This window comes from Bacteroidota bacterium, assembly GCA_016722375.1.
Taxonomy (GTDB): domain Bacteria; phylum Bacteroidota; class Bacteroidia; order Chitinophagales; family LD1; genus Bog-950.
The window spans coordinates 1-398,000 of sequence record JADKJG010000006.1 but is presented as its reverse complement, the minus strand read 5'-3'; the positions used below and the strand labels follow the sequence as shown (position 1 = coordinate 398,000).

Genomic DNA, 398,000 nt, shown 5'->3' with positions numbered 1-398,000 from the left:
GGGGGCACGCACAACTGTATAGATGGAAAGTGAGGGCAGACTATGAAGGTAAGTCATCTTTTAGAAAAGAAACGGTGTCTAAAGGTTGGCTTATAAAGGCCGTGCTGCGAACCAGAGACAGACACAAGAAGGAATGTCAAGAGATGGTCTTTAACGTTGCCACAGAGCAACTGGTCTACGCCAGATTACTTGAGTTCTATAATGACATCGAATTTAATGTAGGTATTCCAAAGCAAGCAGGGTCTTATGAAACAACCGATGACATGAAGTTTCTGGAAGCAGAGGCTTTGATGAACTGGGAATTTGCCTGGTTCAAAACAGATGACTTTGGGAAACGCCTACACACCCCTATTACCACCATGCCGAAGGAATACAGAAAATATCTGCGATTCAAAGGGCATCCCGATACGCCGCTCATGGCATTGGACATCAAAAACTCACAACCTTACTTTTCAGCGGTGTTTATGACCAGTCACTTAATAACTGATCATCTGCCTGAGTTCATTCCCTTGTTAGACACCGCTGAACCATATACCCGGAAAGCAGACTTTCTCCTATATAGAAGATTGTGCGTGGAAGGCAGGTTGTATGAGTTCATAATGGAAGGTATGGGCTTAGATAACAAAGACAAGGAAGCGAGAGATAAGATAAAGAAGTTGTTTTTCTCTTCTGTATTATTCTCTAAAACCCGCGTTTACGGAGAAAATAGCAGGTTCCGCGAGATGTTTCGGCACGCATTTCCCAGCGTTCACAAGATGTTTCAGGCTATAAAGCAGTCAGATGAATCCCTACTTCCTACGTTAAAAAATATCATTCGACCTTCTGGAAAGAAGTACCGGTATGCGAAAAGCAATGATGCCTATACTCTTGTGGCCTGCTTAATGCAACGGAGCGAATCGGCAGTGATGTATCAGGTCGTTGCACCCAAGCTCATAGAGAAAGGAATCAGATTTGTTACGATTCATGATTCGATAATGTGCTTACCGGAAGACGCGGCGCTGGCTAAGCACCTATTAATGGAATGCTTTGAGGCATTGTCCCTGCCCGTGCCGATGGTTTCTATTGAGTGGGCTTAGAATCAAAGGAGGACAAGCAAAGGAAATTATGAGTAGGATTGACTTACAATTATTGTAAATTGAGAGTTTGGCCGGTTCAAAATAAACGTTAGTCAATTTTTAACCTTCCTTATGCTCACCGGAATCTGCTATACTCGGTTCACAACAACCATTAGATTATTATGAACCGACCGACTACCCGTGCCTGTCTCTTCATCCGCGTCAGCACAGACAAGCAGGACTACCAGCGACAAATTCTTGAACTGAACCAGTGCTGTGAGCAGAAGCATTTTGAGGTAGTTGAGACCATCGCCACTAAGATTACTGGCACAAAGACCTTCCACGAACGCGAAGACTTGCAGCGGTTGTTCGAATGTGCCGCGCGTAAGGAGTTCGATAAGGTAATAGTCTCAGAGGTCAGCCGCATCGGTCGAAACGCGAAAGACATCCGGCATACAATTGACTACCTGCATTCTAAGAAGATTGCCATCGTGTTCAGGAACTTGGGCGGGTTGGAAAGCTTAGATGACCGTGGCCAAGAGAGCTTCGTGACCAATATTATCATCGCCATCTACTCCGAACTGGCAGCCGAAGAACGAAGAATTCTTTCAGAGCGAATTAAATCAGGTTTGGTCAATGCAAGACACAAAGGTAAAAGAGTAGGAAGACCAGAAGGCAAGCAAGACGATGAAACTCTATTAAAGAAATATCCTCGACTTGCTGCCGACTTGCGGAAGGGGTTTTCCCTCAGCCAGTGTCAGAAACTACACGATGTGTCCAGAAACACGGCAATAAAAGTCAAGAAATTACTTCTCCTAAAAAGGTAGGCAGTCCGGTATTTCTCAAAATAACGGTCGCCGCTTGGGTTCCTTTTTTATGGGTGGGGGAGGGATAATCTCTCCTGTTTTAAAATAGTATATGGCTTCACACCAATTCTTAAAAGCACGTGCGACAGGTCGCTCATCCCCATCGTGCTTGTGCTTTAATGCCTCATCGTAGCTGAAATAGATGCCTGGTGTTTTACCGTCTCTAAGAACGTAATACTCGTTCTTGCTCGGGTTATACTTTTTAATTGGTGGTAGCATTGCCTGTAGTTTTGTTTCTGTTAGTATGCGAGAAACCTGTGACACGAGTAAGTGTGAGATGAAAATAATTTCATGAAGTGTATTTAGTAGAATGTTTTTCTTAGCTGGAGGAGAATCCTTACCTATATTTGTAAAGACTATGATGACGGAAAACAAATTAATTTACCTCGATAATAATGCCACAACTCCCGTTGATAAAAGGGTATTGGAAGTAATGATGCCGTTTTTGACTGACAACTTTGCCAATGCAAATAGTTCTCACAAGTTTGGGGTAGGGGCTTATAGCGGTAAAAGCTGCAAGGGTTCAGGTTGCGGATTTGATTGGAGCAGAAGCCCACGAAATCGTTTTTACAAGTGGTTCTACCGAAGCAATCAACTTGGCAATTAAGGGTGTTGCTGAAAGCTATTCTACAAAAGGCAAACACATTATAACAGTTTGCACTGAGCATTCTGCGATTTTGGATACTTGCAAGCATCTTGAAACGAAAGGTTATAAAATAAAATTTCTCCTTGTGAAATCTGACGGACTAATTGATTTAGCAGAACTGAAAAATGCTTTGCGGAATGATACAATTCTTGTCTCAGTTATGTTGGCGAATAATGAAACCGGTGTCATGCAGCCAATGAAAGAAATTGCTGAACTCACACATTCGGTTGGTGCTTTGTTTATGACCGATGCAACACAAGCGGTTGGAAAAATTCCTGTGAATGTTGATTCGCTTGAAGTTGATTTGCTTTGTATGAGTGGACACAAGTTATATGCTCCAAAAGGGGTAGGTGCTTTGTATGTAAGGCAACGCTTGAATCGAGTGAAGATACCTGCGCTGTTGCATGGTGGCGGTCACGAAAAGGGTATGAGAAGCGGAACACTGAATGTTCCTTCTATTGTTGCCCTCGGTGCTGCTTGTACTTTGGCACATAAGGAAATGGAAAAAAATACTGAAAGCATTTTGAGTTTGAGAAATTATTTAGAATCTGAATTACTCAAAATTAAAAACACTTCTGTAAACGGAAATACAGAAACTCGTTTGTATAACACTTCCAATATTTTGTTTCGTGGTGCTGATAGTGATGCTGTGATTATGGGCTTAAGTAATCCCGAAAGTGATTTGCCCTTAATTGCTGTTAGCAACGGAAGCGCTTGCACTTCCACAAGCATAGAACCTTCTCATGTGCTTACTGCTATGGGCTTGGATGAAACTTCTGCGTTTAGCAGCATTCGTTTCTCAATTGGAAAATTCAATACAAAAAAAGAAATTGATGTTGCAATTGATGCCGTAAAAAATGTTGTGAGTGGATTAAGGGCAATGGTTTCTTAAACCTTAATTTATGCCTACCAAAAAGAAATCAAAGTCAAACTGGCTAAAGAGTAAAGAGGTAATGAAAACGCTTAAAGTTCGCGCATGTGATATAACCCACATGAGAGAGGCAGGGAAATTTGAATTTACAAAGGATGGGAATGCTTTTCTGTATAGCGAAGAAAGTGTGAATCAAATATTGGCATCCAAAGGTTTAACTTCTTTATTTTTTTTAGAATTCATGACACTTCTAACATGAACTTCAGGATACCCAAACTCAATTAGCTTTTTTATTTTCATCTCTTCACTTAATTGATTATTCCTGTAAACACCCATAAACTTTGCTGGAATAAAGCGCGGGATGTTATTCCAATAGCTATCATACTTTTTAGATGCCAAGCCAATAAATGCACAATTGAAAAATTTAAACACTCTATTCTCAGTTAACTTCAAATTGGTTACAATTGAGTGTTTCGAAACATCTCTAAAATTACCTAACAGCGTTAGTATTTCAGAAATGTGTAATGGAGTATCTATATTTGATAATTGATGTTCGACAATTTCTCGAATACTTCCTTGAAGGTTTTGTGATTTAGACCACTTTCTTAAGCCACATAATCCATTACCCATCCTTATAAAAGTTTCGGGCATACCTTTAAGCGTCAGTAGTAGCTGTGCCCTATCTATATTAATATTGCTTTCTGACAATACCGCAATTAACTCCTTTGTGCGTTTAGCTTGATTCGAATTGGTTAAGTAATCTTCAATAATTTCAGAGATTTTGGCATTCAATAATTTTTTCTCGTTTCGCTTGAGGTTACCTACGGCAATGCTTATTTCACTCAGTTTAATTTTTAAAATGAATCTGTAAATTTTTTCAACCTCAGTCTTTTCAATCAATATATTATTCTCTTTATAAAAACGCTCTATCAACACCTGTAAGTTGTAGTCAAATCTTACGCTTTCAAATTCATAAATTTCACACTCGAGAAAAACTATCAATCCGCTTAGGTTAACCTTCTCGATATATTTTTCCGAAACAAACAAGTAGCCATCTTCGTAACCAAACGTTCTATTCTGTTCCAAAACATCGTAAAGCAATTCATCAAGGAGAGAAAATTTATCCCTATAGAAAATCTTCAGTGCATGATAGCCAAGTCTGTAGTTTGGAGTCAATAACTCTCCATTGAAATTGAATTTTTTAAAAGGTTCAGCGATAAACCAATTTTTATCATCGGAATGAAATAGGTCAAATTCTTCAAATTCAACTTCAGACAAAATTGCCTCAATGGTTTTAGGCATTATTTCATTAGTTAGTTTAGTAATTGACGTTCTGACCAATTGTTCAGAACAATCACTTAAATCTGCAACTTGCTTTATACTTAACATCTCTTCATTAAAAAAGAAATGACGAACTATTAGTTTCAATTTTTTTGACCACTTTCTTGTCCTGAGGAAGGCAGATATTAAGCGTTCAAAAACATATTTGTCATCGGTAAGAAATATTTCTGCATCGCTTGATGAAAGCGCAGTAGAAAATAAAAAATTGAATTTAAAATTATCGCTTAACTGAAGTTCATGGCCAGGTTCTGTGTTCACGGTATGAACAACCTCAATTGCACCTTCAAATTTTGTAAAGGACAGCATTCTACGCTGTAACCTATTAAGTTCCCTCATTAAGGAATCACTAAAAGAAGATTTTCTAACAAACTTGAAATACGGATTAAAATGAGTTACTATAAAAAGTTGTTTCTGGGAGTCGTTCAATGAAATCATAAAACTCTCCTCAAGTTTAGTTAAGAACTTCTGAGTAACGTTACTCAGAAGTTTTTTATTAGAAAAATAATGCGTCATTGCATCATTAATGTTTTCAACTACCTGTTTTTCTGTATTGTTGGAATACGTCTGTTGTGAATCTGCATTCTGTGACTTAATTAAATTCTCGCAAAATACTTTTAATTCCAATTCTGTTTTTCTGCCGGAATGGGACAAATCCATAAATGAACGCCCACTTGAATAGAACTCAAGCATTTTCTGAACACCGCCAAGCCGCTCAAGAATGTTTTGGGCTCTCTTAGACAAAATATTCAGCCTGGTGGTGTTTGTATAGTTCATTACGTATTAAAGCTTTGCTATAGTTTTAAACCTATTGTAACATAGCTAAATGTAGCAGCAATCCTCTTGCAGGAGAATGAGTGATGGGAACATAATGCTTGAAGTTAATGGTTGCAAAATCTTCTAACTCTTTATAAGCTTGGTAAACATTTTTCAAATTCATTTTCCACTCTTTATTCCCCTTTGCATCTAATCTTAGAAAAAACATTTCACTGGATTCAATTCGTAAAACTTTATAGCGTTGTCCTTTTGAACTTGTAAATTCTTTAATCTCTTTTGCTCTTTGAAAAAAATTATCAAATGAAACGGTCAGTTTTGTTTTATGAAATGTAGTTGCCATTTTAATTTTCGTTGTCCTCTGTTATGTCTGTATCAGCACTTCCCAACAGCAATTCAGTTTCTTTAGCAGGGAGTTGTTCAAACGATTTTAGCGTGGCATTTATCTTTTTTGTTCGCACGCCAACTAATTCATCAATATCCTCACTTGCTTTGTTTATTTTTTTCTTGTGCCTTTTCAACACATCACCAAACTTGCCAAACTCTGTTTTTACTGCACTTAAAGTTTTTTGATTTCTCCGCTACGTTGCTCTAATGCCATTGTTCTATAACCAAATGAAATAGTGTGCAGGATGGCTGACAAAGTTGTTGGTCCAGTTATTATAATTTGATATTCTCGTTGCAAAAATTCCATTAGTGCTGGTCTTCGAACTGCTTCCGCATACAAGCCTTCTATTGGTAGAAATAACAAACCAATTTCTGATGTGTCGGGTGGGCTGATATATTTTTCATGAATGTCTTTTGCAGATTTTTTAATAGCGTTTTCTAACGCTTTTCCTGCTGCTTCTGCTGCTGTTGCATCGCTTGCCTCATACGCTGCAAGTAATGTGTAATAATCTTCTATCGGGAACTTACTATCAATTGGCATCAACAAAACTTTGTTGTCTTGGTTCTGCTGTGGAATTTTTATTGCAAACTCAACTCGGTTGCTTGTTCCTTTTTTAGTTACCACATTCACATCGTATTGTTCGGGTGCAAGTAGTTGTTCCAAAATGTTTGCAAGTTGAATTTCGCCTAATATGCCTCTTGTTTTTACATTGCTCAATACCTTTTTCAAATCGCCCACACCAGTAGCTAATGATTGCATTTCGCCTAAACCTTTCTGCACCGATTCTAAATTCTTACTCACTAATTCAAATGATGCTGACAATCTTGCTTCTAAAGTTTTCTGCAACTTTTCATCAACTGTAACTCTCATTTCTTCCAACTTTTTTTCGTTGCCTTCTTGCAATGTCTTCAACGATTTTTCTAAAGTGGTTTTTACTTCTGAAAGCTTCTCGCTGTTTGCTACATTTTGTGTTCGTTGGTTTTTTTCAAACTCTTCAAACTGTTCTCTCAATCGTTCTCTGTAATCTTTTAAGGCATCATTCAATTCGGTTTTGAATGCTTCCAAATATTCTTTCAATTCTTTTCTACTTTCCTTGTCATTTGTTTCAATCGTGGATTGAAATGCAGTGAATTTATCTTCTACTGTTTTTGTCAATGCAGAAAGCAAATCAGAAAATGTCTTTGTGAAAGTATTTAACTGGTTGCCCACCTCCTCTCTTAATTCTTTCGAACCTTGTGCCGTTTCTTTTCTGTTGGTTACAAACTCATTTTTCAAATTGGTCTCCGTATCTTTCAAATCTTGAATGAGCGATGACACTGAAATCTTTATTTCAGTGAGGTCTTTGCCTTCTTCTTTTTTGCCAGCCTTGAGAGTAAGAATGATATTTGCGATTAGGAGAATCGCAATTAGGATAACAGATATTTGAATTAGAAACATTTTATTGCTGTGGACTACCCTTTAAAATTCTTTTTATTTCAGTTAGGTCAGAATCTTTCAAATCTGAATCCTCAATTAAATTATTTGCATAAAGAATTGTGTTTTTTATCCTACCCCTACCAACTCCTGATGCCTGATAAAAATTATCCTTAAAATCTACTTGTTGAACTTTGACAAGATAAGATGAGTAAAATGCTTCACTTAGGTCTTTGCTTTTTTCCAAAGTTTTTGCAGAAATTATTCTCAAAGTATCAAAAAGCGCCTGAACTCCGACTGTCTTTTTTATGTAAGAGCCTTCTTTGGATTTTGAAATAAGTGTATCGTATGCGGCTTTGAAAAAATTAGAGATAGCCGTATAAATTACAATGTCGTTGTTGGCAATATAGATTTGCCTGAACGGTGAACTATCCTTAACAAGAACGGTTCTTTTTCTTTCATCAACTTGAAATTTGTGTAAGAGATATTTATCTCGCTTATTGTTCGTAGAAAATAAACTGATAATGCAGTCAACGATAGTTGAAGTTGAAATAGCCCATGAAAGTTGTTTTGGTTTTTTTTGAAAAATTAAATTATCATCTTGCGGTGCAAGAATAATGTGGTTGTAAAAAATTGACTTCTCCTTATCGTCTTGATTTAACTTTCTTGTAAAAAATACTGCAAGTTTTTCAGGCGACCACGAATGTGATGGCTCACTATCTAAATTAAAACCGAATTGTTCGTAAGCCAAACTTTTGTCAACTTTTTTCTGATTAAAATTGATAGTTGCAAAAATTTGTGCCTGGTATGGATTTGGCAAATCAAGATATACCGAACAAAGAAGTTCAATATCTTTTAAATGGTTGGGCACATTTAAAAAACCATTTAATCTATGCTGACCGTCAATAACAGAAGCAAGTTTTTCATTCGTTGGAATGATAAGATTGTATAAGTCGTTGTTGCCTACTGGAACTAATCTCCATCTTCTAAGTTCATCTTCGCAAAGAGCACCATTGATACCATAGTTTGCTGCAATAATTATTGAGTTGGGAAATGCAACATCTACTGTTTGAATATACTTTCCGATTTCTTCAATTCTTCTATCGTCTAATATTCTTTGATTCCCTGCCATCTTTCCACTGTCGTCAATAAATCTTAACGGGTCTGAAAAAGTTAATTCAAGTAAGTCCTTAGCTTTGAACTTGCACGAGAAAAAGTCACCAAAAGGTTGTGAGATTTTTATTGCCGGTATTTCTATGTGATTCATAGTTATTTTGTTTTGAAGTCGCCTAAATCACCAAGAATTTTTTGTGCTAAGTTTCCACCCGTTATATCGCTTATTGAGACTTCATCCATCATTAGTTTATCGTTTTCTGCATTTGCTATCCACCAAATAAAAAGTGATACAATGCAAAAAGTAAATGTTATTGGCAATGCAAATCGCAACCTAACAACGGCTGAAATAATTAATGCTAAAATTCCAAATACAAGAATGGCAATAGAAAACATTGAGAGTGTCGTTTTCATAATCTTTGCTCTTGAAAGAATTAAGTCAAAACACCCTGACGCTAAAATTGCAATGTAGAATGTTCCAAGATTTGTATTGAGTGCACGAAAATCAAAGTATCTGTTCTTGTCAACAAGGTCAGTAAATATGCTTACATAAATTCCCAAGGCACAAAAGACAAGATTTATCAAAACAAAATACAACCAAAACTCTGGATTACCTGATGGCGCAGTTGTTCTGATGGAAATTATCTCTCCAAAGATTTTCCATTTTGAAATTTTTTCTGTTGACTCCATAATGAAAGAAATTTATTATGCTTTAAATAGTTCTGCAACTTTAAATTCTTTCAAATTGCTTACGAGTTGATACTTCTGAATTTTTTCCATACTTGATTTTAGTTTCAGTCCGTCTTTATCTCCAAGTCCTAAAAACTTTTGCATCATTTTTAAATTCGTCTTGTCTTTGATGTCAAACAGAAAAGCGGTTTCACACATGCTGCTAAAATCAAACGAAGGTTGATTAAATTCTTCAATGCCTTGTGAAAGTAAAATTACCGAAACACCTTTGGAACGAATCTCACGAAGTATTTTTTCTAATAGGTCTTGGCTCTTTTTTTCTTTAAAAATTACATGGGCTTCATCAATCAATAAAACATATCTCATGCCCTGACACTTACCTTCAATGGGTGCATTGTCCATATTCATGAAAGTGTTGTAGATGTAATTGATAATAAGAAACACCGAAGTAAAACGAACATTTCTTGGCAAGTCGCCACTCAAACTCAAATAGTAATTTTTGTTGAGAAAACTGTTTTTCAAATCAACCTTAGTTTCAAATAAATCTAACTCACTTAAACTTTGAAGTATTTCTTTTAAGGTGCTTGCTTTGTCCCCCTCTATTTCCAATACTTTGTCGTAAATTTCTTTGAATGATGGATATTGCCCACCTTTCTTTGAAGCAAATACTTCCCGTGTGGCATCTTTCAAAGTTTGCTGTTGGTTCTTACCAATGTTACTGTAACTGGTAATGATGTCAACAAATTTACTGATGCCCATTATTTTATTTTTCTCATTCACATTGTCAATGAATGAAAGCGGATTGATAGGGAAGGGCTTGTAAGGTGCTTTGATTAATTCCGTTTTTGTTTTGCTGAAAAAAGTGTGATTCCTTTTTTCATCTTCTTCTGTGATACCTTTGAAATCAAGAAAAAGAAAATTCACTTCGCCTTTCGTTTCCTCTGCAACTTGTTTCAAAATGCTGTTTGCAAAATAAGTTTTGCCCGTGCCCGAATTACCTGCAACAGCTATGTGTGCATTGTTGTGTATGCTTGTGTCGTTGAGGTTGAACAAAATATTGTCATCGTCAAGCGATTTTCCAACTTGAATTTTTATTGCACTTGAATAATAATCCTTGTTTGAAATCCTGCTTCTTCTTGTTTGTTCATCAAAAATTATCGCATCGTTTGTAACATCATTTCCCTCTAATTTTTCAATTCCTCTTTCAATGTTTTCTAAAAGGAAATCAAGTCCGGAATAATTTTTGTTTTCCTCAAATAACTTATTCATCAAAGTCAAACCGTGGTCAATGTGCATCTTGATATACTTGCCAATGTCTTTATCTGATTTATAAAGATTGTAATGCTGGCAAACCATAGCCATGTAGTAATCGCGATATTTCCCAAACAAAATATCGTCTTTGTATTCCTTGCCTTTGCTGTCTCGCAAATCTGTTTCCAAATTTAGTTTTACTCCTTTTGAGAGAGAGTATGCAAATGCAATTCTCGAAACTACATTTTCAGTTCCAAGGTTAAGCCGCTTTGTTAGTTCTTGAACTACTGGCTTGTTGGCTTCTGAGGTTCTTAGGTTAATCAGCATCGTTATACATTCGGTTGTAGGTTTTAAAAAATTTGTCTGGTTCTATTGCTATGAATTCGCTCTTATCTTCATGCACATTGTTAATTAAGAAAGTTTGAGCTATATGTTTGGAAAGAATTTCAAATTCTCTTGCGGTTAATTCTTTATTGATAAGAGGAAATATTACTACTTGGTCTGAAATGTTCGGGTAAAAGTATTTTACAATATTTTCAGCATGTTGTTCATCAAATTTCTGCATTGGCGAATCAATAAACACAGGAAACTGTATATCGCTTTCCTCTACTAACCCCCGAAGCAAAGCTGTCGCATACATTTGTTGCTCGCCTTTACTTAAAGACTCTTTTTTGATTTCTTCGCCTCTTGCATTCTTCAATACTATATCAATATCGTCACCGATAATTTCAACATCAACTTTTTTGATGAACCCTTTTTTGTGAAGCAAGGTATTTAAGCCGTTCAAGATTTGTTCTTCTAAAGATTCCTTTTTCTTGGCTTTGAATTTTGAAATGAAATCTTTCAAGTTGGAAATGTTACGGGCAATGATTGTATCTTTTTCAACATTATTTTCCGATACCTTCAATTTCCTTGAAAGTGTTTCAATCAATTTTCCTTTTTGAGTTTTCTCATTGGTAAATTCTCCAATCTCTCTGTCAAGTGAACTTATAGTGTCATCAATGCGAATTACTTCTTTGTCTAAAAGGTCCTTGTTTTTTCGAAACTCAGCTATGATTGGGTCTTCTTGATTTGCTTCTGCGTCTTTGATTTTCCTACGGATTCCATTCAGTTCATTTCTTGTTTGATTATAGTCCCCATTAATACGTTTAAAAGATTCTCGAAAAGACAATTTAATGTTGCTTAGAACTGCTTGCAGTTCGTTTTTTTCTGAATCAGAAAATTCATGAATGATTTTAAAGTCTCCGGGTAATGCTTTGGTATCGGAAAAGAAATGCTTGCGAATTAACCCTTTAAAAGCTGTCGCATAAAAATCATGCACTTGATGGTCAATGGCTAATTTTTCAGGCTTAGGAATGTTCAATAAGTCCGTTAAGATTTTATTGGTAACATCATTTACATTCTCGTCTTTGTATTGCGCTGCTTTATGATTAGATTCATTTTCCAATTGACGATTCACTTCTAAAAATTTATCTCCTGCAATTGCAAATGGAATGATGTCATAGGAATCTTTCAACTCATTTTGCAATTCGGTTTGTCTTTTTATTAATTCATCTTCTTGTTCTCTTATGCGTTGCAGTTCCTCAACTGTAATTAGACTTCCTGCCTTTATTAGTTTTTCTTGTATATCTCTTGATTCTTTATTTTTTTCGTTTCGTTTTTCTCTCTGTTCACTAATCAATTTGTGATTTTCGGTTATTCTTTCTTCACAAGTTTCTACTTCGGCTTCTAATTGTTTTAGCTGTCCCTTTTCTGTTGCGCTTGCAGATTCTTGGCGAATCTTAAGTTGCAGGTTTTCTAACTCGTTTTTAATGTCTTCATATTTTTTAATTCCTAAAACCTCCGAATATGCTCGACTAAGATTTTTACGTTGCTCAGCGGTGTTCACTTCCGCAAGGCTTACAATTTTTTCCGCATCAAAAAAGAAAAATTTTGCAATCTCTATTGGCATGATGAATTCACGAATGAAAATTTCTTGTCCAACTTCCTTTGCTAATTCGCTTGGGTAACCATCAATTAAAACTTCTACCTCTTCTGCAACACTTGTTTTTGCATTGTAGCTGCGCTTAACTACGATTTCTTTACAAGGAACTTCGGGAATATTTACATTGGTGAAAGTGATTGAGACATGAAAATTATGGTCTTCTTCAGCCTTTGCCAAACGATTAAGAGAATTCACAATGTATTTGCTGTAACCTCCCTGGTCAACAATTTCTTTTTTATACAAATCGTCAACTTCTTGCATGTTTTTCCCATACAAGCACCATACCATTGACATTAGAAAGGTTGTCTTCCCAAAGCCGTTTCTGCCGCTTATAACGAAAATGTTTTTCTTTCCTTCTGTAGTTAGGTCAATGGAGTTTTCGCCTTTGTAGATGCGAAAATTGTAGAGTTCAATTTCTTTAATTGTCATTTACTGTTATTAACTTGGGTTTTTTAATTCTTCAATAAATTGATTCAACCGGTTGTCAATATCAGATTGCAAACCTCTTTTCCGAATCATTAACGTTTTGGTTTTTTGTAATGCCAAAAGGTCTTGGATAAATTCGACATCTTTTGGTTCCTGCTTACAGGATTTTTTTAGCAGGTCTGCTTCCTGTTTGAATTTTTCTTCTTGTTTACTCATATCAATTTGTGTTTTGAATACGCGATTATAAAGTTGTGATACTTTCGTTTTGAAAAAACAATCTCTGAACCAATGGTATTGAATCAATACCATTTCCTGGTGTGTTATTAGTTCAATGCCCTCAGTTGCCTCCAATGATTTTTGAGCTTTCAATATTCGTTTTAAAATTTCAACTCTCGTTTCAAATTTATATGGCCCCCAAAGATTTTCACTTATATCACCATTGCGTCTACGTTTCTCTCTCCAAATTTCTGGATTGTCTCTTGTTTCAATTAAAAAATTTCTGATGTCAGCCAACGGCTGCATCCATTCTTCACCGTTCTCAATCAAACCTTCCATTGATTTATCTTTGTTCACAACGGTGCAAGTCCAGCAACCAAACCGACTGTTCCCGCAACTTGGTGTTGTGTCGTCAATGACTAAAGGACAATCACCACTATTGGCATTTCTGTAGAGTGTTACCAATTCTTTATGGTTACCTCCCCAGGGCGGGGGCACTTGATTGAGATATTGCCACAACTCATTTATAGTTACATCCTTTATGGGTGCATACACATAAGCGTTTGGGAGTTGATGCTTACGTAAACGCTGCCCTTTTACTTCGTGACGTTTGATTGATGCTGCTCTGTTTGAACTTTCATCGCTTCGTGTTCCCAACAAAATTATTGCTGCCCCATTCTCTCCAATCTTTTCAGTAATCAACCGGGTGGTTGGATTTATTTTTAATCTCTCTGTGCACCACCGGTAAAATTTGTTTGGGGCTGGGTAGCCCAGCCCAATTAGTCGCACCCAAAAACTGTCATCCAATTTTGGTGTGGTTTGTTCTACAATAATTGGAAAATTATTTAGGTTGGCTTCTTTCTGAATCCGCTTTAGCGTTTTATTTATGAACTTAACGATTCTGGGATTTTCAACAAGTGTGTCATTGCACACTACATAAATTTGTCGAGTTAAAAGAACCGGTTCAATTTTTTTAAGCGCATTCCAAACTACTTGCAAAAGCATGGTGGAATCCTTCCCACCACTGAAACCGATTATCCAAGGTCGAGTTGGGTGCTCGTCATAAAGATATTGGTCAATTATCTCATGTTCGAGATGCGATATGTTTAATGCCATTTATTATCTTAAAGTTTGGACCTGTTATCACCAAATTATAGTCAGAAAAGAGGCGAAAACTAATAAATAATATAGAAACCTCTTTAATCCATACAATGAGTCTAGAAGTTGTTGATTGTGAAAATTTCACCTCCCTTTAAAACCAAGTGATACTTTCACAATGAATGAGTAGTACAAAACACCTTTTATCTAAATCTACTTTCATCCGAGGTTGCGTTTGCAGTAAGAGTTTGTGGCTGTATAAAAACAGAAGGGATTTGCTTCGTCCTACGACAATTAGTAAGCAATTTATCTTTGACCAAGGTCATGAAGTAGGTAAACTTGCACATCAATTATTCCCCGGTGGAGTTGATGCCAGTCCGGCCACTCCATACAACTATCAACCCTCGATAGAAATGACGGCGAAGTTAGTTGCAAAAGGTACTCCTGTAATATATGAAGCAGCGTTCCAGCACGACGGCGTTCTGGCTGCGCTGGATATACTGGTGAAGAAAGAAGATGGCTGGTACGCTTACGAGGTCAAATCATCCACTACCGTTCATGACGTCAACGTTACAGATGCAGCTCTGCAGTTTTGGGTAATGACTAATTGCGGAATTGAATTGAAAGACATTTCCATCATCCACATCAATAATGAATATGAACGGCACGGTGAAATAGAAGTTGAGAAATTGTTCAAGATGGAATCGCTGTATCCGCTTGTAATTGCATTACAGGATGAGATAAGCGAGATGGTGACCGAATTAAAGAACGTGGTGACCGGTGATGATTGTCCTGAAACGCCCATCGGCAAACAATGTACCAGCCCCTGGACTTGTGACTTCAAAGAACACTGTTGGAAAGATGTACCGGATGAATCCATTCTTGACTTCGGTTATTATAGAAAAACGGAAGAACGGTTCCGGCAGTACCATTCAGGTGTCAAGAAGATTACTGATGTGAAGGACTGGCAACAACTTAAACCGCCATATAATTATGTAGTCGAGGCACATATCAATCGCGGGATATACTTGAACCCGGAACCGTTGAAAGAATTTCTGGACAAGATGGTTTATCCCCTTCACTTTCTGGATTTCGAGACTGTCCGGTTCGCGGTGCCGAAGTTCCAGCGCACAAATCCTTACGAGCAGACACCCTTTCAATATTCGCTTCATATAATCGAATCCGAAAACGCTGAACCGGTTAGTCATGCTTATTTGGCCGAACCCGGTTTAGATTTCAGGGAAGACTTCTTGGTCACTCTGCTTCGCGACTTGGGCACTGATGGGACAATACTTGTTTGGAACATCGGCTTTGAGCGCTCCAAGTTGGGGCACCTGTCAATTTTGTTTCCAAAGTATGAATCACAAATCAACGCGGTGATAGATCGTCTGCTTGATCTGGCGTTGCCCTTCCAGAAGAAGTGGCTTTATCATTACAAATTTTCAGATTCGTATAGTATCAAAAAGGTGTTACCGGTGGTCGCACCTAAGCTCAGTTATAAGAACCTTACGGTGAATAATGGCGACGACGCCAGTGTTTTGTTCATGAAGATGATAGCCGAACCTGAGAGAGACTGGTCTAGTGAAAGACAGAACCTAATTGATTATTGCGGTATGGATACTTGGGCGATGGTGGTGATATACAGGTTCCTGAAAACACTTGCATAGGCGAAGCTCTGTGGGTAACGACACATCACCTTATTTCCATAAGGACGGTTGCGCCATACCTAGCAGCGTTAACCCCATCGTTTTCCGTACCAATTATTTCCCGTTTTCTCTTGGTTTGGCTATCTTGGCTTCACCATCAGCTTCTCGAATTCACTGGGCCAGTATTTTAGAAAAATGGATTGGCAGATGTCGTAATAGAAATAAGCCCTTATTGCTTTTGCCCCCATTATACAGTCATACACAGACAATTGCAATGGTGTCAGTAGGCAGGATTGGTTATTTCCGTATACTTTAACCAGGTCTTTATCTAAGAGGAAGAAGTCCAGCCCTTCCAATACGACCTTCTTGCGGTATATCGCGCTCCAGTTTACATTTTAGTTGAGTATCAGATTATTTAGTTCTTGTGCATTTAGATGAAGTGTTTCGGACTCATTGATGTTAAATATGTTATTCATAAGATAGTTTGTTTGATTATTAGAAATATTTCTTCGAGGACTGATAGGTGTTACCCTTGTTTGATACAAAAAAATAAAATGGGCAATGTCAGATTCAATTTAACACAACTCGGTTCACGGCATTTGAACCTTACCATCTTCTTAGAACACAAGGTGAGGTTGTATTGCAATTTCTGTCGCTTGTACTTTTGTTGAAGTTCAACAAAAGTTACGTCTGATACAATTTTATTTATCTGACAATTATTTTGGGGTTTGTTCTTTCTGCCAATACTGGAACGAGTTGCATTTATTATTTCGACAGCAACTATTTCGTTTTCAGGTAAGGTCAAGATTGCAACCTTGCTAAGAACGATAAATGGTTTAACACCCTTCTTCAATAGTGCGGTGGCAATGACATTATACAGTTCCTTAAATGAAACGTTTTTGACCCAAATTATGGATAGCTCCGTTTTCTCGTGACCTACAAACCGTATGGCTTTATGTGAGGGAGGGTAGGCGTCATGAAATTTCGTCCATACCTCACCGGTCGTTGGGTTTAATGTGTAATCTTCCCAAGAACCATCATAATAATCCCAAACAAGTACAGTCATTTGGTCGGCTCTAACTGGACCAACCTTTTTCTGAAGTTGGTTCAATATAGACAAATCATAATACGCGTTATTTACCATTGGCCTCAGCCTATTATGGATTTTGGGCAAAACTTTACCTGAGATAACATTGTCGTAGAGATTTGTCGAAGATTTTGTTGTTGTCTTTGTCATTTTTATTTGTTTTAGTTATTGAATTATTTGCACGGATGACTGATTTATTTCAGGGTAAGTAATTGACGGAGTATCCCGGTATACACTGCCTTCGCAAGCGGCGGTGGAACTGAGTTGCCAATTAGCCGTAGAATTTCGGGAAAAGTAAGGTCCGGATGAATGTTAAAATCTTCTGGGTATCCGAACACCTTCATTAACAGGTCGGGGCGTTCGCTCATTTTGAGTGTTTCCCCATTTTTGAGTTTAAGAATAACGTGCTCCGTGGCCGGTATGGTACTGAAAAATTCTGTGTGTTCTTTGCGCAGGTTCCGGCTACCGCTTATCTCAATATAGTCTATCTCTGGATCGACAGCACCTATGGTCAAGTGAGCAAGAGAACCCTTGATCGGTTTAGGAAACACTGGTAATACTCCAGTGTCGCGCCGCCAACCAATAAATATCCATCGCGTTCTTCTTTGTGGCACTCCGAGATAGAGTGTTAACTTTTCTAACTTCAATGACATAGTTCTTCAAATCATCCTTAAACCGCATCTTCAATTCGTGGAAGCCGTTGATTACAGCTTGGTCACCCATCCCGTCGACTTGCTCCATGCAAAAGCTGTGCGGTTGCATCTCTGAAATAAGGGACACGAACTTAAACGTCAACAGATTGGTTTCAAGCAGGCTTGCATGACCCTTGTTTCTCTTTCGGTTGAGGGCCGACCATCCAGGGCATGGGGCACCGCCATGAATATTATGTAGTTCACCCTGTCTTTTACCGACGCGTTCCAGTATTTCGTCGCCTGGCACCTTAAGGATGTCCTTGCACAGAAAATCTCCTTCAAAGTTCAAAGGGTAATTCTGTTGGGAGGCTTTCCAATTATCTACGGCCAGTCTTACTTTTATTATACCAGTATCAGTACTTCCCGCTTGATGCACTCCAAGGTCCATACCTCCCACTCCAGTAAACAAGCTTACCGAATCAAAAACTGGTGATACAGAATGTGGGATTATTAGATTAGGAGTTCCATTAACAGGTTGGTCGTTACGGAACGGATCATCAAGATGTGATATGTCTGATGTTTCGGGAACAATAGATGTATCAGGTTGTTCGTTGGATATTTTAATTGTGTTCATATAGATACTTTATTAGTTAGAAAATTCAAATGGCTTGTTCTTTGTCATCCACGTACGTCATCAACTTGTTAACGTAATCGGTAATAATCCTTCGTGGGTAACTATGACATACGGGACAGTAATGGGGCTCTAGGTCAACAATCGGAAATTCCTCACCTACCACTTCTTCCGATACCGACAGCCGCTTTTCATAATCGGTTTCGAGCTTATTAACGGTGTTATGTTCGGTGTCCCGTTCCAGGAGAGACTTGTGTTCCGGTTGATCGCCAATCAATTCCAGTACCCGCACTACATTAGGCTTGATGCCGAGTTCTGATGCGATCTGTTTTCTGGTGTCAATTTTTTCTTCCTTGGTGGTATCCGTGCGCGCTCCCTGCCGATTACCTAAGATTTTTCTTTTTTCTCTTATTTCGTTGTATACCTCCGCCCATGTCTTTACCCGTTGGAGGTTATCTTCGATAATGTGTTCCACTATCTCCTCTATGGTAGACAGATTAACAACATTAACCGGAACCTCAGTCATATCCAGATTGATGGCGGCTTGATTTCTTCTTACCCCGGCCAGTATCTCTCCTTCAGGGGTAATATCAATTGGATGTTTGATTACTCTGCCAAGTCGTTCAATACTTTTTTCGAGCGATAGCGTTTCGCCTGGCAAGTAAATGCGCGAGTGCGCTTCATGTGGTTTTAGGTCCTTCGGGTTTCTGAATTCCATAGTTTTGTATTTTGTTTTATTCAAAACTGCTTATTAAGTGGTGGGTCAGCAGGTCTGACCGGAACCGGTGTAATAAAGCAGCGGACAAAAATAAGGAGGTCTTATAGGGGAAACAGGCTATACCTGCCAATTACGAATTTTGGCAGGCGGGACGGGTGAACCTGAGTCTAGTGTAAACTAATTTATGTCTGAGAAAAAAGGATGGAATCGTTCTTGCAGCAGTATCTCTTGGGCTAAATACTTGGGTGCGGCTTTAATATGGAAATGCGATATAAATATTCTTGCCAGTTTCCTTTTGGGTATACCCTTTCGTATGTATTGCTTTTCAATAAGCGTATGGATAAAATGTCCGAGGGATTCAACGACAATAATTCTATCTCCTATATCATTTGTCTTCTTACCTATCCTCAACCCTATCCAGACATAATTTGAATCTTCTAATTCAATTAGGGCCTCTCTAACCAATTTTTCACTTTCAATAATAGGTGTTGTATATCGATTACAAATTTCCACAAACTTATCGAACATATCTTTTCTAAATACCTGTTCTATTTCATCTAAAGTAAATCCTATTGACTTTGCCTCACTACTTTGTGGAATATTCTTTGACCGAACCTTTGGCGATCGGTTAAGGTATTGTGAAATATACTCTTTGAAGCGATCAACTTGCTGCTTGAGGAATTCCACGTAGTCGATTAAAATAGATTCATCAAACTTAAGGAATGGTTTATCAGGGATTATTTCATATTTTATTTCCTCTTTTCTTCCCCTTCTATACCTGATTGCTATTTTTTCATTCGCCTTCCTCTTAATTTCGTTGAATAAAATTTCTTCGTTAGCACCTAACCCCTCCAATCGCCTAATGTAATTGGTTAGAAGTTGTACTACCTCTTTAAAATAACCAACGGTGGTGGCATTGTAGAGAAAAATTATTTCCTGAAGCATTCGTGTACTATCATAGTTCAACTTCTCAATCAGTTCTGACAGCTTAACCAATTCTCTTTCTCTCAGATCGAATTCATCATTAAAGTCTGCATATTTTTTTTCTTGTTCCAGAAGACCAGTTTCTTCCAGCATACGATATTCAAAAAGCTGGAAAAGTTCACAGGCAATATCCGCATCGGTAAATCGGTCGAAGTCATGAAGAGCTTCCTCGGTTGCAAACAGAATGGCACTGACTTTATGACTCATGCTAAGTGGAGTATAAATGTAATAGACCTAGACGTAAAGTCAAAGAAAGTAAAATACGCCCTACTCAGATGGATCACAAACCAATTAGATAAGTCTAGCTCATGAAAGCGAGGTACAGGTGCTCGGGTGGGTGATCGGTTTCAACCTGTGTTCGTTTGAACATAAGTTACTTCGCATGAAATATCTGAAAGCTGTAGAATTCTTTTAAGCAACGTCTCTCACTATTCACTCAATTCTGTACCATTCAATCTTCATGCTTTCTTGGTGCCAGGTCACCTGATTAGCTCAGGGTGACAGATGATGGCATCACCAGCTACGAAGTCTGTCTCCCCGTAATATCTAATCCATTCTAGTGTGGCGAGAACATTCAACGGCAAGCTAATCAGCTTGCCTTCTTCATCTACCACCAGCACCCGGTCATCTAAACCGTCTCTGTCCAATGGTATAATCTCAATCCGCCCACCCACAGCACGCTGCATCTCTTCGAGGGTGAAGTATCGTCCGTTAGCTGGTTTTATCCGTGTCACCGATAAATCAGTCCTATATAGGAGTGCGGGTAAATACGTTTGTTCATTGTTTGGTCTGTTGCTATCTGACATAAGTTCAAGTCCGGCACGGATTTATAAATGCCGGTCACAGCGAGTGTAGAAGAATACCACGACAGGGGGTAGCGTAATAACTTATCCTTAGACGGTATTCAATTAAATTTGTGCCCATGAAAGAACAGAGTCGACTGAAAAATCTCGAACCAGAATTGAGTGATGCAGAAATAGAGCCTGCTGTGACAACGTTGTACGAGAACATCTCGACGTATGGCCTCCTCCTGTTTGAACCGGATGGCGACGCTGATGGTGTCGGACTTGAGGTGTTTGATCTCCTTTTGGGATACTTTGAGAGGACGGAGTCTTATATCAGGTGTGCCCGCATCCGGGACTTCATTATCGAATATAAAAAGAGATGGCCTGACTACAAGATGCCGGAAGAGTAGGCAGATGCTTGGTGCTTGAACTTGTTTCGGCCTTCACGAAAATATTATTGAGTAACACAGAACCAATTCGTCACTAAAGACAAAAGTGGCGCCAACGGACGCATTAGGCGCCCACGGTTGACGTCTGGTCATCAAACTGAGCAGAACTACTATAAAAGAAAACGGACGCCTTTGGAGCGTCCGTTTCTCAACCATAGAGAGACAACAAAAAAGAGAGTTGATTATTTGATTTTAAATCCGAGGGCTTTGGCTGTCTTCAGGAAAGGTTGGATGTTCTGAGCAGTTAATTGATTACAGACTACGACTATCTTTTTATCACCAAGTTGGATGTGATGTTCGTCTTTGAAAAAGTAGCGGTCGCGTGCACCGCTCAGTTCTTTCGCTTTGGATTCTTCCTGAAAGATGCCAAACCGGTTCAATAGTTCATCAGGAAATGCTTCCCTCAGTTGTTTCAATGTTACTTTCCGACCGGCCACATATTGTCTGACAACTTCTCTTACTAAAGGCCCCTTACCATAACTGTTACCGTTAAACTGATACTTGTCATTGTTGCGGCCTTTCTTAGCAGGTAGCTGTTCATCTTCAACAGGTATTTCGGTTTCATTCGAGACCGGTTCTGTCTGCTCTTCATTTTTGATAGAGAAGGCAGGCACTTCACCATCAGGATATTCTTCGACCAGCCGCTCTTCTTTTCGCAAGCGCTTTATAACATTGGTCAATTCGATACCATTAACTTTGGTGGCTTTACCTATGGCCTCTTTTGTAGAGCCAGGATTGCTTGCAAGGAATTCTGCAACCTTCTTTACTGCTGTTTCCAGTTTCATGTTGTGTTTTTTTGTTTAGAAAATAATGACAACACGAGAGTGCGGGAAACCGTGGAAAAGGAAAAATCTGTGATGGAAAACGTTCCTTTCGCTTGCGAATTTTAGCGATTGGATAGGGAAACGTCGATGAATCTTCACCCGCCCTTCTATATCAGTATTACGTACCAGACTTATCTCAAATCGAGGGTCGACTGAAATGAACAAAATGAATTTTCGTTATCATAAGAAAGTATTAACCAGCCTTGGTATCATATCGAGAACCGGTTGCAGATTCTTTAGCCGATGCCCTTCATCAGGCAGATATATGAACTTGGCAATGTTTCCGAGCACTTTTTCAGTCTCATGATAGTTTACCACATTATCCAGTAATCCGATGAATACTGCTCTTGGATAGATTCTAATCGGATGTTCTTTATATGCTTTCGCGGGCTCTGCTGTGAATAGGTAAGCTCTTGCTTCACAAATAAAATCCTCATTGGTATATTTCAGCAAGTTTTTCCTTGGTCGAAGTGAGGGATTGATAAGAATAGTTTGAATGCCAAAGACAGAGCAAAACAAATTCGCCCAATAGCCACCCAGACCCGAACCGATGAAAACAGTATTGAGATTATCCAGCGTTTGATTCCGCAGAAATGATTCAATCTCTTTGTATGCCTTTTCGTATACAATGAAGTTATACTTCAATAGTTGTGTATTAGGAAATACTTCCTTTATGTGTTTAAATGCAGAAGATTGTTCTCCACTGTTTAAACCGTGGAAATAGAATATTTGTATGTCTTTAACCTGCTCCATAGAATTAAGTGCAAGTTAATTCTTGATACTAAACAAATGGTGTTTGAACGAAATGAACTGTGAAAGAAGATTCTCGCATTTATAACATTTTGACTTTTACCGGTCTCCTTAAAAAAGCCTCGGAAGAATTCAGGTGGCCAGCGTGAGCGGCATCACTTCCATTTCCAAGCAGTAACCTTCCACCGCTTGCTAAAAAATGCTAGAAGATATTTTTACAACGGACTCATTAGGCGACTCCTGGGACACACTAATAAACCATCAAGCTATTTTATTGCTTTGGTCAATAAGTGAGTCTAGGAGCGAAAAGAAGAGCTAAAGGAAGTGAATGGTCAGCATCGGTACAGGCTTACTTGCATCCCGGACAGAAAATAGTCCCGTTTTTGACCCCTTCTTCAAATTCCCTTACAACCAGGTCGTGCCAACGGTTGTACCGTTTGTCCAAAAAGCGATCGAAATTAGGTGACCCAACTAAATCCTCGGTTACCCCGATGGTAGAATACGGTCTGCCGGCCTTAATGGATTGCTTTATTTCGTTTAGGTAGCACTCGGAAATATCGAGGATGAACTTTTCTACTTCCTTTCTTTCCCAAAAAGTCAGCACATAGGCGTCGGTGAAGAGCCGATTCACAAAAAACTTCTTGTTCCCGAACCTTGCATCGTTCGGTTCGTCTAGTTCCATATCAGATAAACGATTCAACAATTCTTCCACCCGCATATTTTCTTTACAGAAAGTGAGTTTGTTGTCCTGCTGTTTGACACGGTCATCAAAACTAGTGTACCTCCCATTAGTAATAAAGGTGAGAACATAAACATTCACGGCCTCTTCAATAAAGTTCGCTGTGATGGCATTCCACGATATTCCTTCAACATAAACAGACCAGCCGTTCTCATTTTTTTGTATTGCTATTTCCATGTGTGTAGGTTTTATCTATTTATCTTACCTCAGAACAATTCAATCCACTCTGCTGTGGCCAATCCCTGTTTGTTCTTTAACCTTAGCATGGATTCTAAACTTGTCGGAATATGCAGTTTTTCGAGTGAGGTGAGGTCTACCGAATCGTTGAACTTATTTCTATTTGTCAGGTAATCTGTATACGCTGTCTTAAAATCATCACTAACATTTCCGTTTCTAAATACAAAAATGGACAACACCCGGCCTACCCTGGAATCCAAAACTTCCAATACTTCTTCTCTTTTATATAGCACACATGATTGGCCGTATTTCTCAGCAAGTAGCATCATGTCATGAAGATTGGCCTTCCGAATGAACAAGAATTTATCAGTAGATTGATTCTGTATTCCGTTATGGAAATAGTTATAGTTGCTACGCAGTTCAATGAATCCATAACCGAGATTTATCAGCTTTGTCTTTAGTTGTGAATGGGATAACTGGTTCACTTCGGCAGTCTTTTCGTGAAGATAGGCCGATACAATGCAGAAGTTATCCGTTGATGAAAGCGGCAATAACATGATGGTATGTTTACTTGGTTTCACTTTTCATTCTTTTCTTGGAAATACTCGCGTATGCCGTCCGCTATCGTTTGCCAGTTTATTCCGAACTCGGCATCAAATTCATTTTCTATCCTAGTCAGTATCGTTTGAGCGTCTTTCTTGCCGCACTGTATTTTCATCTCTTTTGCTTTGTCTATTATATCCTCAATACACCACAAGCCAGTTGATTGTATGCCATTTTCAGAAAGAATATTCTTGGCCGTGTCAATCTGGGTTTGTAGTTCTGCATTTGAATCTTTGCCCGTGTCAGGTAGAGAATTTAATTTCTTCTGGAATAGGGTGAAGACAAGGCCAATTGCCTCTGCCTCGCTGTTAAAGTAGTGCTGTGGCTTAATAATGTCATGAGGGTCAATGTCTCTAAGGGTTGTTATGATAACGTGGTATTCCGGCTTCACCACTCTTTCGAGTTGGGCCAGATACACCGGATAACGGCGGATGAATTCGATGGTGTCCATGTTTTTTGGACGCAAGTATAGTGTGTGGTGTGAGAGGGGGTAACATTATGGTTACTGCTTCGCAAACTTGGCTGTGGCAATGATTTGGTTGTTGCGTTTGATATAAGTAATGTAGATGCCCGAAGGGTAAGAAGAAACATTTACCCTTTGAAACCCGCTATATTGTGGCAACCTTTGCTGCCAAACTATCTGCCCTAACTCATTCGTTACATCCATTGTTACATTTCCAGATTTACTCCAATCAGTAAAACCATAATCAACAGTAACATCTGTTGTTGCTGGATTTGGAAATACTCTCAGCACGTTTTCTTTTTCTGTTCTTCCCATTTCACTCAAACCGGTAATTGTATCACATTCACTCCCCGCCAATTTCCCTAGCCGGTAATTAGGAAAACTTGGAACACCCAAACTCTGGCTTGGTAATGTTAGCCCTCGCTGGACAAAATGGCACGAATCCCCTTTCCTATCAGGATCATTGATAACATGGTAAAACTGCATACTGTTGCCGCAACTGATATATATTTTACCATCAGGAGCAATTTGAGCAGCATGGAAAAGACTTTGCAGAACATTGAAGCGAGGTAAATGATAGCCATCGTAAACTCCAATTGTGTCTATACTGGAAGCAATGTCTGCATCCCATAAGTCAAATTGATATAGATGTTTTGTAAGCGATGCATATAAATAATGACTATTAGGCGATATAGCAACACCTCTGACGGCCCAGCCCGAATCTACTAAAACCGGTAAGGAAATATTTACTGGATTACTTAATAAGCCGCTACACCGGTCGAAATCATAAATATTGATACCGGTGTAATAGCTCATATAAACATACTTACTGCCGTCTGGCGAAAAACACGCGGCCCCATAATCATTGTCATTAACAACAGAACCCAAACAAATAGAATCAGAATAAATATGAGGTCCCCTCTCATCTATCAGTATCCGATAATAACAATTTGAGTTGCGCTTCTGTACTAAAATCCACCAGTACTCTCCGTTACCATGTCTGGTAGCGGCTAACGCCGAGCCAAGATTATTGTTTAGTATCTCTTGGTTCTTATAAAGTACTTTCCCATGACCGTTATTAGCTGTCATATCCAGATATGTAACTAGGATATTGCGTGTATAAACCCCAGCGGGAAATAACACCTTGTCATTAAAGGAATGAATTAGATAATAGTTGTTCGGATTTACTAAGTCCTGAAAAGCTAATATCCCCTGTTCGTTTCTATACCCCATATTCTGAACGGTCGGATCCCATATATACTGGAACCAACCAGCATTCAAACTGTCACTATTTTCTATGGTATCATTCAACGCATTGGCAATAAATATTCCGTTGGTATAAAATAATAAAGCCCCGTCATTGTCTGCATAGCTTGTATTGGTTCTGTCAAAACTCATTGATACAGAATCAATATTAACGCTTACCGGTTCATGATTAAAATTCAAGACAGTTGTAGCCCAATAAAAACTGTCCAATTCATTATAAACAGGATGTGGATATGCATCATAACCACTTAGCCAAATATAGTCATGCTTCTGGGCTCCTGTCTCAAAGAGTAAAAAACAAAAACAAAGGACAAAGATGAAGTACCGTTTTGCAATTATCATTTCATAAAGATACTTAGTTTGCCGCTATATGCTTTGCCTTCGGAACTGTATAATCCTATTAAGTATATTCCACTGTTAAATGATGAAGTGTTTATTTTATATCTGCCATTCGAGGTAGTAATTCGCTCATTAAATACTTCTTTACCTACTGCATCTGTTATTTTTAGCTGTAACGGCGACACTTCCTTGTTCAGTTGAATAAAAGCGAAGTCCATCGCTGGATTAGGATACAAGGCTACTTTCAATTCTTCTTCCGCATCCTTTTCATTCGCTAACGGCTGTTGTTTTTCAGGCTCCTCTTTCCCCTTCTTTCCGCTATAAGCCAGCGTATCGGTAGCACAAATTGCATCGTCATCATAGAATGTATCTACTACTAAAGCCAGCATAGCTCGCGCGCGGAACACCGCCTCGCCTCCCCTCATTGGGCAGCGGGATGCTAATTGACGGAGCCGGGTCAATTGCGTACTGTCAAAAGCGTTATTATCTCTTGCCAGGGTGTTCAGGTAAATGGTATTGACATCCTTATAGCCCGCCTCGATGGGCATGGTTGGTGTAATAGCTTCATTGCTGTCCAATGCCTCAAGAATTTTTCCATTACGGGTGCTATCCATTACGTGTTTTATACTGTCATAGCTATGGGTATAAGCCCAAATCAGCGAATCAGCAAAATAAATTTGGCTGTTCAGCAGGCTTAGTGCTGTTGTATCTGGGGCCTCGGGCGTACTTGTATCGCTGATTAAATATGACATCAAAGAATCTAGAAGCAGGCTGTCCATATTAGGAGCACCTTCCGTATATGGCCACACCCACCCATATAGCGCCATCAGCTCCTCGTTTGCAATGCTATCCGCTTCATAAAGCGCCCCGCGTGCTAAGCGGGTTCTGGTGCTGTCTGATTGCCGCATCACCATCAAAAATGCACCAATGCTGTCCTGCAAGGCCATCAATTGTTCTAGCATCACACTGTCAGGTGTCAATGCCACACTAATCAGTTCATCCATACGTGCCAACATACCAGTTACACCGACTTCCTTTTCGTTATAAAACTGCCAACCATTAACAGCGCTATCAATGAGTGAAGGAGATTCTCTTAATTTCTGATATACCAATTTCCCGCTCTGCCATTTCATTTCTTCATCGAAGCGGTTATAATGAATACTATCCTCGATCACCTTATTGTCATACTGGCTGAGGGCCTCTCTTTTACCATGCATCTGCTCTTCTTCACATGGGTTGTCATCAGTGTGATTTTGCGGACCAAAAAAGAATCCGAATAGAGGAAATACATCGGGAGGCATCAGATTTACGTCATTGTTACCAACATCAAATCTAACTAAAGGTCCATTACATCGAGCACCATTGACGCCATAATCATTTTGATTATGCCATAAATTCGCCATAAATGGTTGAGGATCTAAACTGGCATCTTGGTCAATAAACAAACCTACATTACTACCCCCATCCGCCATAAGTTGGTCTCTGTCATAATTAAACAGGTTACCTGTTATATCGGCACTATTATTAAACATCGAAAACCTCATTCCTATATTGATGTCTTTAACGCTGTTGCACTGGTGCAGAGTCAGATTGCGTGAACCGAAGGTATAATGAGAATGGATCCCTACAGGTAAGTCAGCATTCAAAAAATGCACATCTGTTCCTGTTGAATAAATATAATTATAAGCATCGGTCAAGTCGGTACAGGCGTTATACTCCAACCCGAAATAATTAAAATCCGGGACATTCATTTCAACGGTATTGTTGAGGCATCTGGCCCGATGGACAGAATTAAGCGAAACGTCTGCATGTGCAAAATTGTTGAGTGTTATAAAGTTCTCCATGATAGAAGCGGTTGGAAGTGAAGGTGAATAGATGGGATAATCCCATAAAGTAATACCGCTCCGGTGTCCTCCGAGCCATCCGATACCGGTCCCTGCCACCTCAATTCTGTTTTGCTGAATTGCAATAAGCCCAGGGCTATTCTGCGTAGATATAATACCTGTGGAAGCGCGAATCCTATTATCCCACAAACGTACACTCCCGTTTCTTGAATTGCTAAGTCGAACACCGGTTCCGGTGTTATACATTTTATTGACAATTGCCTCTATAGTCATGTTATCGGCTCCTATACCTTGAAAGCAATTGACAAAAGTAGGAGGACCCGCATTATTGGTAAGATAACCAGCAAACCCTTCTTCATACATCCACCGATTAAATGCCCAGCCGTCGCGGTACGAACCGGTAGCTGCAATACCGTTGCCATTGAACAGGGTAGTACTTAACGGAAGATACCCGAGATAAGAGCTACTGATGTTGAAGAAGAAGTTTCGCGTAACATTAAGATTCGAATTACGGGAAACGATTCCGTTTGCTAAATTCTTGAAAATATTTGAATAAACGGTCGGAAGTCCGGAAGAGGAGCCTATCGTTATCAAATTTATATTGTCGAGCTGAACTCCTGCCCATGATTGAAGCGCAGAAGACACTTCTGCGGCACTGGGTTGTGTCGTGGTGTTAGCCATAGTTGAATAAGGCGGTAATATGTTTGAGACTCCCTCGAACCAGTTGCGTATAAATGACCCAGATGAATACACCTGAGTTAATGCCTCTTCACTCAATCCACTAAAATAACAACCAACAAAATTATTTATAAACCTTGATTGACTGATTGAGTATCTGTCATATTCTTTTATCCAAATTGCATATTGCGCATCTCGAATTTCAGATTGGTCAATTTGAATAGACGGATTTTCAAAGGTATAGATTCCGCTTGACACCCCTTCCTGAAGTTCAATGCCTCTCCAGAGATTATCATCGCAAGCCTCTAACAGAGATGATTTACCAAGGTCACACTATAGGTACCAGACTGTAGATAGGTAAAACTTGGATTCTGAACGTTCGAATGATTGCCATCTCCATCTCCAAAATACCATTGATAGGACGCTGCACAACTGCTACTCGCTGTAAAATTCACCGTCGCACAGGATATATCCTCAGAAAAGGATAATGGCGGATTTACAATTGTTAATGTTTCAACCTCTTGTTTGTTAATCGGTGAAGCGGAAGGACAAATCGTAGAGGACTTTAAAGTAATTGTATGCTCGCCTGCTGTCCACCCTAAATCGTTACTGGGTATAAAGCAATAGGGATTTCCTGCATAAGGTGTACCGGTTCCTAAATCCCACTCCAGAACATGGATGTCAAAAAGTTTCGAGGGGTAATTTGTGGATAAATTCAGGCATACCTCCTCACAAGGACACACATTGTCGTTAAATGTAAAATCTAAATCTGGTTCTTGCGGGTAAACGTAAAGAAGCATGGTGCATGACAATTGAAATCCCGCGGTAGTATTGCTGCGACCAGCTACATGAATTTCAACTGCCCCTGATTCTTCGAAAGAATGCTTAAATGGATATTGTGAAGATTGAGTAGCATCTACAGGAGTGGTATACCAGTTATTTGTAGCAAGGTAATGGAAGGAAAAATACCAGACTTCAATTCCCATGTTCTGCGCTGTACTAGCGGTAAATTCGTTCCCATCGTAATCTAAAATTCGATAGTCGTAATCCGAACATTTTGGGACATATACATATTGAGGATTACAGCTAGTGGCAAGTATATTTGTAAGACCATGATGGGATACATTAAAAAAATAGGGGTCATCATCATCCAACAAACTTCTCTTATTTCTCAACTTGCTTTTCTCAGATTTACTGACTATGTGGAGGTTACTGTTTCTAGTCCTTACCCAAATAATAATTTCTGTGTCAGAAGGTAATGTGATATGAAAAAAGGTAGGTGTATCTATTATATATGCAGTTGAAAATAAGCTATCAAACGACCACTGGAGTTGATCTCCCCCAATCCCAGGTTGTATGTAATCCATAATGAAAATAACAGATGTATCGCCAGTTGAAGTTTGCACACCGGGAACAATTGGAGGTTGGATAACCCATACTGTTTTATCTAAAATGCTTGAACTACAAAAACCACTAGTAACAGTACATCGAATTGTGAAGCTCTCGCTATACCCATAGATACAGCCACTCGTCGAATCAATTACTGCATTTCCCTGAATAATTGAGTAGTTTATTCCTGCGGAATCAGTAGTTATCGCTTGATAACATAAACTCTCATCAAGAGCAATCACCGAGTCACCTTCGATTGCCAATATAGGAGAATAACTAACCGCGCCTATTATGTTAACACTTTCACTCACACAACCGGTCACGCTATCCCTGCTTCGCATCCAGAGAGTATCTATTGCTCCTGATTCAACCAATAGATTGATGCTGCCATTGCTTTCAATTATTTCTGAGGTGTCAAACGAACTACTCAATGCCCATTCAATTTGATTGCCACCGCTTCCGGCTAGGATACTATCAAATACAAACAGTACGGCAGTGTCGCTGCAAGAACTTTGTGGGGTGGGAGGAGTGGGTGCTTCGGGCAGCGGGTGAACATTTACCTCTGTTTCTAGACTGGAAGTCCAGTAGCAACCAAATGGCTTTTTTACTTTTAGTGAATAAGTTCCGGAAGTATCCACGAAAATAGACTCTGTGGTATCTCCATTGCTCCACATAAAATCACTCAGACCTTCTGTAGTCGTAAATAAAGTCACGCTATTTCCTTCGCAAAACGATAGCGGACCACTACTGTCAATGGACACTGGCCCCATCTTATACAGAACACTGTCTAAAGAAATTGGTTGGAATCCTTCGTGGTAGGAAAACTCTCCTCCTCCGTCATACTCTATCCCCTCCAAGGAGGTGTAATTGTAAGCATAGGCAATGGTGGTGTAGACAGTATCATCATCGAAGACTATTCGGGAAATATAGGTGGCATCGCCAGCGGTTAGTGGTATCAAACCAAACTCATATCCGTCTTCTTCCTCCGCAGTAAACAGATAGCTGTAGTAGGATTGAAGCTCCTGAAAGCAATTATCGCTTAATAAAAAAGCACTTAGCACTTCAAAGCGAAAGCCCTCAAACTCACCTGTTTCTTCAATAGGGATTTCGGCTAATAAGCCGGTAATATTCGTGGTAACCACCAAGGAAGTAACCTGCTTCTGACAGGTATTCTGGTCATCGGAATCGTCACAAAAAGTGGATGGGATTTCTGCCATCCCTAAATTATCCGGGTCAAGCATGTCTTCATAATCTGCTATACTTGGATTCTCTGTATTCAATATCCAGTTCATCATCAGGGTAATATTGTTCTGTTCGTCTTCGGTCAATTCTGAAAATGGATTGTCATAAAGGGTTCCGGTTGGGGAGAAACCAAGCAGGAACTGAACGAGCCCGGGATTAAACGCTTGCGACCCTAGTATTGTAAATGGCAGCATCTGATATTGCATGAAAACCGACATCCGGCTGGGGCAGGCCGTACAAGAGGCACATGTTTTCTATTTTATCCCGCACAACTTCCGCCTTCAACAAAGCAAAAGCCTTGTCACGAAAATTCCAACCAGACTCTCCCTCTATCAACTTTACAAACTCACTTGCCCGCCTATCAATACCATTACAACGAGGATTGTCAATCTTTTAAGACTATCCAATAGAGTCAATTCCTTTTTCATAAATTAGATTTTGTCAGTGAATAGATATACTTCAGAGGCTATGATTATTGCTTTCAGGCTGAGTTTGAACGAGCTTTACCAATATTGAATAGAACGCCGGATACTCTTGTCGTTTGGGAACAAGTCAATGATTTCTCGATAGCTCGCCATGAGTTCTGTTGTTGAAGCAATACTTTGCTTCGCTCTTAGAAGCAAGCCTTTCGGCGTGAGCAATACCTCCATGTTTGGAGTCTGTGAGTCGTTAATGAAGGAACCTATATTCGATTCCATAAAATCTATGTCAAAACTGCCTGTTGAACCAATTTTGAAAAACGCATAGCCGATGGTATCACCGGTTGAGAAGCTATGTGTGGAATCTGAAAACAAGCCCACGCCTTCAACACTTGACTGTAAAACGGCAAAGGGTTGGTTTTTTCCACTTCACATAACCGGGATAGGAAGAGGATTTACTCCAGAACTTATACTTAATCCTCGACATCATCGTGTCTTTCAGCAGGCCACTTCCATCGCGGAACTGGAATTTCATGTCATACTTTGGAAGGTTGGTTTGCGCCTTTGCATCCTGCGGTAAGAAAAAAAGGAAGAAAAGAGAAAAAGTAAGGGCGGATACACGTCCCCATAGGTGTAAAGTTGTTTCTTGCATAGTTATGTAGATTTATGTAGTTAAAACGATTAACACTCCATCTCACTATCGCTGTCTTATCACAGCCACCATACCAACATGTATTCTATCAATTTCTTCCGTCTTTATTAGCGGAAGGGGTCCATTTTTATGTTAAATTATTTGCGACAAGTCCGTGTGCAAATCCGCTGATTGTGATTCAAACCTAAGATTCATTATTTATAAAACAAAAAATTTGTTAATTATTTTGTGTGTTATAACATAGGGTTTTGATTTGTATTCGGCGTATACGCCTCTTGTAAGACAAGTTTAGGTCGCCGAATATCTGGTCTGCCAACTACCGCCTACACACACCATTTACACACACTTTTTTCCGCAGGATTCACCATTGGTATCCAACGCCCCTACGTCATTTGTGCCGTGCATTTGACTGTAAAGCAAGACAGGCCTGCTTCAGGAGAATTCTTTATACAAGGTTATACAAAACAGTGGTAAATTACCATTGGCTAGACTGTACCCGTCCGGTCCGCAGAAATGTCCCGAAAGCCTTGCCCAGCAAGGCTTTCGTCGTTTAATGGGTAAAAGTGCACACACTATTTACACACACTTTCAAAAATAATCTTCCAGTAAACTCACCACCTTCTTCCCTGTTCTACTATATTAGTCATGAACAAATCGCAGGAAGAAAGTCATGGCGGAAAGCAACAGAATCATTGGAATAGAACTCGGACTGTTTGAAGAAGTGGTCAGAACCGTCGTACGGCAGGAGATGGCCGAGGTGAGGGAAGAGATAAAGCAGACCATCAGATCTAAGCGTGAAACTCTACTACAAGAGGAGCGGCTGTATATAACAATAGGTAGCCCAACTCCTCGGCGTCACCCGCCACACCGTCAACAATTATACTAAGAAAGGTGACCTGCCAGAACCGAAGCGGGACATATCAGGACGTCCATACTGGACACCACAGCAACTGGAACACACCTTGATTCTCAAGGGAGTAAAAACGAGATTTCCAGTATGAGTCGTTCGACGACCCTGTCAATACCAGAATATAAATTGCGCTTACTCTACCGTTTGAAAGTATAGTTACTTAAATCAGACTATCCTCCTTGCGAAATGGCACTAACCCATTCTTCTTTAAGGGTATCGCCCAACTCTCGGTCGCTATCCTGAAAGCGGAAATAAATCTTGTCGAGTTCATCCTCGCTGAAAAGAGACTCAGTCATTTGAAACACCTCATCATTTTCGACGGCAATATGATCTAACAGCGCTTCAGTATATTGCTCCAAACGGCTTTGCGCTTCTGCATAGTTTTTGCCGCTCAAACTCTTTTCAATCGAGCGAATCATTTCCCGGAAATCCTCATGATTCGATAGCATTTCGTGAATCACCCCATCAGACAGCATTTCATTTTTCTTCTCCATTTCAGGAAAAAGAATCTCTTCCTCCTTGCGGTGATGATACTGATCCGAATAGTTTTTGAAGAACCGAATCAACTCGAGAACTGTCTTTTCGTATTGCTCATCGTTGTTTCCCACAAGTGACGATGCCTGTTTGGCAATTTCAATTGCCTGTCCAATTATTTCGTGCTCATCATAAAGCATCTTGAGTGCGTTATTCATAGTTTAGATTTTGGTTTATCAATTCTTTAAAACTTTGCTGAAGAAATACTTCCATCATTTCTCTTCGATAGGTGCGCGAGTAAAAATCATTATCTACTACTCGCGGTTTCTTAACCGCCTTCTTCATCAGTTCTTCCAAATTGTCGCTAAGGGCCCCTTGAAAAAGCACCGGCTTGGGATCTACCCCACCAATTACAATTCTGAGGCTCCCACTATTACTGATAGTCACGGCGGTGGTAAGCGAAGTAAAATCAACTGCCTCGCGCGGACGCAGCTTTTTGAAAGCTGTTTTGAAGTTCCTATTCAGTGGAAGAACAATATAGCGGATAATGGCGGTTTTAGGAAGTTGAATGGAGTTGACCCCATCACCGGTATAAATCGTTTCGAGCGGAACTGTTCTTATTTCCTCTCCATCGGCTATTTCAATCTGCGCCTCCATGCTGATCAGCACCGGTGCCATATCAGAAACGAACTTTGAGAAACAGGCTTTCTTACCTCCCGTTGCGATACAAACATCTCCGTCGCATTTTAAGCAGTACCCCACGGCCTCTCTCCACCACTCGCTTTGGTTGTAAAACGTACAGCGGTTTTCGCACAATAGATTTCCTCCAAGGGTGGCGGTCTTCCTAAGCAGCGGCGAAGCCACCGAATGGGCTGCTTGAAGAAGTGCCGGGAAAGATACTCCTATCTCTGTATTCTTTTTCAAGTCATCTAAACGAACGAGCGAACCAATCTTCAGGAAATCTTCTTCTACAACAATTTTTTTCAGTTCTTCAATTCCGGTTAAGTCAATCAAGCAACTTGATTCATCGTTATTCTGAAACTTGTTCACGATAACATCGGTGCCTCCGGCCAGAAAACGAAAGTCGTTTAAGTGTGACTTAGCATATTCCATTGCTTCCGAAATGGAGCTAGGTTTCAGGTAAAGTTTTTCCACCATCATAATGCTGCAGTTTCGGTGGTTTGCTTCTTATTCTTTTCCTTCATCAACTTCAATACGTCTTCTGATTTAATCGGCAACTTGGTTACCCGAACCCCAACGGCATCGAAAATTGCATTCCCAATAGCGGGAATAACAGGATGTAGCGCACCTTCTCCGCACTCCTTAGCACCAAATGGCCCTTCCGGATCGTTCGACTCAATAATGTTGGTATGAATATCGGGAGTGTCCAGAGAAGTTGGAATCTTGTAGTCCAAGAAGTTGTTGTTGAGTAAAAGCCCGTTGTAATATTTCATTTCTTCACTCAGCGCCTGACCAATCCCCATGTGCCAAGAACCTTCTAATTGCCCTTCGACCGCTAGCGGGTTTATTGCTTTTCCGCAGTCGTGCGCACCCCATACGTTCAGCAGTTTTACATGGCCGGTTTGTGTGTCTACTTTTACCTCGGCCACACAAGCGCCAAAAGAATAAGAAGGACTTAATCCTGCTCCGGCTCCTTTAAAATCTCCTCCAAGCTTTGGAGAAATATATTTGCCGCTTACACTCACAGCTCCGCGATTCGCTATCAGTGTATCAATCGCTTCGTTCCAACTTAAATCAACTGTTTTATCGAAACTGAAAACTCTATCTTCAGAAAAACTCAATTCCTCTATTGCCAAATTGTATTGCTTTGAAATGGAGGTGGCTATTTCATTTTTCAGATTTTCTGCTGCTTGCTTTGCTGCATTACCCGCCATAAATGTGACCCGGCTGGAATAGCTGCCCAAATCCACAGGGGTGAGTAGCGTATCAGCCCCCAACACAAAAATCTTATCCATGCTAATTCCCAATACTTCCGCTACAATAACCGCCAACATGGTGTCGCTGCCTTGCCCAATATCATTGGCTCCCGACGTAATCAAAACTCTTCCATCAAAATCCACCTTCAAATGAACGGTTGACTGCGGTATTTCATTTCGGATGATGGACATCGCGCTTCCGCTGATGAAGAATCCGCATCCCACCCCAAAACCATGACCGTATTCTGATTTCCCATGTTTGTTCTTCCAGTCTGATTGTCCAGCGACCGCTTGAATAGATTCACGGCTGCCGTTGGAGGTAATGCGGTACTGCCCGACTGTAGTTGTGTTGGCATCCAGAAAATTCTTCATCCGCAATTCCACCGGGTCCATTTGAATTTTGTGAGCGATATCATCGATTAAAGATTCAACCGCAAAGCGAGAATTCACCGCTCCATGACCGCGCATGGCACCGCATTGCGGCTTGTTGGTGTACACGCGAAAAGTTCTGAACCCCAGATTATCAATTTTGTATGGCGCCTGCAATAACACACCATTGTAATAAGAAGTAACCACACCGAAACTTCCGTAAGCACCACCATCAATCGCAATATCAGCATCCAAAACTTTCAGCGTTCCATCATTACTTGCGCCTAATTGAATCGTCATTCTTGAAGGATGGCGACCGTGATTGGTCAAAAAGACTTCTTCGCGCGACAGGCGAACGCGAACCGGCTTTCCTGTTTTGCGGGCGATATGCGAAATAATAATCTCGTGTGGAAATGGATCTCCCTTCCTCCAAAACCTCCGCCCACATAAGGTTTAATTACCCGCACCCTACTCAATGGCACCTCTAAAGTTTTAGCAAGTGCCCGATGCAAATAGTGTGTTACCTGTGTGGCAGTGATAATGGTTAACCCGTTTTCGTCCCAATAGGCAGTGGCGGCATGTGGCTCCGTAAAACCGTGGCTGATTCCTTCAAATTCAAAACTCATTTTGGAAACGACATCTGCCGCTTTTAATCCATCTTCTTGATTATCGAAACGGAGTTCAGCCTTTTTGTGGATATTGTTATTGAACTTCGTATGCGAATGAATCTTTTCATTCGTTCCAATATCATTTAGCGAGTCATCAATAGACAAAAACTCTTTAGTGGGCCTGTATCTTACTTGGATGAGTTCACAAGCCTGCACAGCAATTTCTTCTGTGTCAGCAGCTACGGCAACCACTATTTCCCCAATGTATCTTGTTTTGCCAATGGCTATGGCGGTTTCATCTTGTGAAATAGGAAGCACGCCAAAAGTGATCGGAAGTTCTTCCCCAGTAGCAATGTAGCGTACCCCTTGCAGTTTAACGGCTTCGCGGGAGTCAATGTCCTCGATGATTGCATGAGGATATATGCTCCGAACAAATTTTATATGGAGCGCTTCTTTGATCTTGTAGTCATCGGCATAGTCAGCAATACCCTGTACTTTTTTTGTTGCTTCGATATAAGGCCGTCCAATCCCTACTTTCTTTCCATTGTCCTGCAACACTACTTCAGAAGCTGTATTCCCTTTGGCGTATTCTGCCACCGCTTCAATTATCTTTTTATAACCCGTGCAGCGACAAACGTTCCCGGATAGTGAATCCTTGATTTCCTCAATAGTAGGATTTGGATTTTTACTGACGAAATCCAGTGCCGTCAACACCATGCCCGGAGTGCAAAAACCGCATTGAATCGCTCCTTTCTTCACAAACTTTTCCTGTAGTTCGTGAAGCGTTCCACACTGAGAAACCCCTTCAATAGTGGTGATGTTGGCATTTTCAAAACGCATAGCAGGAGTGACACAGCTCAACACCGGCTCGTTGTTTACCAACACGGCGCAAGCTCCACAACTCCCCTGCGAGCAACCAATCTTCGTCCCGGTTAAGCTTATCTTCTCTCGAATAACATTCGAAAGCATTTCGTGTGCTTCTACCAGCACATCAAATCGTTTTCCGTTTACAGTAAAAGAGACCGGCTTCATTATATGGAATTAAATATTTTCAATCACGCGCTTTAGCTTTTCCTGTACTTCCACAGCAATACCGCTAAGCCCATCATTCTTTACAGCCATCATAGAGGCTGCGGGATTCACTGAGCTTACTTCCACTTTGCCGTCTTCGTGTTCCTGCACAACCACATTGCAAGGCAACATCGTTCCAATTTTGTCTTCAGCGCTCAATGCTTTGTAGGCGAAATGAGGATTGCAGGCTCCCAAGATCTTATACTTTCTAAAGTCAACATCAATTTTCTTTTTCAGTGTTTCCTTTACATCAATCTCGGTAAGCACACCAAAGCCTTCTTTCTTTAGTTCCTCGGTTGCGCGCTCAATAGCTTTGTTGAAATTGTAATCAACTGTCTTTGAAATGTGGTAGCTCATACTATTTCATTTTATCAACGTGAATAATCTTTACCGGGCAATTCTTTGCTGCGTTCATCGCGCTTCTATATTCTTCTTCCAAAATATTCAATCCGTAAATTCCTTTTTTCTCCACTCCTCCTACTAAGGTACACTTGCCGTCTTTGCGCGACATCCGCCATCTGCTTTTATCCGCTTCTACGCAGGCATTGCAACCTATACATTTACTGCGGTGATGAAAAATTCTCAGCCTCACGCATCTACCATTTTATAAACTTTATCGGAGGCGCGAATTTTTATTTTCACAGGCATCGAGAAGATATCTCCCCGCTTTACTGTTTCGCTAGTTTGATTATCCAATCTCAGCTCTTTCACCGTGGTTTGAATTAAACCGGTGGTAGGACCACTAATCATAATTTCATCACCCACAGATAGATTGTGTGATTCCAGTAAAAATTCTCCAACATTTATGTTGTCAAAATACTTAATTCCCTTACCTACATATATTTTCCGCTTCGTTGCTTTTGAGCCATAATCATCACTCCATTCACCCAACTTTTTACCAAGATAATATCCATCCCAGAAACCACGATTGTAAACGGTGGCTAATCGGATTTTCCAATTTGCTATTTTTTCTCCGGTATAAGTTTCATTTGATATAGAATCAATCGCTTCGCGATAACATTTAGTGGTAGTATAGACATAATCTGCACTTCTGCCTCTGCCTTCAATCTTTAAAACAGAAACTCCAGCTGCAATTAGTCTATCGATAAAATCAATAGTGCACAAATCCTTTGCGGACATGATATATTCATTGTCTATCTCTAACTCCATTCCAGATTCCTTATCCGTCACCATATATTTTCTTCTGCAATTCTGAATACAAGCACCTCGGTTTGCTGAAGCAAAGTCGGTGTGCAAACTCAAATAACATTTGCCAGAAACCGCCATACACAAAGCTCCGTGACCAAAAATCTCTATGCGAACCAAGTCACCAGATGGTCCTTTGATTTCTCTTCGCTTTATTTCCTTCACCATCTTCTCCACCTGTTCAAGTGTGAGTTCCCGGGCCATTACCATCACATCGGCAAACACTGAATAAAATTCAACAGTTTCTATATTGGTGATGTTTGCCTGCGTAGAAATATGGACCGGCATTCCAATCTTCTTTGCATAGCTCATGACCGCATGGTCGGAAGCAATGATAGCAGTGATACTATTTGCCTTTGCCTCGTTCACAATCGTTCGCATCAATGAAAGATCGTGATCGTATAGAATAGTGTTAAGCGTGACGTAGGTTTTGATTTTATTCTCCCTCGCTATTTCCGAAATCCGCTTTAAATCATCCAGCGTAAAATTAATACTTGACCGTGCGCGCATATTCAACTGCTCAATACCAAAATAAACGGCATTACAACCTGCCTGAATAGCAGCCATCAGCGATTCGAAGGAACCCGCAGGCGAAAGCAATTGTATATTTTGAATCTCGTTCATAGCGATGTGCGAAGGTGCATGGAATAAACCTTGTAAATTATGATTTGGTTCAGGTCAAATTCCGGCTCCAATACTTTTACCTCCATCTACATAAATCGTTTGGCCAGTTATAAATTTTGTTTGCTCTGCTACCAAAAATGCAACCACATTAGCTACATCATCGGGGCTGCCCATCTCTTTGGTGGGCTGAGCATCTTTCAAGCGTTGCAATACTTCCTGTTTCAAATTTTGTGTGAGTGGAGTATCAATCAGACCCGGGGCAACAGCGTTCACCCTCACATTGTATTTGCCCAATTCGAGTGCCAGCACACGAGTTAGCGCAATGACTCCTGCTTTAGACGCAGAATAATTACTCTGACCTTGATTGCCTAGCCAAGCACGTGATGCAATGTTGACGATGCATCCATTGTTTTGCGTTCGCATAATTTTTGCTGCTTCACGACACATTAGCCAAGTGCCTTTCAAGTTAACGTTCATGACTGCATCAAAATCTTCTACACTCATGTTCCAAATCAGGTTATCGCGAACAATCCCCGCATTGTTCACCAGCACATCAATATGTTGGTATTTATTTAAAATATTTTCGAAAAGATGTTGAACATTTACCTCATTACGGATGTCGGCTTTGATAAAACCTAATTTGTTCGTTTCGTGTTCCGCTATCAGCATTTTTCCGCCTTCTTCATCTAAATCAACCGCGATCACAAAAAAACCATCGGCTATCAATCTGTTGGCAATCGCTTTACCTATTCCCTTTGCGGCACCGGTTATTACCGCTATATATTGCACATTCATACCATACCAATTTTATTTTTCACTGCAATCAACTTTGCCAAAATGCTGATGGCAATTTCTTCAGGGCTCTCCGCACCAATATCTATTCCCATAGGCATATCCACTTCGTCTAGTTCAGTTTTAGAAGCAATCAATCCTTCCTCAAACATTTTTTTAGTCATTTCAACTTTACGCTGGCTGCCAATCACACCGAGGTAACCATGTGGTTTCTTTAAACAAGATGCTAGAATATCGCGGTCAAAGGAATGATTGTATGTCATAATACAGATGAATGTATTGTCATTGAAAGGTAATACCGGAAGCACTTCGTGGTAATTATTATTGAGTTTGTCGATCCCCTTGATCTTTATTTCATCGAGATACTCTTTGCGGTCATCAATTACCAACACTTCAAAACTGAAATCGAGTGAGTATTTCGCCAGTGCGTAACCGGTATGACCTGCCCCAAAAATGTATAGTTTGCTTTTCTCCATCACTGGTTCTATGTAAATCTCCATTGTGCCTCCGCAGCACATATTATGCTGCTGTAATAATTCATGTTTATATACTGTCGGTCTTTTCGATTTTAAAACTTCCAAAGCATCAGCAATTGTTTTCTTTTCCAAATGGCCGCCTCCAATTGTCCCAAATATTTTCCCATCCGGAAAAACCAACATTTTAGCTCCTACATTGCGAGGAGTTGAGCCTTTCGTACTGGTAACGATACAAAGGGCAACTTCTCCTTTCAGTTGATGGACTTCCGCAATTATTTCAATGATATCTTTCACATTTCAACAGGCGCTGCCTCGTCTTTAATAAAGAACTTCGCATAATCACTTGGAGTGTTGATGTTCACTAAAATTCGCCTGTCTCCTGTTTCTACATTAATTCTGTTGAATGTTGTGAGTACTTCATTTAGTTTACGGTCATTACCTTCTATTTGAAGAATATGCTTAATAATTACTGATGATAACAAAATAGGGTGACCTCCTTCTCCATTAAAAATTGGTACTGCGTAATCAGCCTTCGTTCTTGCCTCCACTAATTGCTTTATAAGTCGAATAGAGGTAAAAGGATTGTCAATATTCTGCAGAAAGCAGAAATCAGCATTTCGATTTTGCGCCAAACCCATTTTGAGAGAATACATCTTCCCAAACTCCGGAAAGAGGTTCGTAAGCCATGTGATATCTTTAATTTCACCTTTCAAAAAGTTTAGTTCTATAGCAGGATGGAGCACTACTATAATCTTCTGGATTCCCGCCTTTTGATAGACTCGAATGAGGTGCTGCAAAAAACTTTCATTCTCGGCAAACCGTAAATCTGCCTTTTGGGAACCCATTCGTTTCGACCTGCCCGCTGAGAGAATAACACATGCAATATTTGACTCTAAATCCACCACACCTATAGCTAATATTAACTAAGTTTTCTTGTAATTGTTTACAAGTACTAATAGAATAGAATTAGACAAAACAACACATGATAATTGTCACTAAATAAACTACGAAATAACTATTTAGACTTTGAGTTTGGTCATGTGTTTCGGGAGCGGTAATGGTGAGAATTGTAAAATTAATTTTTAGAAAGGACGACTCTGAAATACAAACGGATACAACAAAGATTATGAAAGAAACACCGGTTGAATTAGAAGCTATTATAGAGGAGTGTAAATCGCTGGCATTCGACCTCAATTTCACTTACGCAAAGAATTGGAAGAAGGAAGCGCCCAGTAGAATTCTTGTCGGCTATTTGCCAATTTATATACCGCGTGAAATAATTCACGCGGTAAATGGCTTACCTATAGGAATTATGGGAGCGGGGGACCGCAAACAGATTATCAAAGGAGATGCTTACTATCAATCTTACATCTGTCACCTACCGCGCGGAATTATAGAAATGGTGCTTGATACTAATCTCGAAAACTTTGATGGCTTTCTTTTCCCCTCTATTTGTGATTGTATTCGGAACCTTTCCGGCATGTTTAAGTTGGTAAAGAAAGGGAAGTTTACCCGCTACTTCGACTACCCGCAGAATTTCGAATCTCATATTGGTGGAACCTTTTATCGCGAGTTGATAGAGACTATCCTTAACGATATGTTTCAGATTAACGGAGTAAAAATGACCCCTGATAATTTGAACCGCTCCATTTTACTTTACAACCGCAACCGGCAACTGATCGAAACCATTTACTATGTTCGTCAGGAAAACCCTGAGAGATTATCTGCGGTAGATACATATCACCTTTTGCGGGCAGGGCTAACTATTCCGGTAGAAAAACACAACAAAATTTTAGAGCAAGTGGTAAATCTTATTCAAGAGAATTACGGGGAACAGATGGACAATATCCGAGTGGTTATTTCCGGATCATTCTGCGAGCAACCACCTATCGGCCTAATCAAATCCATTGAAATGGCCGGATGTTACATTGTGGACGATGATTTTATGCTCGGCTCGCGCTGGATACAAGGAGATATAGATAACACTACTGTCGATCCACTGAATGAAATGGTGGAAGCTTTCCTGACCAAAAGTGCTCCTTCTTCTGCATTGTACGATGTAGGCAACCCGAAAGGTGATCGCTTGGTGAAACTTACCCGCGAAAGAGATGCTGACGGTGTGATATTCTGTGCGGCCAGTTTCTGCGACCCGGCATTATTAGATCGTCCCGATTTGCAAAAAGCCTGCGATGCAGCTGGAGTAGCACATATCAATTTTCAGTTCCACGAAAACACTGGACAGTTTAAAGTAATTAAAGAGCAAGCAGGAACATTCAGCGATTCCATAAAACTATGGGTGTAATTTTAAAAAGGAGTAGATAAAACGAAAATATTATGGCAGATCCAAAAGAGGCAGTTAAAGAAAAAAGCATGGTGATTCAGAAAGAGATGCTCGCCAATCTTTTTACTGAATTGAGTACCGCAAAAGAAAGAGGGAAAAAGGTAGTTTACACTTTCGTGCCTAAACATTACCGAGTTGATTCTCGCATTGGATATGCTGCCGGTGTATCCCGAAATAAATGCGTTGCAATCGGGTATGCGTAAAAAATCGGGTTCTTACATTAAAGATGCCGAAAAGTTAGGATTCAGCGAAGATGTTTGCACGTATGTGAAATGCGACATCGGCATGATGCTGAACGGCAATATAGGGCCAACGGGAGAGAAACTTCCCGAACCCGACTTATTGTTGCTGAGTTATACCGGCTGTTTCACTTTTATGAAATGGTTCGAAAACCTAGAACGATTATATCCGGGGGTAGAAATCGCCATGCTGCATACTCCTTACCAAGAGGATGGGAAAATCACTCAAGACCAGGTGGACTACATGGTGAAGCAATTGAAAGAGGAAGTAATTCCCAAAATGGAGAAAGTGGCAGGAAAGAAATTGGATTACGATCGGCTCTCTAAAATGCTGGAGAATTCGGCCAAAAGCGAAGACCTCTGGGTGAAAGTGCTAGAATCGGCAAAGAACAAGCCCTCTCCTATTGATGCCTACTTTGCCGGAGTGTATTATATGGGGCCCATGAATACCGCCTTTAGAGGAACTGATGTAGCACTAGAGTACTATCAGGAATTATACAATGAAGTTTCTGAAAGATTAGCGAAGGGCTTATTGCCTATTAATCCGGAAGGCGAATTGAAAGAAGAGAAATTCCGCTTAGTGGTGGAAGGACCTCCTAATTGGACCAACTTCCGCGAGTTCTGGAAAATATTTTATGACATGGGAGCTGTGATTGTAGCCTCTACATATACAAAAGTAGGAGGCTTATACGATCAGGGCTTTCGGCACGATCCGGAGAAACCCTTGGAGAGCCTGGCCAAATACTGCATGGGCTGCTACACTAATTTGAACTTGCCACAGCGCGTTGATTTGATTGAACATTATATAAAGGAGTACAAAGCCGATGGTTTTTTGATCAACTCCATCAAGAGTTGTAATTCCTTTTCGGCAGGTCAGTTGCTGATGATGCGCGAAATAGAACAGCGTTGCGGTATTCCGGTGGGTTTTATTGAAAGCGATCTGGTGGACCCGCGCTATTTCTCTTATGCCAATATCAAGAATCGCTTGGAATCATATTTTCAAATGCTTGGGCAGCGTAAAACAATTATGGAACAAGAAGTACAAGGAGTTTAAAATAGAAAAAAACATTAAAACCGAACAAACCTTTCTACCATGAGTAAATATTATCTCGGTGTTGACCTCGGCTCTACTACTTCTAAGGCAGTAATTATTAATGAGCAGGATGAAATTATAGGACGTGGTATTACTAACACCCGTGCCAACTATTCGGTGGCTGCCGATATTGCTCGCGATGAAGCGCTGTACAACGCTCGCTTCTCAGTGCTCAAGAAAAACTTAGAGGCTGAAATAAAAGCACGACCTGAATACAAGAAATACATTGACGATCTGGAAAGCGTTTTCCAGTATGAGCAATTTAAAGTTCGCTTGGATAATTTGGGTGATGAGTTGGTAAAAACCTGCAACATTTTCTTTCAGGATGAAGGGACGCGTGATAATATCCTGAATCACTTGCGCAATATTCGAAAAGCCTTTAAGCCAAAGATAAAACACGATTATATTTATAACAATCTCGGCTCAAAAAATCAATTCTTCCGCGATGTAGTTTCCGAAAAATATAACGAAGAAGTAAACAAGCTCGACTCTACACATTTCGAACCTCTAATGACCGTGTGGGATAAAAGTATTACACCGGCCGAAAACAAGGTAGTCTCTTTCAATTTTAGACAACTAATTCACGAAGCCATGGAATTGCTGAAAGAAAAGTACGATAACCTACCAGAGTTGAAAGAGAATATTTCGATTGACAGCGAAAAGGATTTTAATACCGAGATGTACTTGCTGAAAGGCGATTTTAAAAATGTTTCAGAATCTTTGCAAGAGCGGATTGATGAAGTAGCCGACCTAGAATTCAACATTGCCAACATGACCGGCACCGGTTATGGTCGGGCGCTGCTCCCTTTCCCTGAAGATTGTATCCGCTCCGAAATTCTTTGCCATGCCTTCGGCGCACACGCAATTTTTCCGAACACCCGCACGGTGCTCGACATAGGCGGGCAGGATACCAAAGCTATTCAGGTAGATAAATATGGATTGGTGACCAGCTTTCAGATGAACGACCGGTGCGCCGCCGGTTGCGGGCGTTACCTCGGTTACATTGCCGATGAAATGAGCATTTCGCTCAACGAGTTAGGCCCTATGGCTATGAAGGCAGAAAAAGAAGTAACCATTTGCTCTACCTGCACCGTATTTGCGGGTGCTGAGTTGCGCGAGTTGACTAACATAGGCGAAAAGCGCGAAGATATTCTGGGCGGTTTGCACAAAGCCATCATCATGCGCGCCATGTCGCTGATTGCGCGAAGCGGTGGCGTATTCAATGAATTTACATTTACCGGTGGAGTGGCCAGAAACCAGGCTGTCATAAAATATCTGACGCAGTTAGTGAAGGAAAATTATGGCGATGGCATTACCATCAATATTCATACTGATTCCATTTTTATGGGCGCGCTGGGAGGTGCCATGTTTGCGCGCAGAAATATAAAAACCGATTTGCCAAGCGCTAAGAAAGCAAGTCAGGTGGCTGTTTAATAAAATTACGTTTCCAAAAAACAAGTAAGATGATAACTCCGATTTACACCATAGGAATTGACGTAGGCAGCAACTTTATTAAGCTGGTGCTGATGGAATATTCCGATACTCCGAAATTGGTTGACCAGCAAACTGAAAAAATCCGCAAGCGCAATCCCACCACAGTGGCCGATGATATGGTCAACACCATGCTTGCCAAAAATATCTTGAAATACGAAGACGTGGCCTACCTCGCCAGCACCGGAGAAGGTGATTTGGTAAAACGTAAACGCGGACATTTCTATGGTATGACTACTCATGCACGCGGAGCTAATTTCTTTTTTCCCGATGCCAAAACAGTGGTTGACCTTGGAGCCTTGTATGTACGCGCCATTCGCACCAGCGAAGGAGCGCGGGTGCAGGACTATAAAATGACCGGTCAGTGCGCTTCCGGTTCTGGTCAGTTTCTCGAAAATATTTCGCGCTACCTCGGTTTGAGTATAGAAGAAGTAGGCGATGTTTCCATGCAAGCCAATGAGCCTGAAATATCTTCGGGTATTTGCGCAGTGTTGGCCGAAACCGATGTCATCAACATGGTGTCTCGCGGCATATCAACGCCCAACATCATCAAAGGCATTCACCTTTCCATCGCTTCGCGCATCATCAAACTCATGAGCTCGCTCAAAGGCGAATCACCGGTGGTGCTCACCGGTGGCATGGCGCTGAACAAAGGCATGTTGCAGGCCATTGAAGAAATGTTAGAGGAAACCGGTAAAAAGTATGAAGTAAAAACCCATCCCGATGCTATTTATGCCGGAGCCATTGGTGCCGCATTATGGGGCGGTTACCGACATTATAAATTATTGGAAAAACAATCAGTGGCAGCGTAAAAAAACACTCTATGCAAACGCTGAAAAATGAAATAGTCTTAGGAGAAGTAATTCCAAACATGGCTACCTTGCTCGAAAGAAATGTGGCAACGTATGGCGATAAAATTGTTTTTCAGCAAAAGCAAGCTGGTATTTACAAAGGCATTGCTTGGAAAGAATTATACGATAACATTCTCAACATAGCGTTCAACCTTCAGCACAAATTCAACTTTAAGCAGGGCGATAAAATGGTTATTTTCTCACCCAATTGCATGGAGATGCTCGAAATGGAATTGGCTGTGATGGCCTGCGGAGGAATTGCTGTCCCCATCTTCGCTTTCTTTTATAAGGAAACTGCCGAACTTCTCATTAACCATAGCGATGCAAAATATTTAGCGGTTGCAGGTGAAACACAGTTGAGCCGGTTAAATAAAGATTTGAAGCTGGAGCATGTTTTTGTGTTTGATAAAGTCAGCCACAAAAAATTCAACCAACAACATTCGTTGGAAGAACTGCTCAGCAAACGCAGCGATAAAAATTTCAAATTGAACATTGCTGCATACCCCGATAACATTTGCCTGAACATGTACACCTCCGGCACTATGGGGACTCCCAAGTGTGTTCAGTTAATGCATGAAAATATTTTATCACAGCAAGCGGCTCTGTCGCAGATATGGAATGTTGACAGCAACGACCGATTTCTTTCTTACTTGCCTTGGCATCATAGCTTTGGGGGAATTTTTGAGCTCTTTGCCGTACTTTGCAACGGTGCCAGCATGTTTCTGGAATCGGGTTATGGGAAAGATCCGAAAGAAATTATGTTGAATTGGAAAGCAATCAAGCCTACCGTGTTCTTCAGTGTTCCCAAAGTTTATCAGGCGCTTTTTGATTTAACAAAATCTGACCGCGAAGCTGAAGAACTGTTATTTCACTCACAACTCAAATTCATTTTTACTGCTGCGGCAGCCCTTCCTCAAAAACTTTCCGATGAGTTCGAAGAAAGAGGTATTACTGTAATGGAAGGTTGGGGCCTAACTGAAACCTCTCCTTGCTGCACCCTCACTAACCCAAACAAAAAACGGCAAGCAGGAGTGGTAGGTCAACCTATTCCGGGCGTTACCATTCGCTTAGCAGAAGATGGCGAAATACAAGTGAAGGGCCAAAACGTGATGAAGGGCTACTATAAAAATGATGAAGCAAATAAAGGAATTTTTACCGATGACGGATTTTTCTGCACCGGTGATGTGGGTGGATTTACTGAGAGCGGATTGAAACTTATCACCCGCAAAGACCGCATCTTTAAACTCTCGAATGGCGAAAAAGTGATTCCCTCTGATTTAGAGAAACTGATTGAGCTGAAATGCCATTACATCTCTTTCGCTATTGTAGTGGGTGGTGGTGAAGAATATCCGGTGGCGCTTCTATTTCCCAACAAAAAAAACATTGTCAACTCCGCTTACGAAAAAACACCTCTAGATGGCTGTTTTTGTCCGCGTAACTTAAGCGAGTTACAAAAATGTTTACACGGTTGTCTCAATGATGCCAACTGCGGTATTGGACAAAAGTTTTCGAAAATAAAAGCCGCCATGATTATTGACGAAGAGCTTTCATTAGAAAACAACACCCTCACTCCGAGCATGAAGATGGCTCCTAAAAATGTGGCGTTTGCATACAAAGCACATCTTGAGAATTTGTATGGAGCTAATAACCCCTTAGAGGAGGATATTTACATCATTAAGTTAGAAGATGTACCGGCTATCAAAAAAATGACCGTGTAATATGTACGAAATAAAAGCAGCACAAGAGATGAAGCGCATTATGCGCGAATACTTCCTCTCGCTAGAAAAGAGAGAAAAGAAAATAGCGTGGTGTACCAGCGTGGGGCCAGCTGAGTTGTTGCGTTCTTTCGGTTTCGAAGTTTACTTCCCAGAAAATCACGGTGCTTTGTTGGGAGCAACTCGCACAGCCATGGATTACATACCAGAAGCCATCAAATGCGGATACTCCGGTCACGTTTGTTCTTACACCACTTCTGATATAGGTTCTTATTTAAAAAAAGAAACTCCGCTGCAAAAGCATTACGGAATGCAAGGTGCGCCCAAGCCCGACCTAATTGCCTACAACACCAATCAATGCCGCGAAGTGCAGGATTGGTTTAACTTTTTCGCTACCGAATTTAACTGCCCTATTGTCGGTATTGAGCCGCCTCGCTATCTCAATGAAGTAACACAGGAAGCAGTGGATTTGGTAGTGAAGCAGTTCAAAAGAATGATTCCCATTTGCGAACAGATAAGCGGACAGAAATTCAATCTAGATAAATTTAAAGAAGTCATTAAACTGAGCAAAGAGGCCACTTTGCTCTGGCAGAAGATTCTAAAAACTTCCACTGCCATGAATGCTCCACTAAGTTTTTTTGACGGCACTATTCACATGGGTCCTATTGTTGTTTTGCGCGGAACCCAAGTGGCAAAAGATTACTACACCATCTTATTAGCCGAGTTGGAAAATAATGTAAACAACAATATCGGCTTTCTGCGCCAAACTCACACACGGATATTTTGGGAAGGAATGCCTATATGGGGCAAGCTGAGAATGCTCAGCGATTTGTTTACATCCAGCGGTGCCGCAGTGGTAGCTTCTACTTATTGCAGCAGTTGGGTGTTCGATAAGTTTGATGAAAACGACCCTTGGAATTCTACCGCTCGAGCTTATACCGAAATCTTTATCAACCGAAGCGAAAAGGCAAAAATGAAAATGCTGGCAGCTTGGTTTGAAGAATACAAAATTGACGGCATTGTTTATCACGATAGTAAAACCTGCTTCAATAATTCCAACGCAAAGTTTGGGATGCCACAACGGTTGAAAGAAATAACCGGTGTTCCGGCTCTAGTCATTGAAGGAGATTTATGCGACCTCCGCTTTTTCAGCGAAGGACAAAGCACTACTAAGATTGAAACCTTTTTAGAACAGTTGGAAGAAAGTAAAGTAATGAGCTAAACCGAAGCGAAAAAATGAGCAACAGTAAAAAAATAAAAGTCGCCATTATCGGGCTTGGTCCCGTGGGGATGATTATGGCTGTGAAGTTACAGGAAGCCGGTTGCGAAGTGGCTTTATGCGTGCGAAATGAAGTAAGAAGTCAAAAGATTAAAAAAGACGGAATCATTCTTGAAAACCTCATTAAATCTTCAGCACGTTTTGAAAATATTTATCAAAGTATTGAAAATATGTCTGACTTCGATGCAGATTATTTAGTATTTGCGCTAAAGTCTTATCAAATGCCTGAAGCAGTTAAATCCGCTTTATCGCTCAACACCGAGAAGTTAACGGTTATATCGGCTCAAAACGGAGTGGACGTAGAGGAATATTTAACTTCTTCCTTTGGTGAATCGAAAACCTTGCGCATGGTGGTCAACTATGCAGGCAATACTATTTCTCCCAATACCGTGAAGGTTACGTTTTTCATCCCGCCAAATTATATCGGGTCAGTAAATGATGTGCGAACAGAACAAGCTAAAGAAATAGCGCACTTGCTTTCCTCGGCAGGGATGGAAACTAAAGCCGTGAATGCTTTCGATATTCTAAAAAGAAGCTGGGAGAAAACCATTTTGAATTCCTCATTAAGTGCCTTGTGTGGTGTGGGTAGATTGACGATGGCAGAAGCCATGAACGATCTCGATACTATTGAGTTAATAGAGCAGATTATTAATGAAGCAGTGGTAGTGGCCGAAAAAGAAAAAATTTATTTCCCCGATGATTTCATCCGGCAGTGTATGCGATACCTCAAAAAAGGGGGCGATCACTTTCCCTCTTTGGCGCTCGACCTCATCAATAACCACCCGACCGAGATTGACTTCTTCAATGGAAAGATTGTAGAGTACGGGAAGAAACATTACGTACGTACTTCACTCAATCTTTCATTCACCAATATGGTTAAGGCCATGTCGAACAAGAACATTGTTTCGCGCATTCCGGGAGCCACAGGAGATGTCAACAAAAAAATTTTTGAAAAGGGTTTGGTGAATAAAATGGCTATCCCTAGCACATTTAAAAATATGGCTTGTTTCCTCGGAATAGATTTAGGCTCTGCCTATACAAAATTTACCGTAATTGAGCAAAACGGAACCACATTATTCCGCTATTTCCTTCCTACACTCAGCAGCGATAAGCAGGCACAGAAAAATATTCTGCAAGTTATTGCTAACAATTTCAACATTCAATATAGTTGTGCCACCGGCTATGGCAGAAAGCATTTCTCAGAAACCGATATTGTGAAAACTGAAATCAACTGCGCGGCTGCGGGTGTCTCTTTCCTTCATCCAGGCGAAAAAAACATCATTGACATAGGCGGAGAAGACATCAAAATAGTTCGCTGCGACGAGGATAATAACGTTGAAAATTTTTATATGAACGATAAATGTGCCGCAGGTACGGGTTCTTTCCTTGCTGAAATTGCCGAGCGCGCTAACATTAATATTTCTGAGATGAGCAGTCTCGCATCGTTATCTAACTACGATAAAGAACTTAACAGTTTCTGTACTGTGTTTGCCAAAACGGAAATCATGAACTGGATTTTTGATGGGATGTCGCTCGAAGATATTTCTCGCGGCATCTACATTTCTATAGCCAACAAGGTTGCCAAAATGCGTCTCGATCCCGGAATACCAATTTATATGATTGGCGGAGTGATTGCTCATCACCCTTATCTAAAAACGCTGCTAAACGAAAAGTTTAATAAAGACATTCAGATAATTGATGCGCCTCAATCTGGAGTTTCTTATGGCGCTGCGGTGATTGCTATGCAGACCTACAAGAGAGTGAACCAAGCAAAAATCAATGAAATAAAAATTGCAGTAAATTAAAAATGAAAGCATACCACGATAAGGAAAAAGGATTTGGAATTGTGTACGATGACATTTATTTGGTGAATGGTGCGCGTACTGCTTTTGGGAAATTCTGTGGTACTCTTGCCCGCATTTCTCCCACTGACTTAGGAATTTTTGCTAGCCGTGCTGCTATCGAAAAATCAAGAATTGCTCCGGCAGATATTGACCAAATCATGATGGCAAACATCGGGCAAAGTTCTTGCGACACCTATTTTCTTCCCCGCCATATTGGTTTGTATTCCGGAATTCCGCAAGGAGTTCCGGCTGTGATGTTGCAACGTATCTGTGGCTCAGGATTTGAAACCATCACAGCCGGTGCAGATCAGATTTCTCTCGGCAAGGCAGCAGTGGCTTTATGTGGAGGAACGGAGAATATGTCACTGGCCCCTACAGTCAGCTACGGAAATCGTATGGGCTATGCACTGGGCAAAATTGAATTCAAAGATTTCTTGTGGGAAGCATTAAACGACACAGCAGCTGTGCCGATGGGATGTACTGCTGAAAACATTGCGCGTCAATACAAAATTACGCGCAACGACACTGATGAATTTGGGAAACTTTCGGTTGATCGCGCCGTTACTGCAACGCAGAAAAAGTTTTTTACAGAAGAAATCATCCCCCTTAATTCCACCGTGTTTGAAATGGAAGAATTGAAACCGCGTAAAGTATTCCTTCCGAGAAAGGTAACCGATTTTATTGCTGATGAAAACATTCGTGCTTCTACTTTAGAAGAGATGGGGAAACTTGCTCCCGCATTTGAAAAAGAAGGCGTGCAAACGGCGGCTAACTCCAGCGGCATTGTAGATGGAGCGGCTTCAGTAATTGTCGCTAACAAGAATTTCATAACTAGTAAAAATCTTAAGCCGCTTACTAAGGTGCTGGCCTCCGCAAGTTGCGGTGTTGATCCGAAATTAATGGGCTTAGGGCCGGTACCGGCCATTCGTTTGCTGTTGGAATTAACCGGATTGAGGGTATCTGATATTGGACTGTTTGAAATCAACGAAGCATTCGCGGCTCAGTTTATTGCTTGCGAGCGCGAATTGGGATTAGATAGAAACACCTGCAATGTAAACGGAGGAGCTATTGCCTTCGGTCATCCTCTGGCAGCCAGTGGAATAAGATTATCACTTACACTTTCACGTGAAATGAATTTGAGAAAGGTGAAATACGGAATTGCATCAGCTTGCATTGGTGGTGGACAGGGTAACGCAATTTTGTTTGAAAACTTAAATCAATAATACCATGAGCAATAAAATGTATCAATGGCAAATGGTTGAGCTTGATAAAGAGTTCAGGTTGATTGAACAACCACTTCCAGAAATAAACTATGGAGAAGCGATGGTAAAAGTAGCCGGCTGCGGAGTATGCCACACCGATCTAAGCTTTTGGCATTATGGTGTGCAAACGCGACATACTTTACCTCTTACTCTTGGACATGAAATTAGCGGGGTCGTGGTAGAAGGTCCACAAGAGTGGTTGAATAAAAATGTAATAATTCCTGCTGTACTTCCATGTGGCGAATGCGAATTATGTAAAAGAGGACGTAGCAATACTTGTCGTAACCAAGTGATGCCTGGTAATGATTTTGATGGAGGGTTTGCTTCACATGTAGTGGTGCCATCGAAATATCTATGTCGCGTTCCAGACAAGGTGTTAAAAAAGTATTCTTTACATCAACTTTCTGTTATTGCCGATGCCGTATCCACCCCTTATCAGGTAGTAAAAAAAGCTGGAATCGAGCCGGGTGATTTAGCCATAGTGATTGGCGTTGGAGGCGTTGGTATCTATGGAGCCCAAATTGCAAAAATATTTGGTGCAAAAGTTATAGCACTAGACGTAAACGATAAGAAACTTTCGATTGCTAAGCAACACGGAGTTGATGCAACACTTAATATAGAGGGATTGGATTCTAAAGCCGTTAAGGAACAGATAAAATCAATTTCAAAAGTATTAAAAGCCTCTCCGGTGTGCTGGAAAATATTTGAAATGTCTGGGACCAAGGCAGGGCAGGAATTAGCATTTAGTTTAATCACTTTTGCCTCTACTCTTTCTATTGTTGGCTTTACGATGGATAAAGTCGAAGTGCGACTTAGCAACTTAATGGCGTTTGATGCAACAATGATCGGCACTTGGGGTTGCAAACCCGAATTGTATAGCGAAGTAGTGAAATTGGTTATGAACGACCAGTTGAAAATTGATCAATTTGTCGAAACATTTCCAATGTCAAAAATTAATGAGGTTTTTAGAAATGCACTGGAACACAAATACATGAAACGTCCAGTACTTATACCTGATTTCAAAAATTAAATAGCCGTTTTATGAATGATCTCCTCAACCACAATCTAGTAGATATAAAATTCAAGGAAATCCTTTTCGAAAAACGTCCATGCTTGAATAAAGGTGGTTCTCAGATAGAAGGCTTGTATAACGCATGGATAATTCTCAATAATCCTATGCAATTCAATTCATACACAACAGCGGCTGTGAAGGAAGTAATTCTCGCCTTCCGACAGGCATCAAATGATCGAAGCGTGGTAGCCGTTGTATTTACTGCAGTAGGAGATAAAGCATTTTGCACCGGCGGCAATACCAAGGAATATGCAGAATACTATTCAGGAAACCCTCAAGAATACTCACAATACATGCGTTTGTTCAATGATATGGTTTCTTCGATTTTCCTTTGTGAAAAACCGGTAATCTGTCGCGTGAATGGGATGCGAATTGGTGGCGGACAGGAAATTGGAATGGCTTGTGATTTTAGTGTTGCGAGCGATATGGCTCGTTTTGGTCAGGCAGGACCAAAACATGGCAGTGCCCCTATCGGAGGCGCTACTGATTTCCTTCCTTTGTTTGTCGGGGTAGAGCGGGCAATGATGTCGTTGACCTTGTGTGAACCGTGGACAGCTCATCAGGCATATTATTATGGAGTTATTACGGACATAGCGCCTGTGCTGAAAGTGGATGGAAAATTTATTGCAAATCCATTAGTGAATATAGAGAATATGATGGATGAATATGGAAGAATAATTTTTGGCTCAATGAAAACCGGAGAAGCCTTGGCGAAGGCAAAAGGGGTAGTAGCAAAAGCTGAAACAGATTTGAGTATGTTGGATGAGACAGTCAATAATCTGATTGTAAAATTGTTGCACACTTTTCCTAACTGCATGAACAAAACCATTAGCGAAGTGCGCAAGTTCAAATTAGAGCATTGGGATAAAAATAAGGAGAGCAGTCGCGAATGGTTAGCGCTAAACATGCTTAGTGAAGCCAAGGCCGGGTTTCGTGCTTTTAACGATGGGCCAAAAGATAATCGCGAAATAGATTTCATTAAACTGCGGCAGCTGCTTGCTGAAGGGCATGAATGGAATGAAGAATTACACCAAAGCATTTCACCTCAGTTTCAAAAAAAACTATCTAAATCAATATCATGGGAAAATTAAAAGTCAATTACACCCATGGAAATTCTATTGCTCAAATTATTCTAGATGATGGCAAAGGAAACGTGCTCGACTATCTAATGATGGAAGAATTGCAGCAAACCCTGAATAACCTAAAAGAAAAGAAGGAAATTAAGCTTATCACCTTCGAGGGAGAAGGAAAGCATTTTTCATTTGGAGCTAGCGTAGAGGAGCATCAGAAAGAGATGGCTGCGACAATGCTCAAATCCTTTCATCAGTTATTTCTCACACTGCGTGATTTATCCATTCCTACACTCGCAAAAATTACTGGACAGTGTTTGGGAGGGGGGATGGAACTTGCCATTATGTGTAATTTCTTATTTGCGGATAAAACGGCAAAATTCGGTCAGCCCGAAATTGTGTTAGGAGTCTTTCCACCTCCGGCATCCATTATACTTCCTGAAAAAATTGGCTTGGCAAAAGCTGAGGAATTGCTGCTCACGGGGAAGACCATCTCTGCAGAGGAAGCAAAGACTATCGGTTTAGTGAATGACGTGTATGAAGACAAAGCCACGTTAGAATTTGGGGTAAGTTCTTTTATTGAAAAATATATTCTGACAAGAAGTGCCTCCTCACTTAGGTATGGAGTGAAAGCATCGCGAGCCAAGTTTAATCATGTACTCAGCAACTTTCTGCCGATGCTCGAACAGATGTATGTGACCAACCTAATGAATACGAAAGATGCGAATGAAGGAATTGCCTCCTTTATTGAAAAAAGACAAGCCGTGTGGCAGGACTGCTAAAACAGAAGGAACCAATAGAATTATGAAAATCATAAAAACAGTTGGGGTGGTAGGAGCCGGCACAATGGGTGCGGCACTAGCCCAAAAATTTGCACAGGAAAACTTTAGAGTAATTCTTGCCGACCGCGAAATGCGATTTGTTGAAAAAGGGATAAGCAATATCAGCAATATGCTAGATGATGGTGTGTCAAAAAATGTTTTTACCGATACGCAAGTGAAAGATTGCTTAGCAAATATTTCAGTGACCGACAACTTAACGGACTTACAGAGTTGTGATTTGATTGTGGAAGCAATCTTTGAAAACTTTCAGGCAAAAATTGACTTGTTTCAGCAACTAAGCAAATTGGTACCATCAGATGTTATTCTTGCTACCAATACCTCTTCGTTTTCAGTAAATGAATTGGCCCAATCAGTTGTACATCCTGAACGGTTTATCGGTCTGCATTATTTCTATCACGCGGCTAAAAACCGGTTAGTGGAAATTATTCCCGGAGATAAAACTTCCTCTGAAATTATTGAAAGGACGAAAATATTTTGTGCGCAATCGGGCAAAGATGCCATTACCTGTATTGATACTTATGGTTTTGTGGTGAACCGGTATTTTGTTCCATGGCTGAACGAAGCAGTAAGGTTGCTGGAAGAGGCTGTTTCAAACATCTCGACTATAGATGAGGTATGCATGAAAACTTTTGGCATAGGAATGGGTCCATTTGCGTTAATGAATGCCACTGGTGTTCCGGTAGCTTATCATTCGCAAAAGACCTTAGAAGTATTCGGTAGGTTTTACAAAACCTCCGAACGACTAAAACAACAGGCAGAAGCAAATCAAACATGGAATCTAGAGGAAGAAATTTGTACGGATGAGAATGTTCAAAAAATAATTAGCCAGCGTATGCTGGGTGTTGTATTTCTCGTTTGCACTCAGTTATTAGATGAAAATGTTTGTACCGCAACTGCAATCAATCGAGGAGCCAGAATTGGCTTGCAATGGGAAAAAGGACCTGTGGAAATGATGTTGCAGTACGGAGAAAATGAAGTAAGATATTTGATAAAACAAGTTTCGGATTTATATCAAACCTCCGTCCCCACATCTGTTGGTTGCGATTTCTGGAAGATGAAATATGTAACTCTTCAAAAGCAAAACAACATAGCGGTTATTACTATGAGCCGACCGGAAGATTTGAACGCGCTGAACGAAGACGTGATGGGTCAATTAGAGAGAAGGTTTACCGAGGCTGATAATGATACGGCTATTGAAGTTATTTTCATCACCGGTTCAGGCAAAGCGTTTGTTGCGGGTGCTGATATAAAATTCTTTATAAAAAATATTAAGGCACATAGGATTGATAATATTGAATCTTTCTCTGCCTATGGACAAAAAGTTTTTTCAAAAATTGATGAATCAAAGAAAAGAGTAGTGGTGGTATTGAATGGGTTTGTTTTAGGCGGAGGGTTAGAATTAGCATTGTGTGCTGATGTAATTCTTGCTTTGCCAAAGTGCCAAATGGGTTTTCCTGAAACCGGCATTGGCATTTACCCCGGTTTAGGCGGAACGTAACGAAGTATAAAAAAGATAGGTAAAGCGCTGAGTAAATATTTGATACACACTGGTAAGATGTTGAGTTCTAAAGATGCCGTGGAAATTGGTTTGGTAGATGGCATTATAGGTATTGAAGAAATGTTTGAATTATTTACGGGGGAGAAGGACATTTCGATAAAGAACGAATTTAAGTTAAATGAAAAATGGAATAGTATTCAACACTTCTTTGAAGAAAACTCTGTTAGCAGATTATTATCTCATCAATTTATAATCAATGGGTTGAAGAATGAGGAAGCTGAAAAAATATTCTCTACCATTAAACGCAAAGCTCCTTTGGCTATTAATGTTGCGGATAAACTGATTGACGAAGCCGCTGGATGCGAATCGGAGCTAAAACATTTGAGGGAAATATTTTCATCGGCCGATGCGCTATTGGGTTTAACTTCTATTGGTAAACCGGTAGAATATCAAGGTAAGTAACAAATTTTGTAACGTTACGCGTGTAAACCTGCGTACCACAAATACATTTCGGTTCCTGTTGCTTCTTTTGCTTTTCCCAAACAAAAAGCAAAGGAGGCTTCAAACAGACCTGCAATAATTAAAACAATCCAATTCATCTCTTTAAATTTGTTTATTGTTACCAACGGTTAATTCCTCCATTGAAAAATAAATATAATAGACCTCTACGGAAAATCAGATTTGTTTTAATGATCTCCCTCTTACACACCCTCCAAAGGGAGCCAAATGGATGATTTTCAGAAGAGGTCTAATGAACCTCACCAACAACCATAATGCGAGTTGTTGAATGGTGCCGTTCGTTCTGTTATTGTTTTTGAAAACTAAGCGCCATCCAAAACAAAGTGGCTCCTTTTCTTGGTGAGGTAGGTACTTTTCTCTGTGGGTTAGCTACTTTTCTTTGTGAAGTAGGTACTTTTCTTTGTAAAGTGGCTCCTTTTCTTTGAGAAGTAGATACTTTTCTTTGTGGAGCAGCTACTTTTCTTCGAGAAGTAGGTACTTTTCTTTGTAAAGCAGCTCCTTTTCTTTGTGAAGTAGGTACTTTTCTTAGAAAAGTAGCTGCTTTTCTTCGCGTATGATACAAGTCTTGTTTGTAAACAATCAAATATTCGGGTAAAAGGACGGAATTGGTGGCAAATAGAGGGTAATTCTACAAAACGCCATTTGTTTATTAGACTTCTTCGGAAAATAGTACAAACCACACAAAAGGGTATAAAACATAGGGTAATAGTTTAGTAGCAAGTAAGGACATTTGTATCCATGTTTTGGAAACAAATACAAGACTTACCCGACAAAAGGTTTAAGCGGCTAACTGGGGTAAGCAAAGCGGTGTTTCAGGAGATGAGACAATCTGTGATGGCGCACCAACAGAAGCATCGAAAGCATCCTACGCGCGGCAAGCCACCCAAACTGGGTTTAGAAGATAAGTTATTGGTGATGCTGATGTATTACCGGGAATACCGGACCTACGAACATATTGGGATGAGCGAGAGTCGGGTTTGCGAAATTGTACAAGCTATGGAGCGCATACTTATAGCAGATAAACGATTCCATTTGCCAGGGAAGAGGCAGTTGCTGCAATCCGATTCAGAGATAGAGGTTGTGCTCATAGATGTTTCGGAAACCCCAATAGAACGACCGAAAAAAAACAGCGGCAATACTATTCAGGAAAGAAAAAAAAACACACCCTTAAAACACAAGTAATCGCGGAAAAGAAAACTAGAAAAATCATTGCAACCGCCTTCTCCAAAGGAAGAAGACATGATCTTAATCTCTTCAAGCAAAGCAGAACAACGATACATCCTGCTATCAAAACACAGACGGACACAGGATATCAGGGGATACAGAAGCTACACAACAACGCCGAATTACCTAAAAAACGCAGTAAAAAAAACCCGTTGGCGAAAACTGACAAAAAACAGAATCAACAGATATCATCCAGCCGGGTAGCTATTGAAAATATCATTCGCGAACTCAAAATCTTTAGAATACTAGCTGAAAAATACAGAAACCGAAGAAGGCGATTCTCCCTACGATTTAATTTAATCGCCGCGTTCTTAAATCTTTCTATTAAATGATTTTCCGAAGAGGTCTATTGTTGTCTCTGCTTCGTCCCTGTTGGAGATTTCGGAACGCTTGACAACCCAATTACTACACACACCATTTACACACACTTTTTTCCGCAGGATTCACCATTGGTATCCAACGCTCCTACGTCATTTGTGCCGTGCATTTGACTGTAAAGCAAGACAGGCCTGCTTCAGGAGAATTCTTTATACAAGGTTATACAAAACAGTGGTAAATTACCATTGGCTAGACTGTACCCGTCCGGTCCGCAAAAAATCCCACTTTCGAAAATGAAGGTGAGATTTTTGTTTTTACAGAGGGAAACTAAAGGGGAAGTTTTCTCTTGTCCTTTCCCTTACAAGGAGGATAAATCACCTCTGCTTAGCGAATGATGACCATTTTCCCAAAACCCTTTTTGAAGTATTTGTCGTAGCCTTGTGATAGGTGTTCCATTTGTTTATCGTCTATGCGCACTACCACGCGATAAAAATAAACTCCGTTGGCCAGCAGGTCACCGTACTGGTCGCGCCCGTTCCAAGTATAAGTGGTCATGTTTCTACCCACGTGTAGTGGACCTAATTCTTCTTTCATAATTTCTTTCACCACGGTTCCCTTAATCGTCATGATTTGAATCTTCATAAAGTCCGGCACTTCAGAACCGGTGATGGTGAACACAAATTGAGTAGAAGTTGTAAAAGGGTTTGGGTAGTTCAGCACATTTGTAATCATCGCTTTGTTGATCACCTCAAACGAAGTTTTGTAATCATAGAAGATATTGCTTTCAAAGCGCTGACCGGTGGTGCTGCTGTTGTTGTTGCTGCGGTCGTGGTTCCTCACAATCAGTTCATAAGTCCCATCAAACGGCAGGGTGGGTTTTAACTCCACCTGAGCCACATTTCGCTTGGAAAGATTAGATGAATCAGCAGGGAAGAAGGTCATAATCACATCATCAAAATTTATCTGACGCGGTGAAGACTCGCCTGGGTATTTCAGAAAAACACTAATGAGCGAAGTATCGTTCAGTGCCAGAAATTTGTTTTCGTCTTTCAACGTTATCAGGATATTTGGTTTAGAAGAAACAATGTCGCCATTCATAATGTGGCGGCTATCAAACGTTACGTCGAGCAGTGGATTGATTTTATCACCACCCGTTTGGAAAGTGATTTCGGCAATATTGTTGAAGTGATATTGTTCCACCTGGTCTTCGTCGGGGTTGGCCTCAATAATTACTTTGTTCAATCCTAAGAAAGTATTGGAGTTCATAGGCGCATCATACACCAGTATCATGGTGTCTAATCCCGGCAATGAATCAGAACGGATGTAGGAAATAGTCGGATTGAATGTAGCATCGCGCAAAATATATTTAGTCAGCATGCTGTCCATCGGCTCTTCGGTCACATTTTCCAAAGCAATTTCCAAATGAAAGTTCTGTCCGATACTGGTAGAGTCGGTCATTTTGAAATGTGCTGCGGGATTGATAGCAGCTTCGGGCGGCTTTTTGTAAAGAATGCGCCAGTAGAGTGGCTGGGTAGGAGTCCTCAGTGAGTCGTCGCGGGTGCGCAGGCGAAGTTTAAGGTAAGGAAATTCATAGGCATTGATGCTGTTATTAAACAAAATGTTTGGCTGTGTAGTGGAGATAAGCAGGGAATCAAAGCCGTTCCGGCTAACTCCAATAATATCCAGCGTATCAACGTCGGTGAAGAGATTATTCAACGGGCTGGTTTTCCAGTGTGCACTGCCCCATTCTACCGCCGGACCAATGCGCGGCGAAGTCATATTGCCTTGGTTCCAGGGACCTAGAAAAGTGAAGCTGGTATCAAGAGCCGTGGTGTAACCATTTTGCGCAGCAAAGAAGGGAGAGAAGTTTAGGTCACACTTCTTGGTAAAGTACACAAAAGGACCGGTGATAGTTCCGTTTTTGAAAAGGCTAGCCTGCATACCGATAGATTCCAGAGCGGTCACTAAGGTATTATCCCAACTGGTGTATGGCGGACTGTTGGATGAATAAACAAGTACGTAATAATTACAGGGGATAGAATCAATGAATCGTTTGATAACGGTGGACCAGGGTTGATTGAAAAGACCGTTGGTGCCGGTAGTATTGAAGTCAAAAGCATTTTGCAGATAATATTGAAATCCGCAATGGGCGCTGCCGTATTTATCGCTGTAATTGTCCCCATCTACATTAGAACACACCCAGTTGGCACCGGTCACCGGATCAATGACCGCGAAGGTGATACCTTGAAGAAATCCGCATCCCCCCATGCGATAGCGGTGCATATTGGAGTTGTTGTAGTCCCAGCCTAAAGTAGAGAAGGGGATGTTTCCCCCTACGGCATCGGCAATGCCAGTCTTTACATGAATCTGGTTAAGCGTAGAAGGAAATTTAAATATCCGGTCGGTGCTGTCCAGACGAAGGTTAAAATAAGTATCTTTCTTCCATTGAAAGTAGTGAGATTGGTTCCATCCCGGATATTCATCTTTCAGATAAATGAAGGATGAATAGTGCCAGTTCGTAGCAGATGAATCTTTTCCTACTCTCCAGTAATAAACAGTGCTGTCTTGATAGGTGATGGTAGGTTTCCAGTGTACTACGCCGCCGCTTTGAAAAACCCCGCCACTCTGAATCGGATTGCTGAATTTTTCAGAGGTATCAATCTCGAACTTATAATTCCGTTCCCGTGCAAAAGGGTTGATAGTCGAGGCCTTTAGCGTTACCCCTTGTTTGGGAACGATAGCAAACTCATAAGGGTAAATCGGAATGATGTCATCGCTTTGAATATTGATAGACACCGGAGCCGTTAATCCATTATTTCCCTCAGCCATTTCATCTATTTCAAAATCGGCATCTACATAGGGCTCAAATAGATTCTGTCCATAACCCAGCGTGGAAATATTTATCGGAAGTTTGAAGGTAACGGTATCTCGATAATATGGGGCATCCACTATTTTCTTATAAACGAAAGGTGGGACGGCATTTCCTCTTTCGTCAAAAAGTGTTCTGGTGAGAGAAACTGTGATGGAATCTTTGATGGCTCTGCCAAGATTGGTCACCACAACGTTTACTTCAAATGAATCATTCCCTGCCATAATAGTGGTAGGATTAAAGTACACAGAAGAAGCATCTATGGCATAATCTGGCTTGGGATATTGATTTACGCTGATAGCCGGGTCGCCGTGCAGGGTCATTTCATAAGCCACCAACATGCTGTAATCGTTAGCACTACAACAGGTATAAAGATTACTGAGCGTCCGCTGAAGGGATTTGCCAAGAGTTTGGGTATAGGTATTGCGACAAAAGTTTTGATAAAGGCGGCTGGAGAAATCGTGAAGACCGGAAGACACCGAAAGGCTGGATGTAGCCATGAAGGCGATAGCGCCTCTGTCTGAAGGCAGCACAAAGCGTTCACTATATCCCGGGGAGGCATCATGAATAAATCCGGAAAAACATCCGTTGGAGAGAATGATAGGATATTTGCCTTGGTTAGTGTAATTCTCTGGCTCATCTATACTAAAGTCGAAGGCACCGGTGGCGGAGTGTCCGAAAAACGTAAGCCACGATACCCCTTCATTGATTTTGCCTTTGATAATTTGTGATACCGACTGGTCAATAGGTGCGTTGGTGTTTTTGGTAAAGGTATTCACCCGAGTTCCCCAAGAGGTGTCGTTAGAAATCAGGCGATAACTTTCCACAAAGCTTTTAAAAGAAACCTGTTCAAAGGAAGAAGTGCCTCCGCTGAAATGGAGCAATTGTTTCTGCCAAAGTTTTTCAGGAATAGATTGATTGAAGGCATAGCTGTTTTGTTGGCTTTCATATTCCTTCATTTTGGTCAGGTAGTTTTTAACCTGATTACCGTTTTGTGCCGCCAGTCTGCCGATGGCCACTAAAGGTTGGTCGTTGTTGCGGGAAGAAGCAAGCAGATTATCGGAACCGGGAGAACCGAAAGTAGGTACCAGAGTTTGATTGTAGGCGGTACCGGTGCCTCGATAGGTGATATACTCTCTGGCTTTGCCAATTAAGAATACATGCGTCAATGGAATCACCCATTCGCTAGATCCATAGCGAATGAAATTGCGGATAGCAAGCGGAGATTTGCGTATGCCATAACCAAATTGGTCGTATAGCACTTCGATATCTGCAATGCGTGCTTGCTGAAATTTGCCGGATGTAGGATTGTCGTTAATGTCGCGGTATTTTCGATACTCTTCTACCCAATTATTACCACTGCCATCATTGAAAAGCAGGCTGTTAGAAATAATGAAATAGTCCCCTTGGTTAGAAAGGTTCTGGTAGTCTACAAAGTTTACCGGTGTCATTTCGTTGATGACTGTGTAGGTAGTGCTATTATTTGCCCGCAAGTACAAGTCCCTCTTATTGCCGGACAGGAGCAGATGATATTTGACCGGAGAAGTAGACGAAGGCAGACTGGAGTTGTATATATGTCCATTCGTTAAATCATAGAGCAAGGGTTGAGTGCCGTTGTCGTTAAAATTGCTGATCTCTAAATACTTCGAGTTGTTAGGGTCTCCGGCCACCTCAAAGTAAAATCGGTCAGCACCGCCGAAATTAAATTCTCGTGGATATAATATTCCTGCGCCACCTACCATATTCTGATTTTGGCTGGTGGCACCGTCTATACCGTCGGCCACAAAGGTGAGTGTGTTGGCGCCGCTAATTAATTGTTGCGTGGATATATTAGTATTCACCCGGTTTACCTTAAATCCAAACTGCCTCAACGGTTTGTACATCTGCACACCATTCAGACTGATAATTACGTCGTGGTTTTCGCGGGAATGGTTGGTATAATAAGTTTGAACGATTGCGTTTGGCCCCTGAGTGTAAACGAAAGGAGTATTGATCGTGAAATTTTGGTTGCTATGGCCGAAGTAATTACAATTAGCAATAGCCTCTCCTTCATCATAGAGGGATTTGTAAAGCTCGGTAGTTCCGGCAGAATAATACTTGCCCGGATAGGCAGCTCCGCAGGGGTAATTAAGACGGGAAAAATAAAGAAAGTAATCTTCTCTGGGCGGCAAGTTGGTTAGGTCATTAATTACGTTGATGAACCGCGGATTGTTTTGCAGGTTGTTCGTGGTTAGAAAGAAAACAGAGGTGTCTGTAAACAGACTATAATTTGGATTTATCTGATGCTCGGAAGATCGGTAGAGCAAACTGTCAATAAAGCCGGTGTTGCGCTTGCCAAAAAATTCAATGTAGTCATTTGTTCCCAGTCCTGAATTGTTTGAAACAAAAATGGGTACCGGCAAGCCATTGTGATACATCACCAGATTCTGTGGGTTCAGCGAACCAATGTTGGGAATAGCTGCTGCTAGGGTGGAATAGTTTATCCGATAAATACCGTCCGCTACAACTTTAATTTTATAATGAGTACGAGCAGGATCAATCCATTCATTGCCGAAGGGCTGTGCTCGGAGTGCCAGAAAAACAAGACTTGTAATTGAAAGGAGTAAAAGTTTCTTCATCTCTATTCCTTTTGCTTCTTCGTAATGTCGAGGCGGAGGGAGATGACATGTGAGTATAATCCGGCGCCGCCCGATGCGTCTTTAATGGTGGTCAAGTTGGTGAGGGCATAATCAATCGAAACAATTTTTATGTGCAATCCGGCACCAATATTGGGAGATACAGTGAATCGTTTCTTCCCCAACTCATCCGTAGAACGCTGCACATTGCCCACCCCGGTTCGAATTGCCACATCTATATTCTTCGCCGGAACATATTTTAATTCCAACCCCACGTTCATATCTATACTGATGGGCTTAGCCGCAATCAGCACATTTCTTTTTCCATCCGTAGTGAAAGAAAAATTCACTTCGGGCGTGATAAAGAATTTATCCTTGATATTGCCTTCATAAGCTCCGCCTAATATCAATAACGGCGTTGTGATTTCCAATGTATTTTGGGTAGTTCATTGTTCGTTTGTGTCAGGATTTGTTTTTCCGCATCGGTAAAAGTGATGTTCCAGGCATTAAAGGTGCTGCTGACATCGCGAGCCATAAAGCCGATACGCCATTGTTTAATGCGATACTGTAATCCGAGATCTAGCCCAAAGCCCCATGCTTTGGCGAACTTCCCGATTTGGCGATAAATCACTTTCACAGTGGCTCCAATGGTTAACCCTTTGACGGGCAGTGTTTGTGCGTAGTGAAACATGAAAGCATAATCTGCCGCTGAGAAGGAGGTGATTTTTGTATAATCCACACTGCCGTCGGGCTGAACCAAGAACAGAGTATTTGGAATGTCATCCACCCCAAAACGATAAAATGAAAAGCCCAGTACTCGCTTTTTGTTTTGAACCGGTACAGCAAGCGACACGTGATCATACTTAGCTATGCCCGCAAAATATTCGGAGTGCATAATGCCGATTTGAAAGGTATTAGGAATTTGAACTAATCCAGCGGGGTTGTAATAAGTAGAATACGCATCGGAAGTAGTAGCCACCTGCGCATTACTCATCGCCAATCCACGGGCACCCACCCCGATATTCAAAAACTCATTGCTGTACTTACGTACCACCTGTGCATTTCCAAGTACTCCAAATATTAAGAGTAGAAATAGTCCTATGGTTTTCTTCATATTTCTTTATGGTTTCAGCAATTGCTTCCAGCTATAACGTATTTGAGCATCCATATTGTGAAAAGCTGCTATAAACTTGTCTTTCTCCTCGTTTGTAAACTTGGTTTGGGTTACGGTAGAATAAATCCTATCCACGCCAAATACCATCTTTTCTATTTCTTCAAACAAAAACAAAAACTTTTTTTCTTTAAAAAATCCAAATCTACTTATAAATACATTTTTCTCCTTGCCGAGTTTTAGAAAATCGAAATAGCAAAGCAACATCTTTTCATCTGCCATCATTATTTTCTCATAGAATCTTTCACACACTATTCTTTCTGTCAACATAATCTGCCGATCAATCATCATCTCTACAGCGATATGAGCAATGACCGAAAGTCGCAAACGTTCACGGTCTAAGCCCTCTTTCAAAAAGGCACTGCAAAAAAGCGAAACATGTTTGGCAAACAGGGCAGAAGCATGAAACCATTTATCCCCAGCATAATGTCGGACAATGCCTTGGTGTATTTCTTTCAGGTCATCCTGCTCAGGGGCAGGTTTCTTCAGAATAATGGAATTATGGATTCGCGCAAAGCCGGGTGTTAGGTCAGGAATACCTAATCCGGCTACAAAAAAAGGACTTTGGTTGGGCTGTTCGGTATAATAATGGGACAGAAAATGCACCTGCAAAACTGTAATTCTCTTCTCTGATTTTCAAATAGGTTGCCAACATTACAAGAAAACTTTAGATGTATTCGAGAAATAAGCGTTGCAAATAATATGAATGGGATATAAAAAGGATTACAAGATTAGTATGAAACTGAATAGCTTCTGATTTTTTATTTCATCTTCAATATCCTCTGTGCATATTTCTTCTGACCGTCCATCCTTAGTATATACTCACCGGCGGATAAAGATTGAATGCCGTCTAAGCAAACCAGTTCATAGGTTTGTGCACGCAGAAATATATGGAATGAATAAACCTTTCTACCCAATAGATCAAATAGCTCTATCCGTCGTTCCCCTTCTTCTTCATTATATAAAGACAGGTTCAATTCATCGGTAAATGGAATGGGATAAATCACAGCACCTGCCTGCAGATTTAAAGTATTGGGATTATACGCTGTCAATAACTGTAGATAGGCATTGTAGAAATTTGGAATCCCATAGCCATAGTTATTATCGGGAGTATTGAACCGATCAGCACTTTCTATAATCACCTGCCGGATTTCTTGCGCGCTTTTTTCAGGAAATGCACCCCAAAGACTGGCAGCGCATCCCGCTAATATGGGACAGCTAAAAGAAGTTCCACCAGCCATAGCAAGATTGCCTGAAATGTCCAAGACCGCCGCAGAGGAACCCTGCGCACAAACATCTGGTTTAATCTGGCCACTGGCATTGGGTCCGCGGCTGCTGAAACCGGTAATCGTTCTGTCCGGATTCACAGCTCCTACCGCCATCACCTCTGTGCCATCGGCAGGAGCTGTGATATAAAACCAAGCATCGTCTCCGCTGTTTCCGGCACTGTTTAATACCAACATGCCCTTGCTGAAAGCCATGTTTGATGCACGGGTAATAAGCGTATAATCACCGGTTAAGTCAGCGTAAGTGTGATCGCCGGCGCCACTTCGGAAGGTAGTATATCCCAGTGAAGTAGAAAGAATATCTGCGCCCGAACTATCTGCCATTTCTGCCGCCGCTGCCCAATTGTATTCCTCCATCACCCATTCATCATCTATATCTTCTGTTTCATAAAGAAAGAAATCAGCGTCCGGGGCAGTGCCTAGAAAATGGCCGGGAACGTTTCCAGCTATACAGCTAAAAGTATTGGTTCCGTGTCCTCCATCAGTATAAACATTCATCTGGTTGCGGACGAAATTCCAGGTTTGATGAATGCGTGGACGGATGGAATCAAAACCAGCGATAGAGTCCGCTCGCACAAAACCATTATCCATCATGGCAACGGTGATGCCTTGGCCTCTGTAGCCCAATTGATGAAGCAAATCGGCATTAAGCATCCTTATTTGATTATAAGCAATACCATATAAACCGGAGTCCACATTGTTTTGGTCAACGGGCTCTACCGATTCAAACTTATCCTTCATATCCACGGAACGCGAGGGAACAAACCAAATAGGTGCGAGGCTGTCCACAAACGAAAACTGACGAATCGAATCCAGATAATCATTTTGCCCCACCTTCACCACCACCATATTGAACCATTTCAACCGGTGGACTAACTGATGGATGAACGGCGAAATGCTATCTATATATGCTTGTGATACCGGTAAGTCATTTTCGGAAATAGGAATAGCTTGTTTGTTACGACGCTCTATAGACTTTTGTGATAGGAACTGAGTTGGATTTCCGATTTGAAAAGGAGAGGATGCCTTATCCTTAAATTTTATCCAATAGAAATCAGATTGGGCAGAGAGCGCCAGCGATGCTTGTAAAAACAAGCACAGTATAGTTGACCATCTCATCATGGATGATGTTCCACTATTCTCATACGAATGCGGAAACCGTTTTCCGGTCCGGTCTGCCAGTCTTTGGTAACATTTTGCTTTTCCAGATGTTCCCATTCCTGATAAATCATACCGACGTTTTTGGCATAGACTTCTTTGCGTAAAGTTTTATCAATCAGCGTTTCGCGGTCCACTTCATCTACCGTCAGCGTACTGTCAAAATTAAAGCCGTTGATGGAATAAGGTTGATGCACACTGGTATAATGATACTCCCAATCGCGATACATTTCATACGGAGAACTGGTAGGCAAGAACTGGTTTCCATTCCATGAATCACCTTCGGCAGGAGGGAAAATGAGTTTCATGAAATTGGCATCATCCTCTTTTTTCTGTGCGTTGGTTGTATTGATCTTCATAGACCAGCGCTTGAAAAATGACCAAGAGGCGGCGCTGTTCGGGCGGCGATACAAATCCAACTGATAGTTCAACTCATTTAAGTTGTCATAGAAGGTGTCGCTAATGATTTCCATGAGTTGATAATGCACCGTGTCGCGGCGATACTCATCCGGCGGAGCATAACGATAGAGAATCGAATCCACATCATAAATTACGTAGTGGCCGGTGTTGAGCGGGAAGTATCCGTAATGATAATCTAACGCCAGAATCCATTTTGTCCTTACAGGAATTAAGTGACATAAGACCTAAGACACAAAACACAAGACACAGAACATATAATACTGTGAACTGTGAACCGCTAACCGCTAACCCTTTACGCATTCAAGTTATAGTTTGATAAAATAATTCCTCCGCCAATCACATCATTTTCTTCATAGAAGACGGCGCTTTGCCCTGGAGCGATGCCCGGCACCTTGGTATCGAACTCTGCTTTGATACGGTCCCCGATTTGATTCAGCGTGGCGGTGGCTCCTTCGTGATGATAGCGCACCTTGGTAACCGAAGTCATATCTACCGGGATCGAATCATATTTCTGGAGATTTATTTTTCCCACCCACATACCGTCGCGATCCAATTCTTTTTCCTCCCCCAACACCACCGTGTTTGTTTCGGGATGAATTTCTGTCACAAACATTCTTTTGCCAAAGCCATCATTGCCCAAACCCTTTCGCTGTCCGACGGTATAAAACGGATACCCCTCATGCTTGCCGATCACCTTTCCTGCTACATCTACAAAAGTTCCTCCAGCCACCTTCTTCTCCAGTTCCGGTATGCGCCGTTTCAGGAAACCGCGATAATCATTACCCGGTACAAAACAGATTTCATAGCTCTCACTTTTCTTTGACAGTTCTTCATAACCCATATCTCGCGCCATTTGGCGAATGGCTGGTTTATGAAATTTCCCTACTGGAAAAATAGTTCGGTTCAGGCAGGGTTGACTCACGCCCCAAAGTACATAGCTTTGGTCTTTGTTCTCATCCAAACCTTTTGAAATCACCTGCCTTCCGTTCACCTCGCGCAGTTGGGCATAGTGACCGGTGGCGATAAATTCGCAGTCCATCTGGTCGGCGCGCTTCAACAGGGACTCCCATTTGATATGTGTGTTACACAACACACAGGGATTAGGAGTTCTTCCCGCTAGATATTCATCCACAAAGTTATTGATGACATAATCACCAAACTCCTCGCGGATGTCAATAATAAAATGACTAAACCCCAAATCCACCGCCACCTGTCGCGCATCGTTAATCGAATCGAGCGAACAGCAACCGGTTTCCTTTTTTGAACCACCCGAAGTGGCATAATCCCAAGTTTTCATTGTGATGCCCACCACCTCATAGCCCTGCTCATGCAACATCACCGCGCTGACTGTCGAATCTATCCCGCCGCTCATCGCCACCAAAACCTTACCCTTCTTACTCATAACAAGGCGCTAAGATAAAGCAATTAAAAACGAAAAACTTTAGCGCACTTCATTTTCTCGCAAAAATCAGCGACCCATCGCCATAGCTCAAAAAGCGAAAGTCATGAGTCAGCGCATAATCATAAATTTTCTTCCAATCCCCTCCGGCAATGGCCGCCACTAAGAGCAACAAGGTGGAGGAAGGTTGATGGAAGTTAGTGATGAGCGCCGTCGCAATTTTCAATGTGTATCCGGGGGCGATAAGAATCTGCGTTTTACAAAGCAAGGTTTCCAACCCTTTTGTTTTCATCCATAAAAGTAAAGCATCCAGAGCATCAGAAGCAGAAATATCATCTGGCAGTGACTTATAAACCTCCCATTGACTGATTTCGATTTCCTGCTCAGAAAGAGATGGATTCAATTTGGCTTTCACCCCCATCCAATATAAACTCTCTAAAGTGCGAAGCGAAGTAGTGCCCACCGGAATCATCGGTCGCTCCAAGGCATCTTTAATTTGCTGAATAGTAGCTCTGGACAAACAGATCACTTCTGCATGCATTTCATGTGCTCCGATGGTTTCAGCAGTCACCGGTTTAAATGTTCCCGCTCCAACGTGTAAGGTGAGAAAGGTGGTCTGAATATTTTTTTGAGCAAATGATTCAAAAACACGAGGCGTGAAGTGAAGACCGGCTGTTGGCGCAGCCACAGAACCTTCATATTCGGCAAAGACGGTCTGGTAGCGAGTCTGGTCTGTTTGGTCGGCGCTTCGTTTCAGATAAGGAGGAATAGGCATTACACCCGCACGGTCTAATATTTCAGCGAAGGTAAAGTGAATGGGTGTCCAACGAAATTCAACTACGAAAGCATCAGAATTTCTTTCCACAATTTCTGCCTGCATCGTGAAGGTATCGGTCTTCATCACCAACACTTTTTCTTTCCATTTGCTGGCTCGCCCAATCAGGCAATTCCATCGAGTAGATTCCTTTTTTACCATGGCAGAGGCCATGTCTATTTGTTCGCCGGCAGGTTCCAGACAGAAGACTTCTACTTGGGCTCCGGTGGCAGTTGGAAAGAACAAGCGGGCATGAATGACTTTGGTGTTATTGAAAACCAGAAGTGAATCTGTGGGGATGTGCGCAGCAATATTTCGGTAAGTATCTTCCCAGATTTCTCCAGAACGGTAAACCAGCAATTTACTTTCATCTCGTTCGGACAGTGGGTAGCGTGCAATGCGCTCATCTGGTAAATCGTAGCGGAATGGCTCAATGCGAAGGTCGGCTATGTGCTTGGTCATGGAAGGTCAAATATATGATCGGGCGGCAAACAAATGGGTGGATAAAAACATTTCCCAATTCAGAAAAATATTTACCTTTAGTTGATTAATGCCGAAATAAAACCGCTGATATTCTATCCATTCATATACCCCAAGCTATGAACTCATCTGTATCAGAAAAGATTTTCGATATTTTTCGCAAACACCGAATACCCGCAAACGGAGTCTTGTATCCCCGCCATATTTCTGCCAGCGTTCATCTTTGGGAGGAAGAGAGTCAGCAAAGTTTCGAGGAAGAAATGAGTGGGCTGGTTCAGCAAGGTTATGTAAATGTGGACGATGATACTTATCGCCTCACCGCCCTAGGCTACGAGTATCTTTACCGGCATTATTCACTGGCAGATACCATTGAAATTATCTTAGCTGATTTCAGAAAAAGACGTATTGACAAGAACGATATTCTTTTGTTACCCGCCTTACTTGCTACTCTTCAAAATGAAGACCGCTATCATTTCGACCAATATGACAAAGCCATTCGCTGTTTGGTTGAAAAAGACTGGCTGATAGCCAATGGCCGGGGGTTCATCCTGACCAATGAAGGATACCGTGAAGTGTATCCTGAATAACATCCTCTGTATTAGCAGCAAAAAAGACTTTATTTTGAACCGATGAAATGGCTGCCGGTTTTCTTTTTACTATTTGTTATTTATTCATTGTCCGCCCAAGTGGTGGAAATTTCTAACCCCTATCGCCTGCCTGCCAAAGCCAGTCGCTTCCGCGTGATTGGGAAAAACAACGATGGAGTGGTGGTGAGGCTTTATGGCACCGAAGATATCATGGATGTTTTCGATGATAAGTTGAAACTAATTTCCGGTAAAACTATTGACTTTAGAAATCAGAGCGGATTGTTGCAACACATCATGCTTAACCGATCCGGTGCCGTGATCTTTTACTTATTGCAAGAGAAGAAATATTCAGTCCTGATGGCGCAGCCCGTGAGCGCCAGCTATGCAGAGATCGGAAAACCTTTAGTGATTGACACCATTGTGGATAGGAAAGATTTAGTGGCTTCCAATTTGCGATTCCGAGCTTCGCCCGACCAATCAAATCTATTGATCTATTATCCTTATTTCAACGGAAACAAGGTCGAGTCCATACAATTCTTGTGTTTAGACCAATCTCTAAAACCGCTTTACCACCGAACCGTACCTATAAACCGCGACGAGCAAGAACTGGAGGACTCGAAATCTTTGGTAGATAATGATGGGAATGCTTTGTACATGTTGCGCCCGCCAGATCAAGAGGGCCATAGCAATTACGATGCCTATCGGCTCAGTAACCAAGGAGATTTAACTACCTATCGCTTAGTTATTGAACGAACGGTATTTGGCGAATCTTCTTTCGAGCTGGATAGTAAAAATGGCAATCTGGTCGTATGCGGGTTTTTTGGTGAGATCACTCCTTCTGGAGAATCTGCTGCTACGGGCATCTTCTATTCTTCTTTTGATCCGGCCAATGGGATTCCATTAGCCTCGCAGTACATCAGTTTTCCCAACGACTTTATGGTAAAACTAACCGGTCGGCAACCGGGAGATATTTCGCGGCTCTATACTTTCAATATCCGAAAAGCCTTATTGCGGAACGATGGCGGTGCGATGGTTTTGGCCGAATCATTCATTAAAGACACCCGTGAAATACCCGTTTCTTCTGGCTTTCAACCGGGTTTTAATTCTTATCGAACTTCCGAATCATTTCAATTTAACGATGTCATTGCCTTTTCTATTGCACCCGATGGAACCATGGAATGGAATTCGGTCATGCGCAAAACGCAGAAGAGCGAAGATGACAACGGCGCCTACTCTTCTTTTTTGATTATGAATGAAAAGGACAAACTGAGGCTTATATATGTAGATGACCTGATGGGTGGCGGCACATTGACACAATATATCCTCAATAGCGATGGCACCAGTGAAAAAAAGACACTATTAAGTCAAAACGATAATGATGTTTTGCTGTTGCCAAAATTGGGAAAACAGATCACGCCAAACCAGGTGGTGATTCCCAGTTATAAAAGCAATTCATTGCGCCTACTAAAAATCGCCTTTTAAAAAGTTGCAATGCTATCTATCTTCAAATCCAACAACCCTTTAGTAGTTCTGTTATATTTCATTTATCTGGTCATATTTCGGCTTTATTTTGTCTCGCACTCACCCAATACAGAATCGGTTTTCTTGCATCAGGAACCCTTGAGCAGTGGACTTTTCGGTTTGCTGTTGCGCATCCCTATTCCCTATTTAACGCTGAGTGTCCTTCTCTCCGCGCTGCTATGTTTTATACAGGCTATTTGGGTAAACGATATTGTCAATTCCAATAAAATTCTATCAAAAAGAAACTATTTGCCGGGTGCTATCTTTATTGTTTTTTCCTCATTTCTGCCCCAGTTTTTGTTGTTGGATCCGGCGGCGGTTTCCTTTACTTTTTTGATTGCTGCCACCGGTAAAATATTTTCTATCGTCCGAAAAGAAAAGGCGAACGGAGACATATTCGACATTGGCTTTCTGATTGCCATTGCCTCTTTGTTTTACTTTCCTTCCATTCTTTTTTTACTGTTTGGATATATAGGACTGGCAACCGTTCGGGCGTTCAGCTATCGAGAATGGACGATACTTTTTCTCGGATTTATCGCTCCATTTTTTCTGGTGTTTACCTTCTACTTCTGGATAGATGATCTGCCGATATTGCTTTCGCTTTTAGAAAACAATCATTCCATAAACTGGTTGAACGGATTCCATTTCACACAAATGGAGTGGGCATTGCTCGGTGTGTTGGGCTTCATTAGTATGGTTTCATACGTAATGTTGCCTGCCGCTATTTATTCTTCGGTCATTCAGACGCGAAAATTTGCTTTGTTGCTGCTTGTCTTTACCGTACTCAGCCTAGTTTCTTTCCTGCTTTTGCAATATGCCAGTCTCACCCACATCCTTTGGCTGAGTTTGCCGCTGGCTATCATCATTTCTATGCTGATAATGCAGGTGAAAAGAGTCTGGATTTACGAAGTGATTCATTTAATTCTAATTTTGCTCGTGTTGGCAGGACAGTATCTGCCGTCATTATTAAAAACCATCGAATCATGAAGTTTGGCATTGTAGTTTTCCCTGGTTCCAACTGCGACCGGGATATGTATCACGTAGTGAAGGAAGTGATGGGTAGCGAAGCCCGCTACATCTGGCACAAGGAAACCGATATTTCTGATTTCGCTACAAACGATTGTATCATTCTTCCCGGAGGATTCAGCTATGGCGACTATTTGCGCACCGGTGCTATCGCTCGTTTCTCCCCCGTGATGGAGGCGGTCATTCAGTTTGCTAAATCGGGAGGAAAAGTTTTTGGGGTTTGTAACGGCTTTCAGATTCTTTGCGAATCGCATCTGCTTCCCGGTGTTTTGTTGCGGAATGATAGCATGAAGTATGAGTGTAAGAACATCTATTTAAAGGTGCAGACCAATAAAACTCTCCTCACCTGCAAGACTCATGATGAAGATATTTTGAAGATTCCTATTGCACATGGCGATGGAAGATATTATTGCGACGATGCCACCCTTCAATCGCTTTATGAAAACGATCAAGTGCTTTTCAAATATTGCGATGAACATGGGGAGGTTGGCCATGAAGCGAACCCGAACGGATCTATTGACCACATCGCCGGTATCTGCAACGTCGAAAAGAATGTTTTCGGCATGATGCCACATCCCGAAAGAGCTTCGGAAAAAGAGTTGTTGAATACCGATGGTCGAATTTTATTTGAATCGCTCATCAGCCGCGTGATGGAGATGACGGTTCTTTACGGGTAAATCCATTGACCAACAAATTTTAAAAGCAGAGTTTCCTATCTCTGCTTTTTTTGTTTTACTTCATCCTCAAATCCATTCATCATGACCAGCGAGAAACGCCACCGGTTGATTGAGTCATGCGGCAGTATCTATCCTATATTGCCGAAGTATATGAATGAATTTCCCAAAGCCTTATAATTATGAATAGACCTACTTTCCCCGTTGGCAAAGAACTGACGCTTGACGACATTCGACTCTTTCTTGCTTCAGACATGAAGATAGAACTGACGGACGATTCGATCAAGAAAATTATTTCTTGCCGCCAATTTCTTGAACACAAAATCGCTGAACCTGGTGCGCGGTATTATGGTATCAACACCGGCTTTGGAGCCTTATGTGATAAAGAGATTCCGCCGGATCAATTAGAAGAGCTTCAAAAAAACTTAGTGATGAGCCACGCCTGCGGTATGGGTGATGAAGTGAAACCAGAAGTGGTGAAACTTATGATGCTGCTCAAAGTGAAGTCCTTGGCTTTAGGTCATTCGGGCATCACGATGAAAACCATTCAGCGGTTGATAGACTTATACAATCACGACATCCTACCGGTGGTTTGGGAAGTGGGTTCGCTCGGTGCCTCCGGTGATCTCGCTCCACTGGCACATCTCTCCCTGCCGCTGATTGGCAAAGGAATGGTTCGTTACAAAGGTGAGAAATTGGAGACCGGTATCGCCCTGAAAGATGCCGGACTTGAACCTATCCACCTCAAAGCCAAAGAGGGATTAGCCTTGCTCAACGGCACACAGTTTATGAGTGCATGGGGATGTTACTCCATCATCGAAGCCGAGCGCGTAGAAAAACTGGCAGACCTGACGGCAGCTATTTCGCTCGATGCTTTCTATGGTGAAATCACTCCTTTTCATCCGGCCATTCAAAAAGTGCGCAACCACAAAGGGCAAATTGAAAGCGCTGCCAATGTGCTCATGTTTTTGAAAGGAAGTGAAATTGCCGAACAGGCCAAGAACACTATGCAAGACCCCTACTCGTTCCGCTGTGTGCCACAAGTGCATGGAGCAGTGAAGTTTGCCATTGCACAGGTGCGCGAAGTATTTGAATGTGAAATCAACGCCGTGACCGATAACCCGCTCATCTTTGAAGAGGAAAATCTTATTCTCAGTGGCGGCAACTTTCACGGCGAACCGCTCGCTATCGCGCTCGATTATCTCGGCATTGCTATGAGTGAATTAGCCAGCATCTCTGAGCGAAGAACTTTTCAACTACTCAGTGGCAAGCGCAACCTTCCTAAATTTTTGATTGAAGACTCTGGCCTTCATTCCGGTTTGATGATTCCTCAATACACCGCCGCCGCCATTGTTTCGATGAATAAACAACTCGCCACCCCCGCCAGTGTGGACACCATCACCAGTAGCGATGGACAAGAAGACCATGTGAGCATGGGTGCCAATGCGGCTGTCAAAACCTACAAAATAGTTTACAACATCGAAAAGGTATTGGCCATCGAGTTCATGACGGCTATGCAGGCACTCGATTTCCGGCGACCGCTCAAAAGCTCACCTCTTATCGAAAAAATAAAAAGTGATTATCGCCACCTCGTACCCACGCTCACGCACGACCGGGTTCTCTACAACGACATTCAGATAACGGTAGATTTTATGCGAACGATGCGCTTATAAAAAAATGTTTTACTGCTTCACAAACTTCTGCTGATTGACAAAGTACATGCCCTGCGGCCATTGTGAAATGTCAATCTCTTTTCTTCCGTTTAATGTTCTTTCATGAAACATAAGCTCCCCTAATAAATTAGTGATAGTGATGTTTTCATTAGAACCGGAGGTGAGTATGGTCAAGGTGTTGTGTGCGGGATTGGGAAAAAGCCCCACCCCGCCCCTCCCCGAAGGGGAGGGAGAAACAGCCGTCGCCGTTGAAATAGTATTCGTTGTTGTATTGGTGACTACCGGTGCATTGAAATCAAAATAGATGTAGGCGGTGTTGCTGATGTTTGTGCCGATGGGCAGGTTGTCTTTCAACTTTACCTTGTATTGAATATAGCCATGACTCAATGGCTCATTCACATTGCTATCCGGTAAGTAGATATTCGGGAAGTTAAACTTCACAATGCCGCCTTCTAATATCTGTGTGATGTTCTCATGGCTATAAGCCAAGAGCTTGAAACTCGCCATATCAATATCGCTATCGAGCGTATCTATGATTTGAACATGAATCGCCGTATCGTTTCCTGTGTTTTGAAAGCGGATGGTGTAGGTGAGCCAGTCTTGTTCGGGTAATATATCTCCACTGGGATAAACGGCTTTATCATTAGGGTCGTAGGAAGTACGTACTTCAAAGCATTGAGTCAATACGTTGTTGGTTGGATTGTTGTCTCCGGTGGTTGGAGAAACTGAAACGGTAATGCAAATTTGCTGCCCTGCTTGTGCCGTAGTATCAGGTTGGATGATGATATTGAAATCCTTAGTAGAATTGACCGTAATGAAGTCGGCAATATTCCAGGTAGCGGAGTTGCTGCTTGAACTACTTGGCGTTAATGCACTCAGCGCTTGCGATACAAATTTAGCCGGACCGGTTATCGTAACATTGACAATACCGCTTACGCCACTGGCGCACGCACCCCCCAAAGCATTAGCCATATCTCCGGCTTTAATATTTACCATTTCATTCCATGCCGGACGAAAGCGATTGCCGACAATGCTCCATGCAGCTAAATCAAAGCCTGACTTACACTTAAAGCCAAAATTTATATTTTTCTTCAGCGAATCAAGAGCCGTAATATTTAATGTAGTATCCCCTGACCTGGGACATGCGAATGTAAAAGGCAGGCCGGTAGAATCTCCCGCTACGGTATAAGTCGATAAATCTGTATCAAAACTATAGTTGCTCATAAAATATCCGGACTGAACCAAATTGCCTGATTGGAACAGATTTAATTTCAACGAATGAAGATTTACTTCATTGATTTGTTGCACACAGTCATTGTTTGCATCCATGTAGATATTGCCTTGAATGTTCCACCCCAATGGACATCCGTTTGCATTGAATAAATTGCAAATTGGCATAGAATCAATCGCAGTTATAATTCCGGTATGTTCTATAGCTAAGGGGAAGCACTGAATACCAGTTCCTCTTATGGAGAAGTTATATTTTGAGCCTACATACTTTTTTAGCGAGGGCATACACTTGATCAGTGGATTTCCATCAATAATAAATTTGCTCATGGAATGGGTAAGGTCAGGTATTGCACTTAAGTTATGGTACGAGCAATTAAGCTCCGATAACGATGATGGGAGATTCGGTAAACTAGTTAGTCTATTATTTGAACAAGATAGGTGCCACAAGTACGAGATGGGAGGCAAACTCGTAATTTGATTAGAATCGCAATAGAGGGAAAACATCACTGGCAATGGCGGGAAGGGTTGTGAGAAAATTATTCTCACAGTAAAGATATCCTAATGAACCCGGAAGGGTGGGTAAGGTTTGCAGATTATTATGTGAACAGAATAGGGTTTCAAGAAACGGTAGTTGCCCTAGATTAGTGAGGTAGTTATAGCTGCAATCCAGGCTAATTAAGCTGAGTGGAAGCGGTGGTAGATTTGTGAGTTGATTGTCGCTACAATTCAAAAATTGTAATGAGTCAGGTAGCATCGCCGGTAGATTCATGAGAGGGTTGCTGCCGCAACTAAGTTCCTTTAAGGAGTTTGGCAAAGATGGTAAGATGGAGAGATGATTTAGCTCGCAATGCAATTCGGATAATGAATCAGGACAAAATGGTATAGTAGTTATTTGATTCCAACTGCAGTAAAGGGATATCAGGCCGTTAGGCAGCGTTCCTAGATTGACAAGCTGATTTTGAGAGCAAATTAAAAAAGTCAAGGTCGTGGGAAGTGGAGGTAAAGAAGTCAAAAGGTTATAACCACAATCGAAAAAATCCAAGGAAGAGGGAAGAGTAGGGAAATTTGAAAGTTGATTCTCGTAGCATCTTAAGGTTGTCAATGAATTTGGAAGATTTGGAAGGCTTGTTATTTCGTTAAATCGACAATCCAAATATTTCAATTGTGGGGGAAGAGATGGGAACCCCGTAATAGAATTATCGCTACAATCAAGAGAATCTAAGTTGTCAAAAAACTGTATCCCTTCTAAATTGGTTATCGCTTCCCAAGAAAAATTGATGGCTCTTGCTCCTACTATTCCAGCACACGTTGTATCCATCAAACTTCCATTGATACAACCGGGAAACTTCTGCTGCAAGAGAGCCGCAAAATTCGCGTCCGGTATCGTTACCCACTGCGCCTTCACTTCACCAAATCCAATCACCAAAAAACAAACAAGAGGGAGTAGTGCTTTCTTCATAGCGGGTAGTTTTATGGATTAAAGGTATGAAAAATCAGTCGAAAGCATCACTCTTTAAATAGATGCGCCACTTCAAAGCTATCGCGCACCACTTACATCCTAACACACGCTGCTTTCCTTTCATCCTTCCTTCATTTCTTCCTAAACCATCCTTCTTATCATTCAAGACTAATGGAATCCGGTCAAACTACAACGTCTTTGTTTCTATTTAATGCTGATTCTAAACAAACAGGTGTGCTTATCTGTCTAAGTATGGCATGTTAGGAGCTAAGTCACACCACTTACAAGCTAAGTTGTGTTGATTAGCTTGGAATAGCTTACAATTTCCTATAAATAGTAAACTATTATCTAAGAATCATAAACTGAATTATAATTAGAGTATACAGTTATTTAAGAAGAGTTTACCTTTTTATAAAAAAAATAAACGATTTCATTTTAACAGTACAATATTTTGTAAAAATGATACACGGTTTTTATAAAATAGCATACTATTTTTATGAAATCGTATAAGATTAGATATGAAAGCCTACAATGCAGTGCTTAAAAAGCAACATTTAGCCCCGTTTCGCGTAGAAATAGAAGGAAAGGCTTGTTTTTAAATCAACCATTCAGTACATTTGTTAAGGAAATCAAGTAGAACGAAAGGCAATCAGCAAGAAATAGAACTGGAAAAAGACAAAATAAAAAAGAAGAAATTCATCAGAGCAGCGAAGAAGCGTAGGATAGCTTGGATGCGGCATGAAACAGATTAAAACGAGGAGTATATGGCAAAAGTAAAATTAGGGTTCTATGGGCTTACGGTGCCGGAACAATCGCTAAGGTTGATACATATCATTAAAGAGATGACCGGGAACGTGAACTTCCCCAACCCATCGCCCACCCTGGCGGTGATGTTGCAGGCAGCAAGAGATTTGTCGAAGGCGTATGAAATGTCGCGCAACCGCGATAAAGAGCAAGTAGCGATTATGAATTTGCGACGCGCCGAATTGCTGGAACTGGTGCGGCAACTGGGGGCTTATGTACAGATGGCCTCTATGGGCGATGTGGAAAAGATATTGAGCAGTGGGTTTGGTGTGGCAGAGCTACCGGCGGCTCGTCCACCGGTAGCTCAGGTGCAGAAAATACGTGTTCGGCAATGGAGTTCTCTAGGAAGTCTGCGTGCTATCTGGGGCAAGGTGACCGCCGCAGAGGCTTATGAAGTGCAGCTTTCGGACAGCGGACCGGAGGACAAGTTTTTCAAACATTACATTACGGTGATTGGCAGTCGCCTCACAATAAAAGACTTGGTGCCTGGAAAAATTTATTGGGTTCGCGTTCGCGCCGTAGGGCGCAGAGGCGCTGGTTTGTGGAGCAACGTTTCGGTGCAGACGGCGAGTATCTAACCGGTTCTTATAAACTACAAAAGTTTTAGAAACTTTTGTAGTTTCAAATTTCATTGGATGATATTAGGATATATTCTCCTCCTCTGATTGGCAAATTCCCCTTCTTTTTCCTCGCAATCTTTCCTCAATTCATGGATTCTTTTATGTTTGCACCCGCTTTTGAAAAGCTATGATGATTTCAAACAAAAACACGATCCTTAAATCTGCTTTAACAGCTCTTTTTCTTGCTGTTTTCACCTTCCTTTCTCCCTCGGTCTTTGCTGGCGAAGAAACGAGTCATGACCACGCCGCATCAGAGGAGAAGTTTAATTCAGGCAAGCTGATTCTTGAACACATTTCAGATGCGCACGACTGGCATATCATGGGCGAAGGCGAGCAGGCAGTTTCTATCCCCCTTCCGGTCATATTATATACCGCGGAAAAAGGTCTGGATATGTTCATGTCCGGCAAATTTGAGCACGGACATGCCACCGTTCAGGGAAAATACAACTATAGATTAGATGAGAATAATCATATCCTTATTGTAAACGAAGCGGGTGAAAAGGACGAAGCCGCTATGGCCGGTCTTTATGATATTTCGATTACCAAGAATGTGGCTTCGCTTTTTTTCAGTGTGGCTTTGTTGCTCTTTGTTTTCTTATCTATCGCCTCTGCGTATAAGAGAAACCCGAACAAAGCGCCCAGTGGTTTGCAGTCTTTCATGGAGCCTTTGATTGTTTTTATTCGCGATGAAGTGGCTATCCCGAGTATTGGCAAACACAAGTACGAAAAATTCATGCCCTATCTGCTGACGGTTTTCTTCTTTATATGGATCAACAATATGTTGGGAATCATTCCGGTGATACCCGGCGGAGCCAACCTGACGGGCAATATAGCCGTGACTGGTCTGCTGGCGGTCTTCACCTTCGTGATAACCACTCTGAACGGAAACAAGCACTACTGGCACCATATCTTTGCCATGCCGGGCGTTCCTAAATGGGTCTTAATTATTTTGACACCCATCGAAATTATGGGCATTTTTCTTCGTCCCTTTGTATTGATGATCCGATTGTTTGCCAACATTCTGGCGGGCCATATCATCGCCCTGTCTTTCTTATGCCTCATCTTTATTTTTGGTGAAATGCACACCGGGCTAGGATTCGGCGTAGGCATTGTGTCGGTGCTTTTCAATGTATTTATGGGTTTGATGGAAATACTGGTCGCCTTGATTCAGGCCTATGTATTTACCCTGCTTTCGGCCTTCTATTTTGGCGCGGCCGTAGAGCAGTCACATAATCATAAAGAATCCATCGTTTAATTGTATTTATTCATTCATTCATTATAAAACCAAACATCATGCTTAACACAGTTTTATTAGAAGTAGCTAACCTCGGAATAGGTTACGGTATTGCCGCTTTGGGCGCCGGAATCGCCGCCTTGGGTGCAGGAGTTGGTATCGGTCAAATCGGTAAAGGCGCGGTAGAGGCAATTGCCCGCCAGCCTGAAGCGTCGAACGATATCCGCGCCAACATGATTCTGACCGCCGCTTTGGTGGAAGGAGCTGCCTTCTTCGCAATGGTCGTAGGTCTGCTTGTTGTTTTCAAGTAAGACCAAAACTTATCCGGGAGCAAAGACGGTTGGTCGCGCTCCCGGATTTTTTTAACAAGATGAATGGAATGTCTGTACTGTTTTTGTCTAATTACTAAATACTATCTACTAAATACTTTCTCATGGATCTCGTAAAACCGGCAATAGGATTGATCTTCTGGATGGTGATCAGTTTCAGCCTCCTGCTCTTTATCCTGACCAAATTTGCATGGAAACCTATCCTTAATATGATTAAGGAACGGGAACATACCATCGAAAACTCTCTGAACGAAGCCAACAAGGCGCGGGCAGAAATGGCGCATTTAGTCGCTAAGAATGAAGACCTGCTCAATCAGGCCAAAGAAGAAAGAAACAAAATTCTTCACGATGCCAAAGAGGCGGCTGAAAGAGTGAAAGCCGACATCATGAACACCGCACAGAAACAGGCGGAGGAAAAGATTCAAATGGCATTTCGTGAAATTGAGATTCAAAAGAAAGCTGCTATTACCGAAGTGAAAAACACCGTAGGACTGATGGCTCTGGAGATTGCAGAAAAGGTGATTCGCAAAGAGTTGAAGAGCAGCAACGAACAAACCGAATTCGTCAACAAACTGGCTAAAGAAGCTAACTTAAACTAGATAATCAGACAGAAGACTTTAGACATAAGATAGACTTGTGTCTTGATTCTTGGTTCTAAATAAAGAAAATGAGTTCCTACAGAATAGCTACCCGGTACGCTAAATCACTTCTCCAACTGGCCGATGAAAAAGGACAGGTGGATGAGGTGTTTCAAACGATGAAATCGCTGGATAAAATCTTTGAAGAAAATAGGGATTTGAAGTTGATGTTCAAAAGCCCGATCATTCCAACAGATCGGAAACTTACCGTAGTAAAACTTTTGTTTGAAGCAAAAATCAATTCGATGGTTTTCCAGTTTCTCAACCTGATGATAAAGAAGGGAAGAGAATCTTATTTCCACGAGATGGTGGGTTCTTTCATCATTCAGTATAACAAGCTGAAACATATCACGCCCGTAAAACTGACTTCGGCCATCAAGTTGGATGCCGGATTGGTAGCTAATATGATCGCTGCGTTGAAAAAGAGAGAAAAGCTGGATGAAATTCAATTGAAGGAAGTGATAGACGAAAGCCTGATTGGAGGTTTTGTTCTGGAATATGACGGCAAGATGATTGACTCCAGTGTGAGCAGAAGTTTAAGAGGATTGAATAGCATAGTAAGAGACGATTCGTATATCAAGAAGTATTATTAGTAGGCGGTCAACGGATGGCGGTTAGCAGGAAATACCTTCCTACCGCTAACTGTGAACAACCGAATAAATAAATAAAACAACAAACAACATGGCAGATATAAAACCGGATGAAATATCATCCATCCTCCGCGAGCAGCTTTCAGGATTTAAAAGCGCCGCAGAATTAGAGGAAGTAGGAAGCGTATTGCAGGTGGGTGACGGAATCGCCCGCGTGTATGGATTGACCAATGCCCAAGCGGGTGAACTGGTGCAGTTCAACAATGGCATCCGTGCGATTGTCTTGAACCTGGAAGAAGATAACGTAGGGGTGGTATTGATGGGTTCCTCTGAGCAAATCAAAGAAGGCGATACGGTGAAGAGAACCGGTATGATCGCTTCGATTAAAGTAGGCGAAGGCTTGGTAGGCCGGGTAGTCAATACTTTAGGCGAACCTATTGATGGCAAAGGACCGGTAAGCGGCACTTTGTATGATATGCCTTTAGAAAGAAAAGCTCCGGGTGTTATTTATCGTCAACCGGTGAATGAACCGCTGCAAACCGGTATCAAGGCGATTGACGCGATGATTCCGATTGGTCGTGGACAGCGAGAGTTGATTATCGGTGACCGTCAGGTGGGTAAAACTGCTGTGGCGATTGATACGATTATCAATCAGAAAGAATTTTATGATAAAGGAGAACCGGTTTACTGTATCTATGTAGCCTGTGGACAAAAATCATCTACCGTGGCTCGTGTGGTGAAAACACTTCAGGATCATGGTGCTATGGCCTATACCACGGTGGTATCGGCTTCTGCTGCTGACCCGGCTCCACTTCAGTTTTATGCTCCCTTCGCAGGTTGCGCCATCGGCGAATTTTTCCGCGACACAGGTCGCCCGGCATTGATTGTCTATGATGATTTGAGTAAGCAAGCGGTGGCTTACCGCGAGGTGTCCCTGCTGTTGAAACGCCCTCCGGGTCGTGAGGCTTATCCCGGTGATGTATTCTATCTGCACAGTCGTCTTTTGGAAAGAGCTGCAAAGATCAATGCCAATCAGGAAGTAGCGATTGGTATGAATGATATTCCTGAATCTATCCGCTCTCTTGTGAAGGGAGGAGGCTCTCTTACTGCGCTTCCTATCATTGAAACACAAGCCGGTGACGTATCGGCTTATATCCCAACCAACGTAATTTCGATTACCGACGGACAGATATTCTTAGAGTCGAACCTTTTCAACGCCGGTATCCGTCCTGCCATCAACGTAGGTATCTCGGTATCGCGTGTGGGAGGTAATGCACAAACCAAGTCCATGAAGAAAGTGGCGGGTACGTTGAAGCTCGACCAGGCTCAATACCGTGAGTTGGAAGCCTTCTCTAAATTCGGTTCTGATCTGGATCCAGCTACGAAAGCCATCTTGGACAAAGGTGCCCGCAACGTGGAAATTCTAAAGCAAGCACAGTTCTCGCCTTTCACCGTTGAAAAGCAAGTGGCTATTCTTTATGTGGGTGCCAAGAACCTAGCTGGAACAGTACCACTCAATAAAATGAAGGAATTTGAAAAGGATTACCTCACCCAGTTGGAAGCTCGTTTCCCCGACACGCTAGAGTATCGTTGAAGTTCTCTCGCGCATAAATCAGACATTCCAAGTTTTAGAAACTTGGAATGTCTTTAAATAACAAGCCCCGTTCAGATAGCTATCTGAACGGGGCTTGTTTGTTTTGGATGGGGTATCTGTTTCTGTGGATCAAATATTCAATACTGCCCTGTATTCAACAGCACCAAAGTACAGGCAATCTCGGTGAGGATTCCTTTTTCTTCAGCCATCTTCCGCAAGGTTTCATTTTCGGCACCCGGATTGAAGATGATTCGGCGCGGCTGAGCATTTAATATCTGGTCGTAATATTTTTCCTGATGAAGAGGATTGAGATAGAGGGTAATAGTATCTATATCCTTCACTGGTGGGAAATCATGAACGATAGGAACATCGCCCACGCTTCCTTCACTTTTGCCTACTGCCACTACTTCATGACCTTTAGAACGAAGTAACTGGGTAGCCATAAAAGAATAGCGCGCGGAGTTGGTCGAAGCACCAAGAACTAATGTTTTCATTTGACGAAGATAGGACACTGAGTATCATTATTGTCATGATACAGATGATTTAACTCATTCTAATGATGACCCGCACAAAGAATCAGCAGTCTATTTTATTTAATCTTCCGCCCATTTCCGGTCCACCTTGTTCTTAATAGCCGGAACCGTTTCAAGATATTTCCAAATAGCGTCTATTTCTAAATTGGTCATACCGTTATAAGGCAGCATAGGCTCGCGCAAAGTATGTCCGCTTTTATTTTTTGAATGAAGCATGGCATTGGCAAAATCTTCCTTAGTCCAACTACCGATACCGGTGGCTTCATCTGGAGTGATGTTGGCCGTGAAGCGCTCTTTCCCATCTAAACTCATCATCCTGTTGCCACCACCTAGATAACCTTCGCTTTTTTCTGGGTAGGTCATGTTCATGGTTTTAAAGTCTCTGGAATGGCAGGGATAACAATCATAACGACCGGTGACCAAATATTTTCCGAGTGCGGGCAAATCATTCGTATCCGGCTCAGGAATAGGTGCGAAGGGATAAGGGATTTTTTTGAATGTCGGTACCATGTTCGTCAGGAACTTGACCAGAAACGATGGCTTGCTTTGTACCTTGGGTATTTCTGAGGCTTGAACATAATTGATATTGGAATGGAGAAACACCAAAACACTCTTCAAATCATATTCGCTCAGGTGAGGGAACTTGGGCATGTAGGGAGGCAGGAATTGTCCGTCGGGCTTGACACCGGTGCGCAGCAGATAAGCTATTTGAGCATCTGTCCATTTCCCAATTCCATGTTCCTTGCTCTGCGTGATATTTGCAGAATGTATTTCGCCAAAATCGGGGGGTAATTCTTGTAACAGTCGTCCCGAAAGTTTTCCGTCGCTGCCTCGATGGCACACAACACATTGAACCGCCGCAATTTTCTCTCCGTTCATCAGCATGGCAGAATCAAAAGGTACCTGAGGGAAATCAATTTCCTCTACATCATATTTCGGAACACCGCGCACTTCAATAAATCCAATAAAGCTAATAGCCAAAGCTGAAACTATAACAACCATATAAAGAAGAATTCGAAATGCTTTTTTCATAAAGGAGTTTTTTGAGGGTTAATAAATGAAGGGTTCATTTAGGATGATGCTGTAAAATAAAAACCAATTTGTCAGAAAAGGAAATATCCAAGTGAATATTATTTGAATCCGAGATTAAAATTCAAGGTTTATTTTAGCGCGCAAAACGAAAAAGATGAACAGAGACCAACCGATTTTTGACTTGATAAAGAAGGAACTTGGAAGACAGCGTGAAGGCATTGAATTGATTGCTTCCGAAAACTTTACCTCTGCTCAAGTGATGGAGGCTATGGGGACCTGCCTGACGAATAAATATGCAGAGGGTTTGCCCGGCAAAAGATATTACGGTGGCTGTCAGTTTGTGGATGAGGTGGAGAATCTCGCTATCGAACGTCTGAAGAAATTGTTTGGTGCCGCATGGGCCAATGTGCAGCCGCACTCCGGTGCACAAGCCAATGCAGCGGTAATGCTCGGATGTTTGAAAGCGGGAGATAAAATTCTTGGATTCAATCTGTCGCATGGTGGTCACCTTACGCATGGTTCGCCGGTCAATTTCTCCGGCAAGCTATACGTCCCCTCCTTTTATGGAGTGGAGAAAGAAACCGGCCTGATAGACATGAACAAGGTGCGCGAAATCGCACAAAAGGAAAAGCCAAAACTCATCATCTGTGGTGCTTCTGCCTATTCGCGCGAATGGGATTACAAGACCTTCCGCGCCATAGCAGATGAAGTGGGGGCATTGCTTCTGGCTGACATCGCGCATCCTGCCGGTATGATTGCGGCAGGATTATTGGATAATGCCTTGCCACATTGCCATATTGTTACTTCTACCACACATAAGACTCTTCGCGGGCCGAGAGGAGGTGTGGTGATGATGGGAAAAGATTTTGAAAATCCTTGGGGCGATAAAACCCCGAAAGGAGAAGTGAAGATGATGAGTGCTATTTTGGATAGTGCGGTGTTCCCCGGCACTCAAGGCGGACCTTTAGAGCATGTTATAGCTGCTAAAGCAGTTGCCTTTGGCGAGGCACTGACCGATGAATTTAAAACCTACCAGAAACAGGTGAAGATAAACGCACAGGCCTTAGCGAAGGCAATGGTGGATAAAGGATATGGAGTGATTTCTGGTGGAACAGATAACCACCTGATGTTGATTGACTTGCGCAGCAAGAATGTGACCGGAAAGCTGATAGAAAACGCATTGGTGAAAGCCGATATTACCTGTAACAAGAACATGGTTCCCTTTGATGATAAATCACCTTTTGTTACCTCCGGCATTCGTCTGGGGACTCCGGCGGTTACTACTCGCGGCATGAAAGAAAATGACATGGAACAAATTTCGGCCTGGATTGACCGCGTGGTGATGGCTCCCGAGAATGAAGATGTACTCAAGAAGGTGAAAGGCGAAGTGAATGAGTATATGAAGCAGTTCCCGCTGTATGCATAGCAGTTTAACTGTTCACCGTTGTTTGCCTTATATCGTTCGTCATTCGATGTGCATCATTCGGTGTTCGTTATTGTTTCTTCCATCCTTTATTCTCTCATTTACTTCTTCACATCTTTCTGCCGCAGATACCGACCCGCTTTATTGGCAGGCGGAGGAAAACCTTCGAAATCATCAATACGATTCGGCGGTTTATTATTTCTCTGAAATCATTGCCCGTCATCCTTCAAAAAAGGAGGGCTATTTCAACCGGGGGCTGGCCTTTTATCATTCTGCTCGCTTTCAGGAAGCTATTTCAGACTTTGATGAATGTCTGCTGATGGATAGTTCTTTTCTGGATGCACAATATATGAAGGCTATTACGTTAGAGAAGAGTGGCGACCTGGAAAAGGCCATTTCCGAATTTGAAAAACTCGGTACTTATAAAGAAGCAGATAAACGAATCAAAAACTATCGTTTCAGCGTATACTTAAGTGAAAACTGGTATTATATGATAGCCATCCTGCTTTTGGTGATTATTTTTCTGGCCGTAGCAGCCAGAACGTTTTCCTACAAAGAATGGTAGAGAAAGCGTGAGCGTTAAACGGCAAAACTATCGCCGCAAGCGCAACTGCGCGAGGCATTTGGGTTTTTAAATTCAAACCCTTTTCCGTTCAAGCCATCTGAGAAATCTAAAGTCGTATTGCAGACATAGAGGAAAGACCGCAGGTCGGTGACCAACTTCACTCCCTTGTCTTCAAATTGCTGGTCGTCTGAATTCAGTTTGTTATCGAAATCCATTTTGTAGGAAAGCCCCGAGCAACCACCGCCCTGAACAGAAACGCGGATAAAATGATCTGTGGTCATTTTCTGTTCGTGCATGATTTCTTCAATCTTCTTCTTGGCATTATCTGATACAAATAGCATACTGATTATTTTTGGTGCTGCAAATTTACATCAATAATCATTCCTTTGTCTTTATTAAGACAAATTGACAGATGCTCAAGATAGAACACATAGGAATAGCGGTGAAAGATTTAGAGGCTTCCAACACTCTTTTTGCTAAACTTTTCGGAAAGCCACACTACAAAATAGAACCGGTGGTTAGTGAACACGTAAACACTTCTTTCTTCGAAATCGGTGAATCGAAAATAGAGTTGCTCCATGCCACTTCCCCAGATAGCGCTATCGCAAAGTTCATTGAAAAGAAAGGTGAAGGAATTCATCACATTGCTTTTGCAGTAGAGAATATTGAAAAGGAAGTGGAACGATTGAAAGCAGAAGGTTTTCAGGCCATTTCAGAAAAACCGAAGCGTGGAGCGGATAATAAACTCGTGTTTTTCTTTCATCCAAAATCAACCAACGGAGTGCTGATTGAACTCTGTCAGGAGATCAGTGAATAAGACGAAAAGAGGATGAAATGATGGAGGAACTAAAAACCTATAGGCACATATTCTTTGATCTCGATCATACGCTTTGGGATTTTGAAACCAATTCGCGATTGGTGTTGGAAAAAATGTTCGGGGATAATAAACTGGAGGAGAAAGGAGCGCCTTCATTTGAAGAATTCCATAAAAGATATGTGCGCATCAACGATACTTACTGGGCGCGCTATCACAATGGGATTGTATCTAAGGAAAAATTGCGTCATGGAAGATTTTATGACACGCTGAAAGAATTTGGAATCAGAGATGCAGCACTGGCAGAGATTTTGGCAGACACCTATCAGTCCCTCAGCCCCAGAATGACGGCGCTGTTTCCTGATGCACTTGAAGTGTTAAAGTATTTGCAAGGGAAATATGCACTTCATCTCATCACCAATGGTTTTGCAGAAGTGCAGTGGATTAAAATTGAACATTCAGGTCTCAAACCTTTTTTTGAGCACATCATTATTTCGGAAGAAGTAGGAACACAAAAGCCGGATAAACAGATCTTTGATTTGGCAGTGAAACGAGCCAATACGACCGCCTATGAAAGCATCATGGTGGGCGATAATTATAATACCGACATAGTAGGCGCTCGAAACGCCGGACTGGATCAGGTGTTTTTCAATCCAAGAAAACAACGAAAAAGAGAACCCGTGACTTTTGAAATCACCCAACTCGCAGAGCTAAAGGGAATTCTTTGAAACAGAACTGAAGTATCTCTATCTAACTTCGTCATATCGGCTTCTCAATTCCTGAATGCAAGCATAGGATGACCTTGTGTATTGAACAAACTACAAAAGTCTTAAAGACTTTTGTAGTTTAAAAAGAAGGCAGACTTTAGAAATCAGATTGAATGATTTGCAAACGGCATCCCAATCTTCGCGGTGATTGGTGTCTAGCATTTCATAAAAATTGAATTATTTTATGCGTCACCAACCCTCACAAAGCCGGGTGGTGAAAAGAATAAGATTCCTCCTTCGTCGGAATGACAACCCTCTGAAGGCTTGTCATTCTGAACGTAGGCTCTGCGAAGTGAAGCATCTTGTATTTCATTTCCCATTTCCTCCAAAAATAATCGCGCTTCCACCACAGCCGAGTGCATTGATGCGAGAGGTGAGTGCATTTAATTCAGCAATTAGCGCATCTGGCCATGAGGCGTATGCACTAAACTAGGAGATTAGTGCAGTTGGCCATGCGGCGTGTGCGCAAACTGTCGGAATCAATGCGCTTGGCCGAGCGGTGAGTGCAATTATCCTGGAAATTAACGCAGATGGCCGGGTGGTAATTGCACATAATCTGCAAGTCAGTGCAAGAAGCCGGGAATTGAGCGGATTAAAACTGAAAATCAATGCTCTAAAATCGAATTTTAGAGTGCATTGCCTCTGGTATAAAACGCAAAAAACCTCGCTTTTGGCGAGGTTTTTTGCTGAAAATGAGCCTTTTAAAAGAAAATCAGGGTGCAGGGACTCCGCTTGAAATAATAATCGGAACAGCTACACTCCACTCCCCGGCTCCCGCCGCATTTACCGCCCGCACCTCAAACCAAACAATCTGTCCGGCATGAGCAGGGTCTGAGAAATCAATCGTTGTGGAAGAAACATCATGGTCGAAAGGAACCCAAGTGATGGTGCCGCCGCCCAGAGGGTCCGTAAACGTATAGCGGATGTTATACCAAACATGACCGTAGTGATGAACCGCGTCCCAATGCGCATCAATATGTCCGAACAAATCATGATGAGATAAAGAAAGATGCTGCACCTGTGTGGGAATGCCATGGTCCGGAGCGTTTGAATCCTGAACAAACATATTGGCGCTTTCGATGATAACTGCATCTCCGCCGCTGGCCCCATAAAAACGCCGCCCGCTTTGAACTTGCACGTAGGCAACTATTTTCTTGCCACTATTTCCATCGCCGCCTTTCTTTTTCAATTTGGCGGCGCGCCACAGCCATCGCCGCACTCAGCTGATGTTTGCAGCGGTCTACCGCCGTTTCGGCATGTTCCCAAGCATCGACCGTAGGCCGGTGGTCCCAGTCGGCCAGATGAGGGCGGAATGGGAAATTTACGGGATTACCGTTCATGGCCGCGATACAGGCGCAAAAAGTGCGCAATGACTTCGACCGCTATTCTTGCCGTACATTTTTGAGAATTTGCTTTTCTCATGTTTTTGTTTTTGTGGTTAAAAAATAATGGGTGCAAATAAAAGTCGCTTTTGGCTAAAGAAAACCGGCTATAACCGGTTTTTTATTTAACTGATTTTTTTATGGAAATTTGGGTAACCATAACAATTACCCTATGAACATAGATAAGCTCAACAATCGGCTTCGTACATGGTTTCTTACTTATCGCAAAGAGAAAGAATTAACCCAGGGCCAGTTTGCCGACAAGGCCGAAATCTGCCACAAGCATTATGGCGAATTTGAAAACACACAAACCAAATGTCGCCTCAGCATGTGGTATTTTTTAAAAATCTGCTATCACCACGGCCTCAAGCCCTGGGTCGTGCTCGAACTAGCACTGGGGTCGGTGTGGGGGGAGAAGACCTGAGGAGAGTGTTCCAACCAGTTCTGGTCAGACATCCGGCATTTGGCTTTGCCCGAAGAGCGCGATATTTGTATTATTTATTCTCAAACCGCTTCTCCATCTCCTCATTGCTGAAAGAAATGACGGTGAAGCGCCCGTTGGGGGCGTGGTAAGGTTTTTGGCAGGCGAAGAGTTCGTCAATAAGGGTTTTCATTTCTTCCTGTCCCAGAGTTTTTCCGGCTTTGATGGCAGAACTTTGTGCCAGTGAGCGGGCGAGGTTTTCTCTTTTGCTGAGGCGGCTGATGGTGGCGTTCATTTTATACTGCTCGATGAGTTCTTCCACCATTTTCTTTTCATCGCCCTGCAAAATATCGGCGGGGAAACCGTGGATGACAAAAGTGTTTTTGCCAAACTCCTGTATCTCAAAACCTAAGTTGTTGACTTCGGGAAGAATCTCTAGCATGATTTGTGCATCGGAGGCACTCAACTCTAAACTCTGCGGAAAAAGTTGCCGCTGGGTTTCGTTTTTATGTTTTTCTAATAGTTTGAGATAGCGCTCATACATGATGCGCTCATGTGCCGCTTGTTGGTCAATCAAAATAAATCCGCTCTTGATTTGCGAAACGATATAACGGTTATGGAGTTGATGAGGAGGAACCGCTTCTTTAATGACTTCGTGTTCGTCATGTTCGTCCGGAATACTGATTGCTGATGTCTGATCTCTATGTGCTGATTTCGAGGAGGGCATCATCCTTTCCCAGTTCTTCAGATTGTTTTCTTCTCGCCGACTTAAAGGTTCGAAATTAGAAGGGGGAGCAAACTTCTTGGCCTCTTTGTTTTGAGTAGCGTGCTGAGTGATTTCGATCCAGGTGCGCGGTGTTTGGTCAAAAGCACCGCTGGTGTTGAGGTGTGCCTCTTGGTTAAAATCGAGGGTGGGCGAAATGCTATAAGCACCGAGCGCATGTTTCACTCCCAGATTCACAAAGGTGTAAACCAGTTTTTCATCCTCAAACTTGATTTCATATTTGGCAGGGTGGACGTTGATGTCAATTTTAGTAGGATCAATGTCGAGGAACAATACAAAGAAAGGGAAGGTATCTTTGGGCATCATTTGCTCATAGCCCATAGAAACCGCATGGTTCAGATAGGGAGATTTGATAAACCGGTTGTTGACGAAAATATATTGTTCCCCTCGAGTCTTTTTGGAGAATTCGGGTTTGCCGATAAATCCATATACATGCAGCGAATAGCTTTGTTCTTCTACCGGTACAATTTTCTGCGCATAGTTATCACCAAAGAGCGAAACGATTCGCTGTTTCATATTTCCCGACTTGAGATGAAACATTTCATAATCGTTATTGAATAACTGAAAGCCGATGTGCGGATGCGCCAGCGCAATGCGTTGAAATTCCTCGATAATATTTTTCAGTTCAACAGCGTCGCTCTTCAAGAAATTCCTTCGAGCGGGTACATTGAAAAATAGATTTTTGATCGCCACAGAAGTTCCTTCCGGTGTTTGGCATGGCTCCTGCTTCAAAACCTTCATCCCCTCAATTTCAATACAAGTGCCGAGGGCTTCGTTTGATTGTCGGGTTTTAAGTTCCACTTGAGCAATAGCCGCAATAGAAGCCAGCGCCTCGCCGCGAAAGCCCATCGTTCGGATATTGAATAAATCTTCGGCTTCGCGAATTTTGGAAGTGGCGTGTTTTTCAAAACACATGCGGGCATCGGTTTCGCTCATGCCACAGCCGTTGTCAATCACCTGCAAAAGATTTTTGCCGGCAGCTTTCACAATCAGTTTGATGTGATTGGCGCCACTGTCAATCGAGTTCTCCATCATTTCCTTTACAGCCGATGCAGGACGTTGAATGACCTCTCCGGCGGCAATTTGGTTGGCGATATTGTCGGGTAGCAGTCTGATGATGTCCATGAAATGCAAACTTAATTATTTGCCTCGCTCTCGGCGGCAGTTCTTCCTTCTATTTATTTGTGAATTTCAATCAACATAAAAGGGTAGAAAAGTCGTTTAATAGATGAACCCGGAAGCCCGAAATGTTTCCTTGTTTTATACCGATTATGAAAAAAATTATTCTGGCTCTGTTTTCTGTTTCGTGCTTTCTTTATTCCGCAGGCCAGAATCCTGATTTTGTCAATTGGCGGAAGGATGAAGCCTGTATGAAATGGGTAGATTCAGTTTATAATCAATTGTCTTTAGAGGAAAAGATAGGGCAGTTCTTCATGCTTCCTGCATACACCTCGGGGAAAGACTACAACATGGATTCGGTACTGAATTTGGTAAAGAAGGGCAAGGCCGGTGGAGTGATTTTCTTTAAGGGACTGCCTGAAGCACAAGCAAAGTGGACGAACAAATTGCAGGATTCGTCGAAGGTCAACTGCTTGGTGGCGATTGACGGAGAATGGGGTTTGGCGATGCGATTAGATTCAACGATTTCATTTCCAAAACAAATGACGCTTGGAGCAATTTCCGATAACCAATTGATCTATGACATGGGGCGCGAGATTGGGCGGGAATGCAAGCGAATGGGAATCCATGTCAACTTTGCGCCGGATGTGGATGTGAATAATAATCCGAATAATCCGGTTATCAATGAAAGGAGCTTTGGCGAGAATAAATTTAAGGTGGCAGCAAAAGGGGTGGCTTATGCCAATGGTTTGCAGGACGAAGGTATATTGGCTTGTGCCAAACATTTTCCGGGCCACGGTGATGTGAACCAGGATTCTCACAAAGAACTTCCCCTTATCTTGAAAAGTGCGCTGAGTATGGATAGTCTGGAGCTTTACCCTTTTAAAGCATTGGTGAACAATGATGTGGGAAGTGTGATGGTGGCACATTTGAATATCCCCTCTTTGGATCGTGACACTGGTTCGGTGGCCTCTCTTTCTAAAAAAGTGACGACCGATCTGTTGAAAGTCACACTGGGTTTTGACGGTCTGGTTTTTTCGGATGCGCTGAACATGAAGGGGGTGAGTAAATTTTATAAGCCTGGGACGGTAGATTCTATTGCGTTCATGGCCGGTAATGATATTCTTGTTTTCAGTGAAAATGCAAACGAGGGAATTCAGAAAATCAAATCCGCGGTGGACAGCGGAAAGATTTCGCCTATTGATTTTCAAATGCGGGTGAAGAAAGTGCTGGCTTATAAATATAAGTTGGGATTAAATAATCCGCAACGGATTAAGATGGGAAACCTTTATGCGGATTTGAATAACACGAAGGCTACACTCCTTCGCCAGAAACTCTATGAAAAAGCGATCACCATAGCTGCTAATTTGGATAAACGACTTCCATTTAAAGACTGGGATTATAAAAGAGTAGCCTCTCTCTCTATTGGAAACAGCGGCACTTCCATGTTTCAAAATCATATCAACCAATTTGCTGAAATGGATTTGTTTAACCAATCACAGGAGCATAGCCGGACTGGATTTAAGAATCTGATAGACTCTCTGGCGAAGTATGATTTGGTGATTATTGACCTGCATGGAATGTCGCGTCTTGCTTCCAAGAATTATAACGTAAGCGAAGAAATGAGGAAGTTTACGGAAGCGCTTTCAGGAAGGACAAAAGTGGTGTTGGTTGTTTTCGGAAATCCATACAGCTTACAATACTTTGAGTTTCTGCCCTAGATAATTCTGGCACATGAGGATAATGATGCGACTAATTTGGCAGCGGCCAATGCCTTGTTTGGTGCAGAGAAAATCTCAGGAATACTACCTGTCACGGCATCAAATAATTTTACAGAGGGTACTGGATTTATTTTTGATACGATATACCGATTGAAACTCTCTTTTCCTGAAGAAGTATCTATAAGAAAGGAGAACTTGAAACAGATGGATGAAATTGTCCGGGTAGGGATTCAAAATAAGGCTTTTCCCGGTTGCCAGTTGCTGGTAGCAAAGGATGGGAAGGTGATCTGGAATAAATCGTATGGCAACAAAATTTATGAGACAAAGGATCGGGTCAATAATACCGATGTGTATGATCTTGCTTCCATCACAAAAGTAGCAGCTACGACTTTGGCCGTCATGAAGTTGTATGATGAAGGAAAACTAGATTTGAATCTGACGGTGGAGGATTACCTTGATTTGCCGAAAAGCGCTACCATACGAAACCTAAAACTGAAAGATGTTTTAACACATCAGGCCGGCTTGAAGGCTTTCATTCCATTTTACAAACAAACGATTGGTAGTGATTTTGACCGATATTATCGCAAAGCACCTGATGCTGTTTTCAGTATTCCGGTAGCAGATAGTTTATTCCTAAGATCCGATTATCCGGATTCGATCTGGCATATCATTTCTCATTCAGACATTGAAGAGCATCCTAAATATGTTTACAGCGATAATGACTTTTATATACTTCAAAAAATAGTCGAAAGAATTACTGGAATAGGCTTGAGTGACTATGTTGAGGAATTCTTTTACCGTCCGATGGGACTTACTCGGATTGGATATCTTCCTTTGAATAGAATCTCTGCTACCCGGATCCCTCCTACAGAAAACGATACAATCTTTCGCAAACGACAAATCAGAGGATACGTGCACGATCCCGGGGCGGCTATGATTGGAGGAGTAGCCGGACACGCCGGATTATTCAGTAATGCTTTTGATTTAGCAGCTTTATTTCAAATGCTGTTGAATGACGGAGTTTACAATGGGAAAAGACTTTTGGATTCTTCTACGGTAAGACTTTTTACTTCCCGGCACTCCAAAATTTCTCGTCGTGGTTATGGTTTTGATAAACCAGAGCCGGACATTTCAAAATCTTCTCCTTGTTATGATAAAGTTCCCTTATCGGCTTTTGGTCATACAGGCTTCACCGGTACCTGTGTTTGGAGCGACCCGGAGAATCATTTGACCTATGTTTTCCTTTGTAATAGGGTATATCCCAACGCGGAAAACAACCAGTTAGTTAAAATGAATATCCGTACTGATTTACAGGAGGTAATTTATAAAGCCCTTAGCAATTAATATTCAGTCCGCAATCTATTTACCTTCACGTCTTCTAATAACTTGATTATCCGAATATGAAAATTGGAATCGTGTGTTACCCTACCTATGGAGGTAGTGGAGTGGTCGCTACAGAGTTAGGAAAAGCTTTGGCACGAAAGGGCAATCACATACACTTTATTACGTATCAGGAACCGGCTCGGTTAGGCTCGTTTAACGAGAATATATTCTACCATGAAGTCGCGGCAATGAGCTATCCTTTATTTCAACATCCACCTTATGAAAGTGCCTTAGCAAGCAAGATTGTGGATGTGGCATTATTCGAACATCTGGATATTCTTCATGTGCATTATGCTATCCCTCATGCATCGGCCGCTTTGATGGCTCGCTCGATTTTAAAAGAGAAGAATTATCATCTACCGTTTGTGACGACACTTCACGGAACCGATATCACCTTGGTAGGTAAAGATCCGAGCTACAAATCGGTGGTGGAATATTCTATCAATCATTCAGATGGAATAACTTGTGTTTCGAAAAGTTTGATGGAGGACACCTATAAAAACTTTTCGATTGAGAGAGAGATTGATGTTATTCCCAATTTTATTGATTTTTCAAGATTTAAAAAGACAAATAAAGATCACTTTAAAAAGGCCATTGCCCCTAATGGGGAAAAAATCTTGATTCATGTTTCTAATTTCCGAAAGGTGAAACGAGTAGAGGATGTTTTGCGCCTATTTGATTTGGTTTCTAAGAAAATTCCTTCAAAACTTTTTCTAGTTGGAGATGGGCCTGAACGAATGAATATAGAAAAGCTATGTAGAGAATTTGGCAATTGTGATCAAGTAAGTTTTCTTGGCAAACAAGAAGCTGTCGAGGATTTGTTGGCCGTTTCTGATCTATTTATTCTTCCTTCTGAAACTGAAAGTTTTGGATTGGCCGCTTTAGAAGCTATGGCTGTTGAAGTTCCGGTGATTGCTTCTAATGCCGGAGGTTTACCGGAAATTATTGAACAAGGTAAAACAGGGTTTATGAGCGATGTTGGTGATTATACTGACATGGCTAAAAACGCCATTTATATTCTCGAGTCTGAAGCCCGATTGAAGGAGTTTAAGAAAAATGCACTAATCAAGCAAGAAAATTTGATATCGGAATCGTGTTGCCTTTATATGAGGCCCACTACAACAAGATAATCAAGCAGACGATAACGTGAACGAGAATCTGTTATTAAAAATAACAGAAAACCTATACAGCCCGCAAAAAGCTATATTAGAAATACAAACCAACAAAATCTAACAGTTAACAGCCCAAACAAAAAACGTACACCAAAAGCTAAATTTTAGCCCTTATTGTACAGTTTGTTTGCGCCATAAATTAAACCTGCCGCTAGAAGCAACACAACACCTCCATCAATAGGTGTAGCTGGCGGTGGTGGTGGTGGTGGTGGTGGTGCAGGAGGCGGCCCTATTTGGGAAAACGCTAGCACTGAAATCACCAATAATGCCAAAACCGATACGATTTGTAAAAACCTTTTATTCATACACACTATATTTATCCTGACAGTTAATTAAACCCTTTATTTAGTATTCAAGAGGTTACAAAGATACAAACTCCATCTCTAATATGCAAGGTTTTTAAAGATTTTTTTTCAAATAGTTAATTCCTTCGTAGGATCCCAAAACAATTTTTCAAAATCTACGACTGCATTATTATCTACATGTACTCTCTCCTCCTCAAGAAGTTGTTCCATCCTATCAGAGGGGGAAAAATGATTTTTGCCGCTTAGTAAACCATTCCTGTTTAAAACTCTATGAGCCGGAACAGGAGGAAGCACAGAATGGGAACTGCTCAAGGCATAGCCTACCATTCTTGCTGATTTAGCAGTTCCTAAATAGCGAGCAATTGCTCCATAACTAGTAACTCTACCTTTTGGAATCAACCGCACCACATCATACACATTTTCAAAAAATGAGAAATTATGGATGGGTTTCTTCTCTTTCAATCGGGAGTTAACCTTTTTCATAACGACTTCTAAGATATTGAATCTTCCTCCCCTCTTTTAAATGGCATTTTTCATAATAAGTTTGAATATTCAATTCTTCAAAATCTAAAGGACTGGCATAAATATCTTCTTTATAAACTTCAGATTGCCATCCTTTTTCCATGAGTGCCTGTTTAGTGAAGTGAAACAAAGGTAAATCATCTGTTTTGAAGTTAATTGATGCATCCGGTTTTATTATGCACTGGTATCTCTCAAGGAAAGAGACGGAGGTCAGTCTTCTCTTTGCGTCCCTTTTTCTTGGAAAAGGATCTGGAAAAGTAATCCAAATTTCATCCACCTCATTTTCTGCAAAAAAAAGTGTAATATTTTCAATCTTCATTCGCACAAAAACCAGATTTGTCAACTTTTCATCCATGCCGGCTTTTGCTCCGGTGAAAATTCGAGCGCCCTTTGAATCAATACCGATGAAATTCTTTTTCGGATATTTCTTTGCCATTGCCAACGCATAATCACCTTTCCCACATGCCAATTCAAGAATTATAGGGTTATCATTTTTAAAGACATCTTTTTGCCATTTGCCCTTCAATTCTCGATCGTTACCTAGTGAATCTCTAAGAGATGGCTTGGTGTAATGCTCGTTTTGAAAGACATTAGGGAAGGAATCAATACTCCGAATTTTAAACAATTTAGCCTTACCCATTCACTTACCCAGAATTATTTGAGTGGCAAAAATATTTTATTGAATGAAGTTAAGTAATTTCATTTGCGGGTTAAAAATAGGATGATGATCCAAAATTTCGAGGTTTTATGCCGGCTCATGAACTCGTCGCTTGTGATGGCCTGCTCGTGAGCTATGATGGCCGTCTTATGTGCTATGATGGTGTACTCGTGTGCTATGATGGCCCGCTTGTCTGCTATGATGGTGCGCTGGGCTTGATGGCCACCCTGCGAGCCGTGATGGCCGTCTTATGTGCTTCGGTACGGTGCTATGATGGCCTACTTGTCTGCTATGATGGTGTACTCGAGGGACGTGATGGTGTACTCAAACAACGTTTACCTATAGGACAATTTGGGCTATTTGAATTTGTTTTTATAAGCTAATCTTATCCTCAGCAATAAAAGGGCTAACTGCGAGAAGTTGTTAGTTCTGCGGAAGAACTAATTTTCAATTCTGAAAGCTATTGATCTTTCCCGAATTCGTTCATTACCGCTTCACTGATCCCCATATTGGAAAAACCTCCATCATGAAAGAGATTTTGCATGGTGACATAACGAGTCAAATCACTAAATAAGGCGATACAAAAATTAGCACAAGATTCAGCAGATGCATTTCCCAGAGGACTCATTTTATCTGCAAAGCCAAAGAATGAATCAAAACCTTTAATCCCCGAACCGGCAGTCGTCTTGGTAGGTGACTGCGATATGGAATTGACGCGCACCTTTCGGTGGTTTCCATAATAGTAACCAAAAGAGCGGGCGATAGATTCTAATGCAGCTTTGGCATCGGCCATATCGCCGTATCCCGGGAAAGTACGCTGGGCAGCAATATAAGTAAGTGCCACCACAGACCCCCATTCATTGATGGCATCTTGTTTGTAGCAAACTTGCAACACTTTATGTAAAGACACGGCAGATATATCAAATGTTTTTTCCAGCAACTCATAATTCAAGTCGGTATAGGCCTCTTCCTTTGCGGACGTTGGGAGACATTCCTATAGAGTGCAAAACGAAATCGAGTTTTCCACCCAAATGTTCTACCGATTGAGAAACCAACTTATCTAAATCCTCCACCAAAGTGGCGTCTGCGGGAATAACGATAGAATCACATTTTTCAGCCAACTTTATTATTTCGCCCATTCGCATCGCTACCGGAGCATTGGTAAGTGTAAATTTCGCGCCTTGTTGGTGTGCCATCAGTGCGACTTTCCACGCAATAGAATTTTCATCAAGCGCACCGAAGATAATCCCGCGTTTCCCGGCAAGTACATTATTCATACAAGTAAATTTCGCGCTAAACTAAAATAATGTGATGAAGTCAAAAGAAAGGAATGAAAATCAATCGAACTAAAGGGGAAATTGACATCGTTTTAATTCTCAACAGTTTGTTCGATAAGGGAAAGTTATTTTAGGGAACCGTTGCAATTACCGATATTTCTACCTCTGCGTCTTTTGGTAAGCGCGCTACTTCTACTGTCTCACGTGCCGGGTAATCACTTAGAAAATAAGAAGAATAGACTTTATTGATCTTGGTAAAGTCGTCCATGTTTTTGATAAAAATAGTAGCCTTTACAATATGATTATAATTACAGCCGGCTGCTTCCAGAATGGCACCAATATTCTTCATGACTCTGTGGGTTGACGGTTCTATACCTCCAATAACCATAGTATCGGTTTCAGGATCAATGGGTATTTGGCCGGAAATAAAAAGGGCATTTCCCACTTTGATTGCTTGGGAATAAGGCCCGATAGCAGCTGGAGCGTTTTTAGTTTGAATGATTTTCTTTTTCATGAGTAAAGAGGATTTCGGAATTGAAGGAAGAAAAAATTATTTTGCGCCACGAATGTAAGGTAATTATGAAAATATTGATGACAGGGGATGAGAATCGTGCTGCTGAATTTCGGTTGCGCTTAGTCGGTTCTGAAAACCTAGAGATAGATTATACAGACGGAGATGAGGATGGAGGATTTTAAGGATTATGACGCTATTTTCGATTTGAATTTTGATGATGATCCGTCTAATTTTCCGTTATATGCTTCATTAAGAGATAAACCAATATTCACCTCCGCGGTAAAAATGAGTCTGAATGAATTGGTGTATACCTCAGAATTGAAGGTAAAATGTAAGCTATTTGGAATCAATGCATTGCCTACTTTTCTAAATCAGGGAAAATGGGAAATCAGCGCCTATCGCAAATTTCAAATTCCTGATTTGGTGAACTTGATGAAAGCGCTTTCAATAGATTACTTACCTGTTGAAGATCGGGTAGGGATGGTGAAACCACGAGTGATTTTCATGCTAATTAATGAGGCTTGCTACGCACTTCAAGGAAGTACCGCTACAATGGAGGATATTGATTTGTCTATGAAGTTAGGAACCAACTATCCGTTTGGCCCTTTCGAGTGGAGTGATAAAATTGGGCTGACTCATGTATTTGAGACGCTGGCTGCCTTATATGAAGACACTAAAGATGAGCGATATAAAATCAGCCCGCTTTTGAAAGCTAAATATATGCGAAACGAATCCTTTTATCGAAATCAAGCAAAGAAATAGGTGACCCATCTACTAATATATACGAATCGGACTTCAGAGCGCCTGACGTACATCTTTGACTTTATTTTGACCGAGTTATTAGGTCTTAGTTACGAACTGACAAGTGACCAGGAACAATTCTCTGACTATAAAGAGCCAAAATTTTCCTATGCCACCATGGCGGTCGGATATGAGCCCTTCTTCGAATCTACCCCGCTTTTATTTGAAAAAGACATTCATCCTCAACCGATAAATTTTTCTGAGTACGAACATTTGATGGGATTTTATCCCGTGTCTGATAGATCACTGATTCCTTTTGACATTTTTGCCTCCGCCTTTTTTATGATTACCCGGTATGAGGAATATCTGCCCGGCAAAAAGGATAAATACGATCGCTATCGAGGTAGCCAAAGTATGAGTTCTAAGGGTGGGCATCTTGAAAAACCCATGATTGATTATTATGCGTTAGCGCTTAAAAAAATTCTAAAAGCTCAGTATCCGGCCTTACAGTTTCGACCAAATCCATTTGAATACATTTTGACTTTTGATGTAGATATGGCGTTTTCCTATCTCCATAAAGACACAAGAACCAATTTAGGAGGTTTTGCACGATCAATAATTCTTTCCGAGTTTGGAGATTTTAAAGATCGGTTTTTAGTTTTATTGCGACAGAAGCGTGACCCTTATGACACTTATGACTATATCTATGAAATTGCCGAAAAGCATGATCTTAAAACCCGTTTTTTCTTTTTGTTAGGTGATAAGTCTAAGTTTGACAAGAACGTTTCATACAAAATTCCCGCGTTTCGTGAAATAGTAAAAATGGTTTCTGAAAAATCTGAAACCGGGATCCACTTATCTTTCAAATCACATGTCTCCAATGAATTGATGGTAAAGGAAATTGAAAGACTACAGGAAATTGGGGGAAACAAAGTCAGTGCTAACCGATTTCATTATCTCCGATATCAAATTCCTTCCTCTTATAGTCGGTTAATTAAAGTAGGGATCACCGAAGATCATTCCATGGGTTATGCGGGTCGTGTGGGATTTCGAGCTGGCACTGGTTCTCCTTATAGTTTTTTTAATCTAAAACACAACGTAAGAACGCCTTTAAGAATTTATCCATTTGCTTTTATGGATGCAACTTTCGTGCATTATCGCAGAAATAATCCAAATGAATCTTTAGAGAAAATCCGGGAGCTAATGAATTATGTGAAAGAAACCGGAGGGCCTTTTGTGGGCTTATGGCATAACAGTTCTTTTACCGAGAATAAAGATTATAAAGGCTGGAGAAAAATATTTGAAACGGTTGCCGAGGAGGCAGCCGAGTTAATGAAGGAATCTTGAACACAATTCAATTTCTGAAAAGAAAAGAGATTGATGAGCAAAAATGGAATCATCTCATCCATCACGCACAAACCACTCTACCCTACGCCCTGACGTGGTACCTAGATGCAGTTGCTGAAAACTGGGATGCTTTGGTATTCGGAGATTATCAAGTCGTGTTTCCTTTGCCTTGGTTCCGAAAGTGGGGTGCCAAATGTATCTATCAACCTTTTTTTTGTCAGCAACTTGGCTTTTTCCACTCGGATGTTTTACACGAACAAGCAGCACAAGATTGCTTGAATTACACTAAAAAAAAATTTCCATACATAGACTTAAACCTCAATTCTTCAACACGGATTTTATTGGATAAGTTTCCTTTTAAGTCAAAAAATAATTTTTTGATTTCATTAAGGAATGATTATAAAACCCTGAGTAAAAATTACTCGGTAAACCATCAGAGAAATATCAAAAAAGCAGTTAAGTTAAATTTGAGCCTCATAGAAGTTGACGCGGACAACTTTGTGCCGTTTTATCTTCAACAAATTCAGAAACGTCAGTCTGATTTCAAGCTAAAACATGGAAATGTCTTTCGTTTATTGACTGATGCACTGATAAAAAGCAACAAAGGCAAAATCATCGCAGTTAAAAATCGGGAGAACGAAATAATTTCTGGATCGTTATTTATTTTTTATCGTGACCGCATTATCAACATCGCGCAGGCTACCGATACAGAAGGAAGAGATTCTGGTGCCGCACATTTTCTATTTGACGGCATTATTCGCCAGCACGCAGGATCTGATAAAATATTAGATTTTGAAGGCTCCTCCATTCCTTCTATTGCTCGATTTTATAAAGGCTTTGGCGCAGAGGCAGAAATATTTTATCAATATAAAACCAACGTTCTGAAAAGAATAGGTTTTACAACGGAATAAAAACGGAGTCTATGCAACTTGTTTTTGGTGAAATGCTTCTTTTACATACATTTATCCTTCCTATTCAATATATTTAGCGGAATGAGAAAACTATACACTGTCCTATTTATTTCTTGCCTTTGGAATTTTGTTCAATCTCAGGACATACATTTTTCACAGTACTATGCTTCTCCATTAACGCTAAATCCAGCATTAACTGGAAATATCAATGGCGTTTTCCGGGGGGTATTGAATTATAGAAATCAATGGTTTACTGTTCCCAGCCTAAATTCTATTGCTCCATACCAAACTTATCAAGTATCTTTTGATGCCCCCATTCTGCGAGAACGATTGGGCAATGATGGGTTTGGGATTGGAGGAATGTTTTATGCTGATCAGGCTGGCGATGGAGCGCTGACTACATTTAGTGGTATGGCATCTATAGCTTACCATAAAGCAGTTGATCGCTATGGTAGAGCGAGAATTTCACTTGGTATTCAGGCGGGTGTTGTTTCAAAGCAGGTTAAAATTGATCATCTTATTTTTGAGAATCAGTTAGATAATTTCGGGTTTAATAGTTCATTACCTAATGGAGAGACCAATTTTAATAACCGCGCTATTATTTATCCTGATGTTAATATCGGTGGATTATGGTCACATGCTCCCAAGGAAAAATTCCGTTATTATGTTGGGTTTTCCATGAATCATCTTTCTCGTCCTAAAGAATCTTTTCTGGAGGACGACCGCAATCGGTTGAAGTATCGGTTTAATGTTCATGCAGGAACGGAAATTTTCCTCAATCGAGACAATTCATTTAGTATGACCCCTACTTTTCTTTTCCTCTTGCAAGGAAACGCGAAGCAGTATAACGTAGGTATAGGGCTGAATTACTGGTTAAGCGATGATGTGGCAATTTTTGGTGGTGGGTGGTACCGTTGGATGGATGCGGCAATAGTCAATGCGGGTGTAGAGTTATTTAATCTTCGGCTTGGATTTAGTTATGACCTCAACCATTCGGGTTTCCGAACAGCCACTGGAGCCCAGGGCGGTTTCGAGGCTTCGGCCATTTATATTTTCAAAAAAGAAAAACCAGGTAAACTCCAATACGAGAAATATTGTCCTCTCTTTTGAACGCATGGGTAAAACACATGGATAATTCAGAGAGCATCCTCCACAAAGGATGCTTTCTTTGTGTACGGTTGGAAATGGTAATTTCTAAGGCAACCAATGAATAGCTGTTTTCATCTTATTTCTTATAAAAAGAGTGTGCGCGTTTAAATGAATTCAATCTACAACCGGTTAACAACATTTATTTTTCTATCACTTCTGGTGTTTTCAGTCCGGGCACAACCAGGCTGTCCTTCTGTAGATGCAGGCCCGGATGTTTCGTTGACTTGTGGTATCGCTTGCGCAGATTTGGCGGCGACACCTTTCAAAACGGGCGGAACAAACGCCTACGAAGTCTCTCAAATTCCATATACTCCGTTTCCGTACAATACCGGTACTCCTATTCTTGTAAATATTGATGACACTTGGTCTCAAGCGATACCATTACCTTTCAATTTTTGTTTTTTTGGAAATATCTATACCAAAATCATTCTCGCCTCTAATTGCATTGTATCTTTTGATACGAGCAGTGCAGGTCAATATTCTAATTATGTTATAAACGATTCCATACCAACACCAAATAATATAAACGGAGCATTCGGAAATAGCATCATGGGCCCTTGGCAGGACACGGACCCCAGCTTTCAGGGAAATACCTATTACCAAATCATAGGCACCGCTCCGTGCAGAATATTTATTGCCTCTTGGTATCGTATTCCATATTTTGGTGACCCTAATAGTAAGGCAGCAGGCCAATTTTGTAATAGTCCTATTTATGCTACCAGCCAAATTGTTCTTTATGAAACCACCAATGCCATTGAGATTTATATAGAGAATAAAGAAGTATGCCCCAACTGGAATGACGGTGCTGCCATCGAAGGAATAGTAGGAGATAATGGAGCAACTGCATATACTGTCCCCGGCAGAAATTATCATTCTGGCTCTAGCTGGACTGCCCAAAATGATGCTTGGAGGTTTAATCCTAACGGGGTTCCTTCATATACCACCAGATGGTTTGAAGGAACTACTTTGGTAGGAACTGGCGACAGCATCCAGGTTTGTCCTACGACTCTTCAAACTACCTATACGGCCATTACCACCTATGAGCCTTGTGGTGTGGGCACGCCCATTGTTGTTGCCGATTCATTGGTAGTAAACCTTAGCGGTATTTTCTCTGTTAATATTGATTCTTCTAAAAACATAAGCTGCAATAGTGCTAATGATGGAGTAGCATGGGTAAGCATAATCGGAGGGAGCCAGCCAGTTAACTACGGTTGGTCCAATGGGCAAAATAATCTGGTGATAGCCGGTTTATCAGCAGGCACCTATATTTTTACCGCCTCGGATGCTACCGGTTGCTTATTAGCAGATACAGTAAGCATCTCTAATCCACCGGCGCTATTGGTCAATCTGGTTAATCAGAATAATGGAGTATGCAGTTCCGTGCCGCAAGGTAGCCTAACGGTAAGTGGGGCTGGAGGTACCCCCGGATATACCTACCGGTGGAGTAATAATCAAAATGGGCCGAACATCATTGGGCTTGGAGCGGGTATTTACACTGTAACTATAACCGATACCACCTTATGTACCGCTACGGCTTCCTATACCATTGTTCCCGATGCTTCTATGGTTGCCAATCCTATTGTAGGTGATGTCAGTTGTTATTTATCATCCGATGGCTCCATTGATGTAAACCCTTCTAACGGAGTTCCACCCTATACCTTTGTCTGGAACGTATCAAAAAACACCCAAGTAGCCAATGGCCTTGCTGCAGGAAACTACCGTTGCACCGTAACGGATGTAAACGGATGTACTGCTTCAATTAATGAGAATATCACAGAACCCAGTGATATTCAAATCACCGTTTCCGCTACGGCCGTCAAATGTGTGGGTAATAGCGATGGAGTTATTCTAGTGTCAGCAACTGGTGGTTCAGCGCCATATAGTTTTGCAGCCACACTGGATTTTTCTATCTGGCATTATCCGAAGGATGGTTTTTCAGGGGAAATAGAAGAATTGTCGGAGGGGGTATTTACGGTAGCCGTAGCAGATGATAACGGTTGTATCAAGCGAGTTCAGGTAACAGTGCCCAATGCTCAGCTCGATCAGTTTATCGTTTATTCAGATTCTACATCCTGCTACGGCCCGGATTATAATGATGGAGTAGTTTATGTAGACGTAGTCTCCACTCAAAACGGCCCTTATCAGTTTTCGATTGATAGTGGTGAGTTTCAGTTTGCCACTGAGTTTTATGACCTCGCTGCCGGTCTTCATACTATTACTGCGGTGAATACTAACAACTGTCCAACCAACATGCCCGTTCTGGTTTATGAGCCGCTGCCCATTATTGCAGATATGAACCCGGATAGCATAGTCATTGAACTTGGTGGTAGCGAGTTGGTACAGGTAAATTATCTAAACGCCAACAACCCTTCATTTAACTGGACCCCTTCATTTGGGTTGAGTTGTATAGACTGTGCGAATCCTTCTGTGACTCCTTATGAAAATGAAGATTATACGGTGACCATATCCGTTGAAAAAGTGAGAGCGACCTGCTATGGATACGCAACACTGCATGTAACTGTTTTGCCTCCCAAACCAATCTACATTCCCAACTCATTCACTCCCAATGGCGATGGCAACAATGATGTCTTTCTGATTTATGGGGTGGGAATCAAAACAGTTGACATGAAGGTATTCAACCGTTGGGGAGAGAAAGTGTTCGAAAGTGATAATCAATTTTATGGGTGGGATGGTTTCTACAAATCCGAAGTACAATCGCCCGGAGTCTATACCTATACCGCCAAAATCTCTTACCTCGATGATTCCGAAACCGAAAAACTCGGCTCGGTTACTTTGCTGAAATAATTTTTGGGTTCTTATTCCTTTTTTAATCCCGGATATTTCATCCCGAAGGATTCCAAGGTCTCGACCACAGTCTTTAAGATGACATATTCCTTGTACCAATTTTGGTCAGAAGGAACAATATGCCACGATGCCGATTCGGAACAATTCCTAAAAACATCTTCATAAGCTTTTTGATACTCGTCCCAATATGCTCTTTCTTTCAAATCTGCTTCATTGTATTTCCACATCTTGGTTCGGTCGCTCATGCGCTCCTGCAAGCGCTCTAACTGTTCTTCTTTAGATACATGCAGATAAAATTTCAAAATAGTGGTGCCGGTTTCGGTAAGCAACCTTTCAAAGTGGTTGATATGAACAAAGCGCTGTTGTATTGTTTTCTCATCTACCCATTTATGCACCCTTTGAATCAGCACATCTTCATAATGAGAGCGATTGAAAATATGAATCATCCCCTTCTCAGGAACATGCTGATGAATCCTCCAAAGGAAATCATGTTTCATCTCGACCTCCGAAGGTTTCTTAAATGGAATCACCCGACAACCCATGGGATTGACTCGGTCAAAAACATTTCTGACCACACCATCCTTACCCGAAGCATCCATGCCCTGAAGAACGACTAAAACAGAATGGCGACTTTCCGCATAAAGCAGATTCTGCAACTCTTCAATTTTTAGTTTCAACTTCAACGTTTCGCCTTTGGTTTTCTCCTTACCAAAACCTTTTGGTGCGGTGGTTTCTATCTTTTTCAAATTGGTTTTCATAAATGAAATGTCTTTTTATTTTTTTAAAAATAGAATTTCTTTCAATCCTGTCTTTCAAACTTCCCTATTTATTACCGCTTTTTTAATATATTGCACATAACCAAATAATAATCACCCCTAAAAACCTCCTATGAAAGCTATCTATCTTATCAAACACGGCGATGCAGACGAAGCTTTTGAAATTAGGGAAACCCCTATGCCGGTGCCGCGACCCGGCGAAGTATTGATAAAAGTAGAGGGCTTTGGGCTGAACTTCGCCGATGTGATGGCTCGCCGAGGAATGTATAAAGAAGCCCCCAATGTGCCCGGGTTGATAGGCTATGATGTATGTGGCACTATCGAAATGGTAGGTAGCAGCGTCAAACATTTTGCAGAAGGCGACCGCGTGGCGGCCATGACCCGTTTTGGAGGTTATGCAGAATATGCGCTGACGGATGAACGGGCCGTCACCAAAATTCCGAACAACATCAACATTGCTGAAGCTACTACGTTGACCACTCAATATTGCACCGCCTATTACGGCGCTGCCGAAATGATTAACCTCCATCCAGGCGACCGCGTACTCATTCATTCAGCGGCGGGCGGCGTGGGTACCGGCCTCATGCAATATGCACTTTGGAAAGGCTGCGAAGTTTTTGCCACGACCGGCAGCGACTCTAAAGTGGAACTGTTGAAGGCACAAAAGGCCCATCATGTCATCAACACTCGAACGGTAGATTTCGACGATTATATTGATGAACAAACCAAAGGAGATGGTGTGGATGTGATTTTCGACCGGGGTGGGCGGAGGCTTCATCCGACGTGGATTTTCCATTCTTGCTCCGGGTGGAAGAATTGTTTGTTATGGGGCCGCGAACATGACCTCTGCTACCAATATTTTTTCTACCGCCCTCATTGCGCTTCAATTCGGCATCTATCACCCTGTTCAATTTATGATGAATTCAAAAAGCCTGATTGGGGTTAATATGCTGAAGATTGCCGACAGCAAACCTCATGTCATCAAACGTTGCTTAGATAACGTAGTGCGTTTGGTTGAAGAAGGAGTCTTTCGTCCACAAGGAGGAAAGATTTTCAAAGCGGAGGACATTGCCGAAGCGCACAAATTCCTCGAATCAAGGCAAAGTATAGGCAAGGTAGCTTGTGCCTGGTAAAAAAATCCCCCGACGAATATTCGCCGGGGGTGCTTTATGCGCGAGTTGAACCCCCAACCCTTCATAAAGCGCACTATCAAAGAACCGATACAAATTTATCCCGCTTTGGTCTCACTTTTGTCATAATAATGTCATATTCTGCATAGCCTCTTTAATTTTACATTAAAATGACAATGTGGTTTTTTTGTTATGAATGAAGATAGATGGGCTGGTTCTTTAGAATTGGATTATCCCGGATTACGTATTAGAAACCTCAAAATATTCAGAATACTAGCTGAGAAATATCGGAACTGAAGAAGAAGATTCAAGTTGCGGCTCACCCTATTTGAAATACACAACAGAAGATTGCTTCTTCCGATGCTCTGTATAATTTATTACGGAATCGAAATTGCAATGACATTTTCTTATAAAAAAAGATGAATCAACCGATGGCGATTAAGGGTAATGTCCCAAAGGTGAAGTCGTTACAACAATCTGCCACCATTTAGTTCCTCAAAAACACCAACCACTTTTGGACAAAAACCAAATGGTTTCAGTCAAAAAGTAGCTTATTACTAAGGGAAACCATGTGGTGCCCGTCAAAAACCATCTACTCTCTGCGAAAAAGGAGCTACTTTTGAGTCGGAAGTAGGTACTCCGAGCCAAAAAGGAGGTGCTTCCGAAAAAAAAGGTGCTACTCCTAGAAGAAAAGGTGCTACTCTCCAGCAAAAAGGAGGTGCTTTCTGACGAAAAGGTGGTGCTCCTCGAAAAAAAGGAGGTGCTTTCCGGCGAAAAGGAGCTACTTTTTAGTTAGAAGGAGCTACTCTCTGAAAAAAAGGAGCTCCTTTTTTCAAAAAAGTAGCTCCTTTTTCGAAAAGTGGTCACACTTTTAGGCAGTTTTCTCATCATTTTTTTCACCCACCACTCGGAAAATAGTCTAAATGATTAGTTTTAACACTGAAACATACCTTTTTCGATAAAAACAGCCGGAATCATTGATTTAGACTAAAAACCATGTTTTCTGAAAGGTTGGTGATAGTAGCAGTGGCCGAAAGGATACAGGGTTTTTGACTGTCGGCACTATAATAGTGGCTGTGATGTACTTGAAAGAAGCAATAATTTTTAGAAGGATTTAGGAGGATTTCGAGATGGGATTATGGAATCTCATTCGAGAAGGGGTATTATCCTACTCAATTCTAAACCTTAGTTAGAAAAAGTGGAGGCGACTGTATTATAAAGACTATAAACTTGCTTCTTCTATTTTCAAGAAGTCAACCAATCCGGAGATATATTGCTTGGAGAAATCAAACTTGATACCGGCAGTTTCGTAAAAAACAGGAATCGGCTTGGTATAACCCAAACGCAATGCGTTTTTATAATTCTCTATAGTTTTTTCCCTGTTCTGACGGAAATTATGCCACAAGGCTATGGCTCCCAATTGAGCAAAGGCATATTCTATATAATACAGAGGAACAATATAGAAGTGAAGGATTTTGTGATACCCTGTTCTCTCGAATTCTTCCTGACCGGTCCAATCTACCTCCTTAGCGGAAAAACGATGGTTTAACTCCGTCCATTTGTTTCTGCGCTCTTCGATACTATGCTCCGGGTTGTTATAAAGCCAAAACTGGAAAGCATCGCCCTGACAAGTTTTGCTCAATATTCCAAGCAGGTATTGCAGATGTCTCTTTTTCGCTCGCGTCAAGTCTTCCGTGTTAGGATAGAAAACATTCCAATGCTCCATACTCAATAACTCCATACCCATAGAGGCTACTTCGGCTATTTCGGGAGTCAACTCCTTGAAGGCATTTAGTTCCAACTGATTGGTTAGAAAGGTTTGCACGGCATGGCCTCCCTCATGCACCATCGTGATGACATCTTGTTCGGAGTTGGCAGAGTTCATGAAGATAAAAGGGACTCCGATTTCCGGCATGGCCATATTATATCCACCCGGTCCTTTGTTTTTGCGTGATTCGAGATCCAGATATTTCATAGATTTCATAATCTCCAAACAATTGGAGAAATAGGAATCTAAATGCGCAAAACACTCAATGGTTTTGTCGGTCATTTCTTCAGCCGACTTAAATGGTTGAAGAGGTGCTTTCCCACTCAAATCCACCTCGGCATCCCAAGGTTTCAGTTTGTCCAGCCCTAATTTTTCTTTTCGCTCGTGAAAATGTTTATTCACCACCGGCATCACGACTTCTTCCACCGCCCGATGAAAAGTTTCACAATCCGCTGGCGTATAATCAAAACGTCCTAATTCATCGAAGCGATATTGAATGTAATTCTTGTATCCGGCATTGACCGCCATTTGGTGCCGTAGCTGGATTAGTTCCGTCAATAAGGCATCGAGCTTATCAGCATCTTGCATTCTTCTTTTGCCCGAAAGCAAAAATATTTCTTCCCGCAGTTTCCGATCAGTGCTTTTCAGATATACGGCCGCTTGTTGCAGCGTAATTTCCTGACCGTCATGTTGTATGCTCTGTGGCCCGGTAATCTGGTCAAAAGTACTTTGCTTGATATTCATCTCGCTTTGTAGCGAGATATTTGCTTCGCGAAACATTTCGACTTCCTTCTTCACCTTTCGTATGGTGGTGGCGTAAATGGCGCTATCTAACTCATCAATAAAAGGACAGGAAATGAATTTTTGCTTCAGTTGATTATCCAGAGGTGAAACGCGAGGAACTATTTCTGTGTAGAGATAAATCAGTTCTGCCTTCGCTTTTTCGTCTGAAGTGTCAACCGTTGTGCGCACATATATCCAACGGCTATATTCGGATATGACCGTCTCCAGTTCACTCCAATTGAACAGCCATTGTTTTAATTCCTTAACGGAATCTAACTTGAAACCAAGAAGGTTTTGATAATAATATTCCAACTTGTCCCAAGTATCGGGCGTGAAATCTTCGGATACAAAAACTCTTTTCTTGCGTGTAGGGAGCAAGCTCCCATTAACCTCTGCCGACATGTATTAGGTTGCTTTTCTAGGTGTAGTAATTTTCTTGATCGGTGCCGGTTTGCTTTGTGCTTTGCCCGAAACCTGAGTCTTCTTTGATTTAGTCTTGTTCTCTGTTTTGGTAACAGCTTCTTTCTTTTCTACTGCAACTTCTTCTCCATCGTCCTGTTTCTTTTCAGCGGTAAGTTCCTCAATCAGATTCTTTTCGTTGAGAATGTTATACCACTTCACCAGCTTTTTCATATCGCTGAAATGGACTTTCTCCTTATCATAGTCGGGCAACACTACTCCCAACCATTTTTTTACACCGCCTTCATCCTTCAAATCAGGAACGGGATGCTTAGCCTGATTCTTTTTTATAGACGCCAATACATCTTTCAGCGAAGCATTATCGCCAGTGGTGTAGATAACAATCGAATCTAAAGTGGTCGCCTGATTGTGGCGCGACCCCACGAATTGAGATTTTCCATCCACCAAAGAGGTGATTATGACCCCATCGCTTTTCTTTCCAGCAACTTTAAACAAACCGGGTAATCCGGTTACAGCAACAATTTCAGATAAATCCATGTCTTTATTTTATGGGTGCGAAAATACGAATATCTAACGAGACATTAGGTGGAGAAATCTAATTTAACGCAACGCTAAAGATTGTATGTTGTAATTACTCATTTGTTATTTGCACATTATCGCTTTCTTCGCGCTCCGTTTAACGAAACATTGGGAAAACCAAAAAATATTATTGTAGTAGTCGCAGATAGTTTGCGATACGATTCTGTTTATCGAGAGGAGGGGCCGGGAGTCCCTTATCTGGAAGGCAACGCGGTTCAATTTAGTAATGCTCGGTCATCCGGGTGTTGGACACTACCTGCCACCTCTAGTATGTTCACAGGTTTGTTGCCACACGAGCACGGAGCTACTTCTCAAAGTCGCTGGCTAAAGAATGATGTTCCCTCCATATCAGAACTGCTCAAAGGGGCTGGTTACAAAGCTATTCAGGTATCGGCCAACGTAGTGACCACAGATATTTTCAATGTAAGTCGCGGCTTTGATGAAGTATATAAAACATGGAATATCGTCAAGCCGGAATACCGCTTGATTTTGCGGGCTATTTTAGCGCTCAATCGCCCACGAATTCGCCGGATGCTGCTGAAGCCTAAAGATCACACCTTCGACAAGATCAGTGAGGACCTTCGTCAGGGAATTGTCTGGTCGCAGAAAACATCAGATGCGGCCCTCGCCAAGGCGAAACAATTGATTGAAGAAAACAATGCCAAAGGTAAGGGCGTATTCATGTTTGTCAATTTGATGGAGACGCATTACCCTTATCATATTGCGAATACATTTAAGCATTTGAGCACAGGACTTTTCGGTAAAATTCATGAATGGAAGATTCTTTATCATTTTCTTTCTCAGTCATTCCTGAAAACAGACAAACAAATATTAAAGCAATCCGACCTTGATATATTGCGGCGTAAGCAGCAGTTATCTTGGAAACTAATCCGTGATGATGTAGATAGCTTCTGCAAACAGATGCACCAGGGGCAGGATAACTTAGTGGTATTTTGTTCAGATCATGGAGACAATTTCGGAGATCAAGGGTGGCAATACCACTTCAGCAATGTGACGGATGGAGGGAACAAAGTGCCATACTTTTGGCTGGATCACGAAAGTCCAAAGGCGGAAACGAAAACCTTTAATGTAGCATCGCGTTTTATGTTTTATGATATTCTACGCGCTGCCGGTGTAGAACAGACGGGTAAAACCATGATGGAAGAACGGGAAGATAATCTCCCGATGCTTGAAGGCTTCTGGTATAATAATGAGGGGCGTACGCTTGCTAAATATAAATACAACCAATTGGCGTTTATCGAAGGGGATAAGCGTTTTGTGAAGCGGGCAGGCGATTGGATGTATGCACCGACGACGATGAACGGCAATGAGCCAGTTTTTGAATTTGTAGAAAAGAACTTCAATCCGCTCGAGGAATTGAACCTGACAGAGCAGCGGAAAAAATATCTAAAGCAATCAATGGATGGCTTCTCGATCTTCTCCGAGAACATTATGAACAAGGGGAAATGAACATTGAAGAACTAAGAGAATACTGTCTTAGTAAAAAGCAAGTGACAGAAGAGTTTCCATTTGATGAAGACACCCTTGTATTCAAGGTGATGGGTAAGATTTTTTTATTGATGAGCCTTACAAGCCAGCCAATGAGTGTGAACCTGAAAATGGATGCCGAACGGGTTCCTGAATACCGTGAAAAGTATAAAGATGTTTTGCCCGGATATCACATGAACAAAAAGCACTGGAATACTGTTATCTTTGACGGACTAAGCATTCCCAAAAGGGAATTGCTATGGATGGTGGATCATTCATACGACGAAGTGGTAAAAGGACTGACAAGAAAATTAAAGGACGAACTAAATAATCTAAAATGATAGACCTAGTATTAACCATCATATTCGCTTACCAGTTACATCGTATGTCTAAGAATCGGGGAATTCCTTCTCTTCCCTATGTGATGAATTATGTTGTCGCTATTATCATCATGGCAGTTTCCATGGCTTTTGTGTTCATATATTTTTATGGCATTGATGCTCTAAAATCGGAAAAGGGAATTCAGGCCGCTATGCTGTTTGAACCGGTTGCTATTTCGTTTGAGGTATTACTATTCATTTATTTCCGCCAACGCATCCAGAAAGCCGTGGTAAACGATCAGACCGAAGAAGAAGATAATGACAAAAAGCCAGACTCCGGAGAGAAAAAAGACCTTTCATATTTCCGGTAAAAAGTAAAACTTCATGAGCGGAGATATTTGCGTTATTAAATTACCTATTGGCCAGAGTGCTTTTTCGCACCAACGCTTCAACCCAATCGTTCCTCGTTAATGCTTGATTATCTAATCGTTGGACAAGGCATTGCCGGTTCCTTACTTTCTTGGTTTCTTCTGAGGCAAAATCAGAAAGTGGTAGTTATAGATAAAGGAGATATTTCCACAAGTTCCAAAATAGCTTCGGGAATTTCCAACCCTATCACCGGCAGGCGATTTGTCAAGACCTGGATGGTAGATGACCTTTTCTCCTTTGCTCAACTAACTTACCAGGAGTTTGAAAGGTTATTCGGACAAAGCTTTTATTCTTCTACTCCTGTCATCAAACTTTTCGATTCGATAAAATCACAGAATGATTGGAGTTTGCGCTGTGCTTCTTACGAATACCTTGCCTATCTGAAAAGTGAAGAGATCATCTATCTTGACAGGGATAAGGTAAAAAATGACTTTGGCGGATTCGAGATACGCGGCGCAACAAGACTTAAAACGGCAAAATTTCTAAAGGCATACAGAGATTATCTTCTTTCCAATAATAATTTAGTGGAAGAGAAATTTACGGTGGATGAAATGAGAATAGAGAATGACGATATATTCTGGAAAGATTTAAGCGCCAAAAAGATCATTTTTTGTGAAGGGGCTTTCGCTGTCGAGAACCCGTACTTCAAATACTTTCCATTTCAATTGGCAAAGGGTGAAAGACTAAAAATAAAAATGAAAGATTTTTATGCAGATCGTATTCTCATCGGCGAGGTCTTGGTCATGCCAGAAGGAGAAGCCGATGAGTATTATATCGGGGCCACTCATGATTGGTATTTTGATGATGACCAACCAAGCGAAAAGGGAAAGAATGAATTGTTGGCCAATTTGCGCTCTTTTCTAAAAGCTCCTTTTGAAGTTGTCGGCCATGAATCAGCTATTCGTCCAACGGTAAAGGACCGGCGGCCTTTTATTGGTTTTCATCCCGAGTTTCCACAGGTGGGAATATTTAATGGTATGGGAACCAAAGGACTTTCATTGGCTCCCTATTTTGCGAATCACTTTGCCGAACATATCCTGAATAACAAAACCTTAATGCCAGAAGTGGACATCAAAAGATTTCTTTAATATCCTTGCAAACCCTAAAACAAAAGTATGATTAAGATAAAGGTAAACGGCAAAGAAGAATTTACGATTGAGAATAACATCTTAAATGGTAAGCCGGTGGAATGGGACTTAGTGGAAATCAGAGATAATGCCTTTCATATTATTCGCGATAACAAGGGCTATAACGCCGCTGTGGTGAGTTTTAATGCTGAAGATAAAACCATGGTAGTGAACGTGAACGGAAATGATTACGAGATTTCTATCAAGGATAAATATGATTTGCTATTGCAAAAATTAGGAATCAGCACCAAGGTTACCTCACAGGTTAAATTTATAAAAGCACCGATGCCCGGTTTGATTATTCACTGGTCGGTAAAGGTAGGTGATGAAGTAAAGAAAGGCGATACCTTACTGATTTTAGAGGCGATGAAAATGGAGAATGTTATCAAGTCGCCGAGGGATGGGAAAGTAAAAAGTATCAATGCCGAACTCCGCAAACCGGTAGAAAAGAATCATGTGATTCTGGAGTTTGAATAATCTTCTGAAACTAGAAGCCGACGGCCTTGTCAAATTCCTGTCTCGTCTCTGTTACCATCTTCTGGGTATCCGTTTCGTTAAGCCCTAGTTCTTTTCCTATATAATGAGCAAGTGGGGCAATCCGGATTTCATACTGTTTTCTCTCAAAGAATAATCGTCCGCTGCGGCGGATGAGATAATCGTTCAGGTGATAGACCATCTCATGTTCTATACAATACTGTAGTTCTGCCTCGTCATATTTGGTGTCTTCAGTCTTGATAATAGAAGTTAGTTTCTTCACAGTTTCAATAATGGCAGTGGTGTTTCTGCCATAACGATAAAACCATTCCTGAATTTTTATAGCTGGAATTTCTGCTTGCTCTCCTTCACTCATCAAATGCTTGAGTGTTTCTTTCAGGTCGTTGTCATTTTTAAAATCACCGCCACTTAGTCTTGTTTCGCGAGTCCTGCATGGTTTGAAATTACCGTTTAAATACTTTACTAAGATGTCAACCGTCTTTTCTGCCATAACTCGATACCCGGTCAGTTTGCCACCTGCGATAGAAATTAAGCCGGATGAAGAATGTATGATTTCATCTTTGCGTGAAATGTCTTCGGGAGATTTCCCATCTTCAAAAATCAGCGGACGTAGTCCTGCCCAAGTAGATTCAATATCGGATAACTGCAAAGGCTCTATCGCAAAGATTCGGTTTACCGCATCAAGAAGGTACTGCGCATCTTCTCTAGTGCAATAGGGGCTATCAATGCTTTTATTGTAAACCGTATCTGTCGTTCCTATGTAGGTAATTTCACCACGAGGGATGGCGAAAATCATTCGGCCATCGCCTACATCGAAATAAGCCGCTTGTTTCAATGAAAGTTTTTTAATCGAGACCACGAGATGTACCCCATTGGTGAGTTGAAGACGTTTGCCTTTCAGTGAGTTATCTTCTTTGCGCAATAAATCTACCCATGGCCCGGTGGCGTTCACCACAACGGTGGCACGGAATTCAATCTCCCTGCCCGAAATTTTATCCAGTCCCTTAATTCCTTCTATTTTTTTGTTTTCATCATACAAAAATTCTTTGGCTTCCAGATAATTCAACAACAGGGCGCCAGAGGCATAGGCGCTTTTAGCCACTTCGATGGTCAACCGGGCATCGTCGGTCCGATACTCATAGTATAAACCTCCACCGATTAACTCTTCTGGATTCAACAAGGGCTCGGTGGTCATGGTCTCTCGTTTGTCTAACATCTTGCGATGCTCCTTACGGCGAATGCCGGCGAGGAAATCATAGGCTAGCAATGCCAGCGAAATAGCTGACTTTCCAAGTGAACCACCTTCTTCAATAGGCAGCAACATTTTTTCGGGGATTACGAGGTGGCGGGCATTTTGATAAACTACGGCTCGCTCGCGCCCCATCTGGTGGACCAATCCCAGTTCAAATTGTTTGAGATAGCGAAGTCCGCCGTGAATCAATTTCGTTGAGCGGGAACTAGTCCCAGAAGCAAAATCATTTTTCTCTACCAAAGCCACCTTCATGCCGCGAAGTGCAGCATCTAAAGCAATACCGCAGCCGGTAATTCCTCCGCCGATTACCAATAAGTCAAATGACTGATTAGTCAGTTGTTCTAGGAAATGTTGACGGTTTTTGTTAGAGAAGTTCATAGACAACCTTAGGAGTATTTGGTGATCGGACGACTGCCACAATATTTATTTTGCGCCGAATTCTTTTAGATAACGAGGTTCAAAGTAAGCGACATCTTCAAATTGTTGTTCCTGAAATTTCTTTTCTGCCAGCATAATCATGGTACGCGAATCGCAATCTATCCCTTCAACATAATGAATGAAGGGTGAGGTGAAAACCTGTTTGCATTTTGAGGCTGCGTTGCCACCCACATAAATCTGCCCATAGTGAATAAGCATTTCTTCAAAACTGGTATTGACGGTAGGCGCTGATGCGGGAATCATTTCCTTTCCGTCTGCTTTATAAAGCGCGGTATATATATCCATCCTTCGTGCATCCATCACCGGTAGGTAGAAGGCCGATTCGTTATTCACTTTTTGTTTCATCCCGATAAACAAAGCAAGGAGTGTAGGGATGGAAATCAATGGCTTTTCCAGTGCATAGCACAAGCCTTTAGCTACCGAGAATCCCACACGCAATCCGGTGTATGAACCGGGACCAGAACTGATAGCAACTGCATCGAGTTCTTTCATCGAAATGTGATTCTGCTTAAACAACTCATCAATAAAAATTGTGAGCAAACGAGCATGAGATGTGCCCGCCATATCTTCACGGTAATCTATAATGTTGCTATCTTTTGATAAGCAAACCGAACAGACCGGAGAGGAGGTTTCAATATTCAGCATCAATGCCATGATAGGAGCGAAGAAAGAAAAAGCGATTTAACTAGCGGTTGCTAAAACCGGTTCTTTCTTTTTAATCAGAAATTGACTGTATGAGTTTATAGTTCTGTTTATGATTCTATTTATGCTAGATACAGGTGTTCTGTGCATAATGCCATAGCTCTTTACACCAGCCACTCCGCCATGAATGACCGAGTTATAGCACCGCACTTCAGCGTGGTGAGAATCTAGCTCATACTAAACGACTTTAACCATGATAATTGCTCAGAAGAGATGGCTTCGAAAATTTAAGGGCACTGCCTGTTTTTAGCTTCCAGGCATCTGTCTCTTACTAATAGGGACCGAATAGCTGGAGATGGGTACCGAATAGCAATAAATCGGTCAAAAGTGGAAAAGGAAGAGGACAATGTGGCAGAGAAACGGGTGAAATGACAAAATCTTATCCATACTTATAGCTACTATTTCTGCAACACATATCCTCAGCGAACGATTATTGCCGAATTGACTAATAAAGGAGGATAAATACAAAGAAAGGAAAAATCAAAATTGTCCGTGATGTAAGTGCTCTAATAAACAATCATTTCTCCTCTGTCAAATTCAACTTTACTAAAGGTTACTGGCTATTTTCGGTTTAAACATCAAGCCAAACATCATTACCAATACCGAAAGAACAACAGTTTGAATGATTAAAGAATTATTGACGAGTGGAATTTGCTGGTCCGGAACAATGGCTATAAAGAGCAGAATCGTGATAAGTCCACGAGGAGCAAAGAATAACAAGGGTAATACCGAAAGTTTGGCAAGAAGCAGTGAAACCAATCGAATCAATAGGATGCCAGCGACGATTGCTGCGGCCCAGGGAAGTGTTTGAGTGTTCAGTATTTCATGAGCCTCCATCAAAAAGCCAAAGAGAAGAAAAAACAGGGCGCGAACCAGAAAAGTGGCTTCGATGGTAATGTCTTTAAACTTGACTATTTCTTTATCTAACTTTTCCGGTCGAAATTTTTCTATCCAATTGAATCTTTTGAGTTGGTCGAGATTGCCTAGGAACATACCAAATACCAGAATAAATATCAGACCCGGCAGATTATAGACTTTGGAGACTTCATAGATTAAGATGACTAATAAAATAATTGGGGTGTAAGTGATGTGATGTTTGATGCGGCTGAGTAAAAATGAAAGTCCTAAGATTGCTATAAACGATATAATTATGATAATGAGGATTTGCGAACCAAAATCTGTAAAGGAGTGCAAATCAATATAACTGTGCAACGCAATAAAATTGAAAAACAATACGCCCAGAACATCGGATAAACTGCTTTCATAAACAATAAATTCTCTGTTGAAAGAGGAGAGGTTTCTAGAACTTGGTATAGCGATGGCACTGCTGATAACACAAAATGGAATGGCGTTGAGTAAGGCTTCTTTATAACCTGATGAGGAAAAATAGTGGAACGCCCAGGTCAATAATGAAGCAGTCAACAACATAGGAATCATGGACATGAAAAACGACTTGCCAATTACTTTATACTTTGATTTATTAAGTTCCAATTCCAGCGCTCCGTCCAGAACAATCAGAATCAGCCCGATGGTGCCAATAGCGGGCAGCAGGCGGGTGAGGTCAGGCATGGTGATATTCAGGAAAATCGTGGTCTGCCGAACGGCCCAACCCAGCAATAGCAATAAAATGACGGAGGGAATCTTAGTTAGCGCGGAGCTAATATCAAAGAGGTAGGCAATGAGCAACAGGGCGCAGATGGTGATAATGATGGCGGTGGTCATTTGCTTTTAGTAAGTTTTAGCGCAAACATAAAATAAGCGACTAGATTCTGAATTCATGTATTTTTATGAATGAAGTGGGCTGTTTTTGTCAAGTAATATACTTGCCTGATTTAAACGAAATATTAATCAGAAAAACAGCACTCTAATCTCCTGCCCTATTGACGGCGCGAACCTTAAACCAAACTCGGTGTCCAACACATTACGGGTCAGAAGAAATAAACCAAAGGAGAGCTCGCCTTCAATAGGCATTTTTATAGGAATCCAAACAATCGCATAGGTGGTTCTTCAAAAAAATTATAGATAATAATGGTAGCTTTGATGCCATTATAAATAATAAACCAAAACCAAAAAAAGCATCATGAAAATCTATTCTTCCTTATTAACTGTTTTACTTTCAGTATTCTTCTTTAACCAATCTAATGCTACCGTTTGGCGTGTGAATAATTCAGGCTTTAATGCTCCTTACTCTACGATTGCTTTGGCCTTGAGTGCGGTCACCACCTTGCCGGGTGATACAATTCACGTAGAGCCTTCTCAAACAGCATATGCCACAACTACTGTAACAAAGAGAGTGGTGATTATCGGTAATGGATACTACCTTTCGGGTGTAGGTTCTAATATCGGTAAGCAAGCTAATACCTATACCTCCTCTGTTGTCTCTTTAAATATGAATGCCGGAAGTTTTGGCAGCGTAGTGATGGGAATGACCATATCTTCGCTTGCAATCCGCGAAAAAAACATAACGTTTCAGCGGAATAACATTACGGGGATAGCAACTTTGTATTTGGGTGCTGACTCTTGTAATTTCTTCCAAAATTCAGTAACGGGAATCTCCTATAGTGGAACGGTGAACGCTAATCGCATTCTGATTGCCAATAATTTCTTTTCAGTAGGCGGTAGTTCGTATGGGATTAATCTACCCTCAACCGTTTATCCGATTATTGAAAACAATACGTTTGTATCGAATAGTTATATCACTACTTATAATGCGCAGATCAATAATAATATTTTGGTTGGCGGAGTTGTAACACTTAACAATAGCGTGGCCTTTAATAATGTATGCGGACAAACGCAGTTTCCGGCGGGTAATGGTAATTTGCAAAACGTAACGAGTATTAATCTTTTTGTAAGTACCGGTTCTAGCGATGGCTACTATTTCCTGAAAACGGGTTCCCCTGCTATCGGTGCCGGATATAACGGTGTAGATTGCGGTATGACCGGTGGTAATTTGCCTTATCGTTTATCGGGTATTCCTGAAATTCCTACTATCTATGATTTAACGGTTCCTGCAATAGGTACCGGTACTCTTAATGTAACCATCAGCACTAGATCGAACGACTAATCATTTCTGATTTTCTATTTTTTAAACTTAAAGATCAGAATTATGATAGCAACTCATTCCTTCGGGAAGATATTTCTCAAATACCTTACTGGCCTCTGTTTAGTTTGTCTGGCAGGAGCGTCCGTGGCGCAGTCCCACATCAACAAAATGGAATATTTTATTGATGTGGATCCGGGCTTTGGCAATGCCACCAATGTTGTGGTTTCGCCTGCCTTGGATATTAATGCTGTACCTGTAAATGTTCCCATTGCGTCGCTAAGTATGGGAGTCCATTCTTTTTGTGTCCGCTCCCGCAATGCGCAGGGCAAATGGTCATTGACCAATAACGTTTCCTTTTTAAAATATGCAGCGCAAAATGGTTCTAACGGGTCCTTGGTGAACATCAATAAGTTGGAATATTTCATAGATAATGATCCGGGTATTGGAAACGGGGTAAATGTTCCCGTGACAAGTGCCTTGGATATAAATAACCTCGCGATACCAGTCAACGTAGGGGCACTGGGTTCGGGCTTGCACTTCATTGCCTTTCGCTCTCGCGATTTGCTTGGCCGATGGTCGTTGACTAATAGTGCTCCCTTTATTAAGTATTTGGCTCAAACTAATAGTTCCGGTCTGCTGGTGCCTGTGGTGAAGGCAGAATATTTTCTAGATATAGATCCCGGTTTTGGCAATGGCACCAATATTCCGTTGACGGCGGCGAATGACATCAATGGGATAGCGGTTGCCGTAAATATTGGCTCGCTTGGTAGTGGGCTGCATACCTTCTCTGTTCGTTCTATGGATTCTTTGGGACGTTGGTCTCTGACAAACCATTCGTCGTTTCTAAAATATTCTCCGCAAACCTACACTATGGGGCCTTTAGTACCGGTGGTGAGAGCAGAATATTTTATAGATACGGATCCGGGATTTGGAAATGGCTCCAATATTTCTCTTACGGCGGCCAATGATATTAATGGTCTTGCTCTGGCTATTAACATTGGTTCATTGAGTTCAGGGGTGCATTCGATATCTGTTAGATCACAGGATTCTTTGGGTCGCTGGTCTCTTACAAACAACAGTAGTTTTATTAAATACACACCGCAAACTCGTACCATCGGCCCATTAGTGAACATTGTTAAGATGGAATACTTCTTTGACAACGATCCGGGTTTTGGAAATGGATTTGATATTCCTGTCACACCGACCACCGACATTAACAACTTGGCAGTGCCTGCAAACCTCAATTCTTTAGCTCCGGGAATCCATGCTTTTCATATCCGTTCGCGCGATGCGCTTGGACGTTGGTCTATTACTAATCATGGAGGTTTTAACGGTGGTAGTTTACAAGGCCCAACGGCTGTGGTTACAGTGAATGGTTCAACACCCTTGTGTGTAGGAACCGGCTTCCTGAAAGTGAATCAGGATATCTCACCATTGGCCACCTATCAGTGGCAATTGAATAATAATAACATTTCAGGAGCAACCGATAGTATCTACTATCCAACACAATCAGGTTTTTATACTGCAGTGGTTTCTAATCCGGTTGGAGCGGATACCTCTTCAGCGGTTAATGTTACGGTTCATCCGGTAAACACGGTAACCATAACCGCCTATGGACCAACCACCTTTTGTCAGGGAGGAAATGTAGTTATCGAGGCAGGTACCGGTTATAATACTTATTTGTGGAGCAGTCAGGATACGGGACGCAGCATCACCGCATTGGCTACCGATTCTTTTGTGGTCGAGGTGACAGATGTTAATGGATGTAAAGTGCGCAACGGAATCATGGTGACGGTTAATCCCAACAAGCAGTTTTCGTTTAGCCATACTATTTGCACAGGTGATTTTTATAATTTCAATGGACAGAACTTGACCGTTTCAGGAATTTATAAGGATACCGTAACAGCGTCAAACGGATGCGATAGTGTTATCACCTTAACGTTGAACTCCCAAAACACTGCAACCACCAGTATCACTGCAACCATCTGCATCGGCAGTAGCTATTCGTTCAACGGGCAGATGCTAACAGCATCGGGTACTTATTACGATTCGCTGCAAACAGTTTTTGGATGCGATAGCATTGTGACATTAACCCTTCAGGCCAATTCAGTGATTACTAATAGTGTGAATGCTTCCATTTGTCAGGGTGGAAGTTATGCATTCCGTGGGATGAACTTGACTGCGCCAGGTACTTACACAGACACTTTGTCTGCACAAGGTGGCTGTGATAGCATCGTAACCTTGACACTCGCAGTTAATAGTCTGCCTACAGTGTTTTGGAGCAGTACAAAGGATACAATATGCAGTGATGCACCAGCCTTTGCCCTTACCGGAGGAAACCCGACCGGCGGTCTCTATTCAGGAGACGGGGTAAGCAACAACCAGTTTTCACCGGGAATTGCAGGAGACGGTAGTCATGTCATTACTTATACTTACACAGACAACAATTCTTGCTTTGCCACTGCTACCAAAACACTGGTGGTCGTTACTTGTACTCGTATCAACGGAATGGATTATGAGCATATTATAAGCCTCTTCCCTAATCCCGCAGTGGATCAACTGATGTTGCAGTCTGATTTATTTAACACAGAAAAGTTGGCTCCAGTGATATCAGATGTATCAGGGAAAAAGGTACCAACTTCATTTATTCAAAATGCAAACCAGTTGAAATTGGATATAAGTCATTTGGCTTCGGGTTTGTATTTTATACGTTTGAACATATCTGGTGAACAGGTTAGTTTGAAGTTCGTGAAGTAGTAGGAAGATTTTGTTAATAGGCGAAAGCTAAAAAGGGTCCGGCATGAAACATGCCGGACTCTTTTTTTCTGAACTTGTTGTGATGGGAATTCTGACATCCAGTTATTGATGCCATTAGGTTGTTAGTTTATCTAAAGAATCTCTGTCACGAAATCAACCGATACATCCGTATCTCCAGGCACTTCGGTTCCGTTCTTTACACCTGGCTGATGACGAAGGGAAATATGAACGAAACCGATAGATGGGATTCCGGTATTCCAGTTGGTCTGTAATCCAAGAGGTAGTGGAGGAATATTGTTGTCATAGTCAAGGTAGGTGAAGCCAATAGCGACATTCTGACTTTGATAAGCAATGAAATGGTCATTCTTCTCTATCAGAATTTGTTTGGTAATATCCTCCATAGGGCTGACAGACTCATTTAAGAATTCAAGTGCTACCCGATAAGTTGTATTTGCATTCAAGCGAATGGTATCAAGTACTTCCGGTAAGCCGTTTCCATCTACATCTTTAAATTGAAAAGTATCAATAACAATTCCCGTCGCCGAATCAGAAACTATTACCCGTAAGGTGGTGATGAGTTCCCTCTCTCCCGAACATTCAGGGTCATTTGGGTTGCGCTCGCAGGCTGGTTTGCAGGAATAAAGCAGCACTGCAACAGCGATAACCACTGCAAGGATATTTAGGTTTGACTTTAGCTTTCTATTTCTCATAATGATTGATTTTATTTTGGTTAATGATGTTCAGGAATGAAAAAATTCCAAGTGAACCGAAGTGCACAGTTTATTCCGCGAGCGTCGGCATAATATCTGAACCGGTCTAAATAATCCCGGTACTTTGCATTGGCGGCATTGTCTATGTTGACAGAGAGGGAGTAGTTGTTTTGCTTTGACTCAAACCTCACACCCGCATCAAAATTCAACAGCCAATATCCCGGTGGAGAGGGAGCGTAATCATCTGTCTGATTTGGCAGAAGCGATTGCTTTAAAACTTGTATCACCGCCGCACCAGCAAATACTTCTTTTAGTTTCCGGCTAAAACTTATGGAGTAGCGCAGTCCATATTCAAAACGTAAAGGTGGCATTTGTTCCAACCAATTTTTGGTTGCAAGGTTTCTAGCGAAAAGGAGCGATGTTTTGTTGTAAACATCTAAGCCCTTATATGGATGGATAGTGAAATCGAAATCTGAGCCGCTGAGTAAAGCATCCTGTTGGCGATAGTCAAAAGAAGGAAAAGCACCACGAATAGTCAGCCGGGGCGGTTGAACCGGAACGAGGTTAATGAAGCGCCGGATGTAGTTGGTGTAGAGTTCAGCATTGAGAGAGAAATATTTACTTTGGTAATTGGCGGATGTGCTGAGATTAAAACTTTGTTCCGGTCGCAGGTTTGCGTTACCGGTTTCAAAAGTTGCAGCGCCATGATGAACGCCAAATGCAAAGAGTTCATTCGGAGCAGGTACCCGAAATGCAGAACCAAAGTTTAATCGCCAAGCCAAATTTTCCTTGGCGTGATATTCAAAGCCGATGTTACCACTTGGAGCATAGAATTGAAGTGAAGTATCATATTGAACAGACGTGGTCCGGATAAAATACTGTCCCGCTTTATAATCAAACCTTAAACCGCCTTCCAATTCAAACTTGTCCTTCACCCATCGTTCTACCAAAAACAATCCGGTGCCGTAATTCCAGAAGTCAGGAATGAAGTAGGAGTATTTGAAGTTGTTGGTTTGCGTCGAAGCGCTGATACCAAAAGTACCGCTGACGTATTTACCGAGGTGATGTTGCCAATCGGCATCGAGATTGAAAGTTTGAATTTGAAAATAGAAACCTGGTCTCTGTTTGTCCTGCACCGCGGCGGTCGGGATGTCATATTCCTTGCGCACATTGTTTTGAAAGGAAAAGGTGACTGAGAAGTCGCCCAGCTTTTTGTGCTGAAAATAAGCTCTGACCTTTGCCAAGTGATGCACTACCGATTGATACGGCCTTCCGATGGTGTAGGTGAAAGAAGCTGGTATGAGCGGGTCGCGCCGCTCGATGGCTGCTTGCAAGTCAGCGAGATTGCCGGTGTGCGCTGCTGCCAGTATGCCGATTCGTGTTTGAAAGCGCGAATAATAAACTTCAACACCTGCTTTAGGTTTTTTGTATCCGGCGGCTACTGAAAAGTTTCCTTCTTCAATACCCGTGTTTCCCAGCCAATAATCCGGAGCACGTGAATTGCCTCCGCGTTTGTAAGTGCCATTCACTCGCCAACTAAAAGCTGGAACGCGGTGATGGCAGCCTTCCACTGTGGCAGAAATGTTTGCCTCGGCATTATTGCTGAACGCAGCCAGATTGACTTCGCCTGCTATCCCATGTTTCACCGGTAGCGGATTGGGATCTACCAAAATCACTCCGCCAATCGCATCGCTGCCAAAGCGAAGTGAGTTGGCCCCTTTAATCACGGTAATTTTCTTTGCTGCGAAAGGATCTATTTCAGGAGCGTGTTCGCTGCCCCATTGTTGACTTTCCAAGCGCACCCCGTTATTCATCATCAAGATTCGGTTAGAATGCAGACCGTGAATCACGGGTTTAGAAATCGTGGCGCCGGTACTAAGCGAATAAACACCCGGAATCCGTTCCAGTGTTTTAGCAAGAGACAATCCGCTCAATTGATTCAGCTCTTTGCTATCTATGGTTACGGCGCTTTGAGTGCTATGACTTTCTTTTTTTGAAGCGGTTACTTCCACTGCGTCTAATTCGTGATGGTGATGGTTCAGTTTCAGTTTGATCAAGGTATCGGTATTCAATTCAAGAACAATCAATTGCGATTCGCAACCGATGTGCGAAATGGAGATGCTCATCTTGCCTGTGCATAGAGATTTGAACTGGAACCGCCCCTTTGCATCTGTTATCACCGACTGCTGGGTTTCTACAATCACCACGGTGGCATCCTCTAAAGCATTGACCGAATTTTCATCCAGCACCTTTCCCTTCAGGACAATATTGCAATCCTGCGCGTGAACGCATGAAGGGATAAACCATAAAAGCAGGAGTAAACAGAATACTCTTGGCATCTCAATAAATTAAATCAACAGATAAACCAACCGGCCCGATGAACCGGTATAACAGAATAGCTATGCGAGTGCCGGAGGACCTCGGAGAAGATTGGAAGGATGCTTCTTTAGAAGAATAGGAGCATAAAGTTGGGCAATGATTATTACCGGAAATATATCGGCTTCACTCAGCAACGGCACTGAAAGATCGTCAGTGAAAAACCGAAACATCAAACTTGCAAACCGAACAATGGTTATGGTCATTGGCATGCAAATGGTTTTCGCAGTGTTCATGTTCGGCATGATGAGTAAACAGGTAGTGTACTTCATGAAAACTGACCGTAGTCATTACCACCAAAGTGAAGGATAGCGACAGACAAAGACGAAATATGGAAAGGCGTTTCATGAGTGATTAGGGAAAATAATTGTAGATGTCTTTGCGGTGCATAAACCGAAGCAAGATAAGTTTATCCTTATCCTGAAGCAGTCCAAGCCGATAGTTGCCAATACGAATCCGATAGTAACTGCCTTTGGTTTGCATTCTTTTGAGGTGGCGCAGACCAGACAGTGATTTACAGTTTTCCAGTTCATCTATTACGGCACTTATCTGAGCAGCAAGCTTCGCATCAGTGACTTTTTCAATATCCTTTTCAAAAGACCTCTGAACTTCTACCTTCATTTGCCGGAGGCAATTTTTGCGAGACGTGCTTTTACTTTGTTCAAACTTCCTTTCCCACTGACCTCCGCTTCTTTCAAAGCACTGATAAACGCTAAGTCCTCCATCTCGTCAGCAGAAAGTGTTGCCGCTTCTTTCTTCATCCGCTTGAGCAGACTTAGAAAAAAAGCTGTTTCATCTTTAGATTTTGAAGGGATTAAAATGTATTCCATTTCTTTTTTCAATTAATAATACGAAGTTAAGGAATTTTCAATGTTAGAGATTGAAATCAAAAAAGCCCCCACGTTCCATCATCAGTGCCTTTTGTTTTGATTGGATTATTTGCAAACTTAAACCAGTGGCGCATACAATCAAAAAAAACCTTCCAAGTCTTAAAGACCTGGAAGGTTTGCAAACAGCAAACAAAAAGCAAAGCCTATGGCTGCGGAATAATCTTCACCCGCCATTTGCCCGATTGGGCGCTCTGATTAAAAACAGTCAGCTTATTTTTTGTAATCAGGTATCCGGCATCGAGGGCAGTTTTCTGAATGCTGGCGCCCGGTGCCACTTCGGTGGTCACGCCATCCGAAACGGCCAAGGGACTTGAAGCAAAATAAAATACCATCAGGCTGCTGATGCCGGTGTTGGCAAATTCCAGCACCGTGTCTTCCGAAATCTGGCCGGCGGCAAACGTGGCATTGCGAATCGAATCCGGATCCAGATTGCCGCGGCGCACTTTCGAGCTTCCGCCGCCCGAATCATCAATAGACCGGGCGCTTTTATACTGGTCATACATATTCTCATCAATCGTAGCAAAGGTGGACAGATAAATATCCAGCGTTTTAAGAAGGTTGTCGGTCTTTTCCATCAGCCGGTCCACATCCTTGCCCGCCGCTATACGCACCCCCTGTTTCGATTTTGGCAACTGTATGTGGCTGAAATACTCATCCATCTTGGTGCCGAGGTCCGTTACATCGGCAGGGCCGCTGTTGAACGCCGACAGGCTGGCACTCAAAGGTTCAGCGACATCGAACAAGCGCTTGGCCGCCGCAAACATGTCATTATCTCGCAGCGCCTCCAGTTCCGAAGGCCTGTAGTCCGTGAGCCGCAGCGAACCGGTGCTGCCGATGCTGGCCCAATAGCTGCTCAAGGCCCGCGCTACTTTGAGCACCAGCTCTTCCAAATCCGAACGCTCGGAGCTTTTTTGTTCCGTGAAACAGGTGTCATCTTCGGTGGCGACGATATCGGCATCTATTATGTCGTCAATATTATCGTTCAGCGTGGTCTCCAAGCCCGCAATCTGTGTCACACTCGCCAGGGCGGCGGCAAAGGTGAAGAGAAATGCTTTCACCTTTTCATACATCCCTAATTTATCTTCCTGATGGTTTTCCATATTTCCTTGTTTTTTATTTAAAACCAAAAATATATGGTTGAACGGAGCAAAAAGAAAACTTTGAGTTATAAATCTCCTGCATTATCGGATATACCTCCCGCTTTGACAGAAACACCTCCCTATTTATCTGAAAGATGGCCTATCCTATTAGAAGGATAGCCTGTATGATAGGAAATACATCCCATCATGTCTTAACCACCTCCTCAAAATAAGTTTATACCTCCTGAAAGCTCGGATGAACATCCTATGTAGGATTTCAGAAAACATCCATTCGTTTTAAAATTACCCCTCGAAACAATTACTTAAACCCTAAACCCATTTTTATGTTCGTTTTAAAAATCAGAGAACTACTCGCCGCGCGCGACCTTAGCCACCCGCACCCGGCACTCACCACTATCGGCATTCCACATTCCAGTGCCACCCGCCTTTTGAACAAAAAAGTGAAACAAGTGAACATGAAACACCTCGAACTGATTTGCATCCATTATCACTGCACCCCCAACGACATTTTCTATTGGGAACCCGACAGCAAAGCCTGGGACATACCCAACCATCCGCTCCAAAAACTGCGCACCAAAAAGTTTCCCAACCTCATCGCCGAAATACGCCAAATGCCATTAGAAGATTTAGAGGCCATCCAAAAAATAATTGAAGAAAAAAGAAGCAGAAGGGGAATTGAGCGATGATTTCTTCAACCTTCCAAGTCTTTAAGACTTGGAAGGTTTTTTATTTTTACTCATAAACGAATTGTTATGAATAAACCCATCCGCCCCGAGAAGATTGCAGAACGGCTCAAATTCTTTGGATATAAATATTCCATTGACGAAAACACAGATCAGTTTATCCTGAAGTCCACCCCCGCACCGGGAGCTACTTTGACCATTTACATGCCGCTTTTCAGCGTACTCAAAGTAAATTTTGAAGAACATAAAGTGACCATGAAAGGACATAACCAGTTTATTGGTAAAGGCCGTACTTTGGAAACCCAATTCTATTTAAACAGCGCTTTTATTTGTCTCTTTATATACCTTTTTAAAGACAGGTTAGCCCCCGTCATATACGTTTTGGTTCCCTATGGGCTGCTCATTCTCCGCAACATTATTTGCCATATAAAGATGGAAGCAATGAAAACAATCATTCATCAATGGATTGAAAGGGATTCTGAAAACTATTGGGAAGAATCGGTGAATACCGTTACCACGCCCGTCGTTTGATTTTACGTGGCGAGAACGGTACTTGTTCCCGCCGGATAGCTTGTCCCGAATATGTAGCGCTTCCATCCCTCCGAGAGATGGAAGCGCTTTTATCGAAACCTTCCAAGTCTCCAAGACTTGGAAGGTTTATTTTGTATGACCTTCAAAAGATTTTGGACTCCTTTATTTGAACGGACTAACGGACTACAGCTATTCGCAAAAAGATGTGAAACAATATTACATCCAAGTACGAAAAGGTTGTAGCTTTAAACTCGAAATACCGGCATGCTGTTTGGATGCTGTGTGTTTGATAACACGGTAGTAAACAAAAAATCATTCACCTAAATTCTAAAATCATGAAAAAGACAATGATCAATTTGATTATCCCGCTTTTGTTGGCAGGAGAAATGTTGAGTGCACAAGTTCCGCAAGCGATTAATTATCAAGCCGTTGCCCGCGATGCGAATGGAACAGTAGTATCTGAGAAGAAACTTATTATGCGTTTTACGGTGGAATCAGATATTTCGCCGGGTACACCCGTCTATCGCGAAAGAGATACGGTTATCACCAATCAGTTTGGATTGTTTAGCTCGTTTATTGGCAGAGGAACCGTTGAAATGGGAAACTTCAGCGCTATAGATTGGGCGAGCGGAGAGAAATTCCTGCTGGTAGAAATGGATAAAGAAATGGATGGAGTGTACGTCAATCTGGGAGCCTCTCAACTGCTCAGTGTTCCCTTTGCGCTCTACGCCGCTAATGCTTCTGCCGGAGCAACCGGACCGGCAGGACCGACCGGTCCCACAGGGGCAGATGGAGTGGGTATGACTGGCCCTATCGGTGCGATCGGTGCTGCGGCAGATGGTTCTACGGTGGTCTTCAACGTAGATCAATCAAACAATACAGCCTATTTGATTGGAAACGCACCGGACTACGTCTCTGGCTCTAATGCAAATCCTACCTTGATTTTGCACCGAGGGTTTACCTATGTGTTTAATAATATTTCTACCGGTAATCCATTTCGTATATCAAGCACCAATACTTTTCCCGGCACTCCATTCAATGTAGGGGTCACCAATCAGGATGCCGATAACTCATCGTTGACATTTAAAGTGCCGATGGATGCGCCTACTACCTTATATTATCGTTGTACCAATCATTCGCCGATGATAGGAGTCATTCAAATTCCATAAGGGTTTTTAAACTCGAAGGGTCAACCTTCCAAGTCTTGAAGACTTGGAAGGTTTTTTATTTCGGATAACACCAAACAGAATCTGCTGTTCTTTATTTTCGGGTAACATTTTCGCTTATGTTTAGCGCGTGAAATTTTTCCGGCAACCGCGCATCGTTTGGGCATTCAAATGGATGATATTTTTCCTGATGACATGGCTCATTGCCGATCGCTTGTTCATTCGAGGAAATTTCAAAACAGAGTTTGCGGGGTTCTTGCAGCATCTGCATTCAGACAACTATCCTTTTTTCATCGCGGCTCTTTTGCTGGTGGCGGTCAACTGGTTTTTGGAAACATACAAGTGGAAAATATTGCTGCAATCGGGACAGTCTTTTGTTTCACTCTTCAAAGCGGTACTGGCCGGAGTGACGCTGGGTTTCATCACTCCCGGTCGCGGTGGCGAGTTTGTAGGCCGCGCCATGTATCTGGAAGGCGATAATCAACCCAAGGCGTTTTACCTTAGCGTGATTGGCGGGCTGGCACAGGCAGCAGCCACGCTCGTGGCGGCTTCGCTCTTGCTTCGTCTTTGGCGCGATGACTCTTTTCTTTATGCGCTCGTTACCGGAGCTGCGTTGATATTTCTGCTTTTTTATTTCCGCTATGATTGGTTCAATCGTTTTATCAGTTCCAACTCTTTTCTGCAAAGTCGTGGATGGGTGTTGCAGAGAATTCACGTGCCTAAATTCTTCACCCAATTGAAGGTCTTTTTTCTTTCGCTTCTTCGCTTTACGGTTTACCTCCATCAATATGTCCTGTTGCTTGTTTTCTTCGGTTCCGACAGCGACTTGGTCACACTCTCTGCCTGCACAGCCGTCTTTCTTTTGTTCCAGACCTTCTCACCGCTGATGCCGCTACTCGACCTCAGTTTCCGAGGCGGCACAGCACTCTATGTATTTTCCGAAAGCGATGAAAACCAGTTGGTGGTGTTAAGTGCAGTTACCTTTGTATGGCTGATGAACCTGGTGCTGCCGGCTTTGTTGGGCTATTTATTTATTTTACGAAAAAGAATTTCAACCGATGCCCTTTGACCATAGTTATTACATGAAGCTGGCGCTGAAAGAAGCCGTCCGTGCAGGAGAAGAAGATGAGGTTCCGGTGGGAGCTTTAGTAATTTGCAATGACAAAATTATCGGCAAAGGTTATAATCAAACAGAAAAGTTACGCGACGTGACAGCTCATGCCGAAATGATTGCCATTACCGCTGCATCGAATTATCTCGGCAGTAAGTTTTTGGAAGAATGTACTTTATATGTCACACTCGAACCCTGCTTGATGTGCGCCGCCGCTTTGAAATGGGCGCGAATCGGTAAGCTGGTTTATGGAGCAAAAGATCCCAAAGCGGGTTACAGTTTAATAGAAGGAAAGGTGCTTCACCCGAAAACCGAGGTGGTTCATAAAGTATTGGGAGAGGAATGTGGTATATTGTTAACAGAGTTTTTCAGAAAAAAGCGCAAATGAATTATCTATCCTGCTCGAAACATTTTATTTTTGGCATCTCAATATCATAAGGATTTACTCCTCTTTTATGATGAAACCTTTAATCTCTTTTTTTTAACTCTAAAATTTAGAAACCATGGCTTTTACCTTACCTGCCTTACCTTATGCGTACAACGCACTCGAACCACATATTGATGCCCGCACGATGGAGATCCATCACGACAAGCACCACAAAGCTTATGTTACCAATCTGAATACTGCTCTGGCAGGTACAGAATGGGAGAATAAATCTATAGATGAAGTCGTAAAAAATGTTTCTAAGCTATCGGTTGCCGTGCGCAACAACGGCGGTGGTCATTGGAATCATTCGATGTTCTGGCAGGTTATGGCACCACATAATGAATCTACCGGCTCTCCTATGGGTTCATTGGGCGATGCTATGAACAGCACTTTTGGTTCTTACGATAAATTTAAGGAAGAATTCAGCAAAGCAGCCGCTACTCGGTTTGGCTCTGGATGGGCTTGGCTTTGTGTTACATCAAAGGGACTTGAAATCTGCTCTACGGCAAATCAGGACAATCCTTTGATGGATATTGAAAGTGCGCGTGGTTGTGGAGGCACTCCAATCCTCGGTATTGATGTTTGGGAACATGCTTATTACCTGAACTACCAAAATCGTCGCCCTGATTATGTAAGCGCTTTCTACAACGTTATCAACTGGAGCGAAGTAGCAAGACGTTTTGCGGCTACGAAATAGACTGAAAATGTGAATGGGACAAGGGACAAGTGAGAAGGTTATCCTTCACTTGTCCCATGTCCCATTTTTGCGTTTTACTCTACCGTAACGCTCTTGGCTAAGTTTCTCGGCTGGTCCACATTGCATCCGCGAAGCACGGCGACATGGTATGAGAGAAGTTGTAAAGGGATAGTGGTGAGCAAAGGCTCTAAATATTCTTTGGTTTCAGGAACTTCAATAACAAAGTCGGCCATATTGCGCACCTTGTTATCTCCTTCGGTAACGATGGCAATAATTCTTCCTTTACGCGCTTTCACCTCCTGAATATTGCTAATGACCTTTTCGTAGATGTTGCTGTGGGTTGCAATGACAACTACCGGCATGGCTTCGTCAATCAAGGCAATGGGCCCATGCTTCATCTCTGCAGCAGGATACCCTTCGGCATGGATATAAGAAATCTCTTTCAGCTTCAGCGCGCCTTCCAAGGCAACCGGAAAGCCATATCCCCGACCGAGGTAAAGCACATTATGTGAATTGACAAATGTTTTAGCTAATTCGATTATCTGCGGTTCACAAGCTAAGGTCCGCGCCACTTTATCAGGAATGGCCTCAAGTTCAGCAAAGGCATTCCTCAATTCCTGTTTAGTAACCCGTCCTTTCAATTGCGCAAAACCAAATGCCCAGAGAGCAAGTACTGCTACCTGCGAAGTGAAGGCCTTAGTTGATGCTACACCGATTTCAGGCCCGGCATGGGTATAGGCTCCGGCATGAGAAGCACGTGGAATAGAAGAGCCGACCACATTACACAAGCCAAAAATAGTGGCTCCTTTTTCTTTGGCGAGTTCAATAGCCGCCAGCGTATCGGCCGTTTCTCCTGATTGTGAAATAGCAATGACCAAATCATCCTCGCCAATTACCGGATTCCGATACCGGAACTCGGAGGCATATTCCACCTCCACCGGTATGCGGGCAATATCTTCAAATAGATATTCACCTACCAACCCGGCATGCCAAGAGGTGCCACAACCCACTATGATGATGCGTTTGAGGTTTTTGATTTTTGATTCGTATTCTTTAAGGCTGCGCATAGCGAATAGCCCGGTTGCCGGGTCAAAGCGTCCGCGCAAAGAATCATAGATGGAACGAGGCTGCTCATGAATTTCTTTCAGCATGAAATGCTCATAGCCGCCTTTCTCAATCGCCTCCAGATTCATTTCCAGTTTCTGGATGTAAGGAATGCGCTCTATATTGTCAATGGTCTTCACGCTTAGTTTGCCATCGCGTATGAAAGCAATCTCGCCATCTTCCAGATAAGTAACGTCTTTGGTGTATTCGATAATGGGAGTAGCATCTGAAGCCATGAAGAATTCATCTTCGCCAATCCCGACTACTAGTGGCGAACCTTTGCGTGCTCCAATCAGTTGGGTAGGGTCATTTTTAGAAATGACGACAATAGCATAAGCTCCGATAACTTCATGCAAAGCCAGACGCACAGCCTCCTCAAGTGGGACATTTGTATTTTTCTGAACATCCTCAATGAGATGTACCAGTATCTCGGTATCTGTGTCGCTCAAGAATATATGTCCGCGGTTGGTCAGTTCTTCTTTGAGGGTGCCATAGTTCTCGATGATGCCGTTGTGAATGATGGCGATATCTCCACTTTGAGAAAGATGAGGATGTGAATTCACATCATTCGGTTCGCCATGAGTGGCCCATCTGGTATGCCCCATGCCGAGATGGCCGGATACATTTTTTGATTCCGTAACCGCTTCAAGGTCAGCGACCTTCCCCTTACACTTATAAATATTGAGTTCTCCGTTTAACAAAGCAACCCCGGCACTATCATAGCCTCGGTATTCCAGTCGTTTTAATCCTTTAATTAAAATAGGATATGCCTCACGAGGACCAACATAAGCAACGATACCACACATATAAATTATAGTTTAGTATAAGTAACGATCAAAGTTACGCTATATTTTTTATCGGTTGAAGAATTGGAAATCACCAATCTTTCAGAAGTAGTTTCGGCAGAAAGTGTTTGTAAGAAAAAGCCGTTGTTATGATAAACACCCTTTATCAATTTCTGAAAATATTTGCGGATATTGAACCGGTAGCGAATAATGCTTACTCCGTCAACGATTTCTGATACACTGGTTCCCCCAAAGCTATTGAGTGCATCGTCCTCTAACTTCTGAGGCTGACCAGCATCATCTATCCTGAAAAGATCAAGAAGCAATGGCCCAGGATATGCAGTATCGGAGGGGCTTCGTGACAATACCAGTTCGGCTTTATTAATCGCAATATTATCGGGAAGACTATCGAGATTAGAAATATTAATGCGCCCTCGTACTCCGGCCCCGGATTGAATATACATCAGTTCCTCACCCGCCGGGTTTGGTGAAGTAACTGACGAATTAACGGCAGTGCCGGTATAGATATTGTCGAAATGGTTAAAACGGGCACCCGAAAGTGGAATATCATATACCAATGAGTCGGCACTACTATTTTGATAGTACAGACTAATCTTTGAAAAAGTAGAACGAGGATCAAAATATATCAAGCCATTGCCACCACCAGGAGCGGTAGCCGTGATATAGAAACCTTTGAACAGATTAAGAAAGGTATTGTTGTCTTGAAGATCTGCCGGATTGGCTAAAAGAATCTTATTGCCGAGCGCGGAAGATAAAGTTACTCGAAGATGAGCTGGTAATGCGCCACCTATTTCATAAACACTATCCGTCAGATTAGGAATGAAATTAGAAACCTGCCCGATAGCGGGAAGATAGACACCAAACGCATCATTGGTTTTATAAGGGACCGAATCAAAAATACTTTGGTTCATTTCAAATACGCTGACATTTACCGGCTGGTCGAAAGCACCATACTTGTTGTTGTATTTGAGCGTAAGCACAATAGAATCAAGAATTGGATTCTCTCCAAAGGTGACATTGTTGGTTAGCAGTCGGCATTGAGCGTAAAAACTCGCATACGTTCGCCCGAATTTAGGATCCTTGATATCTCCTAAAACCGTAGTGGTGACCCCACTGGAAACCAAGGGCGGCACCCATTCTGAAAATACGGACACAGCCAGCGTATCTCGCCTTAGGTTAAGGTCATCATCATTAGTCAACAAATCTTTATCTTCTATACCAGGTTCTTTGCAGCCCTGTAAATAAAATAAGCACCAACAGAGAACTGCTGGTGCTATAAAGAGATATCTAAGATGTTTCAGACTAAGACTACGGATGAACACCGCGCAAATAAAAGAATAATAGCCGAACGCTTAATTAGCTAAGATGGTCTGATAGAAACGCCCAAGCAGAATCATCGGATCTTCCTCTTTGCTATCCATTTTGAGGACTTTCTTGCCTTTGGTTTTTTTAACGTAGCTGGAAACCTCTTCATCTACCAAATCATTGAGCAACAAGGCATCTGCAAACCGTGAACCGGCAATGTGCAGACTCGTGTTGTCGCCAGCTTTGAAATACTCGATGTGCTTTTTAGAGATGTCGTCACTGATAGCAAGTTTCTTAGTGAAATCCTGCTTCATTTTTTCTTTGAATTCATTTCTGCCAATAGAATAAACCACTTTAGTGTTTGCAAATACGGGGTCGTCCTTATAAGTAGTTTTGATATATAGAGGAATCAAACTGGTCATCCAGCCAAAGCAATGAATGATGTCGGGCCCCCAACCAAACTTACGAACCGTTTCCAAACATCCTTTACAGAAGAAAATCATTCGATCCGAGTTATCGTCGAAGAACTTATTGTTTTCGTCGTGAAAAAGAAGTTTGCGTTTGAAGAAATCTTCATTATCTAGAAAATATACCTGCAAGCGGGCTCCGGGTAAGGAAGCCACTTTAATCACCAATGGATAATCCTCATCATCTATAATCACATTAATACCCGAAAGACGAACTACTTCATGCAACCGATGGCGACGCTCGTTAATCGTACCAAACTTAGGCATCAGCACCCGAATCTCCATGCCTTGCTCCTGAACGAACTTGGGTAGCTCATTGGCAATCTTTGCAGCCTCAGTCAAGGCTACATAGGGATCCATTTCCTGAGTAATAATCAGAATCTTCTTCTTTTCCATATTATTGTTTGTTTTATTTGTTGATTTAAAGGACCGTCTAAATGAAACGGAGTGCAAAGATAATAACAAAAATCCGAAAGAACCCCAACAAAGTGCAATCAAAATTGTTAAAGCACGCTGAAATGCAGGTTTTTGAAACGGTCTCAGAACTGCAAATTTACCTTAAAGCAGCCCAAAAGTCGGGGAAGACCATTGGCTTTGTTCCCACTATGGGAGCCCTGCATGACGGACACCTTTCTTTGATAGATACAGCTCGAAGCACAGCGGATATCACCCTTTGCAGCATTTTTGTCAACCCAACCCAGTTTAATGATATAGAGGACTTCCTGAAATATCCTGAAATGAACCAGAAAGACCTAGCCCTGCTTCATAAGGCCTCCTGCAATGTTGTTTTTCTTCCCTCTGTTCCCGAAATCTACCCCGACGGCACCAAGAAAAGACAAAAGAGAAACTTTGGCTTTTTGGCGAAGACCCTCGAAGAAGAGTTTCGTCCCGGTCATTTTAATGGGATGGTGCAGGTCGTAGAACGCCTCTTGCAAATCGTTCAGCCCGATTTTCTTTTCATGGGCCAGAAGGACTATCAGCAACAACTGATAGTGGCAGATTTAATAGGGCTAATGAAGATTAAAACAAAGTTGGTCGTCTGCCCTATAGTTCGCGAAAAAGATGGACTGGCTATGAGCTCGCGAAACGCGCGCCTCAGCCGCCCCAAAAGAAAACTTGCTACCGAAATCTCTAAGACACTGAATAGAGTGAAAGCGCTGTTCGACGAGAATGACTTGTCCATTTCCAAACTGCAATTTTGGGGCGGGAAACATTTGAGTCATTGCCACAACATTGCTGTCGAATATTTTGAAATCCGCAACGCCCGCACTTTAAAGCCCGCGAAAAGCCGCCGCGAAAAACTTATCGCCCTTGTAGCGGTACGTATAGGCAACGTCCGCCTGATTGATAATCTGCTTCTGAATTGAAAATAGGCGGAGGAAAGCCTAAGCCAGCACTCCTCTCGAAATAACTATCCGTTGCACTTCCGAAGTGCCTTCATATATCTGCGTGATTTTAGCATCGCGCATCAAACGCTCCACGTGATATTCTTTCACATAACCATAACCACCATGAACCTGCACCGCTTCTACGGTGGTCTTCATCGCCGTCTCCGAAGCAAATACTTTTGCCATAGCCGAAGCCTGATCATAATTCTTCCCCTGATCTTTTAATAGAGCCGCTTTATAAACCAGCAAACGCGCCGCTTCAATTTCCGTCGCCATATCTGCCAGCTTAAAGGCGATGGCCTGATGGTTAAAAATCTCTGTGCCAAACGCTTTGCGCTGTTTTGAATATTCAAGCGACAACTCGTAAGCGCCAGCGGCTATACCCAAGGCTTGAGCCGCAATACCAATTCTTCCACCGCTCAAAGTCTTCATCGCAAACTTGAACCCGAATCCATCTTCACCGATTCGGTTTTCCTTGGGCACTTTCACATCATTAAACAACAACGTATGTGTGTCTGATGCGCGAATTCCCAGCTTCTCTTCCTTCTTACTAATCTCAAACCCCTTCATCCCTCTTTCCACAATCAAAGCATTAATGCCTTTGTGGCCCTTTTCCGGGTGAGTTTGCGCAATCACCAAATAAACCGAAGCCGAACTTCCATTCGTGATCCAGTTCTTTGTTCCGTTCAACAAATAATAATCGCCTTTATCTTCCGCAGTCGTTTTTTGTGAAGTAGCATCGCTGCCCGCTTCCGGTTCGCTCAAACAAAAAGCGCCAATCTTTTCGCCTTTTGCCAAAGGCACCAAATACTTTTTCTTTTGCTCCTCCGTGCCAAAGGCTTCAAGACCCCAGCACACCAGCGAATTGTTCACACTCATCAACACCGAGCACGAAGCATCCACCTTCGAGATTTCCTCCATCGCCAACACATAACTAATCGTATCCATGCCGCCGCCGCCATACTCCGGCGAAACCATCATGCCCAAAAAGCCCAGTTCGCCCATCTTCTTCACCTGCTCCTCTGGAAACTTCATCAGGTTGTCGCGCTCAATCACGCCCGGCTTACATTCATTTTGTGCAAAATCACGCGCCGCCTGGCGAATCATCAGTTGTTCTTCGGTCAAAGAGAAATTCATGTGCAGTTTTTTGTATTGTGCCGCGAATATAAAACAGATGCAGACAAGCGCAAGGTTGAATTTACCATCAGGCAATTTGTTCATCGCCCAAATCATTCATTAGAAAAATATTTTGGGAAAAGGACTCTGCGCTAAGCTAGTTTACTCTTTTCATATTTAAACGCTATGATCAGAGCCGCTGATTATTCTTGAAACAATTCCTTTTGGGTCTGTAAATTCTGCGATTAATATACCTGCCAAATGGATGATGATAAACGGCACGATATAGTAAATGCCAAGTGCATGGATTTCTTCCATAGGCTCTCGGAGAGACTTCGGACCAAACTTTATCAATAATCCGGTTACTAACGAAATAACGATACATACATAGAGGATAATGTAAATCCACCTTTGAAATTTTATTTTGGTGGATATACCCGCAGCTAATGGATTTTGAAATTCCATTTCTCCGAAAAACGGAAGGGCGAAACGAATGCTGAGTAATCCGACCAAAATATAGCCGATATAAATATGCCAGTTCCACATCGGTTCTCGAATTTTCTTGGCCATTGCAATTACTTGGTCTTGCGATAAAGATTGACCTGCTCCTTTCAAATACTCTTGCATGATATCCGCCATATTATTCTTATTCAGCCAAGTTAATCGCAGAAAGATGGTGTTTAGCAATAGTAAAAAATGATATAGCTATTGCCCAATGAACAATCCGATATACGGTAGAATACTTTGTCGTAGTCGTTTCCATAATGTTTAATTTTTAGCTTGTTGAAGAATAACTCAATTTTGAGTGCTGTGTTTTTTCAGATTTCAACTTCCGCCCACCTGCAGAGTTTCCCTTTGCGAAGCATTGGGGACCCTATGGGAGGAGAAGAATTAATCATCGCTTTAGTCCTTTTCTTTGTGGTGTTTCTTGTCTGACTTAATATAGTCCTTCACTTTATTGACATCATTTTGATTCATTTCTTGCTTCCCTCTCATATCTATCCGGATATCATGTTCATCACCGCTACGGTGACAAGAAGCACAATCAGAAAAATTGGAAATACCATGCTTCTGATGTTTACTAATGATTTTATTTTCAGAATGTTCGTGGCAACCATAGCAGGTGTAAGAGCTGAAATTATTATTGGTATGGCAGGTGATACATTCTGCATTGTGGTCTTTATCTAGAATAAAATAGGATGAATGGTCGAAGGTAGAAGGCTTCCATTTGCTTGTTGAGTGGCACTTATCACAATTGTCTTGCAACAATTGATGAAAGGAATCGGTAGGTTTCTGATGACAAGAAGTGCAGTTAGTTTTATCTACTCCTGTAATCATGTCATGATTAAACATTCCTGTAGACTTCCAACTGTTTGTGTTATGGCAACTGTTGCAAGAGGTGGAGAGTTGGTCATGCAGTTTATCCACTGGTTTGCCATGACAACTGTTGCAGTTTATTTTCATGTCAGCCGAAAGAAGGTCGTGGTCGAAATGCTTAATTGACTTTTGTGGATGTAATCCATTATGATCTGAATGACAACTAGTGCATTCCTCATTTTTCAGTTTACTGTGAAATAGGACCATCCCTTCGTTTACTGCCAAATTATTTTTTGAAGAATCCCTTAGAAGCTGTTTGGATTTATTAATCGTAAATTAATATTTCCCACAGGACTCGCAGAAACTCGTAGATTTTGGTTCCTTTTCTGCGAAAATCAGTGAGTTCTACGAAAGATTTTCATTCTAAAAAACTTTCTGACACAAATCCAAACAGCTTCTTAGGGTTAATATGATATTCGTCAATCTTCATGTTATATTTTGGTCAAAAGTATTGCTCATAACATCTATTCCCCACCATAAATCTAAAAAAACCTGCGGCAAGCCAACCGTTATATGGCAGATATACGCAAGTTTAGGTTTTGCCAAGCCACCCGGCTGATACCTATATATAGTATGACACAGTTTAGTGAACAGTCCCGGATTTCATTATAACAAAGAGGCTTTTCTCTCTAACATACATAGATTTCTCACTGGAAAAGAGAGGTTTCCTACTAGAAAAGAAAGATTTCCCACTGGAAAAGAGACTTTTCTCACTAGAAAAGAGAGATTTCCTACTAGAAAAGAGACTTTTCCCACTAGTATTAAGAGATTTCCTATAAGAAAAAGGACTTTTCCCACTAGTATTCAGAGATTTCCTACTAGAAAAGAGACTTTTCCTACTAGAAAAATGAGAGGGTTCCAAAAAATATTCGAAAATTATTTTAGAGGCAAAAATCATATATAAAGCCTTACAAGAAAAGCAATTAACTAATTATAAATAACTTTAAACAATACAAGATGAGCAACTACTTTGTAACCTTTTATTGTTTGGTTGCGTAAAAGATAGGGTAAGCCGGAACGAAAGATTAAAAGCCACACAGTGGACGTCTGAAACCGGGGAGCAAATTTGACAATTCATTATTATATAACCAAATTAAAACCAAAAATCATGAAAAAAACCATGAAGAAAGGAAAGCGCCAAGAGCGCAAATTCCAACAGCAGTTTTCTGCATTTGTTTTGTTACTAATTATTAAACTCGAACTCGCTAAATTGAGCGTGGGCGATAAAATCGTCGAGGCGCGAGAGATTGTGCGGAAGATGCTGGGAAATTTGAACTTCCCTGATCCAGATCCTTCGCTGGCCGACGTAACCCTCGCTATAGATGCGCTGGAGGTTGCTGAAGGTGCCATGCCCGGAGGCCCGGAGGTGACGATTATCCGCGATGAACGTTTGGCGGAATTCAACACTAAGATGTCTGACCTGCGCAACTATGTAGAATTCAAATCGAAGGGTAACCGGGAGATTGGAGCAAGCAGTGGCATGAAAATTCGTGACTCTTATAGCCCGGTGGGAATTCTTTCTGCTACAGAATGGGTGAAGGCAAGAAACGGGGCTTCTATTGGTTCAATTGTTCTGAAATGGAAAGTGGTAAACAAAAATTCGGGCTACCGGGTTGAGTTGAGCACCAATCCGGCTCAGGGGTGGCCGATAGTAGTGGAAGCTGAAAAAGCTTTGGCAAATATTTCTGGCCTTATTCCGGGAGAGAAATATTATATCCGAATAGCAACCTTAAGTCGCGTTGGATTTGATGGATATAGCGAAATCATCGCCATCCGTCTTACCCTTCCACTTGAGTAAAGCAAAAATGAATTGTCAACAAAAAAGGCACTTCCTTAACCGGAGCGCCTTTTTTGTTTTTGTCTAATTGCTCCTGCCTGTTCAAAAACCAATTTTGTTTGCCCCAAAACCTTTCATATTCGCGCCGATGAAAAACCAGCGGCAAGCCAACCGTTGTTATATGGCGGATATACGCCAGTTTAGGTTTCGCCAAGCCACCCGGCTATTATACCTATATATATATTATGACACAGTTTAGTGAACAGACCCTTTGCAAGTATTTTCGTGAAGTGGCATGACACTTTCTCGACTTATTATTAAGACTCGTCGAGCTGGAATATCAACCAAACTCAGTGTTATCCCTATTCCAATGAAGGCGCTATCCAATCCGACTCAATAAAATTACTCTTTGCGGATATGAATTATTTTCGGCTCGAAATAGATACAGTCATGAAGAATGAAAATCAACTTCCTACCCCCATGGGTCTTTATCCGTCCACCAAAAAAGTGGGAAACCTTCTTTTTGTTTCAGGCATGGGCCCGCGCGAAGCAGGGAAGGACGGTGTGCCGGGATTGAAATTAGACCAGCATGGAAATTATCTGGAGTTTGATTTCGAAGCACAGGTACATTCGGTTTTCAAGAATGTGAAGATCGCCTTGGATGAAGCCGGAAGCAATTGGGATAAAATTGTGGACGTGACCGTCTTTTTGGTGAACATGAAACGCGACTTCAATACTTACAATCGCATTTATGCGGAATATTTTAAAGACAACCAACCTTGCCGCACGACGGTGGAAGTAACGGCCCTCCCCTCCCCGATTGCTATTGAATTGAAAGTGATAGCAAGCGTTTAGTACTGAATCAGTTTCAGTAGTTTTTCTTTAAATCTTTTTGTTGGCAGGAAGTTTTTTTCGAGTGGAATAGCGAAGGGCACCGGAGTATCCAAAGATGCACTGCGCATGACGGGTGCGTCTAAGTATTCAAAAAAGTTCTCGGTGATATAAGCCGAGATTTCTCCGCCGATGCCTCCTATCAAAGTGTCTTCGTGAAGGATGATGACCTTGCCGGTTTTCTTCGCCGTGGTTTCAATCGCTTCTTTATCGAAAGGAATCAGGGTTCGCAAATCGAGGATGTCGGCAGAAATATTTTCCTGTTTTATAGTTTCTAAAGCCCAATGCACACCGGCACCGTAGGTAATGATGGAAACATCGTCTCCTTCGCTCACCAGTTTTGCTTTTCCGATTTCGATGGTGAAATAATCATTTGGTACTTTGTCTTCAATACTTCGGTAAAGTGCTTTGTGTTCAAAATACATGATCGGATTCGGGTCTTCAATAGCCGCGCACAAAAGTCCTTTGGCATCTTCCGGGAAAGCGGGATAAACAATTTTCAAACCAGGTACGTGAAAAAACCAGGCTTCATTGCTTTGCGAATGAAAAGGCCCCGCACCTACACCGGCACCGGTCGGCATCCGAACCACCACATCTGCATTTTGCCCCCAACGCCAATATGATTTGGCGATGTTATTGACAACGGCATTGAATCCCGTCGCGACAAAATCAGCAAACTGCATCTCCACCACGGTCTTCATTCCCTGCACGCTCATGCCCAGTGCAGCACTCAAAATTCCGCTTTCACAAATTGGAGTATTGCGTACTCTTTCCTTTCCAAACTTTTCTACAAATCCATCCGTGATTTTAAACACGCCTCCATACTCCGCCACATCCTGACCCATGATGACCAGATTGTCAAAGCGTTCCATACTTTGATAAAGACCATCGGAAACAGCATCAACAAATCTTTTCAGTTGTCGGTTGTTTGTTGTCGGTTGTTTGTTGTTTGAGGAGAAAGGCGCATAAACTTCTGACAGTTCTTTTTCGGAATCAGCGACCACATCTGGTTGCTTATCTGCGGCATCAAAAGCGGCGCGAACCTCCTTGTCCATTTCTGCTTTCAACAGTTCGGGATAGTCGGGGGAGATAATGCCTTGGTCTATCAGCCAGTCTTCATAGTTTGCAATAGGGTCTTTCTTCGCCCATTCTTCGAGCAGTTCTTTCGGAACGTATTTCACTCCGCTCGCCTCTTCATGTCCGCGCATACGGAAAGTCATACATTCTAGCAGAACGGGATGAGGATTATCTCTCATTTCTTTTGCCAGTTGCTTAACGGTTTGATAGACTTCCAAAATATTGTTGCCATCTATGGTCAATCCTTTCATCCCATAGCCGACAGCACGTTCCGCCAGATACTTGCAACGAAATTGCTCGTTGACCGGAGTCGAAAGTCCGTAACCATTATTTTCAATCAAGATGATAATGGGTAAGTCCCAAACGGCGGCAATGTTGCAGGCCTCGTGGAAATCACCTTCGCTGGTGCCGCCATCACCGGTAAAGGCCACCGTGATTTTCTTTTCTTTTTTCAGTTTGGAAGCAAGCGCAATCCCGTCACCCAGACAAAGCTGCGGACCGAGATGTGAAATCATTCCTACGATGTGATGCTGGTTCGCGCCGAAATGGAAACTGCGCTCTCTGCCTTGCGAAAATCCTCCTGCCTTTCCCTGAAATTGTTCAAACAACTGCTGGAAATTGCAATTCCTGGTTGTAAAAACTCCGAGGTTGCGGTGCAGCGGACAAACATATTCGTCGTCCTGCAAGGCGGCAGTAACACCTACCGAAATAGCCTCTTGGCCAATACCCGAAAACCATTTGCTCACCCTCCCCTGCCGCAGCAACTTGAGCATGCGCTCTTCAATCACCCGCGGTTTCAGGATGAGCTTATAAAGACGTATTAGCTCATCGTTGGAAATATCCTTTCGTTCAAAGACCATGTCGGTAAATTAAATCAACAGGAAATTTTATCTACTCTTCTTTGATGTCGTCCACCTTCAAAAGGAGTTTGAATAAAAAGAAGTGCAAATTGCTTGGCTTCTTCAATGGAAATGAACCGCGCGGGAAGACATAGAATATTGGCATCGTTGTGTTGGCGAGCCAGTTGGGCTAGTTCCGGTTTCCAAGCAATGGCCGCCCGGATTCCTTGATGCTTATTAGCCGTCATTGCGACCCCGTTGGCACTTCCGCAAATCAGGATACCAAAATCAAATCTGCCAGTTGCCACCTCAACAGATACCGGATGAGCGAAATCAGGATAGTCTGCCGATTCATTGGAATAAGTACCAAAATCCTTCACCTCTAATCCGTGAGTGATTAGGAATTTTATCAATTCTGTTTTGCATTCAAACCCCGCATGGTCGCTGCCTATCGCTATTTTCATTATCTATTGTTTTAAGATTCCACGTTTAATTCCTTTTCACGTTTCTTCTCATTGCGTGCAGCAATGAAGATGCTGAATTCAAACAAGATATAAATCGGAACCGCCACAAGGCATTGAGTGAACACATCAGGCGAAGGGGTGATAATACCCGCCACAATGACGATTACCAGTATAGCATATCTCCTGCTCTTCCGCATAATTGCGGACTTCAGAATTCCTAATTTTGAAAGGAAATATACAATGACGGGCATTTCAAACACCGCACCGATAGCAAGCAGCATGACCGTAAAGAAATCTATATAATTATCAATCGTGAAATTGTTTTTGATGCTCGGACTGATAGAAAAGTTCACAGCAAAATTTACTGAAAATGGAATGATAACAAAGTAGGAAAATGTCACCCCAAGAAAAAAGAATCCCGATGAACCCAAAATCACTTTGCCTACCTTTTTTTGTTCCTCTGGTTTCAATGCAGGAGCCACAAACCGCCACAATTCCCAGATGAGATAGGGAAATGAAATAACCAGCCCGATAATGATAGAATATTGAAATAGCAAGGTGATTTGCCCGAACAAAGAGGTATTCAATAAAGGGATGACCATATCCTTATCTATACAAATATCTTTCAGAAAAGGTAGTTTGGTCGAAACCCAACACATCAACCGGTAGGTAGGAAAGTCTTTGAACTGTATCCCCAAAATGATCTTGTTAAAAACAAACTCGTAGTAAACGCCCACCAAGGAGGACGATAAAACAATTGCAATAACTGAACGGATGAGGTGCCATCGAAGTGCCTCTACATGGTCGAAAAAGCCCATCTCCGCTTCGGGATTTCCAGAGCTATCTTTGCCTATCATGGCGCGAATGTAACAGCATTCGTTAACTATTTTCTATAAGCATCGAAGCAGGAGAAACAGTCATTAATACTTAATAGTCTGCCTTTCTGTGTTGGTCTTTGCCTCTACCGGTTTTTGAATCAGGACAAACTCCGCAAAACCAAAATAGTCCCAAAAAATACTTGCCAATACCTTCTTATAAACAAAGAAGTTATGAAAGATTTTAAGCGGCATTAAAAGCATAGTAGGTAAATGTCTGCGCGTACCACCGGATATTATCTTCATGCCTTTGCGCATAAAAAGGTTCATGAGTTCACTCACAGAGTATATTCTGACATGGGTGTGGTCATCAAAGAAATTTAGCGTACCATACATGGAAGGCAATTGCGTTGAGTGATAGCCCGGATACTCTACATATAAATATCCTCCGACCTTAATTTTGCTCAACAATTTTTCGAGCACCAGATCCCCATTTTTCAAATGTTCAATGACGTGGGCGCACATGATAAAATCAAAATAATTATCAGGGATGATATCAAACTGCAAATCTTCCAGGTTCATTTCATAGAAAGCATGCATCAACCGGAGGTCGTTCTCATCATTATTATAGGTCTTATCCAAATCCACCCCGTGATACTCGCAATTTGGAAACCATTTTTTTGTTTTGGAGGCAGAATGATTGCCCGCTCCAATATCTAAAAGAGCAAAGGGGCGGTCGCCGATATATTTCTCAATGTGCCTATATTTTGCAGGCAATAATAACCAGCGAAGCATGGTTCTAATTTGTCGTTAACCAATCAACGAGCGCCACCTAGTATATCCATAATACCTTTGATATCTGGAGTCAACACGATTTCAATACGCCGGTTTTTACTCCTTCCTTCAGGAGTATCATTGCTCTCGACAGGAAAATACTGGCTCCGACCTGCCGGAGTTACGCGTCGCGGATCTACTTTGTTTTCATCTGTAAGAATTTTAGAAACACTTGATGCACGCATCACACTCAGGTCCCAATTACTATTTATCGGCCCGGTAGTACTGGTAATATAAGGCTTACTGTCTGTGTGCCCTTCAACCATAATAGAGATGTCGGAATTTTTGTTCAACACCTCCGCAATTTTCTTTAGCGCCTCCTTTCCTCTCGGCTCAACAGAATAGCTACCGGTAGCGAATAACAACTTATCACTTAAAGCTACATAGACTTTACCGTCCTTTTCGTAAACCGTTAGATCCCCAGCGCCGAAACCGGTCAAGGCATCCAACATTTTTTTCTTTAAGGCCTGCACCGCCGAATCTTTTTTGGCAATCAGCGATTGTAATTCCCGAACTTTAGCATCCCGCTCATTCAGATCGCGGCTCAAGCGGTTTAGCTCTTCACTCCTATCCATTAGTTCTTTTTCCTTCGCTGCTAATTGCTTCATCAGTTTATCCTTTTCAGAAGCCGACAGATTAGAGAGCTCATTCATCTTGCTCCTCACCTTTTCATTAATAGCATCGGATTCCGCTTTCAAATCCTGTAGTTTTGTGTTCTTTTCCTGTAGCGAAGCATTGCTGTCTTTCAACTTTGCAATTTCTTCATTCAAACTTGCGATTTGCCGATTCAAATCTTCCATCCCTTCCTGCGCTTCTTTTAGTTTATCGTTGCAATCATTCTTTTCTGCCAATAACTTATCTGCTAACGCTACCTGTTCGTCAAACTTCTTTTTGGTAACCAAACAGGATGACAACGAAAAAATAATTACAATGGATGCAATGAGAATGCGGGCCATAATCTTCTAATTTAATTTTCGTCAAAAGTACCCCGCTAATACATCTTTCAAGTACCTATATCTAACCGAAATTTGTGAAAGTACATTATACTGCACAGGGCGAACTAAACAATGGTCGGATATTTCGAGTGAATTATTTTAAGAAATACTTTCGTAAACCTAGCACAGTTTATTGAGCACTCCCCTGATTTCAAGCTAACAGGTACCTCGCTTACCATCTGGTCCCGAATAGCTCGTTGACTGTCAACAACAAATTCGTTCTATTCTGACAAAACCAAAAATCTGATTGAACTATTCATCTCATCCGGGAGATAATCCGCGAGGGAGCCGATTTTCTAACTCAAAGAACCCCGTCGCTGGCAAAGGGAAATCTCTTGATCTTTGTGCAAAGGCATACCATTTCAAAGATTACATCTTGTAGAAGACCGAAATCACTCCGTGCATGCAGGTACATTTAACAAAAAAGCGCCCAAAAAACGTTAAACGATGTAACCTAATGATATAGTTTCACCGTAAAAGACATTAGATTTGTATTCACAAAAGGACAATAAAATTTTTAAACTAAAACAAAGAACAACCATGAAAAAAGTATTTATGATGTTAAGCTTGGTAGGTGCAACTATGTTTGCAAATGCACAAGACGCTCCGGCGGCAGCGACTCCAGATCCGAATGCCGCCGAAATCAAGTGGGAAAATATGACCCTTGATTATGGAACAATCACTAAAGGTGATGAAAAAGCGGCCTCCCGCGAATTCAAATTTATCAACACAGGTAAATCGCCGTTGATAATTTCAAGCTGTCGGGGGTCCTGCGGTTGCACAGTTCCTACATGCCCTACCGAGCCAGTTCTCCCAGGTGCCAAAGGAACTATTAAGGTTCACTACGATATAAACCGAGTTGGTCCTTTTACAAAAACCGTGACGGTTACTTCCAATGCAAAGAACGCAAACGAAACTCTTAAAATCCAGGGTACAGTAAATGATGTTGAATCTGCACATACTCCAACAGAAACTACGCCAAGTAGCACTGTGGTTCCGTCTGTGAAAGCAACACCAGCTACGCCAGCTCCTGTTAAAGTGAGCGACAAGCACCCTCATTAATAGTACCTTAGTATAATAGTTCTAAACGGATTTGAGTTAGCTCAAATCCGTTTTTTGTTTTACAAAAGTACATTTGCGTCAATATGTCAACCAAAAAAGACATCCGAAATTTAACACAAGATGACCTGATTGTTGAGTTGGAGAAACTCGGCGAACAAAAGTTTCGCGCCAAACAGGTTTATGAATGGCTATGGGCAAAATCTGCCAGATCCTTCGACGAGATGACCAATCTATCCATATCGCTCAGGACAAAATTATCGGAACAATTTTCATTTGAAACGGTTCAAGAACATTTGGTTCAAAAAAGTCAGGATGGTACCGTAAAACTTGGTATGAAATTACGTGACGCGCGATTAGTCGAAGGGGTGATGATTCCAGATGATGATCGAAACACCGCCTGTGTTTCATCACAAGTGGGATGTTCGCTTAGTTGTAGCTTTTGTGCCACCGGCTTTCTAAAACGAGAACGAAATCTCGATGCTGGGGAAATTTATGATCAGGTTATTTTGCTTAACAAATATGCTTTGGAACATGGGAACCGTCCGCTTACCAACATCGTTTACATGGGCATGGGTGAACCGCTACTCAATTATGAAAATGTAATGAGAAGCATTCGTGTTATCGCATCCCCCGAGGGGCTGAACATGGCTCAAAAGCGAATTACGGTTTCTACTTCCGGTATCGCTAAAGGGATTAAGCGATTAACTGACGAGGGGATGAAATTTAATCTCGCCCTGTCGCTTCACGCTGCCACCAATGAGAAGCGCGACCAGATTATGGACATCAACCATTCAAACAACATTGAAACGCTGATAGAATCTCTGAATTATTTTTATGAAAAAACTGGAAACAAAATCACCTTTGAATATATCCTCTTCGATAATTTTAACGACAGCCTCGATGATGCCGACCACCTGATTCAGTTGTACCAGCAGATTCCTGCTTTTATTAATCTCATAGAATATAATAACGTAGAGGGCGTTACACTTCGAAAAGCGCAACGAGAAAAACGCGATGCTTTTGTGAGGTACTTGAAAAATAAAGGAATCTCTGTAGCTGTTCGGCGTAGTCGCGGCAAAGACATTGACGCAGCTTGCGGCCAATTAGCTAATAAGAATACGGAACAACTGTAGCTGGCTTCTACTTGCCTCTTGCAATTAATGGCCTATTTTTGCGGCTCTGATGTCAAACATTCCCGATAATATCCATCCTGTATTTGATCAATTTTTCAACCGCGAAAGCAAAGAGACCTTGCTTGGCCAACGCGCGAAAATAATTTGGCTGACGGGTTTGAGTGGTTCCGGGAAAAGCACGATTTTAAAAGGTTTGGAAAAGTCCTTGCAAGAGCAGGGCTTTCTTACCATGGTATTGGATGGGGATAATGTGCGTACAGGGATCAACAATAACCTAGGCTTTTCAGATACGGATAGAAAAGAAAACATTCGTCGCATCGCTGAGGTGGCCAAACTCTTTTTAAATAACGGTATCATTACCCTTTGTAGTTTTGTATCCCCAACGGAGGAAATAAGGGGGATGGCGAAAAGTATTATCGGAGCGGAGGATTTTATTGAGGTATATGTAAATACCCCTTTAGAGGAATGTGAGCGTCGGGATATAAAGGGGCTTTACGCCAAAGCAAGAAAAGGAGAAATCAAGGACTTTACGGGTGTGAATGCCCCATGGGAAGAACCCCATAAACCCAATCTAGAAATCAAAACAAAAGATAAAACTGTGGAAGAAAGTGTGAGGGAGTTGACGAATTACATTTTACCTATCGTCACTCAGCATTCAACACGCTAAATTCAGCATTAGAAAATGTCCTATACACTCAATCATCTCAAGACCCTCGAATCGGAATCCATTTTCGTGCTGCGCGAAGTGGCAGCACAGTTCCAAAATCCGGCTATCCTTTTCAGTGGCGGGAAAGATTCTATCCTAGTTACTCATCTGGCAAGGAAGGCTTTCTATCCGGCTGCTATTCCTTTTCCCTTGGTGCACGTAGATACAGGTCATAACTTCCCGGAAACTATCGCATACCGAGATATGCTGGTGGAACAATTAGGTGCAAAATTAATTGTCGGTTCGGTACAAGAAGCGATTGACAAGGGACGGGTATTTGAGGAAAAAGGGTACAACGCTTCCCGAATTCGCCTGCAAACAACCACACTACTTGATACGATTGAAAAATACAAGTTTGATGCCTGCATCGGTGGTGCACGACGCGATGAAGAAAAAGCCCGGGCAAAAGAACGCTTCTTTTCTCATCGAGACGAGTTCGGACAGTGGGACCCAAAGAACCAACGACCGGAGTTGTGGAATCTATTCAATGGAAGAATGCACCAAGGCGAACATTTCAGGATATTTCCAATCTCAAATTGGACCGAATTAGATGTTTGGCAATATCTCGCCATGGAAGAAATTAAAATGCCCTCCCTTTATTTTTCTCACAAACGAAGAGTGTTTAACCGCGACGGAGTTCTGCTGGCAGAAAGCCCCTACATCCCAATGAAACCAAAAGAAAAAGCAGAAGAAAAAATAGTGCGTTTCAGAACTATCGGTGATATCACTTCCACCGGTGCCACCCTTTCATCTGCCGCTACGATGGATGATATTATCCAAGAGGTTGCCTCCTCAAGGACGACTGAAAGAGGTGGAAGGGCGGATGATAAACGTGGAGAAACGAGTATGGAAGACAGAAAAAAAGAGGGATATTTTTAGTATGAAGGAAGATAAATTTGATGCCACGAGCTATCTCAACATGGAACTTCTCCGTTTCACTACCGCAGGCAGTGTAGATGACGGAAAGTCAACTTTGATTGGACGATTACTTTACGATTCTAAATCCATTTTCGAAGACCAATACGAAAACATTAAGAACACCTCCGAAAAAAGAGGTGAGGAATACGTAAACCTCGCCCTGCTGACAGACGGCCTCAAAGCAGAACGTGAACAGGGCATTACAATAGATGTGGCCTATCGCTATTTCTCTACCCCCAAAAGGAAATTCATCATTGCCGATACTCCGGGCCACATCCAATACACCCGAAATATGGTGACCGGCGCTTCTACCGCCAACCTAGCTATTATATTAGTGGACGCGCGAAACGGAATTGCGGAACAAACCAAGCGACATTCAATCATTGCCTCTCTTTTAGGAATACCTCATATCGCCGTATGCGTTAATAAGATGGACTTAGTGGGATGGGATCAGAAAGTATTCGATAAAATTATTGCTGATTACCGTGAATTTGCCACCCGCTTAAAGACTAAGGACATACAATTCATTCCCGTTTCTGCCTTAACGGGCGACAACATCGTTCACCGTTCAGAGAATATGAAGTGGTATAATGGAGTGACACTGATGTACCTGCTTGAAACCATCCACATTGCCAGCGACATCAACCATATAGACATGCGCTTCCCGGTGCAGCAGGTCATTCGTCCATACAGTAATCAATTTCATGATTATCGCGGATATGCCGGTCGGATTGCCAGCGGTGTCATTCGCCCCGGAGACAAGATCGTCGTGCTCCCTTCCGGCTTCACAACAAAAGTCAAGGCGGTAGAATTTGATGGCAAACCATTAAAAGAGGCCTATGCTCCGCTTTCAGTCACGGTGCTGTTAGAAGACGATATTGATATCTCACGCGGTGATATGCTGGTGCGCGAAGGCAATCTGCCACGACAGGGACAAGATATAGAAGCCATGATATGCTGGATGTCCGATAAACCACTTCAACTTAATGGAAAATATTTTCTAAGGCATACCACCAAAGAAGTCCGCGCCATCATCAAAGAAGTGAAATACAAACTGGATATAAACACCCTGCACAGAATAACCGAAAACGTCTCTATCGGCATGAACGATGTCGGGAGAATCTCACTCCGCACCACCGCGCAACTCTGCTTTGACCCCTACACTAAAAATAGAGACACCGGAAGCTTCATTCTAATTGAAGAAGCCACCAACATCACCGTAGCTGCCTGTATGATCATTGATTAAAAACATAAAGCCATGAAAGAAAAGACCGTAGAAGAACTAAAACAAATGATGGACACCAAACAAGACTTCCAACTAATTGATGTCCGCGAGCCGCATGAATTTGAAAACGGCAACATCAACGGAGAACTAATTCCCGTCGGAGATATACTAGACAACCTCGATAAAATTTCTAAAGACAAGCCCGTCGTTATTCACTGTCGAAGCGGTTCTAGAAGTGGAAACGTCATTCAATATTTAGAAAACAATTACGGCTATACAAACCTCTACAACCTACAAGGAGGTATAATGGCTTGGGCAAATAAAATTGACTCCTCCATACCCACTAACTAAAACTAATAGAATGCAACCGGAGCTTCGGAAAAATCTTCGTGCAGCCCACGGCACCCAACTTCAATGCAAAGGCTGGGTACAAGAAGCCGCTCTGCGAATGTTGTACAACAACCTCGATCCAGAAGTTGCCGAACGACCCGAAGATTTAATCGTTTACGGAGGGCTGGGCAAAGCTGCCCGAAACTGGGAAGCCTTTGATAAGATAGTCCAGTGTCTCAAAGATTTGGAAGAAGATGAAACGCTGATGATTCAAAGCGGCAAACCGGTCGGCGTTTTGCGCTCACACAAAGATGCGCCACGTGTGCTGATTGCCAACTCCAACCTCGTCGGCAAATGGGCTACTTGGGAACATTTCCGCGAACTGGAAAAAAAAGGCCTCATCATGTACGGACAGATGACCGCCGGTTCCTGGATTTATATCGGCTCGCAAGGAATTGTACAAGGCACGTATGAAACTTACCTCTCGCTCGCTTCGCAACATTTCAATGCTTCTTTGAAAGGAAAGCTGAACGTCACCGCCGGACTCGGCGGCATGGGCGGCGCGCAGCCTTTAGCTATCACCATGAACGAAGGCGTATGCCTCGCTGCAGAAATGGAAGAATGGAGAATCAAAAAACGAATCGAAACCCGCTATCTCGATCAATACACTTTGAATTTAGATGAAGCCATTGACTGGGCGCTCGATGCCAAACAAAAAGGCGAAGCGGTTTCTATCGGATATTGCGGCAACGCGGTGGACCTTTTGCAAAGATTGATAGACCGCAACATCACACCCGACACCCTCACTGACCAAACCTCCGCCCACGATGAACTCGTCGGATATTTTCCCGAAGCGATGAACGTGGAAGAAGCAAAGGCTTTACGCGAATCAAATCCGGAGGAATACATCCGACTTTCACTCGACACCATTGCCAAGCATGTCCGCCAAATGCTCGAACTGCAAAAACGCGGCGCTATCACTTTTGATTACGGCAACAACATTCGCGGACAAGCCAAAGACAAACGCGATGTGAAGAACGCTTTTGATTTCCCCGGCTTTGTGCCTGCTTATGTTCGTCCGCTTTTCTGCGAGGGCAAAGGACCTTTTCGCTTCGTCGCATTGAGCGGCGATGAGAATGACATTTTTATTTGTGATGAAAAACTGAAAAAACTTTTTCCAAACAATACAGGTTTGCTGCGCTGGCTGCATCTTGCTAAAGAAAAAATTGCCTTCCAAGGCCTCCCCGCCCGCATCTGCTGGCTCGGCATGGGCGAAAGAGAAATTGCAGGACTTGCATTCAACGAACTGGTCAAGACCAGTAAACTCAAAGCCCCCATCGTCATCGGTCGCGACCACCTCGACACCGGCTCCGTCGCCTCGCCCAACCGCGAAACCGAAGCCATGATGGACGGCAGCGATGCCATTGCTGACTGGCCAATCCTCAACGCCCTCATCAATACTGCCGGTGGCGCCAGTTGGGTATCCTTTCATCACGGCGGTGGCGTGGGCATGGGTTATTCACTTCATGCAGGAATGGTCATCGTCGCCGACGGCACCGAAGACGCCAAACGCAGATTGAAACGAGTGCTCCACAACGACCCCGCCCTCGGCGTCATCCGCCACGCCGATGCGGGCTACGAAATAGCTAAACAAACCGCCAAACAATTCGGCCTCGATATTTAAAAAAATAATTTGGGCGGCAGCCGGGCTTTCGGCTATATCTTTTTCGACTCGCTTATTTTTTATTGGATAAAAAAGGATGCCGCCTCTATCCCTGCCGCAACGTAGAGACGCAATATTTTGCGTCTCTATTTTGAAAAACGTAAAATATCTTTCACCTCTTTTTTGAAGACGCAAAATATTGCGTCTCTACGCCTCCACCACCACGTGATAACCGCCTCCGGGTGCGTCTGCGTTATAAAGATTCAGTCGCTCGCGCAGACCGGTGGCAAAACCAATCACGCCCGCCTTCACCGTCACCGGTGTACCGGCAAACACTATCTGCTCAAAACCATTCACACCGCCTGCCGGATCATTGCTGAAATAAATTCGTAAAGACGAACCGGTAACGGTCACTGTAATATCCGTATCAGCCTTGATGTCCGTCGCGCTCAAATTCACAATCATGCCGCCCGCCACCGTGCCCTCCAGCACCTGTGCATTTTTCTTGCTCGACTCGTTCAACACATAGTCATTATACTTCGCCTCGTTCACATTCAGCCATGCACTTTTGCCATACTCCGCCAGCTTCACCACCGCCGTGTACAACTCATTGCCTTTCTTGATTCGATCGTCCACCGCGATGTCGCGATTCTTCACCGCGTCAATCTGCACATCAATTAAATTATCCAGCGAATCATTTTTAAAATTCAAATCATCCACAATAGCCCCCGTCAAACCATCGCCTGCCAAATCGGCCATCGCCAAGTTGCTGCGCCGACTCACCACCCGCGCCGTGCGCACCAAATCATTCACATCCTGCTGACTCAAACTGTCCATCCTCAAGGCGCGATACTGCCCGCTGTCCTCGCCATACTTCACCGCAAACCGCGCCGCAATAGGCCGAATCGCTCCCCGCACCAACTCCGCCGCCTCGTTCCGGTTGTCGGTCGCCACCACCAGGTCGCCCATCAACTCCTCGTCCGTCGCCGTCGCGTCAAACGTATCGCGCAAACCCTCAATCACCGCCAACTTCCCTGCATCTACGCCGTAGGTAGCCAGTTCGGCCAGGTCGCGATTGGCGCTTCCCAACACATTATCCGAAGTCTGAATCAGCTTCGCATCGCTCATTTTGTACTGCCTCTTGGCTTCTTTCATGGTTTTGTCTTTTTTGTTTTGATTATAATAGGCTACAAAAATAAGCTTTATTATTATAAACACCACTCAGGCAGTAATTTTTAAGATTAACGCCATTATTTTATAACTGACGGCTAACTATTATTAGTCATACGTTAATGTATTTAAGCAATTATTCTTTTAAAAATAGAGGTTTTTAATTATTTTATTTCAATAGGAAATTGATTATTAATCACGGGAAATAATTATAAAGCAATCAGCTAACTATTTTTTAGATAAAAAATATTAGCGGATTAGTTGATAGACTTAGCCAGTTCAAATTTGATATCAGGAGACTTTTATCGGTGTTTAAGGGTGATGCCAGTTGGGGGTGGGGTGTTTGCGATGCAGCCGCCTTGAAAAAAGATGGTCTGGTTTTTCTTTGCGTGGTGTTCTTTAGCTATATGCTGAATGCTTGGTAGGGCGGAGGGATAGCCTACATCCAGGGGGGAGAAGGAATTCCATTTGTTGATGACGTTATATCTACTTATTATTGGACAAAGAAAAATCAAATAAGGGGAAGTTATGAAATCAAAAATAATTACGGGTCTTATAGTCCTACTCTTAGGCGATACGTTAAACCTTCTTGGTCAGGATGATCAACAAAAAGTTGTGCAGTCATTTAATTTTGTTGTGGAAAAATTTTCAGCATTTATTCAAACATCTCACAAATTGGTTTACAAGCAAGCATATACTAATAGTCCTACGGGTATTTTAGTTTATATTCTTGAATATAAAGGGAGCAATTTGTCTTTTGACATCAAACGGACAGAATCAATAATCTCGCCGTTCTTGGGATATATTGAGATTGATTTTGAAGATAGGAGTAATGCTCGTTGTGGAAACGTCAGTTTCTCTATTAAAAACTATACCAAAATTAGCGGGTGGGATAATGAACAGGAGGCTATTAATTTTGATACCGTAATGAAATGCTATGAACCACAATTGGATATGTTCAATAAGCCGGAAAAATCTTTTATCGATAGAATACAATTTGTTTTTGCTTATCAAGATGGCAAATGGATTTTCAAAGAAACAAAGAGGATAAAGACCCCGCTCCCACCTCAACAAGGATTGGGGGATTAATTAATTAGATCGGTATGTTCTCCTTCTGGTCTAAGTTTGAAACTAAATCCAATCAAGGACAATCTATTGGAGAATCCGGCTCTTATTAAATGGCTTTAGCCATAATAATTTCCCTATCAGTTGGTGACTCACCAATCTAAATAGGTGGCCGAAGACTACAAAAGTCTTTAAGACTTTTGTAGTTTAAATCACGGCTAAAGCCAAACAACCCAACCCTCCCCCGGCCCGGTCCCCCCCCCCCCCCCCGGGGGGAGGCCCCCCTCTTATAAACCCCCCCCCCCAAACCCCCCGGAAAGACATATCAGGTTGGAGTAAAAAGAGGCAAGAAGTGAACGAATGTTAAAATCTTGCAGATTCCATATGAAGCCAAAGCCACGTCCCACTTGCGCTTGAAGAAACCCTCGGACGACAACAGTTGGGCATTTCAAACATTACAGCGACATGCCGGCAAACCATCGCCTGGTGGGCTTGCTCTAACCGTTCGCAACTCGGTGAAAGCGAGCAATGGGAGATGTTTATTTCAATATTTTCGGAGAAAGAGTTTTGCCAACGGTTCGCCCTGTGAAGCATCGGAGTTGGTTCACTTCCGCCACCGCATGGGCAGAAGGAGTAGAGTTGATTTTAAAAGAAGTATCCGGTGAATGGAAAAGCAAGAGGAAGTGACATTGACACGACGGGCAGGAAAAACCACATTTCCCTCCGACACCAAGCCCAACAGAGAGACTTGCGCCAACGACCCAGAAGTTCAAACAACAACAAAAGACACAAGCACTCCTTTGAACTCTTAAAATGCACAAACACCAACACAAATCTACAGTTTACTGAGCCGCATGTGCAATGTATGAGCAAAGGAAAGAACATAAGAAATATGAGTTCGAAGCAAAGTATCCATAGCCTGGACACGAAACAGCGGAGGATTGTAGCAGCACTCAACATTGAAAAGGGGACGCACACACGCAAACCCACTTTGCACTAAAACACACAACAGTTCCCCGAAAGGCCATAGTAGATTTAGGATACCGGAGTGAGACAAGTCCGCAACCCAAATCGTTCCGCCAAGAACACCGCTGATAAAACAAAACGCCTTTCAGAAACAAAAGGGAAAAGAAGATTTACAACGAAGAGCAGCCATGAACCCACTATTGGTCATTTGAAACAAAACTATGGTTAGGAAGAAACTTTACAAGGGAATAGCGGACCAATAATGTTGTTACACGCAGCTTATAACTTCAAACGAGCATCAATCAGGTTTTAGGTGACTCTTTTGTTCGATTTTTGAATCGCTTATTTACCTTCCCAGTGCACCCAATATCTTTGAATTGATGGAAATGACTTTTTAAGGACTGACTAAATAGCTTTAGCCATAATAATTTCCCTATCAGTTGGTGACTCACCAACCGAAATAGGAGGTCGAAGACTACAAAAGTCTTTAGACTTTGGTTAATCGGCCACGGCATGCCATGGGCGACCACAACCTTCCCCCAACTTAATGAGTGCTTATTTACTACCAAACATATAGCTCCTACGGAGCTAAAATGCAGGGTCAGTATTTATTTTGTCTTTGAATTACAAAAGTCTTTAAGACTTTTGTAGTTTAAATCACGGCTAAAGCCAATACAAATCTTCCAAACCCTCCGCCATGAATGGCGGAGTTATTAACAGCGCGCTGAGCTGCGCGAGGGATTGCAGTGGAAATCCTTTTCTTCTATTTAAAATATACGAGTAGAAAAGATTGGAACGTAAAGCCCGGCCGACGCCGAGGAACGAGGCGGGGGACGCGCCCAAATTATTTAATCAATATAAGGATACTTGACTTTGGATAAAAACAATCCGGCGGGCGAAGCGAGGTTATGAATGCGGAATTCTTTTTGTTGGGTGACGGTGTCGGTAAATTCGTCGAGCGATAGTTTGCCTTTGCCGACCATGAGCGTCATGCCGACAATTTTGCGCACCATGCCGCGCAGAAATCGGTTGCTGGTGATGGTGAAGCGCAGCACCTCTCCTTCTTTTCTTTGATAGTCGGCGGTGAGCGGCGAACCGGTAGGTGTATTTTCAAAGGGTTTGAGGACGAGATGATGAGCGGGCAGAATGTCCCAGCGGGCTTCGGTGACGTTGCAGAGATTGGTTTTGAAATCTTCGCTGGCCAAGCAGAGGGAAGTGAAATCTTTTACGGTCTTGATAAATTCAGTAGCGCGCAATATCGGCTCCCAGTTTATAGGATAAAATCCTTGATAGGAAGCATACTTTTTGATGAAAGGCGATTTGTCGAAGTACACGTAGTATTCGTAGGTTCTGTGCGTGGCATCGAAACGCACATGTGCGCGATCGGCAACCGGTATGATTTTGAAGATGGAAATGTCGTCGGGCAATACGCAGTTGAGTCGAAATAGAAAGTCGGCAGGATCTTCGATTTCTTTTTCGGGCATAAAGTGCATGTAGAAATCTTTGGCGTGAACGCCGCTATCGGTGCGCCCACAGCCGGTAGAAGGCACCGGATGGCGCAACAGTTTCTGCAAAGCTTCGTTGATGGTTTGTTGCACGCTGGGCGCATTGGTCTGCACCTGCCAACCGCAATAGTTGGTGCCGTCATAGGCCAGGTGAAGAAAATAGCGAGGCCGGAGCACCTGATTATCTGATTCCATTCAGGATGACATTGGCGTTGGGGGTGTTGCGCTTGACGGGAATGGCAGCAACTCTTTGTTTCAAAAAGGCGATCACTTCTTCTTGCGTTTTGAATCGCTCACCGATGTCCACAAACTTTGAAGCCAGGTATTTATAATTATGGCTGACGAGCAAGAACCAAACAACGAAGAAATCAATGCCCTGAAAAATGACGGCGTGGTTGTCTTTATATTTCTCTATATTCTTTTGAAACTCTTCGGGCATCTCGGTCCAGTGCATGCTTGGTCGCAAATGATGGCCGATGTGGTAGCCATCGTTGAAGCAAGTCCTGTTATAGGCAACGTTGATACAAGTGAGGCTGTTGCGATAATTGTTTGCCGGAGTTTCGGCATCAATAAAAGCGTGTTGCGCCCAATTTCCGGCCATCATGCCGAAGCGAGAAATTATGAAAGGCAAAATGAACACCATGAGTGTAGCCTGCCAATTAAACTGCCAGAGAAGGATACACATGACGATGAAGCCAACTTCACCCATTAGAATTTTGCGAATGAATTTCTTGCGGTTCTTTCTTTGAAAATAAAAGCTGAGGTCGGTCATGCCAAAGAAGAAGAACATGAAAAAGTATTTCATGAAATCAATGAAGCGGTCGCGCTGATAATTCATCGTGCAACTTAAATCATCAATCAGATTGTTTTCGGCATGGTGCATCATGATGTGATGACCGAAATAGGTTTCGGGAGTTTCACCGTAAAACGGCCCCAGCACCCAAGGTATGAGGTTATTCAAAATGTCGTATTCCTGTTTGAACAATTTTCTGTGAGAGGTGTTGTGCAACATCAGGATGAAAGGACCCAAACCGGTAGCGATATTGAATAGCAAAAAAGGAACTGCTATCCACCACCGGAAATAAAAGAAGAGCAAGATTGATACCGGAATGACGAAAAGCAATATGCGAAGGCAAAGTTTGAGAAAAGGCAGATCGCGCTCATCGCGTATCAGTGTGAGTAAAAACCTTTCAAAGAAATTGTAATTGTCGCGAGGAATGAAAACTGGATCGGTGATAGTTAACTGCATTAATCTGTAAGTATTAATAATTCATGTTTTCATAAATAATCGCCATACCCTGGCCTACACCTACGCACATGGTTGCCAGTCCGTACTTCACATTCTTTCTTCGTTTCATTTCGTGGAGTAGGGTAGTAGTAATTCTAGCTCCAGAGCATCCTAGCGGATGACCGAGAGCGATAGCCCCACCGTTCACGTTCACGATTTCGGGATTCAATCCTAAATCGCGAATGCAAGCAATGGATTGAGAAGCAAAGGCCTCGTTTAATTCTACTAGACCGAGGTCGGCCGCTTTCAGCCCGGCGCGCTTCAGCGCCTTTTGTGTGGCTGGTACCGGGCCAATACCCATATAGGCAGGCTCTACTCCTGCCGCAGCTACAGAGACAACTCTTGCCAATGGCTTTAGGGAAAATTCCTTGACAATATGTTCATTCACAATGATTAAAGCGGCCGCTCCATCGTTGATGCCCGATGAATTCCCAGCCGTAACGGTTCCCTCCTTGTTAAAAGCCGGTCTCAGTTTTGCTAAATCTGCAGCCGAGGATAAACGGGGATGTTCGTCCTTTCCGAACGTTTCCTTTCCGGCTTTTCCCTTATCAATCCCCACTGCAATTAGTTCATCGTTAAATTTTCCTGCATCATGAGCCGCTTGATATTTCAACTGAGAAGAATGGGCAAACTGGTCTTGTTCCTCCCGACTGATGTTCCACTTCTTAGCTACATTCTCCGCTGTTTCACCCATGCTATAAGTGGTCTCCTTTGGAAAAGATTTATTCGTAAAACGCCATCCAATACTGGTATCGAACATTTGTTGCACCCGATCGAACGCGGTTACTGCCTTAGATAGAACATAAGGTGCACGAGTCATGCTTTCCACTCCTCCGGCAATGTAAATTGACCCATCTCCAGACTCAATCGCTCTGGAAGAATCAGCTATGGCCTGTAGTCCTGAAGCACATAAACGGTTGACGGTAACGCCTGCCACCTCTATCGGAAGACCTGCCAGCAAAACCGTCATACGTGCGATATCCCGATTGTCTTCACCACTTTGATTGGCATCGCCTAAGATCACTTCCTCGATCTGCTTCACATCCAGCCAGAATAGGTTGCGCTCTACCAGCTTTTTAATCACCCAAGCCGCCAAATCATCGGGACGGACACCACTTAAGGAGCCATTCAACTTTCCGATGGGACTGCGCCCTGCATCTATTATATAAGCCTCCATTAAATGAAATAATTTAGGTTTGCGGCGCAAATGTAGTCTTTCAAAATCATCCCTATATGATACAAAGAATCCAAACTGTATTTATTCTACTCGCTATTATTTCACTTGGCTTGTTTCTTTATTTACCTCTAATCACACTGGAGGTAGATGGAAATAAGTTTGTAGAACACATTCCAGGTTGGGATGTTTCAATTTTTAAGGAGGGCTACTTCTATTACGTGAATGCTGTGTTTGCCGGAACAGCCATCGGGCTTGGCCTGATTTCTATCTTCCTTTACAAACGCACCGGTTTGCAACAATTGTTTTGCTGGTTTACCATCTTCTTTATCATTGCTGCCGAAGCATTTGTTTTTTATCGTTATCAAACCCGCATGTTCCCTGGCGATGTAGTTCTTCGGAAGTGGAATATTCTGGCAGCCTTTGCGCTTGTTTTTGAAATCCTTGCCGTGGTATATATCCGGAAGGATGAGGACAAACTCAAGAGTCTCGACCGGTTGAGATAAATCCGCGTCAGGATTTATCGGGTATTCATTGTTTGATTTATTAGAGGCTCTTCTTCACGTTTGTTTATTTGTTTGATGTTTTACCGAATGGTAAAAAATAAAACATAGACTTTTGTGTCTGAAATAAAAAAGGAAATTCATGGACAAAAATCTTGGAATTGGTTCGAGAGTAGAACACTCAAAATACGGCAAAGGGATTGTAGTAGATAGTGATGTAGACTACTATTACATTTGGTTTAAAGAAGATAGCAACAGTCGCGGTATTGCCCGAGATTATGAAGGATTAAACGTGCTGGATAAAGTAGAAGCCGAAGTTCCTTCTATAACGATAGAGGATGTCAAACGCGCCATTCGAGAAGTGGTAGATGAAAAAAGCGATATGCAGGAAATTGTTCCGCTTGCGAACAAGTGGCAGAACGGAACTTTGATTTTCAAATCGTTCGACCCTACTCTTCAAGGTAAAGACATTCCAATCGAAACATTTTTCCATAAAATCGTAATGCTACGCGATCGCTTGAGAGTATTGGAGCAAAACATCAACTCCCACAAGGTGCTAACCGATGAAGAAAAAGTAGATTTACAGCAGTACATCACTCGTATATATGGATCGCTGACCACCTTCAACGTGCTCTTTAAAAATCAGGAGGACTATTTTAAGGGAGCGGGAGGAAAAGAATAGCTCATTTTCAAAATGAACTATTGCAGCGAGGCGATATTCTGAAGATTCTTCACGTTCTCTATAATGTCCCATACCGGCTGGGTGAAATAATTTTTTTCATTGGCTTTATTGCTCAAAACAATGACTGTGTAGCCACTGTTTAAGTCGCGGGCAAACACATTATTACAACCATGCCAGTTGCCATTGTGATAAATCAAATAACCCTCTTTCTGTTTCACCATGCGCCATCCATAGCCGTAATTTCGGCTCTTATCTTTGCTGAAGGAATAGCGGTCTAAACTGCGTGGAAGATAGGCCTCCCCCATCATTTCAGGAGAAATAACTTTCCCTTCGCGGAGTGCCTTATCCCATATCATCATATCTTCAACAGAAGCATAAATTCCTTTATCACCCATCACGCCATCCGAGTAGGTAAGATTCCATTCTTTCCATCTGCTTTGATAGCAGGCCGAGCCACAATGACCTAAGGAATCCCGAACATCAAACGCAAAGGTGTTGTACATGCCAAGTGGCCGAAAAATATTTTCCTGCATGTAATTCTGATAGGTCATACCGGTTACCTGTTCAATAACAGCACCCAGCAAAGCGTAATTAGTATTAGAATACATAAACATCCTATCGGGACGACAACGAACGGCTGGTTTGGTTCTGATAAATCTTTTCACCAGCGCTTGATTATCGAGATAGTCCACCGAATTTCCTGATTCCTTACCCCAATAAATATAGTCAGGCAGGCCGCTACGATGAGTCAGCAACAGTTTCACCGTAATCCCCTGATAAGGGAATTCAGGAAAAAATTTTTGAATCGGATCGCTTAACGCAATCTTTCCTTCCTCCACCAATTTAAGAATAGCCGTAGCGGTAAATGTTTTAGTTACTGAGGCCAATTGAAAGGGCGTTTCGGTAGTCAGCGTATCTTTATACTGTATGTTTCCATAACCGAAGGCACCTTTATAGACCACCTGTCCGTCCTTAGCAACCAATACACAACCATTGAAAGCGTCTAATCGGTTTTCGTGACGACGAGAATAAAAGTTAGAGATTTGCTCAGCAGTGATTTGGTTTAGATGATCTGTCAAGGCGACCGCCTTGGGATAGACTTCATCGTTCTTCCCGCATGGATCACCCGGAGGAAAAGCTGAAGCGAGTTGAACGCAGAGCAGAACAATAAACAATGGAAAAAATAAGCGCCAAGCCTGTTTGCTGTGCTTCATATCTGTAGATGACTGTTTAAATACTGTTTCACTGTTATTAAACGAAAATCAGGCAAATATGTTACAGAAAGTTCTAAAAATCAAGTATTGTACAAGAAATTGTCAGTACAATTTACATACTGACGGATATAGCTATAAAACTAACTTTAGTCTCCGGAACACTCAAAATAGCCTGCAGACAGGCATCGGCAGTGGCACCGGTAGTAAAAACATCATCTACCAACAAGATATGCTTTCCGGAAAGTTGCGAAGCATCTGTTACTGAAAAAATACCCGCTACATTTCCATACCGGTCATATCTCTTCTCTTTAGTCTGTGAAACATTCTGGGAGGTTCTCATTAAAGCTGTATCGGAATATGGAACATCCAACGATTGAGATAGTGCCTGAGCAAACGGAGTACTCTGATTATATCCTCTTTGTTTAAGCTTCTTCCAGTACAAGGGTACCGGAACAATCAGGTCAATATCTTTTATGACAGAATCGGATTGAATAAGATGATGAGAAAATATCTTACCCAGATAAACTCCGACATCTTTCCTTCCTTTGTATTTTAACTCGTGAATCAGACGCTGTACCTTTCCCCCCTTTTTAAATTGCAAGAACGCAGCAGCTCCTTGTATGGGCACCCTTCCCCATAAGCGATTCGCCACCGGGTTGTCCGGCTCATTCCAATAACCGGTAACCGGTAGTTCACTCAAGCAGAAAAGACAAATCACTTCCTCCCCTTTCAACAGTTTGCGTTGACAACTCAGACAAATATTCGGAAAGAAAAGTTCCGAAAAATCCAGTAGATATTCTTTGACTCGCGCCAGCATCACATTTATTTCACTACAACCAGGTCTTCATCGCTTAATATTTGTTTTTCGCCCTTAAAGCGTTGCAATAATCGAGCAACCGTCACTACATCTTTCTGGCAATACTCCATAATACGCGGAAGATTTTGTTCCTGCCAATAAACCCGACAAACATCTTTGCCATCTATGTCGTCTTTAGGAGTGGGAATATCTAAAATCTCTGCTAGCAAGCGAAGAGAAGTGTAATGTTTATAGTCACCGAATTTCCAGAGCTGGAGTGTATCCACATCAAAAGTCTCCCAAGGACGCTTGCCCGAATAGTCAATCATTTCAGGAAGGTCGAATTGGTGAATTAGCAGTCGGCGACAAATAAAAGGGAGGTCAAATTCCCGAATATTGTGTCCGCAGAAATGAAATTTATAAGGATTGCCGAAGCTGCGAAGCATATCAACAAAGGATTGAAGCATTTCCTTTTCGTCATTTCCAAAAAAGGATTTTAGTCTAAAAGTCTTTTCGTTTTTATCTACGTGAAAGAATCCGGTAGAAATACAAACGATTTTGGCAAACTCAGCATAGACACCCGCCCGCTTCAGATATCCATCTTCCGGCGTTTCGTTCTCTGCTTTGAAGTGCGCGTGTTTAATCGCCCACAACTCTTTCATGGTTGGACTCAATTCCGAAAAGGATGAAAATTGGGGCACGGTTTCAATGTCAATAAAAATAAGCTGTCGTAGATTGATATGTGAAAGCATAATGATCTAAAAATCTGTTTACGTTATTTATAGATAAATGTAAAAGATTCTTGCTACCCCAATAGCCTGAAACACTTCATTTAATCTGTTAAATGAAAATTATTTCCACCTTTGCACCTCAATAAAAAATCATGGACGAAAAGCAAAATCAACAACTCAATATCGAATTGCCCGAAGATCAGTCAGAAGGTATTTATTCCAATCTGGCCATCATCTCTCATTCTCCGCAGGAGTTTGTGATTGATTTCGTCCGAGTCATGCCCGGCGTACCCAAGGCGAAGGTTAAATCGAGAATTGTACTGACACCAGAGCATGCCAAGCGATTGATGAAGGCTATGATTGATAACGTAAAGAAATACGAGCAGCAATTCGGAACCATTGTAGAAAGAGAACAGCCCATGATGCCGATGAACTTTGGGCCAACAGCTCAAGCCTAATATTACCGGGTCTCGGCCCTCTCCTTCAATTTCTGATTCATCAATTCAAAGCCTTGCCGAGTTTTGGTCTCTATCATTTGGCCAAACAGCGGAATCAACATACCGGAAAAGTCCTCGCGATGAATAAAAATGGTTTTGTTTTCAGATTGCCGTTGTAGTATGAATTGATGCTCTCCATCAAACAAGCCACTGACAAACAGCTTTCCTTTCCAGGAAAATTGTTTGTTCTTCACAAATGTCTTCACTACCGGGGCAAACTTCATGGTGCTTCCACCGGGCTGCTGCAAAATCACTTCTATCGTTTCGCCGGGGATTACATTCCCCGATAGTTCTCGAATCATCGGATTCCATTCAGGATATTTATCGAAGTCGGTGAGGATATTCCAAATCTCTTCAGCGGATGCATTGATTTCGATTTGTGTGATAAGCTGTTTCATAGAAACACAAAGATAAAAGGTTAGTTAAAATGGGTTTCGCATCAAAACGCGGAGAATATTTCTCTCCGCCTTTAGCTCCTTGCGAAATACCTTTTCTTTCGGCGTTTCATTTGTAATTTATTCGTACATTTCGTTTACAATATTATCCATGAGATCCTTTTGGAACGAGGTACCTATGTTGCGAATTGCTATTGCACTAATAGCAGGAATTCTCATAAAAATATTTTTGTCAGCCTTTTTTGTTTTGACCCCTACGCTCCTTGTTGGGGCCAACATCATATTTTGGATTGCATTTAGTGTCGTACTCCTGATCCACCAAACAGAGGACGTTCATCTAGCTCACCGATTCAGAATATTAAATGGGATTTCCCTAAATTCATTATTCATTAGCCTAGGTTTTATCCTCGCTATGCTACGCACCGAGTTAAACTCCGCAAGCTACTTCAGTAAGATGATAAAACCGGAGAGTTCGATTGTCGTTATCATCAACAAACCGCCTCAAGTGCGCGAAAACGTAGTTCGGGCCATTGCAAAAGTTATCGAAGTGGTGAATGAAAATCAAAGTTCGCTGGCTATGGGCAAAATGATGTTGACGTTCACTAAAGATTCTTCTAGCATGAAATTGGCTTACGGAGATGAATTAATAGTGAGTGGTGGAATCAAGGAAGTAGAACCTCCGAAGAACCCGGAAGAGTTCAACCTGAAGCGGTACCAAGCGTTTCAAAATGTGTTTCATCAATCCTATCTAGTTTCAGGGCAATGGAAATTATTACAACATGAAGCGGGGAATTCATTTTACACAAATGTTTACCGTATGCGGAATTATTTTCTTCAAATCATCCAAAAACATGTCGGCGACCCGAATGATATGGCTGTCGCATCAGCCATCTTATTAGGCTATCGCGATGACATGAGCGGAGAGGTGATGAGCGCTTACGCCGGTTCCGGGGTACTACATGTGTTGTGTGTCAGTGGTTTGCATGTGGGAATAGTTTTTGTGATGTTGAATTGGCTGCTGAGCGAAATGGATGGTTTTGGGGGGAAATGGAGAACAGGGAAAGCAATAGCTATTATTCTCTTTATATGGTTCTATGCATTCCTTACGGGGCTAAGTCCCTCAGTGTTGCGCGCTGCCACCATGTTTTCTATTCTTCAAATAGGTAAAACCTTTGTTCGGCATACCAATACATATAACACCATAGCTGCCAGCGCTGTCATACTAATGCTTTTTAATCCCTACATCATCACTGAGATTGGTTTTCAGTTGAGTTATCTTGCCGTGATTGGTATTGTGTACCTATATCCTAAAATCTCGGCACTCCTTCTCATCGGTTCTTCGCATCAACCGAAATATGTTTTGCGGAAAAATCTTTTCCAAAAAGCAAATGCCTTTATCCGATACGATTTGAAATGGGCGAGTTTGAATCTCCTAGATGCCACTTGGAAAATTGTCGCCGTATCATTAGCTGCGCAAATAGCAACGGCTCCTCTCAGCCTATATTATTTTCATCAGTTCCCAAATTTATTTTTAATAGCCAACCTAGTGGTGATACCGATGAGTAGTTTTATTATTTACGCTGGTACCGGATTGTTAGCATTCTCTAAAGTAGCCTTACTATCAGATCTCGCCACCGGCATTTTCAATTTCCTTTTGCACGAGCTCAATCGGTTCATCTTTGCTTTTCAGCAAATCCCTTATGCCGTGACAAAAGGCATTAGCATCAGCTCCATACAAATGTTGCTGATGTATCTGTTTTTTGTTTTTATTCTCTGTTTTGAAGTGGCGCGCAAGCCAAAACTTATACTTGCATCGCTGATAATGTTGTGGATGATATGTGCAATTCAAGCTAACCACGATATAGAAAGAGGTCTGACAAAAGAGGTGGTTGTGTATTCAGTTCCAAAAGAGAAGGCAATGTCGTTTATCTCAGAGAAGAGAATAATTAATGATATTCATGAGAAATTATTACTGAACAAAAGCTCCCTGTCCTTTCATATTCTGCCGCATTGGTGGTGGACGGGCGCCGAGAGGGTAGTCATCGAAAAAAATAATAGAATTCGTTTGGACTTCGGGACATTACATTTGTTTGAAGGGAAAAAGGTACTCATCGTAGATTCGGAAATCAAACATTTGAATGAACCTTTGCAAAGCCGTTTAACAGTAGATATGCTAGTTCTGACTGGGGATCAGAAAATATACTTGGATGATTTAAAGAAGGTGGTAAATTTTAAAGAAGTAATTTTCGACGGCACTAATAAATGGTGGCGAATCAACTATTGGAAGAAAGACTGTGAGCGACTAAAAATCAAGTATTGGAATGTAGCAGAGCAGGGAGCTTATATCTATAAAATAGTCCAATAACTGATACCCACGTTTTGCATTAAGGGTCTGCTTTTGAATTCACGTATTCAACTAATCTCAATACCATAATATACTTATCAAATTCTGGACTAATCAGTTTCTATGACGTAGTTTTAGAGATTATTCAGACTATATTGGCATGAAACCATTTACCAATAAGAATTATTCCGTTCTAGGAATGGAAATCGAATCTCCTTATATGAAATATTGAATTTCTATAAGAAAAGGAAGAGTTTATAAATCGGATAAAATCAGCTTTTAGGAGAAAAATGATGGCAAAACAGGATATTCATCGCGAATCACCTATCTGTACAAATAAGGCCGAAGGTTCTTGTTTTTATCCATTTCGATGCAAACAGAGGCTATTTGAAGCAAAATCTTTCGCGTTTGTATACAAACGCGAGACGTTTTGGCGCAAACGTCATCTGTTTTGGTGCGAATAGATAAGGTTTGAGTGCAAACGGCATCTGTCTTTATGCAAATAGAACGCGTTTCGATGAGAATGGTACGTGTTTCAACGGAACTAGAATCTGTTTTGATGCAAACAGAACGTGTTTTTATCGGTTCATTTTGACAGAGGTGTAAAAACCGGTGAATAAGCTATTGAAGTGTTCCGCCCCCAACTCTATATGAAATAATTTTCACTTGCTATTGGGAGAATAGACTTCTTTCCAAAATGGGTTTATTCTAAAAATAAGTACACTAGACTATGTGTTCTGTTGATTGAATTGTGGAAAAACAGAAGTTTGATAATTTCTTTGCTTCATGCGATGGGCAATTATTCAAAAACAGCCAAAGGCACAGTTTAAACGTAGTACAGGAGTCACCCGAGAGGTGTTTCATCTGATGGTGCAGGCTCTAGAAGAGGCAAATGCAAAAGCAAGAAAGCACCCAAGCCGTGGAGTGGCTTCCAAATTAAGTTTAGAGGACAAGGTTTTGATGCTCCTGATGTATTACAGGGAGTATCGAACGATGTTCCATATTGGCGTTACCTATGACATTAGTGAATCGGCGGTTTGCAAAATAATTATGGATACGGAGCATAAGCTCATCAACGATCCCCGGTTTCATTTGCCCGGCAAAAAGGTACTTACCCGTCCGGAAAATAAGTTTGAGCTAGTCTGGATAGATGTGACGGAAACCCCTATTGAGCGACCTAAAAAAAACAGCGGCGTTATTACTCAGGTAAAAGAAAAGACACACCTTAAAATCACAGATAATAGCAGACCAAAATACCCGACAGATTGTTTGCACCGAAGTGGGAAATGGACGCAAGCATGATTACAAGCTGTATAAACAAAGCCAAACACCCATCCATCCTACCATAACCGCAGAAGTAGATACCGGATACCAAGGATTACAAAAGGCACATCCCAATACCGAAATACCAAAGAAAAGAAGCAAGAAAAATCCGCTTACCAAAACAGATAAACAAAGAAACCAACGGATATCCTCCAGCAGGGTGGCTATCGAGAATATCATCCGAAAACTCAAAATATTCAGAATACTGGCTGAAAAATATCGAAACAGAAGAAGAAGGTTCAAATTGCGGCTCAACCTAATCGCGGCTATTGCTAACTTACTAACTAAGCCTATTTGATTTTGGAAAGAGGTCTAATGTAGGCACACTTTGTTTTAGCAAATAGATTTTGGAAAGGATAAATACTGGAATAGAGGAGGCACAAGGAAATCTCTTTTCAAAATTGGAAGAATTATACCAAAAAGCCTTGAATGGGATAAAGATTAGGCGCCCAATTCAACAGACATCATTATTTGATTGAAAACATGGGGACATCATTCTATTCGTGGCTCAGATTGGGCGTATTCATGTCGTCAATCGGTCTCAATCATGACAATTCATTCACTAACAAATGTTACTATTTTGATCTTTATAAACATTTTTCGTAACATTATGTCCGAATTATATGGTGGACCTTGAAAAACGATTTGAAAAATAAGAGCAGCGAAGAAAAGATCGTACACACAGCAAGTAGCCTGTTTATGAAACACGGGATGCGACGGGTCACGGTAGAGGAGATATGCTGTGAGGCGGGGGTAAGCAAGATGACGTTTTATCGTCTATTCAGCAATAAGGAGGCGGTGGCCGAAGTGATTTTATTTGAGATTATGGAGAAGGGGATGTCGCAGTATCGCTCGATTATGAGACAGGACATTCCCTATGCGCAAAAGGTGGAGCAGATGATTGCGATGAAGCAAAATAGTACGCACGAGATAAGTAAGGAGTTCGTGAAGGATATTTTTCAAAACCGAAACCCGACACTGAAAAAGCATCTGGATGATTTTAGCCAGAAGGTGCGGAAAAAATATATCAAGGATTTTAAGGTGGCTCAGAAGAAGGGATGGATTAGAAAGGAAATTAAGCCGGAGTTTATCCTATACATTTTGGATGATTTGCAGGCGAAGATGATGGATGATCGGCTGCTTAGAATGTTTAAGAATGGACGGGAAATAACTACGGAACTGACGAACTTCTTTTCCCATGGAATATTAACAAAAAAGTAGGCGACGGTGTACAGATTGCGTTGTCTATTTTTAATTTCTCTCATGATGATTGCTTTGTTTATTAAAGCTCAATATGAACCCAACAAAGTTTCTTTCGAAGGTCAGGTATCCGCTTTGGGAAGTTACAGTCCCTTGGCAGACCGGCAAGCATTTATCGGAGTGCGCTACATCCCGGAACTGAATTTCGATTTTCGAATAGACACGTTCAAACGTTTGTATATAGAGGCTTCTGCCAATATCAATCTGGGGCTGTCGTTTATACCGGTAGATTCTGCTACGTTCAGCGGAAATGTTTTGCCTTATCGGGTTTGGGCGCGATATACGAGTCGTCAGTTTGAGTTGAGGATGGGTTTGCAAAAGATTGATTTTGGTTCTGCTACTTTGTTGCGACCTATGCAGTGGTTCAATCAGATTGACCCGCGGGATCCATTGCAATTGACGAACGGGGTGAATGCCCTGCTTGGTCGTTATTATTTTAAGAACAATGCTAATCTCTGGTTCTGGGTGTTGTATGCAAATGAAAAACCCCGTGGATTTGATGCGGTAAAGACCAGTAAATGGATTCCTGAGTTTGGCGGTCGGGCGCAGTATCCGGTTCCACGTGGTGAGATGGCGTTGTCTTATCATCGCCGAACTGCCAACTCGCACAACATTGCCGGAATAACACCTTATCCATATATTCAGGAAGACCGGGTAGGTTTAGATGGAAAGTGGGATGTGGTGGTAGGGTTGTGGTTTGAAATTTCCTATATCCATAAATACAGAGACGTAGAGTTTCTAACTAATCAAACATTGATGAATCTGGGAACAGATTATACTTTCGGAATTGGAAACGGACTGAACATCATGGCTGAGCACTTGCTAATTGCTTATGACTACAAGCCATTCCGGTTTCAAAATTTAGTGAACGTTACTGCATTAAGCATTTCCTATCCATTTACAATGGATGACCGGTTAACTTGCATTACTGCTTTCAGTTGGGAGACGAAGGGAGTATCCTCCACCTTGTATTACGAACATCAGTTTAAAAGAGTAACAGGCTATATCATGGCCTACTATAATCCAAAAACACAAATAGGAATTCAGCAAAACGAATTAGTCAATACATTTTCCGGCCCCGGTGTCCGGTTGATGATAGTCTATAATCATTAAACCCAGAATTATGAATAACGAAAGCATTATCAGTTTGGAACATGTAACGAAACGCTATCCGGTTGGCGAAGGAGAGTTCACTGCACTAAGCGATATCAATCTGCAATTTGCTAAAGGAGAGTTTTCGGGATTAGTGGGGCCTAGTGGCTCAGGAAAAACAACCTTGCTGAACATCATCGGTTCTTTAGATAGCCCTACGGAAGGTAAGGCGACGGTGATGGGGAAAAACATTTCTAACCTATCGCACAAAGAATCTGCCCAGCTGAGAAATCTTCACATCGGCTTTATCTTTCAGGTATATAATCTCTTGCCGGTTTATACAGTTTTTGAAAACGTAGAGTTCTCTTTGATTCTTCAAAACAAAGGCAGTGCTGAGCGGAAGAAAGCAGTGATGGAAGCGTTGGAATGGGTTGGGCTTCAGAACATGGCAGACAAAAAGCCCAGTAAGCTATCCGGTGGTGAAGGGCAGCGCGTCGCCATCGCACGCGCCATGGTGAAACGCCCCGACTTGGTTTTAGCAGACGAACCCACCGCTAACTTGGATGCAAAAAATGCGCATGCCATTATTCAAACAATGAAAGAGTTGAATAAAGAATTGAAGACCACTTTTCTTTTCTCTACACATGATGAAAAGGTGATGGGCTATTTAAGCCGCATGGTTCATTTAGAAGATGGCAAGGTAAAAGAAGATGAGCTCGTAAAGAAGTAACCAGAGATAGTATGAAATTAGCGTTTCAATTAGCTTATAGAAACCTGATAGGAGCCGGTCTGCGAACCTGGCTCACGGTGAGTGTTTTGTCCTTTGCCTTCGTGGTCATCATTTTTTACAACGGACTATTAGATGGTTGGAATGAACAGGCCAAGCGCGACACCATCGCCTGGGAATACGGAAAGGGACAATTGCTTCACCCTAACTACAATCCTTACGATCCATTTAGTTTGCAGGATGCTCATGGAGTTTTTCCCAATGCAGAAAAACAAAATTTGGTACCGGTGCTGATTCGTTCGACATCCTTATATCCACAGGGAAGAATGATTGGCGCTATGCTGAAAGGAATTGATGTCAATCAACATATTTTAAAACTGCCAACACAAAGGCTAAAGGAAAGCACAGCTCCCGTTCCAGCAATTATAGGCAAGCGAATGGCAGCCTCTACGAAGCTGAAAGTAGGTGATGAAGTATTGATACGCTGGCGCGATAAGAACGGGACATTCGATGCTTCTAATATTACCATCGTCGAAATATTCGATTGTAATGTTCCTACCGTTGATATGGGCCAAATCTGGATTTCCATAGATAAACTCTGGAACATGACCGGCTTGCAAAACCATGCAACGATTTACATTAATGGAACCAGCGCGTCTCCAACAGATATGGCCGGATGGAAATTCAAAAGTCAAACCGACCTACTAAAAGATATCACCGATATTATCGCCATGAAAAGAGTCAGTGGCTCTATCATGTATCTATTATTTTTAGCCATTGCACTCTTAGCCATTTTTGACACACAGGTATTATCAGTATTTAGAAGGCAAAGAGAAATCGGTACTTACATTTCTCTGGGCATGACCAGAGCACAAGTGGTGGGTATATTTACTGTAGAGGGAAGCATGAACAGTTTGCTCGCAACTACTTTAGGTTGCATTTACGGCATCCCACTCTTCATATATATATCATACACTGGCATTCCGATGACAAAGGCATCACAAAATATTGGCTTGGCCGTTGCAGAAAGAATTTTTCCTGTTTACGGTGTAGGGCTTATACTTGGTACCATTCTTCTAGTTGTTCTCTCTTCTACCATTGTCAGTTTTTTGCCTTCTAGAAAAATCGCAACGATGAATCCGGTAGATGCACTTAAAGGGAAAGTTCAATAACGGATGTTATAAAGTGAAACTAGCATTTCAATTAGCATATGAGAATCTGATAGGAGCCGGACTTCGCACTTTGCTTACGGTGGGTGTACTCTCATTTGCTTTTGTAATTATCATACTTATCAACGGGTTTGTGACCGGATGGAAAGAACAAGCCACCCGCGATTTAATAAACTGGGAAATTGGTTCAGGTCACTTGGAAAATAAAAACTATGACCCTTATGATCCATTTACCATTACCGATGGGCACGGTGTTTTAGACGGCAATCAATACCAGGATCTGTCGCCGATATTAATAAGGCAGGCAGCTATCTTTCCAAGCGGGAGAATGGTTTCTGTCTTGTTAAAAGGAATCAGCACCAGTCAGACTGTTCTTAAATTGCCAACTAAACTATTATTGGAAAGTTCTGCTGAAATTCCAGCAATTATCGGTAAGCGGATGGCGGAGTCGGCACATCTAAAGGTGGGCGATGAAGTACTGATGCGGTGGCGGGATAAAAATGGAATTTTTGATGCCGCCCCTGTCACGATTGTTGGAATATTTAGTTGTAATGTCCCCTCAGTTGATCAGGGACAGATTTGGATTTCAATTCAAAAACTCTGGCAGATGACCGGCTTAAAAAACAATGCTACCTTTTTTATTGCCGGAGAAAATTTTAAAGAGAAGGCGCTTCCGAATTGGAATTTCAAAAGCCAGTACCTGCTGTTGGCAGACATGAGGAAAATATTAAACTCTGAACGGATCGGCGATGCCTTTATTTATATTCTGCTGTTGGCTATCGCCTTGCTTGCAATTTTCGATACACAGGTGTTGTCCGTTTTTAGAAGACAGCGTGAAATAGGCACCTTCATATCCTTAGGAATGACGCGAGCACAAGTGGTAACACTATTTACCATAGAAGGAAGTATGAACAGTATTCTGGCGGTATTAGTCGGAACGGCATATAGTACTCCATTCTTTATTTATTTGACGTATACAGGTATATCCATACCTGTATCATCGGATGAAATGGGAGTTACTCTACCCAGTACCATATATCCAGCCTTCAGCGCAGATCTGATTTTAGGTACGATTGCACTCGTGGTCATTTCATCTACCATTGTCAGCCTTTTGCCTTCTAGAAAAATTGCAACGATGAATCGGGTAGACGCTTTAAAAGGGAAAATACAATGATTGAATTTTTGATGAAAGGAATCCTCCGGGATAAGAACAGAAGCTTATTGCCAGTCATTATCGTTACGATTGGCGTGATGCTCACAATCGCATTGAGCGGGTTTATGCGGGGCACTATGAGTGATATCATTGACCAGAATGCCAGATACGAAACCGGGCATGTCAAAATAATGACTCGGGCCTATGCTGAAAATAAAGATCAATTGCCCAACGATCTAGGCTTCATTGGTGTCAATGAATTATTGGATTCGGTGAGGAAAGAGTTCCCCGATGTATTTTGGGTAGAACGCATTCGTTTTGGAGGGTTGATTGATGTGCCTGATAGTACCGGAAATACTCGCGCACAGGGCCCGGCCACGGTATGGCTCTGGAACTGCTCAATACCAAAAGCGGTGAAGCAGAACGGTTAAACATCAAGAAATCTTTAGTCACCGGAACCATACCTCAGCAAAGAGGACAAGCTCTTATCGGCCATGATTTCTCAAAAAAATTGGGATTACATATAGGCGACACCGTTACTTATTTCGGGACCACCGTGAACGGAAGTATGAGCTTTCAAAACTTCGCAATTTGTGGCACCGTCCGCTTTGGTGCAGCAGCGCTGGATAAAGGTACAATTGTGGTAGATATTGCCGATGCACAACAAATGCTGGATATGGAAGATGGTGCCGGAGAAGTACTGGGTTATTTGAAGGACGGCGTGTATGTGGACGAAAAGGCCGAACGGATTGCCAGTCAATTCAATGCACAATACAAGGATAGCAAAGATGAATTTGCACCGGTAATGGTTCGTTTAAAAGAGCAAAACAACCTAGCCAGCTACATTGATTTGGTTGATTCCTTTTCTACTATTTTTATCGGCGTCTTCGTATTGGCTATGTCCATCGTCTTGTGGAACACCGGACTTTTAGGCGGCCTGCGCCGCTATCAGGAATATGGAATCAGGCTAGCGCTGGGCGAATCCAAAGGGCATATCTACCGTTCTATAGTATTTGAGGCAATCATGATAGGAAGCATCGGTTCGGTTGTGGGTACTGCCATTGGTTTAGCGCTGGTCTTTTATCTACAGATTAATGGTTTGGACATAGGCAACGCGGTGAAGAATTCAAGTATGATGATGCCATCTGTGATGCGCGCCAAGTTTACTCCCGACTTACTTTACATTGGATTTATTCCAGGATTAGTCGCTACGGTTTTAGGCAACCTACTTTCAGGCATTGGCGTTTATAAAAGAGAAACCGCTACATTATTCAAAGAATTGGAAGTTTAATTTTCAAACGAAACAAAAGACAAATGAAATACTTAATGACATTTATACTCTCATCCGCCTTATCCATTTTATTAGCAACAAGTCCCGACGCAGAAACAATTTTGAAAAGAGTAGATGCTAATATGACCTCCGAAACGAGCGTGTCTGAATCGCAAATGGTCGTTCACGGGCGCAGAGAGGACAGAACTATTACTTCCAAAGGATACTCGAAAGGGGAAGATCAATCATTCATCGAATATCTGGCCCCAGAAAGAGAAAAGGGAACAAAAATGCTAAAGCTGGGAGACCGGCTTTGGACTTATTCCCCCTCATCTGACCGTACCATTCAGATTTCAGGACATTTGTTACGCCAATCGGTGATGGGGTCTGACTTATCTTATGAAGACATGATGGAAAGAAGAAAACTCATTGATATGTATCATGCAAAAGTTGTAGGGGAGGAAACGATGGCTGGCAGAAAAGTATGGGTGCTGGAGCTGAATGCAAAAGTGGATGATGTATCTTACGCAAAAAGGAAAGAGTGGATTGATCAGGAACGGTTTGTACCTCTTCAGGAAGAACTCTTTGCTAAAAGCGGACAGCTTTTAAAGAAAACTGTGATGAACGAAGTAAGCAAGGTGGGCAACCGGTGGTTCCCCAAGAAAATCAATTATAAGGATATGCTGAAAGATGGCAAGGGGACAGATTTCATTATTATCAGTATCCAGTTCGATGCCGCTATTCCTGAGTATATCTTCAACAAGGCATCGTTGAAAAAATAAATGAGTTACCTGAAACCTATGCTGAATATTGATGGTATGGATAGTTCCACCAATATAGGAATCACGGGATTTAAAAGGGACATCTGACCTGACAGGGCCTTTATTTTTCTTACGAGTGTTTTTCTCTTGCTTTTCAAATATCCCTTGCCTTGGGTTTCCAAAGACGTAGGTTCCATCCCAAACCACCCATAAATTTCAGTTCATCCATCCTTTGAGAAGCCCCCGGAGACTTCGACAACATTTGTCCGGTCACCCCCTGCACCTTCACAAAGAAGTGAAGCAACGTACTTACATAAAAGTTGCATCCTATTTGCCCTGAAATAATCGGGGCGACGACATAGGGACTAAGTTTTAGTTCATCATCACCTCTGTAAACTGACCTAACCACTGCTACCCCCGGCGCCACACCAATATATGGATCCCACCGACCTGGTTTTAAGAAATGAAAATTAGCGCCGCTGAAAAGCGCATGATTCACTTTGATGCCAGCTTGGTCTTTCTGCAGGGTGGAAAAAGAAAAACAAACACCACCGGTATAGGCAAAGAGGTCTTCAAAAAAAACCTCTGCCTCCCCATTCAGATAAGCTACTATTTGTTTTTGAGCAAACAAATATCCTCCGCCCAAATTTCCCTGTGTGCGCAGGCTCCCTTTTCGCTGTTCCCAAATTCTTTGAGCATCAGACGGATAAAAGATGAGCAATGCAATGAGAAATGTCAAAAGCCTGATCCCCTTTTTATTCATGATGCTTTGCGGTTCCATAACTTGTAGATTTTATAGTTAACACTAAGAGTAAGAAGCAGGTGCCCTTCCCATCCGGCATTTTTATGCAATTCAATTTCCATCTCACCGGCTTCATTTTCTTCAGCATGGAGTTCCTTGCCAAGATGAATCATATACTGCGCCGCTAAAGAAATATCGAATCGAGGAGTGATATTATAATGACAGCCCAAGCCAGCTTGCACGGCAGAACTGAACCGGCTCCGGTGATCTCCGTTCTCCCCATTGATTCTAATATTGGTGATGTCAAAGCAATGACCAGCTAACACATAGGGCGTAAGTTTTCGGGTAAAGGATTTTGTATTCAGCAAATAAAACATCACGCTCCAACCCACGTGATAATCCATGCGGGAAGCCTTGTTTTGAATATTTGCCGGCAGCACATCCGCAAACCATTCGGTATTCACCCTGTCTGCCAACTGAAGACGGAAGTGTCCTCCTACACCGGTACCGATCTCTCGCCAATTGCCATGATTGAACAGGCTAACCGTATTGCGAACCCCAAGCGAGAAGTTACCCCCTTGCTTTTCGTAAAATATTTTGTTGAGCAATCGTTCGCGCTTTTCCTGCGCATTGGTTTGAAGTGCCGTCAGCAGCACGATGAAGAAGAAAACTACCTGCCTGATCTGTGGGTACATAAAATCTGGATTTGGTTAGGTAGTCGTGTGCCATGCTGGGTCGGTTTAATATTATAACGAAGGACTTGGGAAAATTATTGCATCAAGGCAAATAACCATCTGCTGTTGTTTTATCCGTGTGGGATCTTTTTGAAAATGATTTTAGAACAAAAGAACCCTGTGGCTATGATGCTATTTCGTCTGGGGTGCCTGAAACGGAAACCCCGATGAAATATAAGTAACCCAATTTTATTGTTATCAGTATCCAGTTCGATGTTGCCATTCCTGAATATATTTTCACGAAGCATCGTTAAAGAAGTAATCGCTTACCCCTCCATCATCTCACTACTAAATTTCAACGAAAATTTCCAGACCTCCAACACTTCGCTGATTTGAATTTCGTAAGGCTGATAAATTGAATTCATCGAAACCAATAAGAGCGTTCCATCTTGTTTGATGCGGTTATAGGCTCTCTTAAATACAACTCCCTCATCTTTTGTAACAATAACATATCCTTGACCATTCTGAATATCATTCCAATCTTCTAAATAATGACAGGCTATCCATGAGCGGTCGGGAATAGGCAGCATGGAATCACCACTGATTTGAAAGGCGCGGTGCTTTTTGTCTTTGGGTAAAAATGGAAACTGATAGGCAGGAAGTTTGCTGACAAACTCTGGATCGCCATATCCTGTTGCGTAGCCTGCCTTAGCCTTAACTGAAACCAACTCTACATTGTCCTCATTCTTGTCATTAACAGTCGTAGCTAAGATTCGCAGTCTGCTCCCTTTAACATAAACGTCAAGTCCCATCTCCAATTCATTCAATTGCTTCGCTGATAGCTTTCTGAAATCAACAGAGAGAAGGGTATTTATATTGATGTTGATATACTCTGAGATGTTCATCAGGTTATCAATAGATGGATTCGAAAGTCCGTGCTCGTAATTATTAAGAACACTTCGCGTCAGGCCAAACAACTCGGCCATCTCTTGCTGTGAGCGTTTTTTGCGCTCTCGCAATACTCTGACGTTACTGCCAAAAAAATTATTCATAATGAGATTTTATAGTTCAAAGATAATAATGTCTAAATTACAACCATAAGAATGACATTATTTGTGTCACATTAAATAGAACCTTATGAAGATAGATATGGCTAATGAAAGAAGTATTGTGCATTTAGATCTGGATACCTTTTTTGTATCTGTGGAGCGCTTGTTGAACGATAAGCTAAAAAATAAACCTGTTTTAGTGGGAGGAGTCAGCGACCGGGGCGTTGTAGCTTCCTGTAGTTATGAAGCAAGAAGTTTCGGCATCCACTCTGGAATGTCTATGAAGATAGCGAGGCGGCTTTGTCCTATAGCATTGGTGGTGAAAGGAGATTCCTCCAGATATTCGAAATACTCACATGGTTACTGAAATACTCCGCGAAAAAATGCCTGTGGTAGAGAAAGCCTCGGTGGATGAATTCTATCTGGATATGACGGGGATGGATGGAGTATTTGGTATTGCTAAATACTCCAATGAAGTACGTAAGAAAATTATTGATGAAACGGGGTTGCCAATCTCAATGGGCATATCACAGAATAAAACTGTTTCAAAAGTAGCCACCGGAGAAGCTAAACCCAATCGAGCCAAACAGATAGATTGGGGAGAAGAAAAAAATTTCTTGGCACCCTCTCTATTCGCAAAATACCCATGATCGGAAATGAAACATATCAGGTATTGAGCGAACTTGGTATCAAGACTATTTGCACCCTGCAAAATATACCTGAAAAAGCCATGGAGAAAATATTGGGCAGAAACGGACAAACTATTTGGCTGAAAGCTCAGGGCATAGACAATACTCCGATAAAACCGTATTATGAGCGAGAATCGCTTTCGTCTGAAAGAACCTTCGATAGAGATACTATTGATATAATAAAGCTCCAAACTATTTTACGCGCTATGGCAGAGGGATTGGCGTATCAATTGCGTCTGGGCAATAAACTGACTGCTTGTATCACGATAAAACTGCGCTACTCAGATATGCAGACCTATTCCAAACAGGTTCGGATACCTTACACCAGTTGTGATCATATTCTCATCCGGAAAGCACTGGAAATTTTTGACACTTTGTTTAGTCGGCGACAACTGGTCCGGTTAATTGGGATGAAATGCAGCCATCTGGTAAGTGGAGGACATCAGATTAATCTTCTGGAGGACTCTATAGAATTGATTCAGCTCTACCAACAAATGGATTATCTGCGTAAGAAGTATAAGAATAGCCGGATAGTTACAAGGGCTCAAATCATGGATGTAAAAAACATGGGTGTTTGGGATCCCTGGACAGGTGAGCCTCCTACTCCACCGGCACATCGGCATGCTTAGTTGTAGAATGAGAAATAAAGAGTGAGCGTAGTTTATGTTTTTGAACAGTCATAGTTTTAATTTAGTTTTAACTATGGAGTAATGTCCATAGAGGAACTGTTGCAATACGCGAAGGACAACAGAGTAACCAATCTCGCACTAACCGACATCAATAACACTTCCGGCTGTTTAGATTTCATGCGTCAAGCGCCGAAGTATCATATTCATCCGGTTATAGGGGTTGACTTCAGGCAAAGCACGAAGCAATTGTATATCGGGATTGCCAATAATTTAGAAGGATTCAGAGAGTTGAATGAATTTCTTTCCGTCTATACGATGAAGCACGAACCGATTCCCTGCAATCCTCTTGCATTGCTAAATTGCACCATCATCTATCCTTGGAAGAGAGATGTAAAAATCACATTAAAGCAGAACGAATGGATTGGATTACGCCCATCTGATATTCTCGCGTTCAGGTTATATGGAAAGAAGATAGACCGAAATAAATTTGTGATGCTACCCACTGCATCTTTTCAGAAACAAAAAAGATTTTAATACGCACCGTTTACTACGGGCTATCTTTCATAACATCCTACTGAGTAAACTTCCAAAACGGAACAGGGAAATGAAGAGGATAAATTGATGTCGCCCGAAGACTTGATCAAGATATTCAAAGACTATCCGGAAGCAATTGAAAGCACCAAACAGCTACTTGAAAACCCATTCATTGATTTCAAATTTGGTCAAAGTAAAAACAAAAAATGCTTTATGGCAAATGAAGAAGAGGATGGAAAGCTGCTGACTCAATTAGCTCGTGAGGGCTTGCTTTATCGCTACAATAATCCAACCTCGAACATTTTAGAACGACTGAAAACAGAACTTGCAACCATTCATCAACTCAACTTCACTGCTTATTTTCTTATCAATTGGGATATCGTACGATTCGCTTCAGAGAAAGGATTTTTTCATATTGGCAGAGGAAGTGGAGCAAATAGTTTGGTCGCCTATTGTTTGCGAATCACCGACGTAGATCCAATTGAACTGGACCTATACTTTGAACGCTTTATCAACCCCAGCAGAAAAAATCCTCCCGACTTTGATATTGACTTTTCCCATACAGACCGCAATGCCGTTCGTGAATATATTTTCGGCAAGTATAAGAACCACGTTGCGCTAGTAGGCAGTTACAGCACCTTTGAACGCAAATCCTGCATTCGTGAAATTGGCAAGGTGTTTGGCTTGCCCGATGATGAGATAGCACAGTTACAGTCGGATGTTTCAGTCAAATCAAATCTCGATCCATACAGTAAGTTGGTCTTGAAATATGCCTCGCATATTCATGGCTTACCCAATCAGCTTAGTGTCCATGCTTGTGGTATATTGATTTCCGAAAAACCAATTACCTATTATACTGCGCTGGAATTATTTCCTGGGTTTTCCTTCTACGCAATTCTCGATGCTGGAAGCGGAAGATGTCGGCCTATATAAGTTCGACATACTTTCGCAACGCGGTCTGGGTCATATTAAAGATGCAGTGGAGTTGGTGAAAAAGAATAAAGGCGAGGAGATTGATATTCACCGGATACAAGATTTCAAAGAAGACAAGCGGATTAAGAAAATGCTGAGAGAAGGAAATACCATTGGATGTTTTTATGTAGAATCACCGGCCATGCGTCAGTTATTGCGCAAACTTCAGGTAGAAGACTATCTCGGTTTAGTAGCGGCTAGTTCCGTGATTCGTCCAGGGGTTTCCAGTTCGGGGATGATGCGAGAATATATCCTCCGATATCGGTATCCGGAAAGAAGAAAAGATGCCCATCCCAAACTTTTAGAAATTATGCCCGAAACATTCGGGGTGATGGTTTATCAGGAAGATGTGATTCGGGTGGCTCATATATATGCAGGGCTAACGCTGGAAGAAGCAGATGTGATGAGAAGAGGCATGTCAGGCAAGTTTCGATCGCGGGCAGAGTTCCAACAGGTGAAAAAACAGTTCTTTTCCAATTGTAAGGAGCGAGAATATCCAGAGGCAGAAGTATCAGAAATCTGGAGACAGATAGAAAGTTTTGCCGGATACTCTTTCGCAAAAGGACATTCGGCTTCCTATGCTGTGGAAAGCTATCAAAGTTTGTATTTGCGAGCCTATCACCCCATCGAGTTCATGACCGGCGTGTTGAATAATTTTGGAGGATTTTATTCCACTGAATTCTATTTGCACGAGGCAAAAATGATCGGAGCACAGGTAGAGTTGCCTTGTGTAAACAGCAGCGATTATCTAGCCACGCTACAAAACAAAACAATTTTTATGGGTTTAGGTCTCATTAAGGATATAGAGCAAGTTGTGATAAAAAATATACTTCAGGCAAAACAAGACGGAGGCGTCTTCAGAAATCTGAACGACTTTACCAAGCGCGTTGCTATTTCGTTAGAACAGCTTAGAATTCTTATTCGCATTAGAGCATTTCGTTTTACAGGCAAGGCCAGCAAAGAACTGTTGTGGAATGCACACCTGCTTTTAGGTTCAGCAAAGAAGACAATTCCTAGGAAAGAATTATTTGAAACAAGTACTCCTTCTCAGGAATTGCCACCGCTCGAATATGAAGTTTATGATGACGTGGTGAACGAGATCAAGATTCTTTCATTCCCCTATACTTCACCATTTGGCTTTCTCCGAAAACAATATAAAGGGACCGTATGTGCGGATGAACTGATGAAGCATCTGGGGAATATCATTTACCTGATTGGCTATTATGTGAATATCAAGAAGGTTCGTACACTTCATGGCGATGTCATGTATTTTGGTTCGTTTACGGATGCGGCGGGTCAGTTGTTCGACACGGTACATTTTCCTCCCTCTATCAGCAAATACCCTTTCACCGGCAAAGGATGTTATCTGCTGAAGGGCAAAGTGATTGAAGATTTCGGAGTGCCGAGTTTGGAAGTTACCAATATGGAAAGGATACCCTGGTCTTTTCAAATTTAGAAGAGGATCATCAATCAGGCAAAACCTCTGACTAAAATCAGGGCTGCTCAATTTCATCCCTGAAAGAATAGCCATTCTCAGAATGGTATTGCTTATATTGAGCCTCAGATATACTATTTCCAAAATAGCAAGGGCTATTCTGTGCTTCGGATATGCTATTCCCAAGATGCAAGGGCCTTTTTTCATCTCCCCAAAGGATGATTTTTATTTTTTTGATCTGAAAAACCTATGGAGAAGAGCGGTTTAGCGCAACAGCGTGACAGAACCCTGTCGGCTATCCACCTTCATCTGGCCCGGGCGGTCTGCATTGGGGATTTCTACCTCTATATAATATGAATAGGTGCCGACGGGTTGTTCTTTCCCTTTAAACCTTCCATCCCAGTCAGTCAATGCGTTGTATATCATTTGTCCCCAACGGTTATATATTCTGAATGCTGTGATGGTATAGATACCAGAAGTTACCGGGCCAAACAGGTCATTTTTAGCATCGTTGTTCGGGGTAAAAGCATCCGGCATTTCATAACCATTCGTTACGACAACAATGACCGAATCAAACACAAAACAATTATTGTTCGCTGCCTCGCTCACCGTTACATAATAAATAGTGTAGGCATTAACAATAGCAGTTACCGTGTCGCAAGAAGGACAATCCAATCCAACCATTGGCGACCAAGAGTAAACCGGATTATGGAAATTTTGGGACACTGATTGATTGTGCCATATTGGAGGCGTTACGATGGTATCTGGCTTGGCATCTACAAATATTTGTTCCGGCGCTCCGACCACCGCCGAGTGATTGTATATGCAACCAAAAACAAGATTTTTGATAACGATGTTATATGTTCCTGCCGGCACATCGTTAAAAGCAGTATCAAACTGGAAGGTAGCACCGCCATCAATAGAATATTGATAAACCGAATTGGGTTCAGCGGGAGTAATCGTAATCGTTCCATCATTGAACTGAGCACCAAAGCACGTGGTGGAATCGGCCACAATCAGGAAACTGTCATTTGCCGCACTTTCAGGAATGGTCAAAGTGCCAACACTTGTACAGCCAATACTATCCTTGATCGTAAACACATAGTTGCCCGATGGTACGTTCTTAAACTGCCCGGTGGTATTGGTATCAATACCTGCCAAAAGATAAGTGCGCGATCCCGCGCTGCCTACTCCTCCGGTATCTATAATACTTAAATTGCCATAGGCAGGCTCTTCGCATAGATGTAAATCAAGAATAGAGGTGTACCAGATTTGGGTAGAACGATTAAAACTACCACTCGAAGTAGCCGAACATTGAAAAGCATCGGTAACCGTCACGCTGAAATCGCCCACCACAAGATTGTTTGCTGAGGAGGAATCATTCAGATTGCTCCATTTGTAGGTATAGGGAGCCGGGCCTCCGGTAATGTTCACTGAGGCAGAGGCTTCTTGGGTTCCATAACAAACCAACGGATTGTAAGAAAGGTTTGCTTTCAAAGTATCTAACGGATTTTTAACGATCAATCTAACCGTGTCGCTGACGATGATGGTACTATTGTCACAGTTAGTGTATTCAGCCTGAACGGTGAATTTGGTGATGCTATCGGCACATACTTGAAGAGAGGTGCCATTCCCTAATAAAGCACCGGCTTCATCAAACCAGGAAATAGTAAAATTGGGCAAGCCTGCGGGAGTAAATCTCCACGCATCATTGGTAGCAGACCACTGTGTAGCATTTCGGCCCGGCACAGTATAGGCTACGGTTCCTGCAGCGTTTTGAATTCCCTGAATAGCCCACCCCTTGTTCCAGTCTGAGCAAACCTCCTTGCTTTGAATATAGGACTCAATAGCATTTGTGGTTTCATACAGAACAATTTGTTGGGTGGAGGGAAGTGCCTGATTCTGGCAATAGCCCGGTGAAAAACTATTGAGATCGCCATACATAGGAACCTGGTTCCAAGAAACAACAAACCTTCTGCAAGGGGCCGTTCCACTGATTTGGTAATAAATATTGCCACGATAGGTTGGGTCCATGTCTTGCCAAGGCCCCATGATACAATTACGAATATCTGTCGGCGTCACGCGTGGTATTGGTCCGGCAATCTGCCAGTTGTTTGTAGTGCCGGTATTGGTTGTAGTAAAGGAAACAACACCGTTTGATCCTACAATGATTTTATTATAAGGCACGCCAAAAAAACAAAAATTGAAGGGGAGATTTATCACATTAGACCAGCGATCATCAATGTTCACCAAAATGGGGCTACCTGTGTTAAACGGAAAGGGAGGATTATATGAAATAGAGTCCACCGTATAGGAAGTGGTTTGTGCTGCACTAAAAGCGGTGGCGGTTAATGTGGTACAGTTTTGTCCACAGGGCAACAGCACCTCATCAATTGTGCTGACTGCAGGGCAACCCGTTTGAGCAAAAACATTTGAAATTAAAAGGCAAGCGCTCGTTAGCAGAACTACAGAAAGAAACTTGTACATAAATATATGATGAATAAATCAATGAAAATCGCGGGCTAAAATACAAATCTGTATGAATCTTAAATTATCTTGGAAGGATCGTTGCCTCTTCGATTAATGACAAAGGATGCTCCAACTTGACAGAATATATAGTAAAATTGCCGCCAAATGAAACTAAAGCTCGTCGGTTCTCTATTGTTAATTTGCTTTGGATTCAATAATTGTCAGAATAATACCGGGCCTTCAAAAGATCCTGAAGAAAATCGCTTTTACAGCGGATACAGAAATATCTATCGCTCGTATGGAAAGGTTCCTTTAGATTCTACCAAAAATCAACTGAACGAATATCTTCATGAATTTCCGGAAAGTGCAGATGGCTGGGGGTTCTTGGGAAGCATCCAATTTCTTGAGAAGGATTATGATGCCTCTCGGTTGTCTTATCATAAAGCCATCAAGTTAAACCGATGGAAATCATCCTTCTATTCGTCTTTAGGCACGACCTATAGTGCATTGGGTATGATAGATTCCTCTAAAACCTATTTTATGAATGCTTTAGCTCTTCAGGACTCTACTGCAGAAAACTATTTCAACCTCGCTCTTTTGTATTCAAAAGAAGGCGACACTAGAAATAGTCAATTATATGCAGACAGCGCCTTGTTGAAGAAAGATATACCGATTAGTAATCTATTGGGACTGAGTTTAGTTTATTCAAAAAATGGCAATGCTCCTATTTCTAAAGAACTTATTGAACGGACCATACAGATGGGGTTTACAGATACTTTGGAATTCAGTAAAGTATTGAAAGAAGAAATGAAGCTGGAAGAATTTTATCGCAATAATCGTTTTTAAATGAACAGGCTGCTGACTCGTGCAAATATCCTTCATCTTGTTAAGGAATTGATTTGGCTAATTCTTACAGGGATTCTCGTCCATGCTCTTATGTATCCAATCACTTCAAAGATGGACTTTATCTATTGGAAAATTTTTGGAACCTTTATCTTTATTTCACTAACCTACTTTCGCTATTCTATTCTATTTAAAACACTTCCATTTCTACGGCCAACATGGATTCGGTTTCTGCTTTTTGTTATAAATCTAACTCTGTTTATGTTTCTAATGTATCACGAGCAGAAACTTTTGTTGTTGTACCAGAACTTCTACACAGAAGATTTCGGGTTTCCTAAAATAATCTTCTACGATGAAGTGAAAGAGGGGGTGTTCAAGTATTTGTATCTCATGCTCACCCTTTTCGGAACCGGAAGTTTAATTATGATAAGCGCCTTTCAGTCCCGATTGATCATTTCCTATTGGCAGTATTATAAACATCAGGCTGATAACCTGATGGACTAATTAACTTCTTCGCCAAGCATTTATTATTTCCATTTCGGAAACCCGTATTCCATCATTTACTTTTTCTTGTAGCTCCAATTGAGGACTTTACAATCTGGCAAGGCGATACGCAGCGGAGTAATTTGCTCCAGTGAGATATTATTGTAGGAAAGGTCTAGCAGGCTCAGGTGTTTCATAGACAGAAAAATAGTCTTGGCAACATCAAACTTCAATTTAGGATTCATAGAAAGATTAAGTTCTGCGAGTGAAGACAGCTTCTCAAATCCTAGAGGAAGCTCTATAAGTTCATTAGCTTTTAAATCAAGAGTTTTAAGATTTTTAAGCTGTGCGAAGGATGAAGGCAAGGTGGAAAGCAGATTATCCCGTAAATATAAATGTTGAAGAACAGTGAGCGAACCGATGCAAGAAGGCAACTGTTCAATTGCATGGTCCTTGAGTGATAAAGTGGTGAGCGAAGTCAAGGCGCAAAGAGATTCGGGAAGTATCTTAATCTTTTTATCAGGGGTTAAAAAGAAATTTCCGTCTATTAGAAGGCTTTGTAATGCGGTAAGATTTTCAATGGCATCAGGAATGATGTTGATTTCATTGAGACTCAAATCGAGTATCTGTAGTCTGTTAAAGTTAGTAATCGCAACTGGAAAGCGTTCAATTTATTTAGTTGAAGGTTTAAGGTTTCCAGTTGTTTTAGATTGGCAAAACCATCGGGCAGGCTCGCGATAGAATTACCTGCCAGATTAAGATTTCGTAGATTGGTTAGTTGAATAAAGCCCGGTCCGAGGTCTGAGATTTTATTCATACGGGTACCCATTTCTTTATAACCCAAGTCTAGAAATTGCAGCCGGTTGAGATTCCCAAAAGTGAGTGGAAGGGCAGTGAGACGGTTGGCTTTAAGGTTAAGTGTACGGAGGTTTAACAATTGACCTATTTCAAGCGGAAGATTATTGATTTCACATTCCTGCAAATGCAATTCGTTCAGCGCAGGAAGTTTGGTAAGCGTTGTTACCATCTGCTGAAGATCGAGATGGAGGTTTTCATTAAGATTCAAGTATTCTAACTGTTTCAGTTGTGCGAAAGTCGGTGGGAGCACTTTAATATCGTTTACTGAAATATCCAGTTGTTTCAACGAGGTAACCAATCCCACTTTAGGATTTATTTCAAACAATCCTCCAGCCGACAAATTAAGTCGCTCCACCTTCATGGTTTGGAGGCGCTCGTATACTGATTCATCATATAGGTATGGATTGTGCTCTAAATTCAGTACTCGCAATACTTTGAGTACAGAAAATGAATCAGGTAGAGATACAAAATTATTATCCTTCAGGGATAACTCTTCCAGAGTTTGAAGCAGATTAATATTGGACGGAAGTGTTTTGTAATTCCCTCCGGAAAGATTAAGTCTTTTCAGGTTTTTAAAGGAAGACAATTGAGTGAAAAGAGCATACAGATCGAGATTCTTACATTGAAGACAAGTGAATTCTTCCAGATTGGTTAACCGGTTTATCTCGCTGGGCAATAAAGACTTTGGAAATGAATGAAGTGTCAGAGATTTGGTAGCTGTTGGATTTTGAAGGGCTTCTTGTATCGTTTGTAAAGCATTCGATCCTTCAGCCGAAGCACTTTGCTTTCTGGCTTCCTCAAATTTTTGAAAGATCTTTTTATTGATTGAATCTTTATTGTGTTGGCTGAGTTTTTCCCAATCTTGTTGAGTGAAAACCTTTGCAGTCTTAGGTTGAGCAAAAAGAAAAGAAGTTAGGCAACAAAGAAAAAGGGCAAGCGTATTTTTTTTCATTCAGAAATCATTGTGGTGCAAAGTTGCAATTCTAATTCAGTTAATGAATACATACCCAAAAAGAGAATGGTCAGCTATTTGTGAGGATAACTTTCAATTCCCTCAATTCCTTGAATTATTTTCTTTGCGGCATTATGAGTTTAACACTGCAACTATTCATCGGATGCGCGGGTTTGCAGTTGGCCTATTATCTATTGGTCTTTTCGCGATTAAATTTTGTACGTGGTTTTCGCACATTGCCGGAAATGCTTCCGCCGGTATCCGTAGTTATTTGCGCAAAAAATGAAGCCAAAAATTTGATGCGGAATCTGAAAATCATCTTAATACAACAATACAAACAGTTTGAAGTGATAGTGGTGGACGATCAAAGCGATGACGAGACGATAGATGTGCTGGTAGATTTTTACAAGCGAAACGAGAACATGAAAATCGTCCATATTGAGAAAGAAACAAAGAAAACCATCGCCGGCAAGAAATATGCGCTGATGAAAGGGATAGAAGTGGCAACCTATGATACGATTGTGGTAACCGATGCCGACTGCCGTCCGGCAACTACCCACTGGCTGGCGAAGATGATGGGCACCTATATGCACGGCACTCAAATTGTTCTCGGACACTCCTTTTGAAAAAAAGAAAGGATTTCTAAATCAATTGATCCGCTACGAAAATTTCATCACGGCCCTTCAATATTTTGGTTTTGCAAAATCAGGAATCCCATATATGGGTGTAGGAAGGAATCTGTCTTATAGGAAAGCGCTATTTACTTCGTTCACCGGTTTTGAAAAGAATAAAAATTTATTGAGCGGTGATGATGATTTATTTGTCAACGCGGTGGCTAATGCTAAGAACGTCGAAATTTGTATTGATAAAGATGCGTTTACTTATTCCAATCCTGAAGAATCATTTTCAGACTGGCTCAAGCAAAAGAAAAGACACCTTCGATCCGGATTTCATTATAAACTCATTCACCAACTTCTCTTGTTTCTATTTACTGGTTCACTCATTTTTTTCTATGCTCTTTTTGTAGTCTTACTATGGCAAGGCACTTCACTTTCTTTGGTTTCGGGAATATTTTTCGGAATTATAGGAATGAAACTTTTGCTTTCTTTCCGGGTATTTGAAAAACTCGGACAACAAGATCTGCGTTTTTTCTCTCCGGTGCTTGATTTGGTGTATGCCGGATATTTAGTGGCATTATTTTTCTTATTATTGCTTCAACCTAAAGACCATTGGAAGACTTAAATTCAAAATTTTCAGCCAGAGCCCAAGAAGATATAGACTTGGTGGTTAAGGCCAAGAAAGGAGATCAGGTAGCGTTTGGAGAATTGATGCGACGTTACCGAGATTCGGTGTTCTATATTATGCTCAAAATGGTGCACAACCGCGATGATGCAGAGGATTTGACTCAGGAGGCTTTTGCAAAAGCCTTTAACAACATCGTTAATTATTCCGCAGACTTTGCTTTTACCACTTGGCTGTTTAAAATCGCTACAAATAATGGTATTGATTATCTGCGCAAGAAAAGATTGCAAACTTCTTCTTTAGAGGAAACTCAGGATACCGATGAAGGAGAAACATCTAATTTCGTAGTGAAAGATCATGCTCCAGATCCGGAAGAAACCATGATGAAAGAGCAGCGCGCGCAGAAAATCCGGGTAGCGGTTGAAAGTCTTGCTCCCAAGTATAAAGCATTAGTGGAATTGCGCTATCTGGAAGAGTTTTCTTATGAAGAAATATCAGAAAAACTCGACATACCGCTTGGCACAGTCAAGGCGCAGTTGTTTCGTGCAAAGGATATGCTTTATCAGGCTTTGAAGCACAGTAAGGAAAAATTTTGATGAAGCCAGCCAGGTGAACCCTGAAGGTTTATCGCATACGTCATGGAGTTCATTCTTAAATATTTTCCGACCCTCTCTCAAGAGCAGATTTACCAGTTTTCTTCTCTCCAAAAGGTTTACACTGAATGGAATGAGCAAATCAATGTCATTTCCCGAAAGGATATAGGCAACCTCTATGCGCGACATGTCCTCCATTCTTTGAGTATCGCTAAATTCATTTCGTTTAAAAATGGTGCTAAAATTATGGATCTTGGAACCGGTGGTGGTTTCCCGGCTATCCCCTTGGCCATCTTGTTTCCTGAAGTACGTTTCCATTTGGTGGACTCGATCGGCAAAAAGCTAAAAGTAGTCGAAGCGGTGAAAGATGCTCTTCCGCTTAAAAATATCTTCACCTTTCACGCTCGAGCCGAGGAAATGGATTTTCAATATGATTTTATTGTATCAAGAGCAGTAGCCCCAATTTTAGATTTGCGACGTTGGACTCATGGAAAATATCTATCCAAAAGCCAACACGAAATTCCCAATGGACTAATATGCTTGAAAGGTGGAGATTTTGCAAGTGAAATTATAGGGCTAAAAAAGGTTCAGCAAGTTCCCATCTCCGATTATTTTGACGAATCATTCTTTACAGATAAGTATATCGTATATTGTGCTTCATAAGATTGCATCACCCGTATAAAATATAAACCCACCCCTTCCGTCTTATTTCTAATAGAAAATAAGCAGATGGTAAACTTACAATTGACAATGGATAACCGCCAAAATGAGGCTATCCGCCTGACCATTGAGAAGGAGCGCAAGCGCCTTTTAGACTTTATACGTCGCCGGGTACCTACGCAGGAAGATGCAGAGGATATTCTTCAGGATGTTTTTTTTGAATTGGTGAATACCTACCGCTTGATGCGTCCCGTTAAACAGATGGCCTCGTGGCTTTTTACTGTGGCACGGAATAAAATTACAGATCGCTATCGCAAAAAGAAACCAGATTCGCTGGAAGACCATTTCGCTATACGCTCAGGCGAAGATGGGGAGCGGCTAGACATTGCCGATTTTCTTCCGTCGAATTTCAACACTCCTGATACTGGCATGATGCAGAAGCTAATTATGGATAAGGTGATGGAGGCGTTGGCCGAGTTGCCGGAAGAACAGCGCGAAGTATTTATCCAACATGAAATTGAAGACAAAAGCTTTCAGGAAATTTCGGAAAAGACGGGAGAAAACGTCAACACCTTGCTGTCGCGCAAACGCTATGCAATTCTGCACCTGCGCGGTCGGTTGCAAAATTTGTATAAGGAATTGCTGGTAGATTAAATTATTTCAAAAAACAAAAATGCGATAACCTATGAAATGGATTTTAAAAATAATCGGAGGCTTTATCCTTTTTGCATTGGCCATTGCAGCGTTTGGGTATGTTACCATGTATCTGTGGAATTGGATTATGACCTACCTTTTCAAATTGCCTGAGATTAATTTTTATATGGCCATTGGTATGGTCATTCTTTCTAAAATACTTTTTGGAGGCATCCGTGTCCGCGATGGAAAAGGTTGCGGCTCTAAATATTGGAAAGCTAAAATGGAATGTTTGAGTCCTGAAGATCGCGAAAAGTTTAAAGCCGAATTTGCCAGTCGCTGCCGTAGCAAATGGGGTAGCTCAGAATAGAACAAGTAGTAGAATAAGTTGAGTGTAGCATCAATCACTCATTTGCTAGATAGCCTGTGAGCTAATGCCATTTACCATTTCGGTCGGGTATGTTACAATCTCCGCTACACCTTCAATGACTCTTTTGGCGCAGACTCCGTTATCTGGAACCCCTTCGACCATGAAGTTTCTGCCACCACCCTTGATTTTTCCAATGCTGCGCATGTTGGCTGGCGTGTTTGGCTACAAGTTCGGGTGGTAAGCTCGACGGGGATTGGGGAATGGAGTAGTGCTATCCCTTTAATTATCTCAGCGGCATAAAATCTGCACTGTATTATACTCAAAACAGGCTATTTCACTCAAAAATGGCAAAAAATTGTTCATTTTATGGGCTTTGAAGCGATAATAAAGGGATGGAAGCTGCTTTTTTCCGGCTGGAAAATTGAATTTTCCAGTCGGACTTTTTGATTTTCCAGCCGGACTTTCTCATTTTCCGGCCGGACTTCCCAACTTTCCGGCCGGAATACCTAATGTTCCGGCCGGACTCGCCCATATTCCAGCCGGACCTGTGCATTTTCCAGCCGGACTTGGTAGTATTCCGGTCGGAATCGCTCACACTCCAGTCTATTTACTCCATGTTCCGACCAATAAACATTGACAACCTTTAAAGGTTGTCAATGTTATTTTGTTGGAGAAGCCTTCTAACAGGAGCGGTTGCTTGCGGCAGGGAAGCCTTAACCGGCCCGCCGGATTGTTAGAAAAAGGACAAAAAGTGTAGAGAATAGTATCCATTTTATGCTATCCTTTACATGTTGTCCTCAGGATAGAGGCGGCATCCCCCGACGTTTCAGTCGGGGATATAGCCGAAAGCCCGTAAGCCGCCCTAATAATTTTTATTCTTTTTCTGTTTCTATCGCCAGTTTTTCAGGCCGCATTTGGGGGAAGAAAAGAACTTCTTGGATGGATGGTTGGTTGGTGAGAATCATGCAGAGGCGATCAATGCCGATGCCGATGCCGGAGGTGGGCGGCATGCCGTATTCGAGCGCGCGGAGGAAATCATGGTCAATGAACATGGCCTCTTCGTCGCCACGTGCCATGAGTTGAGTTTGTTCTTCAAAGCGGGCGCGTTGTTCTATGGGGTCGTTCAACTCGCTATAGGCATTGGCGATTTCTTTGCCGTTCACCATCAACTCGAAACGCTCTACCAATCCGGGTTTACTGCGGTGCTTTTTGGTGAGCGGACTGAGTTCTACCGGATAGTCAAGGATGAAAGTAGGCTGAACAAAATTCCCTTCACACTTAGCGCCGAAAATTTCATCAATCAATTTTCCCTTGCCCATACTCTTATCTGTTTCGATATGCAGCTTTTTGCAAACATCGAGCAAAGCGGCTTCATCCATTCCCGCAATATCAAAACCGGTATGTTCTTTGATTGCATCAAAAATAGGTATGCGCGGAAAAGGCTGATTGAAATCTATGTGCTTGGTTTCTCCTTTTGAGTTGACTAAATCAATCTGGAGCGAACCGTGAACTGCTTGGACTACTTTCTGGAGCATGGCTTCTGTAAAATCCATCATCCAGAGATAGTCTTTGTAGGCCACATAATATTCAAGCACTGTAAACTCCGGGTTATGGGTTCTGTCCATTCCTTCGTTGCGAAAGTTTCGACTGAATTCATATACAAAATCAAAGCCGCCAACAATTAATCTCTTGAGATAAAGTTCATTGGCAATCCGCAGATAGAACGGAACATCGAGTGCGTTGTGATGAGTGATAAAGGGACGTGCTGCAGCACCACCGGGAATATTTTGCAATACGGGTGTATCTACTTCCAGTCCACCATGTTCGTTGAGATAATCGCGGATGGTCTGAATCATTTTTGCCCGTTTGATAAAGGTTTCTTTGGCACCGGCATTGACTACTAAATCTACATAGCGCTGGCGATAGCGGAACTCTGGGTCGCTGACAGCATCGTATATTTCTCCATCTTTTTCTTTCACTACCGGCAGGGGCTTCAAAGCCTTGGCCAGTAGTTTGAATTCGGAAACGTGAATAGATGTTTCGCCCATCTTGGTGATAAAAGCATATCCTTTTACACCGACGAAATCACCGATGTCAATCAGTTGACGGAAGAGTTTGTCATACAAGGTTTTGTCTTCCCCTGGGCAGATATTATCACGAGTAATGTACAATTGGATTTTTCCATGAGCGTCTTGCAACACTGCAAACGAAGCCTTCCCCATCACGCGAATACCCATGATGCGGCCAGCGATACTTACGTTCGGAAAATTCTTTTGCTCGTCGTTATACTCTTTCAGAATTTGAGCGCTGTTGCAGTTCACTTCAAAAAGTTCTGCCGGATAGGCTTCAATGCCCATCGCTTCAATTTCTTTTAGTTTGTCGCGACGGAAAATTTCCTGTTCGCTCAGATGCTGGCTCATGCTTAAAATTTAGAGGTTGCGAAAATAAAAAATCTGTTTGCACGGCTACAGAGGCTATCGCTTGAAACGATAGTAGAGGCATTTACTTAGGCAAGATGGCTCTTTAAAAATTCACCCAGTTTTCTATTTGCTTTCCGAGCTGCAGGCAACACCAGCCAAAAAGCTTGAAATACATGGAATAGTTTGGGGAAGATTTCGATGGTTACGTCCACTCCTTCGGCTTTTGCTTTGTCGGCAAATCGAGTGGAATCATCTAATATTATTTCTTCTTCGCCTACCTGTACATATACCGGTGGCAGTCCACTCAAGTTATGGAATATTGGAGAGGCATAAGGCGAACGAGGATCGGCATCGCCCAAGTAGTTCTTACTCCATATCGGCAGCCCCTCTTGAATCAGCATGGGATCAATTTCTTTGAGGGAATGATAAGATAATCCTGAAAACGTATGATCCAGCCAGGGCGATATAGCCAAGACGCATTTGGGCATGGTCATATTATTATCGCGGATGTAGAGCAGGGCACCTATGGCCAATCCACCTCCGGCAGAATCTCCGCCGAAGGCAATTTGTTCGGGTTTGTAGCCTGATTGAAGCAGCCATTGATAAGCTGTAAAGGCATCTTCGATAGCCGCCGGATAGGGATGTTCGGGAGCCAGACGGTAATTGATCATCAAACCTTTGATGCCAGCATGTTTCAAAATTCGTGATACCAGAGACCGATGTGTGTTGATAGAACATGCTGCATAGCCACCTCCATGAAAATAGAGCAGTACTTTGCTTTCATCAGCCGACTTTGGATAAATCCATTCGGCTTCAATACCGTTTATCTCAAAAGATTCATGTCGGAAACTTGGCAAAGCAAAATTGAATTTGGCCAACCTCTGTTCCAACCTAAGTCGTGTGGCAGGAATGTTTTCGTAGTTGGATTTTTTCTTGAAGTTTCTGAGAATCTCTTTCAAGATGTAAAGAGCAGGTCCGGTCATAAATCCTATTCTTTAACTAAAGATTCACGGGTGAATTCTACCACCATCAATATTTTGAAGGCCAGCCAGGAATTATGTTGTTCAATTTCTTGTTTAGCCAGTAGATGCATCTCTCTTTCAAAAATAGGAAAGTCATTTCCGAACTTGTCCACGATGATTTTTATTTCGGGCAAAAGCCCCATGTCGAATAGCTCCTTTTCGGTTGGAATTCTATCGGAGGCGGCAATTTGCGCCAAATCATTTCCTGTCAGATATTTTGAATGGCGAATGCCCGGTGGTAATTGGTCAAATCCAATACCGGTTTCGCCGGGCATCTTAAATCCCGGCACTTCAAAAATATTCTCTTCACCGATCCTGCACCATAAATTCTTACTCATCCGAGCAATATAATCCATCTTCAAGGGATCAATACTTCCTTGAGCATCCATGACCTTTTCATTTATGTGAATCAAGGTCACTTCACAAATCACCAGGTTTCCTGCACCACCACCTTCACCGGTAGCAATCACCTGCTTCACCTTGCATTCCATCTGTACATAGGCCTCTCCCACACGTGGCGGTTTCACTGTTACTGATTCTACGGGTGTCAATCCTGATTTGGCAAATTCATCTACCCCTTTTGGGAACATGTGGGCCGCGAGATTCATTTGGTACATCATCTCGTAGTGGCCAATGTTCACCACACATTCCGGTACTTCTAAAACATTGTCATGTGTATTCTTCGTGTGGCCTGACCTTCCCGACCTTGCCGGAGAATAAATCAAGGTTGGAGGATTAGAACCAAAACAATTAAAGAAGCTGAAAGGAGAGAGATTGACATTTCCTTCTTTATCTATCGTTGAAACAAAAGCAATAGGTCGGGGCGCTACAGCAGCTAATAAATGTTCATGCCATTTTGGCAAAGGCAGGTCGCCGGGCTTGATAGAAATCATAAATTATTTGTTAATGAGTTTGTAAATCACCGGAGCAAAAACACCGATGGAAACAAAGCCAATGAATAAATTTCTGTAAGGAATATCTTTTTTACGCAAAAGGACAACGTCGGCAATCATCATGATAATAAACCACAAGGCAAACAAAATCAAATTGATGGTATCTGCTTCGGGCGCAAAGTCATGTTCTCTCCCCATACCGTGATAAGCGATTTCAAACATGGTTCGCGCACCAGCGCCCATAATGACAAGAAGCAATGCGATCAAATACCATCTCATAATGCAGGAAGTATCTTTCCACTACAATCTCCAAAGCCAATCCGAACGCCATACTTTTCACACCAGCCCTTCATCAAAACGGTATCATTATCCAGAATAAATTTTCTTTCTGTTCCATCGGGCATCTGAATAGGATTCTTTCCTTGCCAACTTATTTCCAACATTGAGCCATAAGAATCGGGCGTAGGTCCACTGATGGTACCGCTCGCATATAAATCACCTACTTCAATATTACATCCATTCACAGTATGATGCACCAATTGCTGACACATATTCCAGTACATGTATTTAAAATTGCTTTGAGAAACAGTTTTCCGTGCGCCACCTTCAGTGATAATATCAACTCGCAAATGAATATCGTAATTCCTTCGGCCATTGAATTGCAAATAGGGAAGCACCTCCGGTTCTTGTTTGGGACCATCGGTTCGGAATGGCTCTAATGCTTCCATAGTTACAATCCAAGGCGACATGGTAGAACCGAAATTTTTGGCGAGAAAAGGACCCAGAGGCACATACTCCCATTTCTGAATATCGCGAGCGCTCCAATCATTGAACAATACCATACCAAAAATATGGTCTTCTGCTTTATCCGTGGAGATATGTTCCCCCAACTTTGTTTCTTTTCCAACAACAAAACCCATCTCCAATTCAAAATCTACCAGACGAGATGGTCCGAAAGATGGCTGCTCCGCATCATCTGCTTTTGTCTGACCTTTGGGCCGGCGAATCGGTGTACCTGAAACTACAATTGAAGAAGCCCTTCCATGATATCCAACTGGAAGATGTAACCAGTTTGGCATCAAAGAATTCTTCGGATCACGAAACATGGTGCCAACATTCGTTGCATGTTCACGACTGGAATAAAAATCAGTATAGTTCGGAATGTGAATCGGCTGAAGCATTTCGGCCTCACTTTGTTTCACTAAAGCAGTAGATTTTAATTCGGTCTTATCACACAGTCCAGTATTGTCGGCATTCAACAAATCAGAAATCCTTTCTCTAACCGCATTGGTAATAGGTTTCCCAAGCTCAATGAAATCGTTTAGTGTCTTGCGCTCTAAAACCGTTTTGTCGAATTTTATTTCATCAAACAATCCAGCACTTGCTAAAGCTGCCAAATCGAAGATATAGTCACCGATAGCCACTCCTGCTCTAGGTGGTTTATTCGCTGTTCTAAAGATTCCAAATGGAAGATTCTGAATCGGAAAGTCACTTCCTGATTTAACTTCTATCCATGATTTCAGTTTCGGATTGTTTGCTATGCTCATATTATTGTTTACTCATCAAAACTCCAATCATTTTCCTTCCCTCCAAATTGCTTTCGGGTTTCAATCTTTTTTATCTGCCTTTCAATAATTAAATCAGCAATCGTACTTCCGAATTTATCAGCTGGTGTCTTTTGCATGGTATCGTGTAGCCTCTTTTCACTTACATCTATCCGGTAGAGAATCCACATCAGCTTTTCCATATCCTTCTCGGCCAGTTCTTCCACTCGTCTAATCAACAAATCACGCATTGATTTAAACCGTTCTTCATTATCAGAAGAGGCGGAAAGTAATGATGCATCTATTTCAAAGGAACTTAGAATCCGATTTTCTATCTCTTGTATTTCCATTATCGCATCATGATATTCTCACATTATCAAACCTACTTGCCCATTACCCCCATTCCGAATAAGGCGAAATCATATTTTACCGGGTCATTCGGGTCAAAGGTCTTTAAATTTTCTGTTAATTCGAGCACCGTGCTCCAATCTGTCTGTTTTCTTATGATTAAACCCAGCCTTCGGGCAACCCTTTCAACATGAACATCTAACGGGCAAAGCAGTTGAGAAGGCTTTATACTTTCCCATAATCCAAAGTCCACCCCGTTTTTATCTTTCCGAACCATCCATCGCAGAAACATATTCATTCTTTTGCAGGTAGATTTACGAAGTGGAGTTGCAATATGCTTCCTCGTTCTTTGAGGCGCCTCATCTAAGGAAAAGAAAATATCATGGAAGGCAATCATTCCTTTCTCTAAATTTTTAGATTTATCAAATCCCTGAATTCCTGAAAACACCTCCTCTAAACTATTATGCCTACTGTAATAATGCTTAAAGAACTCAATAAAGTAAAGAGCATCGGTAGCATTGAATGTCCGGTGTTTGAAATCGAGAATACGTTTCAAATCCTTTTCCTGATGATGTAGCACAAAATCATGAGGTGCTCCATCCATCATTTCAATCAACCGATTGGCAGAGGTGATAATTGATTTGCGGTTGCCCCAAGCCAGCATGGCTGTCCAAAAGGCCATGATTTCAATATCCTGTCTCTTTGAAAAACGATGTGGGACCGATACCGGGTCATGCTCTATAAATGCGCGGGTATTATATTCCACAAATTTTCTTTCCAGTAAGTTATAAACCAATTCGTGCTTCATTATTTTTGGTATAATTACCGAAATTTTATCTTTATTCGATTCTTCAAACCAAACCCTATCAAATATGAAATCAAGGATACATAAAAACCTGTTTACAGCAGTGATTGCTCTGCTGATTTTTTCTGCTTCAGCACTGGCTCAGAGCAAAGATATTGACAAAGGAAATGAAGCGCTAAAAAAAGCGATGGAACAAAAGGACGCTGCCAAGCGTCAGGACGGCATCAACAAGGCTAAAGAAAGTTTCCAGAAAGGCGGGATGAAACCTCAGGAGATATCCGGTCTCATCGGCGATGCTTATTTAGAGAAAGGCGATTTAGTCAATGCCACGAATGCCTTCAATGCCTCCACTAAAGAATTGAAAAAAGATGGACTAAAGCGAGTTGCTGAAGGGTATGTGGAACAGGCTTTCAGCACAGACAATGAAAAAACGCGTCCCAAAACTATTGGCAAGGCCATGTCGCTATTTGCAAAGTCTGACGCGACCAAAGAAGGAGCGCGCCTGGTAGGTGACCGTTATTACGAGCAGGGCGAAGATGGATATGACCAAGCACTTAACTATTACATTTTAGGCGAAACACCTTCCAAAGTGGAGCAAATTGCAAACGATTATTTCAAAAAAGGAGGTGCCGGCGAGTCTAAAGCAGCCGAGACATTTACCAAATTAAAATCGCCGGAGGGCTACCAAAAGGCCGGAGATATTTATTTTGACCGTAAAGAATATCAAAAGGCCATTGAGGCTTATGAAGCGGGCGGTAATACCGAGGGCATCAAAAAATATGCCGACTATTTATATGAAGAACATCGAGATGCCGAGGCAGATAATTATTATGTAAAACTCGCAGGATTATATGCGGGGAAAGATGATATGGCGGCTGAAAAATTGGCGGCTGAATGTCTCAGCAAAAACAGATACGCTCTCGCTGCACGAATTTATGAAGCGGCAGGGAATATGACCTTGTCAGATAAAAACAATGCATTTGCTAAACTTATCTCCTTTGATTTAGATAGCGCTAAAATCTACTTTACCAACGTCAATGATATGGCGATGATTAAAACGATTGATGGCAATATTAAGCTGCTCAATCCACTAAAAGATTTGGCGCAAAATTTTGATGACCTCAAGTTGAACGAACCACAGGTCAACCTAATTGTAGACGAAGTGAGTGGAAAATCGGTTCCATCTCCGTCAGACAAAAAGATGTTAGAAGATTATTACAAATCGGTCAAAGATCAGATTATCAAAAATGTGTTCGATGTATCTTCCAACATAGCGAAGTTGACCAATCCTGAACTAAAAAAGTATGCCAAGATACGGTTCTGGCGCATTGAGGCTGTTCGCAACATTCTGGACAAGGACACTTTTGTTCCGCGTAAGCAAAAGGCGGATATTAAAGCAAAGGACATTGGTCTATAAAATATAGTAGTTCATTCATCAAAACCAGAAAAAGCCCTGATTTGTAAGTAGTCAGGGCTTTTTCATTTGAAATAAAATCGGATTTGAATCGTAGCCTCCGTGACCTATGCTCTTCCAACCGGAAATAATTACTTGAAAAAATTTAGTGTAAAACTAATACCGGCATAACCGTTTAAGACGGCATCCATAAATAACCACTTATGAAATTTGGATAATCAGATTATGCTAATAGATTTGCGCCTGTTTAGAATAAATCTAAACATCAAAAAACCATAAACATGAGAAAATCACTATTGCCAATAATCGCTCTGATAATTGCGATTACTATTCAATCTTGTCAAAAAGAAAAGGTTATTAATTACCCGATTCCTACCACCTACAATTTCACAAATGCTGATTATAGCGGACAGACCTACCGTCTAAAAATGATTAGTGAAATGGTTGCCGAAGTAAAAAAGGCAAGCACGGGTGTTCCTCTGGATGCGACAAAACTGAAAAATATGTACAGCAATACGGGAAGCCCCTTTGCCAACGATACATTAAATACCTCTGGAAAACAATTGAAGGATAAAACATTTGCCGTTGACCAGACCACGATAGAAACTTGGATTGACAGCGCTGTTGCCACCAGTTTGACAGGTGCCACGGGGTCTAACGGTACAGCGGGAGTAGTGACGAGCGGAACTTCAAAATATATGCTTACCGCCGGCGGAGTAGATTTTAAAGAGGCTGTAGAAAAACACTTGCAAGGAGCTTTAGTTTATTATCAGATTACAGCCGTCTATTTAAGTGAGGATCAAGTAGGCCCTCAGGTTGCCCTTGCCGACAGACAACATCATTGGGATGAGGCTTTCGGATACTTTGGTGTACCGACTGATTACCCCACCAATACTATGGGGCTTCTCCATTTAGGCAAATATGCAAACGATCGAAATCTACTTTTGGGAAATGCAACAGCCGTAATGAATGCTTTTCTGAAAGGACGCGCCGCTATTGATAATGGCGACGACGAAACAGTGACCAAACAAATTGCAATTATCCGCGAAAATATAGAACTTGGAGTAGCAGGAACGGCGGTTCATTATATCAACAGCGCCTTGACAAATATCTCTGATAATGCGATTCGCAATCATAATCTTTCTGAAGGCTATTTTTTGGTAAAGACGCTTAAATATAATCCAGAGAAGAAAGCTACTGATACTCAAATTCAAACCCTGCTTAATTATTTTGGAAATAACTTCTATACGATAAGCACTCCTGATTTACAGGCTGCCAAAGACATCTTCAGTACTATTTATGGGTTTGATGCAGTTAAGGATCAATTATAATCACACCATGCAGATACTGAAATACATAAGCGTTGCCGCAGTTACATTACTGCTACTAAACGGCTGTAATCAAAAGGTTAACGGCGACAAGTTTAACCGAGTGGAGATGCTTACGAACTTAAGCAGTCATATTATTATCCCTGCGCATCAGCAATTCAGTATCTCTTCGGGAGAATTGAAACAAAAGAAAGATGCTTTTATCAGCAATCCTTCTTCTGTTACTCTTGATTCATTAAAATCTGCTTTTCTTTTAGCCTACACTTCCTATATGAAAGTGGAGGCATATAGTTTGCCCCCTTCCGAAGGTTTGCGAAACTTGAATGTTTTTACTACCGACACGGCTCAGATCAAATCAAATGTATCTTCCGGTTCTTATGATTTGAATACGGCAAATAATATCCGCGCTAAAGGCTTCCCGGCAATAGATTTTATGCTTTACAGTGGAAGCAGCAATGAAATCCTAACTCGGTTTACCAGCGATATAAATGCCAGTGGACGGAAGCAATATCTAAGTGATATAGTCAATGAAATAGAAACCGTCTCGTCCAATGCCTCCTCTGCCTGGACTAGCTATGTTGACCAATTTATCGGCGCCTCTGGAACAGATATTGGCAGCTCCTCCGGAATGTTGGTGAATGATCTGAGTTTTGAAATTGAAAGATGTCGTAGAGAAAGGGTTGGAAATTCGTTAGGATATTTAGGCTCTATTAGTACCGGCACATTAAACCCCATGTCGGTAGAAGCATACTACAGTGCTTACTCTAAAGAATTGCTTATTGAAAACCTAAAGGAGTGCAAAACGCTCTATACAGGAGGTACCGGCATCAGTTTCGATGACTATCTGGCTTATCTAAATGCTGATTACAATGGTCAGCCTCTTGATTCTGTTATTACCAATCAGTTTGATGTGACCATTCAAAAGGCGCAGAATGTACCGGTAGATTTTTCGACGGCTATAACAACGAATAAACCCGAAATGGAATCTTTGTTTCTGGAATTAAAAAAACTGACGGTTCTATTAAAGGTAGATATGTCATCCCAATTAGGCGTTATCATCAATTACAGTGATACTGATGGCGACTAAACCAACTAGGAGATTTATGTCGAAGCCTATGTCGGCGTAACAGGCGAGGCCGCCAATGTGGCTGAGTAAAGCGATGATTATTCCCCCCCCCAAAAAACCGGGTGTGGAAGCCAATAAATTAGAGTGAAATATTTTTTCTGTTTTTGTTTACTGTTCATTTACTCTTGGTCGCTTTATGCGGCATCTTTCACGATTCACGGGGTAGTAAAAAACGAAACCACCGGTGATAATATTTCAGGGGTAACAGTTACCTTAGAAAAGTCAGGAAACAGAACCACCACCGATTCTCTCGGCCAATTCATCTTTCTAAATATTACTTCCGGCGAATACAAACTCTCTTTCAAGAATATATTTTTTGAAAAGAAGACCGTTCTCGTGTCCATCAAAGAAGCCGATATTGAACTGCCCGTCATTTTTCTCAAGCCTTTCATTCAAGAGCTTTCCAGTGTTATCATTGAAAGCAATCCAACCACTTTTGGAGTAACTCGATTAAAGCCCGTTGAAGGAACCGCGATTTATGACGGAAAGAAAAACGAAGTCATTGTGATGAAAGATATGAACGTATCTCTCGCCACCAATTCTTCTCGTCAAATATTTTCTAAAGTGCCGGGCATCAATATTTGGGAGAGCGATGCTGCCGGTTTGCAACTAGGCGTAGCGGCGCGCGGGCTTGACCCCAACAGAACCTCTAACTTCAACACCCGACAAAACGGCTACGACATGAGTGCCGATGCCCTGGGCTATCCCGGAGAGCTATTACGTACCTCCTGCCGAAGCTCTTGATAAAATCGAAGTCGTGCGCGGAGCCGCTTCCCTTCAATACGGGCCACAGTTTGGCGGCATGTTGAATTATGTATTGGAGCATGCACCTCGCGATAAAAAAGTGGAATGGACTTCCTACACTACTGCCGGGGCCTATAAACTCGTCAGCACTTTTAATAGCATTGGCGGTACAGCAAAATGTTTCAACTACTACGGTTTCTATAATTACAAACAAGGAGAAAGCTGGCGGCCAAACAGCCAATACAAATTGCATGATGCTTTTGCAAGTATTGGTTATCAATGTTCAGAGCGGCTGTCGCTCAGCATGGAATACACTTTATCCAGATACACTACCCAACAATCCGGTGGCTTAACCGATGCACAATTTGAGAACGACGCAAAACAATCCTTGCGCAAACGCAACTGGTTCACTACCAACTGGAATATTCTGGCGCTGAACTTAAACTACAAACACAATGCCTATCACCAGATAAACATTCGCACTTGGGGCTTTATCGGAAGTCGAAGTGCGGTAGGCTACTTAGGTCCAACAAATCGTATGGATGACATTACCAAAAACCGCGACCTCATTAAGGACCAATATAAAAACGTAGGGCTAGAAGCTCGCTACGTCTGGAAATATTATATAGGCAAATTTCTTTCCTCCCTCTTAGTCGGCGGACGATTTTATGCAGGTCATACAGACAAATCACAAGGTCTTGCCAATAACGAACAAGGAGCTGATTTTAACTTCATCAGCGGCTCGCTGAAAAACTCCGACTACACTTTTCCGGGAATGAACGTGGCTCTATTCTCCGAAAACGTTTTTAATATTTCCAACAAATTGAAAATCATTCCCGGCATTCGCTTCGAGCATATCAGCACCAAAGCCAGCGGATATTATCATCAATCCTACAACGAAATTATTGACAGCACTACATTCCAAGAAGAACGCTCCCTCAGCAGAAGTTTCGTGCTGCTCGGTTTGGGATGTAGTTACAGCGTCTGGAAAAAAACAGAACTCTACGCCAACTTTTCCCAAAACTACCGAGGCATCACCTTCACCGATATGCGTGTCGTGCGCACCAGTCAAATCGTTGACCCCGGCCTGAAAGATGAAACCGGCTTCAATCTCGACCTCGGTTACCGGGGCACCATAGACTGGTTCAATTTTGATGTCAGCGGCTTTTGGTTGCAATACAACAACCGGATTGGTCAAATCCAAATAATAGACAGCGCCTACAACATCTACCGGTACACCACCAACGTAGGCCGGTCCAGAAGCCTCGGCGCAGAAATTTATTTAGAGGCCGACTTCTTTCAGGCTTCCGGCATTTCAAAACACGCCGGCAACCTCGTCTTGTTCACCTCACTCGGCTACACCAACGGCACCTACACCAAATCAAACTACCACAACGTAGAAGGAAACTATTTAGAATTCGCGCCACAGATTACCTTCCGCAGCGGCATCACCTACCGGTACAAAAAATTCTCCACCACCATCAACGGCGCCTTCACCAGCCAGCAATTCACCGATGCCACCAACGCGCTATTCACGCCTACTGCCATCAATGGATTGATTCCCGCCTACTACGTCATGGACTGGAGCGCGAAATATTCCATCCGCTGCCTACAGTTGCAGGCCGGCATCAACAACTTCACCAACAACATCTATTTCACCCGCCGCGCCGTCAGCTATCCCGGTCCCGGAATCATTCCCAGCGAACCGCTCACCTTCTATGTCACCCTCGGCATCAAACTCAACGAGCAAGTGAAAGAAAAAAAGTTCAACACCTTCTAAGAGTTTGCAGATAGCGGTTAGCAGATAGCTGCCATCAGCCAACTACCAACTATTTTGGCGCGTCCCCCGCCTCGTTCCTCGGCGTCGGCCGGGCTTTACGTTCCAATCTTTTCTACTCGCATATTTTAAATAGAAGAAAAGGATTTCCACTGCAATCCCTCGCGCAGCTCAGCGCTCGTTTGAAAAGATTGTCATTACGATTTCAATTCCATTAAAATCAATCAGAGTATTTAAACTACAAAAGTCTTTAAGACTTTTGTAGTCTTCGACCATTATGGCTAAAGCCATTTAACAAGAGCCAGATTCTCACCACGCTGAAGCGCTGTGTTAATAACCCGCCATTCAGGCGGAGGTTTGAAGATGATTGCTTTAGCCGTGATTTAAACTACAAAAGTCTTTAAGACTTTTGTAGTCTTCGACCATTATGGCTAAAGCCATTTAACAAGAGCCAGATTCTCACCACACTAAAGCACGCTGTTAATAACTCCGCCATTCATGGCAGAGGGTTTGGAAGATTTGTATTGGCTTTAGCCGTGATTTAAACTACAAAAGTCTTTAAGACTTTTGTAGTCTTCGACCACCTTTTTTCAAGGCGACTGCATCGCAAACACCCCACCCCCACCTGGCATCACTATTAAACACCGATAAAAGTCTCCTGATATCAAATTTGAACAGGCTAAGTCTATCAACTAATCAGCTATCATTTTTTATCTAAAAAATAGTTAGCTGATTAGTTAATAATTATCTCCTGTAATTAATAATAAACTTCCTATTACTTAATAATAAATAAAGACTGATTTATTTTAACAAATAACTGCCTAAATAGATTAACGTAGTACTAATAATAGTTAGCCGTCAGGCATATAATTATAGCGTTAATGTTAAAAATTACAGCCCGTATTGTTTTTATGATAATAATGCTTATTTTTGTGGCTTATCATCATCAAAACAAAAAAGACAAGACCATGAAAGAAGTCAAAAGGAAGTACAAAATGAGCGATGCGAAGCTGATTCAGACTTCGGATAATGTGTTGGGAAGCGCCAATCGCGACCTGGCCGAACTGGCTACCTATGGGGTGGATGCGGGGAAGTTGGCGGTGATTGAGGGTTTGCGCGATACGTTTGATGCCACGGCGACGGACGAGGAGTTGATGGGCGACTTGGTGGTGGCGACCAACAATCGGAACGCGGCGGCGGAGTTGGTGCGGGCGGCGATTCGGCCTATTGCTGCGCGGTTTGCGGTGAAGTATGGCGAGGACAGCGGGCAATATCGCGCCTTGCGGACGGACAGTTTGAGTCAGCAGGATGTGAATGATTTGGTGCGCACGGCGCGGGCGGTGAGTCGGCGCAGCAACTTGGCGATGGCCGATTTGGCAGGCGATGGTTTGACGGGGGCTATTGTGGATGATTTGAATTTGAAAAATGATTCGCTGGATGATTTAATTGATGTGCAGATTGACGCGGTGAAGAATCGCGACATCGCGGTGGATGACCGGATCAAGAAGGGCAATGAGTTATATACGGCGGTGGTGAAGCTGGCGGAGTATGGCAAAAGTGCATGGCTGAATGTGAACGAGGCGAAGTATAATGACTATGTGTTGAACGAGTCGAACAAGAAAAATGCACAGGTGCTGGAGGGCACGGTGGCGGGCGGCATGATTGTGAATTTGAGTGCGACGGACATTAAGGCAGATACGGATATTACAGTGACCGTTACCGGTTCGTCTTTACGGATTTATTTCAGCAATGACCCTGCGGGCGGCGTGAATGGTTTTGAACAGATAGTGTCTGTCGGTACACCGGTCACGGTGAAGGCGGGCACCATCGGTTTTGCCACCGGTCTGCGCGAGCGGCTGAATCTTTATAACGCAGATGCCCCCGGAGGCGGTTATCATGTGGTGGTGGAGGCGTAGAGACGCAATATTTTGCGTCTCTACGTTGCGGCAGGGATAGAGGCGGCATCCTTTTTCATCCGATAAAAAATAAGCGAGTCGAAAAAGATATAGCCGAAAGCCCGGCTGCCGCCCAAATTATTTTTAGAGAAATCGGGATGGGGGTGCCGCCCAAATTTGTAAAATAAAAAAGCCCCGACGCGGAACCGGTCGGGGCTTTGTAAATTATTCTAAGAGACTGATTATCCGATTAGCTGCACACCGGTTTCGGTGGTTTTGTTTTCCAACTGCTCCAGTTCTTCTTTGTTGGCTACTATCAACTTTTTGAAGCGGCGCAGACCGGTTCCTGCCGGAATGCGGTGACCAACGATGACGTTTTCTTTCAGACCTTCGAGGTAATCTCTCTTGGCGCGGATAGAAGCGGTGCTGAGTACCTTGGTGGTTTCCTGGAAGGAAGCTGCCGAAATCCATGAGTAGGTAGAAAGTGATGCGCGGGTGATTCCTTGCAACTGTGATGAAGCAGTAGCCGGGATAGCATCGCGCCATTCAACTAGTTTCTTGTCGGCACGGCGCAGTACGGAATTTTCTTCGCGGATGCCACGCAGGGTGACAATCTGTCCAGGGCGCATGCTTTCTGATCCATGAGATTCGGTGATGACTTTCTTGTCGAACATTTCATCATTGACGCGCAGGAGTTCAAACTTTTCTACTGAAGTGCCTTCGAGGAAACGAGTGTCGCCCGGATCGTCAATAATCATCTTGCTCATCATCTGGCGAACGATCACCTCGATGTGTTTATCGTTGATTTTGATACCCTGTAAGCGATATACTTCTTGAATTTCATTGACAAGATATTCCTGAACAGCAAATGGTCCTTTGATGTTTAGAATATCGCTCGGCGTAGTGGCTCCATCTGAAAGCGGAGTTCCTGCACGAACGAAATCCTGCTCCTGAACGAGGATGTGTTTGGAAAGAGGCACGAGGTATTTCTTGATTTCTCCTTCGCGGCTCTCCACGATGATTTCGCGGTTACCTCTTTTCACACCTCCAAAACGAACAACACCGTCAATTTCTGCTACGGTGGCCGGATTGCTCGGGTTACGTGCTTCGAATAATTCGGTAACGCGTGGAAGACCTCCGGTGATATCCTTCACCTTGCCCATCACTCTCGGAATCTTGGAAAGAATCTGACCTTGTTTCACTTGTTCGCCGTTAGCTACCACAATGTGAGCTGCTAAAGGCAAGTTATAGACTTTGCCATCCTTTCCATGCTCGACGATAAGAGAAGGAATTTTTGTTTTGTCCTTAGATTCGATAATTACCTTTTCGCGGTGACCGGTTTGTTCATCCATTTCATCGCGATAAGTAACGTTCTCGATAATCTGTTCAAACTTCACCTTACCGTTCACTTCGGCGATGATGACGTTGTTGTATGGATCCCATCTACAAATCACATCCCCCTTCTTAATCAGTTTACCGTCTTTCACAAAAATTTGTGAACCGTAAGGAATGTGGTTGGAGATAAGCGTTTTGTCCGGGTTATCTTCCTTCACAATTCTCATTTCGCCGGTACGACCAATGACGATATTTATTTTTTCGCCTTGCTCATCTACACCGTGAGTCGTTCTTACACCATCAAACTGAACCACCCCATCAAATTTCGCTTTCATTTCATTTTCAGTTGCGCTCATGCTCGCGATACCTCCCACGTGGAAAGTACGAAGAGTCAACTGCGTTCCCGGCTCACCGATAGATTGAGCAGCAATAATTCCTACTGCATCTCCTTCTTCGGCTGTGCGGTTCGTAGCCAAGTTTCTGCCATAGCATTTCACACAAACACCTTTCTTGCTTTCGCAGGTCAGTACCGAGCGAATTTCCACCGCTTCAACACCTGATTCTTCTACCTTACGGGCAGTTGCTTCCTTGATTTCCTCACCGGCAGATACCAACAGTTCGTCGGTCTCAGGATGAAGAACATCCAACAAGGAAGTGCGTCCGAGGATACGATCAAATAATGGTTCAACAATATCTTCGTTGTCTTTCAGAGCCGTTATCGTGATTCCACGCAAAGTTCCACAGTCATCCACATTGATAACAACATCTTGTGCCACATCCACCAAACGACGAGTGAGGTATCCGGCATCTGCTGTTTTCAAGGCCGTATCTGAAAGACCTTTACGCGCACCGTGTGTAGAGATGAAGTACTCCAATACCGACAATCCTTCTTTAAAGTTCGCCAATATTGGGTTCTCGATAACCTCGCTACCGGTAGAACCCGATTTACGCGGCTTAGCCATCAAACCTCTCATTCCTGAAAGCTGCTTGATCTGCTGTTTAGATCCCCGCGCACCTGAATCCAACATCATGAAGATAGAGTTGAATCCTTGCTTGTCTTCGGCAATCTGCTTCATCAACTGGATGGTCAACTGGCTATCGGTGTGTGTCCAGATATCAATAACCTGGTTGAATCGCTCTTTGTCGGTAATGAATCCCATCTGGTAGCTGTCATAAACCTCGTCCACCTTCTTTTGTGCGGTATCCACCAACTTCTCTTTGTTGGAAGGAACTACCACGTCAATCAGGTTGAAACTTAATCCACCGCGGAAAGAATAGAAGAAGCCGAGCTTCTTAATATCATCCAGAAATTTAGCTGTGGTAGGGATACTGGTTTCGGCAAGAATATTACCGATAACATCCTTCAAAGCCTTTTTACCAAGCATTTTGTTTACGTAACTGACTTGTTCCGGAACAACTTTGTTAAAGATGATTCGGCCCATAGTGGTCTCCATCAACTTCACTTCCATTTTGCCCATTGCATTTTTTACACGAACACGGCATCTGACCGGAGCATGTAGTTCTACCTTTCCTTCGTTATAGGCAATAGTTGCTTCTTCCTGACTATAAAACGCTAGTCCTTCACCGATAACTTTTTCAGTTTTGGTGCTGCGCTTTTCTTTGGTCATATAATAAAGACCCAAGACCATGTCTTGTGAAGGAAGTGTGATAGGAGTTCCGTTTTGCGGATTCAGGATGTTGTGTGAACCGAGCATCAACAACTGGGCTTCCAAAATAGCGGCATTGCTCAGGGGCACGTGCACGGCCATTTGGTCACCGTCGAAATCGGCATTGAACGCGGTACAAACCAGCGGGTGCAACTGAATCGCCTTTCCTTCGATAAGTTTAGGCAAGAAAGCCTGAATAGAAAGACGGTGTAGTGTTGGGGCACGGTTTAATAATACCGGGTGTCCTTTCAATATGTTTTCGAGAATATCCCAAATAACCGGTTCTTTTTTGTCCACCAATTTCTTAGCGCTCTTAACCGTCTTGACAATACCTCTTTCAATCAATTTGCGGATAATAAACGGCTTGAATAACTCCGCAGCCATATCCTTCGGAAGACCACACTCATGTAGTTTTAATTCGGGTCCAACGACAATGACCGAACGACCAGAATAGTCCACCCGCTTTCCTAACAAATTCTGACGGAAACGTCCTTGTTTTCCTTTTAATACATCAGAAAGTGATTTCAACGCACGACCACCTTCCGCTTTAACCGCGTTAGACTTACGTGAGTTATCGAAAAGAGAATCCACGGCCTCTTGTAACATGCGCTTTTCATTGCGCAGAATTACTTCAGGTGCCTTGATTTCCAACAGTCTTTTAAGACGGTTGTTTCTGATAATCACTCTTCTATATAAATCATTCAAATCGGAAGACGCAAAACGCCCCCCGTCCAAAGGAACTAAAGGACGCAACTCAGGTGGAATAACCGGCAGATACTGAACCACCATCCACTCTGGTTTATTTTCGCCACGCTCTTCTGCTTCGCGGAACATTTCTACCACGCTCAAACGCTTCAAAGCTTCTGCCTTGCGCTGACGAGAGGTTTCATTGGCCGCTGCATGGCGAAGTTCATAAGATAATTCGTTCAGGTTGATGCGGGAAAGCAATTCTTTCACAGCATCAGCACCCATCTTGGCGATAAACTTATTTGGGTCAGTATCCTCCAACATGTGGTTGTTTTTCAACTCCTCATTATCGAAGGCCGACATATATTCTTCTTCAGACAGCAGGTCTAGATAGCCAACGTTTCTTTTCTCCTCACCTTTCTCGGTCATCAGGGTAACACCGTTGGCAGCTTTACCCGGTTGAACGACCACATACTTTTCATAATAAACAACGCTTTCCAACTTTTTGGAAGACATCCCTAATAAGTAACCAATTTTGTTTGGCAGGGATTTGAAATACCAGATGTGAACGATAGGCACAGTCAATTTAATGTGACCCATACGTTCGCGGCGAACTTTCTTTTCTGTAACTTCTACATCGTAGCGGTCGCAAACGATGCCTTTGTAACGGATTCTTTTGTACTTACCGCAATAACACTCATAATCTTTGGTAGGTCCGAAAACACGCTCGCAGAACAAACCTTCCATTTCGGGTTTGTACGTACGGTAGTTAATCGTTTCGGGTTTTTTGATTTCACCATTTGAACGTCCGAGAATAGAATCGGGCGAAGCCAAGGTGATGGTGATTTTGTTAAAATCAGCGCGCTGCTTTTGATCTCTTCTGATAGCCATGTAGCAATTTAGATTTAGAATAAATAAATTTTACTCAACGAGTCCGGTGTTGATTTTCGAGATAATTAACGCCTGGATTCCGTGTTCGCGCCTGCCGGCTTGCATACTTACGGAAGAAAAGTTGGCTACCATCTCAAAAATGGAGGCGCAAAGATAAAGGCTCAGACGACTTTTGCAAGCTATTTTAAGAAAAAATGTCGGATCCTGCGTTAGGGTGCCTTTCCCCTAACAAATCCATTCTATGTCAAATTCGACTCAGAACCCTATTTGCCTCTTAAAACCTTGATTTTCTTGAGAACGCCATGAAGCCACTATAACCTAAAAACATACAATCTGTAACTTTTGTATAATTGCAGGATATAGCCGCTTTGTATAATAAAAACAGGGCGGTTCTCTTAAAAAAAAAGATGAGCCCACTTTTCGAATCCCGCAACCAATGTCCTGTGTGTGAAAGCACTGATTGTACAGAAGTGTACAGAAAGCCCTATTCGTCTGATGTCTTAAAAAAATATCTGCAAAATTTTTATTCTAAGCAAGGCAATTACGATTATTCAAAAGTTAAGGATGCTGACTATGCTCTAGCAAAATGCAACTCCTGTACCTGCGTTTTTCAAGTTGAAATCCCGAATGATGCATTAATGAATGAGCTGTATGAAGTATGGCTGGACCCCGATCAGACATTTGAGATTTTTGAAATGAATTATCCGTTAGATTATTATGTAGTACACATGAAAAAAATATACCGATATCTGCGGTTGATAAATAAGAAACCGAAAAAGATAACTGTATTAGATTTTGGCATGGGTTGGGGAAACTGGCTGCAAATTGCGAAAGCCTTTGGATGCAATGTTTATGGATGCGAACTTTCTCCTAAAAGAATTGCTTATGCAGAATCAAATGGGATTTCCAATTTGGATTTCAACAATATAGGTGATAGAAAATTTGATTTTATTAATACTGACCAGGTTTTTGAACATGTTCCTAATCCGCGCACCATTCTTCAAAAACTAATACGTTCTTTAAATAGTGACGGATATATCAGAATCTGTGTTCCTGACGGAAGTAACATTCAAAAGCTGTTAACTATTTTAGATTGGGACGCGCTGAAAGGATCGGCAAATTCATTAAATGTAATAGCTCCGTTAGAACACATTAATTGCTTCACGACTACCAGTATTTTAAAAATGGGCTCTGATTTGGGATTAGAGCCAGTGTACGTTCCCGATTATCCTAGAATAGATGAAAAAATTACGCCTCTGGAGAAAGGGGAAAAGTTGAGCCTAATAAAGAGTTCAACAATTTCATTGATTAAAGATATAATCCGCCCGGTTTATTCAAAATTGAAGAAAAGCAACGCCGAAGAAATCAGTTTTAGAGGGTCAGATATCTTATTCCGATTTAAGAAGCAATAACCTTTCCAGTTGCATCGCAAATAGTATTATTTTAATTTTTCCTTTCCCTGTCCATTTCAATATCGTAGGTATTAACGTACCTGACATCGGAAATGTTGGATATTGGTTATTTTCCAAGAAAAATCAAATGGGTTTGGCAACTACTTTCCATGGTTTTTCTGGAACTGATTTACTTTCTTTGTGTGGAGTAACCAAATCGCTCTCTCAACTAGCACGACTTGAGTTAATTCCATCGAATTGCATATTGATTTTAGTTTTACACGCTAACATAACATCATGAATCTTGAGTTAAAGGGTAAAAATGCTTTTGTCGGTGGCAGTAGCAAAGGAATTGGCAGAGCGGCAGCATTTGAACTGGCGAAACTGGGCGCAAATGTGACATTGGTAGGTCGGGACGAGCCTGCTTTAATGCAATGCCTGATTGATTTGAGTTTTATTGGGGATGGTAATCAACGTCATGATTATGTGGCTGCGGACTACCAGTATCCTGAGAAAGTAAAAAGTGTGGTGACCCGTCACATCAAAAAAACAAATAAAACCTATCATATCTTGGTGAACAACACTGGTGGACCTTCGTCCGGCAAGATTCAGGATGCGCAGGCGGATGAATTTATCAAGGCATTTGAATCGCACCTGATTTGCAATCATGTCCTGACACAATTATTTATAGAAGGCATGAAGAAAGAAGGATACGGTCGAATCGTCAATGTCATATCTACCTCCGTGAAACAACCACTTTCAAATCTTGGAGTGAGCAATACCATTCGAGGTGCTGTGGCCAACTGGGCAAAGACTATGGCAAATGAGTTAGGCGAATATGGTATCACCGTCAATAATGTATTGCCGGGCGCTACTGAAACCGAAAGACATGAACGCCTCATTCAGGCAAAAAGTGAAACTACCGGTATAAGTACAGATATGATAAAAGAAGAAATGCTGAAAACCATTCCTTTAAAAAGATTTGGAAAGCCAGATGAAGTGGGAAGCGTCATCGCTTTTCTTTGTTCTCCAGCAGCAGCATATATTAATGGAATCAATCTGCCGGTGGATGGTGGGAGAACGAGTAGTCTATAGAATACTTTGTCTGACCAAGATCAAACTATACATTAAATGGAACAACTAAAAAACTATATCAACGGTGAATTAATTGAGCCGGTATCCAAAATATATTTTGACAACCTTGAACCCGCCAGCGGAGAAGTTTATTCACAGATACCCGATTCTGATGAGCGAGATGTGCAACTGGCTGTTGATGCCGCAAAAAATGCTTTCAAAGCATGGAGCAAAACTAGTTTGGAAGAAAGGATGCTGATCTTGATGCGCGTAGCCGACGGGATTGAAAAGAGACTGGAAGAATTTGTAAACGCCGAGTCTAAAGACAACGGCAAAACATTAAAGCTCGCAAGAGCCGTAGATATTCCCCGCGCTATCTCCAATTTTCGTTTTTACGCATCCGCCATTCAACATTTTGCTTCCGAAAGTCATCAGATGCCCGGAGCGGGGATTAATTACACTCTTCGCCAGCCTATTGGGGTGGTGGGTTGTATCTCTCCTTGGAATCTTCCTATTTATTTGTTCAGTTGGAAAATTGCTCCGGCAATTGCAACCGGTAATTGCGTGGTAGCCAAACCAAGCGAGATAACACCTTATACTGCCTATCTGCTTTCACAGGTTTGCGTAGAAGCCGGATTACCCAAAGGAGTTTTAAATATCATTCACGGTTTAGGTAGTAAAGCCGGACAGGCCATTGTCGAACATACAGATATAAAAGCCATTTCCTTCACAGGTGGAACGGAAACCGGAAAGAAAATTGCAGCAACGGCTGCGCCTATGTTTAAAAAACTATCCTTAGAATTAGGTGGCAAGAACCCAACCATTGTTTTCGCCGATTGCGATTTTGAAGAAACGGTGAAACAAACCGTTACTGCTTCGTTTGCAAACCAAGGTGAAATTTGCTTGTGTGGCTCACGGGTGTTTATCCAAAAATCTATTTATCAAAAATTCAAGGATGCCTTTATAGCTCGTGTAAAGGCTATGAAAACTGGTGATCCGAACGATGACTCTAACCAACTCGGTGCTATTGTCTCGCATCAACACAAGCAAAAAATTCTTTCTTACATTCAATTAGCTCAGGAAGAGGGTGGAAAAATTCTTTGTGGAGGAAATGAATTAAATCTTACTGGCAGATGTGCTAACGGTTTCTTTATTGAACCAACGATCATAGAAGGTTTGGATTATAAATGCCGGACACAACAGGAAGAAATTTTCGGACCGGTAGTTACTTTAACTCTATTTGAAACCGAAGAAGAAGCTTTGATGATGGCTAACTCAGTTAAATATGGATTAGCTGCTTCCATCTGGACCAACGATTTGAAATGCGCTCATAGAGTAGCGGAAAAAATTGAATCCGGAATTGTCTGGATAAATTGCTGGCTGTTGCGCGATTTGCGTACTCCATTCGGCGGCATGAAAGCCTCTGGAGTAGGTCGAGGCGGTTGGGAAGCGATGCGTTTTTTTACTGAGTTAAAGAATGTCTGCATAAAGACAGGTTGAAGATAAGAGGTTCAAACTCACCACAGTGAGTGATGATTCTAAACCTCATATTCTACCTTGATGTCTCGGTAAAATCTAGGTTGCCGCCCAAATATTTATTGCTTAGAGCAGTTTAATCCAAGGCATGTGTTTTTTAAGACGTGTACGCACTTTGTGACCCAACATGTAGATGGCCGGTACAACAAGTAGCGTGAGGAACGTGGCCGTAACTAAACCGAAAATCATGGTCCAAGCCAACGGCCCCCAAAACATAACATTGTCGCCACCGATATAAAAGTGTGGATTGAACTCGGAAAATAGCTTTTCAAAGTCCATGTTCAGCCCTACAGCAAGCGGTATTAAACCTAGGATAGCAGCGGCAGCGGTGAGAATGACCGGGGTCATACGGGTGGCACCGCCTTCGACTACTGCTTCTTCTACATCCGATCCGCGCTCACGCATTTCGTCAATAAATTCAATGAGAAGGATTCCATTTCGTATCACGATACCTGCTAGCGCGAACAAGCCGACACCGGACATAACGATGGAAAGCTTCATGTGCGTGATGGAAAAGCCCACGGCAATACCGATAAGAGAAAAGAGAACGGTGGTAAAAATGATGAGCGGCTTGATGACAGAATTGAATTGGATAACGAGTATAAGGAACATAAGGCCAAGAGCACCAAGGAAGGCAGTGCCGAGAAAGTCAGAAGTTTCTTTTTGTTGTTCTTGTTCGCCCGTCATTTTGATGTCATAACCCTCGGGGACATCCATGTTGGCGATGATAAGTTCAATCTGGGGAATGATTTCGTTGGCGCTGTGGTCGTCGGTGACATCGGAAGAAAGCGTGACGAGGCGGTGCTGATTTTTACGATTGATGACGCTGATAGAGTTGTCATATCGCGTGGTGGCAATGGAAGAGAGCGGCACTTGGCGGAATTGGCCGATGCTCATATCCATGTAGGATATATTGATATTCAGGAGTTGTTCTAAGTGGCGGCGGTCTTCGGCACGGAGGCGAAGCTGGATAGGAGCGTCTTCGCTCTTGTCGCGAAACTTAGAAGCCTCTTTACCGAAGAGGGCGGTGCGCAGTTCACCCCCTACCTGGCCCAGCGAGATGCCTTCGCGCTGCATCTTTTCTTTATCAAGATCAATAATGATTTCAGGTTTACTGATTTGCAGATCACTTTTCAATTCAGCAATACCTTCAATTCCTTCTTTATCAATTTCACCTTTGAGCTTATTAGAAAGCTTTTGCAACTCGGCAAAATCATCGCCGATGATTTCGATGTTTATAGGTTTCCCCACCGGCGGGCCATGACTTTCCTTTTCTACAGAGATCTCGGCACCGGATACACCGCTCTTGAACTCTTCACGAATTTTATTAAGCCAAACAGATGTATTGGGCTTTTGGCGTTGGGCATATTTCTTAAAGGCAACAGTTACCTTGCTCTTGTTCGGAGTCGCTACTTTATCTGGATTTTGAGGATCGCCGGCTCCAAGTCCTACATTAGAGATAACCGAAGTGACATCTGGATTGTCTTCACCGATTACCTTGTAAACACGCTGTTCAATCAAGCGGGTGACAGAATCGGTAACATTCGCATCGGTACCCATCGGAAGTTTGCAATAGACGTAAACAAAGTTGGGGTTGCCGCTAGGGAAAAATTCAATCTGCGGTTTGGTGGAGAGATACACCATCCAACTTAGAATCAACAAAGCAAAAGCGCCCAGCGGAACCCAAAGCGGACGATAGCCCTTGATGAAAACACGAAGCATTTTACGGTAAGCTCTCATAACCTTCGGCCACAACTTAGTTTGCCATGCGGTGATGGCGTGACGCAATACAAAATGGTAAAACAAAATAAGGAGGAGGAATAACAAAGCAAAATTGCCGACCCCGAAATGTTTGGTGATATAAGCAATGATGGCTATCACACCAAAGAATACGAAGCCCTTAGTATAATCTTTCAACTTGGGCTTACTGTCGTGGTCGTCCTTAGACATAAACGAAACGGCAAATACCGGATTCATAACGAAAGCTACGAAGAGAGATGCGCCTAGGGTGATAATGAGTGTGACAGGCAGATTCCTCATGAACTTACCGACAATGCCGGGCCAGAAAAGCAGCGGGAAGAATGGGGCAAGGGTAGTGAGTGTTCCCGCCAAAACCGGAATGAATACTTCACCGGCGGCATACTTCGCCGACTTTTGAATAGAGAGGTCGTAACGGTTATAAATCCGGTGAGTATTTTCAATTACCACAATAGCATCATCCACGACAATTCCAAGAGCCAATAGTAAAGAGAAGAGTACCATTACATTCATCGTCATCCCCAAACTAGGCATGAAGAGGAAAGCCGCGAGCGTGGCGAGCGGAACAGAAAGACCCACAAAGAAGGCATTGCTGAAGCCCATGAAAAACATGAGAATGAATACCACAAAAATAAAACCGAGAATCACAGTGTTCAACAACTCGTGCAATTGGTCGCGGGTATTTTCTGAAGTATCGCCGGTCACTTTGACATGAAGACCCTGTGGAAATTTGTTCGCCTGATAATCGTCGAGAATCGTATAAATCTGATCGGTGGCATTGATCAAGTTTTCACCACTGCGCTTCACCACATTCAAAGTGACCACCGGTTTGTGGTCGAGCTGCGCAAAGTCTTGCTTCTCGGCATACCAGTCTTCTACAGAAGCAATGTCCTTTAGAAAAACCGTAGTGCCGGTAAATGAACGAATGACAATATTCTCCAGTTCCTTGGGCTGCTTGAACTGACCGGTTACGCGCAAGTTGCGTCGCAGGTCATCTACGCGCACCTCACCACCCGATATGTTCAGGTTTTCGCGCTGAATGGCATTCTCAATATCCATAAAGGTAATCCCGGCCGCAGTCATTTTATACATGTCCACGTTCACCTGTATTTCACGATCCACTCCACCCACAATATCCACGCGGGTAATTTCCTTCATGCTTTCAATGCGGTCTTTCAAGTCTTTAGCATACTTCTTAATCTGATCGAGTGGAAAATCGCCGGCGAGATTAATGTTCATAATCGGCAACTCATTGATGTCAAACTCCTGAATCTGCGGATCATTCTTCAAGTCGTTCGGCAAGTCTTTTTTCCCTTTCGCCACCGCATCGGTTACCCGTTGTTTACATACAACCGGATCAAGACTCGTACCAAACTCGACCGTCATAATCGAAACATCGGAAAGAGAATTGCTCGTCACCTTCTTCACGCCGTTCAATCCTTTAACCTGCTTTTCAATCGGCTTCGTGATGAGTGTTTCAATATCCTCCGGCGTAGCACCGGGATATATCGTCACGATCGAAATAGTTGGCACCACCACATCGGGGAACAATTCCTTAGGCAGACTTTGATATATAGAGAATCCGGAAAAGACAATAATCAGGGTGAATACATAAATGCTGGTAGCATTGTCAATACACCAACTGGTGAATTTGAGTTCTTTTAAACGTTCGGTATTCATGATTTATCTTTTCGTGAAAAAGGGAAACAGTTCCACCTTTCTCTTAATAGTCAATTTTCTGTCCATCCACCACTTCACTGTAACCAAAAGTGATAATTTGATTTCCCTCTTCCATTCCTTTGGTCACCACAGTTCTTCCGTTATAACTCAAGCCGGGAACTACTGATTTCTTGTATGCTCTTTTAATACCGTTTTCCGTTTGGGCAGCCAAAATATATTCGCCTTCTGAAGAACGCTGAATGACATTGGAAGGAATAATCAATACATCTTTCATCACTACATCATTGATTTTTAATTTGGCAATCATGTTGGCGGCATATTCGTTTTGATCGTTTGGAAGCTTTATTTCCACGCCGAAAGTTCGGGAACGAGGGTCAATAGTTTTAGAAACATAATGAACACTGGCCTCTACCGTTTTGTTAATGTCAGGAAATTCGATTTCTACTTTGTCGCCCTGACGAATTTTACCAAAGTCACTGTCGGCTAGTTTAGCTTTCACCTTCAGGCTTTCATTATTAATGATGCGGATGCCCGGCATCAACTGGCTAGGAGCCGCCATGTCGCCCACGCGCAAGTTCACCGCATCAACTGTTCCATTAATAGGAGCGATAATCTTGGTCATTTCCAGTTGTTTCTTCAGTCCGTCCACTCCTCTTTCAGCAGCTTCCTTTTGTGTTTTTGCTTGAAGGAATTGAATCTCGCTCCCTATCTTTTGTTCCCAAAGGTTCTTCTGCTTTTCAAACGCAGTGACAGCGAGCGACGTTTGCGCCTGAGCTGACTTCAACTGATCTTCTATTGCCGCGGTAGTTTGTGTAATACCAAGCAACTGTCCCTTACTAACCCGGTCGCCTACTTTAACATAGATAGCAGAAACAATACCGGGTTGCTGATTCAGCGCGGTGATATTCTCCTCAGCATCCACAACACCTTGCACTTCGATATAGTGCTTAAAATCCTGCTTTTTCAGTTCTTCTACCGTAACGCGCTTCGACTTTTTCTCGATCAGGAACGCTGTATCCATTTTAGAAATCTGCTTTTCCAGTGTTTCGATATTAGCCGTCAATTCTTTCAAATTAGACTTATATTCTGCCAACTGCTTTTTCTTAGAAGCAAGGTCCTTCTCTTCGGTATTTCTGCAAGCGGTAAAAAGAAGAACCGGTACGAGAAAAAAAAGAATGTTGCGCTTTTGCATGGTCATTCGTATTTGATTTTGGTGAATTATTTAATTCCTAAGGATTTGTCTAAATCAGCTTTGGCATTCAAGAGGTTCATGATGCTTTGAATGTATTTCAACTGATTAGTGGTGAACTCCTGTTGTGCCTGCGACAATTCAAAACTGGAACCTACCCCCTCGGTGAATTTGATCTGGTTTTTACCATAGATTTTCTTGCTCAGGTCTAAGGTCCTTTTGCTGTTCACTTCATCTGAGAGGGCGGCATTGAAGGTGGACTGCGCCGCTGAATATTGCAGTAAGGAAGCATTCTTGAAATTATCCAGATCGTTTTTAGTCTTCTGTTGCTCCAACTTCGCCTGTTTGATTTGTGCGTGCTTCATACCCGAATCAAAGATGGGCACCTTTAGGCTGACACCGAACAGTCCCTGCGAATACCAAGGGCTGACTTTCTTGGTGGAGCCATCCGGGTAACTTTGACTATCGCGCTTAAATATATCGCCAAAGGTTTCAGTCTGAGCGGTCCAAGCATAGTTCAAAAAGCCAGTCATATAAGGAGCGTATCCGCTTTGCTTCTGTTTCACATCATAGCCATTCAATTTGATGGCCGTCTGCAATAAATCATATTCAATTCGTGCAGAGGGATCAAATTTATTTTCTACCGGCAGGCCTGCCTGATCTTTCAGTTCATTTAATCGCTCCTTCAAAACAATGACTTCACCAAGCGGCATACCCATTTGAAATTTCAAATTTGCCAAGCCCACCTCTGCCATCTGGTTTTGAATGTTGATTTGGCTTTCCAGATTAGCCTTTGCCAATTCTAAACGATCCACATCCATTTCCTCAATTAAGCCTTGTGCGAACACCGCTTTCGTATCGCTCCATAGTTTTTCTATCACCTTCAGATTCTCCCCTAGCAAACTCATTGACTCCTGAGCTGCCTCCGCCTGATAGTATGCCTTCGCAACCGAATAACGAATTTCCTGCTCACTCATTTCGCGGGACAAACGGCTGGTTTTCATTAAATCTTTGGTGGCCTTTACACCGATGAGATAGCGCGCATCAAAAATCAATTGGCTTAATTGCAAACCTGCCGATAGAGTATTAGGCAATACAAACGAAATCTGTTGATTTTTACTGTCTAGCGCGCTTTGATAAAGAATGTTGCGGATATTCGTGTCCTGCTTGGCTTGATAACTGAGCACTCGAGCAGAAGCGCCGGTTGTATCTGAAAAAAATCGATTGAAAGCCGGAACAATCGGTGTTTTGAAATAGTACGTGTAGTCCACATTTCCTGTTACCTGAGGCAAGCCCATAGTAAGAATTTCCCAGTTGCGCGCTTTCGATTTTTGCTCGTCAATGCGCGCGTTTTTTACTGCATTGTTATTCTCAATGGCATAATCAACGGCTTCCTTTAATGTAAAACTTCGGGGTCCACTATCCTGAGCTTGGAGGGCCGATACAGCCAACAGCATTGATAGAAATAAAACTTTTTTCATTTGGCTCTTTTTCAGACGTTCAATTCTTGAATATATTGTGCTGCTCCAGAAGTCTCAATCCTTTTTCAGAAACGATTCCGCGCAAATGGTAGTTAATGTATTCTTTATAAATATGCAAGAACACATACTCCTTGGCTGGAAACAAGCGTTGGTTGCCGAGAATATCTACTCCGGCGATATAAATTTTAGAAATAATCTCCGAATTCAAGTTGGCGCGATAAACGCCCTGCTTCACTCCGTTCTCTATGTTTCGCAAAATACTTTTCAGCATAAAGTTATAGCGATGGTCTGAATAAATATCCCAAGCGTCGGGATAGTGCTTATGTATATCCACCAAGGCCGAACTCGTGAAATCAAGTACCTGATTAGAGAAATAGTCAGCCAATTTGATCAATTCATCTATCGAGTTCTCTGAAGAACCCAGAATACTTTCCATCTGCACCCGCTCCGCTTCTAAATATAATTCCAAAGACTGTTTCACGAGATCCGCCTTGTCATAGACCAGAGCATAAATAGTTTTTTTGCTCATCCCCATAGCACGGGCAACATCATCCATCGAAAGGGCCTTGACTCCGTGTTTCTTGAATAACTCGGCAGCAGTGTGCAACAACTTTATTTTTTGTTCGGTACGCATTTTGCGGGCGCAAATGTAGATTTTTTATTGTGCTGGAAACAAAAGTAGCTGCCAAAGTTTCCATAAAGATTATTTATTGCTTGTTTCATGATGCCAAAGAGGAAATCCACTTCTGCTGGATGGATTTTTAAGGCTATTTTTCACTTCAGATTGGGCTAAATAATAAGGTCAGCCTCTTCTATCCGATCCGCTTGGGTAGCGTTTTAATCAAACAGTTTGCCTTTACGAGGCTTTTTCGAAAAAATATAAAGAAAAAATGCCGTGGCAATCTTCCAAGGTGCATTATATAAAACCAAAATGCAAAGTGGAACATTCCTGACCGGTAGTACCTATCTCCCAAGGTTAGAAGAACGCCTTATGATATAAGGAAACCACCTGCTAAGTCTGAGGATGTCCTTCCCAACGTTGGGAGACCATATCCTAAGTCTGGGATAGCTATTCCCAATGTTGGGAACCTATATGAAAATGCTGGCAAGCCCTTTCTCAACGGTGGGAGACCGTATCCTAAGATTCGGAACCCCTTTCCCAACGGTAGGAGACCATATCCCAAGTCTGGGACAGCTATTCCCAACGGTGGGAACCTATATAAAAATGCTGGCAAGCCCTTTCCCAACGGTGGGAGACCGTATCCTAAGATTTGGAACCCCTTTCCCAACGATAGGAAACTATATCCAAAGACTGGGACAGCTATTTCCAACGGTGGGAACCTATGTCCCAAGTCTGGGATAGCTATTCCCAACGGTGGTGATATATAATTAAGTCTGCGGAAAACCTATCCTCCTCCCCGAAACTGATAATCCTGATTTTTCGGAATCAATAAGACGAATAAAGAAGCGGGGAATGCTAATGCAAAAGCCTGCTGTTTTCCTTTGAAAAGAAAACAGCAGGCTTTTCGTTGATTAATATCCGAACAACTGTTCGAGGCTCAATTCCTGAACCGGTCCAATTCCTTTCAGGACGTTCATGTCCAAATCTTCCTTTTTACCGATAACGAGGTAGGTATATTTCTTTCCCTTCACGTGTTCGTTGAAGAACTGGCGAATGTCGGGGAGGTTAAGCGTTTTAGCTTTATCATATATCGTCTTTCGAACGTCGTAATTCATTCCGCGTTTCAGCGCCCGGTCATAAGCCCAATACATATCAGAACGGGTAACCCAATCGCTTTCCAATGTCTTCACCACGCTGGCGCGTGCCCCTTCAAATTGCTGAGGAACTTCCGGCATATCGTTGAGCAATTTGTTCATTTCGAACAAAGCCGTTTTCATTTTATCGGCCTGTGTTCCAACATAAGAAGTAAGATAATGTGATTCGTTCGGATATTGGGGCACACCGTAACCGCTATAAACCGAATAGGCCAATGCCATCTTCTCCCGAATCTCCTGAAACATAATGGAGGAAAGACCTGAACCATAATAGTCATTATACAAATAGATATACGGATACAAGTCTTTATTGAATATTCCATCCTTTCCAATCATCATGATTTCGGCTTGCTTCATGGGATAGTAGCAGACATACACTTTGGTTTGATCAATAGCCAACTCCGGATAGGATTTTTTATCGGGATATGCTTTCAAAGGGTTTTGTGTTTTGTGGTACTTACTAACGACCGATAGTGCATTGTTCGCATTCCTGTTGCCATAATAGAAAATCTTATGCTTATATCCGCTCAAGGACTTAATCAAGGCAACAAGTTTATTGACCTCTTCATTTTTCAACTCTGCCTCACTCATTACATTGTTATAAGGATTGAATGCGCCGTATTTGGCATAATTCACCATGCCTCCCTGGAGGATTGCCCCTTTATTTTTCTTCGCATTCATTCGTTGCTGCATCTCGTCCATCACCATTTCTTCATACACACCTTTGTCGGCTTTCACATTGAACAGGATGTGTTCGAATAGCTCCACTCCTTTCTCCAGATTATCTTCCAAACCCGAAAGCGAAACATACACCCGGTCGCGACCAGAATTAACCCCAAAGGTGAGCCCAAGTTTGTAGAACTCCTTCTTCAAGTCCTCCGAAGTATATTTATCTGTACCGAGATATTCCAGGTAGTCAATCGCCAGTCCTAAATCCTTGATATGGTCGGTTCCCATATCGAAAATGTAGCTCATCTTGAAGGTTTTATTTACATCGTTCTTGATGTAATCAAAAGTCACCTCGCCATTACCCATTTTAAGATGAGTAATATCTTTATTAAAGTCAATAAACTTAGGAGTTAAAGAAGGCTGGGGCATATCATCAAACCTTCTCTTGAAACCGGAAACATCTTCCTTATTCATCACCACAGCGGTAATGGTAGGCTTCTCTACTTTGTGTACCGTTGCTTCTCCCTGACGTTTGTACGAAACCACATAATTATTCCGATAACGATCGTTCGCAAACTTCACCACATCAGCTTTGGTAATTTTAGAGAGTTCATCAATTTCATTCACCCAGTCTTTCCAATCTACGTTGTGTACAAAAGCACCCATCAGTGCTCCCGCTCTTCCCTGATTGCTTTCTGCAACTTTCATCCGTTCCAGTTTCAGGTTTTGAATAATGGCAGGAAGTATCCAATCTCCAAACTCTCCCTTCTTCACCTTTTCAATTTCTGCAAGCAGCAAATCTTTTACTTCCTCTAGGCTTTGCCCCTGTTTAGGTTCGCCATAAAATTTATGAAACGTATAATCGGTATTTTCATCTGGATAACAACCGGCAGAAAGTGTTTTTTGTTGTTGCACCAGATCAAGGTCAATCAAACCTGCTTGTCCGTTGGCCAACACCATGTCCACAATTTTTACCATCAGGGCATCCTTGGAGTTTGCCCCGCCAAATAAATAACCAATATATACATGCTCTGGCTGGGGACCTTTGTATTCTCTGTAAACCGGAGCCGTTAATTCGGGAGCCGGCTTAACAACAAACTGCGGGATAATAGCCGGCTGCCAGTCGCCAAAATATTTTTCAATCATATTCATCGTAGCCTCCGGATCTAAATCACCGGCCAAAATGATCGCCACATTGTTCGGACGATAGTAAGTATTGAAGTAGTTGTAGATGTTTATCATGGAAGGATTCTTGAGGTGTTCTCCTTCTCCGATAGTTGTCTGCGTGCCATAAGGATGGTTCGGCAGTAATGCATTGTTTACATTATGGTCGCTCCAGACCCGGTCGTTATCCTGATTCCGGTTAAACTCCTCATACACAGTTTCTAATTCTGTATGAAAAATCCTAAGCACACAGGTTTTGAATTTGTTCCCCTCCAGCATCAGAAATTTTTCCAACCCATTGGATGGAACATCGTTGGTATAGACCGTCATGTCTGTAGAAGTGAACGCATTGGTTCCCTGTGCACCAATCGAGGTAGCCATCTTGTCATATTCATTTGGGATAGCCCATTTGGAGGCCTCATAGCTAAAGGAATCTATCTTGGCATAAAGCACTTTTTTCTTTGCTTCATCTTTTTCGATCTTATGATACTCAAAATAGGCTGAGATAGAATCAAGCACAGGCTTTTCCTTACTCCAGTCTTTGGTGCCGAAATCATGCGAACCTTTGAACATCATGTGTTCCAGATAATGTGCCAAGCCGGTTGTCTGTGGTGGATCAAATTTAGAACCAGCTTTGACGGCGATATAAGTTTGAATTCGTGGGGCATCTTTGTTCACCGAAATAAAAACCTTCAGCCCATTGCGAAGGGTATATATCTTAACGTTCAATGGATCATTGGCAATGGTATCTTTCAGATATGGTTCAATCTTCCCACTCAGTTGAATAGGTTGAACTAACGTCTGTTGAATGGGCGCTTTGTTTGTAATCTTTACCGCTTGTTGCGCATTAGAGCAAAGCGACAACGAGATAAACAGGGAAATAAATAGCAATCTGGTTTTCATGTATTTGATTTTGATGAGTAAATATTAATTGTTGTAGTCTAACTCCAGCCCGAACAGTTGCACCATCTTTTTTACGTTGGGATTCTTCTCGGCCATGCGTTCAAACTTTTCTTTGGGAGTGTAAGGCTTCGCATTGGTTATTAATTCTTTATCAGCCTCTATCACCAAATCAATTTCCACCCCCAACCTTGAAGAAATAAAACTTTGAATACCCAGACGTAAGTCGTCGAACTGTGATTTCTGAATTTCGCTTTTCACTTTCAGGTGCAAGCGATTCGGCAAAGCACTATCTACCAAAGGTTTAAAGTTTGCAAAACTAATTCTCAATCCTTTTTTCTCTTCAGGAATTCGGGCAGCATAGTCGTCCCAAAGTTTTAGAACATTCTCTTCATTAAGAATCAGTATTTCGTCGGCATAGTTTTCAGAAACATCCTGATTAGTCAGTGTGGTTGCAGCAGCCGCATCCTCTAAATCTTTTAGAGAATCCAATGTCAGAACCTTTTTGGTCTTAGTGATAGCAGCCGAAGGCTTGGGATTAGGAGTGTGTACCGGAGGATTAGACGCTATCTCTTTAGGCTCCTCCACCATGACCAATTTCTCTTCCGGAACCGGAATTACTTTTTCAGTGGGATTGTGCTTCAGTATGGGAGTCTCTTTGCTATCCTGCTTTAGTTTTTTTTTACCGTCGTCGGTATCGTTCACCACCGAATTGACATAACACATTTTAATGAGTGTCAATTCTACAGTCAGCCTTTTATTCTTAGACGTTTTATACTGAACGTCGGATTGATTGCCCAAAGAAAGACAGTTAACAAGAAAATCAGGAGAAGCCAGTGAGGACTGCAAAGCATAGCGCTGTTTCAGGTTTTCGCTCACCTCCATAATTTTAAGCGTATCGGCATCTTTGCAGAACAGAATGTTGCGGAAATGTTCACACAAGCCAAGAATGAAATCATCTCCTTCAAATCCTTTTTTCAAAATTTCATCAAACAGAATTAGTGTCAAGGTGAGATTTTCAATCAGCAAGGCATCGGTTACTTTGAAAAAGTAATCGTAATCAAGCACATTCAGATTATCAAGAATCGCTGCATAGGTCAGCTTCCCTCCCGCAAAACTTGAAAGGCGATCGAACATAGACAGCGCGTCGCGCATTCCGCCGTCGGCCTTTTGAGCAATGATGTGCAGCGCATCTTCTTCTGCTTCTATTTTCTCTGCTTGGCAAATGTTCTTCAGGTGGGCGACGATTGTATCTACCCCGATTCGCTTAAAGTCAAAAATCTGACATCGAGAAAGAATTGTGGGGAGAATTTTATGCTTTTCAGTCGTTGCTAAAATAAACTTACAATAGGACGGCGGTTCCTCTAATGTTTTCAGAAACGCATTGAATGCACTTGGAGAGAGCATGTGAACCTCATCAATGATGTAGATTTTATACTTCCCGCTTTGCGGAGGAAAGCGCACCTGATCCACCAAAGACCGCATGTCTTCTACCGAATTATTAGACGCGGCATCCAGTTCATGAATATTAAAAGAGGCGTTCTGCGCGAAAGAAACACAAGACTCGCATTTGCCACAGGCTTCAAAATCTGATTGAATGTTTTCGCAATTAATCGTTTTGGCCAAAATACGCGCCGCAGTAGTTTTACCTACCCCTCGTGGCCCACAGAAAAGGAAGGAGTGGGCTAGGTGGTTCGTTTTGATTGCATTCTTCAGCGTGGTGGCTACTTGCTCCTGACCTACCATTTCACTGAAACGGATGGGGCGGTATTTACGGGCACTAACTATGTATTCAGACATACTGCTGTAAAAATATAAAAAGAAGAATATCGCAAAGTTATCTTGGGGAAGTTTAACCTCTTATTAACGAATAAAATTTTTCAGCCAACAACTTTGCCCAGCCCGAATACATTCTACCGGAAGGGTGCAAGCCGTCGCTTGCTACCAAACCTGGATCTTTTGGCACTTGTCTTGAAATAGAGGTGATATCAATATAATGCGCTCCGACACCTTCCGCCTCTTCATGATTTATTTTATTAAAAGCATCAATCTCTCTACTTATGGCCTCACTACTTCGCTTCTTCGCATCTTGAGAAACAAAAGGAGTCACTCCCCAATCGGGTATCGAAAGAACGATCACATGATTCTTATTTCTTCCGGCAAACCTGATTGCGGTTTGGAGCAGTGTTGCAAACTCTTGCCTATAGCTTTCCAAATCTTGTCCTCGATATTGATTATTGACTCCAATCAATAACGTCACGAAGTCGTAATGACTTTCCAACTTCTCCTCTTGAATTGCTAAAGATAATTCATCGGTCGTCCATCCGGTGCGGGCGATTATTTTAGGCTTTTCAAATTTAATTCCTTTCGATTTCAGTATATCTAATGCTTGCTCAGAAAAACGTTCTCGTTCCTCCACCGATTCTCCAATCGTATAAGAATCGCCCAAACAAAGAAGTGTATAATGTTTTTGTTGAGGCATACAAAGTTAGCTAAGTGAGCAAGCTATATCAGAGCAGATTCATAAGGGCAAGCGAATGCCCGAGGAATCAAATTAGTCATTAAAGATTTCTATCGGTATTAAATAATTTGGATTTGCCTTGCTACTTTCTGGAGAATTTCAAATACCGTTTCTGCCATTACATTTTCGCTGTCTAATGTGGGATTGATTTCTGTAAACTCCAAACAACAAACCCGCTCGTTCTGAACCAATTCCAAAATGATATCCGCTGCTTCCCGCTCGTTGATGCCGCCTTTCACCGGAGTCCCGGTGCCTCTAGATATGGTTGGATCAAGGGCATCTACATCAAAGGAAATATAAATCTTATCGCAGCCGGAAAGATATTTCAAGGCTTCACGACAAGTCTTGGTCACGCCTGTTTTTTTGATTTCAGAAGTGGTAAAGTTTTTAACGCGATGTTGCTTAATTAAATATCCCTCTTGTTCCTCATAATCGCGCAGCGTCATAAAAAGCAAATCTGCATATTCCACCTTAGGGCTGATGTCGCCTACATTTTTCAAGCGCTCCCAAAGTTCAATGGTTTCAAAATCCAGATTATTCACCTTGTTTTCAATATTGTCTTCTGCCAAAGCGGTTGCCAAGGGCATTCCATGAAGATTCCCGGAAGGAGAGGTATAAGGAGAATGTAAGTCCGCATGTGCATCAATCCAAATCACTCCCAGTCTAGAATCCGGATAGGCCATTTTGATACCCGCAATACTTCCTCCGGCAGTAGAATGATCGCCGGAAATGATAATGGGAAATTTGCCGTCTTTTAATGAGTCCCGAATGGCAGCTCCTACCCTTTCATACATCTTGATAACACTTCTGATTCTCTTGGCATAGCGGCTTTCAATCTGTCCATGCAATGCAGCATTGTCATCCGGGATATTTGTGCTGCGATGTGTTTTGAAAAAATCACTCCTATAATCTAGCGCCGCAATTTTCACAGCATCTACTCCTAGGCTGGATCCTCGGGTTCCCGCTCCTACTTCACTTTTTACTTCTATCAGTTTTAACTGCCTTCCCTTCTTCATAACATTTTACTTATAAACCATTTTGTACCCTATCCAGCCTCATTTGGTCCTAACCTTAGCCGACAGGTAATCAGCAAGGATATAACAAAAACAGAAGAATGTTTACAAAATATACATAACCGTATGTGGTTCTTTCTATATTAGTTGCTAAAATATTCTTAATCCGTCAATATTTCAACCTATGGCAGATCACCTGAAGTATATTTTAGCCTTAGACCAAGGCACCACGAGTTCACGCTCTATTATTTTTGATAAACAGGGAAACATCGTCAGCAGGGCGCAGAAAGAGTTTTCTCAAATCTTTCCAAAGCCCGGCTGGGTAGAACATGATCCGGGTGAAATATGGAATACGCAAATCTTCACAGCCAAAGAAGCTATGAGCAATGCCGGCATCAAGGCATCGCAAATATCTGGTATCGGCATCACCAACCAGCGCGAAACCACGGTGGTATGGGACCGGCATACAGGTATTCCTGTTTATAATGCCATCGTATGGCAGGATAACCGGACGGCAGAGATGTGCGAAAAGTTGAAAAAGAAAAAAGATTTAGAGCAATACATTCACGACTCAACCGGCTTGGTGCTCGACTCCTATTTCTCCGCCACCAAAATCAGATGGATACTGGATAATGTGAAAGGCGCTGCCAAAAAAGCAGAAAACAACGATTTGATTTTCGGAACGATTGATAGTTGGCTACTGTGGAAATTAACGGATGGCACCAAACATCTCACCGACTATAGCAATGCATCGCGCACCATGTTGTTTAATATCAAGACCTTGAAATGGGATGAAAAGCTCTTAAAGACTTTTGGCATTTCTCCACTGATGTTACCTGCGGTTATGAACTCCAGCGGATTCTTTGGGTTCACGCACCGAGGCATCTTCGATGCTGAAATCCCCATTGCAGGAATTGCCGGTGACCAACAATCCGCACTTTTTGGACAAACATGTATTGGTGCCGGTATGGCAAAGAACACCTATGGCACCGGTTGCTTTTTATTGATGAACACCGGGCATAAAATGGTGAAATCCAAGCATGGGCTGATCACCACCATTGCGTGGGGAATCAATGGGAAGGTAGAATATGCACTTGAAGGAAGTGTGTTCATTGCCGGTGCGGCAGTGCAGTGGCTTCGCGATGGACTAAAAATAATTGAGACCGCGGCCGAATCGGAGTACCTCGCGAATAGCGTGCCTGATTCAGGCGGAGTATATGTGGTTCCCGCGTTTGCAGGACTTGGCGCTCCTTACTGGGATATGAACGTCAAAGGAACCATACTCGGTTTGACGCGCGGCACCACCAAAGCTCATTTGGTTCGTGCCACTTTAGAATCTTTAGCTTATCAGACTCGGGATGTTCTGACCGCTATGCAGCAAGATTCCGGTATCAAATTAAAATCTATTCGGGTAGATGGAGGAGCCAGCACCAACAACTTTTTGATGCAATTTCAAAGTGATATTCTCGGAGTGCCTGTTGAACGACCAAAGATTACAGAAACCACAGCACTTGGTGCCGCGTTCCTTGCCGGGTTGGCCGTTGACTTTTATAAAATGCCTGATATTCTGAAGCATTGGAAAGTTGAAAAGGTATTTAAACCGAAAATGAAACCAGTAGAAAAAGAAAAACTATACGCCGATTGGAAGAAAGCCGTCGAAGTAGCTACCTCTTGGGGCAAAGCCAAATAATCTAACCGGCATAGCCATTCAACTTTTGTTTCTCTTCATCCGATAATTTGGCCTGCATTGCAATGCGTCTATTGCAAAGTGTTAGTGTATCTCGTCCTGAACTACTTCGTTTCTGTTCTCTGCTCCAGTTCCGCTTGCTTCTTGTCCATCATATTACTCATGCGGCTATTGAAAAGAACAAAACCAATTAGTATCAAACAAAACACCACTAACATCAGATTCATACTTGTGTCTGTTTTCATTTGGTGATTTTGGTTTAAAACAATCTATACTTCAAATAAACGCTAGTAGGGAAAATTTGTTTCGTTTTGATTTCCACATACAGGCAATTATCCAGTGCTGCACAAATATTCATCCATTATTGTGCCAAGAAAATGAAGATATATACAATAGCCTTCTTTCATTCACAATTATTCACATAATAGCCTGCAAAGGAGCAGTTTAGACAACCTAAAGTTTTCAACATTTTTTCATTATGCCATGTATGATACAATCTAAAACTTGTAGAGTGTAGCATAAATATGACAGGGTGTGTAGAACCGTAAAGGCAGCCGCTTTCAAATCAGCACCTTAATTGTTGCCTCTTTCCTTTTAAGGAATCCAACAGCTCAGGAATGCTTTTCATTTTACAATCTTATTTTTAATCCATCGAAAGACCCTATGGCACTCAGTTGGAACGAAATAAAAGACCGCGCCCTCAAATTCTCGAAAGAGTGGGAAGGAACGAGCAGCGAAGAAGCCGATGCTAAACCTTTTGTGGATGCATTCTTTGAAGTGTTCGGCGTGTCGCGCAGAAAGGTGGGCACCTTTGAACACCGCATAAAAAAGCTCGACGCCAAAGACGGATACATTGACCTGCTTTGGAAAGGCACGATGCTCATTGAGATGAAAAGCCTCGGCAAAAACCTCGATGATGCCTACGTACAGGCCGCTGACTATACTTATGGATTAAAGCAACACGAATTCCCCAAATACATTCTCACCTGCGATTTTCAAACCTTCCGCCTCAAAGATTTGGAAGAAGGAACCACGGTGGAGTTTGTGCTGAAAAACCTGGTAAAGAATGTGCAGCATTTTCATTTCATAGCCGGTTATCAAAAACGTATTTTCAAAGAGCAAGACCCCGCCAACATCAAGGCCGCCGAACTGATGGGCAAACTCCACGACCGGTTAAAAGAAATAGGTTACGAAGGTCATCCCTTAGAAGTTTATCTCGTTCGACTGCTCTTTTGCCTTTTTGCCGAAGACACCACCATTTTCAACAAACAACAGTTTCAGGATTTCTTAGAACAACGCACTAACGAAGACGGAAGCGATCTGGCCTCCAAATTGCAAGAGCTTTTTCAGGTGCTCAACACCCCGCGCGAACAGCGCTTCAAAAACCTCGACGAACAACTCGCCGATTTTCCTTACGTCAATGGCAAACTGTTTGAAGAAGCTTTGCCTATGGCAAGTTTCGATAGCAAGATGCGGCAGGCACTGCTCGATTGTTGCTATCTGGACTGGAGTAAAATATCACCCGCCATTTTCGGCTCCATGTTCCAAAGCGTGATGAACCCCAAAGAGCGGCGCAACCTTGGGGCGCACTACACCAGCGAAAAGAACATCCTCAAACTCATCAAGCCCCTTTTTCTTGATGAACTTTGGGCGGAGTTTGAAAAGGTGAATCATGACCCTACCAAACTCACACACCTACATAATAAGATTGCTTCGCTCCGTTTTTTGGACCCTGCCTGTGGCTGCGGCAACTTCTTAATTATTACTTACAGAGAACTTCGACTGCTTGAATTGAAGATTATTCAAACGCTGCAAAAACTCAACCTGCGGATTCATCAAATGGAATTTTTGGATGTATCGCTATTCTTCAAAGTGAACGTTGACAAGTTTTATGGCATTGAATATGAGGAATTTCCTTCCCGCATTGCCGAAGTAGCCATGTGGCTGATTGACCATCAAATGAATATGCTTTGCAGCATGGAAACCGGCGAAAAGCTTTTTAGAATTCCATTGGTGAAATCAGCAAAAATCGTTCAGGGCAATGCACTACAAATAGATTGGAACAGTTTGTTGACCGAGGAGAATACTATAGAAATTGATGCCAGAGATGCTGAAATTATTGTAAGACATCAGGTAAAAGAACCATCGCTCAAATATGGTAAGGTGAAACTCGTAGTGGAGCACTATAAAATTGTAGATGAGTTTTCGACAATAACACCCGACACTACATTCAATTACATTCTTGGCAATCCTCCTTTCATCGGCTCAAAATTAATGACAGCAGAACATCGTGCGGATGTTGTAAATGAAGCAGAAAACATATCCGGCAGTGGTGTTTTAGATTACGTAACTGGTTGGTATTTTAAAGCGGCTAAATACATACAAGGTAAAAACATAAAAGCAGCTTTCGTTTCTACCAACTCAATTGTTCAGGGAGAGCAGACCAGCATTTTGTGGGGGCAGTTGTTGAATAAATACAATATCAAAATTCATTTCGCTCATCGCACGTTCAAATGGAGTAATGAGGCAAAAGGAAATGCAGCTGTTTACTGCGTAATAATTGGTTTTGCAAATTTTGACACACCCCTAAAAAGACTTTTTGAGTATGATGATATAAAAGGTGAACCGCATGAAATAATTGCAAAGAACATTAACCCATATCTGGTGGATGCGAAAAGTTTATTGGTTGATAAAAAGTCAAATCCAATTTGCAAAGTCCCCGGAATGAGTTTCGGAAATATGCCCTTAGATGGTGGCAATCTTCTTTTGTCAGACGAGGAGAAGAATGAATTTCTTTTAAAAGAACCTAAAGCAGCAAAATATATTAAGCCATTAATTTCTGCTTATGAATTTTTAAATGGAGAAAACCGTTGGTGTTTATGGCTAGAAAATGTGGAGCCACACGAACTAAAATCTATGCCTGAAGTTCTCAAGCGCGTAGATGCGGTACGAAAGTTTCGCCTTGCCAGTGTTGCGCCTTCAACACAAAAATTTGCGGCTACTCCAGCTTTATTTAGAGATAGAAATCAGCCAACCACATATATTCTTATTCCTAGCACTTCCTCTGAAAATAGGATGTACATCCCAATGGGATTCTTTACTAAAAAATCGATTGCAAGTAACAGTTGTCACATCGTGCCAAGTGCCAATTTATATCACTTTGGAGTCTTAATGTCAGTGATGCACATGGCTTGGGTAAAAACAGTTTGCGGTCGCTTAAAGAGTGATTTTCGATATTCCAAAGACATCGTTTACAACAACTATCCCTGGCCCCTCAACCCTACCGACAAACAAACCAAAGCCATCGAAGCCGCCGCACAGAAAGTATTAGATGCACGATTGCTTTTCCCAAACAGCAGCCTCGCCGATTTATACGACCCGCTCACCATGCCTCCGGCTTTAGTCAAAGCCCACAATGAATTAGACAAAGCCGTTGACCTTGCTTATCGCCCCCAAGCCTTCCTCACCGAAGCCAAGCGTATGGAGTTTTTGTTTGAGCTATACGAACAATACACTAAAGACCTTTTTACTAAAGAAAAAGGCAAGAAGAAAAAGAAAAATGAAAAATCCGCAGGCTAATAATCCTTTACACGGCATCACGCTCGAACAGATACTCAATCATTTGGTGGCGCAATATGGTTGGGAAGAAATGGGCGCACAGATAAACATCCGATGCTTTAATCTAGACCCGAGCATAAAATCAAGTCTCACTTTTTTGCGCAAAACACCTTGGGCGAGAACACAGGTCGAGAAGATGTATTTGGAAAGCCTGAAATAAAACGCCTGCATTGCTCTTGATTTCTTCACTTAGCATAGACTATGCCTTTTCAGCTATAAGCTGCAAGCCTTGCTAGGTCGTAAGCAAATAGGCTACGCACAGTGGGAGCTAAAACCAGATTCCAAATCAGAGAAATTATTTTTTACAGAAAAAAATGATGAAAACTGATGTACTTTTAATCCCGTGATTCCTACTTATATCATCAAAGAAAACAGTTTCATTGCTCGGTTGGCAGCGCGCAAATTGAAAGCGACGCAGCTTGCCATCGTTATAGGTCGAACTATTCACCTACACAATACAGATAAACAATCTTTTCTTGCCAATTCAACCTGGCTGCGCCATGAACTGAAGCACATTGAGCAGTTTCGACGATATGGTTTCTTTCGTTTTATTATTCTCTATCTCTGGGAGTCGCTTTTGCATGGCTATCGCGATAACCGTTTTGAACACGAAGCACGTGAAGCAGAAAGAGAGGTAACTTCGCACACGCTCGCGTCTCGTGAGTGAGTGGCAGATTAAAGATTCAGCCGTTTGAGTTCATTAAACTTCTTCAAAAAGTACCTTTCAGGCCTAAAGTCCCCGCTGTTTGGCATTTGTTAAGCCCATGCTTCAGCATCGGGTTGGGTTACTGACAAAAAATGATATTTAGGCTTTTGCCCACCGACTTACTTTTCATTTTCCGAAGAGGTCTTCTTTCGCATTTTGTCACTACGACGATGCAAAATCGCATCACGATTGTTCAAAAAGCCTTCACGATTCATCAAAATCGCTCCACGATAGTGCAAAATCGCATCAGCATCCTTCAAAATCGCATCACGATGGTGCAAAAATGCATCACGATTGCGCAAAAAGCCTTCAGCGTTGTTCAAAATCGCTCCACGATTCATCAAAATCACATCAGCATCCATCGAAATCCTCTCAGCATCGTGCGAAATCGCATCAACATCCATAGATATGCCATCAAGATGCAAGGATATGCTATCAACTTTTTGCGATAAGCCATCTTATTGGTTCTAAGTGCTACCCAATTCCAACAAAAAGCCCCGACTTTCTAGAGACGGGGCTTTCATGGAGAAAAAAATGCAGCAGGCGCGATGGCTAATTATTTGAAGCGGACCAGTTTCATTTTCACTACTTGTTTTGTTTCATCTGCCGATGAACCAAATAAACTTTTTACATAGTCCTTTACTTTGAGCGAAATATCAATCAGCCCCGTATCCTTGTCATAAAGCAAATGGTTTCTTCCGTTTCTCGCGGCCTCCAAAGGGGCTATGACCGTTGCTTCGATATTATCGTTCATGGCTTTCAGCGAATCATACAGCGGATTGAGGTTGGCAATCGTAATAGTAGCTTCGTTCGGTGTGTATTCGGGGCTGGTAGCCAACAGGTCAATATAAATTTTGAAATTTGTTATCCTTTGAACATAGCTCAAATGGCTGTTGCTCACCCAGTCGGGATTTGGATTTGCCGGATCGTCAGGAGGAAGCAGAACGACCACCGGTTTTTTCACTCTGGAGCCTCTTATTTTATCTGCATAACCTTTACAATCCTTAATCAGTTCTTTATCGCCACTGGCTGATTTAAGATAGTTGAATGAGTTGGTTACGATTTTATTCAAGGGTTCAAAAGCCTGCACTCTTTGGTTAATCGGTACTTTAGAGTTGGCCAATATCCCATTCATATTATTGTTCTGCCCGTCGGCTGCCGACCAAAGGGAGAACAAATTTGCAACAGTGATATTGGGATTGCCCGGTTGGTAGGTAGGCCCGAAGCTGTCGCATTTGTCATGAAGTTTTTTGAAGTTGAAGATGTTGAGCGTATGTCCGGTTTCTGCATTGCTTGCCATAGTTTCTAGATTTTATGGATACAAATATAGATAGGCACTACCCCGACTCACAAGTGGTGCCGATAGCCACATTCAGGGCAGATTTGGCTCCATATCCCGAACCGTAGGATATAGCGCTGGTATTCCATCTGTTCTAAATACATCGCGCGATAAACAGCCGGAGTAATGATGTATTCTCGTTTAAAACATTTAGTGAAATGATCTTCGTCGCGCATACCGACAGCTTGACGCACCTGACAAATAGTTTTGCTTTCCTCGCGGCGAAGGATACTTCCCGCCGTCCAGATGCGCAAACGGGGCATGTATTCTTCCATCGTTAAACCGGTATGGATTTTCATCGCTGCGCTAAGCACGCGCCGGTCCTCGTCAAAATAATTTTCGATGGAGGCGACGTTGCATAGTTCAGGGTTATGAAGATTGGGAATCACGAAACGGTTGTAGCGATTCAGGAAATCGGATGGTGATGTAGGTTGGTTCATGCCGAAAGTGTTTTAGTTCTCTAAGCGATAAAAATGGTTTGTGATGAACTGCCTGTCACGGCGGTTTCTATGCCCAAATTTCTAAATTTTTTTTGAAAAAAGAAAAGCCGGGCATGCCCGGCTTTCAGATTTTTACGCCTTAAAGAAATAAGGCAGAGAGACTTTGTTTAGAACATATTCATCCAGGTGCGCATGTACTGCCAACTGGCACCTTCCATCGAAAAGGCGATAATTGCCCAAACAAGAAACATGAAAGGTGATAATACGGTGATTATAAACCACTTCTTTTCGTGTTTCAAGTGCATAAAGACACCCATGATATAGACTACTTTCACAATCGAAAATACCGCCATCAGCAGGTTAATCACCCATCTGAATTTGCCTCCGTCCTGCGCAAAAGTGTCATAACTAATAGCGATGCCCACCTCTACCACCGTAACGGCGGATAGAATAAGGATGGTCTTCAGCACCTCTTTTCTGCTGTCCTTATATTCTCCTTCTGTCCAATGTAGGTGTCCTTGTACCGGTTCGTCGAAATTCATGAGCTAAGTATTTAGAAGTTAGTATTAAATAATTTAGATTAAAGTAGATAGAAGCAAAGGAAAACATACACCCATACTAAGTCAACGAAGTGCCAGTATAGTCCTAGTTTCTCCACCATTTCATAATGTCCTATCTTTTCAAACCTTCCATTCATGGTGGACACAGCCAGCCAAGTATTCAGAATCACTCCACCGGTAACGTGCAATCCGTGGAATCCGGTAATCACAAAGAACAACTGCCCGAAGTTAGTAACCTTGGTTATCGGTGAAGCAGTCGTAACGGTCATGCCGCTGTGAATCAAATGGGTCCACTCATAATATTGGCAGACGAGGAATAATATCCCGCAAAGTATAGTAGGAATCAGGAATTTCACTACGCCATATTTATTCATCCTGTATCCTTCCTGCACCGCACGTACCATGGTGTAGGAACTGAGGATCAGCAAGAAAGTCATGAAACTGACGAAAACCAAAGGCAAGTTTTCAGGGTTGATTCCCACTTTCTCTAAAATAGCCGCCAACGAAGGGACGGGTATAGAGGCAAACACCTCGGCCGGATTAGGCCAGATATCTGCTTGAGTAAATCGTAATGCTGCATAAGCAACCAAGAAGGAACCAAAGGTGAAGGTGTCTGAGATGAGGAAATACCACATCATCACCTTTCCATACCCCGCCTTGAAGGGCGAATGTCCTCCGCTCCAAAGTTCCTTTTCTGTATCGCCGCTGCGATGTAAAACTGCTTCTGCCATAATTTGATTCTTTAATTATCGGTAGTTAATGTAAAAAAAGATGTAGAGATAAACCCATACGGCATCTACATAATGCCAGTAGCTCACCAATAGTTCTAGGTGAAGCAGTCTTTTGGGGTTGATAATATCGCGCAGTTCATAAATAGTATTCCTGGCGGGCGCGAATAGCAAAAATGAAAAACAAAAGCGTAGCAACCAGTCCACCCACGATATGCAATCCATGCATGGAAGTAATAAGGTAAAGAAAAGAACCGGAAAGATTGCCAGTCAAAGGCAAGCCCATTTGCATCAATACCCTCCAGCCTTCTATCTGCAAAAAGAGAAAGAGGCACCCTAAAAGAAATGAAGAAAACAAAAGCGTTCTGAACAAAGGAAATTTTGCCTTTCGATAGCAAATCAAGGAAGCATGAATAGTGATGCTGAGTAAAACAATAACCAGAGTGCTGTAAAGAAAAACAGTCGGTAAAGTAAAGTTCTCCCATACTCTGAAATCTCCTTTCTTCACAATAAATGCACTGGTAAACGCTGCAAAAAACATAGACATAGAAGCCATAGCTATCCACAAAGCGAATTTCAACGGATGAACTCCGGTGTATTCTGTCTTTGCCTTAAGAATATCTTTTTCGTTCAAGGTTACCTCCATCAGATTTTTCCGAATATTAAAGCCAATTGCACTACAGGCAAATACAAAAAGGAACCAAACATCAAGATTTTAGCTGCCCGGTCATCTCTTTTGAGAAAATGATTAAAGGACATCCAAAGAAACACCACGCCCGCCCCCAAAATAAATAAACTCCCCACCCAGTTCACCATATTTAAAAAATAGGGAATCATACTGACGATTAAAAGAACCGTGCAGTAAATAATGTTGTGAATGATGCTCATTCTGGTTTTGCCACTAGCAGAAGGCAACAACATAATGCCCGCCTTTTTGTAATCATCAAACTGGACCCAAGCAATCGCCCAGAAATGAGGAAACTGCCAAAGAAATTGAATGCTGAATAATATGATGGCGATAAAATCAATACTTCCGGTAGCGCAAACATATCCAATCATGGGAGGCAACGCACCGGGAATAGCCCCGACAAATACTGCTACGGATGAAACCCTTTTCAAAGGAGTATAAACAAAAGCATAACTCAATAGCGAGATCGCAGAAAGGACTCCGGCAATGGGGTTAAAAAACCATGTCAAAATCAAGATGCCCGAAATCCCCATGATACCGGCGGCAAGAATGGCTTCCATAATACCCATACGCTCTGCCGGAAGTGGCCTGTTCATCGTACGAGTCATCAACTTATCTATATCTCGCTCTATGATTTGGTTAATCGCGTTCGAAGCACCAGTCACCAAAATACCCCCCAAGGCCAACCACAAAATCTGCGTGATGGCATAAGGAGAATTCATTCCAAAAACAAAGCCTATCACCGCCGAGAAAACCACCAGAAAACTGAGGCGGAATTTAGACAGCATGGCATAGTCCTTTACCTTCTGGAGTACCAGTTGGAAAAGGTTCGTTTCTATAGAAGCTACTTTAGACATAATTATTTAGCTCAACAATTAAAGATTCGGATCTTCACCTTCTTTGTAAGGCTCAGTCTGCATATTGGTTTCTTTACCCGCAAAACTGTAATCATAAGGCCAACGATGCACCGTAGGAATATCGCCCGGCCAGTTGCCATGCAATCTTTCCACCGGAGCCGTCCACTCTAACGTGTTGGCACCCCAAGGATTTGCATATTCTCCTTCCAACTTTGTTCCCTTGAAAATGCTATAGAAGAAATTTATCAGGAAAAGAAATTGCGCCAGATAAACAATGATAGCCACCATGCTCATGAATTCAGCGAGGTGGTTAAAATTATTGAAAGTTTCAAAATTGGCGTAGGTATAATATCTTCTTGGAACACTGGTCATAAAGTGCATGGGGAAGAAAATTAAATAAGCACCTATCAAGGTAATGTAAAAGTGGATTTGACCCAATGTTTCATTCATCATCCTGCCAAAAAGACGAGGAAACCAATGATAAACTCCCGCAAACATTCCAAAGAAAGCGGCGATGCCCATCACAATATGGAAGTGTGCAACTACAAACATCGTGTCATGCAACTGTATATCAATAGCTGAGTTTCCTAAAATAATCCCAGTTAAACCACCGGAGATAAACATAGATACAAATCCGATGGCAAATAAACTCGCAGAAACAAGTCTTATTTTCCCCTTCCATAATGTACCCAGCCAATTGAATACTTTAATAGCAGATGGAATAGCTATCAGCAGGGTGAATAAAGTAAATATAGCCCCTAGGTTTGGATTCATCCCGGTAACAAACATGTGGTGCGCCCATACCACAAAGGATAATATCAGGATAGCAAGCAAAGAAATGATCATCGCCTTGTATCCAAAAATTGGCTTGCGCGCATGAACCGAAAGTATTTCGGACACAATACCCATGGCCGGGAGGATGATAATATACACCTCTGGGTGACCAAGGAACCAGAATAAATGTTGGAATAAAATTGGCGATCCACCTTTGTAAGCCAACAGGTTTCCATTGATAATAATGTTATTCAGATAGAAACTGGTGTCTAACAGACGGTCAAATTCAAGCAAGACCACCCCAGCCAACAATGCGGGGAACGAAAGCACTCCGACAATAGCAGTGAACAGCAGCGCCCAAATAGGGAGAGGCAGTTTTGTCATGGACATTCCTTTGGTTCTCATGTTCAGCACCGTGGTGATATAATTTAAGGCGCCAAGCAAAGAAGAAACAATAAACAAGGCCATTCCTAAAATCCATAAATCAAAGCCCAGACCTGAACCGAGGTTTACCCCCGTGTCTCTCAAACCATTCAATGGTGGGTAAGCTGTCCATCCACCAGAAGCAGGACCGGTCTGAATAAAGAAAGAGAAAAGCATCACAGCCCCGGCAGTAAAGAAGAACCAGTATGAAAGCATATTGACAAAGGGAGAGGCCATATCTCTTGCGCCTATCTGATAAGGAATTAAGAGGTTGGCAAAGGTTCCGCTCAGTCCCCCGGTCAATACAAAGAATACCAGAATGGTTCCGTGCATCGTGACCAAGGCATAATAAAACTCCTGACTAATTTTTCCTCCTTCTGCCCACTTGCCCAGGAACGTTTCGAGAATCGGGAAGGTTTCGTTTGGCCATCCCAACTGAAGACGGAAAAGAATGGACAGCAACCCTCCGATAATAGCCCAGAACATCCCGGTAATCAGAAATTGTTTGCTGATCATTTTATGATCCTGACTGAAGATGTATTTCGTCAGAAAGGTTTCCTCATGGTGATGTTCCTCATGACCATGAATCTTTTGCGCATCGGCATGTTCTACTGTATGAGCTGTTTCCATATTTCTTTGAATTATGTTCCTTAAACTATTTACTTGGCAAGCATCGCTTGCGGTTTCTTACCTTCATTTTCCTCAGTTGCTGAAAGTTGTGTCGGGTTCTCCTCTTCTTTTATCATGGCTGTTTTCACTGTCGCATCATATATGGAGGTCTGTTTATTAAACCAAATATCATAATCCGCTTGGCTCACTACTTCCACATCACGCTGCATACCAAAGTGTGATTTGCCGCAAAGTTCTGCGCAGGCTAATTCATATTTGAACGTTTGCCAGCGAGGTTGACCTGTTTCAGGGTTGATGGTCTGCCACCAAGGCTCATGGCTCAAGTATTCGCGCATCTCCTCTGTAGTCATCGTGGGAACAAAATAAAACTCCGTCGGAATGCCCGGAACACAGTCCATCTTAACGCGAAAATGCGGTAGAAAAAAACTATGAATTACATCCTGAGCACCCAGCTTCATCAATACGGGTTTGTTTTTTACTAGATACAATTTATCCGCCATAAAGTCATCGTGGCTTTTGGGGTCTTTCCAGTTAATTCCCAATTCGTTCGTTGGAGAAACATGCTCTGTATCAATAATGCGCTCGCCAAACTTTCCGTCCTTTCCTGAATAACGTATCATCCAGTTAAACTGTTTGCCCGTCACCTCTATCACCATCATATTTTTATCTCGTGCTTCAGTATTAAAAATAGCAAACCACTCATACATCCCCATTGCAATCAAACCGGTCAGGACAACTACGGGAACCATAGTCCATATTACTTCCAGCGTATTGTTATGCGGGTAATAGTATGCCTCATGTCCAAAACTCTCATTGTAGCGATAAGCAAAATAGAACAGCGCAATATGAGTTAACACAAATACAACTAGGATAATCAACATGGTCACGTTGAACAAATAATCTGTTTTGACCCCGTGAATGGATGCCGCTTTAGGAAGCATTAAAGGCATGAATTCTTTAAATGCGTATGCCGAACCGGCGAGCATCAATATCAAAAAACCAAGCATTAAATACCCGTTAATACGACTCTGGTTGATGTAGTCGCGCTTCCCCTCCTTCAATTCTATCGTCAGTTCATTCGCTCTTGCTATCAAAACAAGAACGACAAACAACAAAACAATAATTGCAAAACTTATAAATGCTACCATGATGATTTCGTTTCGTGCTTTCTGTTACTCAATTTTAATTACGCGTAAGTGACTACCAACTTCTCGCCTTCCTTCAGGTACGGATCATTTTCAGGAATAATCGGGCGCTTCGCGAGATTCTTAAAGAATAGATACAAAAATACTCCTAAAAATCCAACAAAAATCAATAACTCTCCAATACCTATTCCTGCAAAATTCTTTTCGGGAGCTTCCTCCGAAATATGGCCTTCAGCCGCTGCATGTCCGTGGGCTTTCACTTCGGTAACAACAGCGTCTGTATTTTGAGTAGGTTTAGTGGCATCACTCATCGCATGTCCACTCTGCCCGGCCTCAGCATAAAATACCACCTTTTCATTTTTGTTCATGGCTTCCTCATTCAAACCTCCTTCTTGGTGCATTTCTTCCTTATTCCAGTTTGGCTCAACGAAAGTATAATTGAAAAAATCTAGATAGTGACCAAAAACTAATAAAGCAGCCCCAAAACCAATCATTTTGAAATTTCTTTTTGGTCCTCTTTTGATTAGAAAAAATAAAGGGAAAACAAAATTAATGATTAAGGATAAAAAGATAGTGCCTTTAAAAAAGTCTACATCGAAACGCTTGATCCAAAAGGATGTTTCTTCAGGCATATTAGCAAACCACTGCAACATGATTTGATCAAACCACATGTAGGCCCATAAGATGGAAAAGCCAAATAACATTTTACCTAAATCATGCACGTGGTTCTCGTTCACTCTTTGTAAATACCCCAGTGATTTCAGATAAATTACCAACAAAATAGTCATGGCCCATGCTCCACAACCGTAGCTCGCAAAATTATACCATCCAAAAAGAGTAGAATACCAATGAGTATCAAGACTCATAATCATATCCCAACTTACGGCAGACTCTGTTACGGCAAATACAACTATAAACGCAGCTGATAACAATTTAGATTTTTTATATACTTTGGGATCTGTTTGGTCCGTTCTAGCAAAGAAATTATCCATGATGATTGAAAACGCATACCACAGCACTGCATATAATACAACACGACCCACCCAAAAAGCAGTGGAAAAATAAATCACCTTGGTTGAATAATGAGCGGGTACCGGACTTGTATGCATAATATGCTTTACATGATCATACAAAGAGTGAAAATCGAAAATGCCCAAAACTAAAATGATGGCCAAAACAAATCCTCCATAACGAGTAAAAGCGGAAAGCGAAAGAAAAATTCTTTTCATCAATGTCTGCCATCCACCATAAGCTAATTGGGTAGAAGCAACGACGAACAGTCCAAATAATCCGATCCCTGTAAAGTAGTATGTATTGGCCAGAATATTTGACCAAAGACGAGCGAAATTATTTTGGGGGTACATCAAAAGCAGGAGAATACCCAATACTCCCGCACCCATCATATAGAAAAGGTTCTTTTTAAGCTTACTGGTAAATTCAAAAGTTTCTGTCATCGTCTTAATTTATATCTACTGTTTCTGAATGTTATTTCGTCTTTGACACATCTGCCGTGTCATTAATCATAGCGGTACTTCCATCCCCCTTAATACCCGCTAGGCTTTTGATATAGTGAATCACCTGCCATCTTTCCTTTACAGAAAGTTGAAATCCATATCCACCCATCATATTTTTTCCATAACTCACTACATAAAACATGTTGCCATCATTAATTTGCGGAAGCCTGCTTGTATAGGCAGGAGGTCTGGAAGTATAAGGCCCATCATTACCATCGGGCAATTCAACTAATTGGCCATTACCTTCCCCCTTTTCACCATGACAAGGGGTACAATTTATGTTGTATAATCTTTTCCCCTCGGCAAGATTCTCATCTGAATAAGCTATGGGGTTGCTAATTTCCTTGCCAGCTCGATCAAACTCCTCTTGCCAATTTGCAGTCGCATGGGTATAGTGATTCTTAATGACATAGCTCATTAACAATGATGGGTTTGTTTTAATAGCATTGTCATCGGGTATATATCCGTAAGGAATAGTTCCCGGCACCGGCTTCCTAGCTGAACTTTGACTGCCCGCTCCGCTATCCGTCGGCATAGCAGAATAAGTTTCATAGGCATTAGAATAAGTCATGTCCGGCATGTATATTTTCCCCGGTTTTCGCGAATCAGTCCCGCATGATGCAATCATCAAGGTTGCCATCACCACCGGAATAAATTTTATCATTGATTTTTTCATTTCAGAGTTGCTGTTTCCTTTTTTATAATGCCTCATTCTCTGCAAAGATGCGGTCTCTCACTTCTACGGCTCCTTCCATTTGGCAAAGCCCTTTGATACTATTCATTTCAGATTCTGAAAGTTTTTCAGCATCAAAAACCAAAGCAAAGCGGTCATCCGTAGTCCTCTTGTCATAGATTCTGGGAACTCTTCCGGGCCATAATTTGTTTCTTACTAGATAAGTCAGCGTCATTCCCCATGCCGAAAACAATACAGTTATCTCGAAGGTGATGGGAATAAACGAAAGTATCGGCCAATTAGGCTTTCCACCGAAATCAATCGGATAGTTAGAGGCCATCACCCAAGACATGAATGCCAGCGATAGAATTGTTCCCGTAGCTCCAAAATAAAACCCGGCAGTATGCAACCGACTTTCCTGATACCCTAAAGCATCTTCCAATCCATGAACCGGGAATGGCGTGAGGCTATCATAAATCTCAATCCCTTTTGCCCGGATTTTCTCAATTGCATGAAGGTAAACTTCTTCATGGTCCCAAAGCGATACGATAAACTTATTACTTGTCATTTTATCTAATGTATTTTTTAATCAACTATCCTTTAGCATCCTTATCTAAGGGGCCTACCGTTTGTAACCCTACAAAACCGCTATGGGGCGCTCCTTCTTTCTTAGCTCTTTCTGCCTTCGCCGCTTCAGATGATATTCTGAAAATAGCTTTCACTTCGGCGATAGCTATTGTTGGGAAGAAGCGGGAGAACAATAAGAACAGGAATAAAAATACGCTGATGGAACCCGTGTAAATTCCGATATCCACCCAAGTTGGTGAAAAATAGGCCCAACTAGAAGGAAGATAATCATCAGCCAAAGAGGTAACGATGATGACGAACCGCTCAAACCACATCCCGATGTTTACGAAGATGGAAAGTATGAAGGTGATATACAGGTTACGACGGATTTTCTTAAACCAGTAGAACTGAGGAGTAATTACATTACAACTCATCATAATCATATAAGCCCAGAAATATTTACCAAGAATACGATTGTAGAAAGCAAACTGCTCATACAAGAATCCAGAATACCAGGCAATAAATAACTCAGTCAAGTAGGCTATACCGACTATTGAACCCGTTAGAACAATAATCTTGTTCATAGATTCAATGTGGTTAACCGTGATGTAATCTTCCAGATTAAATACCTTTCGGCTAATCAGCATCAGGGTTTCCACCATAGCAAAGCCAGAGAAAATAGCTCCAGCCACAAAGTATGGAGGGAAAATGGTGGTGTGCCATCCTGGTATAACCGATGTGGCGAAGTCAAAAGATACTATTGTATGTACGGAAAGAACCAGAGGGGTTGACAGACCTGAGAGCACCAATGCCAATGACTCAAAACGTTGCCATTGCTTTGCCGAACCTTGCCAGCCAAAGGATAGCATATTGTATATCCATTTTCTCACTTTCCCTTTAGCCCGGTCACGTATGGTGCCGAAATCAGGCATGAGTCCAGAGTACCAGAATAGTAGAGAGACAGAAAAGTAAGTTGAGATAGCAAATACATCCCAAAGAAGTGGTGAGTTAAAATTCACCCATAGTGGACCTCTCGTATTCGGAATAGGGAAGATGAAAGGAGCATCCCATACACGACCCATGTGAAAGATAGGAAACATCCCTGCACAAATTACCGCGAAGATGGTCATCGCCTCTGCTGCGCGGTTGATTCCGGTTCTATATCTCTGACGAAACAAAAGTAGAATGGCAGAAATTAAGGTTCCTGCGTGGCCGATACCAATCCACCAAACGAAATTGGTAATATCCCATGCCCAGCCCACAGTTTTATTCAAACCCCAGGTACCTATTCCAAACCAAACTGTCCAGGCTAAACAAAATACAAAGAAAACGGAACCGGCACCGGTCAATAAGGTCATAATCCACCAAAGCGTTGAATTTCTTTCGGTAGGAGCCACCAAGTCATCCGTGATCTTGGTGTAATTCTTGTCCATCCCATTAATGAGCGGCTCCCGGAATTCTGATTCGTATGCGTGCATTTTTATTACTTAATTCTATTAGTAAGATAATCTGTTTCCTTCCTATGCTTTTTCGTGGTAATAATCTATTACCTCATACTTCTTTTCTTCTTCACGATTTCTGACCTGAGTGAGATATAATACATTCGGCATGGTATGAATCTCTTCAATAACACCAAATGCTCTTTCATCAGCGAACTTCTTCGACACTTCGCTTTCCTTATTGTTTCTATCTCCAAAGGTAATAGCGTTGGTCGGACAAGCTGTTTGACACGCTGTGTGAATGTCGCCATACTCTTTCACTGTTCCGTCTGGATCTAAAACAAGTCCGGTCAATGGACGGCTTCCCTTTTTAGCTTCCAACTTACCTGATTGAAGTCTCTGAACACAGAAAGAACATTTTTCCATGACTCCTCTTGAACGAACGGTCACGTCAGGGTTCAACACCATACGGGTCAGCGGTTCATGCAAGCCAAGAGTTTCAGAGGCAACGTGCATATCATTGCTGGTGTGATACTTCTTATCGAAAGCATCTGCCTGTTGATAATCATACCAGTTAAATCTTCTTACTTTATAAGGACAGTTATTGGCGCAATAACGAGTGCCAATACAACGGTTATAAGCCATCTGGTTCAATCCTTCCGAGCTATGATTCGTAGCTGCAACCGGACAAACGTTTTCGCAAGGGGCGTTATCGCAATGCTGACAAAGCATGGGTTGGAATACTACATCCGGGTTGTCCACGGTTCCGGTATAGTAACGGTCAATCCGCATCCAGTGCATTTCGCGGCTGCGACGAACCTCATCTTTTCCAACTACCGGAACATTATTTTCTGCATTACATGCAACAACACAAGAACCGCAACCAGTACAGGTATTTAAGTCCACCACCATAGTCCAGTGTTGGCCCGGGCGATCGTGCTTGTAATAAAGGGTCACCATCTCCTCCAAAATCTCCGCGCGGTCTTCATTTCCGGCAGCCAGATTTTTTTGATATTCCTTCAAGGTGGTTTCTTTCACCACCTTTCTTGTATGCACACCACCTAAATCCTTCAAAGTAATATTGAAGTGTGTTTGCGTAATAGCTACCTGAGTGGATTTACCAGTATTTTCAATCGTTGCTTTCGCGATGTCGGTGAAATTATCACCGCTCTTAGAAAACATCTGGAATACATTTTTTCCTATTTTCAATTCGTCGTGAGCTACCGCTTCCCTTCCATATCCTACGGCGATACCAAAGGTTCCTACCGGGGTTCCCGGAACACCCACTACGGGAAGCTCTACGGACTGCCCATTAGCAGTTAACTTGGCTATAGCGTATCTTTTCTCTTTAAAGTCCGGATCAAGATTGTACCCATTCTTCACCATCCAACTTGGATTGGCAAGGATGTAATTGTCCCAAGTAATCTTAGAAACCGGATCCGGCAATTCCTGCAACCACGGATTATCACTCCAATATCCATCACCTACGGCAATAGATTCGTAAAATTTCACCTGTACCCCATTCAGTGAAGAAGAAGTTGCGGCTAAGGCACTTGCTGCTTCGCCCACACCAACCCCGTTAAAGGAAGCACTTGAAGTGGTAGCCGTTTCTACCTCACCATCTGCAACGACATTGTCCCAAAAAGCCCAGAAAGCTGGATATTCTTTCTGCTTCGGATAGATATTAGACTCCCAATACTTCTGAATAAATTCATAATAAGAACCAGCATTGCCAGACCATCTCATTAATGTTTCCTGCACCTGGCGGGTATCGAATAATTTTGAAATAGCCGGTTGTGCCGTATTGAAAATCCCTGCCTTCGGTTCGGCATCGTTCCAACTTTCTAACCAGTGACTGTCAGGGCAAACATATCCGCAAGCTAGGGAGGTTTCGTCTAAACGATTGGCAAAGGAAACACTGACATCTGCTTTCTTTAATGCTTCCGCCAAACCCTTCTCAGATGAAGTAAATACTGGATTCGATTCATAGAAGAGCACTCCTTTAATACTTCCGTCATTCAAACCTGAAATTAAAGAAGTTACTGCCTTATCAGAACCTTGCTTGGTATTATAAGGACGATCCCAGGTAATGGTGCTTCCATAATTACCCAAGGCATTGTTAATCGCATTCGCCAATAACTGGGCGTTCATATCGTTTGAACCGCTCACCACTAAGGAAGTACCTTTCGCAGCCAACAGTTCCTGCGCCGCTTTGCCTACCTTTTCATTTTTTGCTGAACCACTACCGGTTACGACATTATATATGTCAACCAAGGCAGACAGTTCGTCAGAAGGACTTACTGGAATCCTAGTATCAGACTTATAACCGGTAATTGTAGGCACAGATTCAATTTGAATGTGCCGACTCATTTCTTTTCTATCCTTGGCTACACGGCGATTGATGGCATAGTCCGCAGAAAATTCAACGGGCGAAAGCCAAGTACCGAGAAAATCAGCTCCTACACCTACTATCAACTTAGCATTCGCAAAGTTGTAGGAGGGAATCAAGCGCTTTCCGAATGATTTCTCATTAGCATCAAGCATCCCTGAATAAGAAACCCCGTCGTAAACCAAATGCTCAAATTTGTCGCCCAATGATTTCCCAAAATCAGCAATCACCGCTTTGGTAGAAGGCGAAATCACCGAAGAAGAAAATAGCACCACCTTGCCTGTAGAGGCGGCGGCCTTTAACTTCTCTCCTATTTCCTTGTCCGCAGTTTCCCAAGTAATGTTCTCTTTTCCACTTTTCGGACCTTTATAGCGGGCGCCATCATATAAACTCAACACAGAGGCCTGAGTTCTTGCACTAGTTCCGCCCTTGGTCACACGGGCATGTTTCTTATTTCTTCCCTCTATCTTAATCGGACGGCCTTCTCTGGTCTTGACGATGACAGCGGTATAGTCTCCCCCTTGGTAAAAAGTAGTAGCATAAAAATTAGCGATACCCGGAGCAATTTCTTCTGGTCTCCATACATAAGGTATTGATTTGCGCACCGGCATTTCACAACTGGCAGCTACCACGGCAGCACTCACACTGAAACCCAGCATCTTGAGGAAATCACGACGATTCGAATTGCCGGTTGAAATCGGTTCTACAATCGAATTTAACACCGGCAGCTCCTCGCTGAATTCTTTATTTGCGATGGCACGAAAGCCTTCCGTATCCTCCTTCTCTTCAAGTCCTTTCCAGTATATTTTCTCAGCCATGTTTTTTTATTCTATTGAGATTGTAATTTCCGTTTCTTTTTTCTTTTGAAATAATCTATTAATAGTGACAACGCTGACACTCCGTTCCTCCCACCGTCGCAACGGTTACTTTATCTATCTTCTTATCCTTGAGGTCTTTGTGAAGCTTTTCAAATGAAGAATAGAAATTATTAGAAGCAAACTGTACCTCGGTGTTGCGGTGGCAGTTAATACACCATCCCATAGAGAGCGGAGAATATTGATATACTTCTTCCATCGTTTCTATAGGCCCGTGGCAGGTTTGACATTTAACCTTGCCCACATTTACGTGCTGGGCGTGATTAAAGTAAACATGATCAGGTAGATTGTGAATACGCACCCATTCTATAGGTGTTTGTGGCTTGGTATAGTCTTTTGTATAAGCATCCCAACCAACCGCAGCATAAATCTTGGCAATTTCTTCTGTACCATACTTGGGACCCTTGCTCACATTCTTGTGACAATTCATACAAGTATTGAGCGATGGAATATTGGAATGTTTCCCCTCATTGGCCGTACTGTGACAATACTGGCAGTCAATTTTATGAGTTCCGGCGTGCAGTGCATGTGAAAACTTAATTGGCTGTTCGGGCTGGTAGCCTTGTTGGCGACCCAAACGAACCGTAGCGTCCACTGTAATATAGCCTAAGTAAACAATGCCTACCAATATCACCGCAGTAATGAACCGCGCACTTTTCCAAAACGGCTTTTTGGGTACGGCAACAATTCCCTTCTTTTCATCTACTATCTTATCGAGTTTGTTGGTGACACTGACAAGGATAATCACTAATACAATCAAGAAAGCCAAGAATATATATAAAGTAGCGCTCGGGCCTTCTTTTTTGGCAGTCTCGGCTCCGGCAGCAGGGGCCGCTGTACTTGCTACAGGCCCTCCACCCGCATCCGGGTTCTCCGTATATAAGAGTATCTTATCAATGTCCTCATCCTTCAAAGTGTTGAACAAGTTCATAGATGCAGGCCGGCTATTGGCCATATCCACCGCATACTTATAACCACTGCTTACGTCATCATTATAATTCTTAATCCAACTGTATAGCCACTGCTTTCCCGATTTGCCTTTAAACTCTCCGGCTGCCTCCCAACGGGCCGTCACCCCTTCCAAAGCGGGACCCGTTCCGTCTGCCTTTGGATTATGGCAGGCAGCACAATTACTCTTAAAAAGCGACTTGCCTTCTGCCCACTGAGCCTTATCCACTTCGGCTGAAGCGAACAAAATTCCTAAACAGAAAAACAGCGTAAGATAAGAGGCGAAGAAAAAGGGGCGGGTGTTATGGTTATTCTGGTCTGACTTCATCATGAAGTGAATTGTCATTTTATTGTAAAAATTCGGTGGCAAATATCCACACCGAAGATTACATTACCAAATAAACAAGCAGAAAAATTTTACTGATTTTTCTTGTATTGGACTAATTAGAAAAACATGTATAAAACACAATGTAGCAAAGGGTTTCAACGATTCCAGACCCACCAAAAACCTAGCCGCCCAATAAAAATGTGTATAAAAATAGCGACAAACTAATGAGCCCAAACGGAAACTTAGAGAAGATAATGAGTTTCTAAAGAGATGTGAAAAGAGGGGCGAAAGAACTGAAAGGTGGCATGGTTTTAAACGGTGCCACCCTTTGAAAGCTTTGATTAAAAGATGTTCTCCTTGAAAAAATTATTTGGAAATTTGAATTGCCCCAATATCTTTGTTTAAGGACTATAGAAAGTCATTCGAACAAAATGGTTTTTTCGTTGAACAATAATTTTTCTTTCTCCTCCCAAACACCGGCAATATCTGCGGATAATTTCTGCGTAGGTTCCTTCGCCTTTGCGCGCGATGGGGAGAGCCTAAACCATCGTTTTCCAATTTCCAAACAATCTGTTGATTTCATACATAGCTTGTTCGACGGTGTCAAGCAGGCCACCAAATATCTAAAGCACACCAATGGCTGTCCCATTGGCACCAATGGCTCAACCATTGGCGCACTTGACGCAGTCATTGGCGTCCCTGACTCAGTCATTGGCGCACTTGGCGCAGTCATTGGTGTCCCTGACTCAGTCATTGGCGCACTTGGCTCAGTCATTGGCGCCCCTGACTCAGTCATTGGCGCCAATGACACAGCCAATGGCGGACTTAAAAGCCTCAAACGCCCCATTTTTTTGTTAAAATCAATCAATTCTATTCATTAACCTTAAAAATCAAAAATCATGGCAAAAAGAAAGGACTATGTACCGTCCAAGAACGGCGACAAAACAGCTTGGGCAACCAACCTGAAAAACAAAATTCCGATTGATGGCCCAACCATCGGTCTGGATGGTGCCGAGGTGAGCAGTATTCAAACCGCCGCACAAGACGTTGTGGACGGGGTGAACGAAATTGAAGCGGCCATCACCGCCAAAGAAGCGGCGGTGGATGCGGCTACCACCAAAATAAATAATGGCCTGAAGGTGATTCGCCCCATCGTCAAGCGCGGTAAAACTCATGCGGCCTATACCAACTCTATCGGTCAAAATATAGGCATTGTGGGCGATGAACACACGGTGGACGTGCCCAATTCAAAACCTATCTTGAAGGTGAGCAAGGTGCCAACAGGCTATCAAATTGATTTTGACCTAAAAGGTTATTTCGACGGCATCAATATTTATAAAATGTCGCCGCCCGACAATCCGGCTTTCAGCTTTTTGGCGCGCGACACCGCCAGTCCATATATTGACACCGCAGAGGTCACCAACAACACTCGCTACCATGCTTTCTATATCATTAATGATGCAGAAGTAGGTTTGGTAAGCGATGATGTGATAGTGAGTATTTAAAAATGCTGAGTTTGGAATGTTGAGTGTTGAATTAATTCAGCACTCAACTAACAGCTTTGACAACTTTTTAAAAGTTGTCAAAGCTAAAAGCCAGCCCCAAAGCCACCCGCTGGCGCGAGCATCTGCTCGTGTTTCCAAACTACAAAAGTCTTTAAGACTTTTGTAGTTTATTAAACTCAAAGCCCCGTTCCGATATTATCGGGCGGGGCTTTTTTATCTTTTATTCGGCTACCAGCGTATCTGCAAACGCTGTTATCGCGCCCTTAGAGCGATTGTATTTCATGCCTTGATTGCCTAAACTGGGTTCAGTCCATTTTTTTATACCAAAGAAACGCGATGAGGAGGTTGGTGATGGAATGAAATTGATTTTCAGGATGTCTGAAATAGCTGTAAAAGCCGTTTTCAAAATAATTGTAACATTGGCAAAGTTTTCCGCCTCCGGTATCACGATAGGATAAGACATACATGGTTTTCAGCAGTATCACTTTCTTACTCTACTTTCTGCCTGTTTTTCTCGCCATGTATTTTATTGCCGATGTAAAGTTCAAAAACTTCCTTGTCCTTTTGGGCAGCATTGTGTTTTATAGCTGGGGGGCTCCGCTGTTCATTTTTGTCATTCTCGGTGTTACCTTTCTCGATTTTCATTTGGTGAAATGGATGCACCAGTCCAAACGCAAGCGGAACCGGAGACTGTTGCTGACTATTTCTGTCTGCATGAATCTGGGGTTGCTGTTCTATTTCAAGTATTCCTTTTTCCTCATTGACAATCTGAATGTGCTGCTGCACATAGCCGGAACCGAAAGCGTTCTGTGGGAGAAAATTGCTTTGCCCATCGGCATTTCCTTTTTCACTTTTGAATCGTTGACTTATGTAGTAGATGTTTATCGCGGAGTTCATACACCACTGAAAAAGTTTTGGAATTATCAGCTATACATCATCATGTTTCCAAAGCTAATCGCCGGTCCTATCGTCCGTTATCACGACATCGCTGACCAGATTACCGACCGGTTTTCCAGCGACGGGATTGACAATAAACTGGCGGGTCTGTACCGGTTCATATTAGGCTTGAGCAAAAAAGTGATTATTGCAAATTCGGTGGCGGGATTCGCGGATACCATTTTTCAAAGCAACCCAAGTCAACTATCTACTACGTCTGCTTGGCTTGGTATTCTTTGCTACACCTTTCAGATTTATTTTGATTTCTCCGGTTATTCAGATATGGCGATAGGGCTGATGAAGATGATGGGCTTTAATATTCTCGAAAATTTCAATCATCCATACACCTCGAATTCTATCACCGATTTTTGGCGGCGCTGGCATATTTCGCTCGGCAACTGGATGCGGAATTATCTATACATCCCGCTGGGCGGAAACCGGGTCAATTCAAAGTGGAGGCTCTATTTCAATCTCTGGTTGGTGTTTCTTGCCTCCGGTTTATGGCATGGCGCGTCTTGGAACTTTGTCATCTGGGGTGCTTATCACGGATGTTGGTTAGTGATGGAAAGAGGTTTTTTATTAAAAATGTATGAACGAATCTGGAATCCAATTCGGGCTTTGATTACGTTTTTCATTGTTTTGGTTGGATGGGTGTTTTTCCGCGCTGAAACATTTAGCGGAGCCAGAGCTTTTCTGCATTCCATGTTTATTCCAAACCAGTTAGCTCCTGTGGAGATTTCTCCCGACCTTACTTTCTATTTGGCGCTCGCAGCAATTTTCAGTTTTATTGGTCTCAGTTCTCTCGGCAAAAAACTGTCGGCACTGTTTTACCGAGATGTTTACACCAATAAACAAGCGGGAATATGGGGCTTCCTGATGTTATTACTTTTAATCCTGAACATCAGCTTTTTGGCTTCCAAGGGATTTAATCCATTTATTTATTTCCGGTTCTGATGAAGCAAAATAAATTCAAAAGCTGGCTGCTGGCAACGTTTTTAATTTTGCTCTGGGCACCCATCGTTCAGGACAATCTCCATATTTTCAAGGGTGGAGCACTGAAGGGGGCCTATACCTTGCCGGACAATGTCAATTTTGATTTTAAAATATGGTTCACCCGTGACTATGCCGATAAAAAAGATGAATACTTAAGCAGTTGTTTTGGTTTCCGACCTGATTTTGTGCGGCTTCACAATCAGTTGAAGTACTGGGCATTCAAATTAGCATCTAGCAATAATGTCATTATTGGTAAGGAGAATTACCTCTATGAGCAACATTACATTGATGAATATTTTGGAACCAGCTTTATTGGAGAGGAAAAAATTGTCCAGAATGTGCGCGATTTGAAAGAATTGCAGGATAGTCTTTCGGTCAGAGGAATCTTTATGTTCACCTTTTTTGCTCCTGGAAAAGGTTCTTTTTATCCAGAGTTCATTCCCAACAGGGCAGTGAAACCAAAACAACCCAACACTAATTACTCTGCTTATATTTCTACATGCCAAAAAGCAGGGATAAACTATGTGGATTGCAAAGCTTGGTTTATGGCTATGAAGGATACTTCCCGTTACCGTTTATTCCCGAAGGGTGGTGTCCATTGGAGCTATTATGGCGATATGCTTGCTTTTGATTCATTGGTTCATTACGTGGAAGGAAAAACCGGAAAAGATTTACCTGACTTAAAGTTGGATTCGATCCAAGTCCGTTTCACACCAATGAAGCGCGACTATGATGCCGGTGATGGATTGAATTTAATTTTCCCACTTTTCAAGGATACGCTTGCCTACCCACACTACTCCGTTAATTGGAAAGATAAAGACCAGATGGCGAGCCTGACCATTGCCGACAGTTATTACTGGGAGATGTATATGTCCTTAGCACCCCAAGTTTTCAGTGAAGTGAATTTCTGGTATTATTTCAACGATTTTGTTTCAAAAAACGGGCATACCGCGAATAAGCATGATATGAAAGATTTTATCTGTCAGCATCAAGTCGTGTGTTTGATGTACACAGATGCTGGTCTAGCGAATTTTGGTTCTGGATTTATTCAAAGTGCTTTATATCAGTTTAAAGAAAAGAGGTAGGGAAATCAGTGTCCCGAAAAAAGCGGAAGCAGTTTTCACCACTTCCGCTTCTCATGATAAAGACTTATTCGGGCTACTCCTTCACAAAACGGAAAGTGTATTTGCTGTCTTTGTTACCTGTCAAAGTTCCGAAATAAATTCCTTTGCCGAGCCGTGCAATATCTATTTCGTTGGTCGTGAGTTTTTCGGCCTTCACGATTTTTCCGCTTATATCTTTAATAGATACAAAGGCATTTTCGTTCTTCACGAGGAAGGTACCGAGGGTAATGGTTTGGGTAGAAGGATTCGGATAGACCTTGATTTGTTGTGGGGCGTTTACTTCATTGATTCCTACGCTGCCCAATCCTAATCTTGCCGCTAAACCCTGACCGCCCACTGCCATCACCACATTGGATGAAGCCAGAATTTTGGTGAAAGTTGAAGAGCCACCACCAAAAGTGGAGGTGAAATCGAGCGTCCAAGTAGTGCCGCCGTCTGTGGTCTTGTAAATTTTATTTTCGTTCGCCAAATAGCCGTCATTCTGGTTTAAAAAAGAGAACGACGGAATGTCTGCATTATATGGACAGCCCGCATCAATCAATCCTTGTTTCATGTTGGTCCATGAAGTGCCACCATCGGTAGTCTTTTTAAAAACCATAGTGTCCTGCCCGCTTGTGGTTTTACCCGCGATAAAGCCTGTGTTGGCATCTAAAAACTGTATGGCTTTATAATTCACAGAGGTTACGCTCGAAACTGTGACGTGTGTCCAGAGGGTTCCCCCGTCTATCGTTTTGAAAACATTTCCATTGTGGCCGCACATGTATCCCACGGTAGCAGTGGGGAAATCAATGTCCCTCATTTCGCTTAGGTTGCCGCAAGGGTTTCCACCGGTAGTCCAGTTTTGACCGCCATCGGTGCTAGTGGCTAATTTGCAAAAATCATCAATGGCATATCCATTGGTGCCATTTGCAAATGTAATGTCGCGGAAGGTGTTGAATCCTGAGAGTGAATAGGGCCCAGCGAAAGTGTTGCCGCTATTGGTGCTGGTATAGAATTTATATGCAGTACCCGCCACCGCCACCGAGGAAGAGGAATAAGCGACGCCATAAATCGGGTCGTAATTATAATAACTCGAATCATCCCAAGTAATTCCGGCATCGCTGGAGTGAAGAATTTTGCCACTATTGCCCCCTATCAGACCTTTGTTACCAGAAAAGGCAACGCTGATAAGGTTTTGACTAACACCAGAAGATACCAAAGACCATTGGGCATTGGTTTGAAAAAAGAATAGCGCAAAGAGCACTATCGAGAGGGTAAGTTTTGTTTTCATGTTTGTGGTTTTAGGTTTATAAAATATTTAGACGACAAATGAAACTATGATGCAAGGTAAAGCCATCCCCAAAAGAGGTTAATTCTTACTAAAAAGGATAAGGGGTTGGGGTTATTTTTATAGCTGAAGTCTGATTAAATCCATGTAAAGGCGCTCCCGGCCTTCTCCCACTTCCATATTATTTAATAGGGAAGTCTTCTTACTAGAATCGGCCTTGCTTTTGAAACGAATCACTTTACCAAGGGCAAGAAATATCTTTTTATATACAGTAAACTCTTGTATTTGTAGTTTGGAGTCAATATATTTCATGTTCTTCCTAAACACATCTGCTGCCAGCACATAGTCCCCCTTTTGGACACAATACACATTATGGACAAGGCGAAAAAGCAAATCGCCAAGCGGAGTAAAATTCTCTTTCCCGAATTGCAAAATCTGTTGCAGGCATCGCCCCGCTTTTTCAATATCCTTATTCAGCAAATGATAGATGGCGTAGAGGCGGAGGATATTGAAATGAAGGTGTCGAGCATTTTCATTTTTTAGGAACGGCTCAATATATTTTCTCAAGATGACCTCAGCGCCTTTCAAGTCCTTTACAATCAACAGAGCAAATACGTATTGATAGGGATGATACAGGCGCACTCCGGCCAGAACCGGAAACTCTTGAAATAGCTCCTTATACTTATCTACGCCATCCTGATACCTGCTGAATTCAATGAGGTGCTGCGCTATCATGGAGATCAAAAATACCTTGTCGCGGTCATGGATTTTATCGTAAACTTTTTGGGCAGCCGCCTCTGCCTTTTTCAAATAATACAAGCCTTTCTCCCAGTTTACGGACTCGTAATATCCGCTGATCCCAATATAGATTGCGTGTTCTGTCTCATACATTTTTTTGTCTTTGACCTCTTGCTCCAACTTCAACAATCTTTTCAGCGAAGCATCCTTTTTCTTTGTCCCGTCCTTACGCGCATGGTAATAATGAATCAACAACTCTTCACATTTCGCCGACATCCGATAGCGAGCTGACACCTCTTCTTTAGCTAACAAATTCTTGTACGACCGGCAGTAATAAGTCATTTGCTTTACAGGAAAATCATTGTAATTAAAAAGCATAGTCATTCGAGAAGCGATGACATAAAATTCTTTTAAGCTCTTTATGTTTTTCTCCTGCTTCAGTTTTTTCTCCCCCAGTTTCAGTTTGTGCAAAATGAGCGGATACAATTGTTTGCCTGCCAGAAATTCAAATTTGTCATTCAGACTTGCTCCTGCTATATGCGTCAGCACTTTGTCAAGAAGGATAGAGTTTATTTTATCCAAGTGAGTTTTGGTTAACCCCAATTTAGAACGAAGTGCAGACTCGTCGAATTTTTCGTTGTGTTGGTGACTTGCATATTCGTTTCGCACGATATGCTCTTTGCCTTCCAATTCCAGATTGCAGAATTGCATCAATTCATTTTCATCAAACGAATTGACAAGATGGAGGAGGTAGCCCATTTGACTGCAAAATATAAAAACAAACCATCTCACTCAAATTCTATCCGGGAGTTTTATAGCTGCAATTTTCCCTCCTAAATGGTATTTTCGTCGGCGAACAATCCCTCATGGAAAATCCCCAAGACCCGAACCTCACTATCCATTCTTGGGTGAAGCTATACGCCGACGGCCTTTATGGCTGGGCCTATTACCGGGTTTCAAATAAAGAAGTGGCGCAGGATTTGGTGCAGGATACTTTTCTTTCAGCGCTCAAAAGCCAGAAAAATTTTCGGGGCGACAGTTCTGAGAAAACTTGGCTGCATACTATCTTGAAGAACAAAATCATTGATTATTACCGTAGCAAAGCCAAACATCAAACCCGGGAATTGAATCAACAGGTCGTGGATCGCGATTATTATTTTGACGAGCATGGCCAATGGAAAGCGGATGCAATGCCTAAAGACTGGGGCATAGATTACTCGCAACCTTTGGAATCGGAAGAGTTTATGATGGTGTTGGAAAAATGTAAGGAAAAATTAACGGCAGCGCAAAATACTGCGTTTACCATGAAGTATATAGAGGATATGCCCACCGAGGAAGTGTGTAAGGAACTGGAAATTGCTCCGTCCAACTATTGGGTAATTGTTCACCGAGCAAAATTGCAGTTGCGAAAGTGTCTGGAAATAAATTGGATAAAGAAGTAGTATGAATTTTTTGAAAACCATGATGTTAAATTGCGAACAGGCCACTTTTCTAGTTACTAAACGAGAACAAAAAAAACTTTCGTTCAAGGAGCGATTTGATTTAATGTTGCATCTTTCCATGTGCAAGTTCTGTTCGCTATTTGCAAAACAATCCGCTTTTATCGCTCGACAATTGAAACAAAAGCAGCCTACTGCATCCGGCCTTTCGGAAGCAGAGAAAGAACGAATGGTTCAGGTTATACAAGAAAAACAATAGTTTTCTGTAAGGGCTGGCCTGACTTTCTCGTCTATTCAGGCGGATTACATCTTTATTAACTAAACCATTATTTCTTTATGAATTTTAAATTGAGGTTTACTTCCGTTTCATCTATGTTCACGACTACTCTGATGTCATGTCTGCTAATTTTTCAATTACAGGCGCAAACACCTCGACAGGTGATAGTTGAACACTTCACCAATACCCTTTGTTCCACTTGTGCAGCCAAAAATCCCGCATTTTTCTCCACGTTGCACGGGAGCTATCCGGAAGTGTTGCACGTAGCTTATCATCCAAGCGCCCCTATGTCAATTGTATTTTCAGCAAACAGAATAAAAGTGAAAACGATGCCAGGACGAACTTCTATGGAATTTTTGGATCCACTCCTCGCGCCGTTGTGCAGGGAAAAGTAATCCCACCGATCAATCCGCTGGTTCCGATGGCGGCCTATGACAGCACCCTCAACCAAAGTGCGCCTTTTGAATTGAATTTGAGCATGACATCTGTCAACGGCTCAGACAGCATTCTGACCAAAGCAGTCATTATTCAAACCGATGCACACGGTTATACCACACTGAATTTATTCGCGGTCATTACCGAAGACACTATTTTCTACAATGCCCCGAATGGAGAGAATGTACATTATGATGTATTCCACCGGCAATTATTCCCCGGCAACGGCCTGTCCTTTACTGTCCCGCAAAACATAGGTGACAGCGTGGTCATTACCAGCACCTTTCTTCCCGACCCCCTTTGGAATCGGAACCGGATTAACGTGATTGGAATGATTCAAACCATGCCGTCAAAGTATATCGTGCAGTCAGCTATTCAACACAGCATCACGGAACCGGTCATCTCAACCAGTATCGGGGAGGTGGGTACAAAAGAGTTGTTCCGATTCTTCCCGAACCCGGCAAACCGAGAAATCTATTTTCAAAACAGCGAAGAGAAAAATATCGAAATCTATAATACTGCCGGGCAGTTGGTAAAGGGCTATACCGAAGTACAACGTACATTAAATGTGGAGGCCCTGCCAGAAGGAGTCTATTTCTTGCGCATATTTTCGGATAAATCCACTGTGGAAAGCAGAAAGTTATCCGTCATTCATTAAAATGTATTCGGAGGTTGAAAGGTTTTTGAAAAGCTACGTCTATCAATACGACATTGGTCAAAATTTAATTCACCTTAAAACAAAAAAACATGAAAAACTCTATGACAAGCGCCTTGATTGGCGGAATAGCCGGAACAGCCGCCATGACGGCCTTGATGTACATCGCCCCAATGATGGGCTTTCCGAAAATGAATGCTGCAGCAATGCTCAGCGGTATGATGGACATGCCAATGATGGTAGGCTGGGTGATGCACTTTATGATTGGGATTATTTTTGCTCTGGGCTATTTCTACTTGATGAACAAGGCCTTGCCCATCAGCAATAATTATTTGCGCGGCGCAGCCTATGGGGTTCTGGTCTTTGTTTTTGCACAGATCATGATGGCCGTTGCTGGCATGATGGGTATGATGTCTGCACCTATGGAAGGAAGTATGATGATGATGGCGCTCGGCAGCTTGATGGGACATTTGGTTTATGGAGCGGTGCTTGGAGCTTTTGTCAGTAAAGAAGGTTAAAAATATCAGCAAGGCGCGGATTGCTGTTTACATAATTTATATGCCTCCGTGCGGGCAGTAACCATTAAATCAAATAAAATGATGAAGAAAGTATTTTTAGTAGTCGCTCTGGCAGGGTTTGTTTTCGCAGCAAATGCACAGGTTGCACAGAAAGACAGTAAACAGAAAAAGGGCAAAGCCAAAACCGAACAAATGGTCATGAAAGACCACGTTTGCACGGCAGCCTGTAAAGACGGCAAGCACATGTACGCTCATGGTGAGAAAGGCCACGTATGCTCTGAAGCCTGTAACATGGATATGAAACATGCAAAACATGGTCAAAAGGGACATGTCTGTACCGCCGACTGCATGAAAATGTAGGATTAGCTTTTGTGGGTGGTTGAATGAAGAAGTCCTGCCTGTTGGGGGACTTCTTCTATTTTTATGAAGCAACGGTTACCCGAAACCAAAGTCGTTCGCAACCGGTAAAAGCGCCGCCGTATCTTATATTCGCGCCCCAATGCATTATTTAAGCGTAGAAAATCTCACCAAGTCTTTTGTAGAAAAGCCTCTATTCACTAATATCTCCTTCAATATAGAAGAAGGCGACAAGGTAGCGCTAGTGGCGCGCAATGGAGCAGGCAAAACCACCCTGCTCAATATTCTGGCTGGCCGCGACACGCCGGATCAGGGCAAACTCTGGGTGAATAAGGACGTACAAGTTTGTTTTCTGGATCAGAACCCAGTCTTTGAAGAAAAGAAAACGGTGCTTGAAAATATCCTGAGCTATAATCATCCGGTCATCAACGCAGTGCGCGAGTATGAATTGGCGACGGCGCATCACGACGATAAAAAAATCGCCGAGATGATGGAAAAGATGGAGGAACTCGGCGCCTGGAATTTTGAAAGTAAGGTGAAAGAAATCCTCACCTCACTCAACATCACCGACTTGGACCAGACAGCAAACTCTATGTCGGGAGGACAGAGAAAGAGGCTTTCGTTGGCCAAAGTGTTGATTGACATTAGCTTCGGCGACCGCAACAATTTCCTGATGTTGGATGAACCGACCAACCATTTGGATTTTGAAATGATAGAATGGCTGGCTGATTTTCTTTCAGATCAAAAAACCACTTTGCTGCTCGTCACCCACGACCGCTTTTTCCTCGACACGGTTTGCAATGAAATCATTGAACTGGAAAACCAAGAACTGTATATCCATCGCGGAAACTTTGAAAGCTATCTGCGCGATAAAATTTCGCGCGAGCAAAACGAAGCGGCTTCGATTGACAAAGCCCGCAACCTCTATCGGAAAGAACTGGAGTGGATGCGCAAGCAGCCCAAAGCGCGCACCACCAAATCAAAATCACGAATAGATGCCTTTTATGACGTAGAGGACAAGGCCAATTCTAAAAGAGTAGAAGAAAAACTTCAGTTGCAGGTGAAGATGACCCGCATGGGCGGAAAAATCTTAGAACTGAAGAAGGTTTATAAAGCTTATGGCGAAAAAATCATCCTGAAGGGATTTGATTATAGTTTCAAAAGAGGCGAGCGCATCGGCATTATCGGAAGAAATGGCGTAGGCAAATCTACCTTCCTGAATATTATCATGGACTTGGAAAAAGCTGATTCGGGTAAGGTTAATCAAGGGGAAACGGTGGTGTTCGGATATTTTTCTCAGAAGGGATTGGAGGTGAAGGAGGATAAGCGAGTGATCGAATTTGTGAAAGACATTGCCGAGCATTTTCCATTGGCAGACGGCACCAAGGTTTCTGCCGGTCAGTTTCTGCAACTGTTCATGTTCACCCCCGAACAGCAATACACTTACATCTCCAAACTGAGCGGAGGCGAGAAGAAGCGTCTGCAACTGCTTTCTATTCTTTTTCGCAACCCCAACTTCCTCATTCTCGACGAGCCGACCAACGATTTGGATTTGGTCACGTTGACAGTGCTGGAAGATTTCTTAGAACAATATCAGGGCTGCGTCATCATCGTGTCGCACGACCGATATTTTATGGATAAACTGATAGACCATCTTTTTGTTTTTGAAGGAAATGGTCTGGTCAATGATTTCCCCGGCAACTATACCGAGTGGAGAATGGATGAGGTGCGCAAAAAGAAAAAGCAAAATACGCAGGTTCGCACCAGCGAACTCACCACAGCTACCGTAACCCCACCGGCACCTGAAAAGGAGAAGGTGAAAAAGAAACTTTCGTTCAAAGAGAAGTTTGAGTTTGATACTTTGCAGAAAGAACTTCCAAAATTAGAAAGAGAAAAAGAAGCCTTGAACGCAAAAATCAACTCCGGTGATGCAGGCTATGAAGAACTGAACAACATGATTAGCCGCCTGGGCGATGTTTCCAAAGAGTTGGAAGTAAAAGAACTGCGCTGGTTAGAGTTGAGCGAGTTTGCGGAAGGAATTTAGCTTTTGACACAGTTTAGTGAACAGGCTCCGAATAGCTGCAACCAGTCCCCCGTTTTGGGAAAATGGATATTCATTAAGATAGTTGTAATAGCAAGTTATTAACCCTAACAATCATGTCTGTTCTGGATTCATCCCAGATACAGTTCTTCGGAAAACGCACCTTCTTTGTTTTAACAAATCCGAATCACCAAAACACGATTAGCACTATATTTCCTTGCCAAGGAAAAACCCGACGTCAAAAAACTATGCAATATCTACATCTGTGAATCATGTAACTTATTTCCACAACTGTGTAACGCTTTAAAGTTCCAAGGCTCCATGTAAATCAGGACATTGCGACAGGTCACCAAATCTATTTTGCCAAAAGGCGGGTCCTTTACAAAATTGTGGCTGGCGAAGATGCACATATCCCGCACGTACCTTTTTACCTGATAATGACCATTGGTTTTGACGAAGAACTCAGCCAAGCGATGCGCACTTACGGACTCCAGTTCGTTCTTTAAATAAATGCCGGAGCGTGCTTTTGCTATCGCAGGCTCGCTAATATCGGTAGCAAAAATCTGTACCTTTTGCTGGCTGTCGCCCAAAAATTCTCTGAAACAAATGGCAATGGAGTAGGCTTCTTGTCCGGTGCTGCAACCCGCCACCCACACCCGAATAGAATCGTGGCCCGTTTTGTTTTTGATGATGTCTGGAAAAACTTTTTCGTTTAGCCCTTCAAAACTACTTGGGTCTCGAAAAAAATCGGTGACCGGAATCAACAGGTCCAGGTATAAAATATCCTGTTCGGATTTATTCTCTCGTAAAAAATTAAGATACGCCTGTGGGTCGTCGTTTTTATTCAGCGCCATTCTCCGAAGTATTCTCCGGCGAATGGTGGTTTGCTTGTAATACGTAAAATCGGTTCCCTTGCGAATGCGTAGTAAAGAAATCATTTGCTTAAAAGCATCCTCCTCCTTCTTGGGCAAGAATTCCTCTCCTCCATTTTTGTTGATGATGCTGGTTACCTCCATTATTTTCTGAGGTATTTTTCCGGGAGGAAGAATAAAATCAACGACGCCAGCCTGAGCGGCGCTATGAGGCATTCCTTCATAAGCTGCCGACGCTTCATCTTGCGCAAAGGTGATGCCTCCGTGATCCTTTATGGCTTTCAATCCGAGGGTGCCGTCAGAGGCGGTGCCCGACAAGACCACCCCAATGGCATGTGATTGATGAACCTCTGCCAACGATGCAAAGAAAAGATCAATGGGCAGGTGGCGCTCGAATTTGTTTTTATCGGGACGGGTGGTGAGCAACAGCACCCCGTCAGTGGCCACCATCATTTTATTGCTTGGAATGACGTAAATGTGGTTGGGCTCTATCTTTATATCATCCACCACTTCCAAAACTGGAACATTCGTAATTTTTTGAAGCAACGCGGGCAACATGCTTTCATGGTTGGGATCTAAATGCTGCACCAGCACATAGGCCATTCCCGAATCTTCCGAAACGGCTTTGAGGAGTTTTTTAAATGCATCAAGCCCACTAGCCGAAGCGCCAATGCCCACCACCGGAAACAAGTTGGAGGATTGGATTAACTTTTCAGGGAGTTTTTTATGGGCCTTCTTTGCCTTCATTTCTTATGATAAATGGGTTTAAAAATAGAATTTATAAAAAGAGGGGTGAAGTAATCAAAGTATAAAAACGCCCCCGAAAAATCGGGGACGCTAAATCACTGCACATTCCCCAAACATGGCAGCGATAAAAAAACACACCCCTTTTGAGCAGCGAAGATGAAACGATGCCGACCATTTTTGTTACACAACTTGGGAAATGATTTACATGATTCACACATTTGGGGGCGGGGGAAGCCAATAGTAGAGACGCAAAATATTGCGTCTCTCTGCGAATGCGAAATACAGACACAATATTTTGCTTCTGTTGTTTAAAATCAATGTAATTTTTAAAAATCACGGCTAAAGCCAATACAAACCTTCCAAACCCTCCGCCATAAATGGCGGAGCTATATAACACCGCGCTTTAGCGTGGTGAGAATCTGGCTCTTACTAAATGGCTTTAGCCCTGATAATTTTTTCTCGGTTAGTGCCTCACCAATCTAAATATGTTGGCCGAAGACTACAAAAGCCTTTAAGACGGCCCCCTAACCCCCGAAGGGGGAATAAAGACAGCGCAAAATGGTTTTTGCATTGTTCCCCCTTCGGAGGTTAGGCAAAAGAATTTGGCACTCAGCGGGTTTTGTTCTAAAGCATGTTTCCGAATTTTCGATTAGTTTTATTGTTCACTATAGCCTATATGATTCTATACGTCAAACACATGGTCAGCCTTCGTTGCAAGATGATGGTGAAGGAGGAGTTGAAAAAACTTGGGTTGCATTATGTGATAGTGAATCTGGGCTCGATTGAAATCATGGAGGACATTACGCAAGCACAACGGGAGGAGCTGAAAGCAAACCTGCTTCAGTCGGGACTGGAGTTGCTGGATGATAGCAAGGCCATTTTGATTGAAAAAATCAAGAACCTGATTATTGAAATGGTTCACAATACGGATGAAATGCCAGATGTAAATTTTTCGGACTACCTCTGCAAGAAGTTGGATTATGACTATACGTATCTTTCAAATATTTTTTCGGAGGTGAAGGGCATCACGATTCAACAGTTCATTATCAATCATAAAATTGAGAGAGTGAAGGAGTTGCTGATTTATGATGAGTTGAACCTGACGGAGATTTCATATAAGTTGCATTATAGTAGCGTGGCACATTTATCTAACCAGTTTAAGAAGGTGACGGGGCTTACGCCATCCTTCTTTAAAGAGCTCAAGAAGAAAAAGCGTGAGACGGAGGATCGGTAAGGGTTTTTCTGTTTGATAAAGAAGGGTGAAATTCGGCCATAGCCGGTAAACCTGTGAATGATGTAACTCTTTTGGAGAAGTATGTAACGCTTTCCACTTTAAAAAAGCTCACTTTTGTACTGCAACAATTCAGTTGCAACTTAAATAATAAAACAATGGGAAATTCAAACGACACGGGCAAGGTGATTGCCGCATTTTTGGTAGGCGCAGTGACCGGAGCCGCGCTTGGGATTTTATTTGCCCCCGATAAAGGAAGTAACACTCGCGGGAAGTTGCTGACCGGTGCAAAGGATTTGGCGGAGGATTTCAAAGAAAAAATGAAATCGCAAGCAAGAGAATTGCGCGAAAAAGCAGAGGAACTGGAGGTTCTTGCCAAGGATAAGGTGGAAGACGCTAAATCTGGAATGAAGCAAAAGATGGAACACATTTCTGGTAATCGCAGCTAAATCAACCTGCATTAAACGTGCATCTGCCAACCGGGGAACCTGAATTCTTCGGTTGGCTTTCTTTTCACAAGGGAAAACGCAAATAGTAAAAATTCAAATTCGCATGGACAATCAGAAGCAGCTAGAAGAAAAGATAGAGGAGTTGACCGAAAGCCTGAAGACGTATGTCAGCACCAATTATGAACTAGGTAAACTCGAAGCAGCAGAGCGTTCTGCGGTAATTGGTTCTGGTCTAATTATTGGCCTATTGGTAGGTGTGGTAAGTAGCCTGTTCCTGTTTTTTATAAGCCTGTGGGTAGGGTTTTACCTTTCCAATCTGCTCGGCGATAATTACTCAGGCTTTGGAATCATTGCAGTATTCTACTTGGTGCTGGGACTTTTTCTCGTGTTTGGAAGAGAGAAATTGATCAAGCGACCCATACGCGATAAAATGATTCGATTAGTATTCAGTAAACAATAACAGTAATAAGAATTATGGAAAACCCGGAAATATTCAATCACGCCGATTTGATGATTCGCATCGCGCAACTGCGCGAAAAGAAAGTTGAACAGGAGGAAGACCTGAAGCTTACTTTTAGAGAGTTTGCCAATACCCTTAATCCGGTTATGATTGTAAAACAGTCCTTGCATGAATTGGCTACCGATACAGATGTCAAGGTGGACGTGGTTAAAGTAGGATTGAATTTGGGAACATCTTTTCTAATAGATATGGTCTTCGGACGAAACCGGAGTGTCAAAGGGTTTATCAGTTCGGTGATATTGGAAAAAATTTCAACATCGCTTATTAATAACAATGTGTCGAAAATAATTTCAGGAGTTAGTTCTCTTCTTGATAAGAACCCAAAAGCAAAATCGAATCACACCGAAAATGAGCCGGTGTGAAAGGACGCATTTTTCTATTCCTTACCGGATTAAGTATTCTACTTTCCATTCCCGGTTGCAAACAAAATGTGTCGCCCTCTATTGAACCAGTGGAGGAAAGCGTAGATAGTTCGGTGGTAGAGACCGTAAAAGAAACCAAAGACTCGGTGGTGGAAAAGAAAAAGGCCAAAACAAATATCCCGCTGACAGTTATTGTGACCAATTTGAAATCGCTCACCGCGCCGGTAGAAATAAGTATTTACGAACGATCCAGTGTTTTTTTGGATAAAGGCGCTCAACTGAAAAAATTCCGATTCAATCCTTCCAAAGGAAAACTAGCGGCAAAGCTTGATGGCATCCCCTACGGAGAATTTGGCATAGCGATTTATCAGGACATAAACAGTAATGGTGTGGTAGATAGGAATGTTTTGGGTTTACCCACTGAGCCGTATGCTTTTTCGAACAACTTCAAACCGCTGGTAAAAAAGCCTTCCTTCGACAATTGCAAATTCAACTATACTGCACGTGCTAATAGCATCCATATCAAGCTGCTTAATTAGCAAGGTGTGAATGATGTAACATATTTCTCGAAATGTGTAACGCTTTATTATTGAAAGAGGGTCATCCTTGCAGTGTAACAATTCCGTTACCAACTAAATTCAATAACATGACAGATTTAAAAGTTCCACCAGTTCCTGAAAAAGGAAACTGGAACAAACAAAAAACAAAGCTCATCGCTAAATTTCCAACCTTAACCGAGGCGGATTTACGCTATGAAGACGGTAAGAAGGAAGAAATGATGAAAAAGGTGCAAACGAAACTTGGTAAGACCAAAGAAGAGTTTGCGACTATCATCAATTCCCTTTAGTCAAATTTTAATTATAGAGCATCCCGCGCAATGCGGGATGCTTTTTATCAAATTCAAATCATTTTATCTTACCCTAAATCAAAACAAACAATGAAAAAAATATTTTTTAAAGCGGCAGTTGCCCTGATAATTACAGGAGGAGTTTTCACTTCATGCGATTCGAAAGAAAAGAAAGTAGAAGCAGCAAAGGAAGAGGTACAAGATGCAAAGGCAAACCTAAATGAAGCCCAAAAAGAACTGAACGCCGAATATCCGGCATTTAAAATCGAAGCAGAAGCAAGAATTGCTGACAACGAAAAGCAAATCTCCATGCTTAATGAAAAGTTGAACAAACCAGGCAAAGCTCCGTTAGACGGACTTCGCAAAAAGAGAATAGAAGACCTTGAACAAAGAAACATGGAGTTGCGAAACCGATTGGCTAACTACGAAAACGAACGGTCTGACTGGGAAGTTTTCAAGCGCGAATTTAAACATGACATGGATGGCATCGGCGATGCATTCAAGGATCTAGGCAAGGACAACAAGAATTAAGATTACCGGTTACTGATTGACAATGAACGACCCGGGTGGGTCGTTCATTTTTTTTTGTGGCGACCACCCATAATCTGTGAATGATGTAACTCTTTTTCCCTATTGTGTAACGTATTAACCACCCACCGGTTCATCTTTGCATCACAAAACTCAAACTATATCCATCATGAAAAAAATATCCTTCATCACCGTTTTTGCACTCGCTATTTTCATGTCCTTAAGTTCCTGCGTTAAGCGATGTCAGGTCTGCACCCGAAATGCCTCGCCTGAAATCAGAGTATGCGAAAAGGATTATAACACCAATGCGCAATACGGAGCCGCGCTCGATTCCTACGAAGCCACCGGTTATTCCTGCAGAAATTTATAATCAGCCGAAACAAAATCTATGTACCAGAAAATACTTTTTATCGCATCAATGACTTTGCTCCTCACAACATCCTCCTGTTTGGTGACCGAGAGGCAACAGAGACGCGTGCGGCACGCGCACCGCATCCACAGCGAACGCCCCCGGACAATCATCATCGAACGAAAAGCTCATCATTAATCTAAAAGGAAATGGAAAACGCCCTTCAATATCTTCGCAGCCTTCCCCCGATGGGATGGCTCCTAGTCATCACCTTTTCTCTACTTGCTGTTCTCGCGCTTTACAGCCAGTTCAGAAAGAGAAGAAGCACTGAAAATTAATTGAAACTCAGACTCAGACAAATGTGAGAATCTTGTAACTAATTTATGCAATTGTGTAATGCTATTCTTTATAAAGAGACTCATCTTCACCGAGTCGCAGTTCCGCAACAAAACTAAAATCCAGATACTATGAAAAACGATGAAAAAAATAATCCGATAACCAATCAGCCGTCGGACAAGCAAACACAAGGCAACGATTCTGAAAGTCAAAAGGTGACAAATAAAACTACCCCTGAAACAGAATCGGACGAAACAACTACCCTGAAAAGGACAAAGAAGTGTACCGAAAAGTGCGCTCCATAGGCCGCACTGGCAGCCAGCGAGACCACTTCTCAAAATAAGTCCCGTTTATTGAAGATAACTCGACCGGGGAAAACCCAAAACGAATTATTGATCAGGGCCTTACAGAAGAAACAAAAACGGAAATGGAAATTCCAGAAGCAGCCGATCCTACGAAAGTTGACTAATCGAGGCTTATAAAAAGTACCTTAAAATATTTCTCTCTCTTTCTCAAGGGCAATGGGCAACCGTTGCCCTATTTTTATTTTTAAAAGACGCAACTTGACAACTTGTCAAAGTTTATTTGATGCAAGCGCGAAAAAGGGCGATGACAACCACCGCAGTTTTGTGGTGCATTTTAAGAATAGCTCGTTTCATTTTGTTTCGTTTTGTGGTGATAGGAAAGATGTGGTGATTTAGATCGCTCAAAACAAAAGAAAAAAAGGGTAATAATAAAATAGGCCCTACCTCTCGACCAATCGTCAGACCATTGCCCAATAGAAGGTCGCGATATTTCATAATCTGTGAATGATGTAACTCTTTTCACGGCTTGTGTAACTCATATATAGCGCAACTGGTCATTTTTGCAAATGATAAACAACGAACAACTAAATGAACGCAGTGCATGTTGAGAATGAAACGCTTAAACATAAACAATGGGGCAATTGAACGGGATAGCGATTCGCTGGAAACCTATTTAAAAGAAATCCAAGCGGGCGACTTTCTTTCGCCCGAGCAGGAGACTCGGTGCATCAAAGAATACCGATTCGGAAACATGCAATTGCTCGAAGTAATAGTGAAAGCAAACCTTCCCTTTGTCGTCTCAGTAGCAAAACATTATCAAAATCAAGGATTGGCATTGGCAGACTTGATTAGCGAAGGAAACATTGGCCTACTCAAAGCGATTGAAAAATATGATGAAACCAAAGGGTTCAAATTCATTTCCTATGCCATCTGGTGGATTCGCAAATCTATCATCCGAGCGCTGAACGAATACTCCCGGATAATTCGTTTACCTGCGAACCAAACCAATTTGCTTGCTAAAGTAACGCGGACTTTTAAAAAGTTGGAGCAGGACTTCAATCAAGAACCAACGCTGGAAGAACTATCCCAAATATTGGGAACCAAAACGAACACCATACAGAATACATTAACGTGCTCTGCCAAACCTCTTTCGATTGATGCTCCTTTTTCGACTGATGATACAACCTCACTTTTGGATATTATTGAAAACGAGAATGCTGAAATACCTGGTAATGAAATAGAGTATACGGATTCATCGCACATAGAAATTAGGCACCTTTTAAGCAGGCTGAACCTAAATCAATTACAAGTTGTAAAAATGTATTACGGCATGGATGACGTGGAGCCCATGAACTTTCGTGAAATCAGTGTGAAACTCAATATCTCCAAAGAGCGGGCCCGGCAGATTAAACATACCGCTCTCAATAAGATCAGGCAAAATCCTGCAATTCGAAGGACCGCATAACATAAAAGTAAGTTTCAAAGCGGAAATGTGTGAATGATGTAACTCTTTTAATCAAATGTGTAACGCATCTAGCAACAAACAGTGCATCTTTGCATTGTGAAAATTATTGCACACTCTAAATAAAAACAAAATGAATACTACAGAGGTAAAAGGAAACTGGCACGAGCAAAAAGGAAAACTGAAACAAAAATTTGCAGAACTGACCGACGATAATTTGATGTTTGCCGAAGGCAAGAAAGAAGAAATGTCGGGCCGCGTTCAAATCAAATTGGGTAAAACAAAAGAGGAACTGCACAAAATTCTTTCTGAGCTTTAAACCCTATCACCATCAATTATTTATCACTCGCTTAAAAAATAGTTTTATGGAAAACCTACTCTATATCATCGCCGTCATTTTAGTCATTGGTTGGGCAATCGGATTTCTTGGCTTTCATGCCGGAGGGCTTATTCACATCCTTTTGGTCATAGCTCTGATTGCGGTCTTGTTTCGGATCATTAGAGGCAAAAGCCTTTAAGCAGCATTTCATTTCACCATTTAATTAAAACAAAAAAACATCATGAAAAAAGTATTCATTGCATCAGCATTCGCGCTTATCCTTTCTTCAGGACTTATGTCCTGCAAACGGTGTCAGGTATGCACTAAAAGCTCTTCACCGGAAGTAAGAGTTTGTGAGAAGGATTATAGCAACAACACCTTGTACGGCTTGGCACTGGATGCTTACGAAGCTCAGGGATATTCCTGCAAAAACAGTATTTAATTTACCCTTTTCTTATACCGGTGTCGTTCAAGGGCACCGGTATTTTTTTTTCTCGTGGAGTGAAATATTTCCTCTACCCACCAAAATTTTTATAGCAATGAAACTTCGATTATTTATCACACTATATGCCATTTCGACATCGGTATTTGCACAAAAGCCGATTACCGTCCTTATATCTTCACAACCATACATGAACGTGTCGCAACAAACTTTTGTAGTGCAAATTCCTCAAACAACTTTAAAGAATGTGGAATCGCACTGGTTAAAGTATATGAGCAAGGAAAGCAAAGGACGTGTCCAGGCGGCCAATGGAACCTTTGAGCAACCCAATGTGTCGCATCCAAATATTTCACCGAATCCATTTACTATCTTCAGTCAGCTAATGGGAACCACGGAGGGTGTCCGTCTCACCGCATGGTTTACTCAAAATGGCACCGATTTCCTTTTCAAGGATCCAAATAGTGGACGTGAGTTAGCCGCACAAAAATATCTACATGACTTTGCCATCCAGGAATATCGGGCGGCTGTGCAGGAAGAGTTGGCCACGGAACAAAACAAACTTCAGTTGATGGAAAAACAGCTATCCGGATTAAACCAGGATGAAGAGAAGTCAGTGAAAACCATCCAAGAAAATGAACGGGCTACCGAGCGCTCAAATGAAGCCATCATCACCAACAAGGCAGACATACAAAACTCGTCAGACAAAATAAGCAACCAAAAGGGAATGGTGGATCGTACTGCTTCTGACCCCAATGCGACGAAAGGAGCCAAGAAAACGCTGAGTCAAATGGAAGATGAAAAGAAGGAACTTCAAAAACGAAATGAAGCACAGGGCAAAGATAAGTATAGCATGAGTAAGGAGAATCGCGCAGAAGAGAGAAATACCTCTACGATTCAGCAAAAGCAAATGCTTAAAACAGCAGACATTGAAACGCAAAGGCAAAAAGTATATGAGGTGAAAACCAAATTAGACAACATAAAATAAGAGCCAAAAAATACTCCAAACAATAACAACATGAAAACAATTCAGATCATCATACTCGCCACTTTGTTTACCATTTTCTTGGACGCTACTGTAAACGCCCAGGGATGGATACACGATAAGAAAGGAATGTATTCCGCAGGTTTGGGAGTTACTCAGGTAGTCTTTTTACCCTATCAGTATTACCCTCTCAACCATCTGGGTTCGGGCGGTTTGTCCTTAAACATCGCCGGTGAATATAAGGTTCACCGTTTCATCGGCATCGGCTGGCAAACCGGAATCAACGTCTTTGTTTATGGTCGTTATTATAATAAGAATGATAAACTTTATTATAACGCCGTGGCCGTGGGGATTCCTATTGGGTTCAAGGCTAACTTCCACATTCTGGAAGCGACGAGAGCTACTATTAAGGATCGCTTAGACGTGTATGCCGGCCTGAATGTTGGAGGAGGTCCTTCGTTCCATTCCGGTCCCAAAGCAGGTGTTTATGGCTTCATATATGGTGGGCCTCAAGTTGGTGCAAGGTATTGGTTTAAGAAAGTCGCCGTATTTGGAGAAATTGGCTGGGGTGCAACTATTGCTAATATCGGAGTTACATTTTAAAAATTCACAAAAAAATAAATCCACATGAAAACTACAGGCATTATTATACTCATCGCTGGCATCGGCCTAACGGCTTTTACCTCTTTCAAGTTTTTTACAAAAGAAAAAGTAGTTGATATAGGTGCGCTAGAAATTACCAGAGACAAACCACATTATATGAATTGGTCACCGCTACTGGGAATCGCTTTGATTGGTATTGGTGGTTTGGTGTTGTGGCAGGGCACAAAAAAATAATCCTCCTCCAAATGGATGTAAAACGAATTTTCGGAACACTGCTTACCATATTAGGTATAGCTGGGCTTATTTACGCGGCTGTAGTATTTGCCAATACATCTGGGGGCACGCACGATATTAAATCGCTCATCATTTACGGGGTGCTTGGTTTATTGTTTTTCATCTCTGGCATCGGTTTGGTGCGCAATACCAAAGACGAATCTTAGTTCAGGTTGGAAGGAATTAATTTCCTTACTTCCTATCCTTAATCCCAACAAACGGTCTTTGAACCGGGCCGTTATATATCTGGCGCGGGCGACCGATGTCTTCATTCTTTTCGCGCATTTCTTTCCACTGAGAAATCCATCCGGGTAATCTTCCCAAGGCAAAAAGCACAGTGAACATAGGAGTTGGGAATCCAAGAGCTTTATAAATCAAGCCGGAGTAGAAATCAACGTTTGGATAAAGTTTCCTTTCGATAAAGTATGGATCGTTCAAAGCTGCTTCTTCCAATTCCTTGGCGATTTCGAGCAGCGGATCTTTCTTGCCAAGTTTAGCCAATACATTATCAGCAGCCTTCTTAATAATTTTAGCTCTGGGGTCAAAATTCTTGTACACCCGGTGACCGAATCCATACAGCAAGCGCTTCTTGTCCTTAGCTTCAGCAATGGCTTTTTTCACGTCGCCTTTATCCTTGTCGCGGATATATTCGAGCATTTCTAACACCTCTTGATTTGCCCCGCCATGTCGCGCACCCCATAAGGCCGCTACACCAGCACCAATCGAAGCATACAAGTTGGCATGAGAAGAACCAACGATACGCACGGTTGCTGTTGAACAGTTCTGTTCATGGTCGGCATGAAGAATCAAAAGAGTATTCATAGCACTTACCACAACAGGGTCTGCTTTATATTCTTCAGTCACATTTCCGAAGGTCATGTGCAGGAAGTTGGAAACGTAATCGTATTTATTCTGTGGGTAAAGAATCGGATGCCCCTTTCCTTTTTTCTGAATCATAGCGCAGATGGTAGGCATCTTGGCAAGAAGACGGATGATAGTCAGGTTGCTAGCTTCCGGTCTTTGATTTGGGCTGGGAGATTCAGGATAGAAAGAGGAAAGAGCAGAAATCATGGTCATCAACTGTCCCATAGGATGCGAACCGGTCGGGAAAACTTCAAATACTTTCATCAGGTTTTCATGCACCAATGTGTGCTGCGAAACCATGTGTTCAAAATTAGATAGTTGTTTTTGATTGGGCAGTTCGCCATTCAGCAGGAGGTACGCTACTTCGAGGAAGGTGGCTTTCTCTGCTAGGTCTTCAATGTTGTATCCACGGTAGCGCAGAATACCTTTTTCTCCGTCGAGAAAAGTAATATTACTTACGGTGCAACCGGTGTTGCGGTATCCTTCATCAAAGGTGACATAACCTGTCTGCCCTCTCAACTTACTGATATCAATTGCTTTCTCGTTTTCGGTACCTGTGATGACCGGAAATTCATAAGATTTTCCTTCGAGCGAAATGGTTGCTGTCTCTGCCATGATATAAACTGTTTTATCTTATTAATAAACTGCAAGCAAAATATGTTTTTGCAAGCGGGCGCGCCAAAAGTAATAAAAGAGATAAAAAAAAAGGTTGAATTTTATCCCAGAGTGGGACTATTGCTAAAAATTTAACGCCAAGCCAATGTTTCCGTTGTCTAACAGGCCAGATTCCAGCGACATCATCTTTTTGCGCATCATAAATTCGTGTTTGTTGCGCGCTCCGAAGGCGGTAAGAATAATCCCCCCGGCTATGGCCACTCCTCCTGCTATGATATAGGCTGTTCCTTGCTTGTGATTTCGATTGATATCTTTTGGGTCATTATTCAATACCGCAGTATTGTAAACTTTAAAACCCTGATACATCAAATAACCACCCGCTCCGCACAAGCCTATTCCTCCAGCTATCATCAGATTGCCGCTGGTATTGATCCTTGATAAATACACAGAATCTTCATGCGTGAAAGCAGATTTCGTCTTTAGTATTGTGACCGAATCAGTCTGCGCCATTGCAAAGCACCCGGCCATCAACAAAAAAATTAAAAGAAATAATTGGTTTTTTTTCATGTTTCAAAATATCGAAGTACTAAGGCAAACTGGCTTTAAACGAAGCATAATCTGTTATATCTAACTGATTGGATGGTGTACTTGCACAACCCAAGTCTGTTTTCTCCTTCTGGATATTGGCTACCCGATTATCCGGGTTAGGATGGGTACTAAGGAACGCCGGTGGCGAACTGGCACCTGAGTTAATAATCTTCTGAAAAAAATCCGCCGCGCCATCCGAGCGGTAGAGCGTTGGGCACAAATATTTTACCGAATGTTTGTCTGCATCGGTTTCGTCTGCACGGCTGAAAGCAAGCACAGAAAGTTGTGCCGCAATATCGGACAAGGCATTTTGGTTTTGGCCCAGCACAATTTCTAAAAGAGTGGTAATACCAAATTGTTCCGTCATCTGTCGGGTAGAGTGGCGTTGGTCAGCGTGGGCCATCTCATGTCCCATCACACCGGCTAGAGATGATGCATTGTCGAGATATTTTATCAAGCCCGTATAGATATAGATGTAGCCTCCGGGTGTACAGAAAGCATTTTGAACCGCATCATCGCGAATGATATATAGTTTCCAAGCAAAATCAGATGCATAGTCCAATTTACCCGAATTCAGAATATTGCTCTTCATACTTTCCAGATAGGCATAGGAAGCGGGATAGGCCGTTTTGTCGAGCAGCGGATACTCGGAGGGTTTGCTGGCTATTTCTGCTTCCATTTGCAAACCAAAGGTTTTGTCATCGTCAATAGTAAACAGATTCAAGTCGCTTTTCTTGCAAGAAGTAAAGGATAAAACGCTGAGGAAAACTATTAGGACAAAGGATAAAGTGGATACCTGTTTTTTCATTTTGGCTAATTATGAGGTTATAGATTATTTTCTTGTTGAAGTTTCATTTGTATAGTGGCCACCAGCATTTCAATGGCGACTTGGTTTTGCCCTCCTTGCGGAATGATGATATCAGCAAAGCGCTTGGTTGGTTCAATAAATTGAAAGTGCATATTTTTTACCACTTCATATCGTTCCAGGACATCACTCACTGTTCTTCCCCGCTGTTCCATGTCGCGCTGTATAATCCGTATCACCCGGTCATCTGCTTCTGCATCTACATATACCTTGATATTGCACAAGTCGCGGAGTCGTTTATCGGTAAACAATAAAATCCCCTCAACGATAATGACATGTTTGGGATCAATATGAACGGTCTCTTTTTTTCTGGTGCTGGTAATGAAATCATATTTCGGTTCCTCAATGGACTTTCCGCTTTTTAGTTCTTGCAAATGTTGATAGAGCAGATCAAATTCGATAGCATCGGGATGGTCAAAATTTATCAGAGATCGCTCTTCCAAAGTAAGGTGAATATTGTCCTTGTAGTAAGAGTCCATGTGAACCACCGCTATTTGATTTAGAGGGAAATACTTCAAGGTTTTCTGCACCACCGTAGTTTTTCCCGACCCTGAACCTCCTGCAATACCGATAATCAACATGCTGAGAAATTTCGCGAAATATAAGAAAAGAGGGGTTCTTTATGTTTTGTTTTCAGAGAGTATGTACTAAATTTGAAACTTAAACCCGCGTGCGGAGTAAACTAATCTACGCTTATGAAAGATACCACTAAGTTTTTCATTCTTGATGCCAAAGAAACCTTCATGGAGGTTTCTGAAAAAGAATATGAAATATGGATGAAAGAAAACGCTAAAAAATATGCTCATGAAAAAAGATTCAAGAGCAATTCCAGACATCTTACATTACATTATCTCGGCATCAACATGCCTGAGAGAGAGCGAATGATATTTATAGTAAGTACGCACATTTGTCTTCCAAATAAACCTCATCATGAATCCACGTTTGAAAACCGTTTTTTTGATACCTATCAGGAAGCGCTTAAATGCTATGAGGAATGTATTTCTTTAGAAGGGGAAATGAAAAGTAAATAATTCATAACAACGGCGAACAGCCCAAAAATAAGGACCCTTCCTCCGCGCTTTAGGGTCCTTATTTTCCAAATGAGTGTCCTTTATCTACCAAATAAGAGCCCTTCTCTACCAAAGAAGGGCCCTTCTGGCGGAGATAAGGGCCCTTCTCCAGAAAATGAGGGCCCTTCTTTCTGAACTAAGGGTCCTTATCTGGTGCAAGAGGGTTCCTTATCTTCAATTTTAGGGCCCTTATTTGGCGCATTAGGGCCCTAAAATTGAAAATAAGAGTCTATGGCAAGAGCAAACCTAATTCTGAAATGAAAATCTAGATGTTTTTCTTCTTGAAAATTCGGACGGAGAACCAAAGAGGAATGGTAATCCAGAGCAGCATAATCACCGCGGAGTAGAGGAAGCCAAAGTAGCTGCCGAAAAACTGTTTGTAAACCGCACCAGTAAAACCCATGAGTGCAGAGATGTCGAATTTGAGCAAAATAATGATTCGCCCCAGGTCAATCGGGTTGAGTGAAGTAAGTTCTATTACTGCCCGCTCGAACGGATAGTCATTGAAAACAAAAAGAATGGCCAGTACCAATCCATCATAAATAACTGAAAAGTAGAACCAAAGTAGAAGAGCGATGCCAATGCCTTTAGATTTATCCCGTGTGGCGACAGAGGTCAGAAAGGCGATGGAGGTGAACGCAAGCGAAAGCGCCGCACCGGAAGCAAGAAGAACCATGCCGGTAGAATTAAAAGACCAGATGCAGACGGGCACACCCACACCGACCGCCAGCGCAAAGAGCAGGGAGATGATGACACCAAAATATTCTCCCAGAAGAATCGTGTTCCGTCGCAAAGGCTGAGCCGCCAGCAATTCAATGAACTCGTAAGCATTATAAAAATATGTGGTAGAGAATATGATGCTGACGAGTGGTACAATAATCATTATCACCGTCATTAAACTGATGAGACTTTTTGAAGCATCGCTGTCCATCAAAAAAAGACTCAGAGAAACGACTAGCAGGAAGAAAGTATAAGCTAGAATCACCTTGCTTCGCAAGATGTCGTATATGACGTATTTGGCAATTTTAAACATGCGCGCTTTTCTTCATGATTTGTGCAATAGCTCTACTCAATTTTTCTTCACCGGTTTCATCCTTGAGTTCAGCAATCGTTTTATAGAAATGAACTTGACCTTCAAAGAGATATAAAATTTTATCGGCCATCTCTTCTACCTCACTCATTATATGCGAAGTGATGATGACCAGTTTACCGGCGGCCTTTGCTTTTCTAATTTTAGTTTTCAGAATTTCTGAAGCCAAAGGGTCCAGCCCGGCGGTGGGTTCATCTAAAATCAGGACGGCGGGATTGAAAAGGAAAGCCAGTGCGGCACTTACTTTCTGTGTGGTACCTCCTGAAAGGGTACGCATCGGTTTTTCAAACATAGGAGCAAGGCGATATTCTTCAATCAGCTCCTCATCAAGGTTTCCCTGATGGTTTTGACGAATGTCTTTGAGCATAGAGAATAGCTGCCCAATTTTCATGTTTTCAGGATACCGCCCTATCTGAGGCATGTATCCTATTTGATTTCGATAGTTGAACTCATGAAAAATATCCTTCCCGTTAAAAACAATTTTGCCTTGGTCGGCCACTACCATTCCAAGAATGCACTTAATCAGCGTCGTCTTGCCCGATCCGTTCGGACCGATGACCGAAATGACATTTCCTGATTCAAAACGGGCATTTACCCCTTTCAGAACGTGCAGCTTGCCAAATTTCTTTTCTATTTTTTCTATATCAATCATCTCGGAATTCTACTCATGAGGGGAGATTTGTCTTGGATTGTTTCGGGCACCAGCGAAGGAATCATTTTTTCTGCCCTATCCAATAGCTCGACCGTGAAACTTCGCAACAACATAACGGCATAAGGCATTTGTTCGATAATGACAGAAAACAAGCTAATGGGCTGATAAGGCACATCACCTATTTTGTTTTTGTCGAGGTCATAACCCTGATATTTGTCCCAATAATTATATCCGAAGAAATTATCGCTGAGGTTTCCGTTGGTGCCTACATCAAATGTATTGCCAGAGAAATTATTAAACCAAAAAGTGTCCTGCTGGCAGTTGGCCATCACCTTGAGCGCATAGCCATTCTTCAAAAAATCATTTTTTTCAAACCGAATGCGATTAGACCCTTCAGTAAAAACACCAATAGTGTTGCTCGTAAAAGTATTTCCCTGAATTTCGCTGTTGCTAATATCCTTTAGAAGCAAGCCATAGGAGGCATCTCCCCAATTATTGATAAAATGATTGCCGAACATGTGAACGCCTTTAGAGTACATTACAGCCACACCGGTTCCGTTATTGTCAAAAGTATTTTCTACATAGGTGTCGTTGTCGCTAAACATAAAATGCAACCCGTATCTAAAGTTATTGCGACAATAATTTTTTCTGATCAAACAGTGCTTGGCAAACTCAAAGTAAATACCATCTCGATGGCCTTCAAGATGATTATCTTCAATCGTGATGCTGTCACACTTCCAAAGGTGAACACCATTGCCTGAATCAGATTGCCCAAAGTTGGCACCCTTAGAACGGTTCCCTCTGACGGTAACGTTCTTAGAGTCACTTAGATAAATAGCAAAAAAAGTATTGGCCAATCGGCAATCCAAAATTTTCACATCGCTAGATTGAAAGACCCGGATACCCGCATAATCTTTCATACTACCTCTTTTAGAATTTCGGACATCTATTCCTATAACGGATACATGGTTAGCACGGATCACCAGAACCTCATCCATTTCCTTTCCATCGAGCACCGGACGGTTGATGCCGATAATCGTAATGGGCTTTTCAATGGTTTCATTGATGGATGTGTAAATTCCTTGTTTGATGTATAAAGTATCATAAGGCTTGGCTATTTCCAAAGCTGTTTTTAATTGCTTGATTTCACATTGCGGACAGAGCGTAATCGCTCCGGCAAAACTGCAAGCAAAAAACCCTGCTACTGAGAAAACAGTTAAAATAACTCTGAACATAAAAGCAAAATTAAAAATCAAGACGTTTCACCTCTTCCCAAGAGAGAATTTCGCCTTGCATCTCGACCTGAAACTTTTCAGCGCCTTGTTTTGAAGCAAACGCAGCCAACTTCCCTCCCATCGGACTTCTAACCTGCCCGCCTTGCAGATAAACAGCCGTTTCTGCATTCAGCAATTCGCCGGGAGATTCATAATTGATTATGAGAAAATGACCGGCCTGATAAGCAGCATCTATTTTCAGATAGTTCATCATACATTCGCCAGAGTCAAACTTTTGCACCTTCCCCTTCTTATTAACCAACTCCGCTCCAAATTTTTTATCCATAATGGTCATCTTGCAAAAGTCACACAAATCCTTTCCAAAATTAATTGGTTGCGGATTGGTATCACACGAGGAAAACGTTGCTATCACAACTAATAAACAAAGGCAAAACCTCATTTCTTGCGAAATTGTTCAATGACCAAAAGACCGACGATTACCACCGCAGGAACGATGATAAGATAACCGCCGGTATCGGGGAATGATCCAGCCAAGAAGTTCAACAGTTGCTTCCAGCCAAATAAAGGGGGCTGATAAGCCATCCCAGGGATTCGAATAGCAGCGTGTGGGTTAAGATTATGTCCATATTCATATTCCCATCGCCAAAAATCATAAATACCCCAAGCGCCACAGAACAACAAATAGCTTGCTGTGGTCCATAAGAGAAACCGCCTGCCAACCAGCGCGGTGAGTGCTGCCAAGAATACCATGATCCAAATCATGTATGGCATCACTTTAAATTCAGGAAAATTTTCTTCTTTGATTTGAGCCATACCTATGTAGTGGTTCAGCCCGTTGATGTTATTTACATCTCCCGCAATCTTGTGACTCCAGATTTCCATTTTCAATCCTTCCGGATACTGCGGGGCTTCTAAAATAATTTGCCATACCGAAACAAAATTGGCGGGAATCATGGCAAGCGCGCACAGAAAAACAATGACGCGCGTATATGTTTTTAATTTTTTCATCGCTTAAATTTATACCAAAAGCAGACACCTGCGTCTAGGCGCAAATGAACAAAATCCAAGTAACCAGTAATCTTTGACAGTAAAAAGTGGAGGCACGATATCTCGCACCTCCGTATCAATCAATCGTCCTTATTCACCGGTAGAGAATTTCAACGCGGTGCTTGAGCCCGCCGGAGAAACCCGAACATATCCTTGCATTTCTTGGTGCAAAGCGGAGCAGAAGTCTGTGCAATACATAGGGGATACTCCAACACGATCCGGAACCCACTTGAGCGTTTTTGTCTGTCCGGGCAATACGAGAATCTCCGCATTGTTCGCACCTTTCACTGCGAATCCATGCGGCACATCCCAATCTTGCTCTAAATTCGTGACGTGGAAATAGACGTTATCGCCCACTTTCACCCCTTCAATGTTATCCGGCGTAAAGTGAGAACGAATCGCCGTCATATAAACATGGACATCTTTGCCATCACGAACCACTTTCGCATCTTTCTCGGTTTTAGTGGCGTATTTGTGATTGTTATCGGCTAATTTAAAGAATTTAATCTGGTGCTTAAGAACAAGATCTGCAGGGCAGGCCTGTGCATAGTGCGGCTCGCCAATAGTCGGGAAGTCTAGAAGGAGTTGCATTTTTGCTCCGCTGATGTCATACAACTGAGCTGATTGAGTTAGTTCAGGACCAGTGGGAAGATAACGGTCTTTGGTAATTTTATTCAGTGCAATTACGTACTTTCCATAAGGTTTAATATTGTCGCCCATTGGAACACACAAGTGGCCAATAGAATAGTAAGTAGGTACCCGATCCAATATCTGTTTTGTTTTAACATCCCACTTTACAATCTCAGACGAAACAAAGAAAGAGGTATAGGCATTTCCTTTATCGTCAAATTCAGTATGTAACGGGCCAAGACCTGGTTTCTCCACTTCACCATCCAAGGCAGCTTCATATTTAATAACTGGAATTCCATCATAATCACCGTCAAAAGCCTTGTCAGCAATTGCTTTCTGAATTTTAGTAAATGAATAGACGGGAATCACGGCAGCTAATTTGCCAGAGGCAGCGATATATTCACCGGTAGGGTCTACATCACAACCATGCGGAGATTTCGGACAAGGGATAAAATAGCAGATACCAGGCAAGTCCTTTACATCCATCACATTTACTTCCTTTATCATTTCCGTAGAAGCAGTTTGGGTAGATTCGTCAAACACATTGTGCGCATAGTTTGTTGGCCATTTTTGTGCCTTGCCCTGAGCCAAATACTCTTCTGCTTTTTTCCAATTCACCGCAAGGATAAAGTCCTTATCTCTTTGACTGGCATTTACTTCAAGTAGCGTGTGCGCTTTCTCTGAATTATAGCAAGTGAAAAAATTCCAACCATGTGAAATGGCTTTACCTGCTCTTGACAAATCGTAGTCAACTCCTGGAACTAACAACTGAAAATTCAGTTTCATCCTTCCCGTTGCAGAATCTACTTTAATATAGGAAATGGTTCCCTTGAATTTATCTTTGTAGTCGGCAATAGGAGCTTCTCCATCTTTATCGTAAGGGATTGAAAATCTCGAGGCACCCACCACATACTCTGTATTTTGAGTTAAGAATGGAGATGCGTGGTTTCCTCCACAATTGGGCAACTCGATAATTTCATCAGTATGAAAGGTGCTTAAATTCGTGCGTGCGATACGCGGAGTATTATTGGCATTCACGAATATCCAGCGTCCATCATCTTGTCCGTTAGTACGAGAAAGTTGCGGGTGATGGCTATCATCCCATGGCGTATATCCGTGGGAGGTCATCAACATCGGTTTAGTCTCTTCGCTAAATCCGTAACCCGACTCCGCATCTTGTGAAAAAACAGGTACCTGTTTCAACATTCTACCCGAGGGAAGGCCATATACCCCCATCTGGCCACTAAATCCACCCGATGTAAAAAGGTATAATTCATCCTTTTTCCCCGGAGCCACATATACCTTTTGCGCTGCATCTCCAGATATGGCGGCATCCATTTTTTTCGGTTTGCAACTGCTCATAGCTCCAGATAAAAAGAGCCCCGCCACTAGAGCAGATATAGTAAAAGTTGATAACTGTTTCATTTGTTTGTGTTTTATGGTTATACTAATGTGTCTTATTTTTTAGCTTGTTCTGCTCCCTCACTGTCGTTCATCCGTAGATATTCCAACAATTCCTTTGCCTGCTCATCACTCACGTCCTGAAAGGTCATTTGAGTTAAGTGCTCAGCCAATAACTCCTTCGCTGCCGGATCCTTCTGTGTCATTTCTAATGGATTGGTTATCATATTAAGTATCCATGCGGCACTGCGAATCTTTGTTATTCCTTTCAAACCAGGTCCTACAATCTTTTGATCCGTTACTCTGTGGCAGGCTACACATTTGGCTTCAAAAACAGCCTTACCTTGCTCTGCTAACTTTGTATCTATGGTTGTCAGGGTAATATCCTTGAATTTCCCAACTCCCTGTCCATCGTCTTTGGGCTGCGCTGGCGCCGCACTTTCAGAAGTCGTTTTAGATTCTTCAGTAGCTCCTCCTCCACAACCCTGAGATGCAAGAAATATGGAAGCTACGAGAATGGTTAGAAATGTTTTTCCGCCGAGATAATTGATTGATTTTTTCATACTTTTTGTTTTTTTGATTTTAACGATGCAAAACTGAGCAATGCTCTAAAGAACGGTTATGAGTACCATCAAAGCGTGATATGATTAATGTCAATCAAAAGATTATTTGGTCTTTTTTTACGCATGAAGTTATAACCGAGGCGCAAATATATAAGTTCAAGTCAGGTTACAGAATACAAACGGCGTTATATTTTATTTTACATAACGATACCTTCCCGAAAATCTAATTGTTGGGCCTCCCGTTACTACCGACCTACTATATATATGCCCTATTGGAAAACTTCTACAGTACAACCCTTATCAGCAAGCCATGCGGCTGAGGTTTTATTTATCTCAATTAATTCCTTAGCGTATTAATTGTCGTAATTAAATGTTGAATCCACTTGGGAAAACACTTCATTAATATGGTTCAGAGCTTCTTTACTTTTTGCCACATCGGTACCCTTCAAAATATTTGCTTGTTCCCTGATTCTATTTAGATTTATACAGAGTAGATTCTTCGAGTTTTCATCTAATCGGCAATGCTCTGTCACCCGATCTGCGTGTCTCAATAATAACTCGCCGAATTCCTGATAAGCCATCAGGCTTTCATATTTCTCTTGATTTAGCAAGGTAAAGTTTTCAATCGTATTGCCCATACTTTTCAGTTCTTGAGCTGTAGCTTGATCAGTGGTCCATTTTCCTGCTTCATTTTTTGATTGAAAATAGGTTTCATCATCCACTGCTTTTCCAAAAGAATTTTCGTGGCTATCATTACATGACCCCAACAAGAAAACAACACCGAGAAACCAAAATATCCCTACAAGTTTTGACATAATTATTAATTGTTTTAGGGCGCAATGATAATTAACCTACCCTATTAAGTAGTATATGATAAACCAAATGCTCTTTTCTGAGTTTTGTCATTTGGTTCGTCTTAATAAGCGATTACATTTGTTTCCAATTAAACCATAACCAAAAAAGACTTTATGAAAAAAACAATCTCAATCTTCGCCTTAATCATCGCCCTATTCAGTTTTAATTCATGCAACACGGCAAGCACCGAGCAGCCTGCCGCTTCTTCAGAGAGTGCAGAAGCCGCAGGAGGCGGACAAAGTTCCGTGCAGGATGATCAATCAGAACCTGATGTGGTCAAAATCGCAGTAGGATCAAAGGATCACACTACCTTGGTTGCCGCATTGAAAGCCGCAGAGTATGTGGATGTTCTCTCCAATGCCGGACCTTTCACGGTTTTTGCACCAACCAATGAGGCCTTTGACAAACTACCGGCTGGAACTTTAGAAGGACTTCTTAAACCAGAAGCAAAAAAGGATTTACGGAATATTCTGGAATACCATGTTTTTGTAGGCGGTATCAAAACCGAAAACATGAAGGACGGTCAAGTGCTGAATCAGGCAAATCTCGATAACGTTACTATTGGAGTGAAGGACGGAGTTTACACCGTAAATGGTGCAAAAATCTTAGCTTCTATACCTGCAGCTAATGGAATCGTTCACGTGATAGATGCCGTTTTACTGCCACCGGCAAAAGCAAAAAAATAAAATAAGACGCCTTTCCTTTAATACTAAAGGTGCTTGGTGAAAGAAATCTTATGCTGCCAGCCAGATAAGAAGCAGGTTAATTCAGTAGATTTTTTAACCGACTTTCATCAAGCACTTTTATTTTGCCATCCGAAATCTCAATCAACTTCTCACTCTTAAAATCACTGAGCGTCCGAATCAAACTCTCGGTCGCTGTTCCTACCACTTGTGCTAAATCCTCTCGAGGAACCTCTAGTTTTGGTTTGTCTCCGGGTGTTTTTTTGAACTTATCATAAACATGTAGCAAAGCAGTTGCTACTCGTTTGCGCAGCGAGTTATAAGCAAGATTTAGCAAGGCATCCTCGCGATCAATTAGATTGTGAGACAATAACTTTATAAAGCGTTTCGCTACTTGTGCATCGCTGTTTAACAAGATGTGAAAGTCAACTTGTGGGATGAGCATGACTTCACTGTCCTCCATAGCCTCGGCATTATCGGCATAAGCAGACTCTTCCAACAAAGCTGTATAACCCATAAAATCTCCTGCCTTGTATAGGGAAGTAATAAGCTCTTTGCCATCCTCATTCATACGAAATGATTTGACGATTCCTTTTACCATAAAAAATAAATACGAAGGACGATGGCCATGTGTATAGACCATCTGCTTCTTCTTGAATGTCCGAATTTCTCGATCGCCTTTCGTTAAATCTGCAAAACCGTTGGTGCGTGTCTGCTCAAGAAAACCATTGATGCCATCCACATTGGAAGCAAATTCGGTTTTCATCAGTTCTGCTTTCTTCAATCGAACTTCTATCGCATTCAGCAGTTCGATGTCATCAAAAGGTTTCGTGATGTAATCATCCGCACCCATTTCCATCCCTTTGCGAAAGTCTGTTCTTTCTGCCTTGGCCGTCAAAAATATAAAGGGGATAGACGATGTTTTTGGGTTTTTATTCAGCATGTGCAACACCCCGTAACCATCCAGTTCAGGCATCATAATGTCACAAATAATCAAGTCAGGGCTTTCCTTTAAAATGAGGTCCACTCCTTTCTTCCCATTGGGCGAGGCCAGCACCTTATATTCAGCCAGTTCCAGAATTTCAGCAATATTCTCCCGAACAGCTTTATTATCCTCAATTAATACAATCTTTTTACTCATAGACTTTTTTTGATGGTAAGGTAATAGTAAAAATAGTACCCGAATTTACCTCACTTTGTAAACTTATTTCTCCGTTCAGTAATTCGAGATATTTACTCACAATATGCAGTCCCAATCCGGTACCTTGAATATTCTCCGCGTTTTTGGCTCTAAAAAATCTTTCAAAGAGGTGTGTTTGATCTTCTTTAGAGATACCAATGCCTTGGTCTTTAATTTGCAAGACCATTTTTAGTGGGCTCTTCTTACCGGATATCTCGATGTCCGAATTTTCCGGCGAAAACTTACTCGCATTAGAAACCATATTTATCAATACATTTTTCAGCATGCGCTTGTCTGAAAAGATCTTCTCCTCTCCGGTATGTTTAAATTTTATTTGCTGACCCAATTGCAAAAGGTCTTTCATTTCAGCTATAAATTCTTTCATAAACAACTCAATAGAAAACCATTCATATTTAGCTTCAATCTGCCCTTCTTCAATCTTTCCTAAAGACAACAAATCTTCCAGCATAAGGTTTAGATGTTGTACCCCTTCTTTTATTCGCTGCACATGTCGTTCTCGATTAGGCTGATCTTCTTCCTTCTTATATTTGGATAGCAACGAAGCCGAAGAAAGAACCGCTGCCAAAGGAGTTCTGAATTCGTGCGAAACCGTAGAGACAAATCGCGTCTTCAAATCATTTAATTCCTTTTCCCTTTCCAACGAGCGTTCCAATTCTACTTTCGACTTTTCTAATTGGGTCAAGGTTTCACGAAGCATCATGGTGCGACCCTGAATTTTTTGTTCCAACTCCGCATTTAATTTTTTAACCTCGCTACTCACCTTTATCAATTCTTCCTGCTGCTGCTTCTGGATTTCTTCATTGTCTTTACGAATCGTGATGTCAATGACAAATGCAATGACATACACTACTCCATTCATCGTATAATGGCTAAGGCTCACCTCCACCGGAAAGATGGTTGAATCCTTCCTTCGAGCAAATAATTCCCTACCCGAACCCATCGTTTTGTTCACGGGCTGATGGTGATAGGCTTTCTGGTGTTGTTGATGGCTTTTATGAAACTCAATAGGTATTAATAGCTCAATCTGCTTACCAATCATCTCATACTTGGTATAATCAAACATCTTTTCGGCTGCGGGATTGACCAAAACAATCTCACCCTTGCTATTAGACAGCACAATGCCTTCGGTAGCATTTTCGAACAGCGATGCCATCATCACATTATTATCAAAACTCTTGTTCATCGCAGTGTCAAACATAGTGCATCCCCCTATCATTTCAAAGGGAGACTGCCGTAACCTGATATGACCGGCTTGTAGATTTATGGCGCAATCCGGTATCCAGAACGGCTGGGTTTTAGATAAGGCTGGCCAGCTATTTTTGAGAAGCAGGAACTTTCAGCACAGGCTCGCTCGTGGACTTTGCCCTGTTTAGTTCATCCATTAAAAATTGGAACGTCCCCCCCCGCCTTTTTGTGTTTCCAATCCTGACACCTTAGTATTCGTTTCACGCGTCCCCACACACAGTAGCCTGCCCCCGTCCGTTTGCGTAGACCTTAGCCCCCCCCCCCCCCCCCCCGACCGGACCGGCAAACCCCCCCCCCCCCCCCCCCCCCCCCCGGCCCTGCCGGAAAAAATTGCGCGCGGCCGGCCCCGGACCCCCCCCCGCAATTCCCCCCCCCCCCGGGTCCGTCGCGCTCAATTCACCCCCCCCCCCCCGGCCCTCCACCGCATTCTTGTTCGACTCGTTCAACACATATCATTTCTTCGCCTCGTTCACATTCAGCCATACTTTTCCCATACTCCGCCAGCTTCACCACCGCCGTGTCTAACCATTCTTGATCCGGTCACCCGCGATGTCGCGATTCTTCACCGCGTCAATCTGCATCAATTAAATCATCCAGCGAATCATTTTCAAATTCAGATCATCCACAATAGCCCCCGTCAAACCATCGCCTGCCAAATCGGCCTCGCCAAGTGCTGCCCAAATATACATCCTGCTGACTCAAACTGTCCTCCCAAGGCCGCTGTCCTCGCCATCTTCGGAGCCGCAAACTCCGCCCCGCGTTCCGGTTCGCAACGCCCAGAACTCCTCGTCCGTCGCCGTCGCGTCAAACGTTTCGCGCAAACCCTCAATCACCGCCAACTCCCCCCCCCCGGACCCTAAAAGTTTCGCTTACCCGAAAAAATTGAGCTTGCATCGCTCCTCCTTTTGGCTTCAATAATGGTGCCCTTTTTGTTTTATGATGATGGCTAGCAAAATAAGTTATTAGACTTCATAGGAAAATACGGGTTTGTTTAATTATATGCCTGACGGCTAACTATTAGTCATATTTTTTTTTTTTTTTTTTCAAAGAAAATGTTTTAATCAGGAAATAATTATAAAGCTTTGATAAAGGAGACTAAATATAGTTAGCCTTTAAAGAATCAGCTTATTTATCGGTATAAGGTGATGCTATTAGAGGTGGAAGGGGGTGTGCGCTGCCCCCGCGCGGTTAAAACTTGATGGTGTAGTGATAACTTTCGCCTTGTTTCTTTTCGCTTGGCGTGGTTTCATATTGAATACTGATACCGGTTTGTTTGGGTAATACGAAAGGGATTTTCATGGTTTGTGTATGCTTGATTTTCATACCTCTTTCGGTGGTGTCTTCAAAACGCATGAGCAAACACAATCGTTCCGCTTCTTCATCTAATCCATGACCTAAACGATGAGTGGATTCTGCTTTCAGCACTTTCCCTCGGTCATCTACTTCACACTTCACATGGGCGATGCCTTCAACTTTCTGTTCGATAGCTGCTTGCGGATAGACCAAGTTTTCGGATAAGAAATCTTGAAAGGCTTTTTTGCCACCAATGAATCCGGGCTTGCGAATTGAGTGAAAGGGTTTCTTTTCTTTTTTCATGATTTCATCATCTAAAAATAAAAAAAGCCACCGGGAAACGATGGCTTTTAAAATATGATAGAGAACAAATTTCTATTCGTTGTCTTTCTTGGGTAGCGGCGGAACTGATTCCAAAGGAACTTCCGGAGTTACGGGAGCCACCGGTACCACATTTTCAGTGGGTTGCAGTTCCTTTTCCTTTTTGGATTTCTTCTTTGGCCCGTCATCTACCAGCGAGACTCCGGTGTTGTTCTGACCGGCTTTCTTACCCCCCTTTGCAAAGTCGAACAGGAGGCTGAATCGCAACGTGTTATCCAATGGATTTCGCTGAATGGTGGTAGGGATGAGGTAAGAGAAATTTAAACCAACCACACTGTACTTCACCGTCAAACCAGCGGTAAGAAACTGGCGATTTCCTTTGGTAGAAGGCTCATAAAAATATCCGAAACGAGCGCCGAACTGTTTGTTATACATATACTCCACACCGGCGCCGATAGTAATTTCTCTCATCTCTTCCTTGAAGCCACCGGGGGCATCTCCAAATGAAGTAAACATGCCGGTGATGGGCGATTTTTCACGAAAGTCATAAATAGCGTTATTGTTATTATCAACTGTATCAGGCGATGGAACCAACAATTTATTGAAATCTACGTAGGCACCAACAGTACTGTGTTTGTCAACGTCGAGCGTATATCCAAAACCAAGACCAAGATTGGTGGGAATGTAATCCCGCTGCCCTTTATTAGTTGGGTTATACGTTATTTTACTACCGATATTTGAAATATTCATGCCGGCAGCAAATTCATGGACAAATTTGTTTTCCTTATTCTCGTTATACCTCTTCTTGAAATACCAGGAAATATCTCCCGAACCGGCGATTCCCGCCTTAACTTGTCCCCCCTGCCCACCGGCCAGGTTGGAGTAGATAAAACGAAGAGAAGCCGCAATAGAAAAATACTTGCCCAATACGCGCGCATAATGTCCATCAATGGCAAATTCATTCGGGCGAAACTGTCCGGTTTCCTGACCGTTCACGTCTGTAAAAGTAATGTTGCCCAAAGAGAAATAGCGCACCGACAATGCAATGGTTTGCATTTTTTTCACCTTGTAATAACCATTGATATTCACCAGATAAATATCGTTGACCAATGCCTTGAGCCAAGGGCTGAACGTTACGGCAAAACCAAAATCTTTATCAATGAAAGCCATCTTAGCCGGATTGAGATATAAGCCGTTTGCATCGGTAGGCGAAGCTATTCCCACATCCCCCATTCCTCCGGCGCGGGCATCGGGAACGATGCGTAGAAAAGGAACGGCTGTTGTTACCGTATTGATTTTCCCCGCACCGGTATTCACGGTTTGAGCCTTGGAAGCTGATGTAAAGAACACAAACAGCACCGTAGAGGCAAACAGCATTTTAGAACGCAACAGTAAATTCATTGATTAATAATTGGTTAGGTAAAGTTGTTGCAATATCTAGGTTCTTTATGCTTAAAATTTTGCCAAAATTATCTTAAAACTACCAACTTTTCAAACTTGTGGGCGCTACTGCCTCCTGAGTCGCGCACGTTGACCTTATAAACATACACTCCTTTACCAATCGGGTCGCCATAATCATCCAGACCATTCCACTCAATATTATCTACTCTATAGCCAACAGATTGCACCTGTTGTACAATGGATTTTACCAGTTTTCCGCTGACTGTGTAAATCTGTACGCTTACATCTAATACATCACAAGGTCTATTGTGCTCAAACATAAATTGTGTTCTCGTGGTGAATGGGTTTGGATAGTTAAATACATGAGTTAACGCAATTTTGGCATCAGAGGTTACAATAAACTCAGTATATTCATCAGATGAGTTGTTGTTAATGTCCCAAGCTTTGACTTTTAGCGTATGTCTTCCGTCCTTTAATTTAGTGAGCGGATACCTCACTGCTCCTTTTTGGAAATTATCCAGTTCGCTTTCGTAATAATCATTCAGTGTCAGTTTGTTTTGTTCGTTGTCATCCAGAACGGCTGTCAGGTCATGGCCTACGCCGTTGCCTACCGTATTGATCCCACTTTCATCATCAAACTTTACAAGCAAGAGAGGATTAGCATTGGTAGTTCCTCCAAAAACAAATTTTTCGTCGTTCATATAAACATTCATGCGCGGACCCAGATTATCCATCGCAACTGAATCTGCCGACCCGCCAATGGTAATGGTTTGGTTAAATCCGTGTGCATCTATATTATCTCCATTATCGGCATAGTAGCTGATTCGTCCATACCCATACTGATAGTTAATGTCTTTGGGAACGATAAAGGTAAAACTGAATTCGCCATTGGTCACGCTCGCCTTGCCTTTGAAAAGCAGACTCTTGTACATTTTAATGTTTCGCACAGGGCTTCCTCCATCATTGCTCAAGGTTGGGGTAACGTTTATTTTATCATACACCCAAGGATATATAGTTCCATTGAAGGAAGTCATTTTGACATTATTATCATCTCTGATTTCGCCCGAAACGGTCATGCGGGCAAGGGCTTTAAAGCTGTCTTGGGGCAAAACAACCGGCTTTTCATTCACCATGGTAGTGACTACATTATACCGAGGATAGTTTAGTGTTAACGCCGGATCACCAAGCAAGGTAAATTTCCGCGTGTTTGAAATATCTGTCAGCACATTATTCTTAGAAAGCATGGTCACCTCACCCAGCGTAGGCTTACGATCCATGAAATCCTGAAAGAGATACTTAAAAACCACATCGTTCAATGCTTGGTTCGCATTAGAATAGACCAAGCGCACCGTAGTGATCGAACCAATAGCGCCTCCTTTGCCATTGACAATCAACCACTCACCGGCTGTGCGCTCTGCCAAGTCGAAGGCACTGAAATCACAAGTAGCTGTGATGAATAGAGGAAGTTTGGTGGCGTTTTGGAAGTTGACGATATCGCTCATATTGAAGATACGCTCATGTGCCCAATTAGTTGGACCGCCGTGCCCCACCCAATTAATAATCAGCGCCCCGGTATTCACCCGGTTGATAATGGCGGTATTCACGTCCGGATAGCGGTCTCCGGCTGGAGTCGGCACTTGCTTAAAGGCATCGAGATATATTTTGTCATAATTGTAGGATGGGTATTTTGCGCGGGTAGCTTCTGCCAAAGCCTCGGAAGCATCCAAGTGTAGATCATTGTCTTCATCATCAGCAATGAAGGTGATGTTGTTTCTCCAAGTATTGTTACTCGCTACCTGGGCACATCCGGCGCAGAGTTTGATGGTCTTATACCCTTTGATTTTGTTGACCACATCTTGCGCTTCCGTTGCTGTTTCTACAGGGATTCGCCCGATTCCAATATCCAATTTCTGGGCAGCATTGGTGATATTACCTCCTTCATTGTCGTCTAATAATCCATAAAAATCATCAGAGGTATATGTAGCCGTTGGGTTATTTGAGTCATCACTTTGATAGGTAGGCACAAAGTTTGTTTTGCTCGCGATACGGTTCTGCGGGTCATAGGATCCATCGCCCATGAGCAATAAATAGCGAGGCATTAAAGAGGTGTCTCCGCCAGCGCGGTCATAAGGCATTTTTACAAAGTCGCGTATAGCAGAAATATCGGGTTTGCCACTTCCAAACTCATTATATATCTGGCTGGTTTTAACCACGTCTACAGTGATGTGGTCCGTGGTGCGATGATATTCGGCTAGGTCGTTGGAGGCGGCAAAGAAATCATCATGGGTTACAATTATCATATCCGGTTCGCCGATCGCATGAAGGTTTTGATTCTCCACTTTTGAAACATAGGTGGGATTGGCAAAACTTGAGGTGCTGTTTAACGAAACAAATTCTTTCAACGTTTCGGTAGGGGTGGTAAATGAAAACTGTGAGCCGTTTAGGCTGCCGGTCATTTCTACTATATTTCCAATGTCGGTAATATCCCAAACCTTCGTGGACGAACTTGCATTACTTAAAATGAAATTAGAAATATTGCCAGAGCCAACCGAAGCTACATTTCTGAAAGTCATCGCATCACCCGACAGAGAAAGTGAGCGGCTAAGATTCAATTCAAAAAAGTCGAGGTAGGCGGCCGCGCTTCCTGATGGATCAGATGGGGCACTGAAAGTATAAGTGACATTTATCTGCGAGGAATTGATGAATTGACTCCCGGTGATGGTAGAGCGATTATAAACAGGCACGTAGGTTCCCGGACTAATGCCTGCCACAAACTGAGAAGTGATTGGTGGGGTTTGACCATTGATATTGGCAATCGTTGTACTACCATTGATGCTATTAGCCGCCAATGCCGTTGTAAGTTTAACAGGAACCGTGGTGATGAGGTTGGGAAATGTAAACGAAAACGTCTTCTGATTTGAAAAGTTAGTCATCTTATCTCCCAGCCAGGTCTTACCGCTTTGCAACAGGTTAAACTCCTCACTTTCATGAAATGCTCTTTCGTTAAAATCGGTAATCGTCAAATTCGCGCTTCCTCCGTGCTGGATGGAGTCACTCGTTTTCCGGTACCGGCATCGGTAGTCAGAAAATAAAAGGTCTGAGTGGAGTATAGATTTTTCTTGTGCTCGAATAGTTGAGTAGCAGCGTTCCACGTCCATGAATCAGGTATCTGGCCAAAGAAGAGCAGATAATCATCTGCATCGAACTTGTTGTTTCCGTTGTTGTCCACTACCATCGTGGAGTTCTCGATCAAATCATCGGGGCGGTCCACCGAATTATAATCGGGTACCATGCCCCCGCCATTTCCGAATACAGCCAAAGTATTCAGATTGAAAGAGGAGGGGTCTATGTTCAGTTTTGTTCGAATAAAGTCATAGTCAATTTTGTATATGCCTTCTGTCATCACAGAAACTTTATACCAGTTACCCGAAGCCAATACCGAATTGGCGGCATAGGAACGAGTAGAGCGTTTTTCGGGCTTAGCTTTTACGTTGATCTGAAGATTGAATGACACCAATTTTTCAATAGTTCCCGTCAGCGGATTTTTTCTGAAGGGCAGGAGAGAGAGATAAACACTCGAAACCTTTTGATGATAAGACCAATCTGCTTTCACCGCTATCGAATCTTTGATGAATGTCAGGCTTTCTTTGTCCAAAGAACCAGCCGGGGCATAAACCGGGTTTAATAACTGCGCCGAAACGGTGCCGTAAGCCGACATGGGAATCATTTCTGCATATACAGGCAATAAACCAAACTCCTCCAGATGGGTTGCGTCCGTAAAAGTAGGCTGAACGATATTTTTTTCATCTAAGGTCCTGAAACTTTTAGAAGATTCGGACCATTCTATCTTTCTTTCTAAAACTTGAGCATTCACTTTTCCCAAAAGCAACGTGCCGATTAAAAACAGAATCATACTGAGTAATGATTTGGTTCTGTCTTTAAAAATAGGGTATATGGATTCCATCATTATTTTTGACGCTTAACTAAAGCGCGCAATAAAACGCAACTTTTGGAGTTATATTTCATGAACTGAAAAAATATTTTGCGAAACAAGCTCAAATATATTGCTTTTATAACCCTGCTTTTCACGACAGGTAGAAATTTATCAGCACAGGACGTCGTAATGTCCCAATATTTCTCCGCCCCCTTGCAGCTAAATCCTGCCTTGGCAGGCGTTTCTTATGGGCCACGAGCTACACTCAATTATCGCAATCAGTGGTCGGGCTTGGGCAACGGATTCAATGGTGGTTTCACTACCTACATGGCCGGATTTGACATGCACATATCACCCCTTCATGCGGGGATTGGAGTTCAGTTCACCGGTGATTTGGTGGGCAATAATATGTATGGCAGTTACAAGGCCAGCATTATTTATGCCCAACAAATCAAGCTCAACAAAAAGATGGCGCTGAAAATTGGTGTTCAGGGAAGCTATATTCATACAACGCTTCGTTGGGACAAATTATTATGGAGCGATATGATTGATCCATTGAGTGGATTCTTCAACAATGTAAACGTTCCCAACCCTACTTCTGAGCCTCCTCCGGATAAATTAGCCACTGATAAAGGTGACCTGGGAGCAGGCGTACTATTTTTTACAGAGAAACTTTATCTCGGCTTTTCCGTAAATAATCTATTAATGCACCGCCAGTCCTTTTATGAAGCCGATGATGTAATGACTCCGATGAACTTTAATGTTCACTTTGGAGCCAACCTACCTATTCGGCATAAAAAAGACCTGCGATACAATATTTGGGTATCACCCAACGTTCTATTCGTGAATCAGGGAAAATCCTTTCAAACCCAAGGAACTTTCCTGACTGGTATTAGTTTCGTGTACTTTGGATTAGGATATAGAAATGCTTTTAAAAATTCAGATGCTGTGATAGGATATTTAGGTTTCAAAAAAGGAAAATTCAGAATTGGATATAGCTATGATTATACTATTTCTCGACTGATGGGTCGTTCCGGTGGAACCCATGAGCTGTCTTTTACGTTTAATTGGACAGGGGATGATAATTCCATCAATCCGAAGAAGAACAAAGCCTTTGTGCCGTGTCCATCTATTCTAAACTTTTAGACACGTCATTTCAACTGTTAAAAAACAAAACACAAAATAAAAAGCAGATTTTTGGGACTTAAACTGAAAACTTTACTTTAGCAACCTTTTAGAATAGAAAAACCTTCAAAAACCAAATAGAAAAACCATGAAGTTTCGCCATTTGCATTTACTGTTAGCTCTGTCATTGATGATCGGAGCCTCTTCGTGCAAGAAAGAGAAATCATCCATCACCGGTTGGAATTATAACGATTCCAAGAACGGTGGATTTGAGGTAGTAGATTACAAAGGACAGGAGACCGGTCCCGGTTTGGTCTATGTACAAGGGGGAACCTTTGTAATGGGAAATACCGAACAGGATGTGATGTACGAATATCATAACGTAGCTCGTCGGGTAACTGTTAGTTCTTATTATATGGATGAAACGGAAATTGCCAACGTGCATTACCGTGAATATCTTTACTGGATGGTTCGCGTTTTCGGAAATGATTTTCCGGATGTCGTGAAAAAGGCGCTGCCTGATACTTTGGTATGGAGAGATGAATTGGCCTACAACGAGCCTTATGTAGAATATTATTTCCGCCATCCTGCGTATAACTACTATCCCGTTGTTGGTGTAAACTGGCTTCAGGCAAATGATTTCGCCACTTGGCGCTCTGACCGCGTGAACGAAAGGATCCTGATTGATAAGGGAGTATTGGCAGAAAACCCTTCTCAGGTTGGTTCTGACAATTTCAATACCGAGTCATATATGGTAGGGCAATATGAAGGTTCAGCCGGCAAGAGACCGGTGAAGGATTTGGATCCAAATGGTTCTGGTACCCGCCACGTAAGAATGGAAGACGGTATGATGCTTCCAAAATATCGTTTACCGACAGAAGCTGAGTGGGAATATGCTGCCTTGGCTTTGGTAGGCAATCAGCCTGCTAGCTCAGAAGAAAGAATCACCGACCGAAAGATTTATCCTTGGAATGGAACTTCAACCCGCTATCCTAAAACAGGGATGTGGCAGGGTGAATTTCTTGCCAACTTCAAAAGAGGTCGTGGAGATAATATGGGTATAGCCGGCAAGCTAAATGACAACGCTGACATCACCGCACCGGTTAAGTCCTACATGCCAAATGACTTTGGTTTATATAACATGGCAGGCAACGTAAACGAGTGGGTAATGGATGTGTATCGCCCTATGACCTCTGCTGATGGAGATGATTTCCGCACCTTCCGGGGTAATGAATTCAAAACTAAAGTGTTAGACGCTGACGGCAACCCGGTTGACAAAGACAGCTTGGGAAGATTGCAATATCGTGTAGTGACCGACGAGGAAAGCGCTAATCGCAGAAACTACAAAAAAGGGGAGGCAAGAAATTATCTGGACGGCGATGAAATATCCAACGTAGATTACAAGTTCGGATTTTCTTCATTGATTGATAATGATGCTCACGTTTATAAAGGCGGAAGTTGGAAAGACCGCGCTTATTTCCTTTCACCGGGAACCCGTCGCTACTTAGCTCAGGAGCAGGGTACAGATGACCTTGGTTTCCGCTGCGCGATGGATCGCGTAGGTTCTCCTTCCGGTAATTCTCAGAAGGGAGGTAAAGGAGGTAATAACTTCCCTAAAGAGAAAGGTAAAAGAAAGATGAAGGGATAGCCCCTTTAGCAAAATACTATTACAAAACCCTCGGATTTTATCCGAGGGTTTTTTTGTGTTCCTTGCAGCCCTTACCACATCCTTCCCTATTTTTACAACAGCCCTCCTGATTCTATCAATAATCTTGCCTGTTTTTGCAGCGGTTTTGGGTATTCCTGTCACAGACTTACCTATTCTTATCACAGAAATAGCTGTTTCCGTCGCTGACTTCCCTATTTCTGCGACAGACTTCCCTATTTCTGCGGCGGACTTACCTCATTCCGTCACAGACTTACCTCATTCCGTCACGGACTTCCCTCATTCTGTCGCGGACTTCCCTCATTCTGCCACGGACTTCCTCATTCTACGGACTTCATTCTGTGACAAACTTCCCTCATTCTGTGACAGAATGAGTCTAGATATTTGGGAAAACAGACTATAAAATTGTTAATTCATAGATAAACGCAAAATTTTGATGAAAAGACGATTTTTTCGCTATATTTAGATGCGCATGATTCAGAGGTTTAAAATCACAATATTATGAGATTAAATTTGAAGATATGCGAGTTATAACACACAAATGTTTTGGCAATCATTAACAGAATCGTACTTTTACTCAACAATTATGGACAGATACCCGGATAGCATAGATGAGATGTGACAAGTGATTTTGGTTTTTCCTTTAAGGAAGAACATAGTGTGTGATAGCTGAGGGGTATACAGCGGCGGTGAACTGAGAATAGATTCTTTCATCATTAAATCACATACTGATGATAGTGTTAGTTACAACCGCTTCAATGATGAGATGACATGGCAGGCGAGAAAACAGGTTTATCAATCACTGAAAGCGAATCCAAGCCTGATTGACAGCGCTGCGAATGGATGGCAATTTTATAACACTATTGAAACTACCAACATTGGTAAATTGACTCAAATGGAAGAGTTAATAGGAGAAGCTATGACGCCGGATTCGGTAATACTGGTTCAGCTAATGGTTTTTCAGGGACAGCATAGGTGCGGCCGATGGCGATGCAATCGAGCCAGCACCAGAACCCGCTTAGCCGCGGGGCGCTTTAAGAAGATAGCATTGCAACAGAGGATGATGGCGCTATATGGGGGGTGTGGCTATACGGAAGGGTGCTCGCATATGGACAACCTGCTTTATTCTCTGATGTCATATTTAATCAGCGATACAAGTACGCCTGAGGCCCCAGATTCAACTAACTATCACTTTGCTTTGAACAACCAAATTTATTTCATTGATTCGGGTGATTTGGGTTTATACAGATAGCTATGACAGCATAAATCACGTAATGGATAGCACCCGTAATGGAGAAATTTTTGCGGCATAGACAGCAATGAAGCTTATTACACCAACCATGCCTAATCGAGGGGCTATAAGGATGTCAATACCATTTACCTGAACACTCTGGCAAGAGATAATAACGCTTTTGACAGTACGCAATTGGCCCGGCTTCAGCAATTAGCTTCACGCTGTCCAATGCGGGGAGGTGAGGCGGTGTTCCGTGCGCGTGCCATGCTGGCGTTGGTAGTGGATACTTTTTATGATGATGATGCCATCTGCGTAACCGATACGCTTACATACAGTGGGAAGAAAGAAAGGGATGAACCTGAAAAGAAAACAACGGCAAAGGATATTACAGAAGAACTGGAGGTAAAACTATTTCCTAACCCTGCTATGGACTATGCATTTCTGCAAGTGAATAAGGATGTGTCGCCATTACAGCTAAAAATAACGGATGCGGTGGGCAAATTAGTATTCAACAATCATATCAGTACAATCAATGGCAGGTATAAAATCAATACTTCAGCATTCAACAGCGGCATGTATTTTATCGGGCTATATGGTTCTGATGGGAAAATATATAGCGGTAAACTGAGTATCTTTATGAAATGATAAATACGATAAGGTATTCGGTCTTTACCCTTTGCTTTTGTTTTTTGTTCTGGGAAACAGAAGCGCAGAAGCATGATTATATTTGGCTAAGTGGTTATGACGCATATCCTAATCCGGTATATAACGATTTAGATAGTTTTTATTGGGCGACAACTGTTTTGAATTTTAATTATGACCCTGTCGGAGTTAGTATCGATTCTTCTTCGATGAGTTTCGATAGGACAAATACAAGTTACTCTAACGATGAGGGAGTTTTGCTGTTTTATACCAATGGGATTTTCATTGCTAATGCATTGAATGATACAATTGAGGGTAGCGATAGCCTGAATGCAGGTTGGTTTCAATATGTATGGTCCCCTGTCATGCAGGAGTTAGGATATAGGAATGAACAAGGAATATTGGCCCTTCAGGATTTGGCAAATCCCAACGGATTTTATCTTCTTCATTCTTTTAATGATCGAGTATTTTTTCCCGGCGGATACTATACCCCAAAAATTTTGATTACGTATCTTGACATGTCGGCCAATAATGGACATGGAAAAGTGTTGTACAAAAATCAGCCTGTAATAGACAATATTTTAGGTCCCGTACTTGACAATAATTTAGGCTCTGAGTTAGCCGCCACAAGGCACGGCAACGGCAGAGATTGGTGGGTTTTAGTACAGAAAAGAAATTCAAATTGTTACTATCGGATATTGATAGACCAAACCGGGCCGCACATATATTCCGATACCGTGTGTGTAGGGTCTGTAATGTACGAAAATGATTATGGGGCTGTTTGCTTCTCACCAGATGGCAGCAAGTATGTTTACGTGAGCTATAATACCGGAATAAATATTTATGATTTCGACCGGTGCAGTAGTACGTTACAATCATGTAAACATTCCTTTGCCTATCTTGTCGGACTCAGGTTGAGGGAGGAAGAGGAGCTCCACTTCACCTAATAACGTTACCTGTATGTTCTATTACCAAGCACCTTTTATCAATATGACCTATGGAGTCTGACGTTGCTTCCAGCATAGATACCATAGGCATTTATGACGGTTTTCATACTCCACGATGGTCGGTTTTTCAGAGTTTGTTTCATACGGCCCAGATAGCCCCGAACGGTAAGATATATATCAGTTGTGGTAACAGTATAGATTACTATCATGTGATAAATGAACCGGATAAGAAAGGGGATTCATGCCATTTTGTACAGCGAGGGCTTAGATTACCAAGCCAAAGTTTGGGGGTTCCAAGTTTTCCTAATTACCGGTTAGGCAAATTGGCGGCAAGTGAGTGTGATACTATCACCAGTTTAAGGAAAGAAGCAGAAGCAAGGGGAGAGAATACTGAAAATATTTCCCAACCCCTGCAACAACAGATGTAACTATTGATTATGGCTTTACGGATTGGAGTAAAGGCAGAGAGGTAACAATGGAGATAGTGAATGAGTTGGGGCAGGTAGTGCATCGGCAAATACTGCCGCAGTACAGTGGCTTTCAAAGGGTAAATGTTACTTCTTATCCTTCGGGCATCTACATTACCTATATCAAACGCAACAACCAAATCATTGCAACCAGCAAGTTTGCAAAGCAGTAAGCCAAATTTTTTCCTTTTCGGCCTCTGTGGATAATTTTTATTTCCCTGCCTGCCAAGGGTCATAAAATTCAAAACATTAAATGCACTAAATATGCAGCCATTCCAATCAGGACGAAATGAATCAGATAGAGATATACGAAACGCCAGATAATCAAACACATGTGGAGGTGAGATTTGAGGAAGAAACGGTCTGGCTGTCCCTTAACCATATTGCCCTGTTATTCGACCGGGATAAGTCTGTAATTTCAAGGCACTTAAAAAACATCTATAAGGAGGGGGAGTTAGAGGAAGCCGGAACTGTTGCAAAAAATGCAATAGTTCAAATAGAAGCAGGCAGAGAAGTGAAGAGAGACATTGAATTCTATAATCTTGATGCTGTAATATCTGTTGGTTATCGGGTTAATTCCAAGCGAGGGATTCAATTTCGTCAATGGGCCACTCAGCGCCTCAAAGATTATTTGGTGAATGGTTACGCCATCAACAAAAAACGCCTAGAGGATTTGGGCAAAATGGTTCAACTCATTGAACAATCAGGCAAAGCCGAAGCGCTGCAATTGCAGGAAGCCAAAGGATTGCTCGAAATCCTGAGCCATTACACCAGAAGTTTTGTGCTACTCAATCAGTATGACAGCCAAAAACTGCAACCCGGCAAGTTGAACGAAACTATCACCTATGAAATAGAGTATTCGGAAGCCAAAAGTGCTGTAGCCGAGTTGAAAAAACAGTTGATGGCGAAAAAGGAGGCAACGGTTCTATTCGGTAACGAAAAAGATGAAGGGTTTAAAAGCTCTCTGGGTAATATCGTACAAACCTTTGGAGGACAGTATCTATATCCGAGCATAGAAGAACAGGCGGCACACTTGTTGTACTTCATTATCAAAAACCACTCTTTCAATGATGGCAATAAACGGATTGGTGCCTTTTTATTTGTTTGGTTTTTGGAGAAAAATAAACATCGCTTCAAGAGCAATGGAGAATTAAAAATCAATGACAATGGACTTACAGCCATCGCACTTCTGGTAGCACAGAGCAGCCCTGATGATAAGGAAATCATCATACAGTTGATCATTGCTTTGATTGCAGACAGTAGGTAAAAAGCCCTTTCCCGGCCCTTGTGGATAATTTTTATCCCCCTGCCTGCCAAGGCGAACAAGAAGCAGAACATTACGTTTACAACAGTGCGCAGGATTATGCAGGTAAAAAAGGATTGGTTCAAATGAGATGGATGGATAGAATATTTTTTAGGATAGCTGAAAGCTGTTTCCCTAAATGGCGTAGGCACTGTTCGCAACACGATAATCTGTGGCTAAGACCACCACCAGTTCTACACCAAACGCTGCGCCATGAATGGCTGTTTATAACACCATGCTTCAGCGTGGTGAAAGTCCGGCTCTTACTAAATGGTTTTAGCCATGATAATTGACAATGGGTAATAAGTTTTTGAATCCTTATAGTCTGTGCCGTCGCCCAGAGGAGCGCAGCAGCGAAACTTGGCTCTGCGCCAGCATCTAAGAATATTTCGGAAACTATTAATGAAGTGTCTTAGAGGCTGTTTGGATTTCTGTATAAAAAAAGTGTATCGCACAGAGTCACGGAGCATCACGGAGAAAATACCTCTGTGTTCTCCGTGCCTCCGTGCGACATATCAGATTCATAACAAATTCGGTTGTTCAAATCCAAACAGCTTCTTAATCCCAAAAACAATAACCGTTTTCGGCAATCATTTTATCAGCAATATCGCGGCGGATTTGTTTGCCGTTTACGAGGTCATATTTCGTAAATCGTTTTAAACCCATCATCATGATGCGAAGTTCGTCGCCTTCGGCAAAAGCAGAAAGCGCCCGTCTGCCATTGACGTAAATCCGGTCCATGGCATCGAAGAAGAAGCAGCGCACCATGTCAATGTATATCTGCGATGCTTCGCGTCCGTTCATCGCCACCAATTTTTCTGCGCGGTGCATGGCCGATTCCATAGTATAAATATCAATCAGTACGTCAGCGGCATTCATAATAATCTCCTGCTCTTTGGCTAAGTGAACCGTGAGTTTCTGAAAGGCTCCACCCGCTACGAGAATGAAAGTTTTCTTGGCATTCAATAATGCTTTCTTTTCTGCTGAAAATATATCCTCCGAATCGGGCGACGACATTTCAGGAACGCTCATCAACTCCTTTTGGATAGCCATCGCGGGTTTCATCAGGTCTAAACTTCCCTTCACTGCTCGCTTCAAAAGCATATCCACCGAAAGCAACCGATTGATTTCGTTCGTTCCTTCATAAATCCGGTTAATCCGAGCATCTCGATAGGCGCGAGCCATCGGATATTCTTCAATGAATCCATAGCCGCCATAAGTTTGCAGACATTCATCAATTACAAAGTCAAGCACCTCACTGCCCAGCACTTTCAACAAGGCACACTCAATAGCATATTCCTCGGCACCACCGGTTAGCACCTCGGTCATCGAAGCACCGGATGCGCGGAGTTCATTCTCTCTTTCTTCAATCAACCCGGCTGTGCGAAAGGCTGCCGCCTCAGCCGTCCAGGTGCGAATAGCTATTTCTCCCAGTTTATGTTTAATCGCTCCAAAATTAGAGATCGGTGTTTTAAATTGCTGTCGTTCATTGGCATATTTCACGGTAGTATCAATAGCGCGTTTACATCCACCCAAAGTGCCGATGCCCAATTTAAAACGCCCGACATTCAAAATTTGAAAAGCAATTTTATGTCCTTTTCCAATTTCGCCCAGCAGATTCTCTTTCGGCACTTTGACGTTCTGAAAAAATACTTGTCGCGTAGAAGAGGCTTTGATACCCATCTTCTTTTCTTCTTCGCCCAAACTAACACCTTCAAATTTCTTTTCGACAATAAAAGCGCTGAACTTCAGACCATCTACCTGCGCAAAGACAATGAAGATGTCTGCAAAACCTGCATTAGTAATGAATATCTTTTGACCATTGAGGATGTAATGAGTTCCATCAGGACTCAGGTCTGCTCTGGTTTTAGCACCCAAGGCATCTGAACCGGAACCGGGCTCGGTCAAACAGTAAGATGCTTTCAATTCACCGGTAGCTAATTTGGGCAGGTATTTTTGACGCTGCTCTTCTGTGCCATAATATAGAATGGGCAAAGTACCGATACCGGTTTGAGCGCCAAACGAAACTGAAAATCCATGAGCGCCGCCAAACACCTCGCTGATATAGGCGGAAGTGATGAACGGAACTCCAGAACCGCCATATTGTTCCGGTACGGTAAGGCCGAGCAATCCTAACTGTCCGGCAATTTCTAATTTCTTTTCTGTGAGTCCCGGTTCGCGGGCATCCAGTCTATCTAAAGCCGGATCTATTTCATTTTTTATAAAGTCCTTAGCCGCCTGACGAATCATTTGCTGCTCTTCGGTAGCTTGCTCGGGGATATATACATCCGCCGCTTGCGATTGGTGGATGATAAATTCCCCACCTTTTAAATATGGCATAATAGCTCTGTTTGATTATGGTACAAGGATAAAACAGGGGAAGGTGGATTTACACTGATAAAATCTATCTGTGTTAATCCGTCAAAATCCATCTCATCCGTGTTCCATTCTTATTATTAGAAACAATATTGATTTTCAGCCGTCAGCTTGTCGGCAATTCTTCTACGAGCTGCGGTAGTATTATAAACGTCATATTTTGTAAAACGTTTCAATCCCATCAACATTATTCTGAGTGTATCGCCATCGTTGAAGGCTACCAGAGCGTGTTTGCCGGAGAGATTTATTTTTTCCAGAGAGTCAGAAAGAAATGTTTTCATCAAGTCTATTTCAAGGGTGCAGGCATCTTTACCTTTTATGCCTACTAATTTTTCTACTCGCAGCAATACCGACTCACAATAAAACAATTGAATCAGCATATCCGAAATATCCATGATGATTTCTTGTTCCTTTTCTAAGTCTTGCATAAACTTTTGCACCGCCGCTCCGGCAGTCATCAGGATAGCTTTCTTGGCATTTTGTACGGCGCGCTTTTCAGAAGCAAAAAAGTCTTCCGAGTCACCACTGCCAAAATCTGGAACGCTCATCAATTCTTTTTGAACTTCCCAAGCCGGACCGACTAAATCCAGTTCACCTTTCAAAGCTTTTTTCACCATCATGCCCACAGAAAGCAGACGGTTGATTTCGTTGGTCCCTTCAAATATACGGCTGATGCGTGCATCGCGATAGGCACGGGCAGCAGGGTACTCTTCACTGAATCCGCTTCCTCCAAATATTTGAACGGTTTCATCCACTATGTAATCAATCATTTCCGAATTAAACACTTTGAGCATGGCGCACTCGATGGAATACTCTTCTGCCACTTTCATTTTGGCTTGGATTTTATCCGTGCCTTTAGACACTAAGTCCAGAGCCATATCGTTCAGCAAACCAGCAATGCGATAAGTAGCTGATTCGGCAGCAAATATTTTAACCGCCATCTCTGCCAATTTGAAACGTATTGCCCCAAACGAAGCAATCGGAACGCCGAACTGAATTCTTTCGTTTGCATATTTTATAGAGATGGTACAAGCTTCTTTCGATCCGCCTAAGTTCAAAACACCGAGCTTATACCGACCGATATTCAAGGCGCTGAAAGCAATCTTGTGCCCTTTACCAATTTCTCCCAACACATTTTCAACCGGAACCTTTACATCAGTAAAAAATACTTGTCGAGTAGAAGATCCTTTGATACCGAGCTTTTCTTCTTCAGCACCTAAGGAGATTCCCTCCGATTTTGCATCCACCAAAAAGGCAGTGAATTTTTCTCCATCTACTTTTGCAAAAACGGTAAACACATCAGCAAATCCGGCATTGGTAATCCACATTTTTTGACCGTTCATAATGTAGTGCTTCCCATCCGCAGAAAGCACTGCCTTCGTTTTGGCTCCAAGCGCATCGCTACCTGCCCCGGTTCGGTCAAACAATAGGCAGCCTTGATAGAACCATTACCCAAGCCGGGCAAGTATTTTTTTCTCTGTTCATCCGTGCCAAAATACATCACCGGTAACGTGCCGATACCGGTGTGCGCCGCATAAGCAGCGGAAAATGAATACCCGGCACCGATTTCTTCGTTAATCATACTATCCGTAATGATATCTACGCCTAATCCACCATACTCTTCAGGGATAGATGCGGATAGAAAACCCAATTCGGCTGCCTCTTTGAGCAATTCCAGCATCAGACCTGACTCCTGCTTGTCTAATTTTGGAAGATTGGGCAATATCCGATTATCCATAAAATCGGCAACGGTTTGTGCGAACATCTTTTGCTCCTCCGTGATTTCATCTTTGATATAGATATCATTAGATGAAGTTGGCTTAATGATGAATTCACCCCCTTTGAGAGTTGATTTTTGCTGTGTGGCTTGCATAGTTAGAGTATATAATAGTTAGTAGATAGTATTTAGATAGATGAAGGCGGTTAAGCTAATTGGGGTTTTAGTTTCATCTGAAGGTGATAATTCATTTTTTATACTTCGTTAATTTTGGCACAAAGGTCATCGCTTAACTCTTTTTCTATTAACCGGAGTTTTTCTGAAAAAATAACTTGGGTTTCTAATTCATAACTGGAACCATGTGCAATGGTTAAGAAATGATTAAATTCCTTAGCCGAATTTCTGCCTGCACCCTCTACTATATTAGATGATATGGAAACAGCAACAACTAAATCAATCCTCTTCTGCCAAATTTTAAGCTGCTTGTAATTATGCATAAGAAGGTTGTATTTTGTCTAACTACTAACTACTTGATACTAATTTATACGCTCTATGACACCAGCAATCCCTTGTCCGCCGTCAATGCAGGCTGTCACCAATCCATATTTTTTATTTCTCCTTCTCAATTCATTAATGATTTGGACGGTCAACCGGCCACCGGTGCTGCCCAAGGCATGACCTAAGGCAATGGCACCACCATTTACGTTCAGAATATCGGTATTTAAGTTCAGCTCTTTAATCACAGCAAGTGATTGAGAAGCAAATGCCTCATTCAGTTCAATCAAATCAATGTCATCCAATTTCATTCCTGCCTGCTTCAACGCTTTCGGCACCGCCGCCACCGGACCGATCCCCATAATGGTAGGATCAACACCAACAGATGCTGTAGTGATTAGTCTGGCTATGGGTTGAAGGTTCAATTCCTTCATCACTCTTTCGCTCATGACAATCACGAAGGCCGCACCGTCTGATGTTTGTGATGAGTTACCTGCCGTCACGGAACCACCCACTTTAAATACCGGCTTCAGTTTGCTTAAAACTTCCTTAGTCGTATCCTTGCGCGGGCCTTCGTCAGTTGCTACGGTAAACTTTCTGGATTTCTTCTTTCCGGAATCAAAATAGATCTCTTCAATTTCTATTGGCACAATTTCATCCTTGAATTTTCCCCCTTCGATCGCTGCAATCGCTTTCTGGTGAGAATTGAAAGAAAATTCATCCTGTGCTTCACGTCCGATACTATATTTTGCGGCAACCATTTCGGCAGTTAAGCCCATCCCGATATAATATTCAGGATTATTCTTTGCGACCTCATAATCGGGAACTGTCTTATACCCTACTGTCGGAACGAGGGACATAGATTCTGTTCCTCCGGCAATGATGACATCGGCCATACCGGTTCTGATTTTCGCAGTTGCCAGAGCAATGGTCTCCAGCCCGGAGCCACAATAACGATTCACCGTCATTCCCGGGACTTCTATAGGCAAGGCACGAACCGCAATCCATCGCGCCATTTGTAACCCTTGCTCTGCTTCGGGCACAGCGTTGCCCACAATCAAATCATCTACTCTCTTGGGGTCAAGCTGAGGAATTTTTTTCAGCAAATCCATAATGTTATGATAAGCCAAATCCACCGGATTAGTAAAACGGAATCCGCCTTTCTTGGCTTTGCCCACTGCGGTGCGCGAGCCTGCTACTATATATGCTTCCTGCATCATGATTATTTTTTTTAGTACTACTTCCTAATTACTTCTTAGTTGAGTCTTGCTCCGTTACTTTTACTTCAGAAGCAGATTGACTATGATCCTGATCTGCACCCTCCACAGCTCCGTCATTGAAATTGGATGGGGCTATATCTCCTCCGCCTTTCTTCGCGGGTTCGCAGGAGTAAACAAGAAGTGATGCAAACGCAATCAAGAAAAAGAATGATAATTTTTTCATGGTTCGAATTTTAATTTCTTAAAGGTTTTCCACTGGTTAATATAGATTGAATTCTTTCTAAAGTTTTCTTTTCAGCACAAAGCGACAAGAATGCTTCTCTTTCCAAATCAAGCAGATACTGCTCGCTTACTTTACTTATGGAAGAAAGGTCACCACCGCAAAGCACGTAGGCAATTTTCTTCGCAATCTTCATATCATGTTCGCTGGCATAACCACCAATGTTGAACGCGGCAATTCCCGCATATAAAGCTCCGAGACCTGTCTTCCCCAAAACAGTGATGTCCGTTCTTTGACTTTTCTGCACATATCCCTGCTCAAACAATTCCAAAGCTCTTTCTTTTGCAGCAGCAATCAAACGATCCTGATTCAAAACCACTAAATCTTTTTTCTTGTCCAACACCCCAATATTAAACGCTTCAAAACCGGATGTCGCTACTTTGGCTGTGGCAATTGCCTGAAATTTCTCTGCTAATTGCGGAATCATCGGATCGCCATTATAATAAGCATCACTGGCACGCAGAGCCATTTCCTTCGTACCGCCACCACCGGGAAGCAGACCTACTCCTACTTCAACCAGCCCAATATATGTTTCGGCTAATACTACCGCTGAATCGCAGTGCATGGTGAATTCGCAGCCACCGCCCAGCGTCATGTGGTGCGGCGCAATCACTACCGGAATCGCTGAATAGCGAGTACGCATAGTGGTATTCTGAAAGGCACGGATAGCAAAATCTAATTCATCATAATCCTGATCAATAGCCATCATAAAGATTAAGGCAAGATTGGCGCCGGCGCTAAAGTTTTCTCCTTCATGCCCCAATACCAAACCTTTCCATCCTTTTTCTTCTGCTATATCAATAGCCTTGTTCACTCCTTCAATCACTTCACCACCCAACGTATTCATCTTGGTGTTCCAAGATAGATTCAATACGCCATCGCCAAGATCATCCAACCGGCAAGCAGCAGACTGCCAAACCGGTGTGTTAGAAGCAGCAATGTCGGAAAGAATGATGAATGCGTCGCGACCAGGAATAGATTTATAGGATTTGCTCGCTACGTCATAAAACTTTCGAATTCCATTTTCTACTTTATAAAAAGTGTCTTTACCCGAAGCCAACATTTCGTCTATCCAAGGCGCTACATTGAATCCTGCGGCTTTCATCACCTCTACAGTTTTCGGTACACCCACCACATCCCATTGTTCGAAAGGGCCGAGCGACCAGCCGAACCCGGCGCGCATAGCATCATCAATCTTATACAATTCATCAGCAATTTCAGGAATCCGCTTGCTGACATATTCGTTGATATAGAAAGTCAGAGTGTTCAGAAATTTTGCACCCTTATCTGAACTTCTCACAATCAACTTCAAGCGATCTTTCAGATTATCTATCAGTTTTCCAGCAGCCAACACCGGAAGATTTGGTTTGCGATTTGAAGGTTCGTACTCCAGTGTTTTCACATTGAGTGTACTGAACGATTTTTTTCCGGAGGCATCTTTTATTTTCTTAAAGAATCCTTGACCCGATTTGTCGCCAATCCAATTGTTCTCCACCATCTTATTGATGAAGTCTGGCACTTTGAAAATATCCCGTCGCTCATCATTGGGCAAATTATCATAAGCCCCTTTCGCTACTTTTATCATCGTATCCAACCCCACTACGTCAGTCGTTCTAAACGTAGCTGATTTTGGTTTGCCAATAAAAGTTCCGGTCAGTGCATCAATTTCATCAATGGTCAAATCCATTTCCTGCTGCAATTTGAAAATCGTGCAGATGCTGAACACACCCACCCGGTTGGCGATGAAAGCCGGAGTGTCTTTACACAAAACAGTTTGCTTTCCCAAAAACAAATCGCCATAGTGCATCAGAAAATCAATCACCTCGCAGTGCGTTTCTTTGGTGGGAATGATCTCGAGCAAACGCAGATAACGCGGAGGATTGAAAAAGTGAGTGCCGCAGAAGTGCGCCTTGAAATCTTCGCTTCTTCCTTCGGTCATCAGATGAATAGGGATGCCGGAAGTATTAGAGGTAATGAGCGTTCCCGGCTTACGGTGCTGCTCTACTTTTTCAAACAATGACTTTTTGATGTCGAGATTTTCGACGACCACTTCAATCACCCAATCTGCATTTTTTATCCAGGAAAGATTGTCGTCAAGATTACCGGTGGTAATTCGCGAAGCAAATGCTTTGTCATATACCGGAGATGGATTACTCTTAATAGCAAACAACAACTCATCATTTACCTTTTTATTTCGCAGGGCTGGTTTTTTCGCATCTTCTTCACTCAACTTTGGAGTGACAATGTCAAGCAAAAAAACTTTCAAACCAATATTTGCAAAATGTAGGGCTATGCGCGAACCCATCACACCGGCTCCTAAAACGGCAACGGTTTTAATCTTTCTTGATTTGGCCGTGATGACACTGACCTCCTTTTTCTCTGTAGCTGCACTTTCCATATCTCTATTAGACGTTTATCGTCCTAAATTATTATAGTTTTTACAATTTCCAACAAAAATAAAACTCCCAGCCAAACTATGGTTTTTTCACTAAAACCGATACTAACATGAGGAGAAGATGTGTGTAGTTTTGGATAGGGAGATGCCGAGCAAATGAGCGTGGATTATTTGCAAACTTAATCCAGCGAGGCGCCTTAGCTGGCGGGGTACCGAAATAGGATACCTTGCTGGGGCACAAACAATCCCGATTTCATCATTTCTGGACTGAAACTACACAAAACAGCAACGAAGCTATCGAGTTTCGGAGCGATCTATGTCAGTTCAGTATCGGAACTAACTAGTTCCGTTTCGATTGTCAATAGAACAGGAACGAAACTCATTAGTTTCAGTGCGATTATCATTAAATCAGGAACAGAACTAACGAGGTTCGTTCCGAAACTAGCATAAACAGCAACGATATTGATTAGTTTGACCTGTTATCCATATCAAATCGGAAATTTTGTCACTATAAATAAGCATTTGCGCGACAAAAAGTCCGATTAAATGACTTGGTATTTTGTTTGATAGGATATGCTCAAATCATTTTTAAACAAACAAAATACAAAAGCTATGACAAAGATTGCATTAAGATCGAACGGTGGCAGGGTGGCAGTTCCGGGATTCTCCAACCTCATCGAAAATTTATTTCAAAACGATTTCCCAACATTTTTAAACAACGAGTGGATGAGAAATTCGCTGACTTCGGTCAATATTAAAGACGTGAAGGATGCCTATCATATCGAGGTGGCGGCTCCGGGCTTTGCCAAGGACAGCTTCAACGTGAAGATAGAGGACAGTGTCCTGACTATTTCTGCCGAGGCGAAAGAAGATAAGTTGGAAGAAGGAGAAAAGTTTACAAGAAAGGAGTTTGTTCATTCTTCGTTCGTCCGCAGTTTTACTTTGCCTAAAACTATTGTGGCCGATAAAATTGCAGCTAACTATGAAAATGGGATCCTGAAAGTTTCGCTTCCCAAAATGGAAGAAGCTAAATCGAAAGGGACTATTGATGTGAAAATCTCCTGATGAGTTTGGGGTGGATTGGTGGGCCTCCGGTGAAAGCCGGGGGCTTTTTTTATTTCAACCTGACCAGCACACACGATGGTGGCCTTCAGCAATCTGCACTTATTCGCTTTCTACACGCACCCGCTCTACCGGGTTGGCAGTCATCTCCGCATAGATTTTCCGGTTCTTCACAATATCAAGACCAGTGAAGATTGCATTGCGAAGCGAATCGGGGGAGGCCAAATTTTTTCCTGCAATGTCGAACCCAGTTCCGTGGTCGGGAGAGGTGCGGACAATATTCAATCCGGCGGTGTAGTTCACGCCGCTTCCGAATGAAAGTGTTTTGAAGGGAACCAATCCCTGATCGTGATACATAGCCAGTACGGCGTCAAACTGCCGATAGTGGTGGGCACCGAAGAATCCATCGGCGGAATAAGGACCCATTACATACATGCCTTTTTCCTTGGCCCGGTTCACCGCAGGGGCAATGATGTCTTTTTCTTCTTTTCCCAACAGTGAATTGTCGCCTGCATGAGGATTTAAACCCAGCACAGCAATCCGTGGTTTATGAATCAGAAAATCTTGCTTTAATGTTTGATTAAGAATTTCAAGTTTGTTGAAAATCAGGTTGACATCCAACTTAGCGGTTACCTCTTTCAGCGAAATATGATTCGTCACCAGCCCTACCCGAAGCCCTGCATCCACCAGCAACATCATAGAGTTTTCATTACCCGCCGCCTGCGAAATATATTCCGTCTGTCCTTTAAATTCCGGTTGATGCTGACTAATCGAGCTTTTATTCACCGGACCGGTCACCAGTACATCAATTTTCTTTTCGGTCAAATCTTTGATACCTGCATTCAGACAAATCAGCGCCCGAGACCCTCCTTCAGAGGTCAACTGCCCGGGGATAATTTCTACGGCTTCACTCCAACAGTTGATAATATTTGGAAGTTTAGGATTCAGGTTCTCGACATCCTTTACTTCCTGGATATTAAAGTTTGGAATTTTGAAATGCTTCGCGTAATGGGAAATGATGCTCTTTTGCCCATAAACCACCACGGTACAGAATTTGTAAATTCTTTCGTCCTCCAGTGTTTTAATAATTACTTCCGGCCCAACACCATTATAATCACCGAGGGAGATTCCTATTTTATATCTGTGCTGTTCCATGCTCAAAGGGTATTTAGTTAGCAGTTCGCGGTTGGCTGAAGTGCCCCTTTACAAACCTTTGTTTTCTAATAATTTTTCAAAAAGTCTGTAATCAGCCGAACACCTACACCGGTTCCGTATTTCCCCCGATAGCTGCTTTCCTGCATCAGATAGGCGGTGCCTGCAATGTCAAAATGCAACCAAGGATAATCTGTAAAATGCTCCAGAAATTTTCCTGCAGTGATGGCTCCCGCTTCTGAGCCGCCAATGTTTTTTATATCCGCCACATCACTTTTAATCATCTCCCCATATTCGTCCCAAAGTGGAAACTCTATGAGCCGCTCGTAGGTTTGCTCTCCACTGTGAACCAATTTCTTTTTCACATTGTCCGAAGCAGTACCCATAAAAGGCGTTCCTACACCACCGGTTGCTGCTTTGGCCGCACCGGTGAGCGTAGCAAAATCAAAAACCAATTCCGGTTTATATTTTTTTGCATAATGCAAGGCATCTGCCAGAATCATTCTGCCCTCCGCATCCGCATTGAGCATTTCAACATTCAGCCCGCTCATCATCGTGACTACATCGCCGGGCACATAAGCATTTCCTCCGGGGCGATTATCCGTTGCCGGTATTAATCCGACTAGATGAATCGGTAATTTCAATTGTGCCACTGCAATAAAAATACCTGCTACTGCTGCGCCTCCGCTCATATCACACTTCATCATGTCCATAGAGTTGGGCGTGGGTTTCAGGCTTAAGCCTCCGGTATCGTACACCACCCCTTTGCCTACCAACACAATGGGTTTCTTATTATTTTTCTTCGCAGGTTTGTATTCTAAAATGGTGAAGGTGGGCGGATCCACACTTCCTTTATTGACGGCAAGCAAGCCACCCATTTTCAACGATTGGATTTTCTTTTTATCAAACACCTCGACAGAAAATCCATATTGCTTTCCTGCCTTTTTAATTTCCTCACTGAGTTTCGCAGCGGTGAGATAAGAGAGTGGTTCGTTAATCAAATCACGAGAGAAAAAATTAGCCACCGATATTTTACTGATCTCTTCCAATGTTTTCTTATCGGACGATCTGGCATCTACCTGAAGTGATGCCAGTGTTTTTTCGTTTTTATCCTTGGTCTTGTATTTCAAAAACTCATAGTTACTCAAAGCCATCCCTTCGGCAAAAGCAGCCGTCAACTCAGGTTTCTTTGTGGCATTGTAAAATGAGGCCTCTTTTGCCTTGACCCCGTTCAGATTCTTATTGATGCTGTTGGCGGCCTTTCTTACTTCCTCTGATACTTTGAAATCTGTTTTGGTGGTATCGGCTTTAACAATACTCAGACTTTTCCCTTCGGCTTGTCTTTGGAATATATTTCCTACCTTTTGAGTGAAAAATGTTTCGGCGGTCTTGGCATCAATAGCCGACAGCCCCAAAGAAGAAATCTTTACATTTCCATCTATCAACATGATTTGATGGTCGAATTTTTGATAATCTTTGCAAATTACAAGTTGAAGGTTCATAGCTGGAGTTTAAGGGCGGCTAAAATAAACATATTGACCTAATCTTAATTTAGCACCGCATGTCACATTCTTATCTCAAAAAATCATTAGGACAACATTTTCTAAAGGATGAAAATATCCTTCAGAAAATAGCAACAGCTATCGGTGATTTTAAGAAATACGAAACTGTGGTAGAGATAGGTCCGGGCAAAGGAGCACTGACAAAGCTCTTGCTGGAATCGAAACCGGATAATTTCTATGTCATTGAATTAGATGACCGATGGGTTGATTTTTTAGAGCGCGCTTATCCCCTACTCAGAGGGAAAATCATTCATCAGGATTTTATGCAGGCAGATTTGAGTTTCCTAAAAAACCCCTCGCATATCGTTGGCAACTTTCCATACAATATCTCATCGCAAATTGTATTCCGTATGATAGACTACAAAGAGCAGGTAGAGGCTATGACCGGGATGTTTCAAAAGGAGGTAGCGCTGCGCATTGCCGCGCCACCCGGCTCGAAGGATTATGGAGTAATCAGCGTGTTGACGCAGGCTTATTATGACTGCAGCTACCTCTTCGACGTTTTGCCCGAATGTTTTGATCCACCACCGAAGGTAATGAGTGGGGTCATTCAAATCAAACGAAAGGCAAACACCCAACTGGCTTGCGATGAACAGCTTTTTAAAATGGTGGTGAAGACAGCCTTCAATCAAAGAAGAAAAACAATGCGCAACAGCCTGAAAGGAATGGTGACTGATAAGAGCCTTTTTACTGATGAAGTTTTCAACCTGCGCCCAGAGCAATTATCTGTGAAACAATTTGTGGGATTGACCAACTTGATACAATCAACGACCTAACTCTGGAAGGGAGAAACAGACAGATGATGCGAAGAAAAATTTTGATAACAGATGAAGTTCATCCTTTATTGATAGAGGGATTGGCACATGATGGTTTTGAAGTGGACTACCTCCCCGAAATCAAACCGGCAGAAGTACTGGAAAGAATATCGGCATATACGGGACTAATTGTTAATAGCAAAGTACACGTCGGAAAAGAAATGTTAGACCGTGCGGAGCGCTTACAATTTGTTTGTCGCGCAGGTTCGGGATTAGAGGTGATTGATTTGGACTATGCCAAACAAAAAGGTATTCAAGCCTTCAATTCTCCGGAAGGAAATCGAAATGCAGTAGCCGAACATACTTTGGGTATGCTTTTGAACGGGATGAACCATCTTTCCAAAGCGGATGCAGAAGTAAGAAACTATGATTGGCGACGCGAGGAAAACAGGGGGCATGAATTGTCGGGCAAGACGGTTGGCTTGATGGCCTTTGGAAATACAGCACAGGCCTTTGCAAAACTACTGCGAGGATTTGACGTAAGGATTCTTGCGTACGACAAATACTATCATGGCTTCTCTAAAGATTATATATTCGAATCAACGCTGAAGAAAATCTTTGAGGAATCGGATGTATTGAGTGTGCATTTGCCACTTACAGAAGAGACTAAATACCTGATTGACTATTCATTTCTTTCTTCCTTTCAAAAGCCCTATTGGTTTTTGAACACCTCTCGCGGAAAGGTTCTTAAAACCAAAGATTTGGTTCGTTGCTTAGAAGAGAAAAAAATAATCGGTGCTGCGTTAGATGTTCTGGAAAACGAAAAGCTGAATACGTTGAACGAGGAAGACAAATCTGTTTTTGAAAAATTGACTGCTGACAAGCGGATATTACTTACCCCACACATTGCCGGATGGACGCATGAATCGAAACAAAAGATAGCTGAAGTTCTGTTGGAAAAAATCAGAAGATTAGCCAAATAGAATTCAGACAAACAGACAATAAAAAAGCCCGCAAATCCTTAGATCTGCGGGCTTCTTGTTTAAAGGGGTTACCGGTTATTTCACATTTCCGATAAACACTCTTTTCGTAGTAGTGATACCGTCGTTCTTCACTTTTACAATCATATAAGCAGCTTCCAAGTTTGGAATCTCCTTAGAATAGATAGTAGAGCGGCCAAACTTCTTACTGCTGATTAGTTGACCGATGATGTTGTAAAGTTCAATCTCTGCTTCCACCTTGGTTTGACCACCGAAGTCAATAAACACCCGGTTGTCAGCACTCCAGATAGGAAGTTTGTTGCTTTGAATAGTAGTTAGGCCCGTAGCTTCTCTCGAAGTAATCGTCACCGTTTGAGTAGTTACCGATTTACAACCCGCTTCGTTAATCACGGTTAGAGAAACAGTATAAACGCCCTCGCTGGTATAGCGGTGAGTAGCACCTGTGGTGTTTGCAGTAGTACCATCACCAAAGTTCCATTCTACCGTCACCGCATCTGCATTGTGAGAAGTGAAAGAGATGTCCTCTTGTGTCTTAGCGATATAGTTGCTGGCAGCGAAAGCGGCTACAATAGATTGTTCTCCGCTCACCTGTATATTCTTCATCACTGTGTAACCGTTGTTATCGCGCAAGGTCAGTGAATAGACACCTGCATTGGCGGCCATATTGACGGGTGAAGAAGCGTTCAGCGTTCCGGCAGAAACCACCGTGCCATTCACATCAGACAGGCTGTAGTTCCAGTTGGAACTTCCCGGCTGCTCGATTTGAATCATGCCGCTACCGCTACAAGTCGCATCGCTCACCAAGATTTGAGCAGGAGGAGTGAAGTGTAGCACAAAGCGATCTTGATTATCGGTAGTCTTGGTAGCGAAAGTATAGTCGCCGTCTCTCATATTGTGCCATACACCGGTTTGCTTGTCTTCTAAGAAGATGTAAGAAGTCGGATCAAAGGACTGAATACCCAAGGCAGCAATCTTCATCATACCATTTGCTTCCGGTCTCAAGCCCATCGGCACTGTAGTAGCCTGATGAAGAGATGGAAGAGAATTGATGGCATAGCCACGATTGGCGTTCATGTGTGTGAACAAGGTTGGTCTGCCCGACTGTCCGCCTGGCTTGCTCGCATCAAACCGAGCATCAAAACCTTCCGTTGCCTCTGGATTAAACTCTACCGTTGTAATATCCTTCACACCATTGTAATCAACTTCCAGTACCAAACTGTTTTCGATACTTGTGCGGAAGAACTGAATACCAGCATTTGTTCTAACCCGCTCTGACTGGAAGAAATCAAAGCTGCCGTTATTGCCTGCAGAAGTATTCAAAACCATAAAGGCTTGGAAAGGAGCTATATAGATATGTGGATCAATACCTATCCGGTACTGCTGCCAGCTTCCGGAGTAAATACCGGAGGTCATCCATACCTGCACCTGATCAGAGAATCCGGCACGAGGCGTTGTTAAATCAATAGCCGAAGGATAAGGGTTGCCCACCAGATTCCATCCTGACTCAATAGGGTTCATGATGGATTGAAGCGTAGGTACTGAAACAGTGCCCTTGTTATTTAAGCCGCTTACAGCCAAATCGCCTGTATTCGGAACGCCGATTAGGCTTCTAACTGTATCTCCCTGCTGGTAGGATGAATAGCCGCGACCGTTGTCCATCGTGCCCTGACTTTTGATTTGCCAGTTGCCCAATTTGCACTGTCCTGCACCCATGTACGTATCATCATAAGAGAACACCGTTCCATAAGGAGAATGGTAAGCACTCTTTGTTTCATCGCAGTAAGCATCCGGCTGAACAAATATTCCATCCGGGCCGCTCGCGCCTAATTGTTTTAAGGTAGGAGCATTCACCGGCGAACTCATATAGTGTTGGTTAAAGCCACGTATCGGCATAAAGCGATCCATATAGATATTACCTGTCAAAGTACCGGCAAAACCTGGGGTGAAGTTGTCTAAGTAGGCACTATGTGTGGCAGATTTAGACAGCAAATGCAAGGTGCCGGCTGTAGTGTTGAAATCGCCCAAAATAAGATGCAGACCTGTTTCAACTGATGCGACAGCGTTGGCACCAATAGCAGCACCCAAGATATTGTCCAGTTCAAGCAACTTAAATCTGGATATTCCTGTAAATCCTTGAGTAAATCCACCATTCATAATTACTTTTCCTGCTCCCTTCACTTCAGAAACGGTATCGGTAGTATAAGCATTAAAAGTGTTCCAATCTCCGCACACAGACAGGGTGCGACCACTATTCACTGTAACAGTAGCACCACCTTCAATATACATGTTACCCACTTGTACATCGGATGTGTTTGGTCCGGTTCTAATGACCGGGAAAGGAGCTCTGTTAGCATAGATTACAATAGTGGCACCACAGATATTAGGTACAGCAGGTGGAAGCCAGTTGGTATTAGTAAACCAATCATCGCTTGTAAATCCTCCCCACTCACTAATACAAATTCCAACGGTGGACACACCAGTCATCATCTTAGTACATCCTCCGACCACACTGGTTGCTATTACCTGATAAGTACCTGCTACATTCTGATAGCCCATATAAAGAGGACTTCCTGTGCCGGCATATATAGAACCAACATTGGATACCACATTGAATGTATCCGTACGAATCAACTGATAATTAACCCCCACTTCAGAGCCGTCCAAGCCCATGACGGCTGGCGTACAAGCTCCTCCGGTCACGTTAAAGGCAGCCGGAAGTGGATTAATTGTTAAAGTAATAGGTGTTCTTGTCAAGTTCACACATCCTGTGGCCAAAGTAGTAGCCTGGGTATAATAAGTTCCCGCAGTACCTGTAGTCAAGGTAGTTCCGGTATTGATAGAACTGCCTCCGGTAGGATTATTAAACCAATCTATTGAGTTGCCTACACTGGTAGCGGTGAGCACCCCATTAGGTATGTCTTCACAGATGCCTACATTACCTGCACTCGCAGGCTGGGTAGGTATGGAGTTAATCGTGATGCTTATCGGGTCACCCAAGCTAACGCTTCCGCAAACATTTCTAACCACCAAAGTACCGGAATAGGTATTAGCCACCAATGCCGCAGGAACTGAAACAGATATAGGACTGGCTGGTAAAGCCGAGAACCCTACGCTCACTAATCCGGCGGTAATAGCCGCTGCGTTCCAAGTAATACTGTATTGAGTTGGTGCATTGGTCACACCGGTATAAGAAAGGTCAATAGATTGTGGGCTCGCCGAGGCACATACTGCCGTGGACGATAAGCCGCTGATAGTTGGAACAGGACAAGTAAGATCTATATTAAAATCGCGAACATCACCAATATTTGTTCCAGAATTAAGCGACTCACAACCGGTGGTTACCGTATTAATGTCAGAAGGAACAAATGATCCGGTATAACCAGACCAAACTCTCATGCGGTGAATGCCAGCAACGATACCGACAGGAATCACAAAATTAGATCCCGTTTCACTCACGTTGGTTGAGGTTACATCCATGACTTTTTCACTCTGGCCAAGATAAGTATCCGTAAAGTCACCATCGTTATTCAGATCTATCCAAACAATACGGCGACAGCCAAAAGTGCCTCCGTCTTTCACATGCGTGATGTTATAGGTATTGCCAATCACCAAATTACCAGTGTAAGAATTTATTTGATAATTATTTGGAGCACCTCCCAAACAGGTATCGCCTGTAAAATTAAATGTGGAGCCAGTACCGTTGATAGACAGTGAGACAGTAACAACATCAGCATTACTAAATATATCACAGGCTGATCCTCCGGGAGCGGGGATACAATAAACGATTAGCCCAATCTCACGAGATCCAGCCGGATTAGTAACAGAAGGGGTCAGTGGAGAGCCTGCCGTAAAGGAGGTGCATTGTGCATCCACAAAGTTACCTATTGTTGCCGCCGGCGCTATATCATAGGCCACCCAGAAATAATTAGTCCCCGGTAGCAGGGTAATCAAGTCATTGACTACATGAGACCCATTAGGCCCAACAACTGTGCTACCAAACTGAGTAGTTGTTGTAAACGTAGAACTATTTCCGGTGTAGTATATTTTTGCTGATACAATATCACTACCCGGAGAGGTAGATCCTGATGTATTAAAAGTAATAGAGGTAAAGTCCAGAGCAGGGTTTGTGCCGCCTGATGCTACCACTTGTAAGCCAATAATCTGATTATTTGGCGAGTTCTGGGTGACATTGGCAGTTACCAACTGCGTCGTAGTGCTCGAAAGAACAACCATAGGTACGTTCAAGGTAGTAAACGATGCCCCGATTGGTGACACCAATTTATAGCAATCAGTTGTTGAATTATAGGCGTAAATACTATAAGTATATTCGGTGCCAATGGAAAGACCCGTAACAGTAACAGAACTTCCGGACCCTTTATAAACCACATAAGAGCCTGCTAAAGTGAAGTCGCCGGAACCAAAATTCGCATTGGCTGCATAGCTGACAGCCTGCGAAAGGCTCATATGGAGCAGACGATCCTTGCTTCAACAACACAAATACACCGCCGTTACCATTACCGTTTCCACTCCAGTTAATGGTCGCATCCGTTGCATTAATCGTTCCCATGCTATTTCCGCTGGCTTGAATACTTGGCTCTACACATGAGCCACCGGTTACGAATATCACATAATCTTCAGTTTCCCCTGTTGTAGTACTAATACAAGCATTGTTTGTCGCCAGATTTCTCCCTTCTACCACCCGCATAACGGTAGGCCCTGTAACGGCTGAAGCAGGAACGGTAAAGACCGGATAAGCATAAGCACCATTCCCGGCAGTGGTGGCTCCCAGATATTCCCAACCAACAGCGGGATATGCCGTGGTGCCGAAAACTCCATCCCGGTTCCAATCAAACCAAGCATTAGCCCGACTACCCACGTCTGTTCCTTTAGTTACTTTTAAATAATAATTAGACCCCTGCGATACATTACCATAGGGGGTGGCGATTGACCCATATAGACCATAGTGATTTGTCTCTATTCCGGAAGTATTATTCAATGGGGTAGGTGATAGCGGAGTTGCTCCACTTCCTTCTAGTGTCACATTGGTCATTATATCGGTTGCGGCGCTCGCCGAACTAAAAGAGGTCATACAATAACAGTTCACAAACTCGTCCAAATCAACGCTTCCCGAATTGGAACGCGTAATCCCTCCTCCATTAGAACAAGTAACATCTACTTTATAATAAGTAGGAGTATAAGGCAAAGTAGTTGGGGTGCTATAAGTTTCGTTGGTTGAAATTCCTGCAGCGTTTACGTAAGTCCCGCTTGGGGCATTAGACTGCAACCATTGATAAGTATATCCCTGTCCACCCAAACCCGAAACATCAATATCGGTACTGCTATTTGGGCATTGGAGTCCACTTGATACGTTTCCTATTGCCGGGTTACCGGCGCAGACGTTGGCAGATGTAACTGTCAATCGAATATTCGTGAGGCGACTGGTGTAGAAAGTAGTAACAGTGCCTGAGGGGTTTGCACAAGGACCGTACGCCAATAATGTGGCCATGTGATTGGGCGCACCCACGCCCGCGTCGGGCGTGTACTGAGCGCCTCCATAAGTACCAATAGGGCCTGGAGTGCTATAACTATAACAAACTTCCACGAGAAGATTGCTGCTACCATCCCAAAGAAATGGAGAGCCGAAAGTGGGCGATGTAATCCATCCCGTAGAATTATCCATATTATATGAGCCTACGGAATAAACCAAAGTAGATGGCCCAGTATAAAGGCCGCCGGTGGTAGTAAGCTGGTCTTGTGCTATATTTGCCATACTCACCGTATAGGAGGTAACCGTATGTGACCCTACGGCACTGGTTATATTAAAAGCATAGTTACTTATAAATGCCGGACCAGGGCTAATACTCGCAGCAGCCATGGCTGCGTTAATCATAGCAGGCGTATAAATCATCTGCGTCCGCTTACCGCTCTTGGCGTTCGTTACCCCGTAAGGCGAAACACATTCAAAGGTGGAAGCAGGATTGGTTCCACATTGGGAACACCCGTACCCGTTCCTATTTGGATGACTGTTTGTGCCGATACGCTCGAATCAATCAGCAGCAGCGAGAACACGATGGCCGGAACTATTAAGAAACGCCACCTACCAAGCGAGGCAAGAAACTTTGTTGCCTTTGAAAGAGCGATTGCTCCTGCTTTTCCATTTTCTCTTCTTGTGGGTAAACTGTTTGTAAATCTGTTTGTCATAATGCTTGTTTAATGGTGAAATAAAATCTTTATGTTGCTTATCTTCTTTAAGATACTACTTAAAATCTTTTCTGTCAAGTTTAATACGAAACCTCTGTTCAAAAGTTTCTTTTCTTTTTGTGTTTCTGTCTGCTAAAGTAATCAATGGTTTCTATTAAACAAATTCTAAGAAAAACATTGTAGCCCATTCCAAGAATATAAATATACTTTGCAAGAAGCGTGCCAGAAATAGCCAACAGACTGATTTCCAGCCTCTTAGATTTATAGCTTTGCGAAAAAATATTGAGTAGTCAAGAGGGGCTGTAATCAAGATGGCTATTGGCTTTTGGATAGGAACACTGTCCGCTCTGTAGCTCTATCTAAGCCATAATAATTCTACTGAATAATGAGTTTGTGTCCTGCTTGAATAATGGCAAATTCGATGGATAGCGTCTAATTGACTGCTTTATGATAGTGCCATCTGTTAAGTAGATTATGCCATATCAATTAAATAACTCTTCAGCTTTTTGAACAATAATATAGACAGGTTTTGATTACAATAAACTACAAAAGTCTTGGAGACTTTTGTAGTTTAAAGAAAATCCTCCTCCAGAGGGGGACAAGTGCAGTCATTTTCTTCATAGGCACTCTGTTAATTGTGTTGGACGGCTGTTTGTCCCCCTCTGGAGCTAGGTTTGGACACAAGTATTTAGGATGGATATTTTTATGGATAGACTCGTTATTATGGCGAAAAATCCTAAAAACCGAATACAATTTAACGCAAAGAACACAAAGGCTAACGCAAAGAGCGCAAAGAATTCAGTCGTTGACTATGTCTTTTGCGCTCTTTGCGCGGCTGTCCACTTTGCGTTCTTTGCGTTAAACTGTATTTTTTATCCGATTATCGTTAAAAGTGCAAACAATAGAATGGTCTTGTAACATGTTGCCATTTAAAGTTGTGTCCACACGGTAGTCTCTTGAGAGCCTGTCCCGAACTCGCTTCGGGAGGGTGGACCGCCAATATCAGCGGGACGGGGGAGGATGGATACAAAAAGAGTTTTCTATCATTGTATCTGGAATGAAAAACAAGAAAACAATAGCTATAAGCCCCACCCTTCATTCCATAGTACATCGCTATGCCGGGCTGCTTGTTTTTCTGTTTGCTTTTCTTCTTTATGTCAATACCATCCCTAATGATTATTCCCTCGATGACCAATTTGCAGTCAAGGATAATCACTTGGTAGCGCAGGGTATCAGCGCAATTCCTGAAATCCTTACCACTCCTTATTATATGATAGACGGAAAGACCGGAGGAGAATATCGTCCATTAACCAAGATTTCGTTTGCTCTGGAGCATGAATTTTTCTCGATCAACCCACATGTCAGTCACTTCATTCAGTCTATAATATATGCGGGAGTCTGTTTGATGCTGTTTATCTTTTTGCGGCAAATTTTTCCCTTTAACCCTGTCCTATTACCCTTCACAGTTGCACTTTTGTTCGCTGCGCATCCGATACACACTGAGGTAGGGGCCAGTTTGAAAAACCGTGAGGAGTTGTTTTCTCTGCTCTTTTCCCTGTTGTTTTTGATGTTTTTTCTTCGGGCTTGGGATAAGAAGAGGGTAGTTCTATGGCTTTTTGTTTTTCTTCTTTTTATGCTCGCTCTTATTTCAAAACAGAGCAGCCTGGTACTGATATTTTGGACTCCCCTCCTCTTATATTATACTCATAAGGATGTAAAGCCTCGGCAACTGGTGTTTGTCGGAGCAGCGCTATTTCTAATCGTGATTCTTTATGCGTTTTGGGTGCAACAGTTTATATTAAAAACACCGCTGTTGGAGTCGGGCAGGATATATGCCTTTGAAGAAAACCCTTTAGTGGAACAAGATTTTCTGATCAAGTTGGGAACCGCATTCAACTCGCTGGGGTTTTATATCCGCAAACTCATCTTTCCACATCCTTTAGGCTGGTACTATGGTTACAACATGGTTCCAATGCAAATGCCTTGGGCTGTTCAACCCTTGTTTTATTTTCTGATACACCTCGGTCTCTTTGCTTGGGCCATAAAGGGTATTCTTCAGCGCAAATTGCTGGCTTTGGCCATTCTGCTTTATCTGTTTGCCATCGCGCCCTACGCCAATATCCTAGTGCTTGCTCCCGGAATTGTAGCAGAGCGACTGGCATTTTTTGCTTCCATCGGTTTTTGTCTGGCGCTGGCCTTGTTGTTGCTGCGCGGCTCTGGAATGAACTACCATAAACCAGAGGAAAAAATAAAACCTCTTTTTCCGATAATGCTCCTGATGGTTCTTCTGCTTTATTCTGTCAAAACCTATTCGAGGAATAAGGATTGGGAAAACTATCTGACTTTGTTCAGTGCAGACATTGGCTATTTGGAAAACTCCTATATAGCACAGCATAATTACGCCTTTGAGCTTTATCGTGCTTACAAGTTTGGGGCTGAGACCCCTCCCGCTGGCACGCTGGAAACCGTAGTCAAACACTATCGGAAGGCTATAGAGATATATCCAGGAAACGCATTCACTAATGCCAGATTAGCGGAAATTCTATCGGTGGACTATCATGATCCAGCGGCGGCCATTCCCTATTTGCAGCAATCTGTTGCCCTGAAACCCGAAAAGGCCGAATTTCATTTTGATTTGGCCACCTGCTATCAGCAGTTGAAGCAATTCGATTCGGCTATGTTACACTATAAAACAGCGATCCAATTGGATTCTTCACTGACGGCTCCTCTATTGAACCTCGCTGTTCTTTTTTCGGATGCTGGCATGCAGGACAGTGCCATTTATTATAATTTTCAGGCCTTGGTGCGCAAACCTATGTCGGAGGTGGCACAAGCCAATATGGGCTTCTTTTATAAGAAGGCCGGTGATTTTGAAACCGCCAGAAAATATTTTAAAAAGGCTCTTACCATTAATCCCAAAAGACAAGATGTGCTGGATGCTATCAAAGAAATGGATATTGCGGCTGAAAAGCCATCACAATAAAGGGGAAGGGGCTTACCTTAACTTGTCAGAACTGAGATTTTTTTCCTAAAATGATTGTTTTCAGTCCGATAACTTGAATTTCTGAAGTGAAAACAGTTGTTTTTGCTTCGAAAGCTTGAGTTTTTGCTGCAAAAACAGTTGTTTTTGATTAGACGCAAATAATTATTACAGTAATTTGTAGTTTATCATCACCCGACCAAAACCTATAGGTTCTGCACCAGAACATGTTGGTTCTGCACCGAAACACATACGTTCCGGACTGAAACACCTTAGTTCTGCACCAAAACACATACGTTCCGGACTGAAACACCTTAGTTCTGCACCAAAACACATACGTTCCGGACTAAAACACCTTAGTTCTGCGCCAAAACGCATACGTTCCGGACTGAAACATCTTAGTTCTGCACCAAAACCTGTTTGTTCAGGTGCTTAAATGATTATTTATGAACTGCGTTTAATCGTTTTTATGCACTTTATTGGATCAATAATATCTTAGATATTGCTGCTTTTCATTGGTAAAAAAAGTATTTTAAACAAATATTTGATTTTCCTTGACTCTTTGACTTACATGAATTATATTTGCATTATCAACTTTATTGAAAACCGGGATTTTCATAAAGTTTTGATATTTAGACCATTTTGCGCTACCTATATATAGAGGTAGGTTTAAAATCAGATACAAAACAGAAAGACGTCGCTGTTTTGTGCGCTGAATAGAAAACCAACCTTGCCGGCAAAAGGAGGAGCAAAATGGTTTAGAAAATAACCGTCAGGTGGCATGGTGCTGCCTGACCGTGAAGCCAAGCCTGTAGGTTTGTCCATAATTTGAGTCATCTAACCATGGCTATCTCTGCCTTCCCGGAAGGTAGAAAGACAAGGTTAGGCACTCAGATTGGGCGGCCTATGGACGAAGGCTATAGTTCGAAATTACATTAAATTAATCAAAAAAACAAAAAAATATGGCAAGAATCAAATTAAATTTCAGAAAATCTGTGGCGCAGCAGGTAGAAAAAACGCGCGAAATTATATTGCAATCAACTGGTAACCCTAATCTGGTAAACCCTGTGCCAAGTTTGGCAGACCTCGCCACCGCAGCCGACAGTTTGGAGCTGGCGAGCATTGAGGCCTCCGGCGGCGATAAGGACGAAAAAGCGATTATGCGCATTCGGCGCAAAGAGTTGAAAGTTCTGATCGTGAGATTTGCAGACTTTGTTCAAACTCAAAGCGGAGGGGATGAGGAGATTATTTTAAGCAGTGGATTTGAAGTGCGCAAACAACCAAGCCCGATTCCGGTTCCTGCTATACCTCCAACTGTTAAAGTGCTTCCAGCTACCCACGAAGGGCAACTTGTGGTGGTGGTGAAACCGGTGAGAGATGCAAGCGCTTATCTGTTTCGCATGTATCCGGGATCTTTGAGCGAAGCACCTGTCATCATTGGCGCGAGTGTCAAGAAAGGGCGATTTGTAGCACAAAATCTAAACGGGTTGAGCCGCTACTGGTTCAGCGTGTGTGCCATGAATGCTTCGGGCATGAGCGGCTGGAGCGACCCGGCAATGGGGATTACGCTGTAAGTGGCAAAGACTACAAAAGTTTCAAAAACTTTTGTAGTTTATTTTTTCTCTTGGAAGCCTTTTCTGCTGCAGCGGAAAGGGCTTTCTTTTTTTAACCTACAAAAGGTCTCGAAGACTTTTTGTAGGTTTTTTATTTCAATGGAAATTCGCCCGAGTTTATCCGGATAAAAAGAAATGCAAGCCACAGAAAGGTTTTATCTTTCGCCCAAGACAAGATTCGCTACTTTTTAAAAATGAAATACATTCCTCTACTTTTTCTCCTCCTGATTTAAAGGGTGGTTATATGCCAAGTGCCGGAATATTCGGAAACTATTTATGATAGCGCCCAAACCTCGGAAACTATCAGGTGTTAGTTCCCTGCGGCGAAAATGGATTTATCTACTCAGAAAAATGGGTAGTGACCGATCTTTCGGTTCCTTGTCTAATAGAAATAAAGCCGCCTCTTCAAAAGAATAAATGAGAATAGCCGTTTCCTTGCTGTGCTTTTGGCTGTGCTCGATGACTTCGTTTACACAATCCTTGCCTACATTGAAGGCAAGCGTTTACCATCCGGCACTGAAAGGTTATTATTTTCTTTCGGTCAATTATTCAAATACAACCCTTTTTTTGATACTCGATCACACCGGTAGCGTGGCTTATTATAAACCGATGATACAGGAAAAAGCAAGTCCTTATAATTTTGCATTACAAGCCAATGGGTGGATCAGCTACTCTAACCAGAGCGGTTATCTGTTTATGGACAGTACCTTTAGAGTGGTGGATTCGGTTAAATGCAAAAACTTGTATAAAACCGACCCACACGACATGCGTTGGCTACCCAACGGGCATTTCCTGTTGTTGGGAATGGATACGGTAAGTATGGATTTGAGGAAGGATTCCGTAGGTAAAAAGTTTGAAGCGGTGGATACGACCCGCGCCTTGCGTGAAGCGATTCAGGAGTTGGATGCCGGGAAGAATGTAGTTTTGACTGGCGCGCCAAAGATCGTTTTGGAACGACAGACGCAGATACTTCTTTGTCCGGAATCCCGTTGAAGATGCCGAATATGGCACATTATAATGCGGTTGAATTGGATCAGGACGGAAACATTTTATTGTCATCTAAGAATTACAGCGAAATCACCAAAATCAATAGGTCAGACGGTTCCATTATGTGGCGACTGGGGGGCAAACGCAACCAGTTCACCTTTGTGAATTGTCCGGTTCCTTTTTACGGTCAGCATGACATCCGTAGAATCAGCAACGGAAACATCACTTTGTTTGATGGGGGACACCATCAGAAACCGTACGGAGCCCGAGCGCTGGAGTTTGAATTGGATGAAGTGAAAACAATTGCCACCCTGAAATGGAGCTATACCTACGATACGGCTTTAGTCAGTCAAGCCCGAGGGAATGTACAACGCTTGGACAATGGTTATACCTTAGTAAATTATGGGGTGGTTGGGACTGCCAGCGAATTGATCTTCGTCGTGGTAGATAAGAGAGGTCGTAAACTTTTTGAGCTGAACTCGCCCGACCATCTTGATTCTTACCGCTCCTTCTACTACCGCGAGCTTCCCTGGAAAGTGAAGCGTCCGCAAATCACCTGCTTTGATTCCCTCGGCGTGAAATACCTGAAAACCGCGCAAGACTATTCTTCCTATCAGTGGAGCGACTCCAGTGTAACACGAACTATTGCTGTAACAAAGCCGGGGAATTATTTCGTGTTTGTGCCTTACGGGGAAGGAGGGTTTATCCGCTCGGAACAGCTATCAATTAACGATGTGAACGTTCTCTGCAACAGTCCTAAGAAAAGAAAGCCATAAAAACAGGATGGCCCTGCTTTTCAGTAACGGAATAGTAAGGTTTATAATCAGGCTTCAGCGTGATGGCAAGAGAAGAAATAATAAAACCTGTCAGGGCTTGTGTAAATTGTTTCTCTGCACCACCTCTTTTAAAAAAGTGCTCTGCAAGCTTCTTTTTCTTACCTCTTCGGCACTTTCAGTAAGGGCAATTTCTTTTTTTATGAGGCTGTTTTCTTCATCAAACCGCTTTATATTTTCATCCGTAAATACATATTCCTCCCCTAGTTTAAAGAGCAGGCTGTAGCCCAATTTTTGCAAGGTTGGCGCAGCGATGGATTCGAAAATTTGCAACTCTTCGCGGGTGGCTTCGCGGAGGTATTTATGGTCGTTTTGTTTCTGTACGGGCTTATCCAGATTACGGAACATGCTGCTTATCTTTGCCATGGCATGGGCTTCTTCCGACTGGTAATAAAGAAAAGCATTTGGATTAAATTCAATGCCCAATGCCTTGCAAATCTTGCCTACCTCTAGCGAAGGGTTATGAATCAAATCTTCATACCTTACCCTAATGAATCTGCCTGAGGCATATTGCTCGCAGTAGGCCAGCGCCAATTCCTGTTCTTTCGTCCATTGTTTTGCCAGGTGATAGAAATGTTTTTCGCCCACCAATACTTTTTTGAAGGAAAGCGAAACATCCCTGCCGTCGCGATAGAGATGAATATAAAAAGGATGGAGACCGGCTGCTTCAATCTGCGGAATGTAATGTACATTGGCCATGCTTTTGCAGCACCAATATTCCGCCTCATGTACTTCAGCAAATTCCTCATACACCGCTTTGTACACTTCCACCAGCGAATTATTTCTACATCGCCCTCTGATTTTTGCTGGTTGCATCTGAAACCCCCAATAGATAATGTTGAGGTTTACAAAGTGACATACATCCTCTATGAGCGAATCGAAAGTTTTTTCGTTTGACAGGTCACCGTAAGTATCAATAACCGGAAAAAACGATTGCAGAATATGCGGCGGATGGGGGGCGGCAATATGCCCAAGGTGGTTGAGCATTAAACGCAAAAGATTGGAGCCTGAACGTTGGGTGCCTATAATTAAAATAGCTTTGGAATGAGTCATTAAATCAATAGGAAAAAATTAATTTAGAAAATACCATGTCAATCCGGATGCAAGTATAACCCAAATGATATTTATCCGAAATGCAACGATTGCTATGAATGAGGATGCCATTATTAACACGCACAGCCAATTCCATGTGGCAGTTTTTCCAATAACGGCAATGGCCGAAATAATCATCCCGATAACAGCCGGTCTGATACCGGTGTACATGGCTTTAACGAAGGTAGATTGCCTGATATGCCGGTAGCCTTGTGCTCCCAATATGGTCAGCAACACCGAGGGCATAAACATACCGATAGTTCCCAATACAGCACCTGTCAGTCCAGCGACTTTATACCCGATAAAAGCGGCACTTATCAAAATAGGTCCCGGCGTAACCTGACCCAAGGCAATGCCATCGGTAAATTCCTTAACAGTAAGCCAGTTCATTTTTACGACCACCAGTTGCTGTATTATCGGAATAAAAACATATCCCCCTCCGAACAATGTTAAACTCAAGCCGCTGAACAAAAAAAGTATCTGTTTATAAATCAGATAGATTCCGGCTTCAGGAATCAGCAATTCGATTAATACATACCCCATTAATATAGCGACGCTAAGTCCCAACACGTTCAGCAGCTTTTTCTTATCCCAGATAATCGTCTTTTCATCGGCTGAAACTGATGAAGGAGTATCCAAAAATAATTTGCCTGCCAGGCCGGAAATAAGAAAAATCAGTATCGTTAAAAATAAGCCGCCAACCAGATAAATAAGTAGGGCGGAACACAGGCAGAGAAATACCTGAAATGGATGTTTGATATGCTTTATAGATAAATCATAAACTACTGAAGCAATAATTGCCATAACCGCAGGAATAAATCCCTCGAAAATTTTGGCGATTGCGGGTACGTGCCCATAACTGAAATAAGCTACTGATAAGCTGTAAATAAGTATGAAAGAAGGAAGAATAACAGCAACAACCGAAATGATTGCCCCCCTTATCCCTCTGAGTTCGTAACCGGCAAAAGCCACCATATTAACCGCCACGGGTCCCGGCAAAACAGAAGCCAAAGAAATTCCATCAAGTATTGTTTCGCTGCTGAGTACCTTTCTTTTCTGAGTCAATTCTTTTTCAACTACAGAAACCAATGCCATAAAACCGCCAAATGATATGCTGCCGATTCTGAGAAATACCCAAAATAATTCCGATAATTTCATCTATTCGAAACGAAGGGGGCTAAAATAGCTTTTATCAAATGTAAGTAGAAACTCCTCTCCCTACATCCTCTTTATAAGTACTCTATATAATTTGACGTTTAGACTACAAAAGTCTTAGAGACTTTTGTAGTCTGTAGTCTGAAAATAAAAAGCGCCTTGTCAGAAATCTGACAAGGCGCTTTGATATTTGGATGATGAAACTTATTTCACATTCCCGATAAACACTCTCTTGGTAGTAGTTACACCGTCATTCTTCACTTTTACAATCATATAAGCAGCTTCCAGATTCGGAATCTCCTTAGAATAGATAGTAGAGCGACCGAACTTCTCACTGCTGATTAGTTGACCGATGATGTTGTAAAGTTCAATCTCTGCTTCCACCTTGGTTTGACCACCGAAGTCAATAAACACCCGGTTGTCAGCACTCCAGATAGGAAGTTTGTTGCTTTGGATAGTAGTTAAGCCCGTAGCTTCTCTCGAAGTAATCGTCACCGTTTGAGTGGTTACTGACTTACAACCCGCTTCGTTAATCACGGTTAGCGAAACAGTATAAACGCCCTCGCTGGTATAGCGGTGAGAAGCATCTATGGTGCTGGCAGTATTTCCATCGCCGAAGTTCCATTCCGTAGTCACTACACCTGTGTTCTGAGAAGTGAAAGTGATTTCTTCTTGTGTCTTAGCCAGATTACTGCTGGCGGCGAAAGCCGCGACAATAGATTGTTCTCCGCTCACCTGTATATTCTTCATCACCGTGTAACCGTTGTTATCACGCAAGGTCAGTGAATAGACACCTGCATTGGCGCTCATGTTGACCGGTGAAGAAGCGTTCAGCGTTCCGGTAGAAACTACTGTACCATTCACATCAGACAGGCTGTAGTTCCAGTTGGAACTTCCCGGCTGCTCGATTTGAATCATACCGCTGCCGCTACAAGTTGCATCGCTGGTCAAGATTTGAGCAGGAGGAGTGAAGTGTAGCACAAAGCGATCCTGATTATCGGTAGTCTTGGTAGCGAAAGTATAATCGCCGTCTCTCATATTATGCCATACACCGGTCTGCTTGTCTTCTAAGAAGATGTAAGAAGTCGGATCAAAGGACTGGATACCCACAGCAGAGATTTTCATCATACCGTTCGCTTCCGGTCTCAAGCCCATAGGCACTGTAGTAGCCTGATGAAGAGATGGAAGAGAATTGATCGCATAGCCACGATTGGCGTTCATGTGTGTGAACAAGGTCGGTCTGCCCGCCTGCCCGCTTGGTTTGCTCGCATCAAACTGAGCATCGAACCCTTCCGTTGCTTCCGGATTAAACTCTACGGTTGTAATATCCTTCACTCCATTATAATCAACTTCCAACACCAAGCTATTCTCAATACTTGTGCGGAAGAACGGAATACCAGCGTAGCTTCTTATCCGCTCTGATTGAAAGAAATCAAAGCTACCGTTATTTCCTGCAGAAGTTTTCAAAACCATGAAAGCCTGAAAAGGAGCTATATAGATGTGCGGGGAAATACCTATTTGGTACTGCTGCCAGCTTCCGGAGTAAACACCGGAGGTCATCCATACCTGCACCTGATTAGAGAATCCGGCACGAGGCGTGGTTAAATCAATCACCGAAGGATAAGGGTTGCCCACCAGATTCCATCCCGACTCAATAGGATTCAGTACGGATTGAAGCGTAGGTACGGCAACGCTGCCTTTGTTGTTTAAGCCGCTCACCGTCAAATCACCTGTATTCGGGGGGCCTATCAGGCTCCTAACCGTATCTCCTTGCTGGTAGGATGAATAGCCGCGACCATTGTCCATCGTGCCCTGACTTTTGATTTGCCAGTTGCCTAATTTGCACTGTCCCGGAGCCATATATGTATCATCATAAGAGAACACCGTTCCATAAGGAGAATGGTAAGCACTCTTTGTTTCATCGCAGTAAACATCCGGCTGAACAAATATCCCATTCGGGCCGCTGCCACCTAATTGTTTAAAGGTAGGAGCATTCACCGGCGAACTCATATAGTGTTGGTTGAATCCTCTGGTTGGAATAAAGCGATCCATATAAATATTGCCCGTTAAAGTACCGGCAAAACCCGGGGTGAAATCATCTAAATAAGCACAATGTATAGAGGAGTAAGACATAAGATGCAAGGTGCCGGCTGTAGTGTTGAGGTCGCCGATTTTTAATTGCACTCCACCTCTAACGGTCACAAATGCGCCACTGGCTAATACCACACCTAAGGAATTGTCAATCTGTAAAAGATCAAACCTAGCCTTTCCTGAAATGGTCTGAACAAAGCCTCCGTTTATAGTTACCAATCCATCACCTGACACGACCGATTCAACACCCGTTCCTGCCGTTACCGTCCAGTCGCCGCAAACACCCAAAGATTGACCTTGAAGCGTGATAGATGCACCTGCTGCAATCTCCATATTACCTACCTGAACATCTGCACCAGCGATTACGGGGAATCTTGGCGCATTGGAATAGATTCTAATCGTAGCACCACAGATATTCGGCACCGCTGGAGGAGCCCAGTTGGTGTTCTTAAACCAATCGGTACTGGTAGCTCCCGTCCATTCACTAAGACATAAATTAACCAGAGAAACTCCAATCATAGGCGTAGAACATCCGGCGGCGCTCGTTCCTACGGCAGAGTAGGTACCTGTCGTATTAAAATATCCAAAACTAACCGGCGCATTGATTCCTCCAATAGGGCTGCCAACCGGAGTGACCCCATCTCTAATCAACTGGTAATTGACTCCAAACTGAGAGCCTGTTAAACCTATAATAGCCGGAGTACAAGCGCCTCCCGATACATCATAAGCCACAGGCATAGGATTCACGGTCAAAACCACCGAGGTTCTCGAAGCGCTCACACAACCCGTACCAGCTATTCTTGATTGAGCATAGCGAGTAATGGTGGTAGGTGAAGTATAAGTAGTACTGTTAACCTTGTCGGCTGTTCCTCCGGTAGAAGCCACATACCAGTCTATTTCATTCCCTGCGCTGGTGGCACTAATAGTTCCCGGCGCCAAATCAGCACAAACGGAAACATTGCCTCCGCTGGTAGGATTAGCCGGAAGAGGATTCACCAAAGAAGAACCCGTCATAGCAATATTAGGACATAGAGCGTTGGAAGCCAAAACGGTATAGGTTCCGGCGGTAGCCTGTGAGCCGAAATTAAATGCTGCACTGCTGCCCGCAACCGGACTGCCTACATTGGTCACCCCGTTACGGACTAACTGGTAACTAACTGTATTGTCATCTGAACTGCTCAGTCCAACTAAAGCAGTGCCGCACTGAGTGCCACCGGTAACATTATAAACCGCAGGACTGGCATTAACCGTTACCTTAGTAACATTAGATATTCTGTAGCAACCGCCGCTGATTACTTTAACCGAGAAATAATGACTGCCTGCCGTCAACGATGGCCCTGCCGTATAGTTGGCACTGGTAGAAGCCCCTGCTGCATTACCTCCGTTGCGCAGCCACTGATAAGTAGGTGAAGCATTCGTAGTGCTGGAAGTGAATGCCAGTGTTTCATGCGAGCAAATCGTTTGACTAGCTGTTGGTGAAATAGTAGGCGTGGTCAATTTAGGAATCCAATTATATACTCCTTGGGTATTAAAGTATGGAAATAATCCACCAAGCACAGCATTATAGAACTGTGGAGTAGTAAAGCCTGAAGGGCTAGCAGCACAAGTAAAATTCAGAACTGCGGCAGAGGTATTTGTGTTAGCACCTCCATTAGTAGCTACATCCCAACCGTATTGCCCGGCGTTGCTACAAGGAACACTCAGATTATTAAAATCAGTATTCGATGCGCCTCTTATTCCGACCTGTGCTGTGTATAAATCTGCGGCCTGTACATCACCGGCAGTATATTGGAAGCTAATGCCATGATTGGCTTCGCTAAGCGTAACAAAGAAGGACATTTTAGAACCGACACTGCCACCAATACCTCTAACATTATCCCATAATACCGTAAACTTACGACTTCCCGCAACACCCGTTGTTTGATAAGAGAGTGCCGCTCCCGTTGCGTCTGTCAGGTTCATTCCAAATGGAGAAATAACCCCTTCTAATACCGAACTGGAAGAGATAGGATTATATTCAGTAGCCGATGGATTTACGCTTCCAAACCAAAGGAATCCATTCGTGCTGATGCCGACTGAGTTATAGACAATGCCGTTGTAATCAAAATTGAAATTGAGTGGTATATTGGTATAAACTGCATCGTCCACCATAGATAAAGCCGTGCCACCCGTAGGTGCGGTCCATAACGGCGTAGTAGTTTCCGAATAAGCATATCCGCAACTAACACTGGCCGGTGTACCCAAATTAACCGATACCGTAGCCTGAGCTGTGTGAAAGCACCCTGTATTATCCTCAGCCGTCACCGTATAGGTTGTAGTAGTAGCCGGGCTAGCATTTACAGTCGCGCCATTGGTGGTGTTCAGCCCGGTACCCGGAGACCAAGTATAGCCGTTGGCTGACGGGAAAGAAGCATTCAAGTTCACATTGTCCCCCGGTACGATGAAGGCTCCGTTTGGAGTCATCGTCACCACATTATTGTTCACCGTTACGGTGACCGTTTGTGTACTAGAACAGTTGTTGACATCTGTACCCGTTACGGTATATGTTTGTGTTGTGTTGCGTGTAGCGGTGACCGAAGCGCCCGATGTGCCACTCAATCCGGTTCCTGGCGACCACGTATAAGTGTCCGCACCGCTGGCAGTCAATACTTCACTAGCTCCTCTGCAAACTGTAGGAGCCGCAGGATTAACACTGATAGAAGGCAATGGATTTATGGTAATCTTTAGTGTTAAAGAAGTAGTGGTGGCCAATAAGGCAGTACAAGAAACCTTACAACGGAACCAAGTGCTGGCACTCACCGTACCAGTGTTGTAGGTAGCGCTTGTAATAGTTCCGGATGCTGGACCCCAAATTCCCGGAGTACCGCTTACATCCGGGGCACTTTCCCAAGCATATTCATAGGTATCAGACCCTAATCCGATTAAGGATAAGATAGCAGTTCCTGAACCGCAAAAAGTAGATTTAATGGTGCTCACCGTGGCCTGTGCAGGTGTGGAGCTACAAGGAGCCACACAAGCTGCCTGTCCGGTTACTACCGCAATTTGTGCTCTGGGGCCTTCGCAACCCGATACGGTTTGCGATACATAATAATACAACGTTCCAGACGCAGCGGTGCTTGGTGTTGGCGCAGTACCTGAACCCGTGCCGCCGTAAGAAGCAGTGTACCACGACAGACTTGAACCGGTAGCGGTCAAAGCAGTAGCAACATCGCCCTTCATATAGTTGACAGGTGTTGAAACTGTTGGCGCCACGGTAGCACAAGAAACCGCCTGAACGCCTACACTGCCGTTTCCTAAATCTATAGTCAAATCTACCGTCTGTCCATCGCCCCCTGCCCCTAATAAGGTAGGAACTGAACCGCAGGGTGATGAGATGGAATAACCTATATTATGATTACTGCGAACACGTATTGTATGTGTTCCATCTGTAGCACCTAAAGGAACCATAAAAGAAGTTGTAATAATATCACTAGTAAAAGCTGTATTAGCAACCATTTGTTCCCCTGCATCAGCGAAATCTCCATTATTATTCCAGTCAACCCAAACAGCCATGTTAAAAGCATAACCGTTTTGGTAAGTGTTGACAGTTAAAGTGTAGGTACTTCCTTTTGTAAGAGGAAAGATTGTTGAAGTTGCATCTATATATTTCGGTCCTGCGCAACAATTACCAGTGTATGAGTTAGCGCCAAATGAAACAGAACTAACACCTCCTGCTCCATAAGTCGCTACAGTGCTAGCATGCGTAGCAGAACAATAAGAAAGAGAAGGAACAACAATTAATCTACTGCCAGCAGGTGCTGTCACACTAGGGGTTTTGTCATTGGTACCTGAGTTGTCCGTAATATTAATTTTAGTCACCGCCGCATCAAGTACATTAGCCAAAGTGGCATTTAAATTAAGGTCATAAGCCACCCAAAAATAATTGGTGCCCGATAGCAAGGCCACATTTCCTGTGGCGGTCAAATTTCCGGCAAAGGAGGTAAAAGTGCTGCCAAACTGTGTAGCGCTTGAAAAGGTACTGCTAGTACCGGTGTAATAAATTTTTGCTTTGGTAATATCGGTAGCCGTATTCGTGCTGCCGGAAGTGTTGAATGTTATAGAGTTTAAAATAGCCGCCGGGTCAACACCACCCCCCACAACAACCTGAAGCTGGACAACCGGTTGAGCCAGAGAATTCTGCCGCACGTCAGTTGCAATTTGGGCAACAGTGCTTGAAGTATAAGTAGCAGCGTTTCGCGTAGCCTGAATGTTTGTAAGAGGCGAGTTGTAGTTATAGCAATTCGGAGAAGCATTATATTCGAACACCTTATAATAGTAGGTAATCCCCGAAGTTAGCCCCGTTACCGGAACCGATACTGTTCCTGCATTATTGCCATTATAAACCACAAAGTTGCCGGTGCCGATTTGTGAACCCGTACCAAAGGCTAGGTTAGCTGTGTAGCTGGTGTTATAAACAGGGACATCATCCACATCAGAGCCTGCTTTTGCCAAAACTATGGCATGGGTGCCGTTACCTCGGTTAAAGGTAAAGGTCATTTTGCTATAATCTGTGCAGGTATAAGCTATACTGGAAGCCTGCACAGTAGGATAACAGCCCGAGGTAGTGAAATTACCCGTTACTCCAGTTGGGAGATAACAGTTCGAAGCAGACTTAAACGTATATACTTTGTAGTGGTAGGTTGTGCTTGGAAGCAAACCGGTAACGTTGACCGAGCCTCCGGTAGATGCCTTCACCACATAATTACCGGTCCCAATTTGGTCACCCGAACCGAAAGCGGCATTCGCTGTATATCCGGTTACTTGGGCCGGGTCTGAACTGACCGCCGAACCTTGTTTCATTAATACAAAACTAGCACCATCTCCTTCCGTCCAATTGATAGTGGCAGAAGACATATTAATAGGACTGGCAGAAACACCGGTAGGCGGATTAGAAGGCTGCACACATAAAGGCGTAGTGAAATTGCCGGTCAATATATTGTCCAGTTTGTAACAAGCACTGGCACCGCTGCCTAAATATTCATAAACAGCAAAGTAGTATTGGGTACTATTGGTAAGGTTAGTAATAGAAACACCCGCTGCATTCCCATTATAGACCACAAAGTTGCCTGTTCCTATCTGGCTGCCACTGCCGAATGCGGCATTGGCTGTGTAACCGTTAGCTGATACAGGATTCGCATTGACTGCTCCTCCGGCATGGGCCAAAACAATTACGTTGGTGCCGTTGCCTCTTGTAAAAGATATATCTGCGGCGGTAGGCAACACGTTATTGGAGTTAAACGAAGTGGCCGAAATGTTAGGTCCGGTGCAGCCCCCGGTGATGGCGACCCGATAATCTTCTGTTTCACCCCTAGACCAACCAGCGGTCAAATTAGTACAAGCGTCTCCTGTTCCTACGGCGGCTCCGAATAGGTGTCGAATGCGCATGGCAGTTGTGCCCGAGGGGGCATTGCTAGGAACCGTAAAATTGATGTTAGCAGTCGAGGGTAATACTGGCCCAAATGTGCCGATAGACTCACTGGCATCAAACACTCCATTTTGATCATAATCAATCCAAGCCCGAACATAATTCAATGGGGTGCCAAGATTATTGTTGTCAACACCAATAACCGTAACAGCCAAGTTATAATTTCCCAAAGCAACCAATCCGGCATTTGAAACCGGTGTTGGTGCAGTATAAAGGGAATAGCAGGGGCCACCAAAAATTCCTGCGTCTATCACAGTGCTAGTATTACTTATTATCGGACTGGCAGGTGCGCCAATCGCTACCTTTGTAATACCCATATCAGTATTATTACCCGAAGCATAATTTCCGGTGCAATAACAAGTCAGGAAGTCTGCATTGTTTACAGTACCTTCGTTGGAACGGGTAGTTTGACCCGAGCTAGGACAAGTCACATCACATTTATAATACGTAGTAGGATATGGCAGGGTAGTAGGAGTATTAAATGTATTGTTTGTTGAGGTGCCGCCGGTAGCGTTGGTGTAGGTTCCATTGGGAGCATTCGACTGCAACCACTGATAGGTATAACTCGAACCAACTAATACGCCAGAAAGCGAGAGGGGGGCACTGGTACCGGCACAAGGAGTAGCGCCGGAAGCTGTGGTTAAAGCCGGCGCTCCTGTACAGGAGGCTGCCGAGGTAATGTTCATTTGAATATTTGTCAGGCGGGTAGTTTTGATATTGGTGCCTGGAAATGGAGTGGCACAGGCGGAACCTGAAACCATCATACCCATGTGATTACTGCCTGGGAAATCCGTATATGCAGCAGCGCCCCAATTTGAATAACTGCCAGTAGTATTATTATCACTATAACACACCTCAATGCATAAGTTGCTGCTTCCATCCCATGTAAATGGCGTAGCAAAAGTTGGAGAGGTAATCCATCCGGTAGCATCCATTAGAAGAGAGGGGAGGGTATATACCGTCGTCATGGTACCGGTATAATAACCTCCTGAAATATCTGCTTGGGCTACATTCGCCATTTTCACCGTATAATTAACCGCCTTCATTCCGCCGCCTACTGCGCTGGTTACGTTAAACGCCCAATCGTGAATAAAAGCGGCACTCGGAGTAAAGCCTGCGGTCGTCATCGCACTCTCAATCATGGTTTTGGTATAAATCATTTGCACCTTTTTCCCGCTGGCAACGGCTCCGGTTAAGCCATAAGGAGAAGCAGCTTCCACCGTTACTCCCGGGTCTGTATCTGAAGCTGGGTTACCCGTACCAGTACCAACTTTGATCAGGGTAGGGACTTGTGCCGAAACGCCTGCATCCATCGTGAGGAGCGAAAACAGAATAGCCGGAAGGATCAATAACCGGATTTTCGAGAGTAAGGTTCCGAGTTTGGTCTCTTTAAAGAACAGAGATTTCCGCTCGCTTGTGTTACTTTGTTTGGTAGTTAGAACGTTTGCAAAACTGTTTGTCATAAATAGTTATTAAATTGTGAGTGGAAAAATTTATACTGCCTAATTTTGATTAAAATACTCTCTAAAACTCCGTTTGTCAAGCCCACTCCAAACCCATGCGTCGAAAAATACTACCGTGAGTGGCTCCATTTGCTTATGTAAAAATAATCATTGGATTCAGATAGCCCCAATTTTGAATAAAAAACATTACAGGCTACTAAAAACAGACCTTGTATATGGCAAGAATCATGCCAGAAATGAATCCACGAGCTGTTTAATGTGCGGTAGGCAGTATGGGTAGCATTAAAATAGGTGTTATTATAGAACCAAAATATCATTTGACAATTTTGCATCCATAAAAACAATAGTACGCTCAGGGTGCACTAAAGAAAAGACGGATTTTGGTCTTAAATGACAAAGAAAATAGACGGAATTTTAAACTACAAAAGTCTTGAAGACTTTTGTAGTTTGCTTTTGTAGTTGGAATTAGACTTCTTCAAAAAATACCTTTCAGGGCTAAAGCCCACATCTTTGCTATTCATTTTCCCAAGGAGTTCTAAACTACAAAAGTCTTTGAGACTTTTATAGTTTTTACTTCCCGATAAACAATCTCTTGGCGGTAGCCATACCGTCATTCTTTACTCTTACAATCACATAAGCAGCTTCCAAATTCGGAATCTCCTTCGAGTAAATTGAAGAGCGACCAAACTTCTCGCTGCTGATTAACTGACCGATGATATTGTAAAGCTCAATCTCTGCAGCCACCTTGGTTTGACCACGGAAGTCAATAAACAACCGGTTGTCAGCACTCCAGATAGGAAGTTGGTTATTTGGGATCGCAGTTAAGCCGGTAGTTGAGTTGGATGAAGCAGTAAAATTACCCGTTGCTCCAGACAGGAGATAACAGTTCGTAGAAGTGTTAAACGAATATACTTTGTAATGATAGGTTGTATCGGGAAGTAAATTGGTAACGTGGATCGAGTCTCCAACAGATGCTTTCACTACATAATTACCGGTTCCAATTTGTGAGCCTGAGCCGAAAGTAGCACTCTCTGTATAACCGGTCAACTGAACCGGGTCTGAATCAACCGCTGAACCTTGTTTCACCAATACCAAACTGGCATCTCCATTCCCCGGTGTCCAGAGGATCGTAGCAGATGAAGAATCAATGGAACCGACAGAAACGCCGGTAGGCGGATTAGAAGGCTCCACACATAAGGGGGTAGTGAAATAGCCGGTCAATGAATCCATCATTTTATAACAAGCTGACGATCCGCTGCCTGCATATTCATAGATGGTAAAGTAGTATGGGGTACTGTTAGATAGGTTAGTGAGTGAAACAATCACCGTGCCTGCGGCGTTTCTATTATAGACCACGTAGTTGCCTGTTCCTATCTCGCTGCCACTGCCGAAAACTGCATCGGCGGTGTAGCCGGTACCTGATAAGGGGTCTGCATTGACAGCTCCTGCGGCACGGGCCAATACAAGTGCGCCACCGGTTCCATTGCCTCTTATAAAAGAAATATCAGCCGAAGTAGGCAACACATTATTAGAGCTAAACGCAGTGGCCGAAGTGGATGGAGGGGTGCATGGCCCGGTGATTTCCACCCGGTAATCTTCCGTTTCGCCGGCATCCGTTGCACCGGAGAAATTAGTACAAGCATCACCCGTCCCTACAGCTGTTTGAGAAAGGTACCGTACGCGCATAGCCGTGGTGCCCGAGGGGATGGAGTTGGGAACAGTGAAGTTGATATTGGTGGTAGAAGTGCCTGCTGCGCTAGTAAACGAGCCTAAACTTTCAGTCGCTTCAAAAACTCCATTCTGGTTATAGTCAATCCAAGCCCGGACATAAGAGGTCTCCTGATTAACAACCGTAACCGCCAGGTCATAAGTATCTGAAACAGCCAAGCCGACAATTGAATCCGCATATAAGGTATAGCTGGTGCCACCAATACCTCCGTCCACCACAGTGGAACTATTATTTATTGTCGGACTGGCGGGTGCGCCAATCGCTACGTTGGTAATACCGCGGACGCCCCAATTATTTGTAGCATAAGTTCCAACGCAATAACAAGTCAGGAAGGGGGCATTGCTTACAGTGCCTTCGTTAGAACGAGTAGTTTGACCCGAATTAGAACAGCCCACATCACATTTATAATACGTAGTGGGATATGGCAGGGTAGTAGGAGTATTAAAGGTATTGTCGGTTGAGGTTCCGGCAGCGTTTATGTAAGTTCCACCGGGAGCATTCGACTGCAACCACTGATAGGTATAGCCCGTGCCACTTGTCAAGCCCGAAAGCGAGAGAGTAGAACTGGTACCGATGCAGGGAGTAGCACTTGATGCGGTGGTTAAAGCCGGCGAACCGGAACAGGGAACTGCCGAGGTAATGTTCATTGCAATATTTGTGAGGCGGGTGGTTGGCGTATTGGTGCCCGGAAATGGAGTGGCACAAGCGGAACCTGAAACCATGAAACCCATTTGATTACTGCTTACGACATCCGTATATTCAGCCGCGCCCCAATTGGAATAGCTGCCAGTAGTATTATTATCACTATAACACACCTCAATGCATAAATTGCTGCTTCCATCCCATGTAAATGGCGTAGCAAAAGTTGGAGATGTAATCCATCCGGTAGCATCCATTAGAAGAGAGGGGAGGGTATAAACCGTCGTCATGGTACCGGTATAATAACCTCCTGAAATATCTGCTTGGGCTACATTCGCCATCTTCACCGTATAATTAATCGCTTTCATTCCTCCGCCTACAGCGCTGGTTACGTTAAACGCCCAATCATGAATAAAGGCGGCACTCGGCGTAAAGCCTGCGGTAGTCATCGCGCTCTCAATCATGGTTTTAGTATAAATCATTTGCACCTTTTTCCCGCTGGCAACGCTTCCTGTTAAGCCATAAGGAGAAGCAGCTTCCACCGTTACTCCCGGGTCTGTATCTGTAGCCGGGTTACCAGTACCGGTACCCACTTTGATCAGCGTAGGGACTTGTGCTGAAACGCCTGCATCCATCATAAGGAGCGAGCAAAGGATAGCCGGAAGAATCAAGAAACGAAGTTTCGAGCGTAAGGCTCCGAGTTGGAACTCTTTAAGGATCATAAATTTTTGCATGCTGGTGTTGCTTTTGGGGGTAGTTAGAATGTTTGCAAGATAGTTTGTCATAATAGATATTGAATAGTGGATGGAAAATTTATGCTGCCTAGTTCTAATTAAAATTCTCTCTGGATTTTCGTTTGTCATGCCCACCCCAAATTCCCGAGTTGAAAAATGTTTTCTTGAGTGGGCTCATTTGCTGAGGTAAAAGTAATTATTGATTCTAAATAGACTAAATTTTAACTTAAAGACAAAAGGAAAGAAGAAAGAAAATTAGACCTGAATAGAAACAAATAGAGTTTTCTATCATTGTGGCAAGAATGAAACATCCAAAAAAAGAAGTTATAAGCCGAGTCAATCATTCTACGTTACACCGCTATGCCGGAGTTCTTGTTTTTTTATTTGCTTCTCTGCTTTATGTCAATACGGTTCCAAATAATTACTCGCTGGATGATGAGTTTATAGCTCGGCAGGAATATTCAGCACAGAAAGGCCTGAAGGCTATTTCTGAAATACTGACGACTCCCTATTTCGTTATGGGCGGAAAAAAACATGAGGATTATCGGCCATTGGCCAAGATTTCCTACGCGATAGAATTTATATTTTTTGATGAGAATCCTCACATAAGTCACTTCATTCAGGCACTCTTATATGGCGTGGTTTGCACGCTCTTGTTTTATCTCCTTGGATTGGTCTTTCCCTCCTATCATTCGCTGTTACCTTTATCAGCAGCGCTGCTGTTCGCCGCCCATCCCATACATACCGAAGTGGTGGCCAGCCTGAAAAACCGGGAGGAATTGTTTTCACTTCTTTTTTCTTTTGGAACGCTCTATTTCATGATCAAGGCAATGAATGAAAAACGGAAAGTGTTTTGGATTTTCGCCATCATTTCATACCTACTGGCGATTATGTCCAAGCAGAGTAGCTGGATAGTGGTTTTTTGGGCACCGCTGGTTTTATACTTTGCTCATCGCGATGCCAAGCCTGTGTCTTTGTCCTTTATCGGTTTGGGCTTATTGCTGGTCACGGTCGCTTATACTCTGGTCGTTCAACATTATATACTGAACGCCCCTCTCTTCTCTACCGGCAGAACCTACGATTTTGTAGAAAATCCATTGACGGGCAACCCGGATTTCTGGCTGCGCACCGGTACCAGTATGAACTGTCTGGGCTTTTATCTTACTAAGATGATCTACCCACATCCGCTAAGTTGGTATTATGGATACGACATGATCCCATTACAAAAAATTTGGGAGCTACGGCCTTTATTTTATCTCGCTGTTCATCTTGCCCTGTTTGTTTTTGCCCTATTCGGAATCCGTGAGCGCCGTCCATTTTCGCTGGCCATTCTAATGTATCTGCTCGCCTTGGCTCCCTATTCAAACATACTGTTGCTGGCACCGGGTATCGTGGCGGAACGACTTGCCCTTTTTGCCTCGGTGGGGTTTTGCCTCGCTCTTGCGCTGCTGTTGTTCCGCCTATCAGAAATTGACTACAGAAAACCCTTAGAAAAAATAAAGCCGCTGTTTTGGATTCTACTGGTTCCCGTGTTGCTCTTCTATTCAATCAAAACATACTCCCGAAATGCCGATTGGAAAGATTATCTCAGCCTTTTTGGTGCAGATATGGGGCATTTGGAAAATTCCTACGTGGCGCATAACAATTATGCCGAAGCATTATTTGATGCAATAAAAAAGGGACAACAACCGGCAACAGAAGAGACGCTCCAGAAAGTTATGAACCACAACAATCGCGCACTTGAAATTTATCCGAATGGAGATGCCACCATGGCGAGAGTCGCTCAAATTCTTTCCGGAGTTTATCACAATAATACGGAAGCGGTTAAATACCTAAGAAAAGCAGTGGAACTAAAACCGGAAAGTCGCCAATACCGTTACGACCTAGCCTATTGCTACTTCAGTATGAAACAATACGATTCCTCCGCTGTATATTATAAAGAGGCGATTCAATTAGATACTACTTATCTGGCGCCGATGGTTGAATTAGCTGTCCTTTATTCAGAAATCGGTCAGCAGGACAGCGCTATTTATTATAACCAAAAAGCGTTGCAGCGAGCACCTAATCTGGAAGCAGGCGTTGCCAACATGGGCTTCTTTTATAAAAAGGCCGGTGATTCTGAAACCGCCCGAAAATATTTTGAAAAGGCACTAACCATTAATCCCAAAAGACAGGATGTGGTGGATGCTATCAAAGAAATAGACATTGCGGCTGAAAAGCCGTCACCATAAAGCCGAACAGGTATAACACGGCTTAATACCGACAAAACACATGTTTTCAATTAAAATAGTGTAATTTTCAGTCAATATAGACAAGAAAATCGCTCTATTTCTTTCAACAAGCAATCCGAGCTATATATAATGTATGAGGCGAGGCCTTCGTCAAAACTCTTAAATACATCTTCGACTAAGAGAAAATTCCCGGTCAGAAGCTATAAGCAGCCGAAAAAGCAGTAAATCCCACCAAAAACGTGTGCTCTTATGACTAAGAGCTACATATTATAGCGTATCGTAAGCTATCTGGCGCACCCTAAGGGCTATTTGACACCTGTATTTGGCTAACAGGCACCGAATAGCAGCTATTCGGTACCGATCTCTTGCTAACAGGCACCTGTCTTTAGCTAACAGGGACCGAGTAGCTACTAACAGGGACCTGTCTTTGGCTAACAGGGACCGAATAGCAGCTAACAGGCACCTGTCTCTGGCTAACAGGGACCAAGTAGCTGCAAACAGGGACCTGTCTTTAGCTAACAGGGACCGAGTAGCTGCGAACAGGGACCTATCTCTTACTAACAGGTACCGAATAGCTGGAGATGGGTACCGAATAGCATTCCGCCTGTCAAAAATGGAAAGATATTCAGACAATTTGTCAACGCAAACTACAAAAGTCTCCAAGACTTTTGTAGTTTTCTGTTTGGGTATGGACGGCTATTTATTTCTTAATCAGTTGAAATCGTACAGGAGATTTTTGCTCATCAAACTGCTCATAATACCTTGTTGCAGACTCCGCCACTCCATTTTTTTCATCTTCCGGTTCTAATTGTATGGTAATGATGTCGTCCATATCCTTATAGATGTTCTTAAGCATTCTTCTGACAGGCTTAGCGTTGGACTCATAATCCCTTTTTTCAAGCGTGTATAGCTGGTTTTCCATGTTCTCCTGCCCATCGCAAAGTTTGAAACCAAAATTTTTATTGTACGCGATCGCATGAGGATTAGTTTTCAGCGTTTTACAGTTTACAAATAAGTTTTGCATGAAATAAAAATTCAAGTCTGACATCAGGACCGAAGCAATGACCGGATAGTGCGTATCCACATATTCGTCATCCCAAATAAACATGCCGGCTTCACAACGATTATTAGTCGGTTCCTTCGCATGAATCTCCCCGATACGCTTCCCCTTGTGCGACATAATCAAGTAAAGATATTGCTCGATATTATTTACCCTTTGAAACCAGGCTTGCTGCATTTCGGGCGTTATATATTCCCGGTATTCCATGCGGCTTCTGATCTTGTCCGCATTCCTCCACTGTCTTAACTCTTCGATATGCTCCTGCCTGAGCCGCTGAAAAACTAAATCGTATTGATAAATAATCATCAGACCTCTTCAGCTATTAGGTATAAAGGCTTATTCCCCATATATCCGGCGATATGATATAAGTAAGCAAACAACAAGCCAAAACCCAAGGTAAATAAGACCGACAAAAAAGCCAGAATGGCAACCAATATCTCAATGGATAGTTCGCCTGACATGAAATAGTATAGTGCAGAAGAAGAAAATATTAACCCAGCCAACACAAAAGAACCGATAAAAATCTTGTAGGGAATTGCCGAATAGGCAATCACCGATTTCATGGTCATTTTCATCAGGCGCCAAGTGGAATAGCCAGACCGGTTGCCGGTTCGGCTATAATGAGGCACTTCACAATAACCAATTTTCGTGCTGTACCATGATAGAACCACATCAATAATCACATAGTATAACTTATAGGATTTCAAATGATGGGCGAGTTCTCTTTTCATGAGGCGAAAGGCAGAAGTCTTGGGTACTTTTTCATCCAGCAGCCACGCTATTGCATATAGAATCTGAAGGCTCCATATTCTAATTGGGCTTTGCTTTTTAACCAGCGGCAAACCATATACCACATCAAAATTGCCTTCAAGAAGTGTTTGATGCAATAATGGAATGGATTCCGGCAAATACTGCAGGTCATCATCTATGGTTACTATATATTTCTTGGTGGCATGATTAATCCCGCACAGGGTTGCATTATGTTGTCCGAAATTTTTTGATAGTCGAATGCCTTTTATCTTATCACTATATTGAATCTTCAGATTCTTTATCTGTTCCCATGTGCTCTGATTGCTACCATCATCAACCAGTATTATTTCCACCTCATCATTTACAAATGTTTTAAATGATTTCTCGCAAAGCACAGATAATGAGTCAGACGAATTATATACAGGTACTACTATAGAAAAAGAATGCGTCACCTGTTGCTACTCATTTGTGATTTTAGAAACTAAGCCCAATAAATAGCCACCATCCAGAATAATATTCTGTCCCGTCAGCCATCTTGATGCTGGAGAAAGCAAGAACACCACCATATTCGCAACATCTACGGTTTCTCCAAAACCTAACAAGTGCCTGGCTTCCACTATTTTTTTGTATTCCGCCCTATCTCCCCCAAATGCTTCCTCCAATATTCCGGTTTTAATAAGCGCCGGTGAAATGCAGTTAGCCCTTAATCCAATTGAAGCATATTCCGATGCCAATACTACACTATAGTTCTCCAAGGCTGCTTTGCTAGCTGCATACATGGCTCCTCCCCGGTAGGGATACGTCCCTGCAAAGGATGAAATAAAAACTATAGAGGCCTGCGGCTTTACTTTTTTACCACTTAGGAGCGCGGACATGAGCAAGACTGCGGAAGTAAAATTTATGTCGAAAGTTTCATTCACTTTCTTTCGGTTAATATATTTTATCGGAAATGGAGAAACTATTCCTGCGCAATGAACCGCACCATCTAATAGGGGCACATAAGCCGCGAGCTCTTTTACCTTGTTATCATCGGTTAAATCACAGGTGAAAGAATCATGTCCTTCGCCCTCCAGTTTATTGAAAGTATCTTTCAGTCTTTCTTCACTTCTTCCCGTAATCACCACTTTGCCACCCATTTCAGCGATACTGATGGCGCATTGCGCTCCGATTCCGGCTGAAGCACCGGTAACGAGAATTGTTTTCCCGAGGAGATGAAAGGGCGTTTTGTCTATCATAATTCAATTAGGTCAACGCAGATGATTTTGTCGGTATGCAAGATACAGGTGCCCCAGGATAATCCTACCCCAAAACCGCTGAGTAATAATCGCAAAGGTTTTTGTTCTAAATCACTTTTCATCTCGGCGACCATAGTTAAAGGAATAGAAGCAGAACTGGTATTGCCGAATTTGCCAATAGAGTAGGGAACTTTCTCTTCGTTTATTTTCATCATCTTGCGGAGCATTTCATTCATTAAGCGGTTTGCCTGATGCAGTACAAAATAATCAATATCCTCCATCCTAGTTAATGAATATGCCAGTGTTTTTCGGATGTTTGGAATGACTTCGCGCAGAGCGAAATCGAAAACATCCGCACCATTCATTACTAAATCCAAAGGTCGCCTTTCAATCCCCTTTCCAATCTTTTGCACTTCCAGAGAGGATTTATCAATCAGATGTTTTGCACCTCCATGAGGAATAATTATATTTTCAAATCCACTGCCATCACTTTGCAAGTTGAAAAACGCACTCGATGCAGTAGAGTGATATTGAAGCGCGGTAGCGGTACCGGCATCTCCAAACAAAGGGTAGGTACTTTTATCTGTTGGCGAAGCAGATATGGATGATTTGTCTCCGGCCAACAACAATGCTTTTTTAATACTCCCGCTTTCCAACAAAGCACTGACCAGCGACAATCCATATACGAAACCGGAACAGCCTAAGCCGACATCAAACGCCATACAATCTTTTGAAAGCCCCAGCCTGTTTTGAAGGATGATTGAACTAGCTGGCACAAGGTAGTCGCCAGATTGGGAAACGAAAACCAAAGCATCCACTTCTGCTTTGTCCCACTCAAGTTTATCTATCAGTTGTTGAGCCGCTGCGAAACACAAATCAACGGTGGTTACATCCGAGGGTGCTATGCGCCTTTCTACCACACCGGTAGCCTTGATTAATTCTCTCCTTTCTTCCTCGCTAATCCATTCATAATCTGCATTGCGGACTATTTGTTTGGGCACGCAGGCACTCACCCCGGCAATTCGGACATTATGGAAAGAAAGTTGCGCCATGGAGATTTACTGTCGGCTCAACTGTTAGCGATTGCATTATATACATCGCGAAAAGTCTTACAGGAACTCAATTGCTGCGCTGTATAGTTTTTTTCATACTCAATATTGATAAAAGCAAGAACCATCAAGGCCTTCATAGAACTCCACTCCTCCATTTCGCGGAATACCTGATCGGGAGATAACCCATCCAGGTTTTTCAATTCTAACTCTCTTACCAACTTACCTAAAAATACTTCTAAAGAATCATTCATAATCTATATTGTGATAATCGTTGCACTCCAAGAAAGACCTACACCAAAAGCCACTAACATGACCCTATCTCCTGCTTTTACGTTCCCTTTACTAATCGAATCAGAAAGCGCAATCGGTACAGAATTGGAAACAGTATTTCCCGTGTACATCAAATTTATACAAAACTTTTCCTCCGGTATTCTAATTTGCTTACGAAGAGTTTGTAATAGAAATAAATTCGCCTGGTGGAAGATGAAATAATCAATCTCATCTAAAGAATTAGATGTCAATGCCAATAATTCGCGCACCGTCTTACTGGCAACTTCCAATGAAAACGAAAGCACATTTGGTCCTTCCATGTGAGCATGCCTGTCGGAATAAATATTGCCAAATTCATCTTCCAATTCGGGATAAGAAAAGTTTTCTTTAATGGGATTTCTAAATCCACCTGCTTTGATCATCATCCAATCTGCTCTGCTGCCATCTGTACCAAAAACAAAGTTTCCTATTCCTATATTTTCTCTGCTACCTATTAATGTAGCAGTACCCGCATCACCGAATAGGACTCGCATACTTTTATCTTTTGGATAAATCCCTTTAGTTAAGGTTTCACCAGTTAATAGTAAAACATTTTTTGCGACACCTGATTCTATTAAACCCTTTGCTAAACTTAAAGAATAAACATAACCGGTGCAAGCCAGACTTACATCAAGAGCGCCAACACTTGTTTTTAAGCCAAGACGATCTTGTATTAGGCACGCAGTACTTGGGGAAATATAATCTGGCGTCTGTGAACAGAATATCAGAAAATCAATTTCAGAGCGATCCTCCGGGTAAGACTCAAAAACCTTTTCGGCCGCTTTCACTGCTATATCCGATGACAACTCCCCCTCAGCAGTGACCCCTCTCCACTTTATACCCGTCTTTTCAAAAATAGCTTCAGCACTCCACTCAGGAAAGAGAACTGCCAATTCTTCATTGGTCAACTTCTTTTCAGGTATATAGTAGCTTACTGCTTTTATAAATGATTTCATCAGTTATCGCCTATATTAATTCAACAAATCATAATCCGCGAATATAATGGAGTTCTTTGAAAAACCCATTTATTGATGAACTTGTTATTCGCTAAAGGTTTTTTTGTGGATTGGGATGTCATCACCACTGCTGAATAGTGTTTTTATGTGGTTTGATGAATCCGTTTTCATTGATTTTTTATCCTTTTCGTTCGTCTTTTATGAACGGGACAGACGACTCCCATCACCCCACCTTTATCTTCATCAAATACGCTGCTCGAAGCACGTTGTAAATAATACAATTCATATCAAAGCGTAACGCATTGCGCATTTTTGTCTTTGCGGTGGCCAATCCCATTCTTAGCTTCTTTCGCATAAAGGCAAAGGGGTGTTCTACCGCTGCTCTTACGCTTGACTTCTGTTTGTTTCTCTTCTCCTGTTTGTTCGATAATTTGCCACCCCGTTTCTTCTTATCTAAAATACCATAGTAGATGCCTAATTTTCGGGCAATAGTTTTGTGTTGGTTTTTAGGATAGGCTTTATCTGCCCAAATACTTTTTTCATCTCCGCTTAACAAATCTTCTAAGGCTCGGCTGTCATGCACATTGGCAGGGGTGAACTTCCGTTTGCGTATCAGTTTGCTGCCTACATCCACTCCTATATGTCCTTTGTATCCAAAGTATTTATTGCCATTCTTTTCGGTGCTTTGGGCATCTGTATCTATTTGAACACTGGGCTTGACGGCCAATACTTCGCGCTTTTTCTTGCTCAATGGCCTGTTGGCTGACTCTAGGATGGTGGCATCCGCTATCGTTCCTTTTTTTAACATCAAACCATGTAGTTCCAACTGATGGTTGATGCCGGAGAATATGCGGTCCATCAGTTGATGCTTCACTAAGGCCTCTTTAAAGTGCCACAGGGTGGTGAAGTCCGGTATCTCTTGGGCAAAACTGATTCCTACAAATTTTTGAAAACTCAATCGGTCTATCAACTGATCTTCTAGTTCTTCATCGCTTAAATTGAAAGCATATTGCAGGAACAACATTTTTACTTTCCATTCAAACGGTAAGGGTTTGCGTCCCCCCTTTACCAGTGTTACTCTTGTCTATTACCTGCACCAAGGCGACCAAGGCCTGCCAGTTTACTACAGCATCTATCTTAGCAAGCATTATCACTGCTTTTGATTGTTTATTCCGTTTTGAAAATGACCAAATGTTATCCATAAGACTCAGTTGTTTTGTATCCATAGCACAAATATCCCACTAACTATCAACTACACAACCTGTCTTGTTTACACCCAATTGTGCATCTGTTTTTCAAACCTCTCTAATGTACTTCCACATAGATTTCTTACCGGTGCTAATTCACTAAAAAGCATTTTCCTAAGTTAAATGAATCCCTAGTGATTGTATTATTGACTACATCGTCTACCAGTAATTTCTGTCGGTTATTTATGTAATCCGCCTTCGTTCTTTCCGGTTTTCTTTTCTGCTCCATAGAAAACATCTTCTCCATCCAACCTTGAATCAAACATTAAAATGAGCAAAAATTATTGGACTAATAATTTTTGCACCCATCTCAGAAATGCAAAAACTCATCCAGATTTCTGTAGCCATTATTTTCTGAGTCTTCTTGAAACATACTGACATTTTGCATCAACGATAACCCAACTGCTGCTTCGGCAGGAGTCATGTACATATTCCATCCCAACTCTTTTATGTCGTCGCTCCAGTAACTTAACTGACTGCGCCCTTCATATCTCGCTTTCTTAAACCAAGCTACCGCATCCAAGTCGTCGGTCAAAATAGCGCCGCCCTTTCCAATGGGGATGTGCTTCTTATAATGAAACGACAGGCACATAAAAGTACCTTTAATATACATGCCGGAAGTAAAGCGCAAAGCCGAATCAATGATGGGGTAAGGCTCTAACCGGTACTGCCCTTTCCAGGCTTCGTCCCTGAAGCCCACTTTGCCTCCGGCATGAATAATGCTTTGAGGTACCGACAAGTAAGTTCTTCGAGGAATGGTCACTTCGCCCACCTTCAAATATTTGCAACTCAGGAAAAGGGCATTCGTACAAGAATCAACCGCCACCGCATATTTGGATCCACAGTAATTGGCTAATTCCTCCTCGAACATCTGGACAATTTTATAGGGATGGTGAACCATATCATAGTCTGGGTTCAGCTTTCTTTGGGGTTCTATTGATTCTTTCATTGTTGCGGCATAAATAGTTTAAACCTTTTGTTTTTCAGCAATTGAAGCTACCAAAAGTAGCGAATTTTGACCTTGATCACCCTTAGCAACCTCCAATTTTATTGCAAAATTTCTTAAAAGATAGACCAGCCTAAAAAATAACTCCCGATTAATTTGCGCTTTTGCTTTGCAAGATTTATTTTCACATCAGTTCTTTGATAATCATACAAATTCAGCCACGCTGAATTTCTAAGATATGCCCACACAGACAGATGCGTTAGTTGGATAATTTTTACAGAACCGGGCTTAATATTGTAACGTCAATGGCGGGCCGCATACAGACCTTCGGGTTTGTCCCTCGTCCAAAAAACAGGTTAACGGCGGATTACAACGATGTTACTCAGCCCAAATCCTGACTTAAGTGCGACTTAACGTCAGACTCTGTGTGGGTTTTTTTATCTTCTCTCTTCGGACATAATTTCTTTCTTTTCCCGTTTTACTTAGACAGATTGCTATTGTATTGGCTATTTGATGCCAATTTGGCACAAAGCGGTACTTGGCCAATATTTTGACATAAGGCCACCGGCAGGTTTTTTTATTATTTGGGCTATATCGTCGGTAAGATTTTCAAGAATCATATAAAACCTGTTTGCTGATGATATATTTGCCCGCTCAAAATTTTTGAAACATGGAAGACAAGAAAGAACCAAGTGAAAAGCAGCCAAACGAAAAGAATATGGGCGAGAAAGCAGAGAATTTTGCGCGAGAGACCAAGAAAAGTGCTGAATCCTTTGCCGGAAAAACGTTTGAAGGCGTAGAGAAGTTGATTAAAGATGTTTTCCATAAAGAATCGGACGTATCAGACACCGAGGGAGAAGAAGCTGAAATCCCGAAAACAGCTACCGAGCCGAAGGACGTAGAGATAGCGGAGTTGAAAAAAGAGTTAGATGAGTTGCGCGACAAGTATGTTCGCCTCTATGCCGACTTTGACAACCACCGCAAACGCACAGCGAAAGAAAAACTGGAATTTATGCTGGTAGCCAGCAAGGATGTCATTAATGAAATGCTGCCGGTGATTGACGATTTCGAAAGAGCACTCAAGGCTTTGGCCCAAAGCAAAGACACCACAGCCTTGATGGAAGGAATGAATCTCATTTATCAAAAGCTCATCAACAATCTGGCATCGAAAGGCTTGAAGCCCATGGAGAGTATTGGCAAAGAATTTAATGTAGAGATGCACGAAGCCATCACCGAAATTCCGGTATCCACCCCCGAACAGGAAGGCAAGGTAGTGGATGAAGTAGAAAAAGGATATTACTTGAACGATAAAATCATCCGCTTTGCGAAAGTGATTGTGGGCAAAAAAGCGGAATAAAAATGGCCAAGCGCGATTACTACGAAATTCTGGATGTGCCCAAGGCAGGCACCAAAGAGGAGATTAAAAAAGCCTACCGCAAGGTAGCTTTAAAATTTCACCCCGACCGCAACCAAGGCGACAAGGCAGCAGAGGAGAAGTTTAAGGAAGCGGCGGAAGCATACGAAGTGCTTTCAGACGAAACCAAGCGAAAGCAATATGACCAATACGGCCATGCCGCTATGAACGGCAACGGAGGCGGTGGTTACCATAACGCCAACGTAGAAGACATCTTCCGCAACTTCGGCGATATTTTTGGTGGTGGGGGCGGCGGGGGCGGCGGCTTCGACCCCTTTGAAAGTTTTTTTGGCGGAAGCAGCAGACAGCAAACCCGTACCCGTGGCAAGCAAGGAACCAACCTGATGTATTCGGGCCAGTTTGATTTGCAGGAAGTTTCAAACGGCGCACATAAGACTATCAAAGTAAAAAAGCATATCAAGTGCCACACCTGTCATGGCAGTGGTGCCAAAGACAGCAAGTCGGTGGGCAAATGTACTGTTTGTGGCGGCAGCGGCGCGGTTCGCAAAGTGACCAATACGATTCTGGGGCAGATGCAAACCACTGCTACTTGCTATGCCTGTAGCGGCAGCGGTCAGCAGATTACAAAAAAGTGTGGCACCTGCAACGGACTGGGTGTAGAATACGGGGATGAAACACTTAATTTTGATATTCCGGCTGGTGTACAAGATGGCATGCAACTTTCCATGAGCGGAAAAGGAAACGCGGGAGAACAAGGCGGCCCTGCGGGAGATTTGATTATTCAAATTGAAGTGGAACAAAATCCGGAACTGGAAATTGATGGACAGAATATCATTTACAATCTTCATATCAGTTTTATAGATGCCACACTCGGTACCAGTGTGGAAGTTCCGACCATAGAAGGTAAGGCTAAGTTTAAAATACCTGCGGGTACTCAGGCAGGCAAAATATTCCGCCTCAATGGCAAAGGTCTGCCGGCGATAAATGTTTACGGACGCGGAGACCAGTTGATTCTGGTCAACGTTTATACCCCCACCCATCTTAGTTCGGAGGAGAAAAAACTGTTAGAGCAGCTACGCGACTCCAACAACTTTATACCCAAACCCGGAATAAAAACCGAAAAGGGCTTCTTCGACCGGATGAAGGATATGTTTGGCGATTGATCGGAATACCGTTTTTATTCCTGATTAAATACTTTCGCCGCCATGTCTTTACTCTCCCTTCAACATATTGTCAAAAAATACGGAAACTATATTGCGTCAGATGATGTGAGTATAGAAATTCCTAAAGGAAAAATCTTCGGTTTGCTCGGACCCAACGGCGCAGGTAAAACCACACTCATCCGCATGATTACTCGGATTCTTTTTCCAGACAGTGGAACTATCCTGTTCAACGGCGAACCGCTGGCAGAAAGACACACCGAACAAACCGGCTACATGCCCGAAGAGCGCGGACTATATAAGAAGATGAAAGTGGGCGAACACTTGATCTATCTCGGAAGATTAAAAGGATTAAGCAAGGCACAGGCGAAACAAAATGTAAACCAGTGGCTCGAAAAATTTGACATTACCAGTTGGTATAACAAAAATATCGAAGAGCTTTCTAAAGGCATGAGCCAGAAAGTGCAGTTTATCGCTACCGTGCTTCACGACCCTGAATTACTAATTCTGGATGAACCTTTTTCCGGTCTCGACCCGATTAACTCTAAATTAATCGAAGATGAAATCCGTCATTTGAGTAGAAGTGGAAAGACTATTATTTTTTCCACTCACCGAATGGAGCAGGTAGAAGAAATCTGCGATGAAATAGTATTGGTCAATCAAGGAAAGAAAATTCTGGAAGGCGGAGTGAAAGAACTGAAACAACGCTTCAAGGAAAATAAATTTAGGCTATCTTTCAATGGTGAAATCAAGAATGGATTATTAGACACTCTGAACGTGGTAGAACGGAAAGAAGGCTTGATTGTAGTCAAGTTTGAAGAAGACCATAAAGGAAATGAATTATTAAAGCGAGTAGTAGAAAATGGCGTAGAAGTAACCTCCTTTAATGAAGAACTTCCATCCATCAATGAAATTTTTATCCGCAACGTACAAGCCAACTAAATGAACAAAATCTGGATCATCATACAGCGCGAATACATTACTCGCGTGCGGAGAAAAAGTTTTCTCATCACTACCCTCCTAGCCCCATTGGGTTTTTTCTTGCTCATCTCGGCCTCTGTTTTAATCAGCTCCTATTCACAAAGCAGAACCGATGTAGCTATTGTGGATGAAAGCGGTCTGTTCAGAGATGTGACGTTCCCTGACGCAGAAGATCAAACAGTTTATTTTCATAAAGTGGAAGACCAATACGAGAAGTTGGCCACCACTTTAAAGGATGAAAAAGGGAAGGAAAAGAAATTTAGCGCCATCGTCTTTATCCCGGCCAACTTCAATATCAGTTCGCCAAACAATCCCGCTATTGCCTATCGCTATGCCGAGCGACCTGGAGCTATCAAGAGACAGTTCATCAACGATCAAATCAATACTGCTGTCAATAAAATGCGGCTGCAAAGTTTGAAGGCAGATAATGATCTGATTGAGAAAATGCAGCAACGAATCAAACTCAATTTTGAATCGCTCGACGATGAAAAAGAAAAAACCGGCTTTACAGATGCCGCTGCCATAGTAGGGCTAGTCATGGGTTTTGCCATTTACATTTCTATCTTCTTTTATGGCACCATGATTATGAAAGGAGTGATGGAAGAAAAAACCAGCCGAGTGGTGGAGGTGCTCACCTCTTCGGTAAAGCCCTTTCAATTACTGATGGGAAAAATCATGGGAATCGGTGCCGTTGGTCTTACCCAATTTATCCTTTGGATTCTACTCATTTTCGCGGTCAACGTACTGGCGGGAATCATCTTCGGAATTTCTGTTGGCCAACATTCCCCATCTATGGGCAGCATGGGAACACAGTCTGTAGATTTAGATGAAATGGAAATGCTGATACGCAACCTTTCCTCCTTGCCCTTTGGCCAAATCGCTATTCTCTTCCCCATCTATTTTATCGGGGGCTTTTTGCTTTACGGCGCTTTGTTTGCCGCCATCGGTGCGGCGATGGGCGAAGATGGTGACCAACAATCGCTGATGGTTCCTGTCACCATTCCGATTATCATTTCCATTTTCATCGCCATCAATGTCGTCAACGACCCCGATAGCAAATTGGGTTTTTGGGGCTCGGTGATTCCTTTCACCTCACCGGTGGTGATGAGTACCTTGCTTCCTTTCAGTCCGGACTGGTGGCAAATTGCCCTATCCATATTTTTACTGATAGCGGGTTTTATTTTAACCACCTATATCGCCGCACGTATTTATCGCGTGGCCATTTTGATGTACGGCAAGAAGATATCGCTGAAAGAAATGGGTCGGTGGATTTTTGCACGTAATTAATGCTACTTTTCAAATAACTATTTTAGCCTCTCCCGATATAAAGCGGCTTATTTAATATCACAGATATGTACAGAACTCACACTTGTGGCGAATTAGATTTAAAGTTTGTAAGCAAAGAAGTTACCCTCTGCGGCTGGGTGCAAAAGACACGAGCCTTAGGCGGAATGACCTTTGTGGATATGCGCGACCGTTATGGTCTTACACAATTAGTATTCAACATGGAGGCCGATGCATCGCTCTGCGAGCGAGCCAATAAATTAGGTCGTGAGTTTGTGATCCAGGTAAAGGGAACCGTGTCGGAACGCAGCAGTAAAAACCTGAACATTCCAACCGGTGAAATCGAAATAATAGTCGCCGAACTAACCATCCTCGGCGAATCAGAAACACCGCCTTTCATTATTGAAAACGATAGCGATGGAAACGAAGAGTTGCGTTTAAAATATCGCTATCTGGATATTCGCCGTCCGGTGCTTCGCGACCGGCTGGTGCTGCGCGCCCATCTGGTGCGCGCCATTCATGAATATTTGGATGGAAAGGATTTTATAGAAATAGAAACGCCCGCCCTGATTAAATCTACCCCTGAAGGAGCCCGTGATTTTTTGGTTCCTTCTCGACTGGTGCATGGCAGTTTCTACGCCTTGCCACAATCGCCACAGATACTGAAGCAATTGCTGATGGTGGCCGGTATGGATCGCTATTATCAAGTGGTGAAATGTTTTCGTGATGAAGATTTCCGCGGCGACCGTCAACCGGAGTTTTCGCAAATAGATTGCGAGATGAGTTTTGTTCACCAAGAAGATATTTTTGAAATCTTCGGGGGCATGATGCAACATGTATTTCGCAAGACTAAAAATGTGGAACTGACAGAAATTCCTCGTCTGCGCTATGATGATGCCCTTCGCCTGTATGGAAGCGACAAACCCGATCTGCGCTTTGATTGCCAAATTGTAGAGCTGAATAGTTCCCTGCCTACTTCCGAGTTTAATGTATTCAACAATGCCATTAAAAGTGGCGGACTGGTAGCCGGTCTAAATGCAAAAGGCTGTGGAGCTTATTCACGAAAACAAATAGACGAGCTGACGGATTTTGTCAAGGTAAGCCACCGTGGATTAGGCGGCTTGGTGAATATCCGTTTCAACGAAGACGGCACCGTGAAATCTTCGGCAGATAAATTCTTTAATGAAGAACAGCTACGTGCCATCGGAGCCTTGTTTAGTGCAGCAAAAGGCGATTTGATTTTGATTGCCGCCGATAAAGTTTCCAAAGTGCGCAAGTCCTTGGGCGATTTACGTTTAGAATTAGCCAAGCGCAATCAATGGATTGCCCCTGATTCCTGGAGTGTGTTTTGGGTGGTGGACTTCCCGCTGTTTGAAAAAGATGAAGAGAGTGGCGAGATCACCTTTGCCCATCATCCTTTCTGCTCCCCTCATCCCGAAGACATGAAATACTTCGACAGTGACCCGGTAAAAGTGCGGGCACAGACTTATGATATGGTATTGAACGGCAACGAAATCCTTTCCGGTTCTATTCGTATTCATCAAAGAGAAATACAAGAGAAAGTTTTTAATAAACTCGGTCTCAGCGCTGAAGACCGCGAGAAGAAATTTGGATTTATGCTCAACGCCTTCCGCTATGGCGCACCGCCGCATGGAGGCTGTGCCTTTGGTTTAGACCGTCTGGTGATGTTGTTGAGCGGTGCCGAAACCATCCGCGATGTGATTGCCTTCCCTAAGACTTCCGGTGGAAGAGATTTAATGATGGATGCTCCTGCGGTGGTGGATGAGAAGCAGTTGGTGGAATTGGGAATCAGAATTAAATCTGAGGATTAAAAATCCATCCCCAAAGTAAGATACCCCAGAGGCTTTTTAGAAACCTCGCCACCGTCATAGCCCCAGCCCAAATCAAAGCGAATAAAGTAGCCTAATAGAGAGGTGCGGAATCCGGGGCCAAAGCCCATGATGACCGGACTTCTATATTTCTTCACTTTCACAATGACCGAAGGCTGGAATGGCCGATTCGGAATACTCTCCGTAAACAATGGATTGCTTTCGGCAAAAGGAGAGGCGCCCTCCCAAGCGGTGCCGATATCGAAGGCAGTGTGAACCAATTATCCAAACCACCCATGTAGTACATCATCTTGGCGCTGCCGAACGAAGCACCAGCGGTCAACCGGTTGGCCCAAATAATTTGCCGATAGATTTTCTGGTAGTGGCGAAGATCAAAACCGACAAGGCCCAACACTGTTTTGTTGAACTGAACGAGCGGAATATCAAATCCATCAGAGATGTTTTTATCCTTCGTAGGAAATTGTTTTTGCACCTCGGCAAAAACCTTGAACCGGGTGCCATAACGGATGTTGCTCATCACCTCGATGCAGTTATCGAAAACATATTCGGTGCGCAGCGACAGCCAGTTGTCCGTCATGGAAGGAATCTGCAAGGTGAAATCATCAATGGCTTTGAACACCATGTTGTCGTTGCGAAAAGAGAGATTCAGTTTCAAAGCCTGGAGCACGTTGAAAGGATATTTCAATTCCATCTCTATATAAGTGGTCTTGATACTCAGTTCCGTATTGGAGGAGCGACCGGTGATGTCATCGCTCACCTGCACATCGGTGGATCGCGCACCGTGATAGACCGTAAACTTTTTATCCAATCTCCGTTTCAGGTTTTCATACGTGATGAAATACTCCATGTTTTTGAAACCCTTATCGAAAGGCAAACGAACCCCACCGTATATTTTATAGTTCTCCAGCAAATCGGTGATGCCCATTTTGATTCCAAAAATCGGTAGCGGCGAAGTGGTATAGAACCCGGTGAAAGGCTGATAGCGCGTCACAATCAGATTGTTGTCGAAAGAAGTGATGACTTTGTCGGTGCTGAAGCGCACGAAATAGGGGCGCACGCGAGAGAAGCGGAAAACATATCCCTCCTCCGCTGCATTCAGTTGGGCCGCCGCTACCGAATCCCAATCAAACAACTTGATGCCGAAATCAAATTCGCTTTGCAGGTCAAAGGGGCGATTTCCTTTTGCCGTGATGGAAGTATCATTTTGCTCCGCCACCGGTTTCACCTCTTCTTTCTTTTTCTCCGGCACCGCCGCTACCGATCCCTGTTGCAGCTTCGTCATGTAATCCATCATCGGAGGCTTCGTCGTCACCTGCATATCCTGCATCAGATATTTCCGAAACTGTACTTTGCCCTTTTGCTGAAACATATCCAGCGCCATTCCTTTCTCCGGCACCACACTTTGTTCGCGGATCTGATAGGTATAGTTGGTAGCAGGTGCGGTGACTCCCGAAATTTTATACACTTCCGTTCTCGAAGAATCATACAGCCGCCCCACACTTTTATCTATCACAGACTCGAAGGCAATGTGGTCGCGCAGCGACACAGAGTCCTTGTCGCCGGTCTCGTTCAGCGTGTAGTAATAGGTCTTTTCAAAATGATCAAACACCTTTTCAAAATGGCCGATGCGCCGATTTTCGATGCCGTTGGCATCGCTGAGAAAACAAAAATCATCGGCACTGAAATTCTGTGGATAGCTTTCTCTCGTCAAGGGGTTAGAGGTGACCGGATATAAAACATCCTTCGCTGCATCGAGGTCATAGAAAAACAAATTGTATTGAGGAATGATGACCTGCGATTCATATCGCTGCGGGCGCAACGTGTCACTTTCGCGATTGCTTGAAAACATGATTCCGCGCAGGCCACCGGCTTCGATATAGGCCGGTTGCAGATCATCATAAAAATCGTCGGTCAGTTTTTGAGTGGTAGTAGAAGCAATGGTGTAAAGAAAAATATCGGTCTGCCCGTTCTGCACCGCGCTCATCACCAACTGTTTGGAATCTACGAAGCCAAAGCTCAGCACCTTTTGAAATTTCCGAACCGGATTGCGCGCTTTCTTCTTTTTCTCCATCTCATAGAAAAACAAATCTGTTTTATCTTTTTTGTCTCGGATGATCGCCAAGCGTTTGCCGCTGGGGTCCCACGCCAGCAGCGGAGCCGACTCATCGGTGAACAAAGTATTGGTTCGGAAGCCGCCGCGCAACACCACTTTTTTCTTTCCGTTTTCTGTATTCAACAGATGAACTTTATATCGCCCCATGTCATTGCTGCAATAGGCGATGTGTTTTCCATCGGGGCAAAGCCGAGCCTGATAATAGCTTTTGCTCTTGCGAATTTTTGCTTTCACTATCGTACTGTCGGGAGGCATCACCGTTTTTCTTTCTTCTTCCTCGAACCGGCGCACATAATATTCATACCATTTCTGGAAGGTGATCTCCATATCTTCTCCCAGAACAAAAAGAAAGCCATTATCCACGTTGTGGTTCACCCGCGTGAGATAGAGGATATTGGCGAGCGCAGTTTTGCCATGCACCTCCTCTATATAGTGCCACATAGACTGCCCCACCAAAACAGATTCTTCTCTCGGCAGCCGGTTCAGTTTCTTGAATCGCCCGCTCATGATTCCATCGCGCAGGCGGTCTTCCAGTTCGCTGGTCCAGCCATCACCCACATATCGCTCCAGTCCTATTTTATACCAGTCGGGCAAATTGAGCAGCACTGCATTTTGAATCGCCTCGCCAAAGTTGGTGCCGCGCTCCATCTTATCCAAAAAAATTCGTGTGATGTTCTGCCGCACCTGACTGCGCAGGTTGCCGTGGTCGCCATTGAAATAGATGAAAATTTTATTGTCGGGCAGTTTGATAGTTCCACCGGGGCTTTGCTCCGGTTCATAGATGCCGATGTTGGTCTGGTTCAGTTCGCTGATGTTGTTATAAACGATGATGTCCACCCGTTTGCTGTAACCAAAGTCGAACATCTTCGATATTTCATCCAAATTATCTTCCGCAGTTTTAATCACATACTTCGCCACATCCTGCCCACCCTGATAGAAGTGGGTGACGAAGTGGTCGCTCTCATAATAAGAGAAGGTGTAGTTTTTATATTGAATCCTGTTTTGTCCAAAGCGCTCTACATTGACTTGCGCTTGCACCGACCAGCAAGACAGGAGACATAAGACAATAGACAATAGAAAAATTCTTCTCTCCCGATTCATTTGTGCTGCTAACGCGCTGCCCTGTTTTTGATTTTTACTTGGTGGCTCAAACTTACAGGAATAATTTGAGCTTATGATGATTTGCTTTGGCCGGAAGGCGGAGCTCTTGATGAACATCATATAAATGGAACGCAGATGACACGGAAATAACTGATAAGGCTGACAATAAACTTCTTCGGAAAATACCTTTCAGAGCTTAAGCCCATGCTGTTTGGCATTTGTTAAGCCCATGCTTAAGCACGGGCTTAAGACAAGAAATGAGATATGGGCTTTAGCCCACAACTTTGCTTTTCATTTTCCGAAGAGTCTAATAAAGATATAACAAACAAGTCAGCACCAAAAACAAAAGTCTTAAAGACTTTTGTAGTTTGATTTCGTCTTTTGTAGTTTATCATCACCCGACCAAAACCTATTGGTTCGGCACCAGAACATGTTGGTTCGGCGCCAAAACATGTTGGTTCTGCACCAAAACATGTTGGTTCGGCACCAGAACACATACGTTCCGGACTGAAACACCTTAGTTCTGCACCAAAACACGTATGTTTTGGTCTGAAACTTGTTGGTTCTACTCAAAAACATACATGTTTTGGACTGAAACACCTTAGCTCTGCACCCAATCACACATGTTCCGGACTGAAACATGTTGGTTCGGCACCAGAACATGTTGGTTCGGCGCCAAAACATGTTGGTTCTGCACCAAAACACATACGTTCCGGACTGAAACACCTTAGTTCTGCACCAAAACACGTATGTTTTGGTCCGAAACTTGTTGGTTCTACTCAAAAACATACATGTTCTGGACTGAAACACCTTAGCTCTGCACCCAATCACACATGTTACGGCTTGAAACATGTTGGTTCAGCACCAAAACTTGTTTGTTCAGGTGCTTAAATAGACTTCTTCGGAAAATCAGGGTTGATTAATTTCCTCCCTCTACACTCTCCCGAAATAAATTCAGGAGGGTGGACCGCCTCTATCAGCGGGACGGGGGAGGAACAGAATAAATGGAGGTGGTTTCTTTGACAAACTGTCCGATTGCCTTTCCATTCTTGACCGATAATTTGCTATTCGGTACCCATCTCTAGCTATTCGGTCCCTGTTAGCAAGAGATCGGTCCCTGTTCGTAGCTATTCGGTTTTTGTTAGTAAGAAACAGGTGCCTGTTAGCTACTACTCGGTCCCTGTTAGCTAAAGACAGGTGCCTGTTCGTTGCTACTCGGTCCCTGTTAGTAAGAGACAGGTGCCTGTTAGCTGCTACTCGGTCCCTGTTAGCCAAAGACAGGTGCCTGTTCGTTGCTATTCGGTCCCTGTTAGCTACGATTCGGTGCCTGTTAGCAGCAGATCGGTACCGAATAGCTGATATTAGGTATTTTTTAATAAGAGATGGGATCCTGTCAGCAAGTTCCCTACCCCTCCAAAGGAGTCCTTTGGATCGAATGGGGAATAAAGACAGCGCGAGGGTGGGTTAAACTACAACAGCCGGCCTCACCCCCAACCCCTCTCCGAAGGAGATGGGAGTAACAGCCGTCTAACAATTTAGGAGTACTTATAATAAGGAGGGCTACCCTTGTCCTCCGAAAGCGAGGGGTGAAACAGCCGTCACTACCATCTAATTTTGCTATTAGACTTCTTCGGAAAATCAGGCTTGATTAATTTCCTCCCTCTACGCTCCCTCCAGAGGGAGACAAATGGACGATTTTCCGAAGAAGTTTATTAAATAATGACATTGCCTGAAGGGGTTCTAAACTCAAACTACAAAAGTCTCTAAGACTTTTGTAGTTTATAATTCCTCACGTTTCGTGAAGAAGTAGCCATCCTGTTATAAACTATATTAGTCTTAATCAATAAAGAATGGCACAAATCAACTGAATTATGTTGTGCTTTTAACATTCATCTTGCGCAGAAGCTATTGGACCCACAGTGCCACGCATTCACTGTGTTTCACTGCCTTGCATCGTTACAGCCTATCTGTTTTCTTATTCTGAATATAGAAATGAGCTTTGAAGGCCTCCGCCTTTTTTTAACAAACTGATATGTGTCAGTTTGACAAGCAGGCGGTTTGGTATTATTTTTGCACCTGAATCGCTATATCAAACTGAAACCTTGTTAGGACGGGGCGATTTACTGGACAATCAAACATATTTATTTTCTATTTATTCTTAAATCAGGGTTATGAATTACAATGCAACATCAATCAGACGACGGACATCTTTATTAATCATCGCGCTGGGCGATTTTGCTATGTCCTTCGGGCAGAGTAAAAGCCTTTTGGCTGGAACAGAAGTCGGGGCTCAGTTGAAGTCGGCTGCGGTCAAAGAGAATACTTGGGCTTATGGAAAAGACCCTGCCAAAGAGGATGTGAGCAAGCGTGATTTCAACTCCAAGCATTTCAAAAATGATGATGGAACCTATACGGGGGTGTTTTCGGCAGGTATAATCCACTACGAGGATGGCGGAAAATATTATGACATAGACGCAAATATTCAGCCTAACCTACTCGGCAATCATGCTGCTTATTCTTATGTGAATAGCACCAACCTGATGAAGTCTTACTTCGCCAACCATTCTTCGGGTGGTTTGTTGAGTGTAAGTACAGAGGGTGAGGTAAAGGAGTTTTTGAATACCCGTTTCTATTGGGAAAAGAATGGAACGGCTTTCAATTCGATCTCTTCCACAGATGTAGCGTCTACGGTGGATGGCAATAAAATTACTTACAAAAACCTTTACCCTGCGGTGGATGCACAATACACCCTCTCGGCAGGAAGAAGAGAGTTGAACTACATTATTAATGATGCCAGCATTCTTTCTTCCGTACCTTCCGGAGCAGACTATATGGTGTTTGCTGAAGATATACAGATAGATGCCAACTGGAGTTATGAATTGAGCCAGGAAGGAACTGTTATTCTGAAAGATATAAGCGGAAGAATGGTTTATGAATATGAATCACCCGTTGTGGGCGATGGTTTCGGCGCTGCCAACTACAGACCTTTGCTTGCCGACAATAACATTGCAGATATTCAGGCACAGAGAAATGGGAATACCTTACGGTCATGACTCGCGTAAGCACCCACTTGGTTAAAGACCCTGCACGGGTTTTTCCTTAGCTATTGACCCCACTGGGACTTATTATCCAAGTACTTCGCTCGCTAGTTCAGCAGGCTATACTGGCGCAGCTGAGAGCAACTAAAGTGAATGCGGCTATCTTCATGGGAAGAGTAGGTGCAGTTAATGACTTAGTGAGAGGTTGGTGCCAGTTTGATATGACCTCATTATATCATCCTGGTACAGCCATAACCGGTAAATGTTTCGGATATGAGAATGAAGATTGCAGCTACCCGTTTGGGTAGTGCTGGAATTAATGCAGGACCGCTAACCAGTGTGAACCCGCGCATCAGCATCGGCTGCAAGTTTATATACTGCTCTAGCTATCAATGCTAGCCAATATTATGTGTGTTTACAGCTACAGGCCTTCCGGCGGGGAGTTGTGGGATGGCGCTCCTTAATAGGGAATGGATCAGCCTACAACCCTATTACACATTTAAATACGAACTTCGGTGCGGGCAATCAATATTTCAATGTCGCCTTTCGCGCTACTAACGACGGAACCGCTTTTGCAAATAACACATATTGGACTTTAAATGGAGCAGCCGGGGGCGCTTTAGCACCGGTATTGGAAGTGGATTATACTTCACCTGCTTCTCCACCGTCCTGTACGAGTTACATTTCGCCTACCAACGCTATTACCAATTCAGCCACAGGCGTTCAATTGACTTGGAACGCAGAGGGTTCTGCGGACAGTTATGATGTTTATTTTGGCACGAGCAGTACACCACCATTAGCGGGAAATACAGCGAGTATAACCTATAACCCGGGTTGCCTTCTTCCAAATACACAATATTACTGGCAGATAGTTCCAAAGAATACTTATGGATCCGCTTCGGGCTGTTCGGTTTGGTCCTTTACCACGGCAGATAAAGACAGCCATGTACACACAGAACTTTGATGGATTTACACAAGGAATGTTTTGGAGGTAACGCCTCAAGATGGCTGGTTGGCCAGCAGCACTGCCGCTCAGTCGGGCAACTATAGAAATGTTTGGTCCTGCTATAATAAAGCCCCTTATTCTGTTTCCGGAATTTGCTGATGGATTTACTGGCAATGCACTCGGGCGGGGAACTTCTTATGGGAATATCCGCTACACGCCCGTTGGTTCTACAGGACCATACCGGCCAGAGGCTTTAAAGATATACAGGTTTCTTTCCGATATTAGGTTGGGGTACTGCTGCCGGAAAAGTACCCGTATGGTACGGTACGGTCATCAGTTAATTGATGGCGGCGCTACCTATCTTTTGGATTCAACCGGAGGGAACGATGGAATAGGCCAATATTTCGCTAGCCACCACCGGCCTATAGCACGGTAGTTTTCCTTCTTCAAGAGACAATGACCGGTCAGGATTTGGCTTTCCGCGGAATCGATGCCACCAGTTGATCCATTTGTGGTAGATGCCAATTCATGACAGAAGATTTCGGTCTTTACATTATTCCAACTATTGGCACTCAGGTTTGCGGCGGCGTGAACGGCACAGCCGATGTGGTAAAAACCAACGCCACGACAGATAAAGTTTATATCAGCCGGGTATTGGCCACCAGCCCATGGGGAACCGTATTGGATAACAACGGGAAGTTCTTTGGTGTTCAGGCTGGATCTACCATTACCATGTATAACTATTCCAACATGATGGGTTCCTATTCTAAAGGTTTAGTTTTGGAAAAAGGACAAAGTTATACGGTCAATGTTGAACATAGTGGTTATACAGATGCCTGTGGCCTCTTTATTGATTATAATGGCGACGGCTAGATTTATGTGTATGCCAACGGCATATAGTTGGAAGGATAGCCAACCCAGGATCGCACCAACTGTTTATTTAACTATGACGATCCCGACACCGGACATCATTGACGGCAAGCAAGTGGCGATGCGCGTTAGGTTGCGCTATGATGATGGCAGCAGTTACAACCTAGCCACTGCCATGACCGGCTGTAACAACTTGACAGGAGATGGTATGCAGATGTATTCTGAAGTAGAAGATTATCGGTACTGTTATTCTGCTCCCAATTGGTTTGGTGCAGGTTACCAATATAGCCGTCAGGAACGGAGCAAACCCCATCACATAACTGTAACTGGAATGCGGCATCAGGAGCGTCCGGATATGACATAGAGTCTTCTGTTGATGGTATTACCTATGGCAATCAGGCATCGGTTACCTCGCCCAGTTATGATTTCAATGCAGGAGATAATCCAAATGCTCCTTACTGGTTCCGGGTAAGAGCAAAGGATGGAGTACAAACTTGCGACTGGGGTACGATTGCCGGGCCGAGATATACGGCTTGTGATTTCCCTGCGGTGCCAACTGTGAATAATCCATCGGGCAGCAGTGTACAGGTTACTGTAGCAGCAGAAACACCGGTAGCCAATCCGACTATCACTACCTACTCTCTTTATTGCTCTACAACCGGCCAGTATGTTCAGGCCAATGGAACTTTAGGAGCAACCGAAGTGTTCCAAACTGCCGCACAGTGGGGAACGAAAATCGTTACCGGCCTTACTCAGAATACTCAATACTGCTTTTATGCCAAGGCGAAAAATGCAGATGGAGATGTTCAATTTAACGGTGTAGGGCTTACCCCAACATGGGGCACCAACGGAGTGCAGAATTTCGATTCATATACTTATGTATCCAATTATTGTGGCAGCCAAATATCAAGTATCCCTTGGATTTTTTGTGACTTGGGAGGATCTAACGGCACTTGGAGCCGGATCACAACCGGTGGATGTTCTGGAAACGCACTACAATATAATAAGCCATCTGCCGCCAACGGAACAGGTAGCCTGTTGCGTTCAGAAAAGTTTGATGGTACCGGACAGACCACAGTAACGGTAAGTTTTGACATGACCAATTCATACAGCGCCAGTTATCTTAGCGACCGCATATATATGTGGGTAGGAGATTGGTCTTATGGCGGTGGCTTATATACTTCCAATGGTACTACGAGTACGCAGAACGTTTATTTTGATAAGGCAAGGAATTGTGAAAGGGTAGAGTTGACGTTTAATATCAGCGCTCTTACTTATAAGAACAACCTCAATTTTGGAATCTGGTCTAATTCGAGCGGGGCTGCTCATAATTATGATGTTATTCTGGATAATTTCAGCGTAAACGTGTCTCCAGTAACAGCCTGTGTCACCACCTTGAATTGTACCGATCCTACGGTTTATGATGTGACCGGAGGTGGTAATTATTGCTCGGGCGGCGGCGGTGTCGCTGTTGGCTTGTCCAACTCTCAAACCGGAGTCAACTATCAGTTGAAAGATGGGGTAGCGAATGTAGGCAGCCCTGTTGCAGGAAATACCGGTTCGGCTATTTCTTTTGGCAACCAAACCACGGCTACTACCTATACGGTGATTGCCACCAACGGGGCTTGTTCTGCCACGATGAATGGAAATGCTGCGGTAACGGTTTCGACCTGTGGTGGTGGAAGCACCTGGACAGGTGCCACAAGCACCGCATGGCATGATGCAACGAACTGGAACCCGGTAGGTATTCCTAATGATTGCTCGGCGCAAGTGCTGATTACTTCTAACCCTATCAACGGAAGATTCCCGATTATTTCTATCGCCAATTACAGTGTAGGAGATATCACCCTGCAAACCAATGCCCGCGTAACTGCTAATGGCTTCAACCTACAGGTTTGCGGCAACTGGAACGGAGGAACCGGCTCGAAGACTTTGAGTCTGGGCAACGGAGAGGTGATTATGCTAGGCACAGCAGCTCAAACAATTGAGGGCAGCACTCAATTTGATATTCTTAGAATTTTCAACAACAGTGTGGCCGGCGACGGCGATGTATCGCTGATCAATGCGGCGAGTGTTTCTATCAATAAAGGATTGCATTTAGCGTCCGGCAACTTGTTGATAGACGGCGGCAGCAGTCTGCGTCTGCGCTCTACTTCTGATACGCACTGTGCTTATATTGATGACTTTACTTCCGGCTTCACCGGCAACCTGACCGGCAGCATTCTGGCCGATCGCTTTGTTCCGATTCGTGGATACAACCAACACTATATCAGTTCACCAGTCAGTACTCCGGCACTCAGTCAGATAGGTGCCAGCGGACCGGATGGTTCGTTTATTACCCCTACCGCCAACTGTGATGAATCACAAAGCGCGAAGACTACGGTCTATGGCTCTATCTTTGCTTATGATGATGACCATCAGGCACCGGGTGCCTGCAAATTGGGCAACTGGATGGTGAAGAGCCAAGGAAATATGGAAAACGGAAAGGGCTATTCTGCCTACTTGGCCGGCAATAGTATTAAAACGGTTACCGGAGTTCCTAATACCGGAAACATATCCATCAGCGGTATGAATAATAAAGGCAGCATTCCGGTAGCTACGCTTCAATCCACTTTAACTCCGATTGAGTCGGGATGGAACTTAGTGGGCAATCCTTATCCTTCTACGCTACACCTCACCATCTCTCGCATAGGCGATGGCTTTGACAATCAGGTGCAGGTGTGGAAGACCTCCGGACCTTTCTCCGGTAGCTGGATTCCTAAGGTGATTGGCGCTCCGGGCGCACAAGGACAAATTGATATTGCTCCTTTCCAGGCTTTCATGGTATTGAAGACTTCGGCAGGCAACAACGGTTCTTATCCTTTCTATCAAGGCGAAAGAGTGAGAGCCAGCAACACTACTTTTTATCGAACAGATATGAACAATACTTTGGTGATGGAATTGAACTATAACGGTATGAAAGACCTCACCACTGTTCAGTTTAATGCAGATGCCACCATCGGCTTTGACGGAGCTTTCGATGCCAACAAATCGAGCAGTGCTGTCGGAAAGCCTATGTTGTTCACTCACCTGAATGCCGGTAGAGGTTATTCGATTAATACCCTTCATGCTCTTCAGGAGACTACTACTGTTCCAATGGGATTGAGACCGGAAGTGAACGGAACCATGACCTTGTCGGCACAGGAATTGTCTTCCTTCGATCCGACTACGTATATATACTTAGAGGACAAGCAAGCCGGAGTATGGCATAACCTGAGAAATGGCGACTATACTTTCAGCACCAAGAAAACAGATAATCAAGACCGCTTTGTTCTTCATTTCACTCCTGCGGCTCAAATCATGACCAGCGAAGCCAGTTGCAGTGGCAGCGGCATGATTGAATTAACACAGCCGGGAAGTGCCAACTGGGATTATAGCGTGGCGGATAACAACGGCACGGTACTTTCTACCGGAACGCTGAACGCTTCTTCACCGGTTCATGTAAGCGCCAATGCAGGGGTTTACACCTTGACTTTGAGCGATAACAACGGCTATGTGGTGATGAAGAATATCGAGGTGGGCGGAGAGCAATCTATTGTAGCTGCTTTCACTGCCAGCAACTATATCGCTAAAGCACAGGAGGACATCACCTTCAATGCTCACAATGCAGATGCAGTGACTACTGAATGGAACTTTGGCGATGGAAGCAATGCCAGCACCACTGATGCTACTCACCGTTACACCAGCGAGGGTGTTTACACGGTTTCGTTGACCGTGCTGAACGAAGCAGGTTGTAAGTCTGTTACGTCTCAGACCATCACTATTACTTCGAGAGAAGCTACAGGCTTGGCAAACAACACGAGCAAGAAGCTGAATATCTGGAGTGCTGACAACCGCGTGTTTATTGACTTCGGTGGTCAAACCAAGGTGGAGGCAGAGATTGATCTCTACAATATCATCGGTCAACTAATCAGCAGCGAGCAATTCGGTCGCTCTTCTATCTACTCTAAGGAGATTCCAAATCTGGAAGCTGCTTACTTGATTGTAAAAGTGAAGAACGAAGGGGTTACTACTACCAAGAGAGTGTTTATCGGAAATGTGAAGTAACCAGTCAACTCTTTAAACATACAAGCCCGCAGGTCTGAAGACCTGCGGGCTTTTTTTTTGGGTATCCTTTCATCATCTTATTAAAAGCGACTTAAACTCACAAACCTTTTATTCAGGAAATCCTGAATAGCAGTATTAACTAACTGCGGTTTTTCCTTTTGAGGATAGTGCTTTGTTCCAGGAACAATAAGCAGGTTACCGTATTTTACGTTTTCAAACATTTCATCCGTATGCGTTAGCTTGATGATGTCATGATCACCGGCTATAAATAACACCGGGCATTTTATCTCCCTCAAGTTATTTAATGTCAAATTCGGCTCGGTCAACAGCATGGTTTTCATGCGCTGAGTAAATTGGGTGATCTGACTAAAGTTTTGGTATCCTTTGAAATTATTTTTTACAAACTGATACATTTTTTCATTGTCCCAGGCCTTTACTTTATTAAGTATTTGCCCGTAAACGGCCGTAGTATCTACTTTATAATTGGCGCCTATCGCTACTAGTTTGCGTACTTTCTCCGGATGGTTAATAGCGAGGTAAAGCCCCATAATTCCTCCGTCACCGAAACCTACAATATGAGCGCTGTCAATCTTCAATTCACTCATTAATTTGAGGACATCTTCTGAGAGGAGTGCGTAATCCATCTTACGATCCTCGAAGGTACTCATACCATGACCTCGGTTATCCACTGTTATCACCTGATAGTGTCGGGAAAATTCAGGCACTTGCTTGGCCCAGTCTTTCATGCTTTCCAACGAGCCATGAAGGAGAATGAGCGGGTCTCCTTTACCATATATTTTATAGTGTATTTTTATTCCATCAATATTGGCAAATTGGTCAGGAACCGTATCGTTTATCTGAGCCGAAGAGGTGATGAAAAGAAAGAAAAGCATTGTAAAGAGAGAAGTAATCTGTTTGTTCATAGTGTTAAAATTAAAGGCCGCGAAGATAAGCCGACAATTTTTATACTTGGTTAATATTTGTCATTATTTGTCGTTTATCGGGCAAATACTTTCAGAAAATTCATAAAAAGAACCTAACAGCAGCCCCAAATCCCCACATATCACCAAAGGAGCAGAAAATATTATCACAAACATTTGCAACTATGTGGGCAAAATCTATCTTTGCGCTCCATTTTTCAAAAAAACGAATCATTAAATAAGAAATATAGATGGGTCACAAGACAAGTCCTATATCCAATCGCCTCGGCATCATCCGTGGCTGGGAAAGCAACTGGTACGCCGGAAAAGACGCTGCTACCAGACTCGTAGAAGACGAGAAAATCCGCAAATACATTAATGCCCGTATACAAAAGGGGGGTATTTCTCGTATTGTGATTGAAAGGACCATGAAGAGAGTGACTGTCGCTATTCACACCAGCCGCCCGGGCATCATCATCGGAAGGGGTGGCGGCGAAGTGGATCGTTTGAAAGAAGAGTTGAAAAAGTTAACAAGCAAAGATGTACAAATCAATATCGTTGAAATTCGTCGCCCTGAGATGGAATCAGCTATTGTTGGTGAAACCGTTGCCAAGCAGTTAGAGGCGCGTATCAATTACCGTCGTGCGGTAAAAATGGCGATTGCTTCTGCTATGCGTATGGGTGCAGAAGGAATCAAGATTCGTGTATCGGGTCGTATTGGTGGTGCAGAAATTGCCCGGAGTGAAGAATATAAACAAGGAAGAACTCCCCTTCACACTTGGAGAGCAGATATTGATTACAGTATCACAGAGGCCCAGACGGTCTATGGAAAAATCGGTATCAAGGTTTGGGTCTGTAAAGGGGAAGTATATGGAAAGAAAAATCTGGTAGATTATTTTTCCGGGGAACCAAAAGAAGAAAAACGCCAACCAAAGGGAAGAATCACCCGTGGAGAAAGAGGCGACAGAAGATAGTTTAATACTCAAGTAAAAATACCAAGTCATGTTATTACCTAAACGGACGAAATTCAGAAAAACCCAGAAGGGCAGAGTGGCAGAAACCACCCAGCGCGGTCATGAGATTGCTTTTGGCACCTATGCTTTGAAGTCATTAGAAAGCGGCAAAATCAGCAATAAGCAAATTGAAGCGGCTCGTGTGGCATTCACCCGCTTCATGAAACGTGAAGGAAAAGTTTGGATTCGCATTTTCCCGGACAAACCCATCACCAAGAAGCCTTTAGAAGTGCGGATGGGTAAAGGTAAAGGTAACCCGGAAGGTTGGGAGGCGCCCATTCAGGCAGGTAGAATCATATTTGAAGTGGACGGCGTTCCACGCAATATAGCACTCGAAGCAATGACTTTGGCTGCTCATAAAATGAGTGTTAAGACTAAATTCATCACCCGTCGTGACGCGGTGGAAGGTTAATTCAACAGTAAATCTGAAATAAAATGGGAGCTAATAAGAAGATAAATCAGGAAGATATCCGGCAGTATGTCGGCGAAGATCTCGATGCAAAAATAAAGACAGAACAAGCCGATTTACAAAAGATGAAATTCGGCCATGCCGTTTCTTCTTTAGATAATCCATTGAGCGTTCGAGCGAAGAGAAGAAATATTGCCCGCCTGCTCACGGAACAAACAAATCGTAAAAAGAATAATAAAGCCTAATCAATTATGGAAAGGAATCTCAGGAAAGAAAGGGTTGGTCTGGTAACCAGCGATAAAATGGAAAAGACTATCACGGTTACTATCGAAAGAAAGGTAAAGCACCCTATCTACGGAAAGTTTGTGAAGACTACCAAGAAGTTTAAGGCTCATGACGAAAAGAATGATGCCAAGACTGGTGATACCGTGAAAATCAGCGAAACACGTCCTTATAGCAGAACCAAGCGCTGGAGGTTAGTGGAAGTGCTGGAAAGAGCTAAGTAATACTATTTCATTTAACTTCCATCATTTAAAATTCAAAACAATAAAAAATGTTACAGCAGGAATCAAGAGCCAACGTGGCAGACAATAGCGGAGCAAAGGAAGTTTTGGTTATCCGTGTGTTAGGAGGAACTAAGAGAAGATATGCCCGCATCGGTGATAAAGTCATTGTTACCATTAAGAAAGCCTTACCCACCGGTGGCGTAAAGAAAGGAAGCGTTTCTCCTGCCGTCGTAGTAAGATCAACTTGCGCTACCCGTCGCAAGGACGGTTCTTATATACGTTTTGATGACAACGCCGTAGTATTGTTAACTCCACAGGATGAACCACGCGGTACGCGTATCTTCGGTCCAGTTGCACGCGAACTACGCGACAAGCAATTTATGAAGATTGTTTCTCTGGCACCTGAAGTATTATAATTCCAAGATAAAGAAAATATAGAGCCATGAAATTTCATGTAAAAAAGAATGACGAAGTAATCATTACCGCCGGTGATGACAAGGGGAAAAAAGGACGTGTTATTGACGTGGACCGCAAGAACTCCCGTGTGTTTGTGGATGGCGTGAACCTTAACAGCAAGCATACGAAGCCTAATGCTAAAAATCCTCAGGGTGGGATCGTTAAAACCCCTGGATCTATTCATATTTCCAATGTTCAGTTGATGAGCGAAGGCAAAGCTACTCGCATTGGAAGGAAAGAGGAAAAAGGTAAGACCGTACGATTTTCTAAAAAGACCGGAAAGATTTTGGACTAATTCGGAGAGAGAATAATTTTGCAAGAAAGACCGGCTTGTCCGGTCTTTCTTGTTTATATCTTGAAATCAAACCTCAAACCAGCTTTTTTCTGGAATACGAGCACATTTAAGTAAGGAGAGAGGTTTAGTATTTTAGCACATTGAAATATGAAGACGCTTCTTTTGCTTACCTCTGATTTCCCCTTTGGCCAGAGCGAAGTGTTTGTAGAAAATGAGTTTCCCTTCCTCGCGGCAAAGTTTGAGCAGATTTTCATCATCACCACCAGTATCAGCGGTGCTTCGCCCCGGCCCCTTCCACCTCACGTCAAAACCATTCGCATTCCCTATGATGCCTCGCTCAAAAACAAAGCATTGGTTTTATGCAGCATATTCAGTAAGGATGTTCGCGAAGAACTTCATTTCATCCAAAGCGAAAGAAAACTGCCGCTTAGCAAGACTATCGTTTCCATCCTTTTGGGCGGTTACGCTAAAGCATTCGAAATGAATGATTTAATCAAAAAACTATTGCGTGAATATTCTCTAGATGAAAAACAGCTCTACCTATATTCTTATTGGATGAAAGATCTGGCTATCGGCATGGGCATGTTTAAGCGTCAACATCCTAAGGTGAAGTTTTTCTGTCGCGCTCACGGATGGGATTTATATTTTGAAAGGCATCATCCACCCTATTTGCCTTTTAGAAAATATATTCTTACCCACGCAAATGCTTGTTTCAGTATTTCTGAAGCAGGAAAGAATTATCTCGACAATATAACCGGTCAACAATTTTCAGATAAATTAAAGCTGTCCCGATTGGGCACTTTCAATCCTAATGCGAATCGCTCGCAACCGAATACGGTAAAAATAAAATTAGTCAGTTGCTCCAGCGTCATTCCGCTTAAAAGAATCCATCTAATTATAGAATCCCTAACTCTGATAAAGAATATCGAAATAGAATGGGAGCATGTCGGCGATGGCAAACTGAAAATCCAAATGGAATCATTGGCTAAAGAAAAATTAGAAAGCCTGCCAAATATTTCATTCCGAATGGATGGGCATATCGATAATAAGGACTTGCTGAATTATTACGCAAGAGAAAAAATAGACGTCTTCATCAATGTTAGCGAAACTGAAGGCCTGCCAGTTTCTATCATGGAGGCCAATTCTTTCGGCATTCCTACTATTGCAACTAATGTGGGCGGTGTTTCTGAAATCATCCGTGAAGGAGAAAATGGGTTTCTTCTTTCTAGAAATTGTAGTCCGGCGGACATTGCCTTTACCATTGAAAAATATGCGCTACTTCCTGAAAATGCCAAACAGCAAATGCGGGATTCAGCTTTCCATATTTGGGATCAAAACTTTAATGCCGAAATAAATTATCCCGCCTTCGTCGAATCAGCCTTGATACTCTGATTATTTTCCCGAACCCATTGCTGATACATTTCTAGCAAACGATCAACATAAGCTGGCATATCAAAACCTTTAGCAAACGCTACCGCATTACGACTCATAGTGTGATATAAAGTTTCGTTACGCATTAAACCAATTATTTTATCTGCAAATAAATCAGCCTCTTGTTTTTTTATGCAGTACCCATTCACTCCTTCTTGAATCAGATCCCGGTTTCCACCTCCATCAAGCGCAATTACCGGAAGGCCTGCAGCCATCGCCTCTACTAATGCCAAGCCAAAAGGTTCAATGTATGCGGTATGAACATACAAGTTCGCGTTGCGCAAATAGGCTTCTACATGCTCTACATTCCCAGTAAACTCGATTTGATTTTGCAATCCATATTCGATAACCTTTGCCTTTACCAACGCCAGTTCAGCTCCATCGCCGAGAAAAGTAATTGTTGCAATTACTCCCCTATCCCGAAGCAGTTTGAGAATTTCTACTAGAAAAATCTGGTTTTTCCACGAGACGAACCTCCCGGTGTTCACCATCCTAATTTCTGCCCGATTTCTCTCTCTATCCGCTACATTGAACTTTTTAAAATGAATGGCATTGTGCATTAGAAGCACATTTTGTTTCAACGAATCAGGAAGTACACTTCGAATAAAATCGAAATTGTCCTTTGAAATAGCCACAAAATGGTTGTTGCATTTCTCGTATTGTTTCAAGATAAGCCTCCGTTCATAAAAGTTTGTCAGTGCCGTTTTGTTGAAAAGCGTATTACAAGAGAAACTTTTTAACTGGGCCATGTTGTCATGACAATGCGTCACATAAACTGTTCCGGGTCGAAGTGTATAGCGGGTCACCATCTCCGACTCAAACAGATGGGAGTGAATGACATCTGGCTTGAATTCATCCAGAAGCCGAATCCATGAGTGTACATCCACCCTTCCTTTGCCAGTTAGAGAAGGAATAACAAAGGCAGGGATAGTTTGGGCATCCACGTCACCGATCAAACCCAAATAAGCATTGTCTTTTCTAAAGGTGACCAATTTAATATCTACTCCCGGGCGGTGCCCTAGTTCAGTGCTAATATTCACAGCTAGCCTTTCTGCCCCTCCTTTATTCAGCGATGGTATAACGTGTAGGATTTTCATATTTCTCTCAGTTCAATAATGAATTAGGGTTTCAACGGTTTTAATCGGATAGAGAAAGAGTAATTTTAACAATATGTTAATCCTGAATTTTTGTTGAATAGATTGTAAGTCAGCAAAAACAGAACGAAACATCCACCATAACGCACGGAACCGTTGCCCGTCATAGATATAAAATCGGGCAATTCCAAAATAGCAGTTTCCAATTAACTGGTTTTGAATACTTTTGGAAACGACCTTTCCTGAATGTTCCGGAGAAAAGATATGTCGTAGTGTTTTCAATTGTTCCGCATAACTATTATTGAGTTTATAGTTAACCGAACGGTTCTCATGATCTACAACCACAATGGAGTGTTGGGCTTTTAGTAGGGTGATGTTATACTTTCGGGCAATGCGCAGCCACAGTTCCATGTCCTCTCCAATGTGGAATTGGATATCAAACAGAAACTCCTTGAAAATGACTCTGGCCGCACACACCTGCTGGCTGTGAATGACGGACTGTGCTATGTCGTCAAAAACAGTTTGTGCTGAAATTTCTTTCGGTTCAATTTGACTGAAATGACCATTTTTTTCATGAATCAGTGGTGTGAAAAATAACTCCACGGGAAACTTGCGGATTGATAATTCATCAAACAACAACTGAAGGCGATCGGACAAATAATAATCATCACTGTCCAAAAAGCAGATATACTTTCCCTGAGCTAATTTAATACCGTTATTTCTAGCTTCACAACGTTCCTGGTTCTGTTGCCATACATATTTAATCCGAGGATCATTAAATCCAACAACAACATCCTTGGTATTATCTTTTGAGCCATCATCAATAACAATCAATTCCCAGTCTGAATAGGTTTGTGTCACAATACTTTGAATGGCTTTGCCAATCAAGTCTGCCCGATTGTAGGTCGGGATAATAATGCTAAAAAAAGGAAGCTCGCTCATATTTTGAAAAGCGCCTTGATAAAGAATTTAAATTTGTAAAGCCAGCCTGGATTAAAATATTGCCTTATTACTGAATTAGAATAAGCCTGTATAACCGGAAAGCCCATATTTGTTGAATTGTAGCAAACATGGAACCAATAACTGGCCATGGCTCTCTTAAAAAATATAGAATCAAAAAAGCAACTCCTCTCATTGCCTTGAAACATATCTTCTAATAACTCTCTAGACTCCACTACAAAATCCATTGATTTTTCATAGTTGTGCTCTGCAATTTTTCTAAAAACCTCCAATTGCCGATTGCTTACACGCATGCCAAGCCTGCTGAACAAATGCTTTTTAATCCGCGTACTATTATCAAATTGAATTTGACGATTACTACTCGACACGCTGCTTACATGATGGCGGTATTTTAATAGTACCTGTTGGATATTATCCAATTGATGTGTTTCGCCAATCCGTGTAAAAAACTCATAATCTTCTGCGTGCAAGTAAGACCGATCAAATTTTTGCTGGAAACTATCCACTACCTTCTTGCGAAATACAACAGTTGGATGACAGAGATGGCATTGATAAAGCATTTTCAACATAATTTGTTGATGGCCGCCTACATATTTCACCAGTTGAGATTTCAATCCGACAGCCTCGTACCATGAACCGCAGAGCACTACTTCCGGATGCCGCTCCATGAAATCAAATTGAATTTGTAGCCGCTCTAGTAAACTTATATCATCGGCATCCATTCTGGCAATATATTTCCCCCTAGCCAGTTCGATACCCTTATTCAGTGTAGCAATCAGGCGCAGATTACTCTCATTTTTTATATACCGGATACGAGAATCTTGATAACCAAAAATTATCTTTTCCGAATCATCTGTGGAGCCATCGTTGATAATCAAAAACTCGAAATCGGTAAATGTTTGACACAAAATGCTTTCAATAGCTTCTCCTACAAAAGCTGCGGCATTATATACGGGCATCAAAACCGTAATCGCAGGAATTTGTGCTTCCGTCATTTTAGTTTTCGAATAATGCTTTTCAAAATGTTTCCTCCCGGCAAATGGTAAAGTAGCAAAACCAGTTTCGATTTGTTTCGAGGATCAAGTGGATATAAAATCAGAAAGCGTATAATCTCTAAATTCATTTTATAGTATAGCCCTGTATTATAGTAGTGATTAATTAATTGATGTCGTAAATTGCATAATCGATTTCTCTTAAACGAAACTGAAATTCTATTTTTCAAAGAATCATTATTAAAGATTAATCTGGTGGCAATTATTTGTGGAGTAATATAATCTTGCTCCTGAGCTTTCGTATTCTCCCCATGAATTAATACATCTACAGTAACTATCGGAATTTGCATTAAAGGATACTCTGATACAATTCTTGCAAACAACTCTACATCCTCATTTATTTTTAGTGTTGTGTTGAATTTGTATTTATCAAATATCACGCGATTGATGCACGTACATGGTACTCCTATCTGATTAGTTATTACATATTCAACGGGGTTTTCCCCTTTAGGGTTTTCAAAAACTACATCCTGTTTTCTATCCGGAAAATTCCAGCACATTCCTGTGAAATAGAGCCCAGGTTTATTCTGGTTTTGACCAATTGCCTGATTGAGCGTTTCTAGGTGATGACTTCGCCAGATATCATCACTATCTAAAAAACAAATAAACTCACCTGTTGCCTTTTCGATTCCATTATTCCGTGCAGCGCTGCGCTCAAGATTTTCCTGCCAGAAATATTTCAATCGGGTATCTACATATTTAGACACCACTTCTTTGGTGTTATCTGTACTCCCATCATCTATAATAATAAGTTCCCAGTCGGTAAACGATTGTTGGATGACCGATTCTATTGTCCTTCCAATCAGATGAGCCCTGTTGTAAGTGGGAGTAATTATTGAAAAGTAAACGTCGCTCATCCTATACAGTTCTTTTCATGGAGGCTAACTTTTGCTTCATTTTCATGATATTAAGAAACACCTCATTGTATTTTTCTTTAAGATTCCACAATTCATATAGCTCTCCACGCATGCCATAGAATTTCAATACATTTTTGTTCCCAACCTCCCTAAAGTGAAACAGCACCCTTGGCAAAAACAGAAGTAGTACTTTCAATTTGTGAACATAAGTATCTAACCAAAACGGCAACCTTAAATCAAAATTTGGCAGCCCCTTGTTCGCATTGAAATGATAATATGCTTGCGTATAAATATTCGCTCTTCCAAATCCAAAATATAGTTTCTTAATATAGCTCCACTTCATTCTTCCTTTTGTCATCAGGTGTTTAAAATGCAACTTCCTATAATACCAGATTTCATAACCTAACTGTTGTGCTACCCAACATAGCTCGCTGTCCTCACCAGAAATAAGCTGATTACCTTTTCTTCCGGATAAAAGGCTTTTGAAATTTCCAGTTTCCAGTTCATCAAACAATCGGCGGCGAATCATAAAACCAGCCCCATAAACATGTTCCAGTTTAAGTAAGTCTATATTTAATTGTTCGGGGGCTTGGTCTCCTACAGCAAAATTGATTTGACAATCATCAAACCAATCGGGTTTCGATTCTTCAAACACTGCCTCGCCGCAACCACCCAATATCCCCATATTAAGATTGCTGCTCATCAGGTTAAAAGCAGTTTGCAGGTATGTTTCCGATAACCAGTTGTCATCATCACAAAAAAGAACAAATTCAAAACTTGAATTTGCAAAACCTCTATTTCTTGCATTGATTAACCCGGGTTCTGGCTCGCCGATAACTTTATAGTTTACAGATGGAGCGGTATCGGATAATATTTTCTTAGCGACTTCTGCTGTTGAGTCAGTGGATGCATTATCCACCACTATAATCTCCCAGTCAATACCATTTATCTTTTGCCTTATTAAATGGCCCAAAGTTTCAGGCAAGCGTTTGGCGCTGTTATAACAACATACTATGACAGAAATTCCCTTTCCCATTTTAGTTTAATAAAAGTTCAATCCTAAATTTAGCATATTGGAGATATTTCGAGCGGCATTTATAATGATGACAAATCTTTTGTAGCCAGCTAATTCTTGCCTCACGGATGCTTTTTCGAATATCCGGCGCTGTCGCTGTTTTATACATACAATCATTCGCCTTCAATCGGTTTAGCAATTGCTTTTCTTCATCAATACCTCCCCAAACTCCTTTGCTATGAACTCGATAGGTAGAGGTAGGTTCATTCAAAAAATGAAAATTGCCAAACAATGAACTTTGGAAGTGAATCATCCAATCTGCAAAGGGGCTTTTATAATAAGTCGGAGGGAAAAAATTGTCCGAGATGTTATTGCGCATCAGAACCGTACAGGTCGGCATGAGATTGTTTATAATGATGTCTTCTCTTGTATAGATTTCTTTTTTGCCTTGAACATACCAAGGATAGCCGTCCGCATTGTTTTCGTAAATGATATGTGCTTCGGTAAACGAAGCCACCACTTCGGGATTCTTTTCTAAAATATCATATTGCTTCTGCAATTTCATCGAATCATTCCAGTAATCATCGCTTTCCAGAAGGGCGATGTATTTGCCAGTACAAAGTTTCAATGCTCTTGCCCAATTTCGATGCATGCCAGTATTATTCTCCGAATAATAGGCCTTAATCAGTGTCGGATATTTTGCGGCATACTCCTTAATAATTTCTTCAGTGCCATCTGTAGAATGATCGTCACAAACAATGATTTCAAATTCAAAACTACATCGTTGTACCAATACACTTTCAATCGTCTCTCTAAAATATTTTGCGTGGTTGTAGCTGATGATACAAACACTGACCTGTGTACCCATCAACTTTCTTCCTGTGTTTCTAAATCTATACTTACGTAAACCTTTTTCCCGGAAGTTGGATCGAGAAACCAAGCGTTCTTATACTCTCCGTGCGACATGGCTCTCAAATAGTCTATCGCCTCCTCCATACTCACTTGCTTATTCAGATCTATCTCGCGCAAAGCATTGAAGTCCTTTTTCAAGTTCACATTCCCCTCTTCTTTGGGGCGGAAAGGAGTATAATTTCCTTCAATAATTTTTTCCAGATTTTCATTCAGTAGGTCCACCTCAGCATTCAGAATTTTATTATAGGCACTTAGTGACGTGTCCCACTTTTCAATCACTACTTCTTTCTGAGCTATGATGGGACCGTGGTCTAATTGCTCATCAATCTCATGAATAGTAGCGCCTGATTTTTTCTTGTTCAATATAGAAAACACCTGCGGATACCAACCCCGGTTAAACGGATTGAGTCCTGGATGAACGTTGATACACTTAACCGACCCAACCAATTCCGCCGGAAAAAGCTGCTTGCAGTGAAGAGAAAAAATGAGGTCGTAGGTCTCGGCTAATTCTTTCCATTCGCTCTTCATCAACCATCATCAATTCTTCCGTCAGAATGATGCCTGCTTCCTGTAAGGCTATATTGCTTTTGCTACATGCAAAATCCCACCGATATAAGTCGTAAAGATCTTTGGTCAGCAGTAATTCATCAAACCGCTCAAGCAAAATTTGATTGTCAGAAATGATAAGAAAATTCATAGAAAATATAAGGGCAAATATATCACCGTATCCCAAACTATTGGATAGTCCTTTTAATCAATGGTAATTTCTTATTCTGTTGTTGATATTCCATTTAGATAAAACTAACGGTGAATGATATATGCGCTTGGGTTCCATTCCATCCTCCCAAATCTCTCAAACAAACCATCAGTATTTTCATCGGGTCAAAAATGGCACAAAGACATTAAGGCTACAAGAAATACCCCGAAGGGCCTTCTTAGTTTTATTATCTTATAAGGTAATAATTGCTCAAGAGATGCTGTCATTCAAATTCATGACCTTCTCCACTTCAGCCATAATTTCACCTGTTTTTGCGGCGGATTTGGGTAATTCTCTTGCCAACTTCCCTATTTTCATCGTGAGTTGTCCTATTTCTCCCGCAAACTTACCTATTTCCGTGGCGGACTTCCCTAATTTCATGACAGACTTCCATATTTTCATCGCAGACTTCCCTATTTCCGGCGCGGTTTTGCCTATTTCTGCGACGAAAACAGTCTGGATATTTGCCGAAATACAACTAATTAATAAAAAATCACGAAGAAATGATATGTTATAGCTATTTAACCGCATGTTTAGAGTCATATCTGAAAGAGTCAAAGTACCTCCTGTCCCTTCCACTTATCTATTAGTGGCATCTGGTATATGATAAAGGGACCCTAATTGGGTGGAGGCTGTGTTCAATGGTGTTCTAATTCTTATTTCCCCTTGTCAATTATCATGGCTTAAGTCATTTAGTAAAAACCAGATTTCCCTGCCGTGGAGGAAGTGCTTCCAGAGATAGTTTCGGATAATATACAGCCCGCGGAATTAGATTCTAAAACACAGAAACAAACGGCTAAAGAGATACATTTTAAGGGCTTAAATTATACCGAACTTATTCCTGTACTTATATCGGCTATGCAGGAACAGAATAAAACCATAGCCCTGCTAAAAAAGCAAATACAAGCACTTACAGTAAAGAGTAAGTAATCGCATTCCCTTCCCTAGAAATAATTACGGCAGAGTAAGATTGAAAATAATCCAATTCTAAAATCTCAATTCAACTTATATCGCTTTCCCGGCAAGGAAAGCACCAAGCCGTTCATTTCCATTTCCAAAAGAATACCTGCCAACTGACTGGAACTCATTCCGCTAACAGAGAGTAGTTGGTCTATTTCTATAGTGTCACCTACTTTCAGCAATTCATATAACTTCTGTTCATCGGGAGAAAGGATTAAAGAAAGTTGCCGAGGCTCTTTAGATGCCTTTTGGTTTATATCCTCATTCCACATCATAGCCTTCAGCAAATCTTCACCGCTTTCAATCAAGGCCGCTTTGTTGGTTTTGATCAGAAAGTTACAACCGGTGCTCATTTTATCGCTTGCCTTTCCCGGAAAAGCAAAGACATCACGATTGTATGAGTTGGCAATGTTGGCGGTGATTAATCCACCGCCTTTAATGGCTGATTCCACTACTACAATGGCATCACATAGACCAGCAACAATTCTATTTCTCTTAGGAAAATTATGAGCAAGGCCTGGATCCGTAGATAAAAATTCGGTAAGTAATCCACCGTTTGACACCATTTTCATAGCCACTTGTTTGTGCTCCGATGGAGATATTTTTTTAAGTCCATGACCAAGAACCCCGACAGTTCTTAAGTTTAAATCAAGGCAAGCTTTATGAGCCGCCACGTCTACTCCATAGGCAAGGCCACTGATAACAAGTATATTTTGAGACGATAAGTCGCGAATCAGTTTCTTAGTTAAATCCTTCCCGTAGTCTGTAATATTTCTGGTGCCAATTACTCCAACTACTCTATCTTCATTTAAGTTTGCGTTTCCCTTAAAGTAAAGCACCATTGGTGAATCTTCACAATGTTTTAGCCGTTTCGGGTACTCATCATCCGTAAAAAATAGTGGTTTAATCTTATAATCATCACAGAATTTCAATTCCTTTTCCGCTTCATCTAAGGCGTATTTCAAAGACGCTTTATCGGAAATGGCTTTTGCTGTGTCTTTACCTATATTTGGTATCTTCTCCAGTCTGGCACTAGAAAAGTGAAACACCTCTTCAGGGCTACCACAATAAGCCAAAAGGTTTTTAGCCAAAACACTTCCCACATTCGGCAGAAGGGTCAGCGCAATCTGATAGAGTAATTGATTAGAAGCGGGATTATTCAAATCGTGTTATTTTGAGCCGCCAAATCTAAAAAAGTCAAATCTTATGATGAAAAAATTTACTCCTCTGTTTTTTTGTGCTACCCTACTTTTTTTAACTGTAAACGCGCAGCACTATAACGACCAAGGGCCCGAAAACAATTTTCAATCAGCCAGCAATCCTTATTACTGGAAAAACAGAACACCCCACGGCGCCTACTGGCAGCAGGATGTTCACTACCGAATAAAGGCCAGCATCAATGATTCAACAAACATCATTACAGGTACTCAGCAATTGACCTATACCAATAATTCGCCAGACACGCTGTACTTTCTGTTCTTCAATATGTATCAGAACGCTTTTCAGCCGGGTTCCTATCTGGATAATCTCCAAAAGAATAACGGTGAAAAAGTGCGATACGGAAAGTATGAAAAGATGAAGTTGGGAATCGAAGTCAGTAATATTAGAGATGGAGGCGACAGTCTAATCACAGAATTGGATAACACAGTGATGAAGGTGTTTCTGAAAAAACCAATCCTGCCCGGTAGCAGCAGAACGCTTGACATGCGATTCACTACCTATTACGAAAATGGTTCTACACGCCGACGGATGAAGAGTTACCAAGTCTGGCAGTACAAACATTTCAATGGCTGCCAGTGGTTCCCTAAAATTTGTGTCTATGATTCTAAAAGCGGCTGGAACACCGACCAGCACTTAGGCCGTGAATTTTATGGTGATTTCGGAACCTATGATGTGGACTTGACTTTCCCGAATGATTACATTTTAGAAGCAACCGGTGTGTTGCAAAACGAAAGTGAGGTGCTACCCGATTCCTTGAAAAAGAAATTAGACATCTACAATTTCAAGGATAAAAAATGGGATTCCAAACCAGATACCATCGTGCCGCACATAAAAGGAGCAACAAAAACCTGGAGATATCATGCAGAAAACGTTCATGATTTTGCTTTTACTGCCGACCCTACTTATCGGATTCACGACACGATTATTTATCCGGGAAGAATGAATGGAGGTGGGGTGCGCTGTGTAGCGATTGTGCAGGAACCGCACGCATCTAAATGGCAAAATGCTGCCGAATATCTGGCTCAGATCATTCATGTTTTCAGCCGAGATTTTGGGGTCTTTGAATATCCAAAGATCGTAGTGGCCGATGCTTCAGACGGAATGGAATACCCCATGCTAACGCTGGACGGTGGCAAAGACCCGGACTATAGAGGATTGCTGGTGCATGAGGTGGGTCATAATTGGTTCTACGGCATGCTTGGAAATAATGAAACCTATAGAGCCTTTATGGATGAAGGTTTCACACAATTTCTTACCGCATGGGGGTTGGAAGCAATAGACGGCGACACCTTGGTTCACGACCGGATTAAAAACTGTTATGTCCGTAAGTTTTCAGAGCCAAACAATCCGCGCGACCGCAATTGTTATGTGGGCTATTTGTCAGACGCTATCCGCTATGACGATTCCCCACTCAACACGCATAGCGACGGCTTTGGTGGTGCATTAGGTCATGGAGGAGGTTACCGTCATGTGTATTTTAAGACAGCCACTATGCTCTATAATCTCCAATATGTTCTGGGCGACTCCTTGTTCAGTGCTGCCATAAAAAATTACGTGGCTCAGTGGAAATTCGCCCATCCCTATCCGGAAGATTTCCGCAACTCTATTACCCACTTTACACATGCTGATCTAAAATGGTTTTTCGACCAGTGGATGGAGACCATCAAAAACATTGATTATAAAATTGGCTGTGTCCATAAAGGAAAAGAAAAAGACCAATACCATATCCGGTTGAAGCGAAAAGGCAAAATGCAAATGCCAATTGATCTTCAAGTGATTTCAAAGGACGGTACGGAATACAATTATCATATACCCAATACCTGGTTTGAAAAATCAGTAACCGCCGACCGTTCAACTGTTCTGCCCAAATGGCAAGGATGGGATTTGCTTTATCCAACCTATGATGCTGTTGTAACTATTCCCGGAGGAATCAAAAACGTGATAATAGATCCCAGCAATAGATTAGCCGACATCAACATGCTAGACAACCGCAAGAAAGGTAAAGTAGAATTTCGTTTTGATTCGCGCATCTATCCTGCTACCGGTTGGAAGAAGTACCGTATTTATATGCGTCCAGATATTTGGTGGAACGCTTATGATGGATTCAAAGTAGGGTTCAATCTGCATGGAAATTATTTCAATGTGAAACATAATTTTTCGTTCACCGCTTGGATGAATACACACCTCGCACAAGGCAGGGGAGTTTACAACCTTGATAAAACCATGAATAAAAAGGCGGATTGGTTTAGCTACCGGTTCACCTATTCTAATGCCATTGACCAGGTAATTCCACGAGGGACTTTCTATCTGCAAAGTCAGTGCTTGGATGGTTTGCAGTTGAACAAGATAGGCTTGAGCAAACAATTTCCTGCTGGCTTCTCCGCTGACCTGAACGTGAAAGCATTTACCAGACCTCGTCAATCTGGTAGAAACTATCTGCTCTATTCAGGTGATTCGCTCAATCCGCCTGAATGGAACAGCTTCTGGACCGAAGGGAAGAAAGTGAATCTTTCAGTCAACCTTACCGGAACATATTCTTATAACAAGCGTAAGATAAACGGATATATCACTGCTCATTTGCGGTCGGGAGTATTGACCCCCGGCACCGGTTACCATTATTTGGAAGTTACCAATGTTTTGACGGCTGCTGTTTGGAAGTTTGATTTCCGCACGAGAATATTCGGTCGCATAGCGCCGGGAACCAATATGGTCAGCGAATCTGCTCTCTACTTTGCAGGGGGCAACCCGGAAGAAATGATGGATAGCAAATATTACCGTGCCGTGGGCTTTGTTCCTCAAAGTTGGGCAGATTCTTACGGAGATAATATCAACCATCTGCATTTTGCCGGAGGATTGAACATGAGAGGCTATTCCGGATACCGGATTGGAGAAGTGGATGTGAACGGTGTAGTGCAGAATCCTTATAAAGGAAATTCAGGAGCATCCATCAATGCCGAAATAGATTTTAACCGGATCGTTCCGGTGAAGAGCAAATGGCTGCGGGAACATTTCATGTTGAACACATATCTTTTCGGCGATGCAGGAAGTATTGCTTACATCAATTCGAATAATCGCCAACAGTGGTCTTCTGTACGTGTAGATGCCGGTGTGGGCGCTGCATTTACCATCAAGAAATTTGGACCGTTACAAGGTATAAAGCCGCTAACTTTTCGATTCGATGTGCCATTCTATGTCAGCCATACTCCATTTGTCAGCGATAAAAATTTCGATTTCCGTTGGGTAGTGGCTATCAGTCGAACATTTTAGAATGGAATGAACTGACATAACTACTGACGGAAGTATTTACGGATAGCTTGGACGATTCCCTTGCATCAATTCAATCAAGCCTCCTATCGGCTTACTCAAATAGTAATTAAAGCTACTAATTATCTTAGTGTGTTGTGACAAATAAGTTACTTTCGCATCTCCATCATCATTAAAAACCAATCTAAAAATACAATTATGGCAGACGACAGAAAAGAAAAACTAAAGGCGCTTCAACTAACCGTTGACAAGTTAGATAAGACTTATGGTAAAGGCACCATCATGAAATTAGGCGATTCTAAAGTCATGCAGGTAGATACAATTTCTACCGGTTCCTTAGGTTTGGATATTGCCTTGGGCATTGGTGGCCTACCTAAAGGTAGAGTGGTAGAAATTTACGGACCGGAATCTTCCGGCAAGACTACCTTGGCTATTCAGGCTATTGCCAATTGTCAAAAGCAAGGTGGCATCGCTGCTTTTATAGATGCCGAGCACGCTTTTGATAAAGGATATGCAGAGAAATTGGGAGTCAATGTAGATGAACTTCTTATCTCCCAACCCGATGACGGCGAACAGGCTTTGGACATTACCGAACACTTGATTCGTTCCGGTGCCATAGATATCATCGTCATTGATTCTGTAGCTGCCTTAGTTCCACGCAGTGAGTTAGAAGGAGAAATGGGCGATTCTAAAATGGGTTTGCATGCCAGATTGATGAGTCAGGCTATGCGTAAACTTACCGGCAGTATTTCTAAATCCGGCTGCTGCTGCATCTTCATCAATCAGTTGCGCGAAAAAATTGGAGTAATGTTCGGCAATCCCGAAACCACTACCGGTGGTAATGCGCTGAAGTTTTATGCTTCTATTCGTTTAGACATTCGTCGAATCGGTCAAATCAAAGACGGCGATATTCTGACCGGTAACCGTACTCGGGTAAAAGTAGTTAAGAATAAACTAGCACCACCTTTCAGAATGTGTGAGTTTGACATTATGTATGGACAGGGTGTTTCTAAGTCAGGCGAAATTATTGACATCGGGGTAGAATTAGGAGTCATTCAAAAAAGCGGCTCTTGGTTCAGCTACGAAGGATCTAAACTAGGTCAAGGAAGAGATGCGGTGAAGCAGTTGATAGAAGACAACCCCGAAATGATGGCCGAAATAGAGAAGAAAGTAAAAGCAAAGTTTGCTGAAGGTGCCGGAACGGAGGAATCCGCAAAACCCGAAGCAGCTAAAGAATAAGACAAGAAGCACTTAAATTAAAGCCCGCAACACATCGGAAGATATTTGCGGGCTTTTCATTTTGCCATGCTGTAAGCAGCTTGTTGACTTTTAGATTTGATAACTTTTAGAAAGCTATCAAATCTTCACCCATTAGGAGAAAAACACAACAGAACTTTTTCGCATAGTGTAGTGGATGAGATAACCTATACCACCAACGGCGCTATTCAGGATAATGAATATAATAGCCCTCTTCGGAAAGTCATCCATTTGTCTCCCTCTGGAGGGAGTGTAGAGGGAGGAAATTAAACAAACCTGATTTTCCGAAGAGGTCTAATGT

349 protein-coding genes and 14 pseudogenes are annotated in these 398,000 nt (G+C 42.4%); 175 read left to right on the top strand and 188 right to left on the bottom strand.

Translation table 11 applies throughout. The features are described 5' to 3' along the window. A partial coding sequence (locus tag IPP77_10990) for a hypothetical protein (protein MBL0310173.1) occupies positions 1-1,076 on the top strand: 1,076 nt, incomplete at its 5' end. A 161-nt stretch (positions 1,077-1,237) separates the two neighbouring features. Continuing rightward, a complete protein-coding gene (locus tag IPP77_10985) occupies positions 1,238-1,882 on the top strand; it encodes a recombinase family protein (GenBank protein ID MBL0310172.1) in 645 nt (214 codons plus the stop codon). 15 nt (positions 1,883-1,897) lie between these two features. Here the strand turns inward: IPP77_10985 and IPP77_10980 are convergent, their stop codons facing one another. Further along, on the bottom strand, positions 1,898-2,140 hold the full coding sequence (locus IPP77_10980) for a viroplasmin family protein (protein ID MBL0310171.1): 243 nt from the start codon (positions 2,138-2,140) through the stop codon (positions 1,898-1,900). 139 nt (positions 2,141-2,279) lie between these two features. On the opposite strand from IPP77_10980, the pseudogene IPP77_10975 reads away from it, so the two are divergent. Next, positions 2,280-3,459 (top strand): annotated as a pseudogene (locus IPP77_10975) (cysteine desulfurase). Positions 3,460-3,630: 171 nt separating this feature from the next. On the opposite strand, the gene IPP77_10970 reads toward IPP77_10975, so the two are convergent. From IPP77_10970 to dndC, 9 genes are read right to left on the bottom strand one after another with little or no spacing between them, the layout of a single operon-like run. Next, positions 3,631-5,553, bottom strand: coding sequence for a hypothetical protein (locus IPP77_10970; protein MBL0310170.1), 1,923 nt, complete (start codon positions 5,551-5,553; stop codon positions 3,631-3,633). A gap of 31 nt (positions 5,554-5,584) precedes the next feature. After that, positions 5,585-5,893, bottom strand: a complete 309-nt coding sequence (locus IPP77_10965; protein ID MBL0310169.1) for a hypothetical protein — start codon at positions 5,891-5,893, stop codon at positions 5,585-5,587. Position 5,894: 1 nt separating this feature from the next. Then, positions 5,895-6,074: a hypothetical protein gene (locus IPP77_10960; GenBank protein MBL0310168.1), complete on the bottom strand. Its 180-nt coding sequence runs from the start codon at positions 6,072-6,074 to the stop codon at positions 5,895-5,897. 35 nt (positions 6,075-6,109) lie between these two features. Further along, positions 6,110-7,375, bottom strand: a complete 1,266-nt coding sequence (gene rmuC / locus IPP77_10955) for a DNA recombination protein RmuC (GenBank protein ID MBL0310167.1) — start codon at positions 7,373-7,375, stop codon at positions 6,110-6,112. A gap of 1 nt (position 7,376) precedes the next feature. Next, the gene (locus IPP77_10950) at positions 7,377-8,618 is read right to left on the bottom strand and encodes a DGQHR domain-containing protein (GenBank protein MBL0310166.1); all 1,242 of its coding nucleotides are present in this window, start codon (positions 8,616-8,618) and stop codon (positions 7,377-7,379) included. Positions 8,619-8,620: 2 nt separating this feature from the next. Continuing rightward, positions 8,621-9,154 carry a hypothetical protein gene (locus IPP77_10945; protein MBL0310165.1) on the bottom strand — a complete coding sequence of 178 codons (534 nt, stop codon included), beginning with the start codon at positions 9,152-9,154 and terminating at the stop codon, positions 8,621-8,623. A gap of 15 nt (positions 9,155-9,169) precedes the next feature. After that, a complete protein-coding gene (locus IPP77_10940) occupies positions 9,170-10,732 on the bottom strand; it encodes a DUF853 family protein (protein ID MBL0310164.1) in 1,563 nt (520 codons plus the stop codon). Further along, a complete protein-coding gene (dndD, locus tag IPP77_10935) occupies positions 10,722-12,818 on the bottom strand; it encodes a DNA sulfur modification protein DndD (GenBank protein MBL0310163.1) in 2,097 nt (698 codons plus the stop codon). The genes IPP77_10940 and dndD overlap by 11 nt, the downstream gene beginning before the upstream one ends. 9 nt (positions 12,819-12,827) lie before the next feature. Then, a complete protein-coding gene (gene dndC / locus IPP77_10930; protein ID MBL0310162.1) occupies positions 12,828-14,147 on the bottom strand; it encodes a DNA phosphorothioation system sulfurtransferase DndC in 1,320 nt (439 codons plus the stop codon). Between the two features lie 164 nt (positions 14,148-14,311). Between dndC and IPP77_10925 the strand changes: the two genes are divergently transcribed. Next, complete coding sequence (locus IPP77_10925) at positions 14,312-15,796, top strand: DUF2779 domain-containing protein (protein ID MBL0310161.1); 1,485 nt, start codon at positions 14,312-14,314, stop codon at positions 15,794-15,796. 505 nt (positions 15,797-16,301) lie between these two features. Here IPP77_10925 and IPP77_10920 read toward each other — a convergent pair. From IPP77_10920 to IPP77_10895, 6 genes are all read right to left on the bottom strand, one after another. Continuing rightward, positions 16,302-17,012, bottom strand: coding sequence for a hypothetical protein (locus IPP77_10920; protein ID MBL0310160.1), 711 nt, complete (start codon positions 17,010-17,012; stop codon positions 16,302-16,304). 44 nt (positions 17,013-17,056) lie between these two features. Next, on the bottom strand, positions 17,057-17,413 hold the full coding sequence (locus tag IPP77_10915) for a DNA cytosine methyltransferase (protein ID MBL0310159.1): 357 nt from the start codon (positions 17,411-17,413) through the stop codon (positions 17,057-17,059). Beyond that, positions 17,403-18,128, bottom strand: a complete 726-nt coding sequence (locus IPP77_10910; GenBank protein ID MBL0310158.1) for a DNA cytosine methyltransferase — start codon at positions 18,126-18,128, stop codon at positions 17,403-17,405. Before IPP77_10910 ends, IPP77_10915 begins: the two co-directional genes overlap by 11 nt. Positions 18,129-18,153: 25 nt before the next feature. Beyond that, positions 18,154-18,867, bottom strand: coding sequence for a ParB N-terminal domain-containing protein (locus IPP77_10905; GenBank protein ID MBL0310157.1), 714 nt, complete (start codon positions 18,865-18,867; stop codon positions 18,154-18,156). Positions 18,868-19,020: 153 nt separating this feature from the next. Then, a complete protein-coding gene (locus IPP77_10900; GenBank protein ID MBL0310156.1) occupies positions 19,021-20,034 on the bottom strand; it encodes a hypothetical protein in 1,014 nt (337 codons plus the stop codon). A 272-nt stretch (positions 20,035-20,306) separates the two neighbouring features. Further along, positions 20,307-20,561: a DUF3846 domain-containing protein gene (locus IPP77_10895; protein MBL0310155.1), complete on the bottom strand. Its 255-nt coding sequence runs from the start codon at positions 20,559-20,561 to the stop codon at positions 20,307-20,309. Positions 20,562-20,749: 188 nt separating this feature from the next. On the opposite strand from IPP77_10895, the gene IPP77_10890 reads away from it, so the two are divergent. Next, a complete protein-coding gene (locus IPP77_10890; protein MBL0310154.1) occupies positions 20,750-21,022 on the top strand; it encodes a hypothetical protein in 273 nt (90 codons plus the stop codon). Positions 21,023-21,243: 221 nt separating this feature from the next. Here IPP77_10890 and IPP77_10885 read toward each other — a convergent pair whose 3' ends face one another. From IPP77_10885 to IPP77_10840, 10 genes are all read right to left on the bottom strand, one after another. Then, positions 21,244-21,846 (bottom strand): hypothetical protein, encoded by a 603-nt coding sequence (locus IPP77_10885; protein MBL0310153.1) that lies wholly within the window; start codon positions 21,844-21,846, stop codon positions 21,244-21,246. A gap of 219 nt (positions 21,847-22,065) precedes the next feature. After that, positions 22,066-22,638, bottom strand: coding sequence for a hypothetical protein (locus tag IPP77_10880; protein MBL0310152.1), 573 nt, complete (start codon positions 22,636-22,638; stop codon positions 22,066-22,068). Between the two features lie 346 nt (positions 22,639-22,984). Beyond that, positions 22,985-23,551, bottom strand: a complete 567-nt coding sequence (locus IPP77_10875; protein ID MBL0310151.1) for a hypothetical protein — start codon at positions 23,549-23,551, stop codon at positions 22,985-22,987. 29 nt (positions 23,552-23,580) lie between these two features. Then, positions 23,581-24,132 carry a hypothetical protein gene (locus tag IPP77_10870; protein ID MBL0310150.1) on the bottom strand — a complete coding sequence of 184 codons (552 nt, stop codon included), beginning with the start codon at positions 24,130-24,132 and terminating at the stop codon, positions 23,581-23,583. Continuing rightward, positions 24,129-24,605 (bottom strand): hypothetical protein, encoded by a 477-nt coding sequence (locus tag IPP77_10865; GenBank protein MBL0310149.1) that lies wholly within the window; start codon positions 24,603-24,605, stop codon positions 24,129-24,131. Before IPP77_10865 ends, IPP77_10870 begins: the two co-directional genes overlap by 4 nt. 51 nt (positions 24,606-24,656) lie before the next feature. Beyond that, on the bottom strand, positions 24,657-26,225 hold the full coding sequence (locus IPP77_10860) for a T9SS type A sorting domain-containing protein (GenBank protein ID MBL0310148.1): 1,569 nt from the start codon (positions 26,223-26,225) through the stop codon (positions 24,657-24,659). Then, a complete protein-coding gene (locus IPP77_10855) occupies positions 26,222-29,002 on the bottom strand; it encodes a T9SS type A sorting domain-containing protein (GenBank protein MBL0310147.1) in 2,781 nt (926 codons plus the stop codon). The genes IPP77_10860 and IPP77_10855 overlap by 4 nt, the downstream gene beginning before the upstream one ends. A gap of 47 nt (positions 29,003-29,049) precedes the next feature. Further along, the gene (locus IPP77_10850) at positions 29,050-31,569 is read right to left on the bottom strand and encodes a PKD domain-containing protein (protein ID MBL0310146.1); all 2,520 of its coding nucleotides are present in this window, start codon (positions 31,567-31,569) and stop codon (positions 29,050-29,052) included. Positions 31,570-31,878: 309 nt separating this feature from the next. After that, on the bottom strand, positions 31,879-32,175 hold the full coding sequence (locus tag IPP77_10845) for a hypothetical protein (protein ID MBL0310145.1): 297 nt from the start codon (positions 32,173-32,175) through the stop codon (positions 31,879-31,881). Positions 32,176-32,179: 4 nt separating this feature from the next. Further along, complete coding sequence (locus tag IPP77_10840; GenBank protein ID MBL0310144.1) at positions 32,180-32,446, bottom strand: hypothetical protein; 267 nt, start codon at positions 32,444-32,446, stop codon at positions 32,180-32,182. An 839-nt stretch (positions 32,447-33,285) separates the two neighbouring features. Here IPP77_10840 and IPP77_10835 point away from each other — a divergent pair. After that, a pseudogene (locus tag IPP77_10835) lies at positions 33,286-33,447 on the top strand (MerR family transcriptional regulator). A gap of 79 nt (positions 33,448-33,526) precedes the next feature. Here IPP77_10835 and IPP77_10830 read toward each other — a convergent pair. The 10 genes from IPP77_10830 to IPP77_10785 are packed head-to-tail and all read right to left on the bottom strand — an operon-like array spanning position 33,527 to position 41,758. Beyond that, a complete protein-coding gene (locus tag IPP77_10830; protein MBL0310143.1) occupies positions 33,527-34,048 on the bottom strand; it encodes a hemerythrin domain-containing protein in 522 nt (173 codons plus the stop codon). After that, complete coding sequence (locus tag IPP77_10825; GenBank protein MBL0310142.1) at positions 34,041-34,991, bottom strand: FAD binding domain-containing protein; 951 nt, start codon at positions 34,989-34,991, stop codon at positions 34,041-34,043. The genes IPP77_10830 and IPP77_10825 overlap by 8 nt, the downstream gene beginning before the upstream one ends. Continuing rightward, positions 34,988-36,538, bottom strand: coding sequence for a molybdopterin-dependent oxidoreductase (locus IPP77_10820; protein ID MBL0310141.1), 1,551 nt, complete (start codon positions 36,536-36,538; stop codon positions 34,988-34,990). Before IPP77_10820 ends, IPP77_10825 begins: the two co-directional genes overlap by 4 nt. Next, on the bottom strand, positions 36,463-37,776 hold the full coding sequence (locus IPP77_10815) for a molybdopterin-dependent oxidoreductase (GenBank protein MBL0310140.1): 1,314 nt from the start codon (positions 37,774-37,776) through the stop codon (positions 36,463-36,465). Before IPP77_10815 ends, IPP77_10820 begins: the two co-directional genes overlap by 76 nt. Before the next feature lie 9 nt (positions 37,777-37,785). Further along, positions 37,786-38,172 carry a DUF302 domain-containing protein gene (locus IPP77_10810; GenBank protein ID MBL0310139.1) on the bottom strand — a complete coding sequence of 129 codons (387 nt, stop codon included), beginning with the start codon at positions 38,170-38,172 and terminating at the stop codon, positions 37,786-37,788. 1 nt (position 38,173) lies between these two features. Beyond that, on the bottom strand, positions 38,174-38,401 hold the full coding sequence (locus tag IPP77_10805; protein MBL0310138.1) for a ferredoxin: 228 nt from the start codon (positions 38,399-38,401) through the stop codon (positions 38,174-38,176). Between the two features lie 2 nt (positions 38,402-38,403). Beyond that, positions 38,404-39,645, bottom strand: a complete 1,242-nt coding sequence (locus tag IPP77_10800) for a U32 family peptidase (GenBank protein ID MBL0310137.1) — start codon at positions 39,643-39,645, stop codon at positions 38,404-38,406. A gap of 54 nt (positions 39,646-39,699) precedes the next feature. Next, a complete protein-coding gene (locus IPP77_10795; protein ID MBL0310136.1) occupies positions 39,700-40,440 on the bottom strand; it encodes an SDR family oxidoreductase in 741 nt (246 codons plus the stop codon). Then, entirely contained in the window at positions 40,437-41,207 is a 771-nt protein-coding gene (locus IPP77_10790; protein MBL0310135.1) for an XdhC family protein, read from the bottom strand. Before IPP77_10790 ends, IPP77_10795 begins: the two co-directional genes overlap by 4 nt. After that, the gene (locus IPP77_10785; protein ID MBL0310134.1) at positions 41,204-41,758 is read right to left on the bottom strand and encodes a nucleotidyltransferase family protein; all 555 of its coding nucleotides are present in this window, start codon (positions 41,756-41,758) and stop codon (positions 41,204-41,206) included. The genes IPP77_10790 and IPP77_10785 overlap by 4 nt, the downstream gene beginning before the upstream one ends. A 281-nt stretch (positions 41,759-42,039) precedes the next feature. Here IPP77_10785 and bcrC point away from each other — a divergent pair, with 281 nt between their 5' ends. The 13 genes and pseudogenes from bcrC (at position 42,040) to IPP77_10720 (ending at position 57,972) form a co-directional block, all read left to right on the top strand. After that, a complete protein-coding gene (bcrC, locus tag IPP77_10780; GenBank protein ID MBL0310133.1) occupies positions 42,040-43,215 on the top strand; it encodes a benzoyl-CoA reductase subunit C in 1,176 nt (391 codons plus the stop codon). A 32-nt stretch (positions 43,216-43,247) separates the two neighbouring features. Beyond that, a pseudogene (gene bcrB / locus IPP77_10775) lies at positions 43,248-44,547 on the top strand (benzoyl-CoA reductase subunit B). A gap of 39 nt (positions 44,548-44,586) precedes the next feature. After that, positions 44,587-46,020 carry a benzoyl-CoA reductase subunit A gene (locus IPP77_10770; GenBank protein MBL0310132.1) on the top strand — a complete coding sequence of 478 codons (1,434 nt, stop codon included), beginning with the start codon at positions 44,587-44,589 and terminating at the stop codon, positions 46,018-46,020. A 29-nt stretch (positions 46,021-46,049) separates the two neighbouring features. Further along, positions 46,050-46,889: a benzoyl-CoA reductase subunit D gene (bcrD, locus tag IPP77_10765; protein ID MBL0310131.1), complete on the top strand. Its 840-nt coding sequence runs from the start codon at positions 46,050-46,052 to the stop codon at positions 46,887-46,889. Between the two features lie 11 nt (positions 46,890-46,900). Continuing rightward, the gene (locus IPP77_10760) at positions 46,901-48,646 is read left to right on the top strand and encodes an AMP-binding protein (protein ID MBL0310130.1); all 1,746 of its coding nucleotides are present in this window, start codon (positions 46,901-46,903) and stop codon (positions 48,644-48,646) included. 1 nt (position 48,647) lies between these two features. Beyond that, complete coding sequence (locus IPP77_10755) at positions 48,648-49,865, top strand: 2-hydroxyacyl-CoA dehydratase (GenBank protein MBL0310129.1); 1,218 nt, start codon at positions 48,648-48,650, stop codon at positions 49,863-49,865. A 14-nt stretch (positions 49,866-49,879) separates the two neighbouring features. Next, positions 49,880-51,727, top strand: coding sequence for a 2-dehydropantoate 2-reductase (locus IPP77_10750; GenBank protein MBL0310128.1), 1,848 nt, complete (start codon positions 49,880-49,882; stop codon positions 51,725-51,727). A 2-nt stretch (positions 51,728-51,729) separates the two neighbouring features. Then, positions 51,730-52,989, top strand: coding sequence for a thiolase family protein (locus IPP77_10745; protein MBL0310127.1), 1,260 nt, complete (start codon positions 51,730-51,732; stop codon positions 52,987-52,989). Between the two features lie 4 nt (positions 52,990-52,993). Further along, positions 52,994-54,058 (top strand): 6-hydroxycyclohex-1-ene-1-carbonyl-CoA dehydrogenase, encoded by a 1,065-nt coding sequence (gene had / locus IPP77_10740; GenBank protein ID MBL0310126.1) that lies wholly within the window; start codon positions 52,994-52,996, stop codon positions 54,056-54,058. 11 nt (positions 54,059-54,069) lie between these two features. Further along, positions 54,070-55,191, top strand: a complete 1,122-nt coding sequence (gene oah / locus IPP77_10735; GenBank protein ID MBL0310125.1) for a 6-oxocyclohex-1-ene-1-carbonyl-CoA hydratase — start codon at positions 54,070-54,072, stop codon at positions 55,189-55,191. After that, the gene (locus tag IPP77_10730; GenBank protein MBL0310124.1) at positions 55,179-55,952 is read left to right on the top strand and encodes an enoyl-CoA hydratase/isomerase family protein; all 774 of its coding nucleotides are present in this window, start codon (positions 55,179-55,181) and stop codon (positions 55,950-55,952) included. Before oah ends, IPP77_10730 begins: the two co-directional genes overlap by 13 nt. Before the next feature lie 22 nt (positions 55,953-55,974). Next, positions 55,975-57,510, top strand: a complete 1,536-nt coding sequence (locus tag IPP77_10725) for a 3-hydroxyacyl-CoA dehydrogenase/enoyl-CoA hydratase family protein (GenBank protein MBL0310123.1) — start codon at positions 55,975-55,977, stop codon at positions 57,508-57,510. 57 nt (positions 57,511-57,567) lie between these two features. Further along, positions 57,568-57,972 carry a hypothetical protein gene (locus tag IPP77_10720; GenBank protein ID MBL0310122.1) on the top strand — a complete coding sequence of 135 codons (405 nt, stop codon included), beginning with the start codon at positions 57,568-57,570 and terminating at the stop codon, positions 57,970-57,972. 26 nt (positions 57,973-57,998) lie between these two features. Here the strand turns inward: IPP77_10720 and IPP77_10715 are convergent. Beyond that, positions 57,999-58,109 (bottom strand): annotated as a pseudogene (locus IPP77_10715) (QacE family quaternary ammonium compound efflux SMR transporter). Positions 58,110-58,315: 206 nt separating this feature from the next. Beyond that, entirely contained in the window at positions 58,316-58,612 is a 297-nt protein-coding gene (locus IPP77_10710; GenBank protein MBL0310121.1) for a hypothetical protein, read from the bottom strand. Between the two features lie 155 nt (positions 58,613-58,767). Between IPP77_10710 and IPP77_10705 the strand changes: the two genes are divergently transcribed. Continuing rightward, positions 58,768-59,585 (top strand): IS5 family transposase gene (locus IPP77_10705; GenBank protein ID MBL0310120.1). Its coding sequence is split into 2 segments (ribosomal slippage): positions 58,768-59,149 and positions 59,149-59,585, totalling 819 coding nucleotides; the frame shifts between segments, so codons are not numbered across the junction. Positions 59,586-59,955: 370 nt separating this feature from the next. On the opposite strand, the gene IPP77_10700 is transcribed toward IPP77_10705, so the two are convergent. The 7 genes and pseudogenes from IPP77_10700 to IPP77_10670 form a co-directional block, all read right to left on the bottom strand. Further along, complete coding sequence (locus IPP77_10700; GenBank protein MBL0310119.1) at positions 59,956-65,058, bottom strand: hypothetical protein; 5,103 nt, start codon at positions 65,056-65,058, stop codon at positions 59,956-59,958. 2 nt (positions 65,059-65,060) lie between these two features. Continuing rightward, positions 65,061-66,169: pseudogene (locus tag IPP77_10695) on the bottom strand (PorV/PorQ family protein). A 6-nt stretch (positions 66,170-66,175) separates the two neighbouring features. Then, positions 66,176-66,838 (bottom strand): hypothetical protein, encoded by a 663-nt coding sequence (locus IPP77_10690; protein ID MBL0310118.1) that lies wholly within the window; start codon positions 66,836-66,838, stop codon positions 66,176-66,178. Between the two features lie 149 nt (positions 66,839-66,987). Next, entirely contained in the window at positions 66,988-68,634 is a 1,647-nt protein-coding gene (locus IPP77_10685; GenBank protein ID MBL0310117.1) for a S8 family peptidase, read from the bottom strand. After that, the gene (locus IPP77_10680) at positions 68,631-69,212 is read right to left on the bottom strand and encodes a hypothetical protein (protein ID MBL0310116.1); all 582 of its coding nucleotides are present in this window, start codon (positions 69,210-69,212) and stop codon (positions 68,631-68,633) included. Before IPP77_10680 ends, IPP77_10685 begins: the two co-directional genes overlap by 4 nt. 170 nt (positions 69,213-69,382) lie before the next feature. Further along, positions 69,383-70,492, bottom strand: coding sequence for a tRNA 2-thiouridine(34) synthase MnmA (mnmA, locus tag IPP77_10675; GenBank protein ID MBL0310115.1), 1,110 nt, complete (start codon positions 70,490-70,492; stop codon positions 69,383-69,385). 49 nt (positions 70,493-70,541) lie between these two features. Next, the gene (locus IPP77_10670; protein ID MBL0310114.1) at positions 70,542-71,765 is read right to left on the bottom strand and encodes an S-adenosylmethionine:tRNA ribosyltransferase-isomerase; all 1,224 of its coding nucleotides are present in this window, start codon (positions 71,763-71,765) and stop codon (positions 70,542-70,544) included. A 137-nt stretch (positions 71,766-71,902) separates the two neighbouring features. Between IPP77_10670 and IPP77_10665 the strand changes: the two genes are divergently transcribed. The 5 genes from IPP77_10665 (at position 71,903) to hutH (ending at position 77,264) form a co-directional block, all read left to right on the top strand. After that, on the top strand, positions 71,903-72,370 hold the full coding sequence (locus tag IPP77_10665) for a hypothetical protein (GenBank protein ID MBL0310113.1): 468 nt from the start codon (positions 71,903-71,905) through the stop codon (positions 72,368-72,370). Between the two features lie 42 nt (positions 72,371-72,412). Beyond that, positions 72,413-73,852: a hypothetical protein gene (locus IPP77_10660; protein MBL0310112.1), complete on the top strand. Its 1,440-nt coding sequence runs from the start codon at positions 72,413-72,415 to the stop codon at positions 73,850-73,852. A gap of 9 nt (positions 73,853-73,861) precedes the next feature. Further along, positions 73,862-74,878, top strand: coding sequence for a hypothetical protein (locus tag IPP77_10655; protein MBL0310111.1), 1,017 nt, complete (start codon positions 73,862-73,864; stop codon positions 74,876-74,878). After that, positions 74,875-75,594: a phosphoribosylformylglycinamidine synthase subunit PurQ gene (gene purQ, locus IPP77_10650; protein ID MBL0310110.1), complete on the top strand. Its 720-nt coding sequence runs from the start codon at positions 74,875-74,877 to the stop codon at positions 75,592-75,594. The genes IPP77_10655 and purQ overlap by 4 nt, the downstream gene beginning before the upstream one ends. Before the next feature lie 179 nt (positions 75,595-75,773). Further along, positions 75,774-77,264: a histidine ammonia-lyase gene (gene hutH, locus IPP77_10645; protein MBL0310109.1), complete on the top strand. Its 1,491-nt coding sequence runs from the start codon at positions 75,774-75,776 to the stop codon at positions 77,262-77,264. Positions 77,265-77,273: 9 nt separating this feature from the next. Here the strand turns inward: hutH and IPP77_10640 are convergent, their stop codons facing one another. After that, positions 77,274-78,821, bottom strand: coding sequence for a T9SS type A sorting domain-containing protein (locus IPP77_10640; GenBank protein MBL0310108.1), 1,548 nt, complete (start codon positions 78,819-78,821; stop codon positions 77,274-77,276). Between the two features lie 151 nt (positions 78,822-78,972). Next, the gene (locus IPP77_10635; GenBank protein ID MBL0310107.1) at positions 78,973-79,953 is read right to left on the bottom strand and encodes a hypothetical protein; all 981 of its coding nucleotides are present in this window, start codon (positions 79,951-79,953) and stop codon (positions 78,973-78,975) included. A 764-nt stretch (positions 79,954-80,717) separates the two neighbouring features. On the opposite strand from IPP77_10635, the gene IPP77_10630 reads away from it, so the two are divergent. The 6 genes from IPP77_10630 (at position 80,718) to IPP77_10605 (ending at position 85,762) form a co-directional block, all read left to right on the top strand. After that, positions 80,718-81,335 carry a fibronectin type III domain-containing protein gene (locus IPP77_10630; GenBank protein MBL0310106.1) on the top strand — a complete coding sequence of 206 codons (618 nt, stop codon included), beginning with the start codon at positions 80,718-80,720 and terminating at the stop codon, positions 81,333-81,335. Positions 81,336-81,504: 169 nt separating this feature from the next. Then, entirely contained in the window at positions 81,505-82,632 is a 1,128-nt protein-coding gene (atpB, locus tag IPP77_10625; protein MBL0310105.1) for a F0F1 ATP synthase subunit A, read from the top strand. Between the two features lie 38 nt (positions 82,633-82,670). Next, positions 82,671-82,922: an ATP synthase F0 subunit C gene (atpE, locus tag IPP77_10620; GenBank protein ID MBL0310104.1), complete on the top strand. Its 252-nt coding sequence runs from the start codon at positions 82,671-82,673 to the stop codon at positions 82,920-82,922. 122 nt (positions 82,923-83,044) lie between these two features. Then, positions 83,045-83,539 (top strand): F0F1 ATP synthase subunit B, encoded by a 495-nt coding sequence (gene atpF, locus IPP77_10615; protein ID MBL0310103.1) that lies wholly within the window; start codon positions 83,045-83,047, stop codon positions 83,537-83,539. Positions 83,540-83,607: 68 nt separating this feature from the next. Then, positions 83,608-84,171 (top strand): ATP synthase F1 subunit delta, encoded by a 564-nt coding sequence (atpH, locus tag IPP77_10610; GenBank protein ID MBL0310102.1) that lies wholly within the window; start codon positions 83,608-83,610, stop codon positions 84,169-84,171. An 88-nt stretch (positions 84,172-84,259) separates the two neighbouring features. Continuing rightward, positions 84,260-85,762: a F0F1 ATP synthase subunit alpha gene (locus IPP77_10605; GenBank protein ID MBL0310101.1), complete on the top strand. Its 1,503-nt coding sequence runs from the start codon at positions 84,260-84,262 to the stop codon at positions 85,760-85,762. A gap of 137 nt (positions 85,763-85,899) precedes the next feature. Here the strand turns inward: IPP77_10605 and IPP77_10600 are convergent, their stop codons facing one another. Both IPP77_10600 and IPP77_10595 read right to left on the bottom strand, forming a co-directional pair. Then, positions 85,900-86,256, bottom strand: a complete 357-nt coding sequence (locus IPP77_10600) for a CoA-binding protein (GenBank protein MBL0310100.1) — start codon at positions 86,254-86,256, stop codon at positions 85,900-85,902. A gap of 99 nt (positions 86,257-86,355) precedes the next feature. Further along, complete coding sequence (locus IPP77_10595; protein ID MBL0310099.1) at positions 86,356-87,327, bottom strand: cytochrome c; 972 nt, start codon at positions 87,325-87,327, stop codon at positions 86,356-86,358. A 154-nt stretch (positions 87,328-87,481) separates the two neighbouring features. On the opposite strand from IPP77_10595, the gene IPP77_10590 reads away from it, so the two are divergent. Continuing rightward, positions 87,482-88,753 (top strand): serine hydroxymethyltransferase, encoded by a 1,272-nt coding sequence (locus IPP77_10590; GenBank protein ID MBL0310098.1) that lies wholly within the window; start codon positions 87,482-87,484, stop codon positions 88,751-88,753. Further along, positions 88,746-89,315: a hypothetical protein gene (locus IPP77_10585; GenBank protein ID MBL0310097.1), complete on the top strand. Its 570-nt coding sequence runs from the start codon at positions 88,746-88,748 to the stop codon at positions 89,313-89,315. Before IPP77_10590 ends, IPP77_10585 begins: the two co-directional genes overlap by 8 nt. A 14-nt stretch (positions 89,316-89,329) precedes the next feature. Here IPP77_10585 and IPP77_10580 read toward each other — a convergent pair whose 3' ends face one another. Beyond that, positions 89,330-89,656 (bottom strand): iron-sulfur cluster assembly accessory protein, encoded by a 327-nt coding sequence (locus IPP77_10580; protein ID MBL0310096.1) that lies wholly within the window; start codon positions 89,654-89,656, stop codon positions 89,330-89,332. 71 nt (positions 89,657-89,727) lie between these two features. Here IPP77_10580 and mce point away from each other — a divergent pair, with 71 nt between their 5' ends. After that, positions 89,728-90,132, top strand: a complete 405-nt coding sequence (mce, locus tag IPP77_10575; GenBank protein ID MBL0310095.1) for a methylmalonyl-CoA epimerase — start codon at positions 89,728-89,730, stop codon at positions 90,130-90,132. 20 nt (positions 90,133-90,152) lie between these two features. Continuing rightward, positions 90,153-90,857 (top strand): noncanonical pyrimidine nucleotidase, YjjG family, encoded by a 705-nt coding sequence (locus IPP77_10570; protein ID MBL0310094.1) that lies wholly within the window; start codon positions 90,153-90,155, stop codon positions 90,855-90,857. Between the two features lie 221 nt (positions 90,858-91,078). On the opposite strand, the gene IPP77_10565 is transcribed toward IPP77_10570, so the two are convergent. Beyond that, the gene (locus IPP77_10565) at positions 91,079-91,279 is read right to left on the bottom strand and encodes a hypothetical protein (GenBank protein MBL0310093.1); all 201 of its coding nucleotides are present in this window, start codon (positions 91,277-91,279) and stop codon (positions 91,079-91,081) included. Between the two features lie 329 nt (positions 91,280-91,608). Then, positions 91,609-92,115 carry a fibronectin type III domain-containing protein gene (locus tag IPP77_10560; GenBank protein MBL0310092.1) on the bottom strand — a complete coding sequence of 169 codons (507 nt, stop codon included), beginning with the start codon at positions 92,113-92,115 and terminating at the stop codon, positions 91,609-91,611. A 335-nt stretch (positions 92,116-92,450) separates the two neighbouring features. Between IPP77_10560 and IPP77_10555 the strand changes: the two genes are divergently transcribed. Beyond that, entirely contained in the window at positions 92,451-92,702 is a 252-nt protein-coding gene (locus IPP77_10555; GenBank protein ID MBL0310091.1) for a hypothetical protein, read from the top strand. A 70-nt stretch (positions 92,703-92,772) separates the two neighbouring features. Here IPP77_10555 and mutL read toward each other — a convergent pair whose 3' ends face one another. Further along, positions 92,773-94,608: a DNA mismatch repair endonuclease MutL gene (gene mutL, locus IPP77_10550; protein ID MBL0310090.1), complete on the bottom strand. Its 1,836-nt coding sequence runs from the start codon at positions 94,606-94,608 to the stop codon at positions 92,773-92,775. A gap of 146 nt (positions 94,609-94,754) precedes the next feature. Between mutL and IPP77_10545 the strand changes: the two genes are divergently transcribed. The 3 genes and pseudogenes from IPP77_10545 (at position 94,755) to bshA (ending at position 98,856) form a co-directional block, all read left to right on the top strand. Next, complete coding sequence (locus tag IPP77_10545; protein MBL0310089.1) at positions 94,755-96,323, top strand: glycoside hydrolase family 3; 1,569 nt, start codon at positions 94,755-94,757, stop codon at positions 96,321-96,323. Positions 96,324-96,359: 36 nt separating this feature from the next. After that, positions 96,360-97,667 carry a serine hydrolase gene (locus IPP77_10540; protein ID MBL0310088.1) on the top strand — a complete coding sequence of 436 codons (1,308 nt, stop codon included), beginning with the start codon at positions 96,360-96,362 and terminating at the stop codon, positions 97,665-97,667. Positions 97,668-97,723: 56 nt separating this feature from the next. Next, positions 97,724-98,856 (top strand): annotated as a pseudogene (gene bshA / locus IPP77_10535) (N-acetyl-alpha-D-glucosaminyl L-malate synthase BshA). A gap of 435 nt (positions 98,857-99,291) precedes the next feature. Here bshA and IPP77_10530 read toward each other — a convergent pair. The 4 genes and pseudogenes from IPP77_10530 to IPP77_10515 all read right to left on the bottom strand — a co-directional run bounded on the left by IPP77_10530 (position 99,292) and on the right by IPP77_10515 (position 102,154). Then, positions 99,292-99,666, bottom strand: coding sequence for an MGMT family protein (locus IPP77_10530; protein MBL0310087.1), 375 nt, complete (start codon positions 99,664-99,666; stop codon positions 99,292-99,294). Continuing rightward, on the bottom strand, positions 99,653-100,345 hold the full coding sequence (trmB, locus tag IPP77_10525) for a tRNA (guanosine(46)-N7)-methyltransferase TrmB (GenBank protein MBL0310086.1): 693 nt from the start codon (positions 100,343-100,345) through the stop codon (positions 99,653-99,655). The genes IPP77_10530 and trmB overlap by 14 nt, the downstream gene beginning before the upstream one ends. A gap of 478 nt (positions 100,346-100,823) precedes the next feature. Continuing rightward, a pseudogene (locus IPP77_10520) lies at positions 100,824-101,640 on the bottom strand (SDR family oxidoreductase). 130 nt (positions 101,641-101,770) lie between these two features. After that, entirely contained in the window at positions 101,771-102,154 is a 384-nt protein-coding gene (locus tag IPP77_10515) for a RidA family protein (protein ID MBL0310085.1), read from the bottom strand. 162 nt (positions 102,155-102,316) lie between these two features. On the opposite strand from IPP77_10515, the gene IPP77_10510 reads away from it, so the two are divergent. The 5 genes from IPP77_10510 to IPP77_10490 all read left to right on the top strand — a co-directional run bounded on the left by IPP77_10510 (position 102,317) and on the right by IPP77_10490 (position 109,107). Next, entirely contained in the window at positions 102,317-102,916 is a 600-nt protein-coding gene (locus tag IPP77_10510) for a 3-hydroxyacyl-CoA dehydrogenase (GenBank protein MBL0310084.1), read from the top strand. Then, positions 102,917-104,242 carry a polysaccharide deacetylase family protein gene (locus IPP77_10505; GenBank protein ID MBL0310083.1) on the top strand — a complete coding sequence of 442 codons (1,326 nt, stop codon included), beginning with the start codon at positions 102,917-102,919 and terminating at the stop codon, positions 104,240-104,242. Next, the gene (locus IPP77_10500; protein MBL0310082.1) at positions 104,239-105,153 is read left to right on the top strand and encodes a hypothetical protein; all 915 of its coding nucleotides are present in this window, start codon (positions 104,239-104,241) and stop codon (positions 105,151-105,153) included. Before IPP77_10505 ends, IPP77_10500 begins: the two co-directional genes overlap by 4 nt. Before the next feature lie 81 nt (positions 105,154-105,234). Continuing rightward, the gene (locus tag IPP77_10495; protein ID MBL0310081.1) at positions 105,235-106,263 is read left to right on the top strand and encodes a PorP/SprF family type IX secretion system membrane protein; all 1,029 of its coding nucleotides are present in this window, start codon (positions 105,235-105,237) and stop codon (positions 106,261-106,263) included. Positions 106,264-106,410: 147 nt separating this feature from the next. Then, positions 106,411-109,107, top strand: a complete 2,697-nt coding sequence (locus IPP77_10490) for a gliding motility-associated C-terminal domain-containing protein (protein MBL0310080.1) — start codon at positions 106,411-106,413, stop codon at positions 109,105-109,107. A gap of 11 nt (positions 109,108-109,118) precedes the next feature. Here IPP77_10490 and IPP77_10485 read toward each other — a convergent pair whose 3' ends face one another. Beyond that, a complete protein-coding gene (locus tag IPP77_10485; GenBank protein MBL0310079.1) occupies positions 109,119-109,865 on the bottom strand; it encodes a polyphosphate kinase in 747 nt (248 codons plus the stop codon). Between the two features lie 130 nt (positions 109,866-109,995). Between IPP77_10485 and IPP77_10480 the strand changes: the two genes are divergently transcribed. Both IPP77_10480 and IPP77_10475 read left to right on the top strand, forming a co-directional pair. After that, positions 109,996-110,829, top strand: coding sequence for a zinc-binding dehydrogenase (locus tag IPP77_10480; GenBank protein ID MBL0310078.1), 834 nt, complete (start codon positions 109,996-109,998; stop codon positions 110,827-110,829). Next, positions 110,798-111,016, top strand: a complete 219-nt coding sequence (locus tag IPP77_10475; protein MBL0310077.1) for a zinc-binding dehydrogenase — start codon at positions 110,798-110,800, stop codon at positions 111,014-111,016. The genes IPP77_10480 and IPP77_10475 overlap by 32 nt, the downstream gene beginning before the upstream one ends. A gap of 1,219 nt (positions 111,017-112,235) precedes the next feature. Here IPP77_10475 and IPP77_10470 read toward each other — a convergent pair. Beyond that, entirely contained in the window at positions 112,236-113,966 is a 1,731-nt protein-coding gene (locus IPP77_10470; GenBank protein ID MBL0310076.1) for a M3 family oligoendopeptidase, read from the bottom strand. Positions 113,967-113,969: 3 nt separating this feature from the next. Then, complete coding sequence (locus IPP77_10465; GenBank protein MBL0310075.1) at positions 113,970-114,521, bottom strand: DUF5606 domain-containing protein; 552 nt, start codon at positions 114,519-114,521, stop codon at positions 113,970-113,972. Between the two features lie 81 nt (positions 114,522-114,602). Here IPP77_10465 and IPP77_10460 point away from each other — a divergent pair, with 81 nt between their 5' ends. The 5 genes from IPP77_10460 (at position 114,603) to IPP77_10440 (ending at position 118,404) form a co-directional block, all read left to right on the top strand. Then, positions 114,603-116,033, top strand: coding sequence for a sulfatase-like hydrolase/transferase (locus tag IPP77_10460; GenBank protein ID MBL0310074.1), 1,431 nt, complete (start codon positions 114,603-114,605; stop codon positions 116,031-116,033). After that, positions 116,030-116,392, top strand: coding sequence for an MmcQ/YjbR family DNA-binding protein (locus tag IPP77_10455; GenBank protein MBL0310073.1), 363 nt, complete (start codon positions 116,030-116,032; stop codon positions 116,390-116,392). Before IPP77_10460 ends, IPP77_10455 begins: the two co-directional genes overlap by 4 nt. After that, complete coding sequence (locus tag IPP77_10450) at positions 116,389-116,742, top strand: hypothetical protein (protein MBL0310072.1); 354 nt, start codon at positions 116,389-116,391, stop codon at positions 116,740-116,742. Before IPP77_10455 ends, IPP77_10450 begins: the two co-directional genes overlap by 4 nt. A gap of 99 nt (positions 116,743-116,841) precedes the next feature. Further along, complete coding sequence (locus tag IPP77_10445) at positions 116,842-117,888, top strand: FAD-binding oxidoreductase (GenBank protein ID MBL0310071.1); 1,047 nt, start codon at positions 116,842-116,844, stop codon at positions 117,886-117,888. A gap of 27 nt (positions 117,889-117,915) precedes the next feature. Beyond that, positions 117,916-118,404 (top strand): biotin/lipoyl-binding protein, encoded by a 489-nt coding sequence (locus tag IPP77_10440; GenBank protein ID MBL0310070.1) that lies wholly within the window; start codon positions 117,916-117,918, stop codon positions 118,402-118,404. A 10-nt stretch (positions 118,405-118,414) separates the two neighbouring features. On the opposite strand, the gene IPP77_10435 is transcribed toward IPP77_10440, so the two are convergent. The 3 genes from IPP77_10435 to IPP77_10425 form a co-directional block, all read right to left on the bottom strand. Further along, a complete protein-coding gene (locus tag IPP77_10435) occupies positions 118,415-120,052 on the bottom strand; it encodes a glycerol-3-phosphate dehydrogenase/oxidase (GenBank protein ID MBL0310069.1) in 1,638 nt (545 codons plus the stop codon). A gap of 45 nt (positions 120,053-120,097) precedes the next feature. Next, complete coding sequence (gene tsaB, locus IPP77_10430; protein ID MBL0310068.1) at positions 120,098-120,757, bottom strand: tRNA (adenosine(37)-N6)-threonylcarbamoyltransferase complex dimerization subunit type 1 TsaB; 660 nt, start codon at positions 120,755-120,757, stop codon at positions 120,098-120,100. A gap of 603 nt (positions 120,758-121,360) precedes the next feature. Then, positions 121,361-122,536 carry a sodium:proton antiporter gene (locus tag IPP77_10425; protein ID MBL0310067.1) on the bottom strand — a complete coding sequence of 392 codons (1,176 nt, stop codon included), beginning with the start codon at positions 122,534-122,536 and terminating at the stop codon, positions 121,361-121,363. 358 nt (positions 122,537-122,894) lie between these two features. On the opposite strand from IPP77_10425, the gene IPP77_10420 reads away from it, so the two are divergent. Then, positions 122,895-123,878: a hypothetical protein gene (locus IPP77_10420; GenBank protein ID MBL0310066.1), complete on the top strand. Its 984-nt coding sequence runs from the start codon at positions 122,895-122,897 to the stop codon at positions 123,876-123,878. Between the two features lie 42 nt (positions 123,879-123,920). Beyond that, complete coding sequence (locus IPP77_10415) at positions 123,921-126,614, top strand: T9SS type A sorting domain-containing protein (protein ID MBL0310065.1); 2,694 nt, start codon at positions 123,921-123,923, stop codon at positions 126,612-126,614. Between the two features lie 131 nt (positions 126,615-126,745). On the opposite strand, the gene IPP77_10410 is transcribed toward IPP77_10415, so the two are convergent. The 6 genes from IPP77_10410 to IPP77_10385 all read right to left on the bottom strand — a co-directional run bounded on the left by IPP77_10410 (position 126,746) and on the right by IPP77_10385 (position 131,690). After that, positions 126,746-127,324 (bottom strand): hypothetical protein, encoded by a 579-nt coding sequence (locus tag IPP77_10410; GenBank protein MBL0310064.1) that lies wholly within the window; start codon positions 127,322-127,324, stop codon positions 126,746-126,748. Positions 127,325-127,344: 20 nt separating this feature from the next. After that, entirely contained in the window at positions 127,345-129,663 is a 2,319-nt protein-coding gene (locus IPP77_10405) for a TonB-dependent receptor (GenBank protein MBL0310063.1), read from the bottom strand. A gap of 190 nt (positions 129,664-129,853) precedes the next feature. Next, positions 129,854-130,048: a hypothetical protein gene (locus IPP77_10400; GenBank protein ID MBL0310062.1), complete on the bottom strand. Its 195-nt coding sequence runs from the start codon at positions 130,046-130,048 to the stop codon at positions 129,854-129,856. A gap of 6 nt (positions 130,049-130,054) precedes the next feature. Further along, entirely contained in the window at positions 130,055-130,321 is a 267-nt protein-coding gene (locus tag IPP77_10395) for a type II toxin-antitoxin system RelE/ParE family toxin (protein ID MBL0310061.1), read from the bottom strand. After that, positions 130,318-130,530, bottom strand: coding sequence for a hypothetical protein (locus IPP77_10390; protein MBL0310060.1), 213 nt, complete (start codon positions 130,528-130,530; stop codon positions 130,318-130,320). Before IPP77_10390 ends, IPP77_10395 begins: the two co-directional genes overlap by 4 nt. Before the next feature lie 203 nt (positions 130,531-130,733). Then, entirely contained in the window at positions 130,734-131,690 is a 957-nt protein-coding gene (locus IPP77_10385; protein ID MBL0310059.1) for a hypothetical protein, read from the bottom strand. Between the two features lie 323 nt (positions 131,691-132,013). Between IPP77_10385 and IPP77_10380 the strand changes: the two genes are divergently transcribed. The 6 genes and pseudogenes from IPP77_10380 (at position 132,014) to IPP77_10355 (ending at position 136,305) form a co-directional block, all read left to right on the top strand. Further along, positions 132,014-132,376: a helix-turn-helix transcriptional regulator gene (locus IPP77_10380; protein MBL0310058.1), complete on the top strand. Its 363-nt coding sequence runs from the start codon at positions 132,014-132,016 to the stop codon at positions 132,374-132,376. Positions 132,377-132,442: 66 nt separating this feature from the next. After that, complete coding sequence (locus IPP77_10375) at positions 132,443-132,904, top strand: hypothetical protein (protein MBL0310057.1); 462 nt, start codon at positions 132,443-132,445, stop codon at positions 132,902-132,904. Between the two features lie 743 nt (positions 132,905-133,647). Next, positions 133,648-133,752, top strand: a pseudogene (locus IPP77_10370) (collagen-like protein). A 508-nt stretch (positions 133,753-134,260) separates the two neighbouring features. Next, entirely contained in the window at positions 134,261-135,139 is an 879-nt protein-coding gene (locus IPP77_10365) for a flippase-like domain-containing protein (protein MBL0310056.1), read from the top strand. Then, positions 135,129-135,569, top strand: coding sequence for a nucleoside deaminase (locus IPP77_10360; protein ID MBL0310055.1), 441 nt, complete (start codon positions 135,129-135,131; stop codon positions 135,567-135,569). Before IPP77_10365 ends, IPP77_10360 begins: the two co-directional genes overlap by 11 nt. Positions 135,570-135,684: 115 nt before the next feature. Next, on the top strand, positions 135,685-136,305 hold the full coding sequence (locus tag IPP77_10355; protein MBL0310054.1) for a superoxide dismutase: 621 nt from the start codon (positions 135,685-135,687) through the stop codon (positions 136,303-136,305). 74 nt (positions 136,306-136,379) lie between these two features. Here the strand turns inward: IPP77_10355 and glmS are convergent, their stop codons facing one another. The 3 genes from glmS to IPP77_10340 all read right to left on the bottom strand — a co-directional run bounded on the left by glmS (position 136,380) and on the right by IPP77_10340 (position 140,383). Beyond that, positions 136,380-138,215, bottom strand: a complete 1,836-nt coding sequence (glmS, locus tag IPP77_10350) for a glutamine--fructose-6-phosphate transaminase (isomerizing) (protein ID MBL0310053.1) — start codon at positions 138,213-138,215, stop codon at positions 136,380-136,382. A 5-nt stretch (positions 138,216-138,220) separates the two neighbouring features. After that, positions 138,221-139,417, bottom strand: coding sequence for a DUF4270 family protein (locus IPP77_10345; protein ID MBL0310052.1), 1,197 nt, complete (start codon positions 139,415-139,417; stop codon positions 138,221-138,223). 150 nt (positions 139,418-139,567) lie between these two features. Further along, on the bottom strand, positions 139,568-140,383 hold the full coding sequence (locus tag IPP77_10340) for a glycogen/starch synthase (protein MBL0310051.1): 816 nt from the start codon (positions 140,381-140,383) through the stop codon (positions 139,568-139,570). 122 nt (positions 140,384-140,505) lie between these two features. On the opposite strand from IPP77_10340, the gene IPP77_10335 reads away from it, so the two are divergent. Continuing rightward, positions 140,506-141,354 (top strand): pantoate--beta-alanine ligase, encoded by an 849-nt coding sequence (locus IPP77_10335; protein MBL0310050.1) that lies wholly within the window; start codon positions 140,506-140,508, stop codon positions 141,352-141,354. An 18-nt stretch (positions 141,355-141,372) separates the two neighbouring features. Here the strand turns inward: IPP77_10335 and IPP77_10330 are convergent, their stop codons facing one another. From IPP77_10330 to IPP77_10320, 3 genes and pseudogenes are all read right to left on the bottom strand, one after another. Next, on the bottom strand, positions 141,373-142,512 hold the full coding sequence (locus IPP77_10330; protein ID MBL0310049.1) for an acyl-CoA dehydrogenase: 1,140 nt from the start codon (positions 142,510-142,512) through the stop codon (positions 141,373-141,375). 156 nt (positions 142,513-142,668) lie between these two features. Further along, positions 142,669-143,254, bottom strand: a pseudogene (locus tag IPP77_10325) (cytochrome b/b6 domain-containing protein). A 140-nt stretch (positions 143,255-143,394) separates the two neighbouring features. Continuing rightward, entirely contained in the window at positions 143,395-144,093 is a 699-nt protein-coding gene (locus IPP77_10320) for a hypothetical protein (GenBank protein MBL0310048.1), read from the bottom strand. An 883-nt stretch (positions 144,094-144,976) separates the two neighbouring features. Here IPP77_10320 and IPP77_10315 point away from each other — a divergent pair. Then, positions 144,977-145,666: a fibronectin type III domain-containing protein gene (locus IPP77_10315; GenBank protein ID MBL0310047.1), complete on the top strand. Its 690-nt coding sequence runs from the start codon at positions 144,977-144,979 to the stop codon at positions 145,664-145,666. On the opposite strand, the gene IPP77_10310 is transcribed toward IPP77_10315, so the two are convergent. Continuing rightward, positions 145,647-145,859 (bottom strand): hypothetical protein, encoded by a 213-nt coding sequence (locus tag IPP77_10310; GenBank protein MBL0310046.1) that lies wholly within the window; start codon positions 145,857-145,859, stop codon positions 145,647-145,649. The genes IPP77_10315 and IPP77_10310 overlap by 20 nt on opposite strands. Before the next feature lie 236 nt (positions 145,860-146,095). Here IPP77_10310 and IPP77_10305 point away from each other — a divergent pair, with 236 nt between their 5' ends. Continuing rightward, entirely contained in the window at positions 146,096-146,500 is a 405-nt protein-coding gene (locus tag IPP77_10305; protein MBL0310045.1) for a RidA family protein, read from the top strand. Here IPP77_10305 and IPP77_10300 read toward each other — a convergent pair. The 5 genes from IPP77_10300 to IPP77_10280 form a co-directional block, all read right to left on the bottom strand. Then, a complete protein-coding gene (locus IPP77_10300; GenBank protein MBL0310044.1) occupies positions 146,497-148,473 on the bottom strand; it encodes a dehydrogenase E1 component subunit alpha/beta in 1,977 nt (658 codons plus the stop codon). The two genes, IPP77_10305 and IPP77_10300, sit on opposite strands and share 4 nt — an antisense overlap. 14 nt (positions 148,474-148,487) lie before the next feature. After that, on the bottom strand, positions 148,488-148,916 hold the full coding sequence (gene rpiB, locus IPP77_10295; protein ID MBL0310043.1) for a ribose 5-phosphate isomerase B: 429 nt from the start codon (positions 148,914-148,916) through the stop codon (positions 148,488-148,490). A gap of 11 nt (positions 148,917-148,927) precedes the next feature. Further along, positions 148,928-149,773 (bottom strand): twin-arginine translocase subunit TatC, encoded by an 846-nt coding sequence (gene tatC, locus IPP77_10290; GenBank protein MBL0310042.1) that lies wholly within the window; start codon positions 149,771-149,773, stop codon positions 148,928-148,930. Between the two features lie 63 nt (positions 149,774-149,836). Beyond that, positions 149,837-150,526, bottom strand: a complete 690-nt coding sequence (locus IPP77_10285) for a methyltransferase domain-containing protein (protein MBL0310041.1) — start codon at positions 150,524-150,526, stop codon at positions 149,837-149,839. Between the two features lie 23 nt (positions 150,527-150,549). Next, complete coding sequence (locus IPP77_10280) at positions 150,550-151,521, bottom strand: OmpA family protein (protein ID MBL0310040.1); 972 nt, start codon at positions 151,519-151,521, stop codon at positions 150,550-150,552. A gap of 579 nt (positions 151,522-152,100) precedes the next feature. On the opposite strand from IPP77_10280, the gene IPP77_10275 reads away from it, so the two are divergent. The 7 genes from IPP77_10275 to hutU all read left to right on the top strand — a co-directional run bounded on the left by IPP77_10275 (position 152,101) and on the right by hutU (position 158,618). Further along, positions 152,101-152,622 (top strand): DUF1573 domain-containing protein, encoded by a 522-nt coding sequence (locus IPP77_10275; protein MBL0310039.1) that lies wholly within the window; start codon positions 152,101-152,103, stop codon positions 152,620-152,622. 83 nt (positions 152,623-152,705) lie between these two features. Continuing rightward, a complete protein-coding gene (gene rlmN / locus IPP77_10270) occupies positions 152,706-153,755 on the top strand; it encodes a 23S rRNA (adenine(2503)-C(2))-methyltransferase RlmN (protein MBL0310038.1) in 1,050 nt (349 codons plus the stop codon). A 49-nt stretch (positions 153,756-153,804) separates the two neighbouring features. Next, positions 153,805-154,422, top strand: coding sequence for an adenylyl-sulfate kinase (cysC, locus tag IPP77_10265; protein ID MBL0310037.1), 618 nt, complete (start codon positions 153,805-153,807; stop codon positions 154,420-154,422). 15 nt (positions 154,423-154,437) lie between these two features. Then, on the top strand, positions 154,438-155,340 hold the full coding sequence (cysD, locus tag IPP77_10260) for a sulfate adenylyltransferase subunit CysD (protein MBL0310036.1): 903 nt from the start codon (positions 154,438-154,440) through the stop codon (positions 155,338-155,340). 1 nt (position 155,341) lies between these two features. Beyond that, complete coding sequence (gene cysN, locus IPP77_10255; GenBank protein MBL0310035.1) at positions 155,342-156,625, top strand: sulfate adenylyltransferase subunit CysN; 1,284 nt, start codon at positions 155,342-155,344, stop codon at positions 156,623-156,625. Positions 156,626-156,637: 12 nt separating this feature from the next. Next, positions 156,638-156,955, top strand: coding sequence for a rhodanese-like domain-containing protein (locus IPP77_10250; GenBank protein MBL0310034.1), 318 nt, complete (start codon positions 156,638-156,640; stop codon positions 156,953-156,955). 10 nt (positions 156,956-156,965) lie between these two features. After that, a complete protein-coding gene (gene hutU / locus IPP77_10245; protein MBL0310033.1) occupies positions 156,966-158,618 on the top strand; it encodes a urocanate hydratase in 1,653 nt (550 codons plus the stop codon). A gap of 186 nt (positions 158,619-158,804) precedes the next feature. On the opposite strand, the gene IPP77_10240 is transcribed toward hutU, so the two are convergent. Beyond that, positions 158,805-159,752 (bottom strand): hypothetical protein, encoded by a 948-nt coding sequence (locus IPP77_10240; GenBank protein ID MBL0310032.1) that lies wholly within the window; start codon positions 159,750-159,752, stop codon positions 158,805-158,807. Positions 159,753-160,295: 543 nt separating this feature from the next. On the opposite strand from IPP77_10240, the gene IPP77_10235 reads away from it, so the two are divergent. The 3 genes from IPP77_10235 (at position 160,296) to IPP77_10225 (ending at position 161,644) form a co-directional block, all read left to right on the top strand. Next, the gene (locus tag IPP77_10235; GenBank protein ID MBL0310031.1) at positions 160,296-160,856 is read left to right on the top strand and encodes a hypothetical protein; all 561 of its coding nucleotides are present in this window, start codon (positions 160,296-160,298) and stop codon (positions 160,854-160,856) included. Between the two features lie 347 nt (positions 160,857-161,203). Next, a complete protein-coding gene (locus IPP77_10230; GenBank protein ID MBL0310030.1) occupies positions 161,204-161,497 on the top strand; it encodes a hypothetical protein in 294 nt (97 codons plus the stop codon). Further along, positions 161,498-161,644, top strand: coding sequence for a hypothetical protein (locus tag IPP77_10225; GenBank protein ID MBL0310029.1), 147 nt, complete (start codon positions 161,498-161,500; stop codon positions 161,642-161,644). Between the two features lie 1,002 nt (positions 161,645-162,646). On the opposite strand, the gene IPP77_10220 is transcribed toward IPP77_10225, so the two are convergent. The 3 genes from IPP77_10220 to IPP77_10210 are packed head-to-tail and all read right to left on the bottom strand — an operon-like array spanning position 162,647 to position 165,768. Then, positions 162,647-163,498 carry a tRNA pseudouridine synthase A gene (locus IPP77_10220; protein ID MBL0310028.1) on the bottom strand — a complete coding sequence of 284 codons (852 nt, stop codon included), beginning with the start codon at positions 163,496-163,498 and terminating at the stop codon, positions 162,647-162,649. Next, positions 163,485-164,552: a fatty acid desaturase gene (locus IPP77_10215; GenBank protein MBL0310027.1), complete on the bottom strand. Its 1,068-nt coding sequence runs from the start codon at positions 164,550-164,552 to the stop codon at positions 163,485-163,487. The genes IPP77_10220 and IPP77_10215 overlap by 14 nt, the downstream gene beginning before the upstream one ends. A gap of 13 nt (positions 164,553-164,565) precedes the next feature. Beyond that, positions 164,566-165,768: a thiolase family protein gene (locus IPP77_10210; protein MBL0310026.1), complete on the bottom strand. Its 1,203-nt coding sequence runs from the start codon at positions 165,766-165,768 to the stop codon at positions 164,566-164,568. A gap of 56 nt (positions 165,769-165,824) precedes the next feature. Between IPP77_10210 and IPP77_10205 the strand changes: the two genes are divergently transcribed. Continuing rightward, positions 165,825-166,271: a DUF4293 domain-containing protein gene (locus IPP77_10205; protein ID MBL0310025.1), complete on the top strand. Its 447-nt coding sequence runs from the start codon at positions 165,825-165,827 to the stop codon at positions 166,269-166,271. Between the two features lie 139 nt (positions 166,272-166,410). Next, complete coding sequence (locus tag IPP77_10200) at positions 166,411-166,950, top strand: hypothetical protein (protein ID MBL0310024.1); 540 nt, start codon at positions 166,411-166,413, stop codon at positions 166,948-166,950. 17 nt (positions 166,951-166,967) lie between these two features. Here IPP77_10200 and IPP77_10195 read toward each other — a convergent pair whose 3' ends face one another. The 3 genes from IPP77_10195 to IPP77_10185 all read right to left on the bottom strand — a co-directional run bounded on the left by IPP77_10195 (position 166,968) and on the right by IPP77_10185 (position 169,712). Next, positions 166,968-168,164 carry a beta-lactamase family protein gene (locus IPP77_10195; protein MBL0310023.1) on the bottom strand — a complete coding sequence of 399 codons (1,197 nt, stop codon included), beginning with the start codon at positions 168,162-168,164 and terminating at the stop codon, positions 166,968-166,970. 112 nt (positions 168,165-168,276) lie between these two features. After that, on the bottom strand, positions 168,277-168,981 hold the full coding sequence (locus IPP77_10190) for a ComF family protein (GenBank protein ID MBL0310022.1): 705 nt from the start codon (positions 168,979-168,981) through the stop codon (positions 168,277-168,279). A 5-nt stretch (positions 168,982-168,986) separates the two neighbouring features. Next, positions 168,987-169,712 (bottom strand): ribonuclease H-like domain-containing protein, encoded by a 726-nt coding sequence (locus IPP77_10185; protein MBL0310021.1) that lies wholly within the window; start codon positions 169,710-169,712, stop codon positions 168,987-168,989. Positions 169,713-169,843: 131 nt separating this feature from the next. Between IPP77_10185 and IPP77_10180 the strand changes: the two genes are divergently transcribed. Continuing rightward, complete coding sequence (locus IPP77_10180) at positions 169,844-170,149, top strand: DUF3467 domain-containing protein (GenBank protein ID MBL0310020.1); 306 nt, start codon at positions 169,844-169,846, stop codon at positions 170,147-170,149. 2 nt (positions 170,150-170,151) lie between these two features. On the opposite strand, the gene IPP77_10175 is transcribed toward IPP77_10180, so the two are convergent. Continuing rightward, positions 170,152-170,586, bottom strand: a complete 435-nt coding sequence (locus IPP77_10175) for an SRPBCC domain-containing protein (GenBank protein MBL0310019.1) — start codon at positions 170,584-170,586, stop codon at positions 170,152-170,154. A gap of 148 nt (positions 170,587-170,734) precedes the next feature. On the opposite strand from IPP77_10175, the gene IPP77_10170 reads away from it, so the two are divergent. From IPP77_10170 to IPP77_10130, 9 genes and pseudogenes are all read left to right on the top strand, one after another. Then, positions 170,735-172,948, top strand: a complete 2,214-nt coding sequence (locus tag IPP77_10170; protein MBL0310018.1) for a ComEC/Rec2 family competence protein — start codon at positions 170,735-170,737, stop codon at positions 172,946-172,948. A gap of 765 nt (positions 172,949-173,713) precedes the next feature. Then, positions 173,714-174,548: pseudogene (locus tag IPP77_10165) on the top strand (IS5 family transposase). A 335-nt stretch (positions 174,549-174,883) separates the two neighbouring features. Continuing rightward, positions 174,884-175,471, top strand: coding sequence for a TetR/AcrR family transcriptional regulator (locus IPP77_10160; protein MBL0310017.1), 588 nt, complete (start codon positions 174,884-174,886; stop codon positions 175,469-175,471). Positions 175,472-175,516: 45 nt separating this feature from the next. After that, positions 175,517-176,623, top strand: coding sequence for a hypothetical protein (locus IPP77_10155; GenBank protein ID MBL0310016.1), 1,107 nt, complete (start codon positions 175,517-175,519; stop codon positions 176,621-176,623). A gap of 10 nt (positions 176,624-176,633) precedes the next feature. After that, a complete protein-coding gene (locus tag IPP77_10150; GenBank protein ID MBL0310015.1) occupies positions 176,634-177,332 on the top strand; it encodes an ABC transporter ATP-binding protein in 699 nt (232 codons plus the stop codon). 11 nt (positions 177,333-177,343) lie between these two features. Continuing rightward, a complete protein-coding gene (locus tag IPP77_10145) occupies positions 177,344-178,501 on the top strand; it encodes an ABC transporter permease (protein MBL0310014.1) in 1,158 nt (385 codons plus the stop codon). A 13-nt stretch (positions 178,502-178,514) separates the two neighbouring features. Continuing rightward, positions 178,515-179,672 carry an ABC transporter permease gene (locus tag IPP77_10140; GenBank protein ID MBL0310013.1) on the top strand — a complete coding sequence of 386 codons (1,158 nt, stop codon included), beginning with the start codon at positions 178,515-178,517 and terminating at the stop codon, positions 179,670-179,672. Next, positions 179,669-180,942 (top strand): annotated as a pseudogene (locus tag IPP77_10135) (FtsX-like permease family protein). Before IPP77_10140 ends, IPP77_10135 begins: the two are co-directional and overlap by 4 nt. A 23-nt stretch (positions 180,943-180,965) precedes the next feature. Further along, positions 180,966-181,703, top strand: coding sequence for an outer membrane lipoprotein-sorting protein (locus IPP77_10130; GenBank protein ID MBL0310012.1), 738 nt, complete (start codon positions 180,966-180,968; stop codon positions 181,701-181,703). Between the two features lie 133 nt (positions 181,704-181,836). On the opposite strand, the gene IPP77_10125 is transcribed toward IPP77_10130, so the two are convergent. The 3 genes from IPP77_10125 to IPP77_10115 form a co-directional block, all read right to left on the bottom strand. Then, positions 181,837-182,463 carry a hypothetical protein gene (locus IPP77_10125; GenBank protein MBL0310011.1) on the bottom strand — a complete coding sequence of 209 codons (627 nt, stop codon included), beginning with the start codon at positions 182,461-182,463 and terminating at the stop codon, positions 181,837-181,839. Then, positions 182,442-183,119 carry a hypothetical protein gene (locus tag IPP77_10120; protein ID MBL0310010.1) on the bottom strand — a complete coding sequence of 226 codons (678 nt, stop codon included), beginning with the start codon at positions 183,117-183,119 and terminating at the stop codon, positions 182,442-182,444. Before IPP77_10120 ends, IPP77_10125 begins: the two co-directional genes overlap by 22 nt. Before the next feature lie 305 nt (positions 183,120-183,424). After that, positions 183,425-184,150, bottom strand: a complete 726-nt coding sequence (locus IPP77_10115) for a helix-turn-helix domain-containing protein (protein MBL0310009.1) — start codon at positions 184,148-184,150, stop codon at positions 183,425-183,427. Between the two features lie 97 nt (positions 184,151-184,247). Between IPP77_10115 and dinB the strand changes: the two are divergent. Continuing rightward, a pseudogene (gene dinB / locus IPP77_10110) lies at positions 184,248-185,465 on the top strand (DNA polymerase IV). Between the two features lie 34 nt (positions 185,466-185,499). Continuing rightward, positions 185,500-188,427, top strand: a pseudogene (locus IPP77_10105) (DNA polymerase III subunit alpha). Between the two features lie 243 nt (positions 188,428-188,670). Here the strand turns inward: IPP77_10105 and IPP77_10100 are convergent. Continuing rightward, positions 188,671-190,893 (bottom strand): gliding motility-associated C-terminal domain-containing protein, encoded by a 2,223-nt coding sequence (locus IPP77_10100; protein MBL0310008.1) that lies wholly within the window; start codon positions 190,891-190,893, stop codon positions 188,671-188,673. Positions 190,894-191,040: 147 nt separating this feature from the next. Between IPP77_10100 and IPP77_10095 the strand changes: the two genes are divergently transcribed. Further along, positions 191,041-191,721 (top strand): hypothetical protein, encoded by a 681-nt coding sequence (locus IPP77_10095; GenBank protein ID MBL0310007.1) that lies wholly within the window; start codon positions 191,041-191,043, stop codon positions 191,719-191,721. Further along, positions 191,722-192,222, top strand: a complete 501-nt coding sequence (locus IPP77_10090; protein MBL0310006.1) for a hypothetical protein — start codon at positions 191,722-191,724, stop codon at positions 192,220-192,222. It begins immediately after the preceding gene. Positions 192,223-192,278: 56 nt separating this feature from the next. Here the strand turns inward: IPP77_10090 and IPP77_10085 are convergent, their stop codons facing one another. Both IPP77_10085 and IPP77_10080 read right to left on the bottom strand, forming a co-directional pair. Next, positions 192,279-192,818 (bottom strand): leucine-rich repeat domain-containing protein, encoded by a 540-nt coding sequence (locus IPP77_10085; GenBank protein MBL0310005.1) that lies wholly within the window; start codon positions 192,816-192,818, stop codon positions 192,279-192,281. Next, positions 192,815-194,011, bottom strand: coding sequence for a hypothetical protein (locus tag IPP77_10080; protein MBL0310004.1), 1,197 nt, complete (start codon positions 194,009-194,011; stop codon positions 192,815-192,817). The genes IPP77_10085 and IPP77_10080 overlap by 4 nt, the downstream gene beginning before the upstream one ends. Positions 194,012-194,145: 134 nt before the next feature. Here IPP77_10080 and IPP77_10075 point away from each other — a divergent pair, with 134 nt between their 5' ends. The 6 genes from IPP77_10075 to IPP77_10050 all read left to right on the top strand — a co-directional run bounded on the left by IPP77_10075 (position 194,146) and on the right by IPP77_10050 (position 197,509). After that, a complete protein-coding gene (locus IPP77_10075; protein MBL0310003.1) occupies positions 194,146-194,637 on the top strand; it encodes a glycosyltransferase in 492 nt (163 codons plus the stop codon). A gap of 25 nt (positions 194,638-194,662) precedes the next feature. After that, a complete protein-coding gene (locus IPP77_10070; protein ID MBL0310002.1) occupies positions 194,663-195,253 on the top strand; it encodes a hypothetical protein in 591 nt (196 codons plus the stop codon). Between the two features lie 38 nt (positions 195,254-195,291). Continuing rightward, positions 195,292-195,849: a sigma-70 family RNA polymerase sigma factor gene (locus IPP77_10065; protein ID MBL0310001.1), complete on the top strand. Its 558-nt coding sequence runs from the start codon at positions 195,292-195,294 to the stop codon at positions 195,847-195,849. Between the two features lie 42 nt (positions 195,850-195,891). Beyond that, positions 195,892-196,509 carry a 16S rRNA (guanine(527)-N(7))-methyltransferase RsmG gene (gene rsmG / locus IPP77_10060; GenBank protein MBL0310000.1) on the top strand — a complete coding sequence of 206 codons (618 nt, stop codon included), beginning with the start codon at positions 195,892-195,894 and terminating at the stop codon, positions 196,507-196,509. Between the two features lie 87 nt (positions 196,510-196,596). Then, complete coding sequence (locus tag IPP77_10055) at positions 196,597-197,160, top strand: RNA polymerase sigma factor (protein MBL0309999.1); 564 nt, start codon at positions 196,597-196,599, stop codon at positions 197,158-197,160. A gap of 31 nt (positions 197,161-197,191) precedes the next feature. After that, on the top strand, positions 197,192-197,509 hold the full coding sequence (locus IPP77_10050; GenBank protein ID MBL0309998.1) for a hypothetical protein: 318 nt from the start codon (positions 197,192-197,194) through the stop codon (positions 197,507-197,509). 45 nt (positions 197,510-197,554) lie between these two features. On the opposite strand, the gene IPP77_10045 is transcribed toward IPP77_10050, so the two are convergent. The 8 genes from IPP77_10045 to IPP77_10010 all read right to left on the bottom strand — a co-directional run bounded on the left by IPP77_10045 (position 197,555) and on the right by IPP77_10010 (position 204,544). Beyond that, complete coding sequence (locus IPP77_10045) at positions 197,555-197,713, bottom strand: hypothetical protein (GenBank protein ID MBL0309997.1); 159 nt, start codon at positions 197,711-197,713, stop codon at positions 197,555-197,557. A gap of 668 nt (positions 197,714-198,381) precedes the next feature. Continuing rightward, on the bottom strand, positions 198,382-199,929 hold the full coding sequence (gene lysS / locus IPP77_10040; protein MBL0309996.1) for a lysine--tRNA ligase: 1,548 nt from the start codon (positions 199,927-199,929) through the stop codon (positions 198,382-198,384). An 86-nt stretch (positions 199,930-200,015) separates the two neighbouring features. After that, on the bottom strand, positions 200,016-200,912 hold the full coding sequence (locus tag IPP77_10035; protein ID MBL0309995.1) for an alpha/beta hydrolase: 897 nt from the start codon (positions 200,910-200,912) through the stop codon (positions 200,016-200,018). Positions 200,913-200,917: 5 nt separating this feature from the next. Further along, entirely contained in the window at positions 200,918-201,844 is a 927-nt protein-coding gene (locus tag IPP77_10030) for a flavin reductase family protein (GenBank protein ID MBL0309994.1), read from the bottom strand. A 3-nt stretch (positions 201,845-201,847) separates the two neighbouring features. Beyond that, complete coding sequence (locus IPP77_10025) at positions 201,848-202,123, bottom strand: hypothetical protein (protein ID MBL0309993.1); 276 nt, start codon at positions 202,121-202,123, stop codon at positions 201,848-201,850. Further along, a complete protein-coding gene (gene fahA / locus IPP77_10020; GenBank protein MBL0309992.1) occupies positions 202,120-203,391 on the bottom strand; it encodes a fumarylacetoacetase in 1,272 nt (423 codons plus the stop codon). Before fahA ends, IPP77_10025 begins: the two co-directional genes overlap by 4 nt. Positions 203,392-203,399: 8 nt before the next feature. Continuing rightward, the gene (locus tag IPP77_10015; protein ID MBL0309991.1) at positions 203,400-203,738 is read right to left on the bottom strand and encodes a hypothetical protein; all 339 of its coding nucleotides are present in this window, start codon (positions 203,736-203,738) and stop codon (positions 203,400-203,402) included. A gap of 32 nt (positions 203,739-203,770) precedes the next feature. Then, positions 203,771-204,544 (bottom strand): TIGR02757 family protein, encoded by a 774-nt coding sequence (locus IPP77_10010; GenBank protein MBL0309990.1) that lies wholly within the window; start codon positions 204,542-204,544, stop codon positions 203,771-203,773. 64 nt (positions 204,545-204,608) lie between these two features. Between IPP77_10010 and IPP77_10005 the strand changes: the two genes are divergently transcribed. The 6 genes from IPP77_10005 to IPP77_09980 all read left to right on the top strand — a co-directional run bounded on the left by IPP77_10005 (position 204,609) and on the right by IPP77_09980 (position 212,846). Then, positions 204,609-205,958, top strand: a complete 1,350-nt coding sequence (locus tag IPP77_10005; protein MBL0309989.1) for a hypothetical protein — start codon at positions 204,609-204,611, stop codon at positions 205,956-205,958. A 278-nt stretch (positions 205,959-206,236) separates the two neighbouring features. Then, complete coding sequence (locus tag IPP77_10000) at positions 206,237-207,286, top strand: DUF4856 domain-containing protein (GenBank protein MBL0309988.1); 1,050 nt, start codon at positions 206,237-206,239, stop codon at positions 207,284-207,286. Then, positions 207,264-208,370, top strand: a complete 1,107-nt coding sequence (locus tag IPP77_09995; GenBank protein ID MBL0309987.1) for an imelysin family protein — start codon at positions 207,264-207,266, stop codon at positions 208,368-208,370. The genes IPP77_10000 and IPP77_09995 overlap by 23 nt, the downstream gene beginning before the upstream one ends. A gap of 123 nt (positions 208,371-208,493) precedes the next feature. Next, positions 208,494-209,153 (top strand): carboxypeptidase-like regulatory domain-containing protein, encoded by a 660-nt coding sequence (locus IPP77_09990; protein ID MBL0309986.1) that lies wholly within the window; start codon positions 208,494-208,496, stop codon positions 209,151-209,153. Continuing rightward, a complete protein-coding gene (locus IPP77_09985; protein ID MBL0309985.1) occupies positions 209,101-210,933 on the top strand; it encodes a TonB-dependent receptor in 1,833 nt (610 codons plus the stop codon). Before IPP77_09990 ends, IPP77_09985 begins: the two co-directional genes overlap by 53 nt. 878 nt (positions 210,934-211,811) lie before the next feature. After that, positions 211,812-212,846 (top strand): hypothetical protein, encoded by a 1,035-nt coding sequence (locus IPP77_09980; protein MBL0309984.1) that lies wholly within the window; start codon positions 211,812-211,814, stop codon positions 212,844-212,846. 221 nt (positions 212,847-213,067) lie between these two features. On the opposite strand, the gene rpoC is transcribed toward IPP77_09980, so the two are convergent. Continuing rightward, the gene (gene rpoC / locus IPP77_09975; protein MBL0309983.1) at positions 213,068-217,405 is read right to left on the bottom strand and encodes a DNA-directed RNA polymerase subunit beta'; all 4,338 of its coding nucleotides are present in this window, start codon (positions 217,403-217,405) and stop codon (positions 213,068-213,070) included. A gap of 407 nt (positions 217,406-217,812) precedes the next feature. On the opposite strand from rpoC, the gene IPP77_09970 reads away from it, so the two are divergent. The 3 genes from IPP77_09970 (at position 217,813) to IPP77_09960 (ending at position 221,370) form a co-directional block, all read left to right on the top strand. Then, positions 217,813-218,817 carry a class I SAM-dependent methyltransferase gene (locus IPP77_09970; GenBank protein ID MBL0309982.1) on the top strand — a complete coding sequence of 335 codons (1,005 nt, stop codon included), beginning with the start codon at positions 217,813-217,815 and terminating at the stop codon, positions 218,815-218,817. A gap of 276 nt (positions 218,818-219,093) precedes the next feature. Then, positions 219,094-219,891 carry an SDR family oxidoreductase gene (locus IPP77_09965; GenBank protein ID MBL0309981.1) on the top strand — a complete coding sequence of 266 codons (798 nt, stop codon included), beginning with the start codon at positions 219,094-219,096 and terminating at the stop codon, positions 219,889-219,891. A gap of 36 nt (positions 219,892-219,927) precedes the next feature. Beyond that, entirely contained in the window at positions 219,928-221,370 is a 1,443-nt protein-coding gene (locus IPP77_09960) for an aldehyde dehydrogenase (GenBank protein MBL0309980.1), read from the top strand. Positions 221,371-221,472: 102 nt separating this feature from the next. Here IPP77_09960 and IPP77_09955 read toward each other — a convergent pair whose 3' ends face one another. From IPP77_09955 to IPP77_09940, 4 genes are read right to left on the bottom strand one after another with little or no spacing between them, the layout of a single operon-like run. After that, entirely contained in the window at positions 221,473-224,844 is a 3,372-nt protein-coding gene (locus IPP77_09955; protein MBL0309979.1) for an efflux RND transporter permease subunit, read from the bottom strand. 43 nt (positions 224,845-224,887) lie between these two features. Continuing rightward, positions 224,888-226,042 (bottom strand): efflux RND transporter periplasmic adaptor subunit, encoded by a 1,155-nt coding sequence (locus IPP77_09950; protein ID MBL0309978.1) that lies wholly within the window; start codon positions 226,040-226,042, stop codon positions 224,888-224,890. A 20-nt stretch (positions 226,043-226,062) separates the two neighbouring features. Beyond that, a complete protein-coding gene (locus IPP77_09945; GenBank protein MBL0309977.1) occupies positions 226,063-227,514 on the bottom strand; it encodes a TolC family protein in 1,452 nt (483 codons plus the stop codon). 19 nt (positions 227,515-227,533) lie between these two features. Next, complete coding sequence (locus IPP77_09940) at positions 227,534-228,148, bottom strand: TetR/AcrR family transcriptional regulator (protein ID MBL0309976.1); 615 nt, start codon at positions 228,146-228,148, stop codon at positions 227,534-227,536. A 444-nt stretch (positions 228,149-228,592) separates the two neighbouring features. Between IPP77_09940 and IPP77_09935 the strand changes: the two genes are divergently transcribed. After that, positions 228,593-228,877 (top strand): hypothetical protein, encoded by a 285-nt coding sequence (locus tag IPP77_09935; protein MBL0309975.1) that lies wholly within the window; start codon positions 228,593-228,595, stop codon positions 228,875-228,877. 170 nt (positions 228,878-229,047) lie between these two features. Here the strand turns inward: IPP77_09935 and IPP77_09930 are convergent, their stop codons facing one another. From IPP77_09930 to IPP77_09915, 4 genes are all read right to left on the bottom strand, one after another. After that, positions 229,048-232,026, bottom strand: a complete 2,979-nt coding sequence (locus IPP77_09930; protein MBL0309974.1) for an insulinase family protein — start codon at positions 232,024-232,026, stop codon at positions 229,048-229,050. 24 nt (positions 232,027-232,050) lie between these two features. After that, positions 232,051-233,823 (bottom strand): DNA polymerase III subunit gamma/tau, encoded by a 1,773-nt coding sequence (locus IPP77_09925; protein ID MBL0309973.1) that lies wholly within the window; start codon positions 233,821-233,823, stop codon positions 232,051-232,053. A gap of 52 nt (positions 233,824-233,875) precedes the next feature. Next, on the bottom strand, positions 233,876-234,505 hold the full coding sequence (locus tag IPP77_09920) for an SGNH/GDSL hydrolase family protein (protein MBL0309972.1): 630 nt from the start codon (positions 234,503-234,505) through the stop codon (positions 233,876-233,878). 98 nt (positions 234,506-234,603) lie between these two features. After that, positions 234,604-235,560, bottom strand: coding sequence for an arginase (locus IPP77_09915; protein MBL0309971.1), 957 nt, complete (start codon positions 235,558-235,560; stop codon positions 234,604-234,606). Between the two features lie 181 nt (positions 235,561-235,741). Here IPP77_09915 and glpK point away from each other — a divergent pair, with 181 nt between their 5' ends. Then, the gene (gene glpK / locus IPP77_09910; GenBank protein ID MBL0309970.1) at positions 235,742-237,247 is read left to right on the top strand and encodes a glycerol kinase GlpK; all 1,506 of its coding nucleotides are present in this window, start codon (positions 235,742-235,744) and stop codon (positions 237,245-237,247) included. A gap of 101 nt (positions 237,248-237,348) precedes the next feature. Here the strand turns inward: glpK and IPP77_09905 are convergent, their stop codons facing one another. Then, a complete protein-coding gene (locus IPP77_09905) occupies positions 237,349-237,489 on the bottom strand; it encodes a hypothetical protein (GenBank protein MBL0309969.1) in 141 nt (46 codons plus the stop codon). 418 nt (positions 237,490-237,907) lie between these two features. Between IPP77_09905 and IPP77_09900 the strand changes: the two genes are divergently transcribed. From IPP77_09900 to IPP77_09890, 3 genes are all read left to right on the top strand, one after another. Continuing rightward, positions 237,908-240,823: a class I SAM-dependent DNA methyltransferase gene (locus IPP77_09900; GenBank protein ID MBL0309968.1), complete on the top strand. Its 2,916-nt coding sequence runs from the start codon at positions 237,908-237,910 to the stop codon at positions 240,821-240,823. After that, positions 240,804-241,022: a DUF2132 domain-containing protein gene (locus IPP77_09895; GenBank protein MBL0309967.1), complete on the top strand. Its 219-nt coding sequence runs from the start codon at positions 240,804-240,806 to the stop codon at positions 241,020-241,022. The genes IPP77_09900 and IPP77_09895 overlap by 20 nt, the downstream gene beginning before the upstream one ends. Before the next feature lie 186 nt (positions 241,023-241,208). Next, a complete protein-coding gene (locus IPP77_09890; GenBank protein MBL0309966.1) occupies positions 241,209-241,529 on the top strand; it encodes a DUF4157 domain-containing protein in 321 nt (106 codons plus the stop codon). Positions 241,530-241,687: 158 nt separating this feature from the next. Here IPP77_09890 and IPP77_09885 read toward each other — a convergent pair whose 3' ends face one another. The 15 genes from IPP77_09885 to IPP77_09815 all read right to left on the bottom strand — a co-directional run bounded on the left by IPP77_09885 (position 241,688) and on the right by IPP77_09815 (position 257,888). Then, positions 241,688-241,972 (bottom strand): hypothetical protein, encoded by a 285-nt coding sequence (locus IPP77_09885; protein ID MBL0309965.1) that lies wholly within the window; start codon positions 241,970-241,972, stop codon positions 241,688-241,690. Between the two features lie 152 nt (positions 241,973-242,124). Next, on the bottom strand, positions 242,125-242,868 hold the full coding sequence (locus IPP77_09880; GenBank protein MBL0309964.1) for a hypothetical protein: 744 nt from the start codon (positions 242,866-242,868) through the stop codon (positions 242,125-242,127). A 47-nt stretch (positions 242,869-242,915) separates the two neighbouring features. Next, complete coding sequence (locus IPP77_09875) at positions 242,916-243,347, bottom strand: helix-turn-helix domain-containing protein (protein ID MBL0309963.1); 432 nt, start codon at positions 243,345-243,347, stop codon at positions 242,916-242,918. Positions 243,348-243,514: 167 nt separating this feature from the next. Then, positions 243,515-243,889, bottom strand: coding sequence for a cytochrome C oxidase subunit IV family protein (locus tag IPP77_09870; GenBank protein ID MBL0309962.1), 375 nt, complete (start codon positions 243,887-243,889; stop codon positions 243,515-243,517). Positions 243,890-243,927: 38 nt separating this feature from the next. Further along, entirely contained in the window at positions 243,928-244,638 is a 711-nt protein-coding gene (locus IPP77_09865; protein ID MBL0309961.1) for a cytochrome c oxidase subunit 3, read from the bottom strand. A 136-nt stretch (positions 244,639-244,774) separates the two neighbouring features. Continuing rightward, entirely contained in the window at positions 244,775-245,281 is a 507-nt protein-coding gene (locus IPP77_09860) for a cytochrome oxidase subunit III (protein ID MBL0309960.1), read from the bottom strand. Continuing rightward, positions 245,281-246,180, bottom strand: coding sequence for a protoheme IX farnesyltransferase (gene cyoE / locus IPP77_09855; GenBank protein MBL0309959.1), 900 nt, complete (start codon positions 246,178-246,180; stop codon positions 245,281-245,283). Before cyoE ends, IPP77_09860 begins: the two co-directional genes overlap by 1 nt. An 18-nt stretch (positions 246,181-246,198) precedes the next feature. Continuing rightward, entirely contained in the window at positions 246,199-248,007 is a 1,809-nt protein-coding gene (locus IPP77_09850; GenBank protein ID MBL0309958.1) for a cbb3-type cytochrome c oxidase subunit I, read from the bottom strand. A 29-nt stretch (positions 248,008-248,036) separates the two neighbouring features. Further along, complete coding sequence (locus IPP77_09845) at positions 248,037-249,155, bottom strand: cytochrome c oxidase subunit II (GenBank protein MBL0309957.1); 1,119 nt, start codon at positions 249,153-249,155, stop codon at positions 248,037-248,039. 38 nt (positions 249,156-249,193) lie between these two features. Further along, positions 249,194-250,381, bottom strand: coding sequence for a hypothetical protein (locus IPP77_09840; protein MBL0309956.1), 1,188 nt, complete (start codon positions 250,379-250,381; stop codon positions 249,194-249,196). Positions 250,382-250,637: 256 nt separating this feature from the next. Continuing rightward, entirely contained in the window at positions 250,638-251,330 is a 693-nt protein-coding gene (locus IPP77_09835) for a cytochrome c (protein ID MBL0309955.1), read from the bottom strand. A 34-nt stretch (positions 251,331-251,364) separates the two neighbouring features. Beyond that, the gene (locus tag IPP77_09830; protein ID MBL0309954.1) at positions 251,365-251,907 is read right to left on the bottom strand and encodes a DUF3341 domain-containing protein; all 543 of its coding nucleotides are present in this window, start codon (positions 251,905-251,907) and stop codon (positions 251,365-251,367) included. Between the two features lie 25 nt (positions 251,908-251,932). Continuing rightward, on the bottom strand, positions 251,933-253,384 hold the full coding sequence (gene nrfD / locus IPP77_09825; GenBank protein MBL0309953.1) for a polysulfide reductase NrfD: 1,452 nt from the start codon (positions 253,382-253,384) through the stop codon (positions 251,933-251,935). A 42-nt stretch (positions 253,385-253,426) separates the two neighbouring features. Further along, on the bottom strand, positions 253,427-256,552 hold the full coding sequence (locus IPP77_09820; GenBank protein ID MBL0309952.1) for a TAT-variant-translocated molybdopterin oxidoreductase: 3,126 nt from the start codon (positions 256,550-256,552) through the stop codon (positions 253,427-253,429). A gap of 58 nt (positions 256,553-256,610) precedes the next feature. Continuing rightward, a complete protein-coding gene (locus tag IPP77_09815; GenBank protein MBL0309951.1) occupies positions 256,611-257,888 on the bottom strand; it encodes a c-type cytochrome in 1,278 nt (425 codons plus the stop codon). 440 nt (positions 257,889-258,328) lie between these two features. On the opposite strand from IPP77_09815, the gene IPP77_09810 reads away from it, so the two are divergent. After that, positions 258,329-258,766 carry a hypothetical protein gene (locus tag IPP77_09810; protein ID MBL0309950.1) on the top strand — a complete coding sequence of 146 codons (438 nt, stop codon included), beginning with the start codon at positions 258,329-258,331 and terminating at the stop codon, positions 258,764-258,766. A gap of 18 nt (positions 258,767-258,784) precedes the next feature. Further along, positions 258,785-259,390 (top strand): hypothetical protein, encoded by a 606-nt coding sequence (locus IPP77_09805; protein ID MBL0309949.1) that lies wholly within the window; start codon positions 258,785-258,787, stop codon positions 259,388-259,390. A 220-nt stretch (positions 259,391-259,610) separates the two neighbouring features. On the opposite strand, the gene IPP77_09800 is transcribed toward IPP77_09805, so the two are convergent. Continuing rightward, positions 259,611-259,853 (bottom strand): hypothetical protein, encoded by a 243-nt coding sequence (locus IPP77_09800; GenBank protein ID MBL0309948.1) that lies wholly within the window; start codon positions 259,851-259,853, stop codon positions 259,611-259,613. Positions 259,854-259,855: 2 nt separating this feature from the next. Here IPP77_09800 and IPP77_09795 point away from each other — a divergent pair, with 2 nt between their 5' ends. Together IPP77_09795 and IPP77_09790 are read left to right on the top strand one after the other, a co-directional pair. Beyond that, a complete protein-coding gene (locus IPP77_09795) occupies positions 259,856-261,280 on the top strand; it encodes an MBOAT family protein (GenBank protein MBL0309947.1) in 1,425 nt (474 codons plus the stop codon). Then, on the top strand, positions 261,280-262,404 hold the full coding sequence (locus IPP77_09790; protein ID MBL0309946.1) for a hypothetical protein: 1,125 nt from the start codon (positions 261,280-261,282) through the stop codon (positions 262,402-262,404). Before IPP77_09795 ends, IPP77_09790 begins: the two co-directional genes overlap by 1 nt. Before the next feature lie 73 nt (positions 262,405-262,477). On the opposite strand, the gene IPP77_09785 is transcribed toward IPP77_09790, so the two are convergent. Both IPP77_09785 and IPP77_09780 read right to left on the bottom strand, forming a co-directional pair. Next, positions 262,478-263,713 carry a T9SS type A sorting domain-containing protein gene (locus tag IPP77_09785; GenBank protein ID MBL0309945.1) on the bottom strand — a complete coding sequence of 412 codons (1,236 nt, stop codon included), beginning with the start codon at positions 263,711-263,713 and terminating at the stop codon, positions 262,478-262,480. Between the two features lie 117 nt (positions 263,714-263,830). Then, entirely contained in the window at positions 263,831-265,207 is a 1,377-nt protein-coding gene (locus IPP77_09780) for a hypothetical protein (GenBank protein MBL0309944.1), read from the bottom strand. A gap of 107 nt (positions 265,208-265,314) precedes the next feature. Between IPP77_09780 and IPP77_09775 the strand changes: the two genes are divergently transcribed. The 6 genes from IPP77_09775 (at position 265,315) to IPP77_09750 (ending at position 270,173) form a co-directional block, all read left to right on the top strand. Then, the gene (locus IPP77_09775; GenBank protein ID MBL0309943.1) at positions 265,315-265,890 is read left to right on the top strand and encodes a sigma-70 family RNA polymerase sigma factor; all 576 of its coding nucleotides are present in this window, start codon (positions 265,315-265,317) and stop codon (positions 265,888-265,890) included. Between the two features lies 1 nt (position 265,891). After that, positions 265,892-266,146, top strand: a complete 255-nt coding sequence (locus tag IPP77_09770; protein MBL0309942.1) for a hypothetical protein — start codon at positions 265,892-265,894, stop codon at positions 266,144-266,146. Positions 266,147-266,363: 217 nt separating this feature from the next. Continuing rightward, entirely contained in the window at positions 266,364-267,257 is an 894-nt protein-coding gene (locus tag IPP77_09765; protein ID MBL0309941.1) for a T9SS type A sorting domain-containing protein, read from the top strand. 101 nt (positions 267,258-267,358) lie between these two features. Then, positions 267,359-267,772, top strand: a complete 414-nt coding sequence (locus tag IPP77_09760; GenBank protein ID MBL0309940.1) for a hypothetical protein — start codon at positions 267,359-267,361, stop codon at positions 267,770-267,772. Positions 267,773-267,850: 78 nt separating this feature from the next. Next, positions 267,851-268,132: a hypothetical protein gene (locus tag IPP77_09755; GenBank protein ID MBL0309939.1), complete on the top strand. Its 282-nt coding sequence runs from the start codon at positions 267,851-267,853 to the stop codon at positions 268,130-268,132. A 139-nt stretch (positions 268,133-268,271) separates the two neighbouring features. Beyond that, on the top strand, positions 268,272-270,173 hold the full coding sequence (locus IPP77_09750; protein MBL0309938.1) for an ABC-F family ATP-binding cassette domain-containing protein: 1,902 nt from the start codon (positions 268,272-268,274) through the stop codon (positions 270,171-270,173). A 254-nt stretch (positions 270,174-270,427) separates the two neighbouring features. On the opposite strand, the gene IPP77_09745 is transcribed toward IPP77_09750, so the two are convergent. Next, positions 270,428-271,789: a hypothetical protein gene (locus IPP77_09745; GenBank protein MBL0309937.1), complete on the bottom strand. Its 1,362-nt coding sequence runs from the start codon at positions 271,787-271,789 to the stop codon at positions 270,428-270,430. A gap of 676 nt (positions 271,790-272,465) precedes the next feature. Here IPP77_09745 and IPP77_09740 point away from each other — a divergent pair. From IPP77_09740 to IPP77_09700, 9 genes are all read left to right on the top strand, one after another. Beyond that, the gene (locus IPP77_09740; GenBank protein ID MBL0309936.1) at positions 272,466-273,023 is read left to right on the top strand and encodes a helix-turn-helix transcriptional regulator; all 558 of its coding nucleotides are present in this window, start codon (positions 272,466-272,468) and stop codon (positions 273,021-273,023) included. A 155-nt stretch (positions 273,024-273,178) separates the two neighbouring features. Next, a complete protein-coding gene (locus tag IPP77_09735) occupies positions 273,179-273,469 on the top strand; it encodes a YtxH domain-containing protein (protein MBL0309935.1) in 291 nt (96 codons plus the stop codon). Positions 273,470-273,572: 103 nt separating this feature from the next. Next, a complete protein-coding gene (locus tag IPP77_09730) occupies positions 273,573-273,929 on the top strand; it encodes a phage holin family protein (GenBank protein MBL0309934.1) in 357 nt (118 codons plus the stop codon). Between the two features lie 14 nt (positions 273,930-273,943). Then, the gene (locus IPP77_09725; protein ID MBL0309933.1) at positions 273,944-274,351 is read left to right on the top strand and encodes a hypothetical protein; all 408 of its coding nucleotides are present in this window, start codon (positions 273,944-273,946) and stop codon (positions 274,349-274,351) included. Next, on the top strand, positions 274,348-274,890 hold the full coding sequence (locus IPP77_09720) for a DUF2141 domain-containing protein (GenBank protein ID MBL0309932.1): 543 nt from the start codon (positions 274,348-274,350) through the stop codon (positions 274,888-274,890). Before IPP77_09725 ends, IPP77_09720 begins: the two co-directional genes overlap by 4 nt. Before the next feature lie 107 nt (positions 274,891-274,997). After that, positions 274,998-275,198 carry a general stress protein CsbD gene (locus tag IPP77_09715; GenBank protein MBL0309931.1) on the top strand — a complete coding sequence of 67 codons (201 nt, stop codon included), beginning with the start codon at positions 274,998-275,000 and terminating at the stop codon, positions 275,196-275,198. Between the two features lie 90 nt (positions 275,199-275,288). Continuing rightward, complete coding sequence (locus tag IPP77_09710; protein MBL0309930.1) at positions 275,289-275,729, top strand: hypothetical protein; 441 nt, start codon at positions 275,289-275,291, stop codon at positions 275,727-275,729. 166 nt (positions 275,730-275,895) lie between these two features. After that, positions 275,896-276,096, top strand: a complete 201-nt coding sequence (locus tag IPP77_09705; protein ID MBL0309929.1) for a hypothetical protein — start codon at positions 275,896-275,898, stop codon at positions 276,094-276,096. Between the two features lie 446 nt (positions 276,097-276,542). Next, positions 276,543-276,716, top strand: coding sequence for a hypothetical protein (locus IPP77_09700; GenBank protein ID MBL0309928.1), 174 nt, complete (start codon positions 276,543-276,545; stop codon positions 276,714-276,716). Positions 276,717-276,992: 276 nt separating this feature from the next. Here the strand turns inward: IPP77_09700 and IPP77_09695 are convergent, their stop codons facing one another. Next, complete coding sequence (locus IPP77_09695; protein MBL0309927.1) at positions 276,993-277,211, bottom strand: hypothetical protein; 219 nt, start codon at positions 277,209-277,211, stop codon at positions 276,993-276,995. Between the two features lie 115 nt (positions 277,212-277,326). Here IPP77_09695 and IPP77_09690 point away from each other — a divergent pair, with 115 nt between their 5' ends. From IPP77_09690 to IPP77_09655, 8 genes are all read left to right on the top strand, one after another. Continuing rightward, positions 277,327-278,181 (top strand): RNA polymerase sigma factor RpoD/SigA, encoded by an 855-nt coding sequence (locus IPP77_09690; GenBank protein MBL0309926.1) that lies wholly within the window; start codon positions 277,327-277,329, stop codon positions 278,179-278,181. 130 nt (positions 278,182-278,311) lie between these two features. After that, on the top strand, positions 278,312-278,497 hold the full coding sequence (locus IPP77_09685; GenBank protein ID MBL0309925.1) for a CsbD family protein: 186 nt from the start codon (positions 278,312-278,314) through the stop codon (positions 278,495-278,497). Between the two features lie 46 nt (positions 278,498-278,543). After that, positions 278,544-278,696 carry a lmo0937 family membrane protein gene (locus tag IPP77_09680; GenBank protein MBL0309924.1) on the top strand — a complete coding sequence of 51 codons (153 nt, stop codon included), beginning with the start codon at positions 278,544-278,546 and terminating at the stop codon, positions 278,694-278,696. Positions 278,697-278,738: 42 nt separating this feature from the next. Further along, the gene (locus IPP77_09675; GenBank protein MBL0309923.1) at positions 278,739-278,939 is read left to right on the top strand and encodes a hypothetical protein; all 201 of its coding nucleotides are present in this window, start codon (positions 278,739-278,741) and stop codon (positions 278,937-278,939) included. 97 nt (positions 278,940-279,036) lie between these two features. Further along, the gene (locus IPP77_09670) at positions 279,037-279,924 is read left to right on the top strand and encodes a hypothetical protein (GenBank protein MBL0309922.1); all 888 of its coding nucleotides are present in this window, start codon (positions 279,037-279,039) and stop codon (positions 279,922-279,924) included. Positions 279,925-279,954: 30 nt separating this feature from the next. After that, positions 279,955-280,524: a hypothetical protein gene (locus IPP77_09665; protein ID MBL0309921.1), complete on the top strand. Its 570-nt coding sequence runs from the start codon at positions 279,955-279,957 to the stop codon at positions 280,522-280,524. A 24-nt stretch (positions 280,525-280,548) separates the two neighbouring features. After that, positions 280,549-280,758 carry an LPXTG cell wall anchor domain-containing protein gene (locus IPP77_09660; protein MBL0309920.1) on the top strand — a complete coding sequence of 70 codons (210 nt, stop codon included), beginning with the start codon at positions 280,549-280,551 and terminating at the stop codon, positions 280,756-280,758. An 11-nt stretch (positions 280,759-280,769) separates the two neighbouring features. Then, on the top strand, positions 280,770-280,964 hold the full coding sequence (locus IPP77_09655; GenBank protein ID MBL0309919.1) for a hypothetical protein: 195 nt from the start codon (positions 280,770-280,772) through the stop codon (positions 280,962-280,964). A 25-nt stretch (positions 280,965-280,989) separates the two neighbouring features. Here IPP77_09655 and IPP77_09650 read toward each other — a convergent pair whose 3' ends face one another. The 4 genes from IPP77_09650 to udk form a co-directional block, all read right to left on the bottom strand. After that, positions 280,990-282,276: a citrate synthase gene (locus IPP77_09650; protein ID MBL0309918.1), complete on the bottom strand. Its 1,287-nt coding sequence runs from the start codon at positions 282,274-282,276 to the stop codon at positions 280,990-280,992. Between the two features lie 123 nt (positions 282,277-282,399). Beyond that, positions 282,400-282,843, bottom strand: a complete 444-nt coding sequence (locus IPP77_09645; protein MBL0309917.1) for a hypothetical protein — start codon at positions 282,841-282,843, stop codon at positions 282,400-282,402. A 19-nt stretch (positions 282,844-282,862) separates the two neighbouring features. Continuing rightward, the gene (locus tag IPP77_09640; protein ID MBL0309916.1) at positions 282,863-283,672 is read right to left on the bottom strand and encodes a M48 family metalloprotease; all 810 of its coding nucleotides are present in this window, start codon (positions 283,670-283,672) and stop codon (positions 282,863-282,865) included. Between the two features lie 17 nt (positions 283,673-283,689). Next, on the bottom strand, positions 283,690-284,310 hold the full coding sequence (gene udk, locus IPP77_09635; GenBank protein ID MBL0309915.1) for a uridine kinase: 621 nt from the start codon (positions 284,308-284,310) through the stop codon (positions 283,690-283,692). Positions 284,311-284,424: 114 nt separating this feature from the next. Between udk and IPP77_09630 the strand changes: the two genes are divergently transcribed. Further along, on the top strand, positions 284,425-284,760 hold the full coding sequence (locus IPP77_09630) for a hypothetical protein (GenBank protein MBL0309914.1): 336 nt from the start codon (positions 284,425-284,427) through the stop codon (positions 284,758-284,760). A 304-nt stretch (positions 284,761-285,064) separates the two neighbouring features. Here the strand turns inward: IPP77_09630 and IPP77_09625 are convergent, their stop codons facing one another. The 8 genes from IPP77_09625 to IPP77_09590 all read right to left on the bottom strand — a co-directional run bounded on the left by IPP77_09625 (position 285,065) and on the right by IPP77_09590 (position 292,232). Beyond that, positions 285,065-285,832 (bottom strand): ABC transporter permease subunit, encoded by a 768-nt coding sequence (locus IPP77_09625; GenBank protein MBL0309913.1) that lies wholly within the window; start codon positions 285,830-285,832, stop codon positions 285,065-285,067. Continuing rightward, positions 285,825-286,541, bottom strand: a complete 717-nt coding sequence (locus IPP77_09620) for an ABC transporter ATP-binding protein (protein ID MBL0309912.1) — start codon at positions 286,539-286,541, stop codon at positions 285,825-285,827. The genes IPP77_09625 and IPP77_09620 overlap by 8 nt, the downstream gene beginning before the upstream one ends. Then, positions 286,538-287,776, bottom strand: a complete 1,239-nt coding sequence (locus IPP77_09615) for a nitrous oxide reductase family maturation protein NosD (GenBank protein ID MBL0309911.1) — start codon at positions 287,774-287,776, stop codon at positions 286,538-286,540. Before IPP77_09615 ends, IPP77_09620 begins: the two co-directional genes overlap by 4 nt. Before the next feature lie 10 nt (positions 287,777-287,786). Continuing rightward, entirely contained in the window at positions 287,787-288,101 is a 315-nt protein-coding gene (locus tag IPP77_09610) for a nitrous oxide reductase accessory protein NosL (protein MBL0309910.1), read from the bottom strand. Between the two features lie 110 nt (positions 288,102-288,211). Beyond that, on the bottom strand, positions 288,212-288,784 hold the full coding sequence (locus tag IPP77_09605) for a hypothetical protein (GenBank protein ID MBL0309909.1): 573 nt from the start codon (positions 288,782-288,784) through the stop codon (positions 288,212-288,214). 129 nt (positions 288,785-288,913) lie between these two features. Then, positions 288,914-290,878, bottom strand: a complete 1,965-nt coding sequence (gene nosZ / locus IPP77_09600; GenBank protein ID MBL0309908.1) for a Sec-dependent nitrous-oxide reductase — start codon at positions 290,876-290,878, stop codon at positions 288,914-288,916. Between the two features lie 32 nt (positions 290,879-290,910). Next, the gene (locus IPP77_09595; GenBank protein MBL0309907.1) at positions 290,911-291,417 is read right to left on the bottom strand and encodes a cytochrome c; all 507 of its coding nucleotides are present in this window, start codon (positions 291,415-291,417) and stop codon (positions 290,911-290,913) included. 353 nt (positions 291,418-291,770) lie between these two features. Then, positions 291,771-292,232 carry a hypothetical protein gene (locus IPP77_09590; GenBank protein ID MBL0309906.1) on the bottom strand — a complete coding sequence of 154 codons (462 nt, stop codon included), beginning with the start codon at positions 292,230-292,232 and terminating at the stop codon, positions 291,771-291,773. A 153-nt stretch (positions 292,233-292,385) separates the two neighbouring features. Here IPP77_09590 and IPP77_09585 point away from each other — a divergent pair, with 153 nt between their 5' ends. After that, complete coding sequence (locus IPP77_09585) at positions 292,386-292,958, top strand: fasciclin domain-containing protein (protein ID MBL0309905.1); 573 nt, start codon at positions 292,386-292,388, stop codon at positions 292,956-292,958. 76 nt (positions 292,959-293,034) lie between these two features. Here IPP77_09585 and IPP77_09580 read toward each other — a convergent pair whose 3' ends face one another. The 6 genes from IPP77_09580 to IPP77_09555 form a co-directional block, all read right to left on the bottom strand. Beyond that, the gene (locus IPP77_09580) at positions 293,035-294,096 is read right to left on the bottom strand and encodes a response regulator (protein ID MBL0309904.1); all 1,062 of its coding nucleotides are present in this window, start codon (positions 294,094-294,096) and stop codon (positions 293,035-293,037) included. After that, positions 294,089-295,354: a PAS domain S-box protein gene (locus IPP77_09575; protein ID MBL0309903.1), complete on the bottom strand. Its 1,266-nt coding sequence runs from the start codon at positions 295,352-295,354 to the stop codon at positions 294,089-294,091. Before IPP77_09575 ends, IPP77_09580 begins: the two co-directional genes overlap by 8 nt. Before the next feature lie 1,235 nt (positions 295,355-296,589). Beyond that, positions 296,590-296,997, bottom strand: coding sequence for a TonB family protein (locus IPP77_09570; protein MBL0309902.1), 408 nt, complete (start codon positions 296,995-296,997; stop codon positions 296,590-296,592). A 72-nt stretch (positions 296,998-297,069) separates the two neighbouring features. Beyond that, complete coding sequence (gene porV, locus IPP77_09565) at positions 297,070-298,416, bottom strand: type IX secretion system outer membrane channel protein PorV (protein ID MBL0309901.1); 1,347 nt, start codon at positions 298,414-298,416, stop codon at positions 297,070-297,072. Positions 298,417-298,484: 68 nt separating this feature from the next. Beyond that, positions 298,485-301,439 carry a type IX secretion system sortase PorU gene (gene porU / locus IPP77_09560; protein MBL0309900.1) on the bottom strand — a complete coding sequence of 985 codons (2,955 nt, stop codon included), beginning with the start codon at positions 301,437-301,439 and terminating at the stop codon, positions 298,485-298,487. Then, positions 301,436-302,383, bottom strand: coding sequence for a hypothetical protein (locus tag IPP77_09555; GenBank protein ID MBL0309899.1), 948 nt, complete (start codon positions 302,381-302,383; stop codon positions 301,436-301,438). The genes porU and IPP77_09555 overlap by 4 nt, the downstream gene beginning before the upstream one ends. Positions 302,384-302,458: 75 nt before the next feature. On the opposite strand from IPP77_09555, the gene IPP77_09550 reads away from it, so the two are divergent. The 9 genes from IPP77_09550 (at position 302,459) to IPP77_09510 (ending at position 309,698) form a co-directional block, all read left to right on the top strand. Next, entirely contained in the window at positions 302,459-303,496 is a 1,038-nt protein-coding gene (locus IPP77_09550) for a PorP/SprF family type IX secretion system membrane protein (protein ID MBL0309898.1), read from the top strand. 127 nt (positions 303,497-303,623) lie between these two features. Next, positions 303,624-305,123: an SUMF1/EgtB/PvdO family nonheme iron enzyme gene (locus tag IPP77_09545; protein ID MBL0309897.1), complete on the top strand. Its 1,500-nt coding sequence runs from the start codon at positions 303,624-303,626 to the stop codon at positions 305,121-305,123. 124 nt (positions 305,124-305,247) lie between these two features. Then, on the top strand, positions 305,248-305,544 hold the full coding sequence (locus IPP77_09540) for a hypothetical protein (GenBank protein ID MBL0309896.1): 297 nt from the start codon (positions 305,248-305,250) through the stop codon (positions 305,542-305,544). 363 nt (positions 305,545-305,907) lie between these two features. After that, complete coding sequence (locus IPP77_09535; GenBank protein ID MBL0309895.1) at positions 305,908-306,393, top strand: hypothetical protein; 486 nt, start codon at positions 305,908-305,910, stop codon at positions 306,391-306,393. A 210-nt stretch (positions 306,394-306,603) separates the two neighbouring features. After that, positions 306,604-307,020 (top strand): T9SS type A sorting domain-containing protein, encoded by a 417-nt coding sequence (locus tag IPP77_09530; protein ID MBL0309894.1) that lies wholly within the window; start codon positions 306,604-306,606, stop codon positions 307,018-307,020. Beyond that, positions 307,017-307,964: a hypothetical protein gene (locus IPP77_09525; GenBank protein MBL0309893.1), complete on the top strand. Its 948-nt coding sequence runs from the start codon at positions 307,017-307,019 to the stop codon at positions 307,962-307,964. The genes IPP77_09530 and IPP77_09525 overlap by 4 nt, the downstream gene beginning before the upstream one ends. A gap of 50 nt (positions 307,965-308,014) precedes the next feature. Next, entirely contained in the window at positions 308,015-308,392 is a 378-nt protein-coding gene (locus tag IPP77_09520) for a hypothetical protein (GenBank protein ID MBL0309892.1), read from the top strand. A gap of 2 nt (positions 308,393-308,394) precedes the next feature. Then, a complete protein-coding gene (locus IPP77_09515) occupies positions 308,395-308,604 on the top strand; it encodes a T9SS type A sorting domain-containing protein (protein ID MBL0309891.1) in 210 nt (69 codons plus the stop codon). A gap of 116 nt (positions 308,605-308,720) precedes the next feature. Continuing rightward, positions 308,721-309,698 carry a virulence protein RhuM/Fic/DOC family protein gene (locus IPP77_09510; GenBank protein ID MBL0309890.1) on the top strand — a complete coding sequence of 326 codons (978 nt, stop codon included), beginning with the start codon at positions 308,721-308,723 and terminating at the stop codon, positions 309,696-309,698. Positions 309,699-310,292: 594 nt separating this feature from the next. Here IPP77_09510 and IPP77_09505 read toward each other — a convergent pair. The 6 genes and pseudogenes from IPP77_09505 to IPP77_09480 all read right to left on the bottom strand — a co-directional run bounded on the left by IPP77_09505 (position 310,293) and on the right by IPP77_09480 (position 318,220). Continuing rightward, positions 310,293-312,074, bottom strand: a complete 1,782-nt coding sequence (locus IPP77_09505) for an acyl-CoA dehydrogenase family protein (protein MBL0309889.1) — start codon at positions 312,072-312,074, stop codon at positions 310,293-310,295. Positions 312,075-312,190: 116 nt separating this feature from the next. Beyond that, a pseudogene (locus tag IPP77_09500) lies at positions 312,191-313,983 on the bottom strand (acyl-CoA dehydrogenase family protein). A 98-nt stretch (positions 313,984-314,081) separates the two neighbouring features. Next, positions 314,082-314,324: a four helix bundle protein gene (locus IPP77_09495; GenBank protein ID MBL0309888.1), complete on the bottom strand. Its 243-nt coding sequence runs from the start codon at positions 314,322-314,324 to the stop codon at positions 314,082-314,084. 39 nt (positions 314,325-314,363) lie between these two features. Further along, positions 314,364-315,539 carry an acetyl-CoA C-acyltransferase gene (locus tag IPP77_09490; GenBank protein ID MBL0309887.1) on the bottom strand — a complete coding sequence of 392 codons (1,176 nt, stop codon included), beginning with the start codon at positions 315,537-315,539 and terminating at the stop codon, positions 314,364-314,366. 31 nt (positions 315,540-315,570) lie between these two features. Further along, positions 315,571-315,765: a hypothetical protein gene (locus IPP77_09485; GenBank protein MBL0309886.1), complete on the bottom strand. Its 195-nt coding sequence runs from the start codon at positions 315,763-315,765 to the stop codon at positions 315,571-315,573. A 10-nt stretch (positions 315,766-315,775) separates the two neighbouring features. Continuing rightward, entirely contained in the window at positions 315,776-318,220 is a 2,445-nt protein-coding gene (locus tag IPP77_09480; protein MBL0309885.1) for an enoyl-CoA hydratase/isomerase family protein, read from the bottom strand. 609 nt (positions 318,221-318,829) lie between these two features. Between IPP77_09480 and IPP77_09475 the strand changes: the two genes are divergently transcribed. After that, positions 318,830-319,282: an Hsp20/alpha crystallin family protein gene (locus IPP77_09475; protein MBL0309884.1), complete on the top strand. Its 453-nt coding sequence runs from the start codon at positions 318,830-318,832 to the stop codon at positions 319,280-319,282. 99 nt (positions 319,283-319,381) lie between these two features. Here IPP77_09475 and pdxA read toward each other — a convergent pair whose 3' ends face one another. Beyond that, positions 319,382-320,434: a 4-hydroxythreonine-4-phosphate dehydrogenase PdxA gene (gene pdxA / locus IPP77_09470; protein ID MBL0309883.1), complete on the bottom strand. Its 1,053-nt coding sequence runs from the start codon at positions 320,432-320,434 to the stop codon at positions 319,382-319,384. Between the two features lie 65 nt (positions 320,435-320,499). After that, on the bottom strand, positions 320,500-321,879 hold the full coding sequence (locus tag IPP77_09465; protein ID MBL0309882.1) for a leucyl aminopeptidase: 1,380 nt from the start codon (positions 321,877-321,879) through the stop codon (positions 320,500-320,502). Positions 321,880-321,992: 113 nt separating this feature from the next. Here IPP77_09465 and rsmA point away from each other — a divergent pair, with 113 nt between their 5' ends. Next, entirely contained in the window at positions 321,993-322,769 is a 777-nt protein-coding gene (gene rsmA / locus IPP77_09460; protein MBL0309881.1) for a 16S rRNA (adenine(1518)-N(6)/adenine(1519)-N(6))-dimethyltransferase RsmA, read from the top strand. A gap of 23 nt (positions 322,770-322,792) precedes the next feature. Further along, positions 322,793-323,731, top strand: coding sequence for a hypothetical protein (locus IPP77_09455; protein ID MBL0309880.1), 939 nt, complete (start codon positions 322,793-322,795; stop codon positions 323,729-323,731). A gap of 75 nt (positions 323,732-323,806) precedes the next feature. Here the strand turns inward: IPP77_09455 and IPP77_09450 are convergent, their stop codons facing one another. From IPP77_09450 to IPP77_09440, 3 genes are read right to left on the bottom strand one after another with little or no spacing between them, the layout of a single operon-like run. Beyond that, on the bottom strand, positions 323,807-328,213 hold the full coding sequence (locus IPP77_09450; GenBank protein MBL0309879.1) for a PKD domain-containing protein: 4,407 nt from the start codon (positions 328,211-328,213) through the stop codon (positions 323,807-323,809). Then, complete coding sequence (locus IPP77_09445) at positions 328,125-329,639, bottom strand: hypothetical protein (GenBank protein ID MBL0309878.1); 1,515 nt, start codon at positions 329,637-329,639, stop codon at positions 328,125-328,127. Before IPP77_09445 ends, IPP77_09450 begins: the two co-directional genes overlap by 89 nt. Positions 329,640-329,686: 47 nt before the next feature. After that, on the bottom strand, positions 329,687-329,950 hold the full coding sequence (locus IPP77_09440; GenBank protein ID MBL0309877.1) for a hypothetical protein: 264 nt from the start codon (positions 329,948-329,950) through the stop codon (positions 329,687-329,689). Positions 329,951-331,007: 1,057 nt separating this feature from the next. On the opposite strand from IPP77_09440, the gene IPP77_09435 reads away from it, so the two are divergent. The 4 genes from IPP77_09435 (at position 331,008) to IPP77_09420 (ending at position 336,306) form a co-directional block, all read left to right on the top strand. Then, positions 331,008-332,933: a tetratricopeptide repeat protein gene (locus IPP77_09435; GenBank protein ID MBL0309876.1), complete on the top strand. Its 1,926-nt coding sequence runs from the start codon at positions 331,008-331,010 to the stop codon at positions 332,931-332,933. A gap of 959 nt (positions 332,934-333,892) precedes the next feature. Continuing rightward, entirely contained in the window at positions 333,893-334,504 is a 612-nt protein-coding gene (locus IPP77_09430) for a hypothetical protein (protein ID MBL0309875.1), read from the top strand. A gap of 456 nt (positions 334,505-334,960) precedes the next feature. Further along, positions 334,961-335,536 (top strand): aryl-sulfate sulfotransferase, encoded by a 576-nt coding sequence (locus IPP77_09425; protein ID MBL0309874.1) that lies wholly within the window; start codon positions 334,961-334,963, stop codon positions 335,534-335,536. 11 nt (positions 335,537-335,547) lie between these two features. Next, positions 335,548-336,306, top strand: coding sequence for an aryl-sulfate sulfotransferase (locus tag IPP77_09420; GenBank protein ID MBL0309873.1), 759 nt, complete (start codon positions 335,548-335,550; stop codon positions 336,304-336,306). Between the two features lie 90 nt (positions 336,307-336,396). On the opposite strand, the gene IPP77_09415 is transcribed toward IPP77_09420, so the two are convergent. The 4 genes from IPP77_09415 to IPP77_09400 all read right to left on the bottom strand — a co-directional run bounded on the left by IPP77_09415 (position 336,397) and on the right by IPP77_09400 (position 350,781). Further along, the gene (locus IPP77_09415) at positions 336,397-337,416 is read right to left on the bottom strand and encodes a sulfotransferase (protein MBL0309872.1); all 1,020 of its coding nucleotides are present in this window, start codon (positions 337,414-337,416) and stop codon (positions 336,397-336,399) included. An 18-nt stretch (positions 337,417-337,434) separates the two neighbouring features. Then, the gene (gene chrA, locus IPP77_09410; GenBank protein MBL0309871.1) at positions 337,435-338,613 is read right to left on the bottom strand and encodes a chromate efflux transporter; all 1,179 of its coding nucleotides are present in this window, start codon (positions 338,611-338,613) and stop codon (positions 337,435-337,437) included. Positions 338,614-338,814: 201 nt separating this feature from the next. Continuing rightward, positions 338,815-347,628, bottom strand: coding sequence for a PKD domain-containing protein (locus IPP77_09405; protein ID MBL0309870.1), 8,814 nt, complete (start codon positions 347,626-347,628; stop codon positions 338,815-338,817). Between the two features lie 570 nt (positions 347,629-348,198). Beyond that, positions 348,199-350,781 (bottom strand): fibronectin type III domain-containing protein, encoded by a 2,583-nt coding sequence (locus tag IPP77_09400; GenBank protein ID MBL0309869.1) that lies wholly within the window; start codon positions 350,779-350,781, stop codon positions 348,199-348,201. Between the two features lie 251 nt (positions 350,782-351,032). Here IPP77_09400 and IPP77_09395 point away from each other — a divergent pair, with 251 nt between their 5' ends. Further along, positions 351,033-352,961 (top strand): hypothetical protein, encoded by a 1,929-nt coding sequence (locus IPP77_09395; protein ID MBL0309868.1) that lies wholly within the window; start codon positions 351,033-351,035, stop codon positions 352,959-352,961. A gap of 700 nt (positions 352,962-353,661) precedes the next feature. Here the strand turns inward: IPP77_09395 and IPP77_09390 are convergent. The 9 genes from IPP77_09390 to IPP77_09350 form a co-directional block, all read right to left on the bottom strand. Beyond that, a complete protein-coding gene (locus IPP77_09390) occupies positions 353,662-354,327 on the bottom strand; it encodes a GNAT family N-acetyltransferase (protein ID MBL0309867.1) in 666 nt (221 codons plus the stop codon). Continuing rightward, a complete protein-coding gene (locus IPP77_09385; protein ID MBL0309866.1) occupies positions 354,327-355,223 on the bottom strand; it encodes a glycosyltransferase in 897 nt (298 codons plus the stop codon). The genes IPP77_09390 and IPP77_09385 overlap by 1 nt, the downstream gene beginning before the upstream one ends. A gap of 6 nt (positions 355,224-355,229) precedes the next feature. Further along, on the bottom strand, positions 355,230-356,006 hold the full coding sequence (locus IPP77_09380; protein MBL0309865.1) for an SDR family oxidoreductase: 777 nt from the start codon (positions 356,004-356,006) through the stop codon (positions 355,230-355,232). Beyond that, complete coding sequence (locus tag IPP77_09375) at positions 356,003-357,058, bottom strand: ketoacyl-ACP synthase III (GenBank protein MBL0309864.1); 1,056 nt, start codon at positions 357,056-357,058, stop codon at positions 356,003-356,005. The genes IPP77_09380 and IPP77_09375 overlap by 4 nt, the downstream gene beginning before the upstream one ends. A gap of 17 nt (positions 357,059-357,075) precedes the next feature. Then, positions 357,076-357,309 carry a hypothetical protein gene (locus IPP77_09370; protein ID MBL0309863.1) on the bottom strand — a complete coding sequence of 78 codons (234 nt, stop codon included), beginning with the start codon at positions 357,307-357,309 and terminating at the stop codon, positions 357,076-357,078. A 3-nt stretch (positions 357,310-357,312) separates the two neighbouring features. Continuing rightward, entirely contained in the window at positions 357,313-358,323 is a 1,011-nt protein-coding gene (locus IPP77_09365; GenBank protein ID MBL0309862.1) for a ketoacyl-ACP synthase III, read from the bottom strand. 223 nt (positions 358,324-358,546) lie between these two features. Then, positions 358,547-359,347 (bottom strand): IS5 family transposase, encoded by an 801-nt coding sequence (locus IPP77_09360; GenBank protein ID MBL0309861.1) that lies wholly within the window; start codon positions 359,345-359,347, stop codon positions 358,547-358,549. Positions 359,348-359,360: 13 nt separating this feature from the next. Then, entirely contained in the window at positions 359,361-359,525 is a 165-nt protein-coding gene (locus tag IPP77_09355; GenBank protein MBL0309860.1) for a hypothetical protein, read from the bottom strand. A 355-nt stretch (positions 359,526-359,880) separates the two neighbouring features. Then, complete coding sequence (locus tag IPP77_09350; GenBank protein MBL0309859.1) at positions 359,881-360,519, bottom strand: DegT/DnrJ/EryC1/StrS aminotransferase family protein; 639 nt, start codon at positions 360,517-360,519, stop codon at positions 359,881-359,883. 715 nt (positions 360,520-361,234) lie between these two features. Between IPP77_09350 and IPP77_09345 the strand changes: the two genes are divergently transcribed. From IPP77_09345 to aspS, 5 genes are all read left to right on the top strand, one after another. Then, positions 361,235-361,873 (top strand): nucleotide exchange factor GrpE, encoded by a 639-nt coding sequence (locus IPP77_09345; protein MBL0309858.1) that lies wholly within the window; start codon positions 361,235-361,237, stop codon positions 361,871-361,873. Positions 361,874-361,875: 2 nt separating this feature from the next. Then, a complete protein-coding gene (gene dnaJ, locus IPP77_09340; protein MBL0309857.1) occupies positions 361,876-363,054 on the top strand; it encodes a molecular chaperone DnaJ in 1,179 nt (392 codons plus the stop codon). Positions 363,055-363,096: 42 nt separating this feature from the next. Continuing rightward, positions 363,097-363,993, top strand: coding sequence for an ATP-binding cassette domain-containing protein (locus IPP77_09335; protein ID MBL0309856.1), 897 nt, complete (start codon positions 363,097-363,099; stop codon positions 363,991-363,993). Then, on the top strand, positions 363,994-365,319 hold the full coding sequence (locus tag IPP77_09330) for an ABC transporter permease (GenBank protein MBL0309855.1): 1,326 nt from the start codon (positions 363,994-363,996) through the stop codon (positions 365,317-365,319). A 65-nt stretch (positions 365,320-365,384) separates the two neighbouring features. Beyond that, positions 365,385-367,148 carry an aspartate--tRNA ligase gene (gene aspS / locus IPP77_09325; protein ID MBL0309854.1) on the top strand — a complete coding sequence of 588 codons (1,764 nt, stop codon included), beginning with the start codon at positions 365,385-365,387 and terminating at the stop codon, positions 367,146-367,148. Here aspS and IPP77_09320 read toward each other — a convergent pair. Together IPP77_09320 and IPP77_09315 are read right to left on the bottom strand one after the other, a co-directional pair. Next, positions 367,145-367,303: a hypothetical protein gene (locus IPP77_09320; GenBank protein ID MBL0309853.1), complete on the bottom strand. Its 159-nt coding sequence runs from the start codon at positions 367,301-367,303 to the stop codon at positions 367,145-367,147. The genes aspS and IPP77_09320 overlap by 4 nt on opposite strands. Before the next feature lie 2 nt (positions 367,304-367,305). Further along, positions 367,306-370,500: a hypothetical protein gene (locus IPP77_09315; GenBank protein ID MBL0309852.1), complete on the bottom strand. Its 3,195-nt coding sequence runs from the start codon at positions 370,498-370,500 to the stop codon at positions 367,306-367,308. A 2,051-nt stretch (positions 370,501-372,551) separates the two neighbouring features. Between IPP77_09315 and IPP77_09310 the strand changes: the two genes are divergently transcribed. From IPP77_09310 to IPP77_09285, 6 genes are all read left to right on the top strand, one after another. Next, entirely contained in the window at positions 372,552-373,433 is an 882-nt protein-coding gene (locus IPP77_09310) for a hypothetical protein (GenBank protein MBL0309851.1), read from the top strand. Between the two features lie 394 nt (positions 373,434-373,827). After that, positions 373,828-374,382, top strand: a complete 555-nt coding sequence (locus tag IPP77_09305; GenBank protein MBL0309850.1) for a hypothetical protein — start codon at positions 373,828-373,830, stop codon at positions 374,380-374,382. 40 nt (positions 374,383-374,422) lie between these two features. Next, the gene (locus tag IPP77_09300; GenBank protein ID MBL0309849.1) at positions 374,423-374,800 is read left to right on the top strand and encodes a hypothetical protein; all 378 of its coding nucleotides are present in this window, start codon (positions 374,423-374,425) and stop codon (positions 374,798-374,800) included. Between the two features lie 92 nt (positions 374,801-374,892). Further along, positions 374,893-375,237 (top strand): hypothetical protein, encoded by a 345-nt coding sequence (locus tag IPP77_09295; protein ID MBL0309848.1) that lies wholly within the window; start codon positions 374,893-374,895, stop codon positions 375,235-375,237. Positions 375,238-375,310: 73 nt separating this feature from the next. Next, positions 375,311-375,598: a hypothetical protein gene (locus IPP77_09290; GenBank protein MBL0309847.1), complete on the top strand. Its 288-nt coding sequence runs from the start codon at positions 375,311-375,313 to the stop codon at positions 375,596-375,598. A gap of 185 nt (positions 375,599-375,783) precedes the next feature. Then, on the top strand, positions 375,784-379,320 hold the full coding sequence (locus tag IPP77_09285) for a PKD domain-containing protein (protein MBL0309846.1): 3,537 nt from the start codon (positions 375,784-375,786) through the stop codon (positions 379,318-379,320). 80 nt (positions 379,321-379,400) lie between these two features. On the opposite strand, the gene IPP77_09280 is transcribed toward IPP77_09285, so the two are convergent. Beyond that, positions 379,401-380,243, bottom strand: coding sequence for an alpha/beta hydrolase (locus IPP77_09280; GenBank protein MBL0309845.1), 843 nt, complete (start codon positions 380,241-380,243; stop codon positions 379,401-379,403). Between the two features lie 248 nt (positions 380,244-380,491). On the opposite strand from IPP77_09280, the gene rpsC reads away from it, so the two are divergent. The 7 genes from rpsC to IPP77_09245 all read left to right on the top strand — a co-directional run bounded on the left by rpsC (position 380,492) and on the right by IPP77_09245 (position 384,311). Then, positions 380,492-381,214 carry a 30S ribosomal protein S3 gene (gene rpsC / locus IPP77_09275; GenBank protein ID MBL0309844.1) on the top strand — a complete coding sequence of 241 codons (723 nt, stop codon included), beginning with the start codon at positions 380,492-380,494 and terminating at the stop codon, positions 381,212-381,214. A 28-nt stretch (positions 381,215-381,242) separates the two neighbouring features. Continuing rightward, complete coding sequence (rplP, locus tag IPP77_09270; protein ID MBL0309843.1) at positions 381,243-381,665, top strand: 50S ribosomal protein L16; 423 nt, start codon at positions 381,243-381,245, stop codon at positions 381,663-381,665. A gap of 23 nt (positions 381,666-381,688) precedes the next feature. Beyond that, positions 381,689-381,907, top strand: a complete 219-nt coding sequence (gene rpmC, locus IPP77_09265) for a 50S ribosomal protein L29 (GenBank protein ID MBL0309842.1) — start codon at positions 381,689-381,691, stop codon at positions 381,905-381,907. Between the two features lie 6 nt (positions 381,908-381,913). Beyond that, positions 381,914-382,168, top strand: a complete 255-nt coding sequence (gene rpsQ / locus IPP77_09260) for a 30S ribosomal protein S17 (protein ID MBL0309841.1) — start codon at positions 381,914-381,916, stop codon at positions 382,166-382,168. A gap of 47 nt (positions 382,169-382,215) precedes the next feature. Beyond that, positions 382,216-382,584, top strand: a complete 369-nt coding sequence (rplN, locus tag IPP77_09255) for a 50S ribosomal protein L14 (protein ID MBL0309840.1) — start codon at positions 382,216-382,218, stop codon at positions 382,582-382,584. Between the two features lie 26 nt (positions 382,585-382,610). Continuing rightward, complete coding sequence (gene rplX, locus IPP77_09250) at positions 382,611-382,919, top strand: 50S ribosomal protein L24 (protein ID MBL0309839.1); 309 nt, start codon at positions 382,611-382,613, stop codon at positions 382,917-382,919. A 147-nt stretch (positions 382,920-383,066) separates the two neighbouring features. Continuing rightward, positions 383,067-384,311 carry a glycosyltransferase gene (locus tag IPP77_09245; protein MBL0309838.1) on the top strand — a complete coding sequence of 415 codons (1,245 nt, stop codon included), beginning with the start codon at positions 383,067-383,069 and terminating at the stop codon, positions 384,309-384,311. On the opposite strand, the gene IPP77_09240 is transcribed toward IPP77_09245, so the two are convergent. The 10 genes from IPP77_09240 to dprA form a co-directional block, all read right to left on the bottom strand. Next, positions 384,275-385,447, bottom strand: coding sequence for a glycosyltransferase family 4 protein (locus IPP77_09240; GenBank protein MBL0309837.1), 1,173 nt, complete (start codon positions 385,445-385,447; stop codon positions 384,275-384,277). The two genes, IPP77_09245 and IPP77_09240, sit on opposite strands and share 37 nt — an antisense overlap. 12 nt (positions 385,448-385,459) lie before the next feature. Continuing rightward, on the bottom strand, positions 385,460-386,386 hold the full coding sequence (locus IPP77_09235; GenBank protein ID MBL0309836.1) for a glycosyltransferase: 927 nt from the start codon (positions 386,384-386,386) through the stop codon (positions 385,460-385,462). Continuing rightward, positions 386,383-387,399 (bottom strand): glycosyltransferase family 2 protein, encoded by a 1,017-nt coding sequence (locus IPP77_09230; protein ID MBL0309835.1) that lies wholly within the window; start codon positions 387,397-387,399, stop codon positions 386,383-386,385. Before IPP77_09230 ends, IPP77_09235 begins: the two co-directional genes overlap by 4 nt. Next, positions 387,396-388,313: a glycosyltransferase family 2 protein gene (locus IPP77_09225; GenBank protein ID MBL0309834.1), complete on the bottom strand. Its 918-nt coding sequence runs from the start codon at positions 388,311-388,313 to the stop codon at positions 387,396-387,398. The genes IPP77_09230 and IPP77_09225 overlap by 4 nt, the downstream gene beginning before the upstream one ends. 1 nt (position 388,314) lies before the next feature. Next, positions 388,315-389,349, bottom strand: a complete 1,035-nt coding sequence (locus tag IPP77_09220) for a glycosyltransferase family 2 protein (protein ID MBL0309833.1) — start codon at positions 389,347-389,349, stop codon at positions 388,315-388,317. Between the two features lies 1 nt (position 389,350). Further along, the gene (locus IPP77_09215; protein ID MBL0309832.1) at positions 389,351-390,196 is read right to left on the bottom strand and encodes a glycosyltransferase; all 846 of its coding nucleotides are present in this window, start codon (positions 390,194-390,196) and stop codon (positions 389,351-389,353) included. Continuing rightward, positions 390,196-390,768 (bottom strand): dTDP-4-amino-4,6-dideoxyglucose formyltransferase, encoded by a 573-nt coding sequence (locus IPP77_09210; GenBank protein MBL0309831.1) that lies wholly within the window; start codon positions 390,766-390,768, stop codon positions 390,196-390,198. The genes IPP77_09215 and IPP77_09210 overlap by 1 nt, the downstream gene beginning before the upstream one ends. Next, entirely contained in the window at positions 390,671-390,973 is a 303-nt protein-coding gene (locus tag IPP77_09205; GenBank protein ID MBL0309830.1) for a hypothetical protein, read from the bottom strand. The genes IPP77_09210 and IPP77_09205 overlap by 98 nt, the downstream gene beginning before the upstream one ends. 234 nt (positions 390,974-391,207) lie before the next feature. Further along, the gene (locus IPP77_09200; protein MBL0309829.1) at positions 391,208-391,576 is read right to left on the bottom strand and encodes a hypothetical protein; all 369 of its coding nucleotides are present in this window, start codon (positions 391,574-391,576) and stop codon (positions 391,208-391,210) included. 416 nt (positions 391,577-391,992) lie between these two features. Beyond that, positions 391,993-393,120 carry a DNA-protecting protein DprA gene (gene dprA / locus IPP77_09195; GenBank protein ID MBL0309828.1) on the bottom strand — a complete coding sequence of 376 codons (1,128 nt, stop codon included), beginning with the start codon at positions 393,118-393,120 and terminating at the stop codon, positions 391,993-391,995. A gap of 43 nt (positions 393,121-393,163) precedes the next feature. Here dprA and IPP77_09190 point away from each other — a divergent pair, with 43 nt between their 5' ends. The 3 genes from IPP77_09190 to IPP77_09180 all read left to right on the top strand — a co-directional run bounded on the left by IPP77_09190 (position 393,164) and on the right by IPP77_09180 (position 397,969). After that, positions 393,164-396,445 carry a M1 family peptidase gene (locus tag IPP77_09190; GenBank protein MBL0309827.1) on the top strand — a complete coding sequence of 1,094 codons (3,282 nt, stop codon included), beginning with the start codon at positions 393,164-393,166 and terminating at the stop codon, positions 396,443-396,445. A 195-nt stretch (positions 396,446-396,640) separates the two neighbouring features. Then, positions 396,641-397,681, top strand: coding sequence for a recombinase RecA (gene recA / locus IPP77_09185; GenBank protein MBL0309826.1), 1,041 nt, complete (start codon positions 396,641-396,643; stop codon positions 397,679-397,681). A gap of 96 nt (positions 397,682-397,777) precedes the next feature. Next, complete coding sequence (locus IPP77_09180; GenBank protein MBL0309825.1) at positions 397,778-397,969, top strand: hypothetical protein; 192 nt, start codon at positions 397,778-397,780, stop codon at positions 397,967-397,969. Positions 397,970-398,000: the final 31 nt, after the last annotated feature.

Coding starts and splice junctions, on each gene's coding strand:
- IPP77_10985 (MBL0310172.1), top strand. CDS start 1,238: ATGAACCGACCGACTACCCGTGCCTGTCTCTTCATCCGCGTCAGCACA.
- IPP77_10980 (MBL0310171.1), bottom strand. CDS start 2,140: ATGCTACCACCAATTAAAAAGTATAACCCGAGCAAGAACGAGTATTAC.
- IPP77_10970 (MBL0310170.1), bottom strand. CDS start 5,553: ATGAACTATACAAACACCACCAGGCTGAATATTTTGTCTAAGAGAGCC.
- IPP77_10965 (MBL0310169.1), bottom strand. CDS start 5,893: ATGGCAACTACATTTCATAAAACAAAACTGACCGTTTCATTTGATAAT.
- rmuC (MBL0310167.1), bottom strand. CDS start 7,375: ATGTTTCTAATTCAAATATCTGTTATCCTAATTGCGATTCTCCTAATC.
- IPP77_10950 (MBL0310166.1), bottom strand. CDS start 8,618: ATGAATCACATAGAAATACCGGCAATAAAAATCTCACAACCTTTTGGT.
- IPP77_10945 (MBL0310165.1), bottom strand. CDS start 9,154: ATGGAGTCAACAGAAAAAATTTCAAAATGGAAAATCTTTGGAGAGATA.
- IPP77_10940 (MBL0310164.1), bottom strand. CDS start 10,732: ATGCTGATTAACCTAAGAACCTCAGAAGCCAACAAGCCAGTAGTTCAA.
- dndD (MBL0310163.1), bottom strand. CDS start 12,818: ATGACAATTAAAGAAATTGAACTCTACAATTTTCGCATCTACAAAGGC.
- dndC (MBL0310162.1), bottom strand. CDS start 14,147: ATGGCATTAAACATATCGCATCTCGAACATGAGATAATTGACCAATAT.
- IPP77_10925 (MBL0310161.1), top strand. CDS start 14,312: ATGAGTAGTACAAAACACCTTTTATCTAAATCTACTTTCATCCGAGGT.
- IPP77_10920 (MBL0310160.1), bottom strand. CDS start 17,012: ATGACAAAGACAACAACAAAATCTTCGACAAATCTCTACGACAATGTT.
- IPP77_10910 (MBL0310158.1), bottom strand. CDS start 18,128: ATGAACACAATTAAAATATCCAACGAACAACCTGATACATCTATTGTT.
- IPP77_10900 (MBL0310156.1), bottom strand. CDS start 20,034: ATGAGTCATAAAGTCAGTGCCATTCTGTTTGCAACCGAGGAAGCTCTT.
- IPP77_10890 (MBL0310154.1), top strand. CDS start 20,750: ATGAAAGAACAGAGTCGACTGAAAAATCTCGAACCAGAATTGAGTGAT.
- IPP77_10885 (MBL0310153.1), bottom strand. CDS start 21,846: ATGAAACTGGAAACAGCAGTAAAGAAGGTTGCAGAATTCCTTGCAAGC.
- IPP77_10880 (MBL0310152.1), bottom strand. CDS start 22,638: ATGGAGCAGGTTAAAGACATACAAATATTCTATTTCCACGGTTTAAAC.
- IPP77_10875 (MBL0310151.1), bottom strand. CDS start 23,551: ATGGAAATAGCAATACAAAAAAATGAGAACGGCTGGTCTGTTTATGTT.
- IPP77_10865 (MBL0310149.1), bottom strand. CDS start 24,605: ATGGACACCATCGAATTCATCCGCCGTTATCCGGTGTATCTGGCCCAA.
- IPP77_10860 (MBL0310148.1), bottom strand. CDS start 26,225: ATGATAATTGCAAAACGGTACTTCATCTTTGTCCTTTGTTTTTGTTTT.
- IPP77_10850 (MBL0310146.1), bottom strand. CDS start 31,569: ATGCTGCCATTTACAATACTAGGGTCGCAAGCGTTTAATCCCGGGCTC.
- IPP77_10840 (MBL0310144.1), bottom strand. CDS start 32,446: ATGCAAGAAACAACTTTACACCTATGGGGACGTGTATCCGCCCTTACT.
- IPP77_10830 (MBL0310143.1), bottom strand. CDS start 34,048: ATGAATAACGCACTCAAGATGCTTTATGATGAGCACGAAATAATTGGA.
- IPP77_10825 (MBL0310142.1), bottom strand. CDS start 34,991: ATGATGGTGGAAAAACTTTACCTGAAACCTAGCTCCATTTCGGAAGCA.
- IPP77_10815 (MBL0310140.1), bottom strand. CDS start 37,776: ATGAAGCCGGTCTCTTTTACTGTAAACGGAAAACGATTTGATGTGCTG.
- IPP77_10810 (MBL0310139.1), bottom strand. CDS start 38,172: ATGAGCTACCACATTTCAAAGACAGTTGATTACAATTTCAACAAAGCT.
- IPP77_10800 (MBL0310137.1), bottom strand. CDS start 39,645: ATGAACGAGATTCAAAATATACAATTGCTTTCGCCTGCGGGTTCCTTC.
- IPP77_10795 (MBL0310136.1), bottom strand. CDS start 40,440: ATGAATGTGCAATATATAGCGGTAATAACCGGTGCCGCAAAGGGAATA.
- IPP77_10785 (MBL0310134.1), bottom strand. CDS start 41,758: ATGGGTTCCCAAAAGGCAGATTTACGGTTTGCCGAGAATGAAAGTTTT.
- bcrC (MBL0310133.1), top strand. CDS start 42,040: ATGAAAGAAACACCGGTTGAATTAGAAGCTATTATAGAGGAGTGTAAA.
- IPP77_10770 (MBL0310132.1), top strand. CDS start 44,587: ATGAGTAAATATTATCTCGGTGTTGACCTCGGCTCTACTACTTCTAAG.
- bcrD (MBL0310131.1), top strand. CDS start 46,050: ATGATAACTCCGATTTACACCATAGGAATTGACGTAGGCAGCAACTTT.
- IPP77_10760 (MBL0310130.1), top strand. CDS start 46,901: ATGCAAACGCTGAAAAATGAAATAGTCTTAGGAGAAGTAATTCCAAAC.
- IPP77_10755 (MBL0310129.1), top strand. CDS start 48,648: ATGTACGAAATAAAAGCAGCACAAGAGATGAAGCGCATTATGCGCGAA.
- IPP77_10750 (MBL0310128.1), top strand. CDS start 49,880: ATGAGCAACAGTAAAAAAATAAAAGTCGCCATTATCGGGCTTGGTCCC.
- IPP77_10745 (MBL0310127.1), top strand. CDS start 51,730: ATGAAAGCATACCACGATAAGGAAAAAGGATTTGGAATTGTGTACGAT.
- had (MBL0310126.1), top strand. CDS start 52,994: ATGAGCAATAAAATGTATCAATGGCAAATGGTTGAGCTTGATAAAGAG.
- oah (MBL0310125.1), top strand. CDS start 54,070: ATGAATGATCTCCTCAACCACAATCTAGTAGATATAAAATTCAAGGAA.
- IPP77_10730 (MBL0310124.1), top strand. CDS start 55,179: ATGGGAAAATTAAAAGTCAATTACACCCATGGAAATTCTATTGCTCAA.
- IPP77_10725 (MBL0310123.1), top strand. CDS start 55,975: ATGAAAATCATAAAAACAGTTGGGGTGGTAGGAGCCGGCACAATGGGT.
- IPP77_10720 (MBL0310122.1), top strand. CDS start 57,568: ATGTTGAGTTCTAAAGATGCCGTGGAAATTGGTTTGGTAGATGGCATT.
- IPP77_10700 (MBL0310119.1), bottom strand. CDS start 65,058: ATGAAGAAACTTTTACTCCTTTCAATTACAAGTCTTGTTTTTCTGGCA.
- IPP77_10685 (MBL0310117.1), bottom strand. CDS start 68,634: ATGATGAGATGGTCAACTATACTGTGCTTGTTTTTACAAGCATCGCTG.
- mnmA (MBL0310115.1), bottom strand. CDS start 70,492: ATGAGTAAGAAGGGTAAGGTTTTGGTGGCGATGAGCGGCGGGATAGAT.
- IPP77_10670 (MBL0310114.1), bottom strand. CDS start 71,765: ATGACCAAGCACATAGCCGACCTTCGCATTGAGCCATTCCGCTACGAT.
- IPP77_10665 (MBL0310113.1), top strand. CDS start 71,903: ATGAACTCATCTGTATCAGAAAAGATTTTCGATATTTTTCGCAAACAC.
- IPP77_10660 (MBL0310112.1), top strand. CDS start 72,413: ATGAAATGGCTGCCGGTTTTCTTTTTACTATTTGTTATTTATTCATTG.
- IPP77_10655 (MBL0310111.1), top strand. CDS start 73,862: ATGCTATCTATCTTCAAATCCAACAACCCTTTAGTAGTTCTGTTATAT.
- purQ (MBL0310110.1), top strand. CDS start 74,875: ATGAAGTTTGGCATTGTAGTTTTCCCTGGTTCCAACTGCGACCGGGAT.
- hutH (MBL0310109.1), top strand. CDS start 75,774: ATGAATAGACCTACTTTCCCCGTTGGCAAAGAACTGACGCTTGACGAC.
- IPP77_10640 (MBL0310108.1), bottom strand. CDS start 78,821: ATGAGCAAATTTATTATTGATGGAAATCCACTGATCAAGTGTATGCCC.
- IPP77_10635 (MBL0310107.1), bottom strand. CDS start 79,953: ATGAAGAAAGCACTACTCCCTCTTGTTTGTTTTTTGGTGATTGGATTT.
- IPP77_10630 (MBL0310106.1), top strand. CDS start 80,718: ATGGCAAAAGTAAAATTAGGGTTCTATGGGCTTACGGTGCCGGAACAA.
- atpB (MBL0310105.1), top strand. CDS start 81,505: ATGATGATTTCAAACAAAAACACGATCCTTAAATCTGCTTTAACAGCT.
- atpE (MBL0310104.1), top strand. CDS start 82,671: ATGCTTAACACAGTTTTATTAGAAGTAGCTAACCTCGGAATAGGTTAC.
- atpF (MBL0310103.1), top strand. CDS start 83,045: ATGGATCTCGTAAAACCGGCAATAGGATTGATCTTCTGGATGGTGATC.
- atpH (MBL0310102.1), top strand. CDS start 83,608: ATGAGTTCCTACAGAATAGCTACCCGGTACGCTAAATCACTTCTCCAA.
- IPP77_10605 (MBL0310101.1), top strand. CDS start 84,260: ATGGCAGATATAAAACCGGATGAAATATCATCCATCCTCCGCGAGCAG.
- IPP77_10600 (MBL0310100.1), bottom strand. CDS start 86,256: ATGAAAACATTAGTTCTTGGTGCTTCGACCAACTCCGCGCGCTATTCT.
- IPP77_10595 (MBL0310099.1), bottom strand. CDS start 87,327: ATGAAAAAAGCATTTCGAATTCTTCTTTATATGGTTGTTATAGTTTCA.
- IPP77_10590 (MBL0310098.1), top strand. CDS start 87,482: ATGAACAGAGACCAACCGATTTTTGACTTGATAAAGAAGGAACTTGGA.
- IPP77_10585 (MBL0310097.1), top strand. CDS start 88,746: ATGCATAGCAGTTTAACTGTTCACCGTTGTTTGCCTTATATCGTTCGT.
- IPP77_10580 (MBL0310096.1), bottom strand. CDS start 89,656: ATGCTATTTGTATCAGATAATGCCAAGAAGAAGATTGAAGAAATCATG.
- mce (MBL0310095.1), top strand. CDS start 89,728: ATGCTCAAGATAGAACACATAGGAATAGCGGTGAAAGATTTAGAGGCT.
- IPP77_10570 (MBL0310094.1), top strand. CDS start 90,153: ATGGAGGAACTAAAAACCTATAGGCACATATTCTTTGATCTCGATCAT.
- IPP77_10565 (MBL0310093.1), bottom strand. CDS start 91,279: ATGCACTCACCTCTCGCATCAATGCACTCGGCTGTGGTGGAAGCGCGA.
- IPP77_10555 (MBL0310091.1), top strand. CDS start 92,451: ATGAACATAGATAAGCTCAACAATCGGCTTCGTACATGGTTTCTTACT.
- mutL (MBL0310090.1), bottom strand. CDS start 94,608: ATGGACATCATCAGACTGCTACCCGACAATATCGCCAACCAAATTGCC.
- IPP77_10545 (MBL0310089.1), top strand. CDS start 94,755: ATGAAAAAAATTATTCTGGCTCTGTTTTCTGTTTCGTGCTTTCTTTAT.
- IPP77_10530 (MBL0310087.1), bottom strand. CDS start 99,666: ATGAAAAAGGTTAACTCCCGATTGAAAGAGAAGAAACCCATCCATAAT.
- trmB (MBL0310086.1), bottom strand. CDS start 100,345: ATGGGTAAGGCTAAATTGTTTAAAATTCGGAGTATTGATTCCTTCCCT.
- IPP77_10515 (MBL0310085.1), bottom strand. CDS start 102,154: ATGAAAAAGAAAATCATTCAAACTAAAAACGCTCCAGCTGCTATCGGG.
- IPP77_10510 (MBL0310084.1), top strand. CDS start 102,317: ATGAGGATGGAGGATTTTAAGGATTATGACGCTATTTTCGATTTGAAT.
- IPP77_10495 (MBL0310081.1), top strand. CDS start 105,235: ATGAGAAAACTATACACTGTCCTATTTATTTCTTGCCTTTGGAATTTT.
- IPP77_10490 (MBL0310080.1), top strand. CDS start 106,411: ATGAATTCAATCTACAACCGGTTAACAACATTTATTTTTCTATCACTT.
- IPP77_10485 (MBL0310079.1), bottom strand. CDS start 109,865: ATGAAAACCAATTTGAAAAAGATAGAAACCACCGCACCAAAAGGTTTT.
- IPP77_10480 (MBL0310078.1), top strand. CDS start 109,996: ATGAAAGCTATCTATCTTATCAAACACGGCGATGCAGACGAAGCTTTT.
- IPP77_10475 (MBL0310077.1), top strand. CDS start 110,798: ATGATGAATTCAAAAAGCCTGATTGGGGTTAATATGCTGAAGATTGCC.
- IPP77_10470 (MBL0310076.1), bottom strand. CDS start 113,966: ATGTCGGCAGAGGTTAATGGGAGCTTGCTCCCTACACGCAAGAAAAGA.
- IPP77_10465 (MBL0310075.1), bottom strand. CDS start 114,521: ATGGATTTATCTGAAATTGTTGCTGTAACCGGATTACCCGGTTTGTTT.
- IPP77_10455 (MBL0310073.1), top strand. CDS start 116,030: ATGAACATTGAAGAACTAAGAGAATACTGTCTTAGTAAAAAGCAAGTG.
- IPP77_10450 (MBL0310072.1), top strand. CDS start 116,389: ATGATAGACCTAGTATTAACCATCATATTCGCTTACCAGTTACATCGT.
- IPP77_10445 (MBL0310071.1), top strand. CDS start 116,842: ATGCTTGATTATCTAATCGTTGGACAAGGCATTGCCGGTTCCTTACTT.
- IPP77_10440 (MBL0310070.1), top strand. CDS start 117,916: ATGATTAAGATAAAGGTAAACGGCAAAGAAGAATTTACGATTGAGAAT.
- IPP77_10435 (MBL0310069.1), bottom strand. CDS start 120,052: ATGAACTTCTCTAACAAAAACCGTCAACATTTCCTAGAACAACTGACT.
- tsaB (MBL0310068.1), bottom strand. CDS start 120,757: ATGCTGAATATTGAAACCTCCTCTCCGGTCTGTTCGGTTTGCTTATCA.
- IPP77_10425 (MBL0310067.1), bottom strand. CDS start 122,536: ATGACCACCGCCATCATTATCACCATCTGCGCCCTGTTGCTCATTGCC.
- IPP77_10420 (MBL0310066.1), top strand. CDS start 122,895: ATGAAAATCTATTCTTCCTTATTAACTGTTTTACTTTCAGTATTCTTC.
- IPP77_10415 (MBL0310065.1), top strand. CDS start 123,921: ATGATAGCAACTCATTCCTTCGGGAAGATATTTCTCAAATACCTTACT.
- IPP77_10410 (MBL0310064.1), bottom strand. CDS start 127,324: ATGAGAAATAGAAAGCTAAAGTCAAACCTAAATATCCTTGCAGTGGTT.
- IPP77_10405 (MBL0310063.1), bottom strand. CDS start 129,663: ATGCCAAGAGTATTCTGTTTACTCCTGCTTTTATGGTTTATCCCTTCA.
- IPP77_10400 (MBL0310062.1), bottom strand. CDS start 130,048: ATGAAACGCCTTTCCATATTTCGTCTTTGTCTGTCGCTATCCTTCACT.
- IPP77_10395 (MBL0310061.1), bottom strand. CDS start 130,321: ATGAAGGTAGAAGTTCAGAGGTCTTTTGAAAAGGATATTGAAAAAGTC.
- IPP77_10390 (MBL0310060.1), bottom strand. CDS start 130,530: ATGGAATACATTTTAATCCCTTCAAAATCTAAAGATGAAACAGCTTTT.
- IPP77_10385 (MBL0310059.1), bottom strand. CDS start 131,690: ATGGAAAACCATCAGGAAGATAAATTAGGGATGTATGAAAAGGTGAAA.
- IPP77_10380 (MBL0310058.1), top strand. CDS start 132,014: ATGTTCGTTTTAAAAATCAGAGAACTACTCGCCGCGCGCGACCTTAGC.
- IPP77_10375 (MBL0310057.1), top strand. CDS start 132,443: ATGAATAAACCCATCCGCCCCGAGAAGATTGCAGAACGGCTCAAATTC.
- IPP77_10365 (MBL0310056.1), top strand. CDS start 134,261: ATGACATGGCTCATTGCCGATCGCTTGTTCATTCGAGGAAATTTCAAA.
- IPP77_10360 (MBL0310055.1), top strand. CDS start 135,129: ATGCCCTTTGACCATAGTTATTACATGAAGCTGGCGCTGAAAGAAGCC.
- IPP77_10355 (MBL0310054.1), top strand. CDS start 135,685: ATGGCTTTTACCTTACCTGCCTTACCTTATGCGTACAACGCACTCGAA.
- glmS (MBL0310053.1), bottom strand. CDS start 138,215: ATGTGTGGTATCGTTGCTTATGTTGGTCCTCGTGAGGCATATCCTATT.
- IPP77_10340 (MBL0310051.1), bottom strand. CDS start 140,383: ATGGAAAAGAAGAAGATTCTGATTATTACTCAGGAAATGGATCCCTAT.
- IPP77_10335 (MBL0310050.1), top strand. CDS start 140,506: ATGCAGGTTTTTGAAACGGTCTCAGAACTGCAAATTTACCTTAAAGCA.
- IPP77_10330 (MBL0310049.1), bottom strand. CDS start 142,512: ATGAATTTCTCTTTGACCGAAGAACAACTGATGATTCGCCAGGCGGCG.
- IPP77_10315 (MBL0310047.1), top strand. CDS start 144,977: ATGAAAAAAACCATGAAGAAAGGAAAGCGCCAAGAGCGCAAATTCCAA.
- IPP77_10305 (MBL0310045.1), top strand. CDS start 146,096: ATGAAGAATGAAAATCAACTTCCTACCCCCATGGGTCTTTATCCGTCC.
- IPP77_10300 (MBL0310044.1), bottom strand. CDS start 148,473: ATGGTCTTTGAACGAAAGGATATTTCCAACGATGAGCTAATACGTCTT.
- rpiB (MBL0310043.1), bottom strand. CDS start 148,916: ATGAAAATAGCGATAGGCAGCGACCATGCGGGGTTTGAATGCAAAACA.
- tatC (MBL0310042.1), bottom strand. CDS start 149,773: ATGATAGGCAAAGATAGCTCTGGAAATCCCGAAGCGGAGATGGGCTTT.
- IPP77_10285 (MBL0310041.1), bottom strand. CDS start 150,526: ATGCTTCGCTGGTTATTATTGCCTGCAAAATATAGGCACATTGAGAAA.
- IPP77_10280 (MBL0310040.1), bottom strand. CDS start 151,521: ATGGCCCGCATTCTCATTGCATCCATTGTAATTATTTTTTCGTTGTCA.
- IPP77_10275 (MBL0310039.1), top strand. CDS start 152,101: ATGAAAAAAGTATTTATGATGTTAAGCTTGGTAGGTGCAACTATGTTT.
- rlmN (MBL0310038.1), top strand. CDS start 152,706: ATGTCAACCAAAAAAGACATCCGAAATTTAACACAAGATGACCTGATT.
- cysC (MBL0310037.1), top strand. CDS start 153,805: ATGTCAAACATTCCCGATAATATCCATCCTGTATTTGATCAATTTTTC.
- cysD (MBL0310036.1), top strand. CDS start 154,438: ATGTCCTATACACTCAATCATCTCAAGACCCTCGAATCGGAATCCATT.
- cysN (MBL0310035.1), top strand. CDS start 155,342: ATGAAGGAAGATAAATTTGATGCCACGAGCTATCTCAACATGGAACTT.
- IPP77_10250 (MBL0310034.1), top strand. CDS start 156,638: ATGAAAGAAAAGACCGTAGAAGAACTAAAACAAATGATGGACACCAAA.
- hutU (MBL0310033.1), top strand. CDS start 156,966: ATGCAACCGGAGCTTCGGAAAAATCTTCGTGCAGCCCACGGCACCCAA.
- IPP77_10240 (MBL0310032.1), bottom strand. CDS start 159,752: ATGAAAGAAGCCAAGAGGCAGTACAAAATGAGCGATGCGAAGCTGATT.
- IPP77_10235 (MBL0310031.1), top strand. CDS start 160,296: ATGAAATCAAAAATAATTACGGGTCTTATAGTCCTACTCTTAGGCGAT.
- IPP77_10225 (MBL0310029.1), top strand. CDS start 161,498: ATGGAAAAGCAAGAGGAAGTGACATTGACACGACGGGCAGGAAAAACC.
- IPP77_10220 (MBL0310028.1), bottom strand. CDS start 163,498: ATGGAATCAGATAATCAGGTGCTCCGGCCTCGCTATTTTCTTCACCTG.
- IPP77_10215 (MBL0310027.1), bottom strand. CDS start 164,552: ATGCAGTTAACTATCACCGATCCAGTTTTCATTCCTCGCGACAATTAC.
- IPP77_10210 (MBL0310026.1), bottom strand. CDS start 165,768: ATGGAGGCTTATATAATAGATGCAGGGCGCAGTCCCATCGGAAAGTTG.
- IPP77_10205 (MBL0310025.1), top strand. CDS start 165,825: ATGATACAAAGAATCCAAACTGTATTTATTCTACTCGCTATTATTTCA.
- IPP77_10200 (MBL0310024.1), top strand. CDS start 166,411: ATGGACAAAAATCTTGGAATTGGTTCGAGAGTAGAACACTCAAAATAC.
- IPP77_10195 (MBL0310023.1), bottom strand. CDS start 168,164: ATGAAGCACAGCAAACAGGCTTGGCGCTTATTTTTTCCATTGTTTATT.
- IPP77_10190 (MBL0310022.1), bottom strand. CDS start 168,981: ATGCTGGCGCGAGTCAAAGAATATCTACTGGATTTTTCGGAACTTTTC.
- IPP77_10185 (MBL0310021.1), bottom strand. CDS start 169,712: ATGCTTTCACATATCAATCTACGACAGCTTATTTTTATTGACATTGAA.
- IPP77_10180 (MBL0310020.1), top strand. CDS start 169,844: ATGGACGAAAAGCAAAATCAACAACTCAATATCGAATTGCCCGAAGAT.
- IPP77_10175 (MBL0310019.1), bottom strand. CDS start 170,586: ATGAAACAGCTTATCACACAAATCGAAATCAATGCATCCGCTGAAGAG.
- IPP77_10170 (MBL0310018.1), top strand. CDS start 170,735: ATGAGATCCTTTTGGAACGAGGTACCTATGTTGCGAATTGCTATTGCA.
- IPP77_10155 (MBL0310016.1), top strand. CDS start 175,517: ATGATTGCTTTGTTTATTAAAGCTCAATATGAACCCAACAAAGTTTCT.
- IPP77_10150 (MBL0310015.1), top strand. CDS start 176,634: ATGAATAACGAAAGCATTATCAGTTTGGAACATGTAACGAAACGCTAT.
- IPP77_10145 (MBL0310014.1), top strand. CDS start 177,344: ATGAAATTAGCGTTTCAATTAGCTTATAGAAACCTGATAGGAGCCGGT.
- IPP77_10130 (MBL0310012.1), top strand. CDS start 180,966: ATGAAATACTTAATGACATTTATACTCTCATCCGCCTTATCCATTTTA.
- IPP77_10125 (MBL0310011.1), bottom strand. CDS start 182,463: ATGGAACCGCAAAGCATCATGAATAAAAAGGGGATCAGGCTTTTGACA.
- IPP77_10120 (MBL0310010.1), bottom strand. CDS start 183,119: ATGTACCCACAGATCAGGCAGGTAGTTTTCTTCTTCATCGTGCTGCTG.
- IPP77_10115 (MBL0310009.1), bottom strand. CDS start 184,150: ATGAATAATTTTTTTGGCAGTAACGTCAGAGTATTGCGAGAGCGCAAA.
- IPP77_10100 (MBL0310008.1), bottom strand. CDS start 190,893: ATGTACAAGTTTCTTTCTGTAGTTCTGCTAACGAGCGCTTGCCTTTTA.
- IPP77_10095 (MBL0310007.1), top strand. CDS start 191,041: ATGAAACTAAAGCTCGTCGGTTCTCTATTGTTAATTTGCTTTGGATTC.
- IPP77_10090 (MBL0310006.1), top strand. CDS start 191,722: ATGAACAGGCTGCTGACTCGTGCAAATATCCTTCATCTTGTTAAGGAA.
- IPP77_10080 (MBL0310004.1), bottom strand. CDS start 194,011: ATGAAAAAAAATACGCTTGCCCTTTTTCTTTGTTGCCTAACTTCTTTT.
- IPP77_10075 (MBL0310003.1), top strand. CDS start 194,146: ATGAGTTTAACACTGCAACTATTCATCGGATGCGCGGGTTTGCAGTTG.
- rsmG (MBL0310000.1), top strand. CDS start 195,892: ATGGAGTTCATTCTTAAATATTTTCCGACCCTCTCTCAAGAGCAGATT.
- IPP77_10055 (MBL0309999.1), top strand. CDS start 196,597: ATGGATAACCGCCAAAATGAGGCTATCCGCCTGACCATTGAGAAGGAG.
- IPP77_10050 (MBL0309998.1), top strand. CDS start 197,192: ATGAAATGGATTTTAAAAATAATCGGAGGCTTTATCCTTTTTGCATTG.
- IPP77_10045 (MBL0309997.1), bottom strand. CDS start 197,713: ATGCGCAGCATTGGAAAAATCAAGGGTGGTGGCAGAAACTTCATGGTC.
- lysS (MBL0309996.1), bottom strand. CDS start 199,929: ATGAGCCAGCATCTGAGCGAACAGGAAATTTTCCGTCGCGACAAACTA.
- IPP77_10035 (MBL0309995.1), bottom strand. CDS start 200,912: ATGACCGGACCTGCTCTTTACATCTTGAAAGAGATTCTCAGAAACTTC.
- IPP77_10030 (MBL0309994.1), bottom strand. CDS start 201,844: ATGATTTCTATCAAGCCCGGCGACCTGCCTTTGCCAAAATGGCATGAA.
- IPP77_10025 (MBL0309993.1), bottom strand. CDS start 202,123: ATGAGATGGTATTTGATCGCATTGCTTCTTGTCATTATGGGCGCTGGT.
- fahA (MBL0309992.1), bottom strand. CDS start 203,391: ATGAGCATAGCAAACAATCCGAAACTGAAATCATGGATAGAAGTTAAA.
- IPP77_10015 (MBL0309991.1), bottom strand. CDS start 203,738: ATGGAAATACAAGAGATAGAAAATCGGATTCTAAGTTCCTTTGAAATA.
- IPP77_10010 (MBL0309990.1), bottom strand. CDS start 204,544: ATGAAGCACGAATTGGTTTATAACTTACTGGAAAGAAAATTTGTGGAA.
- IPP77_10005 (MBL0309989.1), top strand. CDS start 204,609: ATGAAATCAAGGATACATAAAAACCTGTTTACAGCAGTGATTGCTCTG.
- IPP77_10000 (MBL0309988.1), top strand. CDS start 206,237: ATGAGAAAATCACTATTGCCAATAATCGCTCTGATAATTGCGATTACT.
- IPP77_09995 (MBL0309987.1), top strand. CDS start 207,264: ATGCAGTTAAGGATCAATTATAATCACACCATGCAGATACTGAAATAC.
- IPP77_09985 (MBL0309985.1), top strand. CDS start 209,101: ATGCCCTGGGCTATCCCGGAGAGCTATTACGTACCTCCTGCCGAAGCT.
- IPP77_09980 (MBL0309984.1), top strand. CDS start 211,812: ATGTTAAAAATTACAGCCCGTATTGTTTTTATGATAATAATGCTTATT.
- rpoC (MBL0309983.1), bottom strand. CDS start 217,405: ATGGCTATCAGAAGAGATCAAAAGCAGCGCGCTGATTTTAACAAAATC.
- IPP77_09970 (MBL0309982.1), top strand. CDS start 217,813: ATGAGCCCACTTTTCGAATCCCGCAACCAATGTCCTGTGTGTGAAAGC.
- IPP77_09965 (MBL0309981.1), top strand. CDS start 219,094: ATGAATCTTGAGTTAAAGGGTAAAAATGCTTTTGTCGGTGGCAGTAGC.
- IPP77_09960 (MBL0309980.1), top strand. CDS start 219,928: ATGGAACAACTAAAAAACTATATCAACGGTGAATTAATTGAGCCGGTA.
- IPP77_09955 (MBL0309979.1), bottom strand. CDS start 224,844: ATGAATACCGAACGTTTAAAAGAACTCAAATTCACCAGTTGGTGTATT.
- IPP77_09950 (MBL0309978.1), bottom strand. CDS start 226,042: ATGACCATGCAAAAGCGCAACATTCTTTTTTTTCTCGTACCGGTTCTT.
- IPP77_09945 (MBL0309977.1), bottom strand. CDS start 227,514: ATGAAAAAAGTTTTATTTCTATCAATGCTGTTGGCTGTATCGGCCCTC.
- IPP77_09940 (MBL0309976.1), bottom strand. CDS start 228,148: ATGCGTACCGAACAAAAAATAAAGTTGTTGCACACTGCTGCCGAGTTA.
- IPP77_09935 (MBL0309975.1), top strand. CDS start 228,593: ATGTTGGGAACCTATATGAAAATGCTGGCAAGCCCTTTCTCAACGGTG.
- IPP77_09930 (MBL0309974.1), bottom strand. CDS start 232,026: ATGAAAACCAGATTGCTATTTATTTCCCTGTTTATCTCGTTGTCGCTT.
- IPP77_09925 (MBL0309973.1), bottom strand. CDS start 233,823: ATGTCTGAATACATAGTTAGTGCCCGTAAATACCGCCCCATCCGTTTC.
- IPP77_09920 (MBL0309972.1), bottom strand. CDS start 234,505: ATGCCTCAACAAAAACATTATACACTTCTTTGTTTGGGCGATTCTTAT.
- IPP77_09915 (MBL0309971.1), bottom strand. CDS start 235,560: ATGAAGAAGGGAAGGCAGTTAAAACTGATAGAAGTAAAAAGTGAAGTA.
- glpK (MBL0309970.1), top strand. CDS start 235,742: ATGGCAGATCACCTGAAGTATATTTTAGCCTTAGACCAAGGCACCACG.
- IPP77_09905 (MBL0309969.1), bottom strand. CDS start 237,489: ATGAAAACAGACACAAGTATGAATCTGATGTTAGTGGTGTTTTGTTTG.
- IPP77_09900 (MBL0309968.1), top strand. CDS start 237,908: ATGGCACTCAGTTGGAACGAAATAAAAGACCGCGCCCTCAAATTCTCG.
- IPP77_09895 (MBL0309967.1), top strand. CDS start 240,804: ATGAAAAATCCGCAGGCTAATAATCCTTTACACGGCATCACGCTCGAA.
- IPP77_09885 (MBL0309965.1), bottom strand. CDS start 241,972: ATGGATGTTGATGCGATTTCGCACGATGCTGAGAGGATTTCGATGGAT.
- IPP77_09880 (MBL0309964.1), bottom strand. CDS start 242,868: ATGGCAAGCAATGCAGAAACCGGACATACGCTCAACATCTTCAACTTC.
- IPP77_09875 (MBL0309963.1), bottom strand. CDS start 243,347: ATGAACCAACCTACATCACCATCCGATTTCCTGAATCGCTACAACCGT.
- IPP77_09870 (MBL0309962.1), bottom strand. CDS start 243,889: ATGAATTTCGACGAACCGGTACAAGGACACCTACATTGGACAGAAGGA.
- IPP77_09865 (MBL0309961.1), bottom strand. CDS start 244,638: ATGGCAGAAGCAGTTTTACATCGCAGCGGCGATACAGAAAAGGAACTT.
- IPP77_09860 (MBL0309960.1), bottom strand. CDS start 245,281: ATGGAGGTAACCTTGAACGAAAAAGATATTCTTAAGGCAAAGACAGAA.
- cyoE (MBL0309959.1), bottom strand. CDS start 246,180: ATGTCTAAAGTAGCTTCTATAGAAACGAACCTTTTCCAACTGGTACTC.
- IPP77_09850 (MBL0309958.1), bottom strand. CDS start 248,007: ATGGAAACAGCTCATACAGTAGAACATGCCGATGCGCAAAAGATTCAT.
- IPP77_09845 (MBL0309957.1), bottom strand. CDS start 249,155: ATGGTAGCATTTATAAGTTTTGCAATTATTGTTTTGTTGTTTGTCGTT.
- IPP77_09840 (MBL0309956.1), bottom strand. CDS start 250,381: ATGAAAAGAATTTTTCTTTCGCTTTCCGCTTTTACTCGTTATGGAGGA.
- IPP77_09835 (MBL0309955.1), bottom strand. CDS start 251,330: ATGATAAAATTTATTCCGGTGGTGATGGCAACCTTGATGATTGCATCA.
- IPP77_09830 (MBL0309954.1), bottom strand. CDS start 251,907: ATGACAAGTAATAAGTTTATCGTATCGCTTTGGGACCATGAAGAAGTT.
- nrfD (MBL0309953.1), bottom strand. CDS start 253,384: ATGCACGCATACGAATCAGAATTCCGGGAGCCGCTCATTAATGGGATG.
- IPP77_09820 (MBL0309952.1), bottom strand. CDS start 256,552: ATGGCTGAGAAAATATACTGGAAAGGACTTGAAGAGAAGGAGGATACG.
- IPP77_09815 (MBL0309951.1), bottom strand. CDS start 257,888: ATGATGAAGTCAGACCAGAATAACCATAACACCCGCCCCTTTTTCTTC.
- IPP77_09805 (MBL0309949.1), top strand. CDS start 258,785: ATGGCAAAAAGAAAGGACTATGTACCGTCCAAGAACGGCGACAAAACA.
- IPP77_09800 (MBL0309948.1), bottom strand. CDS start 259,853: ATGTCTTATCCTATCGTGATACCGGAGGCGGAAAACTTTGCCAATGTT.
- IPP77_09795 (MBL0309947.1), top strand. CDS start 259,856: ATGGTTTTCAGCAGTATCACTTTCTTACTCTACTTTCTGCCTGTTTTT.
- IPP77_09790 (MBL0309946.1), top strand. CDS start 261,280: ATGAAGCAAAATAAATTCAAAAGCTGGCTGCTGGCAACGTTTTTAATT.
- IPP77_09785 (MBL0309945.1), bottom strand. CDS start 263,713: ATGAAAACAAAACTTACCCTCTCGATAGTGCTCTTTGCGCTATTCTTT.
- IPP77_09780 (MBL0309944.1), bottom strand. CDS start 265,207: ATGGGCTACCTCCTCCATCTTGTCAATTCGTTTGATGAAAATGAATTG.
- IPP77_09775 (MBL0309943.1), top strand. CDS start 265,315: ATGGAAAATCCCCAAGACCCGAACCTCACTATCCATTCTTGGGTGAAG.
- IPP77_09770 (MBL0309942.1), top strand. CDS start 265,892: ATGAATTTTTTGAAAACCATGATGTTAAATTGCGAACAGGCCACTTTT.
- IPP77_09760 (MBL0309940.1), top strand. CDS start 267,359: ATGACAAGCGCCTTGATTGGCGGAATAGCCGGAACAGCCGCCATGACG.
- IPP77_09755 (MBL0309939.1), top strand. CDS start 267,851: ATGATGAAGAAAGTATTTTTAGTAGTCGCTCTGGCAGGGTTTGTTTTC.
- IPP77_09750 (MBL0309938.1), top strand. CDS start 268,272: ATGCATTATTTAAGCGTAGAAAATCTCACCAAGTCTTTTGTAGAAAAG.
- IPP77_09745 (MBL0309937.1), bottom strand. CDS start 271,789: ATGAAGGCAAAGAAGGCCCATAAAAAACTCCCTGAAAAGTTAATCCAA.
- IPP77_09740 (MBL0309936.1), top strand. CDS start 272,466: ATGATTCTATACGTCAAACACATGGTCAGCCTTCGTTGCAAGATGATG.
- IPP77_09735 (MBL0309935.1), top strand. CDS start 273,179: ATGGGAAATTCAAACGACACGGGCAAGGTGATTGCCGCATTTTTGGTA.
- IPP77_09730 (MBL0309934.1), top strand. CDS start 273,573: ATGGACAATCAGAAGCAGCTAGAAGAAAAGATAGAGGAGTTGACCGAA.
- IPP77_09725 (MBL0309933.1), top strand. CDS start 273,944: ATGGAAAACCCGGAAATATTCAATCACGCCGATTTGATGATTCGCATC.
- IPP77_09715 (MBL0309931.1), top strand. CDS start 274,998: ATGACAGATTTAAAAGTTCCACCAGTTCCTGAAAAAGGAAACTGGAAC.
- IPP77_09710 (MBL0309930.1), top strand. CDS start 275,289: ATGAAAAAAATATTTTTTAAAGCGGCAGTTGCCCTGATAATTACAGGA.
- IPP77_09705 (MBL0309929.1), top strand. CDS start 275,896: ATGAAAAAAATATCCTTCATCACCGTTTTTGCACTCGCTATTTTCATG.
- IPP77_09700 (MBL0309928.1), top strand. CDS start 276,543: ATGAAAAACGATGAAAAAAATAATCCGATAACCAATCAGCCGTCGGAC.
- IPP77_09695 (MBL0309927.1), bottom strand. CDS start 277,211: ATGAAATATCGCGACCTTCTATTGGGCAATGGTCTGACGATTGGTCGA.
- IPP77_09690 (MBL0309926.1), top strand. CDS start 277,327: ATGAAACGCTTAAACATAAACAATGGGGCAATTGAACGGGATAGCGAT.
- IPP77_09685 (MBL0309925.1), top strand. CDS start 278,312: ATGAATACTACAGAGGTAAAAGGAAACTGGCACGAGCAAAAAGGAAAA.
- IPP77_09680 (MBL0309924.1), top strand. CDS start 278,544: ATGGAAAACCTACTCTATATCATCGCCGTCATTTTAGTCATTGGTTGG.
- IPP77_09675 (MBL0309923.1), top strand. CDS start 278,739: ATGAAAAAAGTATTCATTGCATCAGCATTCGCGCTTATCCTTTCTTCA.
- IPP77_09670 (MBL0309922.1), top strand. CDS start 279,037: ATGAAACTTCGATTATTTATCACACTATATGCCATTTCGACATCGGTA.
- IPP77_09665 (MBL0309921.1), top strand. CDS start 279,955: ATGAAAACAATTCAGATCATCATACTCGCCACTTTGTTTACCATTTTC.
- IPP77_09660 (MBL0309920.1), top strand. CDS start 280,549: ATGAAAACTACAGGCATTATTATACTCATCGCTGGCATCGGCCTAACG.
- IPP77_09655 (MBL0309919.1), top strand. CDS start 280,770: ATGGATGTAAAACGAATTTTCGGAACACTGCTTACCATATTAGGTATA.
- IPP77_09650 (MBL0309918.1), bottom strand. CDS start 282,276: ATGGCAGAGACAGCAACCATTTCGCTCGAAGGAAAATCTTATGAATTT.
- IPP77_09645 (MBL0309917.1), bottom strand. CDS start 282,843: ATGAAAAAAAACCAATTATTTCTTTTAATTTTTTTGTTGATGGCCGGG.
- IPP77_09640 (MBL0309916.1), bottom strand. CDS start 283,672: ATGAAAAAACAGGTATCCACTTTATCCTTTGTCCTAATAGTTTTCCTC.
- udk (MBL0309915.1), bottom strand. CDS start 284,310: ATGTTGATTATCGGTATTGCAGGAGGTTCAGGGTCGGGAAAAACTACG.
- IPP77_09630 (MBL0309914.1), top strand. CDS start 284,425: ATGAAAGATACCACTAAGTTTTTCATTCTTGATGCCAAAGAAACCTTC.
- IPP77_09625 (MBL0309913.1), bottom strand. CDS start 285,832: ATGTTTAAAATTGCCAAATACGTCATATACGACATCTTGCGAAGCAAG.
- IPP77_09620 (MBL0309912.1), bottom strand. CDS start 286,541: ATGATTGATATAGAAAAAATAGAAAAGAAATTTGGCAAGCTGCACGTT.
- IPP77_09615 (MBL0309911.1), bottom strand. CDS start 287,776: ATGTTCAGAGTTATTTTAACTGTTTTCTCAGTAGCAGGGTTTTTTGCT.
- IPP77_09610 (MBL0309910.1), bottom strand. CDS start 288,101: ATGGATAAAAAATTTGGAGCGGAGTTGGTTAATAAGAAGGGGAAGGTG.
- IPP77_09605 (MBL0309909.1), bottom strand. CDS start 288,784: ATGAAAAAATTAAAAACATATACGCGCGTCATTGTTTTTCTGTGCGCG.
- nosZ (MBL0309908.1), bottom strand. CDS start 290,878: ATGAAACAGTTATCAACTTTTACTATATCTGCTCTAGTGGCGGGGCTC.
- IPP77_09595 (MBL0309907.1), bottom strand. CDS start 291,417: ATGAAAAAATCAATCAATTATCTCGGCGGAAAAACATTTCTAACCATT.
- IPP77_09590 (MBL0309906.1), bottom strand. CDS start 292,232: ATGTCAAAACTTGTAGGGATATTTTGGTTTCTCGGTGTTGTTTTCTTG.
- IPP77_09585 (MBL0309905.1), top strand. CDS start 292,386: ATGAAAAAAACAATCTCAATCTTCGCCTTAATCATCGCCCTATTCAGT.
- IPP77_09580 (MBL0309904.1), bottom strand. CDS start 294,096: ATGAGTAAAAAGATTGTATTAATTGAGGATAATAAAGCTGTTCGGGAG.
- IPP77_09575 (MBL0309903.1), bottom strand. CDS start 295,354: ATGTTTGACACTGCGATGAACAAGAGTTTTGATAATAATGTGATGATG.
- IPP77_09570 (MBL0309902.1), bottom strand. CDS start 296,997: ATGAAAAAAGAAAAGAAACCCTTTCACTCAATTCGCAAGCCCGGATTC.
- porV (MBL0309901.1), bottom strand. CDS start 298,416: ATGAATTTACTGTTGCGTTCTAAAATGCTGTTTGCCTCTACGGTGCTG.
- IPP77_09555 (MBL0309899.1), bottom strand. CDS start 302,383: ATGATGGAATCCATATACCCTATTTTTAAAGACAGAACCAAATCATTA.
- IPP77_09545 (MBL0309897.1), top strand. CDS start 303,624: ATGAAGTTTCGCCATTTGCATTTACTGTTAGCTCTGTCATTGATGATC.
- IPP77_09535 (MBL0309895.1), top strand. CDS start 305,908: ATGACATGGCAGGCGAGAAAACAGGTTTATCAATCACTGAAAGCGAAT.
- IPP77_09530 (MBL0309894.1), top strand. CDS start 306,604: ATGCGGGGAGGTGAGGCGGTGTTCCGTGCGCGTGCCATGCTGGCGTTG.
- IPP77_09525 (MBL0309893.1), top strand. CDS start 307,017: ATGATAAATACGATAAGGTATTCGGTCTTTACCCTTTGCTTTTGTTTT.
- IPP77_09520 (MBL0309892.1), top strand. CDS start 308,015: ATGGAGTCTGACGTTGCTTCCAGCATAGATACCATAGGCATTTATGAC.
- IPP77_09510 (MBL0309890.1), top strand. CDS start 308,721: ATGAATCAGATAGAGATATACGAAACGCCAGATAATCAAACACATGTG.
- IPP77_09505 (MBL0309889.1), bottom strand. CDS start 312,074: ATGCCATATTTAAAAGGTGGGGAATTTATCATCCACCAATCGCAAGCG.
- IPP77_09495 (MBL0309888.1), bottom strand. CDS start 314,324: ATGCATAATTACAAGCAGCTTAAAATTTGGCAGAAGAGGATTGATTTA.
- IPP77_09490 (MBL0309887.1), bottom strand. CDS start 315,539: ATGCAGGAAGCATATATAGTAGCAGGCTCGCGCACCGCAGTGGGCAAA.
- IPP77_09485 (MBL0309886.1), bottom strand. CDS start 315,765: ATGAAAAAATTATCATTCTTTTTCTTGATTGCGTTTGCATCACTTCTT.
- IPP77_09480 (MBL0309885.1), bottom strand. CDS start 318,220: ATGGAAAGTGCAGCTACAGAGAAAAAGGAGGTCAGTGTCATCACGGCC.
- IPP77_09475 (MBL0309884.1), top strand. CDS start 318,830: ATGACAAAGATTGCATTAAGATCGAACGGTGGCAGGGTGGCAGTTCCG.
- pdxA (MBL0309883.1), bottom strand. CDS start 320,434: ATGGAACAGCACAGATATAAAATAGGAATCTCCCTCGGTGATTATAAT.
- IPP77_09465 (MBL0309882.1), bottom strand. CDS start 321,879: ATGTTGATAGATGGAAATGTAAAGATTTCTTCTTTGGGGCTGTCGGCT.
- rsmA (MBL0309881.1), top strand. CDS start 321,993: ATGTCACATTCTTATCTCAAAAAATCATTAGGACAACATTTTCTAAAG.
- IPP77_09455 (MBL0309880.1), top strand. CDS start 322,793: ATGATGCGAAGAAAAATTTTGATAACAGATGAAGTTCATCCTTTATTG.
- IPP77_09450 (MBL0309879.1), bottom strand. CDS start 328,213: ATGAGCCTTTCGCAGGCTGTCAGCTATGCAGCCAATGCGAATTTTGGT.
- IPP77_09445 (MBL0309878.1), bottom strand. CDS start 329,639: ATGATTAACGCAGCCATGGCTGCTGCGAGTATTAGCCCTGGTCCGGCA.
- IPP77_09440 (MBL0309877.1), bottom strand. CDS start 329,950: ATGACAAACAGATTTACAAACAGTTTACCCACAAGAAGAGAAAATGGA.
- IPP77_09435 (MBL0309876.1), top strand. CDS start 331,008: ATGAAAAACAAGAAAACAATAGCTATAAGCCCCACCCTTCATTCCATA.
- IPP77_09430 (MBL0309875.1), top strand. CDS start 333,893: ATGGCAAGAATCAAATTAAATTTCAGAAAATCTGTGGCGCAGCAGGTA.
- IPP77_09425 (MBL0309874.1), top strand. CDS start 334,961: ATGAGAATAGCCGTTTCCTTGCTGTGCTTTTGGCTGTGCTCGATGACT.
- IPP77_09420 (MBL0309873.1), top strand. CDS start 335,548: ATGGCACATTATAATGCGGTTGAATTGGATCAGGACGGAAACATTTTA.
- IPP77_09415 (MBL0309872.1), bottom strand. CDS start 337,416: ATGACTCATTCCAAAGCTATTTTAATTATAGGCACCCAACGTTCAGGC.
- chrA (MBL0309871.1), bottom strand. CDS start 338,613: ATGAAATTATCGGAATTATTTTGGGTATTTCTCAGAATCGGCAGCATA.
- IPP77_09405 (MBL0309870.1), bottom strand. CDS start 347,628: ATGACAAACAGTTTTGCAAACGTTCTAACTACCAAACAAAGTAACACA.
- IPP77_09400 (MBL0309869.1), bottom strand. CDS start 350,781: ATGACAAACTATCTTGCAAACATTCTAACTACCCCCAAAAGCAACACC.
- IPP77_09395 (MBL0309868.1), top strand. CDS start 351,033: ATGAAACATCCAAAAAAAGAAGTTATAAGCCGAGTCAATCATTCTACG.
- IPP77_09390 (MBL0309867.1), bottom strand. CDS start 354,327: ATGATTATTTATCAATACGATTTAGTTTTTCAGCGGCTCAGGCAGGAG.
- IPP77_09380 (MBL0309865.1), bottom strand. CDS start 356,006: ATGATAGACAAAACGCCCTTTCATCTCCTCGGGAAAACAATTCTCGTT.
- IPP77_09375 (MBL0309864.1), bottom strand. CDS start 357,058: ATGGCGCAACTTTCTTTCCATAATGTCCGAATTGCCGGGGTGAGTGCC.
- IPP77_09370 (MBL0309863.1), bottom strand. CDS start 357,309: ATGAATGATTCTTTAGAAGTATTTTTAGGTAAGTTGGTAAGAGAGTTA.
- IPP77_09365 (MBL0309862.1), bottom strand. CDS start 358,323: ATGAAATCATTTATAAAAGCAGTAAGCTACTATATACCTGAAAAGAAG.
- IPP77_09360 (MBL0309861.1), bottom strand. CDS start 359,347: ATGTTGTTCCTGCAATATGCTTTCAATTTAAGCGATGAAGAACTAGAA.
- IPP77_09355 (MBL0309860.1), bottom strand. CDS start 359,525: ATGGATAACATTTGGTCATTTTCAAAACGGAATAAACAATCAAAAGCA.
- IPP77_09350 (MBL0309859.1), bottom strand. CDS start 360,519: ATGAAAGAATCAATAGAACCCCAAAGAAAGCTGAACCCAGACTATGAT.
- IPP77_09345 (MBL0309858.1), top strand. CDS start 361,235: ATGGGCGAGAAAGCAGAGAATTTTGCGCGAGAGACCAAGAAAAGTGCT.
- dnaJ (MBL0309857.1), top strand. CDS start 361,876: ATGGCCAAGCGCGATTACTACGAAATTCTGGATGTGCCCAAGGCAGGC.
- IPP77_09335 (MBL0309856.1), top strand. CDS start 363,097: ATGTCTTTACTCTCCCTTCAACATATTGTCAAAAAATACGGAAACTAT.
- IPP77_09330 (MBL0309855.1), top strand. CDS start 363,994: ATGAACAAAATCTGGATCATCATACAGCGCGAATACATTACTCGCGTG.
- aspS (MBL0309854.1), top strand. CDS start 365,385: ATGTACAGAACTCACACTTGTGGCGAATTAGATTTAAAGTTTGTAAGC.
- IPP77_09315 (MBL0309852.1), bottom strand. CDS start 370,500: ATGATGTTCATCAAGAGCTCCGCCTTCCGGCCAAAGCAAATCATCATA.
- IPP77_09310 (MBL0309851.1), top strand. CDS start 372,552: ATGAATTACAATGCAACATCAATCAGACGACGGACATCTTTATTAATC.
- IPP77_09300 (MBL0309849.1), top strand. CDS start 374,423: ATGGCTGGTTGGCCAGCAGCACTGCCGCTCAGTCGGGCAACTATAGAA.
- IPP77_09295 (MBL0309848.1), top strand. CDS start 374,893: ATGACAGAAGATTTCGGTCTTTACATTATTCCAACTATTGGCACTCAG.
- IPP77_09290 (MBL0309847.1), top strand. CDS start 375,311: ATGACGATCCCGACACCGGACATCATTGACGGCAAGCAAGTGGCGATG.
- IPP77_09280 (MBL0309845.1), bottom strand. CDS start 380,243: ATGAACAAACAGATTACTTCTCTCTTTACAATGCTTTTCTTTCTTTTC.
- rpsC (MBL0309844.1), top strand. CDS start 380,492: ATGGGTCACAAGACAAGTCCTATATCCAATCGCCTCGGCATCATCCGT.
- rplP (MBL0309843.1), top strand. CDS start 381,243: ATGTTATTACCTAAACGGACGAAATTCAGAAAAACCCAGAAGGGCAGA.
- rpmC (MBL0309842.1), top strand. CDS start 381,689: ATGGGAGCTAATAAGAAGATAAATCAGGAAGATATCCGGCAGTATGTC.
- rpsQ (MBL0309841.1), top strand. CDS start 381,914: ATGGAAAGGAATCTCAGGAAAGAAAGGGTTGGTCTGGTAACCAGCGAT.
- rplN (MBL0309840.1), top strand. CDS start 382,216: ATGTTACAGCAGGAATCAAGAGCCAACGTGGCAGACAATAGCGGAGCA.
- rplX (MBL0309839.1), top strand. CDS start 382,611: ATGAAATTTCATGTAAAAAAGAATGACGAAGTAATCATTACCGCCGGT.
- IPP77_09245 (MBL0309838.1), top strand. CDS start 383,067: ATGAAGACGCTTCTTTTGCTTACCTCTGATTTCCCCTTTGGCCAGAGC.
- IPP77_09240 (MBL0309837.1), bottom strand. CDS start 385,447: ATGAAAATCCTACACGTTATACCATCGCTGAATAAAGGAGGGGCAGAA.
- IPP77_09235 (MBL0309836.1), bottom strand. CDS start 386,386: ATGAGCGAGCTTCCTTTTTTTAGCATTATTATCCCGACCTACAATCGG.
- IPP77_09230 (MBL0309835.1), bottom strand. CDS start 387,399: ATGACGGAAGCACAAATTCCTGCGATTACGGTTTTGATGCCCGTATAT.
- IPP77_09225 (MBL0309834.1), bottom strand. CDS start 388,313: ATGAGCGACGTTTACTTTTCAATAATTACTCCCACTTACAACAGGGCT.
- IPP77_09220 (MBL0309833.1), bottom strand. CDS start 389,349: ATGGGAAAGGGAATTTCTGTCATAGTATGTTGTTATAACAGCGCCAAA.
- IPP77_09215 (MBL0309832.1), bottom strand. CDS start 390,196: ATGGGTACACAGGTCAGTGTTTGTATCATCAGCTACAACCACGCAAAA.
- IPP77_09210 (MBL0309831.1), bottom strand. CDS start 390,768: ATGAAGAGCGAATGGAAAGAATTAGCCGAGACCTACGACCTCATTTTT.
- IPP77_09190 (MBL0309827.1), top strand. CDS start 393,164: ATGATGAAAAAATTTACTCCTCTGTTTTTTTGTGCTACCCTACTTTTT.
- recA (MBL0309826.1), top strand. CDS start 396,641: ATGGCAGACGACAGAAAAGAAAAACTAAAGGCGCTTCAACTAACCGTT.